The sequence below is a fragment of the Alteromonas sp. ABH4_456 genome (assembly GCF_056160645.1).
Genome location: NZ_JBSWXO010000001.1, coordinates 57,672 through 519,044, shown reverse-complemented (window position 1 = coordinate 519,044; position 461,373 = coordinate 57,672). Strand labels below are relative to the sequence as shown.

Annotated in this window: 413 protein-coding genes and 14 tRNA genes (2 of these 427 running past the window's edge); 229 read left to right on the top strand and 198 right to left on the bottom strand. The window is 48.7% G+C overall.

What is annotated here, in order from left to right:
* On the top strand, positions 1 to 471 hold the 3' end of the coding sequence (locus ACXAG2_RS02390) for an AI-2E family transporter (protein ID WP_474851682.1). It extends 570 nt beyond the left edge of the window; 471 of the gene's 1,041 nt are visible here — the last part of the coding sequence; the start codon falls outside the window, past its left edge; it ends in the stop codon at positions 469 to 471.
* A gap of 18 nt (positions 472 to 489) precedes the next feature.
* On the opposite strand, the gene ACXAG2_RS02385 is transcribed toward ACXAG2_RS02390, so the two are convergent.
* On the bottom strand, positions 490 to 2,760 hold the full coding sequence (locus ACXAG2_RS02385; RefSeq protein WP_474864280.1) for an FdhF/YdeP family oxidoreductase: 2,271 nt from the start codon (positions 2,758 to 2,760) through the stop codon (positions 490 to 492).
* Entirely contained in the window at positions 2,750 to 3,568 is an 819-nt protein-coding gene (gene fdhD / locus ACXAG2_RS02380) for a formate dehydrogenase accessory sulfurtransferase FdhD (RefSeq protein WP_474864278.1), read from the bottom strand. Before fdhD ends, ACXAG2_RS02385 begins: the two co-directional genes overlap by 11 nt.
* A 131-nt stretch (positions 3,569 to 3,699) precedes the next feature.
* On the opposite strand from fdhD, the gene ACXAG2_RS02375 reads away from it, so the two are divergent.
* The 5 genes from ACXAG2_RS02375 (at position 3,700) to ACXAG2_RS02355 (ending at position 8,588) form a co-directional block, all read left to right on the top strand.
* On the top strand, positions 3,700 to 4,029 hold the full coding sequence (locus ACXAG2_RS02375; protein ID WP_474864276.1) for an MliC family protein: 330 nt from the start codon (positions 3,700 to 3,702) through the stop codon (positions 4,027 to 4,029).
* Between the two features lie 217 nt (positions 4,030 to 4,246).
* Positions 4,247 to 5,839, top strand: a complete 1,593-nt coding sequence (locus tag ACXAG2_RS02370; protein WP_474864274.1) for a DUF4331 domain-containing protein — start codon at positions 4,247 to 4,249, stop codon at positions 5,837 to 5,839.
* A 7-nt stretch (positions 5,840 to 5,846) separates the two neighbouring features.
* Positions 5,847 to 6,329, top strand: a complete 483-nt coding sequence (locus ACXAG2_RS02365; protein WP_474864272.1) for an Ig-like domain-containing protein — start codon at positions 5,847 to 5,849, stop codon at positions 6,327 to 6,329.
* A gap of 43 nt (positions 6,330 to 6,372) precedes the next feature.
* Positions 6,373 to 7,425: a hypothetical protein gene (locus tag ACXAG2_RS02360; RefSeq protein ID WP_474864270.1), complete on the top strand. Its 1,053-nt coding sequence runs from the start codon at positions 6,373 to 6,375 to the stop codon at positions 7,423 to 7,425.
* Positions 7,426 to 7,436: 11 nt separating this feature from the next.
* On the top strand, positions 7,437 to 8,588 hold the full coding sequence (locus ACXAG2_RS02355) for a HupE/UreJ family protein (protein ID WP_474864268.1): 1,152 nt from the start codon (positions 7,437 to 7,439) through the stop codon (positions 8,586 to 8,588).
* A 118-nt stretch (positions 8,589 to 8,706) separates the two neighbouring features.
* On the opposite strand, the gene ACXAG2_RS02350 is transcribed toward ACXAG2_RS02355, so the two are convergent.
* The 11 genes from ACXAG2_RS02350 to ACXAG2_RS02300 form a co-directional block, all read right to left on the bottom strand.
* Positions 8,707 to 11,517 (bottom strand): bifunctional aconitate hydratase 2/2-methylisocitrate dehydratase, encoded by a 2,811-nt coding sequence (locus ACXAG2_RS02350; RefSeq protein WP_474864267.1) that lies wholly within the window; start codon positions 11,515 to 11,517, stop codon positions 8,707 to 8,709.
* A gap of 376 nt (positions 11,518 to 11,893) precedes the next feature.
* The gene (locus tag ACXAG2_RS02345) at positions 11,894 to 13,219 is read right to left on the bottom strand and encodes an ATP-binding protein (protein WP_474864266.1); all 1,326 of its coding nucleotides are present in this window, start codon (positions 13,217 to 13,219) and stop codon (positions 11,894 to 11,896) included.
* A complete protein-coding gene (locus ACXAG2_RS02340) occupies positions 13,216 to 13,890 on the bottom strand; it encodes a response regulator transcription factor (RefSeq protein WP_303574633.1) in 675 nt (224 codons plus the stop codon). The genes ACXAG2_RS02345 and ACXAG2_RS02340 overlap by 4 nt, the downstream gene beginning before the upstream one ends.
* Positions 13,891 to 13,895: 5 nt before the next feature.
* A complete protein-coding gene (locus tag ACXAG2_RS02335; RefSeq protein WP_474864265.1) occupies positions 13,896 to 14,168 on the bottom strand; it encodes a PepSY domain-containing protein in 273 nt (90 codons plus the stop codon).
* 197 nt (positions 14,169 to 14,365) lie between these two features.
* Positions 14,366 to 14,665: a YciI family protein gene (locus tag ACXAG2_RS02330; RefSeq protein ID WP_303574629.1), complete on the bottom strand. Its 300-nt coding sequence runs from the start codon at positions 14,663 to 14,665 to the stop codon at positions 14,366 to 14,368.
* 13 nt (positions 14,666 to 14,678) lie between these two features.
* A complete protein-coding gene (gene trpA, locus ACXAG2_RS02325) occupies positions 14,679 to 15,485 on the bottom strand; it encodes a tryptophan synthase subunit alpha (RefSeq protein ID WP_474851705.1) in 807 nt (268 codons plus the stop codon).
* Entirely contained in the window at positions 15,472 to 16,665 is a 1,194-nt protein-coding gene (trpB, locus tag ACXAG2_RS02320; protein WP_474864264.1) for a tryptophan synthase subunit beta, read from the bottom strand. Before trpB ends, trpA begins: the two co-directional genes overlap by 14 nt.
* A 22-nt stretch (positions 16,666 to 16,687) precedes the next feature.
* Entirely contained in the window at positions 16,688 to 18,085 is a 1,398-nt protein-coding gene (gene trpCF / locus ACXAG2_RS02315; protein ID WP_474864263.1) for a bifunctional indole-3-glycerol-phosphate synthase TrpC/phosphoribosylanthranilate isomerase TrpF, read from the bottom strand.
* The gene (gene trpD / locus ACXAG2_RS02310) at positions 18,078 to 19,112 is read right to left on the bottom strand and encodes an anthranilate phosphoribosyltransferase (protein ID WP_474864262.1); all 1,035 of its coding nucleotides are present in this window, start codon (positions 19,110 to 19,112) and stop codon (positions 18,078 to 18,080) included. Before trpD ends, trpCF begins: the two co-directional genes overlap by 8 nt.
* A complete protein-coding gene (locus ACXAG2_RS02305) occupies positions 19,105 to 19,719 on the bottom strand; it encodes an aminodeoxychorismate/anthranilate synthase component II (protein ID WP_474864261.1) in 615 nt (204 codons plus the stop codon). The genes trpD and ACXAG2_RS02305 overlap by 8 nt, the downstream gene beginning before the upstream one ends.
* A gap of 2 nt (positions 19,720 to 19,721) precedes the next feature.
* Complete coding sequence (locus ACXAG2_RS02300; RefSeq protein WP_474845438.1) at positions 19,722 to 21,311, bottom strand: anthranilate synthase component 1; 1,590 nt, start codon at positions 21,309 to 21,311, stop codon at positions 19,722 to 19,724.
* A 267-nt stretch (positions 21,312 to 21,578) separates the two neighbouring features.
* Between ACXAG2_RS02300 and ACXAG2_RS02295 the strand changes: the two genes are divergently transcribed.
* Genes ACXAG2_RS02295 through rluB form a run of 5 tightly spaced genes read left to right on the top strand, consistent with a single transcriptional unit; the run spans position 21,579 to position 25,419 of the window.
* Positions 21,579 to 22,424: a PHP domain-containing protein gene (locus ACXAG2_RS02295; RefSeq protein ID WP_474864260.1), complete on the top strand. Its 846-nt coding sequence runs from the start codon at positions 21,579 to 21,581 to the stop codon at positions 22,422 to 22,424.
* A gap of 12 nt (positions 22,425 to 22,436) precedes the next feature.
* The gene (locus tag ACXAG2_RS02290) at positions 22,437 to 23,057 is read left to right on the top strand and encodes an L-threonylcarbamoyladenylate synthase (RefSeq protein ID WP_303574622.1); all 621 of its coding nucleotides are present in this window, start codon (positions 22,437 to 22,439) and stop codon (positions 23,055 to 23,057) included.
* A 32-nt stretch (positions 23,058 to 23,089) separates the two neighbouring features.
* Positions 23,090 to 23,923, top strand: a complete 834-nt coding sequence (locus ACXAG2_RS02285) for a segregation and condensation protein A (protein WP_303574621.1) — start codon at positions 23,090 to 23,092, stop codon at positions 23,921 to 23,923.
* Positions 23,910 to 24,545: an SMC-Scp complex subunit ScpB gene (gene scpB, locus ACXAG2_RS02280; protein ID WP_474864259.1), complete on the top strand. Its 636-nt coding sequence runs from the start codon at positions 23,910 to 23,912 to the stop codon at positions 24,543 to 24,545. Before ACXAG2_RS02285 ends, scpB begins: the two co-directional genes overlap by 14 nt.
* Positions 24,538 to 25,419: a 23S rRNA pseudouridine(2605) synthase RluB gene (rluB, locus tag ACXAG2_RS02275; protein ID WP_474864257.1), complete on the top strand. Its 882-nt coding sequence runs from the start codon at positions 24,538 to 24,540 to the stop codon at positions 25,417 to 25,419. Before scpB ends, rluB begins: the two co-directional genes overlap by 8 nt.
* Here the strand turns inward: rluB and ACXAG2_RS02270 are convergent.
* Positions 25,398 to 26,180 (bottom strand): type 2 periplasmic-binding domain-containing protein, encoded by a 783-nt coding sequence (locus tag ACXAG2_RS02270; RefSeq protein WP_474864255.1) that lies wholly within the window; start codon positions 26,178 to 26,180, stop codon positions 25,398 to 25,400. The genes rluB and ACXAG2_RS02270 overlap by 22 nt on opposite strands.
* A 176-nt stretch (positions 26,181 to 26,356) precedes the next feature.
* On the opposite strand from ACXAG2_RS02270, the gene dkgB reads away from it, so the two are divergent.
* The 3 genes from dkgB (at position 26,357) to ACXAG2_RS02255 (ending at position 30,940) form a co-directional block, all read left to right on the top strand.
* Complete coding sequence (gene dkgB / locus ACXAG2_RS02265; protein WP_119500904.1) at positions 26,357 to 27,160, top strand: 2,5-didehydrogluconate reductase DkgB; 804 nt, start codon at positions 26,357 to 26,359, stop codon at positions 27,158 to 27,160.
* A 138-nt stretch (positions 27,161 to 27,298) separates the two neighbouring features.
* Positions 27,299 to 28,594: a DUF445 domain-containing protein gene (locus tag ACXAG2_RS02260; protein ID WP_474864253.1), complete on the top strand. Its 1,296-nt coding sequence runs from the start codon at positions 27,299 to 27,301 to the stop codon at positions 28,592 to 28,594.
* A 90-nt stretch (positions 28,595 to 28,684) separates the two neighbouring features.
* Positions 28,685 to 30,940 carry a P1 family peptidase gene (locus ACXAG2_RS02255; protein ID WP_474864252.1) on the top strand — a complete coding sequence of 752 codons (2,256 nt, stop codon included), beginning with the start codon at positions 28,685 to 28,687 and terminating at the stop codon, positions 30,938 to 30,940.
* Positions 30,941 to 30,983: 43 nt separating this feature from the next.
* Here the strand turns inward: ACXAG2_RS02255 and ACXAG2_RS02250 are convergent, their stop codons facing one another.
* The 3 genes from ACXAG2_RS02250 to recN form a co-directional block, all read right to left on the bottom strand.
* On the bottom strand, positions 30,984 to 31,664 hold the full coding sequence (locus ACXAG2_RS02250; RefSeq protein WP_474864251.1) for a DUF4097 family beta strand repeat-containing protein: 681 nt from the start codon (positions 31,662 to 31,664) through the stop codon (positions 30,984 to 30,986).
* 259 nt (positions 31,665 to 31,923) lie between these two features.
* A complete protein-coding gene (locus ACXAG2_RS02245; protein ID WP_119500908.1) occupies positions 31,924 to 32,280 on the bottom strand; it encodes an outer membrane protein assembly factor BamE in 357 nt (118 codons plus the stop codon).
* Positions 32,281 to 32,417: 137 nt separating this feature from the next.
* Positions 32,418 to 34,100, bottom strand: coding sequence for a DNA repair protein RecN (gene recN, locus ACXAG2_RS02240; protein WP_474864250.1), 1,683 nt, complete (start codon positions 34,098 to 34,100; stop codon positions 32,418 to 32,420).
* Positions 34,101 to 34,460: 360 nt separating this feature from the next.
* On the opposite strand from recN, the gene ACXAG2_RS02235 reads away from it, so the two are divergent.
* From ACXAG2_RS02235 to ACXAG2_RS02195, 9 genes are all read left to right on the top strand, one after another.
* Positions 34,461 to 35,441, top strand: a complete 981-nt coding sequence (locus ACXAG2_RS02235; RefSeq protein ID WP_474864249.1) for an IS5 family transposase — start codon at positions 34,461 to 34,463, stop codon at positions 35,439 to 35,441.
* A gap of 215 nt (positions 35,442 to 35,656) precedes the next feature.
* Positions 35,657 to 35,842: a hypothetical protein gene (locus ACXAG2_RS02230; RefSeq protein WP_474864248.1), complete on the top strand. Its 186-nt coding sequence runs from the start codon at positions 35,657 to 35,659 to the stop codon at positions 35,840 to 35,842.
* 53 nt (positions 35,843 to 35,895) lie between these two features.
* The gene (locus tag ACXAG2_RS02225; RefSeq protein ID WP_474864247.1) at positions 35,896 to 36,432 is read left to right on the top strand and encodes a DinB family protein; all 537 of its coding nucleotides are present in this window, start codon (positions 35,896 to 35,898) and stop codon (positions 36,430 to 36,432) included.
* 156 nt (positions 36,433 to 36,588) lie between these two features.
* Positions 36,589 to 36,828 carry a helix-hairpin-helix domain-containing protein gene (locus tag ACXAG2_RS02220; RefSeq protein ID WP_474864245.1) on the top strand — a complete coding sequence of 80 codons (240 nt, stop codon included), beginning with the start codon at positions 36,589 to 36,591 and terminating at the stop codon, positions 36,826 to 36,828.
* Positions 36,829 to 36,841: 13 nt separating this feature from the next.
* Complete coding sequence (locus ACXAG2_RS02215) at positions 36,842 to 37,267, top strand: GNAT family N-acetyltransferase (RefSeq protein ID WP_474864243.1); 426 nt, start codon at positions 36,842 to 36,844, stop codon at positions 37,265 to 37,267.
* Positions 37,268 to 37,317: 50 nt separating this feature from the next.
* The gene (locus ACXAG2_RS02210; RefSeq protein ID WP_474864242.1) at positions 37,318 to 37,938 is read left to right on the top strand and encodes a LysE family translocator; all 621 of its coding nucleotides are present in this window, start codon (positions 37,318 to 37,320) and stop codon (positions 37,936 to 37,938) included.
* Positions 37,939 to 38,161: 223 nt separating this feature from the next.
* Positions 38,162 to 38,644 carry a c-type cytochrome gene (locus ACXAG2_RS02205; protein WP_349587535.1) on the top strand — a complete coding sequence of 161 codons (483 nt, stop codon included), beginning with the start codon at positions 38,162 to 38,164 and terminating at the stop codon, positions 38,642 to 38,644.
* Positions 38,645 to 38,847: 203 nt separating this feature from the next.
* Positions 38,848 to 41,391: a putative bifunctional diguanylate cyclase/phosphodiesterase gene (locus tag ACXAG2_RS02200; RefSeq protein WP_474864239.1), complete on the top strand. Its 2,544-nt coding sequence runs from the start codon at positions 38,848 to 38,850 to the stop codon at positions 41,389 to 41,391.
* A gap of 139 nt (positions 41,392 to 41,530) precedes the next feature.
* Positions 41,531 to 43,420 carry a propionyl-CoA synthetase gene (locus ACXAG2_RS02195; protein ID WP_474864238.1) on the top strand — a complete coding sequence of 630 codons (1,890 nt, stop codon included), beginning with the start codon at positions 41,531 to 41,533 and terminating at the stop codon, positions 43,418 to 43,420.
* A 120-nt stretch (positions 43,421 to 43,540) separates the two neighbouring features.
* Here the strand turns inward: ACXAG2_RS02195 and ACXAG2_RS02190 are convergent, their stop codons facing one another.
* Positions 43,541 to 44,224, bottom strand: a complete 684-nt coding sequence (locus ACXAG2_RS02190; protein WP_474864236.1) for a cytochrome b/b6 domain-containing protein — start codon at positions 44,222 to 44,224, stop codon at positions 43,541 to 43,543.
* 214 nt (positions 44,225 to 44,438) lie between these two features.
* Here ACXAG2_RS02190 and dapB point away from each other — a divergent pair, with 214 nt between their 5' ends.
* The 6 genes from dapB (at position 44,439) to ACXAG2_RS02160 (ending at position 52,835) form a co-directional block, all read left to right on the top strand.
* A complete protein-coding gene (dapB, locus tag ACXAG2_RS02185; protein ID WP_474864234.1) occupies positions 44,439 to 45,239 on the top strand; it encodes a 4-hydroxy-tetrahydrodipicolinate reductase in 801 nt (266 codons plus the stop codon).
* Between the two features lie 280 nt (positions 45,240 to 45,519).
* Complete coding sequence (gene carA, locus ACXAG2_RS02180; protein ID WP_474864454.1) at positions 45,520 to 46,650, top strand: glutamine-hydrolyzing carbamoyl-phosphate synthase small subunit; 1,131 nt, start codon at positions 45,520 to 45,522, stop codon at positions 46,648 to 46,650.
* Positions 46,651 to 46,662: 12 nt separating this feature from the next.
* Positions 46,663 to 49,884: a carbamoyl-phosphate synthase large subunit gene (gene carB, locus ACXAG2_RS02175; protein WP_474864233.1), complete on the top strand. Its 3,222-nt coding sequence runs from the start codon at positions 46,663 to 46,665 to the stop codon at positions 49,882 to 49,884.
* 126 nt (positions 49,885 to 50,010) lie between these two features.
* Entirely contained in the window at positions 50,011 to 50,487 is a 477-nt protein-coding gene (gene greA, locus ACXAG2_RS02170) for a transcription elongation factor GreA (protein ID WP_119501775.1), read from the top strand.
* A gap of 98 nt (positions 50,488 to 50,585) precedes the next feature.
* Positions 50,586 to 51,590 carry an alpha/beta hydrolase gene (locus ACXAG2_RS02165; protein ID WP_474864231.1) on the top strand — a complete coding sequence of 335 codons (1,005 nt, stop codon included), beginning with the start codon at positions 50,586 to 50,588 and terminating at the stop codon, positions 51,588 to 51,590.
* A 303-nt stretch (positions 51,591 to 51,893) separates the two neighbouring features.
* Complete coding sequence (locus ACXAG2_RS02160) at positions 51,894 to 52,835, top strand: tetratricopeptide repeat protein (RefSeq protein ID WP_474864229.1); 942 nt, start codon at positions 51,894 to 51,896, stop codon at positions 52,833 to 52,835.
* Here ACXAG2_RS02160 and ACXAG2_RS02155 read toward each other — a convergent pair.
* The 7 genes from ACXAG2_RS02155 to miaB form a co-directional block, all read right to left on the bottom strand.
* Positions 52,805 to 53,236 carry an Hsp20 family protein gene (locus tag ACXAG2_RS02155; RefSeq protein WP_349587512.1) on the bottom strand — a complete coding sequence of 144 codons (432 nt, stop codon included), beginning with the start codon at positions 53,234 to 53,236 and terminating at the stop codon, positions 52,805 to 52,807. The genes ACXAG2_RS02160 and ACXAG2_RS02155 overlap by 31 nt on opposite strands.
* Positions 53,237 to 53,383: 147 nt before the next feature.
* Complete coding sequence (locus ACXAG2_RS02150; RefSeq protein ID WP_474864452.1) at positions 53,384 to 54,646, bottom strand: Xaa-Pro dipeptidase; 1,263 nt, start codon at positions 54,644 to 54,646, stop codon at positions 53,384 to 53,386.
* A 164-nt stretch (positions 54,647 to 54,810) separates the two neighbouring features.
* Positions 54,811 to 56,277, bottom strand: a complete 1,467-nt coding sequence (gene lnt / locus ACXAG2_RS02145; protein WP_474864450.1) for an apolipoprotein N-acyltransferase — start codon at positions 56,275 to 56,277, stop codon at positions 54,811 to 54,813.
* 36 nt (positions 56,278 to 56,313) lie between these two features.
* Positions 56,314 to 57,171 (bottom strand): HlyC/CorC family transporter, encoded by an 858-nt coding sequence (locus ACXAG2_RS02140; protein WP_474864228.1) that lies wholly within the window; start codon positions 57,169 to 57,171, stop codon positions 56,314 to 56,316.
* Between the two features lie 32 nt (positions 57,172 to 57,203).
* The gene (gene ybeY, locus ACXAG2_RS02135; RefSeq protein ID WP_474864449.1) at positions 57,204 to 57,617 is read right to left on the bottom strand and encodes an rRNA maturation RNase YbeY; all 414 of its coding nucleotides are present in this window, start codon (positions 57,615 to 57,617) and stop codon (positions 57,204 to 57,206) included.
* Between the two features lie 56 nt (positions 57,618 to 57,673).
* The gene (locus ACXAG2_RS02130; RefSeq protein WP_119501767.1) at positions 57,674 to 58,735 is read right to left on the bottom strand and encodes a PhoH family protein; all 1,062 of its coding nucleotides are present in this window, start codon (positions 58,733 to 58,735) and stop codon (positions 57,674 to 57,676) included.
* 29 nt (positions 58,736 to 58,764) lie between these two features.
* Complete coding sequence (miaB, locus tag ACXAG2_RS02125; RefSeq protein ID WP_303575582.1) at positions 58,765 to 60,201, bottom strand: tRNA (N6-isopentenyl adenosine(37)-C2)-methylthiotransferase MiaB; 1,437 nt, start codon at positions 60,199 to 60,201, stop codon at positions 58,765 to 58,767.
* Between the two features lie 250 nt (positions 60,202 to 60,451).
* On the opposite strand from miaB, the gene ACXAG2_RS02120 reads away from it, so the two are divergent.
* Positions 60,452 to 61,630, top strand: coding sequence for an FAD-dependent monooxygenase (locus ACXAG2_RS02120; protein ID WP_474864226.1), 1,179 nt, complete (start codon positions 60,452 to 60,454; stop codon positions 61,628 to 61,630).
* On the top strand, positions 61,618 to 61,797 hold the full coding sequence (locus ACXAG2_RS02115) for a hypothetical protein (RefSeq protein ID WP_119501764.1): 180 nt from the start codon (positions 61,618 to 61,620) through the stop codon (positions 61,795 to 61,797). Before ACXAG2_RS02120 ends, ACXAG2_RS02115 begins: the two co-directional genes overlap by 13 nt.
* Positions 61,798 to 61,884: 87 nt before the next feature.
* On the opposite strand, the gene ACXAG2_RS02110 is transcribed toward ACXAG2_RS02115, so the two are convergent.
* From ACXAG2_RS02110 to ACXAG2_RS02090, 5 genes are all read right to left on the bottom strand, one after another.
* On the bottom strand, positions 61,885 to 63,288 hold the full coding sequence (locus ACXAG2_RS02110; protein WP_474864224.1) for an alanine/glycine:cation symporter family protein: 1,404 nt from the start codon (positions 63,286 to 63,288) through the stop codon (positions 61,885 to 61,887).
* Between the two features lie 177 nt (positions 63,289 to 63,465).
* Positions 63,466 to 63,541: transfer RNA gene (locus ACXAG2_RS02105), tRNA-Gln, on the bottom strand.
* A 43-nt stretch (positions 63,542 to 63,584) separates the two neighbouring features.
* Positions 63,585 to 63,660 (bottom strand) — tRNA-Gln (locus tag ACXAG2_RS02100).
* 4 nt (positions 63,661 to 63,664) lie between these two features.
* Positions 63,665 to 63,749, bottom strand: a tRNA-Leu gene (locus ACXAG2_RS02095).
* 35 nt (positions 63,750 to 63,784) lie between these two features.
* Positions 63,785 to 63,861, bottom strand: a tRNA-Met gene (locus tag ACXAG2_RS02090).
* Between the two features lie 313 nt (positions 63,862 to 64,174).
* Here ACXAG2_RS02090 and ACXAG2_RS02085 point away from each other — a divergent pair.
* On the top strand, positions 64,175 to 65,482 hold the full coding sequence (locus tag ACXAG2_RS02085; protein ID WP_474864223.1) for a short-chain fatty acid transporter: 1,308 nt from the start codon (positions 64,175 to 64,177) through the stop codon (positions 65,480 to 65,482).
* A gap of 120 nt (positions 65,483 to 65,602) precedes the next feature.
* On the opposite strand, the gene ychF is transcribed toward ACXAG2_RS02085, so the two are convergent.
* The 4 genes from ychF to ACXAG2_RS02065 form a co-directional block, all read right to left on the bottom strand.
* Positions 65,603 to 66,694 carry a redox-regulated ATPase YchF gene (gene ychF / locus ACXAG2_RS02080; protein ID WP_474864221.1) on the bottom strand — a complete coding sequence of 364 codons (1,092 nt, stop codon included), beginning with the start codon at positions 66,692 to 66,694 and terminating at the stop codon, positions 65,603 to 65,605.
* A gap of 22 nt (positions 66,695 to 66,716) precedes the next feature.
* Entirely contained in the window at positions 66,717 to 67,313 is a 597-nt protein-coding gene (gene pth, locus ACXAG2_RS02075) for an aminoacyl-tRNA hydrolase (RefSeq protein WP_119501758.1), read from the bottom strand.
* Positions 67,314 to 67,318: 5 nt separating this feature from the next.
* A complete protein-coding gene (locus tag ACXAG2_RS02070) occupies positions 67,319 to 67,948 on the bottom strand; it encodes a 50S ribosomal protein L25/general stress protein Ctc (RefSeq protein WP_119501757.1) in 630 nt (209 codons plus the stop codon).
* Between the two features lie 150 nt (positions 67,949 to 68,098).
* Positions 68,099 to 68,524 carry a hypothetical protein gene (locus ACXAG2_RS02065; protein WP_474864219.1) on the bottom strand — a complete coding sequence of 142 codons (426 nt, stop codon included), beginning with the start codon at positions 68,522 to 68,524 and terminating at the stop codon, positions 68,099 to 68,101.
* 136 nt (positions 68,525 to 68,660) lie between these two features.
* Between ACXAG2_RS02065 and ACXAG2_RS02060 the strand changes: the two genes are divergently transcribed.
* Positions 68,661 to 69,281, top strand: coding sequence for a flavin reductase family protein (locus tag ACXAG2_RS02060; RefSeq protein ID WP_474864218.1), 621 nt, complete (start codon positions 68,661 to 68,663; stop codon positions 69,279 to 69,281).
* A 58-nt stretch (positions 69,282 to 69,339) separates the two neighbouring features.
* Here ACXAG2_RS02060 and ACXAG2_RS02055 read toward each other — a convergent pair whose 3' ends face one another.
* From ACXAG2_RS02055 to lolB, 4 genes are all read right to left on the bottom strand, one after another.
* On the bottom strand, positions 69,340 to 70,287 hold the full coding sequence (locus ACXAG2_RS02055; RefSeq protein ID WP_119501754.1) for a ribose-phosphate pyrophosphokinase: 948 nt from the start codon (positions 70,285 to 70,287) through the stop codon (positions 69,340 to 69,342).
* Positions 70,288 to 70,319: 32 nt separating this feature from the next.
* Positions 70,320 to 70,395 (bottom strand) — tRNA-Gln (locus ACXAG2_RS02050).
* Positions 70,396 to 70,400: 5 nt separating this feature from the next.
* On the bottom strand, positions 70,401 to 71,282 hold the full coding sequence (ispE, locus tag ACXAG2_RS02045) for a 4-(cytidine 5'-diphospho)-2-C-methyl-D-erythritol kinase (RefSeq protein WP_474864217.1): 882 nt from the start codon (positions 71,280 to 71,282) through the stop codon (positions 70,401 to 70,403).
* On the bottom strand, positions 71,267 to 71,872 hold the full coding sequence (gene lolB, locus ACXAG2_RS02040; RefSeq protein WP_303574144.1) for a lipoprotein insertase outer membrane protein LolB: 606 nt from the start codon (positions 71,870 to 71,872) through the stop codon (positions 71,267 to 71,269). The genes ispE and lolB overlap by 16 nt, the downstream gene beginning before the upstream one ends.
* Before the next feature lie 141 nt (positions 71,873 to 72,013).
* Here lolB and hemA point away from each other — a divergent pair, with 141 nt between their 5' ends.
* Genes hemA through kdsA form a run of 6 tightly spaced genes read left to right on the top strand, consistent with a single transcriptional unit; the run spans position 72,014 to position 78,090 of the window.
* Positions 72,014 to 73,285, top strand: coding sequence for a glutamyl-tRNA reductase (gene hemA, locus ACXAG2_RS02035; RefSeq protein WP_474864448.1), 1,272 nt, complete (start codon positions 72,014 to 72,016; stop codon positions 73,283 to 73,285).
* An 8-nt stretch (positions 73,286 to 73,293) separates the two neighbouring features.
* Positions 73,294 to 74,379, top strand: coding sequence for a peptide chain release factor 1 (gene prfA / locus ACXAG2_RS02030; protein WP_474864216.1), 1,086 nt, complete (start codon positions 73,294 to 73,296; stop codon positions 74,377 to 74,379).
* The gene (gene prmC, locus ACXAG2_RS02025) at positions 74,379 to 75,224 is read left to right on the top strand and encodes a peptide chain release factor N(5)-glutamine methyltransferase (RefSeq protein ID WP_474864215.1); all 846 of its coding nucleotides are present in this window, start codon (positions 74,379 to 74,381) and stop codon (positions 75,222 to 75,224) included. Before prfA ends, prmC begins: the two co-directional genes overlap by 1 nt.
* 52 nt (positions 75,225 to 75,276) lie before the next feature.
* Entirely contained in the window at positions 75,277 to 76,833 is a 1,557-nt protein-coding gene (locus ACXAG2_RS02020; RefSeq protein ID WP_474844496.1) for a DUF3369 domain-containing protein, read from the top strand.
* A 13-nt stretch (positions 76,834 to 76,846) separates the two neighbouring features.
* The gene (locus tag ACXAG2_RS02015) at positions 76,847 to 77,221 is read left to right on the top strand and encodes a SirB2 family protein (protein WP_474864213.1); all 375 of its coding nucleotides are present in this window, start codon (positions 76,847 to 76,849) and stop codon (positions 77,219 to 77,221) included.
* Positions 77,222 to 77,235: 14 nt separating this feature from the next.
* Positions 77,236 to 78,090 (top strand): 3-deoxy-8-phosphooctulonate synthase, encoded by an 855-nt coding sequence (gene kdsA / locus ACXAG2_RS02010; protein WP_474864211.1) that lies wholly within the window; start codon positions 77,236 to 77,238, stop codon positions 78,088 to 78,090.
* A gap of 67 nt (positions 78,091 to 78,157) precedes the next feature.
* On the opposite strand, the gene ACXAG2_RS02005 is transcribed toward kdsA, so the two are convergent.
* On the bottom strand, positions 78,158 to 78,424 hold the full coding sequence (locus tag ACXAG2_RS02005) for a hypothetical protein (protein ID WP_474844493.1): 267 nt from the start codon (positions 78,422 to 78,424) through the stop codon (positions 78,158 to 78,160).
* A gap of 216 nt (positions 78,425 to 78,640) precedes the next feature.
* Between ACXAG2_RS02005 and ACXAG2_RS02000 the strand changes: the two genes are divergently transcribed.
* From ACXAG2_RS02000 to fusA, 5 genes are all read left to right on the top strand, one after another.
* Positions 78,641 to 79,540, top strand: a complete 900-nt coding sequence (locus tag ACXAG2_RS02000; RefSeq protein WP_119501744.1) for a transcriptional regulator GcvA — start codon at positions 78,641 to 78,643, stop codon at positions 79,538 to 79,540.
* Positions 79,533 to 80,165: an alpha/beta family hydrolase gene (locus tag ACXAG2_RS01995; protein ID WP_474864446.1), complete on the top strand. Its 633-nt coding sequence runs from the start codon at positions 79,533 to 79,535 to the stop codon at positions 80,163 to 80,165. The genes ACXAG2_RS02000 and ACXAG2_RS01995 overlap by 8 nt, the downstream gene beginning before the upstream one ends.
* Positions 80,159 to 80,539 carry a DUF423 domain-containing protein gene (locus ACXAG2_RS01990; RefSeq protein ID WP_474844492.1) on the top strand — a complete coding sequence of 127 codons (381 nt, stop codon included), beginning with the start codon at positions 80,159 to 80,161 and terminating at the stop codon, positions 80,537 to 80,539. The genes ACXAG2_RS01995 and ACXAG2_RS01990 overlap by 7 nt, the downstream gene beginning before the upstream one ends.
* Positions 80,532 to 81,608 (top strand): 23S rRNA (cytidine(2498)-2'-O)-methyltransferase RlmM, encoded by a 1,077-nt coding sequence (gene rlmM, locus ACXAG2_RS01985; protein WP_474864209.1) that lies wholly within the window; start codon positions 80,532 to 80,534, stop codon positions 81,606 to 81,608. Before ACXAG2_RS01990 ends, rlmM begins: the two co-directional genes overlap by 8 nt.
* Before the next feature lie 166 nt (positions 81,609 to 81,774).
* Entirely contained in the window at positions 81,775 to 83,862 is a 2,088-nt protein-coding gene (gene fusA / locus ACXAG2_RS01980) for an elongation factor G (protein ID WP_474844490.1), read from the top strand.
* Positions 83,863 to 84,404: 542 nt separating this feature from the next.
* Here fusA and ACXAG2_RS01975 read toward each other — a convergent pair.
* Genes ACXAG2_RS01975 through ACXAG2_RS01965 form a run of 3 tightly spaced genes read right to left on the bottom strand, consistent with a single transcriptional unit; the run spans position 84,405 to position 88,310 of the window.
* Positions 84,405 to 86,426: a transglutaminase TgpA family protein gene (locus ACXAG2_RS01975; protein ID WP_474864207.1), complete on the bottom strand. Its 2,022-nt coding sequence runs from the start codon at positions 86,424 to 86,426 to the stop codon at positions 84,405 to 84,407.
* Complete coding sequence (locus ACXAG2_RS01970) at positions 86,423 to 87,385, bottom strand: DUF58 domain-containing protein (protein ID WP_474864205.1); 963 nt, start codon at positions 87,383 to 87,385, stop codon at positions 86,423 to 86,425. Before ACXAG2_RS01970 ends, ACXAG2_RS01975 begins: the two co-directional genes overlap by 4 nt.
* A gap of 7 nt (positions 87,386 to 87,392) precedes the next feature.
* Complete coding sequence (locus ACXAG2_RS01965) at positions 87,393 to 88,310, bottom strand: AAA family ATPase (RefSeq protein ID WP_474864203.1); 918 nt, start codon at positions 88,308 to 88,310, stop codon at positions 87,393 to 87,395.
* A 197-nt stretch (positions 88,311 to 88,507) separates the two neighbouring features.
* Here ACXAG2_RS01965 and seqA point away from each other — a divergent pair, with 197 nt between their 5' ends.
* From seqA to ACXAG2_RS01950, 3 genes are all read left to right on the top strand, one after another.
* Complete coding sequence (seqA, locus tag ACXAG2_RS01960) at positions 88,508 to 89,095, top strand: replication initiation negative regulator SeqA (RefSeq protein WP_119501736.1); 588 nt, start codon at positions 88,508 to 88,510, stop codon at positions 89,093 to 89,095.
* Positions 89,096 to 89,138: 43 nt separating this feature from the next.
* Positions 89,139 to 90,791, top strand: coding sequence for a phosphoglucomutase (alpha-D-glucose-1,6-bisphosphate-dependent) (gene pgm / locus ACXAG2_RS01955; RefSeq protein ID WP_474864201.1), 1,653 nt, complete (start codon positions 89,139 to 89,141; stop codon positions 90,789 to 90,791).
* 225 nt (positions 90,792 to 91,016) lie between these two features.
* A complete protein-coding gene (locus tag ACXAG2_RS01950) occupies positions 91,017 to 93,506 on the top strand; it encodes a glycogen/starch/alpha-glucan phosphorylase (RefSeq protein WP_474864199.1) in 2,490 nt (829 codons plus the stop codon).
* Between the two features lie 74 nt (positions 93,507 to 93,580).
* Here ACXAG2_RS01950 and ACXAG2_RS01945 read toward each other — a convergent pair whose 3' ends face one another.
* Complete coding sequence (locus ACXAG2_RS01945; RefSeq protein WP_474864197.1) at positions 93,581 to 94,498, bottom strand: DMT family transporter; 918 nt, start codon at positions 94,496 to 94,498, stop codon at positions 93,581 to 93,583.
* A gap of 143 nt (positions 94,499 to 94,641) precedes the next feature.
* On the opposite strand from ACXAG2_RS01945, the gene ACXAG2_RS01940 reads away from it, so the two are divergent.
* The 6 genes from ACXAG2_RS01940 (at position 94,642) to ACXAG2_RS01915 (ending at position 99,894) form a co-directional block, all read left to right on the top strand.
* Positions 94,642 to 95,505: a LysR substrate-binding domain-containing protein gene (locus tag ACXAG2_RS01940; protein ID WP_474864195.1), complete on the top strand. Its 864-nt coding sequence runs from the start codon at positions 94,642 to 94,644 to the stop codon at positions 95,503 to 95,505.
* A 78-nt stretch (positions 95,506 to 95,583) separates the two neighbouring features.
* Complete coding sequence (locus ACXAG2_RS01935; RefSeq protein WP_474864193.1) at positions 95,584 to 96,501, top strand: DMT family transporter; 918 nt, start codon at positions 95,584 to 95,586, stop codon at positions 96,499 to 96,501.
* Between the two features lie 239 nt (positions 96,502 to 96,740).
* Positions 96,741 to 98,051, top strand: coding sequence for a putative bifunctional diguanylate cyclase/phosphodiesterase (locus ACXAG2_RS01930; protein WP_474864191.1), 1,311 nt, complete (start codon positions 96,741 to 96,743; stop codon positions 98,049 to 98,051).
* Positions 98,052 to 98,127: 76 nt separating this feature from the next.
* Positions 98,128 to 99,165 (top strand): succinylglutamate desuccinylase, encoded by a 1,038-nt coding sequence (gene astE, locus ACXAG2_RS01925; protein ID WP_474864189.1) that lies wholly within the window; start codon positions 98,128 to 98,130, stop codon positions 99,163 to 99,165.
* A complete protein-coding gene (locus tag ACXAG2_RS01920) occupies positions 99,158 to 99,574 on the top strand; it encodes an HIT domain-containing protein (protein ID WP_474864187.1) in 417 nt (138 codons plus the stop codon). The genes astE and ACXAG2_RS01920 overlap by 8 nt, the downstream gene beginning before the upstream one ends.
* The gene (locus tag ACXAG2_RS01915) at positions 99,571 to 99,894 is read left to right on the top strand and encodes a heavy metal-binding domain-containing protein (protein ID WP_474864185.1); all 324 of its coding nucleotides are present in this window, start codon (positions 99,571 to 99,573) and stop codon (positions 99,892 to 99,894) included. Before ACXAG2_RS01920 ends, ACXAG2_RS01915 begins: the two co-directional genes overlap by 4 nt.
* Positions 99,895 to 99,911: 17 nt before the next feature.
* On the opposite strand, the gene ACXAG2_RS01910 is transcribed toward ACXAG2_RS01915, so the two are convergent.
* The 4 genes from ACXAG2_RS01910 to ACXAG2_RS01895 are packed head-to-tail and all read right to left on the bottom strand — an operon-like array spanning position 99,912 to position 102,197.
* Positions 99,912 to 100,055, bottom strand: a complete 144-nt coding sequence (locus ACXAG2_RS01910; RefSeq protein ID WP_474864183.1) for a DUF2897 family protein — start codon at positions 100,053 to 100,055, stop codon at positions 99,912 to 99,914.
* Positions 100,052 to 100,726: a M15 family metallopeptidase gene (locus ACXAG2_RS01905; protein WP_474844477.1), complete on the bottom strand. Its 675-nt coding sequence runs from the start codon at positions 100,724 to 100,726 to the stop codon at positions 100,052 to 100,054. The genes ACXAG2_RS01910 and ACXAG2_RS01905 overlap by 4 nt, the downstream gene beginning before the upstream one ends.
* The gene (gene dapE, locus ACXAG2_RS01900) at positions 100,723 to 101,850 is read right to left on the bottom strand and encodes a succinyl-diaminopimelate desuccinylase (protein WP_474864181.1); all 1,128 of its coding nucleotides are present in this window, start codon (positions 101,848 to 101,850) and stop codon (positions 100,723 to 100,725) included. Before dapE ends, ACXAG2_RS01905 begins: the two co-directional genes overlap by 4 nt.
* Positions 101,850 to 102,197 carry an ArsC family reductase gene (locus ACXAG2_RS01895; RefSeq protein ID WP_474864179.1) on the bottom strand — a complete coding sequence of 116 codons (348 nt, stop codon included), beginning with the start codon at positions 102,195 to 102,197 and terminating at the stop codon, positions 101,850 to 101,852. Before ACXAG2_RS01895 ends, dapE begins: the two co-directional genes overlap by 1 nt.
* 180 nt (positions 102,198 to 102,377) lie before the next feature.
* Here ACXAG2_RS01895 and ACXAG2_RS01890 point away from each other — a divergent pair, with 180 nt between their 5' ends.
* Positions 102,378 to 102,992 (top strand): LysE family translocator, encoded by a 615-nt coding sequence (locus ACXAG2_RS01890; protein WP_474864177.1) that lies wholly within the window; start codon positions 102,378 to 102,380, stop codon positions 102,990 to 102,992.
* Positions 102,993 to 103,046: 54 nt separating this feature from the next.
* Here ACXAG2_RS01890 and ACXAG2_RS01885 read toward each other — a convergent pair whose 3' ends face one another.
* A complete protein-coding gene (locus tag ACXAG2_RS01885; RefSeq protein WP_474864175.1) occupies positions 103,047 to 103,421 on the bottom strand; it encodes a hypothetical protein in 375 nt (124 codons plus the stop codon).
* 146 nt (positions 103,422 to 103,567) lie between these two features.
* On the opposite strand from ACXAG2_RS01885, the gene ACXAG2_RS01880 reads away from it, so the two are divergent.
* The 6 genes from ACXAG2_RS01880 (at position 103,568) to ACXAG2_RS01855 (ending at position 110,816) form a co-directional block, all read left to right on the top strand.
* Entirely contained in the window at positions 103,568 to 104,044 is a 477-nt protein-coding gene (locus ACXAG2_RS01880; RefSeq protein WP_303574158.1) for a CreA family protein, read from the top strand.
* A gap of 57 nt (positions 104,045 to 104,101) precedes the next feature.
* Positions 104,102 to 104,752 carry an ABC transporter ATP-binding protein gene (locus ACXAG2_RS01875; RefSeq protein WP_474864173.1) on the top strand — a complete coding sequence of 217 codons (651 nt, stop codon included), beginning with the start codon at positions 104,102 to 104,104 and terminating at the stop codon, positions 104,750 to 104,752.
* Between the two features lie 3 nt (positions 104,753 to 104,755).
* Entirely contained in the window at positions 104,756 to 107,311 is a 2,556-nt protein-coding gene (locus tag ACXAG2_RS01870; protein WP_474864171.1) for an FtsX-like permease family protein, read from the top strand.
* Positions 107,308 to 108,471: a lipocalin-like domain-containing protein gene (locus ACXAG2_RS01865; RefSeq protein WP_474864169.1), complete on the top strand. Its 1,164-nt coding sequence runs from the start codon at positions 107,308 to 107,310 to the stop codon at positions 108,469 to 108,471. Before ACXAG2_RS01870 ends, ACXAG2_RS01865 begins: the two co-directional genes overlap by 4 nt.
* A 33-nt stretch (positions 108,472 to 108,504) precedes the next feature.
* A complete protein-coding gene (locus tag ACXAG2_RS01860) occupies positions 108,505 to 109,836 on the top strand; it encodes a sensor histidine kinase (protein ID WP_474864167.1) in 1,332 nt (443 codons plus the stop codon).
* 293 nt (positions 109,837 to 110,129) lie between these two features.
* Positions 110,130 to 110,816 (top strand): hypothetical protein, encoded by a 687-nt coding sequence (locus tag ACXAG2_RS01855; protein WP_474864166.1) that lies wholly within the window; start codon positions 110,130 to 110,132, stop codon positions 110,814 to 110,816.
* 86 nt (positions 110,817 to 110,902) lie between these two features.
* Here the strand turns inward: ACXAG2_RS01855 and ylqF are convergent, their stop codons facing one another.
* From ylqF to ACXAG2_RS01830, 5 genes are all read right to left on the bottom strand, one after another.
* A complete protein-coding gene (gene ylqF / locus ACXAG2_RS01850) occupies positions 110,903 to 111,901 on the bottom strand; it encodes a ribosome biogenesis GTPase YlqF (RefSeq protein WP_474864164.1) in 999 nt (332 codons plus the stop codon).
* 185 nt (positions 111,902 to 112,086) lie between these two features.
* Positions 112,087 to 112,404, bottom strand: coding sequence for an alpha-E domain-containing protein (locus ACXAG2_RS01845; RefSeq protein ID WP_474864162.1), 318 nt, complete (start codon positions 112,402 to 112,404; stop codon positions 112,087 to 112,089).
* Complete coding sequence (locus ACXAG2_RS01840; protein ID WP_474864160.1) at positions 112,398 to 112,598, bottom strand: zinc-ribbon domain-containing protein; 201 nt, start codon at positions 112,596 to 112,598, stop codon at positions 112,398 to 112,400. Before ACXAG2_RS01840 ends, ACXAG2_RS01845 begins: the two co-directional genes overlap by 7 nt.
* Before the next feature lie 94 nt (positions 112,599 to 112,692).
* The gene (locus ACXAG2_RS01835; protein WP_474864158.1) at positions 112,693 to 113,187 is read right to left on the bottom strand and encodes a PTS sugar transporter subunit IIA; all 495 of its coding nucleotides are present in this window, start codon (positions 113,185 to 113,187) and stop codon (positions 112,693 to 112,695) included.
* 12 nt (positions 113,188 to 113,199) lie between these two features.
* The gene (locus ACXAG2_RS01830) at positions 113,200 to 113,586 is read right to left on the bottom strand and encodes an ACT domain-containing protein (RefSeq protein WP_474864156.1); all 387 of its coding nucleotides are present in this window, start codon (positions 113,584 to 113,586) and stop codon (positions 113,200 to 113,202) included.
* Between the two features lie 295 nt (positions 113,587 to 113,881).
* On the opposite strand from ACXAG2_RS01830, the gene ACXAG2_RS01825 reads away from it, so the two are divergent.
* The 4 genes from ACXAG2_RS01825 to ACXAG2_RS01810 all read left to right on the top strand — a co-directional run bounded on the left by ACXAG2_RS01825 (position 113,882) and on the right by ACXAG2_RS01810 (position 117,657).
* Positions 113,882 to 114,256, top strand: coding sequence for a VOC family protein (locus ACXAG2_RS01825; protein WP_474864154.1), 375 nt, complete (start codon positions 113,882 to 113,884; stop codon positions 114,254 to 114,256).
* A gap of 85 nt (positions 114,257 to 114,341) precedes the next feature.
* A complete protein-coding gene (locus tag ACXAG2_RS01820) occupies positions 114,342 to 115,424 on the top strand; it encodes a patatin-like phospholipase family protein (RefSeq protein WP_474864152.1) in 1,083 nt (360 codons plus the stop codon).
* Positions 115,425 to 115,682: 258 nt separating this feature from the next.
* Positions 115,683 to 116,843, top strand: a complete 1,161-nt coding sequence (locus tag ACXAG2_RS01815; protein WP_474864150.1) for an acetyltransferase domain-containing protein — start codon at positions 115,683 to 115,685, stop codon at positions 116,841 to 116,843.
* Between the two features lie 256 nt (positions 116,844 to 117,099).
* A complete protein-coding gene (locus tag ACXAG2_RS01810) occupies positions 117,100 to 117,657 on the top strand; it encodes a YbhB/YbcL family Raf kinase inhibitor-like protein (protein ID WP_474864148.1) in 558 nt (185 codons plus the stop codon).
* A gap of 48 nt (positions 117,658 to 117,705) precedes the next feature.
* Here ACXAG2_RS01810 and ACXAG2_RS01805 read toward each other — a convergent pair whose 3' ends face one another.
* From ACXAG2_RS01805 to ACXAG2_RS01795, 3 genes are read right to left on the bottom strand one after another with little or no spacing between them, the layout of a single operon-like run.
* On the bottom strand, positions 117,706 to 119,163 hold the full coding sequence (locus ACXAG2_RS01805; RefSeq protein ID WP_474864444.1) for an NAD-dependent succinate-semialdehyde dehydrogenase: 1,458 nt from the start codon (positions 119,161 to 119,163) through the stop codon (positions 117,706 to 117,708).
* Between the two features lie 33 nt (positions 119,164 to 119,196).
* Complete coding sequence (locus ACXAG2_RS01800; RefSeq protein ID WP_474864146.1) at positions 119,197 to 120,273, bottom strand: tartrate dehydrogenase; 1,077 nt, start codon at positions 120,271 to 120,273, stop codon at positions 119,197 to 119,199.
* Positions 120,273 to 121,649, bottom strand: coding sequence for an aminotransferase class III-fold pyridoxal phosphate-dependent enzyme (locus ACXAG2_RS01795; RefSeq protein ID WP_474864144.1), 1,377 nt, complete (start codon positions 121,647 to 121,649; stop codon positions 120,273 to 120,275). The genes ACXAG2_RS01800 and ACXAG2_RS01795 overlap by 1 nt, the downstream gene beginning before the upstream one ends.
* 501 nt (positions 121,650 to 122,150) lie before the next feature.
* Here ACXAG2_RS01795 and ACXAG2_RS01790 point away from each other — a divergent pair.
* The 6 genes from ACXAG2_RS01790 to ACXAG2_RS01765 are packed head-to-tail and all read left to right on the top strand — an operon-like array spanning position 122,151 to position 129,154.
* Positions 122,151 to 122,819: a haloacid dehalogenase type II gene (locus ACXAG2_RS01790; RefSeq protein ID WP_474864142.1), complete on the top strand. Its 669-nt coding sequence runs from the start codon at positions 122,151 to 122,153 to the stop codon at positions 122,817 to 122,819.
* Between the two features lie 3 nt (positions 122,820 to 122,822).
* Entirely contained in the window at positions 122,823 to 124,097 is a 1,275-nt protein-coding gene (locus tag ACXAG2_RS01785; RefSeq protein WP_474864140.1) for an NAD(P)/FAD-dependent oxidoreductase, read from the top strand.
* 39 nt (positions 124,098 to 124,136) lie between these two features.
* Positions 124,137 to 125,732, top strand: a complete 1,596-nt coding sequence (locus ACXAG2_RS01780; protein ID WP_474864138.1) for an ABC transporter substrate-binding protein — start codon at positions 124,137 to 124,139, stop codon at positions 125,730 to 125,732.
* A 13-nt stretch (positions 125,733 to 125,745) separates the two neighbouring features.
* A complete protein-coding gene (locus ACXAG2_RS01775; RefSeq protein ID WP_474844442.1) occupies positions 125,746 to 126,702 on the top strand; it encodes an ABC transporter permease in 957 nt (318 codons plus the stop codon).
* A gap of 3 nt (positions 126,703 to 126,705) precedes the next feature.
* Positions 126,706 to 127,533: an ABC transporter permease gene (locus tag ACXAG2_RS01770; protein WP_474864136.1), complete on the top strand. Its 828-nt coding sequence runs from the start codon at positions 126,706 to 126,708 to the stop codon at positions 127,531 to 127,533.
* Position 127,534: 1 nt separating this feature from the next.
* Positions 127,535 to 129,154, top strand: coding sequence for an ABC transporter ATP-binding protein (locus ACXAG2_RS01765; RefSeq protein ID WP_474864134.1), 1,620 nt, complete (start codon positions 127,535 to 127,537; stop codon positions 129,152 to 129,154).
* On the opposite strand, the gene ACXAG2_RS01760 is transcribed toward ACXAG2_RS01765, so the two are convergent.
* From ACXAG2_RS01760 to ACXAG2_RS01750, 3 genes are read right to left on the bottom strand one after another with little or no spacing between them, the layout of a single operon-like run.
* Positions 129,134 to 129,463 (bottom strand): TfoX/Sxy family protein, encoded by a 330-nt coding sequence (locus tag ACXAG2_RS01760; RefSeq protein ID WP_474864132.1) that lies wholly within the window; start codon positions 129,461 to 129,463, stop codon positions 129,134 to 129,136. The two genes, ACXAG2_RS01765 and ACXAG2_RS01760, sit on opposite strands and share 21 nt — an antisense overlap.
* A 12-nt stretch (positions 129,464 to 129,475) precedes the next feature.
* On the bottom strand, positions 129,476 to 130,882 hold the full coding sequence (locus ACXAG2_RS01755; protein ID WP_474864130.1) for an MATE family efflux transporter: 1,407 nt from the start codon (positions 130,880 to 130,882) through the stop codon (positions 129,476 to 129,478).
* Positions 130,866 to 131,441 carry a DUF2239 family protein gene (locus tag ACXAG2_RS01750; protein WP_474864128.1) on the bottom strand — a complete coding sequence of 192 codons (576 nt, stop codon included), beginning with the start codon at positions 131,439 to 131,441 and terminating at the stop codon, positions 130,866 to 130,868. The genes ACXAG2_RS01755 and ACXAG2_RS01750 overlap by 17 nt, the downstream gene beginning before the upstream one ends.
* 204 nt (positions 131,442 to 131,645) lie before the next feature.
* Here ACXAG2_RS01750 and ACXAG2_RS01745 point away from each other — a divergent pair, with 204 nt between their 5' ends.
* Positions 131,646 to 136,124, top strand: a complete 4,479-nt coding sequence (locus ACXAG2_RS01745; RefSeq protein ID WP_474864126.1) for a S8 family peptidase — start codon at positions 131,646 to 131,648, stop codon at positions 136,122 to 136,124.
* Between the two features lie 527 nt (positions 136,125 to 136,651).
* Positions 136,652 to 137,371 (top strand): hypothetical protein, encoded by a 720-nt coding sequence (locus ACXAG2_RS01740; protein WP_474864124.1) that lies wholly within the window; start codon positions 136,652 to 136,654, stop codon positions 137,369 to 137,371.
* Positions 137,372 to 137,448: 77 nt separating this feature from the next.
* On the opposite strand, the gene ACXAG2_RS01735 is transcribed toward ACXAG2_RS01740, so the two are convergent.
* Together ACXAG2_RS01735 and ACXAG2_RS01730 are read right to left on the bottom strand one after the other, a co-directional pair.
* Positions 137,449 to 138,186, bottom strand: a complete 738-nt coding sequence (locus ACXAG2_RS01735) for an amidohydrolase family protein (protein ID WP_474864122.1) — start codon at positions 138,184 to 138,186, stop codon at positions 137,449 to 137,451.
* 37 nt (positions 138,187 to 138,223) lie between these two features.
* Positions 138,224 to 140,008, bottom strand: coding sequence for a GGDEF domain-containing protein (locus ACXAG2_RS01730; protein ID WP_474864120.1), 1,785 nt, complete (start codon positions 140,006 to 140,008; stop codon positions 138,224 to 138,226).
* Between the two features lie 540 nt (positions 140,009 to 140,548).
* Here ACXAG2_RS01730 and ACXAG2_RS01725 point away from each other — a divergent pair.
* The gene (locus ACXAG2_RS01725) at positions 140,549 to 141,769 is read left to right on the top strand and encodes an MFS transporter (RefSeq protein ID WP_474864118.1); all 1,221 of its coding nucleotides are present in this window, start codon (positions 140,549 to 140,551) and stop codon (positions 141,767 to 141,769) included.
* Position 141,770: 1 nt separating this feature from the next.
* On the opposite strand, the gene ACXAG2_RS01720 is transcribed toward ACXAG2_RS01725, so the two are convergent.
* From ACXAG2_RS01720 to ACXAG2_RS01710, 3 genes are all read right to left on the bottom strand, one after another.
* Entirely contained in the window at positions 141,771 to 142,856 is a 1,086-nt protein-coding gene (locus ACXAG2_RS01720; protein ID WP_474864442.1) for a mechanosensitive ion channel family protein, read from the bottom strand.
* A 152-nt stretch (positions 142,857 to 143,008) separates the two neighbouring features.
* On the bottom strand, positions 143,009 to 144,331 hold the full coding sequence (locus ACXAG2_RS01715; protein ID WP_474864116.1) for an NAD(P)/FAD-dependent oxidoreductase: 1,323 nt from the start codon (positions 144,329 to 144,331) through the stop codon (positions 143,009 to 143,011).
* A 35-nt stretch (positions 144,332 to 144,366) separates the two neighbouring features.
* A complete protein-coding gene (locus tag ACXAG2_RS01710; RefSeq protein ID WP_474864114.1) occupies positions 144,367 to 145,830 on the bottom strand; it encodes an aldehyde dehydrogenase family protein in 1,464 nt (487 codons plus the stop codon).
* Between the two features lie 180 nt (positions 145,831 to 146,010).
* Between ACXAG2_RS01710 and ACXAG2_RS01705 the strand changes: the two genes are divergently transcribed.
* From ACXAG2_RS01705 to ACXAG2_RS01680, 6 genes are all read left to right on the top strand, one after another.
* Positions 146,011 to 147,165 carry a M20 aminoacylase family protein gene (locus ACXAG2_RS01705; RefSeq protein ID WP_474864112.1) on the top strand — a complete coding sequence of 385 codons (1,155 nt, stop codon included), beginning with the start codon at positions 146,011 to 146,013 and terminating at the stop codon, positions 147,163 to 147,165.
* Positions 147,166 to 147,282: 117 nt separating this feature from the next.
* Positions 147,283 to 148,128 (top strand): GNAT family N-acetyltransferase, encoded by an 846-nt coding sequence (locus tag ACXAG2_RS01700; protein WP_474864110.1) that lies wholly within the window; start codon positions 147,283 to 147,285, stop codon positions 148,126 to 148,128.
* 46 nt (positions 148,129 to 148,174) lie between these two features.
* Positions 148,175 to 148,519 (top strand): hypothetical protein, encoded by a 345-nt coding sequence (locus ACXAG2_RS01695; protein ID WP_474864108.1) that lies wholly within the window; start codon positions 148,175 to 148,177, stop codon positions 148,517 to 148,519.
* A gap of 84 nt (positions 148,520 to 148,603) precedes the next feature.
* Positions 148,604 to 149,860, top strand: a complete 1,257-nt coding sequence (locus ACXAG2_RS01690; protein ID WP_474864106.1) for a TolC family protein — start codon at positions 148,604 to 148,606, stop codon at positions 149,858 to 149,860.
* A gap of 2 nt (positions 149,861 to 149,862) precedes the next feature.
* Positions 149,863 to 151,101 (top strand): efflux RND transporter periplasmic adaptor subunit, encoded by a 1,239-nt coding sequence (locus ACXAG2_RS01685; RefSeq protein WP_474864104.1) that lies wholly within the window; start codon positions 149,863 to 149,865, stop codon positions 151,099 to 151,101.
* A gap of 9 nt (positions 151,102 to 151,110) precedes the next feature.
* Positions 151,111 to 154,242 carry an efflux RND transporter permease subunit gene (locus tag ACXAG2_RS01680; protein WP_474864102.1) on the top strand — a complete coding sequence of 1,044 codons (3,132 nt, stop codon included), beginning with the start codon at positions 151,111 to 151,113 and terminating at the stop codon, positions 154,240 to 154,242.
* 70 nt (positions 154,243 to 154,312) lie between these two features.
* Here the strand turns inward: ACXAG2_RS01680 and ACXAG2_RS01675 are convergent, their stop codons facing one another.
* The gene (locus tag ACXAG2_RS01675) at positions 154,313 to 156,343 is read right to left on the bottom strand and encodes a BCCT family transporter (RefSeq protein WP_474864100.1); all 2,031 of its coding nucleotides are present in this window, start codon (positions 156,341 to 156,343) and stop codon (positions 154,313 to 154,315) included.
* A 274-nt stretch (positions 156,344 to 156,617) separates the two neighbouring features.
* On the opposite strand from ACXAG2_RS01675, the gene ACXAG2_RS01670 reads away from it, so the two are divergent.
* Positions 156,618 to 156,983 carry a cupin domain-containing protein gene (locus tag ACXAG2_RS01670; RefSeq protein WP_303574058.1) on the top strand — a complete coding sequence of 122 codons (366 nt, stop codon included), beginning with the start codon at positions 156,618 to 156,620 and terminating at the stop codon, positions 156,981 to 156,983.
* A 45-nt stretch (positions 156,984 to 157,028) separates the two neighbouring features.
* On the opposite strand, the gene ACXAG2_RS01665 is transcribed toward ACXAG2_RS01670, so the two are convergent.
* Positions 157,029 to 157,301 carry a hypothetical protein gene (locus ACXAG2_RS01665; RefSeq protein ID WP_303574057.1) on the bottom strand — a complete coding sequence of 91 codons (273 nt, stop codon included), beginning with the start codon at positions 157,299 to 157,301 and terminating at the stop codon, positions 157,029 to 157,031.
* 262 nt (positions 157,302 to 157,563) lie between these two features.
* On the opposite strand from ACXAG2_RS01665, the gene ACXAG2_RS01660 reads away from it, so the two are divergent.
* Entirely contained in the window at positions 157,564 to 160,221 is a 2,658-nt protein-coding gene (locus tag ACXAG2_RS01660; RefSeq protein WP_474864098.1) for an ATP-binding protein, read from the top strand.
* A 56-nt stretch (positions 160,222 to 160,277) separates the two neighbouring features.
* Here the strand turns inward: ACXAG2_RS01660 and ACXAG2_RS01655 are convergent, their stop codons facing one another.
* From ACXAG2_RS01655 to ACXAG2_RS01630, 6 genes are all read right to left on the bottom strand, one after another.
* Positions 160,278 to 161,150, bottom strand: a complete 873-nt coding sequence (locus tag ACXAG2_RS01655; protein WP_474864096.1) for a 2-hydroxyacid dehydrogenase — start codon at positions 161,148 to 161,150, stop codon at positions 160,278 to 160,280.
* 61 nt (positions 161,151 to 161,211) lie between these two features.
* Positions 161,212 to 161,703: an Lrp/AsnC family transcriptional regulator gene (locus ACXAG2_RS01650; RefSeq protein WP_119501657.1), complete on the bottom strand. Its 492-nt coding sequence runs from the start codon at positions 161,701 to 161,703 to the stop codon at positions 161,212 to 161,214.
* 84 nt (positions 161,704 to 161,787) lie between these two features.
* Positions 161,788 to 163,920, bottom strand: coding sequence for a TonB-dependent siderophore receptor (locus ACXAG2_RS01645; RefSeq protein WP_474864440.1), 2,133 nt, complete (start codon positions 163,918 to 163,920; stop codon positions 161,788 to 161,790).
* Between the two features lie 379 nt (positions 163,921 to 164,299).
* A complete protein-coding gene (locus ACXAG2_RS01640; RefSeq protein ID WP_474864094.1) occupies positions 164,300 to 164,752 on the bottom strand; it encodes a type III PLP-dependent enzyme domain-containing protein in 453 nt (150 codons plus the stop codon).
* A gap of 111 nt (positions 164,753 to 164,863) precedes the next feature.
* The gene (locus tag ACXAG2_RS01635) at positions 164,864 to 165,199 is read right to left on the bottom strand and encodes a RidA family protein (protein ID WP_474864092.1); all 336 of its coding nucleotides are present in this window, start codon (positions 165,197 to 165,199) and stop codon (positions 164,864 to 164,866) included.
* A 130-nt stretch (positions 165,200 to 165,329) separates the two neighbouring features.
* On the bottom strand, positions 165,330 to 165,818 hold the full coding sequence (locus ACXAG2_RS01630; protein ID WP_119501653.1) for a MarR family winged helix-turn-helix transcriptional regulator: 489 nt from the start codon (positions 165,816 to 165,818) through the stop codon (positions 165,330 to 165,332).
* Between the two features lie 205 nt (positions 165,819 to 166,023).
* On the opposite strand from ACXAG2_RS01630, the gene ACXAG2_RS01625 reads away from it, so the two are divergent.
* Positions 166,024 to 166,100 (top strand) — tRNA-Val (locus ACXAG2_RS01625).
* Between the two features lie 31 nt (positions 166,101 to 166,131).
* Here ACXAG2_RS01625 and ACXAG2_RS01620 read toward each other — a convergent pair.
* Together ACXAG2_RS01620 and ACXAG2_RS01615 are read right to left on the bottom strand one after the other, a co-directional pair.
* The gene (locus ACXAG2_RS01620) at positions 166,132 to 166,431 is read right to left on the bottom strand and encodes a type II toxin-antitoxin system RelE/ParE family toxin (protein ID WP_474864090.1); all 300 of its coding nucleotides are present in this window, start codon (positions 166,429 to 166,431) and stop codon (positions 166,132 to 166,134) included.
* Entirely contained in the window at positions 166,418 to 166,669 is a 252-nt protein-coding gene (locus tag ACXAG2_RS01615; protein WP_474864088.1) for a type II toxin-antitoxin system ParD family antitoxin, read from the bottom strand. Before ACXAG2_RS01615 ends, ACXAG2_RS01620 begins: the two co-directional genes overlap by 14 nt.
* Positions 166,670 to 166,901: 232 nt before the next feature.
* On the opposite strand from ACXAG2_RS01615, the gene ACXAG2_RS01610 reads away from it, so the two are divergent.
* Both ACXAG2_RS01610 and ACXAG2_RS01605 read left to right on the top strand, forming a co-directional pair.
* Complete coding sequence (locus tag ACXAG2_RS01610; protein ID WP_474864086.1) at positions 166,902 to 167,129, top strand: efflux RND transporter permease subunit; 228 nt, start codon at positions 166,902 to 166,904, stop codon at positions 167,127 to 167,129.
* A gap of 103 nt (positions 167,130 to 167,232) precedes the next feature.
* Positions 167,233 to 168,315 (top strand): SGNH/GDSL hydrolase family protein, encoded by a 1,083-nt coding sequence (locus ACXAG2_RS01605; protein WP_474864085.1) that lies wholly within the window; start codon positions 167,233 to 167,235, stop codon positions 168,313 to 168,315.
* Positions 168,316 to 168,340: 25 nt separating this feature from the next.
* Here the strand turns inward: ACXAG2_RS01605 and ACXAG2_RS01600 are convergent, their stop codons facing one another.
* Positions 168,341 to 169,522, bottom strand: coding sequence for a helix-turn-helix domain-containing protein (locus ACXAG2_RS01600; RefSeq protein ID WP_474864083.1), 1,182 nt, complete (start codon positions 169,520 to 169,522; stop codon positions 168,341 to 168,343).
* 321 nt (positions 169,523 to 169,843) lie between these two features.
* Between ACXAG2_RS01600 and ACXAG2_RS01595 the strand changes: the two genes are divergently transcribed.
* From ACXAG2_RS01595 to ACXAG2_RS01575, 5 genes are all read left to right on the top strand, one after another.
* Positions 169,844 to 172,294, top strand: a complete 2,451-nt coding sequence (locus ACXAG2_RS01595) for a glycoside hydrolase family 95 protein (protein ID WP_474864081.1) — start codon at positions 169,844 to 169,846, stop codon at positions 172,292 to 172,294.
* Positions 172,295 to 172,355: 61 nt separating this feature from the next.
* Positions 172,356 to 175,214 (top strand): TonB-dependent receptor, encoded by a 2,859-nt coding sequence (locus ACXAG2_RS01590; protein WP_474864079.1) that lies wholly within the window; start codon positions 172,356 to 172,358, stop codon positions 175,212 to 175,214.
* Positions 175,215 to 175,426: 212 nt separating this feature from the next.
* Positions 175,427 to 177,004: a DUF5597 domain-containing protein gene (locus ACXAG2_RS01585; RefSeq protein WP_474864077.1), complete on the top strand. Its 1,578-nt coding sequence runs from the start codon at positions 175,427 to 175,429 to the stop codon at positions 177,002 to 177,004.
* A gap of 57 nt (positions 177,005 to 177,061) precedes the next feature.
* Positions 177,062 to 179,986, top strand: coding sequence for a glycoside hydrolase family 31 protein (locus ACXAG2_RS01580; protein ID WP_474864075.1), 2,925 nt, complete (start codon positions 177,062 to 177,064; stop codon positions 179,984 to 179,986).
* A 59-nt stretch (positions 179,987 to 180,045) separates the two neighbouring features.
* Positions 180,046 to 181,269: a GDSL-type esterase/lipase family protein gene (locus ACXAG2_RS01575; RefSeq protein WP_474864073.1), complete on the top strand. Its 1,224-nt coding sequence runs from the start codon at positions 180,046 to 180,048 to the stop codon at positions 181,267 to 181,269.
* A gap of 17 nt (positions 181,270 to 181,286) precedes the next feature.
* On the opposite strand, the gene ACXAG2_RS01570 is transcribed toward ACXAG2_RS01575, so the two are convergent.
* Genes ACXAG2_RS01570 through xdhA form a run of 7 tightly spaced genes read right to left on the bottom strand, consistent with a single transcriptional unit; the run spans position 181,287 to position 189,275 of the window.
* Positions 181,287 to 182,495 carry a urate hydroxylase PuuD gene (locus ACXAG2_RS01570; protein ID WP_474864071.1) on the bottom strand — a complete coding sequence of 403 codons (1,209 nt, stop codon included), beginning with the start codon at positions 182,493 to 182,495 and terminating at the stop codon, positions 181,287 to 181,289.
* A 2-nt stretch (positions 182,496 to 182,497) separates the two neighbouring features.
* Positions 182,498 to 183,790, bottom strand: a complete 1,293-nt coding sequence (gene guaD / locus ACXAG2_RS01565) for a guanine deaminase (protein WP_474864439.1) — start codon at positions 183,788 to 183,790, stop codon at positions 182,498 to 182,500.
* A gap of 11 nt (positions 183,791 to 183,801) precedes the next feature.
* Positions 183,802 to 184,125, bottom strand: a complete 324-nt coding sequence (gene uraH / locus ACXAG2_RS01560; protein WP_474864069.1) for a hydroxyisourate hydrolase — start codon at positions 184,123 to 184,125, stop codon at positions 183,802 to 183,804.
* A gap of 9 nt (positions 184,126 to 184,134) precedes the next feature.
* The gene (gene uraD, locus ACXAG2_RS01555) at positions 184,135 to 184,641 is read right to left on the bottom strand and encodes a 2-oxo-4-hydroxy-4-carboxy-5-ureidoimidazoline decarboxylase (protein WP_474864067.1); all 507 of its coding nucleotides are present in this window, start codon (positions 184,639 to 184,641) and stop codon (positions 184,135 to 184,137) included.
* Positions 184,642 to 184,667: 26 nt separating this feature from the next.
* Complete coding sequence (gene xdhC / locus ACXAG2_RS01550; protein ID WP_474864065.1) at positions 184,668 to 185,489, bottom strand: xanthine dehydrogenase accessory protein XdhC; 822 nt, start codon at positions 185,487 to 185,489, stop codon at positions 184,668 to 184,670.
* Positions 185,486 to 187,843: a xanthine dehydrogenase molybdopterin binding subunit gene (gene xdhB, locus ACXAG2_RS01545; RefSeq protein WP_474864064.1), complete on the bottom strand. Its 2,358-nt coding sequence runs from the start codon at positions 187,841 to 187,843 to the stop codon at positions 185,486 to 185,488. Before xdhB ends, xdhC begins: the two co-directional genes overlap by 4 nt.
* Positions 187,836 to 189,275, bottom strand: coding sequence for a xanthine dehydrogenase small subunit (xdhA, locus tag ACXAG2_RS01540; protein WP_474864062.1), 1,440 nt, complete (start codon positions 189,273 to 189,275; stop codon positions 187,836 to 187,838). Before xdhA ends, xdhB begins: the two co-directional genes overlap by 8 nt.
* Before the next feature lie 259 nt (positions 189,276 to 189,534).
* Here xdhA and ACXAG2_RS01535 point away from each other — a divergent pair, with 259 nt between their 5' ends.
* The 3 genes from ACXAG2_RS01535 to puuE are packed head-to-tail and all read left to right on the top strand — an operon-like array spanning position 189,535 to position 191,301.
* Positions 189,535 to 189,693 (top strand): hypothetical protein, encoded by a 159-nt coding sequence (locus ACXAG2_RS01535; protein WP_474864060.1) that lies wholly within the window; start codon positions 189,535 to 189,537, stop codon positions 189,691 to 189,693.
* Between the two features lie 37 nt (positions 189,694 to 189,730).
* Positions 189,731 to 190,384: a TetR family transcriptional regulator C-terminal domain-containing protein gene (locus tag ACXAG2_RS01530; RefSeq protein ID WP_119501618.1), complete on the top strand. Its 654-nt coding sequence runs from the start codon at positions 189,731 to 189,733 to the stop codon at positions 190,382 to 190,384.
* The gene (puuE, locus tag ACXAG2_RS01525; RefSeq protein WP_303574027.1) at positions 190,381 to 191,301 is read left to right on the top strand and encodes an allantoinase PuuE; all 921 of its coding nucleotides are present in this window, start codon (positions 190,381 to 190,383) and stop codon (positions 191,299 to 191,301) included. The genes ACXAG2_RS01530 and puuE overlap by 4 nt, the downstream gene beginning before the upstream one ends.
* 33 nt (positions 191,302 to 191,334) lie before the next feature.
* On the opposite strand, the gene ACXAG2_RS01520 is transcribed toward puuE, so the two are convergent.
* The 4 genes from ACXAG2_RS01520 to ACXAG2_RS01505 form a co-directional block, all read right to left on the bottom strand.
* Positions 191,335 to 192,087: a sensor histidine kinase gene (locus ACXAG2_RS01520; protein WP_474864058.1), complete on the bottom strand. Its 753-nt coding sequence runs from the start codon at positions 192,085 to 192,087 to the stop codon at positions 191,335 to 191,337.
* 119 nt (positions 192,088 to 192,206) lie between these two features.
* On the bottom strand, positions 192,207 to 193,109 hold the full coding sequence (locus ACXAG2_RS01515; RefSeq protein ID WP_474864056.1) for a hypothetical protein: 903 nt from the start codon (positions 193,107 to 193,109) through the stop codon (positions 192,207 to 192,209).
* 125 nt (positions 193,110 to 193,234) lie between these two features.
* On the bottom strand, positions 193,235 to 193,594 hold the full coding sequence (locus tag ACXAG2_RS01510) for a transporter substrate-binding domain-containing protein (protein WP_474864055.1): 360 nt from the start codon (positions 193,592 to 193,594) through the stop codon (positions 193,235 to 193,237).
* A gap of 109 nt (positions 193,595 to 193,703) precedes the next feature.
* Complete coding sequence (locus ACXAG2_RS01505; RefSeq protein WP_474864053.1) at positions 193,704 to 194,429, bottom strand: substrate-binding domain-containing protein; 726 nt, start codon at positions 194,427 to 194,429, stop codon at positions 193,704 to 193,706.
* A 134-nt stretch (positions 194,430 to 194,563) separates the two neighbouring features.
* Here ACXAG2_RS01505 and ACXAG2_RS01500 point away from each other — a divergent pair, with 134 nt between their 5' ends.
* Positions 194,564 to 195,007: a RidA family protein gene (locus tag ACXAG2_RS01500; RefSeq protein ID WP_474844402.1), complete on the top strand. Its 444-nt coding sequence runs from the start codon at positions 194,564 to 194,566 to the stop codon at positions 195,005 to 195,007.
* A gap of 63 nt (positions 195,008 to 195,070) precedes the next feature.
* Here the strand turns inward: ACXAG2_RS01500 and ACXAG2_RS01495 are convergent, their stop codons facing one another.
* Positions 195,071 to 196,402 (bottom strand): NCS2 family permease, encoded by a 1,332-nt coding sequence (locus ACXAG2_RS01495; protein ID WP_474864051.1) that lies wholly within the window; start codon positions 196,400 to 196,402, stop codon positions 195,071 to 195,073.
* A 357-nt stretch (positions 196,403 to 196,759) separates the two neighbouring features.
* Here ACXAG2_RS01495 and ACXAG2_RS01490 point away from each other — a divergent pair, with 357 nt between their 5' ends.
* Entirely contained in the window at positions 196,760 to 197,761 is a 1,002-nt protein-coding gene (locus ACXAG2_RS01490) for an adenosine deaminase (protein WP_474864049.1), read from the top strand.
* Positions 197,762 to 197,851: 90 nt separating this feature from the next.
* On the opposite strand, the gene ACXAG2_RS01485 is transcribed toward ACXAG2_RS01490, so the two are convergent.
* The 10 genes from ACXAG2_RS01485 to ACXAG2_RS01440 all read right to left on the bottom strand — a co-directional run bounded on the left by ACXAG2_RS01485 (position 197,852) and on the right by ACXAG2_RS01440 (position 211,324).
* Positions 197,852 to 198,910: a purine nucleoside permease gene (locus tag ACXAG2_RS01485; protein WP_474864047.1), complete on the bottom strand. Its 1,059-nt coding sequence runs from the start codon at positions 198,908 to 198,910 to the stop codon at positions 197,852 to 197,854.
* A gap of 105 nt (positions 198,911 to 199,015) precedes the next feature.
* Entirely contained in the window at positions 199,016 to 201,451 is a 2,436-nt protein-coding gene (locus tag ACXAG2_RS01480) for a TonB-dependent siderophore receptor (RefSeq protein WP_474844398.1), read from the bottom strand.
* Between the two features lie 195 nt (positions 201,452 to 201,646).
* On the bottom strand, positions 201,647 to 203,083 hold the full coding sequence (locus ACXAG2_RS01475) for a uracil-xanthine permease family protein (protein WP_474864045.1): 1,437 nt from the start codon (positions 203,081 to 203,083) through the stop codon (positions 201,647 to 201,649).
* Positions 203,067 to 204,452, bottom strand: coding sequence for an adenosine deaminase family protein (locus ACXAG2_RS01470; RefSeq protein WP_474864043.1), 1,386 nt, complete (start codon positions 204,450 to 204,452; stop codon positions 203,067 to 203,069). Before ACXAG2_RS01470 ends, ACXAG2_RS01475 begins: the two co-directional genes overlap by 17 nt.
* Positions 204,453 to 204,846: 394 nt before the next feature.
* Positions 204,847 to 205,212, bottom strand: a complete 366-nt coding sequence (locus ACXAG2_RS01465; protein ID WP_119501609.1) for an AraC family ligand binding domain-containing protein — start codon at positions 205,210 to 205,212, stop codon at positions 204,847 to 204,849.
* Positions 205,213 to 205,245: 33 nt separating this feature from the next.
* Entirely contained in the window at positions 205,246 to 206,475 is a 1,230-nt protein-coding gene (locus tag ACXAG2_RS01460; RefSeq protein WP_474864041.1) for an allantoate amidohydrolase, read from the bottom strand.
* Positions 206,468 to 207,694: a pyridoxal-phosphate-dependent aminotransferase family protein gene (locus ACXAG2_RS01455; RefSeq protein ID WP_474864040.1), complete on the bottom strand. Its 1,227-nt coding sequence runs from the start codon at positions 207,692 to 207,694 to the stop codon at positions 206,468 to 206,470. The genes ACXAG2_RS01460 and ACXAG2_RS01455 overlap by 8 nt, the downstream gene beginning before the upstream one ends.
* Positions 207,691 to 208,521 carry a sulfite exporter TauE/SafE family protein gene (locus ACXAG2_RS01450; RefSeq protein WP_474864038.1) on the bottom strand — a complete coding sequence of 277 codons (831 nt, stop codon included), beginning with the start codon at positions 208,519 to 208,521 and terminating at the stop codon, positions 207,691 to 207,693. Before ACXAG2_RS01450 ends, ACXAG2_RS01455 begins: the two co-directional genes overlap by 4 nt.
* A gap of 2 nt (positions 208,522 to 208,523) precedes the next feature.
* Complete coding sequence (locus ACXAG2_RS01445; protein WP_474864037.1) at positions 208,524 to 210,137, bottom strand: gamma-glutamyltransferase family protein; 1,614 nt, start codon at positions 210,135 to 210,137, stop codon at positions 208,524 to 208,526.
* Positions 210,137 to 211,324 carry an amidase gene (locus tag ACXAG2_RS01440; protein ID WP_474864035.1) on the bottom strand — a complete coding sequence of 396 codons (1,188 nt, stop codon included), beginning with the start codon at positions 211,322 to 211,324 and terminating at the stop codon, positions 210,137 to 210,139. Before ACXAG2_RS01440 ends, ACXAG2_RS01445 begins: the two co-directional genes overlap by 1 nt.
* A 230-nt stretch (positions 211,325 to 211,554) precedes the next feature.
* Here ACXAG2_RS01440 and ACXAG2_RS01435 point away from each other — a divergent pair, with 230 nt between their 5' ends.
* Entirely contained in the window at positions 211,555 to 211,950 is a 396-nt protein-coding gene (locus ACXAG2_RS01435) for a rhodanese-like domain-containing protein (protein WP_119501603.1), read from the top strand.
* A gap of 52 nt (positions 211,951 to 212,002) precedes the next feature.
* On the opposite strand, the gene ACXAG2_RS01430 is transcribed toward ACXAG2_RS01435, so the two are convergent.
* A complete protein-coding gene (locus ACXAG2_RS01430; RefSeq protein ID WP_119501602.1) occupies positions 212,003 to 212,566 on the bottom strand; it encodes a DUF924 family protein in 564 nt (187 codons plus the stop codon).
* A gap of 190 nt (positions 212,567 to 212,756) precedes the next feature.
* Complete coding sequence (locus ACXAG2_RS01425; protein WP_474864033.1) at positions 212,757 to 213,575, bottom strand: MurR/RpiR family transcriptional regulator; 819 nt, start codon at positions 213,573 to 213,575, stop codon at positions 212,757 to 212,759.
* Between the two features lie 260 nt (positions 213,576 to 213,835).
* On the opposite strand from ACXAG2_RS01425, the gene ACXAG2_RS01420 reads away from it, so the two are divergent.
* The 3 genes from ACXAG2_RS01420 (at position 213,836) to ACXAG2_RS01410 (ending at position 215,878) form a co-directional block, all read left to right on the top strand.
* Positions 213,836 to 214,462 carry a CPBP family intramembrane glutamic endopeptidase gene (locus tag ACXAG2_RS01420; protein WP_119501600.1) on the top strand — a complete coding sequence of 209 codons (627 nt, stop codon included), beginning with the start codon at positions 213,836 to 213,838 and terminating at the stop codon, positions 214,460 to 214,462.
* Between the two features lie 113 nt (positions 214,463 to 214,575).
* On the top strand, positions 214,576 to 215,124 hold the full coding sequence (locus tag ACXAG2_RS01415; RefSeq protein WP_474864031.1) for a YaeQ family protein: 549 nt from the start codon (positions 214,576 to 214,578) through the stop codon (positions 215,122 to 215,124).
* A 133-nt stretch (positions 215,125 to 215,257) separates the two neighbouring features.
* Positions 215,258 to 215,878, top strand: a complete 621-nt coding sequence (locus ACXAG2_RS01410) for a CAP domain-containing protein (RefSeq protein ID WP_474864030.1) — start codon at positions 215,258 to 215,260, stop codon at positions 215,876 to 215,878.
* Positions 215,879 to 215,904: 26 nt separating this feature from the next.
* Here the strand turns inward: ACXAG2_RS01410 and ACXAG2_RS01405 are convergent, their stop codons facing one another.
* Together ACXAG2_RS01405 and ACXAG2_RS01400 are read right to left on the bottom strand one after the other, a co-directional pair.
* A complete protein-coding gene (locus ACXAG2_RS01405) occupies positions 215,905 to 216,939 on the bottom strand; it encodes a DUF3080 family protein (protein WP_474864028.1) in 1,035 nt (344 codons plus the stop codon).
* Positions 216,939 to 217,874: a fructosamine kinase family protein gene (locus ACXAG2_RS01400; RefSeq protein ID WP_474864026.1), complete on the bottom strand. Its 936-nt coding sequence runs from the start codon at positions 217,872 to 217,874 to the stop codon at positions 216,939 to 216,941. Before ACXAG2_RS01400 ends, ACXAG2_RS01405 begins: the two co-directional genes overlap by 1 nt.
* Before the next feature lie 207 nt (positions 217,875 to 218,081).
* On the opposite strand from ACXAG2_RS01400, the gene thrS reads away from it, so the two are divergent.
* From thrS to rplT, 4 genes are all read left to right on the top strand, one after another.
* Positions 218,082 to 219,998 carry a threonine--tRNA ligase gene (gene thrS / locus ACXAG2_RS01395; RefSeq protein ID WP_474864025.1) on the top strand — a complete coding sequence of 639 codons (1,917 nt, stop codon included), beginning with the start codon at positions 218,082 to 218,084 and terminating at the stop codon, positions 219,996 to 219,998.
* 77 nt (positions 219,999 to 220,075) lie between these two features.
* Positions 220,076 to 220,615, top strand: a complete 540-nt coding sequence (gene infC, locus ACXAG2_RS01390) for a translation initiation factor IF-3 (RefSeq protein ID WP_474864437.1) — start codon at positions 220,076 to 220,078, stop codon at positions 220,613 to 220,615.
* A 116-nt stretch (positions 220,616 to 220,731) separates the two neighbouring features.
* On the top strand, positions 220,732 to 220,929 hold the full coding sequence (gene rpmI, locus ACXAG2_RS01385) for a 50S ribosomal protein L35 (RefSeq protein WP_012518091.1): 198 nt from the start codon (positions 220,732 to 220,734) through the stop codon (positions 220,927 to 220,929).
* A 16-nt stretch (positions 220,930 to 220,945) separates the two neighbouring features.
* Entirely contained in the window at positions 220,946 to 221,302 is a 357-nt protein-coding gene (rplT, locus tag ACXAG2_RS01380; RefSeq protein WP_018981377.1) for a 50S ribosomal protein L20, read from the top strand.
* Here rplT and ACXAG2_RS01375 read toward each other — a convergent pair.
* Complete coding sequence (locus tag ACXAG2_RS01375) at positions 221,299 to 221,427, bottom strand: hypothetical protein (RefSeq protein ID WP_474864023.1); 129 nt, start codon at positions 221,425 to 221,427, stop codon at positions 221,299 to 221,301. The genes rplT and ACXAG2_RS01375 overlap by 4 nt on opposite strands.
* Before the next feature lie 139 nt (positions 221,428 to 221,566).
* Here ACXAG2_RS01375 and pheS point away from each other — a divergent pair, with 139 nt between their 5' ends.
* The 4 genes from pheS to ACXAG2_RS01355 all read left to right on the top strand — a co-directional run bounded on the left by pheS (position 221,567) and on the right by ACXAG2_RS01355 (position 225,949).
* Positions 221,567 to 222,547, top strand: coding sequence for a phenylalanine--tRNA ligase subunit alpha (gene pheS / locus ACXAG2_RS01370; RefSeq protein ID WP_119501595.1), 981 nt, complete (start codon positions 221,567 to 221,569; stop codon positions 222,545 to 222,547).
* A gap of 12 nt (positions 222,548 to 222,559) precedes the next feature.
* A complete protein-coding gene (gene pheT / locus ACXAG2_RS01365) occupies positions 222,560 to 224,947 on the top strand; it encodes a phenylalanine--tRNA ligase subunit beta (RefSeq protein ID WP_474864021.1) in 2,388 nt (795 codons plus the stop codon).
* Positions 224,948 to 224,950: 3 nt separating this feature from the next.
* The gene (gene ihfA / locus ACXAG2_RS01360) at positions 224,951 to 225,250 is read left to right on the top strand and encodes an integration host factor subunit alpha (protein ID WP_070123303.1); all 300 of its coding nucleotides are present in this window, start codon (positions 224,951 to 224,953) and stop codon (positions 225,248 to 225,250) included.
* Between the two features lie 120 nt (positions 225,251 to 225,370).
* A complete protein-coding gene (locus ACXAG2_RS01355; protein WP_474864020.1) occupies positions 225,371 to 225,949 on the top strand; it encodes a hypothetical protein in 579 nt (192 codons plus the stop codon).
* 11 nt (positions 225,950 to 225,960) lie between these two features.
* Here ACXAG2_RS01355 and ybaK read toward each other — a convergent pair whose 3' ends face one another.
* The gene (ybaK, locus tag ACXAG2_RS01350; protein ID WP_474864018.1) at positions 225,961 to 226,446 is read right to left on the bottom strand and encodes a Cys-tRNA(Pro) deacylase; all 486 of its coding nucleotides are present in this window, start codon (positions 226,444 to 226,446) and stop codon (positions 225,961 to 225,963) included.
* Positions 226,447 to 226,645: 199 nt separating this feature from the next.
* On the opposite strand from ybaK, the gene ACXAG2_RS01345 reads away from it, so the two are divergent.
* Positions 226,646 to 228,016: an SLC13 family permease gene (locus tag ACXAG2_RS01345; protein WP_474864017.1), complete on the top strand. Its 1,371-nt coding sequence runs from the start codon at positions 226,646 to 226,648 to the stop codon at positions 228,014 to 228,016.
* A gap of 20 nt (positions 228,017 to 228,036) precedes the next feature.
* Here the strand turns inward: ACXAG2_RS01345 and ACXAG2_RS01340 are convergent, their stop codons facing one another.
* From ACXAG2_RS01340 to ACXAG2_RS01330, 3 genes are read right to left on the bottom strand one after another with little or no spacing between them, the layout of a single operon-like run.
* The gene (locus ACXAG2_RS01340) at positions 228,037 to 229,470 is read right to left on the bottom strand and encodes a CsiV family protein (RefSeq protein ID WP_474864015.1); all 1,434 of its coding nucleotides are present in this window, start codon (positions 229,468 to 229,470) and stop codon (positions 228,037 to 228,039) included.
* 2 nt (positions 229,471 to 229,472) lie between these two features.
* Positions 229,473 to 232,964: a transcription-repair coupling factor gene (gene mfd / locus ACXAG2_RS01335; protein ID WP_474864013.1), complete on the bottom strand. Its 3,492-nt coding sequence runs from the start codon at positions 232,962 to 232,964 to the stop codon at positions 229,473 to 229,475.
* 50 nt (positions 232,965 to 233,014) lie between these two features.
* Complete coding sequence (locus ACXAG2_RS01330) at positions 233,015 to 233,608, bottom strand: PilZ domain-containing protein (protein ID WP_303573996.1); 594 nt, start codon at positions 233,606 to 233,608, stop codon at positions 233,015 to 233,017.
* A gap of 111 nt (positions 233,609 to 233,719) precedes the next feature.
* Here ACXAG2_RS01330 and ACXAG2_RS01325 point away from each other — a divergent pair, with 111 nt between their 5' ends.
* Together ACXAG2_RS01325 and ACXAG2_RS01320 are read left to right on the top strand one after the other, a co-directional pair.
* Entirely contained in the window at positions 233,720 to 234,916 is a 1,197-nt protein-coding gene (locus tag ACXAG2_RS01325; protein ID WP_474864011.1) for a lipoprotein-releasing ABC transporter permease subunit, read from the top strand.
* 99 nt (positions 234,917 to 235,015) lie between these two features.
* Positions 235,016 to 235,585: a phosphoribosyltransferase gene (locus tag ACXAG2_RS01320; protein WP_474864010.1), complete on the top strand. Its 570-nt coding sequence runs from the start codon at positions 235,016 to 235,018 to the stop codon at positions 235,583 to 235,585.
* Positions 235,586 to 235,609: 24 nt separating this feature from the next.
* On the opposite strand, the gene ACXAG2_RS01315 is transcribed toward ACXAG2_RS01320, so the two are convergent.
* From ACXAG2_RS01315 to ACXAG2_RS01300, 4 genes are all read right to left on the bottom strand, one after another.
* On the bottom strand, positions 235,610 to 236,239 hold the full coding sequence (locus ACXAG2_RS01315; RefSeq protein ID WP_474864008.1) for a DJ-1/PfpI family protein: 630 nt from the start codon (positions 236,237 to 236,239) through the stop codon (positions 235,610 to 235,612).
* Positions 236,211 to 236,855: an energy-coupling factor ABC transporter permease gene (locus tag ACXAG2_RS01310; protein WP_303573992.1), complete on the bottom strand. Its 645-nt coding sequence runs from the start codon at positions 236,853 to 236,855 to the stop codon at positions 236,211 to 236,213. Before ACXAG2_RS01310 ends, ACXAG2_RS01315 begins: the two co-directional genes overlap by 29 nt.
* A gap of 15 nt (positions 236,856 to 236,870) precedes the next feature.
* Complete coding sequence (gene xthA, locus ACXAG2_RS01305) at positions 236,871 to 237,680, bottom strand: exodeoxyribonuclease III (RefSeq protein WP_474864006.1); 810 nt, start codon at positions 237,678 to 237,680, stop codon at positions 236,871 to 236,873.
* 88 nt (positions 237,681 to 237,768) lie between these two features.
* Complete coding sequence (locus tag ACXAG2_RS01300; RefSeq protein WP_474864005.1) at positions 237,769 to 238,350, bottom strand: hypothetical protein; 582 nt, start codon at positions 238,348 to 238,350, stop codon at positions 237,769 to 237,771.
* Between the two features lie 84 nt (positions 238,351 to 238,434).
* Here ACXAG2_RS01300 and ACXAG2_RS01295 point away from each other — a divergent pair, with 84 nt between their 5' ends.
* Together ACXAG2_RS01295 and ACXAG2_RS01290 are read left to right on the top strand one after the other, a co-directional pair.
* A complete protein-coding gene (locus tag ACXAG2_RS01295) occupies positions 238,435 to 240,987 on the top strand; it encodes an HWE histidine kinase domain-containing protein (protein WP_474864003.1) in 2,553 nt (850 codons plus the stop codon).
* Between the two features lie 99 nt (positions 240,988 to 241,086).
* Entirely contained in the window at positions 241,087 to 243,201 is a 2,115-nt protein-coding gene (locus ACXAG2_RS01290; RefSeq protein ID WP_474864001.1) for a two-component system response regulator, read from the top strand.
* A gap of 5 nt (positions 243,202 to 243,206) precedes the next feature.
* On the opposite strand, the gene ACXAG2_RS01285 is transcribed toward ACXAG2_RS01290, so the two are convergent.
* Positions 243,207 to 243,677: a hypothetical protein gene (locus ACXAG2_RS01285; protein ID WP_474864000.1), complete on the bottom strand. Its 471-nt coding sequence runs from the start codon at positions 243,675 to 243,677 to the stop codon at positions 243,207 to 243,209.
* 11 nt (positions 243,678 to 243,688) lie between these two features.
* Positions 243,689 to 244,534 (bottom strand): hypothetical protein, encoded by an 846-nt coding sequence (locus tag ACXAG2_RS01280; RefSeq protein ID WP_474863998.1) that lies wholly within the window; start codon positions 244,532 to 244,534, stop codon positions 243,689 to 243,691.
* A gap of 131 nt (positions 244,535 to 244,665) precedes the next feature.
* Here ACXAG2_RS01280 and ACXAG2_RS01275 point away from each other — a divergent pair, with 131 nt between their 5' ends.
* A complete protein-coding gene (locus ACXAG2_RS01275) occupies positions 244,666 to 245,067 on the top strand; it encodes a DUF2750 domain-containing protein (protein WP_474863996.1) in 402 nt (133 codons plus the stop codon).
* A 1-nt stretch (position 245,068) separates the two neighbouring features.
* On the top strand, positions 245,069 to 245,452 hold the full coding sequence (locus ACXAG2_RS01270) for a SufE family protein (RefSeq protein ID WP_474863994.1): 384 nt from the start codon (positions 245,069 to 245,071) through the stop codon (positions 245,450 to 245,452).
* On the opposite strand, the gene ACXAG2_RS01265 is transcribed toward ACXAG2_RS01270, so the two are convergent.
* Complete coding sequence (locus ACXAG2_RS01265; protein ID WP_474863993.1) at positions 245,445 to 245,867, bottom strand: hypothetical protein; 423 nt, start codon at positions 245,865 to 245,867, stop codon at positions 245,445 to 245,447. The genes ACXAG2_RS01270 and ACXAG2_RS01265 overlap by 8 nt on opposite strands.
* 38 nt (positions 245,868 to 245,905) lie before the next feature.
* Entirely contained in the window at positions 245,906 to 247,159 is a 1,254-nt protein-coding gene (locus ACXAG2_RS01260) for a glycosyltransferase (protein ID WP_474863991.1), read from the bottom strand.
* 263 nt (positions 247,160 to 247,422) lie between these two features.
* Here ACXAG2_RS01260 and ACXAG2_RS01255 point away from each other — a divergent pair, with 263 nt between their 5' ends.
* Positions 247,423 to 248,268, top strand: coding sequence for an HDOD domain-containing protein (locus ACXAG2_RS01255; RefSeq protein WP_474864436.1), 846 nt, complete (start codon positions 247,423 to 247,425; stop codon positions 248,266 to 248,268).
* A gap of 30 nt (positions 248,269 to 248,298) precedes the next feature.
* On the opposite strand, the gene ACXAG2_RS01250 is transcribed toward ACXAG2_RS01255, so the two are convergent.
* A complete protein-coding gene (locus ACXAG2_RS01250) occupies positions 248,299 to 249,114 on the bottom strand; it encodes an acyl-CoA thioesterase (protein ID WP_474863989.1) in 816 nt (271 codons plus the stop codon).
* A 90-nt stretch (positions 249,115 to 249,204) separates the two neighbouring features.
* On the opposite strand from ACXAG2_RS01250, the gene ACXAG2_RS01245 reads away from it, so the two are divergent.
* Positions 249,205 to 249,996, top strand: coding sequence for an alpha/beta fold hydrolase (locus ACXAG2_RS01245; protein WP_474863987.1), 792 nt, complete (start codon positions 249,205 to 249,207; stop codon positions 249,994 to 249,996).
* On the opposite strand, the gene glgC is transcribed toward ACXAG2_RS01245, so the two are convergent.
* A complete protein-coding gene (gene glgC / locus ACXAG2_RS01240; RefSeq protein ID WP_119501571.1) occupies positions 249,993 to 251,264 on the bottom strand; it encodes a glucose-1-phosphate adenylyltransferase in 1,272 nt (423 codons plus the stop codon). The genes ACXAG2_RS01245 and glgC overlap by 4 nt on opposite strands.
* A gap of 136 nt (positions 251,265 to 251,400) precedes the next feature.
* On the opposite strand from glgC, the gene ACXAG2_RS01235 reads away from it, so the two are divergent.
* From ACXAG2_RS01235 to ACXAG2_RS01225, 3 genes are all read left to right on the top strand, one after another.
* Positions 251,401 to 252,384, top strand: a complete 984-nt coding sequence (locus tag ACXAG2_RS01235; protein ID WP_474863985.1) for a nucleoside hydrolase — start codon at positions 251,401 to 251,403, stop codon at positions 252,382 to 252,384.
* 41 nt (positions 252,385 to 252,425) lie between these two features.
* Positions 252,426 to 252,959: an SRPBCC family protein gene (locus tag ACXAG2_RS01230; protein WP_474863983.1), complete on the top strand. Its 534-nt coding sequence runs from the start codon at positions 252,426 to 252,428 to the stop codon at positions 252,957 to 252,959.
* A 109-nt stretch (positions 252,960 to 253,068) separates the two neighbouring features.
* Positions 253,069 to 254,247 carry an MFS transporter gene (locus tag ACXAG2_RS01225; RefSeq protein WP_474863982.1) on the top strand — a complete coding sequence of 393 codons (1,179 nt, stop codon included), beginning with the start codon at positions 253,069 to 253,071 and terminating at the stop codon, positions 254,245 to 254,247.
* Position 254,248: 1 nt separating this feature from the next.
* Here ACXAG2_RS01225 and ACXAG2_RS01220 read toward each other — a convergent pair whose 3' ends face one another.
* From ACXAG2_RS01220 to ACXAG2_RS01195, 6 genes are read right to left on the bottom strand one after another with little or no spacing between them, the layout of a single operon-like run.
* Positions 254,249 to 255,166: a hydroxymethylglutaryl-CoA lyase gene (locus ACXAG2_RS01220; protein WP_474863980.1), complete on the bottom strand. Its 918-nt coding sequence runs from the start codon at positions 255,164 to 255,166 to the stop codon at positions 254,249 to 254,251.
* Complete coding sequence (locus tag ACXAG2_RS01215; protein WP_474863978.1) at positions 255,156 to 257,138, bottom strand: acetyl/propionyl/methylcrotonyl-CoA carboxylase subunit alpha; 1,983 nt, start codon at positions 257,136 to 257,138, stop codon at positions 255,156 to 255,158. The genes ACXAG2_RS01220 and ACXAG2_RS01215 overlap by 11 nt, the downstream gene beginning before the upstream one ends.
* Positions 257,131 to 257,937, bottom strand: a complete 807-nt coding sequence (locus tag ACXAG2_RS01210; RefSeq protein WP_474863976.1) for an enoyl-CoA hydratase/isomerase family protein — start codon at positions 257,935 to 257,937, stop codon at positions 257,131 to 257,133. The genes ACXAG2_RS01215 and ACXAG2_RS01210 overlap by 8 nt, the downstream gene beginning before the upstream one ends.
* 12 nt (positions 257,938 to 257,949) lie before the next feature.
* Positions 257,950 to 259,557 carry a carboxyl transferase domain-containing protein gene (locus ACXAG2_RS01205; protein WP_474863975.1) on the bottom strand — a complete coding sequence of 536 codons (1,608 nt, stop codon included), beginning with the start codon at positions 259,555 to 259,557 and terminating at the stop codon, positions 257,950 to 257,952.
* 13 nt (positions 259,558 to 259,570) lie between these two features.
* A complete protein-coding gene (locus ACXAG2_RS01200) occupies positions 259,571 to 260,740 on the bottom strand; it encodes an isovaleryl-CoA dehydrogenase (protein WP_474863973.1) in 1,170 nt (389 codons plus the stop codon).
* Complete coding sequence (locus tag ACXAG2_RS01195; protein ID WP_119501562.1) at positions 260,737 to 261,144, bottom strand: MerR family transcriptional regulator; 408 nt, start codon at positions 261,142 to 261,144, stop codon at positions 260,737 to 260,739. Before ACXAG2_RS01195 ends, ACXAG2_RS01200 begins: the two co-directional genes overlap by 4 nt.
* A 239-nt stretch (positions 261,145 to 261,383) precedes the next feature.
* Between ACXAG2_RS01195 and ACXAG2_RS01190 the strand changes: the two genes are divergently transcribed.
* From ACXAG2_RS01190 to ACXAG2_RS01175, 4 genes are all read left to right on the top strand, one after another.
* A complete protein-coding gene (locus ACXAG2_RS01190; protein WP_474863972.1) occupies positions 261,384 to 262,559 on the top strand; it encodes a thiolase family protein in 1,176 nt (391 codons plus the stop codon).
* 397 nt (positions 262,560 to 262,956) lie between these two features.
* Positions 262,957 to 266,109 carry a S8 family serine peptidase gene (locus ACXAG2_RS01185; RefSeq protein ID WP_474863970.1) on the top strand — a complete coding sequence of 1,051 codons (3,153 nt, stop codon included), beginning with the start codon at positions 262,957 to 262,959 and terminating at the stop codon, positions 266,107 to 266,109.
* A 60-nt stretch (positions 266,110 to 266,169) separates the two neighbouring features.
* Positions 266,170 to 266,703: a PEP-CTERM sorting domain-containing protein gene (locus ACXAG2_RS01180; protein WP_474863968.1), complete on the top strand. Its 534-nt coding sequence runs from the start codon at positions 266,170 to 266,172 to the stop codon at positions 266,701 to 266,703.
* Positions 266,704 to 266,953: 250 nt separating this feature from the next.
* A complete protein-coding gene (locus ACXAG2_RS01175; RefSeq protein ID WP_474863966.1) occupies positions 266,954 to 268,348 on the top strand; it encodes a transporter substrate-binding domain-containing protein in 1,395 nt (464 codons plus the stop codon).
* Positions 268,349 to 268,376: 28 nt separating this feature from the next.
* On the opposite strand, the gene ACXAG2_RS01170 is transcribed toward ACXAG2_RS01175, so the two are convergent.
* Together ACXAG2_RS01170 and sbcB are read right to left on the bottom strand one after the other, a co-directional pair.
* The gene (locus ACXAG2_RS01170) at positions 268,377 to 270,038 is read right to left on the bottom strand and encodes a DUF342 domain-containing protein (RefSeq protein WP_474863964.1); all 1,662 of its coding nucleotides are present in this window, start codon (positions 270,036 to 270,038) and stop codon (positions 268,377 to 268,379) included.
* A gap of 87 nt (positions 270,039 to 270,125) precedes the next feature.
* Positions 270,126 to 271,556 carry an exodeoxyribonuclease I gene (gene sbcB / locus ACXAG2_RS01165; protein ID WP_474863962.1) on the bottom strand — a complete coding sequence of 477 codons (1,431 nt, stop codon included), beginning with the start codon at positions 271,554 to 271,556 and terminating at the stop codon, positions 270,126 to 270,128.
* Positions 271,557 to 271,686: 130 nt separating this feature from the next.
* Here sbcB and ACXAG2_RS01160 point away from each other — a divergent pair, with 130 nt between their 5' ends.
* Entirely contained in the window at positions 271,687 to 272,703 is a 1,017-nt protein-coding gene (locus ACXAG2_RS01160) for an isoaspartyl peptidase/L-asparaginase family protein (RefSeq protein ID WP_474863960.1), read from the top strand.
* A 99-nt stretch (positions 272,704 to 272,802) separates the two neighbouring features.
* Positions 272,803 to 273,225, top strand: a complete 423-nt coding sequence (locus ACXAG2_RS01155) for a CBS domain-containing protein (protein WP_474844347.1) — start codon at positions 272,803 to 272,805, stop codon at positions 273,223 to 273,225.
* A gap of 88 nt (positions 273,226 to 273,313) precedes the next feature.
* Here the strand turns inward: ACXAG2_RS01155 and ACXAG2_RS01150 are convergent, their stop codons facing one another.
* Both ACXAG2_RS01150 and ACXAG2_RS01145 read right to left on the bottom strand, forming a co-directional pair.
* A complete protein-coding gene (locus tag ACXAG2_RS01150; protein WP_474863958.1) occupies positions 273,314 to 275,191 on the bottom strand; it encodes a phytase in 1,878 nt (625 codons plus the stop codon).
* 80 nt (positions 275,192 to 275,271) lie between these two features.
* Positions 275,272 to 277,965 (bottom strand): TonB-dependent receptor, encoded by a 2,694-nt coding sequence (locus ACXAG2_RS01145; RefSeq protein ID WP_474863957.1) that lies wholly within the window; start codon positions 277,963 to 277,965, stop codon positions 275,272 to 275,274.
* Positions 277,966 to 278,290: 325 nt separating this feature from the next.
* On the opposite strand from ACXAG2_RS01145, the gene ACXAG2_RS01140 reads away from it, so the two are divergent.
* The 4 genes from ACXAG2_RS01140 to ACXAG2_RS01125 all read left to right on the top strand — a co-directional run bounded on the left by ACXAG2_RS01140 (position 278,291) and on the right by ACXAG2_RS01125 (position 284,670).
* Positions 278,291 to 279,190 carry a GGDEF domain-containing protein gene (locus ACXAG2_RS01140; RefSeq protein WP_474863955.1) on the top strand — a complete coding sequence of 300 codons (900 nt, stop codon included), beginning with the start codon at positions 278,291 to 278,293 and terminating at the stop codon, positions 279,188 to 279,190.
* Positions 279,187 to 280,212 (top strand): AraC family transcriptional regulator ligand-binding domain-containing protein, encoded by a 1,026-nt coding sequence (locus ACXAG2_RS01135; protein ID WP_474863953.1) that lies wholly within the window; start codon positions 279,187 to 279,189, stop codon positions 280,210 to 280,212. The genes ACXAG2_RS01140 and ACXAG2_RS01135 overlap by 4 nt, the downstream gene beginning before the upstream one ends.
* 40 nt (positions 280,213 to 280,252) lie before the next feature.
* Positions 280,253 to 284,185 (top strand): ATP-dependent RNA helicase HrpA, encoded by a 3,933-nt coding sequence (hrpA, locus tag ACXAG2_RS01130; protein WP_474864435.1) that lies wholly within the window; start codon positions 280,253 to 280,255, stop codon positions 284,183 to 284,185.
* 182 nt (positions 284,186 to 284,367) lie between these two features.
* A complete protein-coding gene (locus tag ACXAG2_RS01125; protein ID WP_119501548.1) occupies positions 284,368 to 284,670 on the top strand; it encodes a PilZ domain-containing protein in 303 nt (100 codons plus the stop codon).
* A gap of 4 nt (positions 284,671 to 284,674) precedes the next feature.
* Here ACXAG2_RS01125 and ACXAG2_RS01120 read toward each other — a convergent pair whose 3' ends face one another.
* Complete coding sequence (locus ACXAG2_RS01120) at positions 284,675 to 285,868, bottom strand: class I SAM-dependent rRNA methyltransferase (RefSeq protein WP_474863951.1); 1,194 nt, start codon at positions 285,866 to 285,868, stop codon at positions 284,675 to 284,677.
* A 133-nt stretch (positions 285,869 to 286,001) separates the two neighbouring features.
* On the opposite strand from ACXAG2_RS01120, the gene ACXAG2_RS01115 reads away from it, so the two are divergent.
* Both ACXAG2_RS01115 and ACXAG2_RS01110 read left to right on the top strand, forming a co-directional pair.
* Positions 286,002 to 286,979 carry an NAD(P)H-quinone oxidoreductase gene (locus tag ACXAG2_RS01115; RefSeq protein WP_474863949.1) on the top strand — a complete coding sequence of 326 codons (978 nt, stop codon included), beginning with the start codon at positions 286,002 to 286,004 and terminating at the stop codon, positions 286,977 to 286,979.
* A 319-nt stretch (positions 286,980 to 287,298) separates the two neighbouring features.
* On the top strand, positions 287,299 to 289,719 hold the full coding sequence (locus ACXAG2_RS01110) for a bifunctional diguanylate cyclase/phosphodiesterase (protein WP_474863947.1): 2,421 nt from the start codon (positions 287,299 to 287,301) through the stop codon (positions 289,717 to 289,719).
* 150 nt (positions 289,720 to 289,869) lie between these two features.
* Here the strand turns inward: ACXAG2_RS01110 and ACXAG2_RS01105 are convergent, their stop codons facing one another.
* Positions 289,870 to 290,943 carry a YeiH family protein gene (locus tag ACXAG2_RS01105; protein ID WP_474863945.1) on the bottom strand — a complete coding sequence of 358 codons (1,074 nt, stop codon included), beginning with the start codon at positions 290,941 to 290,943 and terminating at the stop codon, positions 289,870 to 289,872.
* Positions 290,944 to 291,043: 100 nt separating this feature from the next.
* On the opposite strand from ACXAG2_RS01105, the gene ACXAG2_RS01100 reads away from it, so the two are divergent.
* Positions 291,044 to 291,922, top strand: a complete 879-nt coding sequence (locus ACXAG2_RS01100; RefSeq protein WP_474863944.1) for a LysR family transcriptional regulator — start codon at positions 291,044 to 291,046, stop codon at positions 291,920 to 291,922.
* Positions 291,923 to 292,158: 236 nt separating this feature from the next.
* On the opposite strand, the gene rnhA is transcribed toward ACXAG2_RS01100, so the two are convergent.
* A complete protein-coding gene (gene rnhA, locus ACXAG2_RS01095; protein ID WP_474863942.1) occupies positions 292,159 to 292,623 on the bottom strand; it encodes a ribonuclease HI in 465 nt (154 codons plus the stop codon).
* A 139-nt stretch (positions 292,624 to 292,762) separates the two neighbouring features.
* Between rnhA and dnaQ the strand changes: the two genes are divergently transcribed.
* The 9 genes from dnaQ to lolE all read left to right on the top strand — a co-directional run bounded on the left by dnaQ (position 292,763) and on the right by lolE (position 297,540).
* The gene (dnaQ, locus tag ACXAG2_RS01090; protein ID WP_474863940.1) at positions 292,763 to 293,479 is read left to right on the top strand and encodes a DNA polymerase III subunit epsilon; all 717 of its coding nucleotides are present in this window, start codon (positions 292,763 to 292,765) and stop codon (positions 293,477 to 293,479) included.
* Complete coding sequence (locus ACXAG2_RS01085) at positions 293,455 to 294,888, top strand: TIGR03503 family protein (protein ID WP_474863939.1); 1,434 nt, start codon at positions 293,455 to 293,457, stop codon at positions 294,886 to 294,888. Before dnaQ ends, ACXAG2_RS01085 begins: the two co-directional genes overlap by 25 nt.
* A 32-nt stretch (positions 294,889 to 294,920) precedes the next feature.
* Entirely contained in the window at positions 294,921 to 295,115 is a 195-nt protein-coding gene (locus ACXAG2_RS01080) for a hypothetical protein (protein ID WP_474844334.1), read from the top strand.
* Between the two features lie 16 nt (positions 295,116 to 295,131).
* A tRNA-Asp gene (locus ACXAG2_RS01075) sits at positions 295,132 to 295,208 on the top strand.
* Positions 295,209 to 295,238: 30 nt separating this feature from the next.
* Positions 295,239 to 295,315 (top strand) — tRNA-Asp (locus ACXAG2_RS01070).
* Positions 295,316 to 295,340: 25 nt separating this feature from the next.
* Positions 295,341 to 295,417, top strand: a tRNA-Asp gene (locus ACXAG2_RS01065).
* Between the two features lie 23 nt (positions 295,418 to 295,440).
* Positions 295,441 to 295,517 (top strand) — tRNA-Asp (locus ACXAG2_RS01060).
* Between the two features lie 104 nt (positions 295,518 to 295,621).
* Positions 295,622 to 296,308, top strand: a complete 687-nt coding sequence (lolD, locus tag ACXAG2_RS01055; RefSeq protein WP_474851371.1) for a lipoprotein-releasing ABC transporter ATP-binding protein LolD — start codon at positions 295,622 to 295,624, stop codon at positions 296,306 to 296,308.
* Positions 296,305 to 297,540, top strand: a complete 1,236-nt coding sequence (lolE, locus tag ACXAG2_RS01050) for a lipoprotein-releasing ABC transporter permease subunit LolE (RefSeq protein WP_474863937.1) — start codon at positions 296,305 to 296,307, stop codon at positions 297,538 to 297,540. Before lolD ends, lolE begins: the two co-directional genes overlap by 4 nt.
* Positions 297,541 to 297,597: 57 nt before the next feature.
* Here the strand turns inward: lolE and ACXAG2_RS01045 are convergent, their stop codons facing one another.
* Entirely contained in the window at positions 297,598 to 298,944 is a 1,347-nt protein-coding gene (locus tag ACXAG2_RS01045) for a dicarboxylate/amino acid:cation symporter (RefSeq protein ID WP_303574807.1), read from the bottom strand.
* 120 nt (positions 298,945 to 299,064) lie between these two features.
* Here ACXAG2_RS01045 and ACXAG2_RS01040 point away from each other — a divergent pair, with 120 nt between their 5' ends.
* Positions 299,065 to 301,704 (top strand): Ig-like domain-containing protein, encoded by a 2,640-nt coding sequence (locus ACXAG2_RS01040; RefSeq protein WP_474863936.1) that lies wholly within the window; start codon positions 299,065 to 299,067, stop codon positions 301,702 to 301,704.
* A gap of 71 nt (positions 301,705 to 301,775) precedes the next feature.
* On the opposite strand, the gene astB is transcribed toward ACXAG2_RS01040, so the two are convergent.
* Positions 301,776 to 303,116, bottom strand: a complete 1,341-nt coding sequence (astB, locus tag ACXAG2_RS01035) for an N-succinylarginine dihydrolase (RefSeq protein WP_474863934.1) — start codon at positions 303,114 to 303,116, stop codon at positions 301,776 to 301,778.
* Between the two features lie 354 nt (positions 303,117 to 303,470).
* Between astB and topA the strand changes: the two genes are divergently transcribed.
* Together topA and ACXAG2_RS01025 are read left to right on the top strand one after the other, a co-directional pair.
* Positions 303,471 to 306,104, top strand: coding sequence for a type I DNA topoisomerase (topA, locus tag ACXAG2_RS01030; protein WP_474851379.1), 2,634 nt, complete (start codon positions 303,471 to 303,473; stop codon positions 306,102 to 306,104).
* 7 nt (positions 306,105 to 306,111) lie between these two features.
* Positions 306,112 to 306,663, top strand: a complete 552-nt coding sequence (locus tag ACXAG2_RS01025) for a DUF2058 domain-containing protein (protein ID WP_474863932.1) — start codon at positions 306,112 to 306,114, stop codon at positions 306,661 to 306,663.
* Positions 306,664 to 306,695: 32 nt separating this feature from the next.
* Here the strand turns inward: ACXAG2_RS01025 and ACXAG2_RS01020 are convergent, their stop codons facing one another.
* Positions 306,696 to 307,679 carry a phosphotransferase gene (locus ACXAG2_RS01020; protein ID WP_474863930.1) on the bottom strand — a complete coding sequence of 328 codons (984 nt, stop codon included), beginning with the start codon at positions 307,677 to 307,679 and terminating at the stop codon, positions 306,696 to 306,698.
* 85 nt (positions 307,680 to 307,764) lie between these two features.
* Positions 307,765 to 310,980 carry a ribonuclease E gene (rne, locus tag ACXAG2_RS01015; protein ID WP_474863928.1) on the bottom strand — a complete coding sequence of 1,072 codons (3,216 nt, stop codon included), beginning with the start codon at positions 310,978 to 310,980 and terminating at the stop codon, positions 307,765 to 307,767.
* A 638-nt stretch (positions 310,981 to 311,618) separates the two neighbouring features.
* Here rne and rluC point away from each other — a divergent pair.
* Together rluC and ACXAG2_RS01005 are read left to right on the top strand one after the other, a co-directional pair.
* The gene (rluC, locus tag ACXAG2_RS01010) at positions 311,619 to 312,569 is read left to right on the top strand and encodes a 23S rRNA pseudouridine(955/2504/2580) synthase RluC (RefSeq protein ID WP_119501526.1); all 951 of its coding nucleotides are present in this window, start codon (positions 311,619 to 311,621) and stop codon (positions 312,567 to 312,569) included.
* A complete protein-coding gene (locus ACXAG2_RS01005) occupies positions 312,559 to 313,209 on the top strand; it encodes an HAD-IA family hydrolase (protein ID WP_474844323.1) in 651 nt (216 codons plus the stop codon). The genes rluC and ACXAG2_RS01005 overlap by 11 nt, the downstream gene beginning before the upstream one ends.
* Here the strand turns inward: ACXAG2_RS01005 and ACXAG2_RS01000 are convergent.
* Positions 313,195 to 313,821, bottom strand: coding sequence for a Maf family protein (locus ACXAG2_RS01000; protein ID WP_474863927.1), 627 nt, complete (start codon positions 313,819 to 313,821; stop codon positions 313,195 to 313,197). The two genes, ACXAG2_RS01005 and ACXAG2_RS01000, sit on opposite strands and share 15 nt — an antisense overlap.
* Before the next feature lie 189 nt (positions 313,822 to 314,010).
* Here ACXAG2_RS01000 and yceD point away from each other — a divergent pair, with 189 nt between their 5' ends.
* The 15 genes from yceD to ACXAG2_RS00925 all read left to right on the top strand — a co-directional run bounded on the left by yceD (position 314,011) and on the right by ACXAG2_RS00925 (position 325,970).
* The gene (yceD, locus tag ACXAG2_RS00995) at positions 314,011 to 314,544 is read left to right on the top strand and encodes a 23S rRNA accumulation protein YceD (RefSeq protein WP_474851393.1); all 534 of its coding nucleotides are present in this window, start codon (positions 314,011 to 314,013) and stop codon (positions 314,542 to 314,544) included.
* Positions 314,545 to 314,547: 3 nt separating this feature from the next.
* Positions 314,548 to 314,718 carry a 50S ribosomal protein L32 gene (rpmF, locus tag ACXAG2_RS00990; RefSeq protein ID WP_119501522.1) on the top strand — a complete coding sequence of 57 codons (171 nt, stop codon included), beginning with the start codon at positions 314,548 to 314,550 and terminating at the stop codon, positions 314,716 to 314,718.
* 17 nt (positions 314,719 to 314,735) lie between these two features.
* Complete coding sequence (gene plsX, locus ACXAG2_RS00985; protein WP_119501521.1) at positions 314,736 to 315,761, top strand: phosphate acyltransferase PlsX; 1,026 nt, start codon at positions 314,736 to 314,738, stop codon at positions 315,759 to 315,761.
* Positions 315,758 to 316,723, top strand: a complete 966-nt coding sequence (locus tag ACXAG2_RS00980; RefSeq protein WP_119501520.1) for a beta-ketoacyl-ACP synthase III — start codon at positions 315,758 to 315,760, stop codon at positions 316,721 to 316,723. The genes plsX and ACXAG2_RS00980 overlap by 4 nt, the downstream gene beginning before the upstream one ends.
* Positions 316,724 to 316,770: 47 nt before the next feature.
* Positions 316,771 to 317,694, top strand: coding sequence for an ACP S-malonyltransferase (fabD, locus tag ACXAG2_RS00975; protein WP_474863926.1), 924 nt, complete (start codon positions 316,771 to 316,773; stop codon positions 317,692 to 317,694).
* A 21-nt stretch (positions 317,695 to 317,715) separates the two neighbouring features.
* The gene (fabG, locus tag ACXAG2_RS00970; protein WP_474863924.1) at positions 317,716 to 318,456 is read left to right on the top strand and encodes a 3-oxoacyl-ACP reductase FabG; all 741 of its coding nucleotides are present in this window, start codon (positions 317,716 to 317,718) and stop codon (positions 318,454 to 318,456) included.
* Positions 318,457 to 318,650: 194 nt separating this feature from the next.
* Positions 318,651 to 318,890, top strand: coding sequence for an acyl carrier protein (gene acpP / locus ACXAG2_RS00965; protein ID WP_012518211.1), 240 nt, complete (start codon positions 318,651 to 318,653; stop codon positions 318,888 to 318,890).
* A 79-nt stretch (positions 318,891 to 318,969) separates the two neighbouring features.
* The gene (gene fabF, locus ACXAG2_RS00960; protein ID WP_474863922.1) at positions 318,970 to 320,214 is read left to right on the top strand and encodes a beta-ketoacyl-ACP synthase II; all 1,245 of its coding nucleotides are present in this window, start codon (positions 318,970 to 318,972) and stop codon (positions 320,212 to 320,214) included.
* A 171-nt stretch (positions 320,215 to 320,385) separates the two neighbouring features.
* Positions 320,386 to 321,192: an aminodeoxychorismate lyase gene (gene pabC, locus ACXAG2_RS00955; RefSeq protein ID WP_474863920.1), complete on the top strand. Its 807-nt coding sequence runs from the start codon at positions 320,386 to 320,388 to the stop codon at positions 321,190 to 321,192.
* On the top strand, positions 321,176 to 322,195 hold the full coding sequence (gene mltG / locus ACXAG2_RS00950; protein WP_474863918.1) for an endolytic transglycosylase MltG: 1,020 nt from the start codon (positions 321,176 to 321,178) through the stop codon (positions 322,193 to 322,195). The genes pabC and mltG overlap by 17 nt, the downstream gene beginning before the upstream one ends.
* A 1-nt stretch (position 322,196) precedes the next feature.
* Positions 322,197 to 322,814, top strand: a complete 618-nt coding sequence (gene tmk / locus ACXAG2_RS00945) for a dTMP kinase (RefSeq protein ID WP_474863916.1) — start codon at positions 322,197 to 322,199, stop codon at positions 322,812 to 322,814.
* Between the two features lie 23 nt (positions 322,815 to 322,837).
* Entirely contained in the window at positions 322,838 to 323,701 is an 864-nt protein-coding gene (gene holB, locus ACXAG2_RS00940) for a DNA polymerase III subunit delta' (protein WP_474863915.1), read from the top strand.
* A 15-nt stretch (positions 323,702 to 323,716) separates the two neighbouring features.
* Positions 323,717 to 324,487 (top strand): TatD family hydrolase, encoded by a 771-nt coding sequence (locus tag ACXAG2_RS00935; protein WP_474863913.1) that lies wholly within the window; start codon positions 323,717 to 323,719, stop codon positions 324,485 to 324,487.
* Complete coding sequence (locus ACXAG2_RS00930) at positions 324,474 to 325,046, top strand: pyridoxamine 5'-phosphate oxidase family protein (protein WP_474863911.1); 573 nt, start codon at positions 324,474 to 324,476, stop codon at positions 325,044 to 325,046. The genes ACXAG2_RS00935 and ACXAG2_RS00930 overlap by 14 nt, the downstream gene beginning before the upstream one ends.
* 123 nt (positions 325,047 to 325,169) lie before the next feature.
* Positions 325,170 to 325,970, top strand: coding sequence for a DODA-type extradiol aromatic ring-opening family dioxygenase (locus ACXAG2_RS00925; RefSeq protein ID WP_474863910.1), 801 nt, complete (start codon positions 325,170 to 325,172; stop codon positions 325,968 to 325,970).
* Positions 325,971 to 326,023: 53 nt separating this feature from the next.
* On the opposite strand, the gene ACXAG2_RS00920 is transcribed toward ACXAG2_RS00925, so the two are convergent.
* Both ACXAG2_RS00920 and ACXAG2_RS00915 read right to left on the bottom strand, forming a co-directional pair.
* Positions 326,024 to 326,488, bottom strand: coding sequence for a YchJ family protein (locus ACXAG2_RS00920; RefSeq protein ID WP_474863908.1), 465 nt, complete (start codon positions 326,486 to 326,488; stop codon positions 326,024 to 326,026).
* A 50-nt stretch (positions 326,489 to 326,538) separates the two neighbouring features.
* The gene (locus ACXAG2_RS00915; RefSeq protein WP_474863906.1) at positions 326,539 to 326,898 is read right to left on the bottom strand and encodes a deoxyguanosinetriphosphate triphosphohydrolase; all 360 of its coding nucleotides are present in this window, start codon (positions 326,896 to 326,898) and stop codon (positions 326,539 to 326,541) included.
* A gap of 365 nt (positions 326,899 to 327,263) precedes the next feature.
* Between ACXAG2_RS00915 and ACXAG2_RS00910 the strand changes: the two genes are divergently transcribed.
* From ACXAG2_RS00910 to ACXAG2_RS00900, 3 genes are read left to right on the top strand one after another with little or no spacing between them, the layout of a single operon-like run.
* The gene (locus ACXAG2_RS00910) at positions 327,264 to 328,847 is read left to right on the top strand and encodes a flavin monoamine oxidase family protein (protein ID WP_474863904.1); all 1,584 of its coding nucleotides are present in this window, start codon (positions 327,264 to 327,266) and stop codon (positions 328,845 to 328,847) included.
* Positions 328,848 to 328,863: 16 nt separating this feature from the next.
* On the top strand, positions 328,864 to 329,259 hold the full coding sequence (locus tag ACXAG2_RS00905; RefSeq protein WP_474863902.1) for a c-type cytochrome: 396 nt from the start codon (positions 328,864 to 328,866) through the stop codon (positions 329,257 to 329,259).
* Between the two features lie 15 nt (positions 329,260 to 329,274).
* The gene (locus ACXAG2_RS00900; RefSeq protein WP_349586931.1) at positions 329,275 to 329,799 is read left to right on the top strand and encodes a RidA family protein; all 525 of its coding nucleotides are present in this window, start codon (positions 329,275 to 329,277) and stop codon (positions 329,797 to 329,799) included.
* A 102-nt stretch (positions 329,800 to 329,901) separates the two neighbouring features.
* Here the strand turns inward: ACXAG2_RS00900 and ACXAG2_RS00895 are convergent, their stop codons facing one another.
* From ACXAG2_RS00895 to ACXAG2_RS00875, 5 genes are all read right to left on the bottom strand, one after another.
* Positions 329,902 to 330,507 carry a protein-methionine-sulfoxide reductase heme-binding subunit MsrQ gene (locus tag ACXAG2_RS00895; protein WP_474863900.1) on the bottom strand — a complete coding sequence of 202 codons (606 nt, stop codon included), beginning with the start codon at positions 330,505 to 330,507 and terminating at the stop codon, positions 329,902 to 329,904.
* Positions 330,508 to 330,513: 6 nt separating this feature from the next.
* A complete protein-coding gene (gene msrP / locus ACXAG2_RS00890; RefSeq protein WP_474863898.1) occupies positions 330,514 to 331,521 on the bottom strand; it encodes a protein-methionine-sulfoxide reductase catalytic subunit MsrP in 1,008 nt (335 codons plus the stop codon).
* Positions 331,522 to 331,628: 107 nt separating this feature from the next.
* Complete coding sequence (locus ACXAG2_RS00885; RefSeq protein ID WP_474863896.1) at positions 331,629 to 332,963, bottom strand: anti-phage deoxyguanosine triphosphatase; 1,335 nt, start codon at positions 332,961 to 332,963, stop codon at positions 331,629 to 331,631.
* A gap of 85 nt (positions 332,964 to 333,048) precedes the next feature.
* A complete protein-coding gene (gene yfbR / locus ACXAG2_RS00880) occupies positions 333,049 to 333,654 on the bottom strand; it encodes a 5'-deoxynucleotidase (protein ID WP_474863894.1) in 606 nt (201 codons plus the stop codon).
* Complete coding sequence (locus ACXAG2_RS00875; RefSeq protein WP_474863892.1) at positions 333,654 to 334,886, bottom strand: pyridoxal phosphate-dependent aminotransferase; 1,233 nt, start codon at positions 334,884 to 334,886, stop codon at positions 333,654 to 333,656. Before ACXAG2_RS00875 ends, yfbR begins: the two co-directional genes overlap by 1 nt.
* A gap of 669 nt (positions 334,887 to 335,555) precedes the next feature.
* On the opposite strand from ACXAG2_RS00875, the gene ACXAG2_RS00870 reads away from it, so the two are divergent.
* Positions 335,556 to 335,876 carry a hypothetical protein gene (locus ACXAG2_RS00870; protein WP_349586916.1) on the top strand — a complete coding sequence of 107 codons (321 nt, stop codon included), beginning with the start codon at positions 335,556 to 335,558 and terminating at the stop codon, positions 335,874 to 335,876.
* Positions 335,877 to 335,949: 73 nt separating this feature from the next.
* Here the strand turns inward: ACXAG2_RS00870 and ACXAG2_RS00865 are convergent, their stop codons facing one another.
* The 6 genes from ACXAG2_RS00865 to ACXAG2_RS00840 form a co-directional block, all read right to left on the bottom strand.
* Positions 335,950 to 339,024, bottom strand: a complete 3,075-nt coding sequence (locus ACXAG2_RS00865; RefSeq protein ID WP_474863891.1) for an efflux RND transporter permease subunit — start codon at positions 339,022 to 339,024, stop codon at positions 335,950 to 335,952.
* On the bottom strand, positions 339,017 to 342,313 hold the full coding sequence (locus ACXAG2_RS00860; RefSeq protein WP_474863890.1) for an efflux RND transporter permease subunit: 3,297 nt from the start codon (positions 342,311 to 342,313) through the stop codon (positions 339,017 to 339,019). Before ACXAG2_RS00860 ends, ACXAG2_RS00865 begins: the two co-directional genes overlap by 8 nt.
* Positions 342,314 to 342,336: 23 nt before the next feature.
* Positions 342,337 to 343,410: an efflux RND transporter periplasmic adaptor subunit gene (locus tag ACXAG2_RS00855; RefSeq protein WP_474863888.1), complete on the bottom strand. Its 1,074-nt coding sequence runs from the start codon at positions 343,408 to 343,410 to the stop codon at positions 342,337 to 342,339.
* Between the two features lie 252 nt (positions 343,411 to 343,662).
* Positions 343,663 to 344,538, bottom strand: coding sequence for an EamA family transporter (locus tag ACXAG2_RS00850; RefSeq protein WP_474863886.1), 876 nt, complete (start codon positions 344,536 to 344,538; stop codon positions 343,663 to 343,665).
* The gene (locus tag ACXAG2_RS00845; protein ID WP_474844296.1) at positions 344,535 to 344,927 is read right to left on the bottom strand and encodes an OsmC family protein; all 393 of its coding nucleotides are present in this window, start codon (positions 344,925 to 344,927) and stop codon (positions 344,535 to 344,537) included. The genes ACXAG2_RS00850 and ACXAG2_RS00845 overlap by 4 nt, the downstream gene beginning before the upstream one ends.
* A gap of 10 nt (positions 344,928 to 344,937) precedes the next feature.
* A complete protein-coding gene (locus tag ACXAG2_RS00840) occupies positions 344,938 to 345,783 on the bottom strand; it encodes a CvfB family protein (RefSeq protein WP_474863884.1) in 846 nt (281 codons plus the stop codon).
* Positions 345,784 to 345,849: 66 nt separating this feature from the next.
* Here ACXAG2_RS00840 and ACXAG2_RS00835 point away from each other — a divergent pair, with 66 nt between their 5' ends.
* The 4 genes from ACXAG2_RS00835 to ACXAG2_RS00820 are packed head-to-tail and all read left to right on the top strand — an operon-like array spanning position 345,850 to position 349,077.
* A complete protein-coding gene (locus tag ACXAG2_RS00835; protein WP_474863883.1) occupies positions 345,850 to 346,590 on the top strand; it encodes a 5-oxoprolinase subunit PxpA in 741 nt (246 codons plus the stop codon).
* Positions 346,577 to 347,266: a 5-oxoprolinase subunit PxpB gene (gene pxpB / locus ACXAG2_RS00830; protein ID WP_474863881.1), complete on the top strand. Its 690-nt coding sequence runs from the start codon at positions 346,577 to 346,579 to the stop codon at positions 347,264 to 347,266. Before ACXAG2_RS00835 ends, pxpB begins: the two co-directional genes overlap by 14 nt.
* Positions 347,263 to 348,204 (top strand): 5-oxoprolinase subunit C family protein, encoded by a 942-nt coding sequence (locus ACXAG2_RS00825; RefSeq protein WP_474863879.1) that lies wholly within the window; start codon positions 347,263 to 347,265, stop codon positions 348,202 to 348,204. The genes pxpB and ACXAG2_RS00825 overlap by 4 nt, the downstream gene beginning before the upstream one ends.
* Before the next feature lie 6 nt (positions 348,205 to 348,210).
* Entirely contained in the window at positions 348,211 to 349,077 is an 867-nt protein-coding gene (locus ACXAG2_RS00820) for an aminotransferase class IV (protein ID WP_474863878.1), read from the top strand.
* 48 nt (positions 349,078 to 349,125) lie between these two features.
* Here the strand turns inward: ACXAG2_RS00820 and fur are convergent, their stop codons facing one another.
* Positions 349,126 to 349,554 (bottom strand): ferric iron uptake transcriptional regulator, encoded by a 429-nt coding sequence (gene fur / locus ACXAG2_RS00815; protein ID WP_119501490.1) that lies wholly within the window; start codon positions 349,552 to 349,554, stop codon positions 349,126 to 349,128.
* A 443-nt stretch (positions 349,555 to 349,997) separates the two neighbouring features.
* Here fur and ACXAG2_RS00810 point away from each other — a divergent pair, with 443 nt between their 5' ends.
* Entirely contained in the window at positions 349,998 to 352,004 is a 2,007-nt protein-coding gene (locus ACXAG2_RS00810) for a HAMP domain-containing methyl-accepting chemotaxis protein (RefSeq protein ID WP_474863876.1), read from the top strand.
* A 36-nt stretch (positions 352,005 to 352,040) separates the two neighbouring features.
* Here ACXAG2_RS00810 and fldA read toward each other — a convergent pair whose 3' ends face one another.
* The 5 genes from fldA to ACXAG2_RS00785 all read right to left on the bottom strand — a co-directional run bounded on the left by fldA (position 352,041) and on the right by ACXAG2_RS00785 (position 355,905).
* Positions 352,041 to 352,565 carry a flavodoxin FldA gene (gene fldA / locus ACXAG2_RS00805; RefSeq protein ID WP_119501488.1) on the bottom strand — a complete coding sequence of 175 codons (525 nt, stop codon included), beginning with the start codon at positions 352,563 to 352,565 and terminating at the stop codon, positions 352,041 to 352,043.
* Between the two features lie 31 nt (positions 352,566 to 352,596).
* On the bottom strand, positions 352,597 to 352,815 hold the full coding sequence (locus ACXAG2_RS00800) for a DUF2788 domain-containing protein (RefSeq protein ID WP_119501487.1): 219 nt from the start codon (positions 352,813 to 352,815) through the stop codon (positions 352,597 to 352,599).
* An 86-nt stretch (positions 352,816 to 352,901) separates the two neighbouring features.
* Entirely contained in the window at positions 352,902 to 353,693 is a 792-nt protein-coding gene (locus ACXAG2_RS00795) for an alpha/beta fold hydrolase (protein ID WP_474863874.1), read from the bottom strand.
* A gap of 47 nt (positions 353,694 to 353,740) precedes the next feature.
* Positions 353,741 to 354,133 carry an H-NS histone family protein gene (locus tag ACXAG2_RS00790; protein WP_303574763.1) on the bottom strand — a complete coding sequence of 131 codons (393 nt, stop codon included), beginning with the start codon at positions 354,131 to 354,133 and terminating at the stop codon, positions 353,741 to 353,743.
* A 128-nt stretch (positions 354,134 to 354,261) separates the two neighbouring features.
* Complete coding sequence (locus tag ACXAG2_RS00785; RefSeq protein ID WP_474863872.1) at positions 354,262 to 355,905, bottom strand: electron transfer flavoprotein-ubiquinone oxidoreductase; 1,644 nt, start codon at positions 355,903 to 355,905, stop codon at positions 354,262 to 354,264.
* Between the two features lie 249 nt (positions 355,906 to 356,154).
* On the opposite strand from ACXAG2_RS00785, the gene ACXAG2_RS00780 reads away from it, so the two are divergent.
* Positions 356,155 to 356,907 carry an electron transfer flavoprotein subunit beta/FixA family protein gene (locus tag ACXAG2_RS00780; protein ID WP_474863870.1) on the top strand — a complete coding sequence of 251 codons (753 nt, stop codon included), beginning with the start codon at positions 356,155 to 356,157 and terminating at the stop codon, positions 356,905 to 356,907.
* Entirely contained in the window at positions 356,904 to 357,830 is a 927-nt protein-coding gene (locus ACXAG2_RS00775; RefSeq protein WP_474863868.1) for an electron transfer flavoprotein subunit alpha/FixB family protein, read from the top strand. The genes ACXAG2_RS00780 and ACXAG2_RS00775 overlap by 4 nt, the downstream gene beginning before the upstream one ends.
* Before the next feature lie 44 nt (positions 357,831 to 357,874).
* Here the strand turns inward: ACXAG2_RS00775 and ACXAG2_RS00770 are convergent, their stop codons facing one another.
* Entirely contained in the window at positions 357,875 to 358,183 is a 309-nt protein-coding gene (locus ACXAG2_RS00770) for an isoamylase early set domain-containing protein (protein ID WP_119501481.1), read from the bottom strand.
* A gap of 299 nt (positions 358,184 to 358,482) precedes the next feature.
* Here ACXAG2_RS00770 and ACXAG2_RS00765 point away from each other — a divergent pair, with 299 nt between their 5' ends.
* The 4 genes from ACXAG2_RS00765 (at position 358,483) to ACXAG2_RS00750 (ending at position 364,668) form a co-directional block, all read left to right on the top strand.
* Positions 358,483 to 359,703 carry an efflux RND transporter periplasmic adaptor subunit gene (locus ACXAG2_RS00765; protein ID WP_474863866.1) on the top strand — a complete coding sequence of 407 codons (1,221 nt, stop codon included), beginning with the start codon at positions 358,483 to 358,485 and terminating at the stop codon, positions 359,701 to 359,703.
* The gene (locus ACXAG2_RS00760; RefSeq protein ID WP_474863865.1) at positions 359,696 to 362,851 is read left to right on the top strand and encodes an efflux RND transporter permease subunit; all 3,156 of its coding nucleotides are present in this window, start codon (positions 359,696 to 359,698) and stop codon (positions 362,849 to 362,851) included. The genes ACXAG2_RS00765 and ACXAG2_RS00760 overlap by 8 nt, the downstream gene beginning before the upstream one ends.
* Positions 362,852 to 362,946: 95 nt before the next feature.
* On the top strand, positions 362,947 to 363,324 hold the full coding sequence (locus tag ACXAG2_RS00755; protein WP_474863862.1) for a hypothetical protein: 378 nt from the start codon (positions 362,947 to 362,949) through the stop codon (positions 363,322 to 363,324).
* A gap of 180 nt (positions 363,325 to 363,504) precedes the next feature.
* On the top strand, positions 363,505 to 364,668 hold the full coding sequence (locus tag ACXAG2_RS00750) for a hypothetical protein (RefSeq protein ID WP_474863860.1): 1,164 nt from the start codon (positions 363,505 to 363,507) through the stop codon (positions 364,666 to 364,668).
* A gap of 49 nt (positions 364,669 to 364,717) precedes the next feature.
* On the opposite strand, the gene ACXAG2_RS00745 is transcribed toward ACXAG2_RS00750, so the two are convergent.
* Positions 364,718 to 365,908: an amino acid aminotransferase gene (locus ACXAG2_RS00745; RefSeq protein WP_474863858.1), complete on the bottom strand. Its 1,191-nt coding sequence runs from the start codon at positions 365,906 to 365,908 to the stop codon at positions 364,718 to 364,720.
* A 348-nt stretch (positions 365,909 to 366,256) separates the two neighbouring features.
* Here ACXAG2_RS00745 and ACXAG2_RS00740 point away from each other — a divergent pair, with 348 nt between their 5' ends.
* The gene (locus ACXAG2_RS00740) at positions 366,257 to 367,501 is read left to right on the top strand and encodes a cystathionine gamma-synthase family protein (RefSeq protein WP_474863856.1); all 1,245 of its coding nucleotides are present in this window, start codon (positions 366,257 to 366,259) and stop codon (positions 367,499 to 367,501) included.
* Between the two features lie 439 nt (positions 367,502 to 367,940).
* Here ACXAG2_RS00740 and ACXAG2_RS00735 read toward each other — a convergent pair whose 3' ends face one another.
* Positions 367,941 to 368,480 (bottom strand): glutathione peroxidase, encoded by a 540-nt coding sequence (locus ACXAG2_RS00735; protein WP_119501474.1) that lies wholly within the window; start codon positions 368,478 to 368,480, stop codon positions 367,941 to 367,943.
* Between the two features lie 201 nt (positions 368,481 to 368,681).
* On the opposite strand from ACXAG2_RS00735, the gene ACXAG2_RS00730 reads away from it, so the two are divergent.
* The 4 genes from ACXAG2_RS00730 to ACXAG2_RS00715 all read left to right on the top strand — a co-directional run bounded on the left by ACXAG2_RS00730 (position 368,682) and on the right by ACXAG2_RS00715 (position 374,401).
* Complete coding sequence (locus ACXAG2_RS00730; protein ID WP_474863854.1) at positions 368,682 to 371,171, top strand: prolyl oligopeptidase family serine peptidase; 2,490 nt, start codon at positions 368,682 to 368,684, stop codon at positions 371,169 to 371,171.
* Positions 371,172 to 371,263: 92 nt separating this feature from the next.
* Positions 371,264 to 371,962, top strand: coding sequence for a 3-keto-disaccharide hydrolase (locus ACXAG2_RS00725; protein ID WP_474863852.1), 699 nt, complete (start codon positions 371,264 to 371,266; stop codon positions 371,960 to 371,962).
* Position 371,963: 1 nt separating this feature from the next.
* The gene (locus ACXAG2_RS00720; RefSeq protein ID WP_119501471.1) at positions 371,964 to 373,643 is read left to right on the top strand and encodes a GMC family oxidoreductase; all 1,680 of its coding nucleotides are present in this window, start codon (positions 371,964 to 371,966) and stop codon (positions 373,641 to 373,643) included.
* A 2-nt stretch (positions 373,644 to 373,645) separates the two neighbouring features.
* Positions 373,646 to 374,401: a gluconate 2-dehydrogenase subunit 3 family protein gene (locus ACXAG2_RS00715; RefSeq protein WP_474863850.1), complete on the top strand. Its 756-nt coding sequence runs from the start codon at positions 373,646 to 373,648 to the stop codon at positions 374,399 to 374,401.
* 20 nt (positions 374,402 to 374,421) lie between these two features.
* Here the strand turns inward: ACXAG2_RS00715 and rrtA are convergent, their stop codons facing one another.
* Entirely contained in the window at positions 374,422 to 375,027 is a 606-nt protein-coding gene (gene rrtA, locus ACXAG2_RS00710; RefSeq protein WP_474863848.1) for a rhombosortase, read from the bottom strand.
* Between the two features lie 83 nt (positions 375,028 to 375,110).
* On the opposite strand from rrtA, the gene ACXAG2_RS00705 reads away from it, so the two are divergent.
* On the top strand, positions 375,111 to 375,875 hold the full coding sequence (locus ACXAG2_RS00705; RefSeq protein ID WP_474844275.1) for an enoyl-CoA hydratase: 765 nt from the start codon (positions 375,111 to 375,113) through the stop codon (positions 375,873 to 375,875).
* A 39-nt stretch (positions 375,876 to 375,914) separates the two neighbouring features.
* Positions 375,915 to 377,645: a gamma-glutamyltransferase gene (gene ggt, locus ACXAG2_RS00700; protein ID WP_474864434.1), complete on the top strand. Its 1,731-nt coding sequence runs from the start codon at positions 375,915 to 375,917 to the stop codon at positions 377,643 to 377,645.
* 17 nt (positions 377,646 to 377,662) lie between these two features.
* Here the strand turns inward: ggt and ACXAG2_RS00695 are convergent, their stop codons facing one another.
* Positions 377,663 to 378,127, bottom strand: a complete 465-nt coding sequence (locus ACXAG2_RS00695; RefSeq protein WP_474863846.1) for a hypothetical protein — start codon at positions 378,125 to 378,127, stop codon at positions 377,663 to 377,665.
* Positions 378,128 to 378,232: 105 nt separating this feature from the next.
* A complete protein-coding gene (gene cysK / locus ACXAG2_RS00690) occupies positions 378,233 to 379,198 on the bottom strand; it encodes a cysteine synthase A (RefSeq protein ID WP_474863845.1) in 966 nt (321 codons plus the stop codon).
* A gap of 395 nt (positions 379,199 to 379,593) precedes the next feature.
* On the opposite strand from cysK, the gene ACXAG2_RS00685 reads away from it, so the two are divergent.
* From ACXAG2_RS00685 to ACXAG2_RS00675, 3 genes are read left to right on the top strand one after another with little or no spacing between them, the layout of a single operon-like run.
* On the top strand, positions 379,594 to 380,580 hold the full coding sequence (locus ACXAG2_RS00685) for an XdhC family protein (protein ID WP_474863843.1): 987 nt from the start codon (positions 379,594 to 379,596) through the stop codon (positions 380,578 to 380,580).
* Positions 380,565 to 381,188, top strand: coding sequence for a nucleotidyltransferase family protein (locus tag ACXAG2_RS00680; RefSeq protein WP_474863841.1), 624 nt, complete (start codon positions 380,565 to 380,567; stop codon positions 381,186 to 381,188). Before ACXAG2_RS00685 ends, ACXAG2_RS00680 begins: the two co-directional genes overlap by 16 nt.
* Before the next feature lie 43 nt (positions 381,189 to 381,231).
* Positions 381,232 to 381,924 carry a rhomboid family intramembrane serine protease gene (locus ACXAG2_RS00675; protein ID WP_349586834.1) on the top strand — a complete coding sequence of 231 codons (693 nt, stop codon included), beginning with the start codon at positions 381,232 to 381,234 and terminating at the stop codon, positions 381,922 to 381,924.
* On the opposite strand, the gene ACXAG2_RS00670 is transcribed toward ACXAG2_RS00675, so the two are convergent.
* The 8 genes from ACXAG2_RS00670 to cmoA all read right to left on the bottom strand — a co-directional run bounded on the left by ACXAG2_RS00670 (position 381,890) and on the right by cmoA (position 391,175).
* Entirely contained in the window at positions 381,890 to 383,263 is a 1,374-nt protein-coding gene (locus ACXAG2_RS00670) for an MATE family efflux transporter (protein WP_474863839.1), read from the bottom strand. The genes ACXAG2_RS00675 and ACXAG2_RS00670 overlap by 35 nt on opposite strands.
* A 7-nt stretch (positions 383,264 to 383,270) precedes the next feature.
* On the bottom strand, positions 383,271 to 384,518 hold the full coding sequence (moeA, locus tag ACXAG2_RS00665; protein WP_474863837.1) for a molybdopterin molybdotransferase MoeA: 1,248 nt from the start codon (positions 384,516 to 384,518) through the stop codon (positions 383,271 to 383,273).
* Positions 384,519 to 384,615: 97 nt separating this feature from the next.
* Positions 384,616 to 386,376 carry a sugar phosphorylase gene (locus ACXAG2_RS00660; protein ID WP_474863835.1) on the bottom strand — a complete coding sequence of 587 codons (1,761 nt, stop codon included), beginning with the start codon at positions 386,374 to 386,376 and terminating at the stop codon, positions 384,616 to 384,618.
* Between the two features lie 3 nt (positions 386,377 to 386,379).
* A complete protein-coding gene (locus ACXAG2_RS00655; RefSeq protein WP_119501460.1) occupies positions 386,380 to 387,603 on the bottom strand; it encodes a glycosyltransferase family protein in 1,224 nt (407 codons plus the stop codon).
* A gap of 17 nt (positions 387,604 to 387,620) precedes the next feature.
* Entirely contained in the window at positions 387,621 to 388,436 is an 816-nt protein-coding gene (locus ACXAG2_RS00650; RefSeq protein ID WP_474844266.1) for an HAD-IIB family hydrolase, read from the bottom strand.
* A gap of 2 nt (positions 388,437 to 388,438) precedes the next feature.
* A complete protein-coding gene (locus ACXAG2_RS00645; protein ID WP_474863834.1) occupies positions 388,439 to 389,308 on the bottom strand; it encodes a kinase in 870 nt (289 codons plus the stop codon).
* A gap of 137 nt (positions 389,309 to 389,445) precedes the next feature.
* Positions 389,446 to 390,420 (bottom strand): tRNA 5-methoxyuridine(34)/uridine 5-oxyacetic acid(34) synthase CmoB, encoded by a 975-nt coding sequence (gene cmoB, locus ACXAG2_RS00640; RefSeq protein ID WP_474864432.1) that lies wholly within the window; start codon positions 390,418 to 390,420, stop codon positions 389,446 to 389,448.
* Between the two features lie 8 nt (positions 390,421 to 390,428).
* Entirely contained in the window at positions 390,429 to 391,175 is a 747-nt protein-coding gene (gene cmoA, locus ACXAG2_RS00635) for a carboxy-S-adenosyl-L-methionine synthase CmoA (RefSeq protein WP_474863833.1), read from the bottom strand.
* 183 nt (positions 391,176 to 391,358) lie between these two features.
* Between cmoA and ACXAG2_RS00630 the strand changes: the two genes are divergently transcribed.
* Entirely contained in the window at positions 391,359 to 391,994 is a 636-nt protein-coding gene (locus ACXAG2_RS00630; RefSeq protein ID WP_119501455.1) for a response regulator transcription factor, read from the top strand.
* Between the two features lie 62 nt (positions 391,995 to 392,056).
* Here ACXAG2_RS00630 and fadE read toward each other — a convergent pair whose 3' ends face one another.
* The 4 genes from fadE to purM form a co-directional block, all read right to left on the bottom strand.
* Positions 392,057 to 394,489 (bottom strand): acyl-CoA dehydrogenase FadE, encoded by a 2,433-nt coding sequence (gene fadE, locus ACXAG2_RS00625; RefSeq protein ID WP_474844263.1) that lies wholly within the window; start codon positions 394,487 to 394,489, stop codon positions 392,057 to 392,059.
* Positions 394,490 to 394,627: 138 nt separating this feature from the next.
* Positions 394,628 to 395,371 carry a DUF3108 domain-containing protein gene (locus tag ACXAG2_RS00620; RefSeq protein WP_474863832.1) on the bottom strand — a complete coding sequence of 248 codons (744 nt, stop codon included), beginning with the start codon at positions 395,369 to 395,371 and terminating at the stop codon, positions 394,628 to 394,630.
* The gene (purN, locus tag ACXAG2_RS00615) at positions 395,331 to 395,981 is read right to left on the bottom strand and encodes a phosphoribosylglycinamide formyltransferase (protein ID WP_474863831.1); all 651 of its coding nucleotides are present in this window, start codon (positions 395,979 to 395,981) and stop codon (positions 395,331 to 395,333) included. The genes ACXAG2_RS00620 and purN overlap by 41 nt, the downstream gene beginning before the upstream one ends.
* A complete protein-coding gene (gene purM, locus ACXAG2_RS00610) occupies positions 395,981 to 397,021 on the bottom strand; it encodes a phosphoribosylformylglycinamidine cyclo-ligase (RefSeq protein WP_474844260.1) in 1,041 nt (346 codons plus the stop codon). Before purM ends, purN begins: the two co-directional genes overlap by 1 nt.
* 207 nt (positions 397,022 to 397,228) lie before the next feature.
* Here purM and ACXAG2_RS00605 point away from each other — a divergent pair, with 207 nt between their 5' ends.
* Both ACXAG2_RS00605 and hda read left to right on the top strand, forming a co-directional pair.
* Complete coding sequence (locus ACXAG2_RS00605) at positions 397,229 to 398,500, top strand: DUF2066 domain-containing protein (protein WP_474863829.1); 1,272 nt, start codon at positions 397,229 to 397,231, stop codon at positions 398,498 to 398,500.
* A gap of 10 nt (positions 398,501 to 398,510) precedes the next feature.
* Positions 398,511 to 399,248, top strand: a complete 738-nt coding sequence (hda, locus tag ACXAG2_RS00600) for a DnaA regulatory inactivator Hda (RefSeq protein ID WP_474863827.1) — start codon at positions 398,511 to 398,513, stop codon at positions 399,246 to 399,248.
* Between the two features lie 23 nt (positions 399,249 to 399,271).
* On the opposite strand, the gene ACXAG2_RS00595 is transcribed toward hda, so the two are convergent.
* From ACXAG2_RS00595 to arsC, 3 genes are read right to left on the bottom strand one after another with little or no spacing between them, the layout of a single operon-like run.
* Positions 399,272 to 399,691, bottom strand: coding sequence for a DUF2069 domain-containing protein (locus ACXAG2_RS00595; protein WP_474864430.1), 420 nt, complete (start codon positions 399,689 to 399,691; stop codon positions 399,272 to 399,274).
* A 5-nt stretch (positions 399,692 to 399,696) separates the two neighbouring features.
* Positions 399,697 to 400,290 (bottom strand): NAD(P)H:quinone oxidoreductase, encoded by a 594-nt coding sequence (gene wrbA / locus ACXAG2_RS00590; protein ID WP_474863825.1) that lies wholly within the window; start codon positions 400,288 to 400,290, stop codon positions 399,697 to 399,699.
* Positions 400,290 to 400,643, bottom strand: a complete 354-nt coding sequence (gene arsC / locus ACXAG2_RS00585) for an arsenate reductase (glutaredoxin) (protein ID WP_474863823.1) — start codon at positions 400,641 to 400,643, stop codon at positions 400,290 to 400,292. The genes wrbA and arsC overlap by 1 nt, the downstream gene beginning before the upstream one ends.
* 89 nt (positions 400,644 to 400,732) lie before the next feature.
* Here arsC and ACXAG2_RS00580 point away from each other — a divergent pair, with 89 nt between their 5' ends.
* A complete protein-coding gene (locus tag ACXAG2_RS00580) occupies positions 400,733 to 401,224 on the top strand; it encodes a TlpA family protein disulfide reductase (protein WP_474863821.1) in 492 nt (163 codons plus the stop codon).
* A gap of 14 nt (positions 401,225 to 401,238) precedes the next feature.
* On the opposite strand, the gene bepA is transcribed toward ACXAG2_RS00580, so the two are convergent.
* Positions 401,239 to 402,702: a beta-barrel assembly-enhancing protease gene (gene bepA / locus ACXAG2_RS00575; protein ID WP_474863819.1), complete on the bottom strand. Its 1,464-nt coding sequence runs from the start codon at positions 402,700 to 402,702 to the stop codon at positions 401,239 to 401,241.
* A gap of 248 nt (positions 402,703 to 402,950) precedes the next feature.
* On the opposite strand from bepA, the gene ACXAG2_RS00570 reads away from it, so the two are divergent.
* On the top strand, positions 402,951 to 404,030 hold the full coding sequence (locus tag ACXAG2_RS00570) for an AI-2E family transporter (RefSeq protein WP_474863818.1): 1,080 nt from the start codon (positions 402,951 to 402,953) through the stop codon (positions 404,028 to 404,030).
* 84 nt (positions 404,031 to 404,114) lie between these two features.
* Here ACXAG2_RS00570 and bcp read toward each other — a convergent pair whose 3' ends face one another.
* Positions 404,115 to 404,585, bottom strand: a complete 471-nt coding sequence (bcp, locus tag ACXAG2_RS00565) for a thioredoxin-dependent thiol peroxidase (RefSeq protein ID WP_474844255.1) — start codon at positions 404,583 to 404,585, stop codon at positions 404,115 to 404,117.
* The gene (locus tag ACXAG2_RS00560; RefSeq protein WP_474863816.1) at positions 404,582 to 405,121 is read right to left on the bottom strand and encodes a glycine cleavage system transcriptional repressor; all 540 of its coding nucleotides are present in this window, start codon (positions 405,119 to 405,121) and stop codon (positions 404,582 to 404,584) included. Before ACXAG2_RS00560 ends, bcp begins: the two co-directional genes overlap by 4 nt.
* 260 nt (positions 405,122 to 405,381) lie before the next feature.
* Between ACXAG2_RS00560 and dapA the strand changes: the two genes are divergently transcribed.
* The 7 genes from dapA to ACXAG2_RS00525 all read left to right on the top strand — a co-directional run bounded on the left by dapA (position 405,382) and on the right by ACXAG2_RS00525 (position 410,901).
* The gene (gene dapA / locus ACXAG2_RS00555) at positions 405,382 to 406,266 is read left to right on the top strand and encodes a 4-hydroxy-tetrahydrodipicolinate synthase (RefSeq protein ID WP_474863814.1); all 885 of its coding nucleotides are present in this window, start codon (positions 405,382 to 405,384) and stop codon (positions 406,264 to 406,266) included.
* Between the two features lie 12 nt (positions 406,267 to 406,278).
* On the top strand, positions 406,279 to 407,394 hold the full coding sequence (gene bamC / locus ACXAG2_RS00550) for an outer membrane protein assembly factor BamC (protein WP_474863812.1): 1,116 nt from the start codon (positions 406,279 to 406,281) through the stop codon (positions 407,392 to 407,394).
* Positions 407,395 to 407,409: 15 nt separating this feature from the next.
* The gene (gene purC, locus ACXAG2_RS00545; RefSeq protein ID WP_119503399.1) at positions 407,410 to 408,126 is read left to right on the top strand and encodes a phosphoribosylaminoimidazolesuccinocarboxamide synthase; all 717 of its coding nucleotides are present in this window, start codon (positions 407,410 to 407,412) and stop codon (positions 408,124 to 408,126) included.
* Positions 408,127 to 408,263: 137 nt separating this feature from the next.
* Positions 408,264 to 409,109, top strand: coding sequence for a DMT family transporter (locus tag ACXAG2_RS00540; protein WP_474863810.1), 846 nt, complete (start codon positions 408,264 to 408,266; stop codon positions 409,107 to 409,109).
* Entirely contained in the window at positions 409,100 to 409,672 is a 573-nt protein-coding gene (locus ACXAG2_RS00535) for a zinc-ribbon domain containing protein (protein WP_474863809.1), read from the top strand. Before ACXAG2_RS00540 ends, ACXAG2_RS00535 begins: the two co-directional genes overlap by 10 nt.
* 176 nt (positions 409,673 to 409,848) lie before the next feature.
* Positions 409,849 to 410,424 (top strand): elongation factor P-like protein EfpL, encoded by a 576-nt coding sequence (gene efpL / locus ACXAG2_RS00530; protein WP_119501438.1) that lies wholly within the window; start codon positions 409,849 to 409,851, stop codon positions 410,422 to 410,424.
* Between the two features lie 147 nt (positions 410,425 to 410,571).
* Positions 410,572 to 410,901, top strand: coding sequence for a hypothetical protein (locus ACXAG2_RS00525; protein WP_474863807.1), 330 nt, complete (start codon positions 410,572 to 410,574; stop codon positions 410,899 to 410,901).
* Positions 410,902 to 410,936: 35 nt separating this feature from the next.
* Here ACXAG2_RS00525 and yfaE read toward each other — a convergent pair whose 3' ends face one another.
* From yfaE to ubiG, 4 genes are all read right to left on the bottom strand, one after another.
* Positions 410,937 to 411,209: a class I ribonucleotide reductase maintenance protein YfaE gene (gene yfaE / locus ACXAG2_RS00520; RefSeq protein ID WP_474863805.1), complete on the bottom strand. Its 273-nt coding sequence runs from the start codon at positions 411,207 to 411,209 to the stop codon at positions 410,937 to 410,939.
* Positions 411,210 to 411,227: 18 nt separating this feature from the next.
* Complete coding sequence (gene nrdB, locus ACXAG2_RS00515) at positions 411,228 to 412,358, bottom strand: class Ia ribonucleoside-diphosphate reductase subunit beta (RefSeq protein WP_474844248.1); 1,131 nt, start codon at positions 412,356 to 412,358, stop codon at positions 411,228 to 411,230.
* 71 nt (positions 412,359 to 412,429) lie between these two features.
* Positions 412,430 to 414,757, bottom strand: coding sequence for a class 1a ribonucleoside-diphosphate reductase subunit alpha (gene nrdA, locus ACXAG2_RS00510; RefSeq protein ID WP_474863803.1), 2,328 nt, complete (start codon positions 414,755 to 414,757; stop codon positions 412,430 to 412,432).
* 421 nt (positions 414,758 to 415,178) lie between these two features.
* Positions 415,179 to 415,886, bottom strand: coding sequence for a bifunctional 2-polyprenyl-6-hydroxyphenol methylase/3-demethylubiquinol 3-O-methyltransferase UbiG (gene ubiG / locus ACXAG2_RS00505; protein ID WP_474863802.1), 708 nt, complete (start codon positions 415,884 to 415,886; stop codon positions 415,179 to 415,181).
* Between the two features lie 290 nt (positions 415,887 to 416,176).
* Between ubiG and gyrA the strand changes: the two genes are divergently transcribed.
* From gyrA to pyrF, 10 genes are all read left to right on the top strand, one after another.
* Entirely contained in the window at positions 416,177 to 418,870 is a 2,694-nt protein-coding gene (gene gyrA / locus ACXAG2_RS00500; RefSeq protein ID WP_474863800.1) for a DNA topoisomerase (ATP-hydrolyzing) subunit A, read from the top strand.
* 90 nt (positions 418,871 to 418,960) lie between these two features.
* Positions 418,961 to 420,046: a 3-phosphoserine/phosphohydroxythreonine transaminase gene (gene serC, locus ACXAG2_RS00495; RefSeq protein ID WP_474863798.1), complete on the top strand. Its 1,086-nt coding sequence runs from the start codon at positions 418,961 to 418,963 to the stop codon at positions 420,044 to 420,046.
* Positions 420,047 to 420,050: 4 nt separating this feature from the next.
* Positions 420,051 to 421,331, top strand: coding sequence for a 3-phosphoshikimate 1-carboxyvinyltransferase (aroA, locus tag ACXAG2_RS00490; RefSeq protein WP_474863796.1), 1,281 nt, complete (start codon positions 420,051 to 420,053; stop codon positions 421,329 to 421,331).
* Between the two features lie 138 nt (positions 421,332 to 421,469).
* The gene (gene cmk, locus ACXAG2_RS00485; protein ID WP_474863794.1) at positions 421,470 to 422,144 is read left to right on the top strand and encodes a (d)CMP kinase; all 675 of its coding nucleotides are present in this window, start codon (positions 421,470 to 421,472) and stop codon (positions 422,142 to 422,144) included.
* A gap of 128 nt (positions 422,145 to 422,272) precedes the next feature.
* Entirely contained in the window at positions 422,273 to 423,943 is a 1,671-nt protein-coding gene (gene rpsA, locus ACXAG2_RS00480) for a 30S ribosomal protein S1 (protein WP_119501430.1), read from the top strand.
* 76 nt (positions 423,944 to 424,019) lie between these two features.
* Positions 424,020 to 424,307 (top strand): integration host factor subunit beta, encoded by a 288-nt coding sequence (gene ihfB / locus ACXAG2_RS00475; RefSeq protein WP_216026326.1) that lies wholly within the window; start codon positions 424,020 to 424,022, stop codon positions 424,305 to 424,307.
* A 333-nt stretch (positions 424,308 to 424,640) separates the two neighbouring features.
* A complete protein-coding gene (locus ACXAG2_RS00470) occupies positions 424,641 to 426,824 on the top strand; it encodes a PilZ domain-containing protein (protein ID WP_474863792.1) in 2,184 nt (727 codons plus the stop codon).
* Between the two features lie 80 nt (positions 426,825 to 426,904).
* A complete protein-coding gene (locus ACXAG2_RS00465) occupies positions 426,905 to 427,162 on the top strand; it encodes a lipopolysaccharide assembly protein LapA domain-containing protein (protein WP_232373348.1) in 258 nt (85 codons plus the stop codon).
* A 3-nt stretch (positions 427,163 to 427,165) separates the two neighbouring features.
* Positions 427,166 to 428,335 (top strand): lipopolysaccharide assembly protein LapB, encoded by a 1,170-nt coding sequence (lapB, locus tag ACXAG2_RS00460; protein ID WP_474863791.1) that lies wholly within the window; start codon positions 427,166 to 427,168, stop codon positions 428,333 to 428,335.
* A gap of 7 nt (positions 428,336 to 428,342) precedes the next feature.
* Positions 428,343 to 429,035, top strand: coding sequence for an orotidine-5'-phosphate decarboxylase (gene pyrF, locus ACXAG2_RS00455; protein ID WP_119501425.1), 693 nt, complete (start codon positions 428,343 to 428,345; stop codon positions 429,033 to 429,035).
* Between the two features lie 65 nt (positions 429,036 to 429,100).
* On the opposite strand, the gene ald is transcribed toward pyrF, so the two are convergent.
* Complete coding sequence (ald, locus tag ACXAG2_RS00450; protein ID WP_119501424.1) at positions 429,101 to 430,228, bottom strand: alanine dehydrogenase; 1,128 nt, start codon at positions 430,226 to 430,228, stop codon at positions 429,101 to 429,103.
* 135 nt (positions 430,229 to 430,363) lie between these two features.
* Between ald and lrp the strand changes: the two genes are divergently transcribed.
* The 6 genes from lrp to serS all read left to right on the top strand — a co-directional run bounded on the left by lrp (position 430,364) and on the right by serS (position 437,362).
* Positions 430,364 to 430,849 carry a leucine-responsive transcriptional regulator Lrp gene (lrp, locus tag ACXAG2_RS00445; protein WP_119501423.1) on the top strand — a complete coding sequence of 162 codons (486 nt, stop codon included), beginning with the start codon at positions 430,364 to 430,366 and terminating at the stop codon, positions 430,847 to 430,849.
* Between the two features lie 264 nt (positions 430,850 to 431,113).
* Positions 431,114 to 433,735, top strand: a complete 2,622-nt coding sequence (locus tag ACXAG2_RS00440) for a DNA translocase FtsK (protein ID WP_474863789.1) — start codon at positions 431,114 to 431,116, stop codon at positions 433,733 to 433,735.
* Between the two features lie 4 nt (positions 433,736 to 433,739).
* Positions 433,740 to 434,360, top strand: a complete 621-nt coding sequence (gene lolA, locus ACXAG2_RS00435) for an outer membrane lipoprotein periplasmic chaperone LolA (protein WP_474863787.1) — start codon at positions 433,740 to 433,742, stop codon at positions 434,358 to 434,360.
* A 41-nt stretch (positions 434,361 to 434,401) separates the two neighbouring features.
* Positions 434,402 to 435,670: a replication-associated recombination protein A gene (locus tag ACXAG2_RS00430; protein ID WP_474864428.1), complete on the top strand. Its 1,269-nt coding sequence runs from the start codon at positions 434,402 to 434,404 to the stop codon at positions 435,668 to 435,670.
* Between the two features lie 2 nt (positions 435,671 to 435,672).
* Positions 435,673 to 436,056, top strand: coding sequence for a fluoride efflux transporter CrcB (gene crcB, locus ACXAG2_RS00425; RefSeq protein WP_119501420.1), 384 nt, complete (start codon positions 435,673 to 435,675; stop codon positions 436,054 to 436,056).
* A gap of 10 nt (positions 436,057 to 436,066) precedes the next feature.
* On the top strand, positions 436,067 to 437,362 hold the full coding sequence (gene serS / locus ACXAG2_RS00420; RefSeq protein WP_474863785.1) for a serine--tRNA ligase: 1,296 nt from the start codon (positions 436,067 to 436,069) through the stop codon (positions 437,360 to 437,362).
* Positions 437,363 to 437,412: 50 nt separating this feature from the next.
* Here the strand turns inward: serS and ACXAG2_RS00415 are convergent, their stop codons facing one another.
* Genes ACXAG2_RS00415 through ACXAG2_RS00395 form a run of 5 tightly spaced genes read right to left on the bottom strand, consistent with a single transcriptional unit; the run spans position 437,413 to position 439,447 of the window.
* Positions 437,413 to 437,757, bottom strand: a complete 345-nt coding sequence (locus ACXAG2_RS00415) for a TusE/DsrC/DsvC family sulfur relay protein (protein ID WP_474863784.1) — start codon at positions 437,755 to 437,757, stop codon at positions 437,413 to 437,415.
* Complete coding sequence (locus ACXAG2_RS00410) at positions 437,757 to 438,017, bottom strand: hypothetical protein (protein ID WP_474863782.1); 261 nt, start codon at positions 438,015 to 438,017, stop codon at positions 437,757 to 437,759. The genes ACXAG2_RS00415 and ACXAG2_RS00410 overlap by 1 nt, the downstream gene beginning before the upstream one ends.
* The gene (locus ACXAG2_RS00405) at positions 438,017 to 438,370 is read right to left on the bottom strand and encodes a DsrE family protein (RefSeq protein ID WP_474863780.1); all 354 of its coding nucleotides are present in this window, start codon (positions 438,368 to 438,370) and stop codon (positions 438,017 to 438,019) included. The genes ACXAG2_RS00410 and ACXAG2_RS00405 overlap by 1 nt, the downstream gene beginning before the upstream one ends.
* The gene (tusD, locus tag ACXAG2_RS00400) at positions 438,370 to 438,726 is read right to left on the bottom strand and encodes a sulfurtransferase complex subunit TusD (protein ID WP_474863779.1); all 357 of its coding nucleotides are present in this window, start codon (positions 438,724 to 438,726) and stop codon (positions 438,370 to 438,372) included. Before tusD ends, ACXAG2_RS00405 begins: the two co-directional genes overlap by 1 nt.
* Before the next feature lie 55 nt (positions 438,727 to 438,781).
* A complete protein-coding gene (locus tag ACXAG2_RS00395) occupies positions 438,782 to 439,447 on the bottom strand; it encodes a Bax inhibitor-1/YccA family protein (protein WP_303574701.1) in 666 nt (221 codons plus the stop codon).
* A gap of 251 nt (positions 439,448 to 439,698) precedes the next feature.
* On the opposite strand from ACXAG2_RS00395, the gene ACXAG2_RS00390 reads away from it, so the two are divergent.
* The 16 genes from ACXAG2_RS00390 (at position 439,699) to ACXAG2_RS00315 (ending at position 452,359) form a co-directional block, all read left to right on the top strand.
* A tRNA-Ser gene (locus tag ACXAG2_RS00390) sits at positions 439,699 to 439,790 on the top strand.
* Between the two features lie 278 nt (positions 439,791 to 440,068).
* The gene (gene ovoA / locus ACXAG2_RS00385; RefSeq protein WP_474863777.1) at positions 440,069 to 442,168 is read left to right on the top strand and encodes a 5-histidylcysteine sulfoxide synthase; all 2,100 of its coding nucleotides are present in this window, start codon (positions 440,069 to 440,071) and stop codon (positions 442,166 to 442,168) included.
* Positions 442,168 to 443,307, top strand: a complete 1,140-nt coding sequence (locus ACXAG2_RS00380; protein WP_474863775.1) for an aminotransferase class I/II-fold pyridoxal phosphate-dependent enzyme — start codon at positions 442,168 to 442,170, stop codon at positions 443,305 to 443,307. Before ovoA ends, ACXAG2_RS00380 begins: the two co-directional genes overlap by 1 nt.
* Positions 443,308 to 443,389: 82 nt before the next feature.
* Positions 443,390 to 444,082, top strand: coding sequence for a pirin family protein (locus ACXAG2_RS00375; RefSeq protein ID WP_474863773.1), 693 nt, complete (start codon positions 443,390 to 443,392; stop codon positions 444,080 to 444,082).
* 114 nt (positions 444,083 to 444,196) lie between these two features.
* Complete coding sequence (gene uvrY, locus ACXAG2_RS00370) at positions 444,197 to 444,841, top strand: UvrY/SirA/GacA family response regulator transcription factor (RefSeq protein ID WP_119501410.1); 645 nt, start codon at positions 444,197 to 444,199, stop codon at positions 444,839 to 444,841.
* Positions 444,842 to 444,846: 5 nt separating this feature from the next.
* Positions 444,847 to 446,664, top strand: coding sequence for an excinuclease ABC subunit UvrC (gene uvrC / locus ACXAG2_RS00365; RefSeq protein WP_474863771.1), 1,818 nt, complete (start codon positions 444,847 to 444,849; stop codon positions 446,662 to 446,664).
* Between the two features lie 74 nt (positions 446,665 to 446,738).
* The gene (pgsA, locus tag ACXAG2_RS00360; RefSeq protein WP_474863770.1) at positions 446,739 to 447,311 is read left to right on the top strand and encodes a CDP-diacylglycerol--glycerol-3-phosphate 3-phosphatidyltransferase; all 573 of its coding nucleotides are present in this window, start codon (positions 446,739 to 446,741) and stop codon (positions 447,309 to 447,311) included.
* A 172-nt stretch (positions 447,312 to 447,483) separates the two neighbouring features.
* Positions 447,484 to 447,559 (top strand) — tRNA-Gly (locus ACXAG2_RS00355).
* 4 nt (positions 447,560 to 447,563) lie between these two features.
* Positions 447,564 to 447,637, top strand: a tRNA-Cys gene (locus tag ACXAG2_RS00350).
* Between the two features lie 54 nt (positions 447,638 to 447,691).
* A tRNA-Leu gene (locus ACXAG2_RS00345) sits at positions 447,692 to 447,778 on the top strand.
* 153 nt (positions 447,779 to 447,931) lie between these two features.
* On the top strand, positions 447,932 to 448,765 hold the full coding sequence (locus ACXAG2_RS00340; protein ID WP_474863768.1) for a sulfurtransferase: 834 nt from the start codon (positions 447,932 to 447,934) through the stop codon (positions 448,763 to 448,765).
* Positions 448,762 to 449,496, top strand: coding sequence for a Sir2 family NAD+-dependent deacetylase (gene cobB, locus ACXAG2_RS00335; protein ID WP_474863767.1), 735 nt, complete (start codon positions 448,762 to 448,764; stop codon positions 449,494 to 449,496). The genes ACXAG2_RS00340 and cobB overlap by 4 nt, the downstream gene beginning before the upstream one ends.
* Entirely contained in the window at positions 449,497 to 450,132 is a 636-nt protein-coding gene (locus ACXAG2_RS00330; protein ID WP_303574693.1) for a LysE family translocator, read from the top strand.
* A 61-nt stretch (positions 450,133 to 450,193) separates the two neighbouring features.
* The gene (locus ACXAG2_RS00325; RefSeq protein WP_474863766.1) at positions 450,194 to 450,943 is read left to right on the top strand and encodes a hypothetical protein; all 750 of its coding nucleotides are present in this window, start codon (positions 450,194 to 450,196) and stop codon (positions 450,941 to 450,943) included.
* Positions 450,936 to 451,721, top strand: a complete 786-nt coding sequence (locus ACXAG2_RS00320) for a glucosaminidase domain-containing protein (protein WP_474844223.1) — start codon at positions 450,936 to 450,938, stop codon at positions 451,719 to 451,721. The genes ACXAG2_RS00325 and ACXAG2_RS00320 overlap by 8 nt, the downstream gene beginning before the upstream one ends.
* A 41-nt stretch (positions 451,722 to 451,762) precedes the next feature.
* Positions 451,763 to 452,359, top strand: a complete 597-nt coding sequence (locus tag ACXAG2_RS00315) for a DUF2987 domain-containing protein (RefSeq protein ID WP_474864427.1) — start codon at positions 451,763 to 451,765, stop codon at positions 452,357 to 452,359.
* A gap of 33 nt (positions 452,360 to 452,392) precedes the next feature.
* On the opposite strand, the gene rssA is transcribed toward ACXAG2_RS00315, so the two are convergent.
* The 11 genes from rssA to ccoO form a co-directional block, all read right to left on the bottom strand.
* Positions 452,393 to 453,328, bottom strand: a complete 936-nt coding sequence (rssA, locus tag ACXAG2_RS00310) for a patatin-like phospholipase RssA (protein WP_474863765.1) — start codon at positions 453,326 to 453,328, stop codon at positions 452,393 to 452,395.
* 3 nt (positions 453,329 to 453,331) lie between these two features.
* Positions 453,332 to 454,270 carry a tRNA 2-thiocytidine(32) synthetase TtcA gene (gene ttcA / locus ACXAG2_RS00305; RefSeq protein ID WP_474863764.1) on the bottom strand — a complete coding sequence of 313 codons (939 nt, stop codon included), beginning with the start codon at positions 454,268 to 454,270 and terminating at the stop codon, positions 453,332 to 453,334.
* 91 nt (positions 454,271 to 454,361) lie between these two features.
* Complete coding sequence (uspE, locus tag ACXAG2_RS00300; RefSeq protein ID WP_474863762.1) at positions 454,362 to 455,282, bottom strand: universal stress protein UspE; 921 nt, start codon at positions 455,280 to 455,282, stop codon at positions 454,362 to 454,364.
* A 102-nt stretch (positions 455,283 to 455,384) separates the two neighbouring features.
* Positions 455,385 to 456,122 (bottom strand): fumarate/nitrate reduction transcriptional regulator Fnr, encoded by a 738-nt coding sequence (fnr, locus tag ACXAG2_RS00295; RefSeq protein ID WP_474863761.1) that lies wholly within the window; start codon positions 456,120 to 456,122, stop codon positions 455,385 to 455,387.
* A 27-nt stretch (positions 456,123 to 456,149) separates the two neighbouring features.
* Positions 456,150 to 456,818 (bottom strand): sulfite exporter TauE/SafE family protein, encoded by a 669-nt coding sequence (locus ACXAG2_RS00290; RefSeq protein WP_474863759.1) that lies wholly within the window; start codon positions 456,816 to 456,818, stop codon positions 456,150 to 456,152.
* On the bottom strand, positions 456,811 to 457,002 hold the full coding sequence (gene ccoS / locus ACXAG2_RS00285; protein ID WP_119501397.1) for a cbb3-type cytochrome oxidase assembly protein CcoS: 192 nt from the start codon (positions 457,000 to 457,002) through the stop codon (positions 456,811 to 456,813). Before ccoS ends, ACXAG2_RS00290 begins: the two co-directional genes overlap by 8 nt.
* A gap of 4 nt (positions 457,003 to 457,006) precedes the next feature.
* Positions 457,007 to 459,388 (bottom strand): heavy metal translocating P-type ATPase, encoded by a 2,382-nt coding sequence (locus ACXAG2_RS00280; RefSeq protein WP_474863757.1) that lies wholly within the window; start codon positions 459,386 to 459,388, stop codon positions 457,007 to 457,009.
* On the bottom strand, positions 459,385 to 459,864 hold the full coding sequence (locus tag ACXAG2_RS00275) for a FixH family protein (protein ID WP_474863755.1): 480 nt from the start codon (positions 459,862 to 459,864) through the stop codon (positions 459,385 to 459,387). Before ACXAG2_RS00275 ends, ACXAG2_RS00280 begins: the two co-directional genes overlap by 4 nt.
* A 153-nt stretch (positions 459,865 to 460,017) precedes the next feature.
* Entirely contained in the window at positions 460,018 to 460,977 is a 960-nt protein-coding gene (gene ccoP, locus ACXAG2_RS00270; protein WP_474863754.1) for a cytochrome-c oxidase, cbb3-type subunit III, read from the bottom strand.
* Positions 460,978 to 460,981: 4 nt separating this feature from the next.
* Positions 460,982 to 461,155, bottom strand: coding sequence for a cbb3-type cytochrome oxidase subunit 3 (locus ACXAG2_RS00265; protein ID WP_119501393.1), 174 nt, complete (start codon positions 461,153 to 461,155; stop codon positions 460,982 to 460,984).
* 1 nt (position 461,156) lies between these two features.
* Positions 461,157 to 461,373, bottom strand: the 3' end of a protein-coding gene (gene ccoO, locus ACXAG2_RS00260) for a cytochrome-c oxidase, cbb3-type subunit II (protein ID WP_303574681.1). 389 nt of this gene lie beyond the right edge of the window; only the last 217 of its 606 coding nucleotides appear in the window; its start codon lies beyond the right edge, outside the window; it ends in the stop codon at positions 461,157 to 461,159.

Sequence of the window (461,373 nt, the reverse complement as noted above, 5' to 3'; positions counted from 1 at the left end):
AACAGCTATCTGGCGATTAAAACCGTGGTAAGTCTGGCAACCGGGCTGATCATTGGTATCTGGTTATATATTCTGGATATCGACCACTTTCTTCTCTGGGGTGTGCTAGCTTTTCTGCTCAATTATATCCCGAATATCGGCTCAATTATCGCTGCCATTCCGGCGGTGCTGATTGCACTGGTGCAATACGGGGCGGGCACTGCAGGGCTGGTTGCACTGGCATTCGTGGCGGTAAATACCGTGATGGGAAATATCGTGGAGCCCAGATTGATGGGGCGGGGAATGGGACTGTCTACGCTGGTGGTGTTCCTGTCTCTGGTATTCTGGGGATGGCTGCTGGGCAGTGTCGGAATGTTGTTATCCGTTCCGCTGACCATGGTTGTGAAAATTGCGCTGGAATCCCGTGAGGAAAGCCAGTGGCTGGCATTACTGCTGTCCAGCAACGCAGAGAGGGATGCCAGACAGCTTTAATCAGTGAAATTACCTTTATCAGGCGATTACATTGACCGGTATAATGATGACCGGTACCGCTTTTGAGGTCGGGGTGGCACTTTGCTGCCCCACACTGTTGAAGGGCACCAGCGGGTTCGCTTCCGGATAGTAGGCCGCAACGTTCCCCTGAGGAATGTCGTAGCTGACTGCTTTAAAGCGTGAGATTTTACGGGAGACATCGTCATCCCACACGGTCTCAACATCTATCAGACTGCCTTCACGTATATTCAGCCTGGCTAAATCCTGCGGGTTAATGAACACAATATTACGTTCACCGAAAATGCCTCTGTAACGGTCGTTCATGCCGTAAATCGTGGTGTTGTACTGGTCGTGGCTGCGCAATGTCTGCATGGTGAAAACAGGCGTATCACTGGCTGCGATTTTTGCCATCACGCCTTCGCTGAACAAATTCTCAGGTAAGGCATTGTGGTTAAACAGGGCTTTACCCTCTTTATTACGCCATTCCCGGTTTGCTGCAGCGTTGTACAAATGAAAGCCGCCTGGTTCGGCTATCTTATCATTCATATTCTCAAACCCGGGGATAACCTTCGCGATAAGGTCGCGGATCAGGCTGTAATCGTCTTTCAACGACAGCCAGTCTGCCGGCGTGTTCTCACCCAGAGTTGCAGCGGCGATACGGCAAATGATCTCTGTTTCCGATTTAAGGTTGTTACTTTGCGGTGGTGTGCTGCCGCTGGAACCGTGAACCATACTGAATGTGTCTTCTACGGTAATCACCTGATTGCCCGTGGCCTGCATATCTATTTCTGTTCTGCCTAAACAGGGCAGCAGCAGGGCGTCCTGTTTAGCGGTAACGTGAGTGCGGTTAAGTTTGGTCGCAATATTCACCAGCAGTTCAGCGTTGCCGGCTGCAGCGGCGGTAAAGGGCGTATCTGCTGCGGCAGCCACCAGGTTTCCGCCAAGACAAATAAGTACTTTGCTGCGCTTTTCATGCAGGGCGCTGAGCATATCAAACACACGGTGTCCGGGTTTTTCCGGCGGATTGAAGCCAAAAGTCTCTTTCATGCGCTGATTAAAATCGGCTTTCGGTGCTTCAAGGATCCCCATCGTACGGTTACCCTGCACATTGCTGTGACCACGCACCGGACTCAGTCCTGCACCGGGTAACCCGAGGGCACCGGTGAGCAGATGCAGAGAAACAATTTCTTTGATGGTATCTACTGAGTAAAGATGCTGGGTAATACCCATCGCCCAGGTAGAAATGGTTTTGCGTGAAGCAGAAAACAGTGCTGCCAGTTCTTCGATTGTACTTTGCGACAGGCCACTTTGTTTTTCTATGCTCTGCCAGCTTGTTGCTTCAACAGCAGTTGCATACGCGTCGTAACCTGAAGTGTGGGAAGTCATAAACTCATGGTCGAGCCTGTCTTTGTGGTGCATCAGAATGGCCTTCGCCATACCTCTGGCAACGGCATAATCTCCGCCAAGTTTCGGTGAAACGTACTTACTGCTTATTTGCACAGTTTCAAGGCCGAGTAACTCTGCGGGTTTTTGCGGGCTGGCAAATTTCTGTAAGCCGACTTCTTTTAAGTTGTTCACCGAAACAATGGTCGCACCCCGTTTTGACGCCGCACGTAAGGCGTTCAGCATGCGCGGATGATTGGTACCGGGGTTTTGTCCGAACACAAACAAGGTGTCAGCTTTTTCAAAATCTTTCAGGACCACCGTGCCTTTGCCTATACCTACCGACTGGTTCAGCGCAATGCCGCTGGCTTCGTGGCACATATTGGAACAATCGGGAAAATTATTCGTGCCGAATGCACGTCCGAATAATTGATAGACAAAGGAGGCTTCATTACTGGCACGGCCGGATGTATACAACTCAAGTTCATCAGGGCTGCTTAACCCGTTGAGTTTAGCTGCAATGATGTGAAAAGCATCATCCCAGCTTACCGGTTCATAATGGTCTGTTGCTGCATTGTAACGCAGCGGTTCTGTCAGCCGACCCTGACTTTCCAGCCAATGATCGGATTGTTTATTAAGGTAAGTCACACTATGTTGTCTGAAAAACTCAGCACCAATGGTCATCTCTGTCGATTCCCATGCCACCGCTTTTGCACCGTTTTCGCAAAATCTGAACGTACCGTCTTTTTCGTCTCCCCAGGCGCATCCCGGGCAGTCAAATCCCTTATGCTTGTTCACCTTATACAGGTTCAGCATGTTCTGACGAACCTGCTTACTTTTAATCAGTTCGTTCACGGTGGATTTAATTGACGGTAAACCGCCTGCCTTAGTGGATTTAACTGCCATGTTGAACCTCGCGGGAGAAAAATACAGGCTGGTTGTTTCGTGGCAAAAACACCAGATTCAATTTGTGTTGCCTGGCGAAAGACACTGCCAGTGACGTGGGAGAAGAAAAACTTATCAGTGTGGTAAAGCCTGCAATCACTGCTTTCTGGACCAGTTCCACACCACAGCGGCTGGTCATAACAAGATAACCTTCTTCATGGTTTTTTATGCGTTTTCGCACAGCGCCGATCACTTTATCTAATGCGTTGTGACGGCCAATATCTTCCCGTCCGAGTACGATGTCATTGCCTGAACCGTAAAGGGCGGCGTGCAGGGCGCCGGTCTTGCGGGCTTTTTCCTGCAGCTGGTCCATAGCATCTCTGAGTGAACCGAAGTCACAGGCCGGCACAGGAGCCCAGCTTGCCGCAGCTTCAAGTTGCGGAAATGCCTGCTCAAGGGCGGTGTGATTACAAATTCCGCAGCCTGCATTGACCCGTGTAAAACGCCGTGATTTTAGCAGGTGCTCCCGGCGGCCGGTAAGGCTGACATTGGCTTCGATGCCGGCTTCGTTGCGCCCGATATGAATATCTTTAATTTCAACCGGCGCAGCAATGATTTGTTCAGTCAGAAAGTAGCCGGTAATGAAGTCTTCGATATCGTCAGGGGAGATCATCATCACTACCAGACTGATGTCATTGACGGAAATCGCCAGCGGCACTTCTTCAACCAGCAGTGATTCATCGTCAGGCAGTCGATGGTTGTCAGCAGAAAGTAAATCCGGTTTTGTCATTAACGCATACAAAATGTTTAATCGGCCAGGTTGAGCCATACTAGATGAAAATGCAGGACGGGCACAGTCGTATACTCAATTCGTCACCCTGTATGCATAGATAGCAAGTGTTCTGCAACGGCTCAAGTCGGTTGCGGTCAAAACAGGGAAACTAACGTCAGGAGAAATTCGTGAAGCAAAAAGCGCTAATTCATGGCATAGCGATGTCAGCCAGTATTCTTTTTCTTACCGCATGTGACAGTGGCGGGAAAGAAGAAACCATCGCCGGACACCCTTATCAATATGACTGTGGCGGTGCCGGTTCGGTGATTTTTCAGGTGGACGGCAACGATACTGCCATTCTGCAGATTGGCGCAAATGCTGTGGTGCTGACGCCCGGTATCAGTGCCTCGGGTGCGAAATATACGGGTAACAGTGTGGTGTTCTGGAGCAAAGGTAAAGAAGCGACGCTCACCCTCAGTGATGAGGAATATCATTGTGCCCGGGTTGAAGGGGAATGAATCAGGCAGTGTGATGGCAAGAAAAAGTAGGCAATAAGTATTTGAATTTTCTCAATGCTGAAATAAATAACCCGCTTTTCCCGGCAGGAACTTAATCAGTGGCTCATAATATTTACAAAGTTTTTTCATTTTTTTTATAAAAAGACTGATTTAGTTGCATCTGATTAGCCAGCACTCCCGTATGGCTAGATGTTCACTCACGAAAAAAGGTTAAATTATGTCCAAGTTTACGCCACTCACTCTTGCCGTCTCCGCGTCGCTGGTTGCCGGTCTTTCTGCCACAGCCCTGGCTTCGAGCCACCGCGAAGCTCCGGCTATTACCCGTGCCCCTACCGTCGATGCTACAGATTTTTATATGTTTAACAGTTACGAATCTGGCAGAGATGGGTATGTCACGTTGATAGCCAATTACATTCCGTTACAGGATGCGTACGGCGGGCCAAACTATTTTTCAATGGATCCGGATGCAGTATATGCAATTCACATTGATAACGATGGCGACGCGATGGAGGACATTACTCTCGCATTTCAGTTCAGTGCCATGCTAGCTGCAGATAATGAAGGTGTTGCTCTGCCGGTTGGTCCTGAAGGCGATCAGAAGATGATCAAAGTGCCTCTGAAAAATATCGGGCCGGTCAGTGCTGACGATCAAAGTAATGCTAACTTTTCTGAGCATTACACAATGACATGGGTCAGTGGTAACGCCCGCACCGGTGAAAGAACATCGCTGACACCATCTTCTGCAGCAATGTTTTCTAAACCACTGGACTATATTGGTGATAAAACTTTCACCAGCTCAAGTGAATATGAGCGTTACGCCGGTCAGTATGTTTATGATTTCGCTGTACCGGGCTGCGATAACCCCGGCAAGGTCTTTGTTGGACAGAGAAAAGACCCGTTTGTTGTTAACCTGGGAGATACTTTTGACCTGGTGAATTATGTTCCTGTTGAAGGAGACAGTGCGCCCGGTGCAGGTGACGGAGATGGTTTTCCGGGAGGGATCACTCAAAGCGAAGATAATGATGATCTCGCTGACAAGAACGTGACCTCTATCGCTGTTGAAATCCCGGCGGCTTGTATTACCGGAGACGGCAACGGAACAGTAGGCGCATGGACTACAGCGAGCCTGCCACAGGCCAGAATCCTGAATCCAAATGCAACGTTCGAAAAGCCATCAGCTGCTGGTGGAGCGATGACACAGGTATCACGGCTTGGTAGCCCGTTAGTCAATGAACTGGTAATAGGCCTTGGCGATAAAGACAAATTTAACAGTTCACATCCGTCTGCAGACGGACAATTTGCTGATTATGTGACCAATCCGGTATTGCCTGAATTGCTTAATATCCTGTTCCGCGATGCAGTGAATACTACCCTGGGCACAGATCTGGAAACTCTCGCGCCAACTAATTTTCCGCGTAATGATTTAGTCACTGCGTTCCTCACCGGCTTTCCGGGAGTAAATCAGCAAGCTACGGTAACAGCGTCGGAAATGCTGCGTCTGAATACGGGTATTCCGGCAACACCAGCCGGTGAACAGTCAGCCTTTGGCGTTGCCGGTGATGATCTTGCCGGTTTTCCAAACGGCCGGCGTCCGGGTGATGACGTAGTTGATATCGCACTTCGCGTGGTAATGGGGGCATTATGTTATCCCATTCCGGTGAATGGTGAGTCGACTGACTTAGGTCTTTGTACTTCAGAAGATGCAAGTGTTGGAAACGTACCCTTTACCGATGGTGCTCCGGTAGACGCTTCCATGACCATGTCCGGTTTTCCTTATCTTGCAACCCCAATCTCTGGCTCAGCGGAATAAAGGAATCATGATGAAACATCTATATTTAGTCGCAGTCACAGGCATCATCCTCAGCGGCTGCAGCGATGACGATAATACCAATTATGCTCCTGAGGTCATATCAGAAGACTTTACCACCACGGTGGATACATCATTTTCTGATACGCTCACAGCATCTGACGCTAACGGCGATACGCTCGTTTACTCGTTGGACGGATCACCGGCCAACGGTAGTGTGGAAGTCGCTGATAACGGTAGCTTTACATTCACTCCAGATGCTGAATTTACCGGTGAAGACAGTTTTACGTTTACTGTCAGTGACGGTGTCAATGACCCCGTGAGCGGTACAATTGGTATTATTGTTGAAGCGGAGAATGTGATGGTTTCTACCTATGTCCGTTCCGCATTCAGTCAGCCGGCCACCGGAACCCCGCTTCCTGTAAATGGCAGGGTGTTTGAAAACGATTCGGATGATCCCGCAGCGTTCGATGATCTATTGACGGATTACTGATAACCGGGAGGCCAGGGACGGCCTGTTGTCACGGGGAAAAATATTGAAAATCTTCTTTTGCACACTAGTAGCTACCTTTGTCGTTTGGGCGGGACAAACATCTGCAGTCCGCGCAGATATTTTCTATCCGGATGACAGAACTGTGGTAGCAAGTTGGGAAGCCGGGCCGGAAGAAAAGCCAGAGCTATCTTCGTTAAAAAAATCACTGGATGAAGCGAGATCACTTAACGGTTCAGGGTTAGCGCTTCGACGCATAATTCGTTTAACAAATGCAGTAATAAGCTCAGGAAACTTTGAGCCGGAAATGTTGTTGTTTAAGGCAAGATTACAGCAACACCAACATGCTTTCATTGATGCTGCTTCAACAATCAGGCAGTACACTGAGAAATACGGAAAAACACCTTCTGCGCAGTTATTGCAAGCGACCATTGCAATCAATCTCGGAAAATCTGATGAGGCTGAAGCTGCCTGCCGGTCTCTTGCCGGAACCGGAGAACCTGCCTTGTCTGCAATTTGTTTACTGGATATACGCTCGCAGCAATCTCCCGATTTAGATGATTACAAAAAGCTTGAACAGTTACATCAATATTCCGGTGTGGCCACATCCGCACCACTTGATGGATGGCTCAGAGAAATTCTGGCTTCTTTGGCGCTTGAACTTAACCGCCCGGAAGAGGCCAGTGCATGGCTTGATAACGTCGATTTTAATCAGGTTCCGTTGAGTCGTGTTGCGCTTTGGGCTGATATTCAGCTTGCCCTGGGTCAACCGGATAGAGTTCTCAACACGCTATCACCCATTATTAATGATCCGGATAATGTAGATGATGCCATTATGCTCAGACTTGCGCAGGCAGAAAAACTAAGTAAAAACGGAACGCTGTGGACGCAAGCTATGGCACAGCGTGTGGCTATGCGCGCCTGGCGTGACGATGGCGTTCATGCGGCGCAACTTGCACGATATTATCTTGATATTCAACCTGATCCCCTGAAAGCTCTGAAGTATGCGCGTCTGAATTGGGAGCACGGGAAAACCCGGGCCGATAAGATACTATTGGAACGCGCCGTTGACAGCCAGAATGAATCAGAAGAAAAATAACCGGAGCAGGCATGTTTTTGTTGTCGTTTTATCGCGCTAGTGATTATGTTACCAACCGTGCATTCGGGTTGATGATTTGGTCATTCCTGATGATAACCGTTCCGGAGGGGGTGAAAGCCCATGAACTCAGCAACGGATATATTACTTTGAACGGAGACAATACGCAGAAGTTTAGCGGGCGACTTTCTCTTATGCCATATGATCTCGAGATTGAGATGAAACTGGATGAGAATTTTGATGGCAAACTCGTCTGGCATGAAGTAAAAGAAGCTCAACCTGATCTGCATGCCTACGCAGCTACTGTTTTGCAATTTACTCAGGGTAGTGCAGCCTGTTCGCCGGTATTTCATGAAGTAGCAATGGAATTAATATCTGGCGAAGCCCTGATAGCTATTCCATTCACAATCGACTGCCCCTACGACACCGATGTTTCAGTGGATTATCAGGGGATATTTGAGCAGGATGACACTCATCAAACATTGTTCAGTGCGGCTATAGGTGGAGAGAGTCATACTGCTGTGTTTACGAATGAACACAGGCAAGTGACACTGTCAGCGGCGTCCGGCGCTTCCGTGTGGCAAACCATCACTACTTTTGTGTATCAGGGCATTATTCATATCTGGATTGGTATTGACCATATTTTGTTTTTGTTAGCTACTTTGCTGACTGTTAATCTGGTAAGAAAAAACAATCAATGGCAGGGGGAATTGAGTAAAGTTAAAGTACTTAAATCTACGTTCTGGCTTGTAACTGCATTTACCGTTGCCCATTCTGTTACGTTGACAACGACTGCCCTTGGCTGGTATCACCCTTCCGGTCGCTGGGTGGAATTTGGTATTGCAATATCAGTGATGCTGACGGCAATCAATAACATCTGGCCTGTTATACACCGGCTGACTATTGTTACATTCGCTTTCGGATTAATACACGGGATGGGCTTCGCAAGTGTGTTCGGGGAACTGCAAGCTGATGCACAGAGTCCTTTGCTAGCTATTGCTTCATTTAATATTGGTGTAGAGCTCGGTCAACTCGTCGTCGTATTATTATTGCTGCCATTGCTTCTGGCATTAAGACATATGCGATTGTATGCTTCTGCTGTCATGCCTTTAGCTTCATCAGTTATTGCTCTGGTTGCGCTCAACTGGGCAGTTCAGCGGTTTTGAGTTTTGTTAATACCTGTCACTCCCACGGGCTGAAGCTCTGCTAAAACCTGCAACAGAGCATCCTGAAAAAAAGCCCCGACAAAGTCGGGGCCTTCTAAATAGTATTAAGAACCGCTAATTAAACGTTCTTAACTGCTACGTCTGCTTCAAACTTAGGCTTAACAGCCAGGTCTTCTGAAGGCGGAGCAAACTTGGTCAGGTCGATGCCTGCAACAGCCTGCTTGTACTCTTCAGTAGTCGGGAAGCGACCCAGTACTGTAGACAGTACTACCAGCGGCGTTGAGCCCAGCAGTGATTCGCCTTTCTTTTCGCTCGTATCAGCAACAACACGGCCCTGGAACAAACGGGTAGAAGTAGCAATTACAGTGTCACCAGGTTCTGCTTTTTCCTGGTTACCCATACACAGGTTACATCCAGGGCGCTCCAGGTACAGAATGTTGTCGTACTTAGTACGTGCAGCTTCTTTTGGCTTAGCATCGTCAAACTGGAAGCCAGCGTATTTCGCCAGAATTTCCCAGTCGCCTTCAGCTTTCAGCTCATCAACAATGTTGTACGTAGGTGGAGCAACAACCAGTGGCGCTTTAAAGCTAACCGAACCGTTCAGTTTTTCCAAGTTACGCAGCATTTGGGCAATGATTTGCATGTCGCCTTTGTGAACCATACAGGAACCTACGAAGCCCAGGTCAACTGGCTTACCGTCGTAGTAAGAAACCGGACGGATAACATCGTGGGTATAACGCTTAGACACGTCTTCGTTGTTTACGTCCGGGTCAGCAATCATTGGCTCGTCGATTTGGTCGAGGTCAACAACCACTTCTGCGAAGTATTTTGCGTTGTCATCCGGTGCAAGCGCTGGCTCTTCACCAGACTTGATTTCAGCGATACGCTTGTCTGCCAGGTCGATAAGGCCTTGCAGCATGTTAGCGTCGTTATCCATACCTTTGTTGATCATGATCTGGATACGGCTCTTCGCCAGTTCCAGTGATGCAATCATGGTCTCGTTGTCAGAGATACAGATTGAAGCTTTCGCTTTCATCTCAGCAGTCCAGTCGGTGAACGTAAATGCCTGGTCAGCCAGCAGCGTACCGATTTGAACTTCGATAACACGGCCCTGGAACACGTTTTCACCAGCGAATTGCTTCAGCATTTGTGCCTGTGTAGCGTGAACAACATCACGGAAGTCCATGTGCTCTTTCATGCTACCTTTAAAGGTCACTTTCACAGACTCAGGAATAGGCATTGCCGCTTCACCTGTTGCCAGTGCCAGTGCTACCGTACCGGAGTCAGCACCGAATGCCACACCTTTTGACATACGGGTGTGCGAGTCACCACCAATGATAATTGCGCGGTCGTCTACAGTGATGTCGTTAAGCACTTTGTGAATAACGTCAGTCATTGAGTGGTAAACGCCTTTAGGATCACGGGCAGTGATAACTCCAAAATTGTTCATGAAAGACATCAGCTTAGGAATGTTAGCCTGCGCTTTCTTATCCCAAACTGACGCAGTGTGACAGCCAGACTGGTATGCACCATCAACAATTGGAGAGATGGTTGAAGCCGCCATGGATTCCAGTTCCTGACAGGTCATCGGGCCTGTGGTGTCCTGAGAACCTACAATGTTTACCTTCACACGTACGTCTGAACCAGCATGTAATGGAGAATCTGAATTCACACCGACTGCGTTACGGTTGAAAATTTTCTCAACAGCAGTCAGGCCCTGACCTTCGTGTGATACTTCTTTAGACGGCGCGTAAACGTCTGGTGCAGTTACACCCAGCGTTTCAGCTGCGAAAGTTTGCAGTTGCTTACCGAAAACAACAGCGTATGAACCGCCGGCTTTCATGAATTCAACTTTTTGTGGTGTAAACGCGTCAGCAACGTCAGCCAGTTCTTCAGAACCGTTATAAAGCTTCTTCGCTTTGGTATCGATGGTCAGTACCGTACCGGTAGCAACAGAGTACGCTTCTTCCAGTACAGGGTCGCCATTTGCATCACGAACCACTTCACCATTTTCGTCAGTTTTCTTAACCCAGTTTTTCAGGTCCAGACCAATACCGCCGGTTACACCAACGGTTGTCAGGAAGATAGGAGCGATACCGTTAGTACCGGCAACAACAGGGGCTTTGTTTACGAAAGGAATGTAAGGGCTGGTAGGCTCACCGGCCCACAGTGCCACGTTATTCACACCGGACATACGTGAAGAACCTACACCCATGGTGCCTTTTTCTGCAATCAGCATGACTTTAGCGTTAGGGTGCTTTTTACCCAGCTCAACGATTTCCTGTTGTGCTTCAGGCGTAATCATACATTGGCCGTGCAGTTCACGGTCGGCACGGGAGTGCGCCTGGTTGCCCGGAGAAAGCAGGTCAGTAGAGATATCACCTTCAGCAGCGATATAAGTAACAACTTCAATTTTTTCTGGTACATCTGGAAGCTTGGTGAAGAATTCTGCTTTCGCGTAGCTTTCCAGAATATCTTTGACGATTGGGTTGCCTGCTTTATAAGCCGCTTCCAGACGCCCGGTGTCTGCATCGTACAGATAAACCTGTGTTTTCAGCACTTCTGCAGCAGGTTTGGCAACTGCTTCGTTATCAGATAACGCCAGGTCCAGTAATACTTCTACAGAAGGGCCACCTTTCATGTGAGAAAGCAGTTCAAGCGCAAACTCAGGTGTGATTTCTTTTACTTTTTCTTCGCCAAGAACAATTTCTTTCAGGAATTGTGCTTTAACACCAGCCGCGCTCGTGGTGCCGGGCAGGGTGTTATAGATAAAGAATTTTAAAGAGTCTTCACGGTGCTCATTTGCTGTGTCTTTAATTTGAGCAATGATTTCTGACAGCAGATCAGCACTGTCTATTGGCTTCGGGTTAAGACCTAGTTCCGTTTTACGGGTTTCGATCTCTGCCAGATATTCTGAATACAAACTCATAATTTTCTCTCGGTCTTGGTTCACTCGGGCGTAGAATTAAGACGGTCTTAGCTATACGCGTATAAAAATGAGGGACATATTAACTGATTTTTTGTGATTACGTAATGACAGAAAGTGACCCGGGGCTGTCATGCAACATGCTTATGTAAAACAGATGTTGCATGTCGATTTTTGGTTTCTTTGTTAATGATTTGCGATTTATAAATTAATTATAAAAATCATTAGTTTATAGAATTCAGATAAATGTGATTTGCGGTGACGCGTCAGATTGGTTTTACCAATTGGGATAAATTATAGTGTTGTATTTATGGTAAGCATTCATGGTGGTTATGGTTGTACCAGATTGAAAAGTAAACATAACGCACACAAACTGTAATTACACAGGAAATGACAATGTTATTGCTGCGCCGCCCAGCGTACTGTTTGCAATATCCAGCCTCCCTTCATAAATAGCAACGAGATCGGCAACGACAGCCATACCAATCCCCTGGCCTTCCGCATAGGTGTCCAGACGCTCGCCCCGTTCAAGCAGTGCGTCTTTCTGATCCGGGGGGATGCCCGGCCCGTCATCTTCTATCCGGATATGACTCCAGCCCTCTTCCTGTTCAAGGGTGAGAAGTACCGTTGCGCTGGCTGCTTTACAGGCGTTGTCCAAAAGGTTGCCCATCATTTCCATCAAATCAGTTTCATCGCCCTTGAACTGACAGCCGGTATCACCTGCCATGTTTATGTTAAGTGAACGGTCACGATGCACTTTTTCCATCGCATTAAGTAGTTTTTGCGCCAGCGGAGCTACCGTGACACTGGCTTGCCAGCCGGCTTTGGCTGCTGCGGCCCGTTTCAGCTGGCGTTGGATGATATTGTTGATTTGCGTAAGTGAGTCATGGGCATCATGGGGAAGATTATTGGTGCCCATAGCAACAGCCAGCGGCGTTTTCAGGCTGTGAGCCAAATCACCGAGACTATTCTTATAGCGACTGCGTTGCTGGGCTTCTGCTTCAAGCAGCCGGTTAATGCTGTTTTTTAGCGGGGTAAACTCTTTCGGATAACGGCGGGTGAGTGCACCCTGGCGTCCGCTGGCTGTCAGCCGTATTTCATTAATCAGTTCCCGCACAGGATTCAGCACGAAAGTAATGCCCGCGATGATCAATACAAGAAGTCCGGCAGCGAGCAGGAGCAACCATTTCCACAATGTACCGGTGAATGCGTCACGCTCAAGGTTGAATTCCTGACGGCTGTTCATAATGTAAAAATGAACCGGTTCGAAGCTGTCAGCGGCTGCAAATTCGGCCGTAAACGCATAGCTGAAATAGCTGCCGGTGTTACTGAGTGCACCCCGGTCTTCCGTGATAAATTCTTCATCGCCGGTTGCGGGTGCGGGCAGGGTAGCGATCACCTCATTGTGCAACGCTGAAGCCGATTTCCAGACCACTTTATTGCGGAAAACGATAATGCCTATGTAGCCTGAATCCGGCAAATTAAGCTGCTCTTCGTACAACAGTTCCGGCATGTAAGGCACATCACCGTCCAGTTCAAAGGCAGAGACCAGTGCCAGGTTCATCAGCTTTAATTCGTTATGTTTCGCCTGAGTGAGACTTTCCGTATAGGCTTTGTCCAGAGTCAGCACGGTCACCGGAATAAAAATAGCCAGCGCCAGCAGTGCCAGAAGAGCACTGCGAAGACGAAGAGACAGACGAGTCATAGATCTCTGTTCAGGCGGTAGCCGCGGCCACGAAGTGTTTCAATAGGTTTCAGCGTGCCGTCAGGATCGAGTTTTTTCCGCAGGCGTCCTACAAATACCTCAATCACGTTACTGTCTAAATCGAAGTCCTGATCGTAAATATGCTCTGTCAGTTCTGTTTTCGACACAATCTTCTGCGGATTCAGCATCAGGTATTCCATGACCTTGTACTCGTAAGCCGTGAGATCCAGGCGGACGTCGTTCAGAGTAATTTCTTCGGCAACTGTGTCCAGACATACCGGACCAAACTGAATAGACGGATTTGCCTGACCGGAAGCCCGGCGGATCAAAGCCTTCACTCTGGCCAGTAACTCTTCATTGTGAAATGGCTTGGTGAGATAGTCATCAGCACCGGCATCCAGACCTTCTACCTTTTCCTGCCAGCGGTCTCTGGCGGTCAGGATCAGCACCGGTGTGCGCACATCATTCTGACGGGCTTTACGGATCACGTCGAATCCGTCAATACCCGGCAGACCAATATCAATGACAGCTAAATCGTAATTGTATTCCTGAAGCTGATATAAGGCGTTGTTACCATTGTCTGCAAGGTCCACGCTGTAGCCGTTTTGCTGCAGCAAAGCATCTAACTGGGTTAGCAGACGACTGTCGTCTTCGGCAATTAATAAGCGCATTTGTCTTAATTATCCTTGTCCGTTGCCGGCTGAACTTTACCGGTTTTCTTATCTACATCCACCGACACCACACGTCCATTTTTTTTCAGCACTTTTACACGGTATTTGGTACGGGTCTGGTCGACCCGCAACACACGACCTTTTTCATGTTGTTGTGCTTTTGTCGCGGCCTGACTGCGATCTATCTGTTGCGCCTGCTCCTGAACGGCAGCGGCCTGCTGCGATAGCGGAGCTATGAGCAGTAACACAGTCAGAAACAGGGTTTTAACGATATTCATACAGCCTCAGGATGGTGCTCAGGACACGGCGTCCGGCATTCTCTAATTTTCGTATCCTAGCATAACCGTTATAAATGAACATTGGCTGAATCGAATCTGACTTTTGTTAATTGCTGCAAATTCATTACTTTAAAATTTCTAAATCCCGCAATAAAAAAACGGGAGCCGCCGACTCCCGTTTTTGTTGCCGTAACCGGTTACGGCAATACTTTCTTGTAGGGTTTAACTACGACATTGTCATAGACGCCGGCTTCCACATACGGGTCGGCTTCCGCCCAGGCTTGCGCGGTTTCCACTGAGTCAAATTCAGCGACAACCAGAGAACCGGTGAATCCGGCAGGACCGGGATCTTCACTGTCGATAGCAGGGAAGGGGCCGGCAATCAGCAAGCGGCCTTCGTCTTTTAACGCATTCAGACGTGCCAGGTGAGCAGGGCGGGCGGCCAGGCGCTTTTCCAAACTGTTTTCCACGTCGGTTGCACAAATCATATAGAACATCGTATTTCTTCCCTTATTTTTCCGTAGCGGCTTTCATGCCGGTAACAAAGGCATCAAGTGCGCTGAGCATGGCCGGCACGTCATCCAAATGTTTGGCGATGATGTTCACGGTGGCTGAACCACTGATTGCGCCCGCAGCGCCGGCTTTGATGGCTGTCGACACCTGCTCCGGTGTTGAAATACCAAAGCCAAGAATTGGCGGTGCACATGCATAATCCGATAATTTGGCAATTAATGACTCTGCCGGAATATCTGCAGCGGTTTCCACGCCGGTCACACCAGCGCGGCCCAGTAAATAAGTGTAGCCGCGTGAGTGCTCACCAATCTGCGATAAGGTTTCTTCTGTTGCATTCGGCGGCGCGATGAGAATTTGGGCAACGCCGGTTTCATTGGCTACAGATATAAAGGGTTTTGCTTCGCGAAGCGGTACATCCGCCACCAGAATTGAATCAACACCGGCATCGTGTGCCTGCTGATAAAAGGCTTTGATCCCTTTGGCCATCACCAGGTTGCTGTATAACAATAAGCCCATAGGCACATCGGGGTATTTTGCTCTGACGCGGGACAGCATCTCAAAGCAGGCATCCGGTGTAACGCCGTTGCCTAGAGCACGAATACTTGCAGCCTGAATTGTCGGGCCATCAGCAATGGGATCTGAGTAGGGAATACCCAGTTCAAGAGCGTCTGCACCGCTTTCAATCAACTGACAAATAATTTTTTCAGACGTGTCGATATCCGGATCGCCAATCATGACGAAAGGAACAAACGCACCGCGATTACCGGCGTTCAGCCGGCCAAACATATCACTATAGCGATCCATTAAAATCTTCTCCCAGAATCTTGATCACGTGTCCAAGGTCTTTGTCGCCGCGACCCGATAAATTCACCACGATAATGGTTTCTTCTTCTGCCTCGTCCGCCATGTTGAGCGCATAGGCCAGCGCGTGGGAAGACTCAAGCGCCGGTATGATACCTTCTTTGCGGGCTAGCAACTGGAAGGCATTCAGCGCTTCTTCATCAGTAACTGCAACATATTCAGCGCGGCCGGTATCTGCAAGGTAGGCATGCTGAGGACCAACAGCAGGGTAGTCCAGACCGGCAGATACCGAGTAGCTTTCTTCAATCTGGCCTTGCTTGTCCTGCATAATATACGTGTATGCACCGTGCAGAATGCCTTTCGAACCGGTACAAATGGTGGCACCGTGTTCTTTGGTGTGCAGGCCTTTACCTGCAGGCTCGACACCGATTAGCTTCACAGAAGGTTCGTCGATGAAGTCAGCAAACATGCCGATAGCATTCGAGCCGCCGCCAACACAGGCAACCACGGCGTCCGGTAATCTGCCTTCTTTTTCCATGATCTGCGCACGGGTTTCTTCACCAATCATGCGGTGGAATTCACGTACGATATGCGGGAACGGGTGAGGGCCGGCCGCGGTACCCAGCAGATAGTGCGCTTTATCGTAATTGGCAGACCAGTCACGAAGTGCTTCGTTAACCGCATCTTTCAGGGTGCCTGAACCAGCATTCACAGGAATGACTTCTGCACCCATTAAACGCATACGGAATACGTTCGGTGCCTGACGCTCAACATCTTTCGCACCCATGTAAATGCGGCATTTCAGACCCAGCAGTGCACAGGCAAGTGCTGTCGCCGTACCGTGCTGACCTGCACCGGTTTCGGCAATGACTTCGGTTTTGCCCATACGCTTAGTCAGCAATGCCTGACCCAGTACCTGGTTGGTTTTGTGCGCACCGCCATGCAGTAAATCTTCACGCTTCAGATACAGCTTAACCTTGGGGTTTGTAACCAGATTGCGCGTCAGCGTCATCGCCGTAGGACGACCTGCATAATCTTTTAACAGTGCTGAAAACTCTTCCTGAAATGCCGGATCTTCTTTGGCATCAATAAATTCTTTCTCGAGTTGGTCTAGCGCGGGAATAAGCAACTCGGGCACGTACATGCCCCCGAAATCCCCGAATTTTGAATCAAGTTGGTTCATGAATAATCCTGTTGATCATCAATTAATAGCGTCGTGCTGTTGCGAACAGCGCCGCCAGCTTTTCAGCAGATTTTTGTGCCGGAGCATCTTCTACTCCGGAATTTACGTCTATGGTGCCCGCGCCGGTTTCTAGCGCAGCGACCAGGTTCCCGGCATGAATGCCGCCGGCAACGATGAGTTTTTTCTTGTCTGTCATATCATCCAGCAGTGACCAGTCAAACGACTGTCCCGTTCCGCCTTTTTCCGAACCTACCTGACAATCCAGCAGTACACGGTCTGTTTCGGTTTCGCCCGGCAAATCGCTGAGGTGCGGCGGTAAGTCGCCGGATATGCCAACCGCCTGCCAAATCTGGCATTCAGCAGGCAATGCTGCCCGCAATGCATGGCGGAAAGCTGCATCTTCGCTACCATGTAACTGAACGGCAAACAGGCTAAGTGAACGCGCGGCACTGACAATGTCATCCACAGGCTGGTCGACAAATACGCCCACATAACGGCCCGGCACTGTCTCAGTAATCGTGCGCGCCTGCTCCTGCGTTACACAACGTTTAGACTTTTCTGCGAAGATGAGACCGCCATAGTTGGCGCCGCCGTCAAACGCAGCTTTAGCGTCTTCTGCACGGGACAGGCCACATACTTTGATGTCGCCGTAAATGAGGGCACGCACCGCTTCGGGTAAGTCTTTTTGTGCCATCAGTGCACTGCCGACCAGAAAGCCCTGGCAAAGCGGCGCTAAGCGGCGTACATCCTGGTGGGTGTAAATGCCGGATTCAGAAATCACGACGAAATCATGAGTTGCCTTGTCCAGCATGGGGATCAGTTTTTCGCTGGTGGCGAGGTCGGTGGACAAATCCCGCAGATCACGGTTATTAATGCCGATGATTTTCGCTTCCAGCGCGATGGCGCGGTGCATTTCTTCTTCGTTACTGACTTCGGTAAGAATATCCAGCGCCAGGCTGTCAGCCAGGCTGGCAAGAGTGCGGTAAGTGTCGTCGTCCAGCACACTCAGCATCAGCAAAATAGCATCAGCGTTATAATGACGGGCCAGATAAACCTGATACTCGTTTACAAAGAAATCTTTGTTCAGTACCGGTTGCGACACCCGCTCAGTCACATAAGCCAGATAGTCATAACTGCCCTGAAAATACTTTTCATCAGTCAGTACGGAAATACCTGCTGCATAAGGCTTATAAGCGGCAAGAATTTCGTCGAGGTCGAATACAGGGCGAATGAGCCCTTTAGACGGCGATGCCTTTTTACATTCAAAAATAAAACCGGCATCCGGCTGACTTAATGCATCGAACAAGCTTTTATTTGATGGTGTCAGTGAATCTTTAAACGTGGCTAACGGCATTGCTGCCATACGTGCTTCTAACTCCACACGTTTATCGGCGACGATGCGTTCTAACACATTACTCATCGTTACTGCTCTCCTGATGACTGATTTTTGCCACGGCGTTAAGCGTGGTTAACGGTTTGCCCTGTTTCATGGCTTCCATGGCCATTTCCGCACCGTCTTTGAATGTGGTCACGGTGTCGGTAAGTTTCAACAGCGCGCCGCAATTCATTGCAATGGCGGCTCTGTGTGCTTCCTGACCTTCACCGGCCAGAGCGGCTTCCACCATTTTGCGGTTTTCATCCGGTTCACCGCCGGCTATGGCCTCAAGAGAGTATGAAGGTAAACCGAAGTCTGAAGGCGTCACGGTCAGTGTGCGTAAATCACCATGCTCTAAGTCGATGATGTGAGATTCGCCGTGCAGAGCCAGTTCGTCCAGTCCGTCGCCATGAACAATCATGGCCCGGTGCTGGCCGAGCAGCATCAACGTGCGGGCATACGGCTCAAGAAGCTCCGGAGAATATACACCAAATAAACCATGGGTAGGGCCGGCAGGGTTTGCCAGTGGACCCAGAATGTTGAAAATGGTGCGGGTTTTCAGTGCCGCACGGATGGGCGCAGCGTGACGCATACCGGAATGATAAACCGGTGCGAACAGGAAGCAGAAGTTCGCATCGTCCAGACATTGTCTTGCTGTCTCAGGGCTGATTTCCAGATTAATACCGAACTGTCTGAATATATCCGCAGAGCCGGATTTACTGGAAACACTGCGGTTACCGTGTTTGGCGACTTTTACGCCGCAACTGGCGGCTACCACACCCGCCGCACTGGAAATATTAATGGTGTTATGTCCGTCACCGCCGGTGCCGACAATATCCGCAAACGGATAGTCCGGCGTGGGGAAAGGCAGCGCGTTTGACACCATGGCACTGGCAGCACCGGCGATTTCATTGGGTGATTCGCCATTCAGCTTCAATGCGGTAAGCACAGTTGCCAGGATCAGATCAGGTTGTTCGCCATGCATAATGCTGTTAAATAAAGCAAAAGACTGCGCCTGGCTCAGATGTTCTTTCGCAAATAACAGGTCCAGCAGGGGAGAGGCATCATACATGTTCCAACTCCTTGTCGGTTAAATAGTGAATACTTTGCAGTAGTAAACGGCTTCCGTCTGCGGTGAGAATTGACTCCGGGTGAAACTGGAAACCAAGCATTTTGTCTTCGGGGTGATAAACCGCCATGGTGGTGTCACCAAAACTGGCAATGGTTTCTAACCCTGCCGGTAATGATGTAGCCACAAGAGAATGATAACGGGCCACATGCAGCGGGTTAGCCAGGCCTGAAAACATAGCCTGTCCGGAGTGGCTGATGGGCGATGATTTGCCGTGCATTACTTCTCTGGCCCGGTCGACCACACCACCGTAATGACTCACGATAGCCTGATGCCCTAAGCATATACCCAATACCGGGAATATACCCTGCACCTTTTTAATCAGTGCGGGCATACAACCGGCTTCATGGGGCGCACCCGGGCCCGGCGATAATAACAGTAATACCGGCGCTTTTTCTGCTTCCTGCTGCATGCGGGTGAACAACATGTCCGCATCTACCGTGTTACGGTACACAATGATGTGTAAATCCAGTGCCCGGAGCTCGTCAACCAGGTTATAAGTGAAGGAGTCTACATTATCGAGCAGGAAAACGGTGATTTTATCTTTCATGATCAGGCTCCCTGTTTCAAAGAGCGGCGAACCGCGTTGATGACAGCCTGCGCTTTGGTGCGGGTTTCATTGGCTTCAGACTGGGGATCTGAGTCGTAAACCACACCGGCGCCTGCCTGAATATAGGCTCGGTCGTTTTTCACAAACGCTGAGCGGATAACAATACAGGTATCCATATCGCCGTTCCCGTTTAAGTAGCCCACAGCGCCGCCATAGCTTCCCCGGCGTTTCTTTTCAACCTGGCGGATTAATGTGGCCGCACTGACCTTTGGTGCGCCGACCAGGGTGCCCATGTTCATGCAGGCCTGATAAGCATGCAGCGCATCCAGATCGGTTCGTAACTGACCCACGACCCGGGAAACCAGGTGCATCACGTGAGAGTAGCGGTCTACTTTCAGCAGGTCTTTCACAAAACGGGTGCCCGGACGGCTTACTTTCGCCACATCGTTACGGGCCAGGTCGACTAACATAATGTGTTCGGCTTTCTCTTTGTCATCTTCACGCAAATTCAGTTCAATGCGGCTGTCCAAATCCGGATCGATTTCACCATTCGCCCGTTTGCCTCTGGGGCGGGTACCGGCGATGGGGTAAATTTCCACCTGATTCGATGATTTTTCGTATTTGATTGCCGACTCAGGTGACGCGCCGAATATAGTAAAGTCTGCATCCTGCATATAAAACATATAAGGACTTGGATTACTGATTTTTAATTGAGCGTATGCGGTTAACGGGTCGGGACAAGGTAAGGAGAAAGTGCGGGAAGGTACAACCTGGAAAATGTCACCGGAAAGGATATTGGCTTTTAAGTCGACAACGTCCTGCTTATAGGTTTCATCGTCTTTGTCCACATCCACATCCATAGCATCCTGAGCCCCGGGCGGGATAGTGGCAGTACTCGCAGGTATATCTGTGAGTCTGGCCTGCAGCCGCTCCAGTCGCTGTGCCACATCAAAATAACTTTGCGCCACGTTAGGGCCGCTGAATACGCTGCCGATTAAACGGGTCTGGCGGGTTTGATGATCGACAGTGAGTAAGGTCTCTGCCAGATAGAATACATAGTCCGGACAGTCATTTTCGCCATCGGGCACATCAGGCAAGTTTTCAAACGTGGCCAGCAGATCATAAGCAAATACACCACCCAGAAAGACGGCGTGGGGATGCTGCCGGATTGGCGTAATCTTCTGAACCAGTAACCGCAGGGCGTCGAATACGCTGGCCGCTTTCAGCCGGCTGTCTTCATCCAGGGCATTATCCGCAGCGTGGCAGGTGAGCGTTACCGTTACTCCGTCTCTGACAACACTGGTGTTGTCCGGGCGCTGCGCTTCAATCAGCGGTAATACAGATTCGCCGTTGGGGGTCAGTGCAGTGCAGATAACCTGATTACCTTTGCACACAAGGCGCATCGCGGCATCTACCATCAGCAGGCTTTGCAAGTCGTCCTTGCTGTCAATTTCTGCTGATTCTAACAACAGTGCATTTGATTTTCCGGCACAAAGGTGGGCAAAGGCGGCTAACGGATCGTTCAGGTAGGTACCTGACTGTTCGATTGTTTCCACTTTGCCGGGCTGGGTGCCCAGTTCCGCTAAACTCATTGTCGCATTTTCTCCAACTGCGATTAAAAAAAAAGGCCCGTTAAACGGGCCTTTATTGTGTTCTTTTACGCACTCACGCGTACACCGCCCGTTACTTCAGGGAGTGCCACCACCAAACTGCTTTTACTAAAGTGCTGATTGATAATTGATTACGCATGATTTCTCTGTCATAAACTTCGATAGGCATCGAAGGCGTTAGTACGTATAATATGCCCTATAGAAGAAAACAAAAACGAAGTTGTGTCAACCGTAAATTTGCATAAGACATTGAAAATCGATCTACATAGTCATACAAAATTTTCCGACGGCCATTTAACGCCGGAAGAGCTGGTGCTCCGCGCGCACACCATGCAGGTGGATGTGCTGGCCATTACCGACCATGATACCCTCGCCGGATTACCGCTTGCCCACCAAACTCAGGCAAAGCAAAAGCGTGTGATGACGATCATCAATGGCGTTGAAATCTCCACCGCCTGGCACGGGTTCGATATTCATATCGTCGGCTTAAATGTGGATGTGGAAGATGCATCACTCAACAGCTTTCTGGCTGAGCAAAGTGCAATTCGCAAGGAACGTGCGGTTAAAATTGGTGAAAAGCTGCAAAAATGCGGTTTTGACGGTGTGCTTGAAAAGGCGCTGAATCTTGCCGGTGTGGGGCAGGTGACCCGTGCACACTTCGCACGCGTATTAGTGAATGAATATGGTGTTGCGACCATGGATGCCGCCTTTAAAAAGTACCTTGGAAAAGGGAAACGGGCCGCCGTTAAGGCTGTGTGGCCCGGCATGGAGCAAGCCATATCTCATATTCGTGCTGCCGGTGGTCAGGCTGTACTTGCTCATCCCGCCCACTATGACATAACGGCAAAATGGTTGCGCCGTCTGGTCAATGATTTTGCACATCACGGTGGACAGGCCATCGAAACGGCTTTTCCCGGTATTAATCCTGACAAGCAAAAGCTTATCAACGAGCTTGCCAGCGAGCACAATCTTTTGGCTTCGGCGGGTTCTGATTTTCACTTCCCGTCCAGGTGGACAGAATTGGGGCGTAATTTAGGTATCGCTTCTCACCTCAAGCCAGTCTGGCATGACTGGGCACTGCCCGCCCATCAGTAACAGGACATTGTAATGAGTCAATTTTTCTATATTCATCCTGAAAATCCACAGCAGCGATTGTTAAATCAGGCTGTGGAGTTAATCCGGCAGGGCGAGGTAGTGGTGTATCCCACTGATTCCGGCTACGCCATTGGCTGCCAGATGGAAGACAAAAAAGCGCTGGAACGCCTTTGCCAGATAAGGCAAATCGAGCACGACCACAACTTCACTCTGATGTGCCGTGATATGTCCGAATTATCGTTTTATGCCAAAGTGGATAACACCGCCTTCCGGCAAATTAAAAACAACACACCGGGCCCGTATACCTTTATTTTTAAGGCCACCCGTGAGGTTCCCCGCCGGTTACAAAACCCCAAGCGGAAGACCATCGGGATCCGTGTGCCGGATAACGTGATTGCACTTAAGTTGCTGGAAACCCTTAATGAACCGCTGATGTCCACATCACTGATCCTGCCGGGCAAAGAAATGGCAGAGTCAGATCCTGATGAAATCCGTGACAGGCTGGAAAAACAGGTAGGATTGATTATTCATGGCGGGTATCTTGGTGAAGATCCCACCACCATTGTCGATTTCTCTGAAGGCAATGCGGAAGTGATCAGGGAAGGCAGTGGCGACCCGTCACCGTTCCTGTAAAACAATCATAACACGGACGAACAGTACGTAAGATGACAGATGAACAAACGCCGGCGGCAGTAAGCGACCCCGTTCAGCAACCTTTGCCACTGGCGTTTATCAACGGCGAAGCGGTCATTGAAAAGCCGTCAGATCTGTACATTCCCCCTGATGCACTGGAAGTCATTCTGGAAACCTTTGAAGGCCCGCTGGACCTTCTTTTGTATCTTATCCGCAAACAGAAATTCGAAATCGTAACCTTACCCGTGGCAGACATTACTGCACAGTACATGGAATATGTGGAGGTTATGAAAACATTGAAGCTGGAATTAGCTGCCGAATATTTGCTGATGGCAGCGATTCTGGCTGAAATTAAATCCCGGTTACTGCTACCAAGGCGAAGCGATGAACCGGAAGATGAAGAAGACCCGCGAGCGGAGCTGATCCGCCGGTTAAGAGAATACGAAGCCGTTAAAGAAGCTGCACAATCATTGGATGAACAGCCCCGTATGGAGCGTGATGTGTTTGCAGTGAAGGCTGATGTGGCTCTGAGTGTGCAACCGGTGCGGATAGAGCCGGATGTGTCACTGCAGGAGCTTGTGCTGGCATTCAGCCATGCCATGAAGCGGGCTGCTGCATTTGAACATCATACAATTGAGCGGGAGGCGCTGAGTACCCGTGAGCGCATGAGCCAGATTCTGGCTATGGTAAACAGTGAGACCTACACACCGCTGGATGCGTTATTCACGCCGGAAGAAGGCAGAGCAGGTGTGGTGGTGTCTTTTCTGGCGATTCTGGAATTAGTAAAAGAACAGCTTTTATTGTGCGTTCAGACAGGACCATTTGCCAGAATTCATGTAAAATTGGGCCGTCATGAAGAAGATTAATAAAGTCCAGCTTAAGCAACTGGTGGAGGCCGCACTGTTTGTTGCCGATGCGCCTATGACTAAACTGGCACTGCGTGAGTCTGTGCTGGCTGAATTTACAGTCAGTGAACGGGCGCTGAACGAGGTGCTCAAAGAGCTGGTGCTGGACTATCAGCCCAGAGGAATTCAACTGGTTGAAGTGGCCAGCGGATACCGCTTTCAGTCACTGGACAGCTTAAGCCCCTGGCTGAGCCGCATGTGGCAGGAAAACGCGCCCCGTTATTCCCGTGCAATGTTGGAAACGCTGGCGTTAATTGCTTACCGTCAACCCATAACCCGCGGCGAAATTGAAGCGGTACGCGGGGTGGCAGTCAGCAGTAATATTATCCGTACCCTGACAGAAAGAGACTGGATCAAAGTGGTAGGGCACAAAGAAGTGCCGGGCAGACCGTCGTTATATGCCACTACCAGACAGTTTCTGGATTATTTTTCGTTAAAGTCGTTGGCCGATTTACCCGGATCTGAGGTTTTTGAAGTGCTTGAAGACAACGAACAGCCGCCTGCGACGGCTACACTGGAGGCACCGTCTGACGACGACCGTGCGATTGAAACCGCTGAACAAAAGCGAGAAGAAAATGAGTGAAAAGTTGCAAAAAGTCCTGGCTAACCAGGGACTGGGCTCCCGCCGTGAAATGGAACGGTGGATAGAAGCCGGAAGGGTATCGGTAGATGGCAAAATTGCGACACTGGGCGACCGTGTTGAATCCGGCCAGCAAATCCGTGTAGACGGTCATCTGTTATCCCGTCAGGCAGAAAAACCGGTATGCCGTGTATTGATGTATAACAAGCCGGAAGGTGAATTATGCAGCCGTCACGATCCTGAAGGCCGCCCCACAGTATTTGACCGTTTGCCAGCTATCCGCGTGGGACGCTGGATTGCTGTAGGACGGCTGGATATCAATACCAGTGGCCTGTTGTTATTCACCAATGACGGTGAACTGGCAAACCGCTTAATGCACCCTAAATGTGAAGTTGAACGTGAGTATGCTGTACGCGTATTCGGTGAAGTGTCCGGTAAAACGCTGAACACGCTGACTAAAGGGGTTGAACTGGAAGATGGTCTGGCGCGGTTTACTGAAATCAAAGCCCGTTCTAAGCCTGCCGGTGAAGAAGAGAGCATGAACCGCTGGTATAACGTGACGTTGTCTGAAGGCCGTAACCGCGAGGTACGTCGCTTGTGGGAGTCTCAGGAAATGCAGGTCAGCCGTCTCGTTCGCGTGCGCTACGGACCGGTGGAGCTGCAAAAGCGTTTACCGCAGGGGGCCTGGGTAGAGTTGCCGCTGGAGCAGTTAAATGCCCTTCGTAAACTGGTGCAACTGGACGATGAAACACAAACGTTGGTGGATGTAAGACAGGGTAAACTTGATCATGCCCGCCTTACCCGTATGCGCCGCTCGGTGAAAAAACACCGTACACGGCAGTCTCATCAACGTAATCAGTCAGCCAGCTCTGACTGACGGGAAGGGCGTTTCTTTAAACAGGCACGCCCGTTATCAATACCGTGCCGGCGGGCAACCTGAGCAATCAGCCCGCGGTGCGTTTTGAGAAATTCATCTAATTTTTCCAGCATTGCGGGATACTGCTCACTGGAAATCCGCAGGCTTTCTTTCTTATCCTGAATATGTGCTGATGCCACAATGCGTTTACCTGACAGCTTAAGTGCTGCAGTTGCATCATTCAGTTGTTCGCTGTCTGTGATAATGGCATCAACTTCACCATCAACCAGCGCTTTTACCAGGTGTGTCGGGTCAGAGAATGACACTATTTTCGTGTAGCCTTTACGTTCCTGTTCTAACCAGTCACTGGAAACCGGCTGATCTTCAATAATACCAAGTGCAGTCACGTCGGGAATTCGCATCCATTGATTTTCAGGCAACACACGGGTGATTTCACAAATACCGACCACAGGCTGGCTGTAAAACAGCGTGCCGTCTGTGGCAGACCAGCGGGGATGATCCGGAAAGCGGAAATCAATCGTGTTTTCTTTAAACCACTGATCGTACGCGTCGCCCTGAAGGGGCACATATTCCAGTTCAAAGCCCTCTTCAAGAGCAAATGCTGTCATCACCGCATCGAGTACCGGTTGATATTTGCCACCGTTAACCGGGTGGACCTGTCTGCCTGAACTGTCTTCAACACCTACAAAGAAAGTATCTTTCGCCGCAAAAGCCTGACCTGAAAGCAATACGGCAGCGAGAAGAGTGATAGCGTGTCGCATCGTATTCGTCCTGTTCATTTAAACTTTAGTCGTAGTAGAAGCCTATCAATGCAATTGCATTTGCTCGATAAGGCCGTTGGCATGTAAGTATTAAAACTAATACCTGAAGAAAGTGAAGTAATCTGTATTCAATGTCTTAGCGTAGACAAGGTGAATTCATAAAACAGGAGAAGATAATGCAATCGATGCCTCAATTAGGTGTAGGTACGTTTCGTTTAGAAGGAGAGGTAGCAAGAAAAACGGTTTCAGATGCGCTTTCCACCGGCTTCCGCCATATCGATACCGCCCAGTTTTATGGCAACGAAGAAGAAATCGGCAATGCAATTCAAACTGCCGGTCTTCCCCGTGAAGAACTGTTCGTGACCACCAAGGTATGGCACGACCATCTTGATAAGGGTCACTTCATTCCGTCTGTGCACGAAAGTCTGAACAAACTGAAAATGGCCTATGTTGACCTGCTGCTCATCCACTGGCCGTCACCCAATGATCATATTCCCATGGAGTCATATTTAGCCTCACTGAAGCAGGCTAAAGAAGAAGGTTTAACGCGCCATATCGGTGTGTCGAATTTCACTATGGCACAAATCGACAAAGCGGTTGAGATCCTGGGAGAGGGCGAGATACTCACTAATCAGATAGAGCTTCACCCGTTTATGCAAAACCGTCAGGTGGTTGAACATTGTAAGCAGGCTGGTATTTCTACTACCGCCTATATGCCCTTTGCGGTGGGCGAAGTCATGAAAAATGATGAACTCAAAGCCATTGCTGACGCGCACGGAGCCAATCCTGCCCAGGTTGTACTGGCGTGGATGGAAGTAAAAGGTATCCATGCCATCCCTTCATCAACGAATAAGGACCATTTGCAGGCGAACTTCGATTATACCGCTGTCACGCTGTCAGAAGATGATGTGGCGCGCATTGATGAGCTGGATAACGGTGAACGTATCGTGGATCCGGATTTCGCGCCGCAGTGGGATTAATATCCTTTTACATTTAACCACCCGTAATTGTCATAAAGGGTTTGCCGGCTGCACTTTCATCACCATATAGTGGATAGGATGTATACACCTGATGAGGTGCAGTCAGGTAAGTAAGGCAATATTAATACAAGGACAAACGTGCTACCGGATAATAAACAGCAGCAGCTCCGGCGTGCAAAACGCATCGCGCTTTTCTGGCTGGTAGGAGCTGCGTTTGTCTTTATTCTTGCGACGCTGACAGAGTACCGGCAGTGGATAACGCCATGGCCCGCCTGGGCCGGACTCATTAAGATGGCATCAGAAGCTGCGCTGGTTGGCGGGCTGGCTGACTGGTTTGCCGTCAGCGCATTGTTCAGGCCTATTCCGGCCAGATTTCCAATCCCTCACACGAATATCGTAGCGAATAACAAAGCGGCGGTTGCCGGCAATTTGTCCCGCTTTGTGAAAGAAAAATTCTTCAATGAAGTCGCTATCGAAAAACTGGTCAATGATGCCCGTCCTGCTCAGGGAATGGCAAGGTGGTTGCGCGAGCCTCAAAACGCAGACCGTCTGAGTCGCTTCGCTGCGCGCTCGCTGGTGGGGATCATTAACACGCTGGATGATAAACCCGTTCAGGACATGATGGTAAGCGGAGTAAAGCGGGCTCTGCTGAAAATGGATCTTTCACCTCTCGCGGCCGGCATGTTACGGGTTCTGACCCGTGATAAGCGACATCAGGAGGTGCTGGACCAGTTGCTTTATAAAATCGCAGAGCTTGCTCACCGGCCTGACAGTCAGATGTTTATTGCTGAAAAGCTACATAGCTGGCTGAAAGCAGAGTACCGGCGACTGGAGAAAATATTGCCGACCACCTGGTTGAGCGAGCAGGGCGCTGACATCGCTTCCAAAGCCATTGTGAGCATTCTGGCGGATATTGCCAATGACAATGAACATCCGGTACGCAAGAGTTTCGACCGCCAGTTGGAGGACTTCACCGCGAGGATGGAAACCGACCCTGCAATGACAGAGAAGCTGGAAAATATCCGTAACCAATTGCTGAACAACGATACCCTTCAGCAGTACCTGTTTCAGGTGTGGGGCGACGTGAAACGCTGGTTAATCGATGATGTTGCAGCCACAGACGGCAAATTCACAGGCCGTTTATCCCATGCACTGCAGGAAGCAGGTAAATCCGTGGCAAACGATGAGCAACTGGCAAACGCTGTTGATGTACACATCGCAGAAGCAGCCAGAGCGATGGCGCCGGAGCTCGCAGATTTTCTTACTGACCATATCCGTAAAACCATTCTGGCATGGGATGACAACCAGATGGCGGAACAAATTGAACTGAACATCGGTAAAGATCTGCAAAAAGTCCGTATTAACGGTACGTTGGTGGGCGGGCTGATTGGTGCCTGTCTGTTTTTAATTGAACATGCTATCAGTCTTTTATAACCGGTACGTAGCCGTCTTCCTTTTGAGTTTTTTGTACTATCGTGTGACACTTTTCCTTCCCCATTTTTATTTATAAAAAACGAAAACAACATGAGAAAACGAATTCTTCCGGCGTTACTGCTGGTGTTGCCGCTTATGCATGTCAGCGCAGACGCAGAGCAGGTCAGAGCCCGTGATCTTGGCATCGCGCCTGGTGTACTTGCGACCGGAAAACTGAACAGTATTACCGATGTCGCAGGCGTACGGGTGGGGCAGGTAACCCTTCATGACGGAAAAGACGTTCACACCGGTGTGACAGCCATTATTCCGGCAGAGGGCAATTTACGGCAGCGTAAGGTACCGGCTGCGGTATACGTGGGCAATGGATACGGCAAAATGGCCGGGATCAGTCAAATCCGGGAATTGGGAGAAATTGAAACACCCGTTGTGCTTACCAATACACTGAATGTGGCTGAAGGTATTGCCGGCGTAGTGGAATGGACGCTGGCACAACCGGGGAATGAAGACGTGGCATCGGTGAATGCTGTCGTAGGTGAAACCAACGACGCATTTCTTAACGACATCCGCCGCAGAACCGTAACGAAAGCTGATGTGATTCAGGCTATCAATACAGCGCAAAGTGGCCCGGTTGCAGAGGGAAATAATGGTGCCGGCAGCGGTACCCGCGCCTTCGGGTGGAAAGGCGGAATTGGTACAAGCAGCCGTTTGCTGCCTGCATCACTGGGCGGATACACAGTCGGTGTGCTGGTACAGAGTAACTTTGGCGGCATCCTGAATATTGACGGCCTGAAAGCCGGGGAAGCGCTCAATCAGCACTACCTGTATAACGAACTGAATAACGATACCGCTGCTGACGGCTCCATTATGATAGTGGTTGCAACAGACGCACCGCTGGACGACCGCAATCTGGAAAGGCTGGCAAAGCGGGCCATGGCCGGTGTTGCGCGAACCGGTGCCAGCCTGACAAACGGCTCCGGCGATTATGTTATAGCCTTTTCTAACGCAGATGCATTACGTCGTGACGAGCAGTCGCCGGCGCATTCATCCACCGTGATGGCGAACAGTCAGGTGTCACCTTTATTCGAGGCGGTGATTGAAGCAACACAGGAAGCCATTTATAACAGTCTGCTGATGGCTGAGGACGTGGAAGGTTTTCACGGGAATGTAAAAGCCCTGCCGGTAGACAAAATCCGCTCTATGTTACCAGCAGAACAGGGGAGAACAGAGTCATCTGATACGTTAAGAGTGGCTACTTTTAACGTAAGTATGGAGTCGACGAATTATCCTTCTTCAGGGCTGCCGCCCGGTGATGACGTGCTTAAAAAGGTGCTGTCAGATGGCAATAATCCGCAGGTCAAAAATATTGCTGAGATCATTCAGCGCACCGCGCCGGATATTATTTTGCTTAATGAGTTTGATTACATTAAATCGCAGAGCGATGGTGTGCGGGCTTTTATTCAAAATTATCTGAATGTCAGCCAGCACGGGCAACCTGCTATCGATTACCCGTACGTTTATCTCGCGCCGGTGAATACCGGTGAGCCGTCTCCTTTCGATCTGGATAACGATGGAAAAGCCACCGGAACAGGCGGTGATGCGTGGGGATTTGGCTTGTATCCCGGCCAGTACGGCATGGTTGTATTGTCGAAATATCCCGTTGTACATGATCAGGTGCACAGCTTGCAGACACTTAAGTGGAAAGATATGCCCGGTGCTCAGAAGCCCGTTGACCCGGCCACAGATACTCCCTGGTATAACGAAGAGGAATGGGCTGAGTTCCGGTTAAGCTCCAAGTCTCACTGGGATATACCCGTTAACGTTAATGGCCGCATTGTGCATGTACTTGCTATGCATCCCACACCGCCTAATTTCGATGGTGATGAAGACCGAAACGGAAAGCGGAACCATGATGAAATCAGGTTGATGGCTGACTATTTGTCACCGGATAAAGGCGAATATATTATTGATGATGAGGGTAAGCAATCCGGTCTGCCGGAAAACACCCGTTTCGTACTGGCGGGCGATTTCAACGCTGCCGATGCGGGTGATAAACACCGGCCCGGCGTCATAGAACAGCTTATTGATAACCGGTACGTGAACGGCAATGTTATCCCGGAAAGTGAAGGTGGCCGTGAACATTCAACAGAGCCTTACGGCCGCAGGTTCACTGCACACTGGGGGGCAAGGGCAGATTACGTTTTACCGTCAAGATATGGTTTTGAAGTGACCGGTAGCGGTGTTTTCTGGCCCGAAAAAGCCAGTCCGTTGTACCGTCTGGTGAAAGATCGTGAAGCGAGTTCTGATCACCGCCTGGTCTGGCTGGACGTCAAGTTTACCGGTAAGTGATCAAACAGGCCGGGCAGATGTATTTCTGTCCGGCCTGCAAGGATTAGCTGCGGTTGCTATTGTTACGTCTAATTACTTTGCTTTCCAGCGCAGGATTAGCAAGCTCAAGTACAACGGCGCGCTCTAAAATGATATTGCCGTTAACAACCACATCTTCCGTGATTGAAAGCACCGGTTGTTCGGATTTTTTCTTCATCCAGCCATTTTCAGTTTCTTCAAATACGATGTCGCCGTAGATACGGGTATTGCCTGACAAGCTGACATCACCGTTTTGCGTTGTGACTGAGCCTTTTATCTCGCCATCCGGCACCGTAATGTCGCCATTCACTGTTTCCAGGTCGCCTTCCACCAGACTATTCACAGAAAGCCCGATATTGCCGTTTACCGTAGACATATCACCAAACACATTCAGGTTTTTACCGGCATTGATATCGCCGTTAACCGTACTCGCTTCATTGATTGCAGCGTTATCTGCAATACTGATATTGCCATTCACCGTACTGACATCTTCAGCAACAGTAAATGTTTGCAAAGTCACGTCTCCGTTGACGGAAGACACATCACCAGCATGGCGGCCTTCATAGATGGTTACCGATCCCAGCACACTGCTTACATCGCCGCCATCGTGATAATCACCGTTACCCCCGACATTGATTACACAGCCTGATAGCGTGGCAGCACATAAAAGTGATAAAGCAATAATTGAGCGATTCCTGTTTAGCATTCTATTTTCCGTTTTGTAGTGATGTGTGTCCGGTATGGCGTTAATACTCCCGATTTTGCCGGGAAGGATTCACTTAATGATGAGCAATAACCGCACACGAATGAGTGTTAAAAGTATGACAAGTTCAGCAATTGCTGAGCCAAAAGTGATTATGTATTTAAAATCAGGGGGTTATGGATTTTTGGCGTTCAGGGAGAGGGAAGAGCGTATCCGGGAGTAGTCCGGAACACCACATTTTGGTGTTCCGGACCAAAAATGCTTACTGATCGAGCGGGGTATTAAAATCTTCTGACAATTCGAAGTCACCTTCTACGGTGGTCAGCACATTACCGTCGAAATTAAGTACCAGTTGCTTCTGGAAATCTTCACCGCGTTTGGACATACCGCGCTTCATATCGTACACGTAATACCATGTGCTCTTATCAAAAGAGTCTTCAACAACAGGGTGGCCAAGAACATAAACAACCTGCTCTTTGGTCATGCCAACACGCAGCTTTTTAACGTCACGTTCGTCCAGAAAGTTGCCCTGTGGCACATCAATCCGGTAGATCCAGTTGTTACAGGCAGTGGTGAAAAATACAGCGGTTAACAAAATAGCGATTTGATACAACTTCATGCGTGAGCTTGTCCAGTTATGCTTTGATTATAGTGACAGGCATTACCTTTGCCGGCAAACCAGTGTCAGAATGCGGCTGTCGCAAAATAATGCGCGACAGCATGCTACCCAATCACCTATGACCAATCAACCGCTTATTAGTTCGATTCTGCACTTTCTAACAGTTCTCTGGCATTTGCCAGTGCTGATTCGGTTACCTTGTCACCGGCAAGTAACCGGGCCAGTTCGTCTATCCGGTCCTGCTTCGTTAATGGCAACATCTGTGTTTCTGTTGTACTGCCATCACTGAACTTGGTCACAAACAACTGGTTATGGGCCTGTGCAGCAACCTGAGGTAAGTGCGTAACACACATAACCTGACTCACTTTACCCAACCGGCGTAATAAACCACCTACAATGGCGGCGGTAGGGCCGCTGATCCCTGTATCGACCTCATCAAAAATCATGGTCGGTGTTGCGTGTTTGTCGCTGGTCAGTACCTGAATGGCAAGCCCGATACGAGACAGTTCACCGCCCGACACCACTTTCTCCAGCTTGTCTGCCGGCTGACCGGGGTTAGTGGATACCAGGAAAGTCACATCATCCAGTCCAGACGCTACAGGCGTTTTGTCTTCCTGATAATCGACAGCAATATCGATTACCGCATGAGGCATATTCATCTGACGGATTTGCCCCTGAATCGCTTCTGCCAGCTTAACCGAAGCAACCTGCCTTGATGCCGAAAGTGCCTCACAGGCCTGACGGTAAACTTCTTTTGCTTCAACGACCTCATGTTGTAAATCTTCAAGACGATTCTCATCCTGCTCCAGACCGGCAAATTCTGCAGCCAGTGCCTGATGATGCCCGTACAGTTCTTCAGGCATCACAGTATGCTTACGTGCCAGTTCCATGGCTTTGCTGTAACGGGATTCCACCTGTTGCAGCCGCAGAGGATCTATTTCAAGGTCATCGCAATAGCTGCGTAATTCTCTGGCCGCTTCTTCCACCTGAATAGAGGCATCGTTCAGCAAGGCAATAATCGGCGTCAGGGCGCTGTCGTGTTCTTCCAGCTCAGACAGACGGTCAAGACCATTTTGAATAATGGATAACGCATTACCCTCATCATTCTCATACAGGTTATAAAAACTCGTTTGCGCCTGTTCCAGTAATGTCTGGCCGTTACTCAACCTGCGGTGCTCAATTTCAAGCTCATTAAATTCGCCATCTTCAATGGCAAATTCATCCAGCTCCTGGACCTGGTAGGCCAGCAGTTGATGGCGGTCAGCACGCTGTTGTGCCTGTGTTTCCAGATTTTTCAGTTCCGATTGCTTCTGCTTCCACAAGCGGTAGTTATCTGACACGGCGCTCAGCAAGGCAGGATGCGCGGCATACTGATCCACCAGCTTTCGCTGGTAATCGTCTTTCAAAAGCTGAAGGTGCGTGTTCTGGCCATGGATAGCAATGAGGTACTGGCCGAACTGTTTCAGCTGTTGCAGCGATACCGGTGTGCCGTTAATGAACGCTTTCGATCTGCCTTCGCGGGAAATGACACGGCGTACAAAACAGCTGTCGTCATCTTCATCCAGCAATTCCTGCTCATCCAGCCAGGCCAGTGCCGCTTTATGGCCTTTCAGATTAAAATGGGCAACGATTTCAGCTTTAGGCGCGTCTTTACGCACCGCGCCGGCATCGGCCCGCTCACCCAGACAAAGGCTGAGTGCATCAATGGCAATAGACTTACCCGCACCGGTTTCACCGGTGATGGCCGTCATACCCGACTCAAGATTGACAGATAATTGCTTAACAACAGCGAAATTTTTGATCGACAGATTAACCAGCATGTGTTCACCGCAGTATGTTTATACAGTATGTGTAAATATATACAGTATTTTGGCTGTGTAAAGTGAAGTTTTTAAGGCGGCATGAAAATGTTGTTATCTACGGCCGTGTTTGAGGAGTTCTTGGCAGGTAGTTTGGTTTGGAGAAGGTTTTAAGTGATGCCTTTTACAGAAGTATCTGATTTTGTCGATGTTCGCTTAGAGCGAAATATAGTCATTTCATCCCTGAGAATTACACTTAGACAGTGGTTCAGGGTATGCGCTTATTGGTTACGAATATTGAGCGAAAATCATTAGGGAAGATGCGAATAAGTGCTGAATGTGAGATCATAGCTGCATAGTAAATCACAGCCATTACAGCCCATGAGCCAACAGTTAACTTTTGCCGATAGTGAGTTTTCTAGCAAACGTCGCCAGACGAGAAAAGAAATTTTCTTATCCAGAATGGATAACCTGCTGCCGTGGTCTCAACAGCTGGAAGTGATTGACCCCTTTTATCCTAAAGCAGGCAATGGTCGCCGTCCGTATGCGCTTGAGACCATGTTTCGCATTCATTGTATGCAGCAATGGTATAGCCTTGGTGATGAAGCAATGGAAGATGCGTTATATGAAATTGCTTCGATGCGTCAGTTTGCACAACTGTCGCTGGATAAAGCCATTCCTGACCGTACTACCATTATGAACTTCCGCCACTTGCTGGAAAAGCACAAGCTGACTCGCAAATTATTCAAAACCGTCAATCAATGGCTATCGGAGTGCGGTGTCATGATGACGCAGGGCACACTGGTGGACGCCACGATTATTAAAGCCCCCAGCTCCACTAAAAATAAAAAGAGTGAACGTGACCCGGATATGCATCAGACCAAGAAAGGTAATGAATGGCATTTCGGCATGAAAGCCCATATTGGTGTGGATGCCAAGAGTGGCCTCACCCATAAATTGGTAACCACCGCCGCCAATGAGCATGACCTGAATCAGATGAAGAACCTGTTGCATGGCGGTGAGGAGTTCATCTCTGGCGATGCTGGATATCAAGGCGCAGAAAAGCGGGAAGAACTTAAAGACACGGATGTTGAATGGCTAATTGCTGAGCGTCCCGGCAAAGTTCGGGCGCTGAAGAAGCATCCCCGCAAAAACAAAACGGCCATTAACATCGAATATTTAAAAGCCAGCATCCGGGCCAAGGTTGAGCACCCGTTTCGCATTATCAAATGTCAGTTTGGCTTTTTCAAAGCACGTTATAAAGGGCTGATGAAAAATGACTCACAGTTAGCCATGTTATTCACCTTGGCGAACCTGTTTAAAGTAGACCAAATGCTACGACGACAGCCAAGATTTGTCTGAAATCCGGGAATAGCCCGGAATAAGGTCGAAATCCGGCCTAAAATAGCGGTATATTGGCCTAAACTGCAAAATTAGAGTTTAAAAATTAGACAGGTGATGCTGCGGCTTAACTAAGCGTTAAACTGCGTATTTTGCTTTACTCAGCAAGGTTCATTGCGTTGACCGCTGCGGCCGTGTTTGTATAAGTCGTAGCGCTGATTGTTTTTAATATTGCTATGAACCTGTCTGCACCACTTCCTCTTGAGGACGACGGCATTGGTCTCCGCGTAGTCGTCTCTCATGAAGGTTTTGGTATGGCTTTCGGAGGCATTGTGGCAATTTTCGTTTCTGTACTGGCTTTTGTTTTCTCAGGTTTCTGTGCTGCTGTGGTAAGTTGCGAACACAAGTTGTCGTTAAAGTAATCGCCGCCTGATAGTGCAATGTTTCGCGGCCAAATTCGTGTAAGGTTTGTTTCATGAGTCTGGAAAGTCATTTCTGCTTACTGGCTGAATATAATCAGTGGATGAATTTAAAGGTTTATGAATCTGCTGGGCGTCTAAGCCGGGAAGATTTAACGGCAGATCGCGGTGCTTTTTTCAGATCTGTGCTGGGCACGCTTAATCATATTGTTGTCGCGGACATTATCTGGCTGAAACGATTTGCCACACACCCATCCTGTGAGTCTTTGCTGCTCGACATTGTTGACCTTCCGAAACCGGCAAGCCTTGATCACATTCTCTATGACGACTTTGAGGCATTATCTGAGCGCAGGTATTGGCTGGACGATCAGATAATCAAATGGACTGGTGCGTTGACCGCTGACGATCTGAATTTCGTGCTCAGCTATCGGAACACAAAAGGCATCGCTGCTAACAAGCGGTTTGCGAGTCTGCTTCTTCATTTCTTTAATCATCAAACCCATCACCGTGGTCAGGTATCTACTTTGCTATCGCAGGCGGGTGAGGATGTTGGGGTTACCGATTTACTTGCGCTGATCAAAGAAGAAATTTAACAGGGTTATTCTCAGGCATCCGCAAAAAGATATCTGATAAACACTATGGTCTGCAAAGCTAATCTGAATGAATTGCCAGGTGCGTTCAGAACCGGAAACTGGTAATTTGAAGCAGAGCGCGATGAATCAAAATTCACAGATGAAGGAACAAGGCAAATGCCATTCACGGAAGAAGAAAAAAGTTGTTTACTTGCAGTCAAAGGCGTAGGTCCAACAGTGCTGAAGCGCTTTGAGGAAGTTGGGCTGGATTCCTTTGAAAAACTCGCCAGCCACAATGCTTCAGAAGTCGTCGCACTGGTATCTTCCATGCTGCAATCGAGATGCTGGACGAATACTAAAGCGGTGGAGGCGGTGGATGCCGCAATCCAACAAGCAAGAACAGAAATCAGCAACTGAACGGTGTGGAAGCATGCCAGTATCAGATATCACTTTAATCACCCGGCCGCCCGACGCGAAAGCATTTGCTGTCTTGCGGGAGACTGCAGGGTGGAATAATCCTGCGGTGGCAGTCATTCAGAAGAGTATTGATAATTCATTGTTCTGGGTTTGTTTGTATTCAGAGGAAACGCTAATTGGCTGCGGGCGGCTGATTGGTGACGGGGCGATGTACTTTTACCTTCAGGATGTCATCGTGCATCCTGATTTTCAGGAACTCGGGCTCGGAGCCCGGATAATGGAATCAATAAACGGATACATTGCAGAACATTGCCAGGCCGGCTCAACAGCGGGCCTGTTAGCAGCAAAAAGAAAAGAAGGCTTTTACGCCAAATACGGCTTCACTGAGCGAAATGGTGAGCCGCTGGGACACGGAATGAGCCGTTTTATTACGGATTAAGATTTGAAAGCATCTACCCATTCAGAAACCTGAAGGAAAAGGAGAGAACAATGCTGTCAGCCGGATTTTTATTAACGTCTCTGGTCATGGTGCTGATGCCGGGCACGGGTGTGTTGTACACCGTGGCAACGGGCCTTTGCCATGGAAAAAGGGCGAGTTTCTTTGCTGCGCTGGGTTGTACGCTGGGGATTATTCCTGCGCTGCTGGCCAGTAGTTTCGGTCTGGCCGCTATTTTCCATGCCAGTGCGGTAGCTTTTTCGGTAGTGAAATATGCCGGGTGTGCTTATCTGTTGTATCTGGCCTGGCAAATGTGGCGCTCGTCCGGGCCACTGGCGGTGTCCGGTGAAGCGCAGGGTGAGGCAGGGTATGTAAGTTTCATGATAAAGGGATTTTTGCTGAATATCCTGAATCCGAAATTGTCTATTTTCTTTCTGGCATTTCTGCCTCAATTTATCACCGGCAGCGACAGTACCATTGCCGCCAGTATGTTACTTCACGGCTCCGTGTTTATGCTTATGACCTTTGCTGTTTTTCTGGTTTACGGCGGGTTATCCGGTTTATTCAGCGCCCGGGTTTTAAAGTCTGAGAAGGTGAGTGTTTTCATACAGAAATTCTTTGCCACCAGTTTTGCTGCGCTCGGGCTGAAACTGGCGTTCAGTGAGCAACGTTAAAGAAAGTGGCGTCGTCCCGTTACTGGAGTGAAGAAAATTCGTTCAACTTCGTATTTAATGCGCTTGTCGTACATTACCTTGCGCGAATATAGATTTAGTGTAACAAATAACATGATATGACCCTGGAAACTGCAACCGGATCAGGGGTAAAGTAAGCTTGTCCGCAGGGACGGATGCGTAAACTATCACACACCACATTTACCGTATCTTAATGGAGAAAAGAATGAAGCAACTGCTCAAGACCGGCCTGATGGCAGCAGTCGTGGTTACAAGCCTGACAACCGGCAGCGTTCTGGCTCAGGAAGCTGCAATGAACGAAAAACACGCGAAAGCGGCAACCAAGTACAGACATGCGCTTTACACACTGGTAGCCAGCAACATGGGGCCTTTGGGCGGCATGGCGAAAGGCGCTATCCCGTTTAATCAGGAAGTTATTGAGACCAATGCAATGCGTCTGGAACAACTGGCTGACATGATGGCAGATTACGTAAAGGTTGATACGCGCAAGTTTGATGTAGACACCGAAGCAAAAGATGAGATCTGGGAAAACTGGTCTGATTTTGAAGGCAAGATCAGCGCGCTGAAGTCTGCTGCTGCTAATTTACAGACTGTTGCTGCGGCAGGTGACGAAAGCAAATTCGCTCAGGCAATCGGTAAAGTAGGCGGTACCTGCAAGTCTTGCCACGACGATTACAAAGCTGATTAATCAATAAAAAACGGTACGGATTATCCGTAATGTTCATTTAATGGCCGCTTATAGCGGCCATTCGCGTTTTTAGACGTCGTATTCCGGCATGATATCGCAATTTACAAACCTCTGTTTGTAGAAAAATGGTTCTTTTCCTATGCTTAAGGGGGGTGATCGCCGCAGGAAAGATTTTTAGTGATTCATGAGAGGAATGCCGGTATATGGATGAGTCGTGGTTAACGGATGAAATAAGCCATGGAGGACGTTCCCGGATTTCGGACGTCCTGAATTCGCTTATTCAGAATACCGCCGCAGAGAACGCCTGTATTATTGTTGCCACAGTGGCAGAGCAGGAGCATGCAGCATCCTTACAGGGTAAAATTCTTTTCTGGCAAATGAATGACACCGCGTCATTACCCGTCGCTTGTGTACTGGAACAAACCGGCGCCTCTCCGTGTTTGCCCGTAAGCTTTAAAGATAAAACGACAAAAGCATTTTTCTCACTGGCGGTTCAGGTTGTTAAACACGACGACATTGCACTTTTTGTCGCCTGTTATTTTCCGCACCAGAAAGCATCAGACTACGATATGGCCTTTCTGGAGCTTAGTGGTGAGCGTGTGGGGTTGATTGCCGAATCGGCATCATTGCACCGTGAGGGCAGCCTGAAGTTACTTCACGACAGACTGTCGCTGTTTGATGAAGTCTCCGAGATGTCGTCTACCGGCGGCTGGGACTATGATGTACAAACCCAGCAAATACACTGGACTAATGAAACCTACCGGCTGTTCGATTTCGCCAGAGATACCCGCGTTACCCTGTACCGTATTCTTTCCTGTTTTCCCTCTGAAGCCAGACGAAAGCTGATTAAAGCCATACAGATGCTACTGGCCTCCGGAGTGAGTTATCAGTTTGAACTGCCTGTGATCACCCGCAAAAAACATAAACGTTGGGTGAAATTGTCTGGCAAGGCCAGAAAGCAGAACGGTGAAATCGTGAAGATTTTCGGCTCTGTTCAGGACATTACTGAGCACAAGCGCCTGTCGGAAACAGAACAGAATTACATCGAATACTTAAACACGATTCTGGACAGCATGAATGATGCGGTACTGACCGTTGATGAGCTGGGCACCATCATTACTGCCAACCAGACCGTTGAAATTCTCTTTGGTTACGAGCCTGAGCAGGTTATCGGTGAAGACATTTCCTATTTACTGCCTGGGCCGCCTGATGATGAGCAGATTGAGTTTGTCCGTCAGCACTTGCGGCCGGGGCTTGGCGCTATTTTTGGTAAAGAGTTGTCGGCGAAGCACCGTCAGGGCAAAACCTTTCCTATTGAAGTGTCGGTGTCTGAAGTTGAGCAGGTAAGTCAGTCGCAGTTCGTTTGCGTGATCCGCGATATTACCGAGCGTAAACAGGCGGTGGACAGCATCTATCAAATCGCCTTTTTTGATGAGGTTACCCATCTGCCTAATATCAAATCCTTCGAAAAGGATTTACGCCGTCTGATCATCGCCGCGAAAACCACTAAACGGCAAATGTACTGCTGTATGCTGGATATCGATAATTTTGCCCAGTTTAATTTGTCATTCGGCAAAGAGACCGGTGATTACATTTTGCGAATTTTCGCCGGACGTATCAAAAAAGCCATTTCCTCCCGTTTTCAGGTATACAGCGGACTGGGGGATAAATTTTATATTCTGTTTAAAGAACCCTTTGATGAGTCAAAAGATGCTGCCACCATGGATCTGATTGATTCTATAGAATGGGGCGTGCACAGTGAGTTAGGCAAAGAGTTTACCCTTCATGGTCATTCACAACTGGTATCAACCTCGCTGGCATCGACCTATGTTCACGCGCAGGATGCCAGCTATGAGAAAATTACCGGTATTCTGGATTTCGGTACGAGGCAGGCCAAGAAGCAGGGACCGGGCGGCCGTGTCACCCTGGAGCGTAACGAGTTTAATGCCTACGACAGACACAATTACATCAGTCAGAGTTTTGCTCATGCTCTGGAATACAACGAATTCTATTTAGTGCTGCAACCCCAGTACGACAAGCACGGTCGTATTTTGTCTTCTGAAGCACTGCTGCGCTGGAATGAGAAACGGCTGGGCTTCATCAGTCCCGGTGAATTCATCCCCATTGCTGAGGAAAGTGATGCCGTAGTGGATATTGGTTACTGGGTAATAAACGAAGCCTGCCGCCTGCTGTCAGAAATGAAATCTCAGGGGCTGGAAACGACCCTTTCTGTGAATATCAGTGGCAGGCATATTGCCCGTGCTGATTTTTCTGACCGGCTGCTGGAAACGATTTCAGAGTGGCAGATTAACCCGGAACAGCTGGTGCTGGAGATCACGGAAACCACACTGGTTACTACCATTGATCTGGTGCGAAAACGCATCGAGCGGTTGTCACAACTCGGCTTTGCTTTCTCCATTGACGACTTTGGTACCGGCTACTCCAGCCTGAGTTACCTTAAAGAACTACCCATTACTGAATTGAAAATCGACCGTTATTTTGTTGATGAAATCAATTTTGAAAGTGATGACGTGCCCATCGTAAATACCATCATTGAAATGGCCAGTGCCATGGGCGTGAGAACGGTAGCGGAAGGGATTGAGAACGAAATTCAGATCCAGTACCTCACCCGCCGGGGCTGCGATATCTTCCAGGGTTTTTATCTGTCCAAACCGGTGGAAGAAGAAACCTGGCGTAACCTGCTTTTTACCTGTGCAAAAGGAAAAATTGCCCGCCTTGTGAACTGATTCTCTGTCAGCACAAGGCAAAAATTTGCGACCCAAGTCTTATGCGGTTTTTTGTTGTTTTTATATTAATGTAAATCAAGTTAAAAGTTTTCATTAATGGTTACATTAATTGTACCGGAACAACATTCGCGAGGCCGTTATGTCGTACACCACAGAATATCAGAGGGCAATTGAATCACCGGAAGCATTCTGGAAAGAAAAGGCGCAGGCGCTGCCCTGGTCCCGTTTTCCTGAAACCATTTTGTCGAAAGACGACAACGACATTTATCGCTGGTTTGCTGACGGGGAAATGAATACCTGCTACATGGCGCTGGATCATCATGTTGAAAACGGCAGGGGTGACCAGCCTGCGCTTATCTATGATTCACCGGTTACGGGAAAGAAGGCAACGTATACCTACCGCAAGTTGCATGAAGAAGTCGCAAAATTCGCCTCTGTGCTGGCCGGTAAAGGTGTAGAGAAGGGCGACAGGGTTGTTATCTACATGCCGATGATCCCGCAGGCTGTCATTGCTATGCTGGCATCGGCACGACTCGGTGCTGTTCATTCGGTGGTTTTCGGAGGCTTCGCCCCCCACGAGCTGGCTGTGCGCATTGAGGATGCATCGCCTAAGGTGCTGGTGACAGCCTCCTGCGGCATTGAGGTGACGAAAGTGATCCCCTACAAGCCGCTGGTCGACGAGGCAATCAGTCTGTCGGCGCACAAACCGGATTCGGTTATTGTTTTTCAGCGTCCTGAGCAAATGGCAGAACTCAGCGCAGACGACACAGACTGGGATACCGCAATGGCAACAGCCACACCTGCGCCCTGTACAGTGGTGCAGGCAACGGATCCTCTCTATATTCTTTATACCTCGGGCACCACGGGAAAACCAAAAGGGGTTGTGCGGGATAACGGTGGTCATGCTGTCGCGCTGAAGTATTCCATGCACACTATTTACAATATGTCACCGGGTGAGGTGTTCTGGGCGGCATCGGATGTTGGCTGGGTAGTCGGACATTCCTATATCGTTTACGGACCGCTTTTGCATGGGTGTACTACGGTTGTGTATGAAGGCAAACCGGTAAAAACGCCGGATGCAGGCGCGTTCTGGCGCATGACGGAAGAATATAAAATTAAGGCGCTGTTTGCTGCCCCGACGGCGTTCCGCGCAATTCGCAAAGAAGATCCTGATGCAAAGTTAGTCGAAAAATATGACATCAGCTCACTGAAGACGATTTTCATGGCCGGGGAACGGCTCGACCCGCCCACCTATCTCTGGACCGTTGATAAAACCGGCAAACCGGTGATCGATCACTGGTGGCAAACTGAAACCGGATGGGCCATTTGTGCTAATCCCGCAGGACTTGAAGACTTACCGGTTAAACCGGGTTCCTCAACCGTTCCGGTGCCGGGCTTTAATGTGCAAGTGCTGGATCACACCGGTAAACCTTTACCGGCGGGAGAGCAGGGCGCAATTGCGATAAAGCTGCCGATGCCGCCGGGTTGTCTGCCGACTATCTGGGGTGATTGTGAACGGTTCAAACATGCCTATCTGGAAGCTTATCCGGATTATTACACCTCAGGTGACGGCGGTTTTAAAGACGACGACGGCTATGTTTTTATTATGGGGCGTACTGATGATGTGATTAATGTAGCCGGTCACCGTTTATCTACCGGTGAAATGGAAGAAATTGTGGCGGCGCATCAGGCAGTGGCAGAATGCAGTGTGATAGGCGTTCATGACAGTTTAAAAGGGCAGGTGCCGGTGGGTTTAGTGCTGCTGAAAGATGGTGTGGATATTGACGAAGACACCCTGCAACAGGAGCTGGTGGCGATGATCAGAAAGGAAATCGGTCCGCTGGCCTGTTTTCATCGTGCGGTGGTGGTGCCCCGGTTACCTAAAACCCGGTCGGGAAAAATTTTACGTAAGCTGTTACGTCAGATTGCCGCCAACCATGAAGTGGCAGTACCATCTACCATTGATGACCCGGCCAGTGTGCCGGAAATTCAGGAAATAATGCAAAAACAGGGACTGGTAAAATCATAAGCAGGGGCTGGTAAAATAATAGCGCAGCTTTAGCGCTTACTGCATGAGAGATAAAACGACAAAGCCGCCTGTGAAGGCGGCTTTGTAACATCTGGCTGTGTAGCTGAGCCAAGTAAAAGATCAGTAGTAATATTCTTCTTCTGCTGCTTCAGGCGGCGCGATTTCTACTACGTAGTACACAATGCCGGCACTGATAAGCGCGACAACAACAGCAGCCAGCAGACGTGATGACGGGATCCCGGCTTTATTGGTGCTTTTCTTTCCGTGCACCATGGCCGGTGCCAGTTTTTGCTTTTTATACACGGCATAGAAACCAATCGCTGCAATATGAAGGGCAATGACTACCAGTAGAATATTGAATACGTTATTGTGCAAATAACTCATGGTTTTCAGCGTTGAGTCTTCTACTGCGGCGCGCCAGGGACCGTCAAGGAAAATGTCGTCAGTCATGAATAATCCGCTTACCGCCTGCACGGCAACCAGTGACAGCATGATGATAACAACCCAGCCGCCCAACGGGTTGTGACCTGCGTGTGCTTCTGAGTCCCGCTTAAATAAGGAGCCGGCATAACGTAATACAGCCCGGGGACCATAAATAAACTGGCTGAACTTTGCGTAATCCGAACCGGCAATCCCCCAGATGAGCCGGAAAATAATCAGCCCGAGCGTAAAGTAGCCCAGATAGAAGTGCCATTGCATGGCGTTGTCCATCAGTTCAGCGGTGACATATTGCCCGGCCAGGGAGAAAACGAGCAACCAGTGAAACAGTCGGGTAGGAATATCCCAGATCAGCTTTTTTTCCATGTTGAATCCTTTTCTGCAGAAGCACGATTATCGTAGCGGATAAAGTACGGTTTTATATTGATGCAACACAGTGTAAATGCAGATTTTCTGCGGGTAAATTGAAATGGCATGACTGCAGATGGTTATACCATATTCTACGCTAATTACCTGTGAGCATTTGAAAATTGTCTGCGCTCAGGCAAAATGCCGGAAAACAGACTGAGAATATCCTGATATGAAAGTAGCTATTTTAGGCGCCAACGGGCGTATGGGACGTGTGCTGATTGAAGCATTACGTGAAAATGACGATGCAGATTTATCTGTTGCCACGGTCCGTGATGACTCACCGTGGGTAGGCATCGATGTTGGCGAACTCGCCGGGATCGGTACGCAGGGCATTGCCTGCAGTGCGATTTCATCACTGAACCCTGACGATGTTGATGTGGTGATTGATTTTACCTTACCGGCCGCGTTCGACAGCAATCTGGCCTGGTGCACAGAGCACAAAAAGCCGGTTGTTATTGGTACCACAGGTTTGTCGCAGGACCAGTTAAAGGCGCTGGACGAAGCAGCAAAAACAATCCCGCTGGTTTTCGCAGCGAATTACAGCGTGGGCATAAACGTCATGCTGTCGCTGGTGAAGCAGGCGGCTAAAGCACTGGGCAATACAGCAGATATTGAGATCCTCGAAGCACATCACCGCTTTAAGCAGGATGCACCATCAGGCACGGCTATGGCCATCGGTGAAGCGATTGCGGATACTTTAGGGCGAAACTTGCAAGAATGTGCTGTTTACGGTCGTGAAGGGAAAGAACCGCCCCGTGAACATCAAACTATCGGTTTTGCCACCGTAAGGGCCGGTGATATTGTGGGAGAACACACCGCGTTGTTTGCTGATCTGGGCGAGCGTCTGGAAATTACACACAAGGCATCCAGTCGTTTAACCTTCGCCAAAGGCGCAGTACATGCGGCTTTGTGGCTGTCGGGTAAGCAAAATGGACGATATGGCATGAATGATGTCATTGGACTGGCGTAATTATTCATCAGATAAATAGGCTTTTCTGAGGTTAGACGCTGAAAAATCAGTTAATGAGGTGTTTTTCATATTTTTCTAAATTTGAATTAGACCTTTGCTGATAACTCCTATATAATACTTGGAATTTGCCAAAATTTAGCGTTCCGGCCTGTCCGGGTCGCGTTTTATTAGCTGCAAAGTATCGTAAACGGGAAGTAAAATTATTGTTACCTCCCGTTTTTTGTGGGGTTTATTCATGCCACTGAATAAACCGTCGGTTATCCTTAATCTGGAGGTTGACTTGGCTAATTCTGCCCTTTTGGTGTTAGAGGATGGTTCAGTTTTTAAAGGTACGGCAATTGGTGCCACTGGTTCTGCCGTTGGGGAAGTTGTTTTTAATACTTCCATGACAGGCTATCAGGAAATCATCACCGACCCGTCATACGCTGAACAAATCATTACACTTACTTACCCCCATATCGGTAATACCGGTACCAATTCTGAAGACGTCGAAGCAGACAAAATCTGGTCTAAAGGTCTAATCATTCGTGACCTTCCCCTCGTAGCCAGTAATTTTCGAAACCAACAAACATTATCTGAATACCTCGAAGCCAAAGGCGTGGTAGGTATTGCGGATATCGATACCCGTCGTTTAACACGTATCCTTCGTGACAAAGGTGCGCAGAACGGTTGTATCATCTGCGGTGACGATTTAGATGAAGCCAAAGCATTAGACGCTGCTAAGGGGTTCCCGGGCTTAAAAGGCATGGACTTGGCCAAAGTAGTTAGCACTAAGGAAGTGAAAACCTGGACCAAAGGCACGTGGGTGCTGGGTGAAGGTTATGTAACGCCAGCTGAAGCGAAATACCATGTTGTTGCATACGACTACGGCGTGAAGAACAACATCTTACGTATGTTGGCTGACCGTGGCTGTAAAGTGACACTGGTGCCGGCGCAAACGCCTGCTGCTGACGTACTGGCTCTGAATCCGGATGGTGTGTTTTTATCAAATGGCCCCGGCGACCCTGAGCCGTGTGACTACGCCATTGAAGCGATTAAAACCATTCTTGAAAAAGACATTCCGGTATTCGGTATCTGTCTGGGGCATCAGCTGCTGGCACTGGCCAGCGGTGCAAAAACGGTGAAAATGAAGTTTGGTCACCACGGTGCCAACCACCCGGTTAAAGACCTTAAGAAAGGCACAGTGATGATCACCAGTCAGAACCACGGTTTTGCTGTGGATGAATCCTCTCTGCCAGATAATCTTGAAGTCACACACGTCTCATTGTTCGATAAATCGCTGCAGGGTATTCATCGTACCGACAAGCCAGCGTTCAGCTTCCAGGGCCACCCTGAAGCGAGTCCTGGTCCGCACGAAGCTGCAGACCTGTTCGATCATTTCATCGAACTCATTGAACAAGCGAAACAGTAGGAATTAGCCGCAATGCCAAAACGTACCGACATAAAAAGTATTCTGATTCTGGGTGCCGGCCCTATCGTTATCGGCCAGGCCTGTGAATTTGACTATTCCGGCGCACAAGCCTGTAAGGCACTGCGCGAAGAGGGTTACCGCGTCATTCTGGTAAACTCTAACCCTGCGACTATCATGACTGACCCTGAAATGGCTGATGCAACCTACATCGAGCCGATTCACTGGGAAGTGGTACGCAAAATCATCGAAAAAGAACGTCCTGATGTGGTACTGCCTACCATGGGCGGCCAGACTGCACTGAACTGTGCGCTGGATCTTGAGCGTGAAGGCGTACTGAAAGAGTTCAATGTAGAACTGATTGGTGCAACGGCAGACGCTATCGATAAAGCGGAAGACCGTGAGCGCTTCGATCAAGCGATGAAATCTATCGGTCTGGAATGCCCTCGTGCTGAAATTGCTCACTCTATGGAGCAGGCCCACGATGTACTCAGCCGCATTGGTTTCCCTTGTATCATCCGTCCGTCGTTCACCATGGGTGGAACAGGTGGTGGTATTGCGTACAACATTGACGAGTTCAATGAAATCTGTACCCGCGGTCTTGACCTTTCTCCTACCAATGAACTGCTTATCGACGAGTCGCTGATTGGCTGGAAAGAGTACGAGATGGAAGTGGTTCGCGATAAAAACGATAACTGCATTATCGTTTGTACTATCGAAAACTTCGATGCCATGGGTGTTCACACCGGTGACTCTATCACTGTTGCACCGGCACAAACGCTGACCGACAAAGAATTCCAGATTATGCGTAACGCGGCCATGGCCGTACTGCGCGAAATTGGTGTTGAAACCGGAGGGTCAAACGTACAGTTCGGTGTGGATCCGAAGACTGGCCGTATGGTTATCATCGAGATGAACCCGCGCGTATCACGTTCTTCAGCATTGGCATCAAAAGCAACCGGCTTCCCGATTGCGAAAGTGGCTGCCAAGCTGGCTGTGGGGTATACCCTGGACGAACTGGCTAACGATATTACCGGTGGTCTGACGCCGGCCTCTTTCGAGCCGTCTATCGACTACGTTGTGACTAAGATTCCCCGCTTTAACTTCGAAAAATTTGCCGGTGCGAACGACCGTCTGACCACACAGATGAAGTCTGTGGGTGAAGTGATGGCGATTGGCCGTAATCAGCAAGAATCATTGCAAAAAGCATTACGTGGTCTGGAAGTGGGCGCTACGGGTCTGAACCCGATTCTGGACCCGCAGGACGACGAAGCCATGAGCAAACTGAAGTACGAACTTCAGAATCCCGGCGCTGAGCGTATCTGGTACATCGGTGATGCTTTCCGTATGGGGATGAGCGTTGACGAAGTGTTCTCTTACACCAACGTTGACCGCTGGTATCTGGTACAGCTAGAAGAACTGATTAAACTGGAAAACCAGGTGGCAGAGCAGGGTGTAAGCGCGCTGACTGAAGATTTCACCCGCGCGCTGAAGCGTAAAGGTTTCTCTGATGCCCGTCTGGCTGAGCTGACTAACGTTGCGGAAAGCGATATCCGCGACATCCGCCGTGGCTTCGGTATCTCTCCGGTGTATAAGCGTGTTGACACCTGTGCTGCTGAATTCTCAACCAGCACCGCGTACATGTACTCCACATACGACGAAGAATGTGAAGCTGCACCGACGGATAAAGATAAAATCATGGTACTGGGCGGTGGTCCTAACCGTATCGGTCAGGGTATCGAATTCGATTACTGCTGTGTGCACGCTGCGCTGTCTATGCGTGAAGACGGCTACGAGACCATCATGGTTAACTGTAACCCTGAAACGGTTTCTACCGACTACGACACATCAGATCGTCTGTACTTCGAACCGGTAACGTTAGAAGACGTGCTGGAAATCGTTGCAAAAGAACAGCCTAAAGGTGTGATTGTTCAGTACGGTGGTCAGACACCACTGAAACTGGCCCGTGCCCTTGAAGCGAACGGTGTACCAATTATCGGTACGTCTCCGGAAGCTATTGACCGTGCAGAAGACCGTGAGCGCTTCCAGCACATGGTGAACAAGCTGGGTCTTAAGCAGCCGGCTAACGCAACGGTTACCAACATTGAACAGGCTCTGGCCCGTGCAGAAGAAATCGGCTTCCCGCTGGTTGTTCGTCCTTCATACGTTCTGGGTGGGCGTGCGATGGAAATCGTGTACGACCTGAAAGATCTGAAACGTTACCTGAACGAAGCGGTTAAAGTGTCTAACGACGCCCCTGTACTGCTGGACCGTTTTCTTGACGACGCGATTGAAGTCGACATCGACGCTATCTGTGACGGCACTGAAGTGGTTATCGGCGGCATCATGGAGCATATTGAACAAGCCGGTGTTCACTCTGGTGACTCTGCCTGTTCACTACCTTCACACTCTCTGCCAAAAGATATTCAGGACACCATGCGTAAGCAGGTTCGTGATATGGCGTTAGAGCTGGGTGTTGTGGGTCTGATGAATACACAGTTTGCTGTCAAAGACGGCGAAGTTTACCTGATTGAAGTGAACCCCCGAGCTGCCCGTACCGTACCTTTCGTATCTAAAGCGACAGGTGTACCGCTGGCGAAGGTTGCTGCCCGCTGTATGGCCGGTCAGTCACTGCAGTCTCAGGGTGTGACGGAAGAAATCATTCCGCCGTTCTACTCTGTAAAAGAAGTGGTACTGCCATTTGCTAAGTTCCAGGGTGTTGACCCGCTGTTAGGCCCTGAAATGCGCTCTACCGGTGAGGTTATGGGTGTGGGTGATACCTTCGAAGAAGCGTATGCTAAAGCCAACCTGGGTGCCAGTGCGCCGCTGCCAAGAGAAGGCAAAGCGTTACTGTCTGTACGTAACAATGACAAAGCCCGTGTTGTCGACCTTGCCAAAGCAATGATCGAAGCCGGCTTTAAGATTGAAGCGACCAGCGGTACTGCGAAGAGCCTGATTGATGCGGGTGTTGAATGTACTGTAGTAAATAAGGTGTCTGAAGGACGTCCTAACATCGTTGATTCAATTAAAAACGGTGAATACAGCTATATCATCAACACCACGGAAGGCCGCCAGGCAATCACGGATTCTGTATACATTCGACGTGAAGCGTTAGTGAATAAAATCACTTACACCACAACAATGAATGCAGCATTCGCTACGATTCGTGCAAAATCTGCTGATGACCGTAACAAGGTTTCATCAGTGCAGGAACTGCATGCCCGTATTAATGCCTGATGACAGTTGTGTGAAATTGCGCTATTCTGCGCAATCAATATTTTAGAAAAGTGCGCCGGTTGGCGCACTTTTTTTAACTCAGCGATCAAAAGGTCAGCAGACCAGTCAAAATAAGTGAGAAACACCATGAGTCAGTATCCGATGACCGCTCGTGGCGCAGAGTTATTGCGCAAAGAATTAAATGAATTAAAAACAGTGACCCGCCCGCGAATTATCGCTTCTATTGCTGAAGCACGTGAGCACGGCGACCTGAAAGAGAATGCCGAGTATCATGCTGCGCGCGAAGAGCAGAGTTTCTGTGAAGGTCGTATTCAGGACATCGAAGGAAAGTTATCTAACGCGCAAATCATCGATGTTACCAAAATGGATAATACCGGTAAGGTCATTTTTGGTACTACAGTTACCATTATGAATCTGGAAACTGATGCTGAAACCACTTACCGCATCGTGGGTGATGATGAAGCTGATATCAAAAATAACCTGATTTCAGTGAATTCTCCTATCGCCCGTGGTCTTATCGGTAAAGAACTGGATGATGTGGTAAATATCCAGACACCGGCAGGCACTGTCGAGTTTGAAATCACCGAAGTGGAATATATCTGATATTGATGGCGGAAAGTCTCTGGCTTTCCGCTTCCTTTAACCAACGCCCTCAGCGGATAAAGCCGCAACGGCAAATGATGTGTAGTACGGTACCGTTCGTGAAACATTCATTATTACTTTTAGTCCTGATATTACTCAGTGGCTGCTCACGGATGGTAGCAGAGCGCATCGAATCACCCGCGCAATTAATTCACTACGAACAGGCCACACTGGACCAGATGTATGCCCAATGGGGCGTGGTTGAGAAGCAGTGGTGTAGTGAGCGCTCATCCTATTGTATTCCTTATAAAGATGGCGGTGCTGTTACCCGTCAGCTTCCCAGTATGTCTTTTACCGTATCGCGGGATTTTGGTAACCAGTTCAGCTTTTTGAAGGAAGTGACGATTACTCCCCGTGATGTCGGGCAATTTTCCGGCACCGTTGTTTTACTTCACGGTTACGGCGCAAAAAAAGAAAGCTGGATGAGTACCGGTTTCTATTTTCAGGCATTGGGATTCCGCGTCATTGAACCTGATTTAATGGGGCAGGGCGAGTCCTCTGCACCACTGGGGTTTGGTGTGCGTGATGCAGACTTACTTGCCGAGTTTATCGACCACACCGTGGATATCACTGAAGAGCCTGTTTATCTCGTTGGTCACTCCATGGGCGCTTTAGCTGCGGTGAAAACAGCCAGAAAGCTGGAGTCCGTGGCCGGACTGGTATTACTGGCCCCTATGGACCGGTTTGACCGCGCTACCATTGGTGTCGCCCATACATTTAAACCCCGTTTAAGCAAGCTGGTACCAGATTCATCTATTCGTGCCGGCGCAGAACTGGCGCTGAAACGGGCAGGGCTCTCTGTTGAGCAGACAGATATGTTTGCAGATTTACCTGCGCTGAATGTGCCTATTCTCACCTACGGTTCAGATCAGGATCTCGTTAGTAACATTCGCCGTGTCAACGGCTGGTCAAAGCTGGCAAACGTTACCCGAATCGTAAACGATGACGAAACGCATATGTCAGTCATCGGGATCAGCGATACCGAACATCAGGTGTTGATGAACTGGCTGGAGCATGCGGGTAATCACCGGCCTGCACTGTCTGCTGCACGCATCGCTCAGTAAAACTGTCGTTTATTCTCTTTCTGTGCAGGCTTTCCCTGCCTGCACTCGTCGTCTTTTCTTCATTTAAAAAGCCTTTTTACGCTTTATTTACGATATAATGCATCGATGTGGCGCAAATGGAGATGCAGAACAAATAATTACGGAAAAATAAAAGGTTTATGCCGGTGTGGAAATCACACCTTACTATGAGTTTTCTGATAAACGACGTTGTCTCAGGACTGCAGGGTTTATGAGAGAGTTTCATCCTTTTGCGCACTGGTAAGGAAGTATTGCTTTAGATGTCTGCCAGACGGAGAACCAGTCGTGCGCGACACCATCCGTATAATTATAAGTTTGTCTTTCCTGATTTCAGGAAGCGTTAATGCGTTGTCTTACACCAGTCTTGACAGTTGTCTTGCCAGTGCTGTGGACTGTAAAAATGAAACCCGTCAGTTACTGAAAAATACTGCTGCCGGAAGCCGGGACTGGTACATGTTGATGTACTACAACCTGTCTGCACGGTGGGATTTGGATAACCTGTCTCTGACCCGTCAGGAACTCAGCGGTTATGCTGACATGACGGATGCCCCTGATGTCTTCAAAATTGTGGTTTACACCATTTATGCCAAGAAGCTGTTAAGTAGCGGTGAGACAGAGCAGGGAACAGAATACGCTCATCTTGCCCGCGATTTAATTATGCGTTCGGCAGAGTATGCCCCTGATCCACGGCGTCTTGCAGAACTCATTATTCTTCACAACTACCTCAAAGATTATGACGCTGCCAGCGAGCTGGCTGACTGGGCGGTAAGGCGTACTGAAAATATTCGTAATCCTGATGCTAAAGCGCCTTTGCATATGGCAATCGCACACGTAGCATTATTTATAAAGGATTACGACAAAGCACTGCAATTCTACGGCTATGTGGCCGAAGCGCATGAGCATAAGAATGAGCCGCTACAGCTTTCTAATGCTTACAGTAGTCTGGGTGTTGTCTATCTGCACAAAGAAGAATATAAGCAGGCCCGATATTATTTGAAGCAGGCGGGTCATGCCCTTGACCAGGCGCTGGGTACGTATGAAACGGGCGATAAAACTTATATCCGGCTGAGACTGGCGGAATTGGACTTTATCGAAGATAAGAAAGAGGCTGCTATCGCCGCGCTGACTAAGATAGATCCCGGTAAAGTGCATAAACATCATATGCCACTTTACCGGAAATTACAGACACAAGCCGGTCAGTCTCCGCCGCCGATGGAAATGCGCTGAGGCTTTTTCGCTTCCGGGATAAGACGTTGTAAATCAATATGCAGCAGGCCGAGTTCCATATCGGCCGCAATCACTTTTACGTTGTCACCCAACTGGAACTTACGTTCAAAACCCCGCTCAGAAATGCCCTTGTGCAGGAACTTGCGCTCTGCCTGTTTAGGGTCTGCCAGCTTTTTACCGGCAATCCGTAAGGTATTGTCCTGCACTTCCACAATCACGTCCTGCTGACTGAAACCCGCTACAGCCATGGTGATGCGGTACTTAAACTCGTCAATCAGTTCAATGTTGTACGGCGGATAGCTGCTCTGCTTTTCTGCGCGGTTTGCAGCTTCAATTAATGTAGCCAGATGGTCTGAGCCGATAAAAGAGCGGTAAAGGGGAGTTAAGTCGATAGTAGGCATACCTGTCCTGTTAAGCAAAAGGCGTGAGTTCCCGTAACGGGCAACATAAAAGGCCGGCCTCTTATTTAAGCACCAGCCTGTAAAGGTTTGATTATGTCAGAAAGCGGCACCGGCGGCGAGTGGGATAGTTGCCGCTGGTATGGAGGGTTACATCGCGAGGGATTTGACGATTTGTCCGTCTTTGACCACCAGGCCTACATCTTCCATCAGCGCCATATCATCAAGAGGGTTGCCTTTTACTGCAATGACGTCGGCTTTCCGGCCCGCTTCAATGCTGCCAAGTGATTCCTGTTGTTTCAGTAATGTCGCCGAATTAATGGTGGCAGCCTGAATGGCCTGCATGGGTGTCATACCCCAGGTCACCATGCGGGCGAACTGTTTGCCATTGTCCCCGTGAGGGTAAACACCGGCATCCGAACCGAATACCATGTTGACGCCGGCCTTCACCGCCTTACGGAAATTTTCCCGTTGTTTGGTGCCTACAATGCGTTCTTTTGCGAGGCTTTCCGGCAGAATACCTGCCTTTTCACCTTCTCCGAGAATGTATTCTGTGACGTACACGTCCATGGAAAAGTACGTGCCGTGCTTTTTCGCCAGTTCGATGGCTTCATCATCCAGCAAACTGACATGTTCTACAGAGTCCACACCGGAACGGATTGCCGCTTTTATGCCGCTGGTGCCGTGAGCGTGCGTGGCCACGGTGAGGCCGCGTAAATGGGCTTCTTCAATCAGTGCCTGCATTTCTTCTTCGGTGTACTGCCGGGCACCGACTTTTGTACCTTTAGATAAAACACCACCGGTGGCGCAGAACTTAATAACGGTAGCGCCGTATTTGATGTTTTCACGTACTTTCTTGCGTACTTCCCACGGACCATCAGCAACGCCTTCGCTTTTATCGTGATAGCCATAGGGGAGAAGATTATTGTCGCAATGACCTCCGGTCACACCCAGTGAAGGGCCGGCCACAAACATGCGCGGTCCCTGAACATCACCGTCATTGATGGCATCACGCAGCGCCACATCGGTAAAACCCGGTGCGCCAACGTTCCTGACAGTGGTGAAACCCGCCATCAGCGTATCTTTAGCATGCTTTACACCCGTGATAGCAGCACGGGGAACGGAAACAGACAGTGATGAGTAACCGTGTTTCGTGGGGTCGCTGGTCAGATGAACGTGCATGTCCATCAAACCCGGCATTAATGTGTAATCACCCAGCGCCATGACTTCAGCATTGTCCGGTATGGCAATTTTTTTGCTGTGGCCGGCCTGAACAATCACATCATCTTCGATAATCACCACGGCGGATTCGATAACCTTACCGGCTTTCACATCGACCATGCGATCTGCGGTAATAACAAGGGGATTAGCCAGCGTAAATAAACTGGTAAGCGCCAGCGAACCGGCCATCATGTATGTGTGTATTCTTTTGATTTTCATTGGCATTTCCGGAACTGTCCTGTCAACAGCCATACTTTACCCGATCAGCGGGAAATTTGGCTGACAATCATCGCAAAAAAGAGGAAGAAGAACGCGTACTTGTGCCTCAGAAAAGCACTAGCACGCTGCTAGAAGGGTTAATGTGTGCGTCTGAGATACAGCGCAACACAAAGCAGTAGACCGCTGACAAACCATACCGGTATATCTCCGGCTCGGTTGTAGGGGGTAAGACCATGTTTAGCTGCGACGTCAGACACCAGGCTGCCAGCTTCAAACTGTGGAAGAACAGAGGTCACATCGCCCTTTTCATTAATAAACGCGGTAATACCATTGTTGGTTGCCCGCAGTACCGGCCGGCCGGTTTCAACTGCCCGCATACGGGCAATATCCAGATGTTGTGCCGGACCGTGGGAGTGACCAAACCAGGCGTCATTACTTACCGTGATGATCATGTCTGTATCGCTGTGAACATTGGCCGAAACCTGACGGGGAAAAGCTATTTCGAAGCAAATTGCCGGTGCCAGGCGGATCCCGTTGGCTATCAGGTTTGTTTGTTCAAAGTCTCCGCGGGAAAATGAAGACATAGGTAAATCAAACAACGGGGCCAGCGGTCTTAAAATGTCTTCAAAAGGCACAAATTCACCGATGGGAAGCAGGTGATGCTTGGCATACCGGTTGGCATGGAAATAATGGTAACGGGCCTGCGTATCGTCCGGTGTTTTGCGGCCAAGCACCAGTAGATTATTCCATGCTTCTTCAGACTCCCAGTTGTAATTAACAATGCCGGTAATGAGTGCCGTGTCAGTGCTTACCGCCTGGCGGTCCATGGCTTGCAGAAAGTCTGTCGCCATCAGTTCCAGTTTGGGGACAGCAGCTTCAGGCCATATCACCAGATCGTTGTCCCACAACGGCGTGGTTAAACCACGGTATTTTTCCATGGTGGGAATATCCTGCTCCGGTACCCAGCGCAGTGACTGGGCAATATTTCCCTGTACCATGGCAACAGAGTGTACGCCGGCAGTTTCCACCCAGTTAACTTTCTTCAGCAGCCAGCCTGATACCAGGCTAACTGTAAAAATAACCGCTATCGCCGGCCATTGGGTTCTGACTTTGAATACTGCCAGTGCTGCTGCGAGGGCAATAATAATCGCTGTAATGCCGGTTTCACCGGCTACCGGCGCCCAGCCTGCCAGCGGACTGTTGATTTGGCTGTAGCCCACCGATAACCAGGGGAATCCACTCAGCATCCAGCTTCTCAGCCATTCAGCAACGACCCAGAGAAATGGCAGGGCAAGCGGCCATAACCTGGCAGGAAACCAGCGTCTTGCAGCCCAGAGCCCAATGGCAGGATACAATGCAAGATACCCGCACAGGATGAGCATGAGTCCTACTGACAACACCACAGGCAAGCCGCCAAAATCAGCAATACTGACATGCACCCAGCTGATGCCGGCACCAAACCAGCCCAGACCGAATAACCAGCCGGTTAAGAAGGGATGTTGCGTTTTTACCAGTTGGCGGATCGCCAGGGCCAGCGCCACGAACGTGACAGGCCAGAGCGAAAACGGGGCATAGGCAAAGGTTAAACTGGCACCGCTAAACAGTGCCAACAGATAGGGAATAAACGCTTTCAGGGGAGATTACTCCATGGAGGGTACGGTAACCTTGAGCTGCACCAGACGGCGCTTGTCGGAGTTGGTAATTTTGAAGTGAATATCGCTGACGGTAATTTCGTCACCGGTTTCCGGCATGTGCCCGAATGCTTTCAGGACAATACCGCCAATCGTATCCGCTTCTTCTTCATCGAATGTGGTTTTGAAAAACTCATTGAAGTCATCCACCGGCGTTAATGCTTTAACGGTATAGGTAGATTTATTCAGTGGTTTAATGTCGTCTGTACCGTTTTCGTCGATGTCATACTCATCTTCAATTTCACCGACAATCAGTTCCAGAATGTCTTCAATGGTAACCAGGCCGGATACACCACCATATTCGTCCACAACAATAGCCATGTGGTAGCGTTGCTGGCGGAATTCTTTGAGCAGTACGTCCACCCGTTTACTTTCCGGCACAATGACCGCCGGACGAAGTACATCTTTTAACTCGAAGGCCTTATCCGGACTGAATGCATAGCTGAGCAGATCTTTTGCCAGTAATATGCCTTCGATATGGTCTTTGTCTTCGCTGATAACAGGAAAGCGGGAGTGGGCTGTGTCCAGAATTTTAGGCAGAAACTCTTCTACCTTCTGGTCGATATCAATAGTAGTCATTTGCGTTCTGGGGATCATGATATCCCGTACGCGCATTTCGTTGACACCGATAACGCCTTCAATCATTTCTCTGGTCTGGGGGTCAATCAGTTCCCGTTGTTCGGCTTCTGTAATAACGCCAACCAGATCTTCCTTACTTCTCGGCTCGCCGGAAAATGTCAGTCTTAATTTATCTAACCAACTTTTGTTCGTCGAGCCGTTGGTAGAGTGAGGGCTGTCTTCGCTCATAATCGTCTTTTGTAGTGTGTGAAATATAAAAGTTAAAGATCCCGGTAAGGATCGTCAATGGATAATTGCGCTAAAATCTCAATTTCCAGAGATTCCATTTCTTCGGCTTCATCATCATCGATGTGGTCGTAGCCTATCAGATGCAGAATACCGTGCACCACCATGTGGGCATAATGGTTGGCTACCGGCTTATGCTGCTCTTTCGCTTCACGGCTGATAACCGGCGCACAAATGACCAGGTCACCGAGCAGATTCAGCGGTACACCCGGCGGGCATTCAAAGGGAAATGACAGTACGTTGGTCGGCTTATCTTTACCGCGGTAATCTCTGTTGAGGGCTTGTGATTCTTCTTCATCTACAAAGCGGATGGTCAGTTCTTTGTCGCTGATATCCAGTAGAGAGAAGATAGTGTTAGCCCAGAGAGAAAGTTGAACTTCTGTTGGAATGTGCGCCGAAACGGAGTCCTCCGGCGCATAAGCTTGCTGAAAATCGATGACTGCCGTCACGGCTTGTCCTTACTGTCGTCACCGGCATTTTGCTGCTTTTCCTGTTCGGCGGCAGCACGTTTTGCCTGACGGATTTTTTCCTGCTCACCATCAAACTTCTCATAAGCCTGTACGATTCTGGCCACCACAGGGTGACGCACAACGTCTTCAGCTTTAAAGAAGTTAAATGAAATGTCAGATACACCTTCCAGTACTTCAATACTGTTTCTCAGCCCTGAACGCACGCCACGGGGCAGGTCGACCTGGGTGATGTCACCGGTGATCACCGCCTTGGAATTAAAACCAATACGGGTTAAGAACATTTTCATTTGTTCAGTGGTGGTATTCTGGCTTTCATCCAGAATGATAAACGCATCGTTCAGTGTACGGCCACGCATATAAGCCAGCGGGGCAACTTCGATTACGTTGCGTTCCATCAGTTTTTCTACCTTTTCGAAGCCAAGCATTTCAAACAGGGCATCGTAAAGGGGACGCAGATACGGGTCGACTTTCTGGGATAAATCACCCGGCAGGAAACCCAGTTTTTCACCGGCTTCAACAGCAGGGCGGGTAAGCAGAATACGGCGTACTTCCTGACGTTCAAGGGCATCAACTGCACAGGCCACAGCCAGATAGGTTTTACCCGTACCGGCAGGACCGATACCGAACGTAATATCATGATTAACCACGTTGGCAACGTATTGTGCCTGGTTCGGATTACGGGGCTTAATGACACCCCGTTTGGTTTTGATATTAACTTCTTTGCCGTAAACCGTTGATTCACTGCGCTCAGGGAAGCGTGCTTCCTGAATGGCCAGGTGTACCTGCTCTGGTTCCAGTTGCGGGATAAGGCCTTTAACAGGCTGAGTTTCGATATACAGTAACTTGAGCAGCTCTGCTACACCGTTGGCCTGAAGGGCCTCGCCTGACACTTTAAAGGCGTTATTACGGTAACTGATTTCTACACCAAGCCTGCGTTCGATTTGTTTGATGTTGTCATCAAACGGGCCGCACAGGCTGGACAGACGTTTATTGTCAGCAGGTTCTAATATGACTTCGTTGCTTACCAGAGTACTCAAGTTATGCTATTCCTCGCTTATTCATCAATTTAAACGGCAGGGACAAACTGACCCACGCCCAGTGCATCAGGCGCTTCCCCGTGACGCTTTGCTGTAATAGATTGGGGCGAAACTGCTACACGCAAGCCCATATCCTTTTCGCGGCGAACCACATCTCCACGCAGTGAATTGGTAAAGACGTCTGTAATTTTCACATCCACGAATTCGCCAATCATGTCCGGTGAACCTTCAAAGTTCACTACACGGTTATTTTCAGTACGGCCGGACAGCTCCATCGGGTTCTTTTTCGACGGGCCTTCTACCAGAATCCGCTGCTCCGTGCCTACCATATGACGGGCAATGCGTAATGCCTGCTGGGTGATGCGTTGCTGCAACAGGTGCAGGCGCTGCTTCTTCACATCTTCGCTGACATCATCCACGGCATCAGCAGCAGGCGTACCCGGACGTGCGCTGTAGATGAAACTGAAGCTCAGGTCATAATCGATGGCCTGAATCAGATCCATGGTCGCCTCAAAATCTGCATCGGTTTCACCCGGATAGCCGATGATGAAGTCTGAAGACATGCAAATGTCAGGACGTACTTTCTTCAGCTTGCGGATTTTCGATTTGTATTCCAGTGCCGTGTGACCACGTTTCATCATGTTGAGAATACGGTCGGAACCGCTCTGAACAGGCAGGTGAAGGTGGTTTACCAGCTCGGGAATTGTCTCGTACGCGGCGATAATGTCATCGGTGAACTCCACCGGATGTGACGTGGTGTAACGGATACGGTCAATGCCGTCGATGGCAGCGACCATTTCCAGAAGTTCGGCAAAGCGGCAAATGGTGCCATCATGATGCTCGCCACGGAATGCGTTTACGTTCTGGCCTAACAGGTTCACTTCCCGTACGCCCTGTTCAGCTAACTGCGCGATTTCCAGAATCACGTCATCAACCGGACGGCTGACTTCTTCACCACGGGTGTAGGGTACAACGCAGAATGTGCAGTACTTGGAACAGCCTTCCATAATCGAAACGAAAGCCGTGGGACCTTCTGCACGGGGTTCAGGCAGTGAATCAAACTTTTCAATTTCAGGGAAACTGACATCCACTACGGAACCGGCACCGCCCTGAAGTTGCTTAATCATTTCCGGTAAACGGTGCAGGGTTTGCGGACCGAATACCAGATCTACGAACGGTGCGCGCTGACGGATATGGTCGCCTTCCTGTGAGGCGACACAGCCACCCACGCCGATAATGAGTTCGGGTTTGTCTTTTTTCAGATTTTTCCAGCGGCCTAACTGGTGAAACACCTTTTCCTGTGCTTTTTCACGGATAGAACAAGTGTTCAGCAGGATCACGTCCGCCTCTTCTGCTTCCTGCGCAAGCGAATAACCGTGGGTAGAATCCAGCAGATCTGCCATTTTCTCCGAGTCATACTCGTTCATCTGACAGCCCCAGGTTTTGATATACAGCTTTTTGGTCATATTCACGTCACGATTTCAGGTGTTGCGGCATTAAAAACCACGGGCTAAACCCGTAAAACAGCCGGCTAGTGTTCAAAATAGCCGCGTATTTTACCTGTTGAGAAGCTGTTTGCCCAGTGGTTCCTTAAATCTGTTCCGCAGTTTAATACTGTTTAGTATAGCTTGCTGATCTATAGCAACAGTATGACATTGGCTTCATGGTAGTCGCTGCCGGTTTAGGTCATAATGCGCTATCGCTTCAGGAGATGTTATGTACGATTTTTGTATCAATGGTGGTGGAATGGTTGGCGCAGCGCTGGCATCAGGGCTGGCGCAGCAGGGATATAAAATTGCCATCATTGAAACGGTGCAGCCGCAGGCATTTCAACACGGTCAGCCGCCGGATCTGCGTTTGTCTGCTATCAGCCTGACGTCGGTGGATTTATTACGGGCGCTGGGGGCATGGGAGCACATTGAAGCCATGCGGGTGCGGCCCTACGATACCTTGTCTGTGTGGGAAAATCCGGATATGGCCACCCGCTTCAATGCACAAAGTATCGGCCAGACTCAACTGGGATATTTTGTTGAGAACCGTCTTATCCAGTTAGGCTGTCACCGTGTTCTGGCGGATTTGCCGGTGGACTGGATAACGCAAACCAGTTTGCAGTCTTATGAGGTTGATGAATCCACGGCCATCACACGGGTCATACTGGAAAACGGTGAAAGTTTACAATGCCGTTACCTTATCGGGGCTGATGGTGCCCGCAGCCGTGTGAGAGCGCTGGCGCAAATAGGTTCCACTGGCTGGCAGTACGGCCAGCAGGCAATGGGCATTATTATCGAAGGTGCAGATGCTTTTGAGGGTGAAACCTGGCAGCAGTTTTATCCTTCCGGACCCAGAGCATTGCTTCCCATGTACGGCCAGTTTGCTTCGTTAATTTGGTACGACAGCGGCGAACGTATAAAGCAATTGCAAGGCATGAACGACAAAGCGTTAACAGAGGAAATTCTTAGTCATTTTCCCCGTCTTTTACCTGAATTCCGTATCGTCAGTAAGGCCGGTTTTGTGCTCACGCGTTCACATGCTTCAGACTATGTGCGGCCGGGCGTTATATTAGCCGGAGATGCAGCGCATACAATTAATCCGCTGGCAGGGCAGGGCGTGAATCTCGGCTTTAAAGATGTATCGGTTTTACTGGCTCTGACCGGCGACTGCAAACCTCAAAGTGATGAGTTTTACCACAGACTGAAAACAGAATATGAACGCCCGAGAATGAAAGACAACGCCCTGATGATGTCGGCGATGGACGGCTTTTACCTCTTGTTTAGTAATAAAATACCCCCAGTTAAGTGGTTAAGAAACCTGATGCTGAAAGGTGCGGATATGGCCGGGCCGGTGAAAGATCAGGTATTGAAGTATGCAATGGGGATGGACGAATGGAAGTTCTGATCTTACTGGGTGTGTTATTTCTGGCGCTGTTTATTATTGTGCCGTTAATTGAACGCTCCAAAATGCGGGTGAGTCCGGAAACAGCAAGCAAAATCAGCCGCTGGATTTGGCCGCTGGTGATGATTTCTCTGGTTATTCAGCTAATAAGAATGATGATGCAGGGCTGACAGCAAGGCTGCTCAGCGATGTTAAAATAACAAAACCGTGAGCCCTGCTCACGGTTTTGTTGATCTTGCCCGTAAGGTTTTTTTGGATTACCAGATACCGTCTTCGCTTTTACCCTGAATTTCGCAGTCACCGGTTTTGTATTCCATGTCCCCGCCACGGTCGTGTTTGGTAAAATAGTCTTTACTGATGGAGACGATAGTGGGCGTCATCCATACAATGGCGATGATGTTTATTACTGTCATTAATCCCAGAGCCATGTCAGCCATTGCCCAAACGGTAGGCAAAGCTGCCTGAGAGCCCCACAGGATCATAACAAGGTAGCCGGCAGTGTAGGCAATGCGGCCCGGTTTGTTGTCCAGTTTGAACATATGCAGATTACTTTCGCCGTAGGCGTAGTTCGCAACCACCGAGGTGAATGAGAACAGGCAAATTGCTGCGGCAACAAAGTCTTCACCACCCATTCCGATGTGTTTCGTCATCGCTGCCTGAGTCATGCCAATACCTTCCATCTGACCCGTTGCTTCACCGCCTGCCAGTAAAATGATGAATGCCGTTGCGGTACACAGGATCATGGTATCAACGAAAACCCCCAGCATCTGAATGTAGCCCTGAGATACCGGATGATTTGGTGTAGGTGCAGCACTGGCTGCCGCATGAGGTACACTGCCTGAACCGGCTTCATTGGAATAAAGGCCACGCTGGATACCATTTTTCACGGCAGCCCCCAGCATACCGGCACCGGCTTCCTGTAAGCCGAATGCAGACTTGATAATCGACATGAGTACTGCAGGCAATTCAGTGATGTTGAAAGCCATAATAAGCAGCGCCGCTATCACATAGCCAATAGCCATGAAGGGCACAATCCACTCTGCAAAGCGGGCAATACCCCGTAAACCACCCACAACAATGAGCGATGCCAGAGCAATAATTACCAGACCAGAATATAGCGGATTAAAACTATAGGCGTTGTTCAGTGCATCGGTAATGGTATTTGCCTGTACTGCACTGAATACGAAACCGTAACCGAAAAACAGACAGAGTGAAAAGGCCACAGCCAGCCAGGTTTTATTCAGTCCCTGTTTAATGTAATAAGCCGGACCACCCCGGTATTCACCGTTCTCATCTTTCACCTTATAAAGCTGACCGAGAACGCTTTCGGCAAAACCGGTAGCCATGCCCAAAAAGGCAATAACCCACATCCAGAAAATAGCGCCTGCGCCGCCAAGAGAAATTGCTACTGCCACACCGGCCAGGTTACCTGTACCTACACGGGCGGATAAGCTGGTGCACAATGCCTGAAATGAACTGATACCTTCTTTCGTTGTGGAAGTACTGCCTTTCATCAACGAGAACATATGGGTGAAATGACGGAGTTGTACCGCGCCGAGTTTCCAGGTGAACCAGAGACCACACCCGAGCAACATGACGATAAGGACCTGGCCGTCACCCCACAGCACATTATTTACGGCCGATACGATATCGTTTATCACATGAATTCCTTGTTATTATAATAGATCTTCTTTATTGTCCGGCTATCTTATCAGAACAGGGCAGGGGGAAAAGGCTATACAACCCGTGTTTGCATAAATATCTCTGTTTTTTGAATTTTCAACACACTGAAAAACAGGCATAAAAAAACCAGTCAAAAGACTGGTTTTTTTATAATATGGCTGGGGTAGCTGGACTCGAACCAACGGATGGCGGGATCAAAACCCGCTGCCTTACCAACTTGGCTATACCCCAATCAACTGGGTGTTAGCTGAATGGATTCAACATAACGAAATAATGGCTGGGGTAGCTGGACTCGAACCAACGGATGGCGGGATCAAAACCCGCTGCCTTACCAACTTGGCTATACCCCAATAATGGTGCGGAAGGAGAGACTTGAACTCTCACGCCGTGAAGCACTGGAACCTAAATCCAGCGTGTCTACCAATTCCACCACTTCCGCGCAGCTAGACATACCTGAGAGATATTGTAAGAAAGTGGTGGCTACGGCTAGATTCGAACTTGCGACCCCATCATTATGAGTGATGTGCTCTAACCAACTGAGCTACGTAGCCTCTTTCTTTCTCTTCCCTCTCAGGAAGTGGCGCGTATTATGCGGATATGACCCCCGACCGTCAACCCCTTTTTTACTAACTTTTTTTAAGTGCTCACTATGTGTACTGAAATGCTTAATATGGCGTCAAAATGGTGGAAAAGAGATCAATTCGAGGGCATTTGCTATGAATTTCTTCCCTCGGTGTTGGCGATTAATTAACCGGCTTAGCGGTATGAATTTGCCGGTTGTGAAATCTTTTTCCCTGAAATCTGCGAATAAATCCGATAATGTGAGTAAATTGTTAAGTCAGATCTTAAAGGAAGAAGAAAAATATGATGAATAAGGTCGCTTCACCCTTCGTAAAACTCGTTGAGCGCTATCTGCCGGACCCGTATATCTTTGTTTTATTGCTTACTTTGGTGGTTTTTGCCGCAGCTGTGCTTGTTGAAGGACAATCTCCGCAGCAGGTTGTTGAGCAATGGGGGAGTGGATTATGGGCACTACTCAGTTTTTCCATGCAAATGCTGCTCGTGCTTGTCACCGGATACATGCTGGCCAGTACGCCGCTGGTAAAAGGCGGGCTGGAGAAAATGGCCGGACTGGCAAACTCTGCACCCAAAGCTATTTTACTGGTTTCGCTGGTATCGCTGGCTGCCAGCTGGCTGAACTGGGGCTTTGGTCTGGTTGTGGGGGCGTTGTTTGCCAAAGCGCTGGCAAGGAAGGTTGAGGTTGATTATCGTTTGCTGGTGGCCAGTGCCTATTCCGGATTCGTGGTTTGGCATGGCGGTCTTGCCGGCTCTGTTCCACTGACCATTGCCACGCCCGGTCACTTTTCTGTTGATCAGATCGGCGTTATCGACACATCACAAACTATTTTTGCCATCTTTAACCTTGTTCTGGTCGCCATATTGTTCGTGGTAATGCCGGTGGTAAACCGTTTAATGCTGCCATCGAAAGAAGACAGTGTCATTGTACCGGCATCAAAACTTGAAGATGAACCTGTGCCGGAGGCTGAAAATACCCGTCCGGCGGATAAACTGGAAAACAGCGTTATTCTGGCCCAGCTTACCGGGTTTGCTGGTCTGGCGTATCTGCTTATGTACTTTATAAACGGCGGCACGTTAAACCTCAATATCGTTAACGGTCTCTTTTTGTTTCTCGCCATTGTCTTACACGGGACACCACGGAAATTACTGCATAGTTTGCATCAGGCTGTGAAAGGCGGAGCGGGCATTGTTATCCAGTTTCCGTTTTATGCCGGGATTATGGCTGTCATGGTTCAGTCCGGTTTAGCGCAGAGTCTGTCGGAATGGCTTATCAGTCTTGCCAGTGCGCAGTCGCTGCCGGTCTGGAGTTTTATCTCTGCGGGTATTGTGAATATTTTTGTGCCGTCCGGAGGCGGGCAGTGGGCGGTTCAGGCGCCGGTAGTTCTTCCTGCGGCGCTGGAACTGGGCGCCGATGTCAGCCGTGTTGCAATGGGTGTTGCCTGGGGGGATGCCTGGACGAATTTAATCCAGCCTTTCTGGGCGCTGCCTGTGCTGGCGATTGCCGGGCTTAAAGCCAAAGATATTATGGGGTTTTGTCTGGTGCAGTTGCTACTGACCGGCGTGGTGATTGGCGCAGTGCTGTATTGGGTTTAGCGCTCTGCCTGCCTCACCGTTTAACCAGCTTTAGCCGGTATCACAGCGTAACTCCTTAAAGATAAAAAGCGCTCAAATAAAAACACCGCCATCAGGCGGTGTTTTTGAATGACTGTGTGATTACACGTTAAAACGGAAGTGAATGACGTCACCGTCTTTAACGATATAGTCTTTACCTTCCAGACGCCATTTACCGGCATCCTTTGCGCCTTGCTCGCCGCCAAACTCAACAAAATGGTCGTAGCCAACGATTTCTGCGCGGATAAAGCCTTTTTCAAAGTCTGTGTGGATCTTACCGGCTGCCTGAGGGGCTGTTGAGCCTTCAGGGAATGTCCATGCACGTACTTCTTTTACCCCTGCGGTGAAGTAAGTTTGCAAAGTCAGCAGGTTGTAGCCGGCACGGATAACACGGTTAAGACCGGGTTCTTCCAGACCCATATCCTGCATGAATTCTTCACGCTCATCATCTTCAAGCTCGGCAATTTCAGCTTCAATTTCAGCGCAAACGGCAACAACTACAGCATTTTCAGCAGCTGCAATTTCTTTTACCTGATCGAGGAACGGGTTATTTTCAAATCCGTCATCGTTCACGTTAGCGATATACATGGTAGGTTTCAGCGTTAACATGTTCATGTAGCTGATAGCTGCCATTTCTTCTTTGGTCAGTTCCAGAGAGCGTAACAGGTTGCCTTCGTCCAGATGCGGTTTAATCTTTTCCAGTACTTTTAATTCGTACTTCGCATCGGCATCGCCACCTTTGGCACGCTTAGCTACACGGTGAATGGCTTTTTCTGTGGTTTCCAGATCCGCCAGTGCCAGTTCGGTATTGATAACGTCAATATCATCTTTCGGGCTGACTTTACCGGCAACATGCACAATGTTGTCGTTTTCAAAACAACGCACAACGTGTCCGATAGCATCGGTTTCACGAATATTTGCCAGGAACTTGTTACCCAGACCTTCACCTTTTGAAGCACCTTCAACCAGTCCGGCAATGTCCACGAATTCCATGGTAGTAGGAATGACGCGCTGCGGATTGACGATTTCTGCCAGCTTGTCCAGACGTAAGTCCGGTACAGGTACTACACCGGTATTCGGTTCAATAGTACAGAAAGGGAAGTTCGCCGCTTCAATTCCGGCTTTGGTAAGTGCGTTGAACAGGGTAGATTTACCCACATTTGGCAGACCAACGATGCCACATTTAAAACCCATGTGCTGGACCCTTGTTAAGTTATCAGCCCTGAACGTCAGCTTTAAAACTATGCAGTCGGTTCTGGGCTTGCTTTAAATCGTTTTTAATTAAAATCTCTGTACACCGGACCGCTTCATCAATGGCATCTTCAATTGCCCGCTTTTCGTTTTCCGGTGGTTTGCCAAGTACATGGCCGGTTACCTTGCTTTTATGGCCGGGGTGACCGATACCAATTCGCAAGCGTAAGAAATCTTTGTTGTTGCCCATTTTAGCGACGATGTCGCGAATGCCATTCTGACTGGAGCTGCCGCCAACTTTATATTTAGCGATTCCCGGAGGTAAATCCAGCTCGTCAAAAGCAATCAACATATTCTCTGCAGGGATACGGTAGAAGTTTGCCATTGCGGCTACCGCCTGACCACTTTTATTCATGTAAGTAGTCGGGTAGATCAGACGAATATCTTGAGTGCCTACAGTTATCCGGCCAGTGAGACCAAAAAACTTACTTTCAGGCTTAAGGGAGGTGTTAAAACGCGCTGCCAGTTCGTTCAGAAACCAGACGCCGGCGTTATGTCGGGTATGTTCATATTCCGGGCCCGGATTACCCAGGCCCGCAATCAGACGGATATCTGACGACAAGCTGATTATTCCTCAGCTGCGTCTTCTTCGCCTTCTTCTGCTTCAGGTGCTTTAGGAGCAGGCTTAACAGTAACAACTGCTAAGTTGTGTGCATCATCACCTTTAGCCAGTTCAACAGACGAAACGCCTGCAGGCAGAGTCAGGTCAGACAGGTGAACGGTAGCATCCATTTCAACTGCAGCCATATCTACTTCGATGAACTCAGGCAGATCTTTAGGCAGACACGTGATTTCGATCTCGTTTACGTGGTGCTCTGCAATACCGCCAGCTTTGATAGCAGCAGATTTTTCTTCATTGATGAAGTGCAGAGGAACGCTGGTGTGCAGCTCTTCGCCAGCGATAACGCGTTGGAAGTCAACGTGAGTGATCTTAGGCTTGTACGGGTGACGTTGCATGTCTTTAACTAACGCTTCAACTTTCTGACCGTCAATGTTCAGAGTCAGAACGTGAGAGTAGAATGCTTCGAAATCAGCAGCGTTGTTCAGTTTGTTGTGATCAAGAGTCAGTGCAACAGGGGCTTCTTCGCCACCGTACAGGATTGCAGGAACTTTATCAGCATGACGCAGGCGGCGGCTCGCACCTTTCCCCAGGTCAGTACGTACTACTGCATCCAGGTTAAAAATAGCTTCAGACATTAATATGTCTCCAATATATTTAGTTTATTTTTGTGAGTTTTTGCGACCAAAACCCACGCGATAACGGCAATAAACAAGGCTCATTAACCGTACCCCGAAATAAAAGGGCGGCGAATTCTACCACCGCGAAGCAGGATATACAAACGTCAATTACATTTCACTGTGGTGCGGTGCGACTGCTGTGGCATCGGCACTGACCACTTTTTCTACTTTAAAAACGGTTCCGAATTGAGTCGTTGTCATCATACCGGTCAGCGGCTGACCTTCGACAATCAGTTTCATGCCATTCTGACGGTAAGATTTATCCAGTCCGCGCAGGGTGTAACGCTCTCCGGTGTCAGTAATGAAACCGAAAAAGCCGCCTTCATGCTGCTGATAGACCATTTTTCCTGACAAGGTAATGTTGTTTTCCATTTCAGTGGCCTTATTGTCGATATTATCAGTCACATTTTTCGTAACGTTCTCAACCACATTGAGGGTGACGGTTTCTGTTTTTGACACGTCGTCCGGCGCAGCTTCATCGCTACAGGCACTGCACAGGCTGACTAACGCTGCTAAATAAACAAGTCTGATCATGATATCTCCGCCGTAGTTATGGTCAGCAGACCTTTTTTGTCATTGTGCCGGTTTTGACCTGAACGGACAATGAACAGGTGGATGCGGTTTATTGTTTGTGCCTTTTTATTTTATTAAAACTCAGAGGATTGAGTCTATGTCTTCAGAATTTCACTTTTACGAGCCTTCAGCGGGTCATGGCCTGAAGCATGATCCCTTCAACAGTATTATTGCACCCAGACCCATCGGCTGGATTTCCACTGTTGACGAAAAGGGTATCGCTAATCTGGCACCTTACAGCTTTTTTAATGCATTCAATTACACGCCGCCCATTATTGGTTTTTCCAGCATCGGCTTTAAAGATTCATTAAGAAATATTCAGGCGACAGGAGAGTTTTGCTACAACCTGGTGAGTGTCCCGCTGGCGCAACAGATGAATCAGACCTGTGCACAGGTCGATGCCAGTGTGGATGAGTTTGAACTGGCCGGGCTGACAAAAGGCGAGTCCCGCACTGTGAGACCGCCCCATGTAGCGGAAAGTGGCGTGGTGATGGAATGCCGCAAAACACAAATCGTACAATTGCAGGGCAGCAATGGTGAATTGTGTGATACATGGATGGTATTCGGTGAAGTGACCGGCGTGAAGATAAAAACATCACTGATTGAAGACGGTATTTTTAAAACGGGCAGGGCAGAACCCCTTCTGCGGGCGGGTGGCGCAGGGGATTATTACACCATTGATAGTGAAAACCTGTTTGAGATGTTGCGTCCCCGCTGATACAAAAAAGCCGGTGTTTTTCAGCACCGGCCGTTAATAATCTGCTCACCGGCAGCTATCAGTATTCGAACATCGCTGAGATAGACTCTTCATTGCTGATGCGGCGAATCGTTTCAGCCAGCATTTCAGACAATGTGAGTTGCTTCACTTTACCGGTTGCCTGCATGTCTTTTGACAGCGGAATACTGTCGGTAACAATGATTTCATCGATAACCGACTCTTTCAGGTTCTTTGGCGCGTTGCCTGAGAAGATAGCGTGAGTCGCGTAAGCATACACTTTGCGCGCGCCATGATTTTTCAGGGCTTCTGCGGCTTTCGCCAGCGTACCGCCGGTGTCAATCATGTCGTCAACAATGATGCAGTCACGGTCTTTCACATCACCGATAATATTCATCACCTGAGAAACGTTCGCTTTCGGACGACGTTTATCGATGATTGCCAGTTCTGCATCATTCAGCAGTTTAGCCGTTGCACGGGCACGTACTACGCCGCCAATGTCCGGAGACACAACAATCGGGTCAACAAAATCACGCTGAACCATGTCTGCAAGCAGGATAGGTGTACCGAAAGCGTTATCTACCGGTACATCGAAGAAACCCTGGATTTGCTCTGCGTGCAGGTCGATGGTCAATACGCGGTCAACACCCACGTTAGACAGAAAATCTGCGACCACACGGGCTGTGATTGGCACCCTGGCTGAGCGGACGCGACGGTCTTGTCTCGCATAGCCGAAATAGGGAATAACAGCAGTAATACGTCCTGCTGATGCACGACGCAGGGCGTCGATCATCACAATCAATTCCATCAGGTTGTCGTTGGTTGGTGCACAGGTAGACTGGATAATAAAAACGTCCGAGCCACGGACGTTTTCATGAATTTCTACACTGATCTCACCGTCGCTAAAGCGACCAACACTGGCGTTACCAAGTTTGGTATAAAGGCGTTCTGCAACCTTATGGGCAAGTTCGGGGACGGCGTTGCCTGCAAAGAGCTTCATATCTGGCACAAGTGTTTCCTCGGTGCGTTTGATAAAGGAGGTGGCTGGGGTAGCTGGACTCGAACCAACGAATGGCGGGATCAAAACCCGCTGCCTTACCAACTTGGCTATACCCCAAAAATTTAGTTCATGTCCGATGCTTCGTTCACGTATTTTAGCTTTTGTTGTAATGGCGACATATTCACACCTTTAGCAACAAAACCGGACCATTCTGCGGGCAATTTCCCGAGAACCTGTCTGGCTGAATTTTCATCACTAAATACAGAAAATACGCACGCGCCTGTGCCCGTCATCCGCGACGGTGCGAATTGTAGCAACCACTGTAATAATATTGCAACTTCCGGATGCTTTTTACAGACAATACTCTGGCAATCATTATGCGTTGCAGCGAAAGTATAATTGTGCCATTCCATGGCCGGTGTATTGCGGGGCAGGGCAGGTTCACTGAAAATATCAGCGGTACCCACGTGGATACCCGGATTGACAACCAGATACCATTGTTCGTCTAAATCAGCGGGACTGATGTGCTCGCCCACACCGCCGGCGAAACCCGTGCGGCCTTCAACAAAGATAGGAACGTCGGCGCCCAGACGCAGACCTAACCCGGCCAGTTCTGCTGTACTCAGGCCGCACTGCCACAAGTAGTTCAGTGCAACCAGCACTGTGGCTGCGTTAGATGAGCCACCGCCAATACCGCCGCCCATGGGCAGTGACTTTTTCAACCGGATGTTTGCGCCTTTGTCTGTTCCCGTGTGTGTCTGTAGCAGTCTGGCTGCTTTTACAATCAGATTATCTTCATCATTCACACCGGGAATCGACGGGTTAAGGGTGATATAGCCGTCTTTGGTGACATCAAAAGCCAGTTCATCACCACGGTCCAGTAACTGAAACAGGGTCTGAAGCTGATGGTAACCGTTATCGTATTTACCGAGGATATGAAGAAATAAATTCAGTTTGGCCGGGCTGGGCCACCATTCACTGTGTTGCATTACTGTATGGTCCACTCATCAATCCGGATTTTTATCCATATTTTTGTATTGTCTGTGCGGGTAAGCATTAGCTGATGCGGCAACCACAGTCCTGCTTCCTCACCATAGTTGCTGTAACTGACTTGCCAGTTGCCGCAGGCTTCACAGCCCGGAGAAAGGGAAGCCAGTAGTTGTTTATCGTTGAGCTTGTAGTCGTCGCCCCGTAAAGGCAGCCCCTTTACCCAGTTGAGCAGCTTGCCGGCGGGAATATCCCAGCCGGTTGTCTGGTATATCAGACGTGCCGGACTGGTGTCCTGCCAGCGCTTATCGTCAGCTTCCAGTGTAGCCATGCCGTCACTGAAATCGATATTCGCCAGGGTAATACCCAGCATATTGGTTAAACGGAAATTAAAATCGGGCTCATCGGTTTTCCAGTTTACGTGAGCGCTTACAGCTTCTTTTTCATTGCGGATAGCCATCTTACCTTTCATCTGCCAGCGGGTGACGGATTTCAGCTTCTCAAGTTGTGAAGGCAGGTTTACTGCGGTCTCCGGACCATCCGGCAGAGTGGTACAGGCTGATAACAGGGCGATAAACAGACCTGCAAAAAGTATTCGGAAAATCATGAACGATTATGATCCTACGCAATGCAACGGGTTGATTGCTTCAAAACTCAGGGATCTAATGGGAACACAGTTTCAGGAGTACTTTCAATCATTTTGGGTTTTTCGTACAATGCCGCTCCGAAGATGCCAGCATAAATATTGATGACCCTTACTGCCCTCGGAATAAACCACAAAACTGCACCTGTTGCGTTACGCGAAAAAGTCGCCTTTACACCGGATTCTCTGGTGTCTGCGCTCGCCTCGCTGAAGCAGATAGACGGTATTGAAGAATCTGTCATCGTGTCTACCTGTAACCGCACTGAAGTCTACGTGAAAGGGGCCGGTGAGGCGGCATTGCTGCTCGATTGGTTATCTGCCTTTCATGATGTGAAACGGGAAGATATTGAACAGAACAGCTATCTTTACCAGCAGGAAGACGCAGTAAAGCATGTTATGCGGGTAGCAAGCGGGCTGGATTCGTTGATCCTCGGTGAGCCGCAAATTCTCGGACAGATTAAACAGGCATTCAGTGACGCAAAGCATTCCGGTACGGTAGGGGCGGAGTTCGAGCGGTTATTCCAGCACACGTTCTCTGTGGCTAAAAAAGTACGCTCTGAAACAGAAATTGGTGCTAACGCAGTATCTGTGGCCTTTGCTGCTGTGCAACTGGCCAAACATATATTCAGCGCATTACCAAAGCGTTCAGTATTGCTGGTAGGTGCCGGCGAAACCATTGAACTGGTTGCCCAACATTTAAAAGAGCAGGGTGTTCAGCGTCTTGCCGTTGCCAACCGTACCGTAGCCAGAGCTGAGAATCTGGCGGCGAATCTGGGCGCAGATGTGCTCACACTGTCTCAGTTGCCTGAACATCTTCACGATTTTGATATTGTCATCAGTTCTACAGCCAGCCAGTTGCCATTGATTGGTAAAGGGATGGTGGAAAAGGCCTTGAAGCAGCGCCGTAACATGCCCATGTTTCTTGTGGATCTGGCGGTTCCCCGTGACATTGAGTCTCAGGTTAATGAACTCGGCGATGCCTACCTTTATACTGTTGATGATTTGCAGCATATTGTTGAGCAGAATCTTGCTTCCCGTGAAATGGCTGCGCAGGACGCTGAAAAAATCATCAATGATCAGGCCTCCGTATTTTTAAGCTGGAAACAGGCGCAGCATTCCATTGATTTGGTGCGTCAGTACCGTCAGAAAGGCATGGCATCCAGAGATGAGCTGGTCGCACGGGCGATGAATCAGTTGTCGGAAGGCCGCAACGCGGAAGACGTTGTACAGGAACTGGCCTATAAACTCACCAATGCGTTGATGCACGGGCCTACCCGTGTATTGCGGGACGCTGCACACGAAAATAATGCCGCGCTGACTCAATGGCTGGGTCAGGCGATGGATCTTGCCGGTAACGGGCAGGACAAAGAAGGGTAAAACAGAATATGAAAGAATCGGTGACCAGAAAGCTCGAGAACCTGGTGGAAAGGTTTGACGAGGTTCAGGCATTGCTTGGTGATCCCGGTACGATTTCCAATCAGGATAAATTCCGCGCGTTGTCAAAAGAGTTCAGTCAGCTGGAAGATGTTGTAAAAGGCTTTAATGCTTTTCAGCAGGCTGAAGAAAATCTTGCTTCTGCGCTGGAAATGATGGAAGAAGACGATGCCGAAATGCGCGAAATGGCGCAGGAAGAAATGAAGCAGGCAAAAGAAGACATTGCACGCCTTGAAAGCGAACTGCAAATTCTTCTGTTACCTAAAGATCCCAACGACGACCACAACTGCTTTTTGGAAATTCGTGCCGGTGCCGGCGGTGATGAGGCGGCTATTTTTGCTGGTGATCTGTTCCGTATGTACAGCCGCTATGCTGAATCAAAGGGCTGGCGCGTAGAGGTGGTCAGTCAGAATGAAGGTGAGCACGGTGGCTTTAAAGAAGTCATTGCTAATCTTTCCGGTGAAGGCGTTTACGGTATTATGAAATTTGAATCCGGCGGACACCGGGTACAGCGTGTGCCGGAAACTGAATCCCAGGGACGTATTCACACATCAGCCTGTACCGTCGCGGTATTGCCTGAGATCCCTGAGTCTGAAGCCGTTGAAATTAATCCGGCAGACCTGCGTGTTGATACCTTCCGTGCATCCGGTGCCGGTGGTCAGCACGTTAACAAAACAGACTCAGCTATCCGGATGACTCACATTCCAACCGGTCTTGTGGTTGAGTGTCAGGATGAGCGTTCACAGCACAAAAACCGTGCTAAGGCCATGTCTGTACTGCAGGCCCGTCTGAATCAGCTCGAAGAAGAAAAGCGGGCGAAAGAAGAGGCTACCACCCGCCGCAATCTGGTGGGCAGTGGTGACCGTTCTGAGCGTATCCGTACTTACAACTTTCCCCAGGGCCGTGTGACTGATCACCGCATCAACCTGACCCTGTACCGTCTTGATGAGGTCATTGAAGGGGATCTGGCTGCGCTGGCTGATCCTATCCGTCAGGAACATCAGGCCGATCTGCTGGCTTCACTGGCAGACGAATAATGTCAGTCACCATTGCCTGTGCACTTCAACAGGCAAAAGAAGCGCTGGCAGGGGGAGAGTCTCCTGCCACCGACGCAAAAGTACTGCTGGCCCATGTACTGGGCCAGACACAAACCTGGTTATACACCTGGAGTGATAAAGTACTTAAGGACGAGGAGCTTAACCGCTTCAGACAGCTTATCAGTGAAAGAAAAACAGGCCGGCCGGTGGCGCACCTGACTGGTAACCGCGACTTCTGGACACTGACACTCAATGTGAATCCTGCCACGCTTATTCCGCGTCCGGAAACCGAGCTGCTGGTGGAGAAAGCGCTTGAACTGCTTCCTTCTGAGCCTTGCAATGTGTGTGACCTGGGCACCGGAACAGGCGCTGTGGCGCTGGCACTGGCCAGCGAAAGACCGGACATTCAGGTCACCGGTACAGATCGCATTGAAGAGGCTGTCGACCTCGCTAAACAAAATGCAGCACTGAATCACATCACCAACGTCTCTTTTATCGTCAGCCACTGGTTTGATGCCCTGAAAGATAAGCAGTTTGATATGCTGGTGACCAATCCCCCTTATGTGGAATCAGACAGTCACTATCTGCAACAAGGTGATGTCCGCTTCGAACCCCTGTCAGCACTCACCGCCGGTGAGGACGGGCTTGATGATATCCGGCTTATCATCAGTCAGGCATCAGTATGTCTTAAGTCAGGCGGATGGCTGCTTATTGAACATGGCAGTGAGCAGGGCGGTGCAATCCGCGGACTGTTTAATGACAGCGGTTACACCATGGCAAACACCTTTGCTGATCTTGCCGGTCTTGACCGGATAACTATTGCGAAAAGACCTGCTTGCGAATAATTCCTCTTACAGTATGCTTTAACCGGCCTTTTATAAAAATGGAATGCTGTAAATGACTGATGATTTCCTGTTTGCGGACGATGACGACGAGGAATTAACAGAGGAACTTGGCGTCTGGAAGGTGCTCATTGTTGACGATGAGCCGGAAGTACACGCGGTGACAAAACTGGCGTTGAGCGATTTTGTGCTGGATGATAAGCGGTTGGAATTTGTCAGCGCCTACAGCGGCGAAGAAGCCAAAACCTACTTTCGTGAAAATGACGACGTGGCTGTGGTGCTGCTTGATGTGGTGATGGAAACCGATAATGCCGGGCTTGAAGTCGCAGAATACATCAGAGAAACACTGGATAATCATTTTACCCGCATCATTCTGCGGACCGGACAACCCGGACAGGCACCGGAACGGGATGTGATTGTTGATTATGATATTAACGATTACAAGTCAAAAACCGAACTCACCGCGCAGAAGCTGTTTACTGTCATGATTGCGGCATTGCGATCGTATCGCGATATCGTCGTGATTGAGGAAAGCCGCGCCGGTCTTGAAAAAATTATTGATGCTTCCGCCGACCTGTTTACTTCCCGATCCCTTGAAAAATTCATGCGGGGTATCATTCAGCAACTTTCCTCTATTCTCGGATTCTCCAAAGACGCCGCCTATATCACCAATGCCGTGGCGGTGCCGCGACCCGTCACGCAGTCTTTACCGCAGGAACTGTTTGTGTTTGCCGGCAATGGCGAATATGCCGGTCAGGAAGGGAAATCGTTGATTGATGCGTTGCCCGCAGAAGCGTATTTGTTGTGCCAGCGGGCGTTAAAAGAGCAGAGCATTATCTTTGGCGAAGATTATGTGGTGGCTTACTGCTTCAGTAAGCACTACAAGGGGTCATTACTGTATTTATCCGGCATCCCCCGTAAGCTCAGCGAAACAAATATGCATTTATTGCAGTTGTTCTCAGAAAATGTGCAGCTGGCATTTGAAAATGTGCTTATCAGTCAGGAAGTGGAAACCACCCAGCGGGAAATCATTGAGCGGTTGGGTAAAGCCATGGAACGTGACAGTGAAACCAGCAAGCATATCCGCCGGATGGTCGATATGGCTGAGTTACTGGCACGATATGCCGGGCTGGGCGAAGCACAAATCATGACGCTGCGGCTTGCTATTCCGTTGCATGATGTGGGAAATGCACATATTTCATCACAAATCCTGACAAAAACAGATGTACTGACGGAAGAAGAACGTTTTGCCATCCGCCAGCATGCGGAATTTGGCTATCAGATATTAAAAGACTCAGACAGTCCTACCATTCAGCTGGCTTCCGTACTTGCTAAAGAACATCATGAACGGTGGGACGGACAAGGCTATCCTGAAGGACTGAAAGGTGAAGAAATCCAGTTGGAAAGCCGGATCGCGGCTATCGTCGATGTGTTTGATGCACTGATGAACAAGCGCCCGTACAAAGAAGCCTGGTCGCTGGAAAAAACCGTCAGCACGTTGAAGGCGGAAAGCGGACGGCATTTTGATCCGCAGCTGGTCAGCTATATGCTGTCGAATATTGGCCGTTTCGAAGAAATTCAACGCCGGCTGGCGGACGACATATCACAATAATAAAGAGGTTGTTATGTATTTAATGGCTAAGCATTTGCACCTTACGGCCATCGCTCTCAGTGTATTTCTGTTTATTTTCAGATTTATGCTGTCCCAGTTTAACAGTGAGTTACTGACCAGAAAGTGGCTTAAAATTCTCCCTCATGTCATCGACACCTGCCTTCTGGTCAGTGCGCTATGGCTATGTTTTCTTATTGGCCAGTATCCGTTTGTGCAGGGCTGGCTGACCTTCAAAGTGGTCGGGCTGGTGGCCTATATTCTGATGGGGATGTTTGCGCTTAAATGGGGGCGGAACAAGCCACTGCGCTGGATCGGTTTTATCGGTGCATTAACCTGGTTAGGGTTAATCGCCAGGGTTGCAATATCAAAGCAACCGTTGTTTTTTTAATTTGGAAGTAAATAATGACACAGTCCCGTACTGAAATTCAGGTTGGCGATATTACTGTTGCTAACGACAAGCCGTTTGTATTATTTGGTGGCATGAATGTGCTTGAATCCCGTGATCTGGCAATGCAAATTGCTGAACACTATGTGGAAGTGACGACACAGCTGGGCATTCCATACGTATTTAAAGCCTCTTTTGATAAAGCAAACCGCTCTTCTGTAACGTCTTACCGCGGACCGGGCATGGAAGAAGGCTTAAAGATTTTTGAAGAAATCAAATCTACTTTTAATGTACCGGTGATCACCGATGTCCATGAGCCTCATCAGGCGGCACCTGTGGCGGAAGTCGCGGATGTTATTCAGCTACCGGCCTTTCTCGCCCGCCAGACCGATCTGGTGGTGGCAATGGCAGAGACCGGTGCGGTCATTAATGTGAAAAAACCTCAGTTTCTGGCTCCCCATGAAATGCGTCATATTATCGGTAAACTCGGGGAAGCCGGTAACGATAAGGTGATTCTGTGTGAACGGGGCAGTTGCTTTGGATATAACAATCTGGTTGTCGATATGCTGGGCATGGATGCAATGAAAGCGTATGCACCGGTAATTTTCGATGCTACTCATGCGTTGCAGATGCCGGGAGGCAGAGCTACTTCAGCAGATGGCCGCCGTGCACAGGCTGCGCAACTGGCGCGTAGTGGTATGGCTTTAGGTCTTGCCGGTTTATTTATCGAAGCGCATCCGAATCCGGACGAAGCGAAATGTGACGGACCATGTGCGTTGCCATTGTCAAAGCTGGAACCGTATTTACAGCAAATGAAAGCGTTAGATGAGTTAGTAAAAGGGTTTGCGACGCTGGATACCAGTGCAAACTAGATGAAACGCTGAAAACGGTGCCCGGCAACACTGTTGCCGGGCACCGAATCAGGTGTGAAAAAAGGGCTTATTCGCTGCGGTTTTCTTCCTTAGCGTCGCGATTGTCTTTTTCGTTCATCGCGATAAGTGTACTGGCTACGTGCTGTTGCACTTCTGCGGCCAGAGCAGCCTTAACTTGTTCCTGAACACTGACCATTTCTACAGACAGTTCAAGGGTATTCATAGCAGGTACCACAGGCATAGAAGCCGGCAGTTCCTGAGAAATAGTTGGGTAAGCAGTGGTTGCCGCTAAGATAACAGCCATCTGGCTGAAGAATTTTTTGAATTTAGTCATATCACACCTAATAAAATTAATTTAAAATTCGTTAACAAATTAAGCTTTCTTGTTAACATTGCACTTGTCTAACTGATTGATTGAAAAGTGCTGTGCTTTGAAAGCGTGCGAATAATAAACAGATTTTACTCGTCTTTAAAACGAGTAAAAGTAGGGTTTAAGGATTAGAAAAACTAATGCTTTATCACGTTGGTCATTTAGCTGCCGGAGGGAAGCGTGCATAGACGTTTGCCGCCGCTGAATGCGCTGAAAGCCTTTGAAGCCGCCGCCAGGCACCTGAGTTTTACCAAAGCCGCCGAAGAATTATTCGTTACCCAGGCTGCTGTCAGTCATCAAATTAAAGCGCTCGAAGAATTCTTATCAATGAAGTTGTTTCTTCGCCGCAACCGGACATTGCTCCTTACTGAAGAAGGACAGGCATATTTTCTTGAGCTGAAAGATATCTTTAAACATCTTCAGGAAGCCACAGAACGATTGCTGGCAAAAGGCAGTAAAGGAGCGATTACCGTTGCTATGCCGCCAAGTTTTGCCAGCCAGTGGCTGGTACCCCGTATCAGTCGTTTCAGCATTGAGCATCCGGATATTGATGTTCGTATTAAAGCGGTAGATTTCGATGAAGGGTTTTTAGAAGACGATGTGGATGTCGCCATTTATTACGGTAAGGGCCGCTGGAGCGGTGTGAAAGCCGATAAACTGCATACCGAGTACCTTACTCCGTTGTGCTCTCCAATGTTGTTTAACGGCCCTAAACCGTTGAACAGCCTGAGTGATTTGAAACACCATGTTCTGTTGCACGATTTAAGTCGTGAGGCCTGGAAAAACTGGTTGAAAAGTGTCGGCGTGTCCGGCGTGAATGTAAACCAGGGCCCGGTGTTCAGTCACTCCATGCTGGTGCTCCAGGCGGCTGCGCTGGGGCAGGGCATTGCGCTGGGTAACACTATTCTTGCCCGCCCGGAACTGGATGCGGGCCGTCTAATCATGCCTTTTGAAGAAAAAGTCGCCAGTCGGGATGCGTTTTATCTGGTTTGTGATGAAGCGCAGGCAGATTTAGGTAAAATCGCCGCGTTCAGAAGCTGGATATTGGCGCAGGTTGAAGAGGAACAATATGATGTCTGACATGATCACGGACCGGGCAGAGAATGAGGTCGCCGTTTTGATCCTCGCTCATGGTGCCGGTGCGGGAATGCAGTCTCCCTTTATGGCAGATATGGCTGCCTTACTGGCAGCACAGGGGATTACGGTGGCGCGTTTTGATTTTCCCTACATGCAGACCATAGCGGAAACCGGTAAAAGAAGACCACCGGATAAAATAGAAAAACTGGAAGCTTTTTATAAAGATCTGGTAGAGCAGGTGACTGAGAATAGCTCTTCGCCGGTATTTATCGGCGGCAAGTCTATGGGCGGTCGTGTGTCGACGATGATTCTTGAAGCAACAGAGGCGAAAGGCGCGGTGGTATTTGGTTATCCTTTTCATCCCCCCGGCAAGCCGGAAAAGCTGCGCACGGAACACCTGGTGAAGATGACAAAACCCGTATTCATCAATCAGGGTGAACGGGACACCTTCGGTACGCAAAGCGAAGTTGACGGTTACAACCTGTCGGGTCAGGTCACTTTGCATTATCTGGCTGACGGCGATCACAGTCTCAAGCCCCGTAAATCCAGCGGTTATACATTAAACGAACATATGCAGCAGGCGGCCTCAGCTTCAGCCGCTTTCATCAACAGGCTTACTTCATGTTAAAACCTTTTGTACTTACCGGTGCCATTGCTGCGCTGGCCGCGGTGATATTTGGCGCGTTCGGTGCGCATGCGCTGAAGTCAATACTCAGCGATTCACAACTGACATCATGGCATACCGCTGTGGACTATCAATTTTATCATGCGCTGGCGTTACTGATTTTGCCGGCACTGCGACACGCAGTGAGTAACAGGTTATTAAGTACTGCCGGTATTTGTTTTGTTGCCGGCATTGTTTTGTTCAGTGGCAGCATCTACTTACTCACCTTGCTGGAATGGCGCTTTCTCGGACCGGTAACGCCACTTGGCGGTTTATTCTTTATGATTGGCTGGGTGGCACTGATCACCGGTGTGGTAAAAGGAAAGTGGCATGAATAGTTTGCTGATTTATTGCCGCAGTGGTTATGAAGCTGATACCGCCGGGGAACTGACAGCATTGTCCTCTGAAGCCGGTATTTACGGGTATCCGGTATTTACGCCTGACCAGGGCTTCATTTTGTTTCATTTTTATGAGCAGGGCGATGCAGACCGGCTGGGTCAGCGTCTTGCTGTGGCTGATACCATTTTCCCCCGTCAGATTGTGGTGGTCACCGCTCATCTTAAATATCTCGATAAATCGAACCGGGCAGGTCCGGTACTGGCCGCCATCAGCGACGCAGACACGGATGAGTGGAAAAACACCTTATTGTTTGTCGAGCATGCCGATACTGAAGCAGGGAAAGCGCTGGCTAAATTCTGCCGGAAGTTCACTGTGCCACTGCGGCAAGGCTTAAGAAAGCAGGGAGCGCTAACATATAAAGAACGGGAAGACGGCAGGGCATTGCATGTTTTCTTCACTGATTATGACAATTGTTTCGTGGGCCATTCTTATCCGGCCATGCGAAGTCCCTTTGCTAACGGCATTTGTCGTCTGAAATTTCCGCCGAAAGCACCCAGCCGCTCGACTCTCAAGCTTGAGGAAGCCATTCTGACCATGCTGGACGATGAAGAACGCCGCGAAATTTTCCGTGAAGGCGCCCGTGCGGTAGATTTGGGGGCGTGTCCGGGTGGCTGGACGTATCAGCTGGTGATCCGCGAGATGGGCGTTGAGGCCATTGACAACGGTGCTATCGACGAAGAACTCATGGCAACAGGATTAGTGGACCATTATGCGGCAGACGGCTTTACTTATAAGCCCAAATTTGGCCGTGTAGATTTGCTGGTGTGTGATATGATAGAGCGCCCCGACAGGGTAGCGGTACTCATGAGTGAGTGGCTTGAAAAAGGTTGGGCAGATCATGCGATTTTCAACCTTAAGCTGCCAATGAAGAAACGATACGACACGGTGACGGCCGCTATCGGGGAAATACAATCGCGACTTGGCAAAAAAGCTGGCGGCTTTCGGATGAAAGTCAGACACCTTTATCATAATCGCGACGAGGTTACTGTTACTGTCATAAAAGCTTAAATAAAGCCTTGTGATGGTAATTTATTGATTTTAAATGTAAAATTAAAGGCTTGGCGCGGAACTGCTGAATAAGTTTTAGACTTTTTTCGCAAAGGACTATAAATCTGGTATTGAAATCCTTTATAATCCCGCCGTTTTTTTACTCTGAACCAACGAAAGTGAACTAATGTCAGACTTATCTCTTTACAGAAACATTGGTATCTTCGCCCACGTAGACGCGGGTAAGACTACCACTACAGAACGTATTTTGAAGCTTACCGGTAAAATCCATAAAACTGGTGAGGTACACGATGGTGAGTCAACTACTGACTTCATGGAACAGGAAGCTGAGCGCGGTATTACTATCCAGTCTGCTGCGACTACTTGTTTCTGGAAAGACCACCGTATGAACATCATCGATACTCCGGGACACGTTGACTTCACAGTTGAAGTTTACCGTTCTCTGAAAGTATTGGATGGTGGTATCGGTGTTTTCTGTGGTTCAGGCGGTGTTGAGCCTCAGTCTGAAACTAACTGGCGTTATGCTAACGAATCAGAAGTTGCCCGTGTAATCTTCGTAAACAAACTGGACCGTATGGGTGCAGATTTCTACCGTGTTGTTGGCCAGGTTAAGAAAGTACTTGCTGCTAACCCGCTGGTAATGACGCTGCCAATCGGTATCGAAGACGAATTCAAAGGTGTTGTTAACCTGCTGGACATGAAAGCGTACATCTGGGATGACTCTGGCCTGCCAGAAAACTACGAAGTCGTTGATATCCCTGCTGACATGGTTGACAAAGCGAACGAGTACCGTGAGCAACTGGTTGAGACTGCTGTTGAGCAGGACGATGACCTGATGATGGCTTACATGGACGGCGAAGAACCTTCTCTGGAAGACATCAAGCGTTGTATCCGTAAAGGTACACGCGATATGTCATTCTTCCCGACTTACTGTGGTTCTGCATTTAAGAACAAAGGTATCCAACTGGTACTGGACGCAGTAATTGACTTCCTGCCTTCTCCTACAGAAGTTGATCCTCAGGAGCTGACTGACGAAGAAACTGGTGAACCTACTGGTGAAGTTGCCACTGTATCTGTTGACGAGCCGTTCCGTGCTCTGGCGTTCAAAATCATGGACGACCGTTTCGGTGCGCTGACCTTCATCCGTATCTACTCTGGTAAGCTGAACAAGGGTGATACTATCCTGAACTCTGCTACTGGTAAGACTGAGCGTATCGGTCGTATGGTAGAGATGCACGCCGATGAGCGTACAGAACTGACTTCTGCGCAGGCAGGTGACATTCTGGCTGTTGTAGGTATGAAGAACGTTCAGACTGGTCACACCCTGTGTGATCCAAAGAACCCTTGTACCCTTGAGCCAATGATCTTCCCTGAGCCTGTAATCTCTATCGCTGTTAAGCCTAAGGATAAAGGCGCTAACGAGAAGATGTCTATCGCTATCGGTAAACTGGTTGCAGAAGATCCTTCATTCCAGGTTGAAACTGATGAAGATTCTGGCGAAACCATCCTGAAAGGTATGGGTGAGCTTCACTTAGACATCAAAGTAGACATCCTGAAGCGTACTTACGGCGTTGAGCTGGAAGTTGGTCAGCCGCAGGTTGCTTACCGTGAAACTATCACTACTCCGGTAGAAGACAGCTACACGCACAAGAAACAGTCTGGTGGTTCTGGTCAGTTCGGTAAGATCGATTACCGTATCAAGCCAGGCGAGCAAAACTCTGGCTTTACGTTCAAATCTACCGTTGTTGGTGGTAACGTACCTAAAGAATTCTTCCCGGCTATCGAGAAGGGCTTTAAAGGTATGATGGACGAAGGTCCTCTGGCTGGTTATCCGGTACTGGATGTTGAAGTTGAACTGTACGACGGTGGTTTCCACGCAGTTGACTCATCAGCTATCGCGTTCGAAATTGCAGCGAAAGGTGCATTTCGTCAGTCTATGCCTAAAGCCGGTCCTCAACTGCTTGAGCCAGTGATGAAAGTTGACGTATTCAGCCCTGAAGACAATGTAGGTGACGTAATCGGTGACCTTAACCGTCGTCGTGGTATGATCAAAGACCAGGAAGCTGGTGCGACTGGTGTACGCATTAAGGCAGATGTACCTCTGTCTGAAATGTTCGGTTACATCGGTCACCTGCGTACTATTACATCTGGTCGTGGCCAGTTCTCTATGGAGTTCAGCCACTACTCAGCATGTCCTCAGAACGTAGCTGAAAAAGTAATGGAAGAAGCGAAAGCGCGTAAAAACGCTAAGTAATTCTTCTTGAAAGCTTTAAAAAACCCGCCATCCGGCGGGTTTTTTTATGGCTGGTAAAACTGTACTAAACCTGTACTTGCGACGACTCCGGCAGCTGATACATTTAAGCGGCTTAAAGGAGAGAGTTATGCAATGGATTGTTCACACACTAGCGACAGTGATCCCCCTCGGCTTTATCGTCTACTGGTTATGGTTCAGAAACGCCTGGTACAAGTCTATGCTTCGCAAAGGGAAGCAGGGCGGTAAAGATACCATCGCCATTTATCCTACCGTCGCCTCACTGCTCAGGCTGGAAGCGGCAGTCGTTGTACCTGTCAGCCGGGTAACCAAAGTCATCATCACAGCACGTTGCATTATATTCTATGCCGGCCCCTGTAAAATTGCTGAGTTATGGTTGCTTGCAGGGCAGTCATCAGAACTGGCTGAAGGGATCCATGAGTATTGCAGCCACGCTACTGTCAGCTATGTACCTTATTACCCGCGGCAAACTCTGGCGGAAAGCTGTCGTTTTCAGCGGTATTATGGCATGGATGTGGTCAGCTTTAATGACGGGCAGTATTTCGCACCCGCCGGCAGAGTTGTTTCGCGGCTTCACGAATCGCCGTTGCCGGAGGAGCCTGATGAGGATGATATTGATACTGTTCAAACAATCTGGTCAGACTGGCGAGATCGTTTGCTATAGCCTCCGGCACTTTATGCTTACAGTATTCATAGAATTGTCCCGGACTGCGGTTCTCCCTTCGTAGATTAAATTTTTGTTCCAGTTTCTCAACCGCGCCAAGATAGTACTTCTTTTCTCTGGCAATGTGACTTCGTTGCCATCCCGGTACAAAATAAATAACCAGCAGCGCACCTGTGAACAAGAGCAGGCCGGCGGCTAATAAGCTGAGCTTTAACGGCGTTATACCATTTAAAATACGGTCTAGAATGTCCGTTTGTTTATCGTTGTTATAGCCTAAAAACCAGCGGCTCCAGAGAAAATCCATTTGTGCACTCATGTTGCGCAATGCATCGAAGAACGCTAGCTGGCTGATACCGTTTAGCGGGTGATCGCCATGAATTTCTGTCGAGAATCTTGCTGCCTGCTCAAAACCGTCGAAAATTCGTGAAGGCGCAACCATGGTTGTCGGATCGTAGCTTTGCCAGCTCACCCCGTCAGTTTTTGCTTCTACCCAGGCGTGAGCGTCGTACTGATACACATTGACGGTTTCATCATTGATAGGTGTGCCACCCTGATAACCTGTCACAATGCGGGCGGGTATACCGGCAAGCCGCAGTGCAAACGTCATCGCACTGGCATAATGAGCACAAAACCCCTGTTGATGGTCAAACAGGAAACTGTCTACCGGATCATTAAGCATGGGCGGTGGTGTTAACGTGTAACTGTAAGGCTTGTCATTAAAATAACGCATCAGTGCTGAAACAAATGCACGGTTATCAGGATGCATCTCTCTGAGCCCGTGTACCCATTCCCTGGTTTTCTCATTACCTCTTTCCGGCACTTGCAGGTTCAGCGTATTGTCCAGCGCCGCATTCCCCTGACTTCGCGGGGAGTCAGGGTAGGAGGCAACATAATAAGCATAGCGGCTGAACAGTGGCTGTCTTGATGTTAGCTGGTATTGCCAGCCCTGCCACAATTCCCGTTGACTGGCTGCACTGTCCGGTACAGCTGTGTCTAATGCAAATAACCAGGATTTTTTGGTGGGTTCGGCAATGACTTCATAGCGGACAGGCTCACCGCTGAGGGCCGGCCGGAACGGCTTATTCATATACCGCAATTGGGTTTCTGCGTATTGCCTTGTTTCACTGACTGACCACGATTTTCCGTCAAAATGTTCCAGCGTCAGTGCACGCCAGTAAAGCTGTTCTCTGACCGGAACAGGCGTTGAGAATGTGGCACTGAATGCCAGCTTTTCAGACTGTGCGAGATTGGCAATGTCACCCGGCGTAATGGTTTCTGCCAGCCCGGTTTCTGTGGATTTGCCTTCCGGCATTTTCCATAAAGGGGGAAGCCGGGGCATAAACACAAACAAAATAACAGCAAGAGGCAACGCCTGAAAGAACAGAATAAAGGTTTTCTTTTGTCTGAATTGTCTGGTTGACGACGGTGTGTGAGCAGACAACAGAATATACAGTAAGAACAGAAACAGGATGCCGTAAAATAAGGTACGGGCCAGCGACTGATAGAAAATGAAACCGCAGGCCAGCAGGAATATGGCGCAGATAAAAAGTTGATAGAAATCCCGTCGCTTACTTAACAACATTAATTTTAGCGCACAGGCCAGCAGCAGCAGGTTAACCATAATATGCAGGAAATCCATACCGTCACTGGTGGTGATCAGTGCTGTTCCCGCCAGCAGGGCAAGTAAGTTGACCATACGCTTTCCGGGCATATGGTTGTACCAGCCGAGAAACAAAAATCCTCTGACAATGCCGGCACATAAACAAAGCAGTAGTACCCACAAATGAATATCGCTGAACAGGGAGGCTGCCAGCACCACAAAGAAAACGGAAGTCAGCATACTTTCACGGTTCCCCGCAATCGGCAGGCTTACAGGCATCATGACGGTGTGTCCTGACGGAAAAGGGCCAGAGCTTTTAAACAGGCCTGTTTGTGCTGTTGTCCGCAGCCCGGCTGAATAACCAGATTATCCAGTTTCAGGCCAAATTGTGTGCCGGTTGCTGACAGCTGAGTGACCTGCCAGCTCAGCACCGACAGCGCCGTCTCTGTATCCGTGCGTAACTGATGGATATCCAGATAGCCGCTGACCGGCTGTTGATCGGTGAAAATCTTATTTACACGGTCACCGCCTTTGGCGACCCGTTTCCATGCAACGCGGTTTAACGGCTCTCCGCTCTGCCAGGGCTGCAGTGCAAAGAAGTCATCGGTGCCATTTTGCACCTGCTTGCCGGTACCGCTGCGGGCATACCATTGAGACAGATCGGCGTGCTCGGGCTTTTTCTGCGGATAGACTAACAGCGTCTGATTAAAATCAGGATGGGTCCAGCATTTCACCAGTCCGAGGGGAAAAGAGGAGATGACGGTCACTCTGGGCAATCTCATGATGCCCCGTTTATCTGCCTGTATTGCCAGAAGATGAGATTTTTTTTCCTGTTCGAGATCCAACGTGCTGCGGTCAATATCACCGTACCATCTGATTTCCATCAGTCCCCGCAGAGATTTTCCTTCAGCGGCGGTAATATCTACCGTCATAAATCCATTTTCGCCGGCGAACACCGGCTTTAGCTCCCTTGCTGACAATCGTATTCCTGAGATATTTTTGTAGGCAGTGAACAAAGTAATAAGGAAAAGACTCAACAGAAACTGGCAAAGAAAAAGCAGAAGATTATTCTGATAGTTAACCGCAAGCAGAAACAGACAGGCGGTCATCATCAGGTAAAACCAGCCGAAAGTACCCGGAAAGATGAAGATATTACCATGATGTAACTGATGAGCAGTGTCCGGCGGCATTCTCTTAGCCAGCCATTTTAAAGACCATGCTCCGAAAGTTTTTCTCATCATCCGCTTTTCAGGCTGCCAGCGGGTCCACACTGTTCAGCAACCGCTTACTCAGTGTATTTTCTTCGATGGACTCGTGATGAGTACCCCGTAATCTGTGTTCCGCCACGGCGGCAAAAATAGCCTGAACATCTTCAGGGACGATGTAGTCGCGGTCGTGAATGAATGCCCAGGCTTTTGCTGCGTTTAACAGGGCACGGCTTGCCCTGGGGGAGAGGGGTTGCGGATAACCACTTTGTTCCCGGCTCTGATTTACCAGGTTAAGCACGTATTCCAGTACTGCTTCACTGCAATGCACATCGTTGACCTGCTGTTGATAGCGGAGCAGTGAGCGGGGATCAATTTTTTCCGCCAGCGGACCTTGTTCTCTGCCACCTTGCTGCTGCAACATGGCTTTTTCCGCTTCTCTTGAAGGGTATCCCAGAGATATACGCATGAGGAAACGGTCCAGCTGTGACTCAGGCAAGGGATACGTTCCGCTCTGATACCCCGGGTTTTGAGTGGCGATAACAAAAAAAGGTGAGGGCAGCGGATAGGTGGTGCCGTCGACGCTGACCTGGTTTTCTTCCATGGCTTCAAGTAGCGCACTTTGTGTTTTCGGTGACGCGCGGTTAATTTCATCTGCCAGAATCAGTTCGTTGAATACCGGACCGGGGTGAAACCTGAATTCGTGCTGCTGCTGATCGAACACGTTCACCCCCAGCATATCTGCGGGCAGTAAGTCTGACGTGAACTGAATACGGGAATAAGACAAGCCGAATACATTTGCCAGCGCATGAGACAAAGTGGTTTTGCCCATGCCCGGTAAGTCTTCAATCAATAAGTGACCTTTTGCCAGCAGGCAGGTTACAGCCAGCTTCAGCTGTTGAGGCTTGCCAATAATATGCTCTGACAGTGCGTCTGTGATCGTCTGAAATTCTGTTCGCATGGGGTTTTCCCGCAACCGGTTTGTCCTTATTTATACATGCTAGCAATTCTGAAAGGAATTGCTGTTATCCTGTTGATACCTGAGTATAGACACGGTGTCTGCGCCGGGTGATATAAATTACCTGAGTGAACCTGATTTAGTGCTGTTATCAATATCCTTGTTGTCTATAATGGACCGGTTTATTAAGGAAGTACCATATGAAAATCATTGAAATTGATGATGAGCTGTATACGTTTATAGCAAGTCAGACAAAACACATCGGCGAAAATGCGTCGGACATCCTGCGTCGTTTACTGCTGGGTGATGCTGAAAGTAACGAAGTAAAAGCAGCACCTGTAAAGGCGGCTCCCGCGGTGAAAAAAGCGGCTCCTGTTAAAGCCCGTCAAACGAAAACACCGTCACAGTCAACAACGGTTTCTGCCCCCCTTGCTGTAGAGCACGGCAGCGGAGATATCGAAGCCAGACTCACCAGTGCTGCACTGGCGCAGTACACCAAACGGGTTGATCTGTTTCTGTTTATTCTGTCTGAACTTCATGATTTGCACAGCGATGCCTTTGCAAATGTTGAACAAATTAAGGGTAAAAATCGTATTTATTTCGCAACCAGCAAAGACGCGTTGCTGAGTACGGGAAGCAGTACTAACCCTAAATCTATTCCTGACTCACCCTACTGGGTAGTAACAAATAACAACACTGCTAAGAAAGTAGCGATGTTGGAACAGGTAATGAAAACACTGGGATACAGCGACGAAGCCACGCAAACGGTTATCGCTAAATTTGCTTAATACCCCTGGTTAGCAAGACGCTCACTTTAATAAAGGACGAAAAATGGCATTACATCCGCAGGCAGGAGAACCCGCAGCTCCGGAGCAACTGATTAACGTTGCAGAACTTATCACCCAATATTTTACCTATGTCCCTGATGCTGACTCGCCGGCAGAAGCTGTCAGTTTTGGTACATCAGGTCACAGGGGCACAGCAGCAAATACAACGTTCACAGACACGCATATTGCTGCAATTTGCCAGGCGTTAGCAGAGTACCGTCAGTCAGAAGACATCGACGGACCGCTGTATATTGGTAAAGATACCCATGCATTGTCAGAACCGGCAATGATCACTGCGATTGAAGTGTTAAGTGCCAACGGTGTTGATGTAGTGATCCAACAGGCGGATAACGCCAGCCGCGGCTACACACCCACGCCGGTTATTTCCCGCACCATTATTCGTTATAACCGTGGACGTTCTGCGAACTTAGCTGACGGTATTGTCATTACGCCTTCTCACAATCCGCCTTCTGACGGTGGCTTCAAATACAACCCGCCCCATGGCGGACCCGCTGATGGCGATGTGACCTCTGTCATTCAAAAACGTGCTAATGCACTTATCGCTGCGGGCAATAAAGACGTGAAGCGAATGAATGTGCAACAGGCACGGGCAGAAGGGAAGTTTGTGGAAGCGGATTTCATGGAAGCTTACATAGACGATCTCGCTGAAGTTGTGGACATGGAAGCGATTGCAAAAGCCGGGCTTAAACTCGGTACCGATCCCTTAGGCGGAGCGGGAGTCGGTTACTGGGAGCGTATCAGCGAAAAATATGGCCTTGATATCACGGTTGTGAACGACAAGGTTGATCCTCAGTTTGGCTTCATGCGTCGTGACAAAGATGGCAAGCTGAGAATGGACTGTTCTTCTGCCTATGCAATGGCCGGTCTTATCGATCTGAAAGACAAGTTTGACCTTGCCTGGGGTAACGATCCTGACTTCGACAGACATGGTATTGTTTGTCCTGCTGCAGGCCTTATGAACCCTAATCACTATCTGGCCGTAGCTATCAATTATCTGTACAGCCACCGCCCTGACTGGCCGGAAAGCCTGAAAGTAGGTAAAACTCTGGTATCCAGCTCAATGATTGACCGAGTCACCGCGAACCTGGGTCGTGAACTGGCAGAAATGCCGGTGGGCTTTAAGTGGTTTGTGGGTGGATTATCCGACGGTGAAATCGCCTTCGCAGGCGAGGAAAGTGCCGGCGGTATTTTCCTGCAGCGCAACGGTCAAACCTGGGCCACGGATAAAGACGGTTTTATTATGTGTCTGCTGGCAGCTGAAATACTTGCTGTCACCGGTAAAGATCCCGGTGAGCATTATGAAGCGCTGACTGAGAAATTCGGTTCGCCTGTGTATCAGCGGGTCGACGTTGCTGCAAGCCTGGATGAGAAAGCGAAGCTGTCCGCCATGGATGCGTCTGTGGTGACCAGCGACTCCCTCGCCGGTGAGTCAATTACTTCAGTGCAAACTCATGCTCCCGGCAATAATGCTGCCATCGGGGGAGTGAAGTTATCCACTGAAAACGGATGGTTTGCCGCACGACCTTCCGGTACTGAACAAATTTATAAAATTTACGCAGAGAGTTTTAATGGTGAAAGTCACTTACAATCTCTCATCAAAGAAGCGGAAGAACTGGTAGCAAAAATCATCAAATAAATGCAAATGTTTTAATATGATGATTAAGGTGTAAAATTTTTGTTAATAAATGGGCTGAATTTTAAAATTCAGCCCATTTTTTTTGAAAATTAACAAACATTTTACAAAAAAACGTTTTTAACGCTGCTATATTGCTGCCATATCGATATTTCATTGTGTAATTTAATTACAGTGTAAGGCTAATTTGTAGCCAGTTTACATCGCCAAAGTAAAGTGAGAACTGATATGAACGCGAAAACCACTAAAGCGAAAACGGTTGCCCCTGTGGCCGTCAGCGCCGGTAGTAAAAACGAATTTAAATCAGCTGTTATCCGTCACCTGCATTGCACGCTGGGAACAGATGAAAACAAAGCGAATAATCACGCCTGGTGGAAGGCGACTTGTGCTGCTATGCAGGAACAGGTGCTTGAGGGTTTACGTAAAACCCAGAAAACCCATTACTTAAACGATACACGTGCTGTTCATTATTTCTCTGCAGAATTCCTGATGGGCCGTTTACTCTCCAACAATCTGCAGAATTTTGGTTTGTATGATGTTGCCAATGAAGCGCTGAACGAGTTAGGCGTAGAACTTGCTGATGTTATGGAAGAAGAGCCTGACATGGCACTGGGTAATGGTGGCCTGGGCCGTCTCGCTGCTTGCTTTATCGACTCTCTGGCGACCATGGAATTACCGGCAATCGGTTACGGCATTCATTACGAGCACGGCCTGTTCCGTCAGGAAATACAAAACGGCGCACAGATTGAGCGTCCGGACAGTTGGCGCGACTTCGGCAACCCGTGGGAAATTTGTCGTCCTGAATCGATTCAGCAAGTGTCCTTATATGGCTATGTTGAAACTAAGTACGGTGACAATGGGCGCATTCAAAAAGAATGGCACCCGGGCTCAATTGTAAAAGGTGTACCGTGGGATATCCCGGTTGTGGGCTACGGCGGTAATACCGTTAACGTACTGCGTCTGTGGAAGAGTGAATCATCTCATTACTTCAACTGGGACGTATTTAATGCCGGTGGTTATGTGGATGCCCAACGTGAGAACGTACAGGCAGAAACCATTTCTAAAGTACTTTACCCTAACGATGAAACCGAAGCGGGTAAAGAACTGCGTCTTATCCAGCAGTATTTCTTCTGTTCATGCTCATTAAAAGACATCATCCGCCGTTACAAGCGTGCCCACGGTGATGACTGGAGCCGTTTTGTTGATCAGGTCGTTATTCAGCTTAACGATACCCATCCGGCTATCGCGATCCCTGAATTAATGCGTATTTTAGTTGACCGTGCAGAGCTTGACTGGGATACCGCCTGGGGCATTTGTACCAAAGTGTTTGCTTATACAAACCACACTCTGTTGCCGGAAGCGCTGGAAAAATGGCCTGCACGCATGATCGAGAAGATCCTGCCCCGTCACCTTGAAATCATTTACGAAATCAACCACCGCTTCATGGCTGAGGTTGACAAGAAGTGGCCGGGTGACAATGCGAAAAAAGCGAAATTGTCCATTATCGAAGAAGGTAATGAGAAGATGGTTCGCATGGGTAATTTGTCTGTTATTGCCTCTTTCGCCGTAAACGGTGTAGCAGAAATTCACTCTAAACTGGTGAAAAAGAACCTGTTCCCTGAGTTTGATGCGCTGTGGCCGGGTAAACTCACCAACGTGACCAACGGTATTACGCCACGTCGCTGGTTGAAAGCCTGCAACCCTGCGTTATCTAACCTGATCGATAAAAAAATCGGTGAAGACTGGCCGCTGGATCTGAAAAAGCTGGATGGTTTGTCTAAGTATGCTGACAACAAAACATTCCAGAAACAGTTCATGAAAGTGAAACTGGAAAATAAGAAGCTGCTGGCACAGGAAATCAAGCAATCGCTGGACATTGATGTGGATGTGAATGCTATCTTCGACGTGCAAATTAAACGTTTGCACGAGTACAAGCGTCAGCACCTGAACCTGCTTCATATCATGGCGCTGTACCGTCGTTTGCTGGAAAATCCGGATTACGACATGCACCCGCGTGTATTTATTTTCGGTGCGAAAGCAGCGCCCGGTTACAAACTGGCGAAAGACATCATCTACGCTATCAACAAAGTGGCTGATAAGATCAACAACGACCCGCGGGTGAACGGTAAGCTCAAAGTGGTATTCCTGCCGAATTACCGCGTATCGTTAGCTGAGAAAATGATTCCGGCTTCTGACTTATCAGAGCAAATCAGTACTGCTGGTAAAGAAGCATCCGGTACCGGCAATATGAAGCTGGCTCTGAACGGTGCTTTGACTATTGGTACGCTGGACGGCGCTAACATCGAAATCGCCGAAGAAGTGGGTGACGACAATATCTTCATTTTTGGTCTCACCGTTGATGAAGTGCATGAGCTGAAAGAAAAAGGCTACAAGCCGCTGGATTACTATTACCGTGATCCTGAAATCAAAGCGGTACTGGACTGGCTGGAGACTGACTACTTTACTCCTGGCAAGCCGGGTGCCTTAGTATCCATCAAACAAAGCTTGCTGGATCACGGCGACCCGTACATGGTACTGGCTGATTTCCGTGCTTACTCCGACGCGCAGATCCTGGTGGATGAGGCGTACCGTGACAAAGAGCGCTGGGCGAAAATGGCCATTATCAATACAGCGAAGATGGGTAAATTCACTTCAGACCGTTCAATCAATGATTATGTTGAGCGTATCTGGAAGCTTTCATCCTGTTCTGTAAAGTAAATTTATAGTACGAACAACGAAAGCCCGGGATCTGAAAAGATGCCGGGCTTTTTTGTTTTAACGGTCTGGCCTGCTCAGCAGGCGGCTGCGGCCTTACGCTTTCTGGTGAAAAATGACGCGGGCAGGTTACTTACCAGTGTGCCGGCTAATATCATCACCAGGGCAACAGACAGGCCAGTTGTCCATTGTTCATTGAACATGGGTACAGCCAGCGTACTGGCAAATACCGGCACCAGTGCCATTAAGCCACCCATTTTGGTTGCGCCGAGAATATGCACGGCGCGGGCATACAAAACCATTTGAACGGTTGTAGCCATGACACCCTGATAAAAAGCCTGCAGGCCCAGCATTTCAAAACTTTGCTGCGCAATATTATGTGGCAGAAACAGAATGTATACCGGCACGAACAGTATGGTCGTGGTCGCAATGATACCCAGCGTGGCGTGCCACGGCGCGAACTGCCACCGTCTCAGCAATACCGTAAAAATTCCCCAGAATAAGCAGGCAATGACAAAACTCAGATCGCCGGACAAGTAGTGACTGTCTGCGAGCAACGTTTCAGCTAGCAGAGCAATAATTCCGGTGCTGCTTAGTGCTATACCGATTTGTGATGAAAGACGATGTCTCTCATTTGCGATGAAATAGGCAAGTACTGCAATCATGACTGGCATTAATCCCGGTAGCAATAATGCCGCGTGAGTGGCCGGTGCAAGGGCGAAACCGGTGAAAACCGATACGCCGTATGCCACGCCGCCAATCGCGCCGAGCACAAACATACGCCACTGGAATATTACCTTGCGGTGCTTATAGATAAACGGCGAGAACAGCAGGCAAGCTGTACCGAAGCGCACCATCAGCATATCCGGCACTGCCATGGATGATACGGCTCCTGCTTTACTGATGAGTATGAATCCTGTCCATATGAGGACGGCAGCAAGGGCATAACCTAACCCCTTCAGTGTGTTCTGGCTGGCGCTGTTTTGCGCTGTCATGGTGGTTCTCCGTGGTGCAATTTTCCGGTATCAGGCAATCATTACCTTAATGCTTGTTCAAAAGTATAAGGGATTAGTTATTTCATTAATAATGAATAAATGAGAAGATTTCTTTCATATTAATTGAATGGTAAGGTTTGCTGATGGACATTTCAGATCTGGTGGTGTTTAAGGCTGTTGTGGAGCACAAGGGCGTCAGCAGGGCGGCAGAATCTCTTCACCGGGTACCGTCCAACGTCACGGCAAGGTTAAAGAAACTGGAAGGGGAGCTGAACGTAGATTTATTTCTGCGGGAAGGGAACCGTTTAACAGTAACTTCTGCCGGTCTGAGATTGTTGGATTACACCGGTAAGATATTACAACTTCAGAAACAGGCTATTGCTGAATTAACCCTTGCAGAACCGGGCGGTTTGTTGCGGCTGGGTTCAATGGAAAGCAGTGCCGCTTCCCGTTTACCCGGTATTCTTGCACGTTTTCATCGTCAGTATGTTGCGGTACAACTCGAGTTGACAGCCAATGCATCGATGCCGCTGGTGGAGAAAGTACTCAGCGGTGAACTTGACCTGGTGATGGCATCGGATCCGCCAGACGATCCAAGACTGGAACGGGTGAAATGCTTTGAAGAAGAGTTAGTGCTCATCTTGCCCCGTGAGTGGGAAAATAACACTGCACTGCCGGAAACGTTGACCATGGTTGGTTACAGCCGTGGCTGCTCGTACCGCCATCGATTGGAAAAGTGGCTCGCCAGACACAATCACATTTGCGAGAGAGTTACGGAGATCCCCAGTCACTTCACCATGATTGGCTGTGTTATCGCAGGCATGGGGCTTGCCATGGTACCGCGTTCGGTACTGGCATTGCATCAAACCGAAGGGTTAACGTTGAAAACCGTAGATGAAGATATTGCCTTCGCACCAACGTATCTGGTGTACCGGAAAGACAATCCATCCAGCGCTATTTCTGCGTTCATTGATTGTGCATTAGCCGCGCCCGGTGCGGTAAACTAACCATTCCATTATTCCCCTTCATTTTTATCGAATGCAAACACCAGTCTGACAGACTGGTTAATAAAGGACTTTCGTCAATTGCAAAATAAACCGGTTAACACAGAGCTTTATGCTCATACACTTCTTATTGTCGTCACGCTATTAGCAGCCTCCGGCTGGTTATTTTCAAAATTTGTTATTTCTGCCATGACACCCATGTTTTTCCTGGCTATACGATTTGTCATTTCGGGTCTGATGGTCGGAGGATTGAAGCCCCGTCAAGTGTTGAGTACCTCCGTGCGGAAGCGCAGGCGGGCACTGATGACAGGATGTTTGCTGGGCGTGCAAACCGCAGTTTGGGGAGCGGGTCTGTTATTGTCTGAAGGATTGGGGGCAGGCGCATTTTTGCTTAGCCTGAGTTTTCTTCTCATACCGGTGACGGGATTATTTTTTGGTTACCGTGCCAAAAGGCACACATGGATTTCTGTAGCAATTGCGGTGCCGGGGCTGAGCTTTCTTGCGTTGAGAAACGGCTTTGTACTCGAGCCTTCTGATATTTTGTTTCTGGTTTCAGCTGTACTTTATGCACTGTATTTTAACGTTAATGGCAAATATTGCTCAGATATACCACCCGTCACACAAACGTGCTTTCAACTTATTTCAGCCGGCACAATTTGCTTTATCGCCTATCTGGTCACAGAGCAGAGTGCGACACAATCCGTCTCAGAAGTGTGGCAGTGGTTGGTGTTAAGCATTGTGCTTGCTACCTGCCTGCGTTTTTTCTTTTTATTGAAAGCACAGAGCATGTCTCCGGAAGGGCAGGGAGCGATAGTGATGACCCTCGAACCGGTTTGGGTAGCTATTCTCAGTGCCTGGTGGCTCAATGAGTCGTTAAATACAATGGCTTTAACAGGTATGGCAATTATATTTCTTGCGCTCGTAGTCAATGCGATTGGCAGCCTGCTAGCGGGCAGGAAGCAAAAACTTGCTGCTTTGGGACAACCCCCGATTGTCTGAATAAGTAAACTCAGCCAAAGAGTAAAATAAGTCAATTACGGTGGAAGGAGTGTTTTATACTATAGTTTAAATATTTACGAATATCTAACTTGGTAAACACATCATTTGTCTGATTAAAAGTTCAGGTACTTTCTCATATATGCGTTAATACTATAGAATGGTTGCGGGACTGGCTCCCGCATGTTTTTATAGATAAATAATAATAAAAGAAAAATTCAGTGACCGGATTGCCACCTGATATGAGCCGTCTACATCAAAGTTTGGCGACAATTCCAAACCGCTATGCCTTTATCGATACCATCGAGCAATGTGCGGAAAAACATAAGCATGTTTCCCTGATGCTCATCGACGTGGTGCGTTTTTCCGACGTGACCACCAGTCTTGGTATCAATGTCGCTGACCAGTTTTTGCTGGAAATCGCAAACCGGATCATTCTGCTCTTTGATGAACCCCTGCGCTTCGGCCGCATCAGCGGTGATGTTTTCGGTATTGTTTTTCCTGACAAAATCAAACAGAAAGAACTCCGTGCTACGTTTGAGCATATCGTTGAACACTTCAAAACCCCCATGCATCGCGGCAATCATGCTTTTATTGCTGATTTTAATGTCGGGGCGGTCAGTGGTAAGCAGGAGAAGTTCGATATTACTGCGTTTGTTTCCCGTGCAGAGGCTGCCCTCAAGCAGGCGAAAGAAAATAAGTATGAAAACTTCCATGTTATGTCCATGGATGAAAAGGCGGAGACAGGACGCAGTCTTGCACTGAAAGCCGATCTCAAGCGGGCACTGCAACAAAATGAGCTGGAATTATATTACCAGCCTCAGGTCGATCTGAATACTCTGCAAATTACCGGTGCAGAATGTTTATTACGCTGGAATCATCCGCTGGATGGTGTGTTGTTTCCGGGCCCGCTGATTGAAGCCGCAGAATCCTATAACATGATGAATGAACTGGCTTACTGGACCTTCGAGCAGGCATTTCAGAACATGGTGAAACTGGATGCGCAGGGTCTGAACGTTTCATTGTCGGTAAACATTTCGCCGACACAGCTGTACGACAGTAAACTCATTCCCGCGCTGGTCCGTCTCAGAGATAAATACGCGCTGGATCTCAGTCGTTTTGAACTGGAATTGACAGAAGACGTTGCCCTGTCGAACTCATTGATGGTGAAAAAGCAACTTCATGAGCTGGGTGCTCTGGGTATCGGCATTGCGGTGGATGATTTCGGAAAAGGCTACTCCAACCTGGCGTTTATACGGGAACTCAATATTGATGCTCTCAAGATTGATAAGTCCTTTGTGATGGAACTGGGGGATAACCCGGTGAACCGTGCCATTATTGAAGCGGCCAAAATTATCGGCAAAGCAAAAAATTGCCAGGTGATTGCAGAAGGGGTGGAAACAACGGAACAGCTGCATACCTTAAGAGAAATAGGCATTCTGACAGGCCAGGGGTATCTGTTTTCCCGTGCTGTACCGCTTAATGAGTTTATCAGTCTTGCCCACCAGGATATTATGATTGGTGACTCTCCTTTACGCAGGATGCTGGTGTAAACCGGTCAGGTTTGGCTTTTTAGCTGCACAATAGATAGAATCCTGCGGTATTAATTGCATAAACGACAGGATATCCATGCGTACCCGCTTGCTCGCCCACGGCGATTTTCTCAATCTCTCCCGTTTTTCTTCTGGTATTGTTGAACCTCAGACTTTGCAACTTGAAAACGGTGTGCGTGTTCACATTATTGCACCCGGCATTGTCGCTTTTTACCCTCAAACGCTTCATGCTGACAGTAAATATATTGTGCTTTCCTCCGGCGTTCACGGCAATGAAACCGCCCCCATTGAAATCTGTGATGACATGGTAAAACGCCTGTTTACCGGTTCTCTTGTACCTGCGCATGCGGTGCTGTTTCAATTCGGGAACCTGGATGCTATGGCCATTGCGAAACGCTTCACCGAAGAAAATATGAACCGGCTGTTTTGTGGCGCGCACTCTGCCGGAGAAGGGCGGGTGAATGATGAGCGAATCCGTGCGAAGCAACTTGAAGATACCATGGCGGTATTCTTCGCTGATGCCGGAGATAACGCTGAGAAACTGCACTATGATTTGCACACCGCTATCCGTGAATCTAAAAACGAAAAATTCGCAGTGTATCCGTTCCTCCATGGCAAACCCTATAGCCGTGAGCAACTGTCCTTTATGAAGGCCTGTGGTGTAAAAACGATTTTACTTTCAGAGTCTCCGACCACCACCTACAGCTATCACTCGTCACTGAATCACGGCGCTCATTCGTTTACCGTTGAGCTTGGAAAAGTGCAGCCATTTGGTCAGAACGACATGGCGCGGTTTGAAGAAGCGAGAAATGCGCTTATCTCGCTGGTGTGTGAGCAGCAAATATCATTGAATGACGACTTATCTGATATGGTGATTTACCGTGTAAATCAGGTGATCAACAAGCAGGCTGACGATTTTATACTGCATTTTGCAGACGATACGCCCAATTTCATGGATTTTGCAGAAGGCGATAAGCTGGCATCTGAAACCGGCGCAGAATATTTTGCTGAACAGGACGGCGAAGCGGTGGTGTTCCCCAACGCCAATGTGGCTATCGGGCAGCGTGCTATTCTCACCGTCGTTCCGGCTTCACTGGAGTACATTAATGTTTAAACTCGACGAGCGCTTACAAAACGATACGGTGCTGGTAACAGATTTACCACTTTGCCGCGTGCTGCTGATGAATGACAGTCAGTTTCCCTGGCTTATCCTCGTTCCCCGTGTCGAAGGTCTGGCAGAGTTACACGAGCTTGATGACTGGCAAATGCAGCAGTATGTGCAGGAGTCCCGCTTATGTTGTAAGGTATTATCCTCATTGTATGCGCCTTATAAACTGAACATTGCTGCACTGGGTAATGTGGTCAGGCAACTGCATATTCATCACCTTTGCCGTTATGAAGAGGATATCGCCTGGCCTGCGCCTGTGTGGGGAAGGCAGCCTGCTATACCTTATGGTGACAGTGAACTGGCAGCACGCATTGAAGCATTGAAAAACGCTTTTTCAACGGAGGAAAAAAGATGATTTTAACAACAACACCCGGTATTGAAGGTAAAACCATTTCGCAATATCACGGTATCGTCATCGGCGAGGCGGTCATGGGCGCGAACATTTTTAAAGATTTGTTTGCTTCAATCCGCGATATCGTCGGCGGGCGGTCAGGTTCCTATGAAGACGAGCTCACCAAAGCACGTAAAATGGCCTTCGCAGAGCTGGAGCAGGAAGCCCGTACCATGGGCGCAAATGCGGTTGTGGGTATCGATATCGACTATGAAGTAATCGGCGAAAAAGGCAGTATGCTGATGGTCAGTATCAGTGGCACTGCCGTACGGGTTAACGGGTAATATTGAGAAGATGACGATTATTTGTCTTCTTCATCTTCCCATTTTCGCGGCGTGAAGTCTTTCGGTACTCTGAACTTTGACGACGACTTAAGCAGCAAAATGTTGCCGATGATAAAGCCGGCGGCCAGTAAAATGATGAGAATTAACCATCCGGTACTCATCTTATCCCCTTATTCAGTACATAACGCTCAAACAGCGAATCAATGCGTTTGAGCACTGCTTCTTTGCCTTCCATGTCTGCCTGTTTCAGGGCGTCTGCCAGCGCATCTGCGCGGCGTTGTTGTTCAAAAGTGCTGGCTGTCGACGTGTGAGTCAGGTGCCATAATTCCACAGCCACGCCGCCTCTGTCTTCCAGAAAGGGGCGTGAAAAACCGAAGCGGTGCAAATTTTCATCCATCCAGCAGGCCAGTCCGAAGCAGGGACCGGACTCACGGTACTCACTGTCAACCAGTTCGAAGGGTTGTCCCCATTCATTCACTGCGTGTTTATCAAATACGTCAATATCTGATCCCCAGTGATGACGGCTGCCGCCGGGCAATGCTGACCAGGTCAGGATAGCATCAATTTTTTCATCATCGGACAGGGCGCTGTGATTGAGGGCCTTTCCCTGCGCATCATACAAGGTGGCTTCACCACGCCATTTTCTGTTCCAGATCGCCAGCTGACGGGTAAAGTCACGGTGACTGCTGACCAGCTGACAATCGAGCCCTTCCTCCTGTGCGGCCCGCTGCAAAGCAAGCCATGGTTCCTTTACCTCACGGTGTATGGAGAACTTATCATCAAGAGGAACCAGAAAAGGATTATCAATACCCAGCCATGCCGTCATACTCATGCCAGCAACCTGACCATGATGTCGTAATAAATATCAGTCAGCGTTTCCAGATCGGCCATCGATACGCATTCGTCGATTTTATGGATGGTGGCATTCACCGGACCCAGTTCAACGACCTGTGCGCCGGTTGGCGCTATAAAGCGGCCGTCAGAGGTACCGCCGGCAGTGGATAATTCCGTTTCTCTGCCGGTTACGTGACTGATGGCAGCCTGTGTAGCCTCAACCAGATCCCCGGAGTCTGTCAGGAACGGCTGACCGTTAAAGGTCCAGTCGATATGGTAATCCAGTTCGTGACCATCCAGGATGGTGGTGACCCGCTCAATTAATTCCCGGTCGATGACTTCTGTTGAGAAGCGGAAGTTAAAGCACACTTCACAGGTGCCGGGAATGACATTGCCTGCACCGGTTCCTGCGTGAATATTGGAGATTTGAAAACTGGTGGGCGGGAAGAATTCATTGCCGTTGTCCCAGTGTGCCTGACTCAGGCTGGCCAGCGCAGGGGCGGCATCGTGCACCGGGTTTTTAGCCAGATGCGGATACGCCACGTGACCCTGAATACCTTTCACTGTCATATCACCGGTAAGAGAACCACGGCGGCCGTTTTTCACCACATCTCCCACCTGTGAAGTGGAGGAGGGTTCGCCCACGATGCACCAGGTAATTTTCTCGTTCCGGGCTTCCAGCGTGTCGATAACTCGGGTGGTGCCGTTAATAAATGGTCCTTCTTCGTCACTGGTAATGAGGTAGGCGATGCTGCCTTTGTGATTTGGATAGTCAGCAACGAATCTGCGGGTAGCGACCATCATCGCTGCCAGACTGCCTTTCATATCAGCTGCACCGCGGCCATGTAGATAGCCGTCTTTTTCAGTGGCGATAAACGGCGGGGTTTGCCAGGCTGATTCCGGCCCGCTTGGGACAACGTCGGTATGACCGGCAAAGCACAAAAGAGGAGCTTCAGTGCCCCGTCGGGACCATAAATTCGTCGTATCGTCGAAAACCATGGTTTCATGGTTGAAACCTGACTCGTCCAGCCAGGCTTTCATGTAATCCTGACAACCGGCATCTTCAGGTGTGACTGAGCGGCGGTTGATCAGATTTTTGGCAACATCGATTACGGTACTCATCAGGCGAAAATCTCCTCATACTGAGCAGGTTTAAAAGCAAGATAGTAGCTGTTGTCGTGAATAAGCACCGGGCGTTTAATCATCGACGGATTGGCCAGTAACAGGCTCAGGGCTTTATCACGGGTTAAATCTGTTTTGTCTTCTTCCGGTAACTGACGAAAAGTAGTGCCCCGTTTATTCAGCAGGTTTTCCCAGCCCAGATGACTTTCTGTTTCTTTAAGCCAGGCTTCGTCCAGACCGTCTTTACGGTAATCGTGAAAAGTAAAAGGGATATTTTGCTGTTCAAGCCACTTTCTGGCTTTTTTGATGGTATCGCAGTTACTGATACCGTAAAGAGTAGTGCTCATAGTGTTCATCGTGATAATACGTTGCCGGTCAGTCTAATTAACTGTGCTGGCCGGCGCAACCGGCGCAGGGGTAAACGGTCATGACAAAGCGTATATTTGCCTCATTTTTGCCGGCTCGTCGTTGCGTTTTGCAAAGGTTTCTGGCAATTTCCCATGCTCTTTTTTTGCGGACATTATTTTATGAACACCGGCTTATTGTCTGTTTTTATTCCCACCTTTTTCTTTGTCTCTGTGACGCCGGGTATGTGTATGACGCTGGCGATGACACTGGGCATGAGTATCGGCGTTAAGCGGGCACTGTGGATGATGCTGGGAGAACTGGCCGGCGTCGGGTTAGTGGCAACGCTTTCAGCCGCCGGTGTGGCAGCACTGCTGTTGAATTATCCGGATGTGTTCACCGTACTGAAATATGCCGGCGGGGTTTATCTGGCCTATTCCGGCATACAAATGTGGATGTCACGGGGCAAAATGGCCATCAGCACTGACAGTGCGGCACAGGCCACGGAAAAAGCGTTAATTATGCAGGGTTTTATCACTGCCATTGCTAACCCCAAAGGGTGGGCATTTTTTGTTGCGCTGTTGCCACCGTTTCTTGATACCGGCTCACCGCTGGCAGCTCAACTGGTCAGCCTGATTACGATTATTCTCCTGCTCGAATTCACCTGCCTGCTGATTTATGCATCCGGTGGCCGCTCGTTGAGGTCGCTGTTGATGAAAAGCGGTAATGTCAGGGTGATGAACCGGATTGCCGGCACCCTGATGATCGGTGTCGGGATCTGGCTGGCAGCCGGTTAAACCATCCTTTATTTACACCCGGCGGCACAACGCTGAAGCACCGGATGCCCGGTGCTACAGCAGACGCCGGGCATTTGACTTCACTTTTTTGTGAAAAGGCTGAACCAGCTTCTCTGTCATTTTTGTTCCCGCTGCCGGTCCGTAGCGAAGCATTGCCTGTGCTGTGGTTTGCGGAATGAGTGCAGGGGTCATGGCATTACTGACAACTGCGGAAAAAATCTTTGTCTGAAAACGCATGGATTCTGCCGTTACAGCCTGACAGGCACTGACCACGGCCTGTACCTTTTCTGTCCACATCTCATTCATTTCACGCACTTCGGATTTTTTTGCCGGGTAAGACGTGGTGGCCATTTGCATTAACCGGGTGGCGATAACCTGAGGTGCCAGTGTCCACAGCTCAAATAATTGCATAGGTAAAGGTTGTTTCACGGTATTCTCCTGAGTGCTGCTTCTGATACGGCACAATTGAGGGTTGGTTCAAACTGAAAAGGGTTTAATATAGCCGGTGTAATCCGCCATACTGAGTTAACAGTACGAAGATGCAGAAAACTATGAACTTAACCGGGGGAGCAGGTATGCGGGTGATAGTCAGTATTATAGCCGTTTTATTATTAAGTGGCTGTGACAGAAATGAAGTTGGCGATGTGTCGCTGGGTGTTTTTACCACCAAAGATATTAAGCTGGACGCCTTTACCGATCCTGTGGTCACCGGTGTGACTTGCCATGTGTCCAGCATTGAAGCCAATCTGGATTTCTCCGACCCGTCAGACAGTTCCATTGCCTGCCGTCAGACCGGTCCGATCACCCGTGAGATGATAGATAAAATCGATAAGGGAAAAGACGGCGATGTGCTGTTTACCAAGTCTAAAAGCATACTGTTTAAGTCAATGAAAATCCGGCGCATTCTCGACGCTGAAAACCAGACATTGATGTATCTGGCATATTCTACGAAAGAGACTTCCGGCAGTTTCAAACATAGTTTATCTACTGTGCCGCTGTGGGGTACGCAGGCGCATGTAGCTGCAGCAAACAGCAATGAAGGCGGGCGCTGATTTTCCGGTGCTTCACCTTTCCGGACATCTTTACAGATGCAGGGTTAGTGCAGAGTCATGTTGAAAATTCGCCACCTCAGTAAGCGGTTCGGTGACGGCAACAAGCCTGTTATTGACGATCTCAATTTATCAATGGACACCGGGCAGTCTGTCAGTATCCGCGGCGCATCCGGTTCCGGCAAGTCTACATTACTCTCGCTGATTGCCGGTTTTGATGAACCGGACGGCGGCTCCATTACTGTTCACAACGTTACTCTGCCTTTTAAGGGCGAGAAGCAGGCTGACCGGTTTCGCAGAGAACACCTGGGAGTGGTTTTTCAAAGTTTCAATCTGCTGGGTTGTTTATCTGTTGAAGATAACATTGCCTTTACCGCCAGGTTAAAAGGCAATGTGGATCCTGATTATCAGCAGTACATAATGCAACGGCTTGGGATCAGCGCGCTGGCCGGTCAGTCTGCCGCCTTACTTTCAGGCGGTGAACAGCAACGGGTTGCCATTGCCCGTGCTCTGGTTCATAAACCTTCCCTCATTCTGGCAGATGAACCTACCGGCAATCTGGATGAAGACAACAGTGAGAAAGTATCTTCTGCTTTATATGCATTGTGCCGTGAGCTGAATACTACGCTGGTTGTGGTAACACACAGTAATGAAGTAGCCGCTCTCGCGCAGCGGCAATGCTGGTTACGTCACGGTAAGCTGGAAGATTGAGGCATGCACGGTTTGTTTCCGGTGCTTCACGTTTTTCTGAGAATGGCACTGACCCGGCCATGGCAGCCGTTGCTTATTCTCATGGCATTACTTGTCGCCACCGGCGGGCTCTCTGCCGTCTGGTTAATTAATGAAGGCGCAAGGCTGGGGGAGCTGGCTTCCGGTAGTCCCGGTTTTTTTGCTGCCGGTACGGTGTCGCAGCGCTCTGACGTTGAGCCGTTAACCAAACAAGACTATGTCCGGTTAAGAAAGCAGGGGTTTACCGGACTGATTGGTATCAGTCAGCGGGATATTACACTTTCCTGCGGTGATACCGGGAACGACAGAAAGCAAAGTGAAAACGCAAAAACTGTCACCCTGACCGGTATCGATGAAACAGCCCTCATGTCGCTACCTGACACGACTGTTCAGTCCCGCACGTTCAAGAGTGCTTCCGGTAGTTCTGCATTATTTGAACCCGGCAACCTGGGAAATTCATCAGGCATTGTCAGCTATGCTGCACCGGGGTTTATTACAGGCTTTACCTGTGACAATCAGATGCTGTACGGCGATGGGACGCCTGTCCGGCAGCCTGTCTCTGTGCAGGGGCTGCCGGAGGAGATACTGGTAGCTGGTCTGCAAAACTTTTACCGGAAAGAGATTACGCCTGACAACACTCCTCTGTCTGCGCTGATTGTTGCAGGCGACCCGGATGATCAACAAATCGCACAGCTAAAGTCTGCACTACCTGCTCATCTTACTTTTATACCTCCGCCGGTTCAGGCAGAAACCGGTACGTTGTCAGCCAGCTTCAGATTAAATTTGCAGGCCATGGGTATGCTTATGGCGGTAGTGGCTTTGTTCATCATTTTAAATGCACTCATGCTGATGTACCGCGCCAGGCTGGCAACGATTATACGGCTGAGGCAACTGGGTACAGCAAAGCAGACAATACTCACGGCACTGTTTGCAGAACTTATTCTGTATTGTTTTATCGCCGCGCCGGCGGGCGTGTTTTGCGGGCTCGGGCTTACCAGAGGTTTGACTCCGGTGTTGCAGTCTGTGTTTGCCGGCCTGTTCGACGGGGTATTTATTTCACCTTCACCTTTTATTGTGCAGATGGTGCTGCTGGCCTGGCTTATCAGCGTGATTGCGCTCGCGATTTTTTTTGTTATTCCGGTTAAACAGCTATCCGGTGCCCTGTCTCTGCGCCGTTTCAGTGAGGGTCAGTCAACACTGTCTGTTGCCGGGCGCCTGTTTACTACAGTAATAGTCACTGGCATTGCGGCAGGTTTTGTTTTTAATGCCGGCAGTACGCTGACCGCGCTGGTGAGCACCGGCGCAGTGTTATTAAGTGGCTGTGTGCTGGTTATCCTGTGGTTGCCGGCACTCACAGCAATGGTTTGCAGGCTGGTGCCGTCTTCAATGCCCGTATTGTCTTATGTGGCAGCGGGCACGCATCGCCTTTCTGCAAAGAGTAAACTGGCAGTTTGTGCATTTTTTATCGCTCTCACTGCGAATACCGGCATGAATGTGATGACAGACAGTTTCAGGCAGGCCACTGAAGACTGGCTGATGCAGCGGTTGTCCGCTCCGGCATACTTTTATTCAGACGCTCCGTCACCTCCGGAATTGATTGACGATGAGGTTCAAACTCGTTCAGTCTATGAAGGGCGGGGCATTATTCGTCTTAATGTACCTTCAACTGAAAGACGCCTGGCGGTTTCAGTGAAGAGTTTTCCGGTTGACGACATTGCCCGTAAAAGCCTTGCATTATATTCATCCGCTGAGCTGGCGTGGTCACAGTTTAGATCCCGGGAAGGGATTTTTGTTAATCAGCAACTGGCATTCCGGCTAAATATCAAGCCCGGCGACAGTGTGGTATTAAGCGACATTCAAACTGATGATGGCACCATGGTCAGCCTCTCTGACAAAACATCCGGTGACGCCTTTTTGATTGCCGGAATTTATCCGGACTATGGTAATCCTGAAGCGCAGCTTTTATTGCCCCTTCCGGCATTTTCACCGCCGTCTGGGTATGCCGGATTGTCGGCGATTTATTATGAACCTCATGCCATTTCCGGGCAGAAACCGGATTTGAGCGTACTGGCCAGTGCCGGAACACTGTATTTTACCGGTGAACTGATCACCCGATCTATGGTCACTTTCGACCGTACTTTTGTCGTTACCGATGCGCTGAACGTGGCAACCCTGCTGGTGGCCGGTCTCGCTTTTGCCATTTCTGTCAGTGTGCTCACTCTTGATCTCCGTCCTGAACTGAATGTGCTGAGGGCCATGGGGGTTGGTCAGTGGCGATTACGACTGGTACTGATATTCCAATATATGTTGCTGTGCTTGCTGGCCGGGATAATGGCATTGCCGGCTGGTATTGTGCTGGCTCATGTATTTATCTTTCAGGTAAACCGGTACGCGTTCTACTGGATTTATCCGCTGAATGTGTCGGTGGACGTTTTGCTGTCCGGTCTTATGCTTAGCATGGCTGTAGTGTTTATTATTCTGTTATTGCCTCTGGGAAAAATGAACGCAAAAGTGGATCTCAGGCAGGAGGAAGGGCTGTGAGAAAGCAGGCTGCACTTGTGCTGATAATCAGTTTTGCATTGTTTCTGGTCACCCTGCCAGCGTTTCAGCTGATAACCCGTTCCGGTGATTCAGGTGCTGAGGAGGACGGTAACACAGCGAAAGCCGGTGGCATTTTTAGCGGTCTGAATATGCCCGAAAGCCGGAAACTTCCTCAAAGTGCAACAGTCAGCGCTGACAGGCCTGTCGTTCTGCCTGATGATCATGGCAGTCATCCGGCATTTCGCCTGGAATGGTGGTATCTCACGTTCGTACTGGAAAACGCACAACCTGAAGGCGGCTCCGGACCGGACGAATACGGGCTGCAATTCACACTCTTCAGATTCATTAATGACGGATATGAGCCAAATAACTGGGCGGATAACCAATGGTGGATGGGGCATGCCTCCCTGCACAGTGCTGCCAGTCATGAGTTTGAAGAGCGTTTCGCTGCCGGTGGCACCGGTATGGCCGGTGTCACAACAGCACCGTTCAGTGCCTTTATTGACAACTGGCGCTGGCAGGCAGAAGGGAGTGCACTTACCCCGTCTGAGCTCAAATTCACCATAAACCGGCATACGGATATATCCCTCAGTCTGACCGCAAATGGTCCCCCCGTGCTTCACGGACTGCAGGGCTACAGCACCAAATCAGCCAGTGAGCAATACCGGTCTTATTACTACAGTCAGCCATTTATTCAGGCTAACGGGGTGATAAACAGTCACGGTGAAAAGACGGAAGTGACAGGGTCTGGCTGGTTCGATCATGAATGGAGCAGCCAACTGGCCAGTGACGATGCCTTAGGCTGGGACTGGTTTTCACTGCATCTGGATAATGGTGATAAAGTAATGGCGTTCAGAATGCACGTTAATAATCAGCCTCCATATCTTACCGGAACCTATATTTTTGCTGACGGACGCCCTGAAACCTTGTCGAAAGACGATTTATCCCTAGTTCCGGACGGAGCCGAAATCTTCCATGGCCGGACGGCTCAGGTTCGGTGGAACATGAAGATCCCGTCAAAAAATCTTGAAGTGACAATCAGTCCGTTCAAGCCCGGTCAGTGGAACGAAGGACGCTTTTCCTACTATGAAGGCAGGGTGAATGTAGAAGGTACACATTCAGGGCAGGGATTTATGGAATTAACGGGGCAAAACCCGTAAATTAGATTATTCGTTAATCATAACTGAAATACGATGTCTGTAAAACGAACTGAGTCTCAAGGTGTCCTGCGTAAACTCTACTGGCACATTTTCGATTACATCGCCGCCGTCAGGCTGAATAAAAATGACCTCGATCCCAGAGTTATCCATGCGCATCTTATCACCGTGTTGTGCACCGGTGTTCTCATGTGGGCTTATGTCGCGGTGTCGTTCATTTTTATGAGCAGCACGGCCCCTAAGGTTATCAGCCTTGTCGCATCCATCGTGCATTTGATCAGCCCGTTATTTTACCGGTTCTCTAACCGCGTCTTTTTAATTTCTAACATCATGTTGCTGGCAGGCATGAGCCATCAACTGGTTTCAGCGTTTTATTCAGGGGGATTCAACAGCCATATTTTGATCTGGTTCGGAATTTTGCCAAGTCTGGCAGGGATCATCTCCGGTATGCGGGGCTTGGTGCTTTGGGCAACACTCACCACCAGCGTATGCCTGGTGCTGCTTCTTATGGACATTAATGGCTTTAATTTCCCGGGCAGTGGTGACGGTATCATGTCGCCGGTTTTCCAGTCGCTGATGGTGTTCGGCTGGATATTTATCAACACCACCATGATGTATGCCCATCTGATCATGCAGCAACGATATGAGCGGAAATTGTCTGCCCAGAACGCCAACATCAGTATGTTACTAAAGGTACTGACTCACGACATGAGCACGCCGGTAGCCAGTATCAATGCAGCCAGCTGGGCGCTGAAAACCCGCCAGGGGGATCCGGAACATTATATTGATAATATTGATGTTGCCTGCCAGTCACTGACCGATATGACAAAGCGTGTTCAGCAATTGTATTTGCTGGCCAATGAATCCCTTGAAATTAAAAAGCAGCCCTGCAGCCTGGCTGATTGTGTCGGCCTGTTATCATCGTTGTTTGAGATGAAACTGCAGCATAAATCCCTCACGTTTACCTATGACGAAGAGAAGTTATCGAAAATCCGGATTAACGTGGATCCCGGTTTGTTTACCCATCAGGTTATGGCGAATTTGCTGTCCAACGCCGTGAAGTTTTCCTATCACAACGGCACCATCAGGCTGGATGCAGAAGAGAAGGGCGATACCGTTGCCATTATTCTGGAAGATGAAGGAACCGGGATTGAGGGAGAAAAACTTGCCCGCTTGTTCACCGTGGAAAAGAACGTGTCTTCTATGGGAACAGAGTCTGAACTGGGTATTGGTTACGGACTGAATATTGTGAAAACCTTCGTGACCAGTTTCGATGGAAAGATCACCGCCGAATCGCCGCCATCGGGACGGACAGTACAAACACCTTTTAAAGGTACCCGCTTCACAATAACTCTGCCGGCGGGCTGAAAAGACCACACCGGCAGTGATTGATTAATCTTTGTTACCACGCAAGCGCGGTTGCTTCACGGCGCATATCTGTCGCGTAAAAGTTACACAATTTCCACTGTTCATCATTAATGCAGCCGTCGTTTTATTACCTGATTCTTTTCGTTAATTTTTTTTAACACATTGTAAGTATTAGCTTTAATGATTTGCTCAGATAGTGCTGTCCGCTATTTCCCCATTTGGCATTTACCATGCATCTCTTAAATATGCACTGTGTAAGCAGCGTACTTTATGTTCAGTCAGCGGAGGTCATTATGACGATCAATCAGTTACCAGCTACAGCACTTGAAGAGCTTGAGGCCAGAAGACGGGCTGAAGAGCGGGGCGTGAGTGAGTCGTCGCCAGTTGTCTCTCCGGCTGAGCGGGCTGAAGAGGTCCGGGACAGTGAGCGCGAGGCGGATGAACGTCAGCAGGAAATACGCCGCGAAGAGCGACTGGAACAGGAGTATCGTCAGGAAGCGCTGCAGGAAGAGCGTCAGCGTGAAGCATTCAGGCGCGAAGAGCGTACGGCAGTGATTGAAGAACGTCAGCTCCGGCGGGAAGAGGACAGGGAAGCGTTGTTACGTGAAATAGAAGCCAGTCGTGAAGAAAGAAGGCAGGAAGCGTTGCTTCAGGAAGAGCGCCTGGCCTCATTGCAGGAAGAACAGGTTCAACTCAGAGAGCAACGTTTACAGCTGCAGCAACAGTCACAGAGGCGGCAACAGGAAGCGTCAGAGCAAGCTGATGAGCCGGCATCACAGGAAGAAATTAACGAAACGATTCAGTTGCTCCGTGCCGAGGTGGCCGTGCTGCGTCAGTTGCAGAACATCCGCGACAATGAGCAGGTTTCGCAAGACTTACAGGAAGCTTCACAGGCGCTTGAACAGCAAACTGGCAGGGCTGCCAACCAACTTCAGACTGGCGCCAACCGGCTGGGAAATTTCATTGATTCGGTGAGCTGATTACTCTAAGCGGTCATGAAGGGATACCACAGTTCATGAAGATATTCTGCGGTATCCAAACTTTCAGACAGACCCCGGCAATTCAATTAAGACTTACGCATCCGCTTGCTTTGTACAGCACGTTTTTCGTTACGCTTTTCTTTTCTGTCGTGTTTATCAGGGGTCGCTGAGCCATCTTTGAAGCGTTGTTTCCGGGCGGCTTTCTTCGCCGCTTTTTTCGCTTCGGCTTCTGCGATTTCTATCTTCTCTTTTTCCAGCATAGCGGGCGTTTCGAGTGTGATCCGGCCCAGTTTTCCTGCTTGTAATTCGGTGAGGAGTATTTCACAGATTTTATGCAGGTTCACACGGCCACCTGTCATGATTGCACCACGCTTGCGGGCGGCGTCTTCGAGAAATTCAATCTCTGTATCTGCTATTTCATCCAGCTTAAAGCGGTCTTTCAGTACGTCCGGATAAGCTTTAATCAGATAGTCGGCGGCATAAAAGCCCACGTCATCAAACTCCATTGCGGTGTTCTTAACCGCGCCGGATGCAGCCAGCCGGTAAATGGAATTCGGGTTTTCCTGCTTTGGCCACAGTACCCCCGGGGTATCGAACAAAATAATGCCGCTACCCAGATTGATCCGTTGCTGGGTTTTGGTCACCGCCGGTTCATTACCGGTTTTAGCAATCACTCTGTCAGCCAGAATATTTATCAGCGTCGATTTACCCACATTAGGGATACCGGTGATCATGGCGTGAATGGCTTTACCGGGGCCGGCTTTCTGAGGAAACATGTCTTTCAGCATGCTCAGAATGTGCTTAGTGTTTCCCGGCTCTCCCGTATTGGTGGTGATAGTGCGCACGCCCCGTTCACTTTCAAGGTAAGCCTGCCATTCCTCGGTTAGTTCAGGATCGGCCAGATCGAACTTATTGAGGATTTTCAGGCAGGGCTTATCGCCACGAATTTTAGCGATTTCGGGGTTTTCGCTGGAGTACGGGATGCGGGCATCCAGTACTTCAATCAGCACATCAACCTGAGATAAGGTTTCTTTTATTTCTTTCAGGGCCTTGTGCATGTGCCCAGGGAACCAGTGTAACGCCACGATATTCTTTCATTCAGCCGGATTTGGCCGTAGTTTACTTCATTTCTGTACGAAATGCGGCGTTATTCGCGGGGGCATCAGAAGGGGCGGGACGGGAACAGCCCGTGAATGGTCAGATAAATGAGTGTTCGCGGTAAGTTCCTGTGGTCTTTACCGCGAACAATGAATGCACAAAGCGGTGCGGATCAGAAATACGCTTTCTTTACCGAGTCATGAATGACAATAAGTGGAGCCTGTATATCGTCTATCAGTTGATGCAGCGCTTCCTGTTTCAGATCTCTGGTTTCAAGCTCCATGAGCATGGCAGATATTTCTTTGACCTTGCTGCTGATGTCCTGCGGTTCAGGTAGTTCCGACAGACATTTTTCCACCTGGCCCAGAGAATGGTTAATGCTACGGGGAAAGGACTTCCGCTTTAACAGGAATTCCAGAATATCAGCCCGCTGAACCCGTAAGCGCATTTCCTGCCGGTATACCTTATAGGCCGACAAAGACTTCAGCACACCCATCCACTGAAGTTGGTACAGGGACGGTAAGCTTTACCGTTAAGACAACTTATCCAGTGACCGTTGTCATCAATTTCACAGGCAGATAACGTCATTTCCTGACTGATGAAGCCCACCGGCCGCTGGCAGGACAAACAAGTTGAGTTGGCGAAATACAGAGTGTTGCCACATTCGCACTGGTAGTTCTTCACGGTTAAACCTGACTAAACGAGCTGTATAAAATGTATAGCATGTTTACGCGAATAAAGATTGCACGGCTATGAAATAATTCCTGTTTGAGACAGATTAAATGTAAACGTAGATCAACGGATCTTCGGGGGCCATGAACTGACGGTTATGACTATGTACCACGGCTTTACATTTTTCGCCGTTCATCACACAGCACACACCGTTAAGCGGCAGGCCCTGTTGTTTAAGCCATTGCGGTTGAAAAGACATCAGCGGTTGTCCGGCTTTAACTTTCTCGCCGGCTTTTACCAGACGCATGCAACGCTCGCCCATCAGTGTGTGGCCTGCCGGCAGGAGGTTAATGTGCAGTCTGAGGCCGTGACGGGTTTTAATGGTGACCGCATAGCCGGTTTCAGGAATCGTTTCTATCAGGCAGTCTGCCGGTGCGTACAAAGTATGCCCGGCGTAGGTAAATGCCAGTGCCGGGCCCCACATACCGGCGGCATAAAGCGGTGCATTAATTGACGCTAACTCTGTACGGGTGCCGTTAAGCGGCGCACGCAAAATAATTTCGCGGTTGAACGAGGCCGGTTTTTCAGAAGTAAAATTCATGCAGGGAAGCCGCTATTGTCCGACGATGGTGTACCCATCCTCCTGCAGTGCAGTAACGGCGTCATGCAGTTTGTCCGCTTTAACCAGAAAAAAATCTGTGTCGAATGTAGAGACAATAAACATACTGACTTTGGCTTTTGCCAGCACTGTCCCCAGGTTCGCCATAATCCCTACCATAGACAATTCAAGGGGGCCTAACAATTCAAGCGCCCGCCAGCCTTGATCAGATTCCAGTGACACAAGATTAACAGAGGAGGGCACGACAACTGACAAGGTATCTTCCGTCTTGCCAATGAAAAATAAATCACTGTTCAATACCGGAGCCGGAATGGCGGAATTAGGATCGAAGGCATGGATAGTAAATTCACCGTCAATGACGGCTAACGTCTGCTTTTTCATTATCTGATGTCGTCCGGAACATGTCATATTATTAAATCATCATACTTGAATAACTTCTACGTGTTATCCACTTTATCTGTGGATAAGTTTGTTGAGTAGTATGTGTGTGAATTGTAACTGCATGAAATTGCTTGATAAAAAATACTGGTTAAACAATGGTCAGTGGATAACTATTGCCATAGTTCAAGCATTTTCCACAAGCTGTGTCTACCTTTGTGTGAAAAAAATATTGGAAAAAACTGGGTTTTCTTTAAGCTGTGTGTATTGACACTTCATATTTAGTCTGGAGCAAATCATGAGCGACTCAGCAGGTGACTGGCGGGATTTAACAGTAGCAGATGCAGTGGAAACCAGCACCTTTTATGAAAAGGTACTGGGATGGCGAAAAGAGCCGCTGGACATGGGCGGCTACAATGACTTTGTTATGAAAGATGCAGACGGACAGGTAAAAGGTGGCATTTGTCACCGGAAAGGCCCGAATCAGGATGTACCCGCAGGTTGGATCCCGTATTTTACCACCGGTGAGTTTGATGAAGCCTTATCGCAGGTTACGGCATGTGGCGGGGAGCAATTGACTGCCGTGAGAACACACGGTACGGCAAGGTTTGTGTATATAAAAGATCCCTCCGGCGCCTGTTTTGCACTTTACAGCGATGGCAGCGGGTCGTAATTCAGCAAAGGATTTTGCGGTCATGACATGACCGCCATCAACTGCTAAAGTACTCACAAATAAAAAGAAGTGAAGGGATAACACGTTGACTGCGCCACTGAATATTTACGCTGGCCCGGGCGCACTGGCCACATTAAAAGAGCACGGTTTCTATCCGCTGCTGTTCAATTACTTCCTCGGCGCGTCCGGCGGACCCAAATGGTTCGTGCTGGCGGGTCTGGATCGGGTGCTGTTTCCGGAATGGTTCGATGAACGGGGAGGGCAGGTGCAGGTGATTGGCTCATCTGCCGGGGCATTCAGAGCCGCATGTGCCGTTCAGAGAGACCCACTGGCGGCCATCAACCGGCTGGCACACCATTATTCACATACTGTGTATTCTGCCAAACCGTCGGCAAATGAAATTACCGTTAAAGCCCGTGAACTCATTAGCCATGTGCTGGGTGAAGAGGGTATTGACGATATTCTGCTGAACCATCGTTTTAAGGCTCATATTTTCGCTGTACGCTGCCACCGTGCTATGGCATCTCGGGGGCGCATTACTCAGTTCCATGGCCTTGCCATGAGTGCTGCTGCCAACGCCGTTTCAAGACGTGGTCTTAACCGCTTTTATACCCGCCATATTTTTTCCGCACCGGACAGCGATTTTACTATTCACGATCCGTACAACCTGAACACTGAACGGACAGAATTGAGTATTGTGAATACCCGGGATGCGTTACTGGCATCCGGCTCTATTCCTCTGGTGCTGGAAGGGGTAGAGAAAATCGTTGATGCACCTGAAGGGGTGTACAGGGACGGCGGTATCACCGACTATCATTTTGACTTGTCTTTCGGTCCCCGTGAAGGGCTGGTGCTTTATCCGCATTTTTATGACAAGCCGGTACCGGGCTGGTTTGATAAAGGCCTGAAAAGACGGGTACCACACCGCAGCAGTTACGATAACGTGGTGATGCTTGTACCGTCGGCAGAATTTGTTTCATCTTTACCTTACGGCAAAATCCCTGACAGAAAAGATTTCGATGCCCTTGAACCCCAAACCCGCATCAAATACTGGCAAACCGTGCTTAGAGAGACCGACAGGCTGGGCGAGTATTTTATGAATATCACCGCCAACGGAAAAATCATGGATGAAATTAAGCCACTGCCTTTTCCAATGCTGAACGGTTAACAAAAGCCAACACAGAAAGCCCGTTTTCATCTGCAGAAGCGAGCTGCTCTTCTCTCTTTGGTTCTTCATCTTCCTGCTCCCGGCTGGCAGATCTTTTCATGAGTTAGCACGGCTTCAGCAAGATATGCCAAATAGCTCCGGCACAGTCAAAAACACCTGTCGACCGTATTTTATCTATGGCAGTCTTGCCTGAAACAACGAATGAAATGATTGAAGTGTCTGTGCTGCAATCAATTCCTGAGCATGAGAACGATAAAAATGACAACAATGCAAACTTCTGCGGCGAACCATGCAAAACGTATCGCGTCTATTGATATCCTCCGGGGACTAGTGATGCTGTTTATGCTGGTGGATCACGTTCGTGAACGGTATTTCTATCATCAGCAGGTGGGTGATCCCATGGACGTGGACATTACCAGCCCGCAATTATTTTTTACCCGGATGAGTGCCCATTTCTGTGCACCGGTATTTGTATTCCTGACCGGTTTGTCTGCGTGGTTGTATTCCCACCCTGCGAACAAGCCTGTACGCTCTGCAACACCGTTCTTATTTAAACGGGGTCTGTTCATTATTTTTATTGAGATTGCAGTGATCAACTGGTTGTGGATGGGGACCTACGACACATTGTGGTTGCAGGTAATGTGGGCAATTGGTGTGAGTATGGTTGTACTTTCTGTGGTTTGTCACTTACCGGCAAAACTGATTCTGGCACTGGGGCTGTTGATTGTATGTGGTCATAACTTGTTATCACCAATCAGCTTTGCGCCGGGGGAAACCGGCTACACCCTGTGGGCTATTTTACATGACCGCGGCTTTATATTTACCTCCGAAACCTTCCGTATTAAAGCGTCTTATCCTGTGCTGCCGTGGATAGGTGTGATACTGCTGGGTTACAGCATGGGGCCGGTATTTTCGCGCAATGTTGCCTCGCCGCAGCGTAAAAAAGTATTGCTGGGTCTGGCTTTATCCATGTGGGGAGTACTACTGGTCCTGAGGGGCTTCAATATTTACGGAGAAGACATGCCATGGGAAACACAGGCAACAGCCATTCAGACCGCGATGGATTTCATTAATTTTACCAAATATCCGCCGTCACTGGATTTCGTGTTACTCACCCTGGGCGGGGCATTTTTAGTGCTGTTTGCTTTAGATACAGTGAACAATAAATTCACACAAATCATTGAGTCATTTGGCTCAGCACCCATGTTTTTCTATATCGTGCATCTGTTTGTGCTGTTGATCAGTTACAACCTTGTACTTGATCTCGCCGGACCGAACTACGGTGACTTGTTTGCCTTCGATTATATCTGGCAGGTATGGCTGGTTGCAGCGTTGATGGCAGTGGTGTTGTATTTCCCCACAAAAGCATTTTCTCGCTTTAAACACAACAGTACGAACCCACTGGTTAAATATTTCTGATGTAGTAAGCGCCTTATTTCCCCTGCGTTTTTGCGCAGGGGAAGTCCGCAAAACCAACGTTCTCTTTCCTGCCTCAAAGCTCAAACAGTATTCATCTGAGTGAAAAACCAGTTGTCAGCGCCGGTCCTTCCGTTAGTATAAATTTAATGCTGAACAAAGCCGCCAGGTGCCACGTAGAATAGTGTCAGATAGCTGAAATTGCTTATGGTCAGTTACAACCAGCACTCCTGCACCTAATAAAGATAAGGAACAGATCATGACGTTGAAAACGGTTGCAGGTATTGCCTGCTTTGTCGGGCTGACATTCACCTCTGCTGTAACCGCTGCGAGTTTCACCATAACCAGTGAAGACTTGGCTGCAGGGGAACCCATGTCCAAAGAGCAGGAATTTAAAGGTTTCGGATGTGACGGAGATAATTTGTCACCTCAGCTTTCGTGGCATGGCGCACCGGAGGGAACAAACTTCTTCGCACTCTTTGTATACGATCCGGATGCACCTACCGGAAGTGGCTGGTGGCACTGGCAGGTAGTCAACATTCCGGCCAGTACCAGTGAATTACCCACCGGCGCGGGCAGTGCCGGCAGTATGGTATTACCGGAAGGCAGTATGCAGATAGTGAATGATTTCGGTTATGCCGGTTTTGGCGGCGCGTGTCCGCCTGAAGGTCATAAAGCGCACCGCTATCAGTTCACGGTATTCGCATTGCCGGAAAAATTGTCACTGCCGGACAATCCATCAGGCGCACTGACAGGTTACATGGTGAACATGAATGCATTAGGGAAAGCCACTCTGGAAGTGACTTATCAGCGCTGAATGAAGTAATTACCAGAGCAGGATTGATCAGAAAGGAAAGAGCGGGTTTTAAAACCCGCCTTCACAGAAGTAAGCGATATATAAGAAGTCATCAAGGCCATAGTGAGAACCTTCACGGCCATAGCCAGATGCTTTTATACCGCCGAAAGGTGCCTGTTCGCTGGCAACCGCACCTTCGTTAACGCCAATCACTCCAGCCTGCAATGCGCCTTTCAACCGGTGAATACGGTAGTGGTCACGGGTGTAGAAATATGCCGCCAGGCCATATTCGGTATTGTTAGCTTCTTCAATGGCTTCGCTTTCTGACTGAAAGCGGAACAGGGGAAGCACTGGTCCGAACGTTTCTTCAGTGAACAGGCGCATGGCATTGTTTGCATCGGCAATGACGGTGGGCTCGACGAACAGGGTGTCGTCAGGCGCTTTATTCCCGCACAGTACAACGCCGCCTTGTTCCACCGCGTCAGCAATATGGGCGTTAATTTTGTCTACAGCCTTTTGATTTATCATCGGGCCGATGCGGGTATCTTCGTCCAGAGGTGAACCCACTTTTAACGCCGCGACTTTGTCCGTCAGCCGGCTGGCAAATTCATCATAAATACTGTCTTCTACATAAATGCGGTTAGGACATACACAAGTCTGCCCGCCATTTCTGAGTTTAGCAGCCATTAAGCCTTCAACCGCCGCGTCTAAATCTGCATCAGCGAACACAATAAAGGGCGCATTGCCGCCTAATTCTAAAGACAGCTTTTTCAGCGTACTGGCACAGCGCTCCGCCAGATAGCGGCCTACCTGCGTTGAGCCTGTAAAGCTGAGCTTTTTCACTAACGGATCTTTAAGCCAGGCATCAACGGCAATGGCCGTTTGTTCACGACTGGCAGTGACCACATTCACCACACCCGGCGGGAAGCCTGCCATATCGATAAGTTTTGCCATCATAAGTGCCGTCAGCGGGGTATCTTCCGCCGGCTTAACCACTACTGTGCAACCGGCCGCCAGCGCAGGCGCAATTTTTCGGGCCAGCATGGCAAACGGGAAATTCCATGGTGTGATAACCGCAACAACGCCCACCGGCCGCTTTTCAACGGTTTGCACTTTGCCGCTGCCGGCTTCAGGTAAAATATCGCCCCGAAGCTGCATGATTTGCTGAGAAAACCATTTTACGTAGGAAGCGCCATAGGCCACTTCGCCTTTTGCTTCTGCCAGCGGCTTACCCTGTTCTGTGGTCATGGTAAGTGCAAGATCGTCAATATTCTCGTTGATGACAGTGTACCATTTCTCCAGCAGTGTGGCCCGTTCACGGTGACTGGTTTTACTCCAGCTCTGAAATGCTTTTTGTGCAGAGCGGGCAGCATGGGCGGCATCAATGGCGTCACTGTCGGGCGCACTGGCAATCCGTTCACCTGTGGCCGGATTGATAACCGGATACGTCATCCCGGAAATCGCATTCTGCCACTTTCCGTTAATGTAGTTTTGCGTGCTGAGTAGTGTCTGATCTTTCAGCGTCATTCCTGTTTCTGTCGTCACGTTGCTGTTAAACCCTTAAAGGTGAGAAAGAATGGCGTCACCCATGGACTGTGTGCTGGCATTGCCGCCCAGATCCGGAGTGGTAATGTCGCCTTTTAAAGCGGTTTCTATGGCTTTGATGATAGCATCGTGGGCCTCTGCACCGGAGCCTGAATCTTCAGTAAGGAACTTCAGCATCAATGCGCCAGACCAGATCATACCAATGGGATTGGCGAAGTTTTTACCGTAAATATCCGGCGCCGAACCGTGTACCGGCTCGAACAGGGAAGGGAATTTTCTTTCAGGGTTTAAATTCGCAGAAGGTGCCAGACCAATGGTGCCGGTACATGCAGGACCCAGGTCAGACAAAATATCACCAAACAGGTTGGAGGCAACCACCACATCAAACCGCTCCGGATTCATGACAAAACGGGCTGAAAGGATATCGATGTGTTGTTTGTCCCACTGAATATCACTGTAGTCTTTACTGATGGCTTCGGCGCGGGAATCCCACCAGGGCATACTGATGGCCATACCGTTACTTTTCGTGGCAACAGTCAGTTTCTTCGCATCACGCTGACGTGCGGTTTCAAACGCATATCTTAAAACGCGGTCGGTACCGTGACGGCTGAACACTGATTGCTGCAATACCACTTCACGCTCTGTGCCTTCATACATAATACCGCCAATGGATGAATATTCGCCTTCAGTATTCTCCCGTACAACCACAAAGTCGATGTCATCAGCACGGGGTGTCGACAGAGCACATTTGACCCCTTCGAAAGTACGTACCGGGCGCATGTTGATGTACTGATCGAATTCACGGCGGAAAGTCAGAATGGAGCCCCACAGTGAAATATGATCAGGCACAGACGCCGGCCAGCCAACGGCACCAAAATAAATGGCATCCATGTCTGACACTAACTCTTTCCAGTTTTCCGGCATCATACGGCCATATTCGGCGTAGTAGTCGCAATCACCCCATTTGAATTCCTGGAAGTTAAGGGGGATGCCGAATTTCTTTGCAGCCGCTTTAACAATTTTCAGTCCTTCAGGCATAACTTCTTTTCCGATGCCATCACCGGCAATTACTGCAATATTAAACGGTTTCATTAGCGGGCCATTTCCTTCTTAACCATATCTAAAGACAACACTTCATCGAGGCTTTTCTGTAACAGGTCAAAGAGTTCATCAAAATCTTCTTTGCTGTAACAGAGCGCCGGGGCAAAGCCGAGAATATTGTCGCCAAATGCACGGAAAATCAGTTTGTTCTTCCAGGCAATATTAGCAATGACCTCATGCAAGCCCAGTTCTGCCGGAAATTGACGTTTCGTGGATTTATCTGCCACCAGTTCTACAGCAGCCAGCAAGCCCTGATTTCGTACATCGCCCACAAGAGGATGGCTGAGTACCGATTGTAATTTGTCTTCGAAATACGGCGTCATGGCCTGCGCATGCTCCAGCAGACCTTCTTCGTAAATGCTGATCACTTCCAGTGCCACAGCGGCACTGACCGGGTGGGCTGAATATGTCTGGCCGTGGCCGACTACCGCTGAACGGTGCTGGCCGTCGGCGATGCCTTTGAATATTTCATCTGACATCATCACTGCACCCATCGGCACATAGCCTGATGTTAAACCCTTTGCCATGGTCATCATGTCGGGTTGAATATTTTCGTGTTCACAGGCAAACATTTTACCCGTGCGGCCAAAGCCGGTAATGACTTCATCGACCACAAATAAAATACCCAGTGACTTACACGCTTTGGCAATAGCGGTTAACCAGCCTTTCGGGGGCACGATTACGCCACCGGAACCCACAACCGGTTCACAGAAAAACGCAGCAACATTGTCGGCACCCAGGGCTGTGACTTTATCTTTCAGTTCCTGTACAGAGGCGTCGATGAGCGCCTGTTCGGTGTCGAAGTCGCTACGGTAAAAATACGGGCACGCGATGTGATGGTGGGTCGGCAGCGGCACATCGAAATTAGCATGAAAAGCCGGTAAGCCGGTTACCCCTGCGCCCACCGACGAAGAACCGTGGTAGCCCCGTTTCAGCGCGATAATGTGCTTTTTCTGAGGTTTACCAATGGCATTGTAGTAATAAGTAATGTAACGCAGCGCGGCATCGACAGCGTCAGAACCACCCAGAGAGAAATAAACATGCTGTAATGAGTCCGGTGTAATGGATACCAGTTTTTCTGCCAGTTTGATTGCCGGCTCGCTGCCGAATCCGAAATAGCCTGTGGCATACGGAAGTAACGACATTTGTTTGCTGGCCACATCGACAATACGTTGTTCCCCGAAACCAACATTCACACACCATAAGCCTGCAAATGCATCCAGATAGGTTTCTCCCTCGCTGTCGGTCACCCGGGGGCCTTTGCCGGATTGTAAAATTTTGACACCTTTTTGCTGGTGACCACGGAAATCAGATACCGGATGGATCAGGTACTGGCTGTCCAGTTCTTTCAGGGCAGAGGTTTGCATGATGACATTCCATATTTGTATTTTTTAAGCGAAGTGTGTGCGCCGCTTAATGTTTATGATTCTTTAAGACATCTGCGTGATTTATCCGGCGAGAAAAAAGACGGAGGTAAAGAAACGCAGAGCAAATTCAGCTTGATAATAGTAGCGCTGCACCAGTTCGTTTATCTTCCGAACGATTTGAGATAAAGGTGTGGAAATATTGTTTTTGTCAGCTTCTCAGCAAAATATGCTGCGATTAATGCGGCATGATGATTAAGCAGGAGTGATGCGACAGCAGCATTGGTTTGAACCGTGGCACTGTACAAGTGATGTCACGGGAAACGGGCCATTTTCAGGCGTTCTGGCCGGTGGAAAAGCAAATGAAACGATGCGGCATACTCTGCTGATTGTACAAACAAAACAGACGCATCATCCCGTGGTAACATTTCATTTTGGTATTTTTATACCGTTACCGCGTGGTGTAATAGATTCGACATAAAAATTACATAGCTGGAACCAACAATGAGTGCATTTAAACCTAAATATATTTCTTTCGACTGCTACGGCACCCTGATTTACTTTGAAATGGCGCCTGTTGCGCAGCGACTGTTTGCAGACCGGATCACGCCGGAGCAAATGCCTCAGTTCGTAAAGGACTTTTCAGCCTACCGTTTAGATGAAGTACTTGGCGCATGGAAGCCTTACTCTGAAGTGGTCCGCAATGCCGTTACCCGTTTGTGTAAGAAATGGGGCATTGAGTATCGCGATGAAGACAGCGTAACAATTTACAAGGCTGTGCCAACGTGGGGACCACACCCGGATGTAGTTGAACCGTTAAAGAAAGTGGCTGCTGAGATCCCGCTGGTCATTTTATCCAACGCGGCAAACGAGCAAATCAATTCTAATGTGGCCAATCTTGAAGCGCCTTTCCACGCTGTGTATACCGCAGAGCAGGCGCAGGCTTATAAGCCCCGTTTACAAGCCTTTGAATACATGATTGATAACCTGGGCTGTAATCCGGAAGACATTCTTCATGTTTCTTCCAGCTTCCGTTATGACCTGATGTCAGCGCATGATATCGGCATTAAAAATAAAGTATGGGTAAACCGTGGGCATGAGCCGGCTAATCCGTTCTATGGCTACACCGAAATCAAAGACATCAGCGGACTACCCGGTGTAGTCGGACTGTAAAACATGAAAAATACGTCGTACTGGTTAGATACAGCCCCCACGCTTTCACTACCGGAAAGCCCGGCCAATGCCAAAGTTGATACCGTGGTGATTGGCGGCGGCTTTACCGGCTTGTCCACTGCGCTGGCTTTAGCAAAACGGGGCGCAGCGGTGGCTCTGGTTGAAGCCGGCACTATCGGTTCGGAAGCATCCGGCCGCAATGGCGGGCAGTGTAATAACGGTACGGCGCAGGATTATGCCGGGCTTGTCGCAACATACGGCGAAGAAAAAGCCCGCGCGTTCTATACGTTTTATAATGATGCTGTTGGATCTGTTACCCGCATTGTGCAAGAGCATCAGATTGCCTGTGATTTCAGAGTGGCCGGAAAAATTAAACTGGCAGCTAAACCTGAACACATGGAAAAACTGGAAAAAACACACGCTGCGCTGATTCAGTCAGTCGATCCTGATGCGAAATTACTGGATAAATCCGCGCTGGAAAAAGAAATCGGCTCCGGTTCGTTTTACGGCGGGTTGCTGACACCCAATGGCGTGCAACTGCATGTGGGCAAACTGGTCACGGGTCTTGCTCAGGCTTGTGTGCAGGCAGGCGCCGTGCTGTTTCAGCATCAGCCTGTCACGCAGGTCCGTAAGCTGAATAATCAGTCATGGCAGGTGACTACGCCGGTGCAAACACTACAGGCAAAGCAGGTTGTGGTTGCCACTGGCGGCAGTGGTCCCGGTCCGTTTAGCTGGTTTCGCCGCCGCATTGTGCCGGTGGGCAGCTTTGCTGTTACCACTGCACCGTTGTCAGACGAACTGGTGGCTGAATTGTTCCCCGGCAACCGCTCCTACGTGACCAGCAAAAATATCGGCAATTATTTCCGTTTAACGCCGGATCAGCGTTTGCTGTTCGGTGGCCGAGCCAGATTTGCAGTATCCAACCCGAAGTCAGATGCCAAAAGCGGCGTGATATTGCGCCAGTCTCTGGATGACATGTTCCCGCAGCTTGCCAGTACAAAAATTGATTATTGCTGGGGCGGAACGGTGGATATGAGTGCAGACCGCTTACCAAAGGTCGGGCAGCACAATGGTCTTTTTTATGCCATGGGCTACAGCGGGCATGGTGTTCAGATGGCTGTGCACATGGGTGAAACCATGGCGGATTTAGTGGAAGGCAAACCCTCGCACTGTCCCTGGATTTCCAGCGACTGGCCAGCGGTGCCACTGCACTTTGGAAAGCCCTGGTTTTTGCCTTTTGTCGGCTTGTATTACCAGCTTCAGGATAAACTTCATTAAGCGTAGAACGTTACGTGTCATGACGGAAGGTGTTACAACATGAAAGAACGACGTTCTCTGCATTCTGTGTCGCAACACGACAGAAGAAAATTATTAAAAGGGCTGGGCGCTGCGGGTGTAGCTGCGGCCAGCGGGCTGATTTTACCTCAGCATGTTCTGGCTGCGATGGCCGGAACCCCGGCAACGGACAAGCCCGTTTATGGTGGCCGGATCCGTGTAGCCGGTATGTCTATTTCCACAAAAGATACCTTAGATCCCGCAAAAGCCTCGTTAGGGACCGACTACGCCAGAATTTATATGCTTTACAGCGGATTGACGCAGTTTAACCGCGACCTGGGAACGGATCTCGCGCTGGCTGAAAAGATGGAGAGTGAGGACCAGCAGCACTGGTTTATCACCTTGCGTGATGGTGTTACTTTCCACAACGGTAAGTCACTGACATCAGACGATGTAGTGTATTCATTACTGCGTCATAAAGACCCGGCAGTGACGTCCAGAGCTGCGGCAATTGCTCAGCAATTTGACTCTGTTAAAGCGACAGGCAGGCTTACACTGTCGCTGACTCTTAAGTCGCCTAATGCCGATTTACCGGTCATTCTGGCATCATCAAATTTCTGTATTGTTGCAAATGGCACCACAGATTTCAGCCGGGAAGCAAATGGCACAGGTCCCTACAAGCTTAAAGAGTTCTCCCCGGGCACACGTACTGTGGGAGAAAAGAACCGCAATTTCTGGAAACCCGGCAAGCCTTATCTGGATGAAATTGAACTGGTAGGAATTGCAGACGAATCGTCCCGTGTGAATGCGCTGCTATCAGGTGATGTACAAATGAGCATTGCCCTTAATCCGCGATCAACCAAACGGGTCAAAGCATCCGGCACCTGCGACATTATGCAGACTGAATCTGGCCTGTACACAAATCTTATTATGCGCCAGGACGCTTATCCTACAAATAATCCGGACTTTGTTCTGGCAGTGAAGTACATGATGAACCGGCCTCTGGTGCAACGGGCATTGTTCCGGGGATATGCCACCATTGCAAACGATCATCCTGTTCCGCCTTCGCACAAATATTACAACGCAGATTTGCCTCAACGGCCCTACGATATTGACCGTGCAAAGTATCATTTGAAAAAAGCCGGTATGAGCGGAGCGCGTTTCCCTGTCTTTGCCAGTCCTGCTGCAGAAGGGTCTGTAGATATGGCCGCACTTCTGCAATTGTCCGGTATTGAATGCGATTACCATTTTGGGATTAACCGTGTGCCGGCAGATGGTTACTGGTCAAATCACTGGATGAAACACCCTATGGGCTTCGGCAATATCAATCCGAGGCCGTCGCTGGATGAACTGTTCACATTGTTTTATAAGTCTGATGCTCCGTGGAATGAATCAGGATGGAAGAACGCGCAATTCGACCAGCTTTTACTGGCTGCAAGAGGCGAGGGGGACGAAGTTAAGCGCAAACAAATGTATGGCGATATGCAGGCGCTTATCAGTGAGTATTGTGGCGTGAGTATTCCGGTCTTCATTAACATTATTGACGGATACGACAAGCGGATCAAAGGCTTTTACCCCATCCCTACCGGCGGGTTTATGGGGTACACCTTTGCCGAGCATATCTGGCTGGACGCCTGATGGGAGTATCACGGTGAACATTTTAGTACCGATAATTATAAAACGATTAGGCACAGCGGTAATAACACTGCTACTGGTTTCTGCTGTGGTCTTCAGTATTTCAAATCTGCTTCCCGGTGACGCTGCACAGGAAATGCTGGGGCAGAGTGCCACGCCTGAGGCTGTCGCTGAACTCCGGGAGGCTTACGGGTTGAACGATCCGCCTTTAACCCGCTATGGCAAGTGGTTATGGGGGCTTGTTAAGGGTGATGCCGGTGTCTCTCTGGCGAATGCACAGCCTGTTTCTTCTTTGATTAATGAGCGGCTATCCAAGTCTTTGTTGCTTGCGGCGTTTACCACAGTTGTCGCCGTCCCTTTTGCCATGATCCTTGGTATATCTGCGGCGATGTACAGCGGCTCCCGGATTGACCGCGCTATAAATCTTTTCACGTTGTCTATGGTCGCGGTACCTGAATTTCTGCTGGCAACGATTTTCGTTCTGATTTTTGCAGTCGAGCTTAACTGGTTACCGTCACTGTCTTACATAGCCGGTGATGCAGGTTTATACGATTATTTCCGTGCCTTTGCGATGCCGGTATTAACCTTGTGTATCGTACTGTCTGCGCAAATGGCCCGTTTAACCCGTGCGGCAGTCGTTGAACAATTATCTCAGCCCTACGTTGAGATGGCCCTGCTAAAAGGGTCCACACTTTCCCGGGCTGTGCTGCGTCATGCACTTCCTAACGCTATAGGCCCCATTGTTAATGCAGTCGCCCTCAGTTTGTCCTATTTGCTGGGCGGCGTGGTGATTGTTGAAGTGATCTTTAACTATCCGGGACTGGCCAGTTTGATGGTCGATGCGGTTACAAACCGGGATATGCCATTGCTTCAGGCTTGTGCCATGTTGTTCTGTCTCGGGTATCTGTTGCTGGTGTTGATTGCTGATCTGGCCGCCATTGTGGCAAATCCCAAACTGCGTAAAGGAGGCTGAGCCATGCTCTCAACAATAAAGAACCTGCCGTTATCAGGTAAAATTGGCGCAGCCATTGTGAGTTTCTGGATATTTATTGCCGTATTTGGTCCTTTCCTCTCGCCACACAGTGCAAAGGAAATTGTAGCCTGGGACGTATTTGAGCCCATTGGCGGTGAATACCTGTTAGGCACTGATTACATCGGACGTGATGTGCTCAGCCGTTTGATGGACGGTGCACGTTTTACCGTTTTTATTCCGCTACTCGCTGCTGCACTGGCATGTTCTGCAGGCACGCTCATTGCGCTGTACGCATCTGTCAGTCATCAACGTGTCGATGAGCTGATAAGCCGTTTTATGGATGCACTTATTTCCATTCCCAGTAAGATTTTTGCTTTAGTGATGATTGCTGCGTTCGGCTCATCAATCCCTATTTTATTAGCCATCACTGCAGTGAGTTATATGCCGGGCGCGTTTCGTATTGCCAGAGCGTTAGCAGTTAATGTTGCCAATATGGATTTTGTTACGGTTGCCAGAACGCGGGGTGAGGGTAAGCTTTACCTCGCGGTAAAGGAAATTTTGCCTAATATTCTGCATCCCATGCTGGCTGATTTTGGTTTACGTTTTGTGTTTGTCGTGTTGTTGCTGAGTAGCCTGAGTTTTCTGGGGCTGGGTGTACAACCGCCTCAGGCAGATTTAGGTTCGCTGGTCAGAGAAAACATTTCTGGTCTGGCCGAATGGGCGCCGGCGGTAATTATACCGGCGCTGGCGATTGCCACTATCACGATTGCGGTGAACCTGCTTATCGACAGTTTCCGTGGCAGTGCCACCTATTCCGCAGGAGATAAATAATATGTCATCTCATGTTTCGGTTAATAAACTCGAAGTCTCCGCGGGGAAGGGCGACAGCAAAAAAGTTATCGTAAAAGACGTCAGCTTTACCTTAAAGCGCGGAGAAGTGCTGGCCCTTATCGGTGAATCCGGCTCGGGCAAAACAACCATCGCCATGTCGTTACTGGGCTATGCCCGGCCGGGCTGTCATATCACCGGTGGTGAAGTCGCGGTGGGCGGGCAGAGTATGCTCGGTTTAAGCGATACTATGCTGGCGTCATTGCGGGGCCGGAAAGTGGCATATGTTGCACAAAGTGCCGCTGCGGCGTTTAACCCTTCCCGGAAAATCATGGAGCAGGTGATTGAAGGGGCGTTAATTCACGGCGTAATGAGCCGGGCTGAAGCACAGAAAAAAGCCACAGAGCTGTTCAGACAGTTGTCGTTGCCTCATTACGATACCATCGGGAACCGTTATCCCCACGAGGTATCCGGCGGTCAGTTGCAACGGTTGATGGCCGCGATGGCCCTTATCTGCGATCCTGAACTGGTTATCTTTGACGAGCCGACTACTGCACTGGATGTCACCACTCAGGTAGATGTGCTCAAAGCGTTTAAAGCGGCGGTGAAAGCCAGGAATACCACGGCTGTGTATGTATCCCATGATTTGGCTGTGGTCGCCCAGATGGCCGATCAGATCCTTGTTCTGCAACATGGCAAAATGGTCGAGCACAACACCACCACCGAAATCTTAAATAACGCAGCAGAGCCCTATACCCGTCAGTTGCTGGCAGCGGTGTCTCACGGTGCGTCCGGATTAAACCGGCCAACGGCAAAAACAGTTCTTGAGGTAAGTAAAATTGTCGCAGGCTACGGTAAAATTACCGCAGAAGGCTTACCGCAAATTCCTGTTTTGCATGACGTGTCTATTAAAGTAGAAAAGGGCAAAACCGTCGGCATTATCGGTGAATCCGGTTCCGGAAAATCAACGTTCGCGCGTGTTATCGCAGGCTTAATTCCCGCAGCGAAAGGCTATATGTTGCTGGATGGAAAAGAGCTGCCAGCGTCTATTTCGTCCCGCAGCAAAAGTGAATGTCAGCGCGTGCAGATGGTGTTCCAGAATGCGGATACAGCGCTCAATCCGGCGCAGAAAGTGGGGGCTATTATTGGCAGGCCATTAGCTTTCTTCCATGGCATGAAAGGGGAACAACAACGTGCCCGTGTGGCAGAGCTGTTAGCGCTGGTGCAATTACCCGCTGAACTGGCTGAGCGTAAATGCGGCGCGCTGTCCGGCGGGCAAAAACAACGTATCAACCTGGCCCGTGCGCTGGCTGCGGAACCGTCGGTAATTTTATGTGACGAGGTGACATCAGCGCTGGATACTGTTGTTGCCGCAGCCATTTTAGAACTGCTGAAAGATCTGCAGGCGAAGTTGAATATAGCCATAGTGTTTATCAGTCACGATATACCTACTGTACGCACTTTGTGTGACGATGTGCTGGTTCTCTATAAAGGCAATGCGGTGGAATACGCGAGCGGTGAAGGGGTAAGTACTGCGCCTTCCCACGATTACACGAAGAAACTGGTGGCCAGCGTACCCACGTTAGATCCGAACTGGCTGGACTCAAGACCGCCTGCTGCGTAAGGCGCAGGAAAAGGCCAGCTGTGCCCACAGAGCGGCATCGTCGGGATCATCATAAATACAATCAGGTGCACTGTAGTATTGCAGTGCAACCTGTTTGCCTTGCCTGCTGTAAGTAAACGGCTCACAGCCTTCATGAATAAATTGCTGGCTGGTCTCCATGTCCGCTTTCAGGTAGAGCAAATCATCAATGACGATGGCAAACATGAGGCCATTGTGAAACAGGCCGGTGCCGCCAAACATCCGCCGTGTTGTTACCGGTTGCAGCGTTGAAAATATATCATGCAGGCTATCAATAAATTCTGAGGTCATAACGTTCTGTTTCTATTTTCCAGTCTGTGGCTCAGCTTGACGCTCAGTATACAGCAAACCAAAGCGGTGATTGCCCTTAGCTGCACGGTGATACAAAATACCTGCGGTAAGCATCAGCCCGAGAAATTCAGCTGCCGGGCCGGCATACCAGATTCCCCATTCTCCCCACATAAGCGGCAACACAAAAATTAACGGCAGGGCAAACAGGTACGTTTTGGCAATCGTTAATATTCCCGCCCGTCTGGCATCACCAATACTTTGAAAGTAGAAGCTTATCAGCATTAAGGGGCCTGTCAGGAATAAGGCGAGACTGACGACAGGCAGTAACCTGGCAATCTCATCCGTGACGGCGGGCTCGTCCACAAACAAGTGACCAACGTCAGCCCGCAGCCACCATAATAACCCTTCGGTAACTACGCCATAAAACAACGCAATGCCGACAGCGATACACAAGCTGCGGTCAGACCGCTGATATTGCTGCGCGCCCACGTTATTGCCCACAATACTCTGCATCGCGAGGCCAAGCCCCAGCAGTGGTAAGTACACGAAGGTCAGAACCCGTGTGATCACACCATAAGCACTCACCGTTACTTCGTAGTTGTCCGGTAGCCATTGTTGCAAGCTAAACAAAATAGCCCCTGAAGTCAGTGCCACGCCTACGTAGGTGAGGCTGGATGGTGCGCCCAGAGACAAAAACTCACGCCATCTGTTCCGCACCGCTGTGATGGCGAACAGCGGCAGACCGGTGCGGTTTTTATGGCTGCGGCGAAAAGCCCAGACAGCACATAATGCAATAATTTGTGAGGCTACCGTGCCGTATGAAGACCCGGCCACGCCCATTTCTAACAGTACAATAAAAACGTAATTCATCACGCCGTTACCCACCGTTGTTATCAGCGAGACCAGTGCGATAAAGCCGATGTGACCTTCACTGCGCAAGCTGTCTGAAGCGATGGCCAGCCAGAAAAATAACGGAGCACCATACATAATGATGCCCATATAGGTAAAGCTGGTAGCTGCCTGCGCTGGATTATCGTTGTTACTGGCCAGCGCCAGTGACTGACCTGACAGGCTGAATACGATCATCAGCAGAACACTTATCACCAGTGCCAGCGTAAGTGCCTGCGCATAGGCATTACGGGCTTCATCATACCGGTTTGCTCCCAGCAGGCGGGCCATTACACTGGCGAATCCGCTGGCAATCCAGGTGGACAGGGCAATCAGAACCATAAATAACGGAAACATCGCCGTGACCGCTGCCAGCGCATCCGACCCCACAAATACACCAATAAAGTAAGCGTCTACCAGGTTCAGCGAGCCGCTTACTACCATCATCAGAATGATGGGCAGTGCAGTTTTTAAAAATACCCGTGTAAGGGGCGGGGTGACATACGGGTTGAGATTAGTTTGTTCCGTCATTTGTGTCTTTACCTGTAGAATTCAAGCCTGTGAACTTGTCCTTGTATATTGCCTGCAGCGCCTGAGGCCAGTTTGCTATTGCCTGCGTGAAAGCTGTTTCATCCAGCCGGTACAGTGCTCTTGAAGCCGCTTCAAAACCGGCTTCATCTTCAAATACCCGCATCATATTGTAGAGCTGATCCTGCTTAATGCGACGTGCCTGCTCAGGTGTCATCTGAGCCATGGCTGCGTCGATAAGCTTGCGTAAAGTTGTCGATGCGCCCCCGCGCTGCAAGGACAGCCACTCCCAGTGTTCAGGTAACAGTGTCACTTCTTTTGATTTCACGCCAAGCTTAGGGCGACCCCGCTTTTTAACCTGCGGCATCAGTGAAGCAGGCAAACGGCTGATAACCTCTTCAGCATCGCCCCGCCAGTCGATGTCTGTGCGCTTGCCATCATCTAACTTAAATAAATAAGGCTCAGCGTCTGGAAACAGCTTCACTGTTTCACGAATAACCGCCGGCAATTCACCCTGCGCAATGAGAGCTTTGTTATGGATTGCGATGTAGATGTCACCCACAGATTTGTGCCCTTTATTTTTATCAGGGTAAAAATAGCAGATGTTTGTAATTTGATCAATATTATCGGGGTAAAAAGATCCAGGCAGTGATTAATGAGACTGCGCGCATTAATGAAACTTTAAGGTGTTAAAGCTGTAAGTTCCGCTGATACGGGTATAGACTAACTTTTATTCAGTGTTTAAATATTTTAGCGTGGAGTTGTTTTGTCCAGTACTTCCTGTCGTGCTTGTTTAGTGGTGTTTTCAACACTGATTTTTTCTTCTTTCGCCTTCGGGAATACCAAACGTATATATGTTGATGATGCCAGCCAACGCGAAATCAGGTATTCAAGCACTCAAAAATTATTGCAAAAAGAAGAAGAGCTCAGAGCACTTGAGTCAGAGTTAGTTAATCCTTCCAGTGTAGCTGATGACTGCATACCTTCTGTATTGCCCGTATCACCTTCAGGTACTGTCTACTCAATGACCAGCGCGCGCTTTGACGATGAGTTCAAGCTGGATTTTTGGCGTGAAACCTGTGTGAATGATAGTGAAAAGTCGGTTGTGTTATTCAGAGCAACGCCGTTGTCCGGAGAGCCATTTCTTTGCGGTCCAAATTTTGAAGTTGAGCAAGAGGGCCAATGGTTTACGTCTGTCAGATTTCAGGATGGTCCCGGATATAGTTCATTTTGCGGGTATCTGGAAGAACCTGTTACACTCATTCTCAACCAATGGACCATCAGCGAAAACTATGATGATCAGCATGCATTCACGCTTCATTATGAAGGTTTTTTTGATGATGAAATAGCCAGTGTTGATATTCCAGCGCACTCAGTGAACCCTTCTTTTCCACTCACAGCATTTAATGTTCCGAATAGTCTCAGTGGAGATCAAGTAACCGTCCATCTTATTAATTCTGGTAACTCGCCGGCTAACATCATAGGTACACTTTATCATCAGGATGGATATGTTCTTGGTGTCAGTGGGGCCACAGTCGGGGAAGCCATTGCACCGGGAGGCAGGGTTTCTTTGTCTGCGCGTGACCTGGAGGCAATTTTCAGTACGGATACATGGACTAAACGCTCCCGCCTCGAATTATTGGCAACCAGCAACAATGTGGATTTGTTGGTAACCGTCAGAACGCCCAACGGTACAACAACGAACCTGACCTGTACAAATTCTGAGTATGTACACAACATCCCGGGCGCAAACAACGTTGACCAGCCTTTTATCCGTGTAAGCAATGTAACCAATGAAACGATTGAAGTGAGAGGAACTTTGTATCATCAGGACGGGTATGTACTTGGCAGTGAAGATTCAGTATTAATTGATGAACTTGCACCTAAAGCAACGCATGTGCTTACGGCTGCATCCCTGGAGGCCTTGACCGGGGCTGATACCTGGACAAAGCGTGCCCGCCTTGAAATCACTTCTGATACTAGCCAACTCGCCATTATGGGGTTGATAAGGACATCCAGTACATTAACCAACATGAGTTGTTCTTCAAGTAGTTCAGTACCCAATATTCCGGGTACCAATAATTCGGACAGCGCATTTATCCGGATAACCAATACCAGTGATGCTCCGGTAGATGTGAATGCTGAACTGCTGCATCAGGACGGGCTTCCGCTGAGTCAAAGTGCCTATCTGGATACGCTGGATGCTAAAGAAACCAAAGTGTATTCAGCCAGCACGATTGAAAATTCACTAAACGTAGGCGCGTGGACTAAGCGCGCAAGATTAAATATTCAGGGGCAAACGTCGCGATTGTCGATACTGAATCTCATCCGTTCTCCATCTGACATTCTTACCAACATGAGTTGCACAAATGACGGAACCGCTTACTACATCCCAAATGCTTCCTCTGTTGACCAGGCATTCATCCGGATATCCAATCGTCTGGCTTCACCTGTCAGGTTGACGGGCACTTTGTATGATGAGAGCGGACAAATACTTGGCCAGCCCGGATTCATAATCAACGGGCAGCTTAACGCAAACGAAACCGTCATTATGTCAGCTCCGCTGCTTGAAACTCATGCCGGTACCGGCGAGTGGAGTGGCCTGGCACGGCTGGAGATTGATACGCCATACTCGGGTGTTGAGGTTTTGAATCTGCTGCGTAACGCAAATGGCACGCTCACTAATTTAAGTTGTAGTGTCAATAAGTTTGGATTAAGCAGTGTCTCTGGTGTTGTGACTTCACAGATTAATTTGACGCAGGATTCCGATACCAACAATCCGCAGAGCACAAACGCGGACAACAATAATTTCGACACTGCCCAGTATGTCAATACGCCTTTTGTAATTCAGGGCTATGTGAATGTGGCAGGCGCCGGGGAAGACGGAGCATCAAAAGAAGACGGTGATATTTGGGATGCGTTCTACACTAATTTTGTACAAGGACAGACAATACGGCTGGAAATTGCTGATGCAGATTATTCGCACGATTTAGATCTGTACTTATATGACAGTAACCGGGAGTTGGTCGACGCATCAACGAGCTATAGTGATGTTGAATCTGTCATTATTCCGGACGACGGATTGTATTATGTGGGAGTGTATGCGGAATCAGGAGCATCTAATTATATCCTGACGTTGAGTGACCAGTCCGTGACTTCAACTGCTGGTCAGCTACGCCTTTCCGATGATTTTGTTATCGGCGATGTCATAGCGAAGCAAAAGTCAGCTCAAACATCCGGGGCCGCAAATACCTCATCAGCACTCCCCGTTCGATATGGTATTCGTCAGAAATCCCGACGGATTACAAATGGAACAGGGCTTTATTCTTTTGGCGAAGACGAGAAGAGTATTCACTCCTCATTAATGCGAATTAAAACGCGGCCAACAACATTGAATAGCCAGTCGTTGTCTGGTCATGTGACGCAGTCACAAGCTCCTTCATTAGGGATTATTCCATCAGATAAACAGAAAAAGTTGGATACACTACTGGCCATTAAAGTGTTATCAAAAGCAGAAGATATCGAGTGGGCGGAACCTAATTTCATTCTCCGGCCTTCTTCCATCCCTAATGATCCGCTATATCAAAACCAGTGGCATTACCCGCAGATCAACCTTCCTGCAGCATGGGATGTGACGACAGGGAGCAGTAATGTCATTGTTGCCATAGTGGATACCGGTGTCCTGCTTAATCACCCGGACTTAAACGACAACCTTGTTCAAGGCTACGATTTTATATCGGATCCTGATATGTCGCTTGACGGTGATGGCATCGATTCGAACCCTGATGATCCGGGCGGGGATAACGCGAATGGAACGAGTTCATTTCACGGCACCCATGTTGCAGGTACAGTCGCGGCAGAGTCTGATAACGCGCAAGGGGTGGCAGGGGTATCATGGAATACCTCTATTATGCCTGTCAGAGTGCTCGGTAAAGGTGGCGGTACCACAGAAGACATTACTCAGGGCGTTCTTTATGCAGCAGGCCTGCCCAATGCTTCCGGTACCGTGCCGAATCGTAAAGCGGATATCATGAACCTGAGTTTGGGAGGCTACGGATATAGTTACAGGGCGAGGGATGCGTATGCGCGGGCAAGAGAGCAGGGGGTCATCATTGTCGCGGCAGCAGGCAATGATTCGAGCAATCAATTGTCTTATCCTGCTTCCTATGATGGCGTGATTTCTGTGAGTGCAGTCGACATCAATCAGAGTCTCGCTCCCTATTCTAACTATGGCTCCCTCATTGATGTTGCAGCACCCGGCGGTGATTCAAGTGTTGATTACAATGGTGATGGAATAGTTGACGGGGTTTTCAGTACTTTAGGAACTGATAACGGTGACTCGATAGCTTTTTCTTATTATGCCTACCAGGGAACCTCCATGGCCTCACCGCATGTCGCAGGAGTGATCGCTCTTATGAAGTCTGTGCATCCGGACTTAACGCCTGATGAGGTCGATACGTTATTGGCGAACGGTGCAATCACTAAGGATCTGGGGGCTTACGGCAGAGACAGTTTGTTCGGGCACGGGCTCATTGATGCGTATAAGGCTGTTAAAGCTGCCCAATTGCTAGCTGGTGGAGACGTTGTGCCGATCTCTCCGGTAGCAGTGAGCAGTGTCAGCAATATCAATTTTGGCAGCTTACTGGATTCATTTACTCTGGACATCAGTAATGGTGGTGATGGTGAGTTGACAGTGAACAGCATCTCGGAGAATTCAGGTGGATGGTTAAACATTAGTGCCGCTTCTGTTGATGAGAATGGTTTAGGCACTTATCGCTTCTCAGTGAATCGCGACAGCCTGTCACCAGGTGTTTATTTTACCGATGTAGTGTTTTCAACTACTGAAAACACGGTGACAGTTCGCGTAGCGGTATCTGCTGCACTTGATACGGTAATAGTGGATGCAGGTATGCATTATGTTCTGCTTATCGATGCAGAAACCTTTGAAACGGTTTCTTCGTTAGAAGTTGTTGCCGAAAATAATCAGTACACATTTCGATTTGAAAGTGTACCAAAGGGGGAGTACTACATATTGGCAGGTACAGATGCAGATAATGACTTTTACATTTGTGATGCCGGAGAAACGTGCGGTGGCTACCCCAATACAGGTCAGTTAACGCGAATTATAGTGGACAGAGATATTCAAGGTCTCAACTTCACCACTGGCGTTGAAGTTTCAGTTTCTCAGAGTAGTCATACTGAACTTTTAGAGACATCAAGACCCTTCAAAAGAGCCATTCACTAGATTTGTTCTTTTTGGCTGTCCCCGTTCGTATGAGCGGGGCAACCCTGCTAAGGCCCAGAATTTTTGACCTCGCTCTGGCCTTACTCCTTTTTCACACATGTGAAGACTCTGCTCCGGATAGAGTATTTACTTTAGAAGAATGGGAAATATTCCTGTCAGGTTACAGGCAAAATATCCAGATAACTGAGATTGAACAAACTAACTGGCAAAGTATGTTGTTGTTTGCTTATACAGATGAAATCTTATGGGCAATAAATGATCTGGATGATGAAGAGACAGTCAGACAAAAAGACTTTATCAGAAGCCTTGTTTCATTCGTTTATACCCGGTATTTGCTCCGGACGTCATAACCACGACAACCGGAAAGTGTCTTGCTGACCAGCAGCATTCTGCAGTCGCGATATTTAAAATTGAAGTGTATAAAAAAAATACCTTAGCATGTATTCTGATACCTGCCTTAATGTTCATGCACTTCATTTCTTCTTTGCTGCGCATAAAATAGCCGCTTATCTTCAAAAGGTGTTCTTATGCAAATCAATACCAACCTTTCGGTACAGGACTACTTTCGGGGCTACAAGGAAATGTGCCGTTTCATTGCCCGGTCACCTGTGATCTGTGGTGTGATGTTGCTGTTGGCGCTGCTTGTTACTGTAGTGCCGTTTTCTTTCTTTCCGTTACGAATGGGCGCGTATGCGCTACTGGTTTCAGTTGTGGTGTGTGTGGTCAGTATTCAGTACCGGTATGGTTCGCTCAGGCGACTTGCCGCTGAACTGAACTTTCATCAGCGGCTGATATTGCCGGCTATTCTGGGGATCACTGCTTTAAGCTGGCTGGCATTTCTTGCGGCTGATTTTCTGACAGGGTTAATGCCGGCATCTTCCGGAAGTGTAGCGGTGGCCTGTGACGGAATAACGCTGACTGGTATTGTTATTGGCGGTGCGCTGGTGTGTGTGGCGCAATTGATGCCTTACATCCTTGCTCATTTCTGTCACAGCTTCTCACTGTCCCGTAAACAGGGTGAGCATATCTGGTTGTCGCTGATGTTCCGCTGGAAAACTCTGGCTGCCTTTCTGCCTGTGGCATTGTTTGTTCCGCTGGCGATTGTGCTGAAGCAGGACTGGAGCGCATTTTTGCTGCTTGCTGCCAGTATGTACTGCACATTTTTAATGTTTATTGTGTTTAATATTACGCCGGAGCCGGAAGCACAGAAGGTGAGTTCACCGGCATTTATGCCACAGGGCGCGTGACTATTTCCGGCAGAAGTTAACTGATTCAGCAGCCCCGTAAACGGGGCTGCGTTGTTTTATTTGTTATGAGAGCGGGGTTATTCGCCTTTTACTTCCGGCAGGGTGGTGAACGGCGTAATGCCAAACTCAGGATACACTTCATCCGGAAACAGGATTCGCCCGTCAGCGACGACCATGGCGATGGTTTTAATGGCTTTTAAATCTTCCACCGGGTTGCCGGGAATGAGGAAGAAGTCAGCCAGCTTGCCAGTTTCAATGCTGCCCAGTTTGTCATCGTGACCCATGTATACGGCCATGTCCCAGGTGCCCCGTTTCAAAGCTTCTGCCGGTGTCATACCAAATTGTTGAAACAGCTCCAGCTCACGGTGCAGACGGAATGCGCCGCCCATATCCGTACAAGGCAACAGAAGAATGCCGTTTTCGTGCATTTTCTTTAGTGTTGCCACAATCTTCGCGTAGGCGTCTTTGTAAGCTTTATCTTCAGCTTCATCCGCCACATTCAGCATAGCGACCTTTGCGGCACGCTGACTGCTGAGAGGCATGTGGTCGATGTAGTCCACCACACCGGGGCTCACCGTACCGTTGCGGGAGGTCATGGCATGTTCGTGGATCACCGTTGTGGGATCCAGCGCGATGTTATTTTCCTTCATCAGCGCAAGCGTGTGATTAACCAGCTCGCTGTCCAGGTCCAAATCTGTAAAGCGTTTCATGCCGGTAATGCGGAATAACGTACGGGTATCTACTTTTCTGTCGAGCACCCAGCCCAGCATTAACTGGTTAATATGGGTGATCTCGTTATAACCGGCAGCAATCATTTCATTGCTTTACCCTACAGACTACAGGCGGGGAAGGTTACCTGTTCTCCATATCAATGGACATGACCATTTCATCCAGAATATCACTTAAACCGGTAATCTTTTCGTGAGAGACAAACACGCTCATACTTGACTCAACGGCAACGTTGCCGGTCTTTGTGCCGCTGTCCAGTGTGTTGTCCAGCGCGGTCTGTACCCGCTCAAAAAAAGAACGGGCACTGCGCTCTTCTATATTGTGAAGACACATGATGAATTGCTCCGTACCGAAGCGACCCAGAATGTCATTCCCCCGGGTGGTGAGCTGTAATGTCTGTGCCAGTTTTCTCAGCACACTGTCAGCTTTAGTAGAGCCAAGCAGCCGGATAATTTCCCTGAGGTTACTGATATCAAAAATAGCGATGGCAATCGCGCGGTTTTTACCGGGGGCATGCAGTCTGTTTATGCGGCTGATGGCAGTATCGGCATTTAACAACTGGGTGACCGGGTCGATGGCTTTAGAAGCAAGGAACTTTTTACGCAGCACATAGGCTGCCAGCGCAGCAGTGATAAGAAAAATACCGGTCACTATGGCGAGAATTTGTTTGCGCTCCTGTTTCGCTTCAATAACTTCGCCCTCCAGGTCGTAAATCCGGTTGTACAGATTCGCCGCGCTCAGAATGTTTGCGGAGTTTTGTTGTTGAATGCGTTTATTTTCAGCTTCAGCGGCAAACACTTCATTGGCGATTCGGGCTTTTTCTATGTCGCCCAGTGCCAGATACATGGCAAGATTGAAGCTCAGGTAATCCAGATTGGTTCTGAATCTGGGCGGGATGTAGTTATAACCTTTATTAAAGCTGTCTATGTAATTCTGCACACAGGTTAAATCATGATGGTACAAACAGACTTCCGTTTCGTGCCAATTGTACATCAGCAGGCCGAATGAACTGGAAACGGCTGAAATCGCCGTTTTGAAATCCGGCAACGTGGCTGCAAGCTGGTCAAAATCCCGGGTTTTACGATAGTAATACGACAGGGCGTAATGATAGTGGTAGTTAGTCAGCGGCGTGTTAATTTCACGGTTCAGTGCGCCGTATTCCATGATCCGCTGGTACGCTTCTTCGGTTTGCCCGCTGCTTATCAGCGACACAATGGCACTGATGAGAATACTGAGTTTATTGCTGCCTTCATACACCTTCAGGCCCATTTCATGAGCTTTGATGTATTGCTCTGCTGCCAGAGCATGTTGCCCCAGGCTGCCGTAGAGCAGGCCGATGGCGTTGTGAATATGGGCCAGTACGCCGGGGTTTCCTGATGCGGCATTCTGCTCCAGTACCGTAAACATCTTGCCAAGACGCTCTCCGGTTGTAGACGATTCTGAGCAATAGGTAATGAGTGATAATGAAGCGAAGGTGAAAATATCGCTGTGGCGTTCCGGTGAAGACAGTGATCTGGCCTGACGGTAATACTGACAACGTTCGGGACTTTCCTGCGCATCATAGATAAAGCCAATTTGGTTGATGGCTGAAACGTAAGCGTACGAGGTGTCATCCACATCTTCCTGCGCGATCAGGGATTTGAGCATGGTCAGTGCACTTTCGTAATCGCCTTTGCAGATCAGGAATTGCCCCTTCGCGCTGAGCAGGGAAAAACGTTGGTCAGCCGTAACAGACTTATCACTCAGCGTGGCTTCCAGTTCATCAAACAGGGCAGAGTCCGGGCAATCATAAGCCGGCGCCCGAACTTTATTGATGACATCATCGACTGTGGTTGCCGCAGAAGCCGGCATTGCGGACAACACGAATAACGTGAGCGCTGTCATCAGAGCGCGTAATTTACTGTACATGGTAATTATTTTTTCTTTTTTTAATCAAACCGGCTTTATAAAGAAGCGATGCCGGCAAGCAGTTACGTCCGGTCTGCTCATCCTGAGCGGGCCTGATACGGAAAAATATCATTTTTTTATCCGCTATGTGCAGGTAATGATAACCATTATGAACAATGCCGCACAGAGGAAAATCAATTATTCGTAAGAGTTTTTAAGCTGCTGTTAGTAATCTATATTTATATTGAAAAAAGCACATATTGCAGTGATGAATCAACAAAATAGTATGACAAACAACGTTGTTCAACAGCCATCACATTGCGGTATAATAATGTCGTTCCGATGGATCGGCCCGAACACTAAACAATATCAACATTAAAACATCATACTGCGAAGTCTGACTACATTCTGTTTTATCCGAATTATCGCAGATACACCTTACACCTGTATTTCACATTCTATATCCGGTAGGAAGACTTGCTAAATCATCAGCGATGTAAAGCGATGACAGGCAGTGGCTTTGCCGGCTTTATTTACACACTATCCTGATAGAAGGTATCTATGTCATTTAATAACGGGACATCGCAGACGTCTCATTTCTGGCCAATTCTCATTATGGCGCTGGGAACGTTTACCCTCGGCCTGACTGAATTTGCGTCTATGTCAATGTTGCCACTGATTGCAGCTTCTTTTGACGTAACGCCATCGATGGCCGGTAATGTGATAAGTGGTTACGCCATCGGCGTGGTGATCGGTGCACCGCTTTTCATGTTGCTGACAAACAAAACTAACCGGCGTACATCGCTGATTTTATTCGTGATGATGATGTTTGTGGCAAACGGCCTCAGTGCTATCGCAACGTCTTTACCGGAAATGGTGTTCTACCGCGTACTCAGCGGTTTACCTCATGGTGCGTATTTTGGTACAGCATTACTGGTAGCCTCAGACATGGCACCAAAAGGTAAGCGTGCCAGCTTCATGTCTAAAGTGTTTATGGGCCTTACCATTGCAACGATTGTGGGTGTACCCATGGCTACTCTGGTGGGGCAGGCCATGAGCTGGCGGGTTTGTATGGGCATTGTTGCCGTACTTGCCCTTATTACTGCAGTATTGATTTATTTTGTTGTGCCAGGCAGTCCGGTGAAAACGCCTACGCGGTTACGTGAAGAATTCGGCGTGCTGAAGAACAAGTTAGTATGGTCAATTTCCGGCATTATCTTCGTGGGGTTCGGCGGCGTATTCTGCATTTACACGTATCTGGCAGACACGATTATTAATGTAACTGAAGCTCCTGAAGTGACCATTTCTATTGCCATGATGATGTTCGGTATCGGTACTACTATCGGCAACTGGGTGTGCGGACGATTAGCAGACAAATCGCCCATCGCTACCACCGGTATCGCATTGCTTTGCAGTGTGGGTATTGCGGTGATGTATGTTTTCGCGGCGTCAAACATTTACTGGTTATATGTGACTGTATTTTGCCTCGGTGCCAGTGTGGGCCTGGCGGCGGTTATTCAGTCCATGTTGCTGGATGTATCGCCTACCGGTCATGCCATGATTGGTGCACTGGTACAGTGCGCGTTTAACACGGCTAACGCCATCGGCCCTATGATTGGCGGAACTCTGCTGGCTACGGGCGCTACCTTCAATGAAACTGGCTATGCCTCTGCCTTATTGTTCCTGGGCGGGCTGGTAATGTGGGCACTGAGCTATATGCAAATGCGTCAGAAACAGCAGCCTCAACCGGTTTGTACCAACCCCAATCCTAGCTGCGGTTGATTTATGATGATTTCTCCGGTGGCATTGTTGCCTCCGGAGATTTCGCTGCAGCAAGAATTGCTGCAGCATTCTCCTGATCCACATTAAGGGCTGTAATAGGAAAGGGGATTACAATGCCTTCTTCATCAAAGCGCTTTTTCAGCATCTTGATGAATGCACTTTTGATAAAGAAGCGGTTAAAGTATTCTTTTGTTCTGAGCATCACGGTCAGGTTAATACTGGAATTATCAAAGGTGTGAAACAGCACAAACGGCTCGTAGGTTTCTACGCCGTATTCGTGGTGTTTTAACGTGTAATTCGCTACCTCCAGACAAATATCTTCCACCTTATCCAGGTCAGAATTATAGTGTACGCCCACTTCCACGGGCACTGACAATTCCCGCTCGGGATAGTAATAGTTAATCAGTTTTGAATTCGACAGTTTGCTGTTTGGCATGATCACAATGTTATTTGGCAGCATGCGCACCCATGTGGAACGCCAGCCAATTTTTTCTACAAAGCCCTGTTCACCTGAATCCAGCTCAATAAAGTCACCGATGCGGATAGGTTTATCCACGACCAGTTGCAAGCCGGAGAAGAAGTTTTCCAGAGTAGGCTGAAGGGCCAGAGCCACTGCCAGAGAAGTGATTCCCAGTGACGCAATGACCGGCGTAATAGACACGCCCATGGTGCTTAAAATTATCAGCAGAGCCAGTGACGCCAGTATGGCGCGGATTGCGCCGCCGGCAATGCCGCTGCTATTTTTAACCAGCGTGGACTGGTTTTGGTACCGCCTTAATGAATAAGTGAAGAAGCGCTCAAAAAACAGAAACAACGTGAGGATCAGACCGGCCTTCACCACGTGATCCACAATGGCTGCAATGTCTTTGTCTATGATACCGGGCCATATGAGCAGAAACCGGCCGAGTACAATAATAACAAGGAAGATAAACAGGGTAAGAGGCGCATCCAGAGACAGCACAAGTATGCGGTAAATGCCTGCCATGGAGCTGTCCTGAGAGCGGGCTTTCCGGGTTAGCCGCACCAGGATAATGCGTTTGGCGATGAAGAGTAGTGCAATGACACACAACAGTGCGCCCAGGGTCATTGCTTCCTGAGTCTTAAGAAATGCAGGTATCGTCATATTGAAGGACTTCCGGCAATAGCAGAACAGGTTTGTTTACTGCTTTTGCCGGTAAACGGTGCAAAAGCTGCACCATTCTCTGATAAGTCCGGTAAGTCACGCCCGTTAACGGACGGTTAAATCGCACCTACTTCAATTTTGGAGCCGTCAGTTAACCGTGATAAACGATATGCGGTAGCATCTACCTCAGGGGTATTGTTTACTACCAAATCGGCGGCAACTTTTGCCAGTCCCGGCCCGAGGCCGAACCCATGCCCTGAACAGCCTGCTGCAAGATAAAAACCTTCCGGGCCATCGACTTCGGACATTACCGGAATGGCATCCGGTGTACAGTCTACATAACCACCCCAGCTTTCGCCGATTTCCATGTCTGCCAGTTCAGGAAAAATGGTTCTGACCGCATGTAAAGTCTTTTCCAGATTACTTTTAACGGGTGCCGGGTCCAGAATCCGGTGTTTTTCCATGGGAGACATCTGTGAGTTTTTCCAGCGGTTGATTGCTTCAGGGCCGGAGAAAAATGAGCTGCCGATCCCGGCCTGAACCGCTTTTAAACGCTTGATAAACATGGGCATAAAGGGTTTGGAAAAACGTATGCCCTGAGGGGTAAACTCAAGCAGTGCCGTGCCGCTGAGTGCCACGGTGTACGTGCCGTCCAGGCGACGGGTTAACGCCACGCCGGACGTGTAAATGGCTTCACCGATGTTCTTTATGGGTTTGGAGCGGAATGCGGTTTGTCTCACACTGGCCTGGGGAAAGATAATGCCGTGATGACGACAGAACATGGAAGCCCATGCTCCGGCAGCACACAGTACCCGCTGAGTTTGAATGGTGCCTTTTTCGGTGATGACACCGCTCACTTTACCGCTGGTGATATCTAAACCACGCGCTGCACAATTCTGATGTATGGTTGCACCCAGTGCCCGGGCGCCTTCCGCTATCATGGGGGCAGCGAGGGCAGGCTCACCTTTGCCGTCGTCAACAGAATGCACACCGCCCAGCCAGGTTCTGCCATTGGCCGGTATTTTTTCATTGGCTTCTGCTGCACTCAGCATTCGGGTGTTCACATCGAACTGTTTTGCCGTTTCACGCCAGGCATCCCATTCAGCCAGCTGCTGAGGATCGTCGGTGGCATACATTAAACCGCAGCGTCTGAAACCGAGATCTTCTCCAATATCACGTGACAATTCGTCCCACAGGCGCATGGAGAGGCCTGATGTGGGCAACTCCCGGGCATCACGGTTTTGCTGGCGGCACCAGCCCCAGTTACGGCTGGATTGTTCTGCGCCAACCCGTCCTTTTTCTACCAGCGCAACGCGGTAGCCTTGTTTAGCCAGAAAATAGGCGGCTGACGAACCAATAATACCGCCACCGATGATCACCACATCGGCGTGTGAAGGTAAGGTGTCATCGCTGGCAATGTGCTTTAACTGTGGAGACATGCTTCTTCCAATTTTATCAGGTTAACGTGATAATGTTATTCGGGTTGTGCGTAGCCGACGATGGCTTTGGTTTCCAGATATTCTTCTAACCCTTCCACGCCGTATTCACGGCCTGTACCGGATTGTTTGTACCCACCAAAAGGCGCTTGCGGGTCCCAGGCCGGATAGTTGATGTGCACCTGACCGCTGCGGATTTTTCTTGCGACCTTACGGGCCATCGTCAGATCCTGTGACTGTACATGTGCGCCCAGCCCGTAAACGGTGTCGTTTGCGATTAAAACGGCTTCTTCCAGTGAATCGTAGGGGATTAAGCAAATCACCGGACCGAAAATTTCTTCCTGTGCAATGGCCATGTTGGTGGTGACATCACTGAATACTGTCGGTCTGGCGAAATAGCCTGTTGGAAGATGGTCAGGTGTTCCGGTGCCGCCAACAATGCAACGTGCTCCTTCGTCTAACCCTTTTTGAATCATTGTCTGCACCCGGTCGAACTGCGCTTTATTGGCAAGGGGGCCGTGGGTCGCATCCTCATTGTCTGCCACATCCAGAATAAACCCGTTCACCGCAGTAACCGCTAACGCTTCCACTTCCTCAAGGCGTTCACGGGGAACCAGCATACGGGTAGGTGCGCTGCAGGACTGTCCGCAGTTTCGCATGCCGGCGGCAATACCAGCCGGTACTGCAGTAATAAAATCCGCATCCGGTAACAGCAGGTTCGGTGACTTACCGCCCAGTTCCTGTGCGACACGTTTCACTGTTTTCGCCGCAGCCTGTGCCACCAGAATGCCGGCCCGGGTTGAGCCGGTGATAGAAATCATGTCCACATCGTTATGTTCAGACAGGGCTGTACCTACCACAGCACCATCACCATTCACTAAATTAAACACGCCGGCCGGAAACCCTGCTTCATGAACCGCCTGTGCAAAAGCAAGGGCGCTTAAAGGAGACAGTTCACTGGGCTTTAACACCACGGTACAACCGGCTGCCAGTGCCGGGGCGACTTTGGCAGTGATTTGATACAACGGCCAGTTCCAGGGCGTTATTAGTGCAGCTACCCCAATGGGCTCTTTAACGATGGCTGTGGTGCCGCGTAACTGTGTGAACGGGTAGCGCTGTAGATTATCCCGCGCTGTCTGGATATGAGCTTTGGCCAGAGGCACCTGAGCATTCCGTGCATAGGTGAGCGGTGCACCCATTTCCGCAGAAATCAATCTGGCAAAAGATTCTGCCATCATATCAAATTGTGCCAGCAGCCCGTCCAGCAGCGCAAGGCGTTGTTCAGCAGTTGTTTCAGACCAGCTCTCAAAGGTGGCCCGGGCAGCGTCGACGGCGCTGTCGACATCCTGCTGACTACCCATCCGGACAGACGTTAACACTGATTCATCAGACGGGTTGATAACATCCACACAGGCTGTGCCTTGTGTGTCGACCCAGGCGCCATTGATGTAGCTTTGTGAAACAGGTAAATCCTGAATAAGAGAGGAGGTTGCCACTTGCATAAGAAATCCGGCTGAATACTGATGGTGAAAAGTCTACCTGTTTTACAAAAGCATAGGTTGCCGCAGATAACTATGTCACAGCAAAAAATGTTGCTGCAGACTCACTAAACACGTCGAATGCGCTGTAAGAGATACGGTAAACTGTGTGAAACAGCAAAGTATACCGCAGCGGAGTAACCCATGGGCACCAGCAATTCCATCGATGATTTGATACCGTCGTTAGTCACTTTCAGACGGGATATTCATCAGCATCCTGAACTGGCTTATAAAGAGTACCGCACCGCTGAAAAAGTGGCTGAGGCTTTACGCGCACTGGGTTTAGACGTCACGACAGATATCGGCGGAACAGGCATTGTGGCTTCTCTGAAAAAAGGCTACGGAAAGAAAACGCTGGGGTTGCGCGCCGATATGGATGCGCTGCCAATTCAGGAAAATACCGGTTTACCTTATGCGAGTTGCCACGACGGTGTATTCCACGGTTGCGGCCATGACGGACACACCGCCATGTTGCTCGGTGCGGCACAACAGCTCAGCCGAGCCGGCAATTTTAACGGCACTGTCCGGTTTATTTTTCAGCCTGCTGAAGAAGGCAAGGCCGGTGCCAGAGCCATGATTAAAGACGGGCTGTTTGAACGTTTCCCCTGCGACAGGGTGTACGCTTTGCATAACTGGCCGGATTTACCCGCAGGCACCATTGCTACCCGTCCCGGCCCGATTATGGCGGCGGCAGACAAATTTGAGATCACGGTATCAGGCAAAGGCGGCCACGCCGCATTACCTCACCAGACACCTGATGCCATTCTTACGGCCAGTGAGTTAGTCAGTCAGCTCAACACCATCGTTGCCAGGCGTATTCCTGCAACAGCAACGGCTGTAGTATCGGTGACCCGCATAGAGGGCGGGCATTCTCATAATGTGTTACCGGCCAAAGTCTGTATTACCGGTACCGTACGCACGTTTGATCCCGAGGTACAAAATGCCATCGAACAGTCGATGCAGCAGATCATAGAAGGGACAGCGAGGGCCAGCGGTACTGATATTAAACTCGAGTACGACCGCTACTACCCGGCAACCATCAATCATCAGCAGGCAGCAGAAGATGCGCTTGTGGCGGCCAGTTCAGCAGGAAAGGCCCTTGAAGCACCGGAAGCAGCATTTACTTCTGAGGACTTTTCTTTCATGCTGCAAGCCTGTGAAGGCGCGTATATCTGGTTAGGGCAGGGTAAAGCTGACAAGCATGTTCCGTTGCATCATCCTGAGTTCGACTTCAATGATGATGTGCTGGCAACCGGCGTTTCTCTGCATTGCGCGCTGGCGGAGCAATATCTGCGGTGACAGGCAGTGTTTTCAACATAACATGCTTGTTGAGAAGTATTATCATTTACGAAAGTTGATTGAAAAACGCAGGTACTTAGTTTTTGCGTTTGTCCCCATCAGGCAGAGGATGTAACTATGACGGGAACCCCATTCACAGTCAGACCCATGCAGGCAACGGATTTACCGGTTTGCTTATCATTTACGCAGGCCGTAAAGTGGCCGCACCGCGATATCGACTGGCAACTGCATTATGAAACCGGTAACGGCAGCGTAATAACCGGTGAGAATGATGACATCGTTGGTTGTATTCTGTGGTGGGATTACGACAACTGCGCCACCGTAGGTCTTGTGGTTGTGCCGGACCATATGCAGGGACAAGGTCTCGGCCGCCGGCTGATGAACACAGTGATGTCACAGGCAGGTGACAGAACATTGATGCTGGTAGCAACCGAAGCGGGTAAGCGCCTGTACGAACAGTGCGGCTTTTCAGTCACAGATAACGTCACTCAGGTGCAGGGGACATTAACGGGGTTACCCCCGAAACCTGATGTGCCGGATGTTATATCATCCATGCAACAGGATGATATTCAAGATGTTTTTTCTTTCGATGCCCTTGCTTATCAGTGTGATCGCAGTAAACTGCTCGGAAGCTTCTTCTCGCTGGCCCAGGGTGTGTTAGCGAGAGACGGTGACGCCCTGACAGGCTTTGCTTTTTTACGTACCAGTGGCCGTGGGCAGACAATCGGCCCCGTGGTAGCGGCATCTGAAGATGTGGCGAAAGCGCTTATTCTCACATTACTTGAAAATGTTGATGGCTTTGTACGTTTCGACTTAACCGGCTGTGCAGAAGCAGTGAAAACCTGGCTCATTGATGCAGGACTTCAGCAAGTCGATTATGTATGCGTAATGCAAAAAGGTGAAAAGTCACAGGGTGACGGCTCCCGTAAAGTGTTTGCTTTAGCCTCACAGGCGTTTGGCTAAAAATTTGATGAGAAGGCTCAGTGTGGTTTCAACCCGGTTAAGATCGTTGATAGTCGTTCTGCTTATGGCATTTTGTTGTCAGAGCATGGCGTCGGCGTTTGATAATCACGAAGCCCATCAGTCAGGAACTGAACACCTGACTTTCGAGCATGGTCACGACGACAATGCCGGCGGTGATGTGAGTTTTTCTCAATCCTTTGATATCAGTGAAGATGGCGGTGGGTTCGACTGCCATCATTGTTGCCACTGTCACGGTGGTCATCATGTTTTCCTGCCCGTGGTGTTATCATCATTGTATGTAGATGCAATCAAACACCAGTCCCGTGGCAACCCTTCTTCAGCCGGTGACGGCTACCTTTCCAACCTGTTAAGGCCTCCTATTTCTGCTTAATTCCGGCGCAATCACAGCGCCTGTTTACAGCTCTGTTGATGTCAACAGACAGCGTTAATAACCGAATTAAGAGAAAGAAAGACTATGCAAAAACGTGTCACTACGGCTGCGCGTGTTGTCGCAACCTGTGCATTCATGATTGTTTATCCGTCTGCGTCTGCCACTGGATCTGCAGACTGGGCCAGTATGACCCTGAGCACCATAAACGAAAACCCGCAGTTACAGGCGCAACAGCGTGCGGTGTCAGCGAACCGGTATGGGCGTAAAGCCGCATCCCTGCCTCTTTTTAACCCTGAACTGCAAACCAGTGTGGAGCGGGAAGGGGACGAAACCAACTATCAAATCGGACTGTCCTCGCAGATTGACTGGTGGGATGTAAAACAAACCCGTACTGATGTGGCAGAGGCGCAGTTCTCACTCGCAGAGGCTGAGCTTTTCGCTTTGACAAATCAGCTGCTTGCCCGGCTGGTTGATGCGCAGCTTAATGGCTATCTGGCGCGCAAAGCGCTGGCGCTGGCATCGGAGCAGGTGAGCCGTGATTACGCCATGTTGTCTTTATCTGAGCGGCAACTGGCAGCGGGTGAGATTGCACAAACCGATGTTGCCATTGCGAAGGCTATTCTGGCTGACAGCCTGGTGTGGGAAGGTGAAGCCAGCTTTGCTGTGTTGCAGGCAGAGCAAACACTGGAACAACTTGGTGTGAGAGACATGGGTTTTCCCGTCATTCCGGATGCTGTCTGGCAAGATGAGCCGGCGTTACTGCCGGGAAGTGACATTATGACTTTGCCGCAATCACAGGTTGCCCGGTTCAGCTGGCTGGTGGCAAAGCAACAGGCCGCGAACGAACGCCAGGGAAATAAACCCGTTCCGGTTATTGGTCTTGGCGCCGGAAAACAAGCCGGAGAAGGACTGGTTTCACTGAATGTGTCTGTGCCCCTGCAGTGGCGTAATGATTTCAGTGACGCTAATGCCGCCGCCAATGAGCTGGCGCTGTCGGCTGAACTGATGTTTAAAAATACCATACAGGCACAACAAAGTGCCGTGTCTCTGGCGTACAGGAATGCGCTCCAGCACCGTCAGCGCTTTCAGCGCTGGCAGCAGCTGTCAGCAGGTCAGCTTGATCAGCAATTCAGTGTGTTGCAATCCCGTTATGCGCAGGGTGATTTGAGCATGGCGGACTATCAGAATCAGATCACGCAGTTACGCCAGGGCAAACGGGCCGCACTGGCGCTGGAAGCCGCCTTTAAAGAAAGTCATCTCACCTGGTTGCAGGTCACTGCAAAATTACCCTCATTACTTACCGCAATGCCGGCAGACAAACCAGCCGCAGAAGGAACATAATAATGATTACATTAAGTCACTTATTCCGCTTTACGGGGTTATCGCTGTGTTGCACGGTATTTTCTCTGTCAGTCATACTTTTCTCTTTCACAGCGACAGCGCAGGAGCACAGCCACGCTGAAGAACATTCACACGAAGATGCGCGGGAGCATCAGGCTGAAAAGTATGATGAAGAAGATGGTCATGACGAAGATGGGCACGATGAAGACCATCATGATGAGCATGATGAGTCAGCAGCTGTTGTCTTGTCCGAGGCTCAACGGCAAATGGCAGGGATCCGTTTAGATACCTTAAACCTGCAAACACTAAATGCTTCTGCCTATGCGCCGGGGGAGATTAAAGCCAACGGTTATCAAAGTTACATCGTGTCGCCGCGGGTAAGCTCAGTGGTTACCACGCGGTATGCTGCGTTAGGTGAGCACGTGAAAGCAGGTCAGCCTCTGGTGGGCCTGTTCAGTGAAGAGATGGTGACCGCCCAGAGTGCACTGCAACAGGCGGCAACCGAATGGTTCCGGGTAAAGCTGCTTGGTCAGCAGGCGGTGGGAGAGAAGCGCTTTGTCAGTGCGCGGACGCAGTTCAATGCGGCAAGCCGCCGTTTAAAAGCGTTTGGTCTGCGTAACGATACCATTGATGCCATTGCCGGACAGGAAGACTATCCGCTGGGTGAATATACGCTCTCAGCGTTGTCTGACGGTGTGGTGATGCAGGACGAGTTTAATCAGGGCCAGCGTATCGATGCCGGCCAGTCCTTGATGCTGATTTCAGATGAAGCAAGATTATGGGTTGAAGCCCGGCTGCCTGCGCACAACGATCTGCCGCTGAAAATAGGCACGGAAGCGGTTGTCATGGCTGGCGGACTGCGGGCCATTGCTACCATCACTCAGGAAGCCCATACCATCGATCCGCAAACCCGCACACGGGTGGTAAGGATGGATCTGAATAACCTGCGCCATCAATTTCATGCCGGCATGTTTGCCGATATCTATTTTCAGTCACCTTTTGCTGAAAAGGTTCTTGCTGTGCCTGAGTCTGCGCTGATGCGTGATGCTGACGGTGAATGGCAAATATTTGTTGCCGGTGAGGACGGCACTTTGCAGGCACAAACCGTGACATTAGGTAAAAAATTCGGTGAGTTTCAGCAAATTTCCGGTGTTGAACCCGGAGTTACCTATGTGTCATCCGGTGCATTCTTTGTGGCATCTGAAATCGCTAAAGGCGGTTTCGACCCGCATAACCACTAGGAGAGCGCCGTGTTCAGTAACATGATTGATAATGTGGTGCGTCTGCGGGCACTGTTTTTACTTGCGCTCATTGCGCTATGCGGTTTTGCGGCCACCTTGGTACCGCAATTAAACCTTGATGCGTTTCCGGACGTTACCAATGTTCAGGTGGCAATTAATACTGAAGCGCCCGGCCTCGCTGCTGAAGAGGTTGAGCAACTCATTACGTATCCGGTTGAGGCTGTGATGTATGCGTTGCCCGATGTGGAAGAGGTGCGGTCCATTTCTAAAACCGGTTTGTCCGGTATTACGGTGGTATTTAAAGAAGGCACCGATATTTATTTTGCCAGACAACTGGTGTTTGAACGCCTGCAACTGGCGGCACAAATGATTCCGGAAGGTGTAGGGGAACCGGTTATCGGTCCGAATACGTCCGGGTTAGGACAGGTTTATCAGTATTTGCTGGTTGCAGAACCGGGCTCCGGTTATGACAGTAAAGCACTGCGCAGTTTGAATGACTACTTGCTGAAACTGTTGCTGATGCCGGTTGACGGGATCACTGACGTGTTGTCTTTCGGCGGTGAGGTTAGGCAGTACCAGGTAAACGTGTATCCGAACCGGCTGCTGTCTTACAACCTTACTCAACAGGACGTGATTAACGCGTTGGAGAAAAATAACAATAACGCCGGCGGCTGGTATCTGGACCGGGGGCCGGAACAGCTTGTTATCAGAGGGACCGGTTGGCTGGGCAGTGGCGAAGACGCACTGGCCGCCATGCGCCAGATCCCGCTGAAAAACGAGGGGCAGGCGCTGGTAACCGTAGGTGATGTGGCAAGTGTCGAAATGGGCGCCGAGATCCGCCAGGGCGCAGTAACCATGTCAGTCAAAGATGACAACGGCCGGCTCATCAATCGTGGTGAAGTGGTTTCAGGTGTTGTGCTGAAAAGAATGGGGGCCAACACCAACGCCACAATCAATGCGATTAATGCGCGGTTGCCCGTCATCGAAAAGGCCCTGCCGGAAGGTGTCACCTTTGAGCCTTATTACGATCAGGCTGACCTTATCCATCAGGCGGTCAGCACGGTGGTTCAGGCATTAATTCTGGCATTCTGCTTCATTGTTGTGGTTTTGGCCTTATTCCTGCTCAGCGCCCGCGCTACTTTCCTGGTGTTGCTGTCGATTCCGGTTTCCATAGCTTTCGCACTCAGTGTACTGAGTTTACTGGGTATTTCGGCAAACTTAATGTCGCTGGGCGGTGTTGCCGTGGCCATCGGTATGCTGGTAGATGGTTCGGTGGTGGTAGTTGAAAACCTGTATCAACGGCTGCGTGAACAGGCCGGAAAATCCATGGCGAATTCAGTGGTTATGGCCACCAAGGAAGTCGCCCGGCCTGTATTCTTCGCGACCTTGATCATTCTGGTGGTGTTTACCCCATTATTCAGCTTTGAAGGGGTGGAAGCTAAGTTGTTCCAGCCCATGGCCGTAGCCATTATGCTGGCACTGATTTGCGCGGTCATTGTGGCGCTGATTTTCGTACCCGTTCTGGCGACTTATGTGTTGTCATTCAGGCCCGTCAATGTGCGGGAAAACCGGGTTCTGAACAGTCTGGGAGTACGCTACAAATCGTTGCTTGAAAAAGCCATGCATAAACGAAAACTGCTCGTTGCCGGTATGGCGGCCTTGCTGGTGATCACTGCGTTCATTATTCCACGCCTGGGTACCGAATTCGCACCGGAGCTGGAAGAGGGGACAATTAATCTGCGGGTGACGCTGGCGCCGTCTGCCAGTTTACAAACCGCACTGGACGTTGCCCCGAAACTGGAAGCCTTATTGCTGGAATTTCCGGAAGTCACCTATGCGGTGAGTAAAATAGGCCGGGCCGAAATTGGTGGTGACCCTGAGCCGGTGAACAATATTGAAATCTATATCGGGTTAACGCCCCAATCGTCCTGGACAACGGCAGACACCCGTACCGGCCTGCAACAACACATGGAAGAAAAGCTGGAAATTCATCCGGGCTTACTCTTTAACTTCTCTCAACCCATTGCCACCCGTGTGGACGAACTGTTATCCGGCGTAAAAGCGCAGCTTGCCATCAAGTTGTTCGGTCCGGATCTTGCAGAACTCGCCAGGTATGGGCAGCAAATCAACGATGTGGTTGCGCAGGTTCCCGGAACACGGGATGTAGCGTTAGAGCAAATATCCGGCGAAGCCCAGCTGGTTATCCGTCCCGACAGGCGGGCGCTCAGCCAGTATGGTTTGAACGTGGCTGATGTGATGGCGCTGGTACAGCAGGGACTTGGCGGTCAGGAAGCAGGGCAAATTATTAACGGTAACGAGCGCTACGACATTATGGTGCGGTTTGCCAACCCCTATCGTGACAACATTCCCGCTCTGGAGGAATTACGCCTGTTATCTGCGCAAGGGGCGAGGGTACGCCTGAAAGATGTGGCAAGTATCGAAATTGAATCAGGCCCGCCTCAAATCCGCCGGGATGATGTTCAGCGGCGGGTGGTTATTCAGGCCAACGTGGAAGGCCGTGACATGGGCAGCGTGGTTGCTGATATCAGCCAGCAGATCGACGGCAAAGTGGTGTTACCCGCCGGATACACGGTGCAGATTGGTGGTCAGTTTGAAAACCAGCAGCGGGCCATGCAACGTTTGTCGGTGGTGGTGCCGTTATCACTGGTGCTCATTGCGCTGTTACTGTTCTTTGCGTTTAAGCGTGTGGATCAGGTGTTGCTTATTATGCTGAACGTGCCGCTGGCGGCTGTGGGTGGCGTGTTGTCATTGTTTGTCAGCGGGCATTATTTGTCTGTGCCGAGTTCAGTTGGCTTTATCACCTTGTTCGGGCTTGCAGTGCTTAATGGTGTGGTTATGGTGGAGAGCATCAATCAGCGCAGGCAGAGCGGTACAGATCTCAACCAAAGTGTACTGGCCGGTGCAGCTTCCAGATTGCGACCGGTTCTGATGACAGCAGCAACATCGGCACTGGGTCTTGTGCCCATGCTGCTGTCAAACGGTATTGGCGCTGAAATTCAGAAACCGTTAGCGTCGGTAATCGTTGGTGGTCTCATCACCAGCACACTGTTAACGCTGGTGGTTCTGCCCGTTTTCTATCCCTGGTTTATCCGTGACAATAAAGCTGAATCCTCACGATAACAGGTAAATAAAAACACCGGTGTGCAAAGCGCAGACCGGTGTTTTTCAAAGCAGCAGGTTCTTGTCCTTTTTACTGCTCAGGCTTTTTCAACATATCGTCATGGTCATCCATGTTCCAGGGCAATTCACCCGGGCTGTTGTCCAGAAAGTGTAGATAGTTTTCAAACTGGTCGAGGATATCTTTAACGATGTTGTCTTTTGCGTACCCGTAAATATCGTAAGACAAGCCACCACGGCGTAAAAATACCTCCGCACGGTAATATTTTTCCGACTCATCTTCTTCGGGTTTGAGCTCAGCGTAACTGAAGCCCGGTACAAGATGTTCGGTCATACGAATATCGTACACAAAATCTATGTGGTCGTGACGTTCAACCGTTAACCACGCACGGCTTAATTCCTCATCAAAGGTTACACCGGCATGCCATTCCTTCGATTTAAGCTCATCACGGACATCATTCATGGCAAGCACGACAGTATCCTTAATAAATTCATGCACGGTTTGTTTATCAGGATAATCCACCATAGACGCCAGGCGGCGTTGCCACTGGGAACCGCTACGGTTATTTTTGTTCAGCGTATGCGCCTGAAGACTGTTATTTCTGTAGCCCTCGATAACCAGAGCCCGCCACAAGCCGGTTGCTGCCAGCAGCATGATCACAGCAAAAGGCAGGGCACTGGCAATGGTCATGGTTTGCAGGGCACTCAGACCGCCGGCTAGCAACAGTACTGCGGCCACGGTCCCTTCCAGGAAGGCCCAGAATACACGTTGCCAAACCGGACTGTGAGGATTGCCGCCGGAAGCCAGCGAATCAATAACCAGCGAACCTGAATCTGATGAGGTGACAAAAAAGGTAATGATAAGCACCACAGTGAGCGCCGATAGTAACGACGATAACGGTAATTGATCGTATAGCTTGAACAATGCGATGGCATGGTTTGCCTGCACTTCGGAAATCAGACTGGTGACCCCCTCGTTCATAATGGCGTTGAGTGCTGTATCACCGAATACGGAAAACCATAAAAAGGTAAACAGGGTAGGTACAAGCATTACACCGACAACAAACTGACGGATAGTACGGCCACGGCTAATTTTGGCGATAAACATGCCCACAAAAGGCGCCCAGGCAATCGTCCAGCCGAAAATAAACAAGGTCCAGTTGCCAATCCAGTCACTGCGGCTGTACGCCTGAATATTAAATGTCCGGGCCACAATGCCGTTCAGGTAACTGCCGGTATTTTGTAAATAAGACTCGAGGATATGAACCGTCTCGCCAAGCACAAAAACAAAACTCATGAGAGAGACCGCCAGCACCATGTTCAGTATTGATAAGCGCTTTACACCTTTGTCCATCCCGGCAACAACCGATACCGTTGCTGCCAGTGTAATTACTGCAATGGTAATGATTTGCACGGTGGTATTGATGGGAATGTCTGAAGACAGATAGTTCAGCCCGGCATTAATTTGCGTTACTGAAAGGCCAAGGGTGGTGGCAATACCGAATAGCGTGCCCAGAATCGCGAAAATGTCTACGGCATGTCCGAGGGGACCATAAATTTTATCGCCGATAAGCGGGTACAGGGCCGAGCGGATAGACAAGGGCAGTCCGTGGCGAAATGCGAAATAAGCCAGCACCAGGCCTACAAGGCCGTAAATGGCCCAGATATGAAATCCCCAATGAAAGAAAGCAATTTGCATCGCCTGTTTAGCGGCATCAATAGTTTCCGGTGCGCCGGCCGGTGGCGAGGCATAATGCAAAACCGGCTCGGCAACGCCGAAGTAGAGAAGAGCAACGCCATACCCGGCTGAAAACAGCATGGCAAACCATTCAGGAAAACTGTATTGCGGTTCGGCGTGATCCGGCCCGAGTTTAATGTTTCCCCAACCCGAGGCCGCCACTGCCACAATGAACATAAGAAACAGTGCGACAGAGAGCATGTAAAACCAACCAAAGGTTTTAGTGATCCACGCTAACGTGCTGTCAAAGGCTTCTCCGGCTAATTCCGGATTACTGATGGTGCCGGCGACCAGCAACAAGATAATGGTAACAGCCGGTAAGAATACCGGAATGAGTATGGTGGAGCGGGTCGCCTTTTCTTTCATATCTTATCCTTAGCAATGACAGTGCATCTTCGTGCCTTTAAAGACAGCCTTCAGATGATGGGTACAGTGACGGGTAAGGATTAGTTCACCTCCTGATAACATTGCCGGTTTCACCTGTCGCGTCACAGCGTGTCAATACCTTCAGGATTTTCAGCGAAATAAGCAGATTTGACTGCAGATTTAACTATTTTATGCCTTCACACAGGAAGGGAAGAGCCTAATCTGCGGGAGGAGCCGGGATAGAATTTCTGCCAATAATTTACATGGAATCATTATGACTTTACTGAATACCGTTGAGCAGTCCCCTGCAGAAAAACCGGAAGAGCGTTTTGTGAATCCTGACATCCTTTTGGAAGGTAATCCGCTTTTGCAATTGTGGGCGCCTTACTTGTCAGCCTCTAAAAAAGTCAAAATTGGTGTGATGTCCGGCGAACCCGGTGTTAACCGTTCGGCAAAAAATGGCATGTTAGAGTTTTGCTACATGATTGAAGGTGAAATCGAACTCACTGAAGACGGTTGTGAGCCGAAGCGATACAGTGCCGGAGATACATTCTTCATGGAAGACGGTTACCGGGGGACGTGGCGGACTATAGAAACTTATAAAAAAGTGTATGTGTGTGTATATAACGACGAGCAATAAAACGTAAGCGCCTGCACTTTACTTTAAAGTCCCTTTATCGGGGACTTAAGCCTGCTCTCTTTCAAACGTCCAGCCGTTACCTTCAAATTTCAGCAAGAAATTTTCAGCATTAGCACTGGAGTGTAATGATACCTTCAGCAGGTTGGCGTTTAACGATAAAAACTCAATGGTGCCTGAATCGGAAAGCGTGGCCTTGATGTGACCGGTTTTCAGGTTGCTGTTAAACTCTTTAATATGCAGTAGTTTCTTTTTGCAGAAAAAAGAGATCCCGTCCAGAACTGACATCTGCTTATTTCTCTCAACAGTATAACTTCCCATAGAACAACCTCTGTATTGCCGTCATTTGATTCTGGCAGCAAGTTTGTCTGTGCGCCACTATACTTTCAGACGAAGAGGTATGCCTTGCGAAGCAACGTTTTAGCGCACTATACGTTTTTTGGTTGTTGAGCGTTCAAACAAGTCACCAGGCTGATTGGCGGCCTTAATTTCCCTTTTTCTTATCTATTTGAGTGTCGGTGTGTTAGCGTGATTCCCCATTTTAGACTTTTGTCTAATAAAATCTCTTTGCAGAGGGGTATCGATGCAAACACAAAATTCGTCATTTTCATTTCAACGTTGTGAAGATGAACCCATTCATATCCCTGAAACTATTCAGAGTTACGGCTTTCTCATCGCGTTCGGAAAAGAGACGTTAGATGTAACGATAGTCAGTGAGAATATAAATAATCTGTTCATTGACTCCATTACCGGTAAAGCCTTTCTGGCTTTGCTCTCGCCGGAAACTGACAGTAAATCATTCCTGACGGATACCTTTGAGCGTGTCTCAAAAAGCAATATCAGGCTGCCTATTAAGATACGGTTAAATGAAAAGTTGCTTTGTGAAGGGGCCGAAGCCGAATATCTTGCGGTAGTTTATAACAGTGGCGATCACTATGTGGTTGAACTGGAACCGGCTACTGAATTCCGTGATACGTACAGTGCAGAGCAGTTTATTAAACTGTATTCCATGTCTGTGGCTCCCCGTTTTAAAGAAATGTCCACGTTAAATGAAATGGCGGCGGAAATGGTATCAACTATCCGCTACCTCACCAACATGGACAGAGTAGTACTGTATAAGTTTAATGACGATTTTTCCGGTAAGGTAATCGCAGAAGCAAAAGCGGAAGATATGTCTTCATATCAGGACCTCTATTTTCCGGCTACTGATATTCCCAAACAGGCGAGGGAGCTCTATAAAACTAATTGGGTTCGTCTGACACCGGATACAGAATTACCTGCCTCTGAACTCATCCCGTCGCGTTTAGAAACCGGCCGTGAACCGCTGGATTTAACCCGCTCTCTGCTGCGTCGTTTTTCTCCAATTCATTTGCAGTACATTCGCAATCAGGGCCTTCGGGCATCTTTTTCCGTCTCACTGGTAACCGAAGGCGAACTGTACGGACTGATATCCTGCCATCACCGTGAACCCTGCTATATTCCTCAGGATGTGCGCCTGCAATGTGAGAACTTAAGTCAGTTGTTCAGCTGGCATTTGCGGGCGAAGGAAGAAGAAATTGCCCGTATTAAAAAAGAAGAAACGGATAAAGCCGTTGATTTGATGCTGGATAAAATCGGCCCGTCAAACCCTATTGGCAGAGTCGTGAAAAGTGGTGAGAAAGCGTTTCTCGATGCGTTAAATTCAGATGGCTTTCTGTATTTCTCTCAGTACGAAACCATCTCTTTAGGTAACGTTTTGCCCATTGAACTGGTTAAATCTATTTTTACTAAGGTTAGTCACAGTTACGGCTTTCCCTATACCAATGACCATCTCTATGAAGAGTGGCCGGAAGCCCGGGAGCATGGGATCGCCGGGATCATGATTATCCCGTTGTTCGAAAAGAAACGCTACTTTACGGCATGGTTCCGGAAGGAAACGACGCGTATTCAGCGTTGGGTTGGTGTTGAAAATGAAAAAGACGAAGATGCACCTAAAGAGGAGCGGTTAAAACCCAGAACCTCTTTTGCCGTGAACGAACGTCGTATTAACGGGTATTCACATGCCTTCGACAAAGCCGATATTGAAACAGCAAACCGGCTGAATCGTATGTTCCTGGTGTACGCACTGGATGTGCAGGAAAAAATGCATATCAGTATTCAGGAGCTCGAAAAACAGGATCGCTACCGCAACGAATTCCTCGCTACGCTGGCCCATGAATTGCGCAATCCGTTAGGGCCGATTACGTCCGGTGCCAGTATCCTGGAATCCGTAGACGACGAAGCCACCAGAAAGCGTGTGACAGCCATTATAAGTCGTCAGGCAAACTACATGTCCAAATTGGTCAACGACCTCATGGATGTGTCGCGGATCACGCAGGGGAAAGTAAAACTGGAGTTCGAAAAACTACTTATTCATGAAGTGATTTCCCAGTCACTGGAAATGGTCAACGAACATCTTGCTGCTAAAAATCATCATATTGATGTGGAATACCCGAATGAGCATGTTACTGTTTACGGCGATAAAGCAAGGCTCAGCCAGATATTCTCCAATATCATTCATAATGCTGCCAAATATACAGAAGATGGCGGACATATTCGCATCCTGGTGCGGGGAGAAGGCTCACTGGTTGTAGTGGAAATTGCCGATAATGGCATGGGGATCCCTCAGGAACGGCTGGGAGATGTGTTTAATATGTTCACGCAAATTGAAGCCCATTCTACCCATACTAAGGGCGGGCTGGGGATCGGTCTGACTCTGGTGAGCAAGCTTGTGGCTCTGCACCATGGCGATATCCGCGTAGAAAGTGAAGGCACGGGCAAGGGGAGCACCTTCTTTATCCGTCTTCCAATTTCGCGTATTGCCTATGATGAAACCACCGTGGGTTCTGACGAAGATGAGGTCACGTTAGAAACCAGGGTAATGTTTGTCGACGATAATGCAGACCTTGTTGATACCTATTGCATGCTGGCCGAGTCCATGGGATACAAAACCAAAGGCGTGTCAGACCCGACTAAAGCGCTGGAAACATTCAGGGTTTTCAGGCCCAACTGTGTGTTTTTAGATATCGGCATGCCCGGCATTGACGGCTATGAATTATGTAAGGTGCTGAAGATTCAGCCGGAGGCGTATCAGGTTAAGTTTTATTCTCAAAGTGGGTGGGGATCAGACCGCTATCTGGAAGACTCCAAAAACGCCGGTTTTGAAAAACACCTGGTTAAACCCCTTACCAAAGATGTAATTAAAACTGCCGTGGAATCCTGAATTTTCCGCTTAGTTTGAAGAGGGGACTCTTTTCAAATTATTACATGCAGGCAGGGCTAATAGCCTTGCCTGCAATCCACTTCCCCTTCCATAGGTTCATCATTAAGCCAGCGTTTTATGTTATCAACAAGCTGCAAAGCAGCAGTGTCATTGCGGGTCGATGAAGCGATGTGGGGGGTAATATGAATTTTTGGATGCGCCCAGAACGGGTGGGATTCCGGTAGCGGCTCTTTTTCAAATACATCCAGAACGGCGTAATTCAAATGCCCGCTTTCCAGTAAGGCCAGCAAATCCTTTTCAACCAGATGGCCACCCCGACCGGTGTTGATCAATGACGCGCCGGCCGGTAGTGCCGACAACGTGTCATGATTCAGAATGCCCCGTGTCTGCTCTGTGAGTGGCAGTAAACAAACCAGCACATGACATCCGGAAAGGAACGCAGGAAGACTTTCTTCACCGTGAAATGTCGTGATCCCCGGTAAGTTTTTAGCGCTTTTGCTCCAGCCTCTTACCGTAAAGCCCAGTCCGGAAAGCATGGTGGCGACTTCATTGCCCAGATTTCCCAGGCCCAGAATACCCACTGTGCATTCATGTGGCAGGGCCACAGGCAGGGGAGACCAGGTTGTTCGTTGTTGCGCCTGTGCATAGTCCATATGTTGCCTGTGCAGCATTAACACGGCAGAGGCAACATAAGTTTTCATTTGCTGAGCAATGGCCGGATCGACCATTCTTACCAGCTTTATATCAGAAGAAAGTGATGCCGGAGAGAACTGGTCTACCCCGGCACCAACGGAGAAAATCGCTTTCAAATTTGTAAACCGCGACAACGCATTTTCCGGCAGCGTCCAGGTGACAATGCCGTCCACGGCGCTATCATCGGGCACATCCGGCCAAGTCAACCAGTTTACTTCCGGTAACGCGTCAGCCATTGCTGCTTGCCAGCATTCTCCGCGGGCGGCGGGTCCTTTATAAAGTAGCGTCAGCGGCACGTTATTTTTCCGGTTTAAATAAAGTAGACAAAGGATAATGCAATTTTTCGATGGGGGATTTCAGCACGATGTAACTAAAATATTTGGATATCCCGAAATCGGCTTCCAGAATTTCTTCCATCAGTGACTGGTAGTGAGAAATACCCCGGGTCACAAACTTAAGCAGATAATCGTAGCCGCCACTGATCAGGTGGCATTCAATCACCTCGTCGATGGTGCGGATATTCCGTTCGAACTTGGCAAAATCTTCCATGTGGTGATCTGCCAGAGTTACTTCGGTAAAGACCGTCGCCGTTTCGCCTAACTTGTGCAGGGCGATTTTTGCATTGTAACTGGTGATGTAACCGGCTTTCTCAAGTCGCTTGACCCTCGCCAGACAGGGGCTGGGAGACAATGCTACAGCATCAGCAAGATCTGTGTTGGTAATACGGCCGTTTTTTTGCAATTCGGCCAGAATGTTGATGTCGATACGATCCAGCTTTGTACCCGCCATAAAATACTCCGTTTACTACTTAACTGGCTTTACGTTACCTGTATTAAGTAACGTAAAGCAACGCTTACCAGCAGAATCTGCTAATTAAAACGCGTATTTCACACTGATCCTCGCCGTACGGGGAGGTCCCGGCTGGGTCCACAGTGCGGAGTAGGAACTGGCGTAGTATTCCTTATCGAACAGGTTATCAATATCGGCGTTAACCGACAGCTGCTCAGAGAAGTTTATGCTGCCGAACAGCTTCACCGTGGTATAGGCGGGCAGCACATAATCCGGATCGATAGTCTCACCTAATCTGTCACTGACATAAGTAACACTGGCGCCTATTTTAGCGTCGTGTCCGGCCACATTTAAAAAGTGCATGGCAGTGAGGTTGGCTTTATTTTTAGGGATATTAATTAACTGACTGCCTGCGGGAATTTCAACGCCCCAGTCAAAGTTGATAATATCATTCGACGTTTCTGCATCTACGTATGCGTAAGCAAGCGTCAGCGTAGTATCAGCGCCTATAAAAGCATTAATGTCGATTTCAACACCCTGACTTTCCGCTGCACCAAGTGCGGCTGAATAGCCTGAGTTCACAGGGTCCGCTGTGAGTACATTGGTTTTTTCTGCACGGAAAATGGCAACTGTACCACTGATACTTTCATCAGCGTTGTTGAACTTCATGCCCGTTTCATAAGATTTACTTTCTTCCGGCTCGAAAGCCATACCGTTAATGTCTGCACCTGAGTTTGGTCTGAACCCTTCAGAGTAACTGGCATAAAAAGTATAAAGAGGTGACATTTCATACACCAGACCTGCACGTGGGCTGAGGGCCGTTTGCGATTGCTCTGCAACTGTGTCAGTCAGGTATGTGTAAAAGGTTTGCTCGAAATCGTCAAAACGTATGCCGCCTAGAAGCTTCCAGCTTTCTGTTAAGTCAATCTGATCCTGAAAGTAAACCCCGTATGCGCTCTGTTCTTCGCGGTTGTCCCACATAGGAGATGTTTCCGGCAATTCCTGTCCATAAACAGGATTTTGCAAATCCACAGAGTAGGTAGTGTCGCCTGCGCCCCAGGCCGTTCTCCAGCGCTGCTGGATTTGATCTAACTGGTAGTCGTAGGCATCAGCACCAAAGAGAATGTGGTGGGTCAGGCCTGCGGCTTCTACGGTGCCGCTGAACTCAAAACGACCGGAGAGATCGTCCGCTTCATAATTACGGTATCGTCGCTGACGGGAAACCGTTTCACCGTCTGTGTACAACAATTGACGACCGGCAGAAAGCTCGATATCTGTGGAATAGCCTTCGAAGGTAGACTCACGGTAATTCAGACCAACCAGTAAATTCCAGTCGCTGTTAATGCGGTTTTGAATTGTTAACTGATGGCCCAGTGCCTCAATTTGCATGGGACCGTCGTTTGGTTCTCCATAAAAGTTTTCTATGGGTACAGCACCAAATTCGTAGTTAAGAACCGGAATACCGCGGTCAAACGGTGCTTCCTGATCCAACAGTTCCAGTTCGTAGGTAACACTGGTATCGCTGTCAAAGTTATAGGTTACAGAGGGGGTTAAGGCGAGCTTCTTGCTTTCTACTGTATCACGGAAGCTGCCGGCGTCCTCATAAGCGCCATTTACACGAAAAGCGGCGTCTTTGTTAATGGCATTCGTATAATCACCTTCAATCCGGTAAAGATCGTAGGATCCCAAGGTCGCCTGAATATAACCTTCTTCGTCGAACTGAGGCTTTTTGGTAATGATATTAATCGTACCGCCGGGCTCACTGCGGCCATAGAGGGCTGACCCCGGGCCTTTTAGTATTTCAATTGACTGAATATTAGAGGTGTCACGGCGACCGCTGTAACCACGGCCTGCACTGAAGCCGTTAACGATATAGCCTGAAGGTAAGTTTTCATCGCCGGCAAACCCGCGTATGGCAAAGCTGTCCCACAAGCCACCAAAACTGTTCTGGCGGGCGATACCACTGGTAAAGTCCAGTGCATTTTGCAGATCATTAATTCCGGTATCTTCTAACAGCGCGCCGGATACGATATCCACATTCTGGGGTAATGATTTTAACGGAACGTCGCCACGATAAGGCTGACGCTGGGTGACAACCTCAATTTTTTCAACATCATCTGCTGATGCATTTTTTTCCTGGGCATTAACACTTGCCGTCAGTGCCATGCTGACAGAGGCTGTCAGCACAGACACCATAAAAATTCCGGGTTTCTTCATCACGCGTTGTTCTCCATGTATTTATATTCAACGGCAAAAGGATTCCGGTGTTATGTTTTTACGCTGCTTATGCAGTCTGGTTGTCACCCGGATTCACCTTCCACAATCAGTATACGGGAAGGTAGTCGCTGGAAATGCGTCGAAAAAAGCGTCTAAAACAGCTAAAAATATCAACACTAAACAGGTTGCGGCATTTTATGCTTTTGCAGCTTTGCAGATAATTTGTGCGATGAGGTGATGGTTATCTACGACCAGTTTCAAAAATCAATCTGAAAACTGTCATTAACACAGAAGGTTAATGACATCATTTTTACTGATTCAGCACCATTTTCACTGAAAAGAGGCGTCACTGGTATCCGGAAATTATACGATGCATTTACTACCAGCCATAAAAACGTTGCCACCGATGAATTACCGCTAAATTTTCACCTTCTGTGACTTCATAGTGAGGGTGCTGCGCTGCTGTGGCGCAGGCGTGATTGGGTAAGATTCTCAGTCTGATGCCTACCGGTAAATCCGGCAGGCTGCCTTTGCTGCTGCTAAGGGACAGTATACCGTGTTCCTGGTTGGCATCGACCATCAGAAAGTCTTCACAAATATGGCCGTGGATATCGCATACTACGCCGTATCCCTGATCCTCTTTTTGTTTTGATGTGCCTTTATCGCGGGACATAGCCATCCAGCCTGCGTCTACCAGAATCCAATTCTTTTCTTTTTGGTGCCCGATAACCGTTGTCAGCACAGACAGAGCAATATCTTCAGGCTGGCATACGCCGATCCCCGCCATGACCAGATCAAAAAACGCAAATACGCCGGCGCGGATTTCTGTCACGCCGGTCAGGTCACGGGCAAAATGGGCGGTTGGTGTGGAACCGGCACTGACAATTTCGCAGGGATAGCCGGCCTCATTGAGAATAGCAGCGGCCCCGGCTACCGCTTCTATTTACAGCTGGCAGCCATAATGCAGTTCCGGCGCACGGGCACACTTATGCGCTCCCAGCACGGCTTCACAGACTTCGTCGAATACAGGCCAGTTTTCTACGCCTGTTATATATGCTCTCAGTTGAACCAGTGAGGAGAGAGGTAATGCGGCTTCTTTTAAAATAGCTTCAACATTCCGGAAAGCCTGAATGGCCTGACTTTTAAAGTCCTGTGCGATGGCCGCAGGACCTGCTGGCGGAAAGGAGAGCTGTCCGGAAATAAACAGCATATTGCCGGACCTGAAAGCCTGTACATAATGCCCGCCGGGAGATGGTGCGTTTTCAGTTACGATACTCATTCACTTTAACCTCTGTCTTTTTTTCTATCATAAGCACAAATTAAAAGTGATTCGAGTTGTTTATCTTTATGTGAAGATAAAAGTGCGCAATTTGTATCAGCGATTCAGCACAGTGTGCTGCGGGAAGACCTTAACCGGAACTGAGGGATATTTTTCTGAGCAGGGTAATTAACGTGGACAGTTCTGATTCATCCAGTGCACAGACCGATTTATCTGCCAGCGCAAACCGGCCGGCAATGGACTCTTCAATCAGTGTATTACCTTTTGTTGTCAGCGTGACCTTAACACCTCTGCGATCGCCGTCTGACACTGTGCGTTTCACCAGCCCTTTATTTTCCAGCCGCTTCAGACAGGCCGTCATTGCGCCTGAGGTTAAAATAACGGATTTTTGCAGTTCTCCGGGTGATAACTGAAAAGGGCTGCCTTTGCGACGTAATGTAGCGAGAATGTCGAAGTCGGTATAATTGATGCCATGTGTTTTCAGGAACTGGTTTACGTTCTGTTCAAAACGGTTGCCAAGGTGAATGATGCGCGCACTGGCTGCCATTCCTGTTCCCGCCATGTCCGGCTTTTGTTTCGCCCAGTCCGCAAGCAGGCTGTCAATAATATCTGAATTCATAGGTGTGTAACGTTGCTGAAAAATGAAAAGAATCAAGGGGAAACACTAGCACAAGATTGCAGGGCAGAGTATAAGTGCGTAGAGATTGAACAACAACCGCTCATAATACCGGCGACCGCGCTTTTCTTTAAAAAACTACTTGCGCCAGCCAGACTGCATCGCTATTATACGCGCCGTTCCAAGCAATCGCGGAACGTCTTCAAATGCGTCTATAGCTCAGTTGGTTAGAGCGCTACCTTGACATGGTAGAGGTCCCCTGTTCGAGTCAGGGTAGACGCACCAAATATCCGGGCACCAACTTTAAATTCAAATTCTACTGTCCATCCAGATTATCCCGGACATTTTGTCGCCTCAGCACCGCCATAATTTCAACTGTATCTTTTCCGGCAATGCGGTAATAGATGGTTTCATTAGCAATAACCGACTTGCGATAGCCTTGCCTTATATCCGTCGCCTTCGGATACCGGTAGGGATGTGTTGCAATTTGCTCTATGCGTTCAAACAAGGCTTTGTAGTAAGCATCGGCTCTGGCTTCACCAAATCGCTGAAATCCGTATAAATATATCCCCCGGATATCCTTTTCTGCTTTATTTGAAATCTTATAATTTGTCATTCCGTCGTAATGTTTGTTTTATCTCTTTGAGGAGACTATCGCGATCCAATTCACTGAAACCGCTTTTTTCAGCTTCAATGAGATGCTCCCGAATGGTCTGCTGATAATTTTTTTTCGCTTCCAATGTACGCAAAGCATCTCTGACAACCTCACTGGCTGACGCATATCTGCCACTTTTTACTTCTTCCTTAATGAATAATTCCCAATGTTTTCCCAACGTTAAACTTGTATTTGCCATCAGAATTCCCGTTATGTATTCATTTATATTCAATATGAATATAAATGAATGTTTGATCGCGAACAACAGGTTAATGCTATATGAATCAGGGAATACACCAACCGGGCCCCGGTACGGTTTCCGTAAAGCTAGCCATTCATTAATTACCTTCATAAGTACATGCAGATTTGCCCCACTAATCATGAATTGTGCACACTGATAAAGTGTCATTATTCACATTAAGTGGCTGGATATGATGCTTGCACTGGTTAGAATTGCACTGAGTAAACCCTACACCTTCGTGGTGCTGGCGTTACTTATTCTTATTACAGGGCCGTTGTCGGCCATGCGGACGCCGACGGATATTTTCCCGAATGTGGATATTCCGGTGATTGCGGTTGCCTGGCAGTGGCGGGGCTTGCCGCCTGATGGCATTGAAAATGGTGACGTGGTTCGCGTGGTAAACGGGCAGCAGGATTAAAATAAGAAACTAAAACGGGATGTGAGTGGTTGTGTATGGTAAGTCGATGCGGGTAACGATAGTATTTCGGATTACTCAGACGCTAAGGGAATGACTTACAACAATGCGTTACTCACACCTTCTGTTTCTTTTTTTCATACTGTTTAACCCTATACGGGCTTTCGCTGATCGTTTCGTCACTTCTGCAAATGATGGGTTTATTTACTCTGGCAGAGTGGCTTATACAGAGCAGGGAGCCTTTTTAAGCTGGCCGGGTAACAGTGTTACCTTTTCTTTCTCCGGCAAAAAATTGGTCCTGGCGTTAGACGATCAAACCGGCAGGAATTATTACAACGTCATTTTTAATGGTCAGGACATTTCACCCTATGTCATTCATACGAAACAGGGACTGCATCAGTACGATCTGAGTCATAGGGTACGCAACAATACAACGCAAGTGACACTGTTTAAACGTACTGAAGGTGAAGAAGGCGGAACCTATTTTCAGGGCGTGACACTGGCAGACGGGGGGAAGCTGCTGGCAAAACCGGTGCCGCCTTCAAGACGCATCCTGTTTTATGGCGATTCGATTACCGTCGGCATGGGCAATGAAGCTGCCCATAATGACCCGGATAATAAGCCTTCTGAAAAAAATCACTATCTTTCCTATGCGGCTATCACGGCCCGGCATCTCAATGCGGAATTCCATTCAATTGCGAAAAGCGGTATTGGCTTTATGGTCAGCTGGTTTGATTTTACGATGCCGGAATATTATGACCAGCTTACAGCGGAAAGTAACAACAATTCTTCATGGCATTTTGATGACTGGCAGCCTGATGTGGTGGTGGTCAATCTTGGCCAAAATGATCGTTGGCTGATTGAAAACGAAAAGCGTTTAAACGCCGGGCCTGAGGAGATCAAAAAATCCTATGAAGAATTCATCCGCACGTTGATGAAGCATCATCCTGATGCTGAGTTTGTGTGTGCTATCGGCAGTATGGATGCAACAAAAACCAGCGTGTGGCCGGATTACATTGCCAGTGCTGTTGATGCAATTAAGGCGTCACCTGATTCACAAGGAGACGGGCAAAGAGTTCATACGCTGGTCTTTGATTTTACCGGTTACGGTGCTCATCCTCGTGTGGAACAGCACAGAGAAAATGCCGCGAAGCTGACGGGTTATTTGAAAGAAATAATGAACTGGTAGCGTATTTACGATTATGTGAACCCGGTTATCCGGATGCCGTTTTGGCGTGGAAATGGTCACTTCCATGTTGGAACATGCCGGGGCTGCATCCGTATTCGTTTTTGAAAAGCTTATTGAAATAGGGAACGTTTTTATACCCTACCGAGTATGCGATTTCAGAAACGTTGGCGTCCTTGTTTTCCGTCAGCAGGCGTGCCGCTTCGTTCAGCCGCAACTTGTTTAAATAGGTTGAAAACGTGTATCCGCACTCACTTTTCAGAATGTCGTTAATTTTATTCCGGTTAATGCCTAACGCCCGGACAATAAACTCCAGATTTAGCCCGGGATTTGCGTACTCTTTGGCAAGGAATTTCAAAATGGCCGTTTTATCTTTGTCTCTGTGGCTTTCCAGTGAAAGGTGTTCGCAGTCAATTAACGGCCGGTCCTTCTGAAGTTTATTTTTCACTTCTTTCATCAGATATTTGCTGTGGGCTTTAAACAGCCATGCGACCAGCATTGCACCTGAGGCAAGTAATATAGCAGTGCAGGTATATAAGTAAGACCAGTCTTTACCGTTAAACACAATTTCGCGGATACTGATGGTGGACTGCACATTCAGCGGACTCTGAATGGAACTGCCAAATGAAATTTTCTTTACTCTGGCCAGGCTGTATTCCTGCTCACTGAGCGCCTGATTATACCACTTGTACCACCATTCCGGTGTTTCCAGCCGGGTGATATCTATGTCGTAACGCTGCCACTCACTTTTACAGTGAAAATACCGGGTGGAAATACGATCAGACCTGGCATCATCAATTTTGCTGGCATTTTTATCGAGAGTGAATAAAGAGAAGGTCAGGGTACTTTCCGGTGAACATTTTGCCATAAACGACAAGGTATCAAACGGACTCAAGTCCACGAGATCAGGCTGTCCCTGACTGTTCAGAAACAGCATTTCGCCCATGGCAAAGGGATAGTCTTTCTGTTCGTTCAGTAACATGCTGAGTGTGTAACTGAACCCGTCATCGATAACCGAAATAGTGGATGCGCCACCTTCCTGCGAATCATCGTAAGTCAGGCTTTTCCATTTCAGTTTGTTTTCCTCAGCGGCGCGGGGAAGCAGAGACTCTTCGGGGAAAGACTGATGATATGCAATGGCTACCAGTATTACGGCGAAAATAGCGTATGCCGTTAACGAATAAATAACTTTTTTATGGTAGCCAAACATACTTTCCGTTGTAACCACGTGCCAGTCTGCAAATAGGGATAGGTTTATATAATCAAACTCACAATCATTCGTCAATGCGCGCAAGGGTGCGACATGTAAGAATACTTACATGCTAAATATAGTTATATTTTCTGCCACAATTTCTTCTGTTTTTTGCACATTGCTAGCTTTTTTGCGTTTTCAGATATCTCCGGACCCGCATTCTCATTAGTTTTATCGTCATTAACAAAAAATAAACATCGTATCCCGCTCGTGGTAACAACATGAAGGCGATACGTGTTCAAAGATAACTTTTATGTTTTGAGTTTACTGGCAAATAAAATGAAAAAAGCAAAAGCCTTTAAAGAAAAACTAAACAATGGTCGTCTGCTTAATGCCGTTGCCATCGCTTTCTTTTTTGCGTCCGGTTCCCCGCTAAGCTACGGGCAGAATTCGCCGGTCAGCCCTCCGGATAAAACCGCTATTAACCAACATGCAGTTCTTGTTTTTAATTCTCCCGGCGAAGATTGGGAGTCTGAGTCTCTTCCTTTGGGCAATGGTTTACTCGGCGCAACCATAGCCGGTGGTGTAACAGAAGATGTTATTCAGTTTAATGAAAAAACGCTCTGGACAGGCGGCCCCGGCAAAAACGGTCCGTATCAATCCGGCTTACCTTACGATACATCCGGTTATGCTGAGCAGGTAGAAGCCGTCGTCAAAGAGATTGCGCAAAAAGGCTCGCTGTCACCTGAGTATGTGGCTGGCAAACTGGGCCATCAACAGCCGGACTATGGCAGCTATCAAAGCTTCGCCGATCTGGTGCTGTCGTATCCTGAAAACACGCAGGACATCCACGATTACCGTCGCAGTCTGGATTTAAATACGGCTGTGGCGACAGTGAGTTACTCCGCAGACAAAATTGACTACAAAAGAGATTATTTTGTAACTTATCCCGACAACAGCATTGTCATCAGGCTGACGGCATCTGAAATAGGCGCGGTGAACGTATCCGGCAAGTTACGCTTTCCTGAAAACAGAACCTGGTCGGCAGAGAGGCGCGGTCAGGATACGTTACTCTACAGCGGAGCATTAACAGACAACGGGCTTGAATTTGCATCCGGCATGCGTATTTTGCATGAGGGTGGCACCACAGATGTGACAGACGCAGAATTCAGCGTAAGAAACGCTGACGTCGTGACCATTGTGCTTACCGCGGTCACCAATTATGTATTACGTCACCCGGATTACCGGCTGGGACATGCAAAAGATAAAGTCACTTCGCAACTTTCTCATCTTCAAAACTTCACTTTTGATGAGCTGCTAACCCGTCACCTAAATGATTATCAGCCTTTGTTTAACCGCGTCAAACTCGATCTTGGCGATGGTGAAACCGGAGAACTGAAAGCTGCGCTCAAGGCTTATCCTTCTAAAAATGAGTCGCAGAACCGCGCGCTGGAAAGTCTCTATTTTCACTATGGTCGCTATCTTTTAATTGCCTCATCCAGAGCGGGCTCGCTGCCGGCGAACCTGCAGGGTATATGGAATAAAGACATTCAGGCTCCCTGGAGTGCTGACTATCATCTGAATATCAATTTACAGATGAATTACTGGCTGGCTCACACCACAAACCTGCCCGAAACACTGCCGCCGCTGTTCGATTTTGTAGAGAACCTCACAATACCCGGACGGGAAGCTGCCGGTAGATTGTTTGGTGCAGCAGGTTGGGTGGTCTTTCTGAATACCAATCCCTGGGGCTCAACAGGTTTGATTGACTGGCCCACCGCATTCTGGCAACCGGAGGCGGCTGCATGGATAGCAAGACACTTCTATGAAGAAGTCTCATTCAATGCTGATGAAAGCTTCCTGAAAGAACGGGCCTGGCCGCTTCTCAAATTAACCAGTCAGTTCTGGCTGGACAACATGGTTGAAAGCGCGGATTCAGAAACGCTACTGATTTCTCCTTCTTATTCTCCGGAACATGGTGATTTTACTGCCGGTGCGGCTATGTCTCAGCAAATCGTGACGGATCTGTTTGCAAACACGCTAGCACTTGCAGAACAGGTTGGCGACGAAGAGTTTGCCGCTGCATTAAAGAATGCACTTGAAAGGCTCGAACCCGGTCTGCGGATTGGTAAATGGGGTCATTTGCAGGAATGGCGCCAGGATATTGATGATAAGGAAAACCGCCACCGTCATATCTCCCATCTGTTCGCTTTACATCCGGGCAATCATATCTCACCGGTTGATACACCGGCCTTTTCGAAAGCCGCAGCGGTATCACTTAACGCAAGAGGTGATGCCGGCACAGGCTGGAGCCGTGCCTGGAAAATCAACTTTTGGGCCCGCCTTGCTGACGGGAACCGGGCCCTTAAATTATTGCAGGCACAATTGCGGGACAGCACGTTAACCAACCTGTGGAGCTCTCATCCTCCCTTCCAGATCGACGGTAATTTTGGGGCAACGGCTGGTATTGCGGAAATGCTGCTGCAAAGTCACAGGGGGGAACTGCATTTACTACCAGCGCTGCCCGATGCGTGGGAGCAGGGCAGAGTAACCGGCCTCAGGGCGCGGGGGAATCATGAAGTCAGTATGGAATGGTCTGACGGGCGCCTTAATAGAGCGATTATTAAAACCTTCACAGACGGCGAAATCCGCATTCGTTGTGACAGTTTTGACCACAAGATTATAGTAACAGCTAACGGAGAATACGTTGCTTTTACGTCGCCTGAGCAGGGCGTTATTAATTTCACCACCTCAGCGCAGCAGGAGTATGCCGTTTCTGCTGCTGAGTAACAACAATAGCCACGAAGAGCTGAACAGTGGCATGGTTCAACGCAACATGGACTTTTAAAATATGAAAACTACACATTCAGGACTTGAACAGTTTAAGCACGCAAAACTTACCGCTTTTCTACTGGCATCCTTAGGGGTGGCCTGTCCCGCCACGGGTCTGGCACAGACTGACACAGAGGAAGAAGACAGTGAAGCGCTGGAAGTTATAGAAGTAAAAGGCATGCGGGCCAGCGTCATTTCCGCTCAGGCAACTAAAATGAATTCCAATAAAATCATGGACGGGATCAGTGCTGATGATATCGGCGCACTGCCTGACCGCAGTATCACTGAAACTTTGCAAAGGGTGGCGGGTGTTGCTATCGACCGTTACATGTCGTTAGGAGATCCTGAGCACTTTTCGGTGGAAGGTAACGGTGTGATTGTGCGCGGTCTTACTCAGGTCCGGTCGGAACTGAACGGACGGGGAACGTTCAGTGCTGACGGGGGCCGGACGCTGAGCTTTGGTGATGTGCCGCCTGAACTGCTGAATGCTGTGAATGTGTACAAAAGTCCGTCGGCGGATCAGATTGAAGGCGGCCTTGCCGGTACGATTGATCTGGAAACCCGTCTGCCTTTTCACCGTGACGGTCAGCAAATCGCGTTTGATATCAGTGCCAACTACGGCGACGTGATAAAAGAAACCAAGCCGGGCTATTCCTTTTTATATTCCAACAACTGGAATACTTCTGCCGGTAAAGTCGGGTTTTTGTTTGATATTGCCGTCTCTGAATTGTCTACCCGTAACGATTCCATGTACGTAAGACCTTTTTTCTACCGTGATGACATTGCCGGATACGAAGGGTCAACAGTCTATGTCCCCAGAGGTGCTGACTGGCGTACCATGTATTTTAACCGTGAACGTAATGGTGCTTATGCAGCCCTGCAATATGCACCGTCAGAAAACCACGAATTTACCCTGACATACTTTTCCAGCGATTATGATATGCAGTGGAATGAAGATGCCATATTCGTTGATAACTGGCCCTATGGTGTGCAAGTGGAAAGCGGTGCACAGTTCAGGGACAGCGGCGTACTGGAAAAAGGACGGCTAATACAGGATGGCGGTATTCCCATGGGGGCCGATGTGAGAGCCTCTTCCCAGCAGGCAAAAACGGAAGATTTCGCTTTGCGTTACCGCTATGCCGGTGAGAAATTTCTGGTGGAAACTTCTCTGCAGCGGGTAAGTTCTGATTCTGCAGGGCTTGATAACACGGTGGCCACACAAATAAGTGTGCCTTACATTGATGTCGACTTAACCGGCAGCTTGCCCACTGTGACCTCAGATGCTTCTTATCTGGGAAACCCGGACAACTACGTCTGGAATTTCATCATGGATAACCAGTACGACCGCCAGGCGGATATGACTGCGGCAGATATCGATATTCAGTACTTTTTATCTGACGGTTTTTTCGAAGCTGTGAAGTTTGGTGCACGCTACAGCAAAACATCGTCTGATAACGCCGATACCGGTTACAACTGGAGTCCGTTAGCACCAAGCTGGTTGCAAGCTGCCATTGTGGAAGGGCAGGAGAATATTGTCCCTGATGTCAGTGAGCTGAATCTGAACTCCTTTGATAACTTCTTTGGTGGTGATGTGCCGGCGCCGGCAAACGTGTATGCACCTGATGCCAGTTTTGCGTTTGGTTATCCGCAGAGTTTTCAGGCCTTACAGGACCGGTTCGTGTATGCAGACTGGTCTGCCTGGGCGTACTGGAACCGCCGTGATTTAAATGATGATCAGTATACCAATGACCAGACAGAGGAAACGGCCGCCGCTTATGTGATGCTCGACTTCTTTACTGACGCACTTGGCAAACCTGTGTCGGGTAATGTGGGTGTGCGTTACGTTAAAACCGAAAATACTGCTCATGGTTATCTGCAATATCCGAACAATGCGCTGTTTGGCAACGGTGCTTTCACCGCCATGGATGCGGAGCATGATTACAGTAACTGGCTTCCCAGCTTAAACGTAAAAGTAGAACTGACCGAAGATTTACTGCTGCGTTTTGCTGCTGCCAAAGCGATGGCGCGGCCAAATTTTGCAGATTTAGGCGCCAATATTGTGCTGAACGCAAATTTATCCAGTGCAGGAGAGGCCAGCCAGAATGCCGGTAATCCGCCTAAAGTGGAAGATTACGTGCTGACACTGGACTCCACACAAAATCCGTACCTCGACCCTATGGAGTCCAACCAGTTTGATGTGTCTCTGGAATGGTATTACGCCGAAGACAGTTCTGCTTATGTGGCATTGTTTACTAAGGATATCTCCGGCTACCAGGTGCCACAATTGTCTCAGGTTGAATTTGGCGGCTATACCTATAATGCCAGCTGGCCAGTCAGCAGTGCTGATGCTGAAATCACGGGTGTCGAGCTGTCGTTAAATCACTTCTTCTCCTCACTTCCTGCACCTTTTGACGGTTTCGGCGTGCAAGTGAACTACACCTGGATAGACAGTGAAATTGATGCTGATTCAAGCTCTCAGCCGGTGGATACAGACGGCTCCGGCTACGGGGACATGCCGTTCAGAGGCTTGTCGGAAAATGCGGCAAACTTGGTGTTAATGTACGAGAAAGGTCCGTTTTCCGCACGCCTGGCCTACAACTGGCGGGATGAATTCCTGATTGCAACCAATGCAAATGGTTTCACCGGCACGGAAAATGGCATCACTTATGGCTTACCGCTGCTCAATGCGGCGACTGCTTACCTCGACGGCTCTGTGACATATCGTATCAACGACAATTACGCCGTGGTTCTGGAAGCGAACAATCTCAATGATGCAGTGACCAAAAATGAGATGCGTCAGAACGGTCCGGGTAATCACTATAGTGCTTATCACGTGAATGACATCCGTTATGCACTGTCCCTGCGGGGCAATTTCTAGTACCCGCGCGTATCGCACTGCACCGGCTTTGTAATGGTAATACCTGCCGGTGCAGTGCAACGCTTTTCCCAACCCTGAATTGATATTTGGACACTATGAAAATCTATTATTTTGCAGGTCTTCTTCTTTGTGCAATGTGTGCGCTAAGTGCCTGCCAGAGTGCGGGGGTTAAGCCCGCCGCAGCTTCTCAATCCCGGCACGACTTACCTCAAGTGGTCACTCAAAACGGCCGCCATGCCTTTCTCGTCGATGGTAAGCCTTTTCTGATGCTGGGTGCGCAAACGAATAATTCCGCTAACTATCCCGCAGCGCTGGATAAAGTGTGGCCGGTTGTTGATGCCATGCATGCTAACACCCTGGGTATTCCGGTGGCGTGGGAGCAAATCGAACCGGAAGAAGGACATTTCGACTTCAGCTACCTTAATATCCTGATCCGCCAGGCCGCAGAACGGGAAGTGAAAGTGGTATTGCTGTGGTTTGCCACCTGGAAAAATAACGCGCCTCATTACGCGCCGGCCTGGATCAAACTGAATAATCAGCGTTTCCCCAGAGTGATCACACGCGACGGGCGAACCCTGAACTCTTTGTCGCCTCACGGCGAATACACGCTGGCTGCGGACAAGCGCGCCTTCAAAGCTCTGATGACGTATTTGCGCGATAATGATCCGGCCCATCAGGTGATCATGGTACAGGTGCAAAATGAAACCGGCACCTACGGCTCAAAACGTGATTACTCCCCGTTAGCAAATTCTCTTTTTAATGAGCCTGTCCCTGACACGTTACTGGCCCGGATGAACAAACAACCGGGTACATGGCCTGAGGTATTCGGTGATGACGCTGATGAATTCTTTCATGCCTGGTCTATTGCCCGTTACGTCGATGAGATTGCACAGGCCGGTAAAGCAATTAAACCTTTGCCCATGAACGTTAATGTAGCGCTGAGAAATCCTTTTAATCCCGGCACGGGCTATTCCATGGGCGGCCCCACTGACAATGTCATCGACGCCTGGAAAGCCGGTGCCCCGCACATCGATATGATTTCACCGGATATTTATTTTCGAGACCATAAAACGGTAAAGCGGGTGCTGGAATTGTACAGCCGGGAAGATAACCCCTTGTTTGTGGCAGAGATTGGTAACGACCAGCCCTATGCCCGCTATTTTTTCAGTACCCTGGGGCATCAGGGGATCGGTTTTGCGCCATTCGGCATGGACTACACCGGTTATGCTAATTATCCACTGGGCGCGAAAACCGTTAACGACGACACCATCGCTCCCTTCGCTGAAATTTACGGGCTGATGTATTCATGGTCCGGCGTATGGGCAAAACTCAGTCTTGAACACCAGGTTTGGGGAGTGGCAGAGCCTCACGACTCGTCAAAAGATGAAAAAGTGTGGAATGCCAATGTGTCGCAAGCAAAAGGGGAGTTTCCCGCCTACAGTCAGCAACTGGATCTCGGAAACTGGGATGCAGAAGTGTCCTACGGACGACCCATGTTCTGGGTTGACCCGCCTGCTGGAAATCATCCGGCGTCCGGTGGCGCACTTATCGCTAAATTATCTGACGACGAGTTTTTAGTGACTGCGCTGCGTGCACGGGTCACGTTTACACCGTCAAAAGAAATCGTATCACTTCCTGTAATGATTGAAAGGGTAGAAGAAGGCCATTTTGATGAGCAGGGTAACTGGATATTTGAGCGGGTCTGGAATGGCGATCAAACTGACTGGGGACTTAATTTCAACGATGAGCCGCATATTCTCAAAGTAAAAATGACCACCTGGCAAGAATGAACACCTTGTCACTATGAATACCTTGCAACTATGAACAAAGGTAAAAGGAATAACACCATGAAAAAAATCCATCGAATTGCAGCCAGTGTGGCCGTCGCGCTCATGTCAGCAACCGTACTCAGTGGCTGCGAAAACAGTACCGGCAGTGCTGAAGTTGTTCGCGCAGGAAGCTATCAGGCGACAGAACACGGCCTGCTTGTTCTGCCTGCTCAGGGGCAGGCTAAAGCCGTGCGCTTACAAGTATTTGATGAAGGGATCATCCGCGTCACGGCGTTGCCACACGATGATTTCAGTCGTGTTGCCGAAAGCTTAATGGTGACAGCCTCTACGGGAAATACCCCTTACGACATCAAAGAATCAGCCGGAGCTGTGACACTGTCTACAAACGCTATGACAGCCTCAGTATCACTGACTGACGGTAATCTGGTAGTAAAAAACCGGGCCGGAGAGGTATTGCTGAAGAGTGTGAACAGCGGTGAGTTTGCGCCGGTTACCGCCGATCCTGCCGGTGCCGGTAAACACAATTTTGCTATTCACCAGCAGTGGAATACCGGCTCAGATGAGGGTTTTTACGGGCTGGGTCAGCATCAGGATGGCCGCATTAATCATGCCGGAGATAATGTTGAGCTGAGCACCCATAACCTGCAGATTTCTATCCCATTTCTGGTCTCTACTAAACATTACGGGATTTTATGGGACAACGCGGCCATTACCCGGTTCGGCAACCCGGTGGAATCAGCGCCGCTGAACGCAGGCTTTGCGCTTTATGATGAAAACGGCAACGCCGGAGGATTAACCGCGTACTATTATGATAAAGATAAACTGCTGCTTAAACGCACAGAGGCTGATCTTGATTATCAGTTTCTTGCTCACAACACCACCCGGGAAATACCATTTCCTGCAGAGCTTGGTGATGTCAGCCAGCCACGGGTAGTGTGGAAAGGGCAGATAAGCGCTAAGCAAAGCGGACTTCACAAGTTCCGTATGTACTCCAGTGGCTATGCCAAACTGACTATAAACGGTGAAAAGCTGCTGGACCGGTGGCGGATGAACTGGAATCCCTGGTTTCACAATACTGAAATCATGCTCACCGCCGGAGAAAAGGTGGACATTGAAGTCGACTGGGATTCGCAGGGCGGATACTTCCGTCTGTTACACAATAATCCTCAATCGAAGGCCGATGAGAACAGCCTGTCGCTGGCATCAGAAACCGGCAAGTCGCTGGACTATTACATCGTAGCCGGTGACGACACCGACGAGGTAATAAGTGGGTACCGCAAACTTACCGGCAAAGCCGTCATGTTGCCAAAATGGGCCTATGGATTCTGGCAAAGTCGTGAACGTTACAAGACGCAGGATGAACTGTTAGGGGCGCTGAAAACCTACCGTGAAAAACAGATCCCCATTGATAATATTGTCCTCGACTGGTCTTACTGGCCGGAAGATGCCTGGGGAAGTCATAAGTTTGATTTGGCCCGTTTCCATGATCCTAAAGGCATGATTGACGAAGTTCACACACTTAACGCCAATATTATGATTTCCGTCTGGCCGAAATTCTACAGCACAACCGGCAATTACAAAGAGCTGAATGCCAAAGGCTATATGCTGAACAAGAACGTGGATCAGGAGGGCAATCTGGACTGGATTGGCAAGGGTTATCTGAACGGGTTTTACGACCCTTACCCTGAAGAATCACAGGCAATTTTCTGGCGGCAATTAGACGAAAATCTCAATGTGCTGGGCATCGATGCCTGGTGGCTGGACGCGTCCGAGCCGGACATCCATTCGAACCTGTCGTATAGCAAACGAAAAGAAATCATGACGCCGTTAGCGGTGGGTTCTGGTGCTGAGTATTTTAACTCCTATGCGCTGGCAAATGCCGAAGGCGTGTATGAAGGTGAGCGGCAATCAGACCCTGACAAGCGCAGTTTTATTCTTACCCGCAGCGGATTCGGCGGTATTCAGCGCACGGGCAGTGCCATCTGGAGCGGAGACACTGTGCCGCGGTGGTCAAATCTTAAAGAGCAGATTGCTGCCGGTGTAGGTACAGGATTGTCCGGTATGCCGAACTGGACCATGGATATCGGTGGCTTCACACCGGAAGATCACTATCGTTACAACGGCGATGTGGTTGTGGGTCACTACAGTGAAATGGCTGAACAGTATCAGCAGGAATGGCAGGAGCTGAATATGCGCTGGTTCCAGTTCGGCGCATTTGTACCGCTGTTCCGCTCCCACGGCCAAAACCCTTTCAGGGAAGTGTTTAATCTGGCCGATGAAGGATCGGAAGTGTACAACGCACTGATATCCACCATCGAATTACGCTACCGCCTGATGCCTTATATTTATTCGCAGGCAGGGGATATGTTCCATAAAGACGGTACCTTAATGCGCGGTCTGGTGATGGACTTCCCTGAAGATGAAAAAGCGCAGGATATCGATGATGCCTACATGTTCGGGCCGGCCATCCTGGTGAACCCTGTGTATGAGTACAAGGCGCGGGAACGGGATGTTTATCTGCCCGCAGGTGTGAGCTGGTACGACTTTTATTCCGGTGAAACGTATCAGGGCGGGCAAACCATTACTGCCAGTGCGCCGTTAACGCAAATGCCGCTATACGTAAAAGCCGGATCAATTATTCCGGCGGGTGAAGCCATTCAGTATGTTTACGATAAGCCGGATGGCGCCTATACCATAAACGTGTTTACCGGTGCCGACGGCGAATTTGAGCTCTATCACGACGACGGCAAGTCATACGATTACGAGGACGGGGCGTACTCGTACACCCGCATTGAGTATGATGACAGTGAAGGTAGGCTCACCATCGGCAAACGTGAAGGGCACTTTGATAGTATGGTCACCTCCCGTACCTGGCATGTCAGGTTTATTTCCGAAGGTGAAACACTATTGGATTACGAAGCGAAGCCGGACGTCACTGTCACTTATTCCGGTGATGCCCTTACTGTGGAACGGACGAAATAGCCATGCGGACGTTAATTTGTCTTAGCGGGGCACTGCTCCTTTGCGCCTGTGCGGCGCAAATGAGTGCTGACACCCGGGAAGCCCGGGAAGAACTCACCTTTTCGTTATCAAATTTGCAGATAAAAAACGGCGGTGAGGGCGTGGCGGTATCCGGCCTCACCACTGAAATCCCCGGAGTGACCGTTACACAGGAAAGCAGTCATCCGGCCGGACAACCGGTGAGCAGGCTCGTGTTTACTGAAGCCTGGCAGGGGCGGGCTTATCTAAAAGTGAACAGCCCAGTTAACCTGAATCAGTTACCTGAACCGGCAGCGTTGACGTTTGACTTACGGGCAGACGATGTCAGCAAAGCCGGGTTACAGGCGGGCATAGATTGCGGTGAAAACTGCCACTATGTCGTCGATTTATGGCCTGATGCAGTAGAATGGCAAAGTGCAGGATGGCAGCACGTTAGCATCCCGGTTAAGTGTTTTTCAGGTAAATTTGCCGACTTTTCAAAAGTGAGTGAGCCTTTCAGATTATTCTTTTACGGTTCCGGTGATGTTGCGGTGTCAGGGGTAAAAATTACTGCGAATGAGCCGGGAAATATCGTGTGTCCGGATCAGGATACCCAAAGTATTACGCCGGCCCCGCTGCGGGCATTCTGGGCTGATGAATGGTGGATGAAGCGCCATCAACAGAAACTGGCAGAAATGCAGATGATCCGGCCAGAGGTTGTACTCATTGGTGACTCAATTACCCATGGCTGGGAAGACAAGGGCGCACCGGTTTGGAAAGCGTATTTTCCGGATGTCCCCACGTTAAATCTGGGGTTTGGCGGTGACAGAACAGAAAATGTGCTCTGGCGTATTGAACAGGGAGAATTAGACGGTCTGTCGCCGGCCATCACGGTTGTGATGATCGGGACGAACAATACAGGTCACCGGATGGATCCACCGGAACACATTGCCCGTGGTATAAGTCACATTATTGACCGGATAAAGCAGAAAATGCCGGGCAGTGCTATCTTGCTTACCGGCATATTTCCCAGGGGAGAAAATGCCACGTCTCCCGAACGGATTAATAATCAGAAAACAAACGGTCTTCTGAAAGATCTTGCTAAAGAAAAAGGCGTTTCCTACATCAATATCAACAATGTTTTTTTGGGCGGAGACGATATATTGAGCAAAGATATTATGCCCGATTTACTCCACCCGAATGAAGCAGGATACCGGCTTTGGGCACAGGCGCTTGTTCCCTGGTTTTCTGCGCTGAACAAGAAGGATTTGAACTACGCCCGCTGAAATGCGGGCGTTTTGTTTTATTGCGCTTTGAACCATTTAGCAATGACCTGACGTTCTTCGTTTGTCATGCCGGTTTTATTCATAAAGGGCATGTCTTTACTTACGGCTGAGCGCTGATAAATTTGCGGCGCATAACGCTTAATATCCTGCCAGCTGTCAAATTTCACTCCCAGTGGCGCAACCTTGAAAATATCATCTGTCGGGCTCGCAGCATGGCAACTTGTGCAATGGGTGGTAATAAGCGTCTGAACGGCTTTGTCATCAGCAGACAGTGCCGTCTGGTCATTCTGTGGCGCTAAAGCCGCTGCCGTGTTTTCCTGCTGGCTGACGGGCATAGATACCCAAATTGCCAGTAACAACATGCCCGCCGCACCGGATACCAGAATAGACGGCTTTTTAATGTCCTGATGTTTCAAATTAAAAAAGTGTCTTATCCAGGCAGACAGGGCCATGATGGCAATGAGTACCAGCCAGTTTTGCGGATGCTGATATGTCATGGGATAGTGGTTACTGATCATAATGAACAGTAACGGTAACGTCAGGTAGTTGTTGTGCACAGAGCGTAATTTTGCGCTGGCGCCCCAGGCAGGGTCGATTTCACCTTTTGCTGCCACCGCTGCTACCATTTTTCGTTGATTGGGCATGATGTTTAAAAATACATTTGCCACCATGATGGTGCCCACCAGTGCGCCTACATGAATATAAGCGCCCCGGCCACTGAACAGCTGGGTGGTCAGCCAGCTGGCAAAGCAAATCATCATGATTAAAAACAATGCAAACAGTTTGGGCGATTTAGCCAGCGGACTGCGGCATGCCAGTTCATACAGGGCCAGCCCGCCAAAAATGATCCCGAGGCCCGACAAAATTGCCGTTTGCGGGCTCAGTGCATTTACGGAGGGATCGATAAGATAGGCAGACGCGCCGAAGTAGTACACGATGATAAGCAGGGCAAAGCCACTTAACCAGGTAGTATAGGCTTCCCATTTAAACCAGTGTAATGTCGCAGGCATGTTTTCAGGGCCATAGGCATATTTAGCGACTTCATAAAAGCCGCCGCCATGTATCGCCCAGAGATCGCCCTTAATACCTTTTTCCTGCTTCCATTCAGGCGGTGTGCGCAAGCTGTTATCTAACCAGATAAAATAAAACGATGCGCCAATCCAGGCAACGCCTGCAATCACGTGAAACCAGCGGACAAAAAGGGACAACCAGTCGAGTCCTTCCATACTTATCTCTCCTCTTTGCGGTATTGCGCAGTGCCGGCAATCCGGGTTTCTATTATCATCCGGTCATCACCGAGCATGGACAGTGCAAACAGCACCTCTTCTGCGGTGTCGCGGTCATGTAACCGGTGGGACGTCAATTCATCAAAGGCGGGGTCGACAATAATAAAATCGGCGAAAGTGCCGGGGTTTAAATTGCCAATTTCGTGCTGAAGTTTATGTGCCACGGCAGCACCTTGGGTCATCAGGTATAAACCGGTTAAAGGGCACAATGCCTGTTGCTGCATCTGACACACTTTGTAGGCTTCACCGTAGGTTCTGAACAGGTTAAAGGTTGTGCCTGCACCCACATCAGTGGCCAGGGTGACGGGGACTTTCAGGCTCTTCGCTTTTTGATAATCAAACAAGCCACTGCCCAAAAACAGGTTTGACGTTGGGCAGAAGGCGATAGTCGCCCGCGCATCTGCCATGCGCTGCCATTCCTGCTCTGTCAGGTGAAGACAATGTCCGAACACGCTGCGCTCACGCACCAGACCATAATGGTCATACACGTCCAGATAGCCGTTACGTTCGGGAAACAGTTTTTGTACCCACTGAATTTCTTTCTGATTTTCAGACAAATGGGTCTGAATAAATACGTCGCTGTGTTCAGCGGCCAGTGAACCGAGTAAAGACAATTGCTCACGGCTGCTGGTGGGCGCAAATCTGGGGGTGATCGCGTACAGATTACGCCCCTTGTTGTGCCAGGATGAGATCAGTTGCTGTGATGCTTCATACGCTTGCTGAGGCGAGTCGGCGAGGCCGGCAGGACTGTTCTGATCCATACACACCTTCCCGGTTACCATCGCCATATTTTTTGCTGATGCTGCAGCAAAAAGCGCATCGACGGAACTAGTGTGTACGGTGGGGTAAACTAAGCCGGTTGTTGTCCCGTTTTTTAAAAGCTGACGCAAAAATACGTCCGCCATCGCGGATGGATAGTCCGGGTCGGCGAACTTCTTTTCGGTGGGAAAGGTGTAATTTTCCAGCCAGGTGAGCAACTGTTCACCATAACAGGCCAGCATTTCTGTTTGCGGAAAGTGCAGATGGCTGTCAATAAGGCCCGGCATGATCCAGTGATTTCTGTGGTCGTGCAACGTGTTGTTAGGATAGTCGGATACTACATCGGCAAAGTTACCAATGGCCAGGATCCGCCCGCCGCGAACCGCCAGAGCGCCGTCGGGGTAGCACACCGCATCCTGTTGCGGTGAATCTGTTTGCTGCGGGAAATGCAGTATCTTCGCACGGAATAGTTGAATAGTATTACTCACTAACTACCCCGGTAACTGCTGAAGCCGAAGGGTGAAATGAGCAGAGGTACATGATAATGACCGCCACTTTCCTGCATGGTAAAAGCAATATCGACAAACGGGTAAAAGCTTTCGCCGTGTTTTTCTGTCAGGTAATCCCGGCAGTGAAACCGTAATGAGTAAGTCCCCTGAGGGAAATCTGCGCCACCCCAGCTTTTACAGCGACCGTCGCTGTCAGTCATGCCATTAACCTGTTTTCCGTCGGGAAAAGTCAGTGTCAGTGGTAACTGGCTTACGGGTTTACCTGATGTGGTGTCCAGAACATGACTGGATAAAGAAATCATAACCGTTCCTTAACTGTTAATCGCTTTGCTGATACGCAGGCAGGTAATTTTAATCTGCTCTGCTGCGGCATTGTTAAGCTCTTCTTCCGTGCTGTTGTTAAGCCTGTTTTCCAGCGCCTTCAGCATGGTTGTTGCCGGCAGACCTGATGCACAAATAATAAAAATAAAGCCGTGCCTGGCCAGATACGCTTCGTTTTTTTCTTTCAGTGCATAAAGTGTGGCATCGTCAGCGTCGGCTGTGCCGCTTTGTTCTCCGGCAGCTAAAGCGCGGGTGCTGGCATATTTGCTGCGTAATGAATTAATGTCGCCAATCATGGGGTGGGCGGCAAATGCCTGCAGTAAATCCTCCTTTTCCATGGTCTCCCAGACTGCCTTACCATGATTTTGTATATCTGCCACATCACAATAAGGGCGTTTGTCCGTCATCACGGATGCCCATTTTTCAGCCGCACAGGTTTGTGAAAACCAGCGCATGGCGTCCTGCCAGGGCAGGGCGTTAAGCGTGTTTATATTCATGCTGATACGTTATCCTTGTTATCGTTTTACTGAGTCCGGCTTTGTGTGCCGGCAGGTGCAACGGGCGCCGGCCGGTTGTGCAGGCGTTCAATAATCTGAGCGCTGACTGACACAGCAACTTCTATGGGCGTTTTGCCCGGAATAGCCAGGTTTCCTACCGGTGAAACAAAATGGTTATCTGCAGCTTCGCCAAGTCCGCGATGGGCGAGTTTGGTACGAAAGCGTCTGGCTTTTGTGTCAGAGCCAATCATGCCCACATAAGGAAATTGATTTATCTTCAGCGCTGTTTCTGCCAGTAAATAATCCAGCTGATGATCGTGAGTAAGAATAAGCAGCCAGCTTTGGGCCGGAAGAAGAGGGATTTCACCTTCTGGCTGGGGATCGCAGAATGTGGTCACATTTGGCGGCACATCCAGTTCTGCAAAGGCATCCGGGCGGCTGTCTATCCACTTAATATTCAGAGGTAGTTGTGCCAGAAAAGGGATCAGCGCCTGAGCGACATGTCCGGCACCGAAAATGGCCAGTGTCTGACAATGGCTGACGTTGATTTCAAACAGCACCTTAACGGCTCCGCCACAGCATTGTCCTAATTTACTTGAAAGCGGGTAGGATTCGATATGCTGTTGCGACTGGCCGGTGGCTAAAAAAGCACGGGCTTTTTTTACCGCATCAAATTCCAGATGACCACCGCCAATGGTATCGAACTGACGGTCGCCGGTAACCACCATTTTCGCGCCTTGTTCTCTTGGCACAGAACCCGCCACTGTGAGCACGGTGATCAGCACATAGCCCTGTGCATGCCTGTGGCACCAGCTTACGGCATCAAACCAGTTACGGGGATGTCTCATATTAATGTCTCCGCTTCTGCTTGCTGCAAAGCAGTAATGGCATTGAGGACATTTTCCGGGGTAGCCGGCGTTGGCAGAACAGGGTCAGCGTTGTAATCACTGAGTGATGAAATGGCATCTTTCAACGCACACCACACCGATATTGCCAGCATAAAGGGGGGCTCGCCCACCGCTTTTGAATGATAAATACTGTCTTCGTCGTTAGGACGGTCGAATAAATCCACGTTCATCACCGGCGGTGTATCACCAATGGCAGGGATTTTGTAGGTCGCCATGTTACTCGACAGTAATTTTCCTTCTTTATCCCATTTCAGGTCTTCCGATGTCAGCCAGCCCATGCCCTGAATAAAGCCGCCTTCGATCTGACCTTTGTCGATAGCCGGATTCAGACTGGCGCCCACATCATGAAGAATATCTACGCGGTCCACTTTGTATTCACCGGTAAGGGTATCTACGGTGACTTCTGATGCGGCAAGACCATAAGCAAAGTAAAAGAAGGGACGACCGGAACCTGTGGCACGGTCGTAGAAAATTTTAGGGGTTTTGTAATAGCCCGTTGAAGACAGAGAAACCCGGCCAATGTAAGCCGCCTGAATGAGCTCTGAAAATGCAATACGCTCATCACCCAGTATCAGGTGCCCGTCGGCGAACACCGCCTCTTCTGCAGGCAGACCCTTTTGTTTCGCCCAAAAGGTAACAAGTCTGGCTTTTAATTCAAGACAGGCATTTTGCACGGCTTTACCGTTCAAATCGGTGCCCGATGATGCGGCAGTAGGTGAGGTATTCGGCACCTTATCAGTGCGTGTAGCGGTAACTTCAATATCTGCGAGGTCGATGCCAAACTCATGGGCTGCGATCTGGGCAATTTTGGTGTGAAGTCCCTGACCCATTTCCGTACCGCCATGATTAACCTGTACGCTGCCATCGGTATAAATATGCACCAGCGCACCGGCCTGATTCAGGTGTTTGGCTGTAAACGAAATACCAAATTTTACCGGCGTCAGAGCCAGCCCTTTTTTAATTACCGGACTGGACTGATTAAAACCGGTGATCGCTTCTCTGCGCTGCCAGTATTCGCAGGATGTTTCCAGTTGGCCAATCATTTCCGGTAGCAGATTATCGCCAATATCCATGCCGTAAGGGGTGATATTACCCGTCGCTTTGGCATAGAGGTTACGCTTGCGGATAGTGAGCGGGTCTTCTTTTAAGGTTCTGGCGATGCCATCTATCATGGCTTCGGCCACAATCATGCCCTGAGGACCGCCAAATCCCCGGTAAGCGGTATGGGATACATAAGAAGTTTTCAGGCGGTGACCAACAACATGACTGTCACCTAAAAAATAGCCGTTATCCACATGAAACATGGCGCGGTCGACAATGGCATCAGACAAATCAGCACTGTAACCGCAGTTGCCGTTAACAGTGATATCTGCGCCCTGAATAATGCCGGCTTCATCAAAACCGGTCTGCCAGTGGTTTTCAAAGGGGTGGCGTTTGCCGGTGACACTCATGTCCTGTGAACGGGGCAGGCGGCATTTCACTGCGCGCTGATTGCGCTGCGCAAGAATAGCGGCGATGCACGCCCATTGTGCGGCCTGGCTTTCTTTACCACCAAAACCGCCACCCATTCTGCGCATATCAACCGTCACCCGGTGAAGCTTTACACCCAGCACTTCTGCCACCAGTTTTTGCACTTCGCTTGGATGCTGGCTGGAGGTGTAAATCATCATGCGATCTTCTTCTTCCGGCACGGCCAGTGAGACCTGACCTTCCAGATACATGTGTTCCTGACCCCCAATGTTCAGGCTGCCGGACACTTTGTAAGGTGAAGCGTTAACCGTATGGATGGCGTCCGGGTTACCGAAAGCATGGGTAGGGCGCACAAAGGACTGTTTCCCGAGAGCTTCATCAACTGACAGCACAGCAGATCCCGGCTTCACAGTAATGGTGCCCTTAAGTGCTGCACGCCGGGCTAGCTCCGTGGTTGTGGCTAATACTGCAAAAACAGGCTGGCCGTGAAACAGGATTTGTTTGTCTGCAAGCACAGGGTCGCCGTCAAATACCGGCGCGATATCAGTATGTCCGGGTACATCGCAGACGGTAATAACATCAATAACACCTTCGCTGTCACGGACGGCCTGTAAATCAATATGTTCAATTTCACCGGCAGCGCAGTTGCTTACGCCGATGGCCGCGTACGCGGTGTTGGCCGGTTCGGGCATATCGTCCACATACCTTGCCTGACCGCTTACCTGACGTTCTGCACTTTCATGCGCTTTGTTTTTACCTAACGGACTGGATGCCGGTGCCTGACGGGCGTCTGCAACCGCCGGGGTTTGAATGAGTTTACGCATGATGTACCACCCGCGTCGGAATAAGGTTGTCCTGCTGATTCTCCAGCCAGAACCGGTGCCATAAATTGCCCAAGACCTGCTTTCTGTATGCTGCCGTAGCGCGTACATCATCAATAGGATTAAAAGCGTGCGTCAGAAGATTTTTCCCCTCTGACAGTGTTTGTGCGTCGCGCCAGGGCTTACCCACCAGAGACGCCGCTAAAGCGGTACACTCCACAGGTGTGGCTGCCACACCACCGAATCCGCTGGCAACAGAGGTGATCACACCATCGCTGATCCCCACGTTAAATACGGCAAGCACGGCGGAAATATCATCTTCCATGCGCTTCGAGATTTTATACGCAGCCAGATGCTGGTCCGGCTGAGGTAAGGGGATATGAATGGCGCTGATCCATTCATTGCTTTGCAGTGCAGTTTGGCGATAGCCGGTAAAAAAAGCGTTTGCCGGAATGCTGCGGGTTTCGCTGCCATTATCCACTACAATATCAGCGTTCAGCGCCAGCAGCAGTGGCGGTGTATCGCCGATGGGGGAAGCGTTAGCAACGTTTCCGCCCATGGTTGCCTGATTACGCACAGGCAGAGAAGCAAAGCGGGTAAATAACTCTTTTAATGACGGGTAGTGGCTCACCAGCGTTTTCATTGCCCGGGACAAAGGCACAGCTGCGCCGATGATGATATGCGATTCGGTAACGTTAACCTCCTGCAGGCAACGCATCTGGCTTAAACTGATGAGAGTTTTGAAAGACTGATGCTTTTGCGTGATCTCAAGAGCCAGGTCGGTACTACCCGCAACCAGCGTTGCATCCGGGTTGTCTGCAATGGCTTTTTGCAATGCTTCGCGGCTGTCAGGCATGAGTAACTGACTGTCTTCTGTGACGTCTTCCCGGCTAAGCGCATGTAATCTGGCAAGGGTTGTTGCCTGTTGTTCATCGAACTTGTCTGCGGTTTTATTTGAACAGGCATCAATGGTGGCATCAATAATGGGACGGTAACCTGTACACCGGCAAAGATTTCCGGATAAGGCGTCTATCACATTTTCCCGTTCGGGAGCATTATCAGAATGGTAAAAAGCAAAGGCCGACATCACAAAACCCGGCGTGCAGAAGCCGCACTGGGAACCATTATGTTTCACCATCGCAGTCTGAACAGGATGCTGTGCTTGCAAAGAGGCCAAATTTTCTACGGTGATAAGCTGTTTTCCGTGCAGCGAAGACATCAGCGCTATACAGCTGTTGATGGTGGTGTAGTTAAGGCTGTTACCATCGTCTGAAGGACTGGCAACCACTACCGTACAGGCGCCGCAGTCGCCGGCTGCACAGCCTTCTTTTGTCCCCGTTTTTCGTTGCTGTTCCCTAAGGTAATTCAGCACCGTCATATTCGGGTTGCTCACCTGTAATTCGACAGGTTCATTGTTCAACAGAAAACGGACCATACCGAACTCCATGTAGATTTCAAAATGCTTGAATGCATTACTATATCTGTATTCTAAATTAAAAAGTAGACCATATGGTCAGGTTTTTGTGTTAAAAAAAGGCCATTGCGAGTGGCGTGTATTTTTGCGGTGCAATTTGCACGATTTTGTGCACTTTTATGGTGCGCACCAACAAAGTTGGTTGTTCTTTAGTCAGGGTATCGCCAGCGGCTAAAATCAGGTTCTGTTAACAAACTGCTGTTCAGAAGCTGTTTAAAAGATGAGTACGCAGCATTTAACTCACCCTTACAAAGCCCGTCTGACCTTTGTTTTAAAAATCGCTGCAAGATGTATGCGCAATGTTTTATACGCACAAGAATATTCTATAAATGAAAAATTTATCACTGATTTAAGCAACTGTGGCACTATGACTGAATAGTCAGGTTTGACCATTTCAAAAGGAACAAAAAGGCGTCATGACTCAAGCATCAAAAGTGGATGCCAGTGTGGGAGCCCGTAACAGGGCGATCATTCTGGCAGCAGCAGAGAAAGCATTTGCTGCTCAGGGATTCAGAGGGACATCTGTTCAGCAGGTAGCAGATAAAGCAGGACTCCCTAAAACCAATGTTTTGTATTACTTCAAGTCCAAGCAGGAACTTTATCTGGCAGTCCTCAAGGAAACCATGTCGTTATGGAATTCCAGTTTCGATAAAGCCACTGCAGATGATGATCCTGCGCAAATGCTGGCAGATTACATTGCCGAAAAGATGGAGTTATCGAGAACACACCCGCTGGCTTCGAAGATTTTTGCCATGGAAATTATCAATGGTGCGCCAAACCTGAATCACTATTTTGATGATGAACACAGCGACTGGATGGCCGGCCGTGTGGCTATTTTGAAAGCCTGGACAGAGCAGGGGAAAATGCAGGCCATCGACCCCCACTATCTGCTTTTCAATATCTGGGCAAGCACCCAGCACTACGCTGACTTTTCAACGCAAATTACCCGTCTTCGCGGCGCGAAAATGAAAAAAGCAGATTTTGAAGAAGCCACCAGACATCTGGTAACCGTTACGTTAACCGGTTGTGGTTTAACGGTACCGGAAAAATACAGGATTGTGACAGCATGAGTGATGTTAGCAACAGTTATCCCCGTGATCTGAAAGGCTATGGTGCCAATCCTCCTGATCCACAGTGGCCGGGTAAAGCCAGAATTGCAGTACAGTTTGTCCTGAATTACGAAGAAGGTGGTGAAAACTGCGTGCTTCACGGTGATGCCCATTCAGAAATTTTTCTGTCAGAAATTGTCGGTGCGCAGCCGTATCCTGACCGCCACATGAGTATGGAATCTCTCTATGAATACGGCAGCCGTGCGGGCTTCTGGCGTCTGCACCGGTTGCTGACAGAAAAAGCGGTACCGGTCACTGTATTTGGCGTCACCATGGCAATGGAGCGTCATCCGGAAGCGGTTGAGGCAATGCTGAATGCCGGTTGGGAAATCGCCAGTCATGCCATGCGCTGGATTCATTTTCAGGATATGGATATCGATACCGAGCGGGCGCAAATTGAAGAAGCGGTAAACCTGCATGAAAAACTCACCGGCAAAAAACCTGCAGGCTGGTATACAGGCCGCACCAGCCCCAACACGTTAAAGCTGATTGCAGAGCGGGATGATATTCTCTACTGCGCAGATTCTTATGCGGATGATTTGCCCTACTACGATACCCAAAACGGTGCGCCGCTGCTGATGGTGCCTTACACACTGGATACCAACGATATGCGGTTTGCCACGCCGCAGGGATTTAACAGTGGTCAGCAGTTCTTTGAATATTTGAAAGATGCTTTCGATGTTCTCTACGAAGAAGGCGCCAGCCAGCCTAAAATGCTGTCCATCGGCTTGCATTGCCGTATCGTGGGTCGTCCGGCCCGTATGGCAGCTTTAAAGCGGTTTATTGAATACGTGCAAAGTCACGACAAGGTATGGCTGGCAACGCGTGAAGATATTGCAAAACACTGGCAAACACACTTCCCGTATAGCGGAGATTAACGTGTTGTGACTGCATAACGGCGTCTTACCGCTTCAGTCTGTGACGCCGTTATCTGTTTGATTCAGTCTGACCGGAAAACAAATCACAAATTTGGCTCCCATACCCGGAGAGCTTTCCACTTTTATTGTCCCCTGAAGTGCATTGGTGACAAGATTATAAATAATATGGGCGCCAAGCCCGCTGCCGCCAGCACCCAGTTTAGTGGTGAAGAAAGGCTCAAAGATGCGCTTTAACTGCTCTTCATTCATACCACAGCCGTTATCACTGTAAATCAGCTCAATGGTGCTTCCAATTTGTCTGGCATGCAGTGTAATCATGCCCTTTTCATTGGATGAAAAGGCGTGGGTGAGGGAGTTCATAATAAGATTTGTCAGAATTTGTGCAATGGCACCGGGTCTGGTCTCACAGACAATATTTACTGCGCAACCGGACACGATTTCATGACCTGATTTTTTGATCTGCGGCTGTAACGAAGTGAGGACTTCATTGAGATACTGGTCAAGGTCAATGGTTCTCACTGAATCCTGATTGTGGTCCATGGAGATGTTTTTAAAGCTTTTTACCAGGTTTGCCGCACGGGATAAATTCAGTGACGTGGCAAGGCTGCCTTCCTGCGCTTCTTTGATAAACCGTTGCATGAAGGTTTTGGTCACCTTGTTGCTGTCAAAACGTTGTTCAAGTTCTGCCAGGAGGTGTTCGACATGACTGATTGCCGTTACCGATATGCCAAGGGGCGTATTAATTTCATGGGATACGCCGGCGACCAGGCTGCCTAACGATGCCATTTTCTCCTGTTCAAGCATCTGTTTTTGTGAAAATTTCAGTTCTGACAGTGTGTCTTCAAGAGACTGATTCGTATTCTCCAGCTCTTTTGTTCTGGCAGATATCTGGGCTTTAGCCTGGCTCAGCCTGCGACTCGATAAATAGATATAAAAGATGACAGAGCAGGCCAGTCACTTCTGACACCAATGACTATTTCATCGGCATACCCTGTGGCTCCGGCTATTGCAAAACTTTGATTTTCGCTGTCAGCCGCTGCTGCACTGATCACCGCAAGATTGCCCAGTACGGCATCAATCTTACCTGCTGAAAGCGCAGAGAACGCCTGACCGGTTGTTTTAAAGCGCCTGAATGTGAGGTCTGCGTGCTCTTTTTCCAGTTTCTCTGCAAGATGGCTATGTATAATGCCCACTTCTATTCCGGCAAGTTGCCACAGATTGTTTACAGGCGGTTGACTGGTGCTGGTGGCTATGACCACAGGGAAAAGCAAGTATGGAACGGTATAAAAGATATCTGTGGCAGGCTGCAGAGGTTTAACCAGAGCCGGCATGATGTCCACAGACTTTTCTTTCAGACGCTGCTCTGCCGGTATTCCTAACTGGCGGGTAAAATGACGGATGAAATCTGCACTTAAACCACTGAAGTCTCCGGTTTTGTTAAGGAAGCTTAACGGCCGGGTCTTAAAGTCGTCGCCTAACCTGATGGTTTCTTTAGTTTTTAACCAGTCACGCTCTTCTCTTGTCAGGATGATTTGCTCTGCGGAATAAAATGAATCGTTGGAGTTCTCTCTCAGCCATTTATAAATCAGCGCACTGCGTGTACTGGCTGGCATAGTGGCGAAGGCTTTATTTACAATCTGTATAAACGGTGCGGCCTCAGGACCGGCAGCCAAATGAAGTTCTGCATTGCCGTATTCAGTCAGAAGACCATTCACTTTAATATTGGAGATAAAATGTTTGTCCAGATACCAGGCGACAGAAGCATAATTGCTGACTAGCAGATCCGCTTGTCCTGAGGAAACAGCCATAATGGCTGCTTCTAGATCCGGCACTTCGATAATGCGAAGTTCAGGGAACAGGGATACACGGGCCGCGAGGACTTCATCGTCTTCAGGTACTGCCAGTGTGCGGTTTCCGGTATCCTGCAGACGACTTATTTGCGCTGTATTTGGTCTTGAAAAAAATACTGCGATAAAGACAAATAACTGTCGGACAGCAGCAGACTATCGGACCGGGTATCTTTTGGATTTATCACCGGCATCACATGGATTTGCCCCTTAGCGGTAGCCTCTTTGAGGTATTCGGCGCTGTCACTGCGGATTATATTAATTTGCGAACCTGTCTGGCTGGCCACATAGCGCAGCAACTCAATGGCAAAACCTGTGCTGTTGTTGCTTTCATCTGTGTAATTTAATGGCACATTGTTGGTTTCACCGGCAACGTTTATCACCGGATTTGCCGTTAACCAGGCTTTTTCCTGTTCAGTCAGCCGTCGGTGTATCCCAGTCGACACCGCCGACTGCCGGCGGGTCAGCGATCCCCATTTCAGCTATTTTATCCGCCACGCCTTTTGCCATAAGGTCACTGGCACACCAAACTTCCGTAATATCGGCGTCATTTAGTCAGGCTTCTTCAAATATCCGGCCCGCTTCTTCGTCACCCCAGTAAGCATATTCTTTTTGGACGCGGGTGATTTCTGAATGTCTGGCAACGTATGCATCTAATCCACTCAGGCGGCGGGAGGACGATGCATCAACAGGGTCACCACCAATGGCGAGTATCCGGTGGGTATCGCGTTTGCGATGGAGGTGTGTATGCCGGGTAAGAGCACTTGTTAATCGCTCGCCAATGGAATAGTCGTCGGCCGTAATACTGCCAATCCAATACCGGAACTGCTTGCGGGGCTTAAGGGTTGTATCCTGCATGCGGTAATTAATTAAAATTGAAGATACTTTGTGTGCTTCAGCCAGAGTTAAGACGTCTTTTTCGGCACCAGTCCACACTTGAAATATCAGACCGTCTACATTGCTGTTGAGGGCTTTCTCAGCTTGCTCACGCATTTTTTCAGCCGACAGAGCGTAGGGATAAATGGCAAGCTCAATTCCCAGATCAGTAGCGGCCCGCCTGCTTATACTGGCAACTCTGTTCCAGAACGGGGTGCTGTCAGGGATGAGTAAAGCGATTCTCAGAGGGGCGAGGTCGATGTTGTTTGCAGAAGGCGTAATCTTTGCATCCTGTGCCGGTGCAAAGAATGGTAAACAGATAAGAAATAATAAAAAAGACGGAATAAAAAACGGTATGTATTCACATTTGATGAATGTACCGGCTCCCGGATTTTTGCACTGCACGATTAATCCTGTCTGTTTGACTTGTATCCCTGTTGTTAACTTTTAAACATAGTTCGACTTATCAAAAATAAAAGTTTATTTAGATAAGGTTTAGTTAAAAGCTGACAGTACTTCTATTTCATCAAGGAAAATGTATGTTTAAAACTCGCAGTCTGGTCACCTTACTTCTCACTCTTCCTCTGGTAACCAGTTCCATGGCAGCGGGTATTACCCGTTTTGCCTCTGCATCGCCGGATGCGCCTTTCTCTGTTGCCACTCAGGTGGGCAACACCGTGTATCTGTCCGGTCAGCTCCCTTTGGATAAACAAGGAAAAATGGCCGATAACATGACGGCGCAGGCCCACCAGGTCATGGATAATGTTAAGTCGGCGGCAGCGGTTGCCGGCCTGACGATGAATGATATTTTTAAATGCACGGTAATGATTGACGACATCAATCAATGGGGAGACTTTAACAAGGTATACGTTACCTACTTTGAAAAAGGCAAGTTACCTGCGCGCAGCGCTTTCGGCGCTGACGGTCTGGCGATGGGAGCTATGCTGGAAGTGGAATGTATGGGCTACAAGCACATGGAATAAACGCGTTGCCCGCGACGGTGGGTTGAGAACACAAAGGAGTCCGCAGAGGGACTCCTTTTTCTTTTATTTCAAATCAAAGATGTATCTGAGCAGGAAAACCAGCGCGAGAATATAGGTTATTTTACTCACTTCTTTGTATCTGCCACTGCCGGCCATGGTGACCACATAGGTAATGAATCCCAATGCAATACCTTCTGAAATACTGAATGTTAGCGGCATTGCCAGCAAGGCTACGGAAGCGGTTGCCAAAGCGCCGAGATCATCGAAATCAAGCTGGCGGATGGAATCCATCATCAGGATCCCCACCATGATGAGTGCCGGTGTCGTTGCCATGAGAGGGATGACTTTCATCAGCGGAGTCAGGAATAACGCTAACAGAAAACACAGTGCAGTCACGATGGCAGTTAAACCTGTCCGGCCACCTGCGGAAACACCCGCAGCCGATTCCACATAACTGGTGACCGGTGATGTACCCAGTGCTGCACCGGCTACACTGGCGGTCGCATCAGCGGTCATCGCACTGCCAATTTTAGGCAATTTGCCTTTTTCATCCAGCAGATTTGCACGTCGGGACACGCCGATGAGGGTGCCGATAGTGTCGAACATGTTTACAAACATTAATGCAAAAATCAGGTCCCAGGTGTCACCAAAATGTTCGATGGGATACCAGATATCCATAGCAAAGAAAGTATCGTCAATAGGATCCGGCATGCCAAAGAAGGCACCGGGATGACTGGTAAGATAACCGTCACCGGACGGAATGAATGCACCGGCAACGGAAAGAATAATGATAGAGAGCAGAATGCCCCCTGTAACGTTACGCATTACTACCACGATGGTCAGAAAAATACCGGCAAAAGCAAGCAGTACAGCAGGGTCGGATAAATCCCCTAAACTGACGAACGTCGCCGGATTATCCACCACCAGACCGGCATTTTTTAATCCGATAAAAGCGATAAACAGACCGATACCGCACTGCACACCGACTTTCAGTGAGGGCGGCACAGCCTCTGCAACTTTTGTGCGTACGCCGGTTAAGGTGAGCAAAAGGAACAAAATGCCGTTCCAGAATACGATACCCAGCGCCGCTTCCCAGGGGACATCTCGACCCATACAAATGGTAAAAGTGAAGAACGCATTCAGGCCCATGCCGGGTGCCAGTGCTACCGGGTAATTTGTCATGGCAGCCATAAGCAAACTACCCACACAGGCTGCGAGGGCGGTAACAGTAATAAGGCCTTCTACAGGCATACCGCTCAGCCCCAGAATGCCCGGGTTTACGACCAGAATATAAGACATCGCAGCAAAGGTTGTTAAACCGGCGATGACTTCGGTTTTAACATTTGTACCATGTGCCTGCAGCTTAAACAGGCGTTCCAATAAAGCGTGTGACATGGGGTCTCCCCGGATTATTCTATTTATGCGTATTATCTGAAGCCGGATAAAGCAAAATCCTGACCACTTAGTCAGAAATGGTTCGTTTTGTGCTTGCTTTTCAGCTTGATACAGTAGTGCAGTCCGGCCAGTGATTGATTTGCCGGAAGTTTATGGAAGGCGGTGCCGGAAAGGAGCAGGCATTTCATAAACTTAAGGGGCGGGATTGTAGCAAATTTTCAGTTGTTACAGATACAATACTGTCACGATAACAGGTGAAGTTGCACCACGAGTGCAATAGTGTTTTATTTTGGTGCAAACCGCTAAGAAAAAATACTCCGTGCATTGCCGTTATGCCAACGGAGAGGAAAATCCATTATGTCGCTAAAAACGTTAATCCGTGCTCTGCCAAAAGCAGAGCTGCATTTACATATCGAAGGTACATTGTCACCGTCTCTGATGTGGGAGCTGGCACAACGCCATGGCGTAGAATTGCCGTATCAGTCTGTTGCGGATATCGAAGCTGCTTATCAGTTTTCAGACTTACAGAGCTTTCTTGATTTGTATTACGCCGGTGCGGATGTGCTGCGTACTGAGGACGATTTCTATCAACTGATGATGGCATACCTGCTGAAATGTAAGGAAGAAAACATTGTTCATGCTGAGATCATGTTTGATCCGCAAACTCACACGGAACGTCATGTATCTTACCGGACATTTATGACGGGTTTCCTGAAAGCCATCAGAGAGGCGCAGGAAGGCTGGGGAATTAGTGTGAAACTTATCCTGTCATTTTTACGCCATCTGAGTGAAGAGTCGGCCATTCAGACATTGCAGGATGCCGAGCCCTGGTACGACAATATTGATGCTGTGGGTCTGGACAGTTCGGAACTGGGACATCCTCCTGAAAAATTTGAACGGGTTTTCAGTCAGGCCCGCTCCCTTGGTTTTAAAGTCGTTGCCCACGCCGGTGAAGAAGGGCCGCCTGAGTATATCTGGCAAGCTATCAATCTGCTCAATATCGACAGGATTGATCACGGTGTGCGGTGCAGCGAAGATGACGAGCTGCTGGCGCTCATCAAACACAGGCAAATCCCCCTGACAGTTTGTCCGCTGAGTAACCTGAAACTGTGTGTCATAGATGATATGGCGAAGCACAATATTCTGTCGTTACTGGAAGAAGGACTGCTGGTAACAGTGAATTCTGATGACCCTACGTATTTCGGTGGTTTCATGAATGAGAACTTTGACGCACTGGAATCTGCACTGGGGATGAATGAAGAGCAGTTACGTAAGCTGGTGAAAAACAGTTTTACGGCCAGTTTCCTGTCTGAGGAAGAAAAACTTCACTGGCATAATGCAGTGGATGCAGTGCAGTAGCACGACAGCGGGATCAACAATCAAAAACGGCGCAGTAATGACTGCGCCGTTTTTCATTTTATTGCCTGACGTTCAGGTTTAGCGGGCCGTTTATTCTCCCGGGATGTGTTTCTGATATTTATCCCAGTTTTCAACCAACTCATTTATCACTGTACTGCCAGCAAGATAGGCCGCTTCCAGCGACGGTACCATTGCCGCATAGCCGCCGTTTTCACGTTCCATCGCCAGGTTCTCTGCGGCGGTCAGTCCTTCCGGCTGCATAGTGAAGTTACTTGCCGTGCGCAACACCATAAAACGGTTCTTGTCGGCTTTACCCGCACGGTCCAGATAAATCATCGACTGGTAACTGCCAGTATCTTCCATACCGGAAGTCATGAAGTTGCCTTCACCACGGGTCCATAATGATACCCAGTCGTTAGCCCAGTCATTCAGCAGTTTACCATGCCAGAAAGTGGAAGCCGCCAGGTGATCACCGATCATGACTTTTGGCGTGGTCCGCGCGTTGGGATAGTTTTTATAACGTGCACGCAATTCAGCCATGGCTTCAGTGTCCATGAGTTTCAACGATTTCGTCATATTGAATGCCCATTCACTTAAACCGGTATTCAGCTTGTACATTTCGCCGTTAACAGCCGGGCGGCCTGCATCGGTTTGCGGGCGGTTAGCGAATAAGGGAAAATAGCCTGAAGGCCAGTCAGCAGATATTTCTCTGGCATCAATTTCATGGGCAAGATCACCATCCACCAGATGGCGTGTCCAGACTGCGGATCCGATTGTACCGTCCTGCGGATCCATACCGGCAATACCGGCAACCAGCCAGTAGGCTTCGGTTAAGTCAAAACGGGGGTCCAGCCCCAGTGCCATAATGGCTGCAGAAGCACGTGCTGTGCCCATACCTGTTACGATGGCAAGCACACCTTTATCTTCATTGGCGTAGATGTCGTGGAAAGACTGGGGGAAAGGAAAACGGGTATCCAGGCCATAACGTTCTTTCCACATTTGAAATTCACCGGCTTTGTCACCTTCGTCTTCACCGATTTCAAACATCGTAACGACCACGGCTTTTACCTTTAACGGGGCAGCAGCGTGGCTGAGGGTGGTAAGACTGAGCAGGCAGAAACCAAGGATGGCTGACACAGTATTTTTCACAAATAACTCCTTGTTGATGCAGCAATCGCCTCAGAATAAATTGAAGGTACTGCACATATTAAAACGGCATGCGAATGCATGCCGTTGCGGTACGTGTCAGTTTGATCAGAACTTATAACCAAACTTCACGTTGAAGTGACGAGGCAGTTCAGGCAAGACGATTTGGCTGCCGAACAGGTCAGGGAAGTTCGCGCGGAAGTAGCGCTCATCCGTTAAGTTTTTAACAGTGAAGTTAATATCCCACTGCTCTGTCTGGTATGACAGACCTGCGTTCACCAGCGTGTAGGCTGGCAACATCACTGAACCTGAGAAACCGGAAGGTGCTTCATCTGCATCAATGATGCTGACACTGCTGGCAAAACCATTCTGGAAGTCATAGGTGGCTGTCAGTGTGTAGATGTTATCCGGAATACCGGCTTTCTTGGCTTTCGGGTTGCTTGTACCTTCACCAACCAGGTTCAGGCCGATAACGTTACCACCCAGTACCAGTGAAGGATCTTCCAGACCGGTGAGATCTTCCAGGCCCAGGAAGCCAAACTGGCTGCCATTTTCACGGGCAGTCAGGTTGATAACTTCAACATTGGTGTAACCGGCAGAAACAACCAGGTTTTCATTGACTACCCAGCGCAGTTCTAACTCGACACCTTCGTTGTGAGTTGTCGCATTTGTTACGATGGCCTGGCTGTTGTAGTCAGTACGTTCCTGCTCATATACAGATAATGCAAAATACAGGCTGTCGTCCAAGAATGAACCTTTAATACCGTATTCGAACAGATCTGACGTGTCAAATGCACCACTGCCATCAGCATTGTTGAGCTGGCCCACGGTAATTTCAGCACCCTGACCGGCAACCAGTGTCGCCTGTTCAGCCACAGTAATGTACGGGATCAGGCCCCATGGGGTAGTGTATGAGATACTGGTGTTCCAGGATACGCCATCAACGGTTTCTTCCTCATACACCGGTGTGCCTTCGTTTCCTTCAAGGCGGGCGCCCGGCAGTAACAGATCCTGTCGTGAAGTAGATTCAATATCGATGGTATCGTAACGCAGACCCAATACGATGTTCAGACCGAAGTCCCAGGTCAGGTCTGTCATTGCTGCAAAACCTAAGTCCAGGTAGTTACCTTCGTCATAGTTGTCGTAGTTCATGCCACTGCGGGTTGCCAGTAAACGGCGGTCCAGTGCAGAAGACGGCATGGTCAGATCGCGACGGTTGAAATATTCATAAGTGAAATCATCACCGTGCAGGAAGTCGGTATAGCGGATTGAAGGCGATACCTGGAACTGTGCAAGCAGTGAGTTGGTTTCATATTCCGTAGAGAATACTACTTTGTCTTCAATTACCCAGCTGTCGTGGAATTGAGAGAAACCGTAGGCATTTTCGTTGATGTTGTCATAGCCGTCGTAGAAAAACTGGTTCTTAATTTCCCAGCTGTCAGCGTAATAGATAACATCGAAATAGAAGGTGTTGGCTTCATTGACCAGCTGGTCGTCAGGCGCTACCAGCGTTTGTGAACCACTTAGTGTGGTAGTACCCACGTTTTCCAGCGCCATCAACTCTGTGGCTTCTGAATCAGTGAAAGAAGCTGCCGGTACATAGAAGAAGCTGTTACCCGCCAGATTCACTGCGCCGTATTCTTCATGGGAGATAGAACCGTCACCGTCTGTATCCAGAGGTTGAGCAGTACCGGTAATATAAGTACCGTTGTCTACCAGTTCCTGAGTCAGGCGGTTCCAGCCTGCTACCTGGTTACCATCGTACTTATGGTACATGCCACCGAATTCAACACGCAGATTATCAGTTAAATCAATGTTGAATGAAGCCTGCAGGATAGATTGATCAGTGGCTGAATTTTCGTAATAACTTCCTGAATTCTCAACTTCACCATATACGTAATAACCCATTTCTTTGCCTGCGATAGAAGCCGGACCGCCAACTTCAGCAGTTACAATGCTTTTATCCCATGTTCCGTGGGTATACGACATAGCGCCGGTAGGTGCATCCAGATACTGACCGGATGATGCACGGGCTGATTTAGGGTTAAAGTTCAGGTAACCACCAATTTTAGACGGGCCGTAGATAGGAGAAGCAGGACCACGAACAATATCGATACGGCTTGATGCACCGATAGGAGTCGGATAGTTACCCGGGTTATCAAGACGCTTCATGCCACGGAAATAAGCTTCACCCGGGTTACCACGCACATCCAGTGAACCTGCAACACCGAAGAATGACTGGGTGAATGTACCCGGTGCGAAGGCCACAAGTTCATCAATGTCTGACACATTGAAACGCTCCATTTGCTCAGAGCTGATGGTTGAAGCCGAACGCGGTGTCTCTAAAATTGATTTACCGAAACCGAATACGGCTTCAACGTCCTGGCCAGGTAAGCTGCCCAGTGAACCGGTCACTTCAATTTTTTCAACTTCTTCATCGGAGGGGGTATTTGCTTCCTGAGCAAATACCGACGCCGGGGCTAAAACCAGGCCAAATGCAATGGCTTTAGCAAGCGGAGATACCGCAAAAAGAGTGTGTTTCATGTTTTTCCTCTGTTTTAGTAATCAGCCTCTACGGGCGGCTTAAACGTTGCCAGACCAGCAGAAGCACATTAAGTGCCAATAAGTTGTCCGATTGGTCAAGAAGATTTTTAAGTTTAAATTATTGATTTTTATATTTATTTTATGGTTATTATTATTTTGGCAGAAAATTTATCGTGCAAATTGATTTCAGATGCGCTAATTTGCACCCTCATGGTGCGAAAGGCGCGTATTCTGCACCAGATCGGGATCTAATTTCTTTTGTTCTTTTGGTGAATTGTCAAAAACGTGTTTTTTTGGTAAGGGTTTGCCAGTTTCCGGCAAAATCACATCAAGAAATACCGCAGTGATCCCCGCCATGGTGACCGGTGAGGCAACGATATTTGCCAGCCAGTCCGGAAAACCATTTGTCATCGCCGGTACCATCATCACACCCATCCCCATTCCCAGCGCCGACGCTGTTATCAAACTGGTCCGTCTGTCCAGGGTTTGCTGCATCAGAATTTTCAGACCGCCCACTGCCACCATTGCGAACATGACCAGTGTGGCGCCGCCAAGCACGGCTTTGGGAATCGCCTGAAGAATACCGCCAATAACGGGAAAGATGCCTGACAGCAGATAGAAAATGCCGATAGCAATGCCGACGCGTCGGCTGGCAATACCGGTTAACTGAATCACACCATTATTTTGACCGAAAGTGGTATTGGGAAATGTGTTGAAGCAGGCTGCCAGCACTGAGTTTATGCCATCACCCAATATGCCGCCCTGAATACGTTTGATATAGACCGGGCCTTTAATGGGTTGGTTACAAAATACGCTGTTAGCCGTGAGATCGCCGGCGGTTTCCAGGGCGCTGAACAGGTATATTAATGCAACGGGCAGGAACAGGCTGAAGTCGAAAGCAATACCGTATTGAAAGGGAGCCGGAAACGCCAGAACGGGCAGGTCTGACAAATGAGCAAATGACACATTGCCAAAGCTCCACGCACACAAAGTGCCCAGCGCCATGCCGATAAAAATGGCACTTAGCCGCAGCCAAAGGTTCGATGATGCATTGAGGAAAATGATGATGAACAGCACGGATAAACCCAGACCTACATGGTTGATCTGACCGAAATCAGTGGCACCGAAACCGCCGGCAAGGTCTGTCATGCCTACTTTAATCAGCGACAAGCCGATAGATGTAATCACAATGCCGGTGATGACGGGGCTCAGCAGACGTTTAAGACGGTGAATAAAAAAGCTTAAGCCCACCTCTACCAGGGCGCCGGCCATAGAAATGCCCATCAGCATAGCCATTACATCATGGTCGCTGCCCCCGCGGCTGCGCACTGTAGTGCCGGCCAGTATAAGCGCACTGACAAAAGCAAAACTGGTGCCCTGAACGGCAACCAGTCCGCTGCCGATGCGGCCAATGCGCTTGGTCTGGATCACCGTTCCGAGGCCAGAGACAAACAACGCCATACTGACCAGAAACGGGATGTGTGATTCTAAACCCAGTGCTGCGGCGATAATCAGTGTGGGGGTAATAACCCCTACAAAGCTCGCCAGCACATGCTGAAATGCAGCCGTGGAGGTTTTCAGCAGGTTCGGGCGGTCTTCAAGACCATACAACAATTCAGGGTTTGCTGACACTGTCCTCTCCTTGAGGTGACGTGCATATTTGTGGTTCAAATTTGCAAATGAACTGGCGGGGTGCGGCATAACCGGGCAGAGCTTGCTGACTGATGACTTTTTTCTCAAATGCATCCAGCTGCTGGTTTAAGCGTCTAAGCAGGGGGGTCTTTTCTTCATCTGTTAAAAAACTGAACTGAACAGAGTTATTCACCAGAACACGAAGTTCCTGCCATGAAAGGTTAAACTGAGACACGGCGACATAGAATTCATCGGTGAGCGTAGAATCCCACATACCACGGTCATCCGTTGACAAGGCAACCGGAATACCGGTGCGGAGATATTCGGCGAAGGGGTGTTCGCTGTACTGGCTTACATATTCAAGTAACAAATTCGAAATCAGGTTAATTTCAATCAGGTAAGGACCGTGGCGCATCAATAGCAGGGTGTCCGGATCGGTGATGGTATTTAAACCGTGGCCAATTCTGTCAGCGCCGAGTAACAGTGTATCGCGGACATGGTGATTAGGTTCATCCACTTCACCGGCATGAATTGACAGCGGGATAGCAGGGTACTGTTGGCGCAATGCGCGGAAGGCAGACAGGAAACGCAGAGGGTAGCCTTTGTCGTTGTCTTCTCGGCCGACAAGGTTAATGCCTCTGTAGATATCCCGGTGAGCGTCTACAAATGCGTAAAGCGACTTCAGAGTGTCTTCAGCGTCGGGCAGAAACCGCAGCAGCGCATACTGGAATTTCACTGTCACGCCGGTTTTGACAGCCCGTTCACTGTTAAGGGCTGCCTGCATAATGGCTAAAGCCTCTTCGGCAGTGTAGCCGGTTCCGTCGGGTTTGAGCATGCCGTGCACGCCGGCCTGCGTTTCCAGATACTGCACATTTTCTCTGGCATAGGCCTCCATGTTCAGCAGCAATAATTCACTGATCAGAACAGGATTGCGGGTCAGATCATTTAACCGTTGCCAGTGGGTCTGAAAGAACTCATCACGGCCTTCACCATCTTTATCCAGTCGCAGGCTGTCGAGGAAACCTTCTTTCTGACTGGCGGTTAATGCAGCAAGGGGCGTATAACCTTTCTTTTCGCATTCACTGAGGGATGCAAAAGTTGATGCCTGTATGGTTTTAAACAGCAGGTAAGGGGATGCCGGTGAAAAGGCATTGGCGTCGAAGCCATCACATAATGTCAGACGGGTTCGGGTGAAGTACTCATAACCACCGTTACGCTCAGTATCAGTCGCCAGTTCCCACCACCACTCACTAAAAGCAGCGCCGGTAAGATGATGATGTAAATCGCCGCCCTTGGGCATGGCATGAAGAAAGCGGTAAAGTTCTGCGGGCGTAGCGGTTTGTTTAAAATTTCGGAACCAGTTGTTCATGTCCGCAGGGGACGATTGCGCAAAAGACAGGTTTGCCTGCAGAAGAATAATCAGACAAAAAACAATGTGGTAAGAACGACGAAACACAGTAGCAAATTCTCGGGTAATTGAGCGTTAATTTGCATGACAGGATTGCAATAAACTGACCAAGTGGTCATGTTATGGCGCAAGTTTTTATCTCATTGAAAAATATGAGTAAATTTTTTATTTGATAAGTCAATTCAGGTAAGGGGGGGAAATGCAGAGAAAACGGGTGCACTTGTTTGGTGAATTTGCTCTTCTTTGGGGAGTTTACTCTGCTCAAGACATGTAAAGGCGTTACAGGGCGGAAATTATAAAGCCCCGGCTCGATTTCACTTCTTTGCGCGGGGCCCGGCGATTAATAATCTGTTGATCAGAATGTCACATGATCTGGCAGGGTGACAAAAATAGAATGGCGTACTTCGTTGTACATAGCGCGGCTGCAATGGCCTTCACCTTCTGTATCTTCCAGCAGCAGTACATCGCCTGCACCGAAAACATGACGCTCACCGTTGGAGACTTTAAATTCTGCGCGACCTTTGATGATAAACAGCAGTTGCCGCGCAGGGGCAGGGTGCCATTTAAAATCGTAATCGGCGGGGGTTTCCCTGAATATCACAGTACCGGCGTCAAAACGTTCAGATAAAAGGCCAATGGGGCCACCGTCTGACAATGGTATTTCCACTTCTCCAAAGTGACTTTTCCCTTCTTCATCATTATAGATACGTTTAATAATCATCGTCACTCCAACGTGGTTTACGGTCAAAAAATCTTAGTTTGCTAAATGCTTAATGGTTGCATGTAACGCTGCAAGCGCCACTGCCACATCCTCTGTTAAAATGGACTCCGCGGGATGATGGCTTATCCCTTTGTCGCAGCGTAAAAACATCATGGCAACAGGACACATAAGGGCCATTGCCATGGCATCGTGTCCGGCACCGGATGGCAGAGAAAAGGGTGGGATCCCGCATTCACCGATGGCCGTTTTTAAAATGGACTGCAACCGGTGATCGCAATGCACGGCACCGGCACTATGGGTTTGCTCGACATGCAGAGTCAGTTTTCTGCGGGCAGCAATCTGATTAAATTGCTGCATGATTTGTTCCAGCACAGCATCACGGTGGCTGTCGTCTTCACTGCGGATATCCAGTGAAAAACGGGTATTCCCTGATATCACGTTTACGCCATTCGGGCGGTTTTCAATTTTTCCTACCGTCGCGACGACGCCGTGAGTCCTGGCCTGATTTTCAACAGCCAGAATCATTTCACTGGTTGCTGCCAGCGCGTCCAGCCGCATGTTCATAGGCACGGTACCGGCATGTCCCGCCATACCGGCAACATCAATGTTGAATCTGCGGGCACCGGATATAGCGGTTACCACACCGACCGGCAGATTGGCACTTTCCAGCACCGGCCCCTGTTCAATGTGCAGCTCCAGATAACCCAGCGGACGGCTGGCCGTAATGTCTGCCTGCTTCACATTGTCGAAATCCAGTCCGAAAGACCGGAGAGCATCCGGCAGGCTCAGGCCATTTTCGTCTTTAAGTTTCGACCAGGAGTCCGGCCATTGTCCTGTGAGTGCCCGGCTACCCAGTAATGTAGAGCCGAAACGGGTGCCTTCCTCATCGCCGAAACCGACAATGTCGAGGTGAAACGGCAGCGGGAATTGTGTGCCCTGAAGCATTTGCACAATGGCAACAGGCGCAATGACGCCCAGCATGCCATCGTATTTGCCGCCATTAGGAACGGTATCCAGATGACTGCCGATAATAAACCGGGGCGCATCGGGGACTGAACTTTCCAGTCGTCCCCACAAATTGCCGGCGGCATCCTGCCAGGTAATCATGCCGGCTTCACTCATCCAGGTGGCAACAAGCCGGTTTGCCTGCTGGTGTTCGGCTGTCAGATAGCGTCTGTCCAGGTAGTCAGGTGACTGGCTGATTTGCCCGAGCTCGTCCAGTCTGGCCATCACAAGTTGTGCAAGACTCTGATATTCAGACATGTTGCTGACCTGCATAAACGTCCATGGCTGCGTCTACCGCGGCGCCCGGCTGCAGGGCAAATCCGGCACGGCGAAGTACGGTTTCTAAAGACTGAAGAGTGTGATAGACCGCATCTTCACGGGCGTTATAGCCCATTGTACCGATACGCCATATTTTGCCTTTCAGAGGGCCGAAACTGGTGCCAATCTCAATATTAAAGGTGTTAAGCAACGTATGTCTTATCCCTTCGCCATCCACGTTGTCAGGAATGGTCACGCCGACGACATTGGTCATTTTGTTTTTCAAATCACCAAAAGGTTTCAGAGACATTGCCTGTACGCCGGCCAGCATGGCGTTACCCGCCAGTTGATGGCGTTTAAGCACCTGATCCTGTCCTTCTTCCAGCAAACTCACGGCACATTCGCGGGCACAGAAGAGCATTGATGCTGCTTCAGTATGGTGATTCAGGCGTTCTTCCCCCCAATAATCCATGATCATAGGCAGGTCGAAATAGTTAGAACGGATCCTGGAGCCGCTGGCCGCCTGATGATGACTGTCCCGTATTCCGGCTTCAACGTGGTGACGCTTGCGCACACAGGCTACGTATTTTTCACTCAGAGTCACGGGTGCACTGCCACTCGGGCCGCCTAAACATTTTTGCAGTCCCACTGATACCGCATCCAGGCCCCAGGCGTCAGTCTCGAAAGGGTTGCCGCCAATCGATGCTGTGGCGTCACTGTAGAACAGTACATCGTATTTCCGGCAAATTTCACCTAAATGCTCCAGAGGCTGCAACATCGTGGTGGATGTATCGCCCTGCACAACTGCCAGTACTTTCGGGCGGACTTCACGAATCGCTGCTTCAATTTGTTCAGGTTCAAACACCGTGCCCCAGGGCGATTCGATAGTATGAACTTCCGCGCCGGCCCGTTCTGCAATTTCAGCCAGTAAGTGGCCAAAGCGGCCAAATACCGGCACCAGCACCTTATCGCCGGGTTCGATACAGGACACCAGCACAGCCTCAATACCGGCTCGGGATGTACCGTCAACTAACAGCGTTTGTTTATTTCGGGTATTAAACACCTGCCGGTACAAGGCCATCACTTCGTTCATGTAGCCTGTCATCACAGGGTCATACTGACCCACCAGTTGGGTAGACATGGCCTGTAATACACGCGGATAGCAGTTTATCGGGCCCGGGCCCATGAGTAAGCGGGGAGGGAGAGACAACGGTTTCATAGGAATTCCTGGATAATCGTCTGCGCGAGCATGCGCACGCCGGTGATGATAAGAACGAGGGCAAAGACTTTTTTCAGCATTGCAGGATTGAGTTTGTTCGCGATGCCTGCGCCTACAGGTGCAAACAGTACGGTAAGGGGAACAATACAGGCAAAGCCCAGAAGGTTTACCAGCCCGAAAGTGGCAAACGGTGCGTCAGCAGGGCGTTCACCCACAATCAACATAGTTAACGCTGCGGGGAGAGAAATGATCAGACCCACTGCTGCGGCAGTTCCTACCGCACGGTGGGCGGGATAGTTACAAAATGTCAGAGTGGGAACGGTTAATGTGCCGCCCCCGATGCCAACCATGCTGCTGAAAAAGCCGATACAGGTAGCCATAATACTTTGACCGCCCTTGCCGGGCAGCGATTGTGCGATGGCATTTTTCTTACCAATCAGCATGTTCAGTGCCGACAGGGTAGCGATGATACCGAACATCATGGCAAGCCATTTTCCGTCGGTTTTTGTCACCAGATAGCTGCCGGCGAGTACACCAAGTAATATGAAAATTGCCCAGTGTTTAAGTAACTCAAAGTCGACATTGCCTTTTCTGTTATGGGCCATAATTGAACTGACCGATGTAGGAACAATGGTGGCCAGTGATGTGGCTGTTGCCACAATCATGGCAGTATCAGCGCTTATTCCCAGCGCCTGATAAAGAAAAAACAACACCGGTACAATGACAATGCCGCCTCCTACACCCAGTAACCCGGCCAGTAGTCCGGCGAAAACACCGGTGCCCATCATGGCCAAAATAATGGTTAAATTTTCACTGATAAATGCCATTTTTATTTTTCTCCCTGACCGGCTGTTGCCGTTGAAACAGATGACGCCGTAGCAAAGGCCTTACCGTCACTGCGGGGATCTGTGGCTGCTTGTGTACTGCCGTCAGGATGTCTGACAACTGCGCCGGCATGGCCCATCAGTTCGTTACAGGCTTCAACAACAACCATGTCATGTCCCCTGGACCGTAATGCTTCGCCCACATAGTCGTTGACGTCACGTTCAACTTTCAGATTATGGCTTACATCACCCCAGGTCCGGCCCAGCAGCCAGCGACCCAGTGCAATGGATTTATCCAGCGGTTGATTGTGATAAACGTGACGGGCAAACAGCGCTGCCTGGGTTTGCGGTTGCCCTTCTCCTCCCATGGTGCCGTAACTGATGCGCCGGCCATCGTTGAGCTCTGCATAGGCAGGGTTCAGCGTATGGAAAGGGGTCAGTCCCGGTTGCAGATACTGGTGACTGGAGGCATCCAGAGAAAATGACGTCCCGCGGTTATTCCACACTATTCCTGTCGACGGACTGACTACACCGCTGCCGAATTCCCAGTAAAGGGACTGAATGTAACTTACCATCCGGCCCTCGCTGTCACATGCGCCCATCCAGATGGTGTCGCCGGGAATGGCCGGATGTGGCCAGGCCTGTGCACTTTCCAGTTGTATATGCTGTTGCATATCTTGCAATGATTCCGGCGAAAGCAAACTTTGCAAATCAACGCTGAGACGGCTTGGATCGGTGACATAGCGGTTTCGTTTGATGAAAGCTTGTTTGGTGCATTCAATCAGTAAATGCACCATGTCGGCATCATCAGAACCTTGCTGCCACACCCTGTCGTACAACGCCAGAATGAGTAACGAAGCAATACCCTGTGTAGGCGCAGGCAGGTTGTATAAAGTCCCTTTTGAGGTGGTGACACTCAGGGGCTCAACCAGCTTGGCTTCATAGTTGTGAAAGTCTTCAAGGGTGACCGGAGAACCTGCAGCCTGCAAATCGGCAGCCAGTTTTGCTGCGGTTTCACCCCGGTAGAAATCGTCGAGACCGGCTTCAGCCAGATGCTTTAAGGTTTCGGCCAGTTTCGGCAATTTAACTATCTTGCCTTTCTTCAGGGCCTTCCCCTTAATCAGAAACTGGTCGAAAGCCGGATCGCCGGCGAGTGTGTCAAAGGTTTTGAAGCTGGCATCACTCAAACTTTGTGTAACTTCAATGCCCCAGCTTGCCTGATTGACAGCTGTGTCTAACAGAGTGCCTAGTGGTAAAGGCGTTTGCCATTGTGCGCTGATTTCAAGCGCTTTCTGCCAGCCTGATACAGCGCCTGCCATAGTCAATGCCGCTTTACCTCCCCGTTCAGGGATGGCGTTAAGGCCTTTATAAAACGCCGGCGTTGCATTCTTTGCCGCAATGCCTGCTGCATCAATGCCTACCGGCGCTTTGCCGGGTTCGCTGATCAACCAGAAACCATCACCGCCTAAGCCGTTCATATGGGGGTATTCAACAGCAACAGAGGCTGCAGCCGCTACCATAGCTTCAATCGCTGTGCCTCCTTTTTCAAGGATGGCATTCCCCACCTGCGCTGCAGCATAGTGAGGGGCAGTGAATCCGCTCATTGTATTTTTAGTCATTATTGTTGTTTTCCTGATAATAGGGTACGGGCAATCTTCAGCAGTTGCCTGTCACTCCCCCGGGGGCCCAGAAGAGAAAGGCCACAGGGAGCATTGTGTAAACTGAACAGAGGCAGGTGTAACTGGGGACATCCGCTTAAACCTGCCAGGGATGTCAGTGAGAGTAGCTGGTTTCTGTATCCGGCTAATGATTCCGCCGGTGTAGATAATAGCGGACTGATGCCGGGGGTTGTCGGCATCACCAGAATGCGGTTTGACACCACCTCTGAAAACCAGGCATTGAACGCCTCTCTGCGCTGTTTCGCTTCATTAACTTCATGGCTGGTTAACGCAGCACAACTATTCAGACGCAATTGAATGTCCGATGCGATGTCCGGCCGGTTATTACTCAGCCAGTGTCCGTGTTGTTGCCAGATTTCATGGCCCTGGATGACTCTGAATGTTTCACCGGTCTGCCATGCTTCTGTGGTCAGTTCGCACGGCGGCATAAACAATTCAGCATGCAGTGAAGCCTGTGTTTCATGCCATTGCAGAATGGCTTCTTTATGCCCGCAACCGTTCGTCAGGTTGGTTACCAGACTTAGTGGTAGTGTCTCAGTGTCCAGGAGGTGGGGGAGCAACACCGCAACGGTGTTTTCAAGGGTTGTCAGATCTCTGGTCATCACACCTACGGTGTCAAAGGATGGCGCCAGCGCCACCATGTGGTCAGTGCTGATTTCACCGTGTGTAGGACGTAATCCAAATAAACCCTGATAGCTGGCCGGAACGCGAATGGAGCCGCCGGTGTCAGTACCGAGCCCGATATCTGCAAGATTCAGGCTGACTGCTGTGGCTGAACCGGAACTGGAACCACCGGGCAGCCGGTCCGGAGCCGCCGGGTTCTCCGGTGTACCATAATGCTTATTTTGTCCGTTCAGACTGTAAGCCAGCTCGTCTGTAAGCGTTTTGCCCACAAACCTGGCACCATGCTTAATTAAGTCAGTTACCACCGGCGACGTTGCTAAAGGAAATTGGTGGCTGCTCAGCCAGTCCGGATTGCCTGCAGATGTGGGAAGCCCTGCCATATGGAAAAGATCCTTAACGGCAAGTCGATAGCTGGCAAGAGGCACAGCGGTATTATTTTGTATGCACAGTGGTGCACCTGACTTTTGCGGTAAAGTCATAAACGGGTTTGTTGTGGTATGCATGACTGGAACGGTCGGATTGCGTTGTTCTATGAAACAGTCGTTTCACCAATCTGTCAATAGAAACAAATGCTTTTTTCCACATGTTTTCAAATTGATGGCGAGTATTTTTGTTATGAATTTGTAAAGTTATGCTGCACTGCAGTATGTTTGACACTTATGTTCACACTGGTGTGGCATAGGAATTTCAAATGATCCGTCCGTTTATACGGTTTCATTCAGGAGTGAAGTACATGGCATTAAAAAAAGGCTTTAAGTCGTTACTGGAAGACGCCTCAGCGCGCATCGGAACCATAAGCCCTGAGCAGGCAAATGAAACAGTGTACAAAGCGGACGTTGTACTGGTGGATATTCGTGACGTCAGAGAACTTGAGCGGGAAGGGCAGATCCCGGGAGCCATTCACGCTCCCCGCGGTATGCTGGAGTTTTGGGTCGACCCGGACAGTCCATATTACAAACCGGTATTCGGTGGTGGTAAACGCTTTGTTTTGTATTGTCAATCGGGATGGCGTTCCACGCTGGCAACAGCAACTTTGATGGATATGGGGTTTGAAGATGTCGTCCACATTGAAGGTGGCTTCGATGCATGGAAAGTGGCCGGTTTACCGGTGGAACCTTATACCCGTTAAAGGGAAGCCGGATACAGCAGACTGAAAACTGTTGTATCCGGATTGCGTTACGTCAGGCTTCGATGAAGTGCTGGCTAAGAAATGCTTTTTCTTCTTTGGTCGATTTGCGCTTCAGCGCTTTATTGCGTTGCGGATAGCGGCCAAATTTAAGCAATAAATCCCGGTGTTCCTGCTCGTACTCAAATTCCAGCTCCAGCCCGTCTATATTGAACAGTTCCATGGCCATGTCATGAATAGCCAGTGATTCGGAATGCATAAAGGGCATGAATAAAAAGGTCTTCTGAGCCACGGTAAGTGCTTTATCCGCTTCTACTCTCAACGCTTCCTGGGACAGGGCCAGCGCCATACTGTCGCAAGCGAAAGCGCGGGCATCGTTACGGTAGATGTTACGTGAGAACTGATCCAGTACAATAATTTCGGCCAGTCTGCCTGACGGTGTTGCACGCCAGGGCCATAATTCACTGTTTGCGGCTGCGTTGTGAACTTTCCCGAACCGGGACCGGATTAAATTATCTAACCCCTCATCTGCACGGAACCACTGTTCTGATTCCAGCTCGTTGAACCAGAAAGCGAGAACACTGGAAGCTTCTTCCAAAGGGATAATTGATGTTTGCATGTTACTCCTGTTTATCACGTCCGTTGTGCGCAGGTAATTGCCCGTTGTCCTTACACTGTTCAAATGCGGCCGGCACCGCCTTATCAGACCAGTAATTTGTATACTGTCATAAAGGTCAAAAAATAATCAATCTAAAATGACGATTTTTTTACGCATTTAGTCGCATTTTAGTTCGACTACTGAAAACGCATTAAGGTTCAAGCTCGTCGAGATTATCGTACATACTGGCAATGCGGGCGGCGCGTTTTACAGCTTTATCACCCAGCCTTTCAAATACTCTGTTCGCGAGAAAAGAGATCAGGCTCATAGGTGCTGCATAGCTGTCGAAGGCATGTTGCTGGCCGGGATGGCAAACCAGCAGATGAGACACTTTCTGGTTATACACCTGGCCCGTGGGGTCGGTGATCAAAACGGTGGTGTGGGCATTCAGCGCGTCTACAATCCGGGAGAATATACGGGTGCGTCTGCGAAAGCCCAACAAGATCACCACTTCATTTTCCGGAATATCAATAAGATCTTCACCCAGCGACTGGCCGGGTTGAGGCAAAAGCCTTACTGTGCTGCGTACCTGTTTCAGTTGCTGTCTGAAATGCAGCGCCAGCGGGTAAGCGTTCCTGTAACCTATAAGCGTAATTCGTTCAGAATCTGCCAGCAACGACACTACCTGATCCACCGTGTCCGGTTTCAGTCCGTCGAAGGTCATAGCTAAATTGCGGATTTCCTGTTGATAATGATCCGGCTGATTTTCGTCCAGTGGTAATGGCAGGCCTTTTTCACGCATCGACAGCATGGCGTCTTTCACATCCTGGTGAGACTCAAACCCTAACTGACGGAAAAAACGGCTGACGGTAGCTTTAGATGTGCCGCTCAGTCTGGCGATTTCAGCAGTACTTTTACTCACCAGTGCGATGGGATGTTGCTGAACGTAGGCGGCAATCTGCCTGGCTGAAGGCGACAGAGAAGGGTATTGCTGCTCAATAAGGCCTAATAAATCTTTTGGCGACGCCATTTAACCCGCTCTTTTCTAATCATTACCGGGACAAAGGTAATGCAAAATTGCTTCAGAGCCAACCTTTTAGCAAATCAATCCTTTTCCGGAAAGGGAGCAGCCTTGGATGATATTGTAAATGCCGCCAGGCCTCTTTCGTTTCTGCTGTCTTTTTTTCATACCAATTATTGATAAATAAACGCTGATTCTTTCACCATAACGGGACGAATAGCATTATAATGTCACGGTACTGTCATATTAATTTGTTAGGGGCTTTTCAGATGCGTTTGTGGGCGGAAATGATTGCGCTGTTCTTTATGTTACCGCTGGCAATTGCCTATTGGGTTAATCAGGTCGCCGGATACCTGATGCCTTTGTTGGGGCTCACCGGTGTTGCCTGCCTTGCTGTACTGCTCGCGGATAAACAGTTCAAGCGTTTCAGATTGTGGCACTGGCAGGATTTTTTCACTCACCTTCGTACTACATTAAAATTGTTCATTCCCTGGGCCTGCCTGCTGGGCGCACTGGTTTATCTGATAAAGCCGGAACTGTTTCTGCAATGGCCACTAAACGAACCTGAATTATGGATGCTGACATTACTGATCTATCCCATCGTTTCGGTGATCCCTCAGGAAATAATTTTCCGCACGTATTTTTTCCATCGTTATAAGACCATTTTGCCGTCAAAAATGATGCGTTGGGGGATCAGTACCTTCGTTTTCGGACTGGTGCATCTGGTTTATGGTAACTGGATTGCCATGATACTTTCGTGGTTCGGTGGTGCGCTGTTTGGTTACCGTTATATGCAGACACGTTCTACACCGGTTGTCGTTGTTGAACATGCGATTTGGGGCAGCTTTATTTTCACTATTGGTCTTGGATCTTACCTGGTGATTTCTCCTCCCTGATGACGTGTAAAGAAGTCGCACTGTCGAGGGCATAAGCTGTTAAGATAGCTTGAATTTATTGTCTGGCAGTCTGTGATTTTGCTGCCGGCATCGTCAGATTATCCGGAATACCCATGGCACTGAAAGCGACTATCTTCAAAGCAGAACTATCCATAACGGATACGGACCGCAATTATTATAACGACCACAACCTGACCATTGCCCGTCATCCCTCTGAAAACGATGAACGTATGATGTTGCGTATCGTCGCATTTATCGCCAATGCCCATGAACGGCTGCAATTTACCAAAGGCTTGTCTGATGATGATGAACCTGATTTGTGGCAAAAAAGCCTGAGTGATGAAATTGAACTGTGGATTGAACTGGGCCAGCCCTCAGAACAACGGATTAAAAAAGGCTGTAACCAGAGCCGGCAAATGCTCATTTATGCCTGCGCCGATAACAGTTTCGAAGTGTGGTGGAAAAAAGAGCAAAACAAACTTCAGAGCCGGAAAAATTTATCGGTTTTCACCTTGCCTGAGTCAGTGGTGACCCGGCTGGCAAACGCAGTTCAGCGCTCAATGCAAATTCAGGTTACTGTTCAGGATGGTCAGATGTGGCTTAATATTGAAGGTGGCGGTGTAACAGAAAGTGTTGAAGTATCAACAGAACAGCGGATGTAAAGCCAGGGCAGAACTTTCTGTCTGCCCCGTCTCTGCGATTAGTTTTTCGAGCTTCAGGCTTGACTGGTTTGACAGACCCGATATGTTAGACGATACGCTTCGCCGTTTTATGGGCTTTTCATAAGGAAGTGCATTGCAAATATTCAGGTCAATTTTCTTTACCATGTTACTCACGCCCTTTGCTGTGATCCCGGCAGAAGAAACCGCAGATAACGATGTAACGGCTTGCGGCTTCAGCCCGCAGGCCATTGCTCTGGCAAAACTGATACAGCAGGATCCGTTACAGCAGCGCGCTTCCATTCAATGTCATCCGCTGCTTGCTCAGGCCGCCGATGATAAAGCCCGGGTCATGGCTGAGGTTGGTATGGTCATGCACAATGTGGGAGGCAGTCCGAACAGCCGTTTGCGGGAAATCGGTTTTCCGCTGCCACGCTATTACAGCGGTGTTATGGGTAATCAGGTGGAAGCTATTGCCGGCGGCTACACGACACCGGATTCTGTTTGGCGTGCTTTTAAAGGCTCAAAGTCTCACCGGCAACATCTGCTCGGTGAGCTTGATTTTTATCGGGAACAGCAGTTTATCGGCGTAGGATTTTATTCCGACCGTCATGCGCCTCACGTGGAATACTGGGTTGTTTATGTCACAAAGGCGGCGGACAATCTGCCGGTGCCGGACTTTGAGTTTATACCCGACAAAGGCATTTTTGTTGTACAGCAAGTTAAGCCTGAAATTAACCTGTCTTCGCCACAGTGACTGACGGGCAGTTATGCCCTGTGACATCATCCCGCCTGTGGCGATAAATTGCACCGTCCAAGGAAGTGCTGCCACAATCCGATATGTTCTGCCATCACCTCACGGTATTGCCGGAACTCCAGTTCACGCTCAGTTAAATAGTCTTTGAATGCCTCAGACAAATAAGGGGATGCCTGAAGCGCATTCAGTGCCGGCTGCAGTTTATACATGTACTGATTCAACTGGCTGCCGGCAGGTTGTATGCGTTCAATGAAGAACAGATAAAAAACATTTCTGAGTATTTCTGCCTGTTCAGAGGCTTTACCGTTATCACAGTTAATGTCTGCCAGAGGAGCGGGGAGTAAGCGGTTCAGGGCAGATAAATGTGCCGAGAAGACTTTTTGAGATTTCCAGACTTTGGCCGGAATGCGGGATGATTCCAGAATTTTAAGTTGCCCGTTAATTTGTTCTGATGTGACATTTCCTTCATCAGGCAGGGTTGTTAACCAGGCCAGAGCATTAATACCGCTTTCGGCATCGCGGTTACTATCAGCGGTTATCAATTCCTTGCTCTGAGAGAACGCCTGGCGGGTTTCGGTACTGGTTTGGATCAGGTTCGCCCACACTTTCTGCAGTTGTGTTGCTTTCATTGCCCGCAGTTCATCCAGCCGGCTGGCAAGTGACGGGTTCTCATCAGATTGTTTTAGTTTTCTGCCACAATTTTCCAGTGCCGTCACCAGCGCTGATTCATATACCCAGCTCGCAGCGGCATCCTGATGTTTTCCAAGCGTGGTGTTCCTTTCTGCTACCAGCGTACCTAATTCACAGGACTGAATAGAATAAAAATCGGGTAAGGTTATCTCAGCCTCTTCAAGGGGATTAAACAGCGCTTGCCGGGAAGGATAGGGGAGCGTTGTTTCAGATTCTACATCAGGGAGGCTGCTATCGAGCACCCGTGCCAGGCGGGAGGCGTATTCTTCAAGGTCTTTCGTCAGCGGGGGCGCCAGTCCGCAGCCATTCAAAATCAGGACGGCGATAACAGGCAACAGTATCTTCAGGAATGTCAGGAGTGTCTTTGGCATTACTCAACAGGTTGCCGGATAGCGGAAATTTGTTCTTTGCACGATTGTATATAGTGTCCGCCAAAAAGTAACGCATGATTGAGCAAATGATAGAGGTTATAGATGTGCTTTCTGTACCGGTAACCTTTATCCAGTGGCCATGTCTGGTTATATCCGGCGTAAAATTCTTGTGGAAACGCGCCGAAAAGCTCTGTCATGGCGATGTCTGCTTCACGGTCACCATAGTAAACCGCCGGATCGTAAATGACCGGGCCGAACTTACAAAAACCGGCATTGCCACTCCATAAATCGCCGTGCAGTAATGACGCACGTGGCTGATGCTCTTTTAACAGCGTATGGATTTGCGTCACCAGTACATCAATATTGGTGAGGCGAATCCCGTGACGGGCACAATCTTCCATCATCAGGCCAATCCGGGTTTCGGCAAAAAAGCGGGACCAGTTTTTGTTGAGCGTATTGTGTTGCCGGGTCTGACCAATGTAATTGTCTTCGTGCCAGCCAAATTGTTGGGCGAGGGCTGTACGGTGGAGCGTGGCCAGCCGCTCGCCGAACACAGACCATTCGCCTTTGCCGGGCTGGCGCAACTTGAGATGTTGCAGCACCAGATATTCAAAATGCTGGTCATCTTCGTCGATTTGTCCGTGACACACTGCGGCGGGTACATACAGCGCGCCGGACCGGGATAAAGCCTTCAGTCCGTCCATTTCGTAACGCAGCTTATGGCCATTCAACAGCGGGTTGATTTTTACAAAGTACCGGTGGGTTTCATCATTGATAACAAAGGCAGAGTGGGTATCACCGCCGCTGATCGTTGCACGTTTTGTGTAACTGAAAAATGTCTGTGTTGCATCGCTTATATGTTCGCAGATGAAATGCCACATAGGAATAAACGTCATTGACCGCCAGGTGAACCATGGAGAAATTATGGCAAACATTACTGTGAATGCCAGCAACGAAAACTGCTGTATTCACAATTAAAGTAATGTGTCATTGCGCACAGCATTTAAGCCGTTATAATTCGGTCTCTTTTGTCAGATGCAGGTAGGCATCTGAATACTTTTTCATTGCGTTATTTTAACGCTGTACACCACAAATTAATGCAAGTGGCGCAGAGTAGGCGTCACCACTGTAAAGGATATAACATGCCTGTAATTACACTTCCTGACGGAAGCCAGCGCGCTTTCGATTCTGCTGTTTCGGTAATGGATGTTGCTGCTGACATCGGCCCCGGTCTCGCCAAGGCGACCATTGCCGGCCGTGTTAACGGCGACCGTGTAGACGCCTGCGACCTGATTGAGTCTGACGCAGCGTTGCAAATCATTACCGCTAAAGACGAAGATGGTCTTGAAATCATCCGTCACAGCTGCGCGCACTTAATCGGCCACGCTATTAAACAGTTATGGCCTGATGCAAAGATGGCAATCGGTCCGACTATCGACAACGGCTTTTACTACGATGTTGATATGGAACACAGCCTGACGCAGGAAGATTTGCAGAAGCTTGAAAAGCGTATGCTGGAGCTGGCTAAAACTAACTACGACGTAGTGAAGAAAAACGTAAGCTGGCAGGAAGCGCGGGATACTTTTGAAGCCCGCGGCGAAACCTATAAAATGGAAATTCTCGACGAGAACATTCCAAAGGATTCTTTCCCGGGTTTGTATCACCACGAAGAATACATCGATATGTGTCGTGGACCTCACGTACCGAACATGAAGTTCTGTCAACATTTCAAACTGATGAAAGTGGCGGGTGCCTACTGGCGCGGTAACAGCGACAACAAAATGTTGCAGCGTATTTACGGTACAGCCTGGGCAGACAAGAAACAGTTGAAAGCCTATCTGCAACGTCTGGAAGAAGCAGAAAAGCGTGATCACCGTAAAATCGGTAAAACCCTGGATCTTTTTCACTGGCAAGAAGAGGCGCCGGGCATGGTGTTCTGGCACAACGACGGCTGGTCTATTTACACCGAGCTTGAGCAGTTCGTGCGTAAAATGCTGCGAAGCTATTCCTACGACGAAGTAAAAGGTCCGTTGATGATGGACCGCGTATTGTGGGAAAAATCCGGCCACTGGGATAAATACGCTGAAAACATGTTCACCACGGAATCGGAAAAGCGTGAATATGCGATTAAGCCGATGAACTGCCCGGGTCACGTGCAAATCTTTAATCAGGGTCTGAAATCCTACCGCGACCTGCCGTTGCGTATGGCAGAGTTCGGTTGTTGTCACCGGAATGAACCTTCTGGTGCACTGCATGGTCTGATGCGTGTACGTGGTTTCACCCAGGACGATGCGCACATCTTCTGTACTGAAGAACAAATCCTCAGTGAAGTGGGTCTGTGTATCGACATGATTTACGACGCTTACAAAGCGTTCGGCTTCGAAAAAATCGAAGTTAAGTTGTCTACCCGCCCTGAAAAGCGTGTAGGCAGTGATGAAATCTGGGACAAAGCAGAAAAAGCACTGGCAGAAGCGCTGGACAGCAAGGGTATCGAATTCAGCTGGTTACCGGGCGAAGGTGCCTTCTACGGCCCTAAAATTGAATTTACCCTGTATGATTGTCTGGACCGTGCATGGCAGTGTGGTACTGTGCAACTCGACTTCTCTATGCCTGGCCGCTTAGGTTCAACTTATGTTGCTGAAGATGGGGAGCGTCGTGTTCCGGTGATGATTCACCGTGCGGTGTTAGGTTCTCTTGAACGTTTCATCGGTATTCTTACTGAAGAATTTGCCGGATTCTTCCCGCTCTGGTTAGCACCTCAGCAGATGGTGGTGATGAATATTACCGACAATCAGGCTGAATATGTGCAAAAAACTGTACAAAAACTGCAGAATGCAGGATTTAGAGTAAAGTCTGACTTGAGAAATGAGAAGATAGGCTTTAAAATCCGCGAGCACACTTTAAAGCGCGTTCCTTACATGGTGGTCTGTGGTGACAAAGAAGTCGAAGCAGGGCACATCGCCGTTCGTTCCCGTAAAGGTGATGATTTAGGTTCAATGTCTGTTGATGCCTTCATTGAACTGGCACAAAAGGAAGTTGCGGAGAAAACCGTTAAGTAATGGTGAGTGTATAAGATTCAGCCCGCTAGCATGAGAAACTGGCGGGCATCAGTTTTTAATTTTTGGAGGATTAGCACATTAAAAGCGCTAATAATAAGGCTCAGGGCGATAAAGCCCGCATTAATGACGAGATCCGTGCTCGCGAAGTACGATTAATCGGTAAAGATGGCGAACAGGTGGGTGTAGTCACTCTCGCAGAAGCGATGCAGACGGCAGAAGCTGCCAGTCTCGACCTTGTGGAAATCAGTCCAAATGCTGAGCCGCCAGTCTGTAAAGTTATGGACTATGGCAAATTCCTCTTTGAGAAAAGTAAAGCTCAGAAAGAGCAAAAGAAAAAACAGAAGCAAATTCAGGTCAAGGAGATTAAATTTCGCCCTGGCACTGATGAAGGCGATTACCAGGTAAAACTGCGCAACCTGCGTCGCTTTCTGGAAAGTGGGGATAAGGCTAAAGTCACGATTCGTTTCCGCGGACGTGAAATGGCCCACCAGGAGATCGGCATTGAGCAACTGAACCGTGTTAAAACGGATTTAGAAGACATTGCCACTTGCGAGTCTTTTCCACGTCGCGTGGAAGGCCGCCAGATGATCATGGTGCTTGCCCCAATTAAGAGGTAGTAGTGGTCTAAAGTTTTCAGAGAATCTGCACCTTTGAAACACCCTGCTGCAAACATTAGCCGGCAATAAGTGACTGCACACTGAAGGCCGATATTAAACAATGCGGAGTTTTAGCAATGCCTAAAATGAAAACTGTAAGCGGTGCCGCCAAACGTTTCAAGAAAACGGGTTCTGGCCGCTTTAAAAGCAAACAGTCTCACTTACGTCACATTCTGACTAAGAAGAGCTCTAAGCGTAAACGTCACCTTCGTGGCAAAAAACTGGTTCATGATTCTGATACCAAATTGGTTCAGCGCATGTTGCCTTACGTATAAGAGAGGAGACTGATTAATGGCTAGAGTAAAACGCGGCACTATCGCACGTGCTCGTCACAAAAAAGTCCTCAAGCAGGCAAAAGGTTATTACGGTGCACGTTCACGTGTTTATCGCGTAGCGGTACAGGCCGTAACGAAAGCTGGTCAATATGCATATCGCGACCGTCGTCAGCGCAAACGTCAATTCCGTCAATTGTGGATTGCACGTATTAACGCTGCGGCACGTCAAAATGGCATGTCTTACAGCCGTTTCATCAACGGTCTGAAGAAAGCGTCTGTTGAAATCGATCGTAAGATCCTTGCCGACATCGCGGTACATGACAAGGTAGCATTCAGCGCATTAGTCGAAGCGGCTAAAGGCGCATTAGCTTAATTTTTTAACAAATTAAGTTTAAGTTCTTTCGGGAAACGGCGAGCAGGATGCTCGCCGTTTTTCGTTTCAGCGCAAAAATTTTTCCATTCTTCCGCAGCCTCTGGCAATAAGCGCTCAAATCGCAAATTAATCCTGTAAATGTTGGAATATTCAGCCTCTTAGGGTAGCCGTATTCTTTGTCTGTCGTGTAAACTACGGGTTTAGAATTTTTGGTTAAGCAGCAACGCTGTTTTTCCACCACTACCATGCCAAATTGAGGATAACATGGAGCTTGAAGCGATCATCAGTCAGGCACAAAGCCAGATTGACGCTGCCGAAGATGCAGCCACGCTCGATAATGTGCGCGTCGAGTTTATGGGTAAGAAAGGCAAGCTGACTGACCTGTTAAAAGGGTTGGGCAAACTGTCTAACGAAGAACGTCCTGCAGCCGGACAAAAAATTAATCAGGCCAAACAGCAAATTCAGCAGGCTATCAGTGTTAAGGGCGAAGCGTTACGTGCCGCTGAACTGAATGCAAAGCTGTCTGAAGAAGCTGTGGACGTGTCAGCGCCCGGTCGTCAGGAAGTGCCGGGGAACATACACCCTGTCAGCCGCACGATTGAACGAATCGAAGGTTTTTTTGGTCAGCTAGGGTTCGCTGTTAAAACCGGACCGGAAGTGGAAGACAGCTTTCACAACTTTGATGCACTGAATATTCCGGCCAATCACCCGGCACGGGCTGATCACGATACCTTTTATTTTAATCCTGATGTGATGCTGCGTACCCAGACTTCCGGTGTGCAAATTCGTACTATGGAAACGGAAAAGCCACCACTGCGTATTATTTCGCCGGGCCGTGTTTACCGTAATGATTACGACCAGACACACACACCGATGTTTCATCAGGTGGAGGGTCTCATGGTTGACCGCAATGTCAGCTTCGCTGAATTGAAAGGCATTCTTCATGACTTCCTTGAACACTTTTTCGAAGAGTCACTTGAAGTGCGTTTCCGTCCTTCTTATTTCCCGTTTACAGAGCCTTCTGCCGAAGTGGATGTGCGTCGTAAAGGTGGTAAATGGCTGGAAGTACTGGGCTGCGGTATGGTGCACCCGAATGTACTGAAAGCAGTACACATTGATCCTGAAGAATTCACCGGCTTTGCTTTTGGTATGGGCGTTGAACGTCTGACCATGCTGCGCTATGGCGTTAACGACCTGCGCGCATTTTTCGAAAACGATCTTCGTTTCCTGAAGCAGTTCAATTAAGGCAAAGCAATCATGAAATTTAGTGAACAGTGGTTAAGAGAGTGGGTTAACCCACAGGTTTCTACCGGTGCCTTATCTGAGCAGCTTAGCATGGCTGGTCTGGAAGTGGATGGCGTCGAGCCCGTTGCAGCGGAATTTTCCGGTGTGGTAGTGGGTAAGGTAGTTGAGTGCGGTCAGCATCCGAATGCAGACAAACTCAGAGTGACAAAAATTAATGTCGGTGAAGAGGAATTACTGGACATCGTATGCGGTGCGCCTAACTGTCGCGAAGGATTGAAAGTTGCAGTAGCGAAAGTCGGAGCAGTACTTCCCGGTGATTTCAAGATTAAGAAGGCCAAACTTCGTGGCGAGCCTTCTCACGGTATGCTTTGCAGCTTTTCTGAGCTTGGCATGGGAGAGGATCATAGCGGCATCATTGAGCTTCCTGCAGACGCAGAGCTTGGCATGGACATTCGCGATTACCTGAATCTCGATGATAATATCATTGAAGTCGATTTAACACCTAACCGTGCAGACTGTCTGGGTATTCGTGGCCTAGCCCGTGAAGTAGGTGTACTGAACAGTTCCGACGTCACTGAGCCGGCTATCGAAGACGTGGAAGCGTCTATTGATGACAAACTGGCGATTACCTTAAGCGCACCTGAAGCGTGTCCACGTTATCTGGGCCGTGTTATCTGCAACGTAGACGTTAAAGCAGAATCGCCGCTGTGGCTGAAAGAAAAGCTGCGTCGTTGCGGAATTCGTTCAATTGACCCTATCGTAGACGTCACTAACTTCGTTCTGCTTGAGCTGGGTCAGCCGTTACATGCATTTAATCTGGATGCCATCGACGGCAATATCAACGTTCGTCTTGCGCATGCCGGAGAGCAACTGACTCTGCTTGATGAGAACACCGTTGAGCTGAAAGGCAACACCCTGGTCATCGCCGATGACAGCAAAGCACTGGCCATGGCCGGTATTTTCGGTGGTCTGCACTCGGGTGTGAACGAAGAAACGAAGCATATTCTGCTGGAAAGTGCGTTCTTCAGCCGTGATGCTATTGCCGGTCGTGCCCGTCAATACGGTTTGCATACCGATGCATCTCACCGCTATGAGCGTGGTGTGGATCCGTTGCTGCAACGTAAAGCGATGGAAAGAGCCACGGCACTTATTCTGGATATCTGTGGCGGTCAGCCGGGTCCGGTCGTTGAAGCCGTAAATGAAGCCTCACTGCCAGTGTCTTCTGATGTGGTATTACGCCGTGTACGTTTGAGCCGTGTGCTGGGTATTGATATTGCTGACGATAAAGTGACTGATATTCTTACCCGACTGGGCCTGGATGTCACGGTAACGGACTCAGGCTGGGAAGCGAAAGCACCAAGCTACCGTTTTGATATTGCCATTGAAGAAGATCTGATTGAAGAAGTGGCCCGTGTTTATGGTTACAACAATATTTCTGACCAGGCACCGAAAGGCAGCCTGAAGCTGCTGGACAGCAGCGAGTCGGCGATTCCTGTTTCCCGTTTTAAATCTGAACTTACTGCACGGGGTTACGTCGAAGCCATTACGTATTCGTTTGTTGACCCTAAAGTACAAAGTGGTTTATTCCCGTCTCAGGAAGGCATGGTGTTACCACATCCTATCTCGGCGGATATGTCTGTTATGCGTTTAAGCCTGTGGCCGGGATTACTGGGCGCGACGGCTTACAACCAGAAGCGTCAGCAGGCGCGGGTCAGATTGTTCGAAACTGGTTTACGTTTTATCCCTGACAGCGATGCGCCGCAGGGTGTGCGCCAGGAGCCGGTAATTGCCGGTGTGGTTGCCGGTCGCCGTTATCACGAAAGCTGGTTAAGCGACGACAGTGCGGTAGATTTCTTTGATGCCAAAGGGGATGTGGAAGCGCTACTGGCACTCAAAGCCGGTGGGCAGTCAGTCACCTTTGTAAAAGGCGAACACAGCGCATTGCATCCGGGTATGACTGCAGAAGTGCTTTTAAATGGCAAATCAATCGGTTATGTTGGTGCAATTCACCCACAGTTTACTAAACTGTTAGGTGTAAATGGTCGCGTTTTCGTCTTTGAGCTTGATCTTAAAGCAATTTCTGAGCGTAGCTTGCCACAGGCAAGAGCAATTTCCAGGTTCCCGGCGAACCGTCGTGATATTGCCATTACGGTCAAAGATGAAATTACCGTTGGAGCGATTCTTTCTTTCGTAGAAAAAATTGGCGTAAATCAACTAGTTGGCCTAAACTTGTTCGATGTGTATAAAGGGAAGGGTGTCGAGCCCGGCGATAAGAGCCTCGCACTGTCTCTTGTACTACAGGATCCTGATAAAACTTTGGAAGAAGCTGAAATACAACAAGCAGTGGACACCGTAGTTAAAGGGCTGGAATCAGAGTTTGGGGCAGCGTTAAGAGAGTAGATTATGGCATTGACCAAAGCCGAAATGGCTGAACACTTATTCGAAAAACTGGGTATTAATAAAAAAGACGCTAAGGATTTGGTGGAAGCCTTCTTTGAGGAAATCAAGGAAGCGTTAGAATCTGGTGAACAAGTGAAACTGTCAGGTTTTGGTAATTTTGACCTGCGTGATAAGAACGAGCGTCCCGGAAGAAACCCGAAAACCGGTGAAGATATTCCGATCAAAGCCAGACGGGTGGTTACATTCCGTCCCGGGCAGAAGCTCAAAAGCCGGGTTGAAAACTCAAAGCCACCGACAGAGTAACGTCGTTACGGCATCTGTAAGCGGTGCCTCGTTTGTCAGGTATTGATGTTCTTTATTAGGGCAATGCGCGCTGCGTATTGCCTTTTTCGTTTTTAAAATTGCATTTATGCAGGAGTTGCAATGAAAAAAGCAGGATTCCTCGCAGCATTGATTCTTGTTGCTGTGGCGGGGTATTTCATTTATTTGTCCGATTCTTCTTCAGAACAGACCCCGGTACCGGTAATTACGGTGATGGATATTCTTCATGCTTCTGATTTGGAAGCCGGAATTAAGCAGGCTGTTGCTGATGGCGACAGCGAAGCGCTTGAAAAATGGATGAACCGGGCGCAGGAAGTGGCGGAACAGGCCGGACTGAGTTCAACTGACATGCAGTATCTTGCGTCATCTCAGGCGGTTGAATACGTAAGGTTCAATGCCAAACGCAGCTTGTTTAATGATGAGTTTGAAGAACGTTACTATGCCCTTGAAGACATCGACAGTCTGAAGGTGAAGTACCCGGAAGCGAAAGATTTGTTCCCGCAAGTGGAAGCACTGATCACCAAGCGGGATCAGATCATTGAGCAGATTGCTGTCACGTTGTCGTCAGGACAAGCTCCCGGTGAGAAAGAACGTGAGGCAGCCAGAGAAATGTGGCAGTCACGCTATGCCGGAGCAAACAACGGGGACCGGGAAGCTATCCGGCCGGGTACCGGCGAATAATCAGCATGGTTTCACCCGTTATCTTCGCTGCTGACGGTCAGCGGGTGAAATGTAGCAGCGGTCAGTGCACTTAAATCAGACGGTTTCAAACCGACTTCAAGCCCTCTGCGGCCGGCACTGACGTGCATTTTCTCCAGGTTCTGCGCTGAATTGTGAATTAACACCGGTAGTCTTTTCTTTTGTCCCAGCGGACTTACCCCACCTAAAATATAGCCTGTAGTCCGCTCGACGTCTGCAGGGGCGGCCATGGCTGCTTTTTTCGCGCCGGCTGCTTTCGCCACAGCTTTCATACTCAACTTATCTTCCACGGGTATGATGCAGACAACCCATTGCTGCTTATCTGTTTCTGCTACCAGTGTTTTAAAAACTGTTACAGGATCGAGGTGCAGTTTATCGCAGGCTTCCAGTCCGTATGAAGGCGCAGCGGGATCATGTTCGTATTTTAATACCTGATGTGTCACTTTCTTCTTTTTCAGAAGATTAATCGCCGGCGTCATAGGGCCTCAACTTAGGAAGATAAAAAGAGTTTTGTGCGTTTTGATTTTTGCATCAATGCCGGTTTTTATGATATCAATATCAACGCGCTAACTTAATCAAATAATAAAAATAAACCGGATTAAGACTCAATTGCGAAGACGCCTGCCATCAGTTTCTTTCACCACGTAGTCGGTGCATCACGCGCCCGGAAATGTATGTATGCAAGTTAAATCACGCTTTATTGCCTTGTCAGTACTGGCAAGTCTGAGTATTTTTGTCATTATGATGAGTAATGACTTCGGCCAGATCATGAGTTTGACGGCCGGTCTTACTATTCTTATCGCTATGCTCTGGATGACCGAAGCATTACCTATTCCCGTCACATCTCTTATTCCGTTTTTTGCCTTTCCCATGGCGGGAGTGATGACCTATCAGGAAGCCTCATCGGCGCTGGGAAGCCACGTTATCTTGTTGTTGATGGGCGGCTTTATGTTGTCCAAATCGCTGGAAAAATCCGGCGTACACCGCAGGCTGGCAGTTTATATGCTGAAGCTTACCGGAGTCTCAAATGCTAAGCGGCTGGTGCTCGGTTTTATGCTCACCTCAGCGGTTCTCAGTATGTGGATATCGAATACTGCCACTACGCTGATGCTGCTGCCCATTGCACTGGCGATAATCAGCTCTGTGGATTCTCCCCGTCTGGCGTCAGCCATTTTACTGGGGATTGCCTACGCCGCCAGTATCGGAGGGGTAGGTACACCAATTGGTACGCCGCCGAATATCATTTTTATGAGTGTGTATCAGCAAACTACCGGCACTGAGCTGAGCTTTCTGGACTGGATGAAAACCGGTATTCCGGTAGTCATACTGGCTATTCCGGTGATGGCGCTGTGGCTTACACGTCATCTTGGTCAGATCCCCACAATGGTGTTACCGGACACCGGTGACTGGAAACCGGCTGAGCGCCGGGTGCTGATTTCATTCTTAATTATTGCGTTGGCCTGGGTTTTCCGGCCGTTCTGGACACAGTGGCTGGGCATGACGAATGTGAGTGACAGTACTATCGCCATGGCCGGTGTGGTAATGATGTGCCTGATACCTGACGGCAATAAGGAAAAGCCGGGACAAATCCTCGACTGGGATACTGCCGCTCAGATCCCCTGGGGTCTGCTGATGGTTTACGCCGGCGGTATTTGTCTGGCCAAAGCTTTCACTGTATCAGGATTAAGTGTGGTGCTGGGGGAAGCATTGACCAGTTTATCAGTATTACCGGTCATGCTGCTGATCCTGGTGCTGTGTCTTGCAGTGAGCTTTGTGACTGAAGTGACATCCAATACAGCCACAGCTACGTTGTTGATGCCAATTCTGGCCAGTGCCGCTATTGCCCTCGACCTCGACCCTGTGGTGTTAATGATGCCTGCTGCTATCAGCGCCAGTTGCGCGTTTATGATGCCGGTGGCCACGCCGACAAATACGATTGTGTATGGTAGTGGTCATATTAATATGCAGACAATGGTCAGAGAGGGCACCATTTTGAATATTGTGGTAGCGTTTGTGGTCACCGGCGTGGTCATTGTCACACGCCTTTAGCTGCCGGTGAAAGACATCAGCTATTGCTGATGTCTTCTGATCTGCACAATCATGCCAAACATGGGGTGGTCAAAGTAGTGGATTTGTTTACTGATCACCCGGCGTACCTGATGAAAAGGCACCGCCTGCAATTCAAATTCAGGCTGCCCATTTTCGCTCTCTCCGGTTGTTACCGGCTGACGGTACTGCATCTCACTGTCGATGTGCAGATAAGGTACCCGGTTAATATATTTCAGATACACTTTAAGAAAACCATCTAATTGCCAGATGGCAGGAGTAAGGCCTTCGTTAGCCTGTGCGACAGTCGTATTTTGTGCTGTATCCGTCTGCATTATGTGTTCAGGTCCCGCTGCCATCATGTCGTCAAAACTCACCTTGCCGGCGTGGTTCAGACGTGAAGATAACTGCGTAAAGAAATCATCCTGTGTCAGCGTTAAATTTTCTTGTGCCTCTGCCTGTTCGGCAGATTGCGGTAATGCCGGTTTAATGGCTTCACCGTTCATGGTGAAACTGTCCGCATAATTGTCGCCGGCGATGATCCGCATGGCTGCAGCTTTTTGTTCACCGAACTTCACCGGCTGACGCCAGGCAATATGAAGCATACGGTTCAAGCCACGGGTTTGCCGGATCTGCCGTGAAAGTTTAGTCAGTTCCAGACTGTTATAAGGCAGCAAGTGTGCAAACCGGGCGAATTCTGTATCCCGGCCGTCAAGAAACTCCGGCACAACATCCGGTGCCGGAAGAGAATTATCCGGTTTGTAAGTCTGCCATTCACCATTTTGCCAGCTTAACCAGTCCCGCGGCGGTTCACAGTAGCTGAAACGGGGCACAGTGATGGGTTTAACCGTATTGATCCCGGAAAAAGCAATCCAGTACTCAGCGATTTCTGAATCTGTGACAGGGTCAAAAGCCGGCGTAACCGGTTCCTCGTCTGCAACGGCCATTTGGCCGGATGAAAACCCGTCATTGCCGGTTTCTTCGCTGAACGCTTCTGCCAGCGCATCTTCGCGGTTCTGCTGAGACAGTTCTGTTTCATCAGATAAGTCCGTTGCTGCGCTAAAATCAGATGCACGACTGTCTGACAAACCTGTGTTATCAGCGCCTGTACAGGTATTCTCTGATAACAGTGACTGTGATGCTTTCCAGCGTGCATAGTCAGCCTGAATGTCTTCCAGTGACGGCGTATCCATCCACAAAGGGGAGGAGGGCACACCACAGGTGGCGAGACCTTGCTTAATGTAACTGATATCAGGACGAAGATAGTTATCAATCAGATTTAATTCAGCCACAGACTGAGCCAGTGGTGTTTCAGCAAATTGCTCATTGAGCTCACTGATGCTGAGGTTACGATCGAAAATGATCACTTCCACATCAAACCACCAGTCATCCGCAGCAAATACTGGTGGAGCGGTACTTAAAAGAAGTCCTGCTGCTAAAGCGACTACCCGTTTCATGCTTACTTTGTCTCCATGGCAAAGTCGTTCAGTACATTTTCAATCAGGGATAACCGTTCTTCTGCTGTTTCGGTTTTCTTCACCAGACGCAACTTCTGGCTGCCTTCAAAACCGAACGTATCAGAACGGGTTTGTACCAGTTGTATGATATACCCCGGATCCACCGGCGTATTTTCTCTGAATTCAATGGTGCCGCCAATGCTGGTCAGGTCGATTTTTGTTATACCCAACCGTTTTGCGATGAGTTTGAGTTCAGCGACTTTGATAAGTTGTTTAGCCGGCAACGGCAGTAAGCCAAATCTGTCTATACACTCAACCTGGAATTCATCAATGGCATCTTTACTCTGACAACTTGCCAGTTGCTTATAGAGTGAAAGACGCTGATTCACATCTGCAATATAGTCATCGGGCAACAGCGCAGGAATACGCAGCTCAATTTCCGTCTGATTGGCTGAAGCATCTTCCAGACTGGGCTCGCGACCTTCCTTCAATGCTGTCACAGCCTGGTCCAGCATGTCCATGTACAGCGTAAAACCGATAGAGGCTATCTGCCCCGATTGATCATCGCCGAGCAATTCACCGGCACCACGAATTTCAAGGTCATGGGTAGCCAGTGCGAAGCCTGCGCCCAGATCTTCCAGGCTGGCGATGGCTTCCAGACGCTTGGCCGCATCTTTCGTCATCCGCTTCGGATGAGGGGTAAGCAGGTATGCGTATGCCTGGTGGTGAGAACGGCCCACACGTCCGCGCAACTGGTGAAGCTGCGCCAGACCGAGGTGGTCGGCTCTGTCCATAATGATAGTGTTAGCGGTAGGAACATCAATACCGGTCTCAATGATAGTGGTACACACCAGCACGTTATAGCGCTGGTGATAGAAATCACTCATCACGGTTTCCAGTTCCCGCTCACGCATTTGTCCGTGACCGGTGGCAATACGCGCTTCAGGGACAATTTCGGCAATTTCTTTAGCGGTTTTTTCGATGGTATCCACTTCATTGTGGAGGAAGTAAACCTGACCACCACGAAGAATTTCACGCATAACCGCTTCACGGATCACGGACGTATTGCGTTGCTGCACAAAAGTCTTTATCGATAAGCGGCGTGCCGGCGGCGTAGCGATGATGGATAAATCACGCATACCGGACAATGCCATGTTCAGCGTTCTCGGTATGGGGGTAGCGGTAAGGGTCAGAATATCTACATCTGCACGCAGGGATTTGAATTTTTCCTTCTGACGCACGCCAAAGCGGTGTTCTTCGTCAATGATCACAAGGCCAAGATCGTTAAATTCAATGTCGCTGCTGAGCAGTTTGTGGGTGCCCACCACGATGTCCACCTGGCCCTCTTTGATGCCGTCGACAACGGATTTCTGCGCTTTACCGCTGACAAAACGGCTCATTACCTGAATATTAAACGGCCAGTTTGCAAAGCGGTCTTTGAAATTTTCAAAATGCTGTTGTGCCAGCAGGGTGGTTGGCACAAGTATGGCCACCTGTTTACCGTGATTGGCAGCCAGAAAAGCTGCCCGCATGGCTACTTCTGTTTTACCGAAGCCCACGTCACCACAAACCAGTCTGTCCATGGCCTGCGGTGAACCCATATCCTGAATAACGGCATTGATGGCCTGAATTTGATCCGGTGTTTCTTCAAAAGGAAAGCTGTCGGCAAAGCTCTGGTAATCTTCCCAGTTGATGTCGTAGGCGTAACCCGGTTTCGCTGCCCGTTTGGCATAGACATTCAACAGTTCTGCAGCCACATCGCGGACCTTCTCGGCTGCTTTTTGTTTCGCCTTTGTCCACGCATCTGAGCCCAGTGAATTCAGTGGCGCATGATCAACATCGCCGCCGGTATAGCGTGAAATCAAATGCAGAGAAGACACCGGCACGTAAAGCTTTGACTGCTTTGCATATTCAATGCACACATACTCGGTCATCACGCCGCCGGCATCCAGGGTTTGCAAACCCGTATACCTGCCCACGCCGTGATCAAAGTGAACCACCGGTTGTCCAACAGACAGTTCAGCGAGGTTGCGGATAATGGCACTTTCATCCGTTGCCTGCCGTTTGTCACGTAAGCGGCGCTGACTGACCTTATGGCCCAGCAGTTCTGTTTCAGTAATAAACAGAATATTGCCCTGTTCACGCTGCCACTCGAAGCTGTTTTCAACCAGACCAACACAAATACCTGCAGCAATATCACTGTCGATGAAGGCACTGAAATGCTGAACGGCTTCAGGGCGGATCCCTGCTTTATTCAGCAGAGTCAGCAGGTTTTCCCGCCGTCCCTGAGATTCAGCACAGAAAAGCACACGGCTGCCGGCATTCCGTGCGGCTTTCATTTTTTCCGTCAGCGCCTGAGCCGGCTGTTTCTTCTGTGGATTAAACGCGATGTCTTTAAGGCTTTCGCATCCGAGGTTGGATTTTCCTGCTTTTTCTTCTAAAGCGTCTGTGTGCAGTGAAATCCGCGGCCAGTTTTTTACCTGTTCGAAAAGTTGGTTAACTGGCAGAAACAGTGCTTCAGGGCTGAGCAGGGGGCGTGATAAGTCGTATCTGCGCTGTTCGTAACGCTCTGCCACATCTGCCCAGTAAAATTCGCTGGCGTCCATGACATCGCCATGCAGCATCAGGACGGTATTATCGTGGAGATAGTCAAACAGGGTAGCGGTATGGTCAAAAAACAGCGGCAGGTAGTATTCGATGCCGCCGGGCATCGTGCCTTTGGATACCTGACTTAATACCGATTCCTGCGAACTGTTGCTGTCGAAGGTTTCCAGGTAACGGGCTCTGAAGGCTGAAAGTGCAGCTTTGTCGGTGGGAAATTCTCTCGCCGGTAACAACCGGATTTCATCAACCGCATCCGCAGAGCGCTGATTCTCTGTTTCAAAATAGCGGATAGAATCAATTTCATCATCGAACAAATCAATGCGGAATGGTCTGTCACTGCCCATAGGAAACAGGTCGATAATGGAACCGCGAATGGAAAATTCGCTGTGGCTCATTACCTGATTTACATGCAGATAGCCGGCTTGTTCGAGATTGCGCCGGAACTGTTCACGGTCGAGGGTATCGCCCTTATGAACCATCAGCAGATATTTATTCAAATAATCTACCGGTGCCAGCCGTTGCATCAGCGTGTTTACGGGAACGATGAAGATACCGCGGGGCTCGTTCGCCATCCGGTACAAAGTTTCCATCCGCTGGGATACAATATCCTGATGGGGCGAAAACATGTCATAAGGCAGAGTTTCCCAGTCAGGGAACAAGGTGGTAACACTACGGTCGTTATCTAAAAACCATGCAAGTTCCCGCTGGAGCTTCATGGCAGACGGTGTGTCAGCGGTGATAACAACCACCGGTCCTTTATGCTGCTTATATGCCTGGCTGACGGCCAGAGCGCGGCTACTGCCTTTTAACTGACCCCATTGCTGGTGATCACCTGTGCTGCCGGCCTTTTTTGCCTTCGGCAGTGGTAAAGAAAAAATTGTGGCTGTCATGTCACCTTGAAAACTATTGGCTGGTTATCATGGAGTTGCGTGAGAGCGAACTATTCCTGTTTGTCCTGAGCGCGTTTGCGCAGCTGCTGGGTTTGCAAATGCAAACTGGCGCGCACCAGCAATTCCTGATCCTGTTCGCGGATGCTGCGGAAAATGAAGGATATATGGTAATCATCTCCGTGCTGCTGGCAAGCAATAACTTCACCGAAACAATAAACAGCCGCCGCTTCCTGATTGAGAAACAGCTTCAGTTCAGCCAGCGTGCCGGTTTCGTAAGGCGATGCGGTACTGACGATTATACCGCCGCCGCCAAACTTAACGGTTTGATAGCGACAGGTCTCATCGTCCTGCTGGTGCAGTATATAAGACATCATCAGGTCGATTTTTCTGGCCTGATGGTTCAGATAATCAGTCAGCGCTGCAGCGTGGTCTCCGAGATTACGCAGCGGTCTTAATGCCTGTGCCTCGATAGCAGCCATTTCCCCGGCGATTCTGAATGCATAGGGCATGACGGATTCAAGATCGTCACTGGCAGGAACGGGTTTACCCGCTTCCAGCGGCACTACGTTTACCGGCAGTTCACTGGTAATCATGAAGAACTCGTCAAATTGTGCCTGTTTATCTGCCAATGTCTCGTTGCTCATTTAAATCCTGCTACATCAATCTTGTACGTAGTAAAGCTTACACGTAGACTAACAACTTTACTAATACGGTTGCCGTATTACGCCATTTACTTTTTCCGACGCCGGGTTTTCATGTTTCAACCAGTCTCTGCCTTTCTGGCGCTGCGCTATTCTACTGCGAATAAACAAAATAGCTTTGTTTCGTTCATTAACTTTTTTTCAGTCGCTGGGATTGCGCTGGGTTTGATGGCGCTGATCATTGTGTTATCGGTGATGAACGGGTTTGAAGGGCAATTAAAGCAGCGCATTCTCGGCATTCTTCCTCATGTGGTTGTACATGCAGAACCATCTGCGGCCTTTTTTGAAAGCATTGCCGGTGTAGATCATGTCATGCCGTTTATCGAAACAGAAGGGGTTTTACAGGCAAGAAGCGGACTCAGAGGTGTGCAGATTCAGGGCGTTGTGCCGGAAGATATGCAGGACTCTGTGGTGGCAGAAAACATGGTGGCCGGTAAGTTCACCGGTCTGGAAAGCGGCAGTTTTAACGTGATTGCCGGTCAGGCGCTGGCTGTTCAACTCGATCTCAGGCCGAGGGATACAATGCGTCTTCTTGTGGCTGGAGCGAGTGTATACACCCCGCTGGGACGCATGCCGGCTCAGCGTATTGTAAAAGTAGCAGGGTTGTACGGGGTTAATTCTCAGATGGATGACAAGGTCATCTTTATGCATCTGGACGATCTGAAAAGGTTATTAAGGAAACCTCAGGATGCGCCCTCAGATACCCGCCTTTTCCTTAACGACGCCTTTAATTACAGTGCGGTCATAAACACATTAGACGGGCAGGGCTTTTCATCCGATAACTGGCGGGAACGTCAGGGGCCCCTGTTCGATGCCGTGAAAATGGAAAAAAACATGATGTTTATGATGCTGCTGCTCATCATTGCAGTCGCTGCATTTAATATTGTTTCTGCGCTGGTGATGGTAGTCACTGAAAAGCAGGGTGACATTGCCATTTTACAAACTCAGGGAATGGAAGCCGGTCAGATACGGACAGTCTTTTTACTTAATGGCCTGTTTAACGGTGTGAAGGGCGCTATACTTGGTCTGGTACTGGGTGTAGTAGTAGTGTTGCAACTGAATAATTTGCTGGCACTGCTGGATATTCAGCTGGCATTGTCTGCCGACGGGCAGGGGATACCTGTGGATTTACGTTGGCATCAGGTCATTATGGTGACACTGTTTTCACTGGTATTGTGTTTGCTGGCCAGTGTTTACCCTGCTGTGAGAGCGATGAAAGTGCATCCTGCTACGGCGCTGCAGAACGAATAAACTGGCTTGTACCATGTTGACCATGTGGTTAATTTTGCGTGCAAATAACCTTAATTTTCACTATACTTCCCGCCTTTCAAATCTGGCCGGATAAATGCTATGAACAAAAACTTTATTACCTCCCAATCTCTTCTGGAAGACTCGTTCCGTTTAGCGGCTATGGTATATGAAGATGGCTTCCGGCCGGACTTCATTATCGGTATCTGGCGTGGTGGTGCGCCTATTGGTATCGCTGTTCAGGAATTTTTTGAATTCAAAAATACCCCCACTGACCACATCGCAGTGAGAACATCGTCTTATTACGGTATCAACAAACAGTCGAAAGAAATCCGTGTTCACGGTCTGCATTATCTGGTCGAGAATGCTAATGCTGACGACAAACTGCTGATTGTTGATGATGTATTTGATTCCGGCCGCAGTGTGGATGCGCTTATCAAACAGGTGCGTAAACTGATGCGTCTGAATATGCCGAAAGATATCCGTATTGCCTGCCCCTGGTACAAGCCACAGAACAACAAGACGGAAATTGTTCCTGACTATTATGTAAATCAGAGCGATGAGTGGCTGGTATTTCCTCACGAAATCGCTGGTTTGAGTGAGGAAGAAGTGCGGGAAGGTAAAACCGAACTGGCCGGTGTGATGGATATTCTTTATAAGAAAGACTCGTAGATCCTGCTGTTAAATGTGTCTGCGCTATATGCGCAGACAGCTGTCGTCCCACCGGTATTCCATTTGTCTGGCTGTTGCTTCAGCATCAGCTTTCTTCGTAATATCAGCTACCAGCGTTAACGCCATGTCGATGCCTGCTGATATACCGCCACTGCTGTAAAGCGCGCCCTCATTCACTACCCGGCAATGTTCATGCACAGTGAGTGACGGATAAAGCCTGCGTAAATCAGCAATGTCCTCCCAATGTGTTGTCATATTATGGCTATCCACAATCCCTGCTTCAGCAAGCAAGAATGAACCTGTACACACTGATGCCACTATCTTTGCACTGGCAGATGCCTGTTTGATCCATGCCAGCAACACAGGATTGTTCATTTCGCGGGTATGATCGCCGCCAACCACCATGAGGATGTCCGGTTTCTCTGCATCTACATCTGCAAATGTAGTGTGGCTCTGTACCATAAAACCCGCACGGGCTTTAATCATGGCAGTTTCGGCTACCAGTTGTACCTGCCAGTTCAACTGGTGGATCCGCACAGCCGTAGTGAAAACTTCGTAGGGCCCGGCGAAATCTAGTACTTCAGCATCGGGATAAATCACAATGGCAAAACGTAATGGCCGTCGGTTATTTTCCGTCGATATAGAATTTGTCATGGAAGGTGTAGACCAGTTCAGGTTTATAGACGATGAGCAATGTCATAGTCATACCATTTAACAGACCTTCCGGGAAGAGCAGTAAGGGGATAAGAATAAGGTAGTTATCTCTTACGGTTTGCCAGTCATATAAACCGTCAGCCAGGTAATATCCCCCCAGCAAACCCATTTTCAAAGCAATGACTATGGCGCCCGGGAAAAATGCACAGGCAAATATGTAGACGAACAGGTTACGGGGGATTTTGTGAAATGCGGTCATAAAGATGACGTAGCTGACGCACACAGGCATGACAACGCCAAGCAGACCATTTACGCCAATCATATGCCATTGTTCAGTACCGGTTAATGTTATACCGGTAAGGGCCACGGCTCCGGCAATCAGCGCCTTTCTGAATCCGAGTGTCAGCGTTAGTGCACTCAGCCATAAAAAATGGACATCCAGCCCCTGATAAATCCCGGCACGGAAAATCCACAAAAAAAACAGCAGCGCGGTATAACCGAATAACACATGCTGCTGTCTCTTATCTTTTAACAGAGCCTGCCAGGACAGATTCCTGATTATCACAATCATCAGTCCGGTGAACAGAATAAGTGCGAATGTTTGCAGGCTTGTCAATGATGACCTCGTTAGTTAAATATCATACACCGTCCAGATGGGAGCATGATCAGACGGCTTTTCAATGCCGCGCAATTCGTAATCAATACCGGTTTCCTGAAGCCCTTCATGGACAGGCTTTGTTGCCAGGATATGGTCAATGCGCAGACCCCGGTTGTCGTTAAATCCTTTTGAGCGGTAATCGAACCAGCTGAACTGGTCGCTTACTTCCGGATTTTGTGCTCTGAAGCTGTCGGTCACGCCCCAGTCGTAGAGCTTGTTAATCCACTCCCGTTCTTCCGGTAAAAAAGAACATTTGCCGGTTTTCAGCCAGCGTTTACGGTTATCCTCGCCAATGCCGATATCATTGTCTGCCGGCGAAATGTTAAGATCACCCATAATGATGACGTTGTCATCCTGACTATGGTGGTCACTGAGATACCCCATTAAATCGGCATAGAATTTACGCTTCGCCGGGTACTTGGTTTCATGCTTTTCATTCTCGCCTTGAGGGAAATAGCCATTCAGTACCCGTACCGGCTGACCATTTTTACCTGCTAACGTCACCATTATCATGCGGCGCTGAGCGTCTTCTTCATCAGTGGGAAAACCGTATTGCACATTCAGCGGCTTCTCTTTTGTGAGCATAGCCACACCGTAGTGACTCTTCTGTCCGTGGAAGAAAACGTGGTAACCCATCGCTTCCACATCAGCGACAGGAAACTGCTCGTTATGCACTTTGATTTCCTGCAAACCGATGACATCCGGCTGGTGTTTTTCAATCAGTGCAGACAGCTGATGCAACCGCGCACGGATCCCGTTAATATTAAAAGATACTACTTTCATGAAATTCACTGTTAATTAATTTATTGCAATCATAGCAAAACCGCTGTGCTGCCTGAAGACAGGCACAGGCTATTTTGCAGCTTTTGAGTTAAGCAGGTTCACTGTAGTGTGAGGCAGTATTAATGATACTTTCAAAAACCTGTCTGGCAGCGTCTCCCGCATCATCATCGTTGATATTATTGGCCCGGGCCCAGTCAGTAGCGCCTGCTTTAAACGTTTCCCAGTTTGCGCCGGTTTCTGCCATGGCACGGTAGTATTGCTGCGGTAAACCGGGATGGCGTGACTGCAACCAGCGACTGATAATACTGCCGCCCATAGACGATCCCATCCACACATAACTGAATGCCAGCAAACTGGTTGGTGACTGAGATGATAATGCAGATTTGAACTCAGGCTGTTCTTCCTGGGCCCCTAAAATTTGCAGGTCCCGGTTAAGTGCATCAATGACATCACCGACTATAATCAGGTGACGTATTTCATCAGGTAAGCGGGCCACGAAAGGCGCGGCATAAACGTGAAAAGCCCTTAGTACAGACAAGGCTCTGCCATAATGCAGCGGACTGAACGCTTCACTGCGCATCTGGTAACAAAACGGGTACGTGGCTTCTAACTGCTTGTGAGGTTCTGACGATGATTCTCTGAGTGTTAAAAATAGTTTATTTATATTCATCAATAAGTTGATCTGATATTCTAAAAACGTTGTAAGACAATAAGCCGTAAAAAATTCTAAAAGTCATAAGCACGGTTCAAAGACATGGATAACGCCACTTCATCAGACTTCACTGTCGATCTGACTAATTGCGACAGAGAACCCATTCATCTGCCTGGCAGCATACAATCTTTTGGTTGTCTGATTGCTGTGCGCGCCGACTGGCTGATTGCGTTTTGCTCAGCCAATACTGAACATTATCTTGGTGTACCAGCGGATGAAGTTGCCGGAGAACCGCTGAAAAACTGGTTTGACAAAACGACGTTACACCATATCCGTTCTTCCTTACAGTCTTCCATGATTACCGGCAGAAATGAACGGTTGTTTGCACAAAAAGTTGTGGCTACCGGACTGACTGTTGATATCTCTGTTCATCACAACGGTCTTTATACGCTGATAGAGCTGGAAGAAGTGCACAGTGAACGTAAAGCTGATGAGCAGTTTGTGCGATCTTTGCTGACACAATTTTACCGTGCCGCCGACAGTAAAGAACTCATTGATCAGGTTGCCCAACAAATACAACTTATCACCGGATATGACCGGGTCATGGTGTATACGTTCCTGCCGGACGGGGCTGGAGAAGTGGTGGCTGAAAGTAAGCAATTTAAGCTGGAGCCTTTTCTTGGCTTGCGTTACCCCGCTTCAGACATCCCTAAGCAGGCCCGTGCCTTGTATGTTAAAAACCTGCTGAGGGTGATTGCTGATGTGGACGACACAACGGTACCGGTGTTACCTGTTGTGAAGGGGGCTGACAGTCAAATTGACATGTCATTTTCCACTCTGCGTGCGGTCTCTCCCATCCATATCGAGTACTTGAAAAACATGGGGGTGAAAGCCTCACTGTCCGTTTCCATTATCATTAACGGTAAGTTGTGGGGTCTGTTTGCCTGTCACCACTACAGCCCTAAGATACCGTCGTATTATCAACGGACGGAACTGGAACTGTTTGCTGAGGTATTTTCCCTCGAGTTGTCGTCACGGTTAATGATGGAGCAAAGTGTCGAGCGGGACAGAGTGCGGCATGTTCATAATCGGATAATGTCGACCATTCCGACCTCCGGTTCGCTGGCACAGGGCATTGCTGATCAGTTTCCTGTCATGCGCGACCTGATAAAATGTGACGGTATTTGCGTCATTGTAGACGGTGAAGTACGAAGTGAAGGGCATGGTCTGGAACCGGATAACCTCAAGAGGTTATGCCGTCAGTTGAACGCACTGGCACCCAGCGAAATTGCCGCCATTGACACTCTTGCGGATTTTATGAGTGGTTATCAGACTGATGTTCACGGCATTGCCGGTGTGCTGGCGGTCCCTGTATCAAAAAGTCCCAGAGATTATTTGCTGTTTTACCGTCAGGCACAGACCAAAACCGTAAGCTGGGCAGGTAATCCGGAGAAACCGGTGGTAGCCGGCCCGAATGGCGCCAGACTTATGCCAAGGAGCAGTTTCGACGTCTGGCAGCAAACGCACAGTGACAGTTGTCACGAATGGCTTGAGCAGGAACTTAATGACGCAGATTCTTTGCGGGTGACCCTTCTTGAAGTAATGATAAGACACATTCAGGAAAGGGACAGTATCCGTCTGCAGGCTGCACGAAAACATGAAATTCTTATATCGGAACTGAATCACCGGGTACGGAACATTCTGAATCTGGTCAACGCCATTGTGATGCAAACTGAGCAAGCCGGCAGAACACTGGAAGAATTTATTCAGGTTCTCAGTGGCCGCCTGGTTGCTCTGGCATCCGCTCATGATCAACTTACTGCGTCAGACTGGACTGATATTTCATTCCGCAAATTACTGGAAACTGAAATTCAGGCCTACGTGAATTTATCTAACAGTATTGAGCTCCATGGTGAGGATGTGTTGATAGCGCCTTATGCAGCCACGCCTCTGGTGCTGGTGATGCATGAAATGTTTACCAATGCAGCGAAATATGGCGCGCTTTCGAACTCAGGTGAAAAGGGCACGGTGTCTGTCCACTGGTCTGTATCGAAAAAATCTGAGTTAATCATCCGCTGGGAAGAAACTGGCGGTCCTCCTGTGTCACTGCCGGGTAAAGACAGTTTTGGTATGACAATGATACGGAATGTTATTCCCCATGAACTTGAAGGTGAAGTGGACGTTGAGTTTTCTCCGGGCGGCGTAAGGGCGACACTGGTGATCCCCCATCGTTATCTTGCCGTTAAAGACACTTCTACGGACAGTGAAAATGTGGCAGCGATTGCAGAACCCGATACGTCTTTGAGCATGCCGGAACATGCTCTGGTAGTCGAAGATAGTCTGGTGATTGCCCTTGATATGCAAAAAAAGCTGAAGGCACTTGGTGTTCAGAATGTCGCCGTAGCAGGTACGCTTGCCGCAGCGCGCCGTTCTGTTGAAGGGCGCGAACCCGGCCTGGCTGTTTTTGACGTGCATCTGGGTAATGAAACCAGTTTTGACCTTATCAGACAGCTTTCAGCCAAAGGTATTCCTGCCATTATCGTCAGTGGTTATGGTGAGGATGTAGACATCCCGGATGAAATAAAGCATGTACCGGTGCTAACCAAGCCGGTCACCGGGCAGGATTTAATGACTACTCTGGCGCAAATCTTGTAAGACTGATTGACGCAGTCTTTATTCATGATGAAGAGTAATGTGTAACTTAGCGTCAACCGTCGTCTTCAGACTTATCCGGCGGTGATAACAGGAGTAGTGATGAGTTTACTGGAAAATAAGCGGGTGCTGGTGGTGGAAGATACCACTATTGCGGCAACCTATCTGGCCCGCGAACTTACTCATATGGGCGCTGAAGTCGTCGGGCTTGCCCGCTCAGAGTCACAGGCCGTTGAAATGGCTGAGGAACTCAAACCTGAACTTATTCTGATGGACATCCATCTCGCCGATGGTGGAAGTGGTATTGAAGCCGCGAGGATCATTGCCAATAAAATTGTTACGCCATTGATTTATACAACGTCTTTTTCTGACGACACTACATTGAGTCAGGCGTTGGAAACGTCGCCATATGGCTACATTGTTAAACCTTTCGATACTAAAACACTGAAAGTCTGTTGTGAAACTGCATTAAAGCGATTTGAACTGGAACAGAAAATCGTGTTCAACACGGTGCTGCCTGAAATCCAGCGCGACACTGCGGCGCCAGTCAGTCGCGGTGGAGTTTTACCAAATGAAACAGAGAAGAAGCACCGACTTTCTGACGTGATCTTCGATCAGTTGTCCGAAGGGGTCGCTATTATTGATGACGCCTTTATAGTCACAGAGGCAAACCGCTCGCTGGCAACCTTGTTAACCGGTGATGCGTCTACCCTGAAAGGGCAGGACATCACCCGGTATGGTTTTAACCCTGAACTCTTTTCACGTTGCGATGAACTGGCACAGTCTGACCGTGTATACCGTCATAAATTATCCCTGCGAAACGGCACAGAAGCGATGTTTCCCGCTTTTATTACCCTGTCAAGCCTGGAAGCAGGAACGGACAGGCAGCAATGCGTCCTGACAGTATCTGACATATCAGATCTGTCCCGGGCAGAGCGTAAACTGGAGGAACTGGCGTTCCGGGATCCGCTGACCGGAACGGGAAACCGCAATTATATGAAACTGTTGCTGGATGAGGTGAAATTTTCGCGCTGTATCCAGTCTCTGATTTTTATTGATTTGGATGGCTTTAAGCAAATCAATGACCGCTACGGTCATGATATCGGCGATGCGTTGCTGGTGACATGTGCCCAGCGCCTGCACGCTGAACTGAGAAACACTGATACATTAATCCGTCATGGTGGCGATGAATTTGTTGTGCTTGTTCAGGACAACGCTGACATATTAGCGCTGACACAAAAAATGCTGGTGTCTCTGGCTAAACCTTATCATTGTCACAGTGTGCCGCTTTCCGTCACTGCCAGTATTGGCGTCGCTGATTTTGATATGCAGGACAGTACAGAAGAGTTGCTGAAACACGCTGATATCGCTATGTATGAGGCGAAAAAGCAGGGTAAGAACCAAACTGTGGTTTACTCTTCTGATCACGAAACCGCCATTGAATACCGTTTGCTGGTGGAAGAGAGTTTGCTCGCTGCCATTAAAAATCAGGATTTGTACGCCAGTTTTCAACCTATTGTTGACGGTGAAGGCAATGTTGTCGCACTGGAAGCTCTGTGCCGCTGGCGGGGGAAAGACGTAAAAGACATGCAGCCGGATACGTTCATTCCCGTGGCCGAAGAGACGGGGTTAATCAATCCCTTAGGCTTAAAAATGTTAAGGGAAGTATGCATTGCAAGCGGAATGCTTGAAGCACAGGATTTAAGTCACATCAGGATCCACATTAACGTGTCGTTGTTGCAACTCAGTTCAACAGCGCTGGTGGATCAGTTTGTCACCTACTTTGCGGATTTCAACGTATCACCGTCATCCGTTGTGATCGAAATTTCAGAGCGGGCTATAGTCGATGCCGGTGCTAAACGTATTATCCGGGCGCTGGAAGACTATGGGTTTACTGTGGCACTGGATGACTTCGGACATGGCCTTGTAGCCTTATCCGAATTAACAGATAACCGTGCGTCGGTGATAAAATTCGACGGTACCTGGCTGGCCAGGCTGGAAGATGAACCTATGCGGTTACTGGCAGCCTCGCTGGTGGATTTAAATAAGCGTTTGGGTAAATCAGTTATCTTTGAAGGCATCGAGTCTCCCGCACAGGCCGAATTCGCCAGAGAGGTTGGAGCAGATTTATTCCAGGGCTTTTTGTATGCCCGGCCAAAGTCTCTGACGGAAATTCTCAGAATGCTTGCGCCTGAAGAGGCACGTGTTGCCTATTAAAGTGGTTATTCTAAAGAATTGATAGCTGACAATGATTGCTGCGGTGTTATTGCCATATTTTGAATGCGGGGATAGCCGAAGCAATCGGGGCAGGGCATATCATGTAATGCTTTGAACAATGCCTGCTCGTGGCCGGTAGATATTGAAAACGTACAGCATGACGGATTGGTTTGCATCATAAACAGACAAAAATCTACCACAGGCTCATGTTGAATTAAGCTATTTTGCAGTTCCTTGAAGCAGACCAGTGCTGTGTTTATCAGTGTCTGAAACTGTAAATCAATATCGGAAAACGCATTCTCAGTGATGTCCAGCCAGGGAAATTGCACAGTAATAGTTTTCTGTGATGGTGCGCCGGCAGGGAGTGTTGCCCGGTACAAAATGAAAGCTCTTTCATTAAACGATATTCGGTGTAATGTCAGAAAGTCATCGGGCAGTAATGAACAAAACTGACTGTGTGGTGCTGTAATTTCCATTTTACTTTGTCTTACCGGTATTCGTCTTCTAAGTTTTGCTGGTGAACATACATGGAGATAGGAAATTTATCATAGATGTTGTTGTCGTCTCCATGCATTGAATGAACAACAAACAAGTTGTTTACCGGCACGCCGTTTGAACCGGCAAAAACATTAATAAATTCTTTTACCAGCACGTGGCTGCTAATTGTGGTCTCGTCTGTGATCTGCTTGGCCAGATCATTGATCCGGTTCAGGCATCCCATGAATTCGTCCAGTAACGAAACCAGCTCTATGCTTCGTGGCGTTTCTTTCAAAACCGACGCTCTGAAATCCGTGGGGCCACCGAGGAAATCACGGTCGATATACGCTTTGATTTCGTAGCGGCGGGCAGAATCAGGTGAATCAGATACAGGTTGCCCGCTTATTTCAATTTCGTGAACGCTGATCCCGTAATAAGACACATAGTCGTACAAACTGTCTACAAACCGGTAGGCGAAAGAGCGCTGATATTCAATTTCCATGCGCCGGGTGAGCCTGTTAATTTCGGAACGGTCCTGGATGCAGGCCTGCACATGCCGTTTGATTTGTGCCGTGAACGTCCGGCCACTAAGAATATAATTATTCACCGCGGCGTTAAGTCGTGTCTTTGCGTCAATTAAGTGCTCAGGGTGAGCATTATCGAGATAGGCAGTCCCCACGGCTTTGAGCGCTTCTGTAATCAGGCCGTAATTAGTTCTGACCAGTTTAAATTTATGCCGGATAGCATAAGCTGAAGATAGACGTTTTCTTGCCCGTTTTAACTCCCGGAATTGCTCCTCATCAAGAGGCATTGAGGCTGCATGTGCCGGCGAAAGGATACAATAGGATGAGCTCATCAATACGTTACTCAGTTAACGCAGTCTTTAATCACAATTATGGAGATTAGCACGGAAAGGCGGGAGTTTATATTAGTTTCCGGGCCTCTCTGTGGGTATAATCCGCCGGAAATTATTTATGTGAGAAAAATATGTTCCCGGATACCGTATCTGAAACTTTACCTGAAATTGTACAAAGCCAGGCTGCATCCTTGTCACCGGAAGAACGTACCGCGTTGTTTCTTCAGTACTCTACCAAAGCACAGTCAGTGTGGCTGGTAAAAGGAGAGGAAGGCTTCGTGATGTTCGAAAATGACGGTGCAGTGGTGTTGCCCGTATGGCCCCATAAGGATTTAATCAATACATGGGAAGTGGCAGCACACACTACATTAACAGCGGAAGAAGTGGCGCTCGACACGTTCCTGGAAACCTGGCTGCCCGGCATGGCTGCTAACAATACCCATGTGTGTGTTTTCCCGCTTAACAGTGACGATGCCGGCATTATCATGACAGCTTCTGAACTGGCAGACAGCCTGCAAGAAGAGACAAAGTAAAATGACCCTGCCGCCGCTTGCCGCCGGGGTCAGTGAGGCCCGTGGCTGGGATAATGTCATGCGACATATTATGCTGGCAGGCAAGCATTTACCGGTGTTGCCTGAATCTTTACGCTCTGCCGGCAACAAAATTGCCGGTTGTCAGAGTAATGTGTGGCTGGACGTAAATACTGAAGACGGCGCCTCGCCATTTCTGGCGTGGTCTGATTCGAAGGTGATAAGAGGCTTGTTGGCGGTAATGCTTGAAAAAGCTGCTTTAAGCGGGCCGCTGACCGTTGCTGAATGGCAGGAATTCTTGCAGCAGGCAGGTCTTGAACGCTATCTCAGTGAGTCACGCACCAGTGGTTTGCGCTATGTCATAGCCGCGCTTGCTAATCCTAAATGACACGATTGTCCCGGATGCGTTCTAACACGCCGTTAAAGCAATCAATATCCGGCTCGTTAACATCGCACTGAAAGGGCAGTTGCCGCGAAATGCGTTTTACCTGTTCAGTGTCATCTACATAACTGTATACACAGGCATGTGTGAACAGAATTTCCGTCCATGCGGAAGGTAACGGTGAAGAGGAACGGATAAATGCATCAATGTAAGGCAATAAGTCGTATTCAGCCTCAGCAGACAAGCTGGCAATATATTCCACTGCGCCATTGGCTTCATCTTTTAAACCGTACGCCCGCCCGTACTGGATGGAACTGACAGCTTCAGCCACTCCCTGACAAAAATATACATTGTCATCTTCCTGTGCACTGGCAGTGCAGGAATACAGGGTAAGTAGTAAGGTGCTGATCAGTGTTTTCATTCATCTTTCCTGAGAGGCTGACAAGTTAAGCATAGCGACTATTGTCCGTGATGTTTGTTTTTTGCCTCTATCCATTGTGACATAAATTGTGAAGCCCGCAGTGACTGGTGCCATACCATCGCCTGCAAAAACCACTGCCGGCGATCGGCGTGAAGGCGGTTGCGACGGTCATTAACTTCATCAAGGAGCATTCGCTGGTGTTTTACTGAGTCAAAATGACTGGCCGCAAAACGTTTGCCATCTTCTGACGCTTTTAACCATAGATTTTCATCAGTATATAGCGTGACAGCAGATTCAACAAAGTCTTCGTTGGTATGTGTAACCATACCGGGCCAGGTTTCCTGCTCACCAACCCCTTCTGCACCGGTTGTTGTGGTTACAGAGGGCGTACCGCATTGCATGGCTTTCACCAGTTTTCCTTTTACGCCCGCGCCAAATCTTACGGGGGCCAGCATTATCCGGTGAGATGCAATGGTTTCATCTGCATTCTCAGCCCATCCCCTGACGTGAAATCCTCTGGCCGGATTATGTAAAGCCATTGCCTTCTTAGGAGGATACGCGCCGTGTATATTCAGGTTAATGCCCGGCAGGCGCTTTCTGACAGCCGGCCAGATCTGTTGTAGCTGAAGTACCGCATCCCAGTTCGGGGCATGCCGGAAATTACCGATAAAAACAAAATCTGAGCGGGCATGGAAGTCTGGCAGAGGTGTCCGGCATCCGGTCGTTAGCAGCGGCAGGTGCATCAATTGCTCCCGTGGGATCGGGAAATTGCTTTGCAGCCAGTTCAACTCCTGGTCAGAAATGATCAGCGTCAGATCACTGCGCAGAATGGCGGCGACCTCCCTGATAGTCATCTCACTGAATGTGCCGGGAAAATTGTCTGATTTGTGGCCGCTTTTAACCTGCTCGTGACGCTGATGTCTGAGGCTGTGCAAGTCTTCCGTATTTAAAATGCGCATGGCGTCCGGGCAAGCGCCGCGCACTCTTGCACTGAACTGCTCTTCAGTCATAAAGCGGTCGAACACCACCACATCCGGCGAAATAGCGGCAATACGCTCATCGAAACTGCTGCAATTTAGTGCCACACTTTCTGTCGTCAACCCGTCTAAATCCAAATCGGCGCAATGCTCAGACGCATTGGCGGCAGTCATAAATACTACCCGCCAGCCATCATTCAGGAAGCCGGTGATAATACCCATCATATTCTGTCCCGCTGCTGAAGAGTCAGGCTCTGGCCACACAAAACCGATAATCACAGCCACAGGCCGGAAAGATGAAAACGCAGTGCTCACAAGGTGTTCCGCTAACAAAAGACGGTATGTTACCAGACTCAGGGCAGGGTATGCATTTTAAGACTTATGTATCTGGTCATACGTCGTCTCTTTTATACCTTTACGTTAAACTTCAAATAATTCCCGGGCCCGTATTATTTAAGGCCTTAAACTGAAAAAGTGTGGCATGTTACGATTTCCTGGCCTATACATGTAAACAGCGAGCTGAAAAAAGGAACGCCTGCTGAACAAGGTCTACAGGATATTGCCGGAGTATTGTTGTGATGAATGCACAAAATATTGCAGAAAAAGCGAGTGGGGTGTTTGTACTGCCTGATGCAGTTACCCGGTTAAAAGAGTGTATGGATGACAACGCAGTCAGCATAGATGACATTGCTGAAATCATTGCTTTTGACCCGGGGCTTACCAGCCAGATGCTGAAAGTCGCTAACAGTGCGTTGTACCGCTTCCCTAATAAAATTGAAACCATCAGCCGTGCACTGCAAGTCATCGGGACACGTTCAGCCTACGACCTTGCGCTCGCTTACGGTATTACCCACGCATTCAGTGATATTAACGCCAACGTTATCGATCTGGACAAATTCTGGGAGCAGAGCGTCAGTTGCGGCTTGCTGGCAAAATATTTTGCTGAGAACAAACACATCCGCGAACCTGAGAGACTGTTTGTTTGCGGTTTACTGCATAACATCGGAGAGCTGGTGATCGCATCAGAGATGCCTCAGGAAGCGAAACGATGCCTGGCGTTCAATGCCAGAGTCAGTCCCGCTGAATTGCAAAAAGCCATTCTCGGCTTTACCTATGCAGAATTGTCCTCTGCACTGGTGCAGTGCTGGGGGATCCCTGAATCTATCTATCGTCCGGTATCGCTGATTCACGACGTCGACATCGGAGTGGACGATTCCGATACCCTTATTCTGCAACTCAGTTATGTGCTGGCCTTGGATAACGTAAATCCTGAAGTGTATCCGAGCTATCACAATCTCTCGCCGGAACTGCACGACAGACTGGCGTTGAAGCGGGAAGACCTGGAAGATGCGCTGGATATCACTAATCTGCAGTGTATCAGTGTAATGTCACTGTTTAATCCGAACTCTTTTATTCTGTACTGACCGCCGGTTTCCCCCGGCGGCCGCCTTTTGCTAATCAAATACCGCCACTGTTTGCCTGCTAAGGGCAACAACATCATTATGACTGTTCCAGATGGTCGCTTCTGTGTGACCGTATCCGTCTGCAGCCTGACGGGTATGTACCTTATATGCGAACCAGTCTGTACCACTGACCTCGTGATGAGGGTGAATAAATTCAAGATTCCAGCTCACAGTACTTGCCGGTGCAGGCCATCGCAGCATCTGCAGCAAAGTAGGAGGCCAGGCATCGATCATAGTGATCAGATGTGCATCACTGATGCTTTGAGGCGCTTTCTTAAAACGCATGAAACCGTGGTAATGGCTGCCTGATTTTCCTGTGAAAGGCATGCCGCCATCGTCGATAGCCAAATCAAAATGCTGGAAAAATTTAGGCGTGACCTTAGGTATTTGCGGGATAAATTTTGCCTTTTGTGGCCAGGGCATTTCGTGGGTTTCAACATTGTCTACCCGAATCTTTGAGGTCCGTGCCATGCCGAAGCATGCCTGTACAAACACACATGTCTGACCGTTTTGTATAATCTGACCCGTGTACTGGGATACGTTTTTACCCGTACGCAGGCAGGTGACCAGAATAGTAAAGGGCTCGTTCAGTAACAACGGACCGACAAAGTTAGTGGTGTAAGAGCGTAAAACACGGTCATCATGAACCTGTGTTGAAATAGCCTGATAGGCCATGCCGGCGGAGATGCCGCCAAATGCAGTGCGGCCCTGGGCCCAGTCCTTTGGTATGATTAATGGTTCACTCTGCCATTGATTTTCGGTTATAGCAGACATTTCCGGTACAGCAAGTAATTCATCTACGTGCATAATTCTTCTGGTCGGATGAGTTTTGTTGTATCCTAGCAGAGTTTTTACACTTCGCCAATTTTACGGTTTCAGGAAGAGTCCGGACGACTTATGACAACAATTCATTTTGCCCATGCCAACGGGTTCCCGGCAGCAACATACAATACCCTGTTTTCAGCATTACCGGCAGACTGGAACGTGCTGGCGAATCCTCAGTTTGGCCACAAGCCAGAATTTCCTGTAGCCGGTAACTGGCAAAAACAGGTTGATGAACTTGTCTGGTATCTGGATTCGCAGGAGCAATTCCGGCCTGTCTGGCTTGCCGGTCATTCATTCGGGGCTATGCTGTCTTATATGACCGCATGCCGTTATCCGCAAAGAGTAAAGGGGGTAATTATGCTGGATCCCCCGATGGTGTACGGGGCTAAACAATGGCTGGTGCGCGGGGCGAAAAAACTGAATCTGATGGACAGAATAACGCCGTCACGGCTTGCGAAAATTCGCCGGACGCACTGGCATAAGGATGATGATCTGGAAGGATACTTTGCCGGTAAAGCACTGTTCAGAAATATGGATAAACGCTGTATCAGGGATTATGTCGCCGCCGGCACGGTGAAAGACGGAGAAAACCGCAGACTGACTTTTGACAGACAGGTAGAAGCCGAGATCTTCCGTCATTTTCCCCATAATTTGCACCAATTTTCAGGCAAATTGCAGTGCCCGGGGCTGATGGTTGCCGGTTCCGGATCGGATGTGGCAAAACCGTCAGACAGAGCCAGATTCGTTAAAGACAATGCTCTGGAATTCCGGATGTTCGATGGCGGTCATATGTTCCCCCTCGAACAACCGGAAAAAGTCGCTGAAATCATTACAACCACGATTCAGCACTGGCAGGCGGGCTAACCCCCTAAACCACCAACAGGCATGCCCAGCATTTCGCGGGTTACCAGTACAACCCCTTTATCAGACACACGGAAACCCCGGGCGCGGTCTGCCTCATGGTCGTAGCCGATAACAGTGCCTTCGGGCACCACACAACCCCGGTCAATGACGACTTTCTTCAGCCGGCAGTTACGCATAACTTCAACATCAGGCAGGATCACCGCTTCTTCAATGGTGCTGTAAGAGTGCAACCTGACATTTGAGAAGCACAGACTTCTGCGCAGCGTTGAACCGGAAATAATACAACCGCCTGACACAACGGAATTAATGGCTTCTCCCCGTCTGCCGTCTTCATCCCAGACGAATTTCGCAGGGGGCAATTGCTCCTGGTACGTCCAGATTGGCCATAAACGATCGTACAGATTCAGTTGCGGCACCGGCGCAACCATTTCCATGTTGGCTTCCCAGAAAGAATCAATAGTACCCACATCGCGCCAGTAAGCCTGTTCATCACCGGATGTTTCAAACGGGTAGGCAATTACCGTATGGTCTTTAATGATAGAAGGGATAATGTCTTTACCGAAATCACGTTGAGAGCCTTGTTTTTCAGCATCACGGCGCAATTGCTCGAACAAAAACTCTGTATCGAAAATATAATTACCCATAGATGCCAGGCAGCGTGTGCTGTCACCGGGCAGAGGAGTAGGGTGTTCAGGTTTTTCTTCAAAGCCCAGAATACGCATATTTTCGTCGACCGACATAACGCCAAATGCCCCGGCAGCTTCCTGAACCGGTACCGACATACAAGACACCGTCATTTTTGCGCCGCTTTCAACGTGGCGGGCAATCATCGGGCCGTAGTCCATACGGTAAATATGGTCTCCGGAAAGGATCATCACATATTTGGGTAACTCATCGCGGATAATATCGATGTTCTGGAAAACCGCATCTGCAGTCCCTTCATACCAGCTATCGGAAAAACGCTGGGATGCTGGTAGAATCTCGACGGATTCGCCGAGTTCTTTTTTAAAGTGTCCCCAGCCCCGCACCAGGTGGCGGATGAGTGAGTGGGATTTGTACTGCGTTACCACACCAATCCGGCGGATACCGGAATTAACACAATTAGATAACGGAAAATCGATAATGCGAAATTTGCCGCCGAAATAAAGGGCAGGTTTTGCCCGCCAGGTAGTCAGTTCATGCAGTCTTGACCCCTTGCCGCCTGCAAGAATCAGCGCGTAAGTGTCCCGGGTCAAATTACTGATATAGCGTGAACTGTTATCAGCCATGTTGGTTCTCCATTTTATCAGCACGTTACGGCTGTGCCTGAAAGACAAAAGCAAAAAGTAACATTTGGACAACACTGTCACAAATGATTAACTCCATATTACACAAGATAAAATTTAACGCCAGATAAGGATTTTTATGCCGGCCAAATTAACCAGAACCCCGGTGATTTTCGATCACGACGGCGGTATCGACGATTTATTATCTCTGATGCTTTTACTGACAATGGACCATGTGGATCTGTTGGGCGTGACGATTACTCCGGCAGACTGCTATCCGGATGACGCACTGTTAAGTACTTTAAAAATTTTAACGCTTACCGGTAACGGGCATGTGCCGGTAGCCACAGGGAATATCCCGGGCCCTAATCCGTTTCCCCCTGAATGGCGGGCTCAACCGAGGGTTTGTCACAGCATGCCGGAAATGCTGCGGACGCAGGAAATCACAGATAATGTGCAATCTGTCGCGGCTGACACCTGGATTGAGGAAACGTTAAAGCAGGCAGAATCACCGGTAACGGTGCTGATGACGGGACCGTGTACAAACTTATCTGCAGTTTTGTCCCGTCAGCCAGCTTTAAAACCCGCAATCAAAGAAGTGATTTGGATGGGGGGGGCCATTGATGTGAAGGGGAATGTGGCAATGCATGACCATAACGGTACCGCAGAATGGAATGCTTACTGGGATCCCTGTGCTACCCGTACGTTAATTCAAAGTGGCGTTAATGTGTGTCTGGTTCCTCTGGACGCCACAAATGCGCTCCCGGTTGACCGGGCGTTCCTTATCCAGCTCGCGCAATCATGCACCCCGGTGGCGGATCTGGCAGGGCAGTTCTGGGCTGCAACGGTCACCGCTATCCCGTCTTACGAGTTTACCTATTTCCTATGGGACATACTGGCGACGTCCATCGCAGGATTACCGGAAACGGCATTTTCAAAAACCTCAGGGTATGTTAACGCATCTGTTTCGACCCCTGATGCAGGACGCATTTTCAGATGTGAGAAAAGTGAAGGGCACAAAGTAAACTGGATTGACCGGGTTGACGCAGATGCCGTCAGAAAATATGTCGTTCAGCAATTTTCCGGGACGTTTGACACATTTCCTGCTGCAAATGTTAATTAAGTGTTATATATTTTGAGTGAATATCAACACGGAGATTGAAAATGGCGTGGCTGAAAAAAACGCTGGTGACAATAATAGTGCTCATTTTCGTGCTGACAGGCATCGGGTTTCTGTTACCTTCAGATTATCATGTCGAACGCAAAATCATGATCAATGCCGCGGCTGAAGATATTTATCCCAATGTAGTTAATTTAAAAGCATGGCCCCAGTGGGCAGTGTGGTTTATGCGTGACCCGGCGATGCAGGTTTCGTTCAGCGGCCCTGACCGCGCCATCGGTATGCAAACGGCCTGGCTCAGTGAAACTCAGGGCGACGGTGAGATGGAGATTACCGGTTTGCAACATAACCGTGCGATGACCTACCGACTCTATTTTCCTGAGTACGAAATGGGGTCGACCGGTGAATTCACACTGGAGTCTGTTGAAGGAGGTACACTGGTTACCTGGAGCGACAGCGGGGATATGGGCATGAACTTGGTAAACAGGTATATGGGATTGATGATGGATGGCATAATCGGACCTGACTTTGAACTGGGGCTCGAAAACCTGAAAACCGTTGTGGAAAATCAGAGTTAGTCCAAAGACCTGAGTAGATAAACTGATCCGACAACCGGAAGAATGACGCACATGGCGGTCATTACATGCGATATAGTGAATGTTACGACCGCCACGGAGTCTTACTGCGTTGTACCCGAAAAATAAAATCTTCGTCATCGCCTCACTGGCTGCTAACAAACTGGCGGATTTGCTGATATCCGCTAAAACAACGCTGCCTGCATTACTTTTGTCATTGTCTGCGCCTGTATGGATGATTAGCTGGCTGGTGCCTGTGAGAGAATCCGGTGCTTTACTTCCACAGGCATTTATCGGTGTTTTACTGCGGCGTTATCCTGCAAGGCATCAGGTATGGCGTGCCGGCATGATTGTGCAGGCGCTTTCAGTGACCGCAATGCTACTCAGTGCGCTGTATCTCGAAGGCGTTGTGGCCGGTTCGGTGGTACTGGGCAGCCTGATACTGTTGAGCCTTGGACGGGCTGCCTGCTCACTAACGATGAAAGACATCCAGGCGGACGTCGCTGATAAAGGAGAGCGGGGCGATTTACTGGGGATAGCTTCCACTGTGTCCGGTGTACTGACACTTTGCCTTGCTGTACCGCTAATTTATTTCAAATCAGCGCTGGGACAAACCGTTGTTCTGATGATTATTGCACTGGCTCTTGCCGGGTTTGTCGCAGCGTTGTTTATTCTGTTACCGGTGAAAACCCGGGTCAGTGTCGGAAACGAGCAACAGGACAGCTCCGGTTACTCTTTTTCTCAGTTTGATGCTGTGGTGTACCGCTTCATCGCAGTCAGAGGCCTCTTTGTACATTCAGCGCTGGTCGCACCGTTTTTTATGCTGGAAGGCGACGCTGACAGTCAGTCGCTGTTACCGTTTTATCTGGCTGCTCAGGCCGCTGCAACCATGCTGTCCTCGCTGATTTGGGGCAGGGTGGCAGATAAGAGTGCCAGACTCACCCTTCAACTGGCAGGAATACTGGCTGTCCTTGCCTGTGCTGGTCTGCTCATGTTCAGCATTGACAGTCTGTGGTGGCCAGCCGGCTTATTTTTTCTGTTATCCGTTGCCCACACCGGCGTGCGTACAGGCCGGAAAACCTACAGTTTGGATGTGAAGGAGGGGCAGCAACGCACGGAACTGGTGGCCTTCTCGAATACCGCTATTGGTATTATATTGCTGCTATTCGGGGCCACTTATGCTGCACTGGGAGAAGTCCTGCCCTTCAGTGTTGTTTATATTATGGCCGGCTTTCTGATTGCCGGTGTGGTGATGACACTGATTTTACCGCAGGAAAAAGCGCCGGACTGAGTCAAAGCGCCGGCTCATCAGAATGTAGTGCTGCTGCAACTTTGCTTTGGGCTTTTCTGTTGATGATAAGGCTTACAGCCCGACTTGCTTTCAGTAATGCGGTCATATCGACGCCGGTATCAATGCCCATGCCATTGAGCATATACAGCACGTCTTCTGTAGCAACATTGCCGCTGGCGCCTTTGGCGTAGGGACATCCCCCCAGCCCCGCTACGGCACTGTCAATGATACTGACACCCTGTTGCAGAGCCACGAGTATGTTTGCCAGAGCCTGTCCGTAAGTGTCGTGAAAGTGCACTGCCAGTTGTGGTAGCGGTACTACCTCTTTAACTGCTTCCAGCATTGCTGCTGTTGCCAGCGGCGTACCGGTTCCGATGGTATCGCCAAGGGATATCTCATCACATCCCATGGCGATGAGTGCTGAAGCCAGCCGCGCGGTGGCAGCAGGGGCAATGTACCCTTCATAGGGACAACCCAGTACACAGGATATATAGCCCCGGACTTTCAACCCCTTTGCCTTCGCTTTGCTGACAACCGGTTCAAATCTGGCAAGACTTTCATCAATGCTACAGTTGATGTTTTTTTGTGAGAAGGATTCTGATGCTGAACCAAAAACAGCTACTTCTTTTACATTTGCCGCCAGCGCCCCATCCAGCCCCTTTTCGTTGGGTGTCAGCGCACTGTAGGTGACGCCGTTAACTTCAGGCAGTCCGGCAAACACCGCGGCGGTGTCTGCCATTTGCGGAACCCAGCGTGGGGAAACAAAGCTGCCAGCTTCAAGGCGTGTTAGTCCGGCCGCAGTGAGCATACCAAGCAACGCTATTTTCTGTTCAGTGGTCACCGGTGCGGACTCATTCTGCAGCCCGTCTCTTATTCCCACCTCAACCAGCGTTACCTTGCGGGGGAGTTCATTCTTCATCAGGCGTAAACTCCAGCAAGACACTGCCGCCGTTAATCATGGTACCCGGAGAGCAGAAAAGCGTTTCCAGCGTGCCATCGCAGGGCGCTTTGATACTGTGCTCCATTTTCATTGCTTCCATGATGACCAGAACGGTATCTTTTTTTACTTTAGTGCCGGTTTCAACAGGGCAGGCGACAATCGTGCCGTTCATCGGTGCAGTAAAGGTGTTTTCAGTGCCGCTTCCTTCATCAGAGCCTGTATCCGGTTGGATCTCATTAAAAATCAGGCTGCCTTGTTGCGTGAAGAGCGTACGGGTTTCTCCGTTCTCTGAAACGCGGATGGTTTGTAGATGATCGTTAATTTTTAACTGGAACGTGTCATTCAGCCATTTACCGTTTGCACGCAGTGCGTTGCCATCAATGGTAATCAGCCAGTCGTCGCTTTCCTGTTGAGGCCATCGGATGTCCACCGTGAAGTTGTCCGTTCCGGCAACAGCCAGTTGCACTGTTTTCCGAAATGCTCCGTTCATCCGCCATGTTGAGGGTGTTTCCCAAGGGGATGTAACGGCAGTCTCTTCCCGTGGCAACACGCAGATCAGTGCCATCATTGCCAATTGTTCGTCACTTACTTTTTTGCTTTGCTGCAACGACGCAGTGTGTTTGTCGATGAAAGTGGTTGTTAAGTTTGCTGCGATAAACTCCGGGTGAGTGGCCAGCCTGTGCAGATAATCTACATTGGTGGTTACTCCCGCAATATGATATTGCCGTAAAGCTGTCGCCAGACGTCTGAGTGCCCGTTCCCGGTTTTCATCCCACACAATCAATTTTGCGATCATCGGGTCGTAAAACACGGAAACTTCATCACCGCACCGGACACCGGTATCCACCCTGACATAACGGGAGGGTTGCGGCGGAGTATGATCTTTGAGGATGCCGGTTTCCGGTAAAAAGCCGTTATCCGGATCTTCAGCGTAGAGACGGGCTTCAAAAGCATGGCCGTTTATCGTAAGTTCCTGCTGTTTTTTCGGCAGTACTTCACCCTGTGCGACCTTGATTTGCCATTCCACCAGATCTTCACCGGTGATCATTTCCGTCACAGGATGCTCAACCTGTAAACGGGTATTCATCTCCATGAAATAAAAACTCTCATCTTCATCAAGGAGAAACTCCACTGTGCCGGCACCTTCATAGGCAATGGCTCTCGCCGCCTGCAGTGCCGCTTCACCCATCTGAGTGCGCAGCGCTTCCGTCATATCGGGAGCAGGGGCTTCTTCAATGATTTTTTGATGACGGCGCTGTAAGGAACAGTCACGCTCAAACAGATAAACACCATTGCCGTGCTGATCGCAAAACACCTGGAACTCCACATGACGGGGGCGGGTGAGGTATTTTTCCACCAGCATAATATCGTCACTGAAGCTGGCCATAGCCTCCCGTCTGGCAGCACTCAGAGCGTCAGCGAATTCTTCATCTTTCCAGACCTGTCGCATGCCCTTACCGCCACCACCGGCTGCGGCTTTCAATAATACCGGATAGCCCATTTCTCTGGCAGCCTGAAGTAGTACTGCATCCGCCTGGTCATCACCGTGATAGCCCGGGACAAGCGGAACACCGGCTTTTTCCATAATGGATTTGGCCGCTGATTTTGAACCCATCGCACGGATGGCCTCAGGCGGCGGACCAACGAAAATAATATTGTTGGCACGGCAGCTTTCGGCAAATGCTGCGTTTTCAGATAAAAAGCCGTAACCGGGATGGATGGCATCTGCACCGGTTTTCAGTGCAGTATCAATAATGACATCACCACGAAGGTAACTGTCTTTTGACGGGGCTTCGCCTATTTTTACCGCTTCATCAGCCAACGCCACATGCATGGCGTTCTCGTCGGCAGAGGAATAAACCGCCACCGTTGCTATGCCAAGTTTCTTAGCCGAGCGGATAACACGGCAGGCAATTTCACCGCGATTCGCAATCAGAAGTTTATTAATCATTACTGCTCTCCTGCCACTGCGCCGGGCGCTTTTCCAAAAAGGCGGTTAACCCTTCCTGACCTTCATCAGATACGCGGATATCCGCGATTTCCTGACTGGTTTCCTGCATCAGGTTTTCGTCTACAGGGCGGAATGCCACATTGCGCACCAGTGCTTTAGCTCTGGCCATGGCCACGGGACCATTTTTAAGCAATAGAGAAACGAGAGTTTCTACCGTGTCATCCAGTTCGTCTTCGGTGACCACTTCACTGAGCAGGCCCAGTCGTCTGGCACGGCGGGCTGAAAATACTTCTGCGGTCTGGAAATAACGGCGGCATACACGGGCACCCATCGCTTCAATGACATAAGGGCTGATGGTGGCAGGTATAAGACCAATCCGGACCTCACTTAAGCAAAACTTGCTGAGTTTGGTGCCCACGGCCATGTCACAACAGGCAATCAGACCTATTGCGCCACCGAAGGCTGCACCCTGAACTCTGGCGATAACCGGTTTTGGCAAGGTATTCAGTTTGTTAAGCAGAGTGGCAAGGGCGAAAGCATCCTGCTGATTTTCCTCTACAGAATAACCGGCCATTTTTTTCATCCAGCCGGCATCTGCACCGGCACTGAAAGACTTACCTTCAGCCTGCAGGATCAAAACACGAACGCGATTGTCCTGAGCGGCGGTATCTAAGTAATGAGATAACGCTGCAATAATGGTGTCATCAAACGCATTGTGCTTTTCCGGCCGGTTCAGTGTAATGCTGGCAACGCCGCGCTCATCAATATGGTACGTTACGAAATCGGTTACAGGTTCCATGATCCGGACTCCTTACATGCGGAACACGCCGAAGCGTGTTTCTTCAACGGGTTTATTCAGTGCGACTTTCAAACTCATTCCCAGCACTTTACGGGTATCGGCGGGATCAATCACACCGTCATCCCACAGGCGCGCGGAAGCATAGTAGGGGTGTCCCTGCTTTTCATAAGTATCGATAACCGGTTGCTTGAAGGCCTGCTCTTCATCGTCAGTCCAGCTTTCGTTATTACTTTCTTTCTGGTCACGTTTCACCTGCGCCAGAACGCCTGCAGCCTGTTCACCGCCCATCACTGATATGCGGGCATTCGGCCACATAAATAAAAATCGCGGATCATAAGCGCGTCCACACATGCCATAATTGCCAGCGCCGAACGAGCCACCAATGAGAACCGTGATTTTCGGCACTTTGGCGCATGCCACTGCGGTGACCATTTTCGCCCCGTGTTTAGCAATGCCGCCAGCTTCGTATTGTTTACCCACCATGAAACCGGTGATGTTCTGCAGGAAAATAAGCGGAGTCTTGCGTGTTGCGCATAACTGCACAAAGTGCGCGCCTTTCAGCGCACTTTCGCCGAACAGAATGCCATTATTGGCGACAATACCTACTTCCATACCGAAAATGCTGGCAAAGCCGCAAACCAGTGTTGTGCCGTAGAGGGGTTTGAATTCATCAAACTCAGAGCCGTCTGTGATCCTGGCTATTATCTCTCTGACATCATAGGTTTTCCGCGAGCCTTCCGGCACGATGCCGTAGATGTCTGATGCCGGATAGCGTGGCTCTTCCCAGTTTTGTTCTGCCACCTGATACCGGTTCTGCCGGTTCAGTCTACCGACAGCATTGCGTGCCAGCTCCAGTGCATGATGATCGTTATTAGCGAGCTGGTCGGCAACGCCTGAAGTACGGGTATGCACATCGCCGCCGCCCAGTTCTTCAGCACTGACCACTTCACCGGTTGCTGCTTTTACCAGCGGAGGACCGCCGAGAAAAATGGTGCCCTGTTCGCGTACAATAATACTTTCATCGGCCATGGCCGGTACGTACGCACCACCGGCGGTACAGGAGCCCATTACCACAGCGATTTGCGGAATATTTTGCGCTGACATATTGGCCTGATTAAAGAAAATCCGGCCAAAGTGTTCGCGGTCGGGAAATACTTCATCCTGACGGGGCAGGTTAGCGCCACCGGAATCTACCAGATAAATACAGGGCAAATGATTTTCTTCCGCGATGGTTTGCGCCCGTAAGTGTTTTTTGACTGTGAGCGGGTAATAGGTACCGCCCTTCACAGTGGCATCATTGGCAACAATCATGCACTCCAGGCCGGCCACGCGCCCAATCCCGGCGACTACGCCGGCGCAGGGTACGTAATCGTCGTACACTTCCCAGGCTGCAAACTGTCCGATTTCAAGAAACGGAGAGCCTTCATCCAGAAGAACGTTTATTCGTTCACGGGCCAGTAGTTTCCCCCTGGCATGGTGTTTCTCCACGGCTTTTTCGCCGCCGCCCTGAGAAATCTGAGCGACTTTGGCTTTAAGATCGTCTGTCAGACGGCGCATACAGGCGGCATTATCTTTAAATTCTGCCGTTGCAGAATTCACAGTAGAACGCAGAACGGGCATAACCCCTCCTTACTTATTCAGATTCTTTGAACAGTTCGCGGCCGATGAGCATCCGGCGGATTTCAGAGGTACCTGCGCCTATCTCATAAAGTTTCGCGTCGCGGAGTAAACGTCCCGTAGGGTACTCATTGATATAGCCGTTGCCACCCAGCAACTGGATGGCGTCCAGCGCCATACGGGTAGCCAGTTCCGCCGAGTACAAAATGGCACCTGCAGCATCTTTTCGTGTGGTTTCCCCGCGATCGCAGGATTTTGCAACGGTGTACACATAGGCCCTCGCGGCATTCATCTGCGTGTACATATCGGCAATTTTGCCCTGTACAAGCTGAAATTCACCGATAGACTGACCAAACTGCTTCCGGTCATGAATATAGGGTACGACGATGTCCATACAAGCCTGCATGATACCCAGCGGACCACCGGACAGCACAAGGCGCTCATAGTCCAGTCCGCTCATTAAAATACGGACGCCTTCGCCTTCTTTGCCCATCAGATTTTCTGCCGGCACTTCACAGTCTTCAAACACCAGTTCGCAGGTATCGGAAGAGCGCATACCCAGCTTGTCGAGTTTTTGTGCACGGCTGAATCCCGGGAAATCACGCTCAACAATGAACGCTGAAATGCCCTTGGGGCCGGCCTGTGTGTCAGTCTTTGCATAGATAACAAAGGTATGGGCATCAGGACCATTTGTGATCCACATTTTATTGCCGTTGAGGATGTACTTGTCGCCTCGCTTTTCGGCCTTCAGCTTCATGGAAACCACATCAGAACCGGCGCCGGGTTCACTCATCGCCAGCGCCCCGATGTGCTCGCCGCTCACCAGAGCCGGCAAGTATTTTTCTTTCTGTGCCCCGGAGCCGTTACGGAAAATCTGGTTTACGCATAAATTCGAGTGTGCCCCGTAACTTAAACCAATTCCGGCTGAAGCGCGGCTGATTTCTTCCATGGCGACAGTGTGTGCAAGATACCCCATGTTGGCACCGCCATAACTTTCATCCACCGTGACACCCAGTAACCCCATGTCACCAAATTTTGTCCATAACTGATTGGGAAAACAGCTTACTTCATCCGCTTCTGTCGCCAGCGGTGCAATCTCCTGCTGAGCAAACTGATGCACATGTTCTCTGAGCATGTCGATTTCTTCGCCCAGACCAAAATTTAATGTGGGGTAGGGTGTTATCATCTGTCGTGTCCTCGTTTTAATTCTGCCAGCTCTTCACGGCAGCGTGCTTCAACTTCATCAAGTTCACCCATCAGCATCTGAATGTCTTCGAGTTGCTGACGAAGTACCGCACGCTTTTGTTCCGTCATGCTGAGCATCGTTTCCAGCTGTATGGCTGAATCCGGATTTGTGTCGTAAAGTTCGAAAAGGTTGTTCACTTCCGCCAGCGAGAAGCCCAACCTCTTACCACGTAAAATTAGCTTTAACCTCACCCTGTCTTTGTTATTGTAGATGCGGTTCTGTCCGGTTCTTGAAGGTGTAATAAGTCCTTGTTCTTCATAGAAACGGATGGATCGGGGTGTTATATCAAACTCCTTTGCCAGTTCTCCGATGGTAAAAGTTTGCTCTTCTTTGCTGTTTGTCATGACTGCGCCTTGTCGGTGTCGTTAACCTGTATGACCGGCCCGTAACAGGCATGACGACTGAGAAACTGTCTTAATACAGGTTTACGTTAACGTAAATTGTAGTTAACGTTAAGGTAAAGTAATAAAATTGTGACGTCAATAAGTGCAAAGTTTCTGTTACGATTTCCGGTGATATATGATGTGCTGAATATAATTTGTGCAGTACCTGAACTTCCTAAAATAAGTGAGGCAATACAACTATGAGCAATGAAGCGGTAGTAATTGTGGCAGCAAAACGTACCCCTATGGGTGGATTCAATGGCAGTTTGTCTTCTGTGCCATCGACGGAGCTGGGTGCTGAAGCGATCAAGTCAATTTGTACAGATGTGGATTTGAGTCAGATTGATGAAGTCATTATGGGCTGTGTATTACCTGCCGGTCTGGGTCAGGCGCCGGCCAGACAAGCTGCATTGAAAGCAGGGCTGCCTTTGTCTGCCGGTGCAATTACCCTCAATAAAGTGTGCGGATCCGGACTCAAAGCCGTGATGCTGGCCCACGACCTGATCAAAGCCGGCAGCGCAGAAGTCGTCGTAGCCGGTGGCATGGAAAGTATGAGTAATGCACCGTACCTGTTGCCAAAAGCTCGCACAGGTTACCGTATGGGGCATGGTCAGGTACTTGATCATATGATGCTGGACGGACTTGAGAATGCCTACGATGGCAAAGCCATGGGGTGCTTTGCGCAGGATACCGCTGACAGTGAAGGACTGACCCGTGGTCAGATGGATGAATACGCGTTAACTTCACTTTCCCGCGCGAACGAAGCTATCAACACCGGTGCGTTTGCTAATGAAATTTCTGCTATTACCATTTCTACCCGCAAGGGTGATGTGGTGGTTGATACTGACGAAGGACCGGGTTCTGCCCGTCCTGATAAGATTCCGTCATTGCGCCCTGCATTCAAAAAAGACGGTACGGTAACAGCAGCAAACTCCAGCTCGATTTCCGATGGTGCTGCAGCCCTGCTGGTGATGTCTGAATCTAAAGCCGCGTCACTTGGCCTGACGCCACTGGCCAAAGTGGTGGCGCACGCTACCAATGCCATTGAACCTGAAAACTTCACTGTTGCTCCAGTAGGTGCAATGGAAAAAGTGCTCGACAAGGCCGGTTGGTCTAAAGAAGACGTCGATCTTTGGGAAATCAATGAAGCGTTTGCCATGGTAACCATGCTGGCCATTCAAAAGCTGGGTCTGGATGCAGAGAAGGTGAACATTAATGGTGGTGCCTGTGCGTTAGGTCACCCTATTGGTGCATCCGGTGCCCGTATTCTGGTGACGCTTATCCACGCACTGGCTAACAAAGGAGCGAAGAAAGGTATTGCTTCTTTATGTATCGGTGGTGGCGAAGGTGTAGCCCTTGCCGTTGAAATGTGCTGATGGTTGCGTACCTTAGTTACTGAATATAAAGGCAGTGCACTCATGTACTGCCTTTTTTTATCTCTATGATTTGATTAATAAATAACCTTTTAAGCGTCAAGAAAATTTACAAATTAGCAACAGGTTATATATTCCTGCTTGATATATCTTATAAAGATCAGGAAGATAGGATACGTGGTGTGAATTTTGTATAAATATCAGACCTCCGATGACATGGAAGAAGTAAATAAACATCGGGGAATAATAATAAATGCAGTAAATCCAGAAAGCGGGTTCCACGTTTGTAAATGCGTCAACGCAGATTCAGGCAGGAATAATTCCCGATGCGGTAAAACTGATGTTTTATCTTCTGAAGGAAGCCGCAAAACAAAAAAAGTGTCAATGGGAGACGCAATAAATGACATTTAAGAAAAAACTATTGGGAACAATGGTTTCTATGGCTGTTACGGCGGGTATGACTACCACAGTAACTGCTCAGCAGATTCCAGCCCAGGACCTGACGAAGTTTTCTGTTTCAGGAAACCAAGCTAATGTCAAAAAGGGTTCCGGTGTTTACATCATCCAGATGAAGCAGGCACCAGGTATCACCTACGCAGAGGAAATCGGGGAGCTCATCCCAAATAAACAACACGTCGCATCGAGGGGTAACCAATACGCCTCAGACACCAAACAAATCCGCAATTACACCAGCAAATTAAAACGCAACCAGCGTGCCGCAGCAGCCGCCGTGGGTAACGTTAAAATCATCCATAACTATGTTCACAGCTTTAACGGATTTTCAGCAAAGTTAACGCCTGCCCAGGCAAAAGCATTACGCGCTAATCCTGAAGTCGCCAGCGTCTGGGAAGACCAGATGGTGAAAGTAGACACGGCTAATACTCCTGAGTTCCTCGGCCTTACCGGCGCGGGTGGACAGCATACTCTGGGTATTAAAGGTGAAGATGTGATTGTCGGTATTCTTGACACGGGTATCACACCTGAAAACCCGAGTTTTGCTGATGACGGCTCTTACTCCGATCCGGCTGACATCGGTTGGCAGGGTGCCTGTGATACCGGTGAAGAAGCACAGGCAGGCACATTTGCCTGTAACAACAAACTTATCGGTGCACGTTTCTTCCCTGAGACTTTCCAGTCTGTTTATGACATTCAAACAGAGTTAGGTGAGTTTATGTCTCCCCGTGACGCAGACGGTCACGGTAGCCACACAGCCAGCACTGCTGCCGGTAACGAAGGCGTATCTGCTGTAATGAACGGCACTGAAATTGGCGTAATGTCCGGTATCGCGCCGCGTGCCCGTGTTGCCATGTATAAAGTGTGCTGGAACTCTGACTACGTTAACCCGCAAGGCGGTGACGAAGCCGGCTGTTTCTACGGCGATAGTATGGCTGCAATTGAACAGGCTATTGTTGATGGTGTGGATGTACTCAACTATTCCATCGGTGGCAGTCTTACTGACCTGACCGTGCCTTCTACTGCAGCCATGTTACGTGCGGCACAGGCTGGTGTATTTGTTTCAGTTTCAGCCGGTAACTCTGGCCCTGCAGCATCTACCACCGGCACACCTGCTCCCTGGGTAACCACAGTGGGCGCCTCGACTTATGACGGTACAACTGTTGTAAATGGTCTTGAAGTCACCCAGTTCGATGAAACCAGTACGGTTGCATTTACCGAAGGTTCAATCACAAAACCACTGAGTGAAACAGGTCCTGTGACCGGTTCACTGGTTGTAGCTGAACCACTGCTGGCCTGTTTTGACGGTGCAGCATCTACGCCACTTGATAACGCTGCTGATATTTCAGGAAACATTGCGTTAATTCAGCGTGGTTCCTGTGCATTCTCGCAAAAAGTTAGCCGTGCACTGGATTCAGGTGCGACTGCTGTCGTGGTCTATGACAATGGCGGCGGTGTGACCGTAATGGGCGGCGATTTTGTCGGCGGCATCCCTGGCGGTATGGTTACTGAAGCTGTGGGCAGCATGCTGAACTCTTCAGCGGTTGAAGGCGGCAATGTGACCGTGACAATGAGTGCCGGTACCTACGTTGAACAAGAGGAAACAGGCAATATCATGGCTGATTTCTCAAGCCGTGGCCCGAATGCCTCTACACTGGATGTTATTAAGCCGGATATCACAGCCCCGGGTGTTCGCATCCTGGCTGCAACCACTGACACGCCAATGTTCGGCGAGCAGGGTAAGCAAGTGGCTTACTTAAGCGGTACGTCAATGTCTTCCCCGCACATTGCCGGTATGGCAGCGCTGCTTATCGATCAGCATCCTGACTGGACTCCTGCTCAGGTTAAATCTGCACTTATGACTACTGCTTATCAGGATGTCACCAAAGAAGACGGCAGCACACCGGCTGATCCGTTTGATTTTGGTGCTGGTCATGCTGCACCGGTTTCTGCTATGGAACCCGGCTTAACCTTTGATGCTTCTTTCTTCGATTACATGGGCTTTATGTGTGGTCTGGACGAAGAATCATTTGTTATCAGCGAGTCAGGTTATGATTGTGCCACTTATGAGGCCAATTACTTCCCGACTGACCCAAGCCAACTGAACTATCCGTCAATTGCTATCGGTGAATTGTCCGGTGCTGAAACTATCTACCGTTACGTTTCTGACGTAACTGGTGCAGACAGCACTTACACCATTTCAATTGAAGGTCTGGATTCACTGGATGTTTCTGTTCAGGGCTATAACAGCGACCTTACGCCGGTTCAGGGCGGTGTGGTAGAAGTTGCAGCAAACGGCACCTCAGCATTCGCACTGACAGTAGCGAAAACAGAAGAAACTGTTCTTGATGAATGGATCTTCGGTGCAGTGGTACTTGAGGGTGATAACGGTAAAGTTGTTCGCAGCCCGGTAGCAATTATGCCGGCAGCGGATGAGAACATTTCTGCACCTGAGAGCGTTTCTGTAGGTCTGAACTCCCGTGGCCGTGGTTTCTTCTCAGTGGGAATGAACTATACCGGTCGTGCAAGTATCGACTACGCAAGTCTGGTTGCACCTGAAGTAGTTACAAGCACCGTTGAGCAAGACCCTGACAGCTCGTTCGCATTCAACGAAGACGGTTTGTCTACTACCTTGTTCCACATCCCTGAAGGGACCACCATGGCCCGTTTCAGCTTACGTGACGAACTGGTAGAACAAAGCGGTACTGACCTTGACCTTTACGTTTACCGCTGTGAAGGCTGGTTATGTTCAGAAGTTGGTGTGTCTGCATTCGGTGGTTCTGATGAAGATGTTGTTCTGATGAATCCTGAGCCGGCAGCTAATGTTGGCGTTGGTGATGTCTATATCGTTTGGGTTCACGGTTGGGATCTGAATGGCGCAACGGAAACTGACTTCCAGATGCCTGTATGGGTAGCCGGTGGTAAAGACAGCAGCAGCCGTTTCAGCATGTCATCCCGTGCGGTTGACGGACGCCTTAATGACGTTCGTATCATTACCCGCGGTCTTGCGTCTGGCGTACCTTACATGGGTACCGTGACGTTCTTCGATGGTGATGGCCAGGAACAGGGCACCACAATCGTTGAAGCTGTAAAACAATAATCAGAGGAAACGGGTACAGTGATTTTCACTGTACCCACACATTAAAAAGGCAGAAGTAACATGAAAAAACTAAAAGCACTCTTTAGCGCAGCCGTACTGGCTTGTTGTTCAATGATGTTTGCAGCACAAAGTCAGGCTGCAATTATCTCTCAGTCTGTATATGTTGGTGGTCTTGAAATCATTTCTTATGACCTCGAACTGGATAACAGCCTGATCAATTCAGGCATGGGTGCAATCAGCACTTATGATGGCCTGGCGTTTAACCTGGTTGATTTCTATATCCCTTTGGCAGACGGCTGGAACCCGGTTATGAACGATTTCGAAGCTGTTATAGATGTAGATAACATCTTCGCGGGTGTTGAATTTTTATATGTAGATGCAGAGGATGACTTCCCCTGGTTTTACAACGTTTTTTACGATGCATTCTCCACAATTGATAATTACGTATCTATCTTCTTTGCCGGCGATTATCAATTAGAAGCATTTGAAGATGACGTAATGGTTGTTAACTCAGTAAGTCTGTCTGAACCTTCTGTGCTGGCACTGTTTGCTCTGGCATTCGGTGGCATGATTGTGCGCCGTCGTCGCGCGTAAGCAGTTTACCGTTATGATTAAGGCCTTCCCGATGAAGGCCTTTTTTATTCCTCATGAATTACATCCATTTTATCTGCTCAGTCAGATAAACAGGTCGGTCCGGCGCAACCGTTGCATCACTTGTAAATGCCGGGAGATACTATGATCTTTGTACCGGCACTTTCCTTATTAAGAATAAGTCGTTAACCTTTAACCGTTGGCTTTCAGTGAGTTTGCCACCGATAGTTTTCATTTCCCCGAGGTTGTTTGTTTGCCAAAACGGTATTTATTCCTGTTTCTTGCGCTGGCCTTTTTAGCCGGCAAAGTGCCGGTGGCCGTTGCTGCCGGAGAGCAGGTCGTCACGTACTGTATCGATCCGAACTGGATGCCTTATGAAGCCATGCGTAACGGCAAACATATAGGCATCTCCGCAGATTATCTGGATGTTATCAGTAAGCTCTCTCATCTTAAGTTTGAACTCATCCCAACGGAGAGCTGGCAGGATTCGCTTGCGGCTGTAGAGTCCGGCGCATGTATGGTGACGACAATGATTAACCGAACACCTTCAAGAAGCCATTTTTTGGACTTTTCTACCCCGTATATAGAAGTACCTAACGTACTGGTAGGCCGTAACGGTACGCCTATGGTTCAGGGGTTTGAAGGTGTCGGCAATCGTATCGTCGGTGTGGTCAGCGGTTTCAGGCATGCGGAATACCTTGCCCGCTACTATCCTGATTTGCTTACGGAATATGTTGATTCTGAGGTGAGCGGGTTACAGAAGCTATCTAAAGGTGACATCGATTTAATGGTGGGTTCACTGATGGGCGTTTATTCTGCAATTAATGCTCACGATTTTTCAGATCTGCAAATAGTCGGTTTTGCCGAGCCCTTTGATATGCTTTCTTTCGGTGTGAATAAGAATCATGCCGAACTGGTTCCTTTACTGAATAAGGCGATTTCGTCTATACCTGAATCCCGTAAAGTTGATATTTATAAACGCTGGAATGCTGTTCGTCAGGTAAAGCAGAGCCGGTATGGGTTTGTGCTCGGTATCGTGTTTATCGCTATTGCGCTGGTTGCTGTAGCCGCCTGGAGAAAACGGGTAATTAGCAGTTACCAGCGCCAAATCAGCCAGAAAAACGATGAAATTGAAAGCTTGCAGTCCTCGTTACTAGAAAAGAACCGTACACTGGAGTTTTTATCCACGCGGGATGAAGTAACCGGCTTATACAACCGCAATTATTTCATGCAAAAGGCTGAAGAAGAGATCTCAAGGCATTTGCGTTTCCAGACTCCCTGCACACTGATTGCAATTGAAATTACTGAGAACGGTAATAAACTCAGGGCAGGAGCACACACAGACAGTCTATGTAAACGACTCACCAGTGCTTGCTTAACCACAGTAAGAGATGTGGATATTACGGCAAGGTGCGAACCTGATAAGTTTATGATTTTATCACCGCAAACGAACCTTGCGGCAGGCGACAGCCTGGCGAACCGTTTACTTGAGTGTCTGAAAGCAGAAGCAGATCCTACAATCATTTTTATCACCGGAGTGGCTGAACTGCAGAGCGGCCAACGTTATTCCGAATGGAACGACGACCTTAACAGAGCTCTCAGTGCTTCCCGTCGTCAGGGCGGCAACGTAGTCGCGTTGGCAGAGTAGGTTTTGGTAGAGTAAGGCCGGCAGAGGCTTAGCCGGAGGTATCCGGCTCATAGTGCCACTGATGGCCTTCATAGCGGATTTTGCAGCGTTCGTATTCCCGTTCTGAGCGCCAGTTACGGTTATTCAGTTTGGCTGATACGCCGGCGTAAATTCGTTTGTTGGCCTTTAACTGAATACGGTTTTCATATTGCGTTTTCAGCTTTTTCAATTCCGACGCTTTCAGTTCCAGCCAGTTTAATAACGCTGTTTCATTATTCAGAAGAGATTTTGCTTCGGTTATTTTGTGCTTTAAATCTTTATGGATGGTACGACCGGAGATGACCTCCAGTTTCTCGCGGTGGCGGGAGTTATTCTCCCGTAGCTGGCGTAGCAGTTCATCAATGGTTTCTTTACGCTCCATCAATGCACTCATCCCCCCAGTAAAATCAACTTTCAGCGTACTGCCTGAAATCGCGCCCAGTGTGCCGGCTTCAACTTTGTCTTCGCACACAATTTCACAGGCAAACAGATTACCCATTGGTTTGGATATGTTTCCTACAGTGACAGAACCACCGGCCTTCAGGCGGCTGTAGGCCATTTGTCTGCCCACGGTAATATTCTTACCGGCAATAATATCCAGCCCCTGGCCATGCTGAACGTGAATGCTGCCGCCTGCGATAAGCGTGCATGCATAACCTTCAGCGTTATCGGTAACCTTACCCATTGCACCTTCAGTGATGATGATATCGCCGCCGGCTTCAATGATTGCAGATTCAACAAAGCCGTTAATCGTGATGTCTTTGGTTGCTTTGATTTTCATTTTCTCTGCAACATCACCATTCACCAGAACAGCACCGTCATAGGTGACATGTCCGCTGCCCACATTGACACCATTGCAAATAAAGGTGTCGTCAATATTCATGCGATGTTCATGGTATTTCGGCATCCCGGAAATCGTCGCCACCAGCATGTTCTCATCTTCATTACTGACGGCGGTACCGGAACCCATTTTAAATTCCAGCCATTCACCGGGCTTGGGGTAAAGTACCGTGTCTTTAACGTCATAGCCTTTACGGCCTTGAGTCGGTGCTGTTCTGCGCACTACCGGTGTGCCGGTTTTCACACAGACGACGTCGCCAAGATTCCGGAGATCCGCTTTTTCGCCGTCACTGGTCTGAGGCTTGAGGACCCGCTCAAGTGCATTCGGGACCAGCGGAATAAATCTTGAACCCTTTCCGTTTCTGGGAGGGAGTCCCCTGGCCACTACAGCATTGAGCATCTGGCCGGGTTCTGCTTTTTCCGCTTCTTTCAATAGCATATTGATGTGGCGCATGCCCACGCCACGGCGTATGCGCTGTTTCCAGGCGAGGTTACGGATAGTAATGGCATTAGGCATTCTGCCGCCGTAGGGAGCGGTAAGCCGCAAAGTGGCGTGCATGTTGTCTTCACTGATAACAAAGTCGACTTCTGCATGACGCAATTCAGCAATGTCTGCGGTAACCGGCGTCTTGTCGCCGGTTTTATGATAAAGGTTTACTTTGTCACAGGCTGATTTCAGGGCTTTTTCTGACAGATAAAAATCGCTGTAAGCACCACTGGCTAACTCAGATTTAATGGTGCTCAGATCTGCTTCCTTTTCCATTTCGGCAGGAAGTAAGCTAAGGGTGACAAACTGAGTATCGCTGTTGTAACTGAAAGAAATACCTTTCATCTTCTGTTCCATGAGACTACGCCAATACCATATCGGCAAACTGCTACTACGTCTTTAGTCTACTTTATAGTGACAGTTGCGATGAGGTCAAAGGTTTTGAGCGTATTGATAAAGCGCCCTGAGTATAGCTTGTCTGTTCGGATCGTTCTGATGCTCATGCGCCAGCGTTTCCAGTTCCATCATAAACAGTTCGAGGGTAACTGTGGCGGGCGAATCTTTATCAGTCAGCCTGTATTGTCTGTGTGCCTGCCAGCGTTGCATTTCATCAGCATTCAGCGTGTAAGGATAATTACGTGCACGATAACGGAACAGCAGGGTTTTTAAGGTCTGGTTCTGTGTTTGTGATGCCAGCCGGTCAAGCGCTTCCGGTGCGCTGGCATGCACCTGCTCACACCAGCGGCGTTCTTCGTCTGACAAAAATCCACCACTGTAAAGGGAATGATCAGCGTCATTATCAACGTCATCATGAGGCGTGTTATACACATCAGACAACTTTTGTGTGATATCGCTGGCCGCTAACCGCTTGTAATTTTCCAGGCACTGCTCTCTGTTCAGCCCCAGCCGTTCAGCATTTTCTTCCGTCATGGCTTTTGCCGTTGTGACAAAAGGCGACCGGTTGATGTGAATAAGCTTTAGACCGGGATGGGGTTCATCCCCCAGCTCTGACGCTGGTGTATACAGCTTTTCCCGGATGGTATCTGCATCATCGTTTAACAGCGGTTCTATGGGCTGAGACAAATCGACGGCGATAATGGCATTACTGTTAACGGGGTGCATGGCAATTGGCATTACCCAGGTACAACAACCCTGACTGGCGGGAATTTTAGACGAAATATGCAACAGCACAGAAGGTTGCTGCAGATTAATCTGCTTTAATACGGCATGTTTACTGCGCAATGAAAACGCATAGTCATAAAGTTTTGGTTGATGCTGCCGGATCAATTTTGCCAGTGCGATAGTTGCGCGGACATCCGAAAGTGCATCGTGAGCCTGACCATGTTCCAGTTCGTTGGCTTTAGCCAGTTCTTCTAATTTGAATACCGGTGTGCCATCGTCTCTCAACGGCCAGTTAATACCCTCAGGACGCAGGGCATAGCAGGCCCTGGCAAGATCAATAATATCCCAGCGGGAATTGCCGTTTCGCCACTCTCTGCCATAAGGGTCATAAAAGTTGCGATAAAAGAGGGTGCGGCTGACTTCATCATCAAAGCGAATGCTGTTATAACCAACCACGCAGGTGTTGGGCTGGCTCATTTCTTCATGGATACGTCTGGCGAAATCAGCCTCAATCATACCGTCACGTAGTGATTGCTGTGGTGTGATGCCGGTGATCAGGCAAGCCTGAGGGTGGGGCAACACATCATTGGCAATTTGCGCCATGATATTAACGGGCTTTCCAATAACATTTAATTCTGCATCGGTACGGATGGCAGCAAATTGAGAAGGGGTATCTTTGAGCGGGTTAGCGCCCCAGGTCTCGTAATCGTGCCATAGCATTGATGGCGCATATTGTGTCATTGGTAAATAAAATCCATTAGAAAAACGTTACGCGGGGCACTATACCAGCGCAGCAGGGTGCAAGCCAGTTTGCGGCTTATGAACTGATCCTCCGGACGATGTAAAACATGAACAACAACAAGGAAAAGGAATGAAAAAGTTTCTCGCGGCTGTGATGTGCAGCGCTTTGACATTAAGTTCGCAGGTAGTGGCGGCTGAAGAAAAACCGGTGGCAATCGTTATCCACGGCGGCGCCGGAACCATTTTACAGAAGAATTTCACGCCGGAACTGGAAAAAGCCTACAAAGATACCCTCAGCGAGGCGGCAAAAGCAGGCTACGCTTTGCTTGAGCAGGGCGAACCCGGTGAAAAGGCAGTGATTGCAGCCATCCAAATTCTGGAAACCTCACCGTTGTTTAATGCCGGCATCGGGGCTGTGTATACATGGAAAGGTGAACACGAACTGGATGCCTCAATAATGCACGGCGGCACTCATAACGCCGGTGCGGTGGCCGGAGTAAAAACCATCCGGAGTCCTATCGCTGCAGCATCGGCCGTCATGCACTTATCGCCCCATGTCATGCTATCCGGTGAAGGGGCAGAAGCTTTTGCAGAAGAGCAGGGACTGACGCTGGTGGATAACCATATCTTTGACACTGAAAGACGCCTTGAATCACTCAAAAAGGTGAAATCCCGTATGGAAAGTGCAGGTTTGTACGGCGATCAAAAAGGCAATGAACGTTTCGGTACAGTGGGCGCGGTTGTGCTCGACAGTGAAGGTAATCTGGTAGCAGGGACTTCAACCGGCGGGATGACTGCCAAGCGATACGGCCGCATCGGCGATTCGCCCGTGATTGGTGCCGGAACCTGGGCTGACAACGACAGTTGTGCGGTGTCGGCGACGGGGCATGGTGAGTTTTTCATCCGTTATCATGTTGCAGCAGATATTTGTACCCGTATGAAATATCGGGGCACAACGTTAAAAGAGGCGTCTGATACAGTTATTTTTGATGTGCTCAAACCGGTGGGCGGTGACGGCGGCATTATTGCCATTGATAAAGAAGGCAACATTGCAGCACCGTTTAACTCAGCGGGCATGTACAGAGCGAAAATTGACGGTAAAGGGGTCCTTTCCGTGGGCATTTTTGAGCAGTGGGAAACATTGTAAAAATTATGTACAAATCCTGCTGAAATTATTCGCGTCCGGGCCACGGAGGGTCTAGGCTGAAAGTAACGACACGTCATGGTGACGTACTGGAGGCTAAACATGGAATCTTTGCAAGTAAGCGATTATATGAATCATCATCCGGTGAAATTATCCGAAGACATGACCGTTGCCGAAGCCGTTGAAAGACTGCTGGCAAATAACCAGACCGGTGGCGCTGTTCAAAATGCGCGGGGGCAGGTGACGGGGTTCTTATCCGAACAGGATTGTCTGAAGATGATGATTGAGTCGAGTTATTATCGTGAGCAAGTGTGTCGTGTGAAAGACATTATGCAAACTACCGTCAGTGCAGTGAAACCCTGGAATTCTGTACTGGAAGTGGCACAGCGACTGATTAACGAACGCCCGAGGGTTTTTCCTGTTATCGACGATGACGGTGTACTCGTTGGCGTGATAAACCGTGCCGCTGTGCTAAAAGCCATTGATAAGCAGCTTCAGTCGGGTTACGACAAAATGGCTGTTTAAATTACCGCTAACAACGGCAGACATCCAAAAGAAGAAACCCTTGTTATTAACCATAGCAAGGGCTCGTTCTCCGTTTTGCAGTGAGCTGTTATTTCCGGCGGTGCTGGCGGATAAATTCTGCAAGCAGTGAACCGGAAACCAGCTTGAAGTTTTGTTGCTGTGAGGGCATCACGTTGTGTCCATCCTGGACAACCAGCAAGCCATCCGGCAGGTTTTCGCCGAAGGGCTGCGACATGGTTTCCAGCCCGTCTGTTTCTGAAACCCCGTCGATGCCTTTTTTAAGATCAGGCACAATATCAAACGTGCCCAGCAAATGGTTATTCGTTGTGGCGTAAACGGCGTAGCGGTGATTGCCCTGACTGGACACTATCAGATAACGTTCCCCGTCCACATCAAACAGGCCCATACCTTCAATATCGTCTTTTACCGCACCTTCTGCTTTTGCAATCAGTGACGGCTCAGGGTTACTGATATCCAGACTGCGCTTCCACACGCCGGCATCTTCTTCGCCGTAATACAGCATGGCATTTTCATCATCTGCCACACAGCCCTCGGGCTGTGAAGGAACAGTAAACCGGTCGATTATCTTGCCCGTTACTTTGTCGTCTTCAAATGACAGGCGATGCCGCTCGTAACTGCCATCCGTATCGTTCACCAGCACATCAACACCGTTTGCGTGTTGATACAAACACAGACCATAAAGATCGTTTAATTGCGAGGGCAGCTTACCGGCAGGCACAGCGTTTCTGGTTGCCGGGTCCAGCAGGAATATATCGACCGTGCGGGTAGTGCGGTTTGACGCTGCGGCAATGGCAAGTTCATGTCCAGCTACCTGCCAGCGGGACCGCACATCAACGTTATTTAGCCTGCCTGCATTCAGATGTTGAAGTCGCTTGCCTGACAGATCAAACAAATCCAGCCCGGACTTTTTGTCTGTACCGATTATCACAGAGGATTCCGGTGCTTCGTCGTTGTACCAGATGGCCGGATCGTCAGCGGCATCACCAAAGCGGGCAACAGGATCGGTTTCTGCGAATGCGGTTAAATGCCGGTCTGCCGGTTGTGTGCGGCGGGTTGCCGTTTGCGGTGCTGATACAGGTAATACAGCGGTAAACAGAGTTTCGCTGTCATCGTCATACAGGCCAATAACAGTCTTGTTGTTAAACGGGGCAGCCCTGACTGCTTCCCACTTATGCTCTCCGTTTATTTTAAATTCACTGATGCTGTCATTGCGGAAAACATTCACCACCGGGGCGTCAGGGGAAACGAACACTGTCAGTCCGGCTGCCTGGCCGACACCTTCAACGCCTTCGCTGTTTACGCCGTGCTGTTGCGTCAGAATTAGGGAGCGGCCATCACCGGCTTCGGCGTGATGGTCGTATTGCCACAATCCGGTATTTTCATCAGCCAGATAGACATAGCCGTTTTGCACATCGGCCTGGCAACTTTTAATGCCCGGGCCGGTGTTAACGGTTCGTATTTCTACAAAGTGGTCGTCTGCCAGCCAGTGCTGCTTCATTTGTCCTGTGGCGTCTGCGGTGGTCAGTGTCAGATATTCACCGGAAACAGATAAACACAGCGCTTCAATATCAGCCAGATCTGCCTGTAGTGATTGCTGTTTTTTAAACTCTTCAGTACCGGTGTTGTAGCGGTACAGTTCAACACCATAGGTATCGTTGTTAAGCGCCGCAACGGTCAGGGTGCCGTTATGCTGCAGAATATCGGATTGACTGAAGTGACCGGGTAGTGTGCTGATTATTTTCTGATCTTTACCGGTCAGAATCAGGCCCCGGGTTTCGCTGGTAACCAGATAATGCAACTGATTGTTGATGACCAGCGGGGTTAACTGATTACCTTCAATTGAAAAGGCTGTTGCATCGATGGTGACAGGGTCGGCCATTACCTTTCCCGGCGCAAAAAGCAGAGAGGCAAACAGAAAGGCCAGGGGAGTATGTTGTTTTTTCACATTAAATCTCATTGAAATCGTTAGCAGTGTGAGGGAAGAAAAGCGTGGTGCAGCATCAGCCACACCACGGTGCCTGCAGGTTACATTTGCCAGGTAAATCCAAGTTCAAATGTACGACCGTATTCTTCGTACTGCGCATTGCGGTTTCGCTGGTCGAAATAGTGGTAGTAAGGCTCGTCGCTCAGGTTAATGCCGTTGAAATAAATCAACATGTCATCATTGATGTAATACTTGCCTGAGAAATCAAGCTGGTGGTGATCGTCTTCCATACGAAGCATATCGCCATCGATTTCTTCCAGGTTCTCGCTCTTGTACGTCATAGTAAGACGCAGGCTGACCAGGTTGTTTTCGTAGCCTAACGTAAGGTTACCCACCGTGTCTGACTGGTTGGGCAGGCTGGTTTCAAATGTTTCACCGTCAAGCAGGGTCGTGGCATCAGAGGACGAGAACGTACCGTTCGCTGACATTAAAAAGCCGTTATCAAAAGCTTTCACCCATGACAGCTCAAGGCCGTGTAAGCTGGCAGACTCACCATTCACAGGCTGTACCACTTCGTCATAGCCCTGCCAGTCTTCTGTACCGGCTACGTCTGCATATACGACAAAATTATCTATGTCTTTATAGAAGTAACCGGCAGAGAGCACACCGATTGCGCCGGGATAATACTCAACAGACAGATCAATGTTGGTAGATTCATACGGTTTAAGTTGCGGGTTACCCACTTCGGCTTCCCGTTCAGTGACAAAGCTGTCGCCGTCTTCTTCTGTTTTACTCTCGATGATCTGGTAAGCCGCCACATCTTCAAACTTAGGTCTTGCGATAGTTTGTGTAAATGCGCCGCGCAACACGACTTTATCATTGAGGTCGTATCTGAGGTTCACACTTGGAAGCCAGTTGTCGTAGTCACGGTCCGCGTTCCAGGCGGTATTGATCACTTCTTCAACGTCCGTTTCTTCATTTTCAACCAGTTCAACCCGCATACCGTCAGTGCTGAAGTCCGTGCGCTCATAACGTAAACCGGCAACCACACGAAGGGCATCAATGTTGGCTGTTACCATAGCGTAGGCCGCAAAGATATCTTCATTGTTTACATAAGACGCCCCGTTAGACTCTACCTCAGAGTCCAGTTCGGCCAGTTCAAGACTATTGCGGTTACTGTTATAATTATTTCGCAATGCGTTTCTGTCCAGTCCGTCGCCAAAATCACCTATATTCCAATCCGGAGCAGCAGTTGCAAATCCTTCACCTGTGATGCCATCAAAGTCACCATCATAAATGGATATCTGGCTTGTATTTACTTTTTCACGGCTGCGGTATTTGCTACCAAATTTAAACTCGCCCTGATAATCGCCTAAGGTAATACCGCGGACAAAGTCAATTTTTGCACTCGTCTCGGTATCCTTCGTATAGTTATCTTCAAAACTGATTTCGTCTAAATCATAGTTGGCCAGTTGCATGGCTTCTGCATTCTGTGTGAGCTGCGGAATGCGGGTGTCGAGGTCAGCACTGATGCTGGCGTTATCCTGAACAAATGTGTAGTAAAGGGCATCAGGTTCGTCTTCCTCAGACTTTGCATAACCCAACTGCCAGTTGATATCCCAGGTATCCAGTTGATGTTCACCGCCGGCCGCAACGGTCATAATCGTTTGCTTCTCGTATCTGTCTTTGCTTTCTCTGGCAATTTCAGAGTCTTCGCCATCAAAGGTAAAAATATTCGCCTGACGATACTCGTTGTCAGAAAACTCGCTGTAAAGGGTTCGCAGGAAATACTGATTGTTGAAGTCAGGACGGAAATCGAAATTGACCGCAGCACCTAAACGCTCACGGGTGATGGTATAGTCACGCTGTTCCAGTTCATCGTCGCCGTTGCTTTCAATATTGTCGGAACCAAAATCACGTTCAAACCATGAAAGCGCTGCGGCAACACCAAAGGATTCATTAAACTTGTGGGTCAGGCTGCCAGACAATTTCGGGCTCGTTTTATCTACCAGCTCATTGTGGCTGGCCTGCATGGTAAGTTTGGCCGTGTCCTGCTGGTAATCAAAGGCACTGACACTTTTCACTTCGATGGCACCACCGATAGCGTCACCATCCATATCTGCTGTGACCGATTTTGACACTTCAAGAGTCTGAATTAGTTCTGACGGGATAACATCCAGTGCTACAGAGCGCACACCGGCTTCCGGCGAAGGAATGTTAAGTCCGTTAATGGTAACGTTATTTAAGTTAGGATCGATACCGCGGATCCCAACAAAGCGGCCTTCACCCTGATCCCGCTCAATCGACAAACCCGGTAAGCGTTGTAATGCTTCAGCGGCATTCTGATCCGGGAACTGACCAATGGCGTCGGCAGAGACAATGGATGAAATGCGATCAGAAACCCTCTGCTGGTTAATGGCACTTGCCTGGCCGCTGCGTTGTCCTTTCACCAGAATATCGGCGATGGCTTTGCCATTATCAGACAGTGCAATAACAGGAGAAACAATGCCTGTTTCCGTTACATTAACCACTTCTGTGACAGGTTGCGCGCCCAGATAGCTAACCTGAAGTGTGTAAGCACCTGCGGGCAGGGAAGGAAAGCGGAAGGTACCGTCTCTGCGTGATTCGGTAACAAGATTCAATTCTTTAAGTGTGATTTGAGCACCCGCAAAAACACGGGAGTTGTCTTCGTTTGTTAGTTGTCCGGCAATTTCTCCGGCATTCACTGACAACGCAGCAGAAGAAAGGCTGAGCGCAGCTAAACAATGAGTGGTCAATTTTGAAAGACGAAGCATGAGTGCATTCCTGAATTTATAACGTTGTGTTAAGTGACTGGCCGCTACGCTAGAAAGAGTTAATGACAATTTTGTGACCGCATGATGACAGCGACTGTCATAAATACCTGATTTTATTATTTATTATTGTAAAAAATAAAATGGTGAGCCATTTTGACCCGAAGCTAACTCATTGAAGTTAATAAAGTTATCGCAATTGCGGGGAGTTTGACGCAGCAAATGATCACCGGATTGTCACATTGGTGAGCCAAAATGACCCTGTTATCACAGATATAAAACGGGTAAATCATCATTTCACCCGTCTGATTTAAGGTTTTTACAGGTTATGAATGCGGTTTATCGTTACCGGCAAAGTCATCTCATTGGTGCCAGTATTGGCGCTCAGTGCATTGCATTATATTTAAGTTTTTCCCATGGACAGTTAAAGCCATTTGATGAGATTGCCTGGCTGGATGTCACCGGCGAGGGCAGCGTTATGCTGTTCGCATTTGCCTGGATTATTGCTGCTATTGCCAGCCGGCCACCCGGAAGGGTAACCACCTTGCTGGTGGCTGGCCTGAACTGTTTTGCATTTACCGCATTGCTCGATTTTCTGGATGAAATGTTCACTTACTCCGCAGCTTCAGACTGGTTAAGCATGCTGGAGTCTATGCCGGCTGCCTTTGGTATGGTGATCATGACAGCCGGATTGCTGGGCTGGCACGAAGAGCAAAAAGCACTTAACAGGCAATTGCAGCGCAGAGAGTGGGCTTTACGTAATCATGGGCAGATAGACAGCGTCACGCAACTCTATCTGGCGGATTACTGGCAGGAACGTCTCACAGACCTGAAGCACCAGGGCGGCAGAGGCAGTGCAATCATGATAGACATAAACGGCTTCTCACGGTTTAACGAGGCCCACGGTTATGCCGAAGGTGACCGTTTTTTGCAGGAAATTGCCCGCTTACTGGTCATGCATGTACGTGAGTCAGATCTCGTTTGCCGTTATGCAGGAGACCGGTTCGTGATTTTAATGCCTGATACAGCACATCCGGATGCCCGCCGGATTGCCGGCGATATTCAAACGTCGGTACATTGTCTGGCATTTAAAAGTGGCGCCAATACAACGGCCTTGTTTCAGTCTGTCCGTACGGCTGTTGGAGAGTTTGATGCGCACCATAACAGCGACAGGTTGTTGTCAGATCTGCAGGACCAGTTAAATCATCAGGATACGCAGGCAGCATGAAACAGCCGGGTCATCATTTATCTTCAGAGCCTTTGTTGAATCCGGAAACCCGGTGTATCAGCGCATCGCCGTTTTGCCAGACGCTGCTTAATGTGGCGTGTGCCAAAGGGGCAGATAAAAACAAGGTGCTTCGGGGAACCGGTATTTTCGATACAGACCTCACGCACGAGCGTGCTTTTTCGCCGTTACAGATAGCTGCCCTGGTGCTGAATGCGGATAAATACGCCGGCGTGCGGGATTTTGCCTTTCAGGCCGGGCAGGCACTGGCTACATCACAATATAGTGGTGTCCTCAAAGCCATGGCATACAGTAAAAACCTGAGGCAGGCTTTACTGATTTTGCGTCGCTTTACATCTCACATATCGCCGTTAGTGTCGTTTGGCGTATACCCAAGGCCGCAGGGTATAGTGATCACGCTGCGGGACAGTGCCGGCAAACATAAAGCGTTCGATGCTGCATCACTCATGGTCTGTTCCGCCTTCATCGCGTTAACGAAGCAATGGTGCGGTCAGAGACTGCCTCTTAGTTTTCATTTTCCGTTTTCCCGCCCCCGACATATCGCTGAATTTGAAATGCACCTCGGACGGCGCCTGCATTTCGATTCTCCCTGTTTTTACATTGCGGTAGATAACGCCTCCTTACAGAAGCTTTTTTTGCATTACGATACCTATTTGCTGAAAGCATCGGTTTCTCACTATAAAAAGCACTTAATCAGCGGTGTACAGCTGCCGGATTTTATCCGCAATGCAGTTACGCGTAACCATCGTCTTTGCGCCACAGACCTGGCTTCAGCGCTGGATATCAGCCCGGCCACACTGAAGCGAAGACTAAAAGCTTGTCACTGCACGTTTTCAGCGCTGGTTGATGATGTACGGCGGGAACAGGCTATATTTCTGTTACAAATTTGCCGGTTATCTAACGAAGAGAGTGCCTTGCGACTTGCCATTTCCGACCTTACAAACTTCCGGCGCGCAGTAAAACGCTGGACAGGTTTAACGCCCGGCGAGTTGCGAAGCCGTTAAACAACATAACGGCTTTATGGTAGACTCTTCCTCTTTTTCGATGTCCCAGAGTAGTAAGGAAAGAGTCTTGTCTTCTGAGCCAGCCGCGCCTTCTGTTTCTTCATTATACGACCAGTTGTCATTGTGTATGCTGGCCGATCGTTTTCCTTTACGCCGTCGCATTCAAAAACTCAGCGGGTTGATTAAATCTCAGTCTGAACAGGCGGCTGACGCCATCAGTGATGTTATGCAGCGCATTGACGCGTCAAAAGCTAAACGTGCTTTGCGGGCGGAGAATTTGCCGGCCATTGAATATCCGCCGTTACCCGTCAGTGATAAAAAAGACGACATCAAACAGGCCATCGCTTCTCACCAGGTGGTCATTGTGGCGGGGGAAACAGGCTCAGGAAAAACCACCCAGCTTCCGAAGATTTGCCTTGAACTGGGCAGGGGCGTGGACGGCATGATTGCCCATACCCAGCCAAGACGACTGGCTGCCCGCAGCGTGGCAAGCCGTATTGCTGAAGAACTGAATACGCCGTTAGGTGAAAAGGTGGGTTTCAAAATCCGCTTTTCAGATCAGGTCAGCGACAGCAGCTATGTCAAGCTTATGACCGACGGTATGTTGCTGGCGGAGATGCAGCAGGATCGCTTCTTAAATCAGTACGACACCATCATTATTGATGAGGCTCACGAACGCAGTCTTAATATCGACTTCCTCCTCGGGTATTTGCGTCAGCTATTGGATAAGCGCCCCGAACTTAAGCTTATAATTACATCTGCGACCATCGATCCTGAACGTTTCAGCAGACATTTTAATGACGCGCCGATTGTTGAAGTGAGCGGCAGAACCTATCCGGTGGAAATTCGTTATCACGATCCTGAAGAACGGGAAGATGACAACGATCAGACTGATGCCATTGTACGGGCTGTTGATGAGCTTAAACGGGAAGCGCCCGGTGACATTCTGGTGTTTTTAAGTGGTGAGCGGGATATCCGCGATACCCAGGATGCTCTGCAGAAGCAGCAATACCGGAACACTGAAATCGTCCCGTTGTACGCCAGATTGTCGGCAGCAGAACAAAACCGTATTTTCCAGTCTCACAGTGGCCAGCGCATAGTGCTGGCCACAAACGTAGCGGAAACCTCGTTAACGGTGCCGGGCATTAAATACGTTATTGACCCGGGTACCGCGCGTATTTCACGTTACAGCGCCCGCAGCAAAGTGCAGCGCTTACCCATTGAACCTGTATCTCAGGCGTCTGCTGATCAGCGGGCCGGACGATGCGGACGGGTATCAGACGGGATCTGTATCCGTTTATACAGTGAAGAAGATTATCTTGGACGTCCTGCGTTTACCGATCCGGAAATTCTGCGTACTAATCTTGCGTCCGTCATTCTGCAGATGCTGGCACTGGGGTTGGGTGATATCGGCGCATTTCCGTTTGTTCAGCCACCGGACAGTCGCAATATCACCGATGGCTTCAGATTGCTTGAAGAAATTCAGGCGATTAAGCGGGGTAAAGGCCAGCCAAAGCTAACGGAAATGGGCCGCAAAATAGCCCGCTTACCGGTTGATCCCCGCTATGCCCGTATGGTCATCGAAGCTGGGCGCACGAATGCGGTGCGGGAAGTCATGGTGATTGCTGCCGGTTTATCTATTCAGGATCCCCGTGAGCGGCCACAGGAAAAACGTCAGCAGGCAGATGAAAAACATAACGAATACCGTGACAAAGACTCAGACTTTATCAGTCTGTTTAATTTGTGGCAGTCGTTCAGAGAACAGCAAACTGCATTGTCTAATAATCAGTTACGTAAGTGGTGTAAAACGCAGTTCATTAATTATCTGCGTATGCGTGAATGGCAGGACATTGTCAGCCAGCTTAAAAAATCTGTAGCGGAAATCGGTTTGGGGATCAGTAAACAGGATGCTGATTTTCAGTCTGTGCATCAGGCGCTTTGCAGCGGTTTGTTGTCGCACCTGGGCATGAAAGACAAAGAGCGGGAGTATCTCGGCTCCCGTAATTCTAAATTTATGATTTTCCCGGGCTCAGGCCCGGCAAAATCACAACCCAAGTGGATCATGGCGGCAGAGCTGGTGGAAACGTCCCGCCTGTTTGCCCGCATGAATGCGAAGATTGATCCGGCATGGGTAGAGCCTCTGGCAAAGCATGTGACCCAGTCCAGCTATTCAGAGCCTCACTGGTCTAAAAAGCGCGGCGCTGTGGTGGCTTTTGAGAAGGTCACCCTGTTTGGCTTGCCCATTATCCCGAAGCGGGCTGTGGTTTACAGTCAAATCGATCCGCACGTGTCGCAGGATTTGTTTATCCGTCACGCGTTAATTGAAGGTGATACCAGACTGACCAACAGCGTGCTGGCAGATAACCAGGCCTTGCTTGATCAGGTGGATGAACTCGAGCAGAAAACCCGGCGCCGGGACATCATGGTGGACGAAGAAGCGCTGGTGGCCTTTTATGCCCAGCGTTTACCGGTGGAAGTCAATAACGAAGCTGCATTTAAAAAATGGTGGCAAAAACAATCTGACAAGAACATTCTCGCCTTCACCGAAGACGATGTGTACCGCCAGCAGCCGGGTGCGAAGACCGCCAATGCTTTTCCCGATGTCTGGAAGCAAGGCAATATTACGCTGCCTTTATGGTACCATTTCGAGCCCAATGCTGAAGATGACGGGGTAACGGCAACCATTCCGTTACCCATATTAAATCAGGTGGCAGATAAGGGCTTTGACTGGCTGGTGCCGGGTTTACAACACGAACTGATTGTCAGCCTGATTAAAAGCCTGCCTAAACGTTTACGCAAAAATTTTGTGCCTGCACCGAATTATGCAGAAGCCTGCCTTGAAGATATCAGCGCCTTTGACAAGCACGGTCAGCCTGTGCCGCTTTTACAGGCGTTGTCTGATAAACTGCGCCGTATGACCGGTGTTATTGTGGAAGAAGAAGAGTGGCAGTTGTCTCAGCTTGAACGGCATCTCAAAATGCACTTTGCTGTGGTTAACGACAAAGGTGAGGTGATTGCCCGTGGTGATGATCTGGAAGCATTGAAGAAGCAATGTCAGGGGCAGGTGAAAGCCACCTTTGAAAAGGCCGCAACGCCGGAACTTGAGCGCAAAGGGCTGGAAAGCTGGGATTTTGAACAGCTGCCGGAAACCTTTACGCAAAAGATGGGGGGCTTTGAAGTACAGGCGTTTCCTGCTTTGGTCCGCCGTGGTGACAAAGTTGATATTGTGCTGGTGGACGAGCCTGAAAAAGCGCAACAACAACATCAGGACGGCGTCAACGTGCTGATCCGTAATGCTATGCCGTCGCCACTCAGCTATCTGCAAAGTAAATTGCCGAACAAAGCAAAACTGGGTTTGTATTTTAATCCTTTCGGCCAGATCAAAGCGCTCATTGACGACTGTATACTGGCCGGTATTGATGATTTGGCCAACACCTTTAAACAATCACAAGGTGTTGAAATACGTGACGCTGAAACCTTTAAACAGTGCGTCGATTTTGTCAGAGCTGAAATTAATGATGTGGTGCTGGACATAGCCGGTCAGGTGGAAGAGGGGCTCACTCTCGCGCACCAGTGTCAAAAGCAAATGAAGGGCAATGTACCGCTCAACATGGTCAGTGCCCTTGGCGATGTGAAACAGCATCTTTCTACACTGGTTTATCCCGGTTTTGTCTCTGATTTAGGGCGCGGAAGACTACCGGACTGGAACCGCTATATTAAGGGACTAGCGCGACGCCTGGAAAAGCTGCCCATTGATCCGAATAAAGACCGCATGCATCAGCAAACCATTGAAAAAGCGGTGACTGCGTTTAATAAAGCCTGCAATAAATACCCGCAGAATAAGGCGCCTGCTGAACTGCTTGAGATCCGCTGGATGATTGAGGAACTGCGTGTTTCTTTGTTTGCCCAGCAACTTGGCACCGCCTACCCGGTATCAGCAAAAAGAGTTTTAACTGCGCTGGAAAACTTTTAATAAAAAAGTCGCGTAAAGGTATGTGATATCGCAAAAAAGCGTGATGGATATACGCTGATATTACACTACATATCAAACTTTCGGTGACTCTCCGGCGATCTCAGTTGACATCGCCGGGGTGTCGTCCTATAAGTGATGAAGTATATTACGAGGTTGCTACCAGAGGTTGGGAGAAGTAAGACATGTTAGGATACGACGATAAACGTAATTTTTTCAGGATGATGGTTAACTCGCCTTGCCAGGTACAGATTAACGACGAAGAATCCAGCCGTACTCATCAGGCAGTATGTAAAGATATCAGTGCCACAGGCATGTCTCTGGAAGTTGAAGAGCCATCCATTGAAGTGGGTACGCAGGTTAACGTTTCTATCGACTCCAACAGCTCCCAGATCCCGTCCTTGTCTGCCATTGCAACAGTGGTTCGCTGTGTGCCTGAGACAGACGCCAGCTGTATTATTGGTGTAGAAATTTCAGAAATGAAGTAACTGATTAAAGATCAGTTACTTCACACACCAGACCTTTCAGGTAATAACCTTCCGGATACGTGCCAATAACAGGGTGGTCTTTGGCCTGAGTCAGGCGTTCAACAATCTTAATGGTCTTGCCGGCATCCAGTGCGGCATCGGCCACAATCTTCTGAAATAAATCCGCCGGCATCAGGCCTGAGCAACTGAATGTCAGCAGCAAACCGCCGGATTTCACCGCGTGAATACCGTACATATTAATGTCTTTGTAGCCTCGTGATGCGCGGCCCAGTGATGCTTTGCTGTCGACGAACTTGGGCGGATCGAGGATCACCATATCGAACTGTCGTTGTTCTTCGTGATACTTACGCAGAACCTGAAACACATCACAGTTCACCATGTCGCAACGGGCACTGTCGAGATTATTGATTTCAAGATGCTTTGCCGCGAGCTCAAGCGCCGGATCAGACACATCCACATTGGTGACATGTTTTGCGCCGCCTTGCAGCGCATAGCATGAAAACGTGCCGGTATAGCTGAAACAGTTCAGTACCTCTTTTTCTTTGGCATAGCGGCCGGCAGCTGCGCGGGCATCACGCTGATCAAGGTAAAAACCGGTTTTATGGCCATTGCGAATATCTACCTGAATCTGAATACCATTTTCCAGGATTGTAACCACCGGTTCCGGATCGCCATGAAGCGTCTGCACCAGTGGGTCCAGTCCTTCTTTGGCACGCACATCCACATCGCTGCGTTCAAAAATGTCTTTCCCCGGCAGCACTTTTTTCAGCGCCCACACAATTTTGTCACGTTGCTTATCAGCACCGGCACTCAACAATTGCACAACAATCACCGTGTTGTACACATCTATAGTCACGCCGGGCAATCCGTCAGACTCTGAAGCGATGAGGCGATAGCTGTTGGTGTTTTCGTTAATCACCAGGTTTTCACGGAGGGTGAGGGCAGTAGTAAGGCGACGAACAAAAAAACCATTGTCTACCGGTTCATCTTTGTTAAACGTCCACATGCGAACCCGTAACTGGGATTCAGGGGACCATGCACCGCGGCCCAGCCAGTCGCCTTCTGCACTTATTACATCAACAGTGTCTCCGCTGCGGCAACGTCCGTTAACCGTAGCAACGGCACTGGCAAAAACCCAGGGATGACGACGGCGCAGTGATTTATCACGTTGAGGTTGTAAGACGACGGTGGCAGACATTGTTATGATAACCCTTAGATGAAAGTGGCGCGCAGTATAGCTTTTCTCATTATCCGGCGCGACTTTTGAACCGAATATTTATGACGACCATACGTATGTGTGAATTCAGATCGTCAAACGAGGGAGTACAGCGATGCGATATATCGATTTTGACAAGGGCGCGGGGCCGGAATCTTTGAAGATTAGTGAAACGGACACGCCTGCTATCGCCAGTGGCCAGGTGCTCGTTAACGTGCATGCATTTGGTGTAAACCGCGCCGACACCCTGCAACGTCAGGGAAAATATCCGCCACCGCCGGGTGAAAGCGACATTCTCGGACTCGAAGTTTCCGGGATAGTGACTGAGGTTGCAGATGATGTCACTCAATGGAAAACGGGTGATAAGGTGTGTGGTTTGGTAGCGGGTGGCGGCTACGCTGAATATGTAGCGGTAAATGCACGTCATCTCATGCCGGTGCCGCAGAACATGTCGCTGACAGATGCTGCAGGGCTCACAGAGGTGTTTCTTACCGCCTGGCAGGCGTTGTTCACAATCGGTAACCTGAAACCTCAGGATAAAGCCCTTATTCACGCCGGTGCCAGCGGCGTAGGTTTGGCTGCACTGCAACTTTGCAAACTGAAAGGCATTGCCACCGCCACCACCGCGTCTTCTGAAGATAAGTTAGCCCAGTGCCGTGATATGGGGGCAAACCTGACCATTAATTATAAAGAACAGGATTTTGCTGCCGTTTTGAAAGACACCTGGCCCGACGGTGTGAACTTTGTGCTCGATTTTGTTGCAGGGGATTACCTCAACCGTAACCTGAAAGTACTCGCGCAAGACGGACTCATCGTTTATTTAGCCATGCTGGCAGGGCGTTTCGCCGACAAGTTAGACATGGCATTGATGTTGGGCAAACGCGCCCGCATTCAGGGGTCAACGCTCAGAAACCGCAGCGACGCTTACAAGGCTGATTTGATCCGTGATTTCTGCGAACACGGCTTGCCGGGCTTCGACGACGGCACGCTCACAGTGAACGTAGATACCGTGTTGCCAGTTGAAGATGTCGCTACTGCCCATGCCCGCCTTGAAGCCAATGACAGTCGCGGCAAAATCATTGTTGAGTGGTGATGAAGGCGAGGTTCACCTGACTGGTGTCTTTTAGTCAATTGCCGATGGCAGACACCCCGGCAAAATTGTATGACCCGTTTCGCATTATCGAGTGTTAGTCCGGCTTCATCACTGCACGCGACAAAGGACTGATAAAAATTCACAGTTCGCCATGCTATTTAACCTTCCTGGCTCAGCTATAACAATCCTGGTTTTACGATGACAAATGAGATCTTTCTGATATCAGGAAAGAAGATGGAACAAGATCGAAAAGGAACTTGGTAAGCTTCGTAGAGAATATGAACTGCGATTTTTCACAAAAGAAGCAACGTCTTTATGAATGAAAATTAATAGTGTAGGATGGATAAAATATTCATTTGATTTATGTTTAAGTGCAAAGGTAATGATTAAAAAAATATTTGGATCATTAAAAGGGCGTTTGTTTTCACTTATTTTTTTGGCAATTTTACCTTGCTACGGCTTGATCCTTGTTCATTTTAACACTGCGATAAATAATGAAATTGAAAAATTGCGTGGCAGGGCAGAATTCGTTACTGAGCAATCGGTGCGGAATCAGCAGAACATTGTAAACGGTACCAATATCTATTTGCGGCGGTTAGCTGAATCAGAAGCCGTAAAAGATGTTTTCTCAAACCGCTGTGTTGAGTTTGTAAAAGAACAAAACCGGTTGAACATGCACGTTACGAATATAGTGGCTTTTTCTATAGACGGTCATTTAGCATGTGCGGCATCTGATAGCGAGTTTGTCTCAGGATTGGCTCAACAGCCTTTTTTTTCAAAAGCTATAAATACTAAGACCTATGTAACCAGTGAAATACAAGTTGACTCATCTACGGGCGAATTTGTTATGGCGTTTGCTTACCCAATTGTTAGTGAAAGTAACACAAATGAGGTGACTGGTATTGCGGTTGTTGTTGCATCAGTGGAATGGTGGGGACATTTTGTCAGGTCAATGGTGTTACCAAAAAATAGCGTCGCATATATTTTGGATCGTAATTATAAAGCGGTATTCAGTTTAAATGATGATCTTAGCTTTGAAGGGTATTCACAGATTAAAAATGGTGAAACGCGAATAGGGCCAAATGGAGTTCGTCGAATATTTTTCAGCCATCATTTAAGTGTTGAAGATCAAGATATATCGTTAACATTTGTGACGGGGATTAGTATTGATAGAGGTTTTAACTCAATACTTCGCTCATTTTATTATGAGCTATTGTTGTTTACTGCGTTTGTGGCAATTGTACTTATTATTTTGTGGCTTTTTTTCAGAAGTAATATTCAACGTCCACTAGACAACCTTTCAAGCTTCGCTGATGCTCTGGGTGAAGGTAAAGAGATCCAAAGTGACGAAGGTATTGGGATAGAGGAAATGGATTCCCTTCGACAGTCGTTGTTCAACATGGCTGACAAAAAGCATTCTGCCGAACAAAAGTTACGTAATCAGGCATCGCGGGATTCTCTAACTGGCTTGGCAAACCGATCGGCATTCAATGCGTTTGCGCAGCGGATTGTTGAAAAAGGCTATGCATCATATTCACCTAAATTTTCTGTAATTTATATCGACTTAGATAATTTCAAAGAAATTAATGACACCCGGGGGCATGAGGTCGGCGATAGAGTTTTGCATATATTGGCGGATAGGTTAAGCAAGCAGCTACCTGCGAACTGGTTTATTGCTCGACAAGGAGGTGATGAATTCACAATTATTGTTGACCAATATCAAAAAAGCGAACGTGTTGTTACTGATTGTCAATCATTGCTTAAACTGATTAGTGAGCCCATTCAAGTCTCGCATTTTTCGATGTCGATAATGGCTAGTATTGGATTAGCATTTTATCCGGAAGATGCTGATTCTGTTTCCGATATTATGTCTGCGGCAGACCAGGCAATGTATGCAGCTAAATGTCAAGGTAAGAACAGGGTTTGCCGATTTGATCTCGAATTAAAAAACGCTTTGCTACGGCGTACTTCGCTAACTGAAGCTCTGGGGCTGGCAATTGAAAGAGATGAACTCACTCTGCACTTTCAACCTATTGTTAATAAGCAAAATCGTGTTGTGAAGTTTGAAGCATTATTGAGATGGACGCAGCATAATGGCGTTAAGGTATCTCCGGCGGAATTTATTCCGTTGGCTGAGCATTCAGGTTTGATTTTTGATATTGGGTATTGGGTTATTGAACAAGCATTGGCTGCACTTCCGAGCCTTCAACTGCGGTTTGGGAATGATATACAGGTGAGTGTCAATGTATCGCCGTTACAGTTATCAGGTCATCGGGGAGCATCTAATGATTTGTTGCAGCAACTTTTAGAAAATCACCGCCGGGATCAAAGTGCTAGACATGGAATAGTTATTGAAATTACTGAAAACCTGTTAATGTCTTCTGAGGATGCCACAAAAGAAGCGTTGCGCAAAATTCAGGAACATGGCATAGATATCGCTTTAGACGATTTCGGAACCGGCTATTCCTCTATGTCGTACATTCTGGATCATCGCATCGATTTACTAAAAATAGACAGGAGCTTTGTGCAACACATTACATCAAATAAGTCGTCGTATTTAATGTGTGAAGCAATGATACAGCTCAGCCAAAATTTGGGAATAAAGGTTGTCGCAGAAGGCGTAGAATCTAAAGCACAGGCCGATCTACTGTTTGAAATGGGATGCGATTTTCTTCAAGGTTTTTACGTTTCAAAACCACAACCTTTAGGCGTGGTTTTGAATGATTATGAACTTGTATAAATTTCGGACGTTATTTTTGAATAAAATTCACAGACCTTTATTTTCCTTATTCAGGAGCGCTTATACGTGCCTGTTTGTTATAATTTTATACACTACTCTGCCAGGCAGTGACTGGTAAAGTGTTCAAAAAGCCGTAACGTATAGAAACGCTTACACAAAAAATAAAAACTTATTAATAAGCGCTCCCCCGCCAATCAGGAAGATAAATAACACCAGCCCCAGTATTAGTGGTTTCATGCCGGCCTGCCGCACTACTTTGAGATGGGTCTTTAATCCTAATGCCACCATCGCCATTGTCAGTAATACATTATCCAGTTCTAATAGTGGGGCAATTACGTTTGTGTCCGGCTTGCCCAGAGAATTCAGGGCAATGACCAGTAAAAAAACAATGGCAAACCAGGGCATCTGGGCCAGTGGAAAATTGTGTCTGCCTGCTGACAAGTTCTGTTTAGAGTCGTTGGTTGCCTGCGCGCGTTGTGCAGGCAGCACTGCCAGTACAATAAGAAAAGGCGCCAGCAACATCACCCGGATCATTTTTTCCAGCACCGCTACCTGTGCTGCGTCGGGGCTGACCGCACTGGCGGCGGCAACCACTTGCGCGACCTCATGAATGGTAGAGCCGGCATATATACCAAAAGCATGGTCAGATAACCCCAGATACGCACCGATAAACGGGTAAATGAACATACTGGTGGTACCAAAGATAACCACAGTGGCCACGGCAATAATAACGTTATCAGCTTTTGCCTTAATCACAGGGGCTGTCGCCAGTATGGCTGCAGCACCACAAATAGCCGAACCTGCACCTATCAGCAGGCTGGTGTGACTGTCCAGTTTAAGTAGTCTCCGACCAGTAATGTAGGCCACCGTGAATACACCCGACATAATAACCAGGTCGATCAATAAGCCAATCCACCCTAAATCAATAACCTCGCTGAACGTAAAGTGAAATCCAAATAGCACAATACCGGTTTTAAGAATCCGGCTTTTGGCAAACTCTACTCCGGTATCAATGTGCTTTAACAGGCCCGGCGTAATCAGGTTGCCCGCCAGCATACCTATCACTATGCCCAGCGTGAGCGGGCTGATACCGGCCTGGGAAAACCACTCCAGCCGGGCCAGGCCTGTCGCGCCAACAGCGATGAGCAACACAATGATCAGGCCGCCCGCAAGATGGCGAGAATTGTCCGTGTTCGGATTGTCTGGGTGTATTGGTGATGGCATGGCGCTTTCCTGCAATAGCTGAAGTTGCATTTAATCTACGCCCGGCATTACTATTACTCAAATACACTATTTTCATTTTTGAGTAACTTTAGGTTATACAATGAATTTGCATGGTTTGCGGGTATTTTATACAGTGGCTACTCAGCGTAGCTTTTCACTGGCAGCAGAGGCGCTTTTTATTAGTCAGCCGGCGGTGTCAAAAGCGATCAGAGAGCTTGAGCACATTGCAGGCCTGCCATTGCTTGAACGCGCCAGTAAAGGCAAAACGATTCGCCTGACCGAAGCAGGCCTTGCCTTGCTGGAACACGCTACGGGAATTTTTGCGATTGAAGCAGCCGCCGAGCAGGACTTAAAAGCCCGCGCCGGACTCACCCGCGGACAGCTCAATATCGGTGCCAGTACAACCGTGGCCAGTTACTGGTTAACCGACTTTCTGGCCCGGTTTCACCGTGACCATCCTGATATCGATATATCATTGAACGTGGCTAACTCTTCGCACATTGAACAGGCGCTTCTGCAAAATGATATTGAACTGGGTTATGTGGAAGGTGAAATTGTTCATCCACTTATTCATTGTGAACATTGGAAAAGCGAGCCGTTAAGTCTGTTCTGCGTTAGCACCGGCGCATCCCCCGAGAAAAATATACCGGCACTTGAGCAGGCGACCTGGCTAGTCAGGGAACCCGGTTCAGGGACGCGTAGTGTGAATGAACAGTATTTTCTCGCACATCAGATTGCGCCGTTTCAGACCATAACGCTGGGCAGTAACGAAGCCATTATTCATGCTGTTGCCGCCGGGATGGGTATCGCGCTGCTGCCCGATGTGGTGGCTGCGCCATTGCTGGCGCTCAACAGCGTTCAGCGCTTACCTGTTAAGGCGCTGCATCAGCCGGAGCCGCGTTCTCTGTTTTGCATGACCCATAACACCCGTCCCCGCTCACCCGCTGCCATCGCTTTTTTAAGTCTGAGTCGGGCGTAAGTAATGCAGCATAAGGGCTCGATTGGGTTGAACACTGCTTTAAATAAAACCCTATATTGCTTTACGGCAAACATTCTGTAAGTAGCAGCCTCAATACCGCGGCTACCACCAGTGACTAAAACGATTTTTGAATCATCCATGAATTTACCCTGCGTTACTCAAAATACATGCCTGAGGTGTTGCGTTCAAAAGGATAATCATCTCTGTATCCGCGAGGTTTTCTTTGCACCGGTGAATTAACCGGAAAAACCGGTATCGTCCTGCGTAGGATTGCCTGCAGCTTCACGGGCTAAATCATCAACCCGCTCATTTTCCGGATGGCCGGAGTGGCCCTTAACCCAGTGCCAGTCCACATCGTGCTTCTTCACTGCTTCGTCCAGACGCTTCCACAAATCTGCATTTTTTACCGGCTTTTTATCGGCAGTACGCCAGCCGTTTTTGCGCCAGTTCTTGATCCACTGGTTTATGCCGTTTTTAACGTACTGACTGTCGGTGGTAATGTCTACAATGCAGGGTTCTGTCAGACATTCCAGTGCGGCAGCGGGGGCCATCAGTTCCATGCGGTTATTGGTGGTTTGATTAAAACCTTCACTGATTTCTTTTTTGTGTTTTCCGAATATCAACAGAGCGCCATACCCGCCTGGTCCGGGGTTGCCTAAACAGGAACCATCGGTATATATCGCGATTTTTTTCTTTGCCATGAAGGGCCTTTTTTACGTCAGAAATGTGTTTCCGGGATAATGTCCTGGTATACTAAAGAACTGAAACCGCCTGTGCCAGCGAAAATCTGAAATTCGCGGGGCACCCGGCAACTATAAGATAAAACAAGGTGTTGCAGACATGCGTCAAATCGTGCTCGATACAGAAACCACGGGTATCGAACCTAAAGAAGGTCACCGTATCATTGAAATTGGCTGTGTTGAGGTTGTTAACCGCAAACTCACCGGCAATCATTTTCATGTGTACATTAACCCTCAGCGAATTGTTGAACAGGAAGCGATTGAAGTTCACGGGATTACCAATGAATTTCTGGCAGACAAACCTTCGTTTGCAGACGTGGCGCAGGACTTTATCGACTTTATCACCGGTGCTCAGCTGGTAATTCATAACGCGGCCTTCGACGTCGGCTTTATGGATCACGAATTCGGTATGAATGCTCCCACTGCCGGGGTCAAAACTCACGATATCTGCTCTGTGCTCGACAGCTTATCTCTGGCCAGAAAGATGCATCCGGGGCAGAAAAATAACCTCGATGCATTGTGCCGGCGCTATGGAATAGACAACAGTCACCGTGAACTTCACGGCGCTTTGCTGGATGCCGAAATTCTTGCTGATGTCTATCTGCTGATGACCGGTGGCCAGACAAAATTGAATCTGGCCGGCCAGAACAGTGAAGGAAGCGGTGATACTCAGGGGATCCGGCGTATTCAGAGAAACGGAAATAAATTAAAGGTTATCCGCGCCTCCGCCGATGAATTAGAACAACATGAGGCACGACTGGATATTGTGCAAAAGAGCGGTGGAAAGTGTTTGTGGCGAGCAACTCCCGAAAGTTAATTTCTTTTTTAACTTCTGTCTGGCTATTTTTTATTGCCGGCAGCTTTTCGCTGTCAGCGCAGCAGGCCGGTGATGAACCGGTTGTCGATACCAGTGCGTTAACCGCACTGGGTGATGATTATCAAAATTCTATTCTTTTGCTTCGTAACCGCTTCCGCATCGATCATGAAGTGGACGAAGTGACAATGGTTTTCTTCCGTGAATTTGGCTCAGCACCGGTGGTACTGGTGCGTCCAGACGGCTCTAAGATATTTTCCTCTCAGGCTGAAAAAAATAATGTGGAATGGTATGACGATGATACCTTCGACATGATTAAGATAAAAAATCCGGTGCCGGGACCGTGGCAGGCTGTAGGGCAGGTGTTACCGGAAAGCCGGGTGATGGTACTTTCAGGCATTGAGCTTCATGCCGATCCTCTGCCGGCAGTTATATTCTCCGGTGAAGTGCTCAAACAAACCGCCTATCTGACTAATGGTGGCAAGCCCATTGATTATTCGGCTTTCCGTGAAGTGGTTGACTTGTCCATCGAGCTCAAAAGTACCAATAATCCGAATTTTGATAACTTTGGCGCGAAAGACGAACTTATCGCCACCTTTGAAGACAATGGCAGGGGCATGGACGAAGCGCCGGAAGATGGCGTGTTCACCGGTCAGTTTAATCTGGCAATCCCTTCCGGTGAGTGGCGTCCTGTTTTCACCGTGGACACTCCCATGTTTTCCCGTGAACAAATTGATCCGGTTATCATGTTACACCCGAACCCTGTGGTATTGAGTGAAACATTGGATGACGGACAACAGGGTTACCACGATTTACATATTGATGTGGTCCGTGACCAGATTGATATTGAATCGTTATTGATAGACGGAAAGGTCAGATTTCCCAATGGCGATATTCAGAACTTTTCCATTACTGAACCTTCATCTGAAGCCCGCCTACACCGGATCCTTGCCTATGAAGACGGTTTGTTCAGAGTAAAGATCACTGCTTACGCGAGCACCACCGATGGCAGGGACGTGATCCTCGATGTGCCGGAATATACATTTTTAGGCGAAACCGGCGGCGAAGAGAGTGACGAAGCGCCTGTGACAGGGGGAGCAGGGGATCTTGAAGCGGCATTATTAAAAGATACGCCATCCATACCGTCTGTACAACTGCCACCGGAAGAACCCGGAATGGATGACGGCACAATGATCATGCTTATTGCAGTGGTAAACGGCTCGATAATCCTGATTGGTGTGCTCATTGTAGGCTTTATTGTATGGAAGCGGAAAAAGGCTGCAAAACCTGCGGTTGCTCCGGCAGCGCCTCAGGCTACTACAGGCGCAGAAGATAAAGAGAAAAAGCCGGGTATGCTGGCTGGTTTACTGTCGAAATTTAAAAAGAAGAAGCCTGACAGCGAAGAAAAGTAGTCGGGCAGTGTGGTTTTCACCAGGTGACTTATATGGCAGAAACACGGTTTGCAGGCCCTGCCAGCATGCTATACGGTGGTTATTACATCATTATGGCGAATAATCAGGCAAACGATGCATGTTGGCACATTTTATCTAAAAAAACCGTTGACTCGACCATAGGGAATACGTATTATCTGCGCCGCAGTCAGGGCAGAGACTTCAATAAAGAATCTGCAAGCTGCTGAAAAAATTGAAAAAAGTGGAGCGGTAGTTCAGTTGGTTAGAATACCGGCCTGTCACGCCGGGGGTCGCGGGTTCGAGTCCCGTCCGCTCCGCCACTTTCAATAGCAAAACTAATATGGTTCTTCGGAGCGGTAGTTCAGTTGGTTAGAATACCGGCCTGTCACGCCGGGGGTCGCGGGTTCGAGTCCCGTCCGCTCCGCCATTTAGTTTCGCGCCTTCTCTTGTGTGGAGCGGTAGTTCAGTTGGTTAGAATACCGGCCTGTCACGCCGGGGGTCGCGGGTTCGAGTCCCGTCCGCTCCGCCATTCAAGAGACACAATTTCCCAGTGGAGCGGTAGTTCAGTTGGTTAGAATACCGGCCTGTCACGCCGGGGGTCGCGGGTTCGAGTCCCGTCCGCTCCGCCACTTTCCTCTAAAGTTATCTGTTTTTCAACGCTTTCTGTTGGTCATTTGCATCCCTCACGTTAGTATTCGCTCAGGTAGAATTACTTCCGGAAGCTAGATTTCATATGGATGCACTACTCGCGTGTCGCGGGATTTCAAAAACTTATCATGATGGCGAAACCGATACGCCGGTTCTCTCTGATGTGTCACTTACCGTACAGACCTCTGAGCATGTCGCTATACTAGGCAGTTCGGGTTCAGGCAAAAGTACCTTACTGCATATTCTCGGCGGCCTGGACAAACCTGATGAAGGTGAAGTCTGGTTTCATGGCGAGTCTATGACAGGTATGAAACCGTCTCAGCTGGCGGCACTGCGCAATCAGAAAATTGGTTTTATTTACCAGTTCCATCATCTTCTCCCTGAGTTTTCAGCATTGGAAAATGCAGCCATGCCCTTACTGATTGGCGGTATGCCGGAAAAAAAGGCAAAACAGGCGGCAACTGACATGCTGGAACAGGTGGGGTTAACGCACCGGTTGATGCATAAGCCATCCGCGTTATCAGGTGGTGAACGTCAAAGGGTGGCAATTGCCCGTGCGCTGGTAAATCGTCCCGCTCTGGTTCTGGCCGATGAGCCAACCGGGAATCTGGACAACAAAACCGGCGAGCAGGTCTACGGTTTACTGACATCTCTAAGTGAAAGCCTGGGCACCAGTTTTGTTGTCGTGACCCACGATAATGCGCTGGCTGCACGAATGAACCGTACTTTGCATATTAAGGACGGATTGCTTCACGGGGAGGCGGCAGGTTGAATCTGGCATGGCAGCTTGCTTCGCGTTTCCGGCGCGGCAAGCAAAAAAATGGCTACATTTCTTTTATCTCCTTCTCTTCGACGGTGGGGATTGGCTTGGGTTGTTTTGTGCTCATTGTTTTGCTGTCGGTGATGAACGGTTTCGAACGGGAATTGCTGAACCGTATTCTTGCTGTTATCCCTCATGGCGAACTCTACGCCGTTAACAGTGAAGGCATTGAAAACTGGGAAGAAGAGATAGCCCGCCTTGAGCAGGATCCCAGAGTGGAGAGCATTGAGCCTTATACAAAAATCACCGGCATGTTGCAGCATAAGGGTAGCCTGAAAGCCGTCGAAATTACCGGTCTTGATATCAGCCGCGCCAGTCATGACCGCTGGCGGGATCAGGTGACGAAAGCCGGCTGGCAACAGTTTACCTCGGGCGATGATCAAATTTTGCTGGGGCAGGGACTGATGCAGAAACTGTCGTTATCGGCTGGTGACCGCATTGGTGTTCTGATCCCGACAGCGACAGATAATATGGCATTCAAAGCCCCCCATCTGATGCATCTTACTGTGGCAGGCAGTCTGAACGTGGGCGGTGAAATGGATAACTACCTGGCGATGATGCACCTGAACACCGCATCAAAAGAATCCGGCGTAACCACCGGTGCCCAGGGCCTGCGTTTTATGCTGAAAGACCCTTACGATGCCTATGATACCATGCGCAGTATTGGTTACGATTTCAGCCAGGCGGTTTATATTTCCTACTGGATGCGTACCCAGGGACACCTCTATAACGACATTCAACTGGTGCGTGTTGTTGTGATGATTTCACTGACCCTGGTGATTGCCGTAGCCTGTTTTAACATTGTGTCCACTCTGGTGATGGCCGTCAGAGAAAAACAGGGAGCAATAGCAATCCTGAAAACCATGGGGGCAGGAGACAGTCTTATCCGCCGCACATTCATGATTCAGGGCCTTATCAACGGTGTGACAGGTATTGTTTGCGGCACCGTGGCAGCGGTATTCGTGGCGCCTAATCTTTCTGCCATTGTCGCTTTTATTGAAAAGCTGACAGGCATAACGGTGTTGTCCGGAGATATTTACTTTATCGATTTTCTGCCGTCAGAATTGCAGTGGCAGGACGTGGTTATTACTGTATCGACTGCCTTTGTATTGTGTTTGCTGGCAACATGGTATCCGGCTTCAAGGGCAGTAAAGGTTGATCCGGCAAGAGCACTGAACGGATAACAATAATTATGCGTGCTCTGTGAATATAAAAAAAGGTGGCCGGGGCCACCTTTTTTTTTAAGCATTTTTATCGAAGTGTTCGAAGTCCACCGTTTCTTCTTTTATGCCGGCATCCGGGTCATTATAAACCGCTTCATCCAGTTCGCCTTCACTCTTTGCCACCACACAGGAAACCATACAGTCACCGGTGATATTAACGGCAGTACGGGTCATATCCAGTAAACGGTCGACACCGATAATCAAACCGATACCTTCCACAGGCAGATTCACCTGTTGCAGTACCATAGCAAGCATTATAAGGCCTACGCCCGGCACACCTGCCGTACCTACTGAAGCCAGTGTGGCGGTGAAGACCACCATGATGTAATCACCAAGTGTCAGATCCACACCATAAACCTGTGCGATAAACACGGTGGCTACACCCTGCATAATGGCAGTACCATCCATGTTGATGGTTGATCCCAGTGGAAGCGTGAAAGAAGAAACCGACTTGCCCACGCCCAGTTTGTTACGTGCAGTTTCCATGGTCACCGGTAAGGTGGCGCTGCTGCTGGATGTGGTGAAGGCAAACAGGGCGGCGTCGCGCATTTTCTTAATCATGGTAAACGGGCTCAGACCGGTCATGGTTTTAAGAAGCACTGAATACACAATCGTACCATGCAGAATAAGCACGACTAATACGAGAAAAAAGTATTTCGCGAGACTGCCAAGCATATCACCACCGATGGTGCTGAACAGTTTAGCCATTAATACGAACACACCGTATGGCGCCAGATTCATAATAATGGTGACCAGCTTCATGATAATCGTGTTTAAATCTTCAAATACCGCGCCCAGACGTTTGCCGGCATCGCCGGTCATCGCCATAGCTACACCGAACAACACGGCGAAGATAATAATTTGCAGCATGTTTCCTTCCGCCATGGATTTGATGGGGTTGGTAGGGAACATGTTAATAATAACTTGAGAGAAGGAGGGGGCTTCTTTAGCCACATAGCTTGCATCTGTAGGCATTAATACGTTACTGCCGGGGCTGACAACTAATCCCAGACTGATGGCCAGTGTAATTGCGATAGCTGTTGTGAGTATATATAACGATACGGATTTGAGGCCCAGACGACCCAGTTTTCCCGGGTCAGATAAACTGCACGTACCGCATACAAGTGAGATAAACACTAGCGGGACAACCAACATTTTCAGGCTGGCGATGAAGATAGCACCGATTGTGGAGAATATACCTTCTACCAAAAAGGTATACGTGGAAAACTCAAAGCCGAATATCGAAAAGCGAAAATCTCCGCTATTATCGAAAAGAAGCTGAAGTAACCAACCGGTAATGATTCCGGCGCCCATGCCGATAAAGATTCTGGCAGTGAGGCTAAGCTTATTAGCAGATTGAGACATGTGGGTTCCCTAACAACAATGTTATTGATTTTGTTATAGCTTTAGTGTGCCAGAATCTTATCAGATTGAAATGAAAAATATTTCAGTATTGTCATTTACTAGAGGTCCAGGAAGACAACTATGAAAACACTTTCCCAGTCTCTGACGCTGTTCAGTATGCTGTTCTTATTATTTGCCTGCGGAGGCGGCGGCTCGTTAGAGCGTGAATCCGACAGCAGTAGCGGCTCAGGAGACTCTGGCGACACCGACTCAACTTACACGGTTTCCCTTGCTCTCGTAAACCAGAATGATGAGACTGACCGTAATCTTGCGACAGATAACCCGCTCACACTGAACGCGACAGTGACTGACAATGACGGGGCGCCGCTCGCAGACACCTTAATTACCTTCACATTATCTAATGAAGAACTGGCTGTTTTCGGTAATGATACCGGTACGGCGCGTACAGATGATGCCGGTGTCGCTACTATTGATCTTACCGTTGGCACAGCGGCCGGTGATGGTCAGATCACAGCCACTTTACCTGATGGTACTGAAGGCACAACGACATTTACTTCGTCCGGCAGCAGTTCGGATGAAAACGCGGTCTACACAATTTCGCTGACTCTGGTAAACCAGGCAGGTGAGGCCGACCGTAATCTTGCATCAGACAATGCACTGACCCTCAATGTCAGTGTTACCGACCAGTTCGATAATCCTCTTACCGATACTCTGATTGATTTCACGTTATCTGATGAAAATATTGCCACTTTCTCAAACGACACGGCTACCGCCCGCACTGATGATACCGGCGCGGCGACTATCGGCCTTGCTGTTGGCAGTGCCTCAGGTGACGGTGAAGTCACCGCTACATTACCTGACGGGACTACTGCTTCTACCACTTTTTCCTCTGAAGGCGCTTCTGTGATCACGGAAGTGCCGGCTGTTCTTGAGTTGTACACCACTTCAGTACAACTGGCTTCCAGCGGTTCAGATGACATTGAATTAATTGCACTGGTTAAAAATGCTCAGAGCGTATTAATGGAAGGGGTTGATGTGTCATTCTCTGCACCTTCTTCAGCCGGTGTAGAAATTCAGCAGGTTGACAGCCAGACACTGGAAAACGGTACGGCAACAGCCAGACTGACCAGCCAGAATAATGCAGCTAACCGCATTGTCACCGTGACTGCCGCCGCCGGCGACCTGACGCAAACCATCGACATTGAGATTTCAGGCACTGAGGTCACTATTAACGGTGCCCGCTCAATTACTATTAATGATTCCACCACTCTGACGTTGCGGGTTCAGGACTCGGATGGCACAAATATTCCTAATCAGGCCATCGAACTGGCTGCAACATCCGGCGAATTATCAGCGTCATCTGTCACAACTGGCGCGAATGGTCAGGCTACCGTCCAATTTACCGGTACTGTATCAGGTTCGTCCACGGTCACAGCGTCTGCGTTGAATGCCATTGGCAGTTTCACAGTCGCCGTACAGGAAGATGACTTTTCCTTTACCACTGTGCCTGCGGAAGAAGTGGCTGTTGCACCGGATGACAGCTATGAAGAAGCGAATTACACCACACTGACAGTAAGCTGGAACAAAGACAATGCCCCTTTTGCCGGCGGAACAGTAACTTTTACTGCATCCCGTGGTGATATTCGCCCGGGCGATGAAAGCGGTACTACCGACGCTAACGGTGAGTTGTCCTTTGATATCGCGTCAACCAATGCCGGCTTATCTTCTGTAACTGCAACCGGCGTGGACGGTGACGGTAATGAAGTGAGTGCGACAGTTGATATAGAGTTTATTGCCACCGATGCTGACAGCCTTTATGTGGATGCGTCTCCTGATCAGATTGGCCCTGACGGACAAACCAGTACCATTACTGCGATAGTCCGTGACCCTGCGGGCAACCTTGTGAAAGGCAAAGTTGTCAGCTTTACAGTGAACGACACCAGTACCGGTTCCATTTCACCGTCACAGGCAACCACTGACAGTAACGGTATTGCTTCAACAGTATTCACATCCGGCGCAGTAACCAGCGAAGATGCGGTGATGGTAACAGCAACAGTGGTTGATGATGTCGCTGTAACCGGCGATGTAACACTGACTGTAGGAAACCGGGCATTTGACGTATCAATCGGTACCGGTAATGAAATTGAAAAACCCGATAGCACAACATACCTGAAAGAGTTTGCTGTGTTTGTAACGGATTCGGTGGGACAGCCAATTGAAGGGGTGTCGCTGACAGCATCGTCTACACCTGTAAAATATGCCGATGGTGGTGAATTCTACAAGGGATACTGGGTATGGGTTGACCCTGTATGGGTTATCCGTGATGTAGATTCTGACGGGAATATTCTGGGTACCTATACTGCTGAATGTGTGAACGAAGACATTAACGGAAACGGTATTTTAGATTCAGGTAATTTTAATGCTCAGCGCCTGGCTTCGGATACTACAGACTTTTCCAATGGTGAAGACATTAACCGCGATACTTTCCTGACTCCCGGTATTGTTGGTTCACTGACATTCAAGGATGGTATCAACGAAACTGATGAAAATGGGCAGGCAACGCTGGAACTCCGTTATCCCAGAGAATATGCCGGATTTTACGAAGCTGAGATTTCTGTATTTGCACAGTCTACAGGTAGTGAAGCCAGTGCGAGTATGAAGTATCTGTTCGCAATCGCTGCAGATGATGCTTCGAATGAAAATATTCAACCACCTTCCAGTCCGTTCGGAGTGAGTAACCAATGTACAGATGCTGAGTGATTCAGCTCTCTGACAAAAAAGCCGTCACCTGAAGTGACGGCTTTTTCATATCTGCCTGTCCGTAAGATTAATTAAACCTGCTGGAAGGGGTAGACCGAACCGAGTTTCATTATTTGTGTCAGTTCATCCAGTGCGGTACGGCTTTCTGTGAGTAACTGGGGATCCCGTAAATCCTGTTCAGACAAGCGGTCACGGTAGTGTTTTTCCACCCACTGATTCAGACGGGCAAACAGGATGTCATTCATCAGCGTATGCGGATTTGCGGCCTTTAATTCTCTCTCATTCATGGCTACGCGTAACCGTAGACAAGCCGGGCCACCGCCGTTTCGCATGCTCTGCTTAACATCAAAGTATTTCACTTCTTTTACCGGCGTATCCATGGCTGTGAGAGTGTTTAAATAATCAGAAACTGCCGGGTTTTCCTGACATTCTGCCGGTGCAATAATTGCCATGTGACCCTGCGGCAGGGTGATGATTTGAGTATTAAACAAATAGGTACTGACCGCGTCCATTACAGAAACAGCACTGGTAGGTACTTCAATGAAGTGCAGCGGACTTTCACCAAATTTGCGGCGAATTTCTTTCAGTACGGAGCCGGTATTCAAAAAGGCTTGCTCATGATAGAAAAGGACGTTCTGGTTACCTACTGAAATCACGTCGTTGTGGAAGACTCCCTGATCAATCACATCCGGATTCTGCTGGATATACACCACTTTTTCATCTTTCAGACCGTGCAGGCGGGAAATAGCCTGTGAGGCTTCAAACGTTTGTCTTGCAGGGTAACGCACCGGTGCAGGTCTACTGTGGTTAAACGCATACCGGCCGTAAACGAACAACTCTACACCGGCTTTGCCGTATTCAGTACACAGCCTGGTATGGTTTGCCGCACCTTCGTCGCCGAAATGCTCGTTATCGGGCAGGTGAGTATGGTGAGCGAAGTATTTGTCATCATCGAAGGTTGCCTGCAAAATGGCACCGGTTACCGCCGGTTCAAGTGAACGGTGGAACTTATTGGTCAGATTGGCCGGGGTAAAATGAATTCTGCCGTCCAGTGTGTCAGCACCGGGTGAAACCGTTGCTGCATTGGCTGTCCACATGCTTGAGGCGGAGCAACAGGCAAGAAAGACCTGAGGCGCCTGCTTTGCAGCTTTATCAAGAACCTGTGCATCTGAACCGGAAAAGCCCAGACGTCTCAGCATGGCGATGTCAGGACGCTCCTGCGGCGCTAAAACACCTTGTTTCATTCCCATATCAGCCAGCGCTTTCATCTTCGCCAGACCTTGTTTTGCTGCCTCTTTAGGATTGCTGACAGCATTGGCATTATTTTGAGATGCAACGTTTCCGGTTGATAACCCTGCATAGTTATGGGTAGGGCCAACGAGTCCGTCAAAATTTACTTCAAATTGCTGCATGGGATTGCCTCTTGGAAATGGATCATGAATGACTGCCGGCCGTTGCTTGAATTTAGCGTAAGAACCCAAATAAAGCAGGGGAAGGCAGCAAATAAACCGTCTTTTTTGCTCACTGAATTGGCGGCATTATACGGTTTTTAATGGCCTTGCCAACGTGAGTGGTTAAAAAGTGAACGGTTTGTGGCGGTATTTGAAGCAGGCGACAGAATAACTATTAAGAAGATCTTGTTTTCCATTCACTTTGTAGATATATGTTAAAAAAAGAAAGGGTAGTGCACCATCACTTCTTTATACCCTTTATTATTCAATGAGATGATCTAAATCTCTGATTACGAACAGGTTTAATCAATTTTTATGGCAAAATCACTGGTTATTGTCGAGTCACCAGCAAAAGCAAAAACGATAAATAAATATCTCGGTAAAAATTTTATCGTAAAATCTTCTGTTGGCCACGTGCGCGACTTGCCTACGAAGGCGGTCGGCAATGTTGAGCCCAAAAAACCGGCAAAAGAACTGAAAACGTTAAGCGATGATGCGCGGGAAGAATATCTGCGCAAATATGAATACCGTAAACTGGTAGATCGCATGGGCGTCGACCCTGAAGCAGACTGGAAAGCACATTATCAGGTGCTTCAGGGCAAAGAAAAAGTTGTCAATGAGCTGAAGAAGCTCGCAAAAGACGCTGACACCGTTTATCTCGCAACGGATTTGGACCGCGAAGGGGAAGCCATTGCATGGCACCTGCGGGAACTCCTTGGCGAGAAGAATAAAACTTATCAGCGCGTGGTGTTTAACGAAATCACCAAAAACGCCATTCAGGAAGCTTTCTCTCATCCCGGTGAGGTTAACACTGATCGCGTGAATGCCCAGCAGGCAAGACGTTTCCTTGACCGCGTTGTGGGTTTCATGGTGTCACCGCTGTTGTGGAAGAAAATTGCCCGCGGGTTGTCTGCCGGTCGTGTGCAGTCAGTGGCTGTACGTCTGGTTGTCGAGCGTGAGCGGGAAATTAAGGCTTTTGTACCGGAAGAATTCTGGGACGTACATGCAGATGTAACATCAGGCGCGAAACAGCAACTGCGTATGCTGGTTAACCGTTATCGGGATAAAGCGTTTAAACCGGTTAATAAGAAAGAAACCGATGCAGCGCTGGCCGAACTGGAAAAAGCGCAATACGTGGTTGAAAGCCGTGAGTCTAAACCCACGCAAAGTAAACCGTCAGCACCGTTTATTACATCTACTCTGCAGCAGGCGGCCAGTACCCGTCTTGGTTTTGGTGTTAAGAAAACTATGATGCTGGCTCAGCGATTGTACGAAGCTGGTCACATTACCTATATGCGTACAGACTCAACGAATCTGAGTCAGGAAGCGCTGGATAATTGCCGTGCTTACATTGACGATAATTTTGGTGGCAAGTATCTGCCGGATTCACCTATCCGTTACGGTAGCAAAGAAGGCGCTCAGGAAGCCCACGAAGCGATTCGTCCTTCAAACGTAAATGTGCAGGCAGCGTCGCTTAAAGAGATGGAGAGAGACGCACAGCGCCTGTATGAGCTGATCTGGCGTCAGTTTGTTGCATGTCAGATGACAAACGCAAAATATGATGCCACTACGATCCGTGTAACTGCCGGTGATTATGAACTGGTGGCGAAGGGCCGGGTACTGAAATTTGACGGTTGGACTAAGGTACAGCCACAAATCCGTAAGAAGGGTGATGAAGAACTGTTACTGCCGGACGTGAAGCAGGGCGAAGCCCTCGATTTGCAGGCCCTGGATCCTAAACAGCACTTTACTAAACCGGTGGCCCGGTTTAACGAAGCTTCACTGGTAAAAGAGCTTGAGAAACGTGGCATTGGCCGGCCTTCTACCTACGCCAGCATTATATCCACGATTCAGGATCGTGGTTATGTCCGGCTGGAAAATAAACGTTTCTATGCTGAAAAAATGGGTGAAATTGTTAATGATCGTCTGATGGAAAACTTCGACGACCTGATGAGTTATGATTTCACTGCCAATATGGAACAGCATCTCGATGACATTGCAGAAGGTAAGAAAAACTGGAAGCAGGTTCTCGACAGTTTCTACAACGATTTCTACGCCAAGTTACTGAAAGCAGAAAAGGACGCTGAAGAAGGTGGAATGCGTACCAATCAGGCGGTCCCGGCTGGTATTGAATGCGACAAGTGTGGCCGTGAAATGAACGTCCGTACCGCATCTACCGGTGTATTCTTAGGATGCTCAGGTTACAACCTGCCTCCGAAAGAGCGTTGCACCAACACCATGAACCTGACACCGGGTGACGAAGTGGTGAAAGTCGATAACGAAGAAGAGCTGGAAACCGAAGCCTTGCGGGCTAAGCGCCGTTGTGACGTATGTGGTACGGCAATGGACAGCTATCTGGTAGATGAAAAGCGTAAACTGCATGTGTGTGGTAACACGCCGACCTGTCCGGGGACTTACGTAGAAGCCGGTACATTTAAGATTAAAGGGTACGACGGTCCGGTTATCGAATGTGATAAGTGCGGCAGTGATATGGAGCTGAAGAACGGCCGGTTTGGTAAATACTTCGGTTGCACCAGCGAAGAATGTAAGAATACCCGTAAGCTGCTGCGTAACGGCGAAGCTGCGCCACCAAAAGAAGATCCGGTGGATTTACCTGAATTGCCCTGTGAGAAGTCTGATGCGCACTTTGTATTGCGTGACGGTGCCTCCGGTATATTCCTCGCAGCACATAATTTCCCTAAATCAAGGGAAACCCGTGCACCAAAGGTTGAGGAACTGGCCCGTTTCAGAGATCGTATTTCGCCTAAGTTTTACTATCTGGCGGATGCGCCGCAAAAGGATCCGGAAGGTAATCCGGCCATTGTGCGTTACAGCAGAAAAACTAAGCAGCAATACGTTATGTCTGAAAATGACAGCGGTAAATCAACAGGGTGGTCGTCCTGGTATCAGGATGGCAAATGGGTAACCCAGGACAAGAAAAAGAAATAGGTGTCAGGTGGCTTCATTACAGGATCAACTCTTAAAGGCAGGTCTGGCCGATAAAAATTCGGCAAAGAATGCCCGGGCGGAAAAGCGCAAAAAGCAAAAGCTGAAAAATAAGAATCAGCAGGTAGAAGCTGATGCTGCCAAAATCGCTGCTGAACAGGCCGCTGCTGAGAAAAAAGAGCGGGACCGTCAGTTAAATGCTGAACAGCAACAGGAGCGTGAAAAGCGCTCTGTTGCTGCGCAAATCAAGCAACTTATCACGGTGAATAAACAAAGCCGTGACGGTGATACCTTACTGAACTTTACCCACGAAAATGTGGTTAAACGTATGTATGTTTCAGCCGCTGTCCATAAGCAGGTGACGAAAGGCCGTCTGGCTGTGGTTACTCTCGACGGAGCGTATGAACTGGTGCCGTCACCGGTTGCTGATAAAATTGCTCAGCGTGATGAATCTGTAGTGGTTTACCGTGCCGACCTGGATACCAGCAACAACGAAGGTCAACAGGAAGACGAAGAGGACTGGTACGCCGACTACGAGATCCCGGACGACTTGACCTGGTAATTTTACCGGTTCAGTAGTGCGCCGGCAGGACTTCAGCTTTGTAGTCCCGCCAGTGCATTATTAGTGGAGTCTTGCAACGCGCGGTTAATTTTCACGTGTTCAGGGCTCCAGCCTGCAAGAAAGCGGTGGAAGTCGGCATTTGCCAAATCATAAAGCCCCCGCCATTCTGCCTCCGCAGCTTCTGCATCCGTTTGCGGACAGTGTTTAGCAAGAGAACCTTTTAACGCTGAGAAATAATGCCGGAGACAGGTTTCTTTACCGTTTCTCTGATCCTCATCACTCAGTGCACTTCCCATGAAATACACTACGTCTTTGATACCCGCCCCGTGACCACAGTACTGGAAATCAACTGCGGCACAATCGACAAATTGTTCATCAAAACAGAAGTTGGCCACTTTCGCGTCACCGTGAAGAAGGGTAGAAAAACGGGCATTTTTAAGGGCATCGTCAATCTGCACGGCAGCAGACTTTAACGGAGAGTCGGGCATGGCTGCCCATTCGTTTTGTCTTGTTCCCAGATGCCAGTAAGTGCCTTCCTTCCATACTTTTCCATCAGAACAATGCATAAAACGTCCGTGGAATTCGCCCAGCCAGCGCAATACGCATTTTGCCTGCGCCAGCGTCAGTGAGTATGTTGTCAACGGGAATCCGCTGGCAGATAAGTCCTCCATGATAATCATTCTGTTATCGCCTTCAGCACTACCGCCCAGATAGTCAGGTACTTTACATGCTGAACCCGTAAGCGGAGCCAGTGCCTGATAAAAATAATGTTCAACTTCAAATGAGCGGAGTTTTCGCTGATGACTGTGATCTGATTGCCAGCCACGGGGATGCGCTGTGCTGTTCGCGGGCCGGATACATTTCACCACTACAGGTTTGCCCGTATTTTTGTTCACCGCTCTGAAACAGGCGCCGTAACCACTCCATAATGACTGGATGAGTGAAGCTTCGGTGTACTGTGTTCCGGACACAGTGTTCAGCCAGTTGAGATATTGGTTTAGTGAAAGAACAGTCATTATTTTTACCATTAAAAAAGCCGTACTCAAGGTACGGCTTTGTTATCACGTGCAGGGATTGACAGCCTCAACAGGGCTGTCAGCCTCAGGCCTCTTCAGCAACTGCTGCTTCAGATGCACTGGCAGGTAACGTCATAGCCGCAGATGCGGATGAAGTCGCCTGTGATACCGATGCTGCTTTACCTGACACCAGCAGTGCAGGGCGGCTTTCATCTTTCATCGCGCCTGCTGTTACATCACTGAACACTGCTTCTACAACCGGTGGCAATGCCATCGGATGTGATGCTGATTTTTGTCCGGTGCTGCTTGTTGCTCTGAAAGTGGCTTTCGCAACCGCAGGTTTGGCAACAGGTGCTACGGCTTCTGATTTCACCTCTTTCTCTGCCGTGGCAGCTACAGAGTTTTCAGATACCGGTGCTGCTTTTTCAGCAACTTCAGCTACCGTTTCCGTAGATTTTGTTTCAGTTGTACTCTGTTCAGCTACAGATTCAGTTGAACTCTGTGCTTCCTGAGTCGCATTTTCCGTTTCCTGAGCAGGATTCTGCTGTTCAGTTTCTGATTCTGCATGGGCAGCTAGATTAATCTCAACCTGCTCAGGAGAAGCCGGCACAGCGGTCAGCTGATCACCGTCAACACGTACACGGGGCTTCGCTGATTTTGGCTTTTTAGCCTGTGTATCTTCTTCAGGATGTGCAATATCAAATTGCAGTTCATCCTGCACTGCGCCGGTAGCTGCACCAGAATCCGCAACTTCAGAAGCATCACTGACTTGCTGTGGTGCGTTGTCCTCTGCTGCGTCACCGGCGGGAGACTGCTCCTTCTTACGGCGTTGACCCGCTGCCCGTACATGACGCGGAGAACGACGTGAGCGGCCACGGCTTTCTCGCTTCTGACCATTTTCATCGCCGGAAGCATCCTGTTCAGACGCAGTACTGTCAGCTTGCTCTGCCGCTTCCGCAGAAGCAGGCACATCAATGTTCTGAGCTTTACTGGTGTTGCTCTGCTCAGCGTCAGCCTGAGTTCGCTCCGTGCTGTCTTGAGTCAGACCAGAGCCTTTTTGACTTTGCTCAGGGCTGCTGGCCGGTGCTTCTGTAGCAAACTGAGTATCCGAAGGTGCTACAGTCTGTACAGTCTCAGTAACGGCTTCTTTCACTTCAACCACAGAATGTTTAGTGTCAGATTTGTCTGCCTGAGGCTGTTGTGTCGCTGACTTATCCGCTGCGTCTTTATTTACACGAACGCTGCGGCGGTTGTCACGACGCTTACGACGCTCGGCAACCTGCTTCTTACGGGCTGGCTGTGCTTCCTGATTGTCAGTTTGCGCTTCGGCCTCACGGTTTTGATTTTGCTGTTCCGGCTTGGCCTTTTTATCTTCCTGCGGCTTACGGCGGGACTTAGGACGACTGTTACGCTTATCATCCTGGCGTTTCTGAGTCTGCTTACTCTCATCACGCTCATTGCTGTTCTCAGACTGCTTACCACGACGGTTACGGTTGTTGCGTGGTTTTCTGTTGCGGTTGTCATTATTGCGATTATTACGCGGACTACGCGTCTTCTCTTCAGTCTTTGTTTCTTCTTCTTTCTTGTCTTCACCGCCAAGTACAGAAGAAATCCATTTGCCCAGTTTGGTGAACAGGGTTTCAGTGGCTGCCGGTGCAGTTGCTTCTTTAGCTGCAGGCGCTGCTACAGGAGCAGGCGGAGCCTGAGTCGGCGCAACGAGACCTTTCAATGCAGGTTCTTCACGTTTTACCGGTGCTGCAGCAGGCTGATAGGCCTCTGTCTCGTCCTGCTCTTTCAGGGCAACGTTATAGCTTGCATCAGAAATGACTTCATCCGGACGGTGGCGAATAACTTCGTAATGCGGCGTGTCCAGGTGAGGGTTAGGGATCAACAGCAGGGAAACGTTATGACGCTTCTCGATCACATTGATTGATTTACGCTTTTCATTCAGCAGATAGGTAGCTACCGGTACCGGCAACTGAGCTTCAATCTGACCGGTATTATCTTTGATGCTTTCTTCTTCGATAATCCGCAGAATCGACAGCGCAAGGGATTCTGTACCACGTATCGTACCGTGACCGGAACAGCGCGGACATACATGGTGAGCTGACTCGCCAAGAGAAGGACGTAAACGCTGACGTGACATTTCCAGCAAGCCGAAACGTGAGATACGACCCAGCTGAACACGTGCACGGTCAGAGCGCACAGCATCCTGCATACGTTTTTCAACTTCGCGCTGGTGACGGACCGGTGTCATATCGATAAAGTCGATGACTACCAGACCACCTAAGTCGCGAAGACGCAACTGACGGGCAATCTCGTCGGCGGCTTCAAGGTTGGTATTCAGGGCTGTTTCTTCAATATCTCCGCCTTTTGTTGCGCGGGCAGAGTTAATGTCGATGGATGTCAATGCTTCCGTAGGATCGATAACAATTGAACCGCCGGAAGGCAGACGGACTTCACGCTGGAAAGCTGATTCGATTTGACTTTCAATCTGGTAGTGACTGAACAGAGGTACGTCACCCTTGTACAGTTTTACACGGTTTGCAAAGTCCGGACGCACCAGTTCAATGTGCTGCAGGGCTTCTTCATAGATACTGGTTTTATCAATCAGGATCTCACCGATATCACGGCGCAGATAGTCGCGGATGGCACGAACAATAACGTTACTTTCCTGATGGATAAGGAATGGCGCCGCACGGCTTTCAGCGACTTCTGAAATGGCTTCCCAGTGCTTCAGGAGTACTTTTAAATCCCATTCCAGTTCTTCGTAAGATTTACCTACACCAGCAGTACGGACAATCAGACCCATGCCGTCCGGTAAATCCAGGCGGGACAGGGCATCTTTCAGATCCGTTCGCTCATCACCTTCGATGCGGCGGGAAATACCACCTGCGCGGGGGTTATTCGGCATCAGTACCAGGTAACTACCAGCCAGTGACAGGAAAGTAGTGAGGGCTGCGCCTTTCTGGCCACGCTCTTCTTTATCAATCTGAACAATAACTTCCTGGCCTTCTTTAATCACATCTTTGATGTTCGGGCGGCCTTCGAATTTATAACCTTTCGGGAAGTAAGTGCGGGCAATTTCTTTCAGAGGCAGGAAGCCATGACGGTCTGCGCCGTAGTCTACGAAAGCAGCTTCAAGGCTGGGTTCTACGCGGGTAATCTTACCTTTGTATATATTCGCCTTTTTTTGTTCGTGACCCGGGCTTTCAATATCAAGATCATACAGCCGTTGCCCGTCAACCAGGGCAACGCGCAACTCTTCTTGTTGAGTTGCGTTAATCAACATTCTTTTCATTGTATCTAACTCTGTTTTGTACAGCCGCTTAGACACAAAATCAAAATGACACGTGCAAATACGCGTCACCCAGCCTCACGGCTGTGTGCGGGATTTGTTGTTTAGTCGTATTACCCATAAATACCGGCATTTCAGTTAGCCGGACAATTAAATGCGGGGTGTCGGGAACGACGGCCCTTACTATCTTTTTTCATTTTCACCCCCGTCATTACAGGGGCAAAGGTCAATTTAATTCTGTTTGCTAAACGGCGAACTTTATTTTCATCAGTTTGTGCAACGTTCTAAAGGCTTTTGTGCTGCCTTTATAAACCGGACGAATGCGTTTATTCAGTTGTCCGCACAATATTATGGTTCATTAATTAAGTTCGAACCGGATTTTGCTTAAGCATGTTTACTGCAAAATCACACGCGATTATCTCACCAACGTTTCGGGTTTAGCAAGCAAAGTTAACTCCCTTTTGTACTAAAAAACGTCATATTCAGAAATTAATTACATAAAAGACAGGCCCGAGCGTAAGAATGGCTGTTCTTTAACCAATCCGGCAGAACGGGAGGACCCTCAATTGTCTGTTGAAATGGTCTCGGTTTGCGCTATTTAGCTTTAGCGTATCCATACTTGCTCAGGTATACTCCCGCCCATGAAAGAAGATACCCCCCAACAAGTTCGTTTCGTTACCATCGAGCCAGATCTCGAAGGGCAGCGCATCGACAATTATTTGCGTACCCAGTTAAAGGGTGTGCCGAAAAGTATGATTTACCGGATTTTGCGTAAAGGTGAAGTGCGGGTAAATAAAGGCAGAGTAAAGCCGGAATATAAGCTTCAGGCTGATGATGTTATCCGCATTCCGCCGGTGCGGGTATCAGAACCCAAAGATACGCCGAATCCGAAACTGGATAAGGTGGCAGAACTTGAGCATTGTATATTGTTCGAGGATGACCGCATTCTGGTCATTAACAAACCTTCCGGCACTGCGGTGCATGGTGGCAGCGGCCTGAATTTCGGTTTGATTGAGGGCCTTAGGGCACTACGGCCCGATGCTCAGTTTATGGAACTGGTGCACCGTCTCGACCGGGACACTTCCGGCTGCATTATCATTGCTAAAAAACGTTCAGCACTGCGCCATCTGCATGCCCAGCTTCGTGACGGACAAATGGACAAGCGCTATCAGGCACTGGTCGCCGGTCAATGGCCTGAAAACCGGTTTAAAGTAAAAGCGCCGTTGTTGAAAAACGTACTGCAATCCGGCGAAAGGCTGGTGAGCGTGAATGAAAATGGTAAGCCGTCAGAAACCCGCTATCGCATTCTGACCCGCTATGAAGATGCTACCCTGGTAGAAGCATCTCCTATTACAGGCAGAACGCATCAAATACGTGTGCACTGTTTGCATGCCGGTCATCCTATTGCCTGCGATCCCAAATATGGCGATGAACAGTTCGATGACACTATGCGTAGCCGTGATTTAAAGCGTCTGTTTCTGCATGCTGCCAGCATTCAGTTCATACATCCTGGCAGCGGAGAGACAGTTCGTTTTCAGGCGCCCCTTGATGAACAACTAACCAGAGCGCTAAAGCAGTTAAATGAAGTATAAATTTGTTATTTTCGACTGGGACGGCACGTTGATGGATTCAGCGGCCAAAATTGTAAATTGCATGCAGCTTGCTGCACGTCAATGCGAAGTAGCGATCCCACCGGCTGAAGCTGTCGGGGGAATTATCGGTATCAGTCTGCGTCCGGCAATTCAAAAGCTGTTTAACATCACTGATGAAGCACTGACAGACCGGCTGTTTGAAGCCTATAAAAATGCGTTTATTGAACAGGACCAGACACCAAGCCCTATGTTTAACGGCACTGAGCAGATGCTCACTTCATTAAAAAATAGTGGACGAACGCTTGCTGTTGCTACCGGTAAAGCGAGAAGGGGACTTGACCGTGCCTGGAAGAACACAGATACCGGTCACTATTTCAGCTTTTCACGTTGTGCTGATGACGCAGAGTCCAAACCGTCGCCGGATATGATCCTGCAACTGCTCGCCGAAGCCGGAGTAGACAAGTCGGATGCGGTGATGATCGGGGATACCACCTTTGATATGCAAATGGCGCAGGACGCAGGTATTGCACGTATTGGTGTATCTTATGGGGTGCATGCACAGGTTCACCTGGAACGGTTTGCACCGCTGGCTGTTGTACACAGTATTGCAGAACTGGAATCATTATTACTCAGTCATTGAAGTGGCGAGTAACAATAAATCAATTCCGTAACCGGCAAGCATATCCCGCAAAAGCATAACCGGTAAGCCGATGAGGGCATTCGGATCACGGGATTCAATTCGTTCAAACAGCAAGGTACCTTTACCTTCAGACTTAAAGCTGCCGGCGCAGTCATAGGGTTTTTCGTCCCGCAGGTACTGTTCAATGTGTGTTTTGCTGAGAGAATGGAAATGCACTTTTGTTATTTCGGTGGCTGTTGTCTGCTCTTTTGTGGCAGCGTCAATAATGCTCAGGGCAGAATAGAATGTCACGCAGCGGTCGCTGCTAAGTAAAAGCTGCTCCGTTGCAGCCTCATGAGTTCCTGGCTTGCCGAGTATAATTGTGGTGCCAGAACCGGTAGTCAGGGAAGCCACCTGATCGCCGGCAATCACAATACCGTTTTCCGTCTCTGCCGCGACCTTACCGGCTTTTGCTGCCGCCAGCCGTTCTGCCAGCGCTCCCGGATGTTCATCCGCTAAGGGGCTTTCATCTATATCCGGTGCAATAATTGTGGCATTAACACCGAGAGAAGCAAATTGTGCCTGGCGGTAAACAGAAGACGTGGCCAGAATAAAGCGGGGAGATGGATACATGAATTCCTCTTTCGGTTACATAGCGTGCCGGATAGTAGCGGAAGTAAGCCATAAATCCGCGATATTTTCGAGTCGCCGGCTGTTTTTATCCCGAATACCTGACAATCTGTCCGCCAACCGGTCGAATCCGTGCTAAAAGGCGATTAATCTTTTGACACTGAGATACCAAATCTATAATATGCGCGCCCTATGCAGAAAGTGAAATTACCCCATACCGTCGATCCGGTGAAAAGCGCTGTGAAACGTTCCGATTACCGGGGTGTTATCGCAAGTAAAGATCTGGAACGATTGAATGAAGCTGTTGTCAGCTGTGATGAATGGGTGAACGCAGAAGTACAGTTTGAAAAAGACGCGCAGGGTCTTACTGTCTTTCACGGTCACTTAAGCGCACAGGTAACACTTATCTGTCAGAGGTGTAATGGCGAGTTTCCACACTCACTTCATACCGAATTCTGTTTTAGTCCGGTGCAGGGACAAGATCAGGATGAGGCAGATGCATTACCCGAAGCCTATGAACCGGTAGAGGTCAACGACCACGGAGAAGTCGATTTACTTCAATTATTTGAAGACGAGTTGATTATTTCATTACCTATCGTAGCCCTTCATGCAGAGGAGGATTGCGGCCTTGGTAAAGATGATATGACATTTGGTAAAATCAGTCCGGAACATGAGCGACCTAACCCTTTCGCGGTTTTGAAAGAACTTAAGCGAGACCAGGAGTAAGTTATGGCAGTACAACAAAATCGTAAAACACGCTCTAAGCGTGGTATGCGTCGTTCACACGATGCATTGACAGGCGCGACTTTGTCTGTCGATTCAACGTCGGGTGAAACACACCGTCGTCATCACGTAACCGCAGATGGTTACTATAAAGGCAAAAAAGTAATCGCCCGCTAATCAGTAGGTGACAACTTTTGTCTAAGCTAACCATTGCGTTAGATATCATGGGGGGCGATCATGGTCCCCCTGTTATCCTTTCCGCTACCCTCAAAGCCATCCGGCAACATCCAGATTTCAAATTTATCTTATGTGGCCAGCAGTCCGTCATTGAACCTGCTGTCGCTGATTTATTGCCAGAACAACGTGCAAGAGTCACCATCGAGCATTGCGACGATGTCGTTGATATGGGCGACGCGCCTGCCTTTGCATTGCGCAATAAAAAGCAATCTTCTATGCGCCGCATTATTGAACTGGTGGAATCCGGGGAGGCCGATGCCTGTGTCAGTGCCGGAAATACCGGCGCGTTGCTGGCAATGGCTTATTATCTTCTGAAAACATTGCCCGGTATTGACCGGCCAGCCCTTGTATCAGCAATGCCGACAGCCAGTCACCATAAAGTGTTTCTGCTGGATCTTGGCGCAAACGTAAACTGTACGTCAGAAATACTGTTTCAATATGGTGTGATGGCCAGTGTACTTGCCCAGGAAGTGTCCGGTATTGAAAAGCCGAGAGTGGCGCTACTGAACGTAGGCGAAGAAGATATAAAAGGAAATGCGCAGGTAAAGATTGCCGATCAGTTGTTCAGAAATGCCAGCGCACTGAATTACATAGGTTATGTGGAAGGGGATGACATTTTTACTGATTATGCCGATGTAGTGGTGACCGACGGATTTACCGGCAATATTGCCCTTAAATCTACCGAAGGTTTAGCCAAACTGGTTATTAATGAAGTAAAACGACAATCCCAAATGAACCTTTTAAGCCGTTTGATGGCCAGAATAGCGTTGCCGCTGCTGAAAAGCATCTACAACAGGGTGAACCCCGACCAGTATAACGGGGCGAGTCTGATAGGATTGCGCGGCATTGTCATCAAGAGTCACGGAAACGCTTCCGCTGACGCTTTTTACTATGCGATTTATCAGGCAATGCAAGAAGCCAAAATGGGCATTCCTGAGAAAATAAAAAGTAAAATAGAAACGGTTTTGTTGGAGCAGCTTTGAGCAATTATTCACGAATTATCGGGACCGGAAGTTATTATCCCAGTGAAGTGCGTACTAATGCCGACCTGGAAAAAATGGTCGATACCAGTGACGAATGGATCACTGAACGTACCGGGATTAAAGAAAGACGAATTATCGGTGCTGACGAAACAGCCGCCACCATGGGATTTGAAGCTAGTAAGCATGCTATAGAAGCTGCCGGTATCGACCCGAAGTCCATCGACATGATTGTGTGTGCAACCACCAGTGGTGCCCATGCATTCCCCAGCACAGCGTGTGAAATTCAGGCGATGCTCGACATTAACGGCATTCCTGCGTTTGATGTCGCCGCTGCCTGTGCCGGTTATTGTTATGCCCTGAGTATTGCCGATCAGTACATCAAGTCTGGTATGGCTAAACGGGTGCTGGTTATTGGTACAGACTGTCTGACCCGCATGATGGATCCGACCGACCGCGGTACAATTATTCTGTTTGGCGACGGTGCAGGTGCAACGGTCATTGAAGCCAGTGAGGAACCGGGCATTTTGTCTACCCATATTCACGCAGACGGTTCTTACGGTGAATTACTCTATGCCGGTAATCCTCAACGGGGTGTAGCATCTTCCGTTGAAGAAAACTGGTGTGCTATGAAAGGCAATGAGACTTTCAAAGTGGCCGTCACTAAATTGTCTGAGACTGTAGAACAAACCCTTGCAGCCAATAATATGGCAAAATCTGATCTTGACTGGCTGGTACCGCACCAGGCAAACTTCCGCATTATTAAAGCGACTGCCAGAAAGCTGGACATGTCGTTAGATCAGGTTGTGCTGACCCTGGAAAAATACGGTAACACGTCTGCTGCAACCGTGCCTACAGCACTGGATACTGCTATCAGAGATGGCCGTATTAAACGTGGTCAGAATCTTCTTCTTGAAGCATTCGGCGGAGGCTTCGCCTGGGCTTCAGCTCTGGTAAGATATTAAGTCCGGTCTGCAGACCGGCACGATAAAGATAACAATAAGGAACAATAATGACTCGTACAGCTTGTGTATTTCCGGGACAAGGTTCCCAGTCTGTCGGCATGCTTAAAGAGCTGGCTGAAAGCCACCCTGTTGTAATTGATACATTTAAAGAAGCGTCAGACGCGTTGGGATATGACTTGTGGGATCTGGTGCAGAATGATGCCGACGGCAAGTTAAATGAGACTCACATCACGCAGCCTGCACTGCTGACAGCCAGCGTTGCCATCTGGCGTATTCTTCAGGAAAAGCAGATTCAGGTAGATTACCTGGCCGGTCACAGTCTGGGTGAATATTCAGCGCTGGTTTGTGCCGGTGCCATTGAATTTAAAGACGCTGTGAAGCTGGTAGAAGCCCGTGGTCAGTTCATGCAACAGGCCGTACCGGCCGGAGCAGGGGCAATGTACGCCATTATCGGGCTGGATGATGAAACCATTGCTGAGTGTTGTCAGCAAACAGCTATTGCAACCGGTGAAGTTGTGTCTCCGGTTAACTTCAATTCGCCGGGCCAAGTGGTCATTGCCGGAGAAAAGGCTGCCGCAGAACAAGCTGCAACGGCATGTAAAGACGCCGGTGCAAAACGTGCGTTACCACTGGCAGTCAGTGTGCCGTCTCACTGCGAACTGATGCGTCCTGCTGCTGACCAGTTAGATGATGCACTGGCTGCAATCAACATTACTGCACCTGCGATTAACGTGGTGAACAACGTTGATGTGAGCGTAGAGTCTTCGGCTGAAGCGATTAAAGATGCGCTCGTGCGTCAGTTATATTGTCCGGTGCAGTGGACCCGTACCGTCGAGTTCCTTGCAGCACAAGGCGTAGAGAAAATTGTTGAAGTGGGGCCGGGTAAAGTATTAACCGGTCTGACAAAGCGAATTGATAAAGCATTAACCAGTGTTGTGGTAAATACGCCGGACACACTGGCTGATCTTTAATTACTCAGAATCAGGAAAATTATGAGTCAGTTATCAGGTAAAGTCGCCTTAGTAACAGGCGCAAGTCGCGGTATCGGTAAAGCCATTGCTGAAGCACTGTCTGCGCAGGGCGCAACCGTAGTTGGTACTGCAACCAGCGAAAATGGCGCTGCTGCTATTTCTGAATATTTAGCGGCATCAGGCGGTAAAGGCCTGGCGTTAAATGTGACAGACAAAGCATCGGTGGAAGCCGTGCTGAAGAACGTTACTGATGAATTTGGTGCTATTGATATTCTGATCAATAATGCCGGTATCACCCGTGATAATCTGTTAATGCGAATGAAAGATGACGAGTGGCAGGACATTATCGATACCAATCTGTCATCTATCTTTACGCTGTCTAAAGCCGTGTTACGCGGTATGATGAAGAAGCGTTATGGTCGTATCGTCAATGTTGGTTCAGTAGTGGGCAGTGCCGGTAATGCCGGACAGGCAAACTATGCTGCTGCAAAAGCCGGTGTGATTGGATTTTCAAAATCTATGGCACGTGAAGTGGCATCCCGCGGTATTACCATCAATGTGGTCGCTCCGGGCTTTATCGATACTGACATGACGAAAGCATTGACAGACGACCAGCGAGAAGCGATCTTTAAGGACATCCCGGCAAACAGACTGGGTGCACCGGAAGAAATTGCTTCAACTGTTGCTTTCTTAGTCAGTGATGGCGCTGCGTACATCACTGGTGAAACCATCCATGTGAATGGTGGAATGTATATGAATTAATGTTGCCGTCTGGCAGCAATTTCGTGCCTGAGCCTTGTTTTGCTTGGGTGTTGGTGTTAAAAAATTGTAGAATTAATTGGTTGGTTGCTGGTTTGACCAGGATATTTACATCACTTGGTACTTGCAAGGATAGCCCTTGCAAAATAAACTAGCGGCACTTTTTTATCTAGTGACGTTAAGGGAAACCTAGAATTATGAGTAACATCGAAGAGCGCGTAAAAAAGATCATCGTAGAACAGCTGGGCGTTAAAGAAGAAGAAGTAAAAGCTGAAGCTTCCTTCGTTGATGATTTGGGCGCAGATTCACTCGACACTGTTGAGCTGGTTATGGCTTTAGAAGAAGAGTTCGATACTGAAATTCCTGATGAAGAAGCAGAGAAGATCACTACCGTTCAGTCTGCTATCGACTACATCAACGCAAATAAAGACGCGTAAGCGTTCCTGAGTTTTGCGAAAACGGCTCTGTTAAGAGCCGTTTTCGTATCTAACGTTAGTTCCAATACGAGGGCTTTTTGTGACAAAACGTCGCGTAGTAGTTACTGGTATGGGTATGCTTTCACCACTGGCTTCTAATGTTGAAGACACGTGGAGCCGCCTGTTAAAAGGTGAAAGTGGTATCGGTGACATCACCTTATTCGATTGCAGTAACTATTCCACTCGTTTTGCCGGTCAAGTCGATGATTTCGACCCGCAAGATTACATCGAAAAGAAAGAAGCAAAAAAGATGGACCGGTTTATCCAGCTCGGCATTGCCGCGGGTAAGCAGGCTCTTGCTGATTCCGGTCTGGCGATTTCTGATGAGAATGCTCACCGTGTAGGTGTGGCTATCGGTTCAGGTATCGGCGGTCTTGAACAAATCGAGCAGAACCACGTTAAACTGATGAACAGCGGTCCTAAGCGCGTTTCACCGTTTTTTGTGCCTTCTACTATCACCAACATGATTTCCGGCTTCCTGTCTATCATGGAAGGCCTGAAAGGGCCGAACCTGAATATCGTGACGGCCTGTACAACCGGTGTGCACAATATTGGTGTGGCAGCGCGTACCATCGCTTACGGTGATGCTGACGCCATGCTTGCAGGTGGTGCTGAAGCTTCTATTACCCCGCTGGGTATCGCAGGTTTTGCGGCAGCCAGAGCGCTGTCCTCAAACAACGATGCGCCGCAGCAAGCCAGCCGTCCTTGGGATAAAGACCGTGATGGCTTTGTTATGGGTGAAGGTGCCGGTGTGATGATGCTGGAATCTTATGAATCTGCAGTTGCCCGTGGTGCTAAAATCTATGCTGAACTGACAGGCTTCGGAATGAGCGGTGATGCATATCACATGACTTCACCTCCTGCAGATGGTGAAGGCGCAGCCCGTTCTATGGAAAACGCCTTACTGGATGGCGGTGTTAACCGTGAAGATATCGGTTATATCAATGCTCATGGTACGTCCACACCAGCTGGAGACATTGCAGAAGTTGCAGCAGTAAAGCGGGTATTCGGTGAGCATGCTCATCATTTACTGGTCAGCTCGACTAAGTCAATGACCGGTCACCTGTTGGGTGCTGCCGGTTCGGTAGAAGCTATTTTCACCGTGCTTGCACTGCGTGACAAAATGGCGCCGCCTACTATCAACCTGGACAATCCGGGTGAAGGCTGTGATCTTGATTTTGTTGCACACAAAGCGAAATCATTTGATACGCCTTACGCCTTATGTAATTCATTCGGCTTCGGTGGTACTAACGGTTCATTAATCTTCAAACGTATTGAAGGTTAATGTACTTGATTGCGAAAAGGCAGCATCACGCTGCCTTTTTTGTATCTGAAGTATAGTGACTGGTTATGCGTAACTCGCTTCCGGTTTTTGTAAGCCGCGTCTGCACACTGTAAATCCCTGCATCTGCTGGTATACTTCCGCACTGAATTTTATCAATGACTCACACTCTTTATGTCTGAAGACATACATCAGGACCGCGCATTTCAATACGGTGATGGCATGTTTACCACTATGCATGTGGCTTGTGGCCGTGTTGCTCTGTGGTCTCTTCATAAACAGCGGTTACAAAACGACAGTGCCCGGTTGGGATTAACTGTAGATTTGGCCTTGCTGACTGAACAAGTGCATGCGGCAGCGGAAAAACTGGCTGATGGCGTGCTGAAAGTGCACATTTCTTCAGGTTGCGGCGGTCGTGGTTATCAGCGTCCGGCAGGGCAATCTGCTGTCTGGCGGTTATCTGACTTCACTGTGCCGGCTCAGTATGCTTGCTGGCAGAAGCAGGGAATTGCTGCTGACATCAGCCCGGTGACGCTGGGTTTGCAACCTTTGCTCGCAGGTATCAAGCATATAAACCGGCTCGAACAGGTGCTGGTGAAAGAACAGATTACCCTCGATGATGCCATCGTGTGTGATATGCAGGGCTACGTGACAGAGGCGAGTGCCAGCAATGTGTTCTGGTATGCAGACGGTCAGTGGTATACGCCCTCACTGGATAACGCCGGCGTGGCCGGTGTTTACCGGGCGTTTATTCTTTCTACCCTTGAGCAGGCCGGCAAGCCTGTGATAACAGGAAAATTTACGATTTCAGATCTTAAAGAAGCCAGCGCGGTTTTTTTATGTAATGCGTTGATGCACATTGTACCGCTGAACCGTATTCAGTTTGATGATGCAGAGGTTCACTTCGATTGCGGGCCGGTTTGGACGTTGCAGCAGCAAATGAATGAGGCTTATGAGAGGGAACATGAAACGCCTGATTAGTATCCTTGCAGTGCTTTTTGCCGGCTTTGCTTTCCTGGCCATCGCTTATTTCTGGTCTGTTAAACAACTCACAGCACCACTTTCGTTAGAAGATGACGTTTTGTATACCGTACCCCAGGGCAGTTCTGCGACTTCTGTTGTCCGCGATTTACTCGATAACGGCCTGGCGTCTTTTCCTCTCCTTACTGCAAAAGTGTGGTTGAAACTGGATCAGCAGGCCAGTGCTGTCAGAGCGGGTACCTATCAGTTAACGCCCGGGATGTCTGCAGTGGACGCCTTGTATCTGTTTGCCAGTGGTGATGAATATCAGTTCCAGATAAGTCTTGTGGAAGGGTTGACGCTCAGCCAGTGGCTGATTTTACTCAGAACCGATATGAATCTGGTTCAGGATGTTACCGGAGATGATGCATTGTCCGGGCTGGCAGCCGCCGTTGAAGGTTATGATTCACAGGCCTGGCCGGAGGGTTTATTCCTGGCAGATACCTATCATTATACTGCCGGTACATCTGTTTCTGATATCCTCAGACGCGCCGCTGAGGCATTGAGCCGGTATCTTCAGCCACAATGGGATAGCCGCCCGGGGGCATTACCCTATAAAACGCCTTATGATGTGCTGATCATGGCGTCAATTATTGAGAAAGAAACCGCCGTCGCCAGCGAGCGGCCCCTCATTGCCGGTGTATTCGTTAACAGGCTGGACAGTGGCATGCGCCTGCAAACCGATCCCACCGTTATTTATGGTCTTGGCGATGAGTTTGACGGTAATCTGACCCGTCAGCACCTGCGGGGTAAAACACCGTACAATACGTATACTATTAACGGTCTACCGCCCACACCTATTGCTATGCCGGGTAAAGCGGCCATCGATGCGGCTCTGAATCCGTCGCTGACGGATGCGCTTTATTTTGTGTCCCGCGGTGACGGGACACATGTTTTTTCATCTACGCTGGAAGCCCACAACGAGGCCGTTAACCAGTATCAGCGGAATATCAAAAAAGAATAATATGTCAGGAAAATTCATTGTTATAGAGGGCCTTGAAGGGGCAGGTAAAAGCTCTGTTATAGAGGTAGTGAAACAGTTTATTGAAAGCCGCGGGCATTCCTGTGTTTGTACCCGTGAGCCGGGTGGTACGCCGATGGCTGAGGCCATCCGTGAATGTGTTAAAGGTGACTGGCAGGAAACAGTAGCCGAAGAAACGGAATTAATGCTGATGTATGCTGCCCGCCGTCAGTTGCTGGTTAACGTCATCCATCCGGCCCTTGAGAGAGGAGAGTGGGTGCTGGGTGACCGTCACGATATGAGCTCACTTGCCTACCAGGGCGGCGGCAGACAAATCCCTGAAGATAAATTGATGGCGCTTCGGGACTTGTGTCTGCAGGGCTTTGGTCCCGATCTTACCTTGTATCTTGATGTTGAGCCGGAAACCGGATTGCAACGGGCGCGGGGCCGTGGAGAGTTAGATCGGATCGAACGTTCGGGGCTGGCTTTTTTTGAGCGCACCCGTGAAAAATATCTGTCATTGACAAATGAATCGCCAACGGCGTTTCTCATTGATGCCATGCAGCCTATGGAAAACGTACATCAGGATGTGTTAAGTACGCTGGAGGCTAACCTGCCATGACGCCCGGATGGCTGCGACCTCTGTTGTTGAAGTTTACAGACAGACTCCGGTTGCGTAGTCTGCATCACGCATTATTGCTATCAGGTATTGCTGGTACCGGCAAACGTGTACTGGCTACAGCACTGGCAAAAACCATACTGTGCAAACAGGTATCAGATGAAGGCAGTTGTGGTCAATGCCAGAGTTGTCAGCTTTTTGAAGCCGGTAACCATCCGGACTATCACCAGCTTGTCAGTGAAAAGCAACTCGGCGTTGATGCTGTACGGGGTGGCATACAAAAGTTAGCAGGGACTGCTCAGCTGGGTAATAATAAGGTACTGGTGATCCCCGACGCGGATACCATGACAGAAGCGGCCTCTAATGCGTTACTCAAAACGCTGGAAGAACCGACGGTAAATACTTATTTATTGTTACTTACGAGTCGCAAAACGGCGCTGTTACCCACTATTCTGAGCCGGTGCGAAAAACATGATATTCCTTTGCCGGCTGAGCAGACCGTTATCGACTGGCTTGGCGCCCGGGGCATACCTGACGTTACCCCGGCAACCTTAAAAGCCTATGGCTATGCGCCCTATACTGTACTGGACAGTTTGCAGGAAGGTGCCGAAGGGTTGTCGTTCACCGGCTATCAGCAGGGGATTGCTGATTTGATGGGGAATAAAGAAACTCCCCGCAGTCTGGCTTTGAAATGGCAGGAGCATGCTGTTCAGGTAGTAAAATGGTTACAAAGCGATGCCCATGAAAAATATATCCGCACATTGCATTCCGACGATTACCGGGCGTCGTTAAAATGTCAGCAGGCGTCTGCACAACTGCAGCATCCCGGCGTAAATAAAGCGGTGATCCTCACCGGCGTACTGGCCGTTTTTTCTGTTAACCCGTTATAAATAAGGTACTGAATTTTGTTCGTAGATTCCCATTGCCATCTGGACCGTTTAAAAATGGACAAGGCCGGACTGGAAGAAACCCTGAAGTTTGCCCGTCAGCGGGGAGTTGAGCATTTCCTGTGCGTCTCTGTTTCTGTTAAAGACTACGATGACATGTATGAAGCGGTAAAAGACTTTCCTGATGTGTCTGTTTCATGCGGGGTTCATCCCTTACATCAGGAAGATGCCTGTGATTACGACACATTACTGGCGAAAGCGTCTAATCCTGAAGTTGTTGCAATTGGTGAAACGGGTCTGGATTATTTTTACAGTGCTGACACGAAAGAAGTGCAGCTCGCTTCATTTGTGGATCATATCAAGGTTGCGAATGCCCTTAAAAAACCGCTGATCATTCATACCCGCGATGCCCGCGAAGACACTCTGTCTTTGCTTAAGGAACATAAAAATCCCGAGACAAAAGGGGTATTACATTGTTTTACCGAAAGTCTAGATATGGCCCTGGCTGCTATCGATATGGGCTTTTATGTTTCCATTTCGGGCATTGTGACGTTTAACTCGGCGGATGAACTCCGTGAAGTAGTAAAAGCGTTACCCCTTGAGCGCTTGCTGATAGAAACAGATTCTCCATGGCTGGCACCGGTTCCTCACAGGGGAAAACAAAATCAGCCTGGCTTTGTGGTCGAAGTGGCTGAATTTATTGCATCCGTAAAAGGGGTAACCGTGGAAGAACTGGCCAGACAGACCACTGAAAACTTTTACACCTTATTCAGTCATGTCAGACAATAACCCCCTTATCTGGACTGAGCGGCTTTTGAAAAGCTTACAGGCCGGTAAAGATTCACCTGAAAGCCGCTTCATGCAGGTTGCCACCTGCAATAAGGACGGCTTTCCTGAAAACCGCACGCTGGTTTTCCGGCAGCTCGATAGTGATGAAGGGATTATTTACGCGGTGTCTGATCTGAGAACCGCAAAAGCTGACGCGCTTAAAGCGAATGCCAATGCTGCTATTTGCTGGTACTTTACCGGCAGCAGAGAGCAATACCGTTTAAATTGCACTACCACAATTATCACTACGGATAACGCACCGAAAGATATTCACCGCGCATGGTGTGAAATGTCGGTACAGGGCAAAAAGCAATTTCTGTGGGGTGTACCCGGTACTGTCAGACAACCGGCAAAGCCTCTCAAGGCGGAAGGCGATATGAATACACCCCCGCCGCATTTCTGCAAGCTGGCTTTCAGGGCAGACTCAGTTGATTACCTGAACCTGAAAGGTAACCCTCAATATCGGGAATTCCAGACACGATGTGATAACGACTGGCAAATCCGGGCTGTTATTCCCTGAAAACCGGTAATCACCATTTCATTAAATCGTCTTCACCGTTTCATTTAAGCATACAGACAGTACGCGGGATCAATAGGAAAATAAGCGTCAACACGATAGCAGTTTCTGTTTCCCGGAGTATTTATGCAAAATCTTGCTCAGAATATTATTTATCTTTCTCACGGTGGCGGACCATTTCCGCTTCTTGGTGAGCCTTCTCATCAGGGGATGGTGGATCAACTAAGCGGGATCGCTGCCACATTGCCGGTTCCGGAACGCATTCTTCTGATCAGTGCACACTGGGAAGAAAGTACCTTTAGCGTAACAGGGCATCCGTCACCCGGTTTAATTTATGATTATTACGGCTTTCCGGAAGAAGCTTACAGTATTGCCTATCCGGCCCCCGGGAATCCTCAATTTGCCGGGGCATTACAAGATTCGGTGAGAGCGGCTGGCATAAAATTATCAGTGTCACCGGAAAGAGGGTTTGATCACGGTATGTTCGTGCCGCTGAAAATCATGTTTCCTCAGGCTGATATTCCTGTCGTTCAGTTATCGTTAAGTAAGCATCTCGACGCTGCTATGCATGTACGTATGGGTGAGGCGCTGGCAAAATGTGATTTATCTAAAACGCTGGTGATAGGTTCAGGGTTTTCCTTCCACAATATGAAAGCGTTCTTCAAACCGGTTGCCGGTGCAGATGAGATGAATGATGCTTTTCAGCTCTGGCTGAAAACACTGATGACTGATGTCGGTATCAGGGAAGGAGAGCGCTCACATCAACTCATCAACTGGGAAACAACGGCGCCGAATGCCAGATTTTGCCATCCCCGTGAAGAACATTTATTGCCCTTACACGTATGTTACGGACTGGCAGGGAAACCGGCAAAGCACGTCTTTCAAACGCACATTGCAGGAAAACTGGCGACAACATTTTTATGGTGACAACCGTGGGGTCGTTCAGGATGGTTTGATAATTGTCCTGAGCTGTACTTCCGTCAGGAACCTGTCTTTCGCTGGCAGCAAAGTTTGAATTTTTTACCGCTCTGACAGAAACAGGGATCGTTTCTGCTAATTTTTACGGTGCCGGTATCATCATGCAGTTTTCCGCTGTCATAGCGCCAGCAATTGTTTTCTTTCAGGAACAGTGATGTTTCATGGAGAACACCGGTTTTCCGCCTCTCAGCATACCACGCTCTGAATTCCACATGGTTTGTATTTGTTTGCAATACATCAAGATGGAGCCAGGTCGTGCCGGATGCACTTTCTTCAAGAGCACTGACTGTCAAATCTGCCCGCTTTGGTGCTGTATAGGTTTTGAGTACGTATTCATAATTTTTGCTGACATACGCGGAGTATCTCGAACGCATCAGTTGTTCCGGTGAAGTCGCCTCTTGCTGGTCAGCCAGCAATGGCCCGCAACATTGATTTCTGTCTTTACCGCTATTGCAATAACACTGCATTATTTTGCCCGTTTAACTTTTTCGGGGCAGTGTACCTTTGTACTGGGCTATCACCAAGGTCCGGTAACCACATTCTTCATTTCGCTGTTTTGTTCATCGTTGGTAACCCGCAGATTCACAAGTGAAACGGCATAACGGCGACATAATTGTTGAATTACCACCCGTTGCTGATCGTCCAGAGCCAGATTCTCTACATATATCGTTTTGCACTGACCAGACATGATGAGCCTTGAAATCCATCCTGGTACATCTTCTTCCGAAGGTTTCTGCATACGGATACTGTGTGGCACATCTTTTTTAAAGGCTACCGATTCTGCAAGTAAGTACGACCAGCCACGGGGACGTGAAACTTCACGGGGCGCGCCATCAAAGGCAAAGCTGAGTTGAACGACGTTGTTTGAATGAGTCATGGTAATCCCTGTTTGTTTATACAGTGTATGTGTATACAGTATTTCAGGATGAAGACTTGTGCAAGTATTTTTTTGCATAAAAAAGCAGCGCAACACAACAGATTTGGACAGCAAGCCAGCAGTGGCGTGGGCTGAAGTCGTTAACACTTTTAACATTGGTGCATCGAATGCATCTTAATAGGGCAACAGGTGTCCTGAGTTTGAGTGATAAATGAATTAGAATTCACATATAAATAACATGTTGTGGCCGGTTCAGCGGATTATCGTATTTTTTGACCGTTTAACCCTGCTCAGCTCAATGTGGTACTTACAGTGCAATATATGCGTATCTGTCGATATTTCATTAAGTACAAGGAGGGCAGTCGTTGAGCAGTCATAGTATGAGCCGCCGTGCATTATTAGGGTGGATTGGTAAAACCGCGGGCGCCGGCGCGATGTATCAGGCCATGAGTTCACTTGGTTTTGCGGCCGAATCTACAAAGCCCGGTACATTGAAATTAAGCGGTACGAAGAAAGGGGCATCTGTACTGGTGTTGGGTGCCGGTGTTGCGGGTATGACAGCGGCTTATGAGCTGCGCAAAGCCGGCTACAAGGTGAAAATCCTTGAGTTTAATGGCAGAGCCGGTGGTCGTTGCTGGACACTTCGTGGTGGCGATACTTATACAGAACTGGGAGGTGCGACCCAGCAATGTCAGTTCGCTGAGGGGAATTACATCAATCCGGGTCCCTGGCGTGTGCCCTATCATCACCATCATGTGATGTCTTACATCAATGAGTTTAACGTACCTATTGAGCCTTTTATTCAGGTCAACTATAACGCTTACGTGCATTCAACTAAAGCGTTCAACGGTAAACCTCAGCGTTACCGCGAAGTGCAGGCTGATTACCAGGGATATGCTGCTGAGTTATTGAATAAAGTCATTAACCAGAATGCACTTGATGCTGAATTGAGCGGTGAAGACAGAGAGAAGCTTTTTGAGTCTCTTCGTCACTGGGGAGCACTGGATAAATCTTCTGCCTATAAAAAGTCCTATGAGACAAGTTTACGCCGTGGTTTTAAAGTACCAGCGGGCGGCGGACTGTCACCCAAACCTGAACCCTCCGAATTGTTTGACCAAAGTGCTTTACTGCAGTCTGAACTGTGGAAATACATAGTGAATGGCCAGGACATCGAATTCCAGAGCAGTATTTTTCAGCCTGTTGGTGGTATGGACAGTGTTGCGAAAGCCTTTGAGAAACGGGTTGGTGATCTTATCGAATACAACGCCAGAGTCACATCTGTTGATCAGAGCGATTCCGGTGTAACAGTGAAATACGACCAGCAGGGCACTGCCAAAGAGGCACAGGCTGACTGGTGTGTGTGCACAATTCCTCTCTCGATTCTTTCACAGACCCCCGTCACAGCAAGCAATGCAATGAAAACCGCTATCCGCTCGGTGCCTTACGCAGCGTCAGTGAAAGTGGGCCTGGAATTTAAGCGCCGCTTCTGGGAGCAGGACGATGCAATTTATGGCGGTGTTTCATACACCAATCTGCCCATTACTAATATCAGTTATCCCAGTACAAAGTTTTGTGACAAAGGCAAAGGGGTGTTGCTGGGCGGCTATGTATGGGGGCCGAACGCTTTCGAATTTACCTCGTTGTCACCGGAGGAGAGAGTCAAAAAAGCCGTTCAGTACGGCAAACAGATCCATCCGCAATACGAGCAGGAGTTTGACAACGGCATTGCCGTAGGCTGGCACAGGGTGCCCTGGACACAAGGATGCTACGGCGTGTGGACTGAAGAAAAGCGGGAAGAACACTATGAAAACCTGTGTCAGGTAGATGGTCGTCTGGTACTGGCCGGTGAGCACGCTTCAAATCTGCCTGCATGGCAGGAAGGGGCTATAGCTTCGGCGCGGGACGCTATTGAACGGTTACATGCCAAAGCACTGACAACGGCTGCATGAAAGAGAGGACAGAACAATGAAATCATTAATTAACGTTGCCGGTACCGGTTTACTGCTTCTGAGCAGCTGTGCATTTGCTACTGATGATGCCGGTTTTTCTCAGGGTAAGAAATTTGAAGAAGTGTCCGGAGATGAGCTTTATCACGCTATTTGTCAGGGATGCCATATGCCTGATGCACAGGGTGCCAAAGGTGCCGGAGCCTATCCTGCACTGGCAAACAATCCCAAACTGAGTGCTGCTCCCTATGTCACATTTATGGTCAGTAACGGTATGGGTGGTATGCCCGCATTAAAACAATATTTATCCGATGAACAAATCGCCGAAGTGGTGAATTATACACGTACCCACTTTGGTAACCATTTTACTGACACCGTGAGTGCAGAAGACGTTAAAACCATTGCCCGAAGATAAAAAGGAAAAAAGTAAATGAAAAAGTTATTAGTTGCCCCGTTACTACTGAGTGCTGTACTTGCAAATACAGGTTGCAGTGAAGCAGAAGCAACCTCCACCCCGAAAGAAACTGTTATACGTCACGGTTTAATTGGTTCAGATTTCCCCATACTGCGCGCCTCTGAAGTGCCGGCAACCAGTACCATTGTATTTTTAAGCGGGTCTGTACCCGGCGTAAGCAACCCTGACGCACCGGAAGGCAGCAGGGAGGCCTACGGTGATACAGAAATGCAAACCGTGAGCGTCATGAAACGTATCGACGAAAACTTGAAAAGTCTGGGGCTCACTATGGGCGATGTCATCAAGATGCAGGCATTTCTGGTCGGGGATCCTGAAATGGACGGGAAAATGGACTTTGCCGGCTTTATGCGAGGCTATACTCAGTTTTTCGGAACAGATGAACAGCCTAACTTGCCTTCACGGTCAGCTTTACAGGTTGCCGGTCTGGCGAACCCTAACTATCTGGTAGAGATTGAAGTGACTGCGGTTCGTCCTGAGTAATTCTCAAAGAATCTTGTGCCGGCGATACTATGCTTTCGCCGGTATTTTACTAAATACAGGGTATGTTATTCTCAGCTTTTCTTTCATCCCGCCAGTAACTGTCTACCTGACATAGCGTAAACTAAACAATATACCGGCAACAAGCCAGTAAAATACCGGTTCCTGCCAGCCTGTTTTAAGTGACCAGGTGTAATGCAAAATGGCCAGAAACAATGCCACCCATACGGTGTTGTGAAGGGGTTGCCAGCGCCGTCTCATTTTTTTCCTGATGAACAATGGAGACGTGACCGTCAGTGCAAGCAGGATCAATAAGGCGGCGAAACCAACAAGTATGTAAGGCCTTTCAACGATCTCTGCGCCGGCCATCTGCCAGGCAAACTGCAGTTCAAACGCCAGCCAGGTAAGAAAATGCGCCAGTGCGTATACAAACACATAAACCCCTGCCATTCTTCTGAGTTTAATGATATCAGCGCAGGGCATACGCCTTGCCATCTGTGACAACGCGAGGGTAAAAAGTAACAGGTTCACCGCCATAATCCCGCTGGAATGGAGTAGCGCTTTTACCGGATCGGCACCCAGCTGATCATTGATGCCGGCATAAAATAACAACGCCAGGTAACCCGATGCCAGGCCATGGATCACAAACTTAATACTGTTGATCTGAAATGATGTCAGCCTGACAGGGCGTGAAAACAACGTTTTCTTCATTGAAACCTAATAAAACTTAGATAAATCCATACCTGCATACAGTGATGGAACTTCTTCGTATCCGTTAAACGGGCGGGTAGGGATGCGGTTCTGATTAAACAAACCACCACTGGTGATCCGTCTTTCAGAAGCCTGACTCCACCTGGGATGATCAACCGCCGGGTTTACATTCGCATAGAAGCCGTATTCCCGGTGGGCCAGACGTTTCCAGGTTGTTGGCGGCTCTTTGTCTGTTAACGTGATACTGACGATGGATTTGATACTTTTGAACCCGTACTTCCAGGGCACGACAAGTCTTACCGGCGCGCCGTTTTGTGGAGGCAGGCTTTTACCATAGACACCGGTTGCCAGCATAGTTAACGGGTGCGTCGCCTCGTCAATACGCAAGCCTTCTACGTACGGGTAGTCAATGCCGCCTCCGGTGAAGCGGCTTCGCTGGCCGGGCATCTGCTCAGGAGCATAAAGTGTTTTGAACGCTACATATTTAGCCGACGATAATGGTTTCGCCTCTGCAAGCAAGTGACTTAGCTGAAATCCCGTCCAGGGAATTACCATCGACCAGGCTTCGACACAGCGTAAACGGTAAATTCTCTCTTCAAGCGCAAGCCGGGTAAATAAATCATCGTAATTGAGAGTAAGAGGCTTTTCGACCAGACCATCTACTTTCAACGTCCAGGGTTCGGTGATGAATTGCTGCGCGTTATTTACAGGATCGCTTTTGTCTGTGCCGAATTCGTAAAAATTATTGTAGGACGTTACTTTTGCTTCCGGTGTGAGCGCCTCATCAGGTTTAAAGTTATCATTCACGGAAAAATCGAGAGGCCGTGTCCGGAACGTATCTTTTTTCTCTTCATCATCAGTAAACCAGCCAAAGGCTGATGCAGGCTGCGACATGAGCGCACCCAGCCCGGCAAAGCCTAATGATTTGATCACATTGCGGCGGTCGCGGTAAACAGATTCATCAGTAACGTCACAATCTTTGAATGTCTGAGATGGTTTGAAGCGGTGAGCCATAACTACCCTTTTTATAAAAACACATCTGTAAGACCGGTGTCACAGTGATTTTATTTCAATTAAATATTGTTCATTTACAGGTTATAAGCTGCTGCAATTACGGGATTTCAACTGAAGCCGTCGAATTGTGCAGTTTGTTTGGGTAAAAACAAACTGGCATACAGCCTTGCGGCAAATTCATCTGTCATGCCTGATATGTAATCAGAAATGACTCTGTGACCGTTATCCTGTTCCTGCGCTTTCAGCCAGCGGCTGCGTGTATTATCCGGTAACAGCCGTTCCGGTTCTGAACTGAATGCTTCAAAAAGTTCCATCACTGTTTGCTGACCTTTGTACTCCAGTAACTGAACTTCGGTTTTCCTGATGACCTTCTGAAATACAAAATCCTTAAATAAAGCCAGGGCGTTGAAGTGCCGCTTGGGCATAACGGCCTGATACCGGAGCAGGGGATGGCTGAATACAGGATTTTCTTCAATGACAATCGCGGTAATAAAGCTATTTACCAGTGCACCGATGGCATTTTTCCGTTCGTGATGACGCTCACTGAACAAGCGTTTTGTGAGTGATGTGATCTCTGCAGACAGCCACGGGACATCCATTTCTGCAAGAGGTTTGGTTACGGCTTCAGTAAAGGCGCTGACCGAGACCATTTTCATCACGATGGCATCTTCGAGATCATGGATCCCGTATGCGATATCATCGGCCAGTTCCATAATGGAACAATCAAAAGATTTGTAACGGGTTTTCCCGTGTCTGTCTTCATTGTGCTCATATGCCATGAACCGGTCTTTTTCGTCATCGCCCAGAGGGTCGAGCAGCCAGTCAAACAATGCTTCATCACAACGGTAAAGCCCTTTGGGAGGGTGCCAGTGCGAGGCCTGAAGCTGCCTCAATGAACCCGGCCGGGTACCGAGACAGGCTGGGTTTGTAAGGGTGTCGATAAAATTGGGGTATTTTACCAGTCCCAGAATACTGCGGCGGCAAAGGTTCATGCCGTGCTCTTCAGTATAGGGTTCCAGCTGGCATATAATGCGGAAGGTCTGTCCGTTTCCTTCAAAGCCGCCGTGATCATGCATCATATAATTTAGTGCAATTTCACCACCATGCCCGAAAGGAGGGTGACCGATGTCATGAGCCAGACAGAGGGTTTCAATCAGGCTGCTGTCGAGATGCAACTCGCGGGTTTCGCCGGGAAACTTGCCCTGTAACTGAGCGGTAATGCCGGTGCCGATTTGAGCGGCTTCCAGTGAATGGGTAAGACGGGTGCGGTAAAAGTCACTGAGTCCGGCCCCTAGCACCTGTGTTTTCGACTGTAACCGCCTGAAAGCGGCGGAATGCAGCACTCTGGCTTTGTCCCGTTGCCACGGGTTTCTGTGATCACCGTCCCGGGATTGACTGCGTGGCAAACGTCTCTCACACCACTTTGACGAAAAATCCGGCATACTGCAGTTACTCTCTCACATTTATGCGTGTTGATTCAGTGTTCAACATAGCATCAAACCCTTGAATTACAAAGGGCTGAGGGAGTCAGATATCCTGTTGTGACAGTTCATCAACGCTTACCAGACAATTGTCTGTGAAGGTGTCGAACAGATAACGGACTTCCGGCAGCTTTTCTTTAAAATGGGCAAGCATGCCGTCGAGGCGGTCACGGACGGGAATAAACTCGCGGTTACCGAAAGCAATTTCATCGCAGGCTTTTAACCAGGCGGAGATAAGATCGGCGGCTTTCACCAGCGTTTTATATTCAGGATCCACACTGGCCTGTACCACCAAATCTGAGAAATGCTTTTGTAATGCCAGAGGCAAAGAAGCGACACATTCTTTTTCAGAAGCGTCTTCTAATTTCTTAAATTCCCGTGTGATGCGGGGATTATGGTATTTGGTGACATGATTAATATCTGACAGTTTCGTTTCAGAAACCTCATGGTAAAGCGCAATAGTCGCGGCACGTTCAGGGCTGAGCGTACCGCCAAAATGTTCTTTACGGATGACTGCAAGCAGGTGAGCAATGACCGCAACCTGATGGGAATGCTCAGCAATATTTTCCCTTTTGACGGTATGCATCAGAGACCAGCGTTTGATCAGGGGCATACGCAGGATCCAGGCTAAAAACGTGCTTTGCTTTGACATTAGATTACTTCCGGTCCGTGCTGACGGTAATGTTTGAAGAACGAACCGATGCGGGTAAGTGCAGGTTTAAGGATGTCAGCATGGGGTAAAAATACCAGTCTGAAATAACAGCCTTCCTGAAGGTTAAATGCCCGGCCGTGGACAAGAAGAATTTTCTCTTCACTCAGCAAATCAAAAATCATCTGCTCGTCATTGGTGATATTGAATTTTTTCGCGTCGACCCGGGCGAAGCAATACATTGCGCCTTTAGGTTTTACACAGTGGATGCCGGGAATACTATTCAGCATATCTGCAGCCACATCCCGCTGGATTTTGAGGCGACCACCATCGTGAACCAGATCGTTAATGCTCTGATATCCACCCAGCGCTGTCTGAATCGCGCTCTGGCAAGGCACATTGGCACACATCCGCATGGATGCAAGCATGTTGATCCCTTCTATATAGTCTTTAGCAATACGCTTGTTACCGCTGACTACCAGCCAGCCGGCACGGAAACCTGCCACACGGTAATTTTTAGACAAACCGCCCAGCGTTACACAGAACACTTCATCAGTCAGGGAAGCAATGCAGGTATGCTTGTGACCGTCGTAGAGAATTTTGTCATAGATCTCATCAGAGAAAATAACGAGGCCGTGTTCTTTGGCTACATCAACCACCTGTTGCAATAAGGTTTTGTCGTAAACCGCACCGGTAGGATTGTTCGGATTAATTAAGACGATTGCCCGTGTTCGGCTGGTGATTTTACTTTTAATATCGTCAATATCCGGAAACCAGTCTGCCTCTTCGTCACAACGATAATGCACAGGTGTTCCTGAAGACAGGCTTACTGCGGCTGTCCACAATGGATAATCAGGACTTGGAATCAACACTTCGTCGCCGGTATTCAGTAATGCCTGCATTGCCATCATGATCATTTCACTGACGCCATTGCCAATAAAGATGTCATTAATGCGGATGTCCGGAATGTTCATTTGCTGGTAGTACTGCATCACGGCAACACGGGCCGCATAGATACCTGCAGATTCTGAATACCCCTGGGAAGTGGGCAGATTATAAATAACATCTTTCAGAATATCGTCAGGCGCTTCAAAGCCGAAAGGCGCCGGATTCCCGATATTCAGTTTCAGAATTCGATGTCCCTCATCTTCCATCTTGCGTGCTTGCGCCGCAATAGGACCCCGGATGTCGTAACATACATTATCCAGTTTGTGAGAGCGTTCTACAGGTTTCATCAGGTCTTCTAATCTATCAGCGTAAAAGGGCTGACAGAGTATCGCATCGGCTGGGTGTCTGTTAAGAGTATTTTGTTATCTTTATCATCATTTTATGGTGATAGGGGAGGAAGTTATTCCGGTATTCACTATTAAATGAATGGTTTCTTCGTGATCCGTTGCATGCTTTTGGCTCATCTTATGATGAGTATTTTTTTAAAAGCACATGTTGCTACTGTATTTTTAGTGCCGGCTTTATACATTTTTATGCGTAAATAATGAGCATTTCTGCTGGCGTATGTAGTCAAAAGTAGGGGTTGAAATGTAATTTAATTACAGAATTTAGACTTTTTTGGTCCGGGAAATCGTCTTTTACATGTGAAATTTTGTTAAACTTTCAGAAAAAGTGCTTTAAATTTCGCTGTTCTAAGCTCAATTTTTAGACTTATATCTCATTATATTCTTATTTGTTATTCTATTTTGAAATATGCTTTCAGGAATAATCATATAAAAACAATGGTTTGCAAATGTAACAAAGCTGATTCATTGCCTTTTACCAAACTGTTACCCACCTGAAACAATAATACAACAGCATTTACGCGGATTTTGTAGGATAAATATATACGTCGACAGGGCACAGGGTTCTGAAGACAAAAACAATAAGTTCGCCAAACTTTGAGGAAATGAATTATGAAAGCTATCACTAAAACTCTTGCTGCTGTACTGAGCGTTGCTGCTGTTTCTGCACCTGCTTTTGCTGCTGATAAAGAATACCGTTTTATCGGTGACACTCAATTCGCCGGTTTCTGTAAAGCTGTTGCTACTGACGATGTACGTGCACTGCGTGTTAACCTGAGCCGTAACGTTGGTCGTATCGCTGCTACTGAGCGTGAAGTTCTGCGTATGCTGACTGCTGAAGACGGTTTGACTTGCAACGGTTCTACTCTGGTTGACTTCTCTGTACAACGTGAAGCATCAGACGTACATGAATTCCTGACTTCACGCAGCTAAGCGTGGGTTGGCTAAAGAGCAGGGTGGACGCCATAGCAATTATGGATGCTCCCACCCTGATCAATGGCTACCGTTATTCTCTTCCCGCCTGAAAACGACGATTCACTGATTCCCTGCTTTTCGTCATCATTTTTACCACGTTAAACCGCAATCTCAGTAACGCCACGTAAGCCATAGGTACCAGTACCAGGCTGGTCAGTGTTGAGAATAGCAGTCCTCCGATTATCGCAATGGCCATAGGTGAATATGCCGGCCCGTCTCCGCCTATTTTTGTACTGCCTGCAGCCAGAGGCACCAACCCCAGTACGGTTGTTGCCACGGTCATAAGCACCGGCCTGATGCGTGACATACACCCTTCTGTTACTGCACGGAACAACGGGACATTTTCATTTACAAGCTGATTGATCCTGTCGACCAGTACAATGCCATTGTTGACCACTATACCCATCAGGATCAGCATGCCTATCATGCCCATTACCGACATCGACGTACCGGTCACAAAAAACGCCCAGAATACGCCGGTGAACGAGAATAAGAGTGATGTGATCACTGCGGCAGGCAATAACAGTGATTCAAACAGAGCAGCCATGACGATATAAATCATACAGACAGCCAGCAACATGTTCATCTGCATGACCGCGAATGCTTCATCCTGCCGGCGGAAACTGCCATCCAGAGTCCACTGGTAGCCTTCTGGTAAAGCAACATACGCCATGGCATTTTCTATCCGTTCTCTTGCCTGCTCCACGGTCACATCTTCAGCAAGGTTAGCTCCCACAGACAGTGCGGTCTGGCGGTAGAACCGGCGAATTTCGGACAACTGAGGTTTTACCGTAATACCGGCAATCATATCTAAGGTAACAGGGCGGTTATCAACATGACTCACAACCAGACTTTTGAGGGTTTGCAGTGATGCCTGTTCCGTTTCGCCATACAGCAGTCTCACACCGGTTTCGCCGGAATCACCGTAGCGGAACGTGCGCAGATTTATGCCCCGCAGCGCAGTGCCTACCAGGCCGGCAATGTCGTCAGGCTTGACTCCGGCCCGCCAGGCCTTTTCACGATCAATAGTGATCTGAAATTCCTGTTTTTCACTGCCCACGTCGGCTTTTACGTCCTCCAGTCCGTCGATGCTGGCCAGAACCGGCACGAGTGCATCAGCGAGTTCCCGAAGGCGGGTAGAAGACTCTCCCAGTAATGTCAGACGGACACCGCCACCGTTGCCGCTGTCCCACTGGAACGAAGGACGGGCTCTGGCAAATTGTGGCATTTTTTCGCGGATAGCCTCTTTAATTTCTGATACCGGTACAGGTAGTTCATCATTCAATGTGATCCCTGATACCGCATGACCGGCTTCGAAATAGGTATAAACCTGTTTAATATGAAAAGCCTGCTGATTTTCATACAGAAATGCTTCCATTTTATTAACGGTAGATTCCACCTCTTCAAGGCTGTAATTTTGCGTGATGTGGTATTCAAGCCAGATACGCTCATTATCATTATTCCCTTCATCATCTCCGCTGATCTGGCTCAGTGGTATGGCTGCGCTGAGTAATATCAGTAACGCCAGAAAACCGGTTGTTTTCTGATGTGCCAGTGACCAGTTAAGCAACCGTCCGTAGCGGGTAATATAGCCGGGTTGGATTAACTTCTTTTCCACCGGTACTTTCACTTTTGAAACCAGCAAGGGGATCAACGTCTGCGACAGCAGCAAAGAGGCAAACAGTGAAATACAGATGGCAATGGCCACGTGCTCCAGAAATACCGTGATATCAATTTTGACGCCCACAATGTTAGGCAGAAACACGATAGCTGTCGTGGCCGTGCCGGCTATAACCGCAAGGCTTACTTTATTGATGCCAGTCTGTGTGGCCCGCACCGCGTTGCTGTCACTCTGACGGGCCTGAAAAATACTTTCTGTGACAACCACCGCGTTATCCACCAGCATGCCTACCGCCAGCATCAGGCCCATCAGGGACAGGATATTCAGGGAATAGCCCATCAGGTACATGACGCCAAGGGTAATACAGATAGAGAAGGGCACCGAGAGGACAACAATGAAAGTGGTGGATAATTGTCGTAAAAATACATAAAGCACAGCCACAGACAACAGCGCCCCCAGTAAACCTGCCATTATCAGATCGCCCAGCGACGAACTGACACTTTTTGCGGTGTCATCCATCACAAAAAGGTTGATTCCGTTAAACTCAGGGTCTGACTCTGCTTTTTTAATTACCGCCATGACTTTGTCTGCTACTTCAACCAGATTACTGCCTGATTCACGAAATACATTGAAGCCAACCGCGTAAGTCCGGTCCAGATGACGGCCTTCATTGCGTTCCGGACTTTCCCAGCTTACGCTAGCAATGTCTTTCAGCCGGATCCCAGGTCTTACAATCAGATTTTCAAAGTCGGTAATATCAGTGAATTCTCCGGCCGGATTGATGATTATTTTATTTTCAGTACCAAGTGCTCCCGCCGACGCTGAAAAATTAGCTTGTCTCAGCCGCTGACTCAGTTTGGCTGTATCGATTTTAAGTGCACTGAGTTGTTGCGGATCTAAGCGGATGACAATCTGCTTTTTCAACACGCCGTAAAGTTCCACTTTCGAGACGCCCGGTACCCGTTCCAGCGGGCGCTTAAGGTTTCTTTCCAGTAAGTCATAAGCGTTACTTAAATCCCGTGCACTGGATACCCTTAACTGAAATACCGGCATGTCGTTGGTATTGAATTTGTAAACCAGTACCCGTTCAACATCATCCGGTAATTCGTGGCGGATAGCGTCGATTTTTTCCCTGGCCTCAATACTCTTGGCTTTGATATTTTCATCCCAGTCAAACTCGATGAAAATTTGCGCCCGGTCTTCCATGGATGTGGCCTGCAGGCGTTTGATTCCTGACATGGTAGCGAGTACTTCTTCTACTGGGCGAGTTATCATGCGCTCAACTTCAGATGGCGTGGCGTCACGGTATGGCACTTCAACCACTATCTCAGGAATATCGATTCCGGGAAATTTCTCTAGGGGCAATAGCCGGGATGCCATAACGCCGAAAAGCAACATGGACAAAAAGCACATGCAAACGGTAACCGGGTGGGTCAAAGCAAACCGTGCCAGACGGGCAGCACCGGCAGAAGCGTGATTATCCATAAGTGCGTTCTCCGTTTTCTTCCTCTGAAAGTGCCGGACGTGCCGCAAATTCTTTCGTATCAAATAAGCTGTACAGTACCGGGATAAGTACCAGTGTCAGCAGAGTGGCAAAGGTTAATCCTGATATCACAGTGACCGCCATGGGCGTACGCACTTCTGCACCATCGCCGAAACCAATTGCCATGGGTAACAGGCCGAGAATAGTGGTAAGGGTTGTCATCACAATCGGGCGTAGACGGCTTTTCCCTGCATCGATAATCGCTGCATTTTTTTCCATGCCGGCAGCCCTGAGCTGATTAATGCGGTCGATAAGCACAATGGCATTATTCACAACAATCCCGCACAACATGATAAGACCGATAAATACCACTACAGAGATATGTGTGTCAGTGAGCCAGAGCCCGAACACAGAGCCTGCACCGGCAAGTGGCACGGCAAACAAAATAAGCAGGGGATGTAACAGTGATTCAAACTGAGACGCCATGACCAGATAGACCATAAAAACAGCAAGGGCTAAAGCAAACTGCAGTGACGCAAAGCTTTCCTGCATATCCTCGCTCTGCCCGGCCACTACCGCTTTTAATGACAGGGGGAAACGGATTGATGCCAGTACTGCCTGCGCTTCTTCCACGGCCTCAGCCAGATCGCCGTATGCAAGGTTAGCGTTAATAAGCACCACACGTTGCTGGTCTTCGCGGGTAATCTCAGACGGTCCCGTACTCATAAACACATCAGCAACAGCGGATAGTGGTACAGGGAAATCACTGTCCGGATTGACGATAATTTGTCTGACGTCGTTAACATTATCCCGTTGTTGCAACTGATTACGTACCAGAATGTCGACCTTTCTGTCATCCATAGAGTATTGAGTTGCCACCTTACCGCCAACTTGTGCTGCAACAACATCCGAAACCTGCTTTGCGTCCAGGTCCAGTCTGGCAAGAGCGGCATTATTAAAGGCTATTTTAAGCTCGGGATTACCGGCCTGCAGTGTTGTGGTGATGTCAGTAAAGCGCCGGTTTTGTTCAAGCTTTGACATAATCGCACGGCTGTATTGTTGTAACTGGTTTAAATCGTAGCCCTGCAACTGGATCTGCAACGGGGCTGCAAAACTGAATAACTCAGGTTCGCCAAACTGACTTTGTACGCCGGCCTGCGATGACAGAAATTGCCGCATGGCTGTTTTTACTTCTTCCATGTCATCAGTGCCTGCTCCGGGCTTCATAACAACATTTAACTGACCCCAGTGATCACCTCCCTGTCCCGGGGCTGCGCTGAGTAAACTGCCGGTTCCGGCCAGTGAATAGCTTCGTTCCACGCCGGCCCGGGCATTGGTGACCTCAGCCAGCCTGGCCAGTAAGGCGTCGGTATGCTGAACCCGGGTACCCGCCGGCAGGGTGACTTCGACGTAAAACTCTCCCTGAGTGAGTTTCGGAATAAGTTCCATTCCAAGGCGTGGCAATAACAGTACAGAACTGGCAGTAATGGCAAGGGCAATAACAAGGACAATGGCCCGTTGTGAGAGGGCACCGCGTATTGCTTTATCATAGCCTTTTTCCAGCAAACTGAAGCCTGCTGCTACCAGTGCGGTGAGCGGACGGAACAGCACGCCAAAGCATACTGATAAAGCCTTCCACAGAGCAAAAATAACAGTGAATAATGCCTGAGGTAAGTAAATAAACAGCAACCGGAACGGAAATGTGAGAATTGCTTTAAGGCCGCGCAGGGCAGGATGTGCTGATGAGGGCACGACGGGCTGGCTGAAAGTCTCCGTGTGAGCAGGTTCTGTGCGGCGGCTGCGTGCTGCAAGAGCAGGGATCAGTGTCAGAGCCACGACCAGAGAAGCCGCGAGGGCAAATGACACGGTCATCGCCTGATCACGGAACAACTGCCCGGCGATACCTTCAACAAATATCAGAGGCACAAACACCGCCATCGTGGTGAGCGTGGAGGCAATAATCGCACCGGTCACTTCTTCTGTACCGCGCTCTGCCGCCAGGGCTTTGTTACCGTTCGTGAGTTTGCGGTGTCTGTCGATATTCTCCAGCACTACAATGCTGTTATCCACAAGCAGACCTACTGCCAGCGCAATACCACCTAAACTCATGATATTCAGGCTGATGTCATTACCATACATCAGATTAAAGGTGGCTATGACGGAAACCGGAATGGAAACCGAGATGATTAGCGTAGTGCGGAAATCCCGCAGAAACAGGTAAATCACCAGCATTGCCAGCAAGCCGCCGATCATCGCTGACGTTTTAACATCGTCGATGGCCTGCTTAATAAAGGTGCTCTGGTTGTAAATGGTTTCAAGATGATATTGTGCGGGCAGCGCTCCGGACAACGCTTCAATTTCGGTCAGAACCCGTGTAGCCACATCCACAGAGTTCGCATCGCCTTCTTTATAGATGGCTATCTCTGTGCCTTCCGTGCCGTTAAAACGGGTGACAGCATCTCTTTCTTTGTACAGATTACTGACGCTGGCCACGTCTTTTAACTGAACATTTTTGCCTTCAAACCGGCTGATATACACATTTTCGATATCTTTCAGGGATTCAAATTCGTTGAGTGTGCGCACCAAAAATGCCTGCGTGCCGTCATCCAGCCGGCCTCCTGCGGCATTGACATTCTCTTCCTGTAAGCGGGTGATAATGGTGCTCATACTGACACCCAGCTGACTGGCTTTCCGGGGATCAACCAGTACCTGAATTTCGTTTTCAAGTCCGCCGCCCAGCCGCACCGAGGCAACACCTTCAACAGACTCCAGTTTGCGCTTTATCTGCTCTTCTGCAAATAAGCGCAGTGTCTTCATTTGTTCCGCTGCCAGGCGGGGATCACTTGAAAGGGCATCCAGTGTCAGCGACAGGCCCAGTTTCATCACCGGATCCATAGAGGGGTTAAACTTTAAAAGCCGGGGTTTGTCCACATCCAGAGGCAGTTGCAGAATATCCAGCTTTTCCCGTACTTCCAGGCTGGCAAAGTCCATGTCAGTACCCCAGGCAAACTGCAGTACCACATCAGACTGACCAGCTCTGGAAATTGATTTAACGCTTTTGACGCCTTTTACCACACCTACCGCTTCCTCTACCGGCTTACTCACCAGTTGTTCGAGTTCCGCAGGCGCAGCACCTTCGTAGTCAGTGCGGATTGTAAGTGTCGGGTAGGACAGTTCAGGTAACAGATTCACCGACAGTCTGCTCAGTGACACCATACCAAAAAGCAGAATGGCAGCAGTAAACATGGCGATGGCGACCGGACGTTTAACCGCTAATTTTACAATACTCATTGTCAGTTCCTTTGCGCGTAAAATCAGCTGTTAACAACGTCTACAGGGGTTTGATCTTTAAGATTCTGGTGGCCAACGGTGACAACGGTTTCGTTGCCGGTGAGGCCGCTGATAATTTCCACCATGCCGGCATCTTCAAAGCCCAGCGTCACAGGCACTTTTAATGCTTTTCCGTCACGGACAACAAATACATTGCTCTCGTTATCAATACTCACCAGTGCAGAGCGAGGCAGAAGCGGCGTATCACTGTGAGTGTCATAATTCAGGGCAACTTCACTGAACATACCGGCTTTCAGTCTTTCTTCATCATTGGGTACGTTCAGAGTCACTTTAAATGTGCCGGTTGTGGCATCAATGACAGGGCTTATACGTGCTACGCGGGCAGTAATTTTGCGGTGGTTCAGTGCGGGGATAGTCAGTGTAGCCTGCTGATTATTGCGGATTTGAGAAAGTTCACTCTCGGGCAGATAGACAATACCTTGCAGGGATTTCTGCTGGACAATATGAAACATACGTTCGCGCTGGAAGGATTCAGTCAGGTTACCGACTTTGGCATTACGCTCTGCAATATAGCCACTGATAGGGGCGGTGATGGTGGTTTCTTTCAGATCCAGTTCGGCCAGTTCAACATTCGCCTGTACTGATTCAAACTGAGCGGTCAGCTTCTCAAACGCATCGTCACTGATCAGTTTGCGGGAATACACCTTATTCATTTTCGCCAGTTCCTGCTCAATGCCGGCTAAGTCAGCTCTGGCTTTTTGCAGGTTCAGTTCATAACGTCGTTTATCAAGTTGCGCCAGGATCTGACCTTTTTCAACATAGTCACCTTCTTCAACCAGGATATGTTCGATTATGCCGGATGCTCTGGCGACAACGAACGCTTCTTCCTGCGCTTCTAAAATAGCGGTGGTTGCATAATTTGACGAAATTTCACCTCGCTGAATAGTCGTCGCCTCAACAGGAATAGTAATGATAACGGCCTCTTCCTTTTCTTCATCCGTGGCGCCGGCATTGCCGCAACCGGCAAGGGTCGTGCTGAGTAAGCCAAGTGAAAAGGTTGCTGCGAGTAATAAAGGTGTTCTGGTTTCCATGGTCAAAGCCCGTAGTGAGTACTGTTATAAGTTATACCCCGTAACAGCATTGACCATGCCACTCTACAACTATTGTATAATTCTCATTATTTTCAACAGGTTAGTGTTTTTGGTGAGAGGAGGGGAGTTGGCGAGATACACAAGTATTAGTCAAAACCACTAATTACTGGTGTTAAAATCAGTGTTAAGCAAAATAATTGAGAGGCTTCTGAGCGGACTGACATCAGGGCTTCAAAAAGGGAAGAATGAAGCCGGTCGTCAGCTCCACATCACACATATTGCAGCTATAGCAATAAGCACCAGGCCAGTCACTTCGTGACCTTTGACCGGTGTTTTCAGCATCACCGCCGAAATGACCATGGTGGTCAGCACTTCTATCTGTCCCAGTGTTTTTACATAGGCCACATACTGAATAGTCATAGCACTGAACCAGCAAACTGAACCAAAACAGCTGGTGGTACTGGCAGCCAGCGTCAGTGCCGGCTGACGGCGAAGTTGCCGGAACACGTAGGGCTCTTTTATAGAAATATAAACACAGAGGATCAGTGTCTGAATGCACAGAACCCACAGCAGTCCCCAGGCAGTATTCACCGGGAAGGGAACAGAAAGCTGATTGGCCGCCTCGCGGATAAACAGCGAGGTCAGTGCAAAACTGCCTCCGCAGGCGAGTCCGGTCAGTATGGTTTTCAGGCTGAGTTCGCCTTTGCGCGTTGCACCACTGAGAACAAATACCGCAACCGCCCCGATAATGATCCCCAGCCAGCCAAAAGAGGTAAGCTGACTACCGAAGAAAAGCGTGCCTAAAACCGCGGCAACCAGCGCCTCGCTTTTTGCCAGTCCTGCACCCACAGCGAAATTTTTTTGCTTAAACAACACCACCATAAGGGATGTGGCCACAATTTGCATGACTGCGGACACCAGAATATAGGCGATAAAAGTGTTGTCAAATGCCGGTATGCCCACAGGATAAAACTGATAAAGCGTAATCAGATAGGCGAGGGCGATTGGCGGAGCAAAAAGAAAACGGGCCAGCGTCACACCTGAGGTGTTGACGTGCTGGCTGAGTTTACTTTGAAAGGCGTTTCTGAATGTTTGCAGGATTACCGCGCCAACGGTAAAGAATATCCAGGTCACAGAATTTCGAAGCGGGTTTCGATCTCTACATTACCTGCCAGCATTAACATCACTGAACAGTATTTTTCTGCTGACAGTTGTACGGCTCTGGCAACGGCTTTTTCAGATAAACCTTCGCCTTTTACTTTATAACAGGCAACAATTTTAGTGAAAACTCTGGGCGGGTTTTCTGCGCGCTCTGCTACCAGTTCACATTCACAATGGGAAATGTCGAACCGGCCTTTTTTCAAAATATCCACCACATCGATACTGGAGCAACTTCCGGCTGCAATCAGCACGGATTCCATGGGAGAGATGGCCTGTCCGTTGCCGTCCATCACGGTTTTGTAACCGGAATCTGTGGTACCGGTAAAAGTGAGATCGTTATCCCATACAACTTTTGCTTTCATGTTATTCCTGTTAATTCAGTTTTACTGCATCTTTCGTGATGGTAATTTTGCGTTGTTTATATAACGCACCCAATGCTTTTTTATATGCCGCTTTACTGACATTAAAGTGGGCGTAAATATCTTCCGGTTTGCTTTTATCGGTTAAGATAGAAACACCGCCATGCGCTTCCAGATCTTCCAGAATAGCTTCTTCCAGTGTTTTCCTGCCGGTTTTGTCGGTACGTTGAAGGGCGACATCAATTTTGCCGTCCTCGCGGATGGTCTTAATGACAGCATCCAGTCGCTGACCGGTTTTTAATGGCTTAAATGCATCACTGTGAAAAATCAGTCCCAGTGCCTCACCATTAATGACGACTTTAAAACCCAGTTCCGTTTTTGAATACACCAGGCATTCAACCCCGTCGCCGGCTTTCAATGTATCTGACGATTCCTTAATGAAACGGTGGAGCCGGGTGGCGCCCAGGATGCGGCCGGTACTTTCATCGTGATAAATATGGACAACATAACGCATGCCTTCATTGACCGGTCCGTCCTGCATGCCCGCAGGGACAAGCAGATCCCGTTGACCGCCCCAGTCAAAAAACGCACCGAAGTTTGTCGCGCCGGTTGCTTTAAGCACCACGGTATCACCAGCCTGCGCTACCGGTGTTTGCGGCCAGGCTTCAAGATTTCCGGTTTCATCAATGCCGACAAAAATATCCAGCGTATCTCCGGTTTTCACTTTTTCCGGCAGCGCGGCCATATTTTCATGAGTTAGCAGTACCAGCGGATCGTTATCATCGCCACTGGAGAGGTGAAAGCCAAAAGGCAGTGATTCACCGACTTGAAGGGTATTGATTTTGCCAATGTGTATCATCAGGACTGACTGTGAAAGTAAATACAGGTAACATGATAACCAATTGTTAGAATGAGCTAAACCATTATGAAGTTGAATTGCGATCTTGGTGAAAGTTTCGGTGCCTGGCATATGCCTGTCGACGGCGACATTATGCAGTATATCGATCAGGCGAACATTGCCTGTGGCTTTCACGCCGGTGATCCGCTGGTAATGCGTAAAGCTGTCGCACTGGCTAAAGCAGCGGGTGTGGCCACGGGGGCTCATCCTTCTTATCCGGATCTGCAGGGCTTCGGCCGGCGCTCAATGAAAATGGCGGATGATGAGCTGACAGCCTGCCTGCAATACCAGATTGCAGCACTGAGCGGTGTTGCCCGTATTCAGCAGGTAGAAGTGTCCTACGTTAAACCTCACGGTGCGCTGTATAACGATTTAATGCAGGACAGGGCGCTGCGCCAGACCGTCATGAAAGCCGTGGCAGAAGCGGGGCAGGGAGCATTAAGTCTGATGATTCAGGCTCATCCTGACAGCGACAAACTTATTGCAGAAGCTGAGGTTTACGGGCTCCGGCTTCAATTTGAAGCCTTTGCTGATCGCCGGTACACCGATGACGGCTATTTAATGTCGAGGCAACACGCCGGTGCGGTGCTGAATCATGATCAGGCCACCGCGCAGGTTCAGGGATTACTGGAACACGGTACGATTATAACCAGTGGCGGTAAAACGCTGTCGTTGCAGGTAGACACCCTTTGTGTGCACGGCGATTCGCCCAGCGCAGTGGCGATGGCAAAATCATTCAGAGAAATGCTGAATCATGCAACCCTTTGACAATGTCCGTCACATTGCCTTTGCCGGTATGGACGGTCTCATATTGTACTTCGGTGGTAAAGATATCACGCAAATGAACGCTGCGGTTTCCGCTTATCATCTTGCGTTGAAGGCGAATCCGCCAATCTGGTTAAAAGAAGCCATCCCGTCCTATGACTCCCTGCTAATTTTGTTCGATGCAAAGATAACTGACAACCATGGTGTATATCGTTTATTGCGTCAACTGCAACCGCAGATGTCAGCCGGAAAAAGCCTTCGACGACACCGGATCCCTGTCTGGTATGGTGCTCCGGAAGCGAATGATCTTGATGAAGTCGCTTCTCACACCGGCCTGGCGGTCAGTGAGATAATTGCATTGCATACAGCAACCGTGTACCGCGTGTTTGCAGTAGGGTTTGCGCCCGGTTTCGCTTATCTGGGGGAAAGTCCGGAATGTCTGTCTGTACCGCGCCGCAAAACACCGAGGACAAAAGTGCCCGCCGGTGCGGTTGCACTGGCCGACCGTCAGGCTGCAGTGTATCCGCAAGTATCGCCCGGCGGCTGGCAGTTACTGGGACTCAGTCCGTTAACTTTATTTGATCCTGCCAGTGCGCAGCCGGCCCTGTTGCAGGCCGGCGACGAAGTAGAGTTCTATGAAATTGATGAGCGGGAATACCTGGAACAGGTGAAGGCATGACAATATCCTTTACTATCATTAATCCGGGTTTCATCAGTTTAATCGTTGATGCCGGCAGAACAGGGATGCAGGAGCAGGGTTTTAGCGGCTCAGGGCCTTTAGACGTCGAAGCTTTTAACTTTGCAAACTGGCTTTGTGGCAACCCTGAAGGTAATCCTTGCATTGAAATTGCCGGTGATGTGCACATCAGATTTGAGCATTCAGCCACTATCGGTGTTTGCGGCCCTGCTGTTTCACTTGCCGTGAACGGTGAACCTGCTTCTGAACTGGCCACAGTTAACCTCAGCGCCGGAGATGAGCTTCAGGTTTCGCAGCAGCTTGCAGGTCAACGTTGCTATTTAGCCGTTCAGGGCGCCTGGCAGATACCTGAAATAGCCGGTTCTGTGTGCACCGTGATGCGGGAAAAGCTGGGCGGACTTGCCGGTGACGGAAAGCCTCTTCAGGCTGGTGACACAATTCAAGTCGTCCCTGCAGCACAGGAAAACATAAGCCGCATATTGCCTGCTTCTATGCTTGCTCCCTATGCCAGTGATGCACCGGTTGATATTATTCCGGCTTATCAGCATGACGTGTTCAGCAGCAGAGTCCGGGCAACTTTTTATTCCTCAGCCTACAGTGTGACACCGCAAAGTGACCGTATGGGTTATCGCCTGAGTGGTCCTGTCATATCGTCGGGGTTTGAAGCTATGCGCTCAGAAGGGATTAATTGCGGTTCTGTGCAGGTGCCTGCAGACGGTCAGCCGATTATAATGCTGGCTGACAGACAAACTCTGGGCGGCTATCCCAAAATCGGCGTAATAGCGCCATATGATCTTCCGAGGGTAGCGCAGTCTGTTCCCGGCACAACGTTAACGTTTAATCCGGTGGAGCCGGAAAATGCCCGTGGAACATGGCTGTTAAGGCAAGCCCGTATTGACAATTTTTTCAGGAACAATTGATATCTGATGACAATCGCGTTTTTAAATGACCACTTTTTACCCCTTGAAGAAGCACGTATTTCACCGATGGACAGAGGTTTTCTGTTCGGCGACGGTATTTACGAGGTGATCCCTACCTTGCACGGTAAAGCTGTTGGTATGAACGCCCACCTCGACCGGTTACAAAACGGGCTCGATGAGCTGGCAATTGCAAATCCGAAAACAAAGGCACAATGGACAGAGCTGGTCAGTGAACTGGTGACGAAAAATACACAAGCTCTGAATTCTGCGTCAGTGGGTGTGTATATTCAGGTATCACGGGGTACTGAGATGAAACGTGCCCATGGTTATCCTGACAATATTCCTCCCACTGTGTTCGCTTTTGCGTTTGCTACCGCCGCGCCGCCAGTGCCGGATAAAGCCGCAGTGGTAACCTTTGATGTCGCCAGTGGTGAAGATAAGCGCTGGCAGCGTTGTAACATCAAATCCACATCGCTGCTCGGCAATGTGATGCATTATCAGCAAGGCCGGCAGGCCGGTAAACAGGAAATCATTTTGTTGAACAGCCACGGGGAAGTGACTGAGGCCAGTTCATGCAACGTATTCGTTGTGAAAGAGGGTATTATCATGACACCACCGCTGGATCATCAAATTTTGCCGGGAATTACCCGGAAGCTGGTCATTGAAAGTCTTGCAGCAGAAGGCGTTGAGGTGCAGGAAGTACCGGTTACAGCAGAAGTATTGTTCAGTGCTGATGAAGTGTGGCTAACCAGCTCCAGTAAGGAAATCAGCCCTGTTACCTCGGTGGATGATAAACCCGTGGGGAACGGGCAGGCCGGTGATGTATGGCTTAAAGCCATCACAGCTTTCAACAAACACAAGTTTACGTTATAAAAAAACCTGCACGCTGTGCAGGTTTATTTAATCTTAACGACCGGCGACTCAGTCGTCGGTTTTATCACAGGTACCGTCTTTACATTCACCGTAAAGATACAGGCTGTGATGTGTCAGTTTGATGTTATTGCGTTCGGCAATTTCAATTTGACGTTGTTCAATCACATCATCTTCAAACTCGATGACTTTGCCACATTTCAGACACACCAGATGGTCGTGGTGCTCTTTATGACTGATTTCAAATACTGACTTGCCACCTTCAAAATGGTGTCGGTTCAAAATACCAGCGTCATCGAACTGGTTAAGCACACGGTATACCGTCGCAAGACCAATTTCCTCACCCTGATCGATCAGAATTTTATACACATCTTCAGCACTGATATGCTGGTTGGCAGGTTCCTGCAGGATCTGCAGAATTTTTAAACGGGGAAGTGTAACTTTTAAACCCGCTTTTTTTAGTTCTTTATTTTGATCCATAAATAATCACTTCTGGAAGCTCTTCTGATTTAACGCTCATTATAGGTACTTTGCCAGGTTTTAAAAGTAAAAGCGCGGATATCTTCAACATTAATCTGCAGATTAAATCATTGATCCCTGTCATTTATCCATACGATTTTTAAGGACTTTGTGCAGCTAACCGGACCCTGCAGGCGGTATGCAGAGAGTTATTCAGGATTTACCCATTTAACGAACTAAAGCATTGTGAAGTTTCTACCGATAAGTTCAATGAAAGCTATGCCTTTTTCGCTGCAAAATAGCGACTTTTCCGGGATGTTTTGAACATTATTTACTTTGCCGGCAATTACGGAACACTGTGCGCAGACATATTTCCTGGCCAAAAAACGGCAAGGCCGGAAAACTTATATTAAAATCAATGATAACCATGTTACGGAATTAAAACCGAAGATTGGGATAAGAAGATGCGCCTGACTGTTGTACAAAAAATAACCCTTGGTTTTGCCCTGTTCGGCTGTTTATTGCTGATCACCAGTTTACTTGCTTATCTGGGACTCAGCGACATCCGCCGTTCTGCTGAAACGGTGGCCACCGAGAAAATGCCGGTTCAGACAAAAATGATGTCCCTGAAGTCAGATGCATTGTCTCTGGCGACCGTAACGGCAAACGGTTACTACATGGATGAGCTTTCAGCACTGAATAAAAACAAATCTGAGTTTGAGGCACTGAGTGAAGTCTTTTCTGAAGATCTCGCTATTTTCGATACCACCTTTGGTAATCACACAGAATCAAAACAGGCCGTAGAGGCGGGTAATACATTTATTCGTGAGAGCGCGACGGTGTACGAAGCGCTTATCAGCAGCAAGCAAATACAATTGTCTCTGGCAAAGCAGCGGGAAGAAGCTATCTCTCATATTGATGAAGCCGGAGCGCTGATGATGGATTTAAGCTTTCTGGATAACGGACAGCCCGGTATCGATGCGCTGGCCGGCCTCGGTGCGAATATTGACAATAAATTGCTCACTTTGAGTTCGGTCGTCACCGAACTGGTTAAGTCTGAAGATCCTGAAGATTCACTGGTGATCCTGGATGACCTGGACTATCAGTTGAGCAATCTGGCGGTAGACACCGAATATCTGTTCCGGTCTGCCAGTGGCCTGAATACCGACGGTATCATCAGCAATTTTCAGCAGCAGTATGATGCCATGCTGGCTATTCTCACCGGTGAATCCGGTCTGATGGCCGGCCAGAAACAGAAGTTATCTCACATCGCCCATGCAACAGAAAGCCGTCAGCGTGCCAACACATCGCTGGCGCAGGCTACCTCGACAATCAATAACCTTTACGAAGAAGTCACTGAAGAAACCCTGAAAGGGCAAAACCTGATCCTGGACACTGTCCAGGACAGCCTTGTTGATACGCTGGTGGTGTCGTTTATTGGTCTGGTGGCTGCAGTTGCACTCACTCTCACTGTGCGTAAAAGCATTGCCGGGCCGCTGCAAAATATCACCCGTGGTCTCGGCCGGATCAGTGAAGGGGATTTATCGTATCGTCTGAATACACAGGGCAATGATGAATTTGCCGATTTGTCGGTAAAGGTAAACAGTTTAACTGAAGCTCTCAGAGATCTTATCGGTAACATTCAGCAACAGGAACGAACGCTGCTGGATGTGGCCAGAGAAAGTGTGGAAATGGGTGAACGCAGTCTGGAGCAGGTGGCCCAACAACGTGACCGGGTCCGTAAAACCTCCTCAGATACTGCCAGTGTAAGAAGCACCAGCGAAAAAAACCTTGCAATGATTCAGCAATCGGTGGATGAACTTGACCGGGTCGCCAGTCAGACGCAGCAAACATCTGAACTGGTTGCACAAAACCGGCAACAGGTTGCAGAACAATCTGGCCAGGCATCGGCATCCGCCAACATCATAAACCGGCTGGATGAGAACAGCCGCAGCATCGGCAGTATCCTTGACGTCATTAAAACCATCGCGGAACAAACAAACTTGCTGGCGCTCAATGCTGCAATAGAAGCTGCCCGTGCCGGTGATCAGGGCCGCGGATTTGCCGTTGTCGCCGACGAGGTCAGAACGCTGGCTAACCGCACGCATAACTCCACTGAAGAAATTGAATCGATGATTGGCAGTTTGCAACGAGATGCACAGCAAGCTGTGGAAGCCATCAACCTGAGTATGGAAAAGGCGGAGCAGGGTGTTGTTATCAGTGAAAAAGTCTATGAGCAGGTCAATGGGATCAGTGAGGTCATTGTGAAGCTGCAGGCGTTTAATGCCGGCTTTGTGAAAGACACTAAAGCTCAGGATAATGTACTTGCAGGTATTGATGATAATCTTAACGCAATCGTGACACTGGCTGATGCAAGTGCAGAGAGTACCCGTCTGGCGAATGAATCCAGTGCCAGGGTGGATGAGCAAATGGAAGGATTGCGCAAAGTGGTTGAGCGCTTCAGATTATAAAAAACGGGCTGTGCGCCCGTTTTCTTTAATTCAATATCAGGCAAGTTCTGCCAGACACAACTCTTCGTGTAACTGCTTACACCAGGCACGTACACGCTCTTCAGTTAATTCCGGCTGGCGGTCTTCGTCAATGCCCAGACCAACAAAGTGGTTATCATCAGCCATGCCTTTAGAGGCTTCAAAGTCGTAGCCGTCTGTAGACCACTGACCAACAAGAATTGCACCGCGGGGTTCTACGATATCGCGAACCATGCCCATGGCATCCAGGAAGTATTCAGCGTAATCTTCCTGATCGCCGCAACCGAAAATTGCAACCAGCTTGTCATTGAAATCAATTTCTTCCAGTTCAGGGAAGAAGTCATCCCAGTCACATTGTGCTTCACCGTAGTACCAGGTAGGAATCCCGAATATCAGAAGATCAAATTCAGCGATCTGTTCTTTGGTACTCTTGGCAATGTCCTGTACATCAATCAGGTTTTTGCCTAATTCCTTTTGAATCATCTTTGCAACATGTTCGGTATTTCCTGTGTCACTACCGAAAAACAAGCCAACACTTGCCATAATAACCCTCTGTTCGATACATCTTCTGAAATTACACGCCGGTACTTAACCAAATAAGTTCTATCAATCCTTTGGCAATAAAACCCAGCGCTCCCATTCCGAGTACGCCATAGGCAACTACCCGTCCGATAAGTGGTACATCGTTACTTTTGAGAACATCATGTACGGCATAGCCCATCAGGACAAACAGGCCGGTAAGCCCAAGATAAAACATGATGGATTCAATGGTTTCGTAATTTTCAGCAAGCATAGTTTTACTTAGTCCAAAATCGGCGCAAACTATAGCACAGAAATCAGCTGCCTCGCAGTGAAAACCACGTAATTTTTTGTGCTATATCATGCCTGATGAGGGCGAAATATGTGTTTTTCAACCACGCGGTTGAAGGCGTCCGGCTTTTCTGCATGTAACCAGTGACCGGCTCCTTCAATAACATGGGCGCGGGCAGCAGGAAAATACTGCAATATTTCGCTCTGCATGGACGCCGTGATGTAATCGGAATTACCACCTTTGATGAAAAGTACAGGCTCAGAGAATTGAGCATCGCTGCTTTGCCATCCTTTAATCGCTTCGTAACTGTTTGCCAGACCATCCAGATTAAAGCGCCAGTGCCATTGTTTACCGGTATCCTGATATAAACTTTTTAACAGAAACTGGCGTACTCCGGCTTCCGGAATACCACTTTGTAAACTTTTATCCGCATCAGAACGGCTGTTGATGGAATTCAGGTCTACCGACTTTAATGCACTGATTATCGCATCATGGCGGGACGGATAACTTACCGGTGCAATATCTGCAACGATGAGGTCGTCAAGAAATTGTGGGTGGGTGAGTGCGAGGCGCATCGCTACCTTTCCACCCAGCGAATGCCCGAGTATGCCTGTGCGGGCTTTCTTAAACTGATTGATTAATGCGTATAACTGTTCTGCTGCTGCCTCTATGGAAAAATGCTCCAGATGGGCTGATTGACCGTGGTCCGGTAAATCTACACTGAGCACATTGACTTTGGGCGCGAAATGCCGCTTTACGACAGATAAATTGTCAGCTGTTCCGAATAAACCGTGAATTATTACAAGTAAATAATCAGAATCAGCATATTCCGAAAAAGAATAATGTAACGTGGATTGCATGATTGACCTGAAAAAAGGCGACTGATGTCGCCTTTGCATGGAATTTTTTAAATTGCGAAATCTTCCAGCGATTTGCCGCTGTCTAACGCATCTTTGTAGACCCGAGGCATTCTTCCGATACCTGTCCACTGGTGTACTTTACCTTCACCATCTTTCAATTCGTATTTTACCGGACGTTTTTTACCGGTAGATTTCTTTTCAACAGTCGTCGACTCCAGATCACTGACATCAAGACCGGCTTCTTCAAGTTGCTTTTGGATATCAGCAATTTTCTGCAGCTTTTCCTGTTTAGCTTTTTCTTCTTCGAGATCTTTTTCTTTTCTTTTCTCGATGATGTTGGCTAACTTTTCTTGTACAGATTCTAATTCAGCTGTGCTTAAATCCTTTACGGCACCTTGCAAACGTCTTCCATGCGTCAGTATTTCTAAAAAGTCGTTCATTCATCAACCTTGTGTTAGTTAAAAAACTGTGTATTTAAAAAGGATAGTCAAATTTTAATCTAAAAAAAAGCAGCTTAACACTGCTTTTTCTTAAAATTGTAATAAATAGCTAATTTACAGGATTTGGATCACATATTCGGATAATTCGGCCCGCCTGCACCTTCAGGGACAACCCATTGAATATTCTGTGACGGATCTTTAATGTCGCAGGTTTTACAGTGAATACAATTTTGCGCATTGATTTGAAATCGTAACGTGTTGTGTTCTTCTATAATTTCGTATACACCGGCCGGACAGTAACGCTGTGCGGGCTCATCGTACTTCGACAGATTAACCTTCAGTGGTATCTCAGGGTCTTTTAACTTCAGGTGGCAAGGCTGATTTTCTTCATGATTGGTGTTCGACAAAAAGACAGAAGAGAGTTTGTCGAAACTCAAAATACCATCGGGTTTTGGATACACCTTTTTAGTAGCATCTTTCTTATCTTTTAATTGTAAATAATCTTTACGATCGTCTTTAATGGAGAAGGGTAATTTACGTTTGAATATTTTTTGGTCAACAGTATTGTAAACGCCGCCCCAAAACGTGCCGAACTGGTGAATAGCGGCACCAAAATTTTTACTGCTGTTCAGTTCAGAATATAACCAGGATGTTTTAAAAGCCTGATTAAAATTCGTTAATGCAGAATCAGGTGTTTCTGATTTTATTTCATTAATAATGCTGTCTGCCGCTAAAATGCCAGACTTCATCGCTGTGTGATTACCTTTAATTTTAGCGAAATTCAGTGTACCCGCATTGCATCCTATGAGAATGCCTCCGGGAAAAGTCATGTCAGGTAATGAATTCAGTCCGCCTTTTGCTATTGCTCTGGCACCGTAGGAGACTCTTTTTCCATTTTCCAGATATTGCCTGAAAACCGGATGATGTTTCATTTGCTGAAATTCATCAAATGGACTTAAGTACGGGTTGTCGTAATTTAAATCGACAATTAGACCTGCAAATACCTGATTGTTTTCTGCATGGTAAAGAAAACCACCACCCGTTGAATCTGTCAGCGGCCAGCCGGCTGTGTGAACCACCAGACCGGGTTCATGCAGGGCAGGATCAATATCCCAGATTTCTTTAAATCCGATGGCATAGTGTTGAGGAGCGCTATTTTCATCCAGATTAAATTTGGAAATTAGTTGTTTACCCAGATGTCCGCGACAACCTTCGGCGAATATTGTGTAACGGGCTTTTAAAATCATGCCCGGCATGTAGCCGTCTTTCTGGCTGCCGTCTTCTGCTACGCCCATGTCGCCGGTAATGACACCACCGGCTGAGCCGTCTTCGTTATAATAAACTTCAGAGGCTGCAAATCCGGGAAAAATCTCAACACCAAGGCTCTCCGCTTTTTCAGCCAGCCAGCGGCAAACATTGCCCATACTGACAATATAATTGCCATCGTTGTGCATGGTATCGGGAACCAGAGCTTGAGGAAGTTTACGGGCATGCTGACCGTCAGTCAGGTAATAAATGTCGTCCCTCAGCACAGGGGTATTCAGCGGTGCGCCTTCATTTTTCCAGTCCGGAAACAACTCATCCAGCGCAGTAGTTTCGAATACTGCGCCGGATAAAATATGTGCACCTACTTCAGAACCTTTTTCAACAACACAGACCATCAACTCGAGGGAAGCGGCCTGAGCCTGTTGCATTAGCCTGCATGCCGCTGACAGCCCGGCAGGGCCTGCACCGACAATCACTACATCAAATTCCATCGATTCACGTTCCATGAATGCCTCCGGTAAGTTTTGCCAATCAGGTTGACGTTTACGTCAACAGTAAGTAAATTGCATGGTAAGTTTACGTTAACGTAAAGATAAAGTCAGGTATTAATTGTAACATCTTTGTAAACTGAGAAGTCTGGTGCTTTATTTAACAGGAGCATCGTCTCCGGTTTTTTGTTTTTAACACCGGCAATGAATGTTTAGACGTTATCTGTAATTAATCAAACTCTTATTCCCGGCCAACTGAGGTAAAGAATGAAAGTACTTGTCCCGGTAAAACGCGTTATCGATTACAACGTAAAGGTACGCGTGAAAGCTGATGAGTCAGGTGTGGATCTGACTAATGCAAAAATGGCGTTAAATCCTTTTTGTGAAATTGCAGTAGAAGAGGCGATCCGCCTGAAAGAAAAAGGTGTCGCGACAGAAGTTGTCGTTGTGTCTGTCGGCGATAAAGCCTGTCAGGAACAAATCCGTACGGCACTGGCACTGGGGGCTGACCGCGGTTTGCACATTGAAGCAGATAGTTCACCGGACTCTTTGCACGTAGCGAAGCTGTTGAGTAAAGTCGTTGAGCTGGAGCAACCCGGGCTTGTGATTCTGGGCAAACAGAGTATCGACTCCGATAATAATCAAACCGGACAAATGTTGTCAGCATTGACCGCCATGCCACAGGGTACCTTTGCTTCAGCCGTTGATGTGAAAGACGGCACGGTGGAGGTCACCAGAGAGGTAGACGGCGGTCTGCAAACTGTGTCACTAAGCTTACCTGCTGTAGTAACTACAGACTTACGACTGAATGAACCCCGCTATGCGTCGTTGCCTAACATTATGAAAGCAAAACGTAAGCCTCTTGATGTAAAGACAGCTGCGGATTTCGGCGTAGATATGACCTCAAAAGTGAAGGTGATCAAAGTCACTGCACCGGCTCAGCGAAGCGGAGGCGTGAAAGTGGCAGATGTGGCTGAACTTGTCGAAAAACTGAAAAGCGAGGCGAAAGTAATATCATGAGTATTCTTGTAATCGCAGAACATGACAATAACCAGTTGAAACCGGAGACGGCGAAAGTGGTACAGGCGGCGTCACAACTGAGTGGAGACATTCACGTACTGGTTGTGGGGGAAGGTTGCAAAGCCGTAGCAGAGCAGGCCGCAGCGTTAAGCGGTGTGTCGCTGGTCAAATGTGCTGACAGTACCCATTATGCATATCAGATGGCAGAAAGTGTGTCAGCGCTGGTGGTATCTCTGGCCACGGACTATTCTCATATTCTTACCGCTGCCACAACCACAGGTAAAAATTTTATGCCTCGTGTAGCGGCCTTACTGGATGTCGCGCAAATCTCTGACATAACCGGCATTGAGGCTGATAACCGTTTTATCAGACCGGTCTATGCGGGTAATGCTATTGCCACTGTCGAATCTGAAGAGACAGTACACGTTATTACTGTACGAACGTCCGCCTTTGACAGTGTCTCTGATGGTAGTAACGCGACGGTTGAATACATCGATGCAGAATTTCCGTCGGAAAAATCATCCTTTACCCGTGCACAGCTCACTGAGTCTGAACGTCCTGAGCTGACTGCGGCAAACGTGGTGATCTCCGGTGGACGTGGCATGCAAAACGGTGAAAACTTCAGTTTGCTTGAGGGCATAGCCGATAAACTGGGGGCCGCAATTGGTGCCTCCAGGGCGGCAGTGGATGCCGGATTTGTACCCAATGATATGCAGGTAGGTCAGACAGGTAAAATTGTTGCACCTGATTTGTATATAGCAGTAGGGATTTCCGGTGCAATTCAGCATCTTGCCGGCATGAAAGATTCAAAAGTGATTGTCGCGATTAATAAAGACGAAGAAGCGCCGATTTTTCAGGTGGCGGATTATGGTCTGGTGGGTGACTTATTTGATATCCTGCCGGAACTTGAAAAGGCCCTGTAGCTATAAAGCAAAGAAGGCGCTTTACCAGCGCCTTCTTTCAATTTCTATACCCTTACAACCGAGTTATCTTCCAGACTCACCGGCGAAGGCATATAACCGTCAGCTTCCCAGTCATTCTCCCACACATCGTCATTCAATAAATAACGGAACTGGTATTCGGCATCAGCATCCAGCGTTACAGTTTGTGTGAAATCACCATTCTTAAGCTTTTTCATTGGTGTGACATCCGTATCCCAGGCATTAAAGTCGCCCACCAGTTTTGCTGTGGCAGCTTCACCAGCCTCGTTGGCATTTAAACGGAATGTGACCTTACAGGCAGGTTTAGTTTTTAAATACTGTTTTTTAAGACTCATGAGATCCCTCGTGCAAAATGCGTATGATTCATCACCAAGTTAAGACTAATTTTCAATCAGTTCAAGGGATTTCGTGTTAAAAATCAGCCAGTGAGCTGTTGCTGCTTTAGTAAAAATATAAACAAACAGAAATAAAATTTAACAATCTAAAAGCAGCCAGCATCAGGCAACAGGTTTACACTAAAGATGTAAAAATAATAATACCGTTAAAACGGCGCCCAGAATGCCTGTACCCGTTAATCCATCAGGGGCAGTTTTCCACGGCAGCTGTTATTACATTGCGCCTTAAAGGAATATTCATGTCTAAAAGTGGTTGGGTCAAAACACTCGGTCCTGTCATCGTCATTGTCATTGCGCTTGTGCTGGCAATCATTCTCATTTCATCAAAAACACCGCCTGAACAAAAAGTACCTGAATCTAAAGATTTTCTGGTTGAAGCAAGGCTCGCTGAGAAACAACAAACCGCTTTTGTGGTGCATTCTCAGGGTAATGTGGTGCCTAAAAATCAAACCCGTATCAGTGTTCAGGTTAATGGTCAGGTGATGGCTATATCGGAACAGTTTGAAGTAGGGGGCACATTCAGAAAAGGTGACGTACTTGCTGTACTGGAGCAGCAGGACTATCAGACTGAAGTGAAACTGGCAGAGGCTGAACTGGCGCAGGCACAGGCAACATTACAGGAAGAAATTGCCAGAGGAAAAGTGGCAGAAAAGGAATGGCGTTCCGTGAACTCAGTCGTGCCACCTGAACTGGGATTACGAAAACCACAGCTTGCCCGTGAGCAGGCCAATGTGAAAGCGGCAGAAGCGAAACTGGAAAGAGCTAAGCGCAACCTCGCCAGAACTGAGATCAAAGCCCCTTATAATGGCATTGTGATAAACCGGAATATTGATCTCGGGCAGTACGTTTCAGCGGGCAGTGAAACAGGCACGATCTACTCAACTGATACAGCAGAAATCCGCTTGCCCGTCACTGAATCTGAACTGGCTTATATTGACCTGCAGGGTGATCTGAAAAGTAAAACGTCGGTACGGCTGAAAGCTAAAGTCGCCGGAACACTTCAATACTGGGATGCTGAGCTTGTCAGAACCGAAGGGGTAATGGATGCCGGTAGCCGCGTATTATATGCCGTAGCCAGAGTGGAAGACCCTTACAACCTGAATGGCACAAGGGACGGAGCCGTTTTACGGTTTGGTCAGTTTGCAGAAGCTGATATCACCGGCTCGGATCTCGAAGAACTGTATGTGTTACCACGCAGTGTATTACGGCTGGATAACACCATTCTTACTGTATCAAAAGACAATACCTTGCAAATTAACCCGGTTGATGTGGCGCGGGCTACCGCAAAGCAGGTGTATGTGCGCTCAGGCTTACCGGAAAATCCTAAGGTAGTCTTCAGTGTCGTGCCCAATCCCTATGAAGGAATGAAGGTACGGATTTCCGGTGAAGAGTTAATAACGGAAGATGCTACTGAAAGTGACAGCGACGAGCTGAAAATCCCGGGAGCAGACAATGAGTAAAATCGATACTCATAAGGGCATTATTGCCTGGTTTGCCCGTAACAGTGTGGCTGCCAACCTGCTGATGATAATCTTACTTGCTGGCGGTCTGTTCTCTGCATTCTCGATTCAGAAACAGGTATTTCCTGCTTTTGAAATTGACGTTATTAACGTGAGGGTGCCTTATCTGGGTGCTGCACCTCAGGAGGTGGAAGAGGGCGTTATACTGAAAATTGAAGAGGCGGTAAAAGATCTCGACGGTATTAAACAAATAACCTCAACCGCTGTAGAAGGCATGGGCACCGTCAGCATTAAAGTCGATGAAGACTACGATGTGCAGGAAGTACTTGATGAAGTAAAAGTGCAGGTTGATGCCATTCCGACATTTCCCGGTAACACCGAGAAGCCGGTGGTTTACCGCCAGAAAATTCAGCAGGATGTTATCTGGATCTCTGTCTATGGCGAGGCCACCGAACGGGAACTGAAAGAATTCGCCAAAAACATGCGCGATGAGATTGCCAATCTGCCCGGTATTTCCAGTGTTTCCGTTGTGGGTGCAAGAGACTATGAAGTCGCCATAGAACTGTCTGAAATGGCGCTACAGAAATACAACCTGACTTTTTCAGAAGTGGTGAATGTTGTCCGCCAGTCCAGTGTGGATTTACCTGGCGGTGCGATAAAAACGGAAAACGGCGATATTCTTTTACGTACCAAAGGTCAGGCATACCGGGGAGATGATTTTGCCCGCATTGTACTGCTGACAGACAGCAACGGCACCCGTGTTACGCTGGGTGATGTGGCGGCCATTAAAGACGGCTTTGTTGAAGATAATCAGTTTTCAGAATTCGACGGTAAACCTGCTGTAAACCTGCGGGTCCGCGCTGTAGGTGATCAGAATGCACTGGATATTTCTGATCAGGTTAATCAGTACATTGAGAAAAACAAAGAAGATTTCCCGGGTAATATTACTGCCGATACCTGGGGAGACAGCTCATTTTACCTGGCCGATCGCCTGAACATGATGCTTTCAAACATGTTTTTCGGTGCACTACTGGTATTTATTGTTCTGTCTCTGTTCCTGAAAATTAAACTCGCTTTCTGGGTTATCTGGGGGTTACCGGTGTGTTTTCTGGGCACGTTACTGGTAATGCCCATGGAAGCGGTTGATGTGTCAGTCAACATGCTAAGCCTGTTTGCCTTTATTCTGGTGCTGGGCATCGTGGTGGATGACGCCATCATTATGGGCGAGTCGGCATACTCAGAAATCGATAAAAAAGGGCACAGTACAGAAAATGTCATTATTGGTGTTAAGAAAGTGGCAATGCCGGCTACCTTTGGTGTGCTGACTACCGTTGCTGCCTTTACACCTATGCTAATGGTTTCCGGGCCCTTCGGTGTGATCTGGAAGACAATCGGCTGGGTTGTAATCATCTGCCTGCTTTTCTCCCTGCTGGAGTCAAAGCTCATTCTGCCTGCCCACCTGGCTCATATGAAATTAAAGCCCTATGACCCGGCAAAAGCCAATCGCTTCCAGCGCTTCCGGGATTTTTTCAGTGAAGGTATCAAAACCTTTATCGATAAGGTGTACGCCCCGTTTTTACGCAAAGCCATTCACATGCGTTATCTGACTTTGTCGATATTTCTGGCCATGATGATCCTGACTATCGGACTGTTTATGGGCGGTATAGTACGCTTCGTGTTCTTTCCGAATATTCCCAGTGACTTCATGATGGCATCTTTCGAACTTGAGCCGGGTTCTTCGCTGCAACAGCGGGATCAGACCCTGGCGACAATGCTGGATGCCATGTACCGCATGGATAAAAATGTCACAGATGAAACCGGTGCCGGCATCATTAAACACGCCATTGCTTTTGACAGCGGTACCACGGGCGGTGAAGTCTTCGTGGAAATGACCAAAGGCGAAAGCCGTGAAATGAAAGACTTTGAGATCCACCAGCGCTGGCGGGATGAAATGCCTGAAATTCCCGGCGTAAAATCCTTCAATATCGGCGCGCCGGGGGGAATGGGGAGTGGGGCTGATCTCAGTTTTGAATTCAGTTCATCAGATATTGCCGCCCTGCAATCTGTCAGTGAAGCATTGAAAACCAGATTATCGTCTTTTGACGGGGTGACAGATATCAATGATACGTTTGCCGGTGGCAGCGATGAAATTCAGCTTTCTCTGACCACGCAGGCAGAGGCGCTGGGGATCTCACTTCAGCAGCTCGGCCAACAGGTACGGTATGGTTTCTATGGTGCGGAAGTACAACGGGTGCAGCGTGACGATGAAGAAGTCAAAGTCATGGTGCGATATCCCAAAGAGGAACGCTCATCGGTTTCTCATTTGCAGGAAATGCGGGTACGGGCGCCTAATGGCGATGATATTCCGTTTGAAGAAGTGGGTGAAATCACATTAGGCAAAGGCTATGACTCTATTATCCGTGTAGACGGCAGCCGTTCGGTGACGGTAACCGCTAAAGTCGACAAGGATATGTTGGATCCCGGTGAAATTACCAAAGAAGTGGTCATGAAAATCGTGCCTGAATTACTCAAACAGTATCCGGAGGTGCACTTTAAACTGCAGGGCAACTCCAAAGAAGAAGCCGATGCAATGATGGGACTGGTTAAAGGGCTGCTCTTTGCTTTATTCGCCATCTATGCACTACTGGCCATTCCGCTTCGCTCATACAGTCAACCGCTGATCATTATGTCTGTGATCCCGTTTGGTGTAGTCGGGGCAATATTTGGCCATCTTGTGCTGGGACTTGCTGTGAGCGTGCTGTCAATTTGCGGCATCATTGCGTTATCCGGGGTGGTGGTAAATGACAGCTTAATCATGGTGGATTTCGTTAACCGTGCCAGACAGGAAGGACACAAGTTAATTGATGCCGCTATTCTCGCCGGTACCCAACGCTTCAGAGCCATCATTCTGACCTCACTGACAACCTTTATGGGGCTGATGCCCATCGTAGCAGAAAAGAGTTTGCAAGCTCAGATTGTGATACCCATGGCTGTATCACTGGCTTTCGGTATTCTTTTCGCCACGGTGATCACCCTTCTGCTGGTGCCTTGTCTGTACCTGATGATGCACGATGTACGCAAACTGTTCAGAAGCCGGCGTGATGAGAAAATCCGGATTTACGGAGAAGCAGAATCTACCACTGATTAATTCAGCAGCCCCGCTTGCGGGGCTTTTTTGACCAATATGCTTGATAAGTGTTCAAATATACAGTACTGTTTATGTGTACAGTATATGGAGGACTTATGAATACAGGTCTGAAAACAGTTGATAATTTAATCCGCACGTTTGGTATACGCACCAGAAATGGCGCTGATAAATCACAATCTCTGGTCACACTGTCATCTGCTGATGAACGTCTGGCCTCTATGCGAATTCCTTTTTGTATGATGCAGAAAATACTGTCATTACCGCAAAACCGTTCTCTGCGTTTTCACCAGTGGTATTTACCCCATAAAGGGGCAAAGCTTGCCTGTTTTCTCATAGACGAAGAAGGCCGTATTGTGGAGCAGGTCTATTTTCAGCGCGATGCAAAACACGTGAATGCAGCGAGAAAGCTTCAACAAATGGTTGAACAGGCACACCGTAGTCAACATGAAATGACGGCGAAAATGGCTGCTTAGTGTAAGAACACACTGTTTTAATTCTAAATTCAGGTGGAATCCGTGCAAGATGTGCTGACAGTGTCTATAACTTAGTAATTGTGATCCTGCCCGGTCACGTGCTGTCTGACGTGTATCTCTGCGCCGGATAATGCTTATGGTCAGGCAGTCACTGCTAAGTTTCTTACATTGGAGGTAATTTTGAATTTACTGGTCGTCGAGCCGGATGATATTCAGGCTGAAATTTATCAGTTGTCTCTTGCTGAAGCTTTTTTTGTCGATGTAGCTGACTCTTTTGAAAATGCCCGCATCATGATGAGAGACAAATATTATCATCTGGTAGTGTGTGAATGGGAAATTGAGGGAGAGAAGGCATCCTGCCTTACCCACGCCAGTTATAAGCCGGATTATGCGGCGTCACCGGTTATCGTTGTTGTCAGTCATCATGCTGAAGAAGAAACCATGGTTGAGGCATACAATGGCGGGATTTCTTATTATTTCACCAAGCCTTATACCATTGTACCGTTCTATGAAACTTTACTGGCCATTCAGGATCAGATTGAAGCGCTGCAGCAACTTGAACACGATAAAAAGCAATCCGTGATTGTCTCTGAACAGGCAGTAAACAGAGCAGCTATATACCGTTTAGGGTTGGAAACCCTGGGCAAACTGAATGATGCCAAAAGTGTTGCCGATATCGCCCGTATCACTCTCACGGCATTAAGAGAGCAGGGGATCCATGCTGTTCTGGAATTCCGGCACAGTAACAGGCCTCTTTATTTTGACGGTAAAACAGACTCCTGTGATGAAACTACGGTTAAAGTGTTTACAACCCTTCGCAAACAGGGAGAGTATTTTTCCTTCGGACATCGGCTAATGTTAAATGCTGAGCACGTCTCTATGCTGGTGAAACAAACTGATAATCTCACCATTCCCTTGCAATCAGTTCTCACAGATTTAGGCACGAAATTTATGCCTCTGCTAAATATGCGTTACGTCGCATTATTGCAGGAGCAGGCCTTGTATGATGCCGATAACGATGTCAACAAGTTGGTGAACAAGCTTCACGATGTGCTTATTGACCGCCGGGATCAAAAACATAAATTCTCATCCAGGGTGCGTAATGTGGTCATGGAGGACATAAGCACAGGGTCTCTGAAAGACAATGACAAAGAAGCTCTGATCCGGCTGTTACAACAGGCGACAGACAGCACGTTAAATGACGAGGAACTGATTAATGCAGATGCGTTACTTGCAGGCATTGCCGCCAGGATGCATAGTCGGCTGGTGGATTTATCTGTCAGGGAAATCTCCGGAGAGGATGACGATCTGGATGACGAATTGAGAGGGCTGGAATATTTCTGAAACAAAAAAGGTGGCAATCAGCCACCTTTTATCGTTTGTCTTACAAAGGTTAAAGCACTGAAACCAGGGCCTTAGCCAGCGCATCAACGTTCTGCTGGTTGATACCGGCAACGTTAACGCGGCTTGAATCCACGAAGTATACGCTGTGTTTTGCACGCACTTCACGAACCTGCTCCGGTGTAATACACAGGAACGAAAACATCCCTTTTTGGGTGTTCAGGAAGCTGAAATCTTTCTGGGCGCCATTCTCTGCCAGTTTGTTAACTAACATTGTACGCAAATCAGACATGCGGTTACGCATTTCATTCACTTCAGTTGTCCATTCGTCTTTCAGCGCGGTGTCGGACAAAATGATATCAACTAAGGCGCCGCCCCAGCTTGGTGGCATAGAGTAAATACCGCGAGCAACAGACTGAATCTGCCCCTGAGCAATTTTACGGGTAGCACTGTCATTAGTGACAATTGCAGCCAGACCGGTGCGCTCACGGTACAGACCAAAGTTCTTTGAACAGGAAGCAGCAATAATCACTTCAGGTAGATTTTCAGCCAGTAAACGTATGCCGTAAGCATCTTCTTCCAGACCGTCACCGAAACCCAGATAGGCCACATCGATAAATGGCAGGAAACCTTTTTCCTGAGCCAGCTTAAGTACTTCATCCCACTGGGCGTTGGTTAAATCTGCACCGGTAGGGTTGTGACAACAACCGTGCAGCAACACGATGTCGCCTTTACCGGTTTGCTTAAGCGTTTCCATCATCGCATCGAAATTAATGCCAGCAGCAGCTTTATCGAAGTACGGATACGTTTCGATTTGCAGACCGGCAGAACCGATTAACGGGATGTGGTTCGCCCACGTAGGGTCGCTTACCCACACTTTCAGGTTGTCGCCGCAACGTGCAAGTAATTCAGATAAAATACGCAGCGCACCGCAGCCACCCGGCGCCTGAACCGCAGCGACGCGATCAGCCAGCATGACTTTGCTGTTTTCACCCAGCAATAATGTCAGCATGCCATCAATATAACCCTGATGACCCTGCGGGGTGATATAAGTTTTTGAGGTTTCTCTTTCCAGCAAAATTTGCTGAGCTTTAGCCACCGACGTCATGATCGGCGTATTACCCTGCTCATCTTTATAAACACCAACACCTAAATCAATTTTAGCCGGATTGGTATCTTCCCGAAATGATGCAGACAATCCCAGAATTGGATCCGGAGCCAGTTGTGGTAATACTTCAAACACGATTTTTCCTCACGTTGCGTGATAATTAAGCGAGGACGGCATTATGCCACTGCTCACGCAAATTACGAGACTTAAAATGCAATTTTCTTCAGGTTAAATTGGAATAAATCATTGCCGGATGCTGCGGGTTGTAAAATACATAGTTCATCATGGGGTTTTAAACCGGATCCGAACGAATGATTTGTCACCTCACCGGCAATTGGGGCTGGGCGTAAACGCTGGATTGCGGTAATATCCGCTTCCACAGGCAAACTCAAATCTGCTTTATTTTAGCGTTACAGACAGCCGGCACTCTCTGTGCGGCCTGATTTTGCTTCCTACATTTTCTATCAAACGTGGAGTTTCAGCGTGAATAACAAGGGATTCACTACCCGTCAGGTACATGCAGACCGCCTTTTGAATCAACCTGAGCACGGCGCTGTGCATACAGGGACGACCAATTCTGTGCTTTATGCCTTTGAGGATGCACAAGGTATTATCGATGTCTTCCAGGGTAAGAAAGCCGGTCATGTATATTCACGCTCTTCGTCAGGCTCAATTGCCGCGTTGCAAAATATTCTTAACGAACTTGAAGGTGGCGCAGGGGCTCTGTGCTTTGCTACAGGTATGGCAGCAATCAGCAGCACGCTGTTGTCACTGCTTAAAGCGGGCGACCACATTATTGTCAGTCAGTATTTATTCGGTAATACCCGTTGCTTCGTGGATACGCTGGCAGATCTGGGTATTCAGGTCAGTTTCGCTGATGTGACGTCAATAGAGGATGTACAGGCACTTTATCAGCCGAATACCCGCATTGTGTTTTCTGAAACCGTGGCGAATCCGGCTACTCAGGTCGCAGATGTGCAGGCTATAAGCCAGTTCTGCCGTGAAAAATCATTATTATTTATCATCGACAACACAATGACACCGCCGCCGCTTTTCGATGCTAAAGCTGCCGGTGCTTCGATTGTTATTTCCTCGCTGACCAAATACGTGTCCGGTCACGGCAATGTGCTGGGTGGTGTGATGGTAGATCTTGGTACGTTCGACTGGTCAACTTACCCGAATATCAAACCCGGCTACCAGGTCGCTGACAAGGGGCAGTGGGGAATTACTCAGGTCAAGAAGAAGGGGCTACGTGACATGGGGGCAACATTAGCCCCGGGTTCTGCCCATGCAATTGCTACCGGTCTTGAAACCCTTTCCCTTCGTATGCAGCGTAATTGTGAGAATGCGATGAAACTGGCTACCTGGCTGGACAGTCATCCGCTGGTAGAAAAGGTGTATTATCCGGGTCTTGCTGAGCACCCTCAGCATTATACTGCCAGAGAAATGCTGTCAGGTGGCTATGGTGCCATTTTGAGTCTTGACCTGGTAGACCGCATTAGTCCGCGGAACTTTTTAAATGCCTTGGAGCTGGTGATTTGTGCAACTCATCTTGGTGACAACCGCACCCTGGCGCTTCCTGTTGCCTCAACCATTTTCTTTGAAAACGGACTGGAAGAAAGACAGAAAATGGGAATTTCTGAAGGTATGATCAGATTATCAGTAGGTATTGAAGATACTGACGACCTGGTAGCTGATTTTACGCAGGCTTTCGGACAGTTTAACTGACACCGTTTAGAATTTTTGTAAAGACAGGGTTATTTTAGAAGCAATTCTGCAACAACCCTGTTATGATAATTTTCAGCAAGTAAGCGGGCTTTCTTTTCTCGTAGGGTGTTTTGGCGAACTTCGAACCGGGTGATGCTTGAATTTCCGCTACTTGCTCCATTTTCCTCACCTTTATCTCAAATTTTTCCCACTATTTTTCTATCTGAAGTTACAGATTTTTCTCACTTTTTAACATTCAGATAATTTATCAAAAATAATTTGAACTAAAGACTGTTAGTAATGACTAAATCTATGCAGTTAGCAATTAACGGTTTAAGCCAGGACTTGTGCTTAATCGTTACCGCTAAAGTGTGTTCCAAGTTGAGTGTGCTTGATTGCCCCGCCATGTGCGGGGCTTTTTTATGTCTGTTTATAACTGAGAGTGTGGCAGAAAAGCCAGTTACATGGCTGCTTTAATATCTGCGCGCAGGTCTTCATCTGAGGGCTTAACGCGGCTTCCGTAGTGCTTGACGATGTTACCGTCTTTATCTACCAGGTATTTATTGAAGTTCCATGAAGGCTCTTCGCCGGTGGCGCGGGTGAGCATGCGGTACAGAGGGTCCTGATCATCACCGGTAACCACAGTAGGTTCAAACATCGGGAATTTTACGCCGTAGGTCAGCTCACATAATTCCGCCGTTTTACCTTCATCTTTTGCTTCCTGATTAAAGTCGTGGGCAGGAAAACCAAGAATGGTGAAGTTTTGATCTTTGTATTCTTCATACATGGCTTCCAGTCCTTCAAATTGCGGCGTGAATCCGCAATAGCTTGCTGTATTCACGATCAGCAGAGCCTTTCCCTGGTATGCTTCGCACAGGTTCACTGTTTCCTGGGAATTCAGTTTACGTTTAACAAATTTCAGGACAGAAGGGCAGTTTTCAGCAGCGAAAGTAGCACTGCTGAACAGAGTAAGTGTCGCAAGCAAAAGCGTTTTTTTCATAATGGCCTCAAGATGTGGAAGAGTTTGTCTCAACCTTAACAGTAATCTGCGCAGAGAAACAGTTGCGCGGTTGACGATACCCGTCAGTCACCGTTAGGCTGGGATAATCCGACAAGTTAACCCGATGAAAACGGCTGTCGGAATTACCTTGTTGCGTATAATTAACATGCTTATAAATAACACACTTAAGACAGAACCATAATGAAAAAAATGTTAAGCCTCGTTATTGCTGCTGCGTTAGGCACGTCACTTTCCGCTTGTGTCTCTACAGCTGCTGATCCCGCTACTTCCTCAACGCCGGTACCGGTCAATGCGCCACCTGCAGTGGTAACACCGGAAACAGCCACTCAACCGGTGTCGTCAGACACGATTACACTGAAACAAATTATGGCCGATCCACAGTGGATGGGTCGTTCTCCGGTACGCCCCGGCTGGAGCCTTGACGGCAGCAAGCTGGTGTATGAGCAGGAACGGGAGAACAGTCATCTCCGGGATGTATTTGCCGCTCCGGTCAACATGCCTGCCAATGCAGAGCGTATCCCGCTATCCGAACAGTACCTGTACCGCTACAGCGAAAAAGCACAAAGTGTTGATGGCCAGACAATGGCATTTCTCGCCGGAGAGAGTGTTTTTATAAAACATAAAGGTCAGCCGGCTGAACAACTCATCCGTGGCGGAGCTCCGGTACACGGATTGTCTTTTATGACCGACGGCAGGCTGATGGTGACCACAGGTAACCGTATCGTTGCTATCGACGTGAATAATGGCAGACGTGAGCAACTGTTCAGTTGGGCATTCGGGGACAAACCTGAAGCAGTAAGCGAACCGGAAGACTATATTGCCGGTGAACAGATAAAATTAATCAAATATATCGACAAAAAACGCAGACAGAGCCAGCAAAGTGCTGACCGTAATGAAAAACTGAAAACGGTAAGTCCGGCCTACGTTCAGGATAAGGTCTGGTTCGATAAGGGTGACAGACTGGTCACCGCTTCGGTATCTCCGAATGGTAAATTTGCACTTGTCGTGACTACCGCTGATGTGAAGTCCAGAGACGACTCTGACATCATGCCGCATTTCATTCAGGAAGATGCGCGGATCTTGCCAATGCGGGTGAGAAGCCGTGTTGCTGATGCAGAGCCGGTGAATCACGATGCCTGGCTGGTTAATCTGCAAACCGGTGAGAAATCAAAATTATCCTACATGAGCTTGCCAGGCTACAACGACGATGTACTTGCAGACGTGAAATCTGAAAATGCTGCTGCCCGCGGCGACAAGTATGTGGTTAACCGCCTGCCCAGAGACATTACCCTGTTCAGCAGCTGGGACCGGAACAATCCGTCTGTTCGCTGGCACAAAAATGGCGGGGCTCTTGCCCTGATGCTGGAAGCGTGGGACAACAAAGATCGCTGGATTGTAACTGTTGACTTTGAAAAAGGCCGGTTTGAAACTCAGGAGCGATTACACGATGATGCATGGGTGAATTACAGCCATAATCAATTTGGCTGGCTGAATAACAGTGAAACACTTTTCTATCAGTCAGAAAAAGACGGTTACTCCCATCTTTATCTGCAGGTACCCGGTGAGAGTCCTCAACAACTTACACGTGGTCAGTTTGTCACTGAAGAGCCGGCACTCACCAGCGATGATAAGTTCATTTACTATCAGGCCAATAAAAAGCACCCCGGCATTTATGAAGTTTACCGGGTGAATACCGCTACCGGTGCCAGTGAAGCCATGACCGATTTGAACGGCATAACGGACTTTGTACTCAGTCCTGACAACAACACACTGCTGTTAACTCACAGCAAAGTAAACCGTCCGCCTGAGCTTTACATTAAAAAAGCCGGTGACAGTGGCGCAGCACAGAAGATCACAGATACTGTCAGTGATGCATTCCTGTCAATGCCCTGGGCCGTACCTCAGGTGGTAGCGATGCCATCATCTCATACCAGTCAGCCTGTTTATGCCCGTGTGTATTTACCTGAAAGCTACAACGAGGGTGAAAAGCGTAAAGCGGTGGTCTTTAACCACGGCGCCGGATATTTGCAGAATGCGCACCTTGGCTGGTCAGGGTATTTCCGTGAATACATGTTCAACAGTATGCTGGTGCAGCAGGGTTATGTGGTGATGGACATGGATTACCGCGCATCAAAAGGCTACGGCCGCGACTGGCGTACTGCCATTTACCGTCAGATGGGCACACCTGAAGTGGAAGATTTACGGGACGGAGTGAACTGGCTGACAGAAAATGCGAATGTTGATCCGGCGCGAATCGGTACCTACGGTGGCTCATACGGTGGTTTCCTGACTTTTATGTCTATGTTTACCGCACCGGATCTGTTCGCAGCCGGCGCAGCATTACGTCCGGTAACTGACTGGGCGCATTACAATGCGCCTTACACATCTAATATTCTGAATACGCCGGATGTGGATCCCATCGCATTTGAGCGCAGTTCTCCTATTTACTTCGCAGAAGGGCTGGAAAAACCACTACTTATCATTGCTCCTATGGTCGACGATAACGTGTTCTTCCAGGACTCAGTGAGACTGGTTCAGCGCCTCATCGAACTTGAGAAAACCGATTTCGAAACGGCGATATATCCGGTTGAACCTCACGGATTTGTTCAGCCCAGTTCCTGGCTGGATGAGTACCGCAGGATCTACAAATTGTTTGATACAAACCTTTAATAAAGCAGGCAGTGACTGACCATCACTGCCTTTTTTTATCCGCCGGAGACGGCATACAACAAGAACGATAACACCAACAACAGGCAGGAAATATGATGAAAGCGCTTACGGCAATCGCCGCAACGATTTATCTGGCCGGTACCACCACAGTACAGGCGGCACAGGACAATACACTTACTGCAGAGGAATCTGCCGCCGGATGGCAGTTACTCTTTGACGGGCAATCTTTTACAGGCTGGCGTAACTATCGTGAAAAACAGGTAGGTGACGGCTGGACTATCGAAGAGGGGGCCATGAAGCTGGCTGAAGCTGGTGGTGGCGATCTGATTTCTGACAAGACCTGGGAGAACTTTGATTTTCTCATTGACTGGAAGATCTCAGAAGCAGGAAACAGCGGCATTTTTATTCTCGCCGATGAGACCGGAAAATATATTTATTCCCATGCACCTGAGATTCAGATCCTCGACAACGAAAAAGCGCACGACAACAAAACAGATACTCACCTTGCCGGTTCACTATATGACATGGTGGCTGTGCATTCCTCTGCTTCAAAACCCGCCGGAGAGTGGAATACAACCCGCATAAAACTGAACGATAATTTGTTACAGGTGTGGCAGAACGGTGTGATGACGACCAACGTGGTTATCGGTACATCAACCTGGAAGAGTCTGGTGGCGGCGAGCAAATTTGCTGACTGGGAAGGCTTTGCGGCTAACTCTTCCGGTCATCTTGGATTGCAGGATCATGGCAACACGGTGTGGTTCAAAAATATAAAAATAAAGGAACTGTGAAATGGATAACACTGATTTTCAGGTACTGGTAGTCGGCTCCGGTGCCGGCGGTGCCATGGCTGCTTACGAATTAACCCGGCAGGGCATCAAAGTGTTGCTGCTTGAGGCTGGCCGTGATTATGACCCCCGTACAGAAACCCCCATGTTTAAAAGACCCGGTGATGCGCCTTTGATGGGCTCGGGGAATGTGGATAAAGATTTTGGCTACTACGACGCTACCGTAGACGGTGGCTGGACCGTACCTGACGAGCCGTACACGACTGCAGATGATACCGAATTTCTCTGGTGGCGGGCGCGGATGCTGGGTGGCCGGACTAATCACTGGGGCCGTTATTCCCTGCGTTTTTCTCATCATGATTTTAAAGGTAAGACCCGTGACGGCCATGGCGCTGACTGGCCATTTGAATATGATGACATTGCGCCCTGGTATGATAAAACAGAAACCCTTGTCGGCGTGTGCGGGGAGAATACCGGTCATGAAGATATGCCTGACTCTTCTGAAGGTGTATTACAGCCACCTCCGGCCCCGAGAGTCACTGAATTACTGGTGGCTGCTGCTGCCGGTAAAGAAGGTATACGAACCGCGCCTATGCACCGTGCAGTGCTGACACGCTCGCAGGATATCCGCCAGAAGTGTTTTTATGCCACGCCCTGTGGCCATGGCTGCTCCATCGGTGCGGCTTTTCAGACCACCACATCATTGATTCCTATGGCCAGAGCTACCGGAAACCTGACTGTGATTACCGATGCAATGGTTAAAGCTGTCCGTACAGATGTGAACGGTAAAGCCACGGGGGTGACCTACGTGGATAAGAAAACAGGTAAGGATACCGACCTTGATGCTCCCGTGGTTATTCTGGCCGCCAGTGCCTGTGAGTCGGCGCGGATCCTGCTAAATTCAGCATCAGAACAACATCCTGCCGGACTGGCTAATTCCAGCGGACAGGTAGGTCGCAATCTGATGGATTCCACCGGGGCGAACATCGGTGCCTACGTGCCGGCACTGCGGGACCGGCCACGGTATAACGAAGATGGCCATACATCGAACCATTTGTTCATTCCCTGGTGGGGCCATGAGGCGCAGGAAAAAGGGGAGCTGGACTTTCCGAGAGGTTATCACTTTGAAATCGGCAGTGGTTTCCGTGAGCCCGGCAGTTGGGTAGCCGGTGATTTTCAGGGATACGGTGAAGCTGTAAAAGCTGAGGCCCGTTCTGCCTATGGCAGTTACATTGGCTTCGCGCTGCGTGGGGAAATGGTGCCGAATGAACATTGTTATATGGAAATTGATAAAGACGTGAAAGACAAATGGGGTATACCTGTTGCGAAGTTTCACTGGAAGTGGTCGGAAAATGAACTCAACCAGGTCAGGCACGGCCTTGAAACCGCGAAGAAAATTTTTGCCAATATGGGCGCTGACCCGGGGGAATTACCTTCTCCTGAAGAGGCTATCCTCAAAGGCGGCGAAATTATTCATGAGGTGGGCACAACCAGGATGGGAGACGATCCCGGCACCTCTGTGACCAATGAATGGGGACAAACCTGGGATTGTAAAAATCTGTTTATCATGGATGGCGGCGTGTTCGCCTCTAATCCTCATAAAAACTGTACTCTGACTATACTGACCCTGGCCATGCGTAATTCAAGCTGGCTGGCAGGACAAATTCAACAAGGGAGCCTGTAGCCATGAGAGATGTAAAATCTTCCGTTTATGTGCCACGGTTAACACGCCGCGAATCGTTAAAATGGCTGAGTGCTCTGGCAGCCACAGCGGCATTTCCTGCATTAACAGCGTGTTCAGGCGAGCCGGATAAAAGCGCGAAGGCCACAGCAGGAGCGGGTGAGGGGCACTGGCCTGAACTCACACTGAAGCCGGTGAATGCCGCCGGTTACGGGAAAGATCCTGATCTTATCATGCCGCCTGAATCACCCTGGCCGCGGCTCCTGTCACAAAAAGAACTGCAACTGGTTGCTGACATCAGCGATCTTATTGTTCCTCAGGAAGGGGAATACCCATCTGCGACCGGAGTTAATGTACCGGATGTCATTGACGAGTGGATAAGTGCACCCTATGAGCGGCAGCAAAACGACCGTAAATTCATCATGCCACTTCTGGTATGGCTGGATGACGAAGCTGCATTGCGTCATGACATGACGTTCACGGACCTGACAGAAGCCCGGCAGAAAGCCATCCTGGATGATATAGCGACGGTGGACGATAATACCGGTGATGCATATCTGCGTCCGGCTGAGGCTTTTTCCCGTCTTCGTGGTTTGGTTCTGGCTGCCTATTTCAGTTCGCCGGAAGGCACCAGAGATATTGGCTATCAGGGGAACGTTGCCATTGCCGGAGACTATCCCGGACCCACGGATGAGGCTATGACGCACATTAACCGTGTTATCAGTGAGTTAGGTTTGTCGGAGTACGCGCTTAAAAGCTGATAATTGAATAAAGCCGTCTGTCAGTGCTGCACTGCCGGACGGCGTTTGTTCACCGGAATAATCATCAGCAGAAACATTAAAAGACCCGCTACCGCGCCGTAAAGGTGGGCATCTGTTGCAACCGCAGCGCCAATCAGTGCCTCCACATCAGCAGAACCGCCATTGATTTGTTCATATACAATTTTAGCGACAACACCGCAGGCCAGTAACCAGCCCGACTTTAAACCTGAACGGATATCCATACAGGCGCCCCACAAAAACACGCCATGTAATGCGCCGGACAAACCCGCATACCATATGAGTTGCGGTGAAAAGTAATAAATACCTGCACTGGTCAGTAAACTGCACCAGAGAAATAATTTAATAAACCGAATGAAACGATAATGGTCGCTATGCAGAAATGTGAGCAAAGTCAGTCCGGCCAGATTCAGTAAAGCGTGCCAGCCGTTGGTGTGAACAATATTGGCTGTAAGTAAACGCCAGGTTTCAAAGCCCTCTATGGCATAACGGTCATAAGCCAGCCATTCCCCTGACACGGGTTCGAAGACGCAGGCCAGTAACACACAGAGTGTCAGTAGCAGGGGCCCGCCATAAGGTCCGGCAAATTTGGTGAAATCAGATGACATGAATTTTTGTAGTTTTTGCTGTTAAATCGCTATGATACAGAAAACTGATAAGAATTTGCCTGTAATTTTGTGAGGATTTTGTCATGAGCACTGTGACTACACAGATAGAAAACCACGTTCTGACCATCAGCCTGAACCGCGCGGATAAGAAAAATGCGTTAACCCGTGAAATGTATCAGTTAATGGCGGATGCAATTAATACTGCGAGCCTTGATCCGGAAGTGAAGGTTATTCTGCTCAGGGGGGAAGGCAGTGCGTTCACGGCCGGAAATGATATTGCAGACTTTGCACACAGGGAGGAGGGCGACAACGTAGCTGAGATTGTTGCCTTCATGAATGCTCTGACTCAGTGTACTTGTCCTGTTGTAGCGCAGATTCATGGCGTTGCCGTTGGCATCGGGACGACCTTATTGTTACATTGTGATCTGGTATACTGTGCACCGGACAGCGTTTTTTGTATGCCTTTCATTAACCTGGGCCTGGTGCCCGAGTATGCGTCAAGCTATCTGTTACCCAGACTGGCCGGCCGCAGAAAGGCCAGCGAATGGCTGATGTTGGGCGAAACCTTTGGCGCAGAGGAAGCACAGCAGTTTGGTGTCGTTACCGCTATCATTCCGGCAGAAAATCTAAGCGAACATGTTGAGGCTGTGTGCCGTAAACTGGCACAGAAGCCTTCATTCGCGCTGAACCAGACAAAAGCATTGATGAATAATGAGCAGGATGCCATACAACAACAAATCAGTGCTGAACTGGATATCTTTCTTGAAGCGCTGTCTACGCCGGCAGCTAAAGAAGCATTCGATGCATTCATTAACAAGCGCCCGTTAAACCGGGATAAATTTAAGTAATTCAGAGGAAGCGATACATTGAAGTTCAGTCAGGGAATTCTGGCAACGGCTGTTAAAGTCGTTTGTTTATCGGTCACACTGGTGTCCGCCACTCAAGCTGTTGAACGTTTTGAGCCTGAAGCGGCTACCGGATTTGAAAATAAAAAAGCCCGTGTAGCCAAAGATTATATGGTTGTGGCTGCAAATCCCTACGCCTCATGGGCGGGTAAAAACATTATCGAAAAAGGTGGTTCAGCTATTGATGCCGCTGTGGCTGTTCAGGCAATGCTGACACTGGTTGAGCCCCAGTCATCGGGGATCGGTGGCGGTGCCTTTATTCTTTACTGGGATAATAAAACTAAGACCCTGCATACATTTGACGGGCGGGAAACCGCACCGGCTGCCGTAACACCTTACTGGTTCTTCAAAGGTAAAAACCAGATGAACTGGCTTGAAGCTGTGGTTGGTGGTAAATCTGTGGGTGTTCCCGGCGCATTAAAAGCACTGGAAACTGTGCAGCAGGAATTCGGCAAGCTGAAATGGGAAGACCTGTTTGACGATGCTATCAACACTAGCGCTGAAGGGTTCCGGGTATCAGCCCGTCTGGCGCACCTGGTCTCGCTGAATAAACACCCTGGTCTGAAAGAGTTTCCATCCAGCGCTACCTATTTTTATCCTGCCGGTGCACCGCTGAAGGAAGGAACGGTTAAAAAGAATAAAGCGCTTGCAGATACCCTGCGCCATATTGCCAGTGACGGTACAGACTATTTCTACAAAGGCCCTGTGGCTGAGAAAATTGTTAAGGCAGTGAACGGGGCATCCATCAACCCGGGACAAATTACCATGGCTGATATTGCCGGATACAAAGCATTAAAGAAAAAGCCTGTGTGCGGCGATTACCGCGAACATAAAATTTGTGGCATGGCACCACCCAGTTCCGGCGGGATCAATGTATTCCAGATAATGAAACTGCTGGAAGGTCAGGACATTGCTTCATTGCAGCCTGACAGTGCTGAATTTGCCCATTTATTTGCACAGGCCAGTGCCCTCAGTTTTGCTGACCGGGAAATGTATATTGCCGACAGCGACTTTACCGATTTACCCTTTGCGGCATTGATCAACGCGCCTTATCTGAAACGCCGTGCAGAGACGATTGGCATCAATGAAAAATGGCATAAAGCAAAGGCCGGCAAGCCTTACACCGATGCTAAAGTTCACCTTGGGATGAATTTGGAGCAGCCTAACACCAGCCACTTCTCAATTGTGGATAAAGAAGGGAACGCGGTGTCTATCACGACCAGCATTGAGTTTATGTTCGGTTCCGGCTTAATGGTCGACGGTTTCCTGCTGAATAACCAGCTTACGGACTTCTCATTTAATCCGGATATTAACGGCTGGCCTGTGGTTAACCGTGTGGAACCGGGTAAGCGCCCGCGCAGTGCCATGAGCCCGACCATGGTGTTTGATGATAAAGGTGATCTTGAACTGGTCATCGGCTCACCGGGTGGCAGTCGTATTATCGATTATGTCGCGCAGACCCTGTTTGGTGTTCTCGACTTTAACCTTGATGTGCAGCAGGCCATTAATCTGCCCAGAATGACCAACAGAAATGATTATACTGCGCTGGAGGCCGGTACGTCCGCTGAGGCGCTGAAACCCGCACTTGAAGCACTGGGTCATGATGTCAAAGTGATGGATCTGAACTCAGGTTTACATGGCGTACAAGTGAAAAACGGTAAATTGATTGGCGGTGCCGATCCCCGCCGTGAAGGGGTAGCAGTGGGGCAGTAAAAGCCCCGCTTACCGGTTTACATAAAATGGTCCGGGTCGATGCGGTCAACTTTCCACAGCCCGTCGTCGCGGATCATTTGTACCGTTCTTAAATCTTCCACTTTGTCATCATTATACTGGCCGCTGAAAAATAAAGTGACGGTGGCATTTTCTGCAAACTCATTACGTCCCACACGGTTAGATCCCTGAGGTGTAACGGTTACTGTATCGTAACGCAGATTAACAATGTGTCTCTGAACGTTGCGGTTTGTATGGTAGCGCTTAAGCATTCTTGCCATGCTGTCAGAACTCAGTTCTACTGCACGGTTTATATTCTTGTCTTCATAAATACTTTTCATAAATGCCACAGCAGCGTAGTCCGGCGTATTTTCATCCATCATCCCGTATCGCCCGAGCCCTTCTTCCTTTTCTTTACAACCGGATATCAAAATCAGACATAAAGCGATGAACAGGGAACTGAGGTGGCGGGAAGGGTAATGCATAATATTTATTCCGGACGGCTAAACTGTTATAAAAATAGCAGATTTTACAGGCAAAAAAAAAGCGGAGTAATCATACCCCGCTTTCTGATTTTATATCTTTAACGCTTACTGAACTTCTTCCTGTTCACCAAATTCACCGGCAAACAGCGGACTGCTCAGGTAACGCTCTGTTCCACTTGCAAGCAGAACAACAACGATTTTGTCTTTGTTTTCCGGACGCTCGGCAAAACGCTTGGCTGCGACAACCGCCGCACCGGAAGAAATACCGGCAAGGATACCTTCTTCCTTCATCAGACGGTGAGTCATTTCCATACTCTCGTCGTTAGTTACCTGTTCTACTTCATCTACCAGATCCAGATCCAGGTTACCCGGAATGAAACCGGCACCAATCCCCTGGATTTTGTGAGGACCCGGTGTCAGTTCTTCACCGTTCTTGGCCTGGGTGATAACAGGTGAATCTGTCGGTTCTACGGCGACAGAAGTAATTGCTCTACCTTTGGTATTCTTAAGATAACGACTAACACCGGTAATCGTACCGCCGGTACCGACACCGGCAACAAAGGCATCAACCTTACCGTCAGTGGCTTCCCAGATTTCAGGGCCGGTTGTTTTTTCGTGGATTGCCGGGTTAGCTGGGTTATCAAACTGTTGCAGCAGAACGAATTTTTCAGGATCTGAAGCAACGATTTCCTGAGCGGCTGCAACTGCACCTTTCATGCCTTTAGGGGCTTCAGTCAGTACCAGGTTTGCGCCCAGCGCCTTGAGTAATTTTCTGCGCTCAAGACTCATGCTGCTTGGCATGGTCAGTGTCAGCTTGTAACCACGGGAAGCTGCAACGAATGCCAGTGCAATACCTGTATTACCACTGGTCGGTTCAACAATCTCTTTACCCGGGCCCAGAACACCACGCTTTTCTGCATCCCAGATCATGTTAGCGCCGATACGGCATTTGACACTGAAGCTCGGGTTGCGTGATTCAATTTTTGCATACACATTGCCACCGGTAACGCGGTTGAGTTTTACCAGCGGTGTGCGGCCAATAGATAATGAGTTGTCGTCAAATACTTGCATTATTATTCCTTACCTGGTTAAAAATACCTGCAGACAATGATGTAGTCTGTCAAATGAACAGAACCACACAGGTATTTGTGTACGGTTATATAATTGGTGTCATTTTGTAAAATGAAAAGTGCTTTTTCGATATAACTTATTTTGATTTGCGATGAGGGTTAAAAAGCAGGCAAACGGGTGGTCGTTACAGTAAAAGTCACCGTAATTACAAACAGCGTTCAGCCGGGATGACAGGTGCAGTGGTACAGGATTTACGACAGACGTCACGGATGCGGTACTACTTTGTTATATATTAGCGGTAAATTTGCCGGTGATACCGGCTTAAGAAATATAAAACATGAACTGGTATCTGAGTTTAGCGTACTGGCCGTTCATGGTCGTTCAGGCGGGGAAAAATGAATCATCATATTTACCATGTGTTGTCGGACTGGTTCCCTCAGCGCGATGCAGGTAACTGGTTGCTGGCAACCATCATTAATACCGAAGGCTCTTCTTACCGCAAAGCCGGTGCAATGATGCTGTTCAGTGAATTTGGCAGTCAGCTGGGTGTTGTTTCCGGCGGATGTCTGGAAAGTGATTTATTGCATCAGTCACGACGGTGCTGGGAAACAGGTAAAAGTCGTATTGTGACTTATGATATGCAGGAAGAAGGTGATGTTGCGTGGCGGCTGGGTATAGGTTGCGGCGGTGAAGTGACGCTTCTTTTACAACCTGTGAGTGCACAAAATAACTGGCTGGGGCTGACAGATGTGCTGGATGCGCTCAGCCGGCAGCAAACCGTTTATTTTTCACAGCCGGTCACACCGGGTATTCCGTCAGGGTCTGCGGCGGCATCTGATCCCGGCGACAAAGCTCTGTTTACAGCCACACTCACACCACCTCCCACGCTGAGCATTTTAGGTGGCGGGGTTGATGCACTGCCGTTATGCGATATGGCTTCAAGGCTCGGCTGGCGGGTTATTGTTAATGACAGCAGAGCGCGATATGCGCGGCCTGCAGACTTTACCACAGCTACTGTGACAGACGAACAGGAAGCGGGTGACATTAGCGGCACAGACTGGTATCACCAGATGAACGCAGTCATTGTTATGCATCATCAGGTGCGTATGGACGGTGAGGCGCTCGCAGCAATGGTCTCTGTACCGCCGCATTCTTTACAGTATATTGCCTTGCTGGGTCCCTCTCATCGGGCGGAGCGGGTGCTGGAAGAAGCCGGCATTGAAGAATCTCTGTTACCGCTGCCACTTCATGCACCTGCCGGTATCGCAATCGGAGGTGAATTACCTGAGTCAATTGCATTATCCATGCTTGCGCAGGCACACGCTGTGGTACATGGCAAGTCAGCCCGTTCACTGAAGGGTAAGCCATGTCAGGCAGAATAGCGGTAATTATACTTGCTGCCGGTGAGGCCAGCCGGTATGGCGACAACAAATTACTTACTGCCCATCCGAAAGGTGACACATTGCTGGAGTATGTTGTACGGCAATATGCGCCGTTTACGGATTTGCCCGTATTTGTGGTGACCGGTTGTTACCGTGAGGCAGTTGCAGAATGTCTGGTAAGTAGTCCGGTATTGCCAGAAATTTCTCTCAGCCACAATGACGCCTGGCAGCAGGGAATGGGCGGCAGTATTTCTACCGGTGTTAAAGCCGTGCTGCATTATTGTGAGGAAACCGGCACATTGTCGCCGGATCATTTTTTTATCGGATTAGGTGACACGCCGGCCGTCACTGCAGATTCCCTTCGCGCACTCGCGGAAAAAGCAGGGATTTTTCCTGCCAGCCGGATTGCCAGCCTGGCTGAAGGAAAACGCATGTCACCGGCTATCTTTCCTCACCTTGATGAAGAATTGCTTATGTCTCTGAGTGGTCAGAAGGGGGCGGCAAAACTGCTCAACGTTGCTGCCCCTGAGTGTTTTGCCGTACCTCACCCGCAAGCTGCGCTGGATATCGATACGCCGGATGACTGGCATAAATTAAACCGTAATTAAGCCGCTGTCTGGTAATTCCCGATATTGTCCCAATATCGGTTTTATGAAGCATTCAAATAAACGCGATATCCTGCTGCGATCGGTATGGCTCAGCGTCCTGTGTGTCACAGTGCTCTGGGTCATCCAGTCCGCTGGTGTATTGTTCCATTTACCCTTAAATACACTGGGTATTGTGCCTTTGTCCTTAGCAGGACTACACGGCATTATTACCGCTCCTCTGGTACACAGTTCCTATGAGCATTTATTCCATAATACATTGCCACTGATCATTCTTGGTTCCGCCCTGTATTATGGCTATCCGGCTACGAGAGGCAAAGCGCTGGCATTTGCATGGCTGGGTTCAGGTATTGGGGTATGGTTATTTGGCAGGCCGTCTGTGCATCTGGGGGCAAGCGGTGTTGCACACGGATTGTTTTTTTATCTGTTTGTTATTGCCATTCTGCGCAGAGATAACCGCTCAACGGGCCTGATGATGATCGCGTTCTTTCTGTATGGCGGCATGATGATGTCTATTTTTCCCCGCGACCCGCAAATTTCTTACGAGGCGCATTTTTTCGGTGCAGCAGGGGGGGTTATTGCTGCACTGCTGTTTGGTAAACAGGATCCCAAACCGCTGAGGAAGCGTTATTACTGGGAATCGCAGGATGAAGAAGACCCGGTGATTGGTGATCAGTGGCAATCCACCGGGCCGGAAGAGCCGCCTAAGCCGCGTGAACGCGCTGGCGGCGCTGAATAATCATAACGCGGCTGCCTAACATTACGGCAGCACTGCTTAACCCCACTATAAAACCTATCCAGAAGCCGGCAGCGGACATGGGCTCACTGGTTATCCAGTCTGTACGACCCAGAATAAGCCCGGTGGGAAGACCGATTAGCCAGTAGGCAATGAAAGTGATGATAAACATAGCCGTGGTGTCTTTGTATCCCCGTAACGCATTGGCCGATAACACCTGGATTGCATCAGAGAACTGGAAAAGCGCGGCGTAAATCAGCAATGAGTTAGCCAGTGCAAATACCGTTTCATCCTGCGTATACAGGCTGATGATGGCACCCTTAGCCAGTAACGTGAAGCTGGCGGTTAACGTGGCAATACACATACCGATGGTAATACCGCTTTTTACCACCATGCGGGCCTGCGCAGGATTGTTCTGGCCAATCCGGTAACCTACCCGGATTGACAGCGCCATGCCTAAGCTCAGGGGAAACATGAACATGATTGCACTGAAATTGAGTGCAACCTGGTGAGCCGCTACGGTGCCGGGTCCGAAAGGGGCCAGCATCAGGGCAACGACGGCAAACAGGGTAACCTCAAACAGAAGCGTCATGGCCACCGGAAATCCGAGTTTGAATGTGCGCAGGATCATGCGCAAATCCGGGCGATAGATGTGGCCGAACAGGTTGTACTTTTTCAGTCTGTCAGACAACAAAACGTAAGCCATGGTAGCGAAAAACATCGTGTATATAACAATGGCCGTGGCGATACCACACCCCGCGCCACCGAATGCCGGCACCGGCCCTGCGCCATAAATGAATATGTAGTTTCCCGCAACGTTACACATTAATCCGATCAACGTAATGGCCATGGTGGGTTTGGTAGTGCCAAGGCCTTCACAGAAGTTACGCAACCACTGGTAACCGGCAAATGCCGGCATGGAAAGCAACACAAACTGCACATAGTCCACGGTAATATCGTAGAGTGCCGGCTCCATGGGAAACAGTGCGACCAGGTGGCCGGTAAACGGCCAGATAACCAGAATGAGTAAACTGATTGTCAGTAGCAGGTATCCGGCCTGCCAGGCCGCAGAGGCTACGTCAGATGTATTTCCCTTTCCGTGTAATCTCGACAGGATAGGGGGCATAGCAAGGCCCAGGCCCTGAATAAAACACTGCAACGGTACAATGATACTGAAACCCAGTGCCACAGCGGCCATATCCGTAGCGCTGTAATGACCGGCCATAATGGTATCAATAACACCCATCATCATCTGCGTTATCTGGGCAATCAACAGAGGCCAGGCAAGGGTGATCAAACGTTTACTTTCCACGGCAAAGCGCGGAGAAATGAATGCCGCCATGGGTGAATTATGCTCCGTTAACTGAAAATGGCTGCACTTTTACCGTGTCACCGGCACTGAGCATTTTGCAGTCAGACGGAACGACAATGTAACAATTGGCCTGTGTCACGGTGGTCATCACACCGGAACTTTGTTTACCTGACGGAGTGACGTTATAGCTGCCATCATCCTGCACAACCATAACCGCCCGCAGAAATTCTTGTCTGCCGGCTTTACGTCTTATACCGGCGGTCAGTGTGGCATTAATGGTAAGAGGCTTACCTGCCCCGTCAGTTTCAATACCGCTCAACCGTTTGAGCATGGGTAACACCAGTTGCTGTGTGGTGACCCAGGCTGACACCGGGTTGCCCGGTACGCCACAGAAGCGTGCATTTCCCAGAGAACCGAATGCGAAGGGTTTGCCCGGTTTAATGGCAATTTTCCAGAACGCAATCTCACCAAGCCTGGCAACCAGTTCTTTAACAAAATCGGCATCACCTACAGATACACCGCCGCTGGATATAATGACATCCTGAGATTCAGACGCCTCTTTAAATACCGTTTCCAGAGCGGCTTTGTCATCAGGAATAATGCCATAGTCAGTGATTGTGACCGGCTCATGTGCGAGTAAGGCCCGTGTGCCGGTACGGTTTGATTCGTAAATCTGACCTGACTGCAAAGGTACTCCCGCCTCAACCAGTTCATCGCCGGTAGCCATGATCCCCACTTTCAGTTTGCGGAAAACACTCACTGAACTGATCCCCATTGAGGCAAGCAGTACCAGATGACCAGGTTCAAGGCGGGTGCCCCGTTTAATGACCTGTGCGCCTTTAGCGATATCTCCGCCGGCGCGGCGAATATTTTCACCGGCAATAGCGGGTTTGGTCACTGTAATAATGTCATCTTCCCTGCGTGTATTTTCCTGCATAACCACGCATTCTGCTCCGGGAGGGATAAGCGCACCGGTCATGATCCGTACTGCAGTACCCCGCTGTATTTTTTGTTCCGGTAAAGCCATGCCCGCAAACTGCGCACCGAAAACCGTGACGGGTTCGCCGGCGGTATCGGCTGCATAAAGGGCGTAACCGTCCATCGCAGAATTATCTGCCGGTGGTACATCTGTCTGTGAAACAATGTCTTCGCCGGTAATACGGTACAGCGCATCAGATACAGCAACGTTTTCAGTTTCTGTAACAGGAGTAACAGCGGCAAGAGCACGGCTCAGGGCCTCGTCCAGTGGAAGCCAGCCGGAGGAAGTGGAAGCAGAATTGGTCATATTTATTAGCGCAGGCGAATTAAGAAGGGGATTATTACTGATTGGTATAAGAAAACCAACACCTGCGGCCAGAATTCCGCAGGTGTTGATAAGCGTGTCAGTCTTCAAACTCCATATTGCTGATCCACACAGTCTGGTACGGCTTTAACTGCATGAATCCGCCCACGTCGTCAATTTCATCACGGGTAATGAGGTCCATCCATTTATCTGTGCCAATCAGATTAATACTGGAAAGCAGGATAGACTGTTCTTCATTCGTGACATTGCTGACGCAGAACACGCTCTGACGTCTGTCGAGACTTTGCCGCCAGTAGCCAAACAAGGTGTCACCCAGTTGCAGGGTAAACTGTGTAGCATTGGGGTGAAAAGCCGGTTGTGCTTTTCTGATACGGATAAGCTGGGATAACCGGGTTAACACTTTATGGTGTTGAGAAAACGGCGAGTCCAGCAGGGCTGCCAGTTCCTCAAAGTTCCATCTGTGCCGGTTGATAGAGCGGTTCTGACCGGTGTTAGCCACTTTTTCATAGTCATTACTGGTACCCAGTAAACTATGGATGTACAGACCCGGTATACCTTCCATACCCAGCATAATGGCATGAGCACAAATAAAGCGGTCTACCTGATACTTATCCGGGCCTGCTGTGGTTCCCTGCAGTGCGTCAAACAAAGTAATGTTGATTTCATACGGCTTCTGCTGACCGTGATCAGACGCCCGCCAGGAGACTTTTCCGCCGAAATTCTGCATGGTATGCACCAGTGTAGAAATTTCTTCATCGTCAAGTAACCCTTCAGCAGGGCGCAGACCGATCCCGTCATGGGATGCAATGAAGTTAAAATATGTCGTGCCGTTTTGGGCAGGCGGCATACTCATCATCCAGTTCTTCAGATAACCACAGTTGCCGGTCACGAGGGTATTTACCAGCAATGGGGGGAGTGAGAAGTTATAGATAGCATGGGCTTCATTGGCATTACCGAAATACGTCAGGTTCTCCCGGTTAGGGATGTTGGTTTCAGTAATAATAATGACTGTAGGATCAGTGTGTTCAATCAGTGTACGGAGCAAACGGATAACTTCGTGGGTCTGTGCCAGATTGATACAACTGGTACCGATAATTTTCCATAAAAACGCCACTGCATCCAGACGGAACAACTTAGCGCCTTTGTCCAGATACAGACGGATAATTTCCACAAAAGCCAGCAGTACCTTCGGATTGCGGAAATCAAAATCCACCTGGTCGTGACTGAACGTACACCAGACATGTTTCGTGCCGTTGGCGGTTTCAGTTTCCCGCAGCAGGGGAGACACCCGCGGGCGGGTAACCATAGATAAATCATCAGACGGATCGGCAGTAAAAAAGAAATCACTGCCAGTGCCTTCGCCTTTCTGAAAATTGTCAAACCAGGCACTACGGGCAGAACAATGGTTGATAACAAGATCAAACATCAGGCCGTAGTGCTTTGACAGCCGTTCAATATCAGGCCAGTCTCCCAGTGATTCATTCACACTGGAATAGTCGATGACGGAAAAGCCATCGTCTGAACTGTAAGGAAAGAAGGGCAGCATGTGTACTTTGTTGATCGTGTTCTTACAGTAGGTGTGCAGAAAACGGTCAAGGGTAAACAATGGCTGCTCATCATCACTGATCACACTGTCGCCGTAAGTGATCATGATAATATCTTCTTCATCCCAGTAATTGCAGTGCGGCGTTGGTTGAACAACGTCTTTATCTTCTTCAAGACGCATCGTCTGCATCAGCTGAGTGGCAAGATCTCCCACAGGGATATCCAGAACCACATCAGCATAAATCGACTGCAAGTGATGACTGACTTTTTCGTGTAATTGTTCCCAACTCGTCATGCGTTACCCTAATAATTCTGCTGTGTCTGCTTCAACGGCCTCCAGCAGGCGGTCAAGTATGTCCGGTACTGCACTGGTGACCCTGTTCCAGCTTGGAATAAACGGTGTTTCCATCGGATTGTCGAGGAAGCTGTTACCCGCTTTCATAATATTGCTGGCAAACAGTTCAACGGCTTTTTCTTCATTGTGAATGTCTAATGTCAGGCCATTCATTACTGCATCGTTGTGATAGGTTTCAACAAAATCCAGCGCAATACGGTAATAGGTTGCTTTAATGGAACGGAACATTTCGTTGCTGAAAGTAAATCCCTGAGTCGCCAGCTTTCTGAACAGTGCTTTGGTGATGTCGATAGACATCTTCGACAAACCGCCCTGGTCATTATTGAATGACAAGTCCTGGTGTTTATGATCGTAATTATCTGCAATATCGGCCTGGCACAGGCGGTTGTGATTGTAGTTGCGGTGCATTTCAGACAGCACGCCCACCTCAAGGCCCCAGTCACTGGGAATACGGATATCGTTCAGCACATCACGACGGAAAGAGAATTCTCCGGCCAGCGGATAACGGAAGCTGTCCATGAATTCCAGATATTCGTTATCACCCAGCGTGCGTTTTAATGCGCGCAGCAACGGGGTAACCAGCAAACGGGAAACCCGGCCATTGATTTTTCCGTTGGCTACGCGGGCGTAATAACCTTTACAGAACTCGTAGTTGAACTGAGGATTCGCGACCGGATAGATAAGTCGGGCCAGCAGGTCGCGGTTATAGGTAACGATATCGCAATCGTGGAGGGCGACGGATTCTGCACGGTTTGATGCCAGAATATACCCCATGCAGTACCATACATTACGGCCTTTACCCAGTTCCTTAGGTGCGAGATTCAGAGCCGATAATTCTTCGTCAATGGCTTTAAGACGGGGGCCGTCGTTCCACAAAACGCGATGATGTTGCGGCAGCTTTTCGAAAAATTTTAATGCAGATTTGTATTGCTCTTTATCTGCACGGTCAAGGCCAATGACGATTTCAGACAGATAGGGGACGTGGGTGAGTTCGTCGACGATGTGCGGCAGGGCTTCGCCTTCCAATTCTGAATACAAAGACGGCAGGATCAGCGCCATCGGACGTTTCTGAGAAAATCGTAACAGTTCAGCTTCAAGCTCTTCTGTAGGGCGTCTTGATAAGTTGTGTAACGTTGTCACTACGCCATTTTGATAAAAATCAGCCATGTGTTCTCCATGTCCTGTTAAAAAAGTAATCGGGTCAGTACTTCAGTCCAGCCTTGCGGGCCGTGCAGGGTACTGGTGTATACATTTTCTTCTTTTTTTAGTGTAGGGGGTTGATGGCTCGGGGAGGCGATCCGAACGGCAATATCCGCCGCCTCAAGCATTGCAATATCGTTTTTACCGTCACCCAGCGCAATACTGGTCACCGGTTCGTCATGTTGACGGATAAACTCTTCGACAAACCATTGGAGGGCTGCGCCTTTATTACAGTCGCCGGAGATATGAATAAAACGGCCGCCTTCCAGCGGGTAGGCGCCTCTGTCTGTCACAGACCGGATAAACGCCTCTTTTCTCTCCTCTGTGCCTTGCCACAAGACCGGCTCACCGAATTGTCGCTGTGCAGCCAATGCAGCTTCTGCGGGTGATAACCCGGTGGCTTCGCAGATGTCCTCGTTGGACATCTCGCTGAAATGGGTGAATTCACCGGCAAAATCCGGTTTGACCTTTTCGAGTAATTTCAGCCAGTACATTTTCGATGAGGTGAAAGATTTGCACCAGAAACCATCCTGCCACACGGTACCGGCTGGCTTTTTCGCGAAAAACCCATGAGGAATGTATGCTGCAGCGCCGTTTTCTACGATAAACGGGCCGGTCAGGCCAATGGTTTCCCGCAATTCAAGCAATTCAACAAAGGTTTTGCTGGTGGTAGGAATGACGGGAATATTTCGCTCTGACAGTGAGGTCAGCGTAGGCTTTGCTGCTTCAAAACTGTATGTATGGTGGTCAAGTAACGTACCGTCCATGTCAGTGAAAATGAGTGTATTCGCTGTGTCCATGACTACTTCCTGATGACGTTTTTAATGACTCTGTTTTCATCTAACTCAAATACCTGATTACACTTTGCAGGCAGGGAATTAAACGCATGTTCTGTGAGTCTCTGATAATGTTGTATGAAACGAAGGATTTGTTCATCGCTCATAATACCGCTTCCGGTTTTACCGGTTTTTGCGGCCAGTTTGTGTTCCTGTTCACACCGCCATTTGTAAACATGCTCAAAAGACGGACCTTTTAACATTACCCAATACTGCATTTCATCGTATAAGGATTCATAATCTGCAGCAATTTTATCATTCACGTATCCCCGCCATGTGCCATCCGGGTCTTCGGTGCGCTCTAAATCATTAACCGGCTCTTTAAGTGCGTCCTCAGATTGCGCTGACACGCCCCAACACCAGCCTTCAATTAATACAATATCAGGTGGAGAGGTGATTACCGGCCACGCAGATCCTTCAAAAGGATCATCGGTGGCTTTATTGAAGCGGGGCAGAGCAACGCTGCCTGCAGATTTTAACGCTGTGAAAGTGCTATCAGCCAGAACCGTATTGTGCGTACCGGGTACGCCTCTGGTGCAAAGCAGGGGATGTACGTTGGCAGCAAGTTCTTGTCGTCTTGCACGGGAGAGATAGAAATCGTCAAGGGAGATCGTGACGGCTGACAGCCCGTGCTGGTGGGTGAAGTAGTGGATAAGAAAGTCGCATAATGTGGATTTCCCTGATCCCTGGCAGCCATTAACACCGACGAAAAATGGCCCTTCCGCACCATTTCTGTGCAAAAGGATTTCGTCTGCTAACGGTATGAACCATTCTTGTGCAATGGCCTGGTAAGTGTCCGGTAACTGGTGCTCGTTCAGAAAGCCCGTAATATCCATGTTACTACCTGTGTTACGTGCTGTTTCAGCACAGTTTATAAAGTAGTAACTACAACAATTATGCCAATCCGGGTCAGGAATGCTCGCAGACCGGTGCTCAGATCCGGCAACAGTCTGCAAACGAACAGGACATAAAGTTACTTTTTCGTGGCTATCAGTACTGCACGTTGTGGTGCAGGATAACCTTCAATGGTTTTGCTGATGTCATCAGGATCCAGAAAATCTTTCAAAGACTGAGACGTCATCCATTCTGTGGTGCGCTGCTCATCCAGAGACGTGGTGTTGATATCAGCGACCTTAACATTTTCAAAACCCAGCCTGCTCAGCCACACTGTGAGTGCCTTTACACTTGGCAGAAACCAGACGTTGCGCATCTGTGCATAACGTTCGCCTGCTATCAGTACGGTTTGCTCATCGCCTTCCACTACCAGTGTTTCAAGCACCAGCTCACCACCTTTACGTAACTGATCTTTCAGTTGGGTGAGAAACTGTACCGGATCTTTTCTATGGTATAGCACACCCATTGAGAACACGGTATCAAATGCTTTTAGTGCCGGCATCTGCTCAATGCCCAGCGGTAAAAAATGGATATTGGCGGCAGGAATAAAATGCCTGATAGCCTGAAACTGAATTAAAAACAGTTGAGTCGGATCGATGCCATAAACGCCGGCAGCATCTTCTCCCAGCATACGCCACATGTGATAACCGCTACCACAACCCACATCCAGAACATGACGGTTGGCAAGCGGGCTGATATGAGGCAGTACCCGATCCCATTTCCAGTCAGACCGCCATTCTGTATCAATATGAATACCGTGAATGTGATAGGGACCTTTTCGCCATGGCATAAACTGTTTCAGCAGACCTTCTATCTGTTTCTGCTGATATTCGCTGATGTCAGCGGCGCTGCCCGCAGTAACACTGTGTTTCAGTTCTTTTGAACTGACAGTGGTCTCAGGAAGTTTTTCCAGCAATTTACACCATTTACTGAATTCTCCGTGGAGGTGTTCCCGCTGCCATTCGCTGATTTGTGCCGGCAGCGTTTCAAGCCAGTGTGCCAGAGGCGTGTCCAGCAACTGACGGTAACATTCAGTGAACCAGGGATCAGAAATACGTCGCATCAGGCATTGTCTCCACCAGCCTTAATGGCCACCATAGAGGTAAAGTTATAGCATTTGAACCACATCACCACATCTTCAAACCCTACCTTTTTCAAGCGGTTTTCGTGAGTCTGATAGCTGTCGGTGAGCATCACATTTTCAAGCGCTGCCCGTTTCTGGCTGACTTCCAGTTCACTGTAACCATTATTGCGCTTAAACTGATGATGCAGGTCGATAAGTAGATGATTTCCCTGTTCACTGGGATGCTGAATTTTCTCTGACAAAACGAGGATCCCACCCGGGTTAAGGCCGTTGAAAATTTTGCTCAGCAGCGTTTCTCTTTGCTCCGGCGGAATAAATTGCAAGGTGAAATTCATGATCACCATAGATGCATTTTCTATTTTGGTGTCCAGAGCAGATTCACATTGAAGTATGACAGGATTAGGTAAATGAAAACTGGAAATTACCCGTTCACAACGCTCAATCATTGCAGGGGAGTTATCAATACCGGTGATCTGACAGGACAAATGATCCGTGTTGCGTGCAACAGAAAGACTGGCAGCCCCCAGGGAACAGCCGAGATCATACACATTGCTGCTATCAGTAACTCTGGCTCTGGCCAGTTCTCCGATGGTATGCAGAATCGTCTGATAACCCGGTACTGAACGTTGAATCATATCGGGAAATACGTCAGCTACGTGTTCATCAAATCGGAAATCACTGACGGTTGTCATATGGCTGGCAAAAATATTATCCGGCTTTTGCACTGAAAGACCTTACTGATTAGCTAAAAAACGGGGCAGATTTTAAAGGATTGCCACGTTTTTTTCATTTAAAAGGAAAAATTTCTTGATTATAAAGCGCCTTAAGTTAATTTGACTTTATATCATTAGCCTAAAGTATTACCCTATAGTAACAGGAAAAATTACATAATTCGGGCACCGCATTATATGACTCGTATATTAGTTGCAGATGATCATCCACTGTTCAGGGAAGCATTAAGTGCTGCACTGGAACCGTATTTCAAGGACGCTGAAATTCTTGAAGCGGACAGTCTTGAATCCATGATGACCGTGTTAACTGAAAATCACCACATTGATTTACTGTTATTAGATTTAAATATGCCGGGAGGCGAATACTTCAACGGTCTTATTTCCGTTAAAGATGTTTATCCGGAATTACCCGTCGCGGTTATCTCTGCCAATGAAAGCATTGATGTTGTCGCTCAGGTTATGGGACTGGGTGCACAGGGCTTTATTCCCAAATCATCGCCCACAAAGCAAATTGCTGAAGCAATCGTGACCATTAAAGGTGGTGAAAACTGGGTACCGGAAGAGATGAAAGCGGACCTGGAAAACGTTGATGAAGAACTCACTCAACTGTTGAAACGATTCCGTGAACTGACGCCGAAACAAATTCAGGTGCTGAGCTTCCTGCGTGCAGGTTTAATGAATAAGCAAATTGCCCACGAAATGAATGTGACCGAAGCGACTATCAAGGCACACATCAGTGCAATTTTACGCAAGCTTGAAATTAACACCCGGACTCAGGCTGTACTGCTGATGGACAAATTGCAGTTCAGTTAATTCTCCCGAAGAATAAAAAAGGCCGCATCATTTTGATGCGGCCTTTTAGTTTCAGGCAGCATTTAAGCCATTGTATTCACTTTTGCAATGAGTTCTTCGTTGTCGAAATCATCTACATTGATAGTACGCAGGCGGCCGGCTTCGGCTCTGGTAAGTAACTCAGCTTCTTCTTCGTCAATAATACCCTCTGATAATGCTGCATCAGCCAGTTTATCCAGACCGGTAAAGGGAAGACGGGCTTTTCTGGCCTTACAAATTTTATCGAATACCGGCTCAGCAGCCAGCACGTCATCCAGTGTTTGCTCCAGATCACCAAACAGACTGCCTTCCTCCCGTGTGAGGTACTGTCCGTCACCGAGTCGGGTACGCACTGTGCCGGGCGTTTGCAGAATGGTTGCGATCTGGTGTTCCAGTTTGTCATCGGGACGTTTACAACGTCTGCCAAAGGGTAATATCAATACTCTTAATGCCACAGCCATTGCTTTGTTAGGGAAGTTACTGATAAAGGTATCCAGTGCTTCTTCAATGTCGAACAAGGTGTTTTGCAGTGCCCAGTGCATCAGCGGAGCATCTTCCTGTAACCGGCCTTCTTCATCAAAACGTTTCAGCGTTGCACTTGCCAGATATAAGCCACTGAGAATATCCCCCAGTCGGGCAGATAAACGCTCTTTACGTTTCAGTTCACCACCAAGCAGACCCATTGACACGTCAGTCAGAAATGCCAGGTTAGCACTGTAACCCTGGAGTAACTGGTAATAGCGACCGGTGTCGTCATTAAACGGCGTGCGGTGAAATAAACCACCTGTGAGTGAGAACCACAGGCTTCTTACTTTATTTGCAGCGGCGAATCCCAAGTGACCAAATACCGCTTTATCAAATTCCCGGAGTTGTTCAGATTTATCCGTCATTGCCGCAGCCTGAATTTCAGACAGTACATACGGGTGACAACGCATAGCGCCCTGACCGAAAATCATCATATTGCGGGTAAGAATATTGGCACCTTCCACGGTAATGGAAATGGGCGCGCCCTGGTAACCGCGGCCAAGATAATTATTTGGCCCGAGCATAATGCCCTTACCACCGTGAATATCCATAGCGTCGTTTATGACCTGGCGCATTTTCTCCGTCAGGTGATATTTGCTGATGGCAGATATCACGGACGGTTTTTCGCCTAAATCTACACCTACCGTGGAGAATCGGGTGACGGCATCCATCAGGTAAGCATTACCGCCGATACGGGCAAGCATTTCCTCCACGCCTTCCATATGACCAACGGGAATGCGGAACTGACGGCGTATACGTGCATAGGCGCCGGTTGCCAGTGCCACTGATTTTGCGCCGCCTGCGCCGGTAGAGGGCAGGGTAATGCAACGACCCACTGATAAACACTCCATCAGCATGCGCCAGCCTTTGCCCGCCATTTTCGGTCCACCGATAATGAAGTCCAGGGGCACAAATACATCTTCACCTTTAAGCGGCCCGTTCTGAAAGGGGGTATTCAGCGGGAAATGACGACGGCCAATTTCCAGTCCTTTCGTTTCTCTTGGGATCAGAGCACAGGTTATGCCTGCGGTTGTCTGACCTTCCAACAGCCCTTCAGGATCTTCCAGCTTAAATGCCAGTCCGATAACCGTTGCCACCGGTGCGAGAGTGATATAGCGCTTATTAAAATTAAGACGCATGCCCAGAATTTCTTTTCCTTCCCATTCACCACGGCAAACGACGCCGGTATCTGGGATGGCGCCGGCATCGGAACCTGCTTCAGGGCCGGTAAGTGCAAAACAGGGAATTTCTTCACCGTTAGCCAGCCGGGGCAGATAATAATCCTGCTGTTCTTTAGTGCCGTAATGTTGCAGCAATTCGCCGGGACCAAGAGAATTCGGAACGCCTACCGTACTGGATAACACTGCAGAGCAACCTGCCAGTTTCTGCAATACTCTCGATTGTGCATAGGCTGAAAATTGCAAACCGCCATATTTTTTCTTAATGATCATGGCGAAGAATTTATGCTCTTTCAGATAGGCCCAGATTTCCGGCGGCAGATCAGCGTTCTGATGATTAATTTGCCACTCATCAACCATATGGCATACACGGTCTACCGGGCCATCAAGAAAGGCCTTTTCTTCCGCGGTCAGACGGCCTTTAGGAATTGCATGGAGTTTGTTCCAGTCAGGTTTGCCGGAGAACAACTCACCGTCCCACCACACTGTACCGGCATCAATGGCTTCCTGTTCAGTTGCGGACATTTCCGGACTAACTTTTTTGTAAAAAGCGAGCAGGCGTGATGAAATGAATTTTCTGCGTACGTCCGGCATAGACAGTGGAACAGCAATGATGAGGAAGAGTAGCCAGCTGAAGAAACCGATGCTTCCGGTGATTGTGCCAAGCACCATAATGCCCGCCAGTAAAGACACGGTAGACGTTAAGCTCATACGCTTATACGCGGCTACGCAAACGGCCACCATGAATATGATAAACCACGCGAGTTCACCCATACATTGCTCCTTAACAGTATGAAATATGCTGAATCAGTAAGTTGGACTGAGGTCAGACCAGAGTATGATGCTAAAACTAATGTCTGTCACATCAAAGGTCAAGAAAGAGAACACAAAAATTTTACAACTTAACGTAGATTAAAGATGACGGTATGCACTGAGCTTGATATCCCCCTGCTCATCACCATCTTTAAATTGCTGCAGGCGGACCAGATTATAATCCAGAGCGGGGGCAAACCAGGCAAATGTTTCCCGGCTGCTATTATTGTCGCGAAGAATTTTTACCTTAACAGTGTCAAGTTCGCCGTAAGGCAGTGACAGTTTTTCTTCACCGGTGACTTCAATACCATAATTTTTCCGTTCGCCACGGTAGTTAATGAAATCATAAGACAGGGTTGTTTTGCCTGCGGCCAGTTGTCTGGCGAGATCAATACGGTAAAGTTGATTATCGGTTTCTCCCTGCCATGGCAGAGTCTCACCACCTTCGATTTCTATCTGCTTGTCAGGGAAACTGGCAAACTTAACCGAAAGCTGTTTATCGGGTCCGGTACCCGTGCGCTTATAGTAGTAGGAGAAAGGCAGAATTGTATCTTCCGAGGCAAAAAACACGGAGTGTTCAAAACGTTCGTCAGATAAAAAGAATTTGGAAACATCTGAAGAATAGGTGAGGGAGTATTGATCGTCGCTCAGATATTCAAGCTTGATTTTGGCTTCACCCACATCATCACCCCATTTATAAGCGGTATATTGCGCTTCAAAAGGAGTAATAACAGGTTTGTCTTCTGCTGATGCCGGTACAGAAACCAGCATCAACAAAAGTGACAGCAGAAAACCTGCCGGTTTAGTCGTTGGCGTAACCTTCCGGCGGAAGAATTTTATCATCAAGCACAGCCTTATTATCTTTCATTGTCAGACGACCGGCGACAAACCATTTCAACACCAACGGATAAATCCGGCGTTCCTGTTCCTGAACCCGTTCAGCCAGTTCATCTGCGGTATCATCTTCAAATACCGGTACACGACTCTGGATGATTACCGGACCACCGTCCAGTTCAGGAGTCACAAAATGCACACTGACACCGTGTTCTTTGTCGCCGTTATCAATCGCACGTTGATGGGTATGTAACCCTTTGTACTTTGGCAACAAAGACGGGTGGATGTTCAATAATTTACCGGAAAAATGTTCAACAAATTCAGGCGTAAGAATACGCATGAATCCGGCCAGTACCACGCCATCCGGGCTAAAACTATCAATCAAAGATTGCAGTTTTGCGTCAAACTCATCGCGGCCTGAAAAATCTTTATGATTCAGGCAATGTGCCGGGATGCCGGCTTTTCCGGCTCTTTCAAGGCCAAATACATCGGGGCGGTTTGAGATCACCGCCACAATTTCAGCTTGCAACTGACCGGCTTCGATACTGTCGATCATAGCCTGCAGATTAGACCCGTTACCGGAAATCAATACGCATAAGCGGGGTTTAGCGGTAGTCATTACTTAATTTCTACCTGTTCTTCGTCGCCGCTGCGATCTTCAATATGACCCAGCAACCAGGCTTGTTCTCCGCCTTCATTCAGAATACGGACGGCTTCATCTGCATCGTTTTCATCGACAACGAGGATCAAACCAACGCCACAGTTGAAGGTACGGTACATTTCATGTTGCGTAACGTTACCGTTTTCCTGCAACCAGTTAAATACGACAGGCCATTGCCAGCTTGACTCATCTACTACAACTTTGGCGTTTTCAGGCAGCACACGGGGAATATTTTCCCAGAAACCGCCACCGGTGATGTGAGAGATGGCCTCTACCTTTACTTTTTCCAGCAGTGCCAGTACCGGCTTCACATAAATACGGGTTGGCGCAAGAAGATGATCGATAAGCGGCTTACCATCAAGGTCTGCATTCACGTCTGCTTTGCTGACTTCAACGATTTTACGGACCAGTGAGTAACCGTTTGAATGCGGGCCGGACGAAGCCAGAGCAATAATTTTCTGACCAGCTTTTACGCCGCTGCCGTCAATCACTTTATCAGCTTCTACAACACCTACGCAGAATCCGGCAATATCGTAATCGCCGTCGTGATACATGCCGGGCATTTCTGCTGTTTCACCGCCAATGAGTGCACAGCCAGCCTGTTCGCAGCCTTCACCGATACCGGTGACCACGTCTGCAGCCACATCTACGTCCAGTTTTCCTGTAGCGTAATAGTCGAGGAAGAATAACGGCTCTGCACCCTGAACAATCAGATCGTTAACACACATAGCAACCAGATCGATACCCACGCTGTCATGACGGTTGGCATCCATCGCTACGCGCAGTTTAGTTCCTACACCGTCGGTGCCGGATACCAGTAACGGGCGTTTATACTTCGCGGGCAGTTCACATAACGCACCAAAACCACCAAGGCCACCACGGACTTCCGGACGGGTTGTTTTTTTAGTAACAGATTTAATACGTTCAACCAGCTGATTTCCGGCATCAATGTCTACGCCTGCATCTTTATAACTAAGTGACTGTTTGTTTTCGCTCACGAGTATGGCCCTGGTGCGGTGATTGGAAAGACGCGGATTCTACCAGTAAGTTGCAGTAAGTCCAACAGGGCGCAGGGGGGAATTCGGCTGCTGATCTGTCCTGATGCTAATCTTTTACATTTTAGTGGTGAAATATTCCGGTAAATAACACACAATATGTTTTCGCATAGTCCAGGTACGGGTTTCACGGAGCGGCGTTAATTCTTCATGCTTTTTCAATTATCTTCCTTTTCTTTAGTGTTCATTGTTGTTTCTCTGTTTGCCGGAGCTTTCTCAGGATCCGTTCAGGCCAGTACAGTGGTATCAGTTAACGAGGCCAGTGTGGCTGTGTCCGATCAGTCATCATCGACCCAGAAGAAAGCGGCCCGTCAGGCGCTGGAACAGGTAGTCATAAAAATTACCGGTCAGCGTGCAGCTACTTCAAACAGTGCAGTAAGGGCCATGTTGTCTCAACCTGAACGGTATTTGCGGGCGTACCGCTTTGATGTGGTTAACGGTCAGTTGTCTTATGTCGCTGAGTTTGATTCCCGGGCAGTTATAAAGGTGATCAGGGAAGCCGGATTACCCGTCTGGGGGCAGCGCAGACCGGATACTTTATTGTGGCTTGCCACCGAAGATGAAAATGGAAACCGCCAGATCATCGATGACGGTGCTAAAGGACAGGTAAGCAGTCGTCTGCGTGAACTGGCTGTTGAAAGAGGCGTGCCAGTTGTGTTCCCGCTGATGGATTTAGATGACAGCGTGAATATTTCCGTTTTTGATGTTTGGGCACGGTTTGCCAGAACGTTGCAAACTGCTTCGGTCAGATATCAGCCTGATTACATTGTCGGCGCGCGGTTATACAAAGTAAAGATGAATGCTGTGCCTGACATTGAAGAGGAACAGCAAACCCGGGAGCAGGCATCAGCATTTCGCTATGACACCTACCGGCCTGCTTTTTCCAATAATGGTTTACAGGATTTGAATACCTACCTGGTGGATGATCTTGTGGAAGAAGCCCGTTCTCCGGCGTTCACCCGCAGCGAATTCGAAGCAATGTCACAAAAGCATACGCAAGGTGACTGGGCGCTTGACTGGGTAGTGATCCAAAATAACGACATTCAGTTCGGTAGCCTTTATGCAGATGATGAAGACAGCCTTACCGCGTTGTTTTTTGAAGAATACAGCGATTATCTTGGCCAGCATTTTTCAATCAGTAGCGGTGATGAACAAACAGAAGTGAATAACATTTCTATTTCTGTTGCCAATGTGGACTCGCTGGAAAAGTACGTGCATGCCAGAGAATACATGGAACAGATGAGCATGGTGAGTCATGTGTCGCTGGTGAGTCAGAAAGGGTCTGTGGCGACGTTCTCACTGTCGCTGTTGTCGCAAACCAGTGACTTTTTCAAACTGGTGAGCCTGGATTCAAAACTCAAGCCGGTGTCTGACGTGTCAGGTAACCCCCTTGACGGACTGAACTTTTACTGGAACGAATAACACAGCGCCTATGCAGTTACCTCTGGCGGTATCGTTACCTGATAATGAAACCTTCTCAAGCTTTGAGGCTGGTGAAAACAGCGGCCTTGCAGACTTTCTCTCTGCACTGAGCCAGAGTGGCAGCCGCTGGCGGGATAACACGGCATTCAGTTCTCTGGACAACAGTCCGCTGGCGGGTGTCGGTATTACCGGTGCTGCGGGGCGGGGCAAGAGTCATTTACTTTATGCCGTATGCCACCAACTTGCCTTTCATCAGACACGGCATATTTATTTAAACTTACGGGAATATGCTGACTGGACACCGGTGATCTTTGATGGCCTGGAGCGCCTGCCTTATGTGTGTCTGGACAATATAGATGCCGTTGCCGGCATTGATGAGTGGGAAGAGGCGCTTTTTCATTTTATTAATCGTGTGGTAGACAATCATACGTCCATATTTATCTGGACCTCTTCCATCGGCCCGAACCATCCCGCTTTCAAATTACCTGACTTACGTTCACGTCTGAGCTGGGGTATTACCTGGCAACTGGCAGGCCTGACTGATAATGAACGTCTGAATGTGCTGAAAAAGCGCGCGGCGCAACGGGGTATGCGTTTTTCCGAACAGGCTCTGGCGTTTTTACTCACCCATTGTGACCGTGATTTACCGGCGTTGCTTGCTATGCTCGACCGGCTGGACACCCGCTCTTTGCAGGAACAGAAGAAACTGTCTGTGGCTATGATTAAGCGGGAACTGGAAAAAGAATAACCTTTCTGTGTGTCATGGTGTCTTTATTCCGTTTCTTCGAAGCGCTGCTTCTCTTCCTTCATGACATCTTTCAGTTTTTCAAGTCCGAGACCTAATTCCCGACCCCGTAATCTGGCAAACAGGCTGCAACCGGCAAACATGCCCGTGGCAAGTATCAGTTCCGTTATGGCATAACCCAGTTCCTGCGGTGCCGCGTAACCGGCTGTAATGCCGTGGATGACGTAAAACAGTACCACAAAGTTTGCCCAGGCGTGGGTATAGGGTTTGCCTGCAATGATGCCGCGAAGTGGCAGGAGTAAAGGCAAAATATAAATTATGGCGATGAAGAGCGTGCCGTAGACCCTTTCTTCAACCAATACAAATTGCCACAAGGTTACCCAGGCGAGTAATCCGAGATAACTGAGTAACGCCAGCCAGCGTGCTTTTTTAGTTGCCGGTGCCATTTCTGTCATGATGTCTTCCGTGCTAATTGCCGTGCCAGTTCCCCGAGACGCTTTCCCTGAGCAAAAGCCAGCGCTGATTCATCAGCAGTCAGTTTACCGTCACTGTGGCCTGACACATGTCCGGCACCATAAGGCGAGCCACCGGAAGTAGTATCGTGTAATTGTGATTCAGTGTAAGGAATACCACACAGCACCATACCATGGTGGAGCAGGGGCAGCATCATGGTGAGCAGGGTAGACTCCTGTCCGCCATGCATGCTGCCGCCGGAGGTGAATACACAGGCAGGTTTATCAATCAGTACGCCTTTCAGCCATTCCTGAGAAGTACTGTCGAGGAAATGTTTAAGCGGGGCGGCCATATTTCCGAACCTGACCGGACTCCCCAGTGCCAGACCGGAACATTCTGTCAGATCAGAACGGGTAACGAAGGGCGCGCCTGCTTCGGGAACATCCGGCCATGGTGTCATATATTCAGGGATAGCCGGCACGGTACGCACCCGTGCTTCGGCTCCTGTACTTTCAATGCCTCTGGCGATATGTGTTGCCAGTTGTCGGGTTGTCCCGTTTCTTGAGTAATACAACACCAGTACCGGCGACATCAGAGTATGTCCAGAACACTTTCAGGTGGACGACCTATGCGGGCCTTATCACCTTTAATGACCACCGGACGCTCAATTAACTTCGGAACAGAAACCATGGCATCGAATAATTGTTCGTCGGTAACAGAGCTCTCACCTAATGCCAGCTCTTTATATTCAGCTTCTTTTGTCCGCATCATGTCACGGGGGGACGAAACACCCAGCTTTGTAGCAATGGCTTCAAGCTGTTCCCGGGTTAACGGGTGTTTAAGGTATTCGGTGATTTCAACATCAATACCCTTTTCCTGTAATAAAGTGAGGGTCTGGCGACTTTTGGAGCAACGGGGGTTATGAAGTATTTGTACTGAAGACATAGGCTTTTTATTCAATGTGTTATAAATTTTACTGAGATGAATTCTAACAAGTATTAATGTAAGAATAATATGACCGGACGCAATTAATCATGAAAAAATCATTAATGATTGTCAGTGCGGCTGTGGTTGCACTGATTGCCGGCTGGAAACTTCAGCAATATACCCGCGCAGATGGCGTTACACTTTCGGGACAGCCGGTTCGTTGGGCAGACAATGGCGGAGAATGGCATATCATCAACTTTTTCGCCCCCTGGTGTTCTCCCTGTTTACGGGAGATCCCGGCCCTGAACAGGCTGATTAATCGCCTGCCTGACCATGTGAAGATAACCGGTGTCAGTTTTGATGACAAAAATGAGCAGGAACTGCGTGCCTTAACACAACAGCTAAATATTGAGTTTGCTGTGATAAACACCGCAAAAGAAACCATTTTTCCCATGCCGTATCCGGACTATCTGCCGGCAACGTATCTGATTTCACCTAAGGGGGAGGTTGTGAAAGCGTTGTACGGTGAGCAGGACGATGACTCCCTGGACGGTTTAATTCAGTATACAAACGCGGAGGCGGGTACCTCCGCTCACTAATTTAGGGGCGGCATTTACAGTCGTTTCAGCCGCTCTTCCTCGTCCCGCAGTTGTTTGATCCTTGCGCGGATCCGCTGCTTGTCAAGGTGCTTGTCGGCAGTAAAGTTATAAGCAAACTGTAATTCATCCACAGCGCGGCGGTAAGCACCGTTCAGTGCCATCACTTCTGCTTTACTTTGATGCATGCCCTGAAAATCTTTGTTGTTTTTATATGCTTCAGTGAGTAACTGCCAGGCGATTTCATAGTCAGGATGCACCAGCAACAAGTCTTTCAGTAACTGAACAGCTTTGTCATTTTCATTGGCGGCAATAAGCGCATTGGCCTGATTCAATGCCAGTACCTGATTGCGTGGTGTTAATTGCAGGTGCGGTGCCAGACGTTCTGTTGCTTCCTGCGGTTTACCCATTGCCAGAGAAAGATCAGTGGCTGCATCAAGGTAAAACAGATTATCCGGGTCTTCATTGAGTAATGTATCGATCACCTTCGCTGCTTCCGGAATCTTCTCATTGCGCATGAGTGCCAGCGCTAGACCATACATTGCCGCTTCACGGACTACATAGTTCTTACGGTCCACCGCATCCTGGTAGTATTCCAGGCTGTATTTTTTATTGAACGTGTACCTGGACATCACTCTGGCCTTTGCCAGATGAAAAGAAATACTTTCTCTTAACCGCACAGGTGGAAAATCACCGGCTCTGGCGCGGGCATCGGCAACACGCGTTTCCGTTAACGGGTGAGAAAGCAATCTTGCAGGCGGACGGGATACCATGCGGTATTGTTCCAGCAAGGTTGAGAAGAAGCTGGCTGCCGCGTCAGGATCAAATCCGGCACGGTATAACATGCCTATCCCAATCCGGTCAGCTTCCTGTTCATTAGAACGGGTATAATCAATCTGCATTTGCGCTGAAGCGGCCTGACCGGCGGAAATGGCTGCCATACCGGCCTGAGGATCTGCCATCGCCAGTAAAACACCGCCTAATATACTGGCAATGGCCAGTGGCGTAGCACGCTGTTGTGCCTGCATGTGGCGGGCAAGGTGACGCTGGGTAACGTGAGAGATTTCGTGGGCCAGCACTGACGCAAGCTCACTTTCGTTTTTCGCATTATGAATAAGGCCGGTATGCACACCAATGTGGCCGCCAAAGAAAGCAAAGGCGTTAATGGCATCGTTGTTGACCCAGAAGAATTCAAAAGGAAACTTGGTGTTGTCGGCATGAACAACAAGGCGGTTACCCAGATCCTGCAAATACTCATCCAGCACCGGGTCGCCGATAATCGGGGCCCCACCGCGCATTTGCCGCATAACGGCATCGCCAATCAGCATCTCTTTGTCAAGGGAAAGGGCGTCAGACGCTACCACACCTATTTCCGGTAACGTATTACGATCACTGTATTTACTGGTTTGTGCGATGGCAGAAAAACTCATTGCCAGCAAACACAAGCCTATTTTAATTCCGTTTCGCGCTAAATATCTCATTGAACCTGTTACTGTTGAGTACCACTGAAGCGTTTACAGATAGAGTGGCAAACTCCATGATTAGTTTCATTTTTCCATCGCATTATTTTAGCATTGTGCCGTACAATACAGGTGATTGCTATATTGCTTCATGCATAATGTAGCCCGGAAGTTTTCATTTAGCCTGTAATACCGTGGAATCCGGGTTGCAGAGCGGTCAGTGATTCTCCTATGATGCATTTTTTCTCCGTTCCGACTGAGCAGAATTTATGAGTTTAATCAGTGTATTCGGCCGCTGGTACCGCCGGAAGTTTTCTGACCCCGATGCAGCCATGTTGCTGATCTTAATCCTGTTGACGGCAACTGTGTTCGTCTTCTGGGGTGGGCTTATCATGCCTGTTCTGGTGGCAGCGGTGATTGCTTATCTGCTGGACTGGCCGGTGAACCGGCTGGTAAATATTGGTGTCAGCAGGACCATTTCCTGCAGCGTTGTGATGCTGGCGTTTGTTGCTGTCACCATACTGATGATTGTCGGCTTGTTACCTACTGTGAGCCGTCAGAGCGTGAATCTGATTCAGGAAACGCCGCTAATCTGGCAAAACGCACAGGACTGGATCCTGCGGTTACCGGATAAGTATCCTGACTATGTACAGGTTTATCAAATTCAGCAGATGATGGAGAGTCTCAATGATCATCTGGTGGATTTGGGACAGCAACTTTTGTCAGCATCTGTCAGTTCAATCGGTAATGTTGCAGCGTTACTGGTATATATGATTCTGGTGCCGTTGATGGTGTTCTTCATGCTGAAAGACAAATTGTTTTTTCTTGATGGCATTTCGTCATTGTTACCGAAAGAGCGCCGGTTGATTACGCAGGTCGGGCATGAAATGAATACCCAGATAGCAAATTATATCCGCGGCAAAGTTATCGAAATTCTGATTGTGGGATCTGTATCCTGCATTGTCTTTGCTCTGATGGACTTGCGCTATGCCATTCTGCTCGGCGTACTGGTTGGCTTGTCAGTGCTTATCCCCTATATCGGTGCAGCCGTTGTCACCATTCCGGTAGCTGTTGTGGCATTGTTTCAGTGGGGTCTGACCCCTGATTTCTGGTATCTGATGATTGCCTACGGCATTATCCAGGCACTGGACGGTAACTTACTGGTACCACTTTTGTTCTCCGAGGCGGTGAGCTTACATCCTCTTTATATCATCGTGGCGGTTCTGTTCTTCGGCGGATTGTGGGGGTTCTGGGGAGTGTTTTTCGCCATCCCGCTGGCAACACTAGTCAAAGCGCTGATAACAGCATGGTCCGGCGGACCGGATGAACCGCCGCCCTGTAACACTTAAACACTTATTGACTGTACGTCCGAACAAAAAAGCCCTGTTCTGACAGGGCTTTTTGCTTTGTGAACGACGGAGTAAACGGGGTTATCAACCAGCCTGATTCAGATAATCCAGTACAACCTGATGATGGTCTTTGGTTTTAAACTTATTAAACACGTGTTCAACAGCACCGTTTTCATCGATAAGGAAGCTTAAACGATGAATGCCGTCGTATTCTTTGCCCATGAATTTTTTTGGACCCCAGACGCCAAAAGCATCAGCCACAGCGTGGTCTTCGTCCGAGAGCAGGGTGAAGTTCAGGTTTTCTTTCTCAATGAACTTTGGCAGGCGTTTAACTGCGTCCGGACTGATCCCCAGTACCACAACATTGAGTTCATCCAGTGATGTTTTGCTGTCGCGAAGGTTCTGAGCCTGCACGGTACAGCCCGGTGTCATTGCTTTAGGGTAAAAATACACCAGTACTTTCTTACCTTCAAAATCTGCCAGATTAACGGCTTCGCCATTTTGATCCGGCAGGGTAAATGCCGGTGCTTTATCACCTGCTTTTAAGGTGTTCATAATTCTCCTTTATTTTTGTCTATAATCTTGCCACTCAGATTCAGGGAACCGAACAGGGCATCAGCCTCAGAACGAAGCTGCGTGATATCAACGGAATCCGGCGTACTGACAACAAATTTGCAGCGCATCATTTCTTTACCGGTTTCTTTATCTTTGAAGGTACGCTGACGAAACGCACTGATGGAGACGTGCCGTTTCGCAAAAAAGCCGGTTACCGACTTCAGCAGGCCATGACTGTCTTCGCCGCTGAACTCCACATCGTAAAGATAATCTAAATTTTGTTTCTCATGATGGCTGGTTCGCTTCATCATAGAAAGCAGGCCGAACTTCTGACACATGGGGGGAATAGCCAGCTCCGCCCGTGTGATTGCCTGATGGGAACCTTCGATGATCATGGTCAGGGAAAATTCTTTCCCGTATATCGCCTGCCTGCTGTCGAGAATATTACATTGAGCTTCCGACACGGTGCCGGCAATTTCGCTCAGCATGCCGCTCTTGTCGGTACCCAAAATCGTGACTATTAACTGATGATTCATGTCGTTACTTATAAAACCGGAGCCACATTTATACTAACACATCAGGATTTTTTGATGCCACGTTCCGGCATCATAAAGTGAGCTTAAGCACCGCGTCAGTTCGAAAAACAGTCTGATGTAAGGGTTTTATCCCCAATTTTTGACGGAATAGTGATTATTTAGAATAAGGTTGTCGATTAACGTCTAAAAAGCCCTTGCGATAACTTGTTTTTAGGGCTGTACCTCATTACCATGTGCGCTCACAAAACGCGGGAGATAATATGTTTAAAGGCAGTTACGTTGCACTTGTCACACCCATGACCAACGCGGGTGACATTGATTACCCTGCACTTGAGAAACTTATTGAGTTTCATATAGAGCAGGGCACACACGGTATTGTTTCAGTAGGAACAACCGGTGAATCCGCCACATTGCCTTTTGAAGAACATATTGAAGTGGTCAAACAGACCGTTGCTTTGACAGCAGGGCGTATTCCTGTGATTGCCGGCAGCGGCGCAAACGCAACGGATGAAGCCATCTTCCTCAGTGAACAGATGGCCGGTTTAGGTATCGATGGTTTTCTCAGCGTTGTACCGTATTACAACAAGCCGCAACAACGGGGTATGGTTGCACACTTTAAAGCAGTCGCTGATGCGACTGATTTACCTGTGCTGCTTTATAATGTACCCGGCAGAACCGTAGCGGACATGTTACCTGAGACAGTGGCAGAACTGGCCACACACAAAAATATTGTCGGTCTGAAAGATGCAACCGGCAGTATTGAACGTCTCAAAGCCACACAGAAGCTGGTGCCTGAAGATTTTCTGTTGCTTAGCGGTGACGACGGTACCAGTGCAGAATTTTTATGTCAGGGCGGACACGGCGTTATTTCAGTAACGGCTAACGTGGTTCCCGGCGCAATTTCCAAAATGTGCGAAGCAGGCCTGGCAGGCAACGCTGAGGAATGTCGCCGTATTAATGCTACTATCGAAACCCTGCATAACGGCATGTTTATTGAGCCAAATCCGGTAATGCCAAAGTGGGCGTTATACCGTATGGGGCTGATCAACAGTGCCGAATTACGATTACCGATGGTTTTACCGGAACTTGCGAGCCAAAAAGCACTCGAAGAACTATTACAAAAACACGCTTTGATTTCTGGTTAATAAGGAACACCGATGAAAAACACTCTGGCTTTGCTCAGTGGCTTATCTGTAATAGCCCTGACAGGTTGTTCAAGCCAACAGGATTATGAAACTGCATCGGGCAGTTATGACTACCTTGAAGTTTCCCAGCGGGCCTCTGTGAAAGTGCCTGAAGGTTTAGATTCGCCTGAATTTACATCTGATTATGATCTTCCGGAATTAAGTCAGAATGCAGACACCCGTCTTACCGGCCGCAAACTGACGATTCAGTCTCCGGCGCTTGTCCTGCCCCTTGTGGCGGGTTCACATGTTGAAGAAGGCAAACAGGAAGCAATGGTCTGGTTCGATCAGGTAGATGACAGCAAGCCGCTGAATACCGCTATCTGGGATACGGTGCTGAGCTTTCTTGAGCAAAATCACATCGGTGTAGACAGCTTCGATAAAGCAAATGGCCGACTTGTTACTGACTGGGCCGTTGAAAAGACGACCGAAGAGTCAGCCTGGTACGACTGGACTGAGGATGAAACGTCAGAGGTTTCACGTCGCTTTGTTTTCACCATGGAACTAAAGCCTCACGGCCGGACTGCAGCGTTACGCGCTAAATTGCAGGATTTCAAATTTAATGGTGCAGATGGTGAAACCATCACCATGGATTCCATTGATGCGATGAAAGAACGCAGAGAAGAAATCGGCATCCTGAACGAAGTACTGACTCATTACGAATACCAAATCAGACTCGACGAGAGTAAACGTATTGCTGAAATCCGCAGTGGTCTTAATTTGGAAATGGGATTTGACGCTAACGGTGATGCAGCCTATGTAGTTGACGCCAGACACGATATTGTATGGCCAAGAATGCTGCTGGTGTTACGCAACCTTGGCTTTGACGTAAAAGATTTAGACAGAACCACAGGCCTGTTATTTGTCACCTATAATGGTGAGGATAATGGTTGGTGGGGCAGCCTGTTTTCTGACGGTGAATCCCTTCTTGAAAAAGGTGATTATCGTTTGAAAGTGGTGCCGGCCGGCGAAAACAGAACGAGTGTGACTTTCATGGATAATGAGAGTCAGCCGTTTGAACCTAATCAGGTTGCCGACATGTACGAGCAATTTGCCCGAGTCATGACTCAGGACAATCTGGATATCTAATTTTTGAGACTGATGATGGAAAAGCGCGAAGAACTTTACCGCGGTAAAGCCAAAACTGTATACCTCACTGATGACAGCGAAAAACTCATCCTTGAGTTCAGAAATGATACGTCTGCATTTGACGGTGAAAAAATTGAACAGCTTGACCGTAAAGGTGAAGTGAATAACAAGTTCAATCATTTCATTATGACAAAGCTGGAAGAAGCCGGCATTGCCACACAAGTTGAGGCGTTGCTGTCAGACACCGATTCTCTGGTGAAAAAGTTGGATATGATTCCGGTAGAGTGCGTCGTTCGTAACGTTGCTGCAGGTTCACTGGTTCGTCGTCTGGGCGTTGAAGAAGGTTTGATGCTTAACGATTCTCCCATTTTTGAATTCTTCCTCAAAAATGATGCGCTGCATGATCCTATGGTTAATGACTATCACATCACTGCATTTGGCTGGGCAACTGAAGCGCAAATTGCAGAGATGAAACGTCTGACTTTTGCCGTTAACGATGTACTCAAAGATCTGTTCGATAAAGGCGGTATGATTCTGGTGGATTATAAACTGGAATTTGGTCTGGACAGTGATGGCAATATTATTCTGGGTGATGAATTCAGTCCTGATGGTTGTCGCCTGTGGGACAAAGAAACCCGTAAGAAAATGGATAAAGACCGTTTCCGTCAGGGCTTAGGTTCTGTAGTAGAAACATACATTGAAGTGGCTGACCGTTTAGGCTTAAAGCTCTAAAGTCGTCCCTTTTTGAAAAGCACCTGCGGGTGCTTTTTTTGTGTCCGGTGTTTACCGGACCGGAGTAACCGGATCTCAAGTACCATTGTAATTGCTCCTTTGTCGTGGGAAGGTGAACAAAATAAAAGGAGCGATTCATGCCTGTATCTACGTTGTTGTACGCCTGCTTAGCCATGGTGGCTTTTGCTGCTAATTCCCTTTTGTGCCGGATGGCGCTGGTAGAGACTGATATCGGGCCGGCTTCTTTCACACTCGTAAGGTTACTCAGCGGTGCTGTGGTGCTGAGTTTGCTTATCCAAATGAAAGGGCATCATCCTGCAAAACAGGGAAGCTGGGCAGGATCTGTCGCACTATTCTGCTATGCAGCAGGCTTCTCTTTTGCCTATCAAAGCGTAACTACGGGCACCGGCGCTCTGTTACTGTTTGGTGCTGTACAAATTTCAATGATCAGCATCGGCTTTTTCAGAGGGGAACGGTTCAGTTTTATTCAGACAGCCGGCTTTGTAGTCGCTTTTGCAGGTTTAGTTTATCTGGTACTGCCAGGTGTTACAGCCCCGCCGCTGCCCGCTGCATTGCTGATGATTACTGCCGGTATCAGTTGGGGAGTGTATTCACTGTTAGGCAAAGGCGTAGCATCGCCACTTTTAATGACGGCAGGAAACTTTGTCCGTACGACGCCGTTTATTGTCGCGCTGTTTATCTTTGTTGATGAGCCACTTTCACTTTCAGAAACAACTATCCGCTACGGTATCATCTATGGCGTATTGTCCGGTGCCATCGCATCGGGTTTGGGTTATGCCTTGTGGTACGCCGTACTCCCTAAAATAGCGGCGACTAATGCCGCCACTTTACAACTCAGTGTACCGGTAATTGCCATCTTGATGGGCTGGGTATTTCTATCTGAAAGCCTTAACGTCAGAGTCATTATTGCCAGTGCTGCAATCATTGGTGGCATTGTACTGGTAATAAGAAAATGGCGCTGACCGGCAGGTTCAACAAACAGGTTTCTCTACATGCGCTTCGCATAGAGAAAGAACTTTGTGTGTTTTTGCTACAGAAAGTCAAAGGATCGGTAATGGAATATGTTAATCATCCAAAATATGGAAATGTCCCGTTAGCTTCAGATGAAGAACACTCACTTGAAGAGATTACCAATGCTCACTGGAGATATTCGTCACTTCAGTTTTTTCCCCAAACAGCGATTAAGGCGGACACGTCGTTACAAAATTTCCGGATGTGCCCGCGTCGCATCTACGTAGATATAGAGGAAACCTGTACGGTCTGCAGCAGGCTTTTCATCTTCTTCGCAAGAGAACAACAATACTGGTTTGAACATTTAAAGTTTTATGTGGACTCACATTGCCGCGAGTGTTTTGAGTGCCGGCAAGTGTCCAAAAGAACTAAATCCATGCAAGCGTATTATCAACTTCTCAGAGAGACTGCTGACCGGACTCCTGAGCAGGATGCGGAACTTGAAGACATTGCCCTGGCGCTGTATCAGCTTGGTATTATTAAAGACGAAAAGTTACTCCGCGTTGGTAAGTGAAGTGGCACAAATTCTGTGCTTATAACCAAACAGCATTTCCTTAATCTGACGTCGCCGTTTCAATCAGCAAAACAGACATTTAAAACGCTTTCTTACCGACGAGAAATCGCGGAAAATAGAGGCTTTCCACTCCTGATCGGGCCTGTTGGTCTGATTTACTAATACAGGGAACCGCCATGCCTAAGGCAAGTGAAATTAAAAAGAATAACACCATCATTTTTGACGGTAAGACATGTATTGTCAGAGATATTGACCGTTCTGTACCACAGGGCCGTGCAGGCGGCAGCATTTATCGTATGCGTATGTACGATGTGGTAAGCGGTGCAAAATATGATGAAACATTTAAGGATTCTGACATGCTGGAAATGGCTGATTTAGTGCGCCGTCCAGCAATGTTCTCTTACATCGACGGCGATGAATATGTATTCATGGATAAAGAAGATTACACGCCTTACCATCTGAATAAAGACAGTATTGCTGATGAAGCTTTGTTCATTAACGAAGAAACTGACGGTATTCAGGTTCTGGTTGTAAGCGAAGTGCCGGTAGCGCTTGATTTACCCATGAGTGTTGAACTGGAAGTGGTAGAAACTGACCCTTCCATTAAGGGAGCCTCTGCGACGTCCCGTACCAAACCCGCTACTCTGTCTACCGGTCTGGTTGTTCAGGTGCCGGAGTACATCAGTACCGGCGAGTGGATCAAAATCAACACCGAAGAACGTAAGTTTCAGAGCCGTGCCGATAAGCACTGACAGCATACGGTTCAGCAGCCATAAAACTCAGGTGGCTGTTGTTACCTTTTAATATTGTGTTATTTTTAACCAGCCCTGCAGGTATTGATTGCCCGCAGGATTAACATCAGTACACACTTAACTGCGTAAAAGGAAAGACATATGAAAATGACAAAACAACTCTCATCATTACTATGCATTGGTCTGTTTACCTGCGTTCTTGGCGCATGTAGCGAAGAAAAACAGGAACAGGCTGAAGACTCAATGACTAAAGCAAAAAGTGCCGCCAACAGTGCATTTGATGATGCAAAAAATGCAGCATCTGATCTGGCAGATAAGACAGAGGAATTTGCTGAAGATGCAGCAGATAAGGCGGAAGACTGGACAGACGATGCCAAAGATAAAGCTGAAGAGTGGGCCGACGATGCCGGTAATGCAATTGAAGACGGCTGTGAAAAAATGAAAGATAAAATGGATCTGGAAGATAAGGATTGCTAAAGATTCATTCCTGATAATGCGTTGAGTCAGGTAAGTTAAAGCGGAACATCTATTTTGATGTTTGTTACCGGCTTACAGCAACAGGGCAGTATTTCATCATCGTCAATAAAGGCGAGGGGGTCTGTGGTATATTCCACCGACCCTTCTATCAATTTAGTCCGGCAGGCTCCGCAGAAACCGTCGCGGCAATGATAATGACAAGCCAGACCTGCGGATTCCAAAGATTCCAGCAGTGTTTTATCCGGTACGGCATCAACACACCCCGTATCGACAATATCGATACGAAGTGTGGATTCAGGTTTTCCCATTAACGGGGAAGGTAGGAATTACAATTCAAAATCGGCGAAGTCATCTTCGCTGACTGAAGAGTCAATCTGACCTACCAGATAGGAACTGATCTCTGATTCCTGAGGCGCAACCTGTACGTTATCTGAGTTCAGGTAGTTGTTCATCCACGGCAACGGATTACTTTTCACTTCGTATGGTGCGTCAAAGCCAATAGCGGTCATACGCTGATTCGCGATGTATTCCACGTACTGACACAGAATTTCCTTATTCATACCGATCATTGAGCCGTTCTTGAACAGGTAATCAGCCCATTCCTTCTCCTGCTCAACAGCGCTGATGAAGATCTGGCGTGCCTCTTCATGGCACTCTGCGGCGATTTCTGCCATCTCAGGATCGTCCTTGCCTCTGGCCCACAGGTTCAGCACGTGCTGAGTAGAGGACAGGTGCAGGTTTTCATCACGGGCAATCAGACGGATAATTTTTGCGTTACCTTCCATCAGCTCACGCTCAGCAAACGCGAAGGTGCAGGCAAAGGACACATAGAAGCGAACCGCTTCCAGGGCATTAACTGAATTCATGCACAAGTACATTTTCTTCTTCAGAACACGCATGTTCACTTCGTACACTTCGCCGTCGACGGTATGAACGCCTTCACCTTGTGTCTGCCACAACTGTGTGTGGAAAATCAGATCATCGTAGTATTTAGAAATATCAGCAGCACGGCGCTTGATTTGCTCGTTAACCACGATGTCTTCAAAAATTGCACTCGGATCGGAAAACAGGTTACGAAGAATATGAGTGTAAGAACGGGAGTGAATCGTCTCAAAGAAAGACCAGGTTTCAATCCAGGTTTCCAGCTCCGGTAATGACACGATGGGCAGGAATGCAATATTCGGACTGCGGCCCTGAACGGAATCGAGCAAGGTTTGATATTTCAGATTAGAAATAAAAATGTGCTGCTCAGGCTCTGTGAGTTTCTGGAAGTCTACACGGTCACGCGTAACGTCAACTTCTTCCGGTCGCCAGAAGAAACTGATTTGTTTTTCAATGAGTTTTTCGAAAATGCTGTGCTTCTGCTGATCGTAACGGGCTACGTTAACAGGGTTACCGAAAAACATTGGCTCGACGAGAGGATTGACGCTTTGTTGATTAAACGTTGTGTATTTCATAACTGCGATAGTACTCAGAACAGATTTATCAGTTAAAAACGGAAGAAACCAGGGCAAGCCCTGGTTTATCGTTAAATTTTACATGCACCGCCGGCACAGTCGTCGTCTTCTTCAATCACAGCGGTTTGCGCCTGTGGTTGAGGTTTCGCCTGGCCTTGTTTGACTTCCATTGAGCTGGTGTCGGTGTTGCCGTCACGGGTGTTATGATAATACAGTGTTTTCACACCCAGCTTGTAAGAGGTCAGCAGATCTTTGAGCAGCAACTTCATCGGTACCTTACCGCTTTCATATTTGCCCGGATCGTAACTGGTGTTAGCAGAAATAGTCTGGTCAATGAATTTCTGCATAATACCAACCAGTTGCAGGTAACCGTCATTGGACGGAATATCCCACAGCAGTTCATAGACATCTTTCAGATTTTCATATTCAGGAACAACTTGCTTCAGTACACCATCTTTACTAGATTTAATGCTGATATGACCTCGGGGCGGCTCGATACCATTGGTTGCATTGGAAATCTGCGAAGACGTTTCAGACGGCATCAGCGCAGACAGCGTAGAATTACGTAGTCCGTGCTCCATCATTTCAGCGCGCAGGCCTTCCCAGTCCATGTGTAAGGGTTCATTACAAATGGCGTCCAAATCTTTTTTGTAGGTATCGATAGGCAGAATACCTTTAGAGTAGGTGGTCTCATTAAATTTAGGACAGGCACCTTTCTCTTTTGCCAGATTCACAGACGCTTTCAATAAATGATACTGCATCGCTTCAAACGTACGGTGAATAAGCGGGTTTGCGCTGAAGTCAGAGTACTTCACGCCGTTCTTCGCAAGATAATAAGCGAAGTTGATAACACCTATACCCAGCGTACGACGATTCATGGTGGCATGGTATGCCGCCGGAACAGGGTAATCCTGATAGTCGAGCAGGCTGTCCAGTGCACGCACAGCTAGGTCGGATAATTCTTCGAATTCATCCAGAGATTTAATCGCGCCTAAGTTAAATGCTGACAGCGTACACAGTGCGATTTCGCCGTTTTCGTCGTTTACGTGCTCCAACGGCTTGGTCGGCAGCGCGATTTCAAGACACAGGTTGCTCTGACGGACAGGGGCAACAGCCGGGTCAAACGGGCTGTGAGTATTACAGTGGTCAACGTTTTGCAGGTAGATGCGTCCGGTTGAAGCACGTTCCTGCATAAACAGACTGAACAGTTCCATGGCTTTAATTTGCTTCTTACGAATGGAGTCATCCTGTTCGTATTTCACATACAGCTCTTCGAACTTGTTCTGATCAGCAAAGAAAGCATCGTACAGACCGGGTACATCAGACGGGCTGAACAGTGTGATGTAGCCGTCTTTCATCATACGCTGATACATCAGCTTGTTGAATTGCACGCCGTAGTCGAGATGACGTACGCGGTTTTCTTCAACACCACGGTTATTTTTCAATACCAGCAGTGATTCAACTTCCATGTGCCACAGCGGGTAGAACAACGTCGCTGCACCACCACGAACACCGCCCTGAGAGCAGCTTTTTACCGCAGTCTGGAAGTACTTGTAGAAAGGAATACAACCTGTGTGGAAAGCTTCACCACCACGGATTGGACTACCCAGTGCACGAATGCGACCAGCGTTTACACCAATACCGGCACGTTGACTCACGTATTTTACGATGGCGCTGGCGGTGGCGTTGATAGAATCCAGACTATCACCGGTTTCAATCAGTACGCATGAGCTGAACTGACGGGTAGGGGTGCGCACACCGGACATAATCGGTGTAGGCAGAGAAATCTTGAATGTCGATGTTGCATCGTAAAAACGGCGGACATAATCAAGACGGGTTTCTTTCGGGTAGTCAGCGAACAGGCAGGCGGCTACCAGAACATACAGGAACTGGGCACTTTCATAGATGTCGCCGGTAACACGGTTTTGTACCAGATACTTACCTTCAAGCTGCTTAACAGCAGCATAACTGAAGGTCATATCACGCCAGTGATCGATGAAATCATCCATCGCCTCAAATTCAGCTTGCGTGTAGTCAGACAACAGGTGCTCGTCATACTTACCCTGTTCAACCATCTTTTTAACATGATCAAACAATTTAGGCGGCTCAAACTGACCATATGCTTTTTTACGCAGGTGGAAGATCGCCAGACGGGCTGCAAGATACTGATAATCAGGCGCATCTGTTGAAATAAGATCGGCTGCTGACTTGATCAATGTCTCGTGGATTTCGCCGGTCTTGATACCATCGTAAAATTGGATCTGAGCTTTGATTTCTACCTGAGAAACAGAAACGTTATTTAACCCTTCTGCTGCCCACGTGATCACTTTATGGATCTTATCTAACTCAATGACTTCTTTTTCGCCATTGCGTTTAGTGACATACAAGTTGTTGTTCATTTGTACTGGCCGTTAGTTTGTTAGCGCATGAAGCAAGGGTTGGCACCCTATTCATCTTTATAAAATTGAATTTGCTAAGCCTTGAAAGCTTGATCCAGCAGAGATCCCTTACTGCCTGGCGGGATCCCGTGTTTTTGTACTACTTTATTGTTCTAAAACACCCGTCGGACAAGACACAAGATAGTGAGGTTTGCGTGGTTTTGCAACCCAATATCTGGTGGTTTATCCAGCGATCAAAACGGTCCCTGAAAAAGGTTAGTGGTAACTCACCTATGAGCGGCATGACTAAGCCAAATCAGACAGATGCAACCATTTTTTACTTTTTTTGATCGCCGGTTAAAAAGTTTTAATCGCTCAAAGCGGGTTGGTTACAAATACGACATATAGCGTAATATTTATTCTTATATACTATATATAGTGTTTACAGCAGGCTTTTTTGCGTATGGACGATATAGTTCACATCGATGTTTTTGTCCGATAAGTAGAACTGGCGGCTTAGCGGATCCATATGCAGACCTGTGGTATTTCTGGCAAAAAGATCAACCTTATCGGTCATTGCCATTAATTCTGAAGGCTTAATGAAACGGGCATGCTGATGTGTGCCTTTTGGTACCAGCTTGAGGATATATTCGGCACCAACGATGCCCATCAGCCAGGATTTCACATTTCTGTTTAAAGTAGACAGAAATACATGGCCACCGGGCTTAACCAGCTTGGCGCAGGCAGCGATGATCGATGCCGGATCGGGAACGTGCTCGAGCATTTCCATACAAGTCACCACATCGAACTCTCCGGGTCTTTGTTCTGCAAAGTCTTCTGCAGAAACACACTGATAATCGACTTTTACACCGGATTCGAGACCATGAAGTTTAGCAACCTCTAAAGAAGCAGACGCCAAATCAATACCGGTAACATCAGCACCTAGTTTAGCCGTGGATTCTGCAAGAATGCCGCCGCCACAACCAATATCCAGCACTTTCTTTTCAAACAGACCATCACAGTGCTGCTGCACAAAATCAAGTCTTAACGGGTTGATTAAGTGCAGGGGTTTGAATTCACTTTCGGTATCCCACCAACGGGAGGCCAGTTCACTGAATTTGGCAATTTCTTGTTCATCGACATTCGACATACTGGTGCTCGTATTATCAGATAGAGGAGATTGATTTTGATAAATACGATACATGATCAAAGCAGTAAAAGGGACGATTTGTGTATTAAAGTGGATTAATTGCGTGAAAAGTAATCGGTTGGTAATAACAGCCCCATTTGCGGGTATTAAGCGCTACATAAATCTGTCATCCGGTGATACACTCAATGATTACTTGTAAAACCCATAATAAGAAAGCGCTGTTCTTAGCTGCATTTAAAAGTGCGTGACATTGGATACGCTTGAACTTGAATCAAGGGACATAGCAGTTTATGACTGATAACGCTAAAGAAATTCTCCCCATAAATATCGAGGAAGAGCTTAAAAACTCCTACCTTGATTATGCGATGAGCGTTATTGTCGGGCGAGCATTGCCTGACGTAAGGGACGGCCTCAAGCCGGTTCACCGCCGCGTACTCTTCGCGATGAACGAACTCAAAAACGACTTCAATAAACCGTATAAGAAATCCGCCCGTGTGGTGGGTGATGTTATCGGTAAATATCACCCTCATGGTGACAGTGCGGTATACGACACCATCGTACGTATGGCACAGCCATTCTCTTTACGTTACATGCTGGTAGACGGGCAGGGTAACTTCGGTTCTGTAGACGGCGACTCTGCCGCGGCCATGCGTTATACCGAAGTACGTATGGCTAAAATTGCCCATGAGTTACTGGCGGATCTTGATAAAGAAACCGTAGATTTCGTACCTAACTATGACGGTACTGAGCAAATTCCAGAGGTTTTACCTACTAAAGTACCAAACCTGCTGGTAAACGGCTCCTCCGGTATTGCCGTTGGTATGGCAACAAACATTCCGCCCCACAACCTCACTGAAGTGGTGAACGGCTGTATCGCAATGATAGAGAATCCTGCCGTTACCATTGAAGAGCTGATGCAGTATATTCCGGGTCCGGATTTCCCTACTGCGGCGATGATCAGTGGTCGTAAGGGTATTGATGATGCTTACCGTACCGGTCGAGGCAAAATCTATCTGCGTGCCAAAGCGGAAATCGAAACCGACAGTAATGGTAAAGAAACCATCATTGTTAATGAGATCCCTTATCAGGTAAACAAAGCCCGCCTGATTGAAAAGATCGCTGAACTGGTAAAAGAAAAACGTATCGAAGGTATTTCTGCCCTGCGTGATGAGTCTGACAAAGACGGTATGCGCATTGTTGTTGAAGTAAAACGCAACGAGTCGGCGGAAGTACTGCTTAACCACCTGTATGCCAATACCCAGCTACAAACAGTATTCGGTATTAATATGGTGGCACTGGATAACGGTCAGCCTAAAGTATTCAACCTTAAAGAAATGCTTGAGGCTTTTATCCTTCACCGTCGTGAAGTGGTTACCCGCCGTACGGTATACGAACTGCGTAAAGCGCGGGATCGTGCCCATATCCTTGAAGGTCTTGCCATCGCACTGACCAACATCGATCCTATCATTGAGCTTATCAAAGCTTCGCCGAGTCCGTCTGAAGCTAAGAAAGCTTTGGTTGCACAGGGCTGGCACCTGGGTGATGTTGCTGACATGCTTGAGCGTGCCGGTGATGATGCAGCCCGTCCGGACTGGCTGACACCGGAATTTGGTATCCGTGACGGCAAGTACTACCTGACAGAACAACAGGCACAGGCCATCCTTGATCTGCGTCTTCATAAACTGACAGGTCTTGAGCACGAAAAGATCCTTGATGAGTACAAAGAGCTACTGGCTATCATCGCTGAGTTGTTGCACATTCTGCGCAGTCCTGAGCGTCTGATGGAAGTGATTCGTGAAGAGCTCGAAAAAGTGCGTGATGAATTTGGTGATGAACGTCGCACAGAGATCACGGCTGCAAGTCATGACATTGATATTGAAGATTTGATTGAGCAGGAAGACGTTGTTGTGACGCTGTCCCGCGAAGGCTATGTGAAATATCAGAAACTGACTGAATATGAAGCACAGCGCCGTGGTGGTAAGGGTAAGTCAGCGACGAAGATGAAAGATGAAGATTTCATTGAGCGTCTGCTGGTTGCGAATACCCACGACCACATTCTGTGTTTCTCTACCCGTGGCCGTCTGTACTGGTTGAAGGTTTATCAGTTACCATTTGCCAGCCGGAACGCCCGTGGTAAACCGATTGTGAATATTCTGCCGCTGGAAAATGACGAGCGGATCACTGCCATTCTGCCTATTAAAGAATTTGAAGAAGGCAAGTTTGTACTCATGGCGACAGCCAACGGTACGGTGAAAAAGACTGATTTGAGTCTGTACTCCAGACCGCGCTCCAGTGGTATTATTGCCGTTAACCTTAATGAAGGCGATGAACTGATTGGCGTATCAATCACCCACGGTGATGACGACATCATGCTGTTCTCTGACGAAGGTAAAGTGGTTCGTTTTAACGAAAAACTGCGCGACTCAGAAACAGGTGAAGTGAAACGTGATCCGGAAACCGGTGAAGAGTTGCAGGCTCTTCGTCCTATGGGCAGAACGGCAACGGGTGTTCGCGGTATTAAACTGCAGGAAGGTCAGCGTGTGGTATCTCTGATTGTTCCCCGTGGTGACGGCGCCATCCTTACTGCAACTGAAAACGGTTATGGTAAACGTACGCCCCTTGAAGATTACCCGGCTAAGAGTCGTGCGACTCAGGGCGTGGTGTCTATCAAAGTGTCAGAACGTAACGGTAAAGTTGTCGGCGCTGTACAGGTTGATGAAACCGACGAAATCATGCTTATCAGCAACATGGGCACACTGGTACGTACCCGTGTCGGTGAAGTGTCTACGGTTGGCCGTAACACCCAGGGTGTACGTCTGATCAGAACTGCTGATGATGAGAAAGTAGTAGGTCTTCAACGTATCGAAGAAGTGATCGACGAAGAACTTGAACTGGAAGAAGGCGGGGAAAACACCGCTGAAGAAGCATCTGCTAACAATGATGCCGCTGTCTCAGACAGCGATAAGCCAACGACAGAAGAATAAGCCGGCGCGCTGTTAACTGCAGCGCGTTTTAACTCTTATTCAACAAGCGGCTTTTGCCGCTTGTTGTGTTTACAGGTGTTGAAATAATCTATGAGTAATGTATTTAACTTCAGTGCTGGACCCGCAATGTTACCTGCAGAGGTCATGCAGCAGGCACAGGCGGAATTTCTGAACTGGCGTGATTCAGGCTGCTCTGTCATGGAAGTCAGCCATCGAGGCAAAGATTTTATTGAAGTTGCCGCTACAGCAGAGCAGGACGTGCGCGACTTACTGGCCGTACCGGACAATTACAAAGTACTTTTTGCCCATGGTGGCGGCCGCGGACAGTTTGCCTCTGTGCCGCTGAACATCTCTCAAACCGGTGACACATCTTTGCACATGGTTACCGGCTCCTGGTCGAAAGGGGCCGTTGCTGAGGCATCTAAATACAACAATGCCAAAGTGATTGGTGAAACCATCGAGATTGACGGACTGAAATCAGTCGCAAGAGTCAATGCCGGCGATGTTGACCAGAATGCGGCTTACCTGCATTTTTGCCCCAATGAAACCGTTGATGGTATTGCTTTTGACTGGTTACCTGAGGCAGGTAAGGTACCGCTGGTATCTGATATGTCTTCTTGTATATTGTCGCAACCGCTGGATGTGGCTGCACACGGTATTATTTATGCCGGCGCACAAAAAAATATCGGTCCTTCCGGTTTATCGGTATTAATTGTGCGTGACGACCTTATCGGTAAAGCGCGTAAAGAAACCCCGTCCATTTTCGATTTTGATTTGATGGCTAATCACGATTCAATGTATAACACACCGCCCACTTTCTCATGGTATCTGGCGGGCCTCGTGTTCAAGTGGCTGAAGAACAATGGTGGCCTGAGTGCCATGCAAAAACGCAACGATGAGAAAGCAGCGTTACTGTATAATGCTATCGATAACAGTGATTTCTACTCAAACCCGGTGCATCCTGACAACCGTTCTAAAATGAATGTGCCTTTCCATCTGGCAGATGACGGATTGAATCAGGCATTTTTAGAACAGGCTGAAGCGGCCGGACTGAAAGCGTTGAAAGGGCACCGCTCTGTGGGCGGGATGCGCGCCAGTATCTATAACGCAATGCCGGTTGAAGGTGTTGTAGCACTGGTTGAATTTATGCAGCAATTTGAAAAGCAAAACGGGTGAGTCAGTGGAGCAGTTAACATTACAACCAATTTCCCGTGTAGACGGAGAAGTAAACGTACCCGGCTCTAAGAGTTTATCTAACCGTGCTCTGTTACTAGCAGCGCTGGCAAAAGGTGAGACAACACTGACCAATTTGCTGGACAGTGATGATATCCGCCACATGCTGGTTGCCCTTGAAAAGCTGGGTGTGACTTACACACTGAGTGAGGACAAGACTGAATGTACGGTTACCGGTATTGGCGGTAAATTCAATGTTGCCGGTGAAACCGAATTATTTCTTGGCAATGCCGGAACGGCAATGCGCCCGTTGTGTGCTGTCCTTGCTGCCAGTGATGTGCTGGTTACACTGACCGGCGAACCGCGTATGGAAGAGCGTCCAATCGGCGATCTGGTTGATGCATTGCTGGAAGCCGGTGCTGATGTCACATATCTTAAAAATGCTGGTTATCCGCCGCTTAAAATTGCCGGTAAACCCTTGTCGGCCAAAGAAGTTAACGTGGATGGGAGCGTATCCAGTCAGTTCCTGACCGCAATATTAATGGCTGCGCCGTTATTCGCTTCTGATACGCTGATAAAAATTAAGGGTGAGCTGGTTTCTAAACCCTATATCGATATTACGCTGGATACCATGGCCAAATTCGGTATTGTCGTCACTAACAATGACTACACCTGCTTCGAGGTCAAGGGAAATCAAACTTACACTTCTCCGGGTCGTTTCATGGTTGAGGGTGATGCGTCATCGGCCTCTTACTTCCTGGCTGCTGCTGCAATTAAAGGCGGTACGGTGAAAGTTACCGGCATTGGTAGTAAAAGTATCCAGGGTGACGTACGTTTTGCTGATGTACTTGAAGCGATGGGAGCGAAAGTTGAATGGGCGGATGAGTCAGTGACTGTCACCGGTGCACCGTTAAAAGGTGTGGATATGGATATGAATCATATTCCTGATGCAGCCATGACTATTGCTACCACAGCGCTGTTTGCTGAAGGGCCGACGTCTATCCGTAATATCTACAACTGGCGGGTTAAAGAAACGGATCGCCTGCATGCAATGGCTACTGAGTTACGCAAATTGGGCGCCGAAGTGGACGAAGGACACGATTACATCACCGTGCAACCTTTGAAATCACTGAAGCATGCTGAAATCAATACATATAATGATCACCGGGTGGCAATGTGCTTCTCCCTTGTAGCACTTAGCGATACGCCGGTCACTATTAACGATCCGCGCTGTACAGCCAAAACCTTCCCGGACTACTTCACCCGGTTCGCGACAATCTGTCACTAATTTGTCGCTAACTGTCAGGAAAATGACAGCTTTCTAAGTTAAAACAATGCTGCCTGTTCTTACAGGCAGCATTGCTTATGATGCCAAGGTGCGTATAATTGCGCGCGATTTAATAACCTTTTAACAAGTGGAGCAGGTATGCAACTGATCCCCGTCGTCACGGTTGACGGACCAAGTGGAGCTGGTAAAGGAACCCTGAGCAGTTTACTTGCAAAAGAACTTCAATGGCATTTTCTGGATAGTGGCGCAATATATCGCGTTCTGGCTGTTGCAGCATTACACCACGATTTACCCGTGGATGATGAAGCTTCTGTTGTGCCGCTGGCAACCGGTCTGGATGTCAGCTTTGAAACAAACGGCGAAGCTAACCGCATTATTCTGGAAGGTGAAGATGTGACTGATGATATCCGCACTGAACAGGTAGGCGCTGTAGCATCACAGATAGCCGCGTTACCCAGAGTCCGTGAAGCATTATTACGTCGCCAGCGTGCCTTTCAGCAGGAGCCCGGCCTGGTTGCTGACGGCCGCGACATGGGCACGGTGGTGTTTCCTGATGCGGTTGTAAAACTGTTTTTAACAGCCAGCGCTGAAGCCAGGGCTGAACGGCGATATGCCCAGTTGAAAGAGAAGGGCATGGATGTTAATATTGCGCGCCTTTTAACCGATATCAAAGCACGTGATGAACGTGATACGCAGCGGGCAGTTGCCCCTCTGGTACCGGCTGAAGATGCGGTAGTAATAGATTCTACTCACCTGGATATTACGCAGGTGTTTGAAAAAGCGATGGAAGTTGTGAGATCGAAGGTTCGCTGATTTAAGCGCAGCCTCTTTTTTTCGTTCCATTATTTTATATGTCGACACAGGACGTGACGACTTTTGTTAGCAACCCCACGTTAGCCGGACTGTAATGTGGATGTCAACTTTTAAAATTTACTGAGCATATGACTGAAAATTTTGCACAACTTTTTGAAGAAAGCTTACAAGAACTGGAAACACGCCCTGGTTCAATTGTAAAAGGTACCGTTGTTTCTATCGACAAAGACATCGTTCTTGTTGACGCAGGCTTGAAATCAGAAAGTGCTATCCCAGCTGATCAATTCAAAAATGCTGAAGGCGAATTAGAAATCGCTGTTGGCGACTCTGTAGACGTAGCACTTGACGCTGTTGAAGATGGTTTCGGTGAAACTATCCTGTCACGTGAAAAAGCTAAGCGCCACGAAGCATGGGTTGAGCTGGAAAAAGCTTACGAAGATAAAGTCACTATCAAAGGCGTTATCAACGGTAAAGTTAAAGGCGGTTTCACTGTTGAAGTTAACAGTGTACGCGCGTTCCTGCCAGGTTCTCTGGTCGACGTACGTCCAGTACGCGACACTACTCACCTGGAAGGCAAAGAGCTTGAGTTTAAAGTAATCAAGCTGGATGCTAAGCGTAACAACGTTGTTGTTTCACGTCGTGCGGTTATCGAAGCAGAAAGCAGTGCAGAACGTGAAACTCTGCTGGCTAACCTGGAAGAAGGTCACGAAATCAAGGGTATCGTTAAGAACCTGACTGATTACGGTGCGTTCGTTGATCTGGGTGGCGTAGACGGTCTTCTGCACATTACTGATATGGCCTGGAAGCGCGTTAAGCACCCAAGCGAAATCGTTAATGTTGGTGACGAAATCAACGTTAAAGTTCTGAAGTTCGACAAAGACAAGCAGCGTGTTTCTCTGGGCATGAAGCAAATGGGCAACGATCCATGGCATGACATTTCCCAGCGTTACCCTGAAGGTACTAAGATCTCTGGTCAGGTAACTAACCTGACAGACTACGGTTGCTTCGTTGAAATTGAAGACGGCGTTGAAGGTCTGGTACACGTTTCTGAAATGGACTGGACTAACAAGAACATCCACCCATCTAAAGTTGTTAGCTTAGGTGACACTGTTGAAGTTATGGTTCTGGAAATTGACGAAGAACGTCGTCGTATTTCTCTGGGTCTGAAGCAGTGCATTGCTAATCCTTGGGAAGAGTTCGCGAAGTCACACGAAAAAGGCGACAAAGTATCTGGTAAGATCAAGTCAATCACTGACTTCGGTATCTTCATCGGCCTTGACGGTGGCATCGACGGTCTGGTTCACTTGTCTGACATCAGCTGGAACAAAACTGGCGAAGACGCAGTTCGTGACTACAAAAAAGGTGACGAAATCTCTGCTGTTGTTCTGCAAGTCGACCCGGAGCGTGAGCGTATCTCTCTTGGCGTTAAGCAAATCGAAGAAGATCCTTTCAACAAGTATCTGACAGATAACAAGAAAGGTGCTATCGTTAACGGTACAGTTACTGCTGTTGACGCAAAAGGCGTTACAGTTAACCTGGCTGAAGAAGTTGAAGGCTACATCCGCGTTGCTGACTTGTCACGTGACCGCGTAGAAGACGCTTCTGAAGTTGTTAACGTAGGCGAAAGCATCGAAGCGAAATTTATGGGCGTAGACCGTAAGAATCGCACTGTTAACCTGTCTGTTAAAGCGAAAGATCAGGCTGACGAAAAAGAAGCTATCGACAAAGTTAACCAGCAGGAAGACGCTGGCTTCGCTAACGCGATGGCAGAAGCATTTAAAGCTGCTAAAGGCGAATAATGCAAATACGGGTGTGCTAAACCCACACCCGCTCCGTAGTAGCTGTAAAATAACGTTTTTACGAGAGAGGTTTTAAATGACCAAGTCGGAACTAATTGAACGGCTCGCGGATCAGGCGCGACATATCCCGGCAAAAGATCTTGAGCTGGCGATAAAGGAAATCCTGGAACAGATGGCGCAAACCCTTCAAAAGGGCGAGCGTATTGAAATCCGGGGTTTTGGTAGCTTTTCTCTTCACTACCGAGCACCACGTGTCGGGCGTAATCCCAAGACAGGTGATACTGTGAAGCTGGACGGTAAATACGTCCCTCACTTTAAACCCGGTAAAGAATTACGGGAAAGGGTAGACAGCGCCGTAAGCTAATCTTAAAAAGCCGCATCAGCGGCTTTTTTTCTGCCAGCATTTACTACCTTTTCATCCTCAAATCTGCAGCCCGTAGACCATATTTCCTGAGAAGTCCAATCACTGAGATTAATTCTTGACCATCTTTACATATCCTATATATTAGTGAAGCGCTAACTAATACTATGTGCTGAGATCATGTCAGCCTCGACAGAACAACAAATAATAAAACAATATCAACCATTGATACGGGCTTTGATACCTTACGAGCAGGATAACCGCTTGCTTGAAGGGTTAAATAAGTTCACGGGCAGGGTGCCCGGCAATGTCAGGAAGATCATAAAGGACGAAGTCATGAGGCTTACGTGCATCACTGATGCGCCCGCTGATAACTCCGCCTTCGCAGAATTCCCTGTATTCAAATTTTCTCATTTCGGTGTTGAAATGCGTCTGGATAAAGTTGGCGCACGTATTCTGCAAACCGAATCCCAACTCTATCAGGACAGATATACTGTTGGTGTATTTGAAACCATCACGAATTCTGATTTCTACCAGGCCCATTTAAAGAAAGAAAACTATAAAAAGATTGTTGATGCATTTACGGTAGAAACCCAGTCTCTTGACGATATTCATTTTGGTAATGATTTAGCTATCGCACCCAATTTCCCTGTATCGTCTCTGGAGTTCGAAAAGGGCAAAACCTGTACTATTTCTTCTTTGGGTTATAAGTCAATGTCGCTGGAAAGTAAGCGGCCCCCAAAAGTCTCAGCAAAAGAAGTGTTTAATTTTCAGTTTCCGGAAGTGCCCGGGCTACCCAAAGGCATGGCAATCAAATACGTTGTCAGCGGCATCAAATTTAACAAGCAAACTGAAAAATATGAAACACAATTCAGGCTCCATCCTTCTACTGATCCCCGTTTAGAGAAAATCCTGCAGAAATACATCGATATGGCATCTTTCCAGCAGCCTTTACAGCGGGAACTGGAAAGTGAAAGAGCCATGCAGGATCTTGAACGGGACAGGGTTCTTGATAACAGCCCCTGGGTACCTTTGTTTATTCAAAAGGTTGATAACGGCGTTAAACCACTTTCAGCTCTGTTCACCGCTGTAAATGAATCAAACTCAGGCGGTATTGCCAATATCCGTCAGTTGACCAGCATGAAGCTGTTTCCGCGCATATTAAAAGAATTGCTTAAATATAAAGAAACCTTTGTTGTTTCGGGCGTTATTGAAACGAAAAAGGGCGAGTTCAGAATTCTGGCCACGTTAAGAGAGCTTGAATCAGCCGATTTACTGGCACCGGCCATTCATTTGCTCAATAAAAACGAAAGTTTGCATTGTCTGCAATGCCGATGGTCAGATGTCGTCCGCGATGACAGGCAAAAGGCCTATGCCATTCACGACCTCATCCAGACTGATTACGAAGAACTCGATGCCATTTCTCACATTCTTTTTTGTAAGAATGTGTCCGCCTCACTGCATGGTCTTGCCGTGACGGAAAGACGTCCGATGCCGGCGATTCCTGAAGAATTACTTGAAGATACTGCTCAATACCCCTTCAGTCTGGTATTTGATGAAGACATGAACCGCAGAAGCGAGGCACGGTATATTATCGACAAAGAAGGGGCGGTAAAAAGTGGCTTGCTGAGTTCAAGTCCCGTGTTGGTGAAAGATATTTCTTCCAGGGGGATGCGTATAATTTTGTCTGAGCCATTCAGTAAGCCGGAAAAAGAAATTAAAGTTTCCGTCCCCGAGCTGAAGATTAAAAATCAGAAATATGACATCGTGGGATATTCTGCTGCGACCAGAGAGGTAAGACTGCGGTTGCCTTCAAAACGGGATGCGATTGCGGCGGGCATTTTGCAATTTGTGCATAAAAATTATGCCTGGTTCAAAAACAAAGACACCAACCTTTTACACCGTAATACTCACAGGTTCTTATGGGAACTCGCGGTGCGACATCATCCGTCAGCGAGTATTTTGTGTATTACTAACCGTTATTTACTTAACCGGTTAAAGACAGTTTATCAGACCCCGGCCTGTGATGACCTTTACCCATTTTCAGTCATTGAAAATGTGGTCCCGATGCATGGGTTCTTTGCCGACAAAGATGCGCAAAAACCTAAGTCGAAATTGCTGGTTGATATGTTTCATGGTGCAGTTACCGGTGTATCGGTTGTCCATTGTGTGCGTAAGTCAGACAATAAACTGGTTTACCTTCCGGAAACGGATTTTTTATACGGATCAATGCGTAAGCACGTGCATAACCATATTCAGGAAGATAAAGTTGAGTTATGCGTAACCAAAATTGATGTTGTCCGTTGTCAGTCAGAGTCATCACCAATGACGAAAAAGCGTCTGGCACAACTATCGCGCATTGATAAACCCATGTATGACCGTTTTAATGTCATGCAATCATCGTATTCTCATGTGTTATATCTCACCAGTGAGTCTGTCCTGCAACAGGCAGTGCTGAGAGCCCGGCTCAGGCCGGTAAAACCACAAACAGCAAAGGCCAGCCAGGCCGAATCAGCCTGATAAGGCTTTTTTGCTGATTCTGATGTCATGTTTTCACACAATTTGCTATCCTCTCAGAGAGTTAAAGAACAAAGGTCTTTGTGTTGAAAGGAATAGTTACCTTACTTGTTATTGTGTTTCTTCTCGTACTGGCATTTGCTATCGGGTCGCAGAATGATGCATCAGTGACAGTAAATTACCTGATTGCACAGGCAGAAATACGCATGTCTACGCTGATTGCTGTTACGCTCTGTATCGGTATTATCATCGGATTGCTCATCATGTTGTTGAGCTGGTTAAGTCTGCGCGTGCAGCTGGTTGCAACCCGCAGTCGTTTACGCAAAGCCATCAAAGAATAATTTATGCTCGAACTGTTGTTTCTACTTTTGCCTGTGGCAGCCGGGTACGGCTGGATAATGGGCCGTAACAGTGTGCGTCAGGCACAGCGGAAACAATCGAGTATTCTGTCCAGGCACTATTATCGTGGCCTTAACTTCCTGTTAAGCGATCAACCTGATAAAGCCGTTGATACACTGATTAAGATGATCAATCTGAACAGTGATACGGTGGAAACCCATATTGCCATGGGGAATTTTTTCCGCCACCGGGGAGAAATTGACCGCGCTATCAAGATTCACCAGAACCTGGTTTCCAGAGAGGAAATTCAATCTAACCAGCAGGAAAACGCCTTAAAAGAACTCGGGCACGATTATATGCAGGCAGGGTTTCTGGAGCGGGCTGAAGGTGCCTATTTGCAATTGATGAACAGTGACAGGCATTATCTCGTTGCCCAGCAACAGTTGTTCAGCATCTATCAAACCACGAAAGAGTGGGAACGGGCCATCGAACTGGCTGAAAAGATGGTTGAATGTCATGGTGACAGTGATGATGTTAGCGAGCGTCTGGCCCATTTTTATTGTGAACAGGCACAACTGGAACAGGATAACGGACAGCAGGGTGAAGCACTTATTCTGTTGCAGAAAGCGGTTAATGCAGATGAGCATGCTGTCCGCCCGTGGTTAATGCTTGGACATATTGCTTTTGACCAGAAGCGATTCGGTGATGCGAAAGCGTATTTTGTACAGGTGGCAGAGCACGACCTTAACTGGTTCAGTGAAGCGGTCCCCGCACTTGAAGCAATTGCACAGGAAACCGGAGACTGGGACGGCTTTGAAGAAGCTTTGTCTTCTCACTGGCAGGAGTGCGCCACATCGTATCTCGCCATGGTAGATATAAAAATTCATCAGGGAAAGACCACGGAGGCTGCCGATTACCTGCTCGATCAGTTACGCAAACGCCCGACCATGAAAGGCTTTAAAACGCTCATGGGCTTGTACATTGATCAGCTTAACGATGAAGCATCTGCAAACAGTCTGCGGTTACTGAAAGGACTTGTTGAAGAGCAAATGAAGCAGCGTCCGAAATACCGTTGTACCAGTTGCGGGTTTTCCGGAAGAAAACTGTACTGGCTATGTCCATCCTGTAAAAAATGGAATGTTGTTAAACCCATTAAAGGCTTAGACGGAGAATAAATTCCTCATGCAAGATCCTAAAGTCATTGTTGCCCTGGATTATGATAACAAAGACACCGCTCTGGCGTTTGTTTCGCAGTTAGACCCTGCAATATGCCGCCTGAAAGTCGGAAAAGAAATGTTCACCCTGTTCGGGCCTGAGTTTGTTAAAACACTGGTTAATATGGGGTTTGATATTTTTCTCGACCTCAAGTTTCACGATATACCCAATACCGTAGCGAAAGCCTGTAAAGCTGCTGCTGAGCTGGGTGTGTGGATGGTGAACGTTCATGCTTCCGGCGGCGCAGAAATGATGAAAGCAGCGAAACTGGCAATTGAGTCCAGTTCACATCCCGAAACAAAGCTGATTGCCGTCACCGTGCTGACCAGTATGGACGAAGCTCAGTTACAACGGGTTGTTCCCGGTGTGACGCCGGCACAACAGGTAGAGAAGCTCGCTGCACTGACTTTTGAAGCTGGTCTGGACGGTGTTGTGTGTTCAGCGCAGGAAGCGGTATTGCTTCGTAAAACTATGAAGGCGCCATTCTTGCTGGTAACGCCTGGTATTCGTCCGGCAGGCAGTGACGTTGGAGATCAGAAGCGTGTGATGACACCGGTTGATGCGATGAACGCCGGCGTCAGCTATCTGGTAATGGGACGCCCCATTACGCAGGCTGCTGATCCGCTCAGCGTTCTCAAAGAAGTGAATGCCTCTCTGTGAGGTAAGTTATACAAAAAAGCCCCGTCCTGTATGAACAGAACGGGGCTTTTTATTATCTTTACTGATTACTTCAGCGCTTCTTCAGCCGGTGTATACGTCAGACCCAGTTTTTCACCAAGTGCATCGACTACCGCTTTATACGTTACTTTTCCTTCGTGAACGTTGAGACCGTTCAGCAGGTGTTTGTCATCAAGCATCGCCTGTTTCGGGCCTTTATTAGCCAGCGCCAGACCAAATGGTAATGTCGCATTGTTCAGTGCCATGGTAGAGGTGCGTGCAACACCGCCCGGCATATTGGCAACACAGTAGTGAACCACGTCGTCAATAATATAAACAGGATCCTGGTGTGTTGTCGCTTTTGAAGTAGCAAAACAACCGCCCTGGTCAATGGCCACATCCACCACAACTGAACCCGGCTTCATCGCTTTAATATGGTCTTCGTTCAGCAGTTTTGGCGCTGCTGCACCGGGAATAAGGACCGCACCGACAACCAGATCTGCTTTTGATGAATATTGTTCAATGGCATCTACCGTTGAGAATACTGTTTTAACCTGACCATTGAAGATATCATCAATCTGACGGAGGCGTGGCAGAGAGCGATCCAGAATGGTTACATCAGCACCCATACCAACAGCCATTTTAGCCGCGTTGATACCTACAACACCGCCACCAATTACCAGTACTTTACCCGGTGCTACACCCGGTACGCCACCAAGCAGAGTACCGCTGCCGCCGTGGGCTTTTTCAAGATAGTGTGCGCCGGCCTGAACTGACATGCGTCCGGCAACTTCGCTCATCGGTGCCAGCAGGGGTAATCCACCACGGTCGTCTGTTACCGTTTCATAGGCAATACAAGTGGCGCCGGATGCGATAAGTAATTCAGTCTGAACAGGGTCCGGAGCAAGGTGCAGATACGTGTACAGTGTCTGACCCTTTCTCAGCATTTTGCATTCATTGGGCTGAGGCTCTTTCACTTTAACAATCATGTCAGCTTCAGCAAAAATCTGCTCAGCCGTCTGTGAGATGCGGGCTCCTGCAGACACATACATGTCGTCAGTGAAGCCAATGGCAGTACCTGCATGAGTTTCCACAACCACATCGTGACCATGGGTAACAAATTCTTTAACTGCTGCAGGCGTCAGACCAACGCGGTATTCATGGTTTTTAATCTCTTTTGGTACACCAACTAACATAGAACCCTCAAAAATTGTTGTTTTTTGTTTGTTTCAGATGGCGGCAGTATACGTGAGAAAAAAACGAAGTATGTGCTGAAGATTTTCAGGATGCCGTGCTATATTTTGTAAAACAAAGAAAGTGCAGAATTTAATATGCTGGTAAAAACACCAAAACACCTTGACCGGATAGACAGAAATATCCTTACACAGCTGCAAAAAGACGGGCGGATATCGAATGTTGAATTGGCTAAAGCAGTGGGGCTGAGTCCCAGTCCCTGTCTTGAAAGAGTTAAGCGCCTTGAGGCTCAGGGTTATGTTACCGGATATCATGCTACACTTGACCCCGAGAAACTGGGCGCTGCCATGCTGGTTTTCGTTGAAATCACTTTAACGAAAACATCGGTGGATATCTTCGCAGAATTTTCTGCTGCAGTGCAGGATCAGGAAGATATTCAGGAATGTCACCTTGTGTCCGGAGATTTCGATTTTCTCCTGAAGGCAAGGGTAGCGGATATGTCCAGTTACCGGAAATTACTGGGAGATACCTTACTTCGTTTACCCGGTGTGAGTGAATCGAGAACCTACGTGGTGATGGAAGAAGTAAAAAGTACCACTGCAGTACGCATCAATATGAAATGACGGCTAAAAGTGGCGTAGTTGCCAGTGCTGCAGAAGGGTGGAAACGGTTAAAACCACTGTATATTGAACTAGGTATCCTTTTTCCCTTTGTGGTAATCTGTAATATTACAGTTACTGTAGTTTCAGTCGCTGTTCAGCCAGTATTCATCACGGCTGAAGAAATATTAAAATAATAAAAGTGTGTTAAAACAAGTCACCGTTGTTTTCTGTGTGCATGGAAAGGCTTCTGCACTTACGGTGACGGATAAAGATGATTAAGGGTTTATGGCGCGTTTAACAGGTATCCAGCGATTACTTGAAGCAGGCATGATGGTCGCCTGCGTTTTCGCATTCTTTATTTTACTGGCACTGGCTTCTTTTCATCCCGGCGATCCGGGATGGAGTCAGGCAGGCTTACAACTTGATGTGCATAACTGGGTGGGGGCAACAGGCGCCTGGGTTGCAGACTTATTACTTTTCAGTTTTGGCTGGCTGGCCTATCTTTTACCGTTTTGCTTTGCCTTTATTGGCTGGTTCTTATTTCAGCACGTCAAAGATCTCGATGAATTTGATTATCTGACTATCGGCCTGAGAATCATTGGCGGATTACTGATTGCGCTGGGTGTTACCGGCATCGCAAGTATCAATTTTAACGATTTGTATAACTTTTCGGCTGGCGGTTTTGTCGGTGATGTAATCAGTTCTGCACTCATTCCTTATTTTAATACTGCCGGCACAATTCTGTTGTTGCTCTGTTTTTCCTGCACCGGTTTTACATTACTTACCGGTATCAGCTGGCTGGATATTATCGACAGTATGGGCAGTGCAACCATCTGGTTCGGCCGAAAGACCATTTCGGTCCCGCAACAGCTTATCGGTCTTGATATGCCAAAGCTGGCTTTATCTTCAGAAAAATCTGCAGGGCAGGGGAGTGGCGATACTGTCGAGGTAACGACACTGAGAGCTGCGCCACTACCTGAGGATGCACCGCGCAAGAGTGATAAAACAACGTCTTCTCCCTGGTCAGGGAGTCAGCGGGACGAGCCTTCATTTGGTATTCCTGATGAAGTATTCGCCAATGACGATGATGAACCACCTTTTGAAGTTGATGAACCGCTAACCATCGAAGCGGACAAGAAGTCCGGGTTCTCTTTCAGTAGTTTTAAAGAAAAAGTGATGCCGTCTAAAGACAAAGATACGGCTCCGGCTGAAAAATCTGAACCGGTGTTCAGTACGGATGATGCATCAGATGATTCGGATGACAAACCACAAAACATTGAAACTTCAACGGTTACAGAACAGCCTGTGGCTGCGAAGCCGCTGTCACAACCCGCTGCAAAACCAAAAGCGCCGACAACTCTGGCTGAAGCGGTGGCTGCAAAAGAGGCTGAGAAGGCCGAAATTGCAGCATTAGGCCCAATGCCGTCCTTTGACTTGCTGGAACGCCCCGACCGTAAAGAAAACCCCATCACTCAGGAAGAGATGGATATGGTGTCCCGCCTGGTGGAAGACAAACTGGCAGATTTTAACATTGAGGCCAGTGTGGTAGGCGTCTATCCAGGTCCTGTTATCACCCGTTTTGAGCTTGATCTGGCGCCCGGCGTGAAGGTAAGCAAAATTACCGGTCTGTCAAAAGATTTAGCCCGTGCTATGTCTGCTATGTCAGTGCGTGTTGTGGAAGTTATTCCCGGAAAGTCTGTGATAGGTCTTGAGCTGCCTAACAAAAAACGTGAAATGGTTCGTCTGAGTGAAGTGATCACCTGTGACGCCTTCCAGAGCAATAAGTCTGCTCTGACCATGGTGTTAGGTGCGGATATCAGCGGTAAACCGGTTGTGGTCGATCTTGCGAAAATGCCTCACTTACTGGTTGCCGGTACAACCGGTGCCGGTAAATCCGTCGGGGTGAATGTCATGATTTTGAGCTTGCTGTATAAGTCCAAGCCGGAAGATGTCCGCATGATCATGATCGACCCGAAAATGCTTGAACTTTCAGTATATGAAGGGATCCCTCATTTGCTGGCAGAAGTGGTCACCGATATGAAGGAAGCCGCTAACGCGTTGCGTTGGTGTGTAGGTGAAATGGAACGCCGCTATAAATTAATGTCTGCTCTCGGGGTCAGAAACCTGAAAGGCTATAATGCCAAGGTGTTACAGGCCATCGAAGACGGCGAGCCGATTAAAGATCCGTTGTGGCGCACTGAAGACAGCATGGAAGAAGAAGCGCCGGACTTACAAAAATTACCGGCCATCGTTGTGGTTGTTGACGAATTTGCCGACATGATGATGATTGTGGGTAAGAAAGTAGAAGAATTGATAGCACGGATCGCGCAAAAGGCCCGTGCCGCCGGTATCCATCTTATTCTGGCCACGCAGCGCCCGTCTGTAGATGTTATCACCGGTCTGATCAAAGCCAACATACCCACCCGTATCGCTTTCCAGGTATCCAGTAAAATCGATTCCAGAACAATATTGGATCAACAGGGTGCAGAAGCGCTGCTTGGTATGGGTGACATGCTGTATTTACCGCCCGGCAGCCCGGTACCAACGCGTGTACACGGTGCCTTTGTGGATGACCATGAAGTGCATGCGGTAGTCAGTGACTGGCAGAAACGGGGCAAGCCTGATTACATTGATGAAATTCTTAACGGTGAAGCCACTGCGGAAGTCTTACTGCCGGGAGAAGCAGCAGAAAACGGTGACGAGGAATATGATGCCTTCTTCGATGAGGCTGTGGCATTTGTAACTGAAACGCGGCGGGCCAGTGTGTCTTCCGTGCAGCGTAAATTCAGAATTGGTTACAATCGTGCGGCCAGACTGGTAGAACAAATGGAAGCAAACGGTGTCGTATCTTCACCAGGTCATAACGGTAACAGGGAAGTGCTTGCGCCCCCTGTACCCAAGGAGTAGTACATTGAACCGTTTTATTTACACCATCGTTTTATCCGGTATTTTCGCATTTTCCGCGCAGGCCGATGACGCCGCCGGTGCAAAGTTAAAATCTTTGTTGTCCGGTATTAATCAGTTCAAAGCGCAGTATGCGCAGGTTATTACTGATAGCGGTAATAATATCGTTCACGAAACCAAAGGCGAAGTGGTGTTGGCACGTCCGGACAAGCTGCGCTGGGAAACTTACGCACCGGATGACAACGTGCTTATTGCTGATGGCGAAACGGTCTGGAATATCGACCCCTTTGCCATGCAGGTTACCGTGATGGATCAAAAAGGTCAGGTAAAAGATAACCCGTTTATGTTACTAACCTCTGATGATGATACTGTCTGGTCGAAATTCGTTATCCGCGCTGCTGACGACAATGCATCTGAATATATCGTTACCCCTAAAAACGGTGAAGGTCAGATCCGTAAACTGACTCTGTTGTTTGACGACAACAGCCTTACAGGTTTGTCTACACTGGATGCACAGGAACAAACTAGCACCATTCTGTTTTCTCAAAGCAGTACCCGCTTTCCTATGGCTGCTGATACATTTCAGGCAGATATTTCTGATCAATTTATGGTAGACGATCAGCGGTGAGTTTGTTTTCGCAAGACGACTACGCCCCGCTGGCTGCCCGTATGCGGCCGGCCGGCATCGATGATTATGCCGGTCAGACCCATTTACTGGGCGAAGGGAAGCCCTTAAGAAAAATGCTGGAAGCCGGTCATTGCCATTCAATGATTTTGTGGGGACCTCCCGGTACAGGCAAAACCACACTGGCAGAAATGATTGCTGCGTATACACAGGCAAAGGTAGTGCGTCTGTCAGCAGTCACCGCCGGTGTAAAAGACGTCCGGGCTGCGATGGAGCAGGCTGAAATAGATCAGCGTCATGGTCAGCGTACATTATTGTTTGTTGATGAGGTTCACCGGTTTAATAAAAGTCAGCAGGATGCATTCTTACCCTTTGTGGAATCCGGTACGGTTACATTTATCGGTGCCACCACAGAAAACCCCTCTTTTGAGCTGAATAATGCATTGCTGTCACGGGTCAGGGTTTATGTGTTGCAGTCGCTGGACGACAATGCGCTTAACGGAGTGCTGAACAGGGCGTTATCAGATAAAGTTAAAGGGCTTGGCAAACGGGGTTTTGAGCTGAAAGATGATGCCAGAAAGGCGCTTCTCGGCTTGTGTGCCGGTGATGCCCGCAGATTACTGACTTATCTTGAACTGGCCGGGGATTTCGCTGAGGGCGACGTCATCACACTCAGCGATGTCGAGCAGGCAACCGGCGAAAAAGTGGCTGCTTATGACAAACGTGGCGATACGTTTTACGATTTAATTTCCGCTTTTCACAAGTCAGTACGTGGTTCAGATCCTGACGCGGCGCTTTATTGGTATGCGAGAATACTGAACGGCGGTGGTGATGCGCTGTACGTAGCCAGACGTCTGCTGGCCATCGCGTCTGAAGACATTGGCAACGCCGACCCAAGAGCCATGCAATTGAGTGTGAACGCCTGGGATTGTTATCATCGTGTCGGTCCGGCAGAAGGGGAAAGGGCCATTGCGCAAGCGGCTGTATATTGTGCACTTGCGCCAAAAAGTAATGCCGTTTATATGGCCTTCAGTCTGGCAAAACAGGTGGCAGCTAAAGCGCCGGATTATCCCGTTCCGGTTCATTTAAGGAACGCCCCGACGGCACTGCTTAAAGAGCTCGGGCACGGCGATGAATACCGTTATGCGCATAACGAGCCCCATGCTTTTGCAGCGGGCGAGGTGTATCTGCCGCCAGAGATTGCCGGTACCCGTTTCTATGAGCCCACAGAACGCGGACTGGAGCAGAAACTCAAAGCAAAACGGGATTTTCTCGACACACTGAATCAACAGGCTACGGATAAAAAGGGATAGTCATGCCAACAGGAATTGTCTTGTACTGTTATATCGCAGCAGGCGGCGCAATAGGCGCGTGTCTGCGCTTTTTTGTCACATCTAATATCGATTCCTGGTTTGGAAAAGCGCTGCCCTTTGGTACACTGACTGTGAACGTATTAGGCTCGTTCAGCCTTGCACTGTTATACGGATTCATAGAGCGGCATGAACTGATGGATTCTCCCTATCGTGCTCTGATAGGTGTCGGCCTTTTAGGGGCTTTTACCACCTTTTCCACGTTCTCTATCGAAACACTGACATTACTGGAAAATGGCCTGATAATGAAAGCCATAGCCAATGTGTTATTAAATGTGTGCCTGTGCCTGCTGGCAGGATGGGCAGCAATAGCAATGATGAAAGGATAAAAAGAATTACATGTTAGATCCAAAGTTACTTCGGGCAGACATTGAGAACACTGCTAAACGCCTTGCCGACCGGGGCTTTACACTGGATGCAGACGCTTTTAATGCGCTGGAAGAAAAGCGCAAATCCCTGCAGACAAAAACGCAGGAATTACAGAATGAACGTAATGTCCGTAGTAAGTCCATTGGTAAAGCAAAAGCGCAGGGCCAGGACATTGCGCCATTACTGGCCGAGGTTGGCCAGCTGGGCGACGATCTTGACGCAGCAAAAAATGAACTTGATGCATTGCTGGCTGAAATCACTGCACTGACTCAGGGGATCCCGAATCTTCCCCACGAATCTGTGCCGGTGGGTGAAGACGAAAACCAGAATGTGGAAATCAGTAAGTGGGGCACACCTGCAGAATTTGATTTCGAAGTAAAAGATCACGTAGATGTGGCTGAAGCTTTAGATAAAGGGCTGGATTTCGCTGCTGCGACGAAGTTAACCGGTAGTCGTTTCGTTGTAATGCGCGGCCACATTGCCCGCATGCACCGTGCACTCGCTCAGTTCATGCTGGATGTGCATACTGCAGAACACGGTTACCAGGAAATGTACGTACCCTATCTGGTCAATCATGACAGCCTGTATGGTACCGGTCAGTTGCCTAAGTTCGGTGAAGATCTGTTCCATACTCAGCCTGCCACCGAAGAAGGTCAGGGGTTATCGCTGATCCCAACTGCTGAAGTTCCGCTGACCAACCTGGCACGTGACGAGATTTTTGATGCCAAATCCCTGCCGGTGAAGATGACTGCCCATACACCTTGCTTCCGGAGTGAAGCGGGTTCTTACGGTCGTGATACACGGGGTCTTATCCGTCAGCATCAGTTTGATAAAGTTGAGCTGGTCCAGCTGGTTAAACCCGAAGATTCCTTTGATGCGCTGGAAGCACTGACTGGTCATGCGGAAGTGATTTTACAGAAGTTGAACTTGCCTTACCGCAAAATGTTGCTATGTACCGGTGATATGGGCTTTGGTTCCTGTAAAACGTACGATTTGGAAGTCTGGTTACCGGCGCAAAATACTTACCGGGAAATTTCTTCATGTTCTAACATGCTTGATTTCCAGGCGCGCCGGATGCAGGCCCGTTACCGTAACCCGGAAACGAACAAACCTGAATTATTACACACTCTGAATGGCTCAGGTCTGGCTGTAGGCCGTACTTTAGTGGCTATTCTTGAAAATTATCAGCAGGCTGATGGCAGCGTAAAAGTGCCGGAAGCACTGGTAAGTTACATGGGTGGTGTGACTGAAATTAAACCGGCTTAATCACACCGGTAAACACTAAAATGGCGTCTTTATAAGACGCCATTTTTGTATTACAGACACTTGGCGGGTTTAGGCAATCCCGCCAGCTTTGTTGCCTGTTTGGCCGGCCCTTTTTTAAATAACCGCTGAATATAACGGCTGTTGCCTTTTTCCGGACCATATTCGGCCGCCATTGCTTTCACCAGTGCACGTACCGCAGGACTGGTTTCATATTCCAGATAAAAATTCCTGACAAAACGAACCACTTCCCAATGTTCTTCTGTCAACGAAATGTTCTCCTGCTCCGCCAGCACAGGCACCATGCTCTCGTCCCACTGCGTGTAATCCAGCAGGTAACCGTTCTTATCAGTTTCTATGTCTTTGCCTTGCCATTCAAAGCTTGTATTGCCGGCCATTATAGTACTATCCACTTGCCATATTGTTGTGTGAAACGAATAACGTCGCTGTGTGAGATAAGGTCACCCTCTTCACAGTTCACGCCGCGGCATTCAGCATCGTCAGCGAGTACGTAAAGCGGAAAATCACTTTCTTGCAGTTCACCATATTGATAAACGCCGTTTCCACGAAGAATAACGGGTATGTTCAAGGTTTCAGCATTCCGGAGATAGCGCTGCTGCATATCATTACTTATTGAGGTAGTAATAAATAATATCATCAGAACGTCACCACATGATCAACCCGTTCAATCAGCGCTGGCACCTCATCATCAGTTAACGCCTTAACAGTTTTTAATACATCCCGCCCTCTAATTCTTCTGGTAGCATAATCGGACTGCACGTAGTAACAGTCTTCAATGTCAAAGAATGGCAGCGCTTTAAGCCTTTTAAAATGATTTTTCACCCCTTGCTGTTGCGGGGCCTGCTCTGTTAACTGGTAGATGCCGTCACCTTCAAACAGTATTGATACTTCGTGGCCGTAGTTCGTTGCTGCCATGGCAAAGTCCAGCCCGTCGGATGCCTGACTGACAGAGTAGGGAGCGGTAGTAAAACGAATAAGTAAATGTGCCATCAGAATTGTACCAGGTGTTCACACTGATGAAGCGAAGTGAAAAAATCACTGAGGCCGGTATGTTCGAAAACCTCTTCTTCGCCGGTGCCGTTTACACCCCGCTTGTCTCCCGCGGTCATGCAAACCCGTAATGAAGTTTGTGCTTGTGATTTCAGCTCACACCATGCCTGATAGACATTCATTTCGTCATTAGGCGGGTTCATTTGTGGCAGCGCATTGTAAATGCCAGCCTGATAGAAAAATACTTGTTCAATTTCCTGACCGTCAGCAAGTAACTGATGGCAAAAGGCCAGAGCGCGTGAGGCTCCGTCGTTGTCGTAGGGTGATGATGTGACAAGTACAGAATAACGGGACATAGAAATAAAAAAACACCCCTTACGGGGTGTTTTCCTCAGGCAGTAAGCCTTTTAATTAATCATCACCACCAAACGCACCCAGTAAGTGCAGGATAGAAGTGAACAGGTTATAGATGTTCAGGTACATTGAAACGGTTGCACGGATGTAGTTTGTCTCACCACCGTTAACAATGCGGCTGGTATCAAACAGGATGAAACCTGACATGATGAACACGATAGCAGCACTGATTGCCAGTGATACCGCAGGTACCATGAAGAAGATATTCGCAATACCGGCGACTACTGCAACCACCAGACCTACCAGCAGGAAACCGCCCAGGAAAGAGAAATCTTTCTTAGTGGTAAGCGCATAACCTGACAATGCAAAGAATACCAGAGCTGTTGCACCTAATGCCTGCATAATAAGGCCGGGACCCGCTACACCTAAATAAAAGTTAAGGGTATAACCCAGTGATGCACCCATCAAACCGGTGAATGCAAACACCCAGTAGATACCGGATGCAGATTCAGCCTTACGCTGAACCACGAATAAGGTAATAAACGCACCGATGGTCATGACTAACGACATCATAGGAGAGATGCCAACCGCCATAGCGATACCGGCACACACTGCACTAAATGCCAGTGTCATAGCCAGCAACATATAAGTATTGCGCAATACCTTATTTGTTTGCAGTACTGACTGTTGAGATGCACCTGCATACATCGAACGTTGATCCATTGTTTCCTCCAATAGGACTATAAACACCAGAAAAGCCTGGTAACATTATCTTAGGTCATTTGTATGGGTTTTGGTTCCATTTTTCAAGTGCTTTCAAACTCAAACTGTAAACAGACATGTCACTGTGCTGCATTAATCATCAACTGCCTGTTATTTATTAATACGTTGATTAAAAGCTAACCGGTTGTAGGCTTTTTTAAAATTAACGCTTTACAGGCAAAAAAATATCATTAAGATACGCTTCACTTCTCGGAGAGATGGCAGAGTCCGGCTGAATGCACCTGACTTGAAATCAGGCGAAGGGTCAAACCTTCCGGGGGTTCGAATCCCTCTCTCTCCGCCACATTCCAAAAAGGCCCGCTTATTTTAAGCGGGCCTTTTTACTTTTCGCACCGTGTAAACGGTTGAAACTTTCCGGTCACACAATTCCATTACATTTAATTCATTGATCTCAGTGGTGCTCTTTCCGTATTCCCACGGTAAGGTCTGGAATTCTGCTACTATTTTCTGTACAAAAGATCAGATGGCTCCCGCCAGTATTGTCAGGTACCGGCCTCGATTCGTAACAAAGAAATCCATAACAGAGAAATACCTAACAAAAATTCACCATCCGGGGTTTTCATGAACGCTCTTCATACACCACATCTGAAACAGGGAACTGTTGAAGAAAAAAGAAAAGAAATCTTGGCTTATTTTCAACAGTCTTTTGACCGTTACGAAAGTCTTTTCTCGTTATTAAAATCAGATGACGCTTACTATCAGCGGCCGGAAAAATTACGTCATCCGCTTATTTTTTATTACGGTCACACTGCCACTTTTTTTATTAATAAACTGGTACTGGCGAAACTTATTAATGACCGTATCAATCCTGATTTTGAATCTTTGTTTGCCATTGGTGTAGATGAGATGAGCTGGGATGACCTCAATGACGCTCACTATGACTGGCCTGCTGTTGAAGAAGTCACTGCCTACCGTGCTCAGGTAAGACGCCTGGTTTCCGACTTGATTCTGACAATGGATTTTTCATTACCCATAGACTGGGAAAGCCCCATGTGGCCTGTACTGATGGGCATTGAGCATGAAGGCATTCACCTTGAAACGTCTTCTGTTCTCATCCGCCAGTTACCTCTGCGATTTGTACAACCCCAGCCAGAATGGGCACCGTATCCGGAGTCCGGTGAAGCCCCTGAGAATACTTTGCTTCCCGTGCCCGGCGGAAAAGTCTCAGCAGGTAAACCATTCAACGCAGGCTACTATGGCTGGGACAACGAATACGGTGAGCACACTGCAGAAGTAAAACCTTTTTCTGCGTCACAGTACCTGGTCAGTAATGGTGAATTTCTGGCGTTTGTGAAAGATGGTGGTTACGCTCAGCCCCGTTTGTGGGAAGAGGAGGGCAGGCAATGGTTGTCCTATACCGGCGCCAGGCACCCTGTTTTCTGGCGGGAGCAGGAAAGTAGCTATGTTTACCGCACGCTGGCAACAGAAATTCCGCTGCCGGAGGACTGGCCTGTGGACGTCAATTACCATGAAGCAAAGGCCTTTTGTAACTGGCTGTCAAAGCGCACAGGCAAGCATATTCAGTTACCGGTAGAAGATGAGTGGTTGCGTTTATGTGAACACGCAGGGATGAAAGATACATTGTGGCACGAAGAGTGGAATACAGGGCTGCATCATGGTGCATCATCAACACCGGTGAACCTGTTCTCAATGGGGGGCTTTTACGATGTGGCGGGTAATGTGTGGCAGTGGACAGAAACGCCCATCTATCCCTTCGACGGTTTCAAGGTGCATCCTCTGTATGATGATTTCACCACGCCGACTTTTGACAATAAGCACAATTTATTTAAAGGTGGTTCATGGATTTCGACGGGAAATGAAGCCATGGCGCACAGTCGTTATGCCTTCCGTCGTCATTTTTTCCAGCATGCGGGTTTCCGTTATGTTGAATCTACCGAGGTAATTAAAGTGAACGATCTCGATTATGAGAGTGACACGCAGGTATCACAGTACAGTGAATTCCACTATGGCAGTACGTATTACGGTGTGCCAAATTTTGGTGCCGCATCTGTAGCTTTTGCCATGCAGTTTACCGGTGCAAAACCCAAAGCCAGAGCGTTAGATTTGGGCTGTGCAACAGGCCGCGCTTCATTTGAGCTGGCTAAGTACTTCGATCACGTTGACGGCATCGATTTTTCTGCACGCTTTATTAAGACCGCTTTTGCCATGCAGGAACACGGTGAGATCCGTTACAACCTGATTGAAGAAGGGGAGCTGACCGAATTTAAAGTAGCAAAACTGGCAGACCTTGGCCTAAGCGAAAATAAAGACAGAGTGCATTTTGCCCAGGGCGATGCCTGTAACCTGAAGCCCCAGTTTACCGGTTATGATCTTATCCTTATGAGCAATCTGATTGACCGTGTTTACGAACCCGCCCGGTTACTCGAAAGCATTCGTGAACGGTTAAATCCGGGAGGATTGCTGATTATTGCATCACCGTTTACCTGGTTAGAAGAATATACTGCCAGAGAAAACTGGCTCGGTGGCTATAAAGACGCGAATGGTGAAACACTCACGTCGACGATGGCACTGGAGCAAGCCTTAGGTGAGGATTTCCGTCGTGTGGCTGCCCCGCAGGATATTCCCTTTGTGATAAGAGAAACGAAGAGAAAATTCCAGCATTCACTATCTGAATTTAATGTCTTTGAACGGATAAGTTAGTGCAGGAATTTCAGCAGCGTTTTAACAGAGGTTCACTTAAATTTGATGATGTGACAAACCGTTATGGTGCGTCTGATAAACCAGTATTTCCTATGTGGGTGGCGGATACGGATTTTCCGCCACCGGAAATGGTCAACCGGAGGCTTTCACTCTTCCTATCTTCTCATTTTGGTTATCAGCAACTTGCTGTTACTGCCGCTGTCAGTCAGTGGCACTGGCGGAGAGGGGAATATATAGATGAATCTTCCATTGTAGATTGCTGCAGTATTATCGCTGCAATGGGCATTGCCCTTGAAAGTCTGACGCGGCCCGGCGATAAGGTGGGGATATTCATACCTTCTTACGGGCCGTTTTTCGCCGTGACAGAAAAAACACAACGCAAAGTTTGCCCGCTGACGTTGGATATCAGCGATGGCAATGTTTACATAGATTTATCGTCACTGCCGGATGACTTATCTGCGGTATTGCTCTGTAATCCTCATAATCCAACCGGCCAGCTCTGGCAACGGGACGAACTGGAGGCGCTGGCTGAGTGGTGTACTCAGAGAAACATTCCGTTAATTTGTGACGAGGTGCACCGCGGTTTTATTGCTGAAGGAAACGAATTTTTTTCTCTGGTCAGTATCGGGGAAGCATATCAAAACAATATCATTGTGCTGCAATCGCCATCTAAATCCTACAATCTCGCCCATGTTCCAGCGGCAGCCTACGCTATCATTGTTAATCAGCAATGGCGGGATGCAGTCCGCGCATCGATCACTTGTTCCCACTTGTTTGCAGGCGCACTGGCAAGACAGGCATTAATTCTGGCATACGACGAGCTTAACGATTTATGGCTGCAGACTATGGGCGAAAAGATCAGTAAAAACCGCGCTCTTCTGACCGGACTACTGCACAACTCATCGTTACTCGCCTGTATACCTCAGTCGACCTTTTTTCTTTGGCTGGATCTTCGCGATTATCTGAATGATGTTGCTCCGGGCGTTGCCGCTGACTACCTGTTCAAATGTACCGGCATTGCTGCCAATGACGGGGCCGACTTTCGTGCTCCCGGTTTTGTCCGGCTTAATTTTGCCACCTCAACCGAGGTGATAAAGCATGTTGGCGAATTGCTGCTCACTATTAGTTCTAATAAATAGAACATTTCGTTGTAGATAATGGAGTATTAATCCCGGTTAACAGGACTACACTAGGCCTGTCCAATTTTTCCGGAGTATTAGTATGCGTTACATTCGCAGAGCAGATGCCAGAGGCAAAGCCGATTTTGGCTGGCTGCAATCAAAACATACCTTTTCCTTTGGCCGCTACTATGATGCTGAGCACATGGGAATTTCGGTACTCAGAGTCATAAATGACGATAACGTCGCGCCGGGACGTGGTTTCGATACGCATGGTCACCGCGATATGGAAATTATTTCTTATGTAACCCGTGGTGCGCTGGCACATAAAGACAGCACAGGGAACAGTGATACGATTCCGGCTGGAGACATTCAACGCATGTCTGCCGGTACAGGGATCCGGCATTCCGAATACAATGCGTCGCAAACTGACCCGGTACACTTTTTACAAATTTGGGTGCTGCCTTCAGAAACAGGTATCGCGCCGGGTTATGAACAGAAAACAATCGCTCAGGAAGGAGCGCTCACAGCTCTGGTGACACCGGATGGTGCTGACGGTACAGTAAAGGTACATCAGGACATGTCGTTACACCGCTTAATATTAAAAGAAGCTGAGGGCATTACATTGTCAACGGGCAGCCGGCTTGGCTATCTGCATCTGATGAAAGGTGACCTGACACTGGAAGGTGAAAAATTTTCAGCCGGCGACGGCATCGGCGTCTATCAGGACGACATGCTTAAACTCACTGCCGGGACTGACTCAGAAGCATTGTGGTTTGATTTACCACAGCTTTGATCGCCTTTCTGACGGCAGCATGTTCACAGCCGCAGATATCATGTTATTATGCCCGTGGTGGTAAACAGACCGCTAATCAAATCAATAATAACGATGATTCAGTGAGCAAAAAACGTGATTAAGATTATCCTGGCAGATGACCATGAACTGGTCAGAACAGGGATTCGACGTATTCTGGACGATGTATCCGACTTCAAAGTCGTAGCCGAGTCGAAAAACGGGGAAGACGCTGTTAAACATTGCAGAACTGATGCGCCCGACATTGTCCTGATGGACGTCAATATGCCCGGCATGGGCGGACTGGAAGCCACTAAAAAAATTGTACGAATGTCTGAGAATACGCGGGTGATTTGTTTGTCTATGCATACAGAACACCCCATTCCCACGCAGGTTATGCAACTTGGTGCATTCGGATTTTTAACCAAAGACGCTGATCCGGAAGAGATGATCCGGGCTATCTACAAGGTACATTCCGGTCAGAAGTATCTGCCTGCGGACATCGCTGAAAGTATTGCTATGCGGCGTATTACTCCGGAAAGCGACAACCCTTTCGATTCGCTTTCTACCCGTGAGCTGAATATTGCTATGCGTCTGACCAAAGGTCAGAAGGTACCTGAAATCGCCAGCGAACTTTGTATTAACCCGAAAACTGTTAACAGTTACCGCTACCGGATGTTTGAAAAGCTGGGGGTATCCACTGATGTGGAACTGACTCACCTGGCGCTACGACACAAACTCATCGATTCTAATTTGCTTTAATTTCAATGCCGGCATTTGATCACAACGCGTTTCTTAAAAACCTGACCAGTCAGCCCGGTGTCTACCGGATGTACAACGAGCAGGGCGATGTGATTTATGTCGGTAAAGCAAAGAATCTTAAAAACCGCGTATCCAGTTATTTCCGCAAAAACGTAGATAACGCTAAAACCCGTTCTCTGGTGGCGAACATTGCCTCAATGGACGTCACTGTGGTGAACAGTGAAACCGAAGCGTTTCTGCTGGAAAATAACTTCATTAAGAAGTACAAACCCCGTTATAACGTGGTCATGCGGGATGATAAGTCCTACCCGTTTATTTTCCTCTCTGCCCACGAGCATCCCAGGTTGTCTTTTCACCGGGGCCCGCAAAAAAAGAAAGGTGAATATTTCGGCCCTTATCCCAGTGCATGGGCTGTTCGCGAAAGCCTGCGTACCATGCAAAAGATTTTCCCGGTAAGACAGTGCGAAGACAGTTATTACCGTGCCCGCAGCCGTCCCTGCCTGCAATATCAAATGAAGCGTTGCAGCGCCCCTTGTGTGGAAGGCTATGTCAGTGATGAGGAATATCAGGAGCAGGTCCAGCTTGCGCGCTTATTTCTGAACGGGAAAAATCAGCAGGTCATCGGCACGCTGGTTGATAAAATGGAAAAGGCCAGTGAGCAACTGAATTTCGAAGCTGCTGCACGTTACCGTGACCAGATAAATGTACTGCGTAAAGTACAGGAACAGCAATGGGTGTCCGGTACACAGGATGAAATGGATGTTTTCGGCTTCGCAGTGCGGGGGAGTATGGCGTGCATTCAGGTTATGTTTATCCGCGACAGTCAGTTGCTGGGCTCGAAAGCCTATTTCCCTAAAGTGCCTGCATCTGCCAGTGAAGATGAAATCTTTGAGTCCTTCTTTCTGCAGTTTTATCTTTCAGGTAATAAAATTATTCCGAAACAAATTGTGTTGCCCCGCGCATTAACCGAAGAAGACAGTATTCTTGATGTGTTATGCGAAGAAGCAAAACGCAAAGTTAAGATATTTAAAGGTGCACGGGAAGAAAAGCGCCGGTATCTGAAACTGGCTCAAACCAATGCTGAAAATGCACTGGATGCCCAGTATAGTCAGCAGAAATCTGTGCATGCCAGATACCTGGACCTGGAAGATATTCTTGAACTTGATACGCCTGTACAGCGTATGGAATGTTTCGACATCAGTCATACATCCGGTCAGCAAACCGTGGCGTCCTGCGTAGTGTTTAACCGTGAAGGGCCTCATAAAAGCGATTACCGCCGGTACAATATCGAAGGTATAACGCCGGGTGACGATTACGCCGCGATGGCTCAGGCGCTGAGACGCCGCTATAAGAACGTTAAAGAAGTCAGTAAAATTCCTGACATCCTTTTCATTGATGGCGGTAAAGGGCAACTGGCACAGGCTGAGTCATTTTTTGAAGACTGGCCGGAAGATAAAAAGCCCATGCTTATTGGTGTGGCGAAAGGCACAACCCGGAAACCCGGACTGGAGACGCTTATCCTGGCCGGTTCTCATGAAACCATTCCTATGGAAAGTCACTCATCTGCGCTGCATCTTATCCAGCATATCAGGGATGAGTCTCACCGCTTCGCCATTACGGGGCACAGAAACCGCCGGCAAAAAGTTAAAACGACCTCCAGTCTTGAATCGATTCCCGGTATCGGAGCGAGGCGCAGACAAAGCCTGCTTAAATACATGGGCGGTTTGCAAGGTTTGAAAAAAGCCAGCAAAGACGAGATTGCAAACGTCCCCGGGATCAGTGCTGAGCTGGCGGAAACCATTTACGATCATCTGCATCTTTAAGCAGGTGAATAATCAGGGACGTGTTACCATGCTTACCTGTGTGATGTCATTGATGAAAATTGAGAAGTAATAATATGTGGACGGTACCAAATATCATCACGCTTTTTCGTGTTGTGCTTATTCCTGTATTCGTGGTGGTGTATTTTCTAGACTGGCGCTGGGCAAAAGAGGCCGGTGCATTTGTATTCTGGCTCGCAGCCATAACTGACTGGTTTGACGGTTATCTGGCAAGAAAGCTGAAACAGTCTACACCCTTCGGTGCTTTCCTTGACCCTGTGGCTGATAAACTCATTGTTGCAACGGCACTGATCATGATTACCCATACCTATGGTTCATTGTGGATCACGTTGCCGGCTATCGCTTTAATGGTGCGCGAAATTTATATTTCTGCGCTACGTGAATGGATGGCACAGCGGGGATACAGCGATACGGTGAAAGTCAGCTTTATCGGTAAAGCGAAAACCATGGCGCAGATGCTGGCATTAATCGGATTGTTATCAGGCCTCGAAACATTTATGGGCTTCCCCATTTATTGGGTAACACTGGGGCATATTTTGCTTTATATAGCGGCAGTTTTGTCTGTCTGGTCTATGCTTGTGTATACCGGCGCGGCCTGGAAGCATCTCTCCGGACATCATAAGCCATAAGGGTTGGCTGGATGTTGTGCAATACGAATAAAAAAAAGGCAAACAGACAGCAAATTAAGTATTTAGGTGTATTTTGATGGTTTTTGCTGTTGACAGTTTTGTCCGTGCAGGTAGAATGCACCCCACGTTTCAGAGAGCAGCAGCGAACTGAAACAGCGGCAGAAATGCTTATGCGGGAATAGCTCAGTTGGTAGAGCACGACCTTGCCAAGGTCGGGGTCGCGAGTTCGAATCTCGTTTCCCGCTCCAAATTGGCGGAATGGCAGAATGGCTATGCAGCGGATTGCAAATCCGTGGATCTCGGTTCGACTCCGGGTTCCGCCTCCATCATCGCATTAGCGATAGCAGGTCCCAACCTGTACCAGTCGAAAGACAACCCAGGCCCGGGTGGTGAAATTGGTAGACACAAGGGATTTAAAATCCCTCGCTGGTAACAGCGTGCCGGTTCAAGTCCGGCCCCGGGCACCATTTCTTAATGACTTCATTTTTTAGCAATCATCCTTAGCTTAAATCCCTAAATTTTCAAATTTGTGACGATAATTGGCTGTATTTTTAGGATGAATCTTCGTATAGTGATTGAATCGTGCAGTTTTATTTACAGCCGCTCTAAGCAGGGACGTAATGAATCGATTCTTAATCTCAGCCGGTACACTTCGGCAAAATCTTGATGAAAATGCCATTTGCGTACTCCGTGCCATTATGTCGGATCCTGTAAACGGTACTGCTGATATTACCGGTTCACAAATTATACCCGGCGCCCTTGATATTAAACTTGATGAAGAAGGCAGTGACCATTCAGGAGATTTGCCGCATACAAATCTTTCTTCTGATGCGCTGGCGGTATTACTGGGAAGCTTAGGCATTACTGAAAATAGTGATGTTGTGATTTATGATAATCGTGGCATGTTTACGGCACCAAGGCTTTGGTGGATGCTAAAAGCAGCCGGCCATGATAAAGTGACTGTATTAGACGGCGGCTGGCCAGCCTGGCAAGCAGCGGGCTATCCTGATTCCGGAGCGGCCCCGCAAAGCGGGAATGCACCTTACAATCCGTCTTCGCCTGCCCGCAAATGGTTTGTTAATGCTGAAGAAGTCAGCAACGCACTTTCACAAGATATCCAGATTATCGACGCCAGAAGCGAAGCCCGCTTTTATGGCGAAGTAGAAGAGCCCAGACAAGGACTACGTCGGGGTCACATGCCCGGCGCATTTAATTTGCCTTTTCAATGTGTATTAGACAACGGGCGTTTTAAGTCACCGGAAGCACTTAAACAGATTTTTGCAGACAAAGGGATCGACCTTGATAAACCAATCATCTGCAGTTGTGGCTCCGGTGTTACAGCATGTATTACCGGCATGGCCGCTCTTTTATGTGGTGCCACAGACGTATCCGTTTATGATGGCGCATGGGCAGAGTGGGGAGCTAATTCACACTTTCCTGTGGAGGTTAAATGATGAGCAATAAACCACGTGTCGTCGTGTTAACCGGGGCAGGTATTTCAGCGGAATCCGGTTTGAAGACATTCCGCGACAGCAATGGCTTATGGGAAAACCATAAAGTTGAGGATGTTGCGACACCTGAGGCGTTTGCTACAAATCCTGAACTGGTTTACCGCTTTTATAATGCACGGCGGGCACAATTGCAGGAACCCGGTGTGTTACCTAATGCTGCACACAGTGCACTGGCCAGACTTGAAAAGCAGCTTGGTAAAGACTTTCTGCTTGTAACCCAGAACGTGGACGACCTTCACGAGCGAGCCGGCAGTCAGCACATGATTCACATGCACGGAAAGTTACTCTCAGCCCGTTGTACTGGTTCCGGCCAGTCTCACTCCTGGGATGATTCTTTTGATGATCAAACCCCTTGCCCGTGTTGCACACCTTCTGCAGGTCTTCGTCCTGACATTGTGTGGTTTGGTGAGATGCCGCTGCAAATGGATGATATAATCCTGGCTTTGACTAAAGCGGATTTGTTTATCTCAGTGGGGACATCAGGTCAGGTTTATCCGGCAGCCGGCTTTGTGCAGGTTGCGAAGGACAGCGGAGCCAGAACTGTGGAGCTGAATCTTCAACCCAGTGATCGCTGCGACATGTTCGATGAGTCTTACCACGGCCCGGCGTCTAAAGTTGTTCCTAACTTTGTCGACAGTCTGCTTGAAGAGTTATCACTGACCGCCACGTTGTAAATGTCGCCGTATTTCGATGAATTTATTACTATCGCTCTGGTACACCTGCTGGCAGTAGCCAGCCCGGGACCTGATTTTGCTGTAGTGGTGCGTAACAGTGTTGCTTATGGTCGCAGGACAGCCATGTTTACCAGTGTGGGGATTGGCGTGGCAATTCTGGTTCATGTGGCTTACTCACTGGTCGGGATTAGCGTACTTCTGAAAACCACACCCTGGCTTTATACCGCGTTTACCTATATTGCCGCAGCCTACCTGTTATATCTCGCCTCGGGAGCGCTAAGAAGCGGCCCAGCACAGACAAACAATGAAGCAGGTGCTGAAATCGCCGCTAAACAGCCGGCTATCAGTGCTAAAAAAGCGTTCATTCAGGGGTTTCTTACCAATGGCCTTAACCCTAAGGCCACTTTATTTTTCCTGTCACTGTTCACTGTCATCATTGACTCACAAACGCCTTCAGATATCCGGTTAATGTACGGGCTTTACCTGTCGTTCGCGACGGGGGCGTGGTTTTGTCTGCTTTCCTATTTGCTCAGCACCAGTCGTGTTGCAGGTGCTATCCGGTCAAAAGGCTACTGGCTCGACCGGGCCATGGGCGTTTTACTCATCGGGCTGGCTGTGAAGTTAGTCTTAGCGTAGTAGGCAATCTGGCCCATTGGGGTATAATCGCCACAACTTATTGAATTAAAGAAATATCTGAGTGCCTGATATGCAACCTGACAACAAAAAAGCCTTGTACAATGACCGTTTTAACCTGTTGAACGGCAAAGGGTTATTTGATTTCAGAAAACTGGCCTCCACATCAGTAAACCTGCTGAAGAGTAACTTCTGGCCGATTTTTCAGGCGTGCGCGCTTATCATACTGGTCGTATTTGCGTTTGCCATGGTGATCTCCGGTATTTATCCCATAGAGCAACTTACTGCGATGCCCGCTGAACAACAGGGAATTCTTGATATCGCGATGATCCTGATTGTTGCGCCTTTGTCCGCCGGGTTGTCACTGATGGGAGTTAATATCGCCAGGGGGAACAGAATTAAAACCAGTGATGTATTTCGTTATTTATCCTGGGTTTTGCCGCTGGCTCTGGCACAGCTGCTGGTCACAATTCTGGTACAAATAGGGCTGACTGTCCTCATCCTGCCCGGTTTGTACCTCTTCGTAGCCACCACATTTACCTTACCTCTGATTGCAGATAAGAAGCTGGGGGTATTGCAGGCCATCATCACATCCTGCAAAGCAGTGAATCAATTTATACTATCGTTTATTGTTCTTTTTGTTATTTTTCTCGTACTGTTCCTGTTAAGCATTTTTACATTCGGGTTAGCCTTTTTAGTGATTATGCCGCTATATTTTGTGGTGACTGGTATGCTGTATACCACACTGTTTGATATTGCGGAAAATCATCAGGTTAACGAATCAGCGGGACAGGAGTCGACGTTCGATGCATAAAAGAGAAACCATGAAAATTGTACTGATCACAGTTGCCGTGTTACTGGTAATTGTTATCAATGCCTGGATCATGTCCTCACGGGAGCCGGATATTCTGGACATACCGGTGACAGAACAGGCAAGAAAGCCGGTACCGGACTTCAAAGAGATTGAAAATGTGCAGGAAAAAAAGGAAGCATTCTTCTCGTATCTGAAGCCTGAAGTCGAGAAGCAAAACGAATATCTTTTATCTCTGCGACATTATATTCAAACATTGCAGCGACAGTTATCATTAGGTGAAACGTTAAGTGAAGACGACACCAACCGCATAGCGTGGCTGGTCAATGAGTACAAAGTGGACGAAGGCGCAGATTTAACAGAACAACTTCAGGTACTGATGCGGCGGGTAGATATTCTGCCTGTATCTCTGGTTCTTGCTCAGGCAGCAAATGAATCTGCATGGGGAACCAGCCGCTTTGCTACTGAAGGATATAACTTCTTCGGACTATGGTGTTTCAGAAAAGGATGCGGTTTTGTCCCGTCACGGCGAAGTGACGGACTCGATCATGAAGTGGCCAGGTTCCCGAATCTGTCGAAAGCCACTTATACCTATATGCGAAACATAAACCGCCACTATGCCTACAAAGAACTGCGCGATATTCGAAATACACTGCGCAGCAATCAGCTTCCTGTTACCGGCGTTGCGCTGGCTGAAGGACTGATGAATTACTCGGAACGCGGGGTCGCTTATGTTGAGGAATTACAGGCGATGATCCGTTATAACAAGGATTATATGTAGTGAAAAAGGTTTTACTGGCAGCAAGCTTTCTTTGTCTTAACATGTTTCAGGTGTCGGCTGAAACCATACAGGTGGAGTACAGCCGTTTCTATAGTCATGTTAAAAAGCTCGATGGTGAAGATACTCAAGCTCTGCAGTTTGCATTTGGTTTTGTGCGTGTAGGGGAAGGTTATCTGTGTGGTATTAACGATGCGAAAATCATCACAGAAAAACAGGTGATGCCACTCACTGTTTCGCCGGAAAGCCGCTTCACCGTCCCTGATGACAAGATCCTGAAAATGGCAGAAGCAGTGGTTGAAATTGATTTGGCGGAAGCAGCGAACCTGTGTGATATGTCCGTTCAGCTCGAGACGAAGCCGGCTTATCTTTCTAAAACCTACACGAAAGAAGAACTGGTATTTCTGCTCGGGCAATACAAATCATTCTTCAATGCTATGGGCAGTTTTTTGTCATTCATGATGCCTACTGTAGACGGGCTGAATATACAGTTTGCCGATGATAACATCAGTATGCCTCTTAAAGATGCGCCTTCAATCAATATGGGCATCGTGACGTTGCCTGCTGACTGGATAGAACAAAGTAAAGGCCTGACTTTGCCGGATGTGCCGATGAGGATAACGGCAAAAGCCGTGCGCTGAGCCGGTAAGCAGAAAAAGCAAAGGAACCGCTTCCTATGAAGCGGTGCCGATTGTCGTATTTTCTTCGATATTATCTTCAATGACTAACTGATATTTAATTTCTTCCGCCAGCCGGTTTACTGTTTTTTCCCCTTCCAGACATAATTCACCTGCACGGTGAAACTCCATCAGTCCTACATCTGAAAGATGAGGCTCTATCAGTACGTCAGGCGGATCTCCGGCCAGTCTGGAGCGGGTCACGCGGGCTTGCAGTATTTCCAGAGAACTGCTCATGACACTCAGGATCCCAGGCGGTTCTGGTTTGTCGGACCTGGATTCCGGTGAAAACCACTGCCTGACAATATTTGAACCTTTAGAGAAAAAGTCGTCGGTTTTTTTCTGGATTTTTTCATGTTCTGCGGCTGGTCTTTCCAGGCGCTGAGGCTTGAAATCAGCGTTGAGATTCACCGCAATCACAAAATCTGCGCCCAGATGACGGCAAAGGTTTACAGGTACAGGATTGACGACAGCACCATCCACCAGCCACCGGCCATTATATTCAACCGGACTGAACAGGGCAGGAATTGCGCAGGATGCCTGAATACAATTATCAACGGGCCCCTGGTTGAACATGACTTCGCGGCCGGAGTATAAATCCGTGGCAACCACAGCAAAGGGTTTATTCATCTCTTCAAAAGACGGGGCGCAAAATTCTTCCGCCAGTTTGGTAAACACTTTTTGTCCGCTGGCAATGCCACCTTTGCGGATGCCAACACCCATTAAAGACAGGATTTGCCATTCTGTTAACGAGCAAGCCCACTCTTTGAGGGGCTCAAGCTTACCACTTGCATAGGCTGCGCCCACATAAGCACCTATCGAGCAACCCGCAACCACATCTATCTTAACGCCCAGCCGTTCAAGTGCTTCAATGATGCCAATATGTGTCCAGCCCCTTGCAGCGCCGGCACCGAGTGCGAGTCCGATTTTCATGGTTTATTCCGTCAGATTAACAATTTGAACAGGGAATTGTGCATCATCACTGACCGCACTGGTAAAATCCGGCTTGTCGAAGGCTGTATCACCGTCTTCTACCGGTGCGCCTGTGGCCTTGATCCCTTTAAAATCAAACAAATTGCCATCAGCGAGGTGTGATGGGGCAACGTTCTGAATTGCACGGAACATAGACTCAATGCGACCCGGAAAACGCTTATTCCAGTCCTGCAGCATCATTTTAATATTCTGTCTTTGCAGATTTTCCTGAGAACCGCAAAGATTACAGGGGATGATCGGGAACTCAGTGGCGTCAGCGTATTTCTGAATGTCTTTCTCACTGCAATAAGCCAGCGGGCGAATAACAATGTGTTCACCATTATCACTTACCAGTTTGGGGGGCATGGCTTTTAGCTTTCCGCCATGGAACATGTTCAGAAACAATGTTTCCAGCATATCATCACGATGATGACCGAGGGCTATTTTGGTTGCGCCGAGTTCCTTTGCAGTACGGTACAGGATCCCGCGTCTTAATCTTGAACACAGTGAACAGGTGGTTTTCCCTTCAGGGATTTTATCTTTAACAATGGAATAGGTATCTTCTTCTACAATTTTGTAGTCAATACCCAGAGAATTCAGGTATTCAGGTAACACATGCTCCGGAAAGCCGGGCTGCTTCTGGTCGAGGTTAACCGCGACGATATCGAAATTGACCGGTGCAATTTTGCGTAAAAATAGCAGGATATCCAGCAAGGTATAGCTGTCTTTTCCGCCGGATAAGCACACCATGACCTTGTCGCCGTCTTCAATCATATTGAAGTCTTCGATGGCTTTGCCAACATGTCTGCGAAGTCTTTTCTGCAACTTGTTAAAGTTGTATTTTTGTTTACTTTGCGCACTGTGACTGGCGTTGTCAGATGGCGTAGATGTTACTTGATTCATGGCACTTCAGAATTGGCTGGAAAGATAAAAGTACCATTATACAAAAGCAGACGGAATGCTGCTACACAAGCAGCATTCCGTTATCGCGCATTTACTTAACCGGAGACGTAAAGCCGTCAGGTTTAACCGCAAGCACATCGCAATTCAGGTTATCAATAACATGCTCTGCTGTATTGCCCAAAAAGGCGGCTGATATGCCTGTACGTCCCACGGTACCGATGACGACGAGTTCTGCATCCAGCTGTTCAGTCACTTTCGGAATGGCTATATCAGGTAATCCCTCAACAACATGGCAATTTGCTACGCCGATCCCAAATTTAGCGCTGTGGTTTTCCATTTCCTGAACATGATGATTGCGCACAGCATTATGATACGTCTCAGGATTGAAATCGGGGATCTCAATGGCGATATTCAGTGGGGCAGAAGGATAGGCATTAACCAGATGTACCTGACCGCTCAGTAACTCTGCATAATCCTTTGCGATACCGGTCAACTTGTCATTCAGTTGTGCATGTTCTTTGTCTTCTGTACCCACATTGACTGCCGCAACAATATTACCGTGTTCAGGCCAGGCATGGGCTTTGACAAGTAAAACCGGAGCCGGACATTTTCTTAGTAAGTGCCAGTCTGTTGGTGTAAAGAGCACTGATGCAAAATCATCGTGTTTGCGGGTAGCTTTAACGACCAGGTCAACCTGACGGTTAATGGTGTAGCGGGTAATGGCTTCGTAACGTTTATCACTCCACTCAACAGCAACCTTTACATCATAATCATCGTAGCGGGTCAGATTTTTTTCTGCCCAGGCAATACGGTCTTTGGTTACCGCATCACGCACGGCTTCACGCTCACTGCGGGTGAGCATTGTTGTCATGGCATAAGAAAAGTCGTATACAACAAGCAGTGCGTGTACTTCTGCACCGGTTTTACGGGCAATTTCGATGGCTCTTGAAAGGGCAGGTTGTTCAGGGTTGTCGGCCTGAACGACGGCGAGAATACGTTTGCAGGTGATCATGGCGTCTCTCCTTATTGATGAAGACAATAATACTGCCTTCATCTTTAGTATAAGACTTACAGCAGGAGAGACCTTGTTTCAGATCAATATTTCAACGGGATCTTAATCCACGCAAAGAGTAGGAATGTCCATAGAGTGCAGCTTTTTATCCATAGCCGCAAAATCCAGAACAGTAATGAGCTTCCCGTCTACTTTGATAATGCCTTCTTTCTGGAAGCGGGTCAGTAAGCGGCTGATCGTTTCTACCGTTAAACCGAGATAATTACCGATTTCGTTGCGGGTCATACTCAGATTGAACTGACGGTGAGAAAAACCCCGTTCTTCAAACCGACCGGACAGATGGGCGATAAAATAAATCAGACGTTCTTCTGCCGTCCGTTTATTCAGCAGCATCATCATTTCGTGATCCTGCTTAATTTCAGCACTCATAAAACGCATGATCTGATGGCGCAATTTTGGGAATTGCTCAGACATTTTTTCAAGGGTGGAATAGGGAAGCTCACACACCATGGCAGTTTCCAGCGCCTGAGTATAACTCTGGTGAGTGTCGTCACGTAAACCGTCAAAACCGATAATATCGCCAGGGAAGTGGAAACTGATAATTTGCTCTTCACCTTCTTTATCGGTGACAAAAGACTTAAATGAACCTGCCCGCACGGCGTACAGAGAGGTAAATTTATCGCCGGCTTCTACCAGGGTGTCGTGTTTATGCAAAGGTTTTTTGCGTTCAATGATGTCATCCAGTGACTCAATCTCAGTTTTGTTGAGGGCCACAGGCAGACACAGATGGCTGAAACTGCAACTCTGGCAGTGTATAGAAAAATCCGAACGTTTTTGCATGCTCACTTCCCGCTGTTTGCGATAATTCTAATGTATAGTACTTAAAGCCTGCCACAACAGCAAAAATGCGTACAACAGCAAACTCAAAGCAATGATTTGACGAACTACGGGTTGTCTGAAACCTGAGGAAAGCCAGTCTGCACCTGCCCGGACAGCCAGCAACGCCGGTAGCGTTCCTAAACCAAAACCGGCCATGATTACAGCACCGGATATTGCCGTCCCTGAAGCCAGTGCCCACGTCAGGGTGGAATAAACCAGTCCACAGGGCAACCATCCCCAAATCATACCATAGGGAAAGGCGCTAATAGGAGACCTGAAAGGTAAAAACCGTTTCGACAGCGGCTGAATTCTCTGCCAGAGTTTACTGCCGAGGGCTTCAACAGCGGTCAGGCCACGCCACCAGTTACCCAGATAACAGGCCATGGCAATCAGCATGATGCCACTGAATACAGCGAGTACGGGGCCGGTCACCGGTACAGCATCTTTTGCTATCTGCCCGATACCGCCGGTTACAGCGCCGGCAAGTATATAGCTGAATATACGACCAAAGTTATAGCTAAGCGCATAGGGTAAAGGGGATGAGCCTGCCGGCGTGGCGGCAGACAGTGCCAGCGATACGCCGCCGCACATTCCCACACAATGAACGCCTCCGCCCAGCCCGACCAGCAAGGCAGAAAAAAACGACAGATCACTCATTGAGTTTTTTTCGTTCTTCGGCCAGCTTTTTTTCTTCAGGAGATAAATCATCATCGAAAAGAATACTGTAGCCCTGGCGATCCAGGTCTTCAAACTGGTTCGATTTTACTGCCCAAAAAAATACGCCGATGGCAATGGCCACAATAATCACAGCAAGGGGAATAAGGACGTAAATTATACTCATAGCGTTACTTTAACAGTCTCGTCGAATTAGTTACTACCAGAATACTACTCAGGCTCATACCAATCACCGCCATCCACGGCGTCAGGATGCCGGATACTGCAAACGGCAGGATAACCAGATTGTAGCCTACGGCCCATCCCATATTCTGCCTGACTGTCGCTTTTACTCTTCTGGCCATCAGAGTAAGGTGTCCGAGTACAGCCAGCTTATCATTTAATAAAATCACATCTGCGGCACTTTTTGCGATATCCGTGGCATTACCCACTGCAATGCTAACATCAGCCGCTGCCATCACCGGCGCGTCGTTAATACCATCACCCAGCATCATGACATGACGGCCCTGCCGCTGAAGGGCTGTCACGGCGTTTAATTTATCTTCAGGGCTGTTCCCGCCTGTGGCTTTGTCTACAGGTAAATTCTTTGCAATGTCGTCAACATTTTGCTGAATATCGCCACTCAGAATTATCCGCTCCAGTTGCGCCAGTTTGCTCAGGCTGTCTGCGGCATCCGCTTTAATTTTATCTGCTACACGAAAGGCGGCAACGGGCACACCGTTTTCGGTAAGAAACACGTTAGCGGGAAAAGGCGACAGGCCGGCATCAACACCGGTGAAAGAAGCCGAACCGGCTTTATAACTGCGGCCATTGCATTGCGCGCTGATACCCATTCCGGCCACAACGTCAACTTGACTCAGAATTAATCCCTGATTGTAATCAGAAACAAAGGCAGCGGCAACCGGATGTTCTGAACGGGACTCTATTGCCCCCATCAAAGCACGGATTGCATTTTCCCGTGCCGGCTCAGCAAACCAGCTGTTTATCTGAGCAAACTTTCCTTCGGTCAGTGTTCCGGTTTTATCCAGCACCAGGGTATCTACGTGGTTGATTTGCTCCAGTGCATCGGCTCTTTTCAATAAAATGCCATGCCGGTTAAGGTTTGCCATTGCGCAGGTGAGGGCAGATGGCGTAGCCAGCCCCAGCGCACAGGGGCAGGTTGCTACCAGTACTGCAATGCTGATCCAAAAGGCATTATCATTACCCTGCCAGTGCCAGTAAGCCCATGAAGATGCAGCCGTAATCAGTACTACGGCGACAAAATAACTGGAAAAACGGTCAGCCATAAGAGCGACCCGGGGCTTCACAGCCATAGCGGTGGATTGCAGACGGATGATCTGATTTACCAGCGCAAATTTTAACGCCCTGGTGACCGTTATCGTTATTACGCCGGTACGGTTTACCGTACCCCCGAACACCGTATCGCCGGTTTGTTTACGCACCGGATTAAACTCGCCGGTAAGCATCGATTCATCGGTTTCACTGGCACCGTCAGTCACAATACCGTCTACGGGAATGGTCTCTCCGGCTTTGACCACGACAGCATCGCCGGTTTTGAGCGATTTCGCCAGTACCTGTGTTACGGTGTTATCCGCAGCCACCTGATTAGCGGTTACCGGAATATACTGCAACATATTCGCTGAGATCTGCGCGGCGCGGTGCCTGCTCCGGTGTTCCAGAAAACGACTCAGTAAAAGCAGGAAAATAAACATGCAAACTGATTCAAAATACACTTCGCCGCGACCGGTAACCGTTGCAAACAGACCGGACAGCCAGGTGCCCAACACTGCAATACTCACCGGTACATCCATATTCACGGTACTAGCCGACAAAGCCTTAAGCGCGCCAACGTAAAACGTACTCCCGGAATACAGCACCACCGGTGTGGTCAGAACCAGCGCTATCCAGTGAAAATAAGACCGTGTCTGTGCATCCATTGCATCGAACAAATCAAAATACAGGGCCGCCGCCAGCATCATTACCTGCATGGTCATCAGACCTGCGAGGCCGAGTTTTTTCAAAAAGCGCTTATCTTCCGCTTTGTATGAAGCTTCATGCTGGTCCGGTTGAAACGGCAGCGCCGGGTAACCAATACGCCGTAGCGTAGCCATGATGCTGCTGAGCGATACTGCCTCAGGTTTCCATATAACCACTGCGCGTCGCTGTGCTACATTCACCGCAATCTGGCTGACACCGGTGATCCGCGACAATTGCTTTTCAATCAGCCAGCCGCAGGCCGCACAGGTTATGCCTTCAAGAGTTAGCTCAATATGCTTGTTATTACCGTTATCAACGACGAACTCTTCCTGTAAGGCAGGCTCGTCATAGACAGACAGTTTATCCAGTGTTTCGCTTAATGCTGCATCACCTTTAGAGGCCGGTTCAGTGCGGAAGCGGTAATAGTCTTCCAGTCCGTTCCCGGTGATGGCCTGAGCCACGGCCTGACAGCCCGGACAGCAAAAATGGCGTTCCTGCCCAAGCACAAATGCAGTAAACGGCTTACCGGGTATATTAGGCTCGCCACAGTGGTAACAAGAAGAGTCGTCGCTCACGGGCTAAACTTAATGATACCGGAGGCCGGTAATTGGAGTGTATTCTGGATTTTCCATTCTTCATCCAGCGGTGTGAGTGAAACGCGCCATTTACCCGACAAAACGGTATCCGTTGTGCCGCGGTACACGCCACCGGCATCGCGGGTAAGTAATAATTCGGTATCCAGTGATTCCAGGGTTACGTGGAAAAAGGTCAGTTTCAGTGCGGCACCGGATTGGGGAATACCGGAATGAAACTTCAGCGCGACGCGGCTTCCTTCAATGGTGAGATCGGTGGTGATATTCAGCTTTTTCGCCCGTTCGACTTTGTCCAGACGCACATTGATGGCTTTCCCTTCTTTGTAATAGTCGTCAATGACCAGACTGTCTTCACCGGAAGTGGCAAAATGGATGAGAAAACCACTCATAATGACGGTCAGCACAGGTACCGTGATCAGGAACCAGGGCCAGAATTGTTTATACCAGGGCGTCTGCATATCACCACTTATTTAACTGCGCACATCTGAAGGTGCAAGATTACAGGAAATAAAACTTACTATGATGATTTCCATCAAGTTCTGTTTGTATTTTCACACAAAAAAGCCCTGAAAACAGGGCTTTTTGAATGACAGCAGTGTAATTAACCGGGGTCAGTTAGACAGGCTGTACACGTAGGCGGCGACAACGTGAATTTTGTCATCACCCAGGGTTTTCTTGAATGAAGGCATCACGCCATTACGGCCGTAAGTCAGCGTTTCAGTGACCGATTGTTCAGAAGAACCGTACAACCAGATATTGTCCGTCAGATTCGGCGCACCAAGTAACTGGTTACCTTTACCGTCCATGCCGTGACAGGCAGCACACACCATAAAGCGGGCTTTTCCGTCATCAATCAGCGCAGTCATTTCAGGCTCCTGTTCCCGGCCACTCAAACTGAGTACATAGGCAACCGTCTCTTTGATACCTTGCTCACCCATGGAAGCAATCCATGCAGGCATAGCGGCCTGACGACCCAGTGTAAGGGTTTCAACAATTTTTGCGCCGCTGCCTCCGTAAAGCCAGTCGTCGTCGGTGAGGTTAGGGAAGCCCACATTGGCGCCTCTTGCATCAGAACCGTGACACTGGGAACAGTTTTGTAAAAACAAACGTTGTCCTACTTTTACTGCTTCAGGATCATTGGCCAGTTCTTCAACCGGTACTGCCGCGTATTTTTCGAAAATCGGGTCATATAATTCCGCTGCCTGATCCAGCTCACGGTCGTACTTAACCAGTAATCCGTTCTCTTTCGCATCAGCACGGGCCTGAGCAGATTCTTCCAGTGACTGGATGTTCTGGTTCGAACTTTTCCAGCCAAGGAAACCCTGCCATGCACCTAATCCCGGGAACAAAGCGAGATACACAAAGCCCCAGACGATACAAACGTAAAATAAAATAGTCCACCAGCGGGGTAACTGGTTATTAATTTCTTCGATACCATCGAAGACATGCCCCATACCTTCACCTTCAGCTACGCCTGTTTTGTTGGCTAAAGTCCAACGTAACAAGACGAAGCAGCCGATTATGGTACCCAGCGTAATTACTGAGATCCAAATTGTCCAAAACGTGCTCATGAGTTCAAGACTCCTGCTTATTCTTTTGAGATTTCTCTTTCACTTCGTCGGCAAAGGGCAGGTTAGCCGCTTCATCGAACCGCTTTTTATTGCGACCGCTGAACGCCCACCAGACCACACCAATGAAGCAAACAAACACTACGACAGTAAAAATGCTGCCCGCTATTCCCTGATCCATATCAGTTCAGATATGTGCCGAGGGATTGAAGGTAAGCAATCAGGGCCTGCATTTCTGTTTTACCCTTTACTGCCGCCTGTGCACCGGCGATATCATCATCGGTGTAAGGCACACCAAAGCCGCGGAACACTTCCATTTTCTTCGCGGTATCTTCACCGCTGAGCGTATTCTCTGCCAGCCACGGGAAACCGGGCATATTAGACTCCGGTACCACGTTG

Coding starts and splice junctions, on each gene's coding strand:
- crcB (WP_119501420.1), top strand. CDS start 435,673: ATGCCAACAGGAATTGTCTTGTACTGTTATATCGCAGCAGGCGGCGCA.
- ACXAG2_RS01915 (WP_474864185.1), top strand. CDS start 99,571: ATGATTTTAACAACAACACCCGGTATTGAAGGTAAAACCATTTCGCAA.
- sbcB (WP_474863962.1), bottom strand. CDS start 271,556: ATGACACAATATGCGCCATCAATGCTATGGCACGATTACGAGACCTGG.
- ACXAG2_RS02300 (WP_474845438.1), bottom strand. CDS start 21,311: ATGAGTTTAGCGGAACTGGGCACCCAGCCCGGCAAAGTGGAAACAATC.
- ACXAG2_RS02150 (WP_474864452.1), bottom strand. CDS start 54,646: ATGATGGCCGGTTCGCTGGCGCTTACCAGTTTATTTACGCTGGCTAAT.
- ACXAG2_RS01610 (WP_474864086.1), top strand. CDS start 166,902: ATGATGCTTGCACTGGTTAGAATTGCACTGAGTAAACCCTACACCTTC.
- ACXAG2_RS01275 (WP_474863996.1), top strand. CDS start 244,666: ATGTTCCCGGATACCGTATCTGAAACTTTACCTGAAATTGTACAAAGC.
- ACXAG2_RS01815 (WP_474864150.1), top strand. CDS start 115,683: ATGACAACAATGCAAACTTCTGCGGCGAACCATGCAAAACGTATCGCG.
- ACXAG2_RS01770 (WP_474864136.1), top strand. CDS start 126,706: ATGCTCTCAACAATAAAGAACCTGCCGTTATCAGGTAAAATTGGCGCA.
- ACXAG2_RS01280 (WP_474863998.1), bottom strand. CDS start 244,534: ATGAGCTCATCCTATTGTATCCTTTCGCCGGCACATGCAGCCTCAATG.
- gyrA (WP_474863800.1), top strand. CDS start 416,177: ATGACTGATAACGCTAAAGAAATTCTCCCCATAAATATCGAGGAAGAG.
- ACXAG2_RS01420 (WP_119501600.1), top strand. CDS start 213,836: ATGCGTTTGTGGGCGGAAATGATTGCGCTGTTCTTTATGTTACCGCTG.
- dapE (WP_474864181.1), bottom strand. CDS start 101,850: ATGAGTACCGTAATCGATGTTGCCAAAAATCTGATCAACCGCCGCTCA.
- ACXAG2_RS01620 (WP_474864090.1), bottom strand. CDS start 166,431: ATGACAAATTATAAGATTTCAAATAAAGCAGAAAAGGATATCCGGGGG.
- ACXAG2_RS00560 (WP_474863816.1), bottom strand. CDS start 405,121: ATGAATCATCAGTTAATAGTCACGATTTTGGGTACCGACAAGAGCGGC.
- ACXAG2_RS02190 (WP_474864236.1), bottom strand. CDS start 44,224: ATGGAAAAAAAGCTGATCTGGGATATTCCTACCCGACTGTTTCACTGG.
- ACXAG2_RS02350 (WP_474864267.1), bottom strand. CDS start 11,517: ATGAGTTTGTATTCAGAATATCTGGCAGAGATCGAAACCCGTAAAACG.
- rluB (WP_474864257.1), top strand. CDS start 24,538: ATGAGTGAAAAGTTGCAAAAAGTCCTGGCTAACCAGGGACTGGGCTCC.
- ACXAG2_RS00875 (WP_474863892.1), bottom strand. CDS start 334,886: ATGAAACCTGTAGAACGCTCTCACAAACTGGATAATGTATGTTACGAC.
- fur (WP_119501490.1), bottom strand. CDS start 349,554: ATGGATCAAAATAAAGAACTAAAAAAAGCGGGTTTAAAAGTTACACTT.
- ACXAG2_RS00835 (WP_474863883.1), top strand. CDS start 345,850: ATGAAGTTGAATTGCGATCTTGGTGAAAGTTTCGGTGCCTGGCATATG.
- ubiG (WP_474863802.1), bottom strand. CDS start 415,886: ATGTCGAATGTCGATGAACAAGAAATTGCCAAATTCAGTGAACTGGCC.
- seqA (WP_119501736.1), top strand. CDS start 88,508: ATGAAAATCATTGAAATTGATGATGAGCTGTATACGTTTATAGCAAGT.
- ACXAG2_RS00870 (WP_349586916.1), top strand. CDS start 335,556: ATGAAAGCTATCACTAAAACTCTTGCTGCTGTACTGAGCGTTGCTGCT.
- ACXAG2_RS00680 (WP_474863841.1), top strand. CDS start 380,565: ATGTCAGGCAGAATAGCGGTAATTATACTTGCTGCCGGTGAGGCCAGC.
- pgm (WP_474864201.1), top strand. CDS start 89,139: ATGGCATTACATCCGCAGGCAGGAGAACCCGCAGCTCCGGAGCAACTG.
- ACXAG2_RS00320 (WP_474844223.1), top strand. CDS start 450,936: ATGCATAAAAGAGAAACCATGAAAATTGTACTGATCACAGTTGCCGTG.
- ccoP (WP_474863754.1), bottom strand. CDS start 460,977: ATGAGCACGTTTTGGACAATTTGGATCTCAGTAATTACGCTGGGTACC.
- ychF (WP_474864221.1), bottom strand. CDS start 66,694: ATGGGTTTTAAATGTGGCATCGTTGGTCTGCCAAATGTGGGTAAATCT.
- ACXAG2_RS02220 (WP_474864245.1), top strand. CDS start 36,589: ATGCCATTCACGGAAGAAGAAAAAAGTTGTTTACTTGCAGTCAAAGGC.
- ACXAG2_RS00860 (WP_474863890.1), bottom strand. CDS start 342,313: ATGAGTATTGTAAAATTAGCGGTTAAACGTCCGGTCGCCATCGCCATG.
- ACXAG2_RS01250 (WP_474863989.1), bottom strand. CDS start 249,114: ATGCACGTAGATGAATTACTTGCTGTACCGGAAATGTCTGCTATAACC.
- ACXAG2_RS00810 (WP_474863876.1), top strand. CDS start 349,998: ATGCGCCTGACTGTTGTACAAAAAATAACCCTTGGTTTTGCCCTGTTC.
- ACXAG2_RS01125 (WP_119501548.1), top strand. CDS start 284,368: ATGTTAGGATACGACGATAAACGTAATTTTTTCAGGATGATGGTTAAC.
- bcp (WP_474844255.1), bottom strand. CDS start 404,585: ATGAACACCTTAAAAGCAGGTGATAAAGCACCGGCATTTACCCTGCCG.
- lolD (WP_474851371.1), top strand. CDS start 295,622: ATGGATGCACTACTCGCGTGTCGCGGGATTTCAAAAACTTATCATGAT.
- fabD (WP_474863926.1), top strand. CDS start 316,771: ATGACTCGTACAGCTTGTGTATTTCCGGGACAAGGTTCCCAGTCTGTC.
- ACXAG2_RS01290 (WP_474864001.1), top strand. CDS start 241,087: ATGAGTTTACTGGAAAATAAGCGGGTGCTGGTGGTGGAAGATACCACT.
- ACXAG2_RS01315 (WP_474864008.1), bottom strand. CDS start 236,239: ATGACAAATTCTATATCGACGGAAAATAACCGACGGCCATTACGTTTT.
- ACXAG2_RS00405 (WP_474863780.1), bottom strand. CDS start 438,370: ATGGCACATTTACTTATTCGTTTTACTACCGCTCCCTACTCTGTCAGT.
- recN (WP_474864250.1), bottom strand. CDS start 34,100: ATGCTGGTTAATCTGTCGATCAAAAATTTCGCTGTTGTTAAGCAATTA.
- serC (WP_474863798.1), top strand. CDS start 418,961: ATGAGTAATGTATTTAACTTCAGTGCTGGACCCGCAATGTTACCTGCA.
- ACXAG2_RS02270 (WP_474864255.1), bottom strand. CDS start 26,180: ATGCGACACGCTATCACTCTTCTCGCTGCCGTATTGCTTTCAGGTCAG.
- ACXAG2_RS01755 (WP_474864130.1), bottom strand. CDS start 130,882: ATGACGGAACAAACTAATCTCAACCCGTATGTCACCCCGCCCCTTACA.
- ACXAG2_RS01340 (WP_474864015.1), bottom strand. CDS start 229,470: ATGAAACGGGTAGTCGCTTTAGCAGCAGGACTTCTTTTAAGTACCGCT.
- ACXAG2_RS01465 (WP_119501609.1), bottom strand. CDS start 205,212: ATGATTATTAAACGTATCTATAATGATGAAGAAGGGAAAAGTCACTTT.
- ihfB (WP_216026326.1), top strand. CDS start 424,020: ATGACCAAGTCGGAACTAATTGAACGGCTCGCGGATCAGGCGCGACAT.
- rlmM (WP_474864209.1), top strand. CDS start 80,532: ATGAATAGTTTGCTGATTTATTGCCGCAGTGGTTATGAAGCTGATACC.
- ACXAG2_RS01810 (WP_474864148.1), top strand. CDS start 117,100: ATGACGTTGAAAACGGTTGCAGGTATTGCCTGCTTTGTCGGGCTGACA.
- ACXAG2_RS00755 (WP_474863862.1), top strand. CDS start 362,947: ATGAATACAGGTCTGAAAACAGTTGATAATTTAATCCGCACGTTTGGT.
- ACXAG2_RS01605 (WP_474864085.1), top strand. CDS start 167,233: ATGCGTTACTCACACCTTCTGTTTCTTTTTTTCATACTGTTTAACCCT.
- ACXAG2_RS00760 (WP_474863865.1), top strand. CDS start 359,696: ATGAGTAAAATCGATACTCATAAGGGCATTATTGCCTGGTTTGCCCGT.
- ACXAG2_RS01440 (WP_474864035.1), bottom strand. CDS start 211,324: ATGCATACCACAACAAACCCGTTTATGACTTTACCGCAAAAGTCAGGT.
- astE (WP_474864189.1), top strand. CDS start 98,128: ATGCGTACCCGCTTGCTCGCCCACGGCGATTTTCTCAATCTCTCCCGT.
- ihfA (WP_070123303.1), top strand. CDS start 224,951: ATGGCATTGACCAAAGCCGAAATGGCTGAACACTTATTCGAAAAACTG.
- pheS (WP_119501595.1), top strand. CDS start 221,567: ATGGAGCTTGAAGCGATCATCAGTCAGGCACAAAGCCAGATTGACGCT.
- ACXAG2_RS01535 (WP_474864060.1), top strand. CDS start 189,535: ATGAGTACGCAGCATTTAACTCACCCTTACAAAGCCCGTCTGACCTTT.
- ACXAG2_RS01105 (WP_474863945.1), bottom strand. CDS start 290,943: ATGCCATCACCAATACACCCAGACAATCCGAACACGGACAATTCTCGC.
- ACXAG2_RS01600 (WP_474864083.1), bottom strand. CDS start 169,522: ATGTTTGGCTACCATAAAAAAGTTATTTATTCGTTAACGGCATACGCT.
- kdsA (WP_474864211.1), top strand. CDS start 77,236: ATGACACAGTCCCGTACTGAAATTCAGGTTGGCGATATTACTGTTGCT.
- ACXAG2_RS01655 (WP_474864096.1), bottom strand. CDS start 161,150: ATGGCTGACGCGTTACCGGAAGTAAACTGGTTGACTTGGCCGGATGTG.
- rplT (WP_018981377.1), top strand. CDS start 220,946: ATGGCTAGAGTAAAACGCGGCACTATCGCACGTGCTCGTCACAAAAAA.
- ACXAG2_RS01460 (WP_474864041.1), bottom strand. CDS start 206,475: ATGTCTGAATATCAGAGTCTTGCACAACTTGTGATGGCCAGACTGGAC.
- bamC (WP_474863812.1), top strand. CDS start 406,279: ATGAAAAACACTCTGGCTTTGCTCAGTGGCTTATCTGTAATAGCCCTG.
- ACXAG2_RS00885 (WP_474863896.1), bottom strand. CDS start 332,963: ATGCCGGATTTTTCGTCAAAGTGGTGTGAGAGACGTTTGCCACGCAGT.
- arsC (WP_474863823.1), bottom strand. CDS start 400,643: ATGTCTTCAGTACAAATACTTCATAACCCCCGTTGCTCCAAAAGTCGC.
- ACXAG2_RS01270 (WP_474863994.1), top strand. CDS start 245,069: ATGACCCTGCCGCCGCTTGCCGCCGGGGTCAGTGAGGCCCGTGGCTGG.
- ACXAG2_RS00865 (WP_474863891.1), bottom strand. CDS start 339,024: ATGGATAATCACGCTTCTGCCGGTGCTGCCCGTCTGGCACGGTTTGCT.
- ACXAG2_RS00895 (WP_474863900.1), bottom strand. CDS start 330,507: ATGAAGAAAACGTTGTTTTCACGCCCTGTCAGGCTGACATCATTTCAG.
- ACXAG2_RS00645 (WP_474863834.1), bottom strand. CDS start 389,308: ATGGATATTACGGGCTTTCTGAACGAGCACCAGTTACCGGACACTTAC.
- ACXAG2_RS01430 (WP_119501602.1), bottom strand. CDS start 212,566: ATGCAAACATCAATTATCCCTTTGGAAGAAGCTTCCAGTGTTCTCGCT.
- ACXAG2_RS01825 (WP_474864154.1), top strand. CDS start 113,882: ATGAGCGACTCAGCAGGTGACTGGCGGGATTTAACAGTAGCAGATGCA.
- ACXAG2_RS02225 (WP_474864247.1), top strand. CDS start 35,896: ATGAGTCTGGAAAGTCATTTCTGCTTACTGGCTGAATATAATCAGTGG.
- ACXAG2_RS00725 (WP_474863852.1), top strand. CDS start 371,264: ATGATGAAAGCGCTTACGGCAATCGCCGCAACGATTTATCTGGCCGGT.
- ACXAG2_RS01570 (WP_474864071.1), bottom strand. CDS start 182,495: ATGGAAGGACTCGACTGGTTGTCCCTTTTTGTCCGCTGGTTTCACGTG.
- ACXAG2_RS01950 (WP_474864199.1), top strand. CDS start 91,017: ATGAACGCGAAAACCACTAAAGCGAAAACGGTTGCCCCTGTGGCCGTC.
- pxpB (WP_474863881.1), top strand. CDS start 346,577: ATGCAACCCTTTGACAATGTCCGTCACATTGCCTTTGCCGGTATGGAC.
- ACXAG2_RS01115 (WP_474863949.1), top strand. CDS start 286,002: ATGCGATATATCGATTTTGACAAGGGCGCGGGGCCGGAATCTTTGAAG.
- ACXAG2_RS02255 (WP_474864252.1), top strand. CDS start 28,685: ATGAGAAAACGAATTCTTCCGGCGTTACTGCTGGTGTTGCCGCTTATG.
- ACXAG2_RS01740 (WP_474864124.1), top strand. CDS start 136,652: ATGCAAATCAATACCAACCTTTCGGTACAGGACTACTTTCGGGGCTAC.
- ACXAG2_RS00845 (WP_474844296.1), bottom strand. CDS start 344,927: ATGAAAGCAAAAGTTGTATGGGATAACGATCTCACTTTTACCGGTACC.
- trpCF (WP_474864263.1), bottom strand. CDS start 18,085: ATGAGTAATGTGTTAGAACGCATCGTCGCCGATAAACGTGTGGAGTTA.
- rpmF (WP_119501522.1), top strand. CDS start 314,548: ATGGCAGTACAACAAAATCGTAAAACACGCTCTAAGCGTGGTATGCGT.
- ACXAG2_RS00535 (WP_474863809.1), top strand. CDS start 409,100: ATGGCGCTGACCGGCAGGTTCAACAAACAGGTTTCTCTACATGCGCTT.
- moeA (WP_474863837.1), bottom strand. CDS start 384,518: ATGACCAATTCTGCTTCCACTTCCTCCGGCTGGCTTCCACTGGACGAG.
- lolB (WP_303574144.1), bottom strand. CDS start 71,872: ATGATTTTCCGAATACTTTTTGCAGGTCTGTTTATCGCCCTGTTATCA.
- thrS (WP_474864025.1), top strand. CDS start 218,082: ATGCCTGTAATTACACTTCCTGACGGAAGCCAGCGCGCTTTCGATTCT.
- ACXAG2_RS00315 (WP_474864427.1), top strand. CDS start 451,763: ATGTTTCAGGTGTCGGCTGAAACCATACAGGTGGAGTACAGCCGTTTC.
- ACXAG2_RS01405 (WP_474864028.1), bottom strand. CDS start 216,939: ATGCCAAAGACACTCCTGACATTCCTGAAGATACTGTTGCCTGTTATC.
- ACXAG2_RS01355 (WP_474864020.1), top strand. CDS start 225,371: ATGAAAAAAGCAGGATTCCTCGCAGCATTGATTCTTGTTGCTGTGGCG.
- rluC (WP_119501526.1), top strand. CDS start 311,619: ATGAAAGAAGATACCCCCCAACAAGTTCGTTTCGTTACCATCGAGCCA.
- ACXAG2_RS00340 (WP_474863768.1), top strand. CDS start 447,932: ATGAATCGATTCTTAATCTCAGCCGGTACACTTCGGCAAAATCTTGAT.
- ACXAG2_RS01970 (WP_474864205.1), bottom strand. CDS start 87,385: ATGATGAGAAAAACTTTCGGAGCATGGTCTTTAAAATGGCTGGCTAAG.
- ACXAG2_RS02015 (WP_474864213.1), top strand. CDS start 76,847: ATGTATTTAATGGCTAAGCATTTGCACCTTACGGCCATCGCTCTCAGT.
- ACXAG2_RS01215 (WP_474863978.1), bottom strand. CDS start 257,138: ATGATTAATAAACTTCTGATTGCGAATCGCGGTGAAATTGCCTGCCGT.
- rnhA (WP_474863942.1), bottom strand. CDS start 292,623: ATGGCAAAGAAAAAAATCGCGATATATACCGATGGTTCCTGTTTAGGC.
- ACXAG2_RS02065 (WP_474864219.1), bottom strand. CDS start 68,524: ATGATCAGACTTGTTTATTTAGCAGCGTTAGTCAGCCTGTGCAGTGCC.
- ACXAG2_RS01975 (WP_474864207.1), bottom strand. CDS start 86,426: ATGATGCCTGTAAGCCTGCCGATTGCGGGGAACCGTGAAAGTATGCTG.
- ACXAG2_RS01675 (WP_474864100.1), bottom strand. CDS start 156,343: ATGAAAGAAAAGGCGACCCGCTCCACCATACTCATTCCGGTATTCTTA.
- ACXAG2_RS00715 (WP_474863850.1), top strand. CDS start 373,646: ATGAGAGATGTAAAATCTTCCGTTTATGTGCCACGGTTAACACGCCGC.
- ACXAG2_RS02370 (WP_474864274.1), top strand. CDS start 4,247: ATGTCCAAGTTTACGCCACTCACTCTTGCCGTCTCCGCGTCGCTGGTT.
- ACXAG2_RS01575 (WP_474864073.1), top strand. CDS start 180,046: ATGAGTGCTGACACCCGGGAAGCCCGGGAAGAACTCACCTTTTCGTTA.
- ACXAG2_RS00655 (WP_119501460.1), bottom strand. CDS start 387,603: ATGGCTGATTTTTATCAAAATGGCGTAGTGACAACGTTACACAACTTA.
- trpA (WP_474851705.1), bottom strand. CDS start 15,485: ATGGATCGCTATAGTGATATGTTTGGCCGGCTGAACGCCGGTAATCGC.
- ACXAG2_RS01120 (WP_474863951.1), bottom strand. CDS start 285,868: ATGTCTGCCACCGTCGTCTTACAACCTCAACGTGATAAATCACTGCGC.
- ACXAG2_RS01180 (WP_474863968.1), top strand. CDS start 266,170: ATGAAAAAACTAAAAGCACTCTTTAGCGCAGCCGTACTGGCTTGTTGT.
- ACXAG2_RS01785 (WP_474864140.1), top strand. CDS start 122,823: ATGAAAAATACGTCGTACTGGTTAGATACAGCCCCCACGCTTTCACTA.
- ACXAG2_RS01160 (WP_474863960.1), top strand. CDS start 271,687: ATGAAAAAGTTTCTCGCGGCTGTGATGTGCAGCGCTTTGACATTAAGT.
- ACXAG2_RS01480 (WP_474844398.1), bottom strand. CDS start 201,451: ATGAAACACACTCTTTTTGCGGTATCTCCGCTTGCTAAAGCCATTGCA.
- hemA (WP_474864448.1), top strand. CDS start 72,014: ATGACCCTTACTGCCCTCGGAATAAACCACAAAACTGCACCTGTTGCG.
- purC (WP_119503399.1), top strand. CDS start 407,410: ATGGAAAAGCGCGAAGAACTTTACCGCGGTAAAGCCAAAACTGTATAC.
- ybaK (WP_474864018.1), bottom strand. CDS start 226,446: ATGACGCCGGCGATTAATCTTCTGAAAAAGAAGAAAGTGACACATCAG.
- ACXAG2_RS01940 (WP_474864195.1), top strand. CDS start 94,642: ATGGACATTTCAGATCTGGTGGTGTTTAAGGCTGTTGTGGAGCACAAG.
- ACXAG2_RS02085 (WP_474864223.1), top strand. CDS start 64,175: ATGATGAATAAGGTCGCTTCACCCTTCGTAAAACTCGTTGAGCGCTAT.
- ACXAG2_RS02060 (WP_474864218.1), top strand. CDS start 68,661: ATGTCTTCAGAATTTCACTTTTACGAGCCTTCAGCGGGTCATGGCCTG.
- ACXAG2_RS02020 (WP_474844496.1), top strand. CDS start 75,277: ATGACTGATGATTTCCTGTTTGCGGACGATGACGACGAGGAATTAACA.
- ACXAG2_RS02335 (WP_474864265.1), bottom strand. CDS start 14,168: ATGAATATCGTTAAAACCCTGTTTCTGACTGTGTTACTGCTCATAGCT.
- ACXAG2_RS01325 (WP_474864011.1), top strand. CDS start 233,720: ATGTTTCAACCAGTCTCTGCCTTTCTGGCGCTGCGCTATTCTACTGCG.
- xdhB (WP_474864064.1), bottom strand. CDS start 187,843: ATGCGTAAACTCATTCAAACCCCGGCGGTTGCAGACGCCCGTCAGGCA.
- ACXAG2_RS01110 (WP_474863947.1), top strand. CDS start 287,299: ATGAAAATTAATAGTGTAGGATGGATAAAATATTCATTTGATTTATGT.
- ACXAG2_RS02250 (WP_474864251.1), bottom strand. CDS start 31,664: ATGCTAAACAGGAATCGCTCAATTATTGCTTTATCACTTTTATGTGCT.
- prmC (WP_474864215.1), top strand. CDS start 74,379: ATGTCAGTCACCATTGCCTGTGCACTTCAACAGGCAAAAGAAGCGCTG.
- greA (WP_119501775.1), top strand. CDS start 50,011: ATGAGTCAGTATCCGATGACCGCTCGTGGCGCAGAGTTATTGCGCAAA.
- ACXAG2_RS01490 (WP_474864049.1), top strand. CDS start 196,760: ATGTCGCTAAAAACGTTAATCCGTGCTCTGCCAAAAGCAGAGCTGCAT.
- pyrF (WP_119501425.1), top strand. CDS start 428,343: ATGCAAGATCCTAAAGTCATTGTTGCCCTGGATTATGATAACAAAGAC.
- ACXAG2_RS00900 (WP_349586931.1), top strand. CDS start 329,275: ATGAAAAAGTTATTAGTTGCCCCGTTACTACTGAGTGCTGTACTTGCA.
- bepA (WP_474863819.1), bottom strand. CDS start 402,702: ATGAGATATTTAGCGCGAAACGGAATTAAAATAGGCTTGTGTTTGCTG.
- ACXAG2_RS01205 (WP_474863975.1), bottom strand. CDS start 259,557: ATGCCCGTTCTGCGTTCTACTGTGAATTCTGCAACGGCAGAATTTAAA.
- ACXAG2_RS01920 (WP_474864187.1), top strand. CDS start 99,158: ATGTTTAAACTCGACGAGCGCTTACAAAACGATACGGTGCTGGTAACA.
- ACXAG2_RS01660 (WP_474864098.1), top strand. CDS start 157,564: ATGCAAACACAAAATTCGTCATTTTCATTTCAACGTTGTGAAGATGAA.
- ACXAG2_RS01685 (WP_474864104.1), top strand. CDS start 149,863: ATGATTACATTAAGTCACTTATTCCGCTTTACGGGGTTATCGCTGTGT.
- ccoS (WP_119501397.1), bottom strand. CDS start 457,002: ATGAGTATAATTTACGTCCTTATTCCCCTTGCTGTGATTATTGTGGCC.
- ACXAG2_RS01730 (WP_474864120.1), bottom strand. CDS start 140,008: ATGTACAGTAAATTACGCGCTCTGATGACAGCGCTCACGTTATTCGTG.
- xdhC (WP_474864065.1), bottom strand. CDS start 185,489: ATGAGACATCCCCGTAACTGGTTTGATGCCGTAAGCTGGTGCCACAGG.
- ACXAG2_RS01190 (WP_474863972.1), top strand. CDS start 261,384: ATGAGCAATGAAGCGGTAGTAATTGTGGCAGCAAAACGTACCCCTATG.
- rssA (WP_474863765.1), bottom strand. CDS start 453,328: ATGAAAATCGGACTCGCACTCGGTGCCGGCGCTGCAAGGGGCTGGACA.
- efpL (WP_119501438.1), top strand. CDS start 409,849: ATGCCTAAGGCAAGTGAAATTAAAAAGAATAACACCATCATTTTTGAC.
- ACXAG2_RS00470 (WP_474863792.1), top strand. CDS start 424,641: ATGAGGCTTACGTGCATCACTGATGCGCCCGCTGATAACTCCGCCTTC.
- ACXAG2_RS01720 (WP_474864442.1), bottom strand. CDS start 142,856: ATGACCCTGGGCGCACTGTTGTGTGTCATTGCACTACTCTTCATCGCC.
- ACXAG2_RS02155 (WP_349587512.1), bottom strand. CDS start 53,236: ATGCCTACTATCGACTTAACTCCCCTTTACCGCTCTTTTATCGGCTCA.
- ACXAG2_RS00540 (WP_474863810.1), top strand. CDS start 408,264: ATGCCTGTATCTACGTTGTTGTACGCCTGCTTAGCCATGGTGGCTTTT.
- tmk (WP_474863916.1), top strand. CDS start 322,197: ATGTCAGGAAAATTCATTGTTATAGAGGGCCTTGAAGGGGCAGGTAAA.
- glgC (WP_119501571.1), bottom strand. CDS start 251,264: ATGGCTGATAACAGTTCACGCTATATCAGTAATTTGACCCGGGACACT.
- ACXAG2_RS01800 (WP_474864146.1), bottom strand. CDS start 120,273: ATGAAACCGTTTAATATTGCAGTAATTGCCGGTGATGGCATCGGAAAA.
- ACXAG2_RS00430 (WP_474864428.1), top strand. CDS start 434,402: ATGCGGCCGGCCGGCATCGATGATTATGCCGGTCAGACCCATTTACTG.
- ACXAG2_RS01185 (WP_474863970.1), top strand. CDS start 262,957: ATGACATTTAAGAAAAAACTATTGGGAACAATGGTTTCTATGGCTGTT.
- ACXAG2_RS01630 (WP_119501653.1), bottom strand. CDS start 165,818: ATGAATTCAGATATTATTGACAGCCTGCTTGCGGACTGGGCGAAACAA.
- ACXAG2_RS01265 (WP_474863993.1), bottom strand. CDS start 245,867: ATGAAAACACTGATCAGCACCTTACTACTTACCCTGTATTCCTGCACT.
- trpD (WP_474864262.1), bottom strand. CDS start 19,112: ATGTATGATGCCTCTCCCCTGCTGGACCTGTTATTTGCGAAAGAACAT.
- ACXAG2_RS01210 (WP_474863976.1), bottom strand. CDS start 257,937: ATGGAACCTGTAACCGATTTCGTAACGTACCATATTGATGAGCGCGGC.
- ACXAG2_RS00650 (WP_474844266.1), bottom strand. CDS start 388,436: ATGGACACAGCGAATACACTCATTTTCACTGACATGGACGGTACGTTA.
- ACXAG2_RS01100 (WP_474863944.1), top strand. CDS start 291,044: ATGAATTTGCATGGTTTGCGGGTATTTTATACAGTGGCTACTCAGCGT.
- nrdA (WP_474863803.1), bottom strand. CDS start 414,757: ATGAACAACAACTTGTATGTCACTAAACGCAATGGCGAAAAAGAAGTC.
- ACXAG2_RS00330 (WP_303574693.1), top strand. CDS start 449,497: ATGTCGCCGTATTTCGATGAATTTATTACTATCGCTCTGGTACACCTG.
- ACXAG2_RS01760 (WP_474864132.1), bottom strand. CDS start 129,463: ATGACCTCAGAATTTATTGATAGCCTGCATGATATATTTTCAACGCTG.
- ACXAG2_RS01830 (WP_474864156.1), bottom strand. CDS start 113,586: ATGAAAAAGCAGACGTTAGCCGTCATTGACGGTGAATTTACTATCCAT.
- topA (WP_474851379.1), top strand. CDS start 303,471: ATGGCAAAATCACTGGTTATTGTCGAGTCACCAGCAAAAGCAAAAACG.
- ACXAG2_RS02345 (WP_474864266.1), bottom strand. CDS start 13,219: ATGACTCGTCTGTCTCTTCGTCTTCGCAGTGCTCTTCTGGCACTGCTG.
- ACXAG2_RS00685 (WP_474863843.1), top strand. CDS start 379,594: ATGAATCATCATATTTACCATGTGTTGTCGGACTGGTTCCCTCAGCGC.
- fadE (WP_474844263.1), bottom strand. CDS start 394,489: ATGGGTGAACTCGCGTGGTTTATCATATTCATGGTGGCCGTTTGCGTA.
- ACXAG2_RS01300 (WP_474864005.1), bottom strand. CDS start 238,350: ATGAATATAAATAAACTATTTTTAACACTCAGAGAATCATCGTCAGAA.
- ACXAG2_RS01330 (WP_303573996.1), bottom strand. CDS start 233,608: ATGAGCAACGAGACATTGGCAGATAAACAGGCACAATTTGACGAGTTC.
- ACXAG2_RS01040 (WP_474863936.1), top strand. CDS start 299,065: ATGAAAACACTTTCCCAGTCTCTGACGCTGTTCAGTATGCTGTTCTTA.
- ACXAG2_RS00705 (WP_474844275.1), top strand. CDS start 375,111: ATGAGCACTGTGACTACACAGATAGAAAACCACGTTCTGACCATCAGC.
- ACXAG2_RS01645 (WP_474864440.1), bottom strand. CDS start 163,920: ATGAAGAAACCCGGAATTTTTATGGTGTCTGTGCTGACAGCCTCTGTC.
- rne (WP_474863928.1), bottom strand. CDS start 310,980: ATGAAAAGAATGTTGATTAACGCAACTCAACAAGAAGAGTTGCGCGTT.
- ACXAG2_RS02245 (WP_119500908.1), bottom strand. CDS start 32,280: ATGAAGTTGTATCAAATCGCTATTTTGTTAACCGCTGTATTTTTCACC.
- ald (WP_119501424.1), bottom strand. CDS start 430,228: ATGTTAGTTGGTGTACCAAAAGAGATTAAAAACCATGAATACCGCGTT.
- ACXAG2_RS00695 (WP_474863846.1), bottom strand. CDS start 378,127: ATGCATTACCCTTCCCGCCACCTCAGTTCCCTGTTCATCGCTTTATGT.
- ACXAG2_RS00410 (WP_474863782.1), bottom strand. CDS start 438,017: ATGATATTATTTATTACTACCTCAATAAGTAATGATATGCAGCAGCGC.
- ACXAG2_RS00415 (WP_474863784.1), bottom strand. CDS start 437,757: ATGGCCGGCAATACAAGCTTTGAATGGCAAGGCAAAGACATAGAAACT.
- ACXAG2_RS01790 (WP_474864142.1), top strand. CDS start 122,151: ATGAGTGCATTTAAACCTAAATATATTTCTTTCGACTGCTACGGCACC.
- ACXAG2_RS01520 (WP_474864058.1), bottom strand. CDS start 192,087: ATGGCATCGTTAGGCAGCCTGGTCGCCGGCGTATCCCATGAAATTAAT.
- ACXAG2_RS00770 (WP_119501481.1), bottom strand. CDS start 358,183: ATGAGTCTTAAAAAACAGTATTTAAAAACTAAACCTGCCTGTAAGGTC.
- ACXAG2_RS01170 (WP_474863964.1), bottom strand. CDS start 270,038: ATGAAAGGTATTTCTTTCAGTTACAACAGCGATACTCAGTTTGTCACC.
- fnr (WP_474863761.1), bottom strand. CDS start 456,122: ATGCAAAAACGTTCGGATTTTTCTATACACTGCCAGAGTTGCAGTTTC.
- ACXAG2_RS01320 (WP_474864010.1), top strand. CDS start 235,016: ATGAACAAAAACTTTATTACCTCCCAATCTCTTCTGGAAGACTCGTTC.
- ACXAG2_RS01895 (WP_474864179.1), bottom strand. CDS start 102,197: ATGAGCACTACTCTTTACGGTATCAGTAACTGCGATACCATCAAAAAA.
- ACXAG2_RS01710 (WP_474864114.1), bottom strand. CDS start 145,830: ATGCAAGTGGCAACCTCCTCTCTTATTCAGGATTTACCTGTTTCACAA.
- ACXAG2_RS00275 (WP_474863755.1), bottom strand. CDS start 459,864: ATGCAGACGCCCTGGTATAAACAATTCTGGCCCTGGTTCCTGATCACG.
- dapB (WP_474864234.1), top strand. CDS start 44,439: ATGAAAGTAGCTATTTTAGGCGCCAACGGGCGTATGGGACGTGTGCTG.
- ACXAG2_RS02115 (WP_119501764.1), top strand. CDS start 61,618: ATGGAAGTTCTGATCTTACTGGGTGTGTTATTTCTGGCGCTGTTTATT.
- ACXAG2_RS01870 (WP_474864171.1), top strand. CDS start 104,756: ATGCACGGTTTGTTTCCGGTGCTTCACGTTTTTCTGAGAATGGCACTG.
- ACXAG2_RS00570 (WP_474863818.1), top strand. CDS start 402,951: ATGAGTTTAATCAGTGTATTCGGCCGCTGGTACCGCCGGAAGTTTTCT.
- yfbR (WP_474863894.1), bottom strand. CDS start 333,654: ATGTCAAAGCAAAGCACGTTTTTAGCCTGGATCCTGCGTATGCCCCTG.
- ACXAG2_RS01045 (WP_303574807.1), bottom strand. CDS start 298,944: ATGTCTCAATCTGCTAATAAGCTTAGCCTCACTGCCAGAATCTTTATC.
- ACXAG2_RS01450 (WP_474864038.1), bottom strand. CDS start 208,521: ATGGCATTTATCAGTGAAAATTTAACCATTATTTTGGCCATGATGGGC.
- ACXAG2_RS01140 (WP_474863955.1), top strand. CDS start 278,291: ATGAATGCGGTTTATCGTTACCGGCAAAGTCATCTCATTGGTGCCAGT.
- ACXAG2_RS01835 (WP_474864158.1), bottom strand. CDS start 113,187: ATGAATTTTACTTCTGAAAAACCGGCCTCGTTCAACCGCGAAATTATT.
- ACXAG2_RS01650 (WP_119501657.1), bottom strand. CDS start 161,703: ATGGCGGGTACAAAGCTGGATCGTATCGACATCAACATTCTGGCCGAA.
- ACXAG2_RS02230 (WP_474864248.1), top strand. CDS start 35,657: ATGAACCTGTCTGCACCACTTCCTCTTGAGGACGACGGCATTGGTCTC.
- tusD (WP_474863779.1), bottom strand. CDS start 438,726: ATGTCCCGTTATTCTGTACTTGTCACATCATCACCCTACGACAACGAC.
- xdhA (WP_474864062.1), bottom strand. CDS start 189,275: ATGGTCCGTTTTCTGTTGAACAATGAACCTGTCGAATTACAGGTGAGC.
- ACXAG2_RS00630 (WP_119501455.1), top strand. CDS start 391,359: ATGACTCGTATATTAGTTGCAGATGATCATCCACTGTTCAGGGAAGCA.
- ACXAG2_RS00930 (WP_474863911.1), top strand. CDS start 324,474: ATGTCAGACAATAACCCCCTTATCTGGACTGAGCGGCTTTTGAAAAGC.
- ACXAG2_RS01135 (WP_474863953.1), top strand. CDS start 279,187: ATGAAACAGCCGGGTCATCATTTATCTTCAGAGCCTTTGTTGAATCCG.
- ACXAG2_RS01435 (WP_119501603.1), top strand. CDS start 211,555: ATGGCATTAAAAAAAGGCTTTAAGTCGTTACTGGAAGACGCCTCAGCG.
- uvrC (WP_474863771.1), top strand. CDS start 444,847: ATGCCGGCATTTGATCACAACGCGTTTCTTAAAAACCTGACCAGTCAG.
- ACXAG2_RS00915 (WP_474863906.1), bottom strand. CDS start 326,898: ATGACTCATTCAAACAACGTCGTTCAACTCAGCTTTGCCTTTGATGGC.
- ACXAG2_RS00800 (WP_119501487.1), bottom strand. CDS start 352,815: ATGCTTGCTGAAAATTACGAAACCATTGAATCCATCATGTTTTATCTT.
- rrtA (WP_474863848.1), bottom strand. CDS start 375,027: ATGTCATCTGATTTCACCAAATTTGCCGGACCTTATGGCGGGCCCCTG.
- ACXAG2_RS01285 (WP_474864000.1), bottom strand. CDS start 243,677: ATGGAAATTACAGCACCACACAGTCAGTTTTGTTCATTACTGCCCGAT.
- ACXAG2_RS02205 (WP_349587535.1), top strand. CDS start 38,162: ATGAAGCAACTGCTCAAGACCGGCCTGATGGCAGCAGTCGTGGTTACA.
- ACXAG2_RS00790 (WP_303574763.1), bottom strand. CDS start 354,133: ATGAACGACTTTTTAGAAATACTGACGCATGGAAGACGTTTGCAAGGT.
- ACXAG2_RS02210 (WP_474864242.1), top strand. CDS start 37,318: ATGCTGTCAGCCGGATTTTTATTAACGTCTCTGGTCATGGTGCTGATG.
- pabC (WP_474863920.1), top strand. CDS start 320,386: ATGTCTGAAGACATACATCAGGACCGCGCATTTCAATACGGTGATGGC.
- ACXAG2_RS02215 (WP_474864243.1), top strand. CDS start 36,842: ATGCCAGTATCAGATATCACTTTAATCACCCGGCCGCCCGACGCGAAA.
- ACXAG2_RS01230 (WP_474863983.1), top strand. CDS start 252,426: ATGGCGTGGCTGAAAAAAACGCTGGTGACAATAATAGTGCTCATTTTC.
- ACXAG2_RS00660 (WP_474863835.1), bottom strand. CDS start 386,376: ATGACGAGTTGGGAACAATTACACGAAAAAGTCAGTCATCACTTGCAG.
- ACXAG2_RS01665 (WP_303574057.1), bottom strand. CDS start 157,301: ATGGGAAGTTATACTGTTGAGAGAAATAAGCAGATGTCAGTTCTGGAC.
- dapA (WP_474863814.1), top strand. CDS start 405,382: ATGTTTAAAGGCAGTTACGTTGCACTTGTCACACCCATGACCAACGCG.
- serS (WP_474863785.1), top strand. CDS start 436,067: ATGTTAGATCCAAAGTTACTTCGGGCAGACATTGAGAACACTGCTAAA.
- ACXAG2_RS01000 (WP_474863927.1), bottom strand. CDS start 313,821: ATGTATCCATCTCCCCGCTTTATTCTGGCCACGTCTTCTGTTTACCGC.
- ACXAG2_RS02140 (WP_474864228.1), bottom strand. CDS start 57,171: ATGAGCGAAGACAGCCCTCACTCTACCAACGGCTCGACGAACAAAAGT.
- fusA (WP_474844490.1), top strand. CDS start 81,775: ATGTCAGACTTATCTCTTTACAGAAACATTGGTATCTTCGCCCACGTA.
- ovoA (WP_474863777.1), top strand. CDS start 440,069: ATGAACGCTCTTCATACACCACATCTGAAACAGGGAACTGTTGAAGAA.
- xthA (WP_474864006.1), bottom strand. CDS start 237,680: ATGAAAGTAGTATCTTTTAATATTAACGGGATCCGTGCGCGGTTGCAT.
- ACXAG2_RS00820 (WP_474863878.1), top strand. CDS start 348,211: ATGACAATCGCGTTTTTAAATGACCACTTTTTACCCCTTGAAGAAGCA.
- ACXAG2_RS01700 (WP_474864110.1), top strand. CDS start 147,283: ATGACGGGAACCCCATTCACAGTCAGACCCATGCAGGCAACGGATTTA.
- msrP (WP_474863898.1), bottom strand. CDS start 331,521: ATGGCTCACCGCTTCAAACCATCTCAGACATTCAAAGATTGTGACGTT.
- ACXAG2_RS01855 (WP_474864166.1), top strand. CDS start 110,130: ATGACGATCAATCAGTTACCAGCTACAGCACTTGAAGAGCTTGAGGCC.
- yfaE (WP_474863805.1), bottom strand. CDS start 411,209: ATGGGAAAACCTGAATCCACACTTCGTATCGATATTGTCGATACGGGG.
- ACXAG2_RS00265 (WP_119501393.1), bottom strand. CDS start 461,155: ATGGATCAGGGAATAGCGGGCAGCATTTTTACTGTCGTAGTGTTTGTT.
- ACXAG2_RS00720 (WP_119501471.1), top strand. CDS start 371,964: ATGGATAACACTGATTTTCAGGTACTGGTAGTCGGCTCCGGTGCCGGC.
- ACXAG2_RS01930 (WP_474864191.1), top strand. CDS start 96,741: ATGAGCCGTCTACATCAAAGTTTGGCGACAATTCCAAACCGCTATGCC.
- ACXAG2_RS01415 (WP_474864031.1), top strand. CDS start 214,576: ATGGCACTGAAAGCGACTATCTTCAAAGCAGAACTATCCATAACGGAT.
- ACXAG2_RS02235 (WP_474864249.1), top strand. CDS start 34,461: ATGAGCCAACAGTTAACTTTTGCCGATAGTGAGTTTTCTAGCAAACGT.
- ACXAG2_RS02005 (WP_474844493.1), bottom strand. CDS start 78,424: ATGACTAAATTCAAAAAATTCTTCAGCCAGATGGCTGTTATCTTAGCG.
- rpmI (WP_012518091.1), top strand. CDS start 220,732: ATGCCTAAAATGAAAACTGTAAGCGGTGCCGCCAAACGTTTCAAGAAA.
- ACXAG2_RS01880 (WP_303574158.1), top strand. CDS start 103,568: ATGCGGGTGATAGTCAGTATTATAGCCGTTTTATTATTAAGTGGCTGT.
- ACXAG2_RS01080 (WP_474844334.1), top strand. CDS start 294,921: ATGGCAGAAACACGGTTTGCAGGCCCTGCCAGCATGCTATACGGTGGT.
- mltG (WP_474863918.1), top strand. CDS start 321,176: ATGAAACGCCTGATTAGTATCCTTGCAGTGCTTTTTGCCGGCTTTGCT.
- cysK (WP_474863845.1), bottom strand. CDS start 379,198: ATGCAAGTATTTGACGACAACTCATTATCTATTGGCCGCACACCGCTG.
- ACXAG2_RS00775 (WP_474863868.1), top strand. CDS start 356,904: ATGAGTATTCTTGTAATCGCAGAACATGACAATAACCAGTTGAAACCG.
- ACXAG2_RS01965 (WP_474864203.1), bottom strand. CDS start 88,310: ATGCGAACAGAATTTCAGACGATCACAGACGCACTGTCAGAGCATATT.
- ACXAG2_RS01495 (WP_474864051.1), bottom strand. CDS start 196,402: ATGTCACACGCTTTATTGGAACGCCTGTTTAAGCTGCAGGCACATGGT.
- nrdB (WP_474844248.1), bottom strand. CDS start 412,358: ATGAAATACACAACGTTTAATCAACAAAGCGTCAATCCTCTCGTCGAG.
- ACXAG2_RS01245 (WP_474863987.1), top strand. CDS start 249,205: ATGACAACAATTCATTTTGCCCATGCCAACGGGTTCCCGGCAGCAACA.
- scpB (WP_474864259.1), top strand. CDS start 23,910: ATGAAGAAGATTAATAAAGTCCAGCTTAAGCAACTGGTGGAGGCCGCA.
- miaB (WP_303575582.1), bottom strand. CDS start 60,201: ATGACCAAAAAGCTGTATATCAAAACCTGGGGCTGTCAGATGAACGAG.
- ACXAG2_RS01635 (WP_474864092.1), bottom strand. CDS start 165,199: ATGAGTATCGTAACTGAAAACGCACCATCTCCCGGCGGGCATTATGTA.
- fdhD (WP_474864278.1), bottom strand. CDS start 3,568: ATGGCTCAACCTGGCCGATTAAACATTTTGTATGCGTTAATGACAAAA.
- wrbA (WP_474863825.1), bottom strand. CDS start 400,290: ATGTCGCCGGTACTGGTGTTGTATTACTCAAGAAACGGGACAACCCGA.
- ACXAG2_RS00735 (WP_119501474.1), bottom strand. CDS start 368,480: ATGAAAAAAACGCTTTTGCTTGCGACACTTACTCTGTTCAGCAGTGCT.
- ACXAG2_RS00580 (WP_474863821.1), top strand. CDS start 400,733: ATGAAAAAATCATTAATGATTGTCAGTGCGGCTGTGGTTGCACTGATT.
- ACXAG2_RS00605 (WP_474863829.1), top strand. CDS start 397,229: ATGCTTTTTCAATTATCTTCCTTTTCTTTAGTGTTCATTGTTGTTTCT.
- prfA (WP_474864216.1), top strand. CDS start 73,294: ATGAAAGAATCGGTGACCAGAAAGCTCGAGAACCTGGTGGAAAGGTTT.
- ACXAG2_RS00905 (WP_474863902.1), top strand. CDS start 328,864: ATGAAATCATTAATTAACGTTGCCGGTACCGGTTTACTGCTTCTGAGC.
- ACXAG2_RS01725 (WP_474864118.1), top strand. CDS start 140,549: ATGTCATTTAATAACGGGACATCGCAGACGTCTCATTTCTGGCCAATT.
- ACXAG2_RS01910 (WP_474864183.1), bottom strand. CDS start 100,055: ATGAGTACCGGATGGTTAATTCTCATCATTTTACTGGCCGCCGGCTTT.
- ACXAG2_RS01905 (WP_474844477.1), bottom strand. CDS start 100,726: ATGAGTATGACGGCATGGCTGGGTATTGATAATCCTTTTCTGGTTCCT.
- ACXAG2_RS00525 (WP_474863807.1), top strand. CDS start 410,572: ATGACAAAACAACTCTCATCATTACTATGCATTGGTCTGTTTACCTGC.
- ACXAG2_RS01515 (WP_474864056.1), bottom strand. CDS start 193,109: ATGGCTGTTTCCTCAGGACAAGCGGATCTGCTAGTCAGCAATTATGCT.
- uraD (WP_474864067.1), bottom strand. CDS start 184,641: ATGAATATAAACACGCTTAACGCCCTGCCCTGGCAGGACGCCATGCGC.
- ACXAG2_RS01145 (WP_474863957.1), bottom strand. CDS start 277,965: ATGCTTCGTCTTTCAAAATTGACCACTCATTGTTTAGCTGCGCTCAGC.
- ACXAG2_RS00730 (WP_474863854.1), top strand. CDS start 368,682: ATGAAAAAAATGTTAAGCCTCGTTATTGCTGCTGCGTTAGGCACGTCA.
- lrp (WP_119501423.1), top strand. CDS start 430,364: ATGCTGGTAAAAACACCAAAACACCTTGACCGGATAGACAGAAATATC.
- ACXAG2_RS01580 (WP_474864075.1), top strand. CDS start 177,062: ATGAAAAAAATCCATCGAATTGCAGCCAGTGTGGCCGTCGCGCTCATG.
- ACXAG2_RS01530 (WP_119501618.1), top strand. CDS start 189,731: ATGACTCAAGCATCAAAAGTGGATGCCAGTGTGGGAGCCCGTAACAGG.
- pgsA (WP_474863770.1), top strand. CDS start 446,739: ATGTGGACGGTACCAAATATCATCACGCTTTTTCGTGTTGTGCTTATT.
- ACXAG2_RS02385 (WP_474864280.1), bottom strand. CDS start 2,760: ATGGCAGTTAAATCCACTAAGGCAGGCGGTTTACCGTCAATTAAATCC.
- ACXAG2_RS01400 (WP_474864026.1), bottom strand. CDS start 217,874: ATGTTTGCCATAATTTCTCCATGGTTCACCTGGCGGTCAATGACGTTT.
- ACXAG2_RS02200 (WP_474864239.1), top strand. CDS start 38,848: ATGGATGAGTCGTGGTTAACGGATGAAATAAGCCATGGAGGACGTTCC.
- ACXAG2_RS01220 (WP_474863980.1), bottom strand. CDS start 255,166: ATGAAGAATGAACTCCCCCGCAAGGTAACGCTGGTTGAGGTGGGAATA.
- ACXAG2_RS01590 (WP_474864079.1), top strand. CDS start 172,356: ATGAAAACTACACATTCAGGACTTGAACAGTTTAAGCACGCAAAACTT.
- ACXAG2_RS01195 (WP_119501562.1), bottom strand. CDS start 261,144: ATGACAAACAGCAAAGAAGAGCAAACTTTTACCATCGGAGAACTGGCA.
- ACXAG2_RS01235 (WP_474863985.1), top strand. CDS start 251,401: ATGCCGGCCAAATTAACCAGAACCCCGGTGATTTTCGATCACGACGGC.
- ACXAG2_RS00290 (WP_474863759.1), bottom strand. CDS start 456,818: ATGAGTGATCTGTCGTTTTTTTCTGCCTTGCTGGTCGGGCTGGGCGGA.
- ACXAG2_RS00620 (WP_474863832.1), bottom strand. CDS start 395,371: ATGATAAAATTCTTCCGCCGGAAGGTTACGCCAACGACTAAACCGGCA.
- ACXAG2_RS01200 (WP_474863973.1), bottom strand. CDS start 260,740: ATGATAACACCCTACCCCACATTAAATTTTGGTCTGGGCGAAGAAATC.
- pheT (WP_474864021.1), top strand. CDS start 222,560: ATGAAATTTAGTGAACAGTGGTTAAGAGAGTGGGTTAACCCACAGGTT.
- ACXAG2_RS00440 (WP_474863789.1), top strand. CDS start 431,114: ATGGCGCGTTTAACAGGTATCCAGCGATTACTTGAAGCAGGCATGATG.
- ACXAG2_RS01795 (WP_474864144.1), bottom strand. CDS start 121,649: ATGCAAACCTCTGCCCTGAAAGAACTGGACAGCCAGTACCTGATCCAT.
- ACXAG2_RS01860 (WP_474864167.1), top strand. CDS start 108,505: ATGTCTGTAAAACGAACTGAGTCTCAAGGTGTCCTGCGTAAACTCTAC.
- ACXAG2_RS02305 (WP_474864261.1), bottom strand. CDS start 19,719: ATGAAAGATAAAATCACCGTTTTCCTGCTCGATAATGTAGACTCCTTC.
- ACXAG2_RS00825 (WP_474863879.1), top strand. CDS start 347,263: ATGACAATATCCTTTACTATCATTAATCCGGGTTTCATCAGTTTAATC.
- carB (WP_474864233.1), top strand. CDS start 46,663: ATGCCAAAACGTACCGACATAAAAAGTATTCTGATTCTGGGTGCCGGC.
- ACXAG2_RS01995 (WP_474864446.1), top strand. CDS start 79,533: ATGTCTGACATGATCACGGACCGGGCAGAGAATGAGGTCGCCGTTTTG.
- ACXAG2_RS01705 (WP_474864112.1), top strand. CDS start 146,011: ATGGGCACCAGCAATTCCATCGATGATTTGATACCGTCGTTAGTCACT.
- ACXAG2_RS00920 (WP_474863908.1), bottom strand. CDS start 326,488: ATGCAGTGTTATTGCAATAGCGGTAAAGACAGAAATCAATGTTGCGGG.
- ACXAG2_RS02195 (WP_474864238.1), top strand. CDS start 41,531: ATGTCGTACACCACAGAATATCAGAGGGCAATTGAATCACCGGAAGCA.
- astB (WP_474863934.1), bottom strand. CDS start 303,116: ATGCAGCAATTTGAAGTAAATTTTGACGGACTCGTTGGCCCTACCCAT.
- ACXAG2_RS02355 (WP_474864268.1), top strand. CDS start 7,437: ATGTTTTTGTTGTCGTTTTATCGCGCTAGTGATTATGTTACCAACCGT.
- ACXAG2_RS01595 (WP_474864081.1), top strand. CDS start 169,844: ATGAAAAAAGCAAAAGCCTTTAAAGAAAAACTAAACAATGGTCGTCTG.
- ACXAG2_RS02365 (WP_474864272.1), top strand. CDS start 5,847: ATGATGAAACATCTATATTTAGTCGCAGTCACAGGCATCATCCTCAGC.
- ACXAG2_RS01715 (WP_474864116.1), bottom strand. CDS start 144,331: ATGTCTCCACAGTTAAAGCACATTGCCAGCGATGACACCTTACCTTCA.
- ACXAG2_RS00780 (WP_474863870.1), top strand. CDS start 356,155: ATGAAAGTACTTGTCCCGGTAAAACGCGTTATCGATTACAACGTAAAG.
- ACXAG2_RS00765 (WP_474863866.1), top strand. CDS start 358,483: ATGTCTAAAAGTGGTTGGGTCAAAACACTCGGTCCTGTCATCGTCATT.
- ACXAG2_RS00395 (WP_303574701.1), bottom strand. CDS start 439,447: ATGGATCAACGTTCGATGTATGCAGGTGCATCTCAACAGTCAGTACTG.
- ACXAG2_RS01455 (WP_474864040.1), bottom strand. CDS start 207,694: ATGAAACCGTTGTCTCTCCCTCCCCGCTTACTCATGGGCCCGGGCCCG.
- ACXAG2_RS00375 (WP_474863773.1), top strand. CDS start 443,390: ATGCGTTACATTCGCAGAGCAGATGCCAGAGGCAAAGCCGATTTTGGC.
- uraH (WP_474864069.1), bottom strand. CDS start 184,125: ATGATTTCTTTATCCAGTCATGTTCTGGACACCACATCAGGTAAACCC.
- uspE (WP_474863762.1), bottom strand. CDS start 455,282: ATGATCACCTGCAAACGTATTCTCGCCGTCGTTCAGGCCGACAACCCT.
- ACXAG2_RS00925 (WP_474863910.1), top strand. CDS start 325,170: ATGCAAAATCTTGCTCAGAATATTATTTATCTTTCTCACGGTGGCGGA.
- ACXAG2_RS02285 (WP_303574621.1), top strand. CDS start 23,090: ATGACAGATGAACAAACGCCGGCGGCAGTAAGCGACCCCGTTCAGCAA.
- purN (WP_474863831.1), bottom strand. CDS start 395,981: ATGACTACCGCTAAACCCCGCTTATGCGTATTGATTTCCGGTAACGGG.
- ACXAG2_RS02120 (WP_474864226.1), top strand. CDS start 60,452: ATGTACGATTTTTGTATCAATGGTGGTGGAATGGTTGGCGCAGCGCTG.
- ACXAG2_RS02330 (WP_303574629.1), bottom strand. CDS start 14,665: ATGTTCTATATGATTTGTGCAACCGACGTGGAAAACAGTTTGGAAAAG.
- ACXAG2_RS00785 (WP_474863872.1), bottom strand. CDS start 355,905: ATGGAACGTGAATCGATGGAATTTGATGTAGTGATTGTCGGTGCAGGC.
- ACXAG2_RS01020 (WP_474863930.1), bottom strand. CDS start 307,679: ATGACTGTTCTTTCACTAAACCAATATCTCAACTGGCTGAACACTGTG.
- ttcA (WP_474863764.1), bottom strand. CDS start 454,270: ATGAATCAAGTAACATCTACGCCATCTGACAACGCCAGTCACAGTGCG.
- fldA (WP_119501488.1), bottom strand. CDS start 352,565: ATGGCAAGTGTTGGCTTGTTTTTCGGTAGTGACACAGGAAATACCGAA.
- cmk (WP_474863794.1), top strand. CDS start 421,470: ATGCAACTGATCCCCGTCGTCACGGTTGACGGACCAAGTGGAGCTGGT.
- ACXAG2_RS01500 (WP_474844402.1), top strand. CDS start 194,564: ATGTTTAAAACTCGCAGTCTGGTCACCTTACTTCTCACTCTTCCTCTG.
- ACXAG2_RS02070 (WP_119501757.1), bottom strand. CDS start 67,948: ATGTCTGAAGCTATTTTTAACCTGGATGCAGTAGTACGTACTGACCTG.
- ACXAG2_RS01345 (WP_474864017.1), top strand. CDS start 226,646: ATGCAAGTTAAATCACGCTTTATTGCCTTGTCAGTACTGGCAAGTCTG.
- fabG (WP_474863924.1), top strand. CDS start 317,716: ATGAGTCAGTTATCAGGTAAAGTCGCCTTAGTAACAGGCGCAAGTCGC.
- ACXAG2_RS00675 (WP_349586834.1), top strand. CDS start 381,232: ATGAAGCATTCAAATAAACGCGATATCCTGCTGCGATCGGTATGGCTC.
- acpP (WP_012518211.1), top strand. CDS start 318,651: ATGAGTAACATCGAAGAGCGCGTAAAAAAGATCATCGTAGAACAGCTG.
- ACXAG2_RS02340 (WP_303574633.1), bottom strand. CDS start 13,890: ATGCGCTTATTAATTGCCGAAGACGACAGTCGTCTGCTAACCCAGTTA.
- ACXAG2_RS01425 (WP_474864033.1), bottom strand. CDS start 213,575: ATGGCGTCGCCAAAAGATTTATTAGGCCTTATTGAGCAGCAATACCCT.
- hrpA (WP_474864435.1), top strand. CDS start 280,253: ATGTCCCAGAGTAGTAAGGAAAGAGTCTTGTCTTCTGAGCCAGCCGCG.
- ACXAG2_RS01295 (WP_474864003.1), top strand. CDS start 238,435: ATGGATAACGCCACTTCATCAGACTTCACTGTCGATCTGACTAATTGC.
- ACXAG2_RS01005 (WP_474844323.1), top strand. CDS start 312,559: ATGAAGTATAAATTTGTTATTTTCGACTGGGACGGCACGTTGATGGAT.
- ACXAG2_RS01690 (WP_474864106.1), top strand. CDS start 148,604: ATGCAAAAACGTGTCACTACGGCTGCGCGTGTTGTCGCAACCTGTGCA.
- ACXAG2_RS00840 (WP_474863884.1), bottom strand. CDS start 345,783: ATGATACACATTGGCAAAATCAATACCCTTCAAGTCGGTGAATCACTG.
- cobB (WP_474863767.1), top strand. CDS start 448,762: ATGATGAGCAATAAACCACGTGTCGTCGTGTTAACCGGGGCAGGTATT.
- ACXAG2_RS01780 (WP_474864138.1), top strand. CDS start 124,137: ATGAAAGAACGACGTTCTCTGCATTCTGTGTCGCAACACGACAGAAGA.
- rpsA (WP_119501430.1), top strand. CDS start 422,273: ATGACTGAAAATTTTGCACAACTTTTTGAAGAAAGCTTACAAGAACTG.
- ACXAG2_RS01445 (WP_474864037.1), bottom strand. CDS start 210,137: ATGACTAAAAATACAATGAGCGGATTCACTGCCCCTCACTATGCTGCA.
- ACXAG2_RS01875 (WP_474864173.1), top strand. CDS start 104,102: ATGTTGAAAATTCGCCACCTCAGTAAGCGGTTCGGTGACGGCAACAAG.
- trpB (WP_474864264.1), bottom strand. CDS start 16,665: ATGAACCAACTTGATTCAAAATTCGGGGATTTCGGGGGCATGTACGTG.
- dkgB (WP_119500904.1), top strand. CDS start 26,357: ATGCAATCGATGCCTCAATTAGGTGTAGGTACGTTTCGTTTAGAAGGA.
- ACXAG2_RS02290 (WP_303574622.1), top strand. CDS start 22,437: ATGAGTCAATTTTTCTATATTCATCCTGAAAATCCACAGCAGCGATTG.
- ACXAG2_RS01255 (WP_474864436.1), top strand. CDS start 247,423: ATGAATGCACAAAATATTGCAGAAAAAGCGAGTGGGGTGTTTGTACTG.
- ACXAG2_RS00795 (WP_474863874.1), bottom strand. CDS start 353,693: ATGCAATCCACGTTACATTATTCTTTTTCGGAATATGCTGATTCTGAT.
- ACXAG2_RS01735 (WP_474864122.1), bottom strand. CDS start 138,186: ATGATTGCTGCCGGTTATAACGAGATCACCCATATTAACCAGTTAATG.
- ACXAG2_RS01670 (WP_303574058.1), top strand. CDS start 156,618: ATGACTTTACTGAATACCGTTGAGCAGTCCCCTGCAGAAAAACCGGAA.
- ACXAG2_RS00670 (WP_474863839.1), bottom strand. CDS start 383,263: ATGGCGGCATTCATTTCTCCGCGCTTTGCCGTGGAAAGTAAACGTTTG.
- hda (WP_474863827.1), top strand. CDS start 398,511: ATGCAGTTACCTCTGGCGGTATCGTTACCTGATAATGAAACCTTCTCA.
- ACXAG2_RS01945 (WP_474864197.1), bottom strand. CDS start 94,498: ATGACAGCGCAAAACAGCGCCAGCCAGAACACACTGAAGGGGTTAGGT.
- ACXAG2_RS01470 (WP_474864043.1), bottom strand. CDS start 204,452: ATGAACAACTGGTTCCGAAATTTTAAACAAACCGCTACGCCCGCAGAA.
- dnaQ (WP_474863940.1), top strand. CDS start 292,763: ATGCGTCAAATCGTGCTCGATACAGAAACCACGGGTATCGAACCTAAA.
- ACXAG2_RS01805 (WP_474864444.1), bottom strand. CDS start 119,163: ATGACGCTGAAAGATCAGACACTACTCAGCACGCAAAACTACATTAAC.
- ACXAG2_RS00595 (WP_474864430.1), bottom strand. CDS start 399,691: ATGGCACCGGCAACTAAAAAAGCACGCTGGCTGGCGTTACTCAGTTAT.
- ACXAG2_RS01990 (WP_474844492.1), top strand. CDS start 80,159: ATGTTAAAACCTTTTGTACTTACCGGTGCCATTGCTGCGCTGGCCGCG.
- ACXAG2_RS01155 (WP_474844347.1), top strand. CDS start 272,803: ATGGAATCTTTGCAAGTAAGCGATTATATGAATCATCATCCGGTGAAA.
- ACXAG2_RS01890 (WP_474864177.1), top strand. CDS start 102,378: ATGAACACCGGCTTATTGTCTGTTTTTATTCCCACCTTTTTCTTTGTC.
- mfd (WP_474864013.1), bottom strand. CDS start 232,964: ATGACAGCCACAATTTTTTCTTTACCACTGCCGAAGGCAAAAAAGGCC.
- yceD (WP_474851393.1), top strand. CDS start 314,011: ATGCAGAAAGTGAAATTACCCCATACCGTCGATCCGGTGAAAAGCGCT.
- lapB (WP_474863791.1), top strand. CDS start 427,166: ATGCTCGAACTGTTGTTTCTACTTTTGCCTGTGGCAGCCGGGTACGGC.
- ACXAG2_RS01615 (WP_474864088.1), bottom strand. CDS start 166,669: ATGGCAAATACAAGTTTAACGTTGGGAAAACATTGGGAATTATTCATT.
- puuE (WP_303574027.1), top strand. CDS start 190,381: ATGAGTGATGTTAGCAACAGTTATCCCCGTGATCTGAAAGGCTATGGT.
- ACXAG2_RS01765 (WP_474864134.1), top strand. CDS start 127,535: ATGTCATCTCATGTTTCGGTTAATAAACTCGAAGTCTCCGCGGGGAAG.